The 442,489-nt window shown below is 69.7% G+C and carries 438 protein-coding genes, 8 tRNA genes, 3 pseudogenes and 2 riboswitches (2 of these 451 only partly in view); of the genes and pseudogenes, 241 read left to right on the top strand and 208 right to left on the bottom strand.

Going from position 1 to position 442,489, the window contains the following annotated elements:
- The 6 genes from DJ017_RS13940 to DJ017_RS13915 form a co-directional block, all read right to left on the bottom strand.
- Positions 1-322 carry the beginning of an ABC transporter permease gene (locus DJ017_RS13940; RefSeq protein ID WP_111529281.1) on the bottom strand. The gene continues 908 nt to the left of window position 1, outside the view, so only the first 322 of its 1,230 coding nucleotides appear in the window; the start codon lies at positions 320-322; the stop codon falls past the left edge of the window.
- Complete coding sequence (locus DJ017_RS13935; protein WP_377284570.1) at positions 319-1,026, bottom strand: ABC transporter ATP-binding protein; 708 nt, start codon at positions 1,024-1,026, stop codon at positions 319-321. The genes DJ017_RS13940 and DJ017_RS13935 overlap by 4 nt, the downstream gene beginning before the upstream one ends.
- Before the next feature lie 5 nt (positions 1,027-1,031).
- Complete coding sequence (locus DJ017_RS13930) at positions 1,032-2,666, bottom strand: efflux RND transporter periplasmic adaptor subunit (RefSeq protein WP_111529280.1); 1,635 nt, start codon at positions 2,664-2,666, stop codon at positions 1,032-1,034.
- Positions 2,667-2,786: 120 nt separating this feature from the next.
- The gene (locus DJ017_RS13925; RefSeq protein ID WP_111529279.1) at positions 2,787-4,127 is read right to left on the bottom strand and encodes an ATP-binding protein; all 1,341 of its coding nucleotides are present in this window, start codon (positions 4,125-4,127) and stop codon (positions 2,787-2,789) included.
- Positions 4,127-4,864 carry a response regulator gene (locus DJ017_RS13920; RefSeq protein WP_111529278.1) on the bottom strand — a complete coding sequence of 246 codons (738 nt, stop codon included), beginning with the start codon at positions 4,862-4,864 and terminating at the stop codon, positions 4,127-4,129. Before DJ017_RS13920 ends, DJ017_RS13925 begins: the two co-directional genes overlap by 1 nt.
- 62 nt (positions 4,865-4,926) lie before the next feature.
- Positions 4,927-5,595, bottom strand: a complete 669-nt coding sequence (locus DJ017_RS13915; RefSeq protein WP_111529277.1) for an MBL fold metallo-hydrolase — start codon at positions 5,593-5,595, stop codon at positions 4,927-4,929.
- 242 nt (positions 5,596-5,837) lie between these two features.
- On the opposite strand from DJ017_RS13915, the gene DJ017_RS13910 reads away from it, so the two are divergent.
- Together DJ017_RS13910 and hrpB are read left to right on the top strand one after the other, a co-directional pair.
- Positions 5,838-7,418: an APC family permease gene (locus DJ017_RS13910; RefSeq protein ID WP_227000146.1), complete on the top strand. Its 1,581-nt coding sequence runs from the start codon at positions 5,838-5,840 to the stop codon at positions 7,416-7,418.
- A 100-nt stretch (positions 7,419-7,518) separates the two neighbouring features.
- Positions 7,519-9,969 carry an ATP-dependent helicase HrpB gene (gene hrpB / locus DJ017_RS13905; protein ID WP_111530110.1) on the top strand — a complete coding sequence of 817 codons (2,451 nt, stop codon included), beginning with the start codon at positions 7,519-7,521 and terminating at the stop codon, positions 9,967-9,969.
- A 28-nt stretch (positions 9,970-9,997) separates the two neighbouring features.
- Here the strand turns inward: hrpB and DJ017_RS13900 are convergent, their stop codons facing one another.
- From DJ017_RS13900 to DJ017_RS13890, 3 genes are read right to left on the bottom strand one after another with little or no spacing between them, the layout of a single operon-like run.
- Positions 9,998-10,462: a carboxymuconolactone decarboxylase family protein gene (locus tag DJ017_RS13900; RefSeq protein WP_111529275.1), complete on the bottom strand. Its 465-nt coding sequence runs from the start codon at positions 10,460-10,462 to the stop codon at positions 9,998-10,000.
- Positions 10,463-10,520: 58 nt separating this feature from the next.
- A complete protein-coding gene (locus DJ017_RS13895) occupies positions 10,521-11,306 on the bottom strand; it encodes a TrmH family RNA methyltransferase (RefSeq protein ID WP_111529274.1) in 786 nt (261 codons plus the stop codon).
- A 10-nt stretch (positions 11,307-11,316) separates the two neighbouring features.
- Positions 11,317-12,228: a class I SAM-dependent methyltransferase gene (locus tag DJ017_RS13890; protein WP_111529273.1), complete on the bottom strand. Its 912-nt coding sequence runs from the start codon at positions 12,226-12,228 to the stop codon at positions 11,317-11,319.
- A 179-nt stretch (positions 12,229-12,407) separates the two neighbouring features.
- Here DJ017_RS13890 and DJ017_RS13885 point away from each other — a divergent pair, with 179 nt between their 5' ends.
- The gene (locus DJ017_RS13885; protein WP_111529272.1) at positions 12,408-13,040 is read left to right on the top strand and encodes a TetR/AcrR family transcriptional regulator; all 633 of its coding nucleotides are present in this window, start codon (positions 12,408-12,410) and stop codon (positions 13,038-13,040) included.
- A gap of 22 nt (positions 13,041-13,062) precedes the next feature.
- Here the strand turns inward: DJ017_RS13885 and DJ017_RS13880 are convergent, their stop codons facing one another.
- Entirely contained in the window at positions 13,063-15,168 is a 2,106-nt protein-coding gene (locus tag DJ017_RS13880; RefSeq protein ID WP_227000145.1) for a lytic transglycosylase domain-containing protein, read from the bottom strand.
- A 132-nt stretch (positions 15,169-15,300) separates the two neighbouring features.
- On the opposite strand from DJ017_RS13880, the gene dapA reads away from it, so the two are divergent.
- Genes dapA through DJ017_RS13865 form a run of 3 tightly spaced genes read left to right on the top strand, consistent with a single transcriptional unit; the run spans position 15,301 to position 17,380 of the window.
- Complete coding sequence (gene dapA / locus DJ017_RS13875) at positions 15,301-16,185, top strand: 4-hydroxy-tetrahydrodipicolinate synthase (protein WP_111529271.1); 885 nt, start codon at positions 15,301-15,303, stop codon at positions 16,183-16,185.
- Between the two features lies 1 nt (position 16,186).
- Positions 16,187-16,645 (top strand): SsrA-binding protein SmpB, encoded by a 459-nt coding sequence (gene smpB / locus DJ017_RS13870; RefSeq protein WP_111529270.1) that lies wholly within the window; start codon positions 16,187-16,189, stop codon positions 16,643-16,645.
- Complete coding sequence (locus tag DJ017_RS13865) at positions 16,646-17,380, top strand: GNAT family N-acetyltransferase (RefSeq protein WP_111529269.1); 735 nt, start codon at positions 16,646-16,648, stop codon at positions 17,378-17,380.
- 3 nt (positions 17,381-17,383) lie between these two features.
- Here DJ017_RS13865 and DJ017_RS13860 read toward each other — a convergent pair whose 3' ends face one another.
- From DJ017_RS13860 to DJ017_RS13850, 3 genes are read right to left on the bottom strand one after another with little or no spacing between them, the layout of a single operon-like run.
- Complete coding sequence (locus DJ017_RS13860; protein WP_193540002.1) at positions 17,384-18,775, bottom strand: M20/M25/M40 family metallo-hydrolase; 1,392 nt, start codon at positions 18,773-18,775, stop codon at positions 17,384-17,386.
- A gap of 11 nt (positions 18,776-18,786) precedes the next feature.
- A complete protein-coding gene (locus DJ017_RS13855; protein WP_111529268.1) occupies positions 18,787-19,467 on the bottom strand; it encodes a uracil-DNA glycosylase in 681 nt (226 codons plus the stop codon).
- Positions 19,454-20,062: a LabA-like NYN domain-containing protein gene (locus tag DJ017_RS13850; protein ID WP_111529267.1), complete on the bottom strand. Its 609-nt coding sequence runs from the start codon at positions 20,060-20,062 to the stop codon at positions 19,454-19,456. The genes DJ017_RS13855 and DJ017_RS13850 overlap by 14 nt, the downstream gene beginning before the upstream one ends.
- Positions 20,063-20,108: 46 nt before the next feature.
- On the opposite strand from DJ017_RS13850, the gene folK reads away from it, so the two are divergent.
- The 6 genes from folK to acpS all read left to right on the top strand — a co-directional run bounded on the left by folK (position 20,109) and on the right by acpS (position 25,366).
- Positions 20,109-20,591 (top strand): 2-amino-4-hydroxy-6-hydroxymethyldihydropteridine diphosphokinase, encoded by a 483-nt coding sequence (gene folK, locus DJ017_RS13845; protein ID WP_111529266.1) that lies wholly within the window; start codon positions 20,109-20,111, stop codon positions 20,589-20,591.
- Positions 20,592-20,816: 225 nt separating this feature from the next.
- The gene (gene rpoZ, locus DJ017_RS13840; protein ID WP_111529265.1) at positions 20,817-21,176 is read left to right on the top strand and encodes a DNA-directed RNA polymerase subunit omega; all 360 of its coding nucleotides are present in this window, start codon (positions 20,817-20,819) and stop codon (positions 21,174-21,176) included.
- The gene (locus DJ017_RS13835) at positions 21,173-23,455 is read left to right on the top strand and encodes a RelA/SpoT family protein (protein WP_111529264.1); all 2,283 of its coding nucleotides are present in this window, start codon (positions 21,173-21,175) and stop codon (positions 23,453-23,455) included. Before rpoZ ends, DJ017_RS13835 begins: the two co-directional genes overlap by 4 nt.
- A 53-nt stretch (positions 23,456-23,508) precedes the next feature.
- Positions 23,509-24,093 carry an orotate phosphoribosyltransferase gene (gene pyrE, locus DJ017_RS13830; protein WP_111530107.1) on the top strand — a complete coding sequence of 195 codons (585 nt, stop codon included), beginning with the start codon at positions 23,509-23,511 and terminating at the stop codon, positions 24,091-24,093.
- Positions 24,094-24,212: 119 nt separating this feature from the next.
- Positions 24,213-24,971 (top strand): pyridoxine 5'-phosphate synthase, encoded by a 759-nt coding sequence (locus tag DJ017_RS13825; protein WP_111529263.1) that lies wholly within the window; start codon positions 24,213-24,215, stop codon positions 24,969-24,971.
- Entirely contained in the window at positions 24,968-25,366 is a 399-nt protein-coding gene (acpS, locus tag DJ017_RS13820; RefSeq protein ID WP_111529262.1) for a holo-ACP synthase, read from the top strand. Before DJ017_RS13825 ends, acpS begins: the two co-directional genes overlap by 4 nt.
- A 50-nt stretch (positions 25,367-25,416) precedes the next feature.
- Here acpS and DJ017_RS13815 read toward each other — a convergent pair whose 3' ends face one another.
- Positions 25,417-26,031: a hypothetical protein gene (locus DJ017_RS13815; protein WP_111529261.1), complete on the bottom strand. Its 615-nt coding sequence runs from the start codon at positions 26,029-26,031 to the stop codon at positions 25,417-25,419.
- Positions 26,032-26,425: 394 nt separating this feature from the next.
- On the opposite strand from DJ017_RS13815, the gene chrA reads away from it, so the two are divergent.
- The 3 genes from chrA to DJ017_RS13800 all read left to right on the top strand — a co-directional run bounded on the left by chrA (position 26,426) and on the right by DJ017_RS13800 (position 29,080).
- Positions 26,426-27,799: a chromate efflux transporter gene (gene chrA / locus DJ017_RS13810; protein ID WP_111529260.1), complete on the top strand. Its 1,374-nt coding sequence runs from the start codon at positions 26,426-26,428 to the stop codon at positions 27,797-27,799.
- Positions 27,800-27,809: 10 nt separating this feature from the next.
- On the top strand, positions 27,810-28,517 hold the full coding sequence (locus DJ017_RS13805) for a superoxide dismutase (protein ID WP_227000144.1): 708 nt from the start codon (positions 27,810-27,812) through the stop codon (positions 28,515-28,517).
- Between the two features lie 167 nt (positions 28,518-28,684).
- Positions 28,685-29,080, top strand: coding sequence for a response regulator (locus tag DJ017_RS13800; protein ID WP_111529259.1), 396 nt, complete (start codon positions 28,685-28,687; stop codon positions 29,078-29,080).
- A gap of 9 nt (positions 29,081-29,089) precedes the next feature.
- Here the strand turns inward: DJ017_RS13800 and DJ017_RS13795 are convergent, their stop codons facing one another.
- Entirely contained in the window at positions 29,090-29,587 is a 498-nt protein-coding gene (locus DJ017_RS13795; RefSeq protein ID WP_111529258.1) for a hypothetical protein, read from the bottom strand.
- 171 nt (positions 29,588-29,758) lie between these two features.
- Between DJ017_RS13795 and DJ017_RS13790 the strand changes: the two genes are divergently transcribed.
- A complete protein-coding gene (locus DJ017_RS13790; protein WP_111529257.1) occupies positions 29,759-31,747 on the top strand; it encodes an HWE histidine kinase domain-containing protein in 1,989 nt (662 codons plus the stop codon).
- Between the two features lie 17 nt (positions 31,748-31,764).
- Here DJ017_RS13790 and DJ017_RS13785 read toward each other — a convergent pair whose 3' ends face one another.
- Both DJ017_RS13785 and DJ017_RS13780 read right to left on the bottom strand, forming a co-directional pair.
- Positions 31,765-32,136, bottom strand: coding sequence for a nuclear transport factor 2 family protein (locus tag DJ017_RS13785; protein WP_111529256.1), 372 nt, complete (start codon positions 32,134-32,136; stop codon positions 31,765-31,767).
- Between the two features lie 30 nt (positions 32,137-32,166).
- The gene (locus DJ017_RS13780; protein ID WP_111529255.1) at positions 32,167-33,069 is read right to left on the bottom strand and encodes an EamA family transporter; all 903 of its coding nucleotides are present in this window, start codon (positions 33,067-33,069) and stop codon (positions 32,167-32,169) included.
- A 160-nt stretch (positions 33,070-33,229) separates the two neighbouring features.
- Here DJ017_RS13780 and lepB point away from each other — a divergent pair, with 160 nt between their 5' ends.
- From lepB to DJ017_RS13745, 7 genes are all read left to right on the top strand, one after another.
- On the top strand, positions 33,230-34,003 hold the full coding sequence (gene lepB / locus DJ017_RS13775) for a signal peptidase I (protein ID WP_111529254.1): 774 nt from the start codon (positions 33,230-33,232) through the stop codon (positions 34,001-34,003).
- Between the two features lie 10 nt (positions 34,004-34,013).
- Complete coding sequence (rnc, locus tag DJ017_RS13770) at positions 34,014-34,709, top strand: ribonuclease III (RefSeq protein WP_111529253.1); 696 nt, start codon at positions 34,014-34,016, stop codon at positions 34,707-34,709.
- Positions 34,706-35,638, top strand: coding sequence for a GTPase Era (gene era / locus DJ017_RS13765; RefSeq protein ID WP_111529252.1), 933 nt, complete (start codon positions 34,706-34,708; stop codon positions 35,636-35,638). Before rnc ends, era begins: the two co-directional genes overlap by 4 nt.
- Complete coding sequence (locus DJ017_RS13760) at positions 35,631-36,134, top strand: nuclear transport factor 2 family protein (RefSeq protein ID WP_111529251.1); 504 nt, start codon at positions 35,631-35,633, stop codon at positions 36,132-36,134. The genes era and DJ017_RS13760 overlap by 8 nt, the downstream gene beginning before the upstream one ends.
- A 38-nt stretch (positions 36,135-36,172) precedes the next feature.
- Positions 36,173-36,904 carry a DNA repair protein RecO gene (gene recO, locus DJ017_RS13755; protein ID WP_111529250.1) on the top strand — a complete coding sequence of 244 codons (732 nt, stop codon included), beginning with the start codon at positions 36,173-36,175 and terminating at the stop codon, positions 36,902-36,904.
- A 302-nt stretch (positions 36,905-37,206) separates the two neighbouring features.
- The gene (parC, locus tag DJ017_RS13750) at positions 37,207-39,456 is read left to right on the top strand and encodes a DNA topoisomerase IV subunit A (protein ID WP_111529249.1); all 2,250 of its coding nucleotides are present in this window, start codon (positions 37,207-37,209) and stop codon (positions 39,454-39,456) included.
- 180 nt (positions 39,457-39,636) lie between these two features.
- Positions 39,637-40,089, top strand: a complete 453-nt coding sequence (locus DJ017_RS13745; RefSeq protein ID WP_111529248.1) for a hypothetical protein — start codon at positions 39,637-39,639, stop codon at positions 40,087-40,089.
- A gap of 182 nt (positions 40,090-40,271) precedes the next feature.
- Here the strand turns inward: DJ017_RS13745 and DJ017_RS13740 are convergent, their stop codons facing one another.
- The gene (locus tag DJ017_RS13740) at positions 40,272-41,765 is read right to left on the bottom strand and encodes a hypothetical protein (protein WP_111529247.1); all 1,494 of its coding nucleotides are present in this window, start codon (positions 41,763-41,765) and stop codon (positions 40,272-40,274) included.
- 531 nt (positions 41,766-42,296) lie between these two features.
- Positions 42,297-43,538 carry a pyridoxal phosphate-dependent aminotransferase gene (locus DJ017_RS13735; protein ID WP_227000143.1) on the bottom strand — a complete coding sequence of 414 codons (1,242 nt, stop codon included), beginning with the start codon at positions 43,536-43,538 and terminating at the stop codon, positions 42,297-42,299.
- Between the two features lie 206 nt (positions 43,539-43,744).
- Between DJ017_RS13735 and DJ017_RS13730 the strand changes: the two genes are divergently transcribed.
- Together DJ017_RS13730 and DJ017_RS13725 are read left to right on the top strand one after the other, a co-directional pair.
- Positions 43,745-44,887, top strand: coding sequence for a glycosyltransferase family 9 protein (locus tag DJ017_RS13730; protein ID WP_133255457.1), 1,143 nt, complete (start codon positions 43,745-43,747; stop codon positions 44,885-44,887).
- A complete protein-coding gene (locus DJ017_RS13725) occupies positions 44,884-45,417 on the top strand; it encodes a hypothetical protein (protein ID WP_111529245.1) in 534 nt (177 codons plus the stop codon). Before DJ017_RS13730 ends, DJ017_RS13725 begins: the two co-directional genes overlap by 4 nt.
- Positions 45,418-45,423: 6 nt before the next feature.
- Here DJ017_RS13725 and DJ017_RS13720 read toward each other — a convergent pair whose 3' ends face one another.
- Complete coding sequence (locus DJ017_RS13720) at positions 45,424-47,040, bottom strand: ATP-binding protein (RefSeq protein ID WP_111529244.1); 1,617 nt, start codon at positions 47,038-47,040, stop codon at positions 45,424-45,426.
- 152 nt (positions 47,041-47,192) lie between these two features.
- Positions 47,193-47,684, bottom strand: coding sequence for a flavodoxin family protein (locus tag DJ017_RS13715; RefSeq protein ID WP_111529243.1), 492 nt, complete (start codon positions 47,682-47,684; stop codon positions 47,193-47,195).
- A gap of 95 nt (positions 47,685-47,779) precedes the next feature.
- Here DJ017_RS13715 and DJ017_RS13710 point away from each other — a divergent pair, with 95 nt between their 5' ends.
- Together DJ017_RS13710 and aspS are read left to right on the top strand one after the other, a co-directional pair.
- Positions 47,780-49,114 (top strand): serine hydrolase domain-containing protein, encoded by a 1,335-nt coding sequence (locus tag DJ017_RS13710; protein WP_111529242.1) that lies wholly within the window; start codon positions 47,780-47,782, stop codon positions 49,112-49,114.
- A gap of 85 nt (positions 49,115-49,199) precedes the next feature.
- On the top strand, positions 49,200-50,978 hold the full coding sequence (aspS, locus tag DJ017_RS13705; protein ID WP_111529241.1) for an aspartate--tRNA ligase: 1,779 nt from the start codon (positions 49,200-49,202) through the stop codon (positions 50,976-50,978).
- A 12-nt stretch (positions 50,979-50,990) separates the two neighbouring features.
- On the opposite strand, the gene DJ017_RS13700 is transcribed toward aspS, so the two are convergent.
- Both DJ017_RS13700 and DJ017_RS13695 read right to left on the bottom strand, forming a co-directional pair.
- Positions 50,991-51,869: a pentapeptide repeat-containing protein gene (locus tag DJ017_RS13700; protein ID WP_165830630.1), complete on the bottom strand. Its 879-nt coding sequence runs from the start codon at positions 51,867-51,869 to the stop codon at positions 50,991-50,993.
- 84 nt (positions 51,870-51,953) lie between these two features.
- The gene (locus tag DJ017_RS13695) at positions 51,954-54,437 is read right to left on the bottom strand and encodes a TSCPD domain-containing protein (protein ID WP_111529239.1); all 2,484 of its coding nucleotides are present in this window, start codon (positions 54,435-54,437) and stop codon (positions 51,954-51,956) included.
- A 188-nt stretch (positions 54,438-54,625) separates the two neighbouring features.
- On the opposite strand from DJ017_RS13695, the gene DJ017_RS13690 reads away from it, so the two are divergent.
- Positions 54,626-55,030: an NADH:ubiquinone oxidoreductase subunit NDUFA12 gene (locus tag DJ017_RS13690; protein WP_227000142.1), complete on the top strand. Its 405-nt coding sequence runs from the start codon at positions 54,626-54,628 to the stop codon at positions 55,028-55,030.
- A 45-nt stretch (positions 55,031-55,075) separates the two neighbouring features.
- Positions 55,076-55,783: a DUF2155 domain-containing protein gene (locus tag DJ017_RS13685; protein ID WP_264371496.1), complete on the top strand. Its 708-nt coding sequence runs from the start codon at positions 55,076-55,078 to the stop codon at positions 55,781-55,783.
- Here DJ017_RS13685 and aat read toward each other — a convergent pair.
- From aat to aroQ, 4 genes are read right to left on the bottom strand one after another with little or no spacing between them, the layout of a single operon-like run.
- On the bottom strand, positions 55,711-56,370 hold the full coding sequence (aat, locus tag DJ017_RS13680) for a leucyl/phenylalanyl-tRNA--protein transferase (RefSeq protein ID WP_111529237.1): 660 nt from the start codon (positions 56,368-56,370) through the stop codon (positions 55,711-55,713). The genes DJ017_RS13685 and aat overlap by 73 nt on opposite strands.
- A gap of 10 nt (positions 56,371-56,380) precedes the next feature.
- Positions 56,381-57,736 (bottom strand): acetyl-CoA carboxylase biotin carboxylase subunit, encoded by a 1,356-nt coding sequence (accC, locus tag DJ017_RS13675; RefSeq protein WP_111529236.1) that lies wholly within the window; start codon positions 57,734-57,736, stop codon positions 56,381-56,383.
- An 8-nt stretch (positions 57,737-57,744) separates the two neighbouring features.
- Positions 57,745-58,242 carry an acetyl-CoA carboxylase biotin carboxyl carrier protein gene (gene accB / locus DJ017_RS13670; RefSeq protein WP_111529235.1) on the bottom strand — a complete coding sequence of 166 codons (498 nt, stop codon included), beginning with the start codon at positions 58,240-58,242 and terminating at the stop codon, positions 57,745-57,747.
- 28 nt (positions 58,243-58,270) lie between these two features.
- Positions 58,271-58,708: a type II 3-dehydroquinate dehydratase gene (aroQ, locus tag DJ017_RS13665; protein ID WP_111529234.1), complete on the bottom strand. Its 438-nt coding sequence runs from the start codon at positions 58,706-58,708 to the stop codon at positions 58,271-58,273.
- Between the two features lie 80 nt (positions 58,709-58,788).
- Between aroQ and thiS the strand changes: the two genes are divergently transcribed.
- The 4 genes from thiS to DJ017_RS13650 all read left to right on the top strand — a co-directional run bounded on the left by thiS (position 58,789) and on the right by DJ017_RS13650 (position 61,112).
- A complete protein-coding gene (thiS, locus tag DJ017_RS20835; protein WP_227000140.1) occupies positions 58,789-58,989 on the top strand; it encodes a sulfur carrier protein ThiS in 201 nt (66 codons plus the stop codon).
- A gap of 3 nt (positions 58,990-58,992) precedes the next feature.
- Positions 58,993-59,781 carry a thiazole synthase gene (locus tag DJ017_RS13660; protein ID WP_227000139.1) on the top strand — a complete coding sequence of 263 codons (789 nt, stop codon included), beginning with the start codon at positions 58,993-58,995 and terminating at the stop codon, positions 59,779-59,781.
- The gene (locus DJ017_RS13655) at positions 59,782-60,621 is read left to right on the top strand and encodes an SDR family oxidoreductase (protein WP_111529233.1); all 840 of its coding nucleotides are present in this window, start codon (positions 59,782-59,784) and stop codon (positions 60,619-60,621) included.
- A gap of 68 nt (positions 60,622-60,689) precedes the next feature.
- On the top strand, positions 60,690-61,112 hold the full coding sequence (locus tag DJ017_RS13650) for an MAPEG family protein (RefSeq protein ID WP_111529232.1): 423 nt from the start codon (positions 60,690-60,692) through the stop codon (positions 61,110-61,112).
- Between the two features lie 55 nt (positions 61,113-61,167).
- Here the strand turns inward: DJ017_RS13650 and DJ017_RS13645 are convergent, their stop codons facing one another.
- The 5 genes from DJ017_RS13645 to DJ017_RS13625 all read right to left on the bottom strand — a co-directional run bounded on the left by DJ017_RS13645 (position 61,168) and on the right by DJ017_RS13625 (position 69,156).
- Complete coding sequence (locus DJ017_RS13645; RefSeq protein ID WP_111529231.1) at positions 61,168-62,571, bottom strand: aldehyde dehydrogenase family protein; 1,404 nt, start codon at positions 62,569-62,571, stop codon at positions 61,168-61,170.
- A 95-nt stretch (positions 62,572-62,666) separates the two neighbouring features.
- Positions 62,667-64,163, bottom strand: coding sequence for an FAD-binding oxidoreductase (locus tag DJ017_RS13640; protein ID WP_111529230.1), 1,497 nt, complete (start codon positions 64,161-64,163; stop codon positions 62,667-62,669).
- Between the two features lie 79 nt (positions 64,164-64,242).
- Complete coding sequence (locus DJ017_RS13635; RefSeq protein ID WP_111529229.1) at positions 64,243-64,965, bottom strand: DsbA family protein; 723 nt, start codon at positions 64,963-64,965, stop codon at positions 64,243-64,245.
- A 31-nt stretch (positions 64,966-64,996) separates the two neighbouring features.
- Positions 64,997-66,463: a M48 family metalloprotease gene (locus DJ017_RS13630; RefSeq protein ID WP_227000138.1), complete on the bottom strand. Its 1,467-nt coding sequence runs from the start codon at positions 66,461-66,463 to the stop codon at positions 64,997-64,999.
- A gap of 14 nt (positions 66,464-66,477) precedes the next feature.
- Entirely contained in the window at positions 66,478-69,156 is a 2,679-nt protein-coding gene (locus tag DJ017_RS13625; protein WP_111529227.1) for an Rne/Rng family ribonuclease, read from the bottom strand.
- A gap of 481 nt (positions 69,157-69,637) precedes the next feature.
- On the opposite strand from DJ017_RS13625, the gene DJ017_RS13620 reads away from it, so the two are divergent.
- The 3 genes from DJ017_RS13620 (at position 69,638) to prfB (ending at position 74,466) form a co-directional block, all read left to right on the top strand.
- A complete protein-coding gene (locus DJ017_RS13620; protein ID WP_165830629.1) occupies positions 69,638-70,816 on the top strand; it encodes an N-acetylmuramoyl-L-alanine amidase family protein in 1,179 nt (392 codons plus the stop codon).
- A gap of 93 nt (positions 70,817-70,909) precedes the next feature.
- Positions 70,910-73,291, top strand: a complete 2,382-nt coding sequence (locus tag DJ017_RS13615; protein ID WP_111529226.1) for a penicillin-binding protein 1A — start codon at positions 70,910-70,912, stop codon at positions 73,289-73,291.
- Positions 73,292-73,340: 49 nt separating this feature from the next.
- Positions 73,341-74,466, top strand: a protein-coding gene (gene prfB / locus DJ017_RS13610; protein ID WP_111529225.1) for a peptide chain release factor 2 whose coding sequence is annotated in 2 segments (ribosomal slippage) — positions 73,341-73,409 and positions 73,411-74,466 — 1,125 coding nt in all. Because the reading frame shifts where the segments join, the coding sequence is not laid out codon by codon here.
- Between the two features lie 30 nt (positions 74,467-74,496).
- On the opposite strand, the gene DJ017_RS13605 is transcribed toward prfB, so the two are convergent.
- The 4 genes from DJ017_RS13605 to efp form a co-directional block, all read right to left on the bottom strand.
- The gene (locus DJ017_RS13605; RefSeq protein ID WP_227000137.1) at positions 74,497-75,666 is read right to left on the bottom strand and encodes a M23 family metallopeptidase; all 1,170 of its coding nucleotides are present in this window, start codon (positions 75,664-75,666) and stop codon (positions 74,497-74,499) included.
- A 154-nt stretch (positions 75,667-75,820) separates the two neighbouring features.
- Entirely contained in the window at positions 75,821-76,279 is a 459-nt protein-coding gene (locus tag DJ017_RS13600; protein ID WP_111529224.1) for a peroxiredoxin, read from the bottom strand.
- A gap of 11 nt (positions 76,280-76,290) precedes the next feature.
- Positions 76,291-77,547 carry a tyrosine--tRNA ligase gene (gene tyrS, locus DJ017_RS13595; protein ID WP_377284590.1) on the bottom strand — a complete coding sequence of 419 codons (1,257 nt, stop codon included), beginning with the start codon at positions 77,545-77,547 and terminating at the stop codon, positions 76,291-76,293.
- Between the two features lie 392 nt (positions 77,548-77,939).
- The gene (efp, locus tag DJ017_RS13590) at positions 77,940-78,506 is read right to left on the bottom strand and encodes an elongation factor P (RefSeq protein WP_111529222.1); all 567 of its coding nucleotides are present in this window, start codon (positions 78,504-78,506) and stop codon (positions 77,940-77,942) included.
- Positions 78,507-78,630: 124 nt separating this feature from the next.
- Between efp and epmA the strand changes: the two genes are divergently transcribed.
- Positions 78,631-79,662 carry an EF-P lysine aminoacylase EpmA gene (epmA, locus tag DJ017_RS13585; RefSeq protein ID WP_111529221.1) on the top strand — a complete coding sequence of 344 codons (1,032 nt, stop codon included), beginning with the start codon at positions 78,631-78,633 and terminating at the stop codon, positions 79,660-79,662.
- Here the strand turns inward: epmA and DJ017_RS13580 are convergent.
- Both DJ017_RS13580 and DJ017_RS13575 read right to left on the bottom strand, forming a co-directional pair.
- A complete protein-coding gene (locus tag DJ017_RS13580) occupies positions 79,659-80,084 on the bottom strand; it encodes a hypothetical protein (RefSeq protein WP_111529220.1) in 426 nt (141 codons plus the stop codon). The two genes, epmA and DJ017_RS13580, sit on opposite strands and share 4 nt — an antisense overlap.
- A gap of 95 nt (positions 80,085-80,179) precedes the next feature.
- Positions 80,180-80,785: a YidB family protein gene (locus DJ017_RS13575; protein WP_111529219.1), complete on the bottom strand. Its 606-nt coding sequence runs from the start codon at positions 80,783-80,785 to the stop codon at positions 80,180-80,182.
- 157 nt (positions 80,786-80,942) lie between these two features.
- On the opposite strand from DJ017_RS13575, the gene DJ017_RS13570 reads away from it, so the two are divergent.
- From DJ017_RS13570 to DJ017_RS13555, 4 genes are all read left to right on the top strand, one after another.
- Entirely contained in the window at positions 80,943-81,371 is a 429-nt protein-coding gene (locus DJ017_RS13570; protein ID WP_111529218.1) for a DUF3597 domain-containing protein, read from the top strand.
- A 58-nt stretch (positions 81,372-81,429) separates the two neighbouring features.
- The gene (locus DJ017_RS13565; RefSeq protein WP_111529217.1) at positions 81,430-82,458 is read left to right on the top strand and encodes a lysine-2,3-aminomutase-like protein; all 1,029 of its coding nucleotides are present in this window, start codon (positions 81,430-81,432) and stop codon (positions 82,456-82,458) included.
- A gap of 81 nt (positions 82,459-82,539) precedes the next feature.
- The gene (locus tag DJ017_RS13560; protein WP_111529216.1) at positions 82,540-84,381 is read left to right on the top strand and encodes a flavin-containing monooxygenase; all 1,842 of its coding nucleotides are present in this window, start codon (positions 82,540-82,542) and stop codon (positions 84,379-84,381) included.
- 12 nt (positions 84,382-84,393) lie between these two features.
- Positions 84,394-85,215 (top strand): enoyl-CoA hydratase-related protein, encoded by an 822-nt coding sequence (locus DJ017_RS13555; protein WP_111529215.1) that lies wholly within the window; start codon positions 84,394-84,396, stop codon positions 85,213-85,215.
- A gap of 6 nt (positions 85,216-85,221) precedes the next feature.
- Here the strand turns inward: DJ017_RS13555 and DJ017_RS13550 are convergent, their stop codons facing one another.
- Complete coding sequence (locus DJ017_RS13550) at positions 85,222-86,181, bottom strand: diacylglycerol/lipid kinase family protein (RefSeq protein ID WP_111529214.1); 960 nt, start codon at positions 86,179-86,181, stop codon at positions 85,222-85,224.
- 71 nt (positions 86,182-86,252) lie between these two features.
- Between DJ017_RS13550 and DJ017_RS13545 the strand changes: the two genes are divergently transcribed.
- Positions 86,253-86,789, top strand: coding sequence for a GtrA family protein (locus DJ017_RS13545; RefSeq protein ID WP_111529213.1), 537 nt, complete (start codon positions 86,253-86,255; stop codon positions 86,787-86,789).
- On the opposite strand, the gene DJ017_RS20410 is transcribed toward DJ017_RS13545, so the two are convergent.
- Complete coding sequence (locus tag DJ017_RS20410; RefSeq protein ID WP_165830627.1) at positions 86,704-87,060, bottom strand: hypothetical protein; 357 nt, start codon at positions 87,058-87,060, stop codon at positions 86,704-86,706. The two genes, DJ017_RS13545 and DJ017_RS20410, sit on opposite strands and share 86 nt — an antisense overlap.
- Before the next feature lie 159 nt (positions 87,061-87,219).
- Here DJ017_RS20410 and DJ017_RS13540 point away from each other — a divergent pair, with 159 nt between their 5' ends.
- Positions 87,220-87,969 (top strand): phosphatase PAP2 family protein, encoded by a 750-nt coding sequence (locus DJ017_RS13540; protein WP_165830626.1) that lies wholly within the window; start codon positions 87,220-87,222, stop codon positions 87,967-87,969.
- A gap of 6 nt (positions 87,970-87,975) precedes the next feature.
- Here DJ017_RS13540 and DJ017_RS13535 read toward each other — a convergent pair whose 3' ends face one another.
- Entirely contained in the window at positions 87,976-88,992 is a 1,017-nt protein-coding gene (locus tag DJ017_RS13535; RefSeq protein ID WP_165830625.1) for a GlxA family transcriptional regulator, read from the bottom strand.
- A gap of 196 nt (positions 88,993-89,188) precedes the next feature.
- Here DJ017_RS13535 and DJ017_RS13530 point away from each other — a divergent pair, with 196 nt between their 5' ends.
- Entirely contained in the window at positions 89,189-89,560 is a 372-nt protein-coding gene (locus DJ017_RS13530; RefSeq protein WP_111529210.1) for a cupin domain-containing protein, read from the top strand.
- 1 nt (position 89,561) lies between these two features.
- On the top strand, positions 89,562-90,647 hold the full coding sequence (locus DJ017_RS13525) for an alpha/beta fold hydrolase (RefSeq protein WP_165830624.1): 1,086 nt from the start codon (positions 89,562-89,564) through the stop codon (positions 90,645-90,647).
- Here DJ017_RS13525 and DJ017_RS13520 read toward each other — a convergent pair.
- Positions 90,644-91,657, bottom strand: a complete 1,014-nt coding sequence (locus tag DJ017_RS13520) for a zinc-dependent alcohol dehydrogenase (protein ID WP_111529208.1) — start codon at positions 91,655-91,657, stop codon at positions 90,644-90,646. The two genes, DJ017_RS13525 and DJ017_RS13520, sit on opposite strands and share 4 nt — an antisense overlap.
- A 97-nt stretch (positions 91,658-91,754) precedes the next feature.
- Between DJ017_RS13520 and DJ017_RS13515 the strand changes: the two genes are divergently transcribed.
- A complete protein-coding gene (locus tag DJ017_RS13515; protein WP_111529207.1) occupies positions 91,755-92,675 on the top strand; it encodes a LysR family transcriptional regulator in 921 nt (306 codons plus the stop codon).
- On the opposite strand, the gene DJ017_RS13510 is transcribed toward DJ017_RS13515, so the two are convergent.
- Both DJ017_RS13510 and DJ017_RS13505 read right to left on the bottom strand, forming a co-directional pair.
- Positions 92,659-93,039 (bottom strand): YybH family protein, encoded by a 381-nt coding sequence (locus DJ017_RS13510; protein ID WP_111529206.1) that lies wholly within the window; start codon positions 93,037-93,039, stop codon positions 92,659-92,661. The genes DJ017_RS13515 and DJ017_RS13510 overlap by 17 nt on opposite strands.
- A 5-nt stretch (positions 93,040-93,044) precedes the next feature.
- Positions 93,045-93,695, bottom strand: coding sequence for an alpha/beta hydrolase (locus DJ017_RS13505; protein ID WP_111529205.1), 651 nt, complete (start codon positions 93,693-93,695; stop codon positions 93,045-93,047).
- 170 nt (positions 93,696-93,865) lie between these two features.
- Here DJ017_RS13505 and DJ017_RS13500 point away from each other — a divergent pair, with 170 nt between their 5' ends.
- From DJ017_RS13500 to DJ017_RS13460, 9 genes are read left to right on the top strand one after another with little or no spacing between them, the layout of a single operon-like run.
- Entirely contained in the window at positions 93,866-94,303 is a 438-nt protein-coding gene (locus tag DJ017_RS13500) for an Rrf2 family transcriptional regulator (RefSeq protein WP_111529204.1), read from the top strand.
- Positions 94,300-95,478, top strand: a complete 1,179-nt coding sequence (locus DJ017_RS13495) for a cysteine desulfurase family protein (RefSeq protein ID WP_111529203.1) — start codon at positions 94,300-94,302, stop codon at positions 95,476-95,478. Before DJ017_RS13500 ends, DJ017_RS13495 begins: the two co-directional genes overlap by 4 nt.
- Positions 95,478-96,947, top strand: coding sequence for a Fe-S cluster assembly protein SufB (gene sufB, locus DJ017_RS13490; protein ID WP_111529202.1), 1,470 nt, complete (start codon positions 95,478-95,480; stop codon positions 96,945-96,947). The genes DJ017_RS13495 and sufB overlap by 1 nt, the downstream gene beginning before the upstream one ends.
- Positions 96,944-97,351: a hypothetical protein gene (locus tag DJ017_RS13485; RefSeq protein ID WP_111529201.1), complete on the top strand. Its 408-nt coding sequence runs from the start codon at positions 96,944-96,946 to the stop codon at positions 97,349-97,351. The genes sufB and DJ017_RS13485 overlap by 4 nt, the downstream gene beginning before the upstream one ends.
- Positions 97,352-98,098 (top strand): Fe-S cluster assembly ATPase SufC, encoded by a 747-nt coding sequence (sufC, locus tag DJ017_RS13480; RefSeq protein ID WP_111529200.1) that lies wholly within the window; start codon positions 97,352-97,354, stop codon positions 98,096-98,098.
- A complete protein-coding gene (sufD, locus tag DJ017_RS13475) occupies positions 98,095-99,126 on the top strand; it encodes a Fe-S cluster assembly protein SufD (protein ID WP_111529199.1) in 1,032 nt (343 codons plus the stop codon). The genes sufC and sufD overlap by 4 nt, the downstream gene beginning before the upstream one ends.
- A 2-nt stretch (positions 99,127-99,128) precedes the next feature.
- Positions 99,129-100,343 (top strand): aminotransferase class V-fold PLP-dependent enzyme, encoded by a 1,215-nt coding sequence (locus DJ017_RS13470; RefSeq protein WP_111529198.1) that lies wholly within the window; start codon positions 99,129-99,131, stop codon positions 100,341-100,343.
- A 6-nt stretch (positions 100,344-100,349) separates the two neighbouring features.
- A complete protein-coding gene (locus DJ017_RS13465; protein ID WP_111529197.1) occupies positions 100,350-100,709 on the top strand; it encodes an SUF system Fe-S cluster assembly protein in 360 nt (119 codons plus the stop codon).
- Between the two features lie 3 nt (positions 100,710-100,712).
- Entirely contained in the window at positions 100,713-101,105 is a 393-nt protein-coding gene (locus DJ017_RS13460; protein WP_111529196.1) for a HesB/IscA family protein, read from the top strand.
- 58 nt (positions 101,106-101,163) lie between these two features.
- Here DJ017_RS13460 and DJ017_RS13455 read toward each other — a convergent pair whose 3' ends face one another.
- The 6 genes from DJ017_RS13455 to parE form a co-directional block, all read right to left on the bottom strand.
- Positions 101,164-101,967 carry an enoyl-CoA hydratase/isomerase gene (locus DJ017_RS13455; RefSeq protein WP_111529195.1) on the bottom strand — a complete coding sequence of 268 codons (804 nt, stop codon included), beginning with the start codon at positions 101,965-101,967 and terminating at the stop codon, positions 101,164-101,166.
- An 88-nt stretch (positions 101,968-102,055) separates the two neighbouring features.
- Complete coding sequence (locus DJ017_RS13450; protein WP_111529194.1) at positions 102,056-103,111, bottom strand: GGDEF domain-containing protein; 1,056 nt, start codon at positions 103,109-103,111, stop codon at positions 102,056-102,058.
- A 49-nt stretch (positions 103,112-103,160) separates the two neighbouring features.
- On the bottom strand, positions 103,161-104,702 hold the full coding sequence (locus DJ017_RS13445) for a DEAD/DEAH box helicase (RefSeq protein ID WP_111529193.1): 1,542 nt from the start codon (positions 104,700-104,702) through the stop codon (positions 103,161-103,163).
- A gap of 395 nt (positions 104,703-105,097) precedes the next feature.
- Positions 105,098-105,565, bottom strand: coding sequence for a hypothetical protein (locus tag DJ017_RS13440; protein ID WP_111529192.1), 468 nt, complete (start codon positions 105,563-105,565; stop codon positions 105,098-105,100).
- Between the two features lie 72 nt (positions 105,566-105,637).
- Complete coding sequence (locus DJ017_RS13435; protein ID WP_165830623.1) at positions 105,638-107,608, bottom strand: outer membrane protein assembly factor BamB family protein; 1,971 nt, start codon at positions 107,606-107,608, stop codon at positions 105,638-105,640.
- 96 nt (positions 107,609-107,704) lie between these two features.
- Entirely contained in the window at positions 107,705-109,807 is a 2,103-nt protein-coding gene (gene parE / locus DJ017_RS13430; RefSeq protein ID WP_111529190.1) for a DNA topoisomerase IV subunit B, read from the bottom strand.
- Between the two features lie 222 nt (positions 109,808-110,029).
- Between parE and DJ017_RS13425 the strand changes: the two genes are divergently transcribed.
- A complete protein-coding gene (locus tag DJ017_RS13425; protein ID WP_111529189.1) occupies positions 110,030-110,239 on the top strand; it encodes a hypothetical protein in 210 nt (69 codons plus the stop codon).
- 119 nt (positions 110,240-110,358) lie between these two features.
- On the opposite strand, the gene DJ017_RS13420 is transcribed toward DJ017_RS13425, so the two are convergent.
- The 3 genes from DJ017_RS13420 to DJ017_RS13410 all read right to left on the bottom strand — a co-directional run bounded on the left by DJ017_RS13420 (position 110,359) and on the right by DJ017_RS13410 (position 114,219).
- On the bottom strand, positions 110,359-112,284 hold the full coding sequence (locus DJ017_RS13420; RefSeq protein WP_111529188.1) for a M61 family metallopeptidase: 1,926 nt from the start codon (positions 112,282-112,284) through the stop codon (positions 110,359-110,361).
- Positions 112,285-112,426: 142 nt separating this feature from the next.
- Positions 112,427-113,836 (bottom strand): type I glutamate--ammonia ligase, encoded by a 1,410-nt coding sequence (gene glnA, locus DJ017_RS13415; RefSeq protein ID WP_111529187.1) that lies wholly within the window; start codon positions 113,834-113,836, stop codon positions 112,427-112,429.
- Positions 113,837-113,880: 44 nt separating this feature from the next.
- Positions 113,881-114,219 (bottom strand): P-II family nitrogen regulator, encoded by a 339-nt coding sequence (locus tag DJ017_RS13410; protein ID WP_111529186.1) that lies wholly within the window; start codon positions 114,217-114,219, stop codon positions 113,881-113,883.
- 357 nt (positions 114,220-114,576) lie between these two features.
- Between DJ017_RS13410 and DJ017_RS13405 the strand changes: the two genes are divergently transcribed.
- From DJ017_RS13405 to DJ017_RS13395, 3 genes are all read left to right on the top strand, one after another.
- A complete protein-coding gene (locus DJ017_RS13405) occupies positions 114,577-115,146 on the top strand; it encodes a histidine phosphatase family protein (RefSeq protein WP_111529185.1) in 570 nt (189 codons plus the stop codon).
- 13 nt (positions 115,147-115,159) lie between these two features.
- Positions 115,160-116,605 carry an NAD(P)H-hydrate dehydratase gene (locus DJ017_RS13400; RefSeq protein WP_111529184.1) on the top strand — a complete coding sequence of 482 codons (1,446 nt, stop codon included), beginning with the start codon at positions 115,160-115,162 and terminating at the stop codon, positions 116,603-116,605.
- Between the two features lie 114 nt (positions 116,606-116,719).
- On the top strand, positions 116,720-116,989 hold the full coding sequence (locus DJ017_RS13395; RefSeq protein ID WP_111529183.1) for a hypothetical protein: 270 nt from the start codon (positions 116,720-116,722) through the stop codon (positions 116,987-116,989).
- Here DJ017_RS13395 and DJ017_RS13390 read toward each other — a convergent pair whose 3' ends face one another.
- The 9 genes from DJ017_RS13390 to lptF all read right to left on the bottom strand — a co-directional run bounded on the left by DJ017_RS13390 (position 116,990) and on the right by lptF (position 127,581).
- Positions 116,990-118,009 (bottom strand): DUF2891 domain-containing protein, encoded by a 1,020-nt coding sequence (locus DJ017_RS13390; protein ID WP_111529182.1) that lies wholly within the window; start codon positions 118,007-118,009, stop codon positions 116,990-116,992.
- On the bottom strand, positions 117,990-118,943 hold the full coding sequence (locus tag DJ017_RS13385; protein WP_111529181.1) for a DUF979 domain-containing protein: 954 nt from the start codon (positions 118,941-118,943) through the stop codon (positions 117,990-117,992). Before DJ017_RS13385 ends, DJ017_RS13390 begins: the two co-directional genes overlap by 20 nt.
- Positions 118,940-119,617, bottom strand: a complete 678-nt coding sequence (locus DJ017_RS13380) for a DUF969 domain-containing protein (RefSeq protein ID WP_111529180.1) — start codon at positions 119,615-119,617, stop codon at positions 118,940-118,942. Before DJ017_RS13380 ends, DJ017_RS13385 begins: the two co-directional genes overlap by 4 nt.
- A gap of 34 nt (positions 119,618-119,651) precedes the next feature.
- Positions 119,652-120,437 (bottom strand): 16S rRNA (adenine(1518)-N(6)/adenine(1519)-N(6))-dimethyltransferase RsmA, encoded by a 786-nt coding sequence (gene rsmA / locus DJ017_RS13375; protein ID WP_227000221.1) that lies wholly within the window; start codon positions 120,435-120,437, stop codon positions 119,652-119,654.
- 53 nt (positions 120,438-120,490) lie between these two features.
- Positions 120,491-121,489 (bottom strand): 4-hydroxythreonine-4-phosphate dehydrogenase PdxA, encoded by a 999-nt coding sequence (gene pdxA, locus DJ017_RS13370; RefSeq protein ID WP_111529178.1) that lies wholly within the window; start codon positions 121,487-121,489, stop codon positions 120,491-120,493.
- Positions 121,486-122,853: a peptidylprolyl isomerase gene (locus DJ017_RS13365; protein WP_111530101.1), complete on the bottom strand. Its 1,368-nt coding sequence runs from the start codon at positions 122,851-122,853 to the stop codon at positions 121,486-121,488. The genes pdxA and DJ017_RS13365 overlap by 4 nt, the downstream gene beginning before the upstream one ends.
- A gap of 42 nt (positions 122,854-122,895) precedes the next feature.
- Positions 122,896-125,265 carry an LPS-assembly protein LptD gene (locus tag DJ017_RS13360; protein ID WP_111529177.1) on the bottom strand — a complete coding sequence of 790 codons (2,370 nt, stop codon included), beginning with the start codon at positions 125,263-125,265 and terminating at the stop codon, positions 122,896-122,898.
- 79 nt (positions 125,266-125,344) lie between these two features.
- Positions 125,345-126,445, bottom strand: a complete 1,101-nt coding sequence (locus tag DJ017_RS13355; protein ID WP_377284573.1) for an LptF/LptG family permease — start codon at positions 126,443-126,445, stop codon at positions 125,345-125,347.
- Complete coding sequence (lptF, locus tag DJ017_RS13350; RefSeq protein ID WP_111529175.1) at positions 126,445-127,581, bottom strand: LPS export ABC transporter permease LptF; 1,137 nt, start codon at positions 127,579-127,581, stop codon at positions 126,445-126,447. Before lptF ends, DJ017_RS13355 begins: the two co-directional genes overlap by 1 nt.
- Positions 127,582-127,730: 149 nt before the next feature.
- On the opposite strand from lptF, the gene DJ017_RS13345 reads away from it, so the two are divergent.
- The 3 genes from DJ017_RS13345 (at position 127,731) to DJ017_RS13335 (ending at position 130,143) form a co-directional block, all read left to right on the top strand.
- On the top strand, positions 127,731-129,179 hold the full coding sequence (locus tag DJ017_RS13345) for a leucyl aminopeptidase (RefSeq protein ID WP_111529174.1): 1,449 nt from the start codon (positions 127,731-127,733) through the stop codon (positions 129,177-129,179).
- 340 nt (positions 129,180-129,519) lie between these two features.
- Positions 129,520-129,882, top strand: coding sequence for a hypothetical protein (locus tag DJ017_RS20830; protein WP_227000136.1), 363 nt, complete (start codon positions 129,520-129,522; stop codon positions 129,880-129,882).
- A 51-nt stretch (positions 129,883-129,933) separates the two neighbouring features.
- Positions 129,934-130,143, top strand: coding sequence for a hypothetical protein (locus tag DJ017_RS13335; protein ID WP_111529172.1), 210 nt, complete (start codon positions 129,934-129,936; stop codon positions 130,141-130,143).
- A 9-nt stretch (positions 130,144-130,152) separates the two neighbouring features.
- On the opposite strand, the gene DJ017_RS13330 is transcribed toward DJ017_RS13335, so the two are convergent.
- A complete protein-coding gene (locus DJ017_RS13330) occupies positions 130,153-131,136 on the bottom strand; it encodes a lysylphosphatidylglycerol synthase domain-containing protein (RefSeq protein ID WP_165830622.1) in 984 nt (327 codons plus the stop codon).
- 196 nt (positions 131,137-131,332) lie between these two features.
- On the opposite strand from DJ017_RS13330, the gene DJ017_RS20405 reads away from it, so the two are divergent.
- Positions 131,333-131,971 (top strand): BON domain-containing protein, encoded by a 639-nt coding sequence (locus tag DJ017_RS20405; protein ID WP_165830621.1) that lies wholly within the window; start codon positions 131,333-131,335, stop codon positions 131,969-131,971.
- Between the two features lie 10 nt (positions 131,972-131,981).
- Here the strand turns inward: DJ017_RS20405 and DJ017_RS13320 are convergent, their stop codons facing one another.
- Entirely contained in the window at positions 131,982-132,407 is a 426-nt protein-coding gene (locus tag DJ017_RS13320; RefSeq protein ID WP_111529170.1) for a hypothetical protein, read from the bottom strand.
- A 69-nt stretch (positions 132,408-132,476) separates the two neighbouring features.
- On the opposite strand from DJ017_RS13320, the gene DJ017_RS13315 reads away from it, so the two are divergent.
- Together DJ017_RS13315 and DJ017_RS13310 are read left to right on the top strand one after the other, a co-directional pair.
- Positions 132,477-132,785, top strand: coding sequence for a polyhydroxyalkanoic acid system family protein (locus DJ017_RS13315; RefSeq protein WP_111529169.1), 309 nt, complete (start codon positions 132,477-132,479; stop codon positions 132,783-132,785).
- 17 nt (positions 132,786-132,802) lie between these two features.
- Complete coding sequence (locus tag DJ017_RS13310; protein WP_227000135.1) at positions 132,803-133,084, top strand: hypothetical protein; 282 nt, start codon at positions 132,803-132,805, stop codon at positions 133,082-133,084.
- 25 nt (positions 133,085-133,109) lie between these two features.
- Here the strand turns inward: DJ017_RS13310 and DJ017_RS13305 are convergent, their stop codons facing one another.
- Both DJ017_RS13305 and DJ017_RS13300 read right to left on the bottom strand, forming a co-directional pair.
- Entirely contained in the window at positions 133,110-134,171 is a 1,062-nt protein-coding gene (locus tag DJ017_RS13305; protein WP_111529168.1) for a YihY/virulence factor BrkB family protein, read from the bottom strand.
- Between the two features lie 71 nt (positions 134,172-134,242).
- A complete protein-coding gene (locus tag DJ017_RS13300; RefSeq protein ID WP_111529167.1) occupies positions 134,243-136,117 on the bottom strand; it encodes an ABC-F family ATP-binding cassette domain-containing protein in 1,875 nt (624 codons plus the stop codon).
- A gap of 273 nt (positions 136,118-136,390) precedes the next feature.
- On the opposite strand from DJ017_RS13300, the gene ndk reads away from it, so the two are divergent.
- Together ndk and DJ017_RS13290 are read left to right on the top strand one after the other, a co-directional pair.
- On the top strand, positions 136,391-136,810 hold the full coding sequence (gene ndk, locus DJ017_RS13295) for a nucleoside-diphosphate kinase (protein ID WP_111529166.1): 420 nt from the start codon (positions 136,391-136,393) through the stop codon (positions 136,808-136,810).
- Between the two features lie 99 nt (positions 136,811-136,909).
- Positions 136,910-137,263 carry a DUF6481 family protein gene (locus DJ017_RS13290; RefSeq protein ID WP_111529165.1) on the top strand — a complete coding sequence of 118 codons (354 nt, stop codon included), beginning with the start codon at positions 136,910-136,912 and terminating at the stop codon, positions 137,261-137,263.
- A 2-nt stretch (positions 137,264-137,265) separates the two neighbouring features.
- Here DJ017_RS13290 and DJ017_RS13285 read toward each other — a convergent pair whose 3' ends face one another.
- Positions 137,266-137,478 (bottom strand): DUF2188 domain-containing protein, encoded by a 213-nt coding sequence (locus tag DJ017_RS13285; protein ID WP_111529164.1) that lies wholly within the window; start codon positions 137,476-137,478, stop codon positions 137,266-137,268.
- Positions 137,479-137,819: 341 nt separating this feature from the next.
- Between DJ017_RS13285 and DJ017_RS13280 the strand changes: the two genes are divergently transcribed.
- Both DJ017_RS13280 and DJ017_RS13275 read left to right on the top strand, forming a co-directional pair.
- Positions 137,820-138,509 carry an alternative oxidase gene (locus DJ017_RS13280; protein ID WP_111529163.1) on the top strand — a complete coding sequence of 230 codons (690 nt, stop codon included), beginning with the start codon at positions 137,820-137,822 and terminating at the stop codon, positions 138,507-138,509.
- 134 nt (positions 138,510-138,643) lie between these two features.
- Positions 138,644-139,282, top strand: a complete 639-nt coding sequence (locus DJ017_RS13275; RefSeq protein WP_111529162.1) for a DsbA family protein — start codon at positions 138,644-138,646, stop codon at positions 139,280-139,282.
- Between the two features lie 12 nt (positions 139,283-139,294).
- Here the strand turns inward: DJ017_RS13275 and DJ017_RS13270 are convergent, their stop codons facing one another.
- Positions 139,295-140,563, bottom strand: a complete 1,269-nt coding sequence (locus DJ017_RS13270) for a glutamate carboxypeptidase (protein WP_111529161.1) — start codon at positions 140,561-140,563, stop codon at positions 139,295-139,297.
- A gap of 176 nt (positions 140,564-140,739) precedes the next feature.
- On the opposite strand from DJ017_RS13270, the gene DJ017_RS13265 reads away from it, so the two are divergent.
- The gene (locus DJ017_RS13265) at positions 140,740-141,357 is read left to right on the top strand and encodes an ATP-dependent Clp protease proteolytic subunit (protein ID WP_111529160.1); all 618 of its coding nucleotides are present in this window, start codon (positions 140,740-140,742) and stop codon (positions 141,355-141,357) included.
- A gap of 78 nt (positions 141,358-141,435) precedes the next feature.
- On the opposite strand, the gene DJ017_RS13260 is transcribed toward DJ017_RS13265, so the two are convergent.
- Both DJ017_RS13260 and DJ017_RS13255 read right to left on the bottom strand, forming a co-directional pair.
- Positions 141,436-143,112 carry a glycosyltransferase family 8 protein gene (locus DJ017_RS13260; RefSeq protein ID WP_111529159.1) on the bottom strand — a complete coding sequence of 559 codons (1,677 nt, stop codon included), beginning with the start codon at positions 143,110-143,112 and terminating at the stop codon, positions 141,436-141,438.
- Positions 143,109-143,705: an HAD-IB family hydrolase gene (locus DJ017_RS13255; RefSeq protein ID WP_319417980.1), complete on the bottom strand. Its 597-nt coding sequence runs from the start codon at positions 143,703-143,705 to the stop codon at positions 143,109-143,111. The genes DJ017_RS13260 and DJ017_RS13255 overlap by 4 nt, the downstream gene beginning before the upstream one ends.
- Positions 143,706-143,981: 276 nt before the next feature.
- Here DJ017_RS13255 and clpX point away from each other — a divergent pair, with 276 nt between their 5' ends.
- The 5 genes from clpX (at position 143,982) to DJ017_RS13230 (ending at position 151,722) form a co-directional block, all read left to right on the top strand.
- Positions 143,982-145,244, top strand: a complete 1,263-nt coding sequence (gene clpX, locus DJ017_RS13250; protein ID WP_111529157.1) for an ATP-dependent Clp protease ATP-binding subunit ClpX — start codon at positions 143,982-143,984, stop codon at positions 145,242-145,244.
- Between the two features lie 158 nt (positions 145,245-145,402).
- Positions 145,403-147,640 (top strand): calcium-binding protein, encoded by a 2,238-nt coding sequence (locus tag DJ017_RS20955; protein WP_111529156.1) that lies wholly within the window; start codon positions 145,403-145,405, stop codon positions 147,638-147,640.
- 352 nt (positions 147,641-147,992) lie between these two features.
- A complete protein-coding gene (gene lon, locus DJ017_RS13240) occupies positions 147,993-150,389 on the top strand; it encodes an endopeptidase La (protein ID WP_111529155.1) in 2,397 nt (798 codons plus the stop codon).
- Positions 150,390-150,588: 199 nt separating this feature from the next.
- The gene (locus DJ017_RS13235) at positions 150,589-150,864 is read left to right on the top strand and encodes an HU family DNA-binding protein (RefSeq protein ID WP_111529154.1); all 276 of its coding nucleotides are present in this window, start codon (positions 150,589-150,591) and stop codon (positions 150,862-150,864) included.
- Between the two features lie 80 nt (positions 150,865-150,944).
- Positions 150,945-151,059: riboswitch (yybP-ykoY riboswitch) on the top strand.
- An 87-nt stretch (positions 151,060-151,146) separates the two neighbouring features.
- Complete coding sequence (locus DJ017_RS13230; RefSeq protein ID WP_165830620.1) at positions 151,147-151,722, top strand: TMEM165/GDT1 family protein; 576 nt, start codon at positions 151,147-151,149, stop codon at positions 151,720-151,722.
- Positions 151,723-151,726: 4 nt separating this feature from the next.
- Here DJ017_RS13230 and DJ017_RS13225 read toward each other — a convergent pair whose 3' ends face one another.
- Positions 151,727-152,197: a cupin domain-containing protein gene (locus DJ017_RS13225; RefSeq protein WP_111529153.1), complete on the bottom strand. Its 471-nt coding sequence runs from the start codon at positions 152,195-152,197 to the stop codon at positions 151,727-151,729.
- Between the two features lie 89 nt (positions 152,198-152,286).
- Here DJ017_RS13225 and DJ017_RS13220 point away from each other — a divergent pair, with 89 nt between their 5' ends.
- Positions 152,287-153,219: a LysR family transcriptional regulator gene (locus DJ017_RS13220; protein ID WP_165830619.1), complete on the top strand. Its 933-nt coding sequence runs from the start codon at positions 152,287-152,289 to the stop codon at positions 153,217-153,219.
- 12 nt (positions 153,220-153,231) lie between these two features.
- Here the strand turns inward: DJ017_RS13220 and DJ017_RS13215 are convergent.
- Positions 153,232-153,308: transfer RNA gene (locus tag DJ017_RS13215), tRNA-Val, on the bottom strand.
- Between the two features lie 141 nt (positions 153,309-153,449).
- On the opposite strand from DJ017_RS13215, the gene DJ017_RS13210 reads away from it, so the two are divergent.
- The 5 genes from DJ017_RS13210 (at position 153,450) to DJ017_RS13190 (ending at position 159,898) form a co-directional block, all read left to right on the top strand.
- Positions 153,450-154,874 carry a peptide MFS transporter gene (locus DJ017_RS13210; RefSeq protein ID WP_111529151.1) on the top strand — a complete coding sequence of 475 codons (1,425 nt, stop codon included), beginning with the start codon at positions 153,450-153,452 and terminating at the stop codon, positions 154,872-154,874.
- 7 nt (positions 154,875-154,881) lie between these two features.
- Positions 154,882-155,802 carry an aldo/keto reductase gene (locus DJ017_RS13205; RefSeq protein ID WP_111529150.1) on the top strand — a complete coding sequence of 307 codons (921 nt, stop codon included), beginning with the start codon at positions 154,882-154,884 and terminating at the stop codon, positions 155,800-155,802.
- Positions 155,803-155,881: 79 nt separating this feature from the next.
- Positions 155,882-157,807: a flavin-containing monooxygenase gene (locus DJ017_RS13200; RefSeq protein ID WP_111529149.1), complete on the top strand. Its 1,926-nt coding sequence runs from the start codon at positions 155,882-155,884 to the stop codon at positions 157,805-157,807.
- A gap of 86 nt (positions 157,808-157,893) precedes the next feature.
- Complete coding sequence (locus DJ017_RS13195) at positions 157,894-158,460, top strand: NADPH-dependent FMN reductase (protein ID WP_111530097.1); 567 nt, start codon at positions 157,894-157,896, stop codon at positions 158,458-158,460.
- 124 nt (positions 158,461-158,584) lie between these two features.
- Complete coding sequence (locus DJ017_RS13190) at positions 158,585-159,898, top strand: hypothetical protein (protein WP_111529148.1); 1,314 nt, start codon at positions 158,585-158,587, stop codon at positions 159,896-159,898.
- Here the strand turns inward: DJ017_RS13190 and DJ017_RS13185 are convergent.
- Positions 159,895-161,124: a class I SAM-dependent methyltransferase gene (locus tag DJ017_RS13185; protein ID WP_111529147.1), complete on the bottom strand. Its 1,230-nt coding sequence runs from the start codon at positions 161,122-161,124 to the stop codon at positions 159,895-159,897. The genes DJ017_RS13190 and DJ017_RS13185 overlap by 4 nt on opposite strands.
- A gap of 63 nt (positions 161,125-161,187) precedes the next feature.
- On the opposite strand from DJ017_RS13185, the gene DJ017_RS13180 reads away from it, so the two are divergent.
- Positions 161,188-161,979 (top strand): MliC family protein, encoded by a 792-nt coding sequence (locus tag DJ017_RS13180; RefSeq protein ID WP_111529146.1) that lies wholly within the window; start codon positions 161,188-161,190, stop codon positions 161,977-161,979.
- Here the strand turns inward: DJ017_RS13180 and DJ017_RS13175 are convergent.
- Entirely contained in the window at positions 161,969-163,921 is a 1,953-nt protein-coding gene (locus tag DJ017_RS13175; RefSeq protein WP_165830618.1) for a DUF885 domain-containing protein, read from the bottom strand. The two genes, DJ017_RS13180 and DJ017_RS13175, sit on opposite strands and share 11 nt — an antisense overlap.
- Before the next feature lie 151 nt (positions 163,922-164,072).
- On the opposite strand from DJ017_RS13175, the gene DJ017_RS13170 reads away from it, so the two are divergent.
- The 3 genes from DJ017_RS13170 to DJ017_RS13160 all read left to right on the top strand — a co-directional run bounded on the left by DJ017_RS13170 (position 164,073) and on the right by DJ017_RS13160 (position 166,599).
- Complete coding sequence (locus DJ017_RS13170) at positions 164,073-164,546, top strand: hypothetical protein (RefSeq protein ID WP_111529144.1); 474 nt, start codon at positions 164,073-164,075, stop codon at positions 164,544-164,546.
- A gap of 119 nt (positions 164,547-164,665) precedes the next feature.
- Positions 164,666-165,451 (top strand): tryptophan 2,3-dioxygenase, encoded by a 786-nt coding sequence (locus DJ017_RS13165; RefSeq protein ID WP_111529143.1) that lies wholly within the window; start codon positions 164,666-164,668, stop codon positions 165,449-165,451.
- Positions 165,448-166,599: a kynureninase/PvdN C-terminal domain-containing protein gene (locus DJ017_RS13160; RefSeq protein ID WP_227000133.1), complete on the top strand. Its 1,152-nt coding sequence runs from the start codon at positions 165,448-165,450 to the stop codon at positions 166,597-166,599. The genes DJ017_RS13165 and DJ017_RS13160 overlap by 4 nt, the downstream gene beginning before the upstream one ends.
- A gap of 24 nt (positions 166,600-166,623) precedes the next feature.
- Here the strand turns inward: DJ017_RS13160 and DJ017_RS13155 are convergent.
- Positions 166,624-166,700 (bottom strand) — tRNA-Asp (locus tag DJ017_RS13155).
- Positions 166,701-166,914: 214 nt separating this feature from the next.
- Here DJ017_RS13155 and DJ017_RS13150 point away from each other — a divergent pair.
- The 25 genes from DJ017_RS13150 (at position 166,915) to DJ017_RS13030 (ending at position 190,524) form a co-directional block, all read left to right on the top strand.
- The gene (locus tag DJ017_RS13150; RefSeq protein ID WP_111529141.1) at positions 166,915-167,292 is read left to right on the top strand and encodes an NADH-quinone oxidoreductase subunit A; all 378 of its coding nucleotides are present in this window, start codon (positions 166,915-166,917) and stop codon (positions 167,290-167,292) included.
- Positions 167,262-167,843 (top strand): NuoB/complex I 20 kDa subunit family protein, encoded by a 582-nt coding sequence (locus tag DJ017_RS13145; protein WP_111529140.1) that lies wholly within the window; start codon positions 167,262-167,264, stop codon positions 167,841-167,843. Before DJ017_RS13150 ends, DJ017_RS13145 begins: the two co-directional genes overlap by 31 nt.
- Positions 167,840-168,481 carry an NADH-quinone oxidoreductase subunit C gene (locus DJ017_RS13140; RefSeq protein ID WP_111529139.1) on the top strand — a complete coding sequence of 214 codons (642 nt, stop codon included), beginning with the start codon at positions 167,840-167,842 and terminating at the stop codon, positions 168,479-168,481. Before DJ017_RS13145 ends, DJ017_RS13140 begins: the two co-directional genes overlap by 4 nt.
- Positions 168,478-169,704 carry an NADH-quinone oxidoreductase subunit D gene (locus DJ017_RS13135; protein ID WP_111529138.1) on the top strand — a complete coding sequence of 409 codons (1,227 nt, stop codon included), beginning with the start codon at positions 168,478-168,480 and terminating at the stop codon, positions 169,702-169,704. Before DJ017_RS13140 ends, DJ017_RS13135 begins: the two co-directional genes overlap by 4 nt.
- A complete protein-coding gene (locus DJ017_RS13130) occupies positions 169,701-170,036 on the top strand; it encodes a nuclear transport factor 2 family protein (protein WP_227000132.1) in 336 nt (111 codons plus the stop codon). Before DJ017_RS13135 ends, DJ017_RS13130 begins: the two co-directional genes overlap by 4 nt.
- A 7-nt stretch (positions 170,037-170,043) precedes the next feature.
- Positions 170,044-170,718, top strand: a complete 675-nt coding sequence (nuoE, locus tag DJ017_RS13125; protein ID WP_111529137.1) for an NADH-quinone oxidoreductase subunit NuoE — start codon at positions 170,044-170,046, stop codon at positions 170,716-170,718.
- Between the two features lie 56 nt (positions 170,719-170,774).
- Positions 170,775-172,088 carry an NADH-quinone oxidoreductase subunit NuoF gene (nuoF, locus tag DJ017_RS13120; RefSeq protein ID WP_111529136.1) on the top strand — a complete coding sequence of 438 codons (1,314 nt, stop codon included), beginning with the start codon at positions 170,775-170,777 and terminating at the stop codon, positions 172,086-172,088.
- A 6-nt stretch (positions 172,089-172,094) separates the two neighbouring features.
- Entirely contained in the window at positions 172,095-174,140 is a 2,046-nt protein-coding gene (nuoG, locus tag DJ017_RS13115) for an NADH-quinone oxidoreductase subunit NuoG (RefSeq protein ID WP_111529135.1), read from the top strand.
- A 7-nt stretch (positions 174,141-174,147) separates the two neighbouring features.
- Positions 174,148-175,227 (top strand): NADH-quinone oxidoreductase subunit NuoH, encoded by a 1,080-nt coding sequence (gene nuoH, locus DJ017_RS13110; protein ID WP_111529134.1) that lies wholly within the window; start codon positions 174,148-174,150, stop codon positions 175,225-175,227.
- A complete protein-coding gene (locus DJ017_RS13105) occupies positions 175,224-175,421 on the top strand; it encodes a hypothetical protein (RefSeq protein WP_111529133.1) in 198 nt (65 codons plus the stop codon). The genes nuoH and DJ017_RS13105 overlap by 4 nt, the downstream gene beginning before the upstream one ends.
- A gap of 3 nt (positions 175,422-175,424) precedes the next feature.
- A complete protein-coding gene (nuoI, locus tag DJ017_RS13100) occupies positions 175,425-175,916 on the top strand; it encodes an NADH-quinone oxidoreductase subunit NuoI (RefSeq protein WP_111529132.1) in 492 nt (163 codons plus the stop codon).
- A gap of 76 nt (positions 175,917-175,992) precedes the next feature.
- Complete coding sequence (locus tag DJ017_RS13095) at positions 175,993-176,619, top strand: NADH-quinone oxidoreductase subunit J (protein WP_111529131.1); 627 nt, start codon at positions 175,993-175,995, stop codon at positions 176,617-176,619.
- The gene (gene nuoK / locus DJ017_RS13090) at positions 176,616-176,924 is read left to right on the top strand and encodes an NADH-quinone oxidoreductase subunit NuoK (RefSeq protein ID WP_111529130.1); all 309 of its coding nucleotides are present in this window, start codon (positions 176,616-176,618) and stop codon (positions 176,922-176,924) included. The genes DJ017_RS13095 and nuoK overlap by 4 nt, the downstream gene beginning before the upstream one ends.
- An 11-nt stretch (positions 176,925-176,935) precedes the next feature.
- Complete coding sequence (gene nuoL / locus DJ017_RS13085; protein WP_111529129.1) at positions 176,936-179,044, top strand: NADH-quinone oxidoreductase subunit L; 2,109 nt, start codon at positions 176,936-176,938, stop codon at positions 179,042-179,044.
- A 15-nt stretch (positions 179,045-179,059) separates the two neighbouring features.
- On the top strand, positions 179,060-180,547 hold the full coding sequence (locus tag DJ017_RS13080) for an NADH-quinone oxidoreductase subunit M (protein WP_111529128.1): 1,488 nt from the start codon (positions 179,060-179,062) through the stop codon (positions 180,545-180,547).
- A 7-nt stretch (positions 180,548-180,554) separates the two neighbouring features.
- Positions 180,555-181,985 carry an NADH-quinone oxidoreductase subunit NuoN gene (nuoN, locus tag DJ017_RS13075; protein ID WP_111529127.1) on the top strand — a complete coding sequence of 477 codons (1,431 nt, stop codon included), beginning with the start codon at positions 180,555-180,557 and terminating at the stop codon, positions 181,983-181,985.
- On the top strand, positions 181,986-182,720 hold the full coding sequence (locus DJ017_RS13070) for a biotin--[acetyl-CoA-carboxylase] ligase (RefSeq protein ID WP_111529126.1): 735 nt from the start codon (positions 181,986-181,988) through the stop codon (positions 182,718-182,720).
- 9 nt (positions 182,721-182,729) lie between these two features.
- Positions 182,730-183,509: a type III pantothenate kinase gene (locus DJ017_RS13065; RefSeq protein WP_111529125.1), complete on the top strand. Its 780-nt coding sequence runs from the start codon at positions 182,730-182,732 to the stop codon at positions 183,507-183,509.
- Entirely contained in the window at positions 183,509-185,191 is a 1,683-nt protein-coding gene (locus DJ017_RS13060; RefSeq protein ID WP_111529124.1) for a ribonuclease J, read from the top strand. Before DJ017_RS13065 ends, DJ017_RS13060 begins: the two co-directional genes overlap by 1 nt.
- Positions 185,192-185,253: 62 nt before the next feature.
- Positions 185,254-186,366: a tellurite resistance/C4-dicarboxylate transporter family protein gene (locus DJ017_RS13055; RefSeq protein ID WP_111529123.1), complete on the top strand. Its 1,113-nt coding sequence runs from the start codon at positions 185,254-185,256 to the stop codon at positions 186,364-186,366.
- 38 nt (positions 186,367-186,404) lie between these two features.
- Complete coding sequence (gene mce / locus DJ017_RS13050; protein ID WP_111529122.1) at positions 186,405-186,827, top strand: methylmalonyl-CoA epimerase; 423 nt, start codon at positions 186,405-186,407, stop codon at positions 186,825-186,827.
- Positions 186,828-186,888: 61 nt separating this feature from the next.
- Positions 186,889-187,149: a DUF1467 family protein gene (locus tag DJ017_RS13045; protein WP_111529121.1), complete on the top strand. Its 261-nt coding sequence runs from the start codon at positions 186,889-186,891 to the stop codon at positions 187,147-187,149.
- Between the two features lie 81 nt (positions 187,150-187,230).
- Positions 187,231-188,550: a proline--tRNA ligase gene (proS, locus tag DJ017_RS13040; RefSeq protein WP_111529120.1), complete on the top strand. Its 1,320-nt coding sequence runs from the start codon at positions 187,231-187,233 to the stop codon at positions 188,548-188,550.
- A gap of 56 nt (positions 188,551-188,606) precedes the next feature.
- The gene (locus DJ017_RS13035; protein WP_111530095.1) at positions 188,607-189,842 is read left to right on the top strand and encodes a lipoprotein-releasing ABC transporter permease subunit; all 1,236 of its coding nucleotides are present in this window, start codon (positions 188,607-188,609) and stop codon (positions 189,840-189,842) included.
- Positions 189,835-190,524, top strand: a complete 690-nt coding sequence (locus DJ017_RS13030; protein ID WP_111529119.1) for an ABC transporter ATP-binding protein — start codon at positions 189,835-189,837, stop codon at positions 190,522-190,524. Before DJ017_RS13035 ends, DJ017_RS13030 begins: the two co-directional genes overlap by 8 nt.
- Here DJ017_RS13030 and DJ017_RS13025 read toward each other — a convergent pair.
- On the bottom strand, positions 190,521-191,639 hold the full coding sequence (locus DJ017_RS13025) for a hypothetical protein (RefSeq protein ID WP_111529118.1): 1,119 nt from the start codon (positions 191,637-191,639) through the stop codon (positions 190,521-190,523). The genes DJ017_RS13030 and DJ017_RS13025 overlap by 4 nt on opposite strands.
- Between DJ017_RS13025 and sidA the strand changes: the two genes are divergently transcribed.
- From sidA to lpxB, 18 genes are all read left to right on the top strand, one after another.
- Positions 191,605-191,907, top strand: a complete 303-nt coding sequence (sidA, locus tag DJ017_RS21050; protein ID WP_405083372.1) for a cell division inhibitor SidA — start codon at positions 191,605-191,607, stop codon at positions 191,905-191,907. The two genes, DJ017_RS13025 and sidA, sit on opposite strands and share 35 nt — an antisense overlap.
- A gap of 11 nt (positions 191,908-191,918) precedes the next feature.
- Positions 191,919-195,374: a DNA polymerase III subunit alpha gene (dnaE, locus tag DJ017_RS13015; RefSeq protein ID WP_111529116.1), complete on the top strand. Its 3,456-nt coding sequence runs from the start codon at positions 191,919-191,921 to the stop codon at positions 195,372-195,374.
- 87 nt (positions 195,375-195,461) lie between these two features.
- Entirely contained in the window at positions 195,462-195,767 is a 306-nt protein-coding gene (locus DJ017_RS13010) for a hypothetical protein (protein WP_111529115.1), read from the top strand.
- A 197-nt stretch (positions 195,768-195,964) separates the two neighbouring features.
- On the top strand, positions 195,965-196,849 hold the full coding sequence (gene rpsB / locus DJ017_RS13005) for a 30S ribosomal protein S2 (protein ID WP_111529114.1): 885 nt from the start codon (positions 195,965-195,967) through the stop codon (positions 196,847-196,849).
- A gap of 91 nt (positions 196,850-196,940) precedes the next feature.
- Entirely contained in the window at positions 196,941-197,879 is a 939-nt protein-coding gene (tsf, locus tag DJ017_RS13000) for a translation elongation factor Ts (RefSeq protein WP_111530094.1), read from the top strand.
- 87 nt (positions 197,880-197,966) lie between these two features.
- Positions 197,967-198,686: a UMP kinase gene (pyrH, locus tag DJ017_RS12995; protein WP_111529113.1), complete on the top strand. Its 720-nt coding sequence runs from the start codon at positions 197,967-197,969 to the stop codon at positions 198,684-198,686.
- A 34-nt stretch (positions 198,687-198,720) separates the two neighbouring features.
- Positions 198,721-199,287: a ribosome recycling factor gene (gene frr, locus DJ017_RS12990; protein ID WP_111529112.1), complete on the top strand. Its 567-nt coding sequence runs from the start codon at positions 198,721-198,723 to the stop codon at positions 199,285-199,287.
- 39 nt (positions 199,288-199,326) lie between these two features.
- A complete protein-coding gene (uppS, locus tag DJ017_RS12985; protein WP_111529111.1) occupies positions 199,327-200,097 on the top strand; it encodes a polyprenyl diphosphate synthase in 771 nt (256 codons plus the stop codon).
- Positions 200,075-200,902, top strand: a complete 828-nt coding sequence (locus DJ017_RS12980) for a phosphatidate cytidylyltransferase (RefSeq protein WP_111529110.1) — start codon at positions 200,075-200,077, stop codon at positions 200,900-200,902. Before uppS ends, DJ017_RS12980 begins: the two co-directional genes overlap by 23 nt.
- Positions 200,890-202,089, top strand: a complete 1,200-nt coding sequence (locus tag DJ017_RS12975) for a 1-deoxy-D-xylulose-5-phosphate reductoisomerase (RefSeq protein WP_111529109.1) — start codon at positions 200,890-200,892, stop codon at positions 202,087-202,089. Before DJ017_RS12980 ends, DJ017_RS12975 begins: the two co-directional genes overlap by 13 nt.
- 22 nt (positions 202,090-202,111) lie before the next feature.
- Positions 202,112-203,329 (top strand): M50 family metallopeptidase, encoded by a 1,218-nt coding sequence (locus DJ017_RS12970; protein WP_111529108.1) that lies wholly within the window; start codon positions 202,112-202,114, stop codon positions 203,327-203,329.
- Between the two features lie 31 nt (positions 203,330-203,360).
- Positions 203,361-205,778 (top strand): outer membrane protein assembly factor BamA, encoded by a 2,418-nt coding sequence (bamA, locus tag DJ017_RS12965; protein ID WP_111529107.1) that lies wholly within the window; start codon positions 203,361-203,363, stop codon positions 205,776-205,778.
- A 5-nt stretch (positions 205,779-205,783) separates the two neighbouring features.
- On the top strand, positions 205,784-206,443 hold the full coding sequence (locus DJ017_RS12960) for an OmpH family outer membrane protein (RefSeq protein WP_111529106.1): 660 nt from the start codon (positions 205,784-205,786) through the stop codon (positions 206,441-206,443).
- Between the two features lie 48 nt (positions 206,444-206,491).
- A complete protein-coding gene (gene lpxD, locus DJ017_RS12955) occupies positions 206,492-207,511 on the top strand; it encodes a UDP-3-O-(3-hydroxymyristoyl)glucosamine N-acyltransferase (protein ID WP_111529105.1) in 1,020 nt (339 codons plus the stop codon).
- Positions 207,508-207,978, top strand: a complete 471-nt coding sequence (fabZ, locus tag DJ017_RS12950) for a 3-hydroxyacyl-ACP dehydratase FabZ (protein ID WP_111529104.1) — start codon at positions 207,508-207,510, stop codon at positions 207,976-207,978. The genes lpxD and fabZ overlap by 4 nt, the downstream gene beginning before the upstream one ends.
- A 7-nt stretch (positions 207,979-207,985) precedes the next feature.
- Entirely contained in the window at positions 207,986-208,777 is a 792-nt protein-coding gene (gene lpxA / locus DJ017_RS12945) for an acyl-ACP--UDP-N-acetylglucosamine O-acyltransferase (RefSeq protein ID WP_111530093.1), read from the top strand.
- Positions 208,777-209,613, top strand: a complete 837-nt coding sequence (lpxI, locus tag DJ017_RS12940; protein ID WP_111529103.1) for a UDP-2,3-diacylglucosamine diphosphatase — start codon at positions 208,777-208,779, stop codon at positions 209,611-209,613. The genes lpxA and lpxI overlap by 1 nt, the downstream gene beginning before the upstream one ends.
- Positions 209,610-210,782, top strand: a complete 1,173-nt coding sequence (gene lpxB / locus DJ017_RS12935; RefSeq protein ID WP_111529102.1) for a lipid-A-disaccharide synthase — start codon at positions 209,610-209,612, stop codon at positions 210,780-210,782. The genes lpxI and lpxB overlap by 4 nt, the downstream gene beginning before the upstream one ends.
- A 14-nt stretch (positions 210,783-210,796) precedes the next feature.
- Here the strand turns inward: lpxB and gltA are convergent, their stop codons facing one another.
- Entirely contained in the window at positions 210,797-212,077 is a 1,281-nt protein-coding gene (gltA, locus tag DJ017_RS12930; RefSeq protein WP_111529101.1) for a citrate synthase, read from the bottom strand.
- 60 nt (positions 212,078-212,137) lie between these two features.
- Positions 212,138-213,556 carry a glutamate--tRNA ligase gene (gltX, locus tag DJ017_RS12925; RefSeq protein WP_111530092.1) on the bottom strand — a complete coding sequence of 473 codons (1,419 nt, stop codon included), beginning with the start codon at positions 213,554-213,556 and terminating at the stop codon, positions 212,138-212,140.
- On the opposite strand from gltX, the gene DJ017_RS12920 reads away from it, so the two are divergent.
- Positions 213,495-215,753 (top strand): ComEC/Rec2 family competence protein, encoded by a 2,259-nt coding sequence (locus tag DJ017_RS12920; RefSeq protein WP_111530091.1) that lies wholly within the window; start codon positions 213,495-213,497, stop codon positions 215,751-215,753. The two genes, gltX and DJ017_RS12920, sit on opposite strands and share 62 nt — an antisense overlap.
- Positions 215,750-216,031, top strand: a complete 282-nt coding sequence (locus DJ017_RS12915; RefSeq protein ID WP_111529100.1) for an ASCH domain-containing protein — start codon at positions 215,750-215,752, stop codon at positions 216,029-216,031. The genes DJ017_RS12920 and DJ017_RS12915 overlap by 4 nt, the downstream gene beginning before the upstream one ends.
- A 6-nt stretch (positions 216,032-216,037) precedes the next feature.
- Here the strand turns inward: DJ017_RS12915 and lexA are convergent, their stop codons facing one another.
- From lexA to DJ017_RS12895, 4 genes are all read right to left on the bottom strand, one after another.
- A complete protein-coding gene (gene lexA / locus DJ017_RS12910; RefSeq protein WP_111529099.1) occupies positions 216,038-216,727 on the bottom strand; it encodes a transcriptional repressor LexA in 690 nt (229 codons plus the stop codon).
- Positions 216,728-216,884: 157 nt separating this feature from the next.
- Entirely contained in the window at positions 216,885-217,676 is a 792-nt protein-coding gene (trpC, locus tag DJ017_RS12905; RefSeq protein ID WP_111529098.1) for an indole-3-glycerol phosphate synthase TrpC, read from the bottom strand.
- A complete protein-coding gene (gene trpD / locus DJ017_RS12900) occupies positions 217,673-218,698 on the bottom strand; it encodes an anthranilate phosphoribosyltransferase (RefSeq protein ID WP_111529097.1) in 1,026 nt (341 codons plus the stop codon). The genes trpC and trpD overlap by 4 nt, the downstream gene beginning before the upstream one ends.
- 6 nt (positions 218,699-218,704) lie before the next feature.
- A complete protein-coding gene (locus DJ017_RS12895; protein ID WP_111529096.1) occupies positions 218,705-219,295 on the bottom strand; it encodes an anthranilate synthase component II in 591 nt (196 codons plus the stop codon).
- 83 nt (positions 219,296-219,378) lie between these two features.
- Between DJ017_RS12895 and DJ017_RS12890 the strand changes: the two genes are divergently transcribed.
- Positions 219,379-219,579 carry a hypothetical protein gene (locus DJ017_RS12890; RefSeq protein ID WP_111529095.1) on the top strand — a complete coding sequence of 67 codons (201 nt, stop codon included), beginning with the start codon at positions 219,379-219,381 and terminating at the stop codon, positions 219,577-219,579.
- An 11-nt stretch (positions 219,580-219,590) separates the two neighbouring features.
- On the opposite strand, the gene trpE is transcribed toward DJ017_RS12890, so the two are convergent.
- On the bottom strand, positions 219,591-221,123 hold the full coding sequence (trpE, locus tag DJ017_RS12885) for an anthranilate synthase component I (RefSeq protein ID WP_111529094.1): 1,533 nt from the start codon (positions 221,121-221,123) through the stop codon (positions 219,591-219,593).
- Positions 221,120-223,042 carry a peptidylprolyl isomerase gene (locus DJ017_RS12880; protein WP_111529093.1) on the bottom strand — a complete coding sequence of 641 codons (1,923 nt, stop codon included), beginning with the start codon at positions 223,040-223,042 and terminating at the stop codon, positions 221,120-221,122. Before DJ017_RS12880 ends, trpE begins: the two co-directional genes overlap by 4 nt.
- Positions 223,043-223,197: 155 nt before the next feature.
- On the opposite strand from DJ017_RS12880, the gene tpiA reads away from it, so the two are divergent.
- Positions 223,198-223,941, top strand: coding sequence for a triose-phosphate isomerase (tpiA, locus tag DJ017_RS12875; RefSeq protein ID WP_111529092.1), 744 nt, complete (start codon positions 223,198-223,200; stop codon positions 223,939-223,941).
- A 10-nt stretch (positions 223,942-223,951) separates the two neighbouring features.
- Positions 223,952-224,806, top strand: coding sequence for a formyltetrahydrofolate deformylase (gene purU, locus DJ017_RS12870; RefSeq protein WP_111529091.1), 855 nt, complete (start codon positions 223,952-223,954; stop codon positions 224,804-224,806).
- Here purU and DJ017_RS12865 read toward each other — a convergent pair.
- Together DJ017_RS12865 and DJ017_RS12860 are read right to left on the bottom strand one after the other, a co-directional pair.
- The gene (locus DJ017_RS12865; protein ID WP_111529090.1) at positions 224,803-225,216 is read right to left on the bottom strand and encodes a VOC family protein; all 414 of its coding nucleotides are present in this window, start codon (positions 225,214-225,216) and stop codon (positions 224,803-224,805) included. The genes purU and DJ017_RS12865 overlap by 4 nt on opposite strands.
- Before the next feature lie 37 nt (positions 225,217-225,253).
- Positions 225,254-225,793 carry a GNAT family N-acetyltransferase gene (locus tag DJ017_RS12860; protein WP_111529089.1) on the bottom strand — a complete coding sequence of 180 codons (540 nt, stop codon included), beginning with the start codon at positions 225,791-225,793 and terminating at the stop codon, positions 225,254-225,256.
- Between the two features lie 115 nt (positions 225,794-225,908).
- Between DJ017_RS12860 and secG the strand changes: the two genes are divergently transcribed.
- The 3 genes from secG (at position 225,909) to rpmF (ending at position 228,343) form a co-directional block, all read left to right on the top strand.
- Complete coding sequence (gene secG, locus DJ017_RS12855) at positions 225,909-226,346, top strand: preprotein translocase subunit SecG (RefSeq protein WP_111529088.1); 438 nt, start codon at positions 225,909-225,911, stop codon at positions 226,344-226,346.
- Positions 226,347-226,413: 67 nt separating this feature from the next.
- Positions 226,414-228,051, top strand: coding sequence for a CTP synthase (locus DJ017_RS12850; protein WP_111529087.1), 1,638 nt, complete (start codon positions 226,414-226,416; stop codon positions 228,049-228,051).
- Positions 228,052-228,160: 109 nt separating this feature from the next.
- The gene (rpmF, locus tag DJ017_RS12845; RefSeq protein ID WP_111529086.1) at positions 228,161-228,343 is read left to right on the top strand and encodes a 50S ribosomal protein L32; all 183 of its coding nucleotides are present in this window, start codon (positions 228,161-228,163) and stop codon (positions 228,341-228,343) included.
- 82 nt (positions 228,344-228,425) lie between these two features.
- Here rpmF and DJ017_RS12840 read toward each other — a convergent pair whose 3' ends face one another.
- Together DJ017_RS12840 and DJ017_RS12835 are read right to left on the bottom strand one after the other, a co-directional pair.
- The gene (locus tag DJ017_RS12840) at positions 228,426-229,448 is read right to left on the bottom strand and encodes a DUF2804 domain-containing protein (RefSeq protein ID WP_111529085.1); all 1,023 of its coding nucleotides are present in this window, start codon (positions 229,446-229,448) and stop codon (positions 228,426-228,428) included.
- Positions 229,449-229,501: 53 nt separating this feature from the next.
- Positions 229,502-230,275, bottom strand: coding sequence for an enoyl-CoA hydratase (locus tag DJ017_RS12835; protein ID WP_111529084.1), 774 nt, complete (start codon positions 230,273-230,275; stop codon positions 229,502-229,504).
- 116 nt (positions 230,276-230,391) lie between these two features.
- Here DJ017_RS12835 and eno point away from each other — a divergent pair, with 116 nt between their 5' ends.
- The 9 genes from eno (at position 230,392) to lpdA (ending at position 238,605) form a co-directional block, all read left to right on the top strand.
- A complete protein-coding gene (gene eno / locus DJ017_RS12830; protein ID WP_111529083.1) occupies positions 230,392-231,681 on the top strand; it encodes a phosphopyruvate hydratase in 1,290 nt (429 codons plus the stop codon).
- A 79-nt stretch (positions 231,682-231,760) separates the two neighbouring features.
- Positions 231,761-232,057: an FtsB family cell division protein gene (locus DJ017_RS12825; RefSeq protein WP_111529082.1), complete on the top strand. Its 297-nt coding sequence runs from the start codon at positions 231,761-231,763 to the stop codon at positions 232,055-232,057.
- A gap of 52 nt (positions 232,058-232,109) precedes the next feature.
- Complete coding sequence (gene pdhA / locus DJ017_RS12820; RefSeq protein WP_111529081.1) at positions 232,110-233,144, top strand: pyruvate dehydrogenase (acetyl-transferring) E1 component subunit alpha; 1,035 nt, start codon at positions 232,110-232,112, stop codon at positions 233,142-233,144.
- Positions 233,141-234,556, top strand: a complete 1,416-nt coding sequence (locus tag DJ017_RS12815; protein WP_111529080.1) for a pyruvate dehydrogenase complex E1 component subunit beta — start codon at positions 233,141-233,143, stop codon at positions 234,554-234,556. The genes pdhA and DJ017_RS12815 overlap by 4 nt, the downstream gene beginning before the upstream one ends.
- Positions 234,553-234,960, top strand: coding sequence for a GFA family protein (locus DJ017_RS12810; protein WP_111529079.1), 408 nt, complete (start codon positions 234,553-234,555; stop codon positions 234,958-234,960). Before DJ017_RS12815 ends, DJ017_RS12810 begins: the two co-directional genes overlap by 4 nt.
- Positions 234,957-235,400 carry a GFA family protein gene (locus DJ017_RS12805; protein ID WP_111529078.1) on the top strand — a complete coding sequence of 148 codons (444 nt, stop codon included), beginning with the start codon at positions 234,957-234,959 and terminating at the stop codon, positions 235,398-235,400. The genes DJ017_RS12810 and DJ017_RS12805 overlap by 4 nt, the downstream gene beginning before the upstream one ends.
- Before the next feature lie 3 nt (positions 235,401-235,403).
- Entirely contained in the window at positions 235,404-236,717 is a 1,314-nt protein-coding gene (locus DJ017_RS12800; protein WP_111529077.1) for a pyruvate dehydrogenase complex dihydrolipoamide acetyltransferase, read from the top strand.
- A gap of 11 nt (positions 236,718-236,728) precedes the next feature.
- A complete protein-coding gene (locus tag DJ017_RS12795) occupies positions 236,729-237,205 on the top strand; it encodes a glutathione peroxidase (RefSeq protein ID WP_111529076.1) in 477 nt (158 codons plus the stop codon).
- The gene (gene lpdA / locus DJ017_RS12790) at positions 237,205-238,605 is read left to right on the top strand and encodes a dihydrolipoyl dehydrogenase (RefSeq protein ID WP_111529075.1); all 1,401 of its coding nucleotides are present in this window, start codon (positions 237,205-237,207) and stop codon (positions 238,603-238,605) included. Before DJ017_RS12795 ends, lpdA begins: the two co-directional genes overlap by 1 nt.
- A 16-nt stretch (positions 238,606-238,621) precedes the next feature.
- Here the strand turns inward: lpdA and DJ017_RS12785 are convergent, their stop codons facing one another.
- Positions 238,622-240,178, bottom strand: coding sequence for an AMP-binding protein (locus DJ017_RS12785; protein ID WP_111529074.1), 1,557 nt, complete (start codon positions 240,176-240,178; stop codon positions 238,622-238,624).
- Between the two features lie 163 nt (positions 240,179-240,341).
- Between DJ017_RS12785 and lipA the strand changes: the two genes are divergently transcribed.
- Together lipA and DJ017_RS12775 are read left to right on the top strand one after the other, a co-directional pair.
- Entirely contained in the window at positions 240,342-241,304 is a 963-nt protein-coding gene (lipA, locus tag DJ017_RS12780; RefSeq protein WP_111529073.1) for a lipoyl synthase, read from the top strand.
- Between the two features lie 26 nt (positions 241,305-241,330).
- On the top strand, positions 241,331-241,777 hold the full coding sequence (locus DJ017_RS12775; protein WP_111529072.1) for a type II toxin-antitoxin system RatA family toxin: 447 nt from the start codon (positions 241,331-241,333) through the stop codon (positions 241,775-241,777).
- Here the strand turns inward: DJ017_RS12775 and DJ017_RS12770 are convergent.
- Both DJ017_RS12770 and DJ017_RS12765 read right to left on the bottom strand, forming a co-directional pair.
- Positions 241,774-242,265, bottom strand: a complete 492-nt coding sequence (locus DJ017_RS12770; RefSeq protein WP_111529071.1) for a CinA family protein — start codon at positions 242,263-242,265, stop codon at positions 241,774-241,776. The genes DJ017_RS12775 and DJ017_RS12770 overlap by 4 nt on opposite strands.
- Positions 242,266-242,348: 83 nt before the next feature.
- The gene (locus tag DJ017_RS12765) at positions 242,349-243,494 is read right to left on the bottom strand and encodes a bifunctional 2-C-methyl-D-erythritol 4-phosphate cytidylyltransferase/2-C-methyl-D-erythritol 2,4-cyclodiphosphate synthase (protein ID WP_111529070.1); all 1,146 of its coding nucleotides are present in this window, start codon (positions 243,492-243,494) and stop codon (positions 242,349-242,351) included.
- Between the two features lie 90 nt (positions 243,495-243,584).
- Here DJ017_RS12765 and dusB point away from each other — a divergent pair, with 90 nt between their 5' ends.
- From dusB to hflX, 8 genes are all read left to right on the top strand, one after another.
- Positions 243,585-244,592, top strand: a complete 1,008-nt coding sequence (dusB, locus tag DJ017_RS12760; protein WP_111529069.1) for a tRNA dihydrouridine synthase DusB — start codon at positions 243,585-243,587, stop codon at positions 244,590-244,592.
- Positions 244,589-245,707: a two-component system sensor histidine kinase NtrB gene (locus DJ017_RS12755; protein WP_111529068.1), complete on the top strand. Its 1,119-nt coding sequence runs from the start codon at positions 244,589-244,591 to the stop codon at positions 245,705-245,707. Before dusB ends, DJ017_RS12755 begins: the two co-directional genes overlap by 4 nt.
- A complete protein-coding gene (gene ntrC, locus DJ017_RS12750) occupies positions 245,704-247,125 on the top strand; it encodes a nitrogen regulation protein NR(I) (protein WP_111529067.1) in 1,422 nt (473 codons plus the stop codon). The genes DJ017_RS12755 and ntrC overlap by 4 nt, the downstream gene beginning before the upstream one ends.
- 98 nt (positions 247,126-247,223) lie before the next feature.
- The gene (locus tag DJ017_RS12745; RefSeq protein WP_111529066.1) at positions 247,224-249,410 is read left to right on the top strand and encodes a sensor histidine kinase NtrY-like; all 2,187 of its coding nucleotides are present in this window, start codon (positions 247,224-247,226) and stop codon (positions 249,408-249,410) included.
- A gap of 9 nt (positions 249,411-249,419) precedes the next feature.
- Entirely contained in the window at positions 249,420-250,814 is a 1,395-nt protein-coding gene (gene ntrX, locus DJ017_RS12740) for a nitrogen assimilation response regulator NtrX (RefSeq protein WP_111529065.1), read from the top strand.
- Entirely contained in the window at positions 250,814-251,677 is an 864-nt protein-coding gene (locus tag DJ017_RS12735; protein ID WP_111529064.1) for a D-amino-acid transaminase, read from the top strand. Before ntrX ends, DJ017_RS12735 begins: the two co-directional genes overlap by 1 nt.
- Before the next feature lie 99 nt (positions 251,678-251,776).
- Positions 251,777-252,022 carry an RNA chaperone Hfq gene (gene hfq, locus DJ017_RS12730; RefSeq protein ID WP_111529063.1) on the top strand — a complete coding sequence of 82 codons (246 nt, stop codon included), beginning with the start codon at positions 251,777-251,779 and terminating at the stop codon, positions 252,020-252,022.
- Positions 252,019-253,335: a GTPase HflX gene (gene hflX, locus DJ017_RS12725; RefSeq protein WP_165830616.1), complete on the top strand. Its 1,317-nt coding sequence runs from the start codon at positions 252,019-252,021 to the stop codon at positions 253,333-253,335. The genes hfq and hflX overlap by 4 nt, the downstream gene beginning before the upstream one ends.
- Here the strand turns inward: hflX and mazG are convergent.
- From mazG to DJ017_RS12680, 9 genes are all read right to left on the bottom strand, one after another.
- Positions 253,332-254,153, bottom strand: coding sequence for a nucleoside triphosphate pyrophosphohydrolase (mazG, locus tag DJ017_RS12720; RefSeq protein ID WP_111529062.1), 822 nt, complete (start codon positions 254,151-254,153; stop codon positions 253,332-253,334). The two genes, hflX and mazG, sit on opposite strands and share 4 nt — an antisense overlap.
- A gap of 83 nt (positions 254,154-254,236) precedes the next feature.
- A complete protein-coding gene (locus DJ017_RS12715; RefSeq protein ID WP_111529061.1) occupies positions 254,237-254,725 on the bottom strand; it encodes a hypothetical protein in 489 nt (162 codons plus the stop codon).
- A 78-nt stretch (positions 254,726-254,803) separates the two neighbouring features.
- Complete coding sequence (locus DJ017_RS12710) at positions 254,804-255,523, bottom strand: SIMPL domain-containing protein (protein WP_111529060.1); 720 nt, start codon at positions 255,521-255,523, stop codon at positions 254,804-254,806.
- 110 nt (positions 255,524-255,633) lie between these two features.
- On the bottom strand, positions 255,634-256,233 hold the full coding sequence (gene purN / locus DJ017_RS12705) for a phosphoribosylglycinamide formyltransferase (RefSeq protein ID WP_111529059.1): 600 nt from the start codon (positions 256,231-256,233) through the stop codon (positions 255,634-255,636).
- The gene (locus tag DJ017_RS12700; RefSeq protein ID WP_111529058.1) at positions 256,217-257,068 is read right to left on the bottom strand and encodes an MBL fold metallo-hydrolase; all 852 of its coding nucleotides are present in this window, start codon (positions 257,066-257,068) and stop codon (positions 256,217-256,219) included. The genes purN and DJ017_RS12700 overlap by 17 nt, the downstream gene beginning before the upstream one ends.
- Positions 257,065-257,841 carry a TatD family hydrolase gene (locus tag DJ017_RS12695; protein ID WP_111529057.1) on the bottom strand — a complete coding sequence of 259 codons (777 nt, stop codon included), beginning with the start codon at positions 257,839-257,841 and terminating at the stop codon, positions 257,065-257,067. Before DJ017_RS12695 ends, DJ017_RS12700 begins: the two co-directional genes overlap by 4 nt.
- Positions 257,842-257,864: 23 nt before the next feature.
- A complete protein-coding gene (locus tag DJ017_RS12690) occupies positions 257,865-258,866 on the bottom strand; it encodes a DNA polymerase III subunit delta' (RefSeq protein ID WP_111529056.1) in 1,002 nt (333 codons plus the stop codon).
- Entirely contained in the window at positions 258,859-259,494 is a 636-nt protein-coding gene (gene tmk, locus DJ017_RS12685) for a dTMP kinase (protein ID WP_111529055.1), read from the bottom strand. Before tmk ends, DJ017_RS12690 begins: the two co-directional genes overlap by 8 nt.
- A gap of 49 nt (positions 259,495-259,543) precedes the next feature.
- Positions 259,544-260,509, bottom strand: a complete 966-nt coding sequence (locus tag DJ017_RS12680) for a septal ring lytic transglycosylase RlpA family protein (RefSeq protein WP_111529054.1) — start codon at positions 260,507-260,509, stop codon at positions 259,544-259,546.
- A gap of 220 nt (positions 260,510-260,729) precedes the next feature.
- Here DJ017_RS12680 and DJ017_RS12675 point away from each other — a divergent pair, with 220 nt between their 5' ends.
- The 3 genes from DJ017_RS12675 (at position 260,730) to DJ017_RS12665 (ending at position 262,847) form a co-directional block, all read left to right on the top strand.
- Positions 260,730-261,593: a sulfotransferase domain-containing protein gene (locus tag DJ017_RS12675; RefSeq protein WP_111529053.1), complete on the top strand. Its 864-nt coding sequence runs from the start codon at positions 260,730-260,732 to the stop codon at positions 261,591-261,593.
- A 110-nt stretch (positions 261,594-261,703) separates the two neighbouring features.
- Positions 261,704-262,690, top strand: coding sequence for a glycosyltransferase family protein (locus DJ017_RS12670; RefSeq protein ID WP_227000219.1), 987 nt, complete (start codon positions 261,704-261,706; stop codon positions 262,688-262,690).
- Between the two features lie 67 nt (positions 262,691-262,757).
- Positions 262,758-262,847, top strand: a tRNA-Ser gene (locus tag DJ017_RS12665).
- 17 nt (positions 262,848-262,864) lie between these two features.
- On the opposite strand, the gene DJ017_RS12660 is transcribed toward DJ017_RS12665, so the two are convergent.
- On the bottom strand, positions 262,865-263,578 hold the full coding sequence (locus tag DJ017_RS12660) for an MgtC/SapB family protein (RefSeq protein WP_165830614.1): 714 nt from the start codon (positions 263,576-263,578) through the stop codon (positions 262,865-262,867).
- 223 nt (positions 263,579-263,801) lie between these two features.
- Here DJ017_RS12660 and DJ017_RS12655 point away from each other — a divergent pair, with 223 nt between their 5' ends.
- Positions 263,802-264,074: a hypothetical protein gene (locus DJ017_RS12655; RefSeq protein ID WP_111529050.1), complete on the top strand. Its 273-nt coding sequence runs from the start codon at positions 263,802-263,804 to the stop codon at positions 264,072-264,074.
- Positions 264,075-264,077: 3 nt separating this feature from the next.
- On the opposite strand, the gene DJ017_RS12650 is transcribed toward DJ017_RS12655, so the two are convergent.
- The 5 genes from DJ017_RS12650 to DJ017_RS12630 form a co-directional block, all read right to left on the bottom strand.
- On the bottom strand, positions 264,078-264,476 hold the full coding sequence (locus tag DJ017_RS12650; RefSeq protein ID WP_111529049.1) for a TadE/TadG family type IV pilus assembly protein: 399 nt from the start codon (positions 264,474-264,476) through the stop codon (positions 264,078-264,080).
- On the bottom strand, positions 264,466-264,885 hold the full coding sequence (locus DJ017_RS12645; protein ID WP_111529048.1) for a TadE/TadG family type IV pilus assembly protein: 420 nt from the start codon (positions 264,883-264,885) through the stop codon (positions 264,466-264,468). The genes DJ017_RS12650 and DJ017_RS12645 overlap by 11 nt, the downstream gene beginning before the upstream one ends.
- Positions 264,886-266,175, bottom strand: coding sequence for a pilus assembly protein TadG-related protein (locus tag DJ017_RS12640; RefSeq protein ID WP_111529047.1), 1,290 nt, complete (start codon positions 266,173-266,175; stop codon positions 264,886-264,888).
- Positions 266,176-266,250: 75 nt separating this feature from the next.
- Complete coding sequence (locus DJ017_RS12635) at positions 266,251-266,763, bottom strand: TadE/TadG family type IV pilus assembly protein (protein WP_111529046.1); 513 nt, start codon at positions 266,761-266,763, stop codon at positions 266,251-266,253.
- Complete coding sequence (locus DJ017_RS12630; protein WP_111529045.1) at positions 266,760-267,254, bottom strand: TadE/TadG family type IV pilus assembly protein; 495 nt, start codon at positions 267,252-267,254, stop codon at positions 266,760-266,762. The genes DJ017_RS12635 and DJ017_RS12630 overlap by 4 nt, the downstream gene beginning before the upstream one ends.
- Positions 267,255-267,475: 221 nt before the next feature.
- Here DJ017_RS12630 and DJ017_RS12625 point away from each other — a divergent pair, with 221 nt between their 5' ends.
- Both DJ017_RS12625 and DJ017_RS12620 read left to right on the top strand, forming a co-directional pair.
- Positions 267,476-268,984, top strand: a complete 1,509-nt coding sequence (locus DJ017_RS12625) for a vWA domain-containing protein (RefSeq protein ID WP_165830613.1) — start codon at positions 267,476-267,478, stop codon at positions 268,982-268,984.
- A 71-nt stretch (positions 268,985-269,055) separates the two neighbouring features.
- A complete protein-coding gene (locus DJ017_RS12620; protein ID WP_111529043.1) occupies positions 269,056-269,313 on the top strand; it encodes a hypothetical protein in 258 nt (85 codons plus the stop codon).
- On the opposite strand, the gene DJ017_RS12615 is transcribed toward DJ017_RS12620, so the two are convergent.
- On the bottom strand, positions 269,310-270,758 hold the full coding sequence (locus DJ017_RS12615; RefSeq protein WP_111529042.1) for an MFS transporter: 1,449 nt from the start codon (positions 270,756-270,758) through the stop codon (positions 269,310-269,312). The two genes, DJ017_RS12620 and DJ017_RS12615, sit on opposite strands and share 4 nt — an antisense overlap.
- Before the next feature lie 89 nt (positions 270,759-270,847).
- On the opposite strand from DJ017_RS12615, the gene DJ017_RS12610 reads away from it, so the two are divergent.
- Positions 270,848-271,084, top strand: coding sequence for a sulfurtransferase TusA family protein (locus DJ017_RS12610; protein WP_111529041.1), 237 nt, complete (start codon positions 270,848-270,850; stop codon positions 271,082-271,084).
- Here the strand turns inward: DJ017_RS12610 and DJ017_RS12605 are convergent.
- Both DJ017_RS12605 and DJ017_RS12600 read right to left on the bottom strand, forming a co-directional pair.
- Positions 271,053-271,967, bottom strand: a complete 915-nt coding sequence (locus DJ017_RS12605) for a YihY/virulence factor BrkB family protein (RefSeq protein ID WP_227000131.1) — start codon at positions 271,965-271,967, stop codon at positions 271,053-271,055. The two genes, DJ017_RS12610 and DJ017_RS12605, sit on opposite strands and share 32 nt — an antisense overlap.
- A 282-nt stretch (positions 271,968-272,249) precedes the next feature.
- Positions 272,250-273,398, bottom strand: a complete 1,149-nt coding sequence (locus DJ017_RS12600) for a CaiB/BaiF CoA transferase family protein (RefSeq protein WP_111530089.1) — start codon at positions 273,396-273,398, stop codon at positions 272,250-272,252.
- Positions 273,399-273,563: 165 nt separating this feature from the next.
- On the opposite strand from DJ017_RS12600, the gene DJ017_RS12595 reads away from it, so the two are divergent.
- Together DJ017_RS12595 and DJ017_RS12590 are read left to right on the top strand one after the other, a co-directional pair.
- Complete coding sequence (locus DJ017_RS12595) at positions 273,564-274,904, top strand: diguanylate cyclase domain-containing protein (protein ID WP_227000130.1); 1,341 nt, start codon at positions 273,564-273,566, stop codon at positions 274,902-274,904.
- The gene (locus DJ017_RS12590; protein WP_111529038.1) at positions 274,904-275,422 is read left to right on the top strand and encodes a CcdC protein domain-containing protein; all 519 of its coding nucleotides are present in this window, start codon (positions 274,904-274,906) and stop codon (positions 275,420-275,422) included. The genes DJ017_RS12595 and DJ017_RS12590 overlap by 1 nt, the downstream gene beginning before the upstream one ends.
- On the opposite strand, the gene mfd is transcribed toward DJ017_RS12590, so the two are convergent.
- The 3 genes from mfd to DJ017_RS12575 all read right to left on the bottom strand — a co-directional run bounded on the left by mfd (position 275,419) and on the right by DJ017_RS12575 (position 279,810).
- Positions 275,419-278,874, bottom strand: a complete 3,456-nt coding sequence (gene mfd, locus DJ017_RS12585) for a transcription-repair coupling factor (RefSeq protein WP_111530087.1) — start codon at positions 278,872-278,874, stop codon at positions 275,419-275,421. The two genes, DJ017_RS12590 and mfd, sit on opposite strands and share 4 nt — an antisense overlap.
- Before the next feature lie 28 nt (positions 278,875-278,902).
- Entirely contained in the window at positions 278,903-279,196 is a 294-nt protein-coding gene (locus DJ017_RS12580) for an FAD assembly factor SdhE (protein ID WP_111530088.1), read from the bottom strand.
- A gap of 89 nt (positions 279,197-279,285) precedes the next feature.
- Positions 279,286-279,810 carry a hypothetical protein gene (locus DJ017_RS12575; RefSeq protein ID WP_133255455.1) on the bottom strand — a complete coding sequence of 175 codons (525 nt, stop codon included), beginning with the start codon at positions 279,808-279,810 and terminating at the stop codon, positions 279,286-279,288.
- Between the two features lie 88 nt (positions 279,811-279,898).
- Here DJ017_RS12575 and recG point away from each other — a divergent pair, with 88 nt between their 5' ends.
- Positions 279,899-281,974 (top strand): ATP-dependent DNA helicase RecG, encoded by a 2,076-nt coding sequence (gene recG / locus DJ017_RS12570; RefSeq protein ID WP_111529036.1) that lies wholly within the window; start codon positions 279,899-279,901, stop codon positions 281,972-281,974.
- A gap of 37 nt (positions 281,975-282,011) precedes the next feature.
- Here the strand turns inward: recG and DJ017_RS12565 are convergent, their stop codons facing one another.
- From DJ017_RS12565 to kdsA, 5 genes are read right to left on the bottom strand one after another with little or no spacing between them, the layout of a single operon-like run.
- The gene (locus tag DJ017_RS12565) at positions 282,012-283,010 is read right to left on the bottom strand and encodes an NADP-dependent oxidoreductase (protein ID WP_111529035.1); all 999 of its coding nucleotides are present in this window, start codon (positions 283,008-283,010) and stop codon (positions 282,012-282,014) included.
- Positions 282,949-284,160, bottom strand: a complete 1,212-nt coding sequence (locus DJ017_RS12560) for a DUF3089 domain-containing protein (RefSeq protein ID WP_111530086.1) — start codon at positions 284,158-284,160, stop codon at positions 282,949-282,951. The genes DJ017_RS12565 and DJ017_RS12560 overlap by 62 nt, the downstream gene beginning before the upstream one ends.
- 6 nt (positions 284,161-284,166) lie before the next feature.
- Entirely contained in the window at positions 284,167-285,168 is a 1,002-nt protein-coding gene (gene rfaD, locus DJ017_RS12555) for an ADP-glyceromanno-heptose 6-epimerase (RefSeq protein WP_111529034.1), read from the bottom strand.
- Positions 285,165-286,637 carry a D-glycero-beta-D-manno-heptose 1-phosphate adenylyltransferase gene (gene rfaE2, locus DJ017_RS12550; RefSeq protein WP_111529033.1) on the bottom strand — a complete coding sequence of 491 codons (1,473 nt, stop codon included), beginning with the start codon at positions 286,635-286,637 and terminating at the stop codon, positions 285,165-285,167. The genes rfaD and rfaE2 overlap by 4 nt, the downstream gene beginning before the upstream one ends.
- Before the next feature lie 37 nt (positions 286,638-286,674).
- Positions 286,675-287,532 carry a 3-deoxy-8-phosphooctulonate synthase gene (kdsA, locus tag DJ017_RS12545; RefSeq protein ID WP_111529032.1) on the bottom strand — a complete coding sequence of 286 codons (858 nt, stop codon included), beginning with the start codon at positions 287,530-287,532 and terminating at the stop codon, positions 286,675-286,677.
- A 174-nt stretch (positions 287,533-287,706) separates the two neighbouring features.
- Here kdsA and DJ017_RS12540 point away from each other — a divergent pair, with 174 nt between their 5' ends.
- The 9 genes and pseudogenes from DJ017_RS12540 to DJ017_RS21075 all read left to right on the top strand — a co-directional run.
- Positions 287,707-288,963, top strand: coding sequence for an SAM-dependent methyltransferase (locus DJ017_RS12540; RefSeq protein ID WP_111529031.1), 1,257 nt, complete (start codon positions 287,707-287,709; stop codon positions 288,961-288,963).
- A 74-nt stretch (positions 288,964-289,037) separates the two neighbouring features.
- Positions 289,038-290,039: a cysteine synthase A gene (locus DJ017_RS12535; protein WP_111529030.1), complete on the top strand. Its 1,002-nt coding sequence runs from the start codon at positions 289,038-289,040 to the stop codon at positions 290,037-290,039.
- A 24-nt stretch (positions 290,040-290,063) separates the two neighbouring features.
- Positions 290,064-290,906 carry a 3-mercaptopyruvate sulfurtransferase gene (sseA, locus tag DJ017_RS12530; RefSeq protein WP_111529029.1) on the top strand — a complete coding sequence of 281 codons (843 nt, stop codon included), beginning with the start codon at positions 290,064-290,066 and terminating at the stop codon, positions 290,904-290,906.
- Positions 290,907-290,908: 2 nt separating this feature from the next.
- Positions 290,909-291,877 (top strand): glycosyltransferase family protein, encoded by a 969-nt coding sequence (locus tag DJ017_RS12525; RefSeq protein ID WP_133255454.1) that lies wholly within the window; start codon positions 290,909-290,911, stop codon positions 291,875-291,877.
- 31 nt (positions 291,878-291,908) lie between these two features.
- Positions 291,909-293,081 carry a cystathionine beta-lyase gene (gene metC / locus DJ017_RS12520; RefSeq protein WP_111529027.1) on the top strand — a complete coding sequence of 391 codons (1,173 nt, stop codon included), beginning with the start codon at positions 291,909-291,911 and terminating at the stop codon, positions 293,079-293,081.
- Between the two features lie 76 nt (positions 293,082-293,157).
- Positions 293,158-294,165 carry an SDR family oxidoreductase gene (locus tag DJ017_RS12515; RefSeq protein ID WP_111529026.1) on the top strand — a complete coding sequence of 336 codons (1,008 nt, stop codon included), beginning with the start codon at positions 293,158-293,160 and terminating at the stop codon, positions 294,163-294,165.
- 40 nt (positions 294,166-294,205) lie between these two features.
- The gene (locus tag DJ017_RS12510; protein WP_111529025.1) at positions 294,206-295,048 is read left to right on the top strand and encodes a kinase; all 843 of its coding nucleotides are present in this window, start codon (positions 294,206-294,208) and stop codon (positions 295,046-295,048) included.
- Between the two features lie 119 nt (positions 295,049-295,167).
- Positions 295,168-296,661, top strand: a pseudogene (locus tag DJ017_RS12505) (ATP-binding cassette domain-containing protein); the annotation flags it as partial.
- Positions 296,647-296,922 (top strand): annotated as a pseudogene (locus DJ017_RS21075) (hypothetical protein); the annotation flags it as partial. The pseudogenes DJ017_RS12505 and DJ017_RS21075, both read left to right, overlap by 15 nt.
- 19 nt (positions 296,923-296,941) lie before the next feature.
- On the opposite strand, the gene DJ017_RS12500 reads toward DJ017_RS21075, so the two are convergent.
- From DJ017_RS12500 to DJ017_RS12490, 3 genes are all read right to left on the bottom strand, one after another.
- A tRNA-Arg gene (locus DJ017_RS12500) sits at positions 296,942-297,018 on the bottom strand.
- A gap of 11 nt (positions 297,019-297,029) precedes the next feature.
- Complete coding sequence (locus tag DJ017_RS12495) at positions 297,030-297,338, bottom strand: ETC complex I subunit (RefSeq protein WP_111529023.1); 309 nt, start codon at positions 297,336-297,338, stop codon at positions 297,030-297,032.
- 91 nt (positions 297,339-297,429) lie between these two features.
- Positions 297,430-297,506 (bottom strand) — tRNA-Pro (locus DJ017_RS12490).
- A gap of 143 nt (positions 297,507-297,649) precedes the next feature.
- Between DJ017_RS12490 and DJ017_RS20395 the strand changes: the two genes are divergently transcribed.
- Positions 297,650-297,787, top strand: a complete 138-nt coding sequence (locus tag DJ017_RS20395; protein WP_165830612.1) for a hypothetical protein — start codon at positions 297,650-297,652, stop codon at positions 297,785-297,787.
- On the opposite strand, the gene DJ017_RS12485 is transcribed toward DJ017_RS20395, so the two are convergent.
- The 9 genes from DJ017_RS12485 to DJ017_RS12445 form a co-directional block, all read right to left on the bottom strand.
- Positions 297,784-298,218: a PaaI family thioesterase gene (locus DJ017_RS12485; protein ID WP_111529022.1), complete on the bottom strand. Its 435-nt coding sequence runs from the start codon at positions 298,216-298,218 to the stop codon at positions 297,784-297,786. The two genes, DJ017_RS20395 and DJ017_RS12485, sit on opposite strands and share 4 nt — an antisense overlap.
- Positions 298,215-298,739 (bottom strand): DUF192 domain-containing protein, encoded by a 525-nt coding sequence (locus tag DJ017_RS12480; protein ID WP_111529021.1) that lies wholly within the window; start codon positions 298,737-298,739, stop codon positions 298,215-298,217. The genes DJ017_RS12485 and DJ017_RS12480 overlap by 4 nt, the downstream gene beginning before the upstream one ends.
- 25 nt (positions 298,740-298,764) lie before the next feature.
- A complete protein-coding gene (locus DJ017_RS12475; protein WP_111529020.1) occupies positions 298,765-299,346 on the bottom strand; it encodes a cold-shock protein in 582 nt (193 codons plus the stop codon).
- 125 nt (positions 299,347-299,471) lie between these two features.
- Positions 299,472-299,546, bottom strand: a tRNA-Glu gene (locus DJ017_RS12470).
- A gap of 62 nt (positions 299,547-299,608) precedes the next feature.
- Positions 299,609-301,426: a single-stranded-DNA-specific exonuclease RecJ gene (gene recJ / locus DJ017_RS12465; protein ID WP_111529019.1), complete on the bottom strand. Its 1,818-nt coding sequence runs from the start codon at positions 301,424-301,426 to the stop codon at positions 299,609-299,611.
- 144 nt (positions 301,427-301,570) lie between these two features.
- Positions 301,571-302,524, bottom strand: a complete 954-nt coding sequence (glpX, locus tag DJ017_RS12460) for a class II fructose-bisphosphatase (protein WP_111529018.1) — start codon at positions 302,522-302,524, stop codon at positions 301,571-301,573.
- Positions 302,525-302,577: 53 nt separating this feature from the next.
- Entirely contained in the window at positions 302,578-303,867 is a 1,290-nt protein-coding gene (locus DJ017_RS12455) for a homoserine dehydrogenase (RefSeq protein WP_111529017.1), read from the bottom strand.
- The gene (locus DJ017_RS12450; RefSeq protein ID WP_111529016.1) at positions 303,864-305,084 is read right to left on the bottom strand and encodes an LL-diaminopimelate aminotransferase; all 1,221 of its coding nucleotides are present in this window, start codon (positions 305,082-305,084) and stop codon (positions 303,864-303,866) included. Before DJ017_RS12450 ends, DJ017_RS12455 begins: the two co-directional genes overlap by 4 nt.
- A gap of 127 nt (positions 305,085-305,211) precedes the next feature.
- Positions 305,212-305,613, bottom strand: a complete 402-nt coding sequence (locus DJ017_RS12445) for a hypothetical protein (RefSeq protein WP_133255453.1) — start codon at positions 305,611-305,613, stop codon at positions 305,212-305,214.
- 144 nt (positions 305,614-305,757) lie between these two features.
- Here DJ017_RS12445 and phaC point away from each other — a divergent pair, with 144 nt between their 5' ends.
- Complete coding sequence (gene phaC / locus DJ017_RS12440) at positions 305,758-307,791, top strand: class I poly(R)-hydroxyalkanoic acid synthase (RefSeq protein WP_227000129.1); 2,034 nt, start codon at positions 305,758-305,760, stop codon at positions 307,789-307,791.
- Here phaC and DJ017_RS12435 read toward each other — a convergent pair.
- Positions 307,788-308,831 carry a S41 family peptidase gene (locus DJ017_RS12435; RefSeq protein ID WP_111529014.1) on the bottom strand — a complete coding sequence of 348 codons (1,044 nt, stop codon included), beginning with the start codon at positions 308,829-308,831 and terminating at the stop codon, positions 307,788-307,790. The two genes, phaC and DJ017_RS12435, sit on opposite strands and share 4 nt — an antisense overlap.
- Positions 308,832-309,036: 205 nt before the next feature.
- Here DJ017_RS12435 and DJ017_RS12430 point away from each other — a divergent pair, with 205 nt between their 5' ends.
- Genes DJ017_RS12430 through DJ017_RS12420 form a run of 3 tightly spaced genes read left to right on the top strand, consistent with a single transcriptional unit; the run spans position 309,037 to position 310,765 of the window.
- Positions 309,037-309,363, top strand: coding sequence for a PadR family transcriptional regulator (locus DJ017_RS12430; protein ID WP_111529013.1), 327 nt, complete (start codon positions 309,037-309,039; stop codon positions 309,361-309,363).
- A complete protein-coding gene (locus tag DJ017_RS12425; RefSeq protein ID WP_111529012.1) occupies positions 309,360-309,941 on the top strand; it encodes a DUF1700 domain-containing protein in 582 nt (193 codons plus the stop codon). The genes DJ017_RS12430 and DJ017_RS12425 overlap by 4 nt, the downstream gene beginning before the upstream one ends.
- Positions 309,938-310,765, top strand: coding sequence for a GIN domain-containing protein (locus DJ017_RS12420; RefSeq protein WP_111529011.1), 828 nt, complete (start codon positions 309,938-309,940; stop codon positions 310,763-310,765). Before DJ017_RS12425 ends, DJ017_RS12420 begins: the two co-directional genes overlap by 4 nt.
- Here DJ017_RS12420 and msrB read toward each other — a convergent pair.
- From msrB to DJ017_RS12390, 6 genes are all read right to left on the bottom strand, one after another.
- Positions 310,746-311,219, bottom strand: a complete 474-nt coding sequence (msrB, locus tag DJ017_RS12415) for a peptide-methionine (R)-S-oxide reductase MsrB (protein WP_227000128.1) — start codon at positions 311,217-311,219, stop codon at positions 310,746-310,748. The genes DJ017_RS12420 and msrB overlap by 20 nt on opposite strands.
- 52 nt (positions 311,220-311,271) lie before the next feature.
- Positions 311,272-312,249 (bottom strand): N-acetyl-gamma-glutamyl-phosphate reductase, encoded by a 978-nt coding sequence (gene argC, locus DJ017_RS12410; protein ID WP_111529009.1) that lies wholly within the window; start codon positions 312,247-312,249, stop codon positions 311,272-311,274.
- A gap of 102 nt (positions 312,250-312,351) precedes the next feature.
- Positions 312,352-312,840, bottom strand: coding sequence for a 30S ribosomal protein S9 (gene rpsI / locus DJ017_RS12405; protein WP_111529008.1), 489 nt, complete (start codon positions 312,838-312,840; stop codon positions 312,352-312,354).
- A 5-nt stretch (positions 312,841-312,845) separates the two neighbouring features.
- Positions 312,846-313,319, bottom strand: a complete 474-nt coding sequence (rplM, locus tag DJ017_RS12400) for a 50S ribosomal protein L13 (RefSeq protein WP_111529007.1) — start codon at positions 313,317-313,319, stop codon at positions 312,846-312,848.
- A gap of 154 nt (positions 313,320-313,473) precedes the next feature.
- Entirely contained in the window at positions 313,474-314,097 is a 624-nt protein-coding gene (locus tag DJ017_RS12395) for a cytochrome P460 family protein (protein ID WP_227000127.1), read from the bottom strand.
- A 125-nt stretch (positions 314,098-314,222) separates the two neighbouring features.
- On the bottom strand, positions 314,223-315,254 hold the full coding sequence (locus DJ017_RS12390) for a COX15/CtaA family protein (protein ID WP_111529005.1): 1,032 nt from the start codon (positions 315,252-315,254) through the stop codon (positions 314,223-314,225).
- A 120-nt stretch (positions 315,255-315,374) separates the two neighbouring features.
- Between DJ017_RS12390 and DJ017_RS12385 the strand changes: the two genes are divergently transcribed.
- Complete coding sequence (locus DJ017_RS12385) at positions 315,375-315,572, top strand: DUF2842 domain-containing protein (RefSeq protein WP_227000126.1); 198 nt, start codon at positions 315,375-315,377, stop codon at positions 315,570-315,572.
- A gap of 71 nt (positions 315,573-315,643) precedes the next feature.
- A tRNA-Pro gene (locus tag DJ017_RS12380) sits at positions 315,644-315,720 on the top strand.
- Between the two features lie 22 nt (positions 315,721-315,742).
- Here DJ017_RS12380 and DJ017_RS12375 read toward each other — a convergent pair.
- The 6 genes from DJ017_RS12375 to DJ017_RS12350 form a co-directional block, all read right to left on the bottom strand.
- Entirely contained in the window at positions 315,743-316,171 is a 429-nt protein-coding gene (locus DJ017_RS12375; RefSeq protein ID WP_111529003.1) for a MerR family transcriptional regulator, read from the bottom strand.
- Between the two features lie 15 nt (positions 316,172-316,186).
- A complete protein-coding gene (locus DJ017_RS12370; protein WP_111529002.1) occupies positions 316,187-316,489 on the bottom strand; it encodes an integration host factor subunit alpha in 303 nt (100 codons plus the stop codon).
- A 114-nt stretch (positions 316,490-316,603) separates the two neighbouring features.
- Positions 316,604-317,584 (bottom strand): beta-ketoacyl-ACP synthase III, encoded by a 981-nt coding sequence (locus tag DJ017_RS12365; RefSeq protein WP_165830611.1) that lies wholly within the window; start codon positions 317,582-317,584, stop codon positions 316,604-316,606.
- Complete coding sequence (gene plsX, locus DJ017_RS12360) at positions 317,581-318,666, bottom strand: phosphate acyltransferase PlsX (protein ID WP_111529001.1); 1,086 nt, start codon at positions 318,664-318,666, stop codon at positions 317,581-317,583. Before plsX ends, DJ017_RS12365 begins: the two co-directional genes overlap by 4 nt.
- 169 nt (positions 318,667-318,835) lie before the next feature.
- A complete protein-coding gene (locus DJ017_RS12355) occupies positions 318,836-319,360 on the bottom strand; it encodes a YceD family protein (protein ID WP_111529000.1) in 525 nt (174 codons plus the stop codon).
- Positions 319,357-319,887, bottom strand: a complete 531-nt coding sequence (locus DJ017_RS12350) for a ubiquinol-cytochrome C chaperone family protein (protein ID WP_165830610.1) — start codon at positions 319,885-319,887, stop codon at positions 319,357-319,359. Before DJ017_RS12350 ends, DJ017_RS12355 begins: the two co-directional genes overlap by 4 nt.
- 110 nt (positions 319,888-319,997) lie before the next feature.
- Between DJ017_RS12350 and DJ017_RS12345 the strand changes: the two genes are divergently transcribed.
- The gene (locus DJ017_RS12345; RefSeq protein ID WP_111528999.1) at positions 319,998-320,486 is read left to right on the top strand and encodes an outer membrane protein assembly factor BamE; all 489 of its coding nucleotides are present in this window, start codon (positions 319,998-320,000) and stop codon (positions 320,484-320,486) included.
- Between the two features lie 214 nt (positions 320,487-320,700).
- Here the strand turns inward: DJ017_RS12345 and DJ017_RS12340 are convergent, their stop codons facing one another.
- Positions 320,701-322,827, bottom strand: a complete 2,127-nt coding sequence (locus tag DJ017_RS12340; protein ID WP_111528998.1) for a sodium-translocating pyrophosphatase — start codon at positions 322,825-322,827, stop codon at positions 320,701-320,703.
- 210 nt (positions 322,828-323,037) lie between these two features.
- On the bottom strand, positions 323,038-323,454 hold the full coding sequence (locus tag DJ017_RS12335) for a hypothetical protein (protein WP_111528997.1): 417 nt from the start codon (positions 323,452-323,454) through the stop codon (positions 323,038-323,040).
- 113 nt (positions 323,455-323,567) lie between these two features.
- On the opposite strand from DJ017_RS12335, the gene DJ017_RS12330 reads away from it, so the two are divergent.
- Positions 323,568-324,554, top strand: coding sequence for a retroviral-like aspartic protease family protein (locus DJ017_RS12330; protein ID WP_111528996.1), 987 nt, complete (start codon positions 323,568-323,570; stop codon positions 324,552-324,554).
- Here the strand turns inward: DJ017_RS12330 and DJ017_RS12325 are convergent.
- The 9 genes from DJ017_RS12325 to glyA form a co-directional block, all read right to left on the bottom strand.
- Positions 324,551-325,051: an isoprenylcysteine carboxyl methyltransferase family protein gene (locus DJ017_RS12325; RefSeq protein WP_111528995.1), complete on the bottom strand. Its 501-nt coding sequence runs from the start codon at positions 325,049-325,051 to the stop codon at positions 324,551-324,553. The two genes, DJ017_RS12330 and DJ017_RS12325, sit on opposite strands and share 4 nt — an antisense overlap.
- Positions 325,048-326,097 (bottom strand): type III polyketide synthase, encoded by a 1,050-nt coding sequence (locus DJ017_RS12320; protein ID WP_111528994.1) that lies wholly within the window; start codon positions 326,095-326,097, stop codon positions 325,048-325,050. The genes DJ017_RS12325 and DJ017_RS12320 overlap by 4 nt, the downstream gene beginning before the upstream one ends.
- A gap of 76 nt (positions 326,098-326,173) precedes the next feature.
- Positions 326,174-327,121: a thiamine-phosphate kinase gene (gene thiL, locus DJ017_RS12315; protein ID WP_264371495.1), complete on the bottom strand. Its 948-nt coding sequence runs from the start codon at positions 327,119-327,121 to the stop codon at positions 326,174-326,176.
- Positions 327,105-327,578 carry a transcription antitermination factor NusB gene (gene nusB / locus DJ017_RS12310; protein WP_111528992.1) on the bottom strand — a complete coding sequence of 158 codons (474 nt, stop codon included), beginning with the start codon at positions 327,576-327,578 and terminating at the stop codon, positions 327,105-327,107. Before nusB ends, thiL begins: the two co-directional genes overlap by 17 nt.
- Positions 327,575-328,042, bottom strand: a complete 468-nt coding sequence (gene ribH / locus DJ017_RS12305) for a 6,7-dimethyl-8-ribityllumazine synthase (RefSeq protein ID WP_111530082.1) — start codon at positions 328,040-328,042, stop codon at positions 327,575-327,577. Before ribH ends, nusB begins: the two co-directional genes overlap by 4 nt.
- 28 nt (positions 328,043-328,070) lie before the next feature.
- Complete coding sequence (locus DJ017_RS12300) at positions 328,071-328,661, bottom strand: riboflavin synthase (protein ID WP_111528991.1); 591 nt, start codon at positions 328,659-328,661, stop codon at positions 328,071-328,073.
- The gene (locus DJ017_RS12295) at positions 328,662-329,309 is read right to left on the bottom strand and encodes a RibD family protein (RefSeq protein ID WP_111528990.1); all 648 of its coding nucleotides are present in this window, start codon (positions 329,307-329,309) and stop codon (positions 328,662-328,664) included.
- Between the two features lie 3 nt (positions 329,310-329,312).
- Positions 329,313-329,786, bottom strand: coding sequence for a transcriptional regulator NrdR (gene nrdR, locus DJ017_RS12290; RefSeq protein ID WP_111528989.1), 474 nt, complete (start codon positions 329,784-329,786; stop codon positions 329,313-329,315).
- A 35-nt stretch (positions 329,787-329,821) separates the two neighbouring features.
- Positions 329,822-331,114 (bottom strand): serine hydroxymethyltransferase, encoded by a 1,293-nt coding sequence (glyA, locus tag DJ017_RS12285; protein ID WP_227000125.1) that lies wholly within the window; start codon positions 331,112-331,114, stop codon positions 329,822-329,824.
- Between the two features lie 170 nt (positions 331,115-331,284).
- Here glyA and DJ017_RS12280 point away from each other — a divergent pair, with 170 nt between their 5' ends.
- Both DJ017_RS12280 and DJ017_RS12275 read left to right on the top strand, forming a co-directional pair.
- Positions 331,285-331,716, top strand: a complete 432-nt coding sequence (locus DJ017_RS12280; RefSeq protein WP_111528987.1) for a MucR family transcriptional regulator — start codon at positions 331,285-331,287, stop codon at positions 331,714-331,716.
- A gap of 2 nt (positions 331,717-331,718) precedes the next feature.
- Positions 331,719-331,946, top strand: a complete 228-nt coding sequence (locus DJ017_RS12275; protein WP_111528986.1) for a hypothetical protein — start codon at positions 331,719-331,721, stop codon at positions 331,944-331,946.
- 12 nt (positions 331,947-331,958) lie between these two features.
- Here DJ017_RS12275 and hemA read toward each other — a convergent pair whose 3' ends face one another.
- The 5 genes from hemA to DJ017_RS12250 form a co-directional block, all read right to left on the bottom strand.
- Positions 331,959-333,185: a 5-aminolevulinate synthase gene (gene hemA, locus DJ017_RS12270; RefSeq protein ID WP_111530081.1), complete on the bottom strand. Its 1,227-nt coding sequence runs from the start codon at positions 333,183-333,185 to the stop codon at positions 331,959-331,961.
- A 178-nt stretch (positions 333,186-333,363) separates the two neighbouring features.
- Positions 333,364-334,266 carry a 3-hydroxyisobutyrate dehydrogenase gene (gene mmsB / locus DJ017_RS12265; RefSeq protein WP_227000217.1) on the bottom strand — a complete coding sequence of 301 codons (903 nt, stop codon included), beginning with the start codon at positions 334,264-334,266 and terminating at the stop codon, positions 333,364-333,366.
- A gap of 13 nt (positions 334,267-334,279) precedes the next feature.
- Positions 334,280-335,068 carry a class I SAM-dependent methyltransferase gene (locus DJ017_RS12260; RefSeq protein ID WP_111528984.1) on the bottom strand — a complete coding sequence of 263 codons (789 nt, stop codon included), beginning with the start codon at positions 335,066-335,068 and terminating at the stop codon, positions 334,280-334,282.
- Between the two features lie 46 nt (positions 335,069-335,114).
- Positions 335,115-336,167 (bottom strand): enoyl-CoA hydratase/isomerase family protein, encoded by a 1,053-nt coding sequence (locus DJ017_RS12255; protein ID WP_111528983.1) that lies wholly within the window; start codon positions 336,165-336,167, stop codon positions 335,115-335,117.
- Positions 336,164-337,300 (bottom strand): isobutyryl-CoA dehydrogenase, encoded by a 1,137-nt coding sequence (locus DJ017_RS12250; protein ID WP_111528982.1) that lies wholly within the window; start codon positions 337,298-337,300, stop codon positions 336,164-336,166. The genes DJ017_RS12255 and DJ017_RS12250 overlap by 4 nt, the downstream gene beginning before the upstream one ends.
- 80 nt (positions 337,301-337,380) lie before the next feature.
- Here DJ017_RS12250 and hemB point away from each other — a divergent pair, with 80 nt between their 5' ends.
- Both hemB and DJ017_RS12240 read left to right on the top strand, forming a co-directional pair.
- Complete coding sequence (gene hemB / locus DJ017_RS12245; protein WP_111528981.1) at positions 337,381-338,397, top strand: porphobilinogen synthase; 1,017 nt, start codon at positions 337,381-337,383, stop codon at positions 338,395-338,397.
- Positions 338,398-338,399: 2 nt separating this feature from the next.
- Entirely contained in the window at positions 338,400-338,780 is a 381-nt protein-coding gene (locus tag DJ017_RS12240; RefSeq protein ID WP_319417950.1) for an NUDIX hydrolase, read from the top strand.
- On the opposite strand, the gene DJ017_RS12235 is transcribed toward DJ017_RS12240, so the two are convergent.
- The 3 genes from DJ017_RS12235 to DJ017_RS12225 are packed head-to-tail and all read right to left on the bottom strand — an operon-like array spanning position 338,777 to position 341,011.
- The gene (locus DJ017_RS12235) at positions 338,777-339,652 is read right to left on the bottom strand and encodes an alpha/beta fold hydrolase (RefSeq protein WP_111528980.1); all 876 of its coding nucleotides are present in this window, start codon (positions 339,650-339,652) and stop codon (positions 338,777-338,779) included. The two genes, DJ017_RS12240 and DJ017_RS12235, sit on opposite strands and share 4 nt — an antisense overlap.
- 13 nt (positions 339,653-339,665) lie before the next feature.
- Positions 339,666-340,151 (bottom strand): GNAT family N-acetyltransferase, encoded by a 486-nt coding sequence (locus tag DJ017_RS12230; protein ID WP_111528979.1) that lies wholly within the window; start codon positions 340,149-340,151, stop codon positions 339,666-339,668.
- Positions 340,148-341,011 carry an NAD(P)-dependent oxidoreductase gene (locus DJ017_RS12225; protein WP_111528978.1) on the bottom strand — a complete coding sequence of 288 codons (864 nt, stop codon included), beginning with the start codon at positions 341,009-341,011 and terminating at the stop codon, positions 340,148-340,150. Before DJ017_RS12225 ends, DJ017_RS12230 begins: the two co-directional genes overlap by 4 nt.
- A gap of 99 nt (positions 341,012-341,110) precedes the next feature.
- Here DJ017_RS12225 and DJ017_RS12220 point away from each other — a divergent pair, with 99 nt between their 5' ends.
- The 5 genes from DJ017_RS12220 to DJ017_RS12200 all read left to right on the top strand — a co-directional run bounded on the left by DJ017_RS12220 (position 341,111) and on the right by DJ017_RS12200 (position 347,413).
- Positions 341,111-342,013, top strand: a complete 903-nt coding sequence (locus DJ017_RS12220) for a flagellar motor protein MotB (protein WP_111528977.1) — start codon at positions 341,111-341,113, stop codon at positions 342,011-342,013.
- Positions 342,014-342,113: 100 nt separating this feature from the next.
- Positions 342,114-342,875, top strand: a complete 762-nt coding sequence (locus DJ017_RS12215; protein WP_111528976.1) for an arginyltransferase — start codon at positions 342,114-342,116, stop codon at positions 342,873-342,875.
- Positions 342,876-342,975: 100 nt separating this feature from the next.
- Entirely contained in the window at positions 342,976-343,620 is a 645-nt protein-coding gene (locus DJ017_RS12210; protein WP_111528975.1) for a P-loop NTPase family protein, read from the top strand.
- A 105-nt stretch (positions 343,621-343,725) separates the two neighbouring features.
- Positions 343,726-345,936, top strand: coding sequence for an RNA degradosome polyphosphate kinase (locus DJ017_RS12205; protein WP_111528974.1), 2,211 nt, complete (start codon positions 343,726-343,728; stop codon positions 345,934-345,936).
- Positions 345,917-347,413 carry a Ppx/GppA phosphatase family protein gene (locus DJ017_RS12200; RefSeq protein WP_111528973.1) on the top strand — a complete coding sequence of 499 codons (1,497 nt, stop codon included), beginning with the start codon at positions 345,917-345,919 and terminating at the stop codon, positions 347,411-347,413. The genes DJ017_RS12205 and DJ017_RS12200 overlap by 20 nt, the downstream gene beginning before the upstream one ends.
- A 68-nt stretch (positions 347,414-347,481) precedes the next feature.
- Here DJ017_RS12200 and DJ017_RS12195 read toward each other — a convergent pair whose 3' ends face one another.
- The 3 genes from DJ017_RS12195 to rnd form a co-directional block, all read right to left on the bottom strand.
- Positions 347,482-349,788: a TonB-dependent receptor gene (locus DJ017_RS12195; protein WP_111528972.1), complete on the bottom strand. Its 2,307-nt coding sequence runs from the start codon at positions 349,786-349,788 to the stop codon at positions 347,482-347,484.
- Positions 349,789-349,925: 137 nt separating this feature from the next.
- Positions 349,926-351,056 (bottom strand): acyltransferase family protein, encoded by a 1,131-nt coding sequence (locus DJ017_RS12190; RefSeq protein WP_111528971.1) that lies wholly within the window; start codon positions 351,054-351,056, stop codon positions 349,926-349,928.
- Positions 351,057-351,583: 527 nt separating this feature from the next.
- Positions 351,584-352,762 (bottom strand): ribonuclease D, encoded by a 1,179-nt coding sequence (gene rnd / locus DJ017_RS12185; protein ID WP_111528970.1) that lies wholly within the window; start codon positions 352,760-352,762, stop codon positions 351,584-351,586.
- A gap of 90 nt (positions 352,763-352,852) precedes the next feature.
- Here rnd and purM point away from each other — a divergent pair, with 90 nt between their 5' ends.
- On the top strand, positions 352,853-353,878 hold the full coding sequence (gene purM, locus DJ017_RS12180) for a phosphoribosylformylglycinamidine cyclo-ligase (protein ID WP_111530079.1): 1,026 nt from the start codon (positions 352,853-352,855) through the stop codon (positions 353,876-353,878).
- A gap of 64 nt (positions 353,879-353,942) precedes the next feature.
- On the opposite strand, the gene DJ017_RS12175 is transcribed toward purM, so the two are convergent.
- From DJ017_RS12175 to DJ017_RS12165, 3 genes are read right to left on the bottom strand one after another with little or no spacing between them, the layout of a single operon-like run.
- Positions 353,943-354,998: a 2-oxoacid:ferredoxin oxidoreductase subunit beta gene (locus tag DJ017_RS12175; RefSeq protein ID WP_111528969.1), complete on the bottom strand. Its 1,056-nt coding sequence runs from the start codon at positions 354,996-354,998 to the stop codon at positions 353,943-353,945.
- Complete coding sequence (locus tag DJ017_RS12170) at positions 354,995-356,827, bottom strand: 2-oxoacid:acceptor oxidoreductase subunit alpha (RefSeq protein ID WP_111528968.1); 1,833 nt, start codon at positions 356,825-356,827, stop codon at positions 354,995-354,997. The genes DJ017_RS12175 and DJ017_RS12170 overlap by 4 nt, the downstream gene beginning before the upstream one ends.
- Entirely contained in the window at positions 356,812-358,560 is a 1,749-nt protein-coding gene (locus tag DJ017_RS12165) for an FAD-dependent oxidoreductase (protein ID WP_227000124.1), read from the bottom strand. The genes DJ017_RS12170 and DJ017_RS12165 overlap by 16 nt, the downstream gene beginning before the upstream one ends.
- Before the next feature lie 369 nt (positions 358,561-358,929).
- Here DJ017_RS12165 and DJ017_RS12160 point away from each other — a divergent pair, with 369 nt between their 5' ends.
- Positions 358,930-359,109, top strand: a complete 180-nt coding sequence (locus tag DJ017_RS12160) for a hypothetical protein (protein ID WP_111528966.1) — start codon at positions 358,930-358,932, stop codon at positions 359,107-359,109.
- 74 nt (positions 359,110-359,183) lie between these two features.
- Positions 359,184-360,650, top strand: a complete 1,467-nt coding sequence (locus DJ017_RS12155; protein WP_111528965.1) for a M20 family metallopeptidase — start codon at positions 359,184-359,186, stop codon at positions 360,648-360,650.
- On the opposite strand, the gene DJ017_RS12150 is transcribed toward DJ017_RS12155, so the two are convergent.
- Together DJ017_RS12150 and tig are read right to left on the bottom strand one after the other, a co-directional pair.
- A complete protein-coding gene (locus DJ017_RS12150) occupies positions 360,619-362,097 on the bottom strand; it encodes a family 16 glycosylhydrolase (protein WP_165830609.1) in 1,479 nt (492 codons plus the stop codon). The genes DJ017_RS12155 and DJ017_RS12150 overlap by 32 nt on opposite strands.
- A gap of 430 nt (positions 362,098-362,527) precedes the next feature.
- A complete protein-coding gene (gene tig / locus DJ017_RS12145; RefSeq protein ID WP_264371494.1) occupies positions 362,528-363,886 on the bottom strand; it encodes a trigger factor in 1,359 nt (452 codons plus the stop codon).
- A 230-nt stretch (positions 363,887-364,116) separates the two neighbouring features.
- On the opposite strand from tig, the gene DJ017_RS12140 reads away from it, so the two are divergent.
- Together DJ017_RS12140 and DJ017_RS12135 are read left to right on the top strand one after the other, a co-directional pair.
- Positions 364,117-364,201: transfer RNA gene (locus DJ017_RS12140), tRNA-Leu, on the top strand.
- 42 nt (positions 364,202-364,243) lie between these two features.
- Positions 364,244-365,485, top strand: a complete 1,242-nt coding sequence (locus DJ017_RS12135; protein ID WP_111528962.1) for a glycosyltransferase — start codon at positions 364,244-364,246, stop codon at positions 365,483-365,485.
- Here DJ017_RS12135 and DJ017_RS12130 read toward each other — a convergent pair.
- Together DJ017_RS12130 and DJ017_RS12125 are read right to left on the bottom strand one after the other, a co-directional pair.
- The gene (locus tag DJ017_RS12130; protein ID WP_165830608.1) at positions 365,482-365,829 is read right to left on the bottom strand and encodes a peptidase inhibitor I78; all 348 of its coding nucleotides are present in this window, start codon (positions 365,827-365,829) and stop codon (positions 365,482-365,484) included. The genes DJ017_RS12135 and DJ017_RS12130 overlap by 4 nt on opposite strands.
- A complete protein-coding gene (locus tag DJ017_RS12125; RefSeq protein WP_111528961.1) occupies positions 365,826-366,284 on the bottom strand; it encodes a DNA polymerase III subunit chi in 459 nt (152 codons plus the stop codon). Before DJ017_RS12125 ends, DJ017_RS12130 begins: the two co-directional genes overlap by 4 nt.
- Positions 366,285-366,450: 166 nt before the next feature.
- Between DJ017_RS12125 and DJ017_RS12120 the strand changes: the two genes are divergently transcribed.
- A complete protein-coding gene (locus DJ017_RS12120; RefSeq protein ID WP_111528960.1) occupies positions 366,451-366,654 on the top strand; it encodes a hypothetical protein in 204 nt (67 codons plus the stop codon).
- A 360-nt stretch (positions 366,655-367,014) separates the two neighbouring features.
- On the opposite strand, the gene DJ017_RS12115 is transcribed toward DJ017_RS12120, so the two are convergent.
- The 5 genes from DJ017_RS12115 to DJ017_RS12095 all read right to left on the bottom strand — a co-directional run bounded on the left by DJ017_RS12115 (position 367,015) and on the right by DJ017_RS12095 (position 368,945).
- Positions 367,015-367,251, bottom strand: coding sequence for a DUF6894 family protein (locus DJ017_RS12115; RefSeq protein ID WP_111528959.1), 237 nt, complete (start codon positions 367,249-367,251; stop codon positions 367,015-367,017).
- Between the two features lie 61 nt (positions 367,252-367,312).
- Entirely contained in the window at positions 367,313-367,672 is a 360-nt protein-coding gene (locus tag DJ017_RS12110) for a hypothetical protein (RefSeq protein ID WP_133255452.1), read from the bottom strand.
- Positions 367,669-368,058 carry a hypothetical protein gene (locus DJ017_RS12105; protein ID WP_165830607.1) on the bottom strand — a complete coding sequence of 130 codons (390 nt, stop codon included), beginning with the start codon at positions 368,056-368,058 and terminating at the stop codon, positions 367,669-367,671. The genes DJ017_RS12110 and DJ017_RS12105 overlap by 4 nt, the downstream gene beginning before the upstream one ends.
- 122 nt (positions 368,059-368,180) lie before the next feature.
- On the bottom strand, positions 368,181-368,405 hold the full coding sequence (locus tag DJ017_RS12100; protein ID WP_133255451.1) for a hypothetical protein: 225 nt from the start codon (positions 368,403-368,405) through the stop codon (positions 368,181-368,183).
- A 162-nt stretch (positions 368,406-368,567) separates the two neighbouring features.
- Positions 368,568-368,945 (bottom strand): response regulator transcription factor, encoded by a 378-nt coding sequence (locus DJ017_RS12095; protein WP_165830606.1) that lies wholly within the window; start codon positions 368,943-368,945, stop codon positions 368,568-368,570.
- Between the two features lie 298 nt (positions 368,946-369,243).
- On the opposite strand from DJ017_RS12095, the gene DJ017_RS20390 reads away from it, so the two are divergent.
- Both DJ017_RS20390 and DJ017_RS12090 read left to right on the top strand, forming a co-directional pair.
- Complete coding sequence (locus tag DJ017_RS20390) at positions 369,244-369,420, top strand: hypothetical protein (protein ID WP_165830605.1); 177 nt, start codon at positions 369,244-369,246, stop codon at positions 369,418-369,420.
- A complete protein-coding gene (locus DJ017_RS12090) occupies positions 369,420-369,626 on the top strand; it encodes a hypothetical protein (RefSeq protein ID WP_111528954.1) in 207 nt (68 codons plus the stop codon). Before DJ017_RS20390 ends, DJ017_RS12090 begins: the two co-directional genes overlap by 1 nt.
- 9 nt (positions 369,627-369,635) lie before the next feature.
- On the opposite strand, the gene DJ017_RS12085 is transcribed toward DJ017_RS12090, so the two are convergent.
- The 3 genes from DJ017_RS12085 to greA form a co-directional block, all read right to left on the bottom strand.
- Positions 369,636-370,493 (bottom strand): alpha/beta fold hydrolase, encoded by an 858-nt coding sequence (locus DJ017_RS12085; protein ID WP_227000123.1) that lies wholly within the window; start codon positions 370,491-370,493, stop codon positions 369,636-369,638.
- A 74-nt stretch (positions 370,494-370,567) separates the two neighbouring features.
- On the bottom strand, positions 370,568-371,251 hold the full coding sequence (locus tag DJ017_RS12080; RefSeq protein ID WP_111528953.1) for a GNAT family N-acetyltransferase: 684 nt from the start codon (positions 371,249-371,251) through the stop codon (positions 370,568-370,570).
- Positions 371,252-371,271: 20 nt separating this feature from the next.
- The gene (greA, locus tag DJ017_RS12075) at positions 371,272-371,751 is read right to left on the bottom strand and encodes a transcription elongation factor GreA (RefSeq protein WP_111528952.1); all 480 of its coding nucleotides are present in this window, start codon (positions 371,749-371,751) and stop codon (positions 371,272-371,274) included.
- A gap of 83 nt (positions 371,752-371,834) precedes the next feature.
- Between greA and DJ017_RS12070 the strand changes: the two genes are divergently transcribed.
- Together DJ017_RS12070 and DJ017_RS12065 are read left to right on the top strand one after the other, a co-directional pair.
- Complete coding sequence (locus DJ017_RS12070) at positions 371,835-373,502, top strand: M28 family metallopeptidase (protein WP_111528951.1); 1,668 nt, start codon at positions 371,835-371,837, stop codon at positions 373,500-373,502.
- A 2-nt stretch (positions 373,503-373,504) separates the two neighbouring features.
- A complete protein-coding gene (locus tag DJ017_RS12065) occupies positions 373,505-374,113 on the top strand; it encodes a YdeI/OmpD-associated family protein (RefSeq protein WP_111528950.1) in 609 nt (202 codons plus the stop codon).
- Here the strand turns inward: DJ017_RS12065 and DJ017_RS12060 are convergent.
- Positions 374,110-374,646 carry a hypothetical protein gene (locus tag DJ017_RS12060; RefSeq protein WP_111528949.1) on the bottom strand — a complete coding sequence of 179 codons (537 nt, stop codon included), beginning with the start codon at positions 374,644-374,646 and terminating at the stop codon, positions 374,110-374,112. The two genes, DJ017_RS12065 and DJ017_RS12060, sit on opposite strands and share 4 nt — an antisense overlap.
- Before the next feature lie 109 nt (positions 374,647-374,755).
- Between DJ017_RS12060 and DJ017_RS12055 the strand changes: the two genes are divergently transcribed.
- Positions 374,756-374,938 (top strand): hypothetical protein, encoded by a 183-nt coding sequence (locus tag DJ017_RS12055; RefSeq protein ID WP_133255450.1) that lies wholly within the window; start codon positions 374,756-374,758, stop codon positions 374,936-374,938.
- 3 nt (positions 374,939-374,941) lie between these two features.
- Here the strand turns inward: DJ017_RS12055 and gmk are convergent, their stop codons facing one another.
- From gmk to fabD, 7 genes are all read right to left on the bottom strand, one after another.
- Positions 374,942-375,547, bottom strand: coding sequence for a guanylate kinase (gmk, locus tag DJ017_RS12050; protein ID WP_111530076.1), 606 nt, complete (start codon positions 375,545-375,547; stop codon positions 374,942-374,944).
- A gap of 70 nt (positions 375,548-375,617) precedes the next feature.
- Positions 375,618-376,499, bottom strand: coding sequence for a YicC/YloC family endoribonuclease (locus tag DJ017_RS12045; protein WP_111528947.1), 882 nt, complete (start codon positions 376,497-376,499; stop codon positions 375,618-375,620).
- The gene (gene mltG / locus DJ017_RS12040) at positions 376,496-377,521 is read right to left on the bottom strand and encodes an endolytic transglycosylase MltG (RefSeq protein WP_227000122.1); all 1,026 of its coding nucleotides are present in this window, start codon (positions 377,519-377,521) and stop codon (positions 376,496-376,498) included. The genes DJ017_RS12045 and mltG overlap by 4 nt, the downstream gene beginning before the upstream one ends.
- Entirely contained in the window at positions 377,518-378,798 is a 1,281-nt protein-coding gene (fabF, locus tag DJ017_RS12035; RefSeq protein ID WP_111528946.1) for a beta-ketoacyl-ACP synthase II, read from the bottom strand. Before fabF ends, mltG begins: the two co-directional genes overlap by 4 nt.
- A gap of 81 nt (positions 378,799-378,879) precedes the next feature.
- A complete protein-coding gene (locus DJ017_RS12030; protein ID WP_111528945.1) occupies positions 378,880-379,119 on the bottom strand; it encodes an acyl carrier protein in 240 nt (79 codons plus the stop codon).
- Positions 379,120-379,255: 136 nt separating this feature from the next.
- Positions 379,256-379,996 carry a 3-oxoacyl-[acyl-carrier-protein] reductase gene (gene fabG, locus DJ017_RS12025; RefSeq protein ID WP_111528944.1) on the bottom strand — a complete coding sequence of 247 codons (741 nt, stop codon included), beginning with the start codon at positions 379,994-379,996 and terminating at the stop codon, positions 379,256-379,258.
- 37 nt (positions 379,997-380,033) lie between these two features.
- Positions 380,034-380,978 carry an ACP S-malonyltransferase gene (fabD, locus tag DJ017_RS12020; RefSeq protein WP_111528943.1) on the bottom strand — a complete coding sequence of 315 codons (945 nt, stop codon included), beginning with the start codon at positions 380,976-380,978 and terminating at the stop codon, positions 380,034-380,036.
- 168 nt (positions 380,979-381,146) lie between these two features.
- Here fabD and DJ017_RS12015 point away from each other — a divergent pair, with 168 nt between their 5' ends.
- From DJ017_RS12015 to alr, 15 genes are all read left to right on the top strand, one after another.
- Complete coding sequence (locus DJ017_RS12015) at positions 381,147-382,226, top strand: zinc-binding dehydrogenase (protein WP_111530074.1); 1,080 nt, start codon at positions 381,147-381,149, stop codon at positions 382,224-382,226.
- 562 nt (positions 382,227-382,788) lie between these two features.
- The gene (locus tag DJ017_RS12010; protein WP_111528942.1) at positions 382,789-383,310 is read left to right on the top strand and encodes a DUF4402 domain-containing protein; all 522 of its coding nucleotides are present in this window, start codon (positions 382,789-382,791) and stop codon (positions 383,308-383,310) included.
- 76 nt (positions 383,311-383,386) lie between these two features.
- The gene (locus DJ017_RS12005) at positions 383,387-383,944 is read left to right on the top strand and encodes a DUF4402 domain-containing protein (RefSeq protein WP_111528941.1); all 558 of its coding nucleotides are present in this window, start codon (positions 383,387-383,389) and stop codon (positions 383,942-383,944) included.
- Positions 383,941-384,843, top strand: a complete 903-nt coding sequence (locus DJ017_RS12000) for a fimbrial biogenesis chaperone (protein ID WP_111528940.1) — start codon at positions 383,941-383,943, stop codon at positions 384,841-384,843. The genes DJ017_RS12005 and DJ017_RS12000 overlap by 4 nt, the downstream gene beginning before the upstream one ends.
- 139 nt (positions 384,844-384,982) lie before the next feature.
- Positions 384,983-387,628 carry a hypothetical protein gene (locus tag DJ017_RS11995; protein ID WP_111528939.1) on the top strand — a complete coding sequence of 882 codons (2,646 nt, stop codon included), beginning with the start codon at positions 384,983-384,985 and terminating at the stop codon, positions 387,626-387,628.
- A 162-nt stretch (positions 387,629-387,790) separates the two neighbouring features.
- On the top strand, positions 387,791-388,702 hold the full coding sequence (locus DJ017_RS11990) for a DUF4402 domain-containing protein (RefSeq protein WP_133255449.1): 912 nt from the start codon (positions 387,791-387,793) through the stop codon (positions 388,700-388,702).
- A gap of 97 nt (positions 388,703-388,799) precedes the next feature.
- Entirely contained in the window at positions 388,800-389,816 is a 1,017-nt protein-coding gene (locus DJ017_RS11985; protein WP_193540000.1) for a calcium-binding protein, read from the top strand.
- A gap of 16 nt (positions 389,817-389,832) precedes the next feature.
- On the top strand, positions 389,833-390,732 hold the full coding sequence (locus DJ017_RS11980; protein WP_111528936.1) for a calcium-binding protein: 900 nt from the start codon (positions 389,833-389,835) through the stop codon (positions 390,730-390,732).
- Between the two features lie 75 nt (positions 390,733-390,807).
- Positions 390,808-391,359, top strand: coding sequence for a peroxiredoxin (locus DJ017_RS11975; protein WP_111528935.1), 552 nt, complete (start codon positions 390,808-390,810; stop codon positions 391,357-391,359).
- A gap of 220 nt (positions 391,360-391,579) precedes the next feature.
- Positions 391,580-391,942 carry a 30S ribosomal protein S6 gene (rpsF, locus tag DJ017_RS11970; RefSeq protein ID WP_111528934.1) on the top strand — a complete coding sequence of 121 codons (363 nt, stop codon included), beginning with the start codon at positions 391,580-391,582 and terminating at the stop codon, positions 391,940-391,942.
- 18 nt (positions 391,943-391,960) lie between these two features.
- A complete protein-coding gene (gene rpsR / locus DJ017_RS11965; RefSeq protein ID WP_111528933.1) occupies positions 391,961-392,236 on the top strand; it encodes a 30S ribosomal protein S18 in 276 nt (91 codons plus the stop codon).
- Positions 392,237-392,251: 15 nt separating this feature from the next.
- Positions 392,252-392,836: a 50S ribosomal protein L9 gene (gene rplI / locus DJ017_RS11960; protein ID WP_111528932.1), complete on the top strand. Its 585-nt coding sequence runs from the start codon at positions 392,252-392,254 to the stop codon at positions 392,834-392,836.
- Between the two features lie 176 nt (positions 392,837-393,012).
- A complete protein-coding gene (locus DJ017_RS11955; RefSeq protein ID WP_111528931.1) occupies positions 393,013-395,439 on the top strand; it encodes a TonB-dependent receptor plug domain-containing protein in 2,427 nt (808 codons plus the stop codon).
- Between the two features lie 178 nt (positions 395,440-395,617).
- Positions 395,618-397,108 (top strand): replicative DNA helicase, encoded by a 1,491-nt coding sequence (locus tag DJ017_RS11950; RefSeq protein WP_111528930.1) that lies wholly within the window; start codon positions 395,618-395,620, stop codon positions 397,106-397,108.
- A 24-nt stretch (positions 397,109-397,132) separates the two neighbouring features.
- Positions 397,133-398,224, top strand: a complete 1,092-nt coding sequence (gene alr, locus DJ017_RS11945) for an alanine racemase (protein WP_111528929.1) — start codon at positions 397,133-397,135, stop codon at positions 398,222-398,224.
- On the opposite strand, the gene DJ017_RS11940 is transcribed toward alr, so the two are convergent.
- Positions 398,221-398,817: a Yip1 family protein gene (locus tag DJ017_RS11940; RefSeq protein WP_111528928.1), complete on the bottom strand. Its 597-nt coding sequence runs from the start codon at positions 398,815-398,817 to the stop codon at positions 398,221-398,223. The genes alr and DJ017_RS11940 overlap by 4 nt on opposite strands.
- Before the next feature lie 108 nt (positions 398,818-398,925).
- On the opposite strand from DJ017_RS11940, the gene radA reads away from it, so the two are divergent.
- The 4 genes from radA to DJ017_RS11920 are packed head-to-tail and all read left to right on the top strand — an operon-like array spanning position 398,926 to position 403,205.
- Complete coding sequence (gene radA, locus DJ017_RS11935; RefSeq protein WP_111528927.1) at positions 398,926-400,293, top strand: DNA repair protein RadA; 1,368 nt, start codon at positions 398,926-398,928, stop codon at positions 400,291-400,293.
- A 4-nt stretch (positions 400,294-400,297) separates the two neighbouring features.
- Positions 400,298-400,906 (top strand): CvpA family protein, encoded by a 609-nt coding sequence (locus tag DJ017_RS11930; RefSeq protein WP_111528926.1) that lies wholly within the window; start codon positions 400,298-400,300, stop codon positions 400,904-400,906.
- Positions 400,903-402,408, top strand: a complete 1,506-nt coding sequence (gene purF / locus DJ017_RS11925; protein ID WP_111528925.1) for an amidophosphoribosyltransferase — start codon at positions 400,903-400,905, stop codon at positions 402,406-402,408. The genes DJ017_RS11930 and purF overlap by 4 nt, the downstream gene beginning before the upstream one ends.
- A gap of 41 nt (positions 402,409-402,449) precedes the next feature.
- Complete coding sequence (locus DJ017_RS11920; protein ID WP_111528924.1) at positions 402,450-403,205, top strand: SDR family NAD(P)-dependent oxidoreductase; 756 nt, start codon at positions 402,450-402,452, stop codon at positions 403,203-403,205.
- A 118-nt stretch (positions 403,206-403,323) separates the two neighbouring features.
- On the opposite strand, the pseudogene der reads toward DJ017_RS11920, so the two are convergent.
- The 14 genes and pseudogenes from der to DJ017_RS11850 form a co-directional block, all read right to left on the bottom strand.
- Positions 403,324-404,691, bottom strand: a pseudogene (gene der / locus DJ017_RS11915) (ribosome biogenesis GTPase Der); the annotation flags it as partial.
- A gap of 19 nt (positions 404,692-404,710) precedes the next feature.
- Positions 404,711-406,063 carry a PQQ-like beta-propeller repeat protein gene (locus DJ017_RS11910; RefSeq protein WP_377284580.1) on the bottom strand — a complete coding sequence of 451 codons (1,353 nt, stop codon included), beginning with the start codon at positions 406,061-406,063 and terminating at the stop codon, positions 404,711-404,713.
- A 35-nt stretch (positions 406,064-406,098) separates the two neighbouring features.
- Positions 406,099-406,887 (bottom strand): tetratricopeptide repeat protein, encoded by a 789-nt coding sequence (locus tag DJ017_RS11905; RefSeq protein WP_111528921.1) that lies wholly within the window; start codon positions 406,885-406,887, stop codon positions 406,099-406,101.
- Between the two features lie 90 nt (positions 406,888-406,977).
- Entirely contained in the window at positions 406,978-407,805 is an 828-nt protein-coding gene (panB, locus tag DJ017_RS11900; RefSeq protein WP_111528920.1) for a 3-methyl-2-oxobutanoate hydroxymethyltransferase, read from the bottom strand.
- A gap of 2 nt (positions 407,806-407,807) precedes the next feature.
- Positions 407,808-408,185, bottom strand: a complete 378-nt coding sequence (locus DJ017_RS11895) for a hypothetical protein (protein WP_111528919.1) — start codon at positions 408,183-408,185, stop codon at positions 407,808-407,810.
- On the bottom strand, positions 408,178-408,759 hold the full coding sequence (locus DJ017_RS11890; RefSeq protein WP_111528918.1) for an RNA polymerase sigma factor: 582 nt from the start codon (positions 408,757-408,759) through the stop codon (positions 408,178-408,180). Before DJ017_RS11890 ends, DJ017_RS11895 begins: the two co-directional genes overlap by 8 nt.
- Positions 408,760-408,784: 25 nt before the next feature.
- A complete protein-coding gene (locus tag DJ017_RS11885) occupies positions 408,785-409,147 on the bottom strand; it encodes a DUF6249 domain-containing protein (RefSeq protein ID WP_111530073.1) in 363 nt (120 codons plus the stop codon).
- Between the two features lie 82 nt (positions 409,148-409,229).
- Positions 409,230-409,559, bottom strand: coding sequence for a hypothetical protein (locus DJ017_RS11880; RefSeq protein WP_111528917.1), 330 nt, complete (start codon positions 409,557-409,559; stop codon positions 409,230-409,232).
- Entirely contained in the window at positions 409,546-410,085 is a 540-nt protein-coding gene (locus DJ017_RS11875; RefSeq protein ID WP_111528916.1) for an RNA polymerase sigma factor, read from the bottom strand. Before DJ017_RS11875 ends, DJ017_RS11880 begins: the two co-directional genes overlap by 14 nt.
- Positions 410,082-410,546 (bottom strand): hypothetical protein, encoded by a 465-nt coding sequence (locus DJ017_RS11870; RefSeq protein ID WP_111528915.1) that lies wholly within the window; start codon positions 410,544-410,546, stop codon positions 410,082-410,084. The genes DJ017_RS11875 and DJ017_RS11870 overlap by 4 nt, the downstream gene beginning before the upstream one ends.
- Positions 410,547-410,644: 98 nt before the next feature.
- Positions 410,645-411,547: an aminoglycoside adenylyltransferase domain-containing protein gene (locus DJ017_RS11865; protein WP_165830604.1), complete on the bottom strand. Its 903-nt coding sequence runs from the start codon at positions 411,545-411,547 to the stop codon at positions 410,645-410,647.
- A gap of 166 nt (positions 411,548-411,713) precedes the next feature.
- The gene (locus DJ017_RS11860; RefSeq protein WP_111528913.1) at positions 411,714-412,598 is read right to left on the bottom strand and encodes a PhzF family phenazine biosynthesis protein; all 885 of its coding nucleotides are present in this window, start codon (positions 412,596-412,598) and stop codon (positions 411,714-411,716) included.
- A gap of 84 nt (positions 412,599-412,682) precedes the next feature.
- Complete coding sequence (locus DJ017_RS11855) at positions 412,683-413,030, bottom strand: ArsC family reductase (protein WP_111528912.1); 348 nt, start codon at positions 413,028-413,030, stop codon at positions 412,683-412,685.
- 64 nt (positions 413,031-413,094) lie between these two features.
- Positions 413,095-413,943: a metal-dependent hydrolase gene (locus DJ017_RS11850; RefSeq protein ID WP_111528911.1), complete on the bottom strand. Its 849-nt coding sequence runs from the start codon at positions 413,941-413,943 to the stop codon at positions 413,095-413,097.
- Between the two features lie 85 nt (positions 413,944-414,028).
- Here DJ017_RS11850 and DJ017_RS11845 point away from each other — a divergent pair, with 85 nt between their 5' ends.
- From DJ017_RS11845 to moaB, 4 genes are all read left to right on the top strand, one after another.
- Entirely contained in the window at positions 414,029-414,631 is a 603-nt protein-coding gene (locus DJ017_RS11845; RefSeq protein ID WP_111528910.1) for a TetR/AcrR family transcriptional regulator, read from the top strand.
- 70 nt (positions 414,632-414,701) lie between these two features.
- Positions 414,702-416,549, top strand: coding sequence for a DUF885 domain-containing protein (locus DJ017_RS11840; RefSeq protein ID WP_111530072.1), 1,848 nt, complete (start codon positions 414,702-414,704; stop codon positions 416,547-416,549).
- A 73-nt stretch (positions 416,550-416,622) separates the two neighbouring features.
- The gene (locus DJ017_RS11835; RefSeq protein WP_111528909.1) at positions 416,623-416,934 is read left to right on the top strand and encodes a MoaD/ThiS family protein; all 312 of its coding nucleotides are present in this window, start codon (positions 416,623-416,625) and stop codon (positions 416,932-416,934) included.
- A gap of 1 nt (position 416,935) precedes the next feature.
- On the top strand, positions 416,936-417,505 hold the full coding sequence (moaB, locus tag DJ017_RS11830) for a molybdenum cofactor biosynthesis protein B (protein ID WP_111528908.1): 570 nt from the start codon (positions 416,936-416,938) through the stop codon (positions 417,503-417,505).
- 90 nt (positions 417,506-417,595) lie between these two features.
- On the opposite strand, the gene DJ017_RS11825 is transcribed toward moaB, so the two are convergent.
- Positions 417,596-418,105 (bottom strand): hemerythrin domain-containing protein, encoded by a 510-nt coding sequence (locus DJ017_RS11825; protein ID WP_111528907.1) that lies wholly within the window; start codon positions 418,103-418,105, stop codon positions 417,596-417,598.
- 168 nt (positions 418,106-418,273) lie between these two features.
- Between DJ017_RS11825 and DJ017_RS11820 the strand changes: the two genes are divergently transcribed.
- The 3 genes from DJ017_RS11820 to moaA all read left to right on the top strand — a co-directional run bounded on the left by DJ017_RS11820 (position 418,274) and on the right by moaA (position 422,847).
- On the top strand, positions 418,274-420,493 hold the full coding sequence (locus tag DJ017_RS11820) for an adenosylcobalamin-dependent ribonucleoside-diphosphate reductase (RefSeq protein WP_111528906.1): 2,220 nt from the start codon (positions 418,274-418,276) through the stop codon (positions 420,491-420,493).
- A gap of 26 nt (positions 420,494-420,519) precedes the next feature.
- The gene (locus DJ017_RS11815) at positions 420,520-421,680 is read left to right on the top strand and encodes an NnrS family protein (protein ID WP_111528905.1); all 1,161 of its coding nucleotides are present in this window, start codon (positions 420,520-420,522) and stop codon (positions 421,678-421,680) included.
- A 60-nt stretch (positions 421,681-421,740) separates the two neighbouring features.
- Positions 421,741-421,881: riboswitch (molybdenum cofactor riboswitch) on the top strand.
- A complete protein-coding gene (gene moaA, locus DJ017_RS11810) occupies positions 421,870-422,847 on the top strand; it encodes a GTP 3',8-cyclase MoaA (protein ID WP_111528904.1) in 978 nt (325 codons plus the stop codon). It overlaps the preceding riboswitch by 12 nt.
- A 6-nt stretch (positions 422,848-422,853) precedes the next feature.
- Here the strand turns inward: moaA and ftrB are convergent, their stop codons facing one another.
- Entirely contained in the window at positions 422,854-423,627 is a 774-nt protein-coding gene (gene ftrB, locus DJ017_RS11805) for a transcriptional activator FtrB (RefSeq protein WP_111528903.1), read from the bottom strand.
- A gap of 291 nt (positions 423,628-423,918) precedes the next feature.
- On the opposite strand from ftrB, the gene DJ017_RS11800 reads away from it, so the two are divergent.
- The 9 genes from DJ017_RS11800 to mobA are packed head-to-tail and all read left to right on the top strand — an operon-like array spanning position 423,919 to position 435,569.
- Positions 423,919-425,331, top strand: a complete 1,413-nt coding sequence (locus DJ017_RS11800) for an MFS transporter (RefSeq protein ID WP_111528902.1) — start codon at positions 423,919-423,921, stop codon at positions 425,329-425,331.
- 33 nt (positions 425,332-425,364) lie between these two features.
- Entirely contained in the window at positions 425,365-429,093 is a 3,729-nt protein-coding gene (locus DJ017_RS11795) for a nitrate reductase subunit alpha (RefSeq protein WP_111528901.1), read from the top strand.
- 1 nt (position 429,094) lies between these two features.
- A complete protein-coding gene (narH, locus tag DJ017_RS11790; RefSeq protein ID WP_111528900.1) occupies positions 429,095-430,624 on the top strand; it encodes a nitrate reductase subunit beta in 1,530 nt (509 codons plus the stop codon).
- Positions 430,621-431,328: a nitrate reductase molybdenum cofactor assembly chaperone gene (narJ, locus tag DJ017_RS11785; protein WP_111528899.1), complete on the top strand. Its 708-nt coding sequence runs from the start codon at positions 430,621-430,623 to the stop codon at positions 431,326-431,328. Before narH ends, narJ begins: the two co-directional genes overlap by 4 nt.
- Positions 431,329-431,337: 9 nt before the next feature.
- On the top strand, positions 431,338-432,123 hold the full coding sequence (gene narI / locus DJ017_RS11780; protein ID WP_111528898.1) for a respiratory nitrate reductase subunit gamma: 786 nt from the start codon (positions 431,338-431,340) through the stop codon (positions 432,121-432,123).
- A 2-nt stretch (positions 432,124-432,125) separates the two neighbouring features.
- A complete protein-coding gene (locus DJ017_RS11775) occupies positions 432,126-433,229 on the top strand; it encodes a peptidylprolyl isomerase (protein ID WP_111528897.1) in 1,104 nt (367 codons plus the stop codon).
- A 2-nt stretch (positions 433,230-433,231) separates the two neighbouring features.
- Complete coding sequence (locus DJ017_RS11770) at positions 433,232-434,422, top strand: hypothetical protein (RefSeq protein ID WP_111528896.1); 1,191 nt, start codon at positions 433,232-433,234, stop codon at positions 434,420-434,422.
- A gap of 17 nt (positions 434,423-434,439) precedes the next feature.
- Positions 434,440-434,979 (top strand): hemerythrin domain-containing protein, encoded by a 540-nt coding sequence (locus DJ017_RS11765; protein ID WP_111528895.1) that lies wholly within the window; start codon positions 434,440-434,442, stop codon positions 434,977-434,979.
- A complete protein-coding gene (mobA, locus tag DJ017_RS11760) occupies positions 434,976-435,569 on the top strand; it encodes a molybdenum cofactor guanylyltransferase (RefSeq protein ID WP_111528894.1) in 594 nt (197 codons plus the stop codon). Before DJ017_RS11765 ends, mobA begins: the two co-directional genes overlap by 4 nt.
- A 182-nt stretch (positions 435,570-435,751) precedes the next feature.
- On the opposite strand, the gene DJ017_RS11755 is transcribed toward mobA, so the two are convergent.
- A complete protein-coding gene (locus DJ017_RS11755; RefSeq protein WP_111528893.1) occupies positions 435,752-436,408 on the bottom strand; it encodes a TetR/AcrR family transcriptional regulator in 657 nt (218 codons plus the stop codon).
- Between the two features lie 232 nt (positions 436,409-436,640).
- Between DJ017_RS11755 and ahpC the strand changes: the two genes are divergently transcribed.
- A complete protein-coding gene (gene ahpC / locus DJ017_RS11750; protein ID WP_111528892.1) occupies positions 436,641-437,204 on the top strand; it encodes an alkyl hydroperoxide reductase subunit C in 564 nt (187 codons plus the stop codon).
- 87 nt (positions 437,205-437,291) lie between these two features.
- Entirely contained in the window at positions 437,292-438,881 is a 1,590-nt protein-coding gene (gene ahpF / locus DJ017_RS11745; RefSeq protein ID WP_111528891.1) for an alkyl hydroperoxide reductase subunit F, read from the top strand.
- A 12-nt stretch (positions 438,882-438,893) separates the two neighbouring features.
- Here ahpF and DJ017_RS11740 read toward each other — a convergent pair whose 3' ends face one another.
- The gene (locus DJ017_RS11740; RefSeq protein ID WP_165830603.1) at positions 438,894-439,541 is read right to left on the bottom strand and encodes a TetR/AcrR family transcriptional regulator; all 648 of its coding nucleotides are present in this window, start codon (positions 439,539-439,541) and stop codon (positions 438,894-438,896) included.
- A 72-nt stretch (positions 439,542-439,613) separates the two neighbouring features.
- On the opposite strand from DJ017_RS11740, the gene DJ017_RS11735 reads away from it, so the two are divergent.
- Positions 439,614-440,834, top strand: coding sequence for a serine hydrolase domain-containing protein (locus tag DJ017_RS11735; protein ID WP_227000121.1), 1,221 nt, complete (start codon positions 439,614-439,616; stop codon positions 440,832-440,834).
- A gap of 15 nt (positions 440,835-440,849) precedes the next feature.
- On the opposite strand, the gene guaA is transcribed toward DJ017_RS11735, so the two are convergent.
- Both guaA and DJ017_RS11725 read right to left on the bottom strand, forming a co-directional pair.
- On the bottom strand, positions 440,850-442,412 hold the full coding sequence (guaA, locus tag DJ017_RS11730) for a glutamine-hydrolyzing GMP synthase (protein ID WP_111528889.1): 1,563 nt from the start codon (positions 442,410-442,412) through the stop codon (positions 440,850-440,852).
- Between the two features lie 9 nt (positions 442,413-442,421).
- On the bottom strand, positions 442,422-442,489 hold the 3' end of the coding sequence (locus DJ017_RS11725; protein ID WP_111528888.1) for an RsmB/NOP family class I SAM-dependent RNA methyltransferase. 1,210 nt of this gene lie beyond the right edge of the window; the window shows 68 of its 1,278 coding nt (coding positions 1,211-1,278); its start codon lies off the right edge, out of view; the stop codon is at positions 442,422-442,424.

Genomic DNA, 442,489 nt, shown 5'->3' with positions numbered 1-442,489 from the left:
GGCCGCGGACCACGGGCGCCACGGCCGCCACGTCATCCACCTGCTTGGCGATGGCCGCCGCGTCGCTCTCCTTCAGGGTCAGTGCCGCGCCGGCGCCCTGGTTCACCTGGCCGGGGCGCTGGAAGTTCGGCTGGACGATCACGAGGTTGGAGCCGAGGCCGGAGATCGCGCTCGTCACCCGCTGCTGCGCGCCGGCGCCGATGGAGGTCATCATCACCACCGCCGCGACGCCGATGACGACGCCCAGCGAGGTCAGGCCGCTGCGCAGCGGGTTGGCGACGATGGCGCCGCCGGCGAAGCGGATGAGCTCGACGAAGTTCATGCCGGCGCATCCACGTCGGATGGCCGAGCCATGGTGTCCTGGACGATCAGCCCGTCCTTGAACATCACCTTGCGCCGCGCCTGGTCGGCGATGTCGTTGTCGTGGGTGACGATCATCAGCGTCAGCCCCTCGGCGTTCAGCTCATGGAACAGCTTGAGCACGTCCTGGCCGGTCTGGCTGTCCAGCGCCCCGGTCGGCTCGTCCGCCAGCAGCAGGTCGGGATTGTTGGCCAGGGCCCGGGCGATCGCCACCCGCTGCTGCTGGCCGCCGGACATCTGGGTCGGCCGGTGGCCCTTGCGCGCGCCGAGCCCGACGCGGTCGAGCAGGTGCGCCGCCCGCTCCCGGCGCTCGCGCGGGGTGAGGCCGGCGTAGATCATAGGCAGCTCGACGTTCTGCAGGGCCGAGAGCCGCGGCAGCAGCTGGAAGGACTGGAAGACGAAGCCGATGCGCCGCCGCCGGAACTCGGCCAGCTCGTTGTCGTCGAAGTGGGCGATGTCCTCGCCCTCGAAGCGGTAGTCGCCCGCCGTCGGCCGGTCGAGCCCGCCGAGGATGTTCATCAGGGTCGACTTGCCCGAGCCGGACGGTCCGATCACCGCCACGTGCTCGCCGCGCTCGACGGTGAGGTCCACCCCGCCCAGGGCGACGACCTCTTCCTCGCCCATGGTGTAGAGCTTCTTCAGGCCGTGGACTTCGATCATCGCCATGGGCGCTACATGCGGATCCGGGCGGATCCACCCTGGGAACCCTGGCCGCCACCGCCGAACGGCGCGTTGGCCTTGACCTTGGCCTTTGGCCCGCCGCCGACGATCACCTGGTCGCCCGCCTTGATGGGCCCGGAGACCTCGGTGTTCGTGCCGTCGGTCGCGCCGACCTGCACCGGGATCGCCACCGGCGCGCCCTCGCGCAGCACATAGACCGTGCCGCCGCGGGTCGCGCCGCCCCGGTTGCGGCCCTGGGCGAGCTGAGCGCGCAGGGCGGCCAGCTTCTGCTTCTGGTCGGGCCGCAGGATGGGGTCGAGCCTGGCGAAGGCGTCCTCGCGGACCTTCCTCATCTGTTCGCGGACCTGGCTGCGGTCGCCGCCGGCCGAGGCGAAGGCGGCCATCATCTTGGCGCGCAGGTCGGCCTCGATGGCCGTCCACTGCTTGCGCTGGGCGGCGTCCAGGCCGAGCTGGTCGGGCAGGGCGGCGAGGGCGTTGGCGCGGCCGCCCTGGCCGTTCTGGCCCTGCTGACCCTGACCCTGGCCCTGCCGCTGACCCTGACCGCCGGAGCGGAAGCCGCCGCCGGGCCCACCGAAGCTAGGGCCGCCGAACCCGCCGGGCCCCATCATGCTCGGCGTGCGGGTCGGGCTGACCGTGCCGTTCGGGGTCCAGCGCAGCGCCGCCACCGGGACCTTCAGCACGCCGCGGCGGGTCTCGAGGACGATGTCGGCGTTGGCTGTCATGCCGGGCAGCAGCTTGCCCTGCGGATTGTCGGCCTCGGCGATCACCGTATAGGCGACCACGTTCTGGTCCGTGGTCGGCTGCTTGCGCACCTGGGTGACCACGCCCTCGTAGGTGTCGTCCGGGAAGGCGTCGACGGTGAAGCGGACCGTCTGGCCCTCGCGCACCTGGCCGACATCGGCCTCGTCGACACTGATCTTCACCTGCAGCTTCGAGAGGTCCTCGGCGATGGTGAACAGCACAGGCGCCTGCAGGCTGGCGGCGACGGTGTTGCCGGGCTGGATCTTGCGGTCGACGATCACCCCGTCGATGGGCGCGACGATGTTGGTGCGGCTGAGGTCGACCTGCGAGCTGCGCAGGGTGGCTCTGCTCTGCACGACGCGGGCGCGCGCCGCCGCGAGGCCGGCCTCGGCGTTGCGCCAGGTGGCGGTCGCCCGGTCGAGGGTGGAGGGCGAGTACCAGCCCTTGTCGACCAGGGCCTTCTTGCGCTGGTAGTCGGCCTTGGCGTTGGCCAGGGTGGCCTGGGCCTGGGCCACGGCGGCCTCGCCGGCCTTGATGTCGGCCTGGCCCTGGGCGACGCGCGACTCGAAGGTCTGCGGGTCGATGGTCGCCAGCACCTCGCCGCGATGCACCTGGTCGTTGAAGTCCACCAGCACCTTGGAGATCTGGCCCGAGATCTGCGAGCCGACGTCGACGGTGATCAGCGCCTGCAGGGAGCCCGAGGCCGACACCGACTTGGTGATGTCGCCCTGTTCGACCGCGGCCGTGCGATAGGGATCCTTCGGCGCCTTGGGCCGCAGCTGCCAGGCCACGAGCCCCGCCACCACCAGGGCGAGGACGCCCAGGGCGATGAGGACGGGGCGGGAGAGGCGCACCCTGCGGCGCGTCGGGGAGCTGGAGGTCATGGGCGTTAAACGGACCTTCGCGCGAAATCAGTCGGCCGCTTTGATCAGTGACAAGTTGCCCGGCGATTTCAGGGCCGGTCCGTGTCTATCCCGCAAGCAACAAAGCCTGCCTGCAACATTTCAGAGGGGGAGTTGCACCCGGGCGGTCAGGCCGCCGTCCCGCCGGTTGAACAGGGCGACGTCGCCGCCGTGGCCCCGGGCGATCGAGCGCACGATGGCCAGGCCGAGGCCCGCGCCGCCAGTCTGGCGGTTGCGCGAGGGCTCGCGCCGGTAGAAGGGCTCGAACACCCGCTCGCGGTCTTGGTTGGGGATACCCGGCCCGTCATCCTCGATCTCGACCACCGCATGGGCGTTCTCGCGGAACACCCGCGCCCGGGCCCGGCCGCCGAACTTCACGGCGTTGTCGAGGAGGTTGGAGAACAGCCGGCGCAGCGCCATCGGGTCGCCCTCCAGCACCACCTTCTCGCCGGTCTCGACCTCGGTGGCCGCGCCGGTCTCGCTCATCTCGTCGCACAGGCTTTCGAGCAGGGAGGAGAGCTCCAGCGGGGTGCGCTCGCCGGGGATGCTGGCGTCGCGCACGAAAGTCAGGGCCGCCGAGATCATCGCCTCCATCTGGTCGATGTCGGCGGCGATCTTCAGCCGCTGGTCGTCGGGCAGGGCCTCGATGCGGAAGCGCAGGCGGGTCAGGGGCGTGCGCAGGTCGTGGGCGATGGCGCCGACCATGGCCGTGCGGTCCTCGACGTACCGCTTCAGCCGCTCCTGCATGTCGTTGAAGGCGCGCACCGCGGTGCTGATCTCGGCCGAGCCGCGCAGGTGCAGGGTGGGGGCCCGCGGATCGCGGCCCAGCCGCTCGGCGGCCTCGGCGAACAGGCGGATCGGCGCCGACAGCCGGCGGGCGAAGATGTAGCTCACCGGCGCCATGGCCAGAGCCGAGAGGACGAACCACAGGGCGATGCGCTGCTGCCAGGGATTGAGCCCGAAGGCCGGCTGCGGCCGGACCACGTTCCAACGTCCGTCGGGCCGCTTCACCGCAACCTCGAAGGGGGCGACCAGGAAGTGCTCCTCGCGCACGCCCTCGCGCACCAGCCGGTCGCGCAGGGTGCGCATCACCCGCCGGTCGGAGAAGGGATTGCGGTCGATGGCGATCACCACCTGGCTGGGCGGCACGCCGAGCTGCTTGGCGATTTCGGTGCGCAGGGCCGGGGCGTTGCGGCTCTCGGCGGGCACGCCCTCCAGGTGGTCGGTGACCAGCAGCTCGAGCGGTCGGCGCTCGGCGAACGTGACGTTGGCGTGCTTGAAGGCCTGGCTGATCTCGGTCAGCCGGTAGAAGTCGGGTGTCGGCGGCGGCAGGTTGAAGATCAGCAGCAGGCTGATGACCTCGGCCGCCACCAGGGTGAGCAGCGTCAGCGTCAGGAGCTGGACGAACAGCGAGGCGGTCGGGCGTCCGCGCGCGATCCGCATCAGGCCCGCCGGACCTTGGGCGTGAACATGTAGCCTTCGTTGCGGATGGTGCGGATCAGGTCCTGGCCGCCGCCGCCGTCGTCCAGCTTGCGGCGCAGGCGGCTGATCTGCACGTCGATGGCCCGGTCGAAGGCGTCGGAATCGGGGCCGCGCGCCAGCTCCAGCAGCTGGTCGCGGGTCAGCACCCGCTGCGGCCGCTCGACGAACACCCGCAGCAGCGAGAACTCGCCGGACGAGAGGTTGACCACCACGCCCTGCGGCGAGCGCAGCTCGCGGCGGACCAGGTCGAGAGCCCAGCCGGCGAACTCGCAGGAGGCGCCGACCGTCGAATTGCCGTTGCGCACCTCGGCCCGGCGCAGCACGGCGCGGATGCGGGCCAGGAGCTCGCGCGGATTGCAGGGCTTGGCGAGGTAGTCGTCGGCGCCGAGCTCGAGGCCGACGATGCGGTCGGTGTCCTCGCCCATGGCCGAGAGCATGATGATCGGCGGACCGGCCTCGGCCGAGGCGATGCGCCGGCAGACCGCCAGCCCGTCCTCGCCCGGCAGCATGATGTCGAGCACGATCAGGTCGACGGGCCCGCGCTCCAGCGCCTGCTCCATCTCCCGCGCGTCGGCGGCGGTGGAGACCTTGAAGCCATGGCGGCCCAGGAAGTCGGAGACCACGTCGCGGATGCCGGGGTCGTCGTCCACCATCAGGATGCGCGCGCCTGAGGTGGTCATGTCGGTCGATAGCTCCATGGGCCCGATGTTCGGACCTCAGCGTAACATTCGGATTTCGCGTTTGAAATCACGGCGGCCGTCTATCGCCCCACCAGCGGGTCGGCGAGGATCTCGTCGGCCACCCAGGGATTGGTCTTGCGCTCCTGGCCGAAGGTCGACATCGGCCCGTGGCCGGGCACGAAGCGGACGTCGTCGCCCAGCGGCCAGAGCTTGCCGGTGATCGAGTTGATCAGGTCCTGGTAGTTGCCGCGGGGAAAGTCGGTGCGCCCGATCGAGCCCTGGAACAGCACGTCGCCCACCTGGGCGAACCGCGCCTCCCGGTGGAAGAAGATCACGTGGCCGGGCGTGTGGCCGGGGCAGTGGTAGACCTCGAACTCCGTCTCGCCGAGGCTGACCCGGTCGCCGTCCGCCAGCCAGCGGTCGGGGGTGAAGCTGCGCGCGTCCGGCATGCCCCACTTGGCGCCCGAGGCGGCGATGTCGTCGATCCAGAAGGCGTCGTCGGGGTGCGGCCCCTCGATCGGCGCACCGGTCGCCTCCTTCAGCGCCGCCGTGCCGCCGGCATGGTCGAGGTGGCCGTGGGTGATCCAGATTTTCTCGACGGTCAGGCCGTACTGCTCGATGGCCGCCAGCAGGCGCGGGACCTCGCCGCCCGGATCGATGACCGCGGCCTTCATGGTCTTGGCGCACCAGACGATGGTGCAGTTCTGCTGCAGCGGCGTGACCGGCGCGATGACTGCGCGGATCGGCATGTCGGGATCGGGGACGGACAAACAGGACTTCCGGAAATCGGGGATGCGAGAGGTCCTTAGAATAGGGAAGGTCCTCGGATTCACAACAAAGCCGCCGCCGGGGGAAACCCGCCTTTCGAGCGGAGATTGCCGAGGGCGTGAGGCGCGGCTAGCGTGCCGCCCAAACTGCCCCTCGGTTGGGCAGAGTCGGGGAACAAGGACAAAGCCGTATGGCGAACGCTTCGGGCATTGGGCGCATCTTCTTGCGCAAATCTGTCGGCCAGATTCAGGCCGAGCACGAGCAGGGCGAGCTGAAGCGCTCGCTCGGCGCTCTCAACCTGGTGCTGCTGGGCATCGGGTGCATCATCGGCACGGGTATCTTCGTGCTCACCGGACACGCCGCGGCCGAGTTCGCGGGGCCGGGCATCATGATCTCCTTCATCATCACCGGCCTGCTCTGCGCCTTCGTGGGCCTCTGCTACGCCGAGCTGGCCTCGGCCCTGCCGGTCTCCGGCTCGGCCTACTCCTACACCTACGCCTCGATGGGCGAGGGCGCGGCCTGGGTCATGGGCCTGCTGCTGCTGCTGGAGTACGGCCTCGCCGCCTCGACGGTGGCCGTGGGCTGGTCCGGCTACTTCGTCAGCCTGATGCACGACATCGGCATCCACGTGCCCGCGGCGCTCACTGCCGCGCCGGGCGTGGAGGTGAAGGATGCGTCGGGTGCGGTCATCGCCACCGGCGTCGTCAACCTGCCGGCGCTCGTCGCCATCGGCCTCGTCACCCTCCTGCTGGTACGCGGCGTGACGGAGTCCGCCACGGTCAACAACATCATCGTCGCCATCAAGGTGACGGTGGTCATCCTGTTCATCGTCATCGGCGCCCGCTACGTCCATCCGGCGCAATGGTCGCCCCTGGTGCCGACCGAGATCCCGGCGCGTCCGCCGGGCACCAACATGGATGTCTGGCACCAGATCGGCCGGGCGCTGATCGACGTCGTCACCGGCAACACCGAGCACAAGTACGGCCTGGGCGGGGTGATCCACGCCGCCGCGGTGATCTTCTTCGCCTACCTCGGCTTCGAGGCGGTCTCCACCGCCGGCGCCGAGAGCCGCAACCCGGCCAAGGACATGCCGATCGGCATCCTCGGCGCCCTGGTGATCTGCACCATCCTCTACATCCTCACCTGCGCGGTGCTGGTCGGCGTGGTGCCCTACAGCCAGCTCGACGTAGCCGCGCCGATCGCGCTCGCCACCGACCAGATGGGCCTGCCCTGGTTCTCCTACGTGGTGAAGATCGGCGCCATCGCCGGCCTGTCGTCGGTGATGCTGGTGCTGCTCTACGGCCAGACCCGCGTCTTCTACACCATGAGCCGCGACGGCCTGCTGCCGTCGGCCCTGGCCACCGTGCACAAGACCTTCCGGACGCCCTGGATCAACACGATCATCGTCGGCATCGCCGCCATGTTCGCCGCCGGCTTCCTGTCGCTGGACGCGCTCTCCGACCTCACCAACGTGGGCTCGCTGGCCGCCTTCGCCCTGGTCTGCATCACGGTCATCTACCTGCGCGTCACCCACAAGGACATGACCCGGCCGTTCCGCACGCCCCTCTATCCGGTCGTGCCGATCCTCGGGGCGATCATGTGCGTCATCCTGCTGATGAGCCTGATGGCCACGCCCGCCACGCGGAACTTCTTCCTGATCTATCTGGCGGTGGGGATCGTCATCTACTTCCTCTACGGGATCCGGATGTCGGCGCTCGGTCGCGGCGTCGCGGTCGCCGGCTCCGAGGGCGAGCCCCACGAGCTGCCGCACCGCGTCGGCGAGGAGCCCGAAGGGCAGGGCTGACCCGCCCGCTTCGGAATCGCTGGACTTTCAGCACGGGGCGCGGCTTCACGGCCGCGCCTCTTTCCGTTTTGGATCACCCCGTCTCCTCGCCTTGGCCGATCTGCTCCCCATCCACGACGCCCTGCCGGCGCTGAAGGCCGCCCTCGACGGCCGCAACGCCGCGGTGCTGGTCGCTCCGCCGGGGGCCGGCAAGACCACGGTCGTGCCGCTGGAGCTGCTGGGCGAGTCCTGGCGCGGGACGGGGAAGATCATCGTCCTGGAGCCCCGCCGGCTGGCCGCCCGCGCGGCCGCCGAGCGGATGGCCAAGACCCTCGGCGAAAAGGTCGGCGAGACCGTCGGCTACCGGGTGCGCATGCAGTCCCGCGTCTCGGCCGCCACCCGCGTCGAGGTGGTCACCGAAGGCGTCTTCACCCGCATGATCCTTTCCGACCCCGAGCTTGCCGGGGTCGCCTGCGTGATCTTCGACGAATTCCACGAGCGCAGCCTCGACGCCGACCTCGGCCTGGCGCTGGCCCGCGACGCCCAGGGGGTGCTGCGCGCGGACCTGCGGCTGCTGGTCATGTCGGCGACCCTCGATGGCGCGGCCGTCGCGCGCCGGCTGGACGATGCGCCGGTCGTCGAGAGCCATGGCCGCACCTTCCCGGTGGAGACCCGCTACCTCGGCCGCGATCCCGCCCAGCGCCTGGAGGACCAGGTCGTGCGCGCCGTCGAGCGCGCCCTCGCCGAGGAGACCGGCTCGGTGCTCGTGTTCCTGCCGGGGCAGGGGGAGATCCTGCGGACCGCCGAGCGCCTGGCAGAGCGCCTGCGCCGGTCGGAGGTCGAGATCGCCCCGCTCTACGGCGCCCTCGATCCCCGGGACCAGGACCGCGCCATCAGCCCGGCGCCGGCCGGCAAGCGCAAGGTGGTGCTCGCCACCTCCATCGCCGAGACCAGCCTGACCATCGAGGGCGTCCGCGTCGTGATCGACGCCGGCCTCGCCCGCGTGCCGAAGTTCGATCCGGCCAGCGGCCTCACTCGCCTGGCCACCGTGCGCGTCTCGCGCGCCGCCGCCGACCAGCGCCGCGGCCGCGCCGGCCGTACCGAGCCCGGCGTCTGCTACCGGCTGTGGGACGAGCCGGAGACCCGGTCCCTGCCGGCCTTCGCCGATCCGGAGATCCTGGAGGCCGAGCTCTCGGGCCTGGCGCTCGACCTCGCCCGCTGGGGTGCGAAGGACCCGCGCGACCTCGCCTTCCTCGACCCGCCGCCCGCCGCCGCCTACGCCGAGGCGGTCGGCCTGCTCGTCCGGCTGGAGGCGCTGACCGGCGAGGGCGTCCTGACACCGCACGGCCGCGCCCTCTCCGAGTTCCCGCTCGCCCCACGCCTCGCCCACATGGTGCTGAAGGCCGCCGAGCACGGCCAGGGCCCGCGCGCCGCCCGCATCGCCGCCCTCCTGTCCGAGCGGGGGCTCGGCGGCCGCGACGCCAACCTGACCCATCGGCTGGAAGGCCTGGAGCGCGACCGCAGCCCGCGCGCCCGCGACGCCCGTGCGCTCGCCGACCGCTGGGCGGGTCTCGCCAAGCCGAAAGCGGGGGCGGGCGGGGGCGATCTGCTCTCTGACGGCCTGCTGCTCGCCTACGCCTATCCCGAGCGCGTCGCCCGCGCCCGCGGGCCACAGGGGGAGTTCCAGCTCGCCTCCGGCCGCGGCGCCTTCCTCGAGCCCACCGACGCCCTGGCCCGCGAGACCTGGCTGGCGGTCGGCGAGCTGGGCGGCGGCGAGCGCCGCGATCGCATCCTGCTGGCCGCGCCGCTGACCGAGGCCGAGATCCTCGACGCCTTCGCCGGCCAGCTCGCCGAGGAGGACCGGCTGGAGGAGAGCGGCGGCGGCAAGCTGCGCGCCAAGCGCATCCTGCGCCTCGGCCGCCTGACCATCCGCGAGACCCTCGTGGAAGACCCGGACCCGGCGCTCATCGCCCATGCGCTCGCCGACCGCGTCCGCGCCGACGGCCTCAAGGCCCTGCCGCTCGGCGAGGCGATCCAGTCCCTGCGCCAGCGCGCCGCCTTCCTGCGCGGCTTCGACGCGGCCTGGCCCGACCTCTCGGACGCGGCCCTGATCGCCCGGCTCGACGAGTGGCTGACCCCGCTGCTGCCGGGCCACCGCGCACTCTCGGGGCTCAAGGCGGACGTGCTCGACGGGGCGATCCGCAGCCTGATTCCCTGGGACCTGCAGCGCCGGCTCGAGGCCGAGGCGCCGGCCCGCTGGACCGCGCCCACCGGCAACAGCTTCGCCGTCGACTACGCCGCCGAGGGCGGGCCGCGCGTCGAGGTCCGGGTGCAGGAGGTCTATGGCCTGGCCGAGCATCCGAGCGTCGCCGGCGGCCGCGTGCCCCTGACGCTCGCGCTACTCTCGCCGGCCCACCGCCCGATCCAGACCACCAAGGACCTGCCGGGCTTCTGGAAGGGCTCGTGGAAGGACGTGCGCACCGATATGCGCGGCCGCTACCCCAAGCACGTCTGGCCGGAGGACCCGGCCGCGGCCGCCCCGACGACCCGGGCCAAGCCGCGCGGGACCTGAGCCCCAGATGCTCCCCGTGAGGGGGGATCTAAGCCGCCAGCTTCTTGTCGTTCGGGTGCACGACGCGCAGGCCCACGGCGAGGCGGTTCCAGGTGTTGATCACCCCGATCAGCAGGGTGAGGGCGACGATCTCCTCGTCGCTGAAGTGGGCCTTCAGCGCCTCGTAGTCGGCGTCCGGCGCGCCGGTCTCGGCGATCCGGGTCAGCGCCTCCGTCCAGCCCAGCGCCGCCTTCTCGCGCGGCGTGAACATGTGGGATTCCCGCCAGGCGCTGAGCAGGTAGATGCGCTCCGGGCGCTCGCCCTCCTTCAGGGTGTCGCTCGTGTGCATGTGCAGGCAGTTGGCGCAGCCGTTGATCTGCGAGGCGCGGATCTTCACCAGCTCCTGTAGCCGGTGCTCCAGGCCCATGGCCTCCAGCTCGGGCGGCGTGGCGATCTTGGCCAGCGGCTCCACCGCCTTGAAGCCGACGGCGTAGAGATTGATGCGTTGGGTCATGAGAGCCTCCATTGCGTGGTTGGCTCTAGGACGGGGCAGGGGCGCGTTCTGTGACGCCTCAGGTGGCGGCGTAGATCATGATCCCGGTCGCCACGGCGAGGTTCAGGCTGTCGGCCCGGCCGCGCATGGGGATCTTCACATTGACGTCGCACAGCCCCGCCATCTCCGGCGGCAGGCCCTGCTGCTCGTTGCCCATCAGGATCAGGGCCGGCTTCTGGTAGGCGGCCGAACGATGGTCGACGCTGGCCGAGAGCAGGGTGCCGACCACCGAACCCGGCCAGTTCGCGCGCCAGCCGGCGAACTCGGCCTCGCTGGCCCTGACCAGGGGTACGGCGAAGATCGAGCCCATGGTCGCCCGCACCGCCTCGACGGAGAACGGGTCGCAGCACTCGCCGACCAGGATCACCGCCCCACAGCCGGCCGCGTCGGCCGTGCGCACGATGGTGCCAAGGTTGCCCGGGTCGCGCACCCGGTGCAGCGCCACCCAGCAGGGCGCCGTGCGCGGATCGATCTGGTCGAGGCCCCGGTAGGTCTGGCGGAAGACGCCGACCACGGCCTGCGGATTGTCCCGCCGCGACACCTTGGCGAGGATCGCCTCGGTCACCTCGATGACCTCGCCCCTGGTGGCGCGCGTCGCCTCGACCGCCTTCTTCAGCAGCGGATGGCTGGCCGCCTCGGGGCCGTACATCAGGATGTGCGGCGCGTGGCCCTGCTCGACGCCCTCGGTGACGTTCTTCAGTCCCTCGGCCACGAACAGGCCGGTCTCGTCCCGCTCCTTGCGCAGGTGCAGGGCGCGGACGGCCTTGACCGTCGGATTGGCCAGCGAGGTGATGCGGCCGCTCACGAGGCCCCCCTCACGTCGCCCATCGCGCGAAGAAGCTCATGCCGATCTGCCGGTCGCCGGCGTCCTCGACGAGGGCCAGCTCGCCCCATTCGATGGTCCCGCCGCGCCCCTTCAGCACCTCGGCGAGCAGGCCGGAGAGCGCCGCGCCGCTGATCCGCTCGGCATAGGCGTTCAGCACCAGGAACGAGGCCTGGTCCGACAACAGCTCGCCGCAGAGCCGGGCCAGTTCCGGCAGGTCCTCGAACAGCCGCCAGACCTCGCCGCCAGGGCCGCGCCCGTACTTCGGCGGGTCGAGGATGACGCCCTCGTACTTCGATCCACGCCGCGCCTCGCGCTGGACGTACTTGCGCGCGTCCTCGGTGATCCAGCGGATCGGCCGGTCGGCCAGGCCCGACAGCTCGGCGTTCTCGCGCGCCCAGGCCACCGCCTTCTTGGAGGCGTCCACGTGGGTCACCGCCGCCCCGGCCGCCGCCATGGCGAGGCTGGCCACCCCGGTATAGCCGAATAGGTTGAGCACCCGCGGCTGGCCGCCCGTGGTCCTCGCGCCGCGGATCCGCTCGCTCAACCATTCCCAGTTGGCCGCCTGTTCGGGGAAGAAGGCGAGGTGGCGGAAGTTGGTGAACCGGCCGTGGAACTTCACCTTGTCCCAGGCGAGCGGCCAGCTCTCGCGCGTCTTGCCGGTGAAGCGCCAGCGGCCGGCCTCGTCCTCGTCGGCCGGCTCGAACACCGCGTCGGCCTCGTCCCACGCCGACTGCGGCAGCCTCGGCGACCACAGGCACTGCGGCTCGGGCCGCACGACGGAATAAGGGCCGTAGCGCTCCAGCTTGCGGCCGTCGCCGGAGTCCAGCAGGGCGTAGTCGCCCCAGCCCTTGGTCCGCATCACGGCGGGGGCGGCGGCGACGGTGGGCGCGCGGGCGGTCATGGGAGCGGCCTTACGGGTCCGCGCGCGCCTCGTCCAGCCCCGGCCGGGCGGCGGCGGGACGGGCCGGAGATCGGCCCCGTCGCCCTAAGGGACCAAGGGTGACGCCAAGTAACACCTTGTCACTTCGGCCGATTTGGGTTCGGGTAACGGCAATTCGGGGTGGAATTGGATAGATTCAGGTGACGGCTTCAGGAACCACGGCGAGGCGTTCGACGCGCAAGGCCAAGGGCGACGGCCATCTTCGGCGCGCGGAGATCCTCGAGGCGGCCGAGCGCATCTTCGTGGCCGAGGGCTACGAGGGCGCCACGATCCGCAAGATCGCCGACGAGGTGGGGGTCTCCTCCACCGCGCTCTACATGCACTTCCCCGACAAGAGCGCCATCCTGCTCGAGATCTGCGAGCGGGTGTTCACCACCCTGCTCGAGCGCAACCGGGAGATCGCCGCCAAGCCGATCGACGCGGTCCAGCGCACGCGGATGATGCTCGACGCCTACATGCGCTGGGGCATCGCCCATCCCAACGCCTACCAGCTCGTCTATTCGGTGCCGCGTCCGGCCGGGACCTGGCCGGTGGACGCCGAGTCCGAGGCCGCGGCCCAGTGCTACGTGGTCTTCTCCGGCGTGGTGCGCGAGATCGCCGCCGAGGGCCGGCTGCGCAACGGCACCGCCGATTCCGCCGCCCAGGTGCTCTGGATGGCCTGCCACGGCGTCGTCGCCCTGATCGCCGCCCGTCCGAACTTCGAATGGGCCGACCGCGACGAACTCATCGCCCTGACCCTCGACGGGCTGATGAACGGGATGGTCGTCGACTAGGGCGGCCTGGGCCGGCCGGTGGCTAGTTCGCCGCCACCGTGCCGTTGCCGAGGTTCGAGGCCGCGTAGTTGTAGCTGCCGCGCTTGAGGTCGCTCATCAGCGTCACCGGGGCCGAGCCGCCGTTCATCTTGGCGCGATAGACCTGGGTGTTCTCCATCACCCGCATCACATAGTTCCGCGTCTCGGAGAACGGGATGCACTCGATGAAGTCCACCGGATCGGTCGAGCCGCCGCGCGGGTCGCCGCACCAGCTCACCCACTGGGCCGGACGCCCGGGCCCGGCGTTGTACCCGGCCGCGGCCATGACGTAGCTGCCCGAGAAGCGGTCCACGAGCTGGCCGAGGAAACTCGAGCCCAGCCGCATGTTGTAGTCCGGGTCGTCCAGCATCGAGGACGAGTAGGAGACGCCAATCTTCTTGGCGACGATCGCCGCGGTGGCCGGCATCAGCTGCATCATCCCCCGCGCGCCGACGCCCGAGCGGGTGCGCGGATCGAAGTCGCTCTCCTGGCGGGTGATGGCCAGGACGAAGGCCGGCTCGGCCGCGCCCGGCGCTTCCGGCGGCGTCAGGTAGGGATAGGCCCGCTGCGGCAGGATGAAGCCGCGCTGGGCCGCGCCGCGCGCCGCCTTCATGCTCAGCTCCTGGTCGCCGTAGCCGCGGGCCAGGTCGACGAGCAGCGCCTCCTCCTGGGTGGAGGGCAGGATGTCGTCGAGATTCAGCACGAACGTCCGGTAGAGGTCGCGGTAGCCGAGGTCGTAGAGCAGGCGCGTGGCCTGCACCGCGCCGCGGCTCTCGAAGCGCGCCCGGTCGGCGGGGGTGATCTCGGGATCGGTGGACAGCGTCAGCCGCTGGCCGAGCTTCTCGGCGGCGAGCTGGCCGTAGAAGGCGGTCTTGTGGACCGCGGCGGCCTCGTAGAACTGGTCGGCGCTCTTGCGGTCGCGGCGCGCCTCGGCGGCGCGGCCCTGCCAGTAGAGGGCGCGGGCGCGGGTGATCGGCGTCACCCCGACCCGGTCGATGGTGGCGAAGTGCTTCGCCGCCGCTTCCGGCTCGTGCAGCTTGGTCAGGGCGATCCAGCCGGCGACGAACTCGGCCTCGGCGGCCTGGGTGCCGTCGCTCAGGCCGGAATCGGCGGCCTCGTAGGCGGCGCGAAAGTCGCCGGCCTTCATGGCCGTCAGCACCAGCTGGCGGCGCTCGTCCCAGATCGCCTTGGCGGCCTCGGGGGTCGAGACGTCGCGCGGGAAGTCCTTCACCAGGGCCTGGGCCAGGCTGTCGAGGTTGTGGCGGCGCAGATAGGCGGCGCGCTCGAAGGCGACGCCGGGCGAATTGGCGACCGAGGCGGGGAGGGCGGCGGCCAGCTCCTGGCCGTTCTCGGCGTTGGCGCGCAGGGCGATACGGGCCGCCGCCGCCGCCTGCCAGTCGGCCGGCAGCAGGGCGATCATGTCCCGCGCCGCCTGGCTCTGCGGGGCGTAGAGCAGGATGTCGGCCCGGCGGACATGGTCCTCCGGCGTCAGCACGTCGGAGAAGCGGCCCAGCATGTTGCGCTGGGTGTCCGCATCGAAGCTCTTGTTGCGCCACCAGTTGCGCACCAGCGCGGCAGCCTCGGCCTGGCGGCCGAGCATCTTGTAGGCCGAGGCGAGGGCGAGGGCGCCCTGGGCGGTCTGCGGGTCGGCGCCGCCGAACCATTCGACGATCTGGGCCGGCGACTTGCCGGAGCTTTCCAGCAGGCGCTCGGCGGCCACCTGGCGGCGGGCGGCGCGCGGCCATTCGGCGAGTTCGCGCCGCGCCTGGTCGACCTCGAAGAAACCGATCGATTCGCCGTCGTAGTCGGCCAGCGCCCAGCTCGCGACCTTCCGGGCCAGCGAATCGGAAAGGCCGTCGCGCGCGGCGCGGGCGCCGTTCACGTCCCCGCGGCGGGCGGAATCGATCGCCCTGCGCAGCAGGGTCACGTCGTTGACGCTGAGGGTGCCGGCGCCGGCGTGCACCACCGCGGCCGCCTGCACCGGCGCCTCCTGCGGCGCGCTCTGCAGGAGATCCCCAATTGGATCCACCGGTTGCGCCTGCGCCACCGTGCCGGCGACGAGCACGCTGCCGGCGACCAGGAGAGCCTTGCGAGCCTTGGCGTTGATCACGGAGTCCCCCAACGGACTGAAGCCCCTCAATGGGAAGATACGGACATTGCGGGCTTGGCCCACTCCCCCATATTGTCGCGCCAAATCTGAATTTCGCTTAACAAGCGGCCCCTTCACGGCAATTTGCGTAAAATGTCCGAACCTCTCTTCCGAGGCGTCTTTCCGGCGCTCGTCACGCCCTTCCGCGACGGCGACGTCGACGAAGAGGCCTTCATTAGGCTCGTCGAGCGTCAGATCGCCGGCGGCGTGCATGGCCTGGTGCCGGTCGGCACCACCGGCGAGACCGCCACCCTGAGCCACGACGAGCACCGCCGGGTGGTCGAGCTGTGCGTCAAGACCGCCGCCGGCCGCGTGCCCGTGGTCGCCGGCGCCGGCTCCAACTCCACCGAGGAGGCTATCGAGCTCGTCCGCCACGCCAAGGCGATCGGCGCCGACGCGGCCCTGGTGGTCACGCCCTACTACAACCGTCCGAGCCAGGAGGGGCTCTACGCCCACTACCGCGCCATCAACGACGCGGTGCAGCTGCCGGTGCTGATCTACAACGTGCCCGGTCGCACCAGCGTCGACATCTCCAACGACACCCTCGCGCGGCTGTCCAAGCTGCCCAACATGATCGGGGTCAAGGACGCCACCGGCGACCTGATGCGGGCCAGCTTCCAGCGGCTGATGTGCGGCGAGGACTGGGTGATGCTGTCGGGCGACGACGGCACGGGCCTCGGCTACATGGCCCACGGCGGCCACGGATGCATCTCGGTCACCGCCAACGTCGCCCCCGAGCAGTGCTCGGCCTTCTACAACGCCGCCCTGTCGGGCGACTGGGCCACGGCCCTCTACCACCAGGACCAGCTCGTGCGCCTGCACCGGGCCCTGTTCACCGACGCCTCGCCGTCGCCCACCAAGTTCGCGCTTTCCGCCCTCGGCCTCTGCGCCGAGGACGCCCGCCTGCCGATCGTGCCCTGCTCGGAAGCTTCCCGCGCCGAGGTCACCGCCGCCATGCGGGAGATCGGGCTGCTCTGAGATGGCCGGCAAGCTGATCGCCGAGAACCGCCGCGCGCGGTTCGACTACTTTCTCGAGGACACCTTCGAGGCCGGGCTGATGCTCACCGGCTCGGAGGTGAAGTCGCTGCGCAACGGCAAGGCCAACATCGCCGAGAGCTATGCGGCGGTGGAGGGCGACGAGATCATGCTCGTCAACGCCGACATCCCGCCCTACGCCCAGGCCGGGCCCTACTTCAACCACGAGCCGCGCCGCCACCGGAAGCTGCTGCTCAAGCGGCGCGAGATCGACAAGCTGATCGGGGCGGTGCGCCGCGAAGGCCGCACCATCATCCCGACCAAGCTCTATTGGAACGACCGCGGCATCGCCAAGCTCGAGGTCGCCCTGGCGAAGGGCAAGAAGCTCCACGACAAGCGCGAGACGTCCGCCGAGCGCGACTGGCAGCGGGACAAGGCGCGTCTGCTGCGGGACAAGGGCTAGGTGCTTTCCGCCGCTGAGATCGAGAGCCTGGAGCGCTCGGTGGTGGCGGCGGTCGCGCCCGAGCGGGTGGTCGAGATGGCGGGCTGGCTGGTCCCGCTCGACGCCGGCCCCATCGGCCGCGCCAAGAGCGCCGCCCCTCTGGTCCACGACGCCGATCCCGAGGCCGTCGCCGACGTCGAGCAGATCTATGGGGCGATCCGCCTGCCGCCCGCCTTCCGGCTGGCCGAGACGCCTGGCCTCGCGCCGGTGCGCGACGAGCTGATCCGCCGCGGCTACCGCGCCGAGACCCCGACGATCATGAAGACCGGATCCGCCGCCGGCCTGACGACGCTCAGCGACCGGCCGGCCGAGTTGCTCGCCGCCCCCGACGAAGCCTGGGCCGCCTGCTTCACCGGCGAGGGCTTCGATCCGGAGGAGGGCGCGGCGCGGGTGCGCAACCTCGCCCGCTCGCCCGACGCCCTGTTTGGGGCGGTGCGCGAGGGCGATCGCACCGTGGCCTGCGGCGTCGTCACCTTCAACCACGGCTGGATCGGCGTGCACGGCATGCGCACCGCGCCGGACGCGCGCCGTCAGGGACTGGCCGGCCGCATCCTGGCCGCCTTCGGGCGCGAGGCGCAGGGGCGGGGGATCGACCGGGTGGTCCTGCAGGTCACCGAGGAGAACCCCGCCCGCAGCCTCTACCGCTCAGCCGGCCTCAACCCCGTCTGGCGCTACCACTACTGGACGCGTTCCTAGCGCCTACTTCGCCAGGTCCTTCAGCAGGCTGTCCCAGTGGGCGAGGGAGCCGTCGATGCCGGCCACCGGCGCTTTCTCGTTGAGCCCGTGGATGAACGACTGGCCCTGCTCCATGAACAGGCCCGAGACGCCGTAGCTGGGGATGCCCTTGGCGCGGAAGTACATGCTGTCCGAGGCGCCGGCGTCCTGGCTCGGCACGATGGCGAGGCCCGGGTATCGGGCGTGCACCGCCTTGGCCACCGCCGCCATCACGTCGGGCCGCATGGGCGAGGCGGGGCTGTCGATCGAGCCGTCGTCGGCCCGCGTCAGCGTCGCGCTCGGATCGTCCACCACCTTCAGCAGGGTCTTGCGCACCTCTTCGGAGGGCGTGCCGGGGAAGATCCGGCAGTTGATGTTGGCCGTCGCCTTCTGCGGCAGGGCGTTGGGCGCGTGGCCGCCCTCGATCTCGGTGGCGACGCAGGTGGTCCGCAGGGTCGGGTTGTAGTCGAGGTCGTTCGACAGGGTCTCGACCGCCTGCTGGTCGTTCGGATTGACCGCGAACCGCTTCAGCGCCTCGCCGATCGGCCCGCCCACTTCCGCGCCTTCCGCGGCGAGGGCCGCCTTGGTGATCTCGTTCTGCTGGGTCGGGAAGCGATAGGCCGCCACCCGGTCCAGCGCCTTGGCAAGGCGATAGATGGCGTTGGTCGGCGTCGGCCGGCTCGAATGGCCGCCCGGATCGGTGAAGGTCAGCTTGAAGTCGGCGTAGGTCTTTTCCGCGCCCTGCACGCCGTAGGGCAGGGGCTTGCCCTCCATCAGCGCCCCGCCGCCGCCGTCGGTGTTGAGCACCAGCTCGGCGTCCTTCAGTCGGTCGGCGAGCACCGCGGTCGTCCGCATGGTGGTCTCCTCGTCGCCGGAGAGCGCCAGCACCACGTCGCGGCCCGGCTTCCAGCCCGAGCGGCGCAGCTTGGCGAGCTCGGCCACCACCATCGAGACGTCGAACTTATCGTCCACCGCGCCGCGCCCATATATCCAGCCGTTCTCCACCACCGGGGTGAAGGGGTCGCGCACCCAGTCCTCGCGCTTGGCGGCGACCACGTCCATGTGGCCCGAGATCACCAGCGGCTTCTTCTTCGGGTCCTTGCCGGGATAGCGGGCGACGAGGGCCGCGGTGCCGAACATCGGCTCGACCGTCACCTCCTCGGGCCTGTAGCCCGCGGCGACCAGGACGCCCTTCAGGTAGTTCGCGTAAGCGACTGTGTTTCCAGCACCTTCCACGGTCTTGAAGGCGATCCCCTTGGTCAGGATCTCCAGCGCCTGGTCGTGCAACGCCGGATCGACCTTCGGCGGCGCGGTTCCTGCGGAGGCGGCGGTCGCCAGGGCGGCCAGGGCGATGGCGGCAGGAACGATGCGGCGCATGGGATCTCCGTTTACGCGTCGATGAGCTGGCGGGCCCGTTCGAACACCGCCTCGAACATCGGCGCGGTCAGCCGCCCGGTGTTCGTGTTGAGCCTTGAGCAGTGGTAGCTGTTGAGGACCGTGTAGGGGCCGGCCTGGAACTCCGAACCGTGGCCGGCCACCCCGGCGCTGGCCTTCAGCCCCAGGGCCCGCAGCACGTTGCGCCGCGAGACGTCGCCAAGGGTGACGATGACCTTCAGGTTCGGCAGGGCGGCGATCCGGCTGGTCAGGAACGGCCGGCAGTTGGCCTCCTCGACGGTCTCGGGCTTGTTGCCGGGCGGGGCGCAGCGCACCGCATTGGTGATCATGCAGTCGACGAGCCTCAGCCCGTCGTCGGGCCGGGCCTCGTAGCGGCCTTGCGCGAAACCGAGCTTGATCAGCGTCTCGTAGAGCAGCACCCCGGCGAAATCGCCGGTGAACGGCCGGCCCGTGCGGTTCGCGCCCGTGCGGCCGGGGGCGAGGCCCACCACCAGCAGCCGGGCCGCCGCGTCGCCGAACGAGGGCGCGGCGCCGTTGAACCAGTCGGGATGGGCCTGCGCGTTCGCGGCGCGGTAGGCCACGAGCCGCGGGCAGATCGGACAGTCGGCGGGCGCCTCGGGCGGGCAGTCTCGGGCGGAGCTGTTGGCCTGCACGGGCGCGTTAGGCGTCGGCATCGGCCTCGTCGTCGTGGTGGCGGTCGCGCTCGCTCGTCCGGCTCTCCTGGATGAAGCGCGGCAGGCGGGAGGGCCGGCCGATGATCTCGGAGAGGTCGGCGAGGTCCACGAAGTTGTCGGCCTGGCGGCGCAGGTCGTCGGAGGCCATCGGCGGGGTGGACTTCACGGTCGAGACCACGGTCACCCGGCAGCCCTTGCGCTGAACCGCCTCGACCAGCACCCGGAAGTCGCCGTCGCCGGAGAACAGCACCAGGTGATCGGCCGTCTCCGCCATCTCCATCATGTCGACGGCGATCTCGACGTCCATGTCGCCGCGCCAGCGCTTGCGGCCCTGGCTGTCGACATATTCGCGCGCCGGCTTGGTGACGAGGCGGTAGCCGTTGTAGTCGAGCCAGTCGACGAGCGGGCGGATCGGCGAATACTCCTGATCCTCGACGAGGGCGGTGTAGTAGTAGGCGCGCACGAGGATGCCGCGCTTGCGGAATTCCTCGAGCAGCTTGCGGTAGTCGATGTCGAAGCCGAGGCTCTTGGCCGCCGAATAGAGGTTCGCCCCGTCGATGAAGAGCGCCAGCCGGTCCGTGGGATAAAACGTCATTAGATCGAAATTCCTAAATGCGGGGCCCGCGGAGCTGGACGACCTCGTGGTCGTGGCGCTCGGCAGTAATGTGGCCGGCGGTTTCGCTTCGTCCGAAGCGCTGCTGGAGGCGGCTCTGGCGCGGTTCCCGGAGGCTGGTCTGCCTGTTCTGGAGCGATCGAGCTGGTGGCGGTCCGCCGCCTGGCCCGACCCGAAGGGTCCTGAGTATCGCAACGGCGTCGCCCTTGTCGAGGCGAAGGCGGGCTCGGATTCGGTGCTGGAGGCGCTTTTTTCCATCGAACGCCACTTCGGCAGAATGCGCGACGTGCGGAACGCCCCGCGGACGCTCGATCTGGACCTCATCGCTTACGGGCGGGAGGTGAAGGATGCCCCTAGGTTAACCTTGCCCCATCCCCGGGCCCACGAGCGCCGCTTCGTCATGGGCCCCCTGGCCGAGATCGCGCCGGGCTGGACACACCCGGTGCTCGGCCGGACCGCCGCCCAGCTCGCCGCCTCCGCCGCCGTCGGCCGCGACGCCGAACCGGTTTGAACCACGAAAGCCACGAAAGCCACGAAGACGCCCTGCGAGCGCCAGCGAGCGAGATCGTCCTGCAACGCCTCGAATCTGATGGGGCCTTCGGCCCAGCGCGCACCGCCCTTTCGTGTCTTTCGTGTCTTTCGTGGTCCCCTGGGGCGCGGCCGCGGCCTTTGCGGCATTGCACAATTTGTCCCCAGCCTCTATTTTCGCCGGTTCTATCCCCGCCTTGAGGACTCCATGGCTCGCGTCACCGTCGAAGATTGCATCGAGAAGGTTCCCAACCGCTTCGGCCTCGTGCTGCTGGCGGCCCATCGCGCGCGCGGCATCTCCGCCGGCTCGCAGATCCTGGTCGATCGCGACAACGACAAGAACCCGGTCGTGGCCCTGCGCGAGATCGCCGACGACGTGGTCGATCCCGAGGAGCTGCGGGAAGGCGTGATCGGCACCCTGCAGCGCGTCGACGAGCGCTCGGAGGCCGAGGAAGAGGCCGAGACCCTGGCCCTGCTGGCCGACCCGACCCATACGCAGATGAGCGAGATGGAGCTGGTGCGGGCCCTGCAGAGCGACCGTGACGGCGGCCAGGAGGAGCGGTACTGAGCCCCGAAGGCGCAGACCCTCTCACTACGGAGGCGGCGCTTCCCGCCGCCCCCACCAAGGATGCTGCGAAGGATACGGCCAAGGCGTCTACCGCCCGGCCGAAGTTCCTCCGCCAGTTCGAGCTGATCGAAAAGGTCCGCTCCTACGACCCCACCGCCGACGAAGGGCTCCTCAACCGGGCCTACGTCTACGCCATGCGCATGCACGGCGCGCAGAAGCGCGCCTCGGGCGACCCTTACTTCGCCCATCCCATCGAGGTGGCGGGGATCCTCACCGACTACCGCCTCGACACCCAGACCATCGTCACCGCCCTGTTGCATGACGTGATCGAGGACACCCCGGTCACCCGGGCCGAGATCGACGAACTGTTCGGGGCCGAGATCGGCGAGCTCGTGGAGGGCGTCACCAAGCTCTCCAAGCTGGAGCTCTCCTCCGAGCACCTGCGGCAGGCCGAGAACCTCCGCAAGTTCATCCTCGCCATCTCCCGCGACGTCCGCGTCCTGATGGTCAAGCTGGCCGACCGCCTGCACAACATGCGGACGCTCCAGTTCATCAAGCATCCGGCCAAGCGCGAGCGCATCGCCCGCGAGACGCTCGACATCTACGCCCCGCTGGCCCGCTCGATCGGCATGCACGTCATGACCACCGAGCTCGAGGAGCTGGCCTTCGAGCACCTCAATCCGGTGGCCCACAACGCCATCCTTCGCCGGCTCGAGACCCTGCGACAGCAGCAGGGCGGGGCGGTCAGCCTGGTCAGCCAGGAGATCGCCGCCCGGCTCGACACGGCCGGCATCCCGGCCCGCGTCTTCGGGCGCGAGAAGCATCCCTATTCGATCTGGCGCAAGCTCCAGAGGAAGTCGATCGGCTTCTCCCAGCTCTCCGATATCTACGCCTTCCGGGTGATCGTCGACACCGAGGAGGACTGCTACCGCGCCCTCGGCGTCATCCACCGCGCCTGGCCGAGCGTGCCCGAGCGGTTCAAGGACTTCATCTCGACGCCCAAGCGCAACAACTACCGCTCGCTGCACACCACCGTCGTCGGTCCGCGCGGCATGCGCATCGAGATGCAGATCCGCACCGAGGCCATGGACCGGGTGGCCGAGGAGGGCGTCGCGGCCCACTGGCGCTACAAGAACCGCGAGGAAGAATACGGCTTCGACGTCGAGCACCAGAAGCAGGCCGGCGGCCGCGATCCGCTGGTCAACCTGCGCCACCTCGTCCAGGTGCTGGAGCACGGCGGCGACGCCGAGGAGCTGGTCGAGCACGCCAAGCTCGAGATGTACCTCGACCAGGTCTTCGTCTTCACGCCGAAGGGCCGCCTGGTCAGCCTGCCGCGCGGGGCCATGGCGCTCGATTTCGCCTACGCCGTCCACACCGATATCGGCGACACCACCGTGGGCGTGAAGATCAACGGCGAGCTGAAGCCGCTGCGCACCGTGCTCTCCAACGGCGACGTGGTGGAGGTGATCCGCGGCGGCAAGCCGGCGGTGCCGCCCGACTGGCGCTCGCTCACCGTCACGGGCCGCGCCCGCTCGGCCATCCGCCGGCACATCCGCCAGACCGAGAAGGAAGAGTTCACGAGGCTCGGCCGGGCCACCGTCCAGCAGACCTTCGAGAGCGTCGGCAAGCCGCTGAAGGACGTCTCCCTGCGGCCGGTGCTGGAGCGCTTCGCCGCCCAGACCGAGGACGCCCTCTTCGAGGCGGTCGGGCGCGGCCGCATCGCCCCGCCGCAGGTGCTGGAGGCGATCTTCCCCGGCCTCAAGGCCTCCGAGAAGGAGGCCGCCGCCGCCCGCCGGCGGATCGAGGGCGGCAACCAGGCGCGCCTGTACGTCCGCGGCGGCGGCCTGACGCCCGGCGTCAGCATCCACTTCGGCCAGTGCTGCTCGCCGGTGCCGGGCGACCGCATCGTCGGCATCCTGGAGAGCGACGGCCGGGGCCTCACCGTCCACACCATCGACTGCGAGCAGCTCGCCGAGTTCGAGGACCGCGAGGAGCTCTGGCGCGACCTGCAGTGGACGCCTGAGGCGGAGCGCAACGCCATCGCCCGTGCGCGGCTGACCGCCACCATCAAGAACGCGCCGGGCGTGCTCGGCCAGGTCTGCACCCTGATCGGCGAGGCCGGCGGCAACATCATCAACCTGCGCATGCACCACCGGCAGCAGGATTTCTTCGACGTCGACATCGACGTCGAGGTCAACGACGCCCGCCACCTGACGCACATCGCCGCCGCCCTGCGCGCCAATCCCAGCGTCGAGACGGTCGACCGCATCAAGGCCTGACCGCTTCACCTGCGCCCAGAACCGCTCTATTCGGAGCGGCCATGAGCCAGCCCATGACCACCGAAGACGTCCTCGACGAGTTCCGCGGCGCCGGCGCCCTGCGCACCGGCCACTTCATCCTCGCGTCGGGCCGGCACTCGCCGATGTTCCTGCAGAAGAACCTGGTCTTCCAGTTCCCCGACCGCACGGCGCGGCTCTGCAAGGCCCTGGCCGAGAAGATCGAGGCCGAGGTCGGCAAGCCGGACGTCATCGTCGCCCCGGCCGTGGGCGCCATCATCCCGGGCTACGAGACCGCCCGCTGGCTCGGCGTGCCCTCGCTCTACGTCGAGCGGGAGGAGGGGCGCTTCCGCCTGCGCCGCGCCTTCAAGATCGCGCCGGGCGCCAAGGTCGTGGTGGTCGAGGACGTCATCACCACGGGCGGCTCCTTCAAGGAGGCCGTCGAGCCCATCGTCGAGGCCGGCGGCGAGGTGATCGCCTGCGCCTGCATCGTCGACCGCTCGGGCGGCAAGGCGCAGGTGGGCTTCCCGCTGGTGGCCCTGGCCACCGTCGACGTGCCTTCCTTCGCCCCGGACGAGATCCCCGCCGACCTCGCCGCCATCCCCGCCGAGGAACCCGGCTCCAAGCGCCTCAAGGGCTGACGCGCCAAATCCGGGCAATCGGCGGAATCCGTGGTTTCTTCCCGACCTTGGTTCTCGTCTCGTACGGGGTTCCTATCTAAAGAGCCTCGCCGTAGGGGCTGAGCAGGGAAGGGCGTCAGGTGTCGAAGCTGAGACTGGGCGTGAACATCGACCACGTGGCGACCGTCAGGAACGCCCGCGGCGCCAGCTATCCCGACCCCGTGCGCGCCGCCGAGATCGCGCTGGCGGCCGGGGCCGACGGCATCACCGCCCACCTGCGCGAAGACCGCCGGCACATCTCCGACGCCGACATCGACGCCCTGGCCGAGATCACCCGCAAGCGCGGCCGACCGCTCAACCTCGAGATGGCGGTGACGGACGAGATGGAGGCCATCGCGCTCGCCCACAGGCCGCACGCCGCCTGCCTGGTCCCCGAGCGCCGCGAGGAGGTCACCACCGAGGGCGGCCTCGACGTGGCCGGTGGCTTCGAGCGCATCGCCCCGGTCGTTCGCCGGCTGGCCGCGGCGGGCATCCGGGTCTCCTGCTTCATCGACGCCGACCCGGCCCAGGTCGCCGCCGCCGCCAAGGCGGGCGCGGCCGTGGTCGAGTTCCACACCGGCGCCTACTGCGACGCGGTGCGCGAGCGCAGCGGCGAGGCGCCCGCCCTGCTGGGCAAGCTGCAGGCCGCCGCCCGCGAGGCCGCGCGCCTCGGCCTCGAGGTCCACGCCGGCCACGGCATCGACTACGAGACGGTCAAGCCGATCGCCGCCATCCCCGAGGTCGTCGAGCTCAACATCGGCCACTTCCTGATCGGCGAGGCGATCTTCATCGGCCTCGGCCCCGCCATCCAGCGGATGCGGGCCCTGATGGACGCCGCACGCGCCGAGAGAGCCGCGTGATCCTCGGCATCGGCTCGGACCTCTCCGACATCCGCCGCATCGAGCAGACGCTCGCCCGCTACGGCGAGCGCTTCGCGCGGCGCTGCTTCACCGAGATCGAGCGCACCCGCTCGGAGCGCAAGCCCGACCGCGCCGCCTCTTACGCCAAGCGCTTCGCCGCCAAGGAGGCCTGCGCCAAGGCGCTCGGCACCGGCATCCGGCGCGGCGTCTTCTGGCGCGACATGGGCGTGGTCAACATGCGCAGCGGCCAGCCGACCATGGCGCTCACCGGCGGCGCGGCCGAGCGCCTGGCGGCCATGGTCCCGGCCGGCCATCGCCCGGTGATCCACCTGTCGCTGACCGACGACCACCCCTACGCCCAGGCGTTCGTGATCATCGAGGCCGTGCCGGAATAGGGGGCCGGAGCAGGGGAGGCCGGCGTCGCCGCGGCCTCCCGCCCGACCTGTCAGTTCGGGCCCGAGCCGGCCGTCGAGCCGGAAGCGGAGACCCCGCCCGAGGCGCTGACCGACGCGCCCGTCTTGCCGGCGCTCGCCGAGCCCGAGGCCTGGCCGGAGCCAGCGGCATGAGCGCCCTGATGAGCGCCGTGCTGGGAGGCGGAAGAGCTCGCCGCCGCGTCGGCCGAACCGGAGCCATCCGCCGAGACGTCCGCGTTCTGCGCCGCGCCCGCCAGGCTCTGGCCGGCGCTGACCGCGCCGTTCGCGGCGCCCGTGGCGGCGCCCGCGGCGGTGTCCCTGGCCTCGCCGGCCACCGTCTGGCCAGCCGCTGCCGCGCGGCGCGCCGTGCGGGTCGCCCGGCCGCGCGTCGCGCCGACGGTGTCCCGCGCCGCGCCGGTGACGTCGCCCGCCGCCGAGCCGGTCAGTCCGCCCGTGAGGCTGCCCGCCCCGGCGCCGGTGAGTCCGCCGCTCAGGCCGCCGAGGCCGCCGCCCAGGTTCCCGCTCACGCCGCCGGTGAGCCCGCCCGTGAGGCCGCCGCCGCCGCCGAGAAGCTGCGCCTGGGCGCTGCCGGCAAGGGCGAGGCCGCCGGCCGCCGCCAGCGAAATCAGGATGAGTTTGGTCCGCATGTCTTAGCGCTCCTGGCTATCGGAAGAAGCGCCCCCCGAGGACCTACAACGGCCGGTCGAGCGCAGATCATCCGGCCACGCTCACATTCTCAGGGTCGCCGCACGGCGTTCCACGAAGCCCTTGCCCGCACCGCCGCGCAGGTTTAGCCATGGCAGCACCGGGATGAAGCGGTGTCCCGGTCAGGCTTCGGCCCAACCACCGCGCACCTCCGCTTGGAGTGAGCGCATTGGTCTGGCGAAACGCCATTTCCCCCATCACCCTTTCTCCCTGCGCCCTCAGTCGTCGGCGGGGCCTCTCAGGGTTGACCTTGACCGGGCTTGGCGTCGCCTCGGCCGCTCGCGCGGCGCTGGACGGCCACGTGTCGGCGCTTCTCGACGAGCTGCAGGGGCGCCCATGCAGGCCAGCGTGAAGCCCCCTCCGGCTCCGGTCGCCTTCAAGGACGCCGTCAAGGTCTGGGCGCGGGTCGCCCTGCTGTCGTTCGGAGGGCCGGCGGGCCAGATCGCGGTCATGCACCGCATCCTGGTGGAGGAGCGGCGCTGGATCGGCGAGCGGCGGTTCCTGCAGGCCCTCAACTTCTGCATGCTGCTGCCCGGCCCGGAGGCCCAGCAGCTCGCGATCTACATCGGCTGGCTGATGCACCGGACGCGCGGCGGGGTGGTTGCGGGCGTCCTCTTCGTCCTGCCCGGGCTCGTCACCCTGATGATGCTGAGCGTGCTCTATGCCCTCTACGGGCGGCTCGGCGTGGTCACGGGCCTGTTCTTCGGCCTCAAGGCGGCCGTGCTCGTGGTGGTGATCCAGGCCGTGCTCCGCGTCGGCCGGCGGGCCTTGAAGAGCCCCCTCATGATCGCCCTGGCGGCGAGCGCCTTCGTGGCGCTCTTCGTGTTCGGCGCGCCGTTCCCCGCGGTGATCGGCGCGGCGGGGGCGATCGGGTTCCTGGGCGGCCGCTGGGGGCTCGCCGCCTTCCGGGCAGGGCAGGGGCACGGTCCCGCGGCCACGCAGGAGGTCGACGACGCCGACACCGTGCTCGGGGAGGAGACGCCCGCCCACGCCCGCATCGACCTTCGCGCCAGCCTGCCGGTCTGCGCCCTTCTCCTCGTGCTCTGGTGGGGGCCGGTCCTCGCGCTCGGCTGGACGCTCGGCTGGGACCACGTGTTCAGCCGCATCGCCCTGTTCTTCTCGAAGATGGCGGTAGTGACCTTCGGGGGCGCCTACGCCGTCCTGGCCTATGTGGCCCAGGAGGCGGTGAGCGCCTATGGCTGGGTCAGTCCAGGCGAGATGCTCGACGGCCTCGGCATGGCCGAGACCACCCCCGGCCCACTGATCATCGTCACCCAGTTCGTCGGCTTCCTGGCGGCCTTCCGCGGCGCCACGGGCCTGCCGCCGGTGCTGGCCGGCGTGCTCGGCGGGCTTCTCACCACCTGGGTGACGTTCACGCCGTGCTTCCTCTGGATCTTCCTGGGGGCGCCGTTCGTCGAGGCGCTGCGCGGCGCCCGCGCGCTCGCCGCGGCGCTGGCGGCCATCGGCGCGGCGGTGGTCGGCGTGATCCTCAACCTGGCGGTCTGGTTCGCCCTGCATGTGTTGTTCGCGCGGATGGTCCCGATCCCCGGCCTGGCGCTGCAACTGCCGGACCTCGCCTCGCTCAACCTGGCGAGCGGCCTTCTCACCCTCGTCGCCGCTGTCGCCGCCTTTCGATTCAAGGTCGGCATGATCCCCTTGCTCGTCGCCAGTTCCGCGGCGGGCGTGCTTGTCCACGTCATCAGCTCCTAGGAGGAAGCCCATGGAAAACATGAGGAATAATCTTGATCGCCGCCAGCTCGTCGCCGGCGCGGTGCTCGCGGCGGGGGGCGTCTCGTCCGCGCCCGCCGCCCGATCGCAGCCGGCCACGCCGGGCTTCGCGCCGCGGCCGCTGCCGTTCGATCCCAAGCGCGTGCCCGGCCTCTCCGAGGCCCTGCTCGTCAGCCATCACGACAACAACTACGCCGGGGCTGTGAAGCGCCTGGGCGCGATCCGCGCCGAGGTCGCCGGCCAGGATCCCGCCGCCATGCCCGGCTATCGGCTGAATGGCCTCAAGCGGGAAGAACTGCTCGCCTGGAATTCGATGATCCTGCACGAGCTCTACTTCGCCGGCCTGGCCGGCGGCGGAGCGCCGGCGCCGGGCCTTGGCGCCGCGATCGAGCGGGATTTCGGCAGCCATGCCCGCTGGGTCGCCGAGTTCGCGGCCATGGGCAAGGCCCTGGGCGGCGGCTCCGGCTGGGTGCTGCTCACCTGGAGCCGGCGTGACGGGCGCCTCGTCAACGTCTGGGCCGCCGACCACACTATGAGCCTCGCCGATGGCGCGCCGCTGCTCGCCCTGGACATGTACGAGCACGCCTACGCCATGGACTACGGCGCCAAGGCGGGCGCCTATGTCGACGCCTTCATGAAGGCCTTCGGCTGGGGCGAGGCCAACCGTCGGTTCGAACGGGAGGGGCGGCAGGAGGGCTGAGGCGCCGGCCCCCGCCGCCAAAACCGACATATTTTCCGCAGGTTCGTCCGCAGGTTGAATCTGCGCAGGGAACTTCAGTTCCCGCTTGCAATCGCTTCCGCTGCAACTAAGTCGGGTACCCGACGCGGCCCGCTCCCACGGCCGCGCCGGTGCATCGGAGGGACGGCATGGCGGCTGCGGCGGCGCGTTTCGTACAGGTGAGCCGACGGCTGCTGGTGGTCGACGACGACAACGCCATCTGCGAGCTCCTCGCCGACATCCTCTCGGAAGAAGGTTTCGCGCTCGACTGCGTGGGCACCGACCGCGAGGCGTTCGCCCGCCTGACCGACGTCTCCTATGACGGCCTCGTCCTCGACGTGAACCTCGGGCCGGGGGTCACCGGCTTCGACGTCGCGCGCTTCGCCCGCTCGTTGCGCTCCGATTTCCCAGTCGTCTACATCAGCGGCGAGGCGAGCCGCGCCTCGTTCAAGACCTTCGGCGTCCCCGGCTCGACCTTCGTCGCCAAGCCGTTCAGCCGCGACGAGCTGCTCGACGCCGTCGAGATCGCCATCGCCGACGAATAGCGCCCGGCCTCAGGCCGGCGCCGAGGCCGCGCGCAGTTCCGCCATCAGCTTGTCGTGGCCGGCGGCGTTCGCCAGGCGGATGTAGTCCTGCGCCATGGCCGGGGTGGCGATCTCCGCCATCAGCCGGTTCTCGATCCAGAACTCGATCAGCTCGAACTGCGGCTTGCCGGGCGGGCCGCGCCAGCATTGCAGGCAGCGCCAGCCGGCGCGCTCGGCCACCGCCTTCACGTGGGCCGGATCGATGTCGAGGGTCATCAGGAAGTGGAAGGGGAAATAGGCCTGGCTCTCGGTGCGGGTCATGTGGCCCTGCACCTCGCCCTCGCCGGGCTGGATGATGGTCCCGTCCGGATAGATCTCGATCGCCGTGCCCTGGCCGTCCTCGGCGAGCAACATGATGGCGCCCGGGACGGGCCCCATGAACGGCCGCGCCGCCCAGCCGGTCAGCTCGGACAGCACCTTGGCGACGGTTTGCGGATCCTTGGCCGGGATCGAGACGTGGTGGATCATCTTGCAACCTTGGCTGGAGAAAGCTCCGGGGCGGCGGCTTCTGCGCCGATTGCCATAACATTGCAAGGCGAACCCTGCTCGGCGCCAGGAACAATAGTCGCCGCCGCACGTTGCTGTGCCTTCGGGGGCTCCGTGATTTCGTCCGCATCAGATCCTGCCAGTTCCGGAACAATGAGCTCCGGTGACCATCTGCCTGAGGATTTCCTCTCCGGCGGCGGGGTGGTCGGCGCGCTGATGCGCCGTCACGACTGGTCGGCTTCACCGCTCGGTCCCCCAGAGTCGTGGCCCCAGTCCCTGCGCTCGGTCGTGGGGCTGCTGCTGAACTCCAAGTTCCCGATGTTCGTCGCCTGGGGCGAGGCGCTCGGCTTCCTCTACAACGACGCCTACGCCGAGATCCTGGCGGCCAAGCATCCGGCGGCGCTCGGCGCGCGCTTCCACGACATCTGGTCGGAGATCTGGGCCGACATCTGGCCGCTGATCGAGGCCGCCATGGCGGGCCAGGCCACCTATCGCCAGGACCTGCCGCTGGTCATGAACCGGCACGGCTACGACGAGCAGACCTGGTTCACCTTCAGCTATTCGCCGGTTCGCGACGAGACGGGCAAGGTCGCCGGCATGTTCTGCGCCGTCACCGAGACCACCCAGCGCATGCTCGACGCGCGCCGCCAGGCCTTCCTCTTCGAGGCGGACAGCGTGCTGCGCGATCTCGACGACGCCGGGGAGATCCTGCGGCGAAGCGCCGAGATGCTCGGCCGCCACTTCGCCGCCGACCGCGTCCACTGGGCCTGGATCGACGAGCCTGGCGGACTCTTCCGCGTCGAGGAGGAGTGGACCCGTCCCGGCGCGCCTGGCCTCCGCGGAGAGCATCAGCTCGACTCCTTCGGCGCCCCCTTGATCGACGAGATGCGCCGCGGCCGGACCATGGCCGTCCGCGACCTCGCCGCCGACCGGCTGGCGGCGTCCGACCGCGCGGCGGAGGCGTTCGGTCCCGAGCTTCGCGCGGCGCTCAGCGTGCCCCTGTTCCGGGGCGAGCGCTGGCGGGCGGCGCTCTGCGTCCACGTCTTCGAACCGCGCGCCTGGCGGCCGGACGAGCAGCTGCTGATCCGGGAGTTCGCCGAACGCGCCTGGACGCGGGCCGAGCGGGCGCGGGCCGAGGCGAGGGTGCGGGCCAGCGAGCAGCGCCTGCGTGCGCTCGTCAACGCCACCTCTGACGTCGTCTACCGGATGAGCCCGGACTGGCGCGAGCTGCGCCGGCTGGACGGCCGCGGCTTCCTCGCCGACACCGAGAGCCCCAGCGTGGCCTGGATGGACGACTATGTTCCCGACGAGGATCGCGCCCACATCCAGGCTGCGGTCCAGGCGGCCGTCGAGAACCGCAGCGTCTTCCAGCTCGAGCACCGTGTCCGGCGGGCCGACGGAACGGTCGGCTGGACCTTCTCGCGGGCCGTGCCGGTGTTCGACGCGCGCGGCGAGATCGTCGAATGGTTCGGCGCGGCCACCGACATCACCCACCGCAAGACCACCGAGGAGCACCTGCGGCTGATGGTCAACGAGCTGAACCATCGGGTGAAGAACTCGCTGGCCACCGTCCAGGGCATCGCCGCCCAGACCCTGCGCCGCAACGAGGTCTCGCCGGAGGTGCGCGAGGCCCTGACCGCCCGCCTCCTGGCGCTCGCCGCCGCCCATGACGTGCTCACCGACGAGCGCTGGCGCGGCGCCGAGATCGGCGATCTGGTGAACGCCGTGACGGCGCCCTATGCGGCGGCCGACGGTGGGCGGCCCTTCCTCGTCTCCGGCCCCAGCCTTTACGTGCCGCCGCGCATCGCCATCGCCCTGGCGCTCGCCCTGCACGAGCTCGCCACCAACGCCGGCAAGTACGGCGCGCTCTCTGCGCCGGGCGGCAGGGTCTACATCGACTGGACGGTGGAGATCGAGGAGGAGTTGCTGCGCCTGCGCCTGGTGTGGCGCGAGGAGGGCGGTCCGCCGGTCGCCGCGCCCACCCGCACGGGCTTTGGCAGTCGCCTCATCCAGCGCGGCCTTTCCGCCGAGCTGGGCGGCAAGGCCGAGCTCCACTTCCGCCCGGAAGGTCTCGTCTGCGAGATGGAGGCCCTGCTGACCGGCCTGCCGGACAACTGGTCCGTCGACGGCGCCCTGATCTGAGCCTCAGCTCTGAGCGCTCAGCCCCGCCGGCTGCGCTGCGCCGGGTCGTAGAAGAAGGTTTCGCGCAGGATCTGGTCGCCGCGCCAGATCTGCCAGGCGACTTCCTCCATCACCATGGTGGAGCCGTCCTTGAGCGTGAACTCGAAGCGCCAGCGGATCGCCACCTCGTCGCCTTCCACCAGCGGCTGGCCGATCACCTCGGTGGTGACGCTCTCCACCCGCGCCAGCATCTGGCGCTCGCCGGCCATCAGCGTCTCCTTGCCGACGCGCGGCGGCTCCTGGTTCTCCTGCATGGAGGCGTCGTCGGCGTACCAGCGCTCGATGGCGCCGACGTGGTCCTCGCTCAGCACGTCGGCGACGAAGGCGGCGACGGTCTCGCGGCTGGGCATCGGGGCGGTCCTTCCCTCAGGCGGCCAGAACTAAGCGGCGGGGACGGGGCGGAACCGCCCCGCGATCCGCGGCCAGAACACGTTGAGCGCCAGGCCGCTCAGCACCAGGGCGGCGGCGGTCAGCTTCCAACTCGGCAGGGCCTCGCCCAGCAGGATGGCGCTGGCGCCCATGCCGAACACCGGCACCAGGAGCGACAGGGGCGAGATGGTCGCGGCCGGATGGCGCGCCAGCAGCCAGCCCCAGGCGGCGTAGCCGAAGAGGGTGTTGCCGACGCTCTGCCAGAGCACCGCGGCCCAGGTCATCGGCGTGGCCGCGGCGATGGCGTGGCTGACCGCCGGCCAGCCTTCCATGATGAAGGCCAGGGCGAACAGCGGCGGCGCCGAGAAGAGGCTCGCCCAGACCACATAGGCCAGCATGTTGACCCCGCCGTTGGCGCGCGCGGCGATGTTGCCGCCGGCCCAGGAGAGGGCCGCGCCGAGCACCAGGATCAGGCCGAGCGGTTTCACCTCGGCGCTGGTGTGCGCCACGAGCCAGGCGAGGCCGGCCCCGGCCAGCAGCAGGGCGGCGATCTGGTAGGGCTTCACCCGCTCGCCGGACAGCCACATGGCCAGGCCCACCGTGAAGAACACCTGCATCTGCACCACCAGCGAGGCGAGGCCCGGCGAGATCAGGCTCTTCATGGCGATGAACAGCAGGCCGAACTGGCCGACCCCGATCAGCAGGCCGTAGGCGGCGAGATTGGTCCACTTCACTTTCGGCCGCTTCAGGAAGAAGGCGGCCGGCAGGAAGGCGAAGGTGAAGCGCAGGGCCGCGAAAGTGAGGGGCGGAAGATGCTGCAGGCCTGCCTTGATGACGACGAAATTCACCCCCCATACGGCGGTCACCGCCAGCGCCAGGAGAAAGTGGAGCGGGGGGAGGGCAGGACGTTCCATGGGGGCTACATGGGGCGGGTCGGTGCGTTTGTCATCCTGCGACTGCGACGCTTGATCAGCGGGCATGACCCAAAGTTCACGGGTCACATGCCTTGCTCATGGCGTATGCAGCGCGTAGCAACGAGCCCGTCCGGTGCGCCGGACTCATTCGGGACCATCCATGAGCGAGAACGTGCAGGCCGCCTCCCAGAAGTCCGGCGCCGCCAATGAGGTCGTCGAGATCGTCAAGACGGTCGTCTATGCGCTGCTGATCGCGCTGTTCCTGCGCGTGATCTTCTTCCAGCCCTACACGATCCCGTCTGCGTCGATGGAGCCGAACCTCTACGAGGGCGACTACATCATCGTCTCGAAGTTCTCCTACGGCTGGTCGCGCTACTCGATCCCGTTCGGCCCGCCGCTGTTCCACGGCCGGGTGTTCGGGCGCGAGCCGCACCGCGGCGACATCATCGTCTTCAAGTACCCGCCGGACCCGCACAAGGATTACGTCAAGCGCCTGATCGGCCTGCCCGGCGACCGGATCCAGGTGAAGCAGGGCCTGCTCTACCTCAACGGCGCCCAGGTGCCGCGCCAGTATCTCGGGGCCTCCAAGGAGGATTCCGGCTACGGCTTCGTGCGCGACGTCTTCAAGTACCAGGAGAAGATCGACGGCAAGTCGTTCTCGACCAACGACTTCGGCCCGAACGAGGAGCTCGACAACACCGACACCTTCGTGGTGCCGGAGGGCTACTACTTCATGATGGGCGACAACCGCGACAACTCCTCCGACAGCCGCGTGCCGCCGGCGCAGGGCGGGGTGGGCTTCGTCCCGGCCGAGAACCTCGAGGGCAAGGCGCAGATCATCCTGCTCTCCTGGAAGCCCGGCGCCTCGATCTTCAAGCCCTGGACCTGGGTGCTCGACGCCCGGCCAAGCCGGTTCTTCCGCATCCTCCAATGACCGCCCGCTCATGAACGCGCGTGAAGCGGCGGTCGCGGAGCTCGAGCGGCGGATCGGCCATGAGTTCGCCGACCGGGACCTCCTGGAGCGGGCCCTGACCCACGCCAGCGTCGGCAAGGGCGCCCGCAAGGTGCGCGACAACGAGCGGCTGGAGTTCCTGGGCGACCGGGTGCTCAACCTGATCGTCGCCGAGCACATCGCCGAGGAGCTTCCCGAGGCCACCGAGGGCGAGCTCTCCAAGCTTATGGCCCGGCTGGTCAACTATCACGCCTGCGCCAAGGCGGCGCGCGAGGCCGGGCTCGCGGCGGCCCTGCGGGTCGACGCCAGCGCCACCCGCGTCGGCGCACGCGACAACGACCGGGTGCTGGGCGACGCCTGCGAGGCGCTGATCGCAGCCCTCTACCGCGACGCCGGCATCGAGGCCGCGCGCCGCTTCGTCATGAGCTTCTGGGGCGAGGCCTTCGCCGACCTCGAGGCGCCCGCCAAGGATCCCAAGACCATGCTCCAGGAATGGGCCATGGCGCGCGGCCTGCCGCTGCCGGACTACCGGCTGATGCGCCAGGAGGGGACCGCGCACGAGCCCAAGTTCACCATCGAGGTGCATCTGCCCGGCGTCGCGCCGCACCAGGGGACGGCCGGCTCCAAGCGCGAGGCCGAGAAGCTCGCCGCCCAGCGGATGCTCGACGCCCAGGAGTTGAAGACATGAGCCGCGCCGGTTTCGTCGCCATCATCGGCGCGCCCAACGCGGGCAAGTCGACCCTGACCAACCGCCTGGTCGGGGCCAAGGTCTCGATCGTCACCCAGAAGGTCCAGACCACGCGCTTCCCGGTGCGCGGCGTCGCCATCCAGGGCGAGGCCCAGATCGTGCTCGTCGACACCCCCGGCATCTTCCAGCCGCGCCGCCGGCTCGACCGGGCCATGGTCCGCGCCGCCTGGGGCGGGGCCGAGGAGGCCGACGTCATCGTCCACCTGGTGGACGCCGCCGCCGAGATCGCCGCCGGCGAACCGGGCGCCAAGGCCGCCGACCGCAAGTCGGCCGAGGACGTCGCCTCCATCGTCGAGGGGCTGAAGAAGGCCGGCAAGACCGCCGTCCTCGCCCTCAACAAGATCGACGAGGTCAAGCGCGAGAAGCTGCTCGAGCTGTCGAAGACCCTGTTCGACGCCGGCGTCTACTCCGACGTCTTCATGATCTCGGCCAAGACCGGCTCCGGCGTCGACGACCTCAAGGCCGCGCTCGCCCAGCGCATGCCGGAGAACCCCTGGTTCTATCCGGAGGAGCAGACCGCCGACCTGCCGGCCCGGCTGATGGCCGCCGAGATCACCCGCGAGAAGCTCTATCTGCGCCTGCACGAGGAGCTGCCCTACGCGGCCATGGTCGAGACCACCGGCTTCGAGGAGAAGAAGGACGGCTCGGTGCGCATCGAGCAGACCATCTACGTCCAGCGCGAGAGCCAGCGGCCGATCGTCCTCGGCCGCCAGGGCCAGACCCTGAAATGGATCGGCCAGAAGGCCCGCGAGGAGCTCACCGAGCTGTTCGGCCAGAAGGTGCACCTCTTCCTGCACGTGGCCGTCGACGAGACCTGGGCCGACAAGAAGGAGTTCTACGGCCACCTCGGGCTCGACTTCGATGTCTAGGGCCGCGCTCGGGATCGGGCTCGCGCTGCTGGCCACGCCCGCCCTGGCCGCGCCGCCAGCGAGGATCCCCGAGCCGATGGCGGTCTCGGGCGTGCTCGACGCCTTCCACGCCGCCGCCGCCCGCGCCGACGGCAAGGCCTACTTCGACCTCTTCACCCCCGACGCGGTGTTCATCGGCACCGACGCCGCCGAGCGCTGGGGGGTCGAGGCGTTCCGGGCCTACGCCGAGCCGATGTTCGCCAAGGGCCAGGGCTGGACCTATCGGCCGCGCTCGCGCCACGTGGTCATCGCCGACATCCCCTGCGGCTGCATCGCCTGGTTCGACGAGCTGCTCGATTCCGACAGCTACGGCACGACCCGCGGCACGGGCGTGCTCAGGAAGACCAGGGCCGGCTGGAAGATCGCCCAGTACGCCATGACCTTCCCGATCCCCAACGCCCTCGCCAAGGACATGACCGGCCAGATCAGGGCGTACGAGGCCAAGGCCAAGAACTAGGTCCGCCAAGCGCCCCGATCCGTGGTTCAATCGCCGTGATGGAATTCGAGGACGACGCCTTCGTGCTCGCCGCCCGCGCCCATGGCGAGACCGGCGCGGTGGTCGAGCTCCTGACCGAGCGCCACGGCAGGCACGCCGCCTTCGTGGCCGGCGGGGCGTCGAAGAAGATGCGCCCGTTCCTGCAGGCCGGCGCGCCGGTGCTGGTCCGCTACCGGGCCCGTACCTCCGACCAGCTCGGCGCGGCCCAGCTCGAGCCGGTGGGCGAGGGGCCCGCGGCCCTGTTCGACGAGCCCCTGGCGCTGGCCGGCCTCTCGGCCGCCGCCGCCGTCGCCGCCGGCGCCCTGCCGGAGCGCGAGCCGCATCCCGGCGCCTATCTCGCCTTCCAGGCGCTCAGCCAGGCGCTGACCGTGCCGGAGATCTGGCCGGCCGTCTTCGTGCGCTTCGAGGCGGGCCTCCTGCAGGAGCTGGGCTTCGGCCTCGACCTCTCCAAGTGCGCCGCCACCGGCTCCACCGACGACCTCGTCTACGTCAGCCCGCGCACCGGCCGGGCGGTCTCCAGGGCCGCCGGCGAGCCCTACAAGGACCGCCTGCTGACCCTGCCGCCGTTCCTGCTCTCGGCCCAGTCGCGCCTCGCCCCCGGCGACGTGGCGGCGGGCCTTGCGCTCACAGCCCACTTCCTCGAGGCCTTCATCTTCAACCCGCTCAACCGCCCCCTGCCGCCCGCCAGGCTCTGGCTCGTCGACCGCCTCGCCGACGCCGGGCGGCTGTAGAAAAGCACGAAAGGCGCTGCGCGCCAGGACCACGGAACACACGGAACACACGGAACAGCTTCCTGCGAGCGGCAGCGAGCGAGATCATCCCAGAGGGCCTGGGCAGAATCGCGCCTGCGGCGCAGCGCGCACGCCGTTCCGTCTGTTCCGTGTGTTCCGTGGTTCCCTACTTTCGTGCTTTTCGTGTCTTCCGTGGTCCGGCGCGCAGCGCCCGATCCGTGACATCCGTGGTTCCATCCACCACATCGCCCCCGCCGCGCCGGCCCTCTAGACTACCCCCTCAACGAGCCTGATTCCCGACCATGCCCCTCGACACGCCCCCGCCCGAAGGGTCCGAACCGGACCGCATCATCGACGAGCCGCTTTCCGAGGCGCTGTCGCGGCGCTACCTCGCCTATGCGCTCAGCGTCATCACCGACCGCGCCCTGCCGGACGTGCGCGATGGCCTCAAGCCCGTGCAGCGCCGCGTGCTCTACGCCATGCGCGAGATGCGCCTCAATCCCGAGGCCACCGCCCGCAAGTGCGCCAAGGTGGTCGGCGAGGTGATGGGCGGCTACCACCCGCACGGCGACCAGGCGATCTACGACACCCTCGTGCGCATGGCCCAGGACTTCGCCCAGCGCATCCCGCTGGTCGACGGCCAGGGCAACTTCGGCAACATCGACGGCGATAACGCCGCGGCCATGCGCTACACCGAGGCCAAGCTGACGGCCGCCGCCACGCTTCTCCTCGACGGCATCGACGAGGACGCGGTCGACTTCAAGCCGACCTACGACGGCTCCGACGACGAGCCCGTGGTCCTGCCGGCCGGCTTCCCCAACCTGCTGGCCAACGGCACCACCGGCATCGCGGTCGGCATGGCCACCTCGATCCCGCCGCACAACGCCGGCGAGCTGATCGACGCCTGCCTGCATCTGCTCGACCAGCGCGAAGCCACCACCGCCGAGCTGATGGCCCATGTGAAGGGCCCGGACTTCCCCACCGGCGGCGTCATCGTCGAGCCGGAGAAGTCGCTGCACGACATCTACGAGACCGGCCGCGGCGGGGTCCGCGTGCGCGCCAAGTGGGACAAGGAGGACCTCGGCAAGGGGACCTACCAGATCGTCATCACCGAGATCCCCTACCAGGTGAAGAAGGCCGACCTCGTCGAGGGCCTGGCCGAGCTGATCGAGCTCAAGAAGGCGCCGCTGCTGGGCGACGTGCGCGACGAGAGCGCCGAGGACGTGCGCCTCGTCCTCGAGCCCAAGAGCCGCAACGTCGAGCCCGAGGTGCTGATGGAGAGCCTCTTCAAGCTCTCCGACCTCGAGACCCGCTTCTCGGTCAACCTCAACGTCCTCGACGCCCGCGGCACGCCCGGGGTGATGAACCTCAAGCAGGTCCTCACCGCCTTCCTCGACCACCGCCGCGACGTCCTGGTCCGCCGGGCCCGCCACCGGCTGGAGAAGATCGAGGCCCGCCTCCACATCCTCGACGGCCTGATGATCGCCTACCTCAATCTCGACGAGGTGATCCGCATCGTCCGCTTCGAGGAGCACCCGAAGGACAAGCTGATCGAGACCTTCGCCCTCTCGGAGATCCAGGCCGACGCCATCCTCAACACCCGCCTGCGCCAGCTCGCCCGGCTCGAGGAGATGGAGATCCGCCGCGAGCACGCCGAGCTCAGCGAGGAGCGCGACGGCATCAACGCCATGCTCGCCTCCGACAAGGCCCAGTGGAAGCTGGTGGGGCAGGGGCTGAAGGACGTGAAGACCCAGCTCGGCGACCTCAACCGCCGCCGCTCGATCTTCGCCGAGGCGCCGCAGGTCGACGCCGAGGCCGCCATCGAGGCGATGATCGTGCGCGAGCCGATCACCGTCATCCTCTCCGAGCGCGGCTGGATCCGCGCCGCCAAGGGCCGGGTCGAGGACCCCTCCGAACTCAAGTTCAAGGAGGGCGACAAGCTCGGCTTCCTGGTCCCGGCCGAGACCACCGACAAGCTGCTGATCTTCGCCTCCGACGGCCGCTTCTTCACCATCGGCTGCGACAAGCTCCCCTCGGCGCGCGGCCACGGCGAGCCCCTGCGCCTGATGATCGACCTCGACGACAAGGTCGGCATCGTCGACGTCTTCGTCCACAGGCCCGGCGCCAAGCGCATCCTGGCCAGCAAGGAGGGCTACGGCTTCATCCTGCCGGAGGAGGAGGCGATCGCCTTCCGCCGCGCCGGCAAGCAGGTGCTGAACGGCAAGCAGGCGCTGATCTGCCTGCCGCTGGGCGGCCCCAATGGCGAGGCCGACCAGCTCGCCGTCGTCGGCGACAACGGCAAGATCCTCATCTTCCCCGTCGCCGAGCTCCCCGAGATGCCCCGCGGCAAGGGCGTGAAACTCCAGAGCTACCGCGAAGGCGGCTTGAAGGACGCCCTGGCCTTCAAGGCCGACGACGGCGCCGCCTGGACCACCGCCGACGGCCGCACCCGCCAGTGGCCCGAATGGCGCGAGTGGGCCGGCCGCCGCGCCGCCGCCGGCAAGCTCGCCCCCAAGGGCTTCCCGGCGACCAAACGCTTCCGCCCCAAATAACCCCACCGCCCCCGCGCCCTACCGCCCCCGCGCCAGCGGGGGAGGGGAACCACCCGCCGAGCGCAGCGAAGAGCGGGTGGTGGAGGGGGCGAGCCACCCCACCGCCCGCGCCGCCGCCCACACAGTGACGCTCCGCCCCGCTCGTGCGACAAGGTTCGCCGAACACCGAGGGGAGTCACCATGCGAAACACGTTCATCCAGGCCGCGCCGACGGCCGCCCTGGCCGCGGCCCTCACCGCCCTCGCCACGCCCGCCGCCGCCATGGGCGTGAAGATCCACAACGCCACGCCCGGCTGGGTCGAGGTCACCCTGACCGACAGCAAGTGCGTCCTGCCGAGCGCCTACGGCCCCATGGGGATGAACGCCGGCGCCACGATGCAGATCGAGTTCGACGTGCTGTCCGGCAGCTCCTGCATGGCCTACCACAGCCGCCTCACGCTCAAGATCGACGTCGGCGGCCCCCACGGCATCGTCGACACGGTGAAGGTCGGCGTCCAGAAGCCGTTCTCGCCCTTCACCTCCCTCGAAGTCCCCGCCCAGACGAAGGGCCCCAAGGGCCTGATCGTCCAGGGCTCCAGCGACTCGACCCTGGCCACCTTCGAGGTCGCATGTCCGGTGTGCAAGCTCGATTGAGCGCAGGCGCGTGGCGCACAGGCCCTACCTCCCCCGCGCCAGCGGGGGAGGGGGTGGTGGAGGGGGCAAGCAGGCCCTCGTTGGCGACGGCTGATAGTGCTCCGCCGAGCCGCGGAAACAGCGGCTCGTTAGGCTAGCCAAGTGCACACCTCTTTGATGTCGGCGAACGCCGGTCGCGCCTCTCACCACTCCCGTCTGAAGAGGTTTATGCGAATTGTATCCCCGAAGAAGCCCTTGCTCGATGAAGAGATAATCTCCCGGGCTTCCAGCCATTTCGCCAATTGATCATTCGCTTCGTTCATCTCTAGGACAGGGGTGTGGTAGCCTGTTGTGATTTCTGAAAACGGCGCGGGAAGCCGGCGAAGTATATCCCGAATAGCGCTGTCATCGAACAAACTGTTGAGCATATTAAGCAAGCTAATCTGCGCGCCGATGGGCGAAGAGTTCAAAACGATCGTGCGAGCAGCCGCTCCATCGAGCGTCAATTCGCCCACTCCCGTGCGCACTAGCACCTCGCCGACCGCCCGCGCGCGAGAAGGCTCGCTGGCGAGCGTCGCGAGATCCATAGATTGGATGATCGACAGCTTATGATTATCGTCTATGTTCGATCCCAGTAACTCTTCGCTGAATTCTTCATCCATGGAGAATTCGTCCTGTTCGGCAAGATAGAGGTCGATGTTCTTTGCCACGAACAGGACTTGCAGATCGCGATCAGAGGCAAGGATGTTCACGTTCTCAGCCGAGAACGTGATCTTCCGTTCCTCGACAAGGATCTGTAATTTACTCGCTTCGAGATTATCCGGAAATTTCTGGAATTGCTTCGGCAGAAGTTTGATGTAAGCCTGATATACATCGTCCTGAAGGCCGTCAGCCTCAATCAAGAATTTTCGTAAGCCGCGGGCGTCGTTGCCGTCCGGGATCGGATGCGTTGACAGCGCTGCAAGCGCAGGCCTCGTGTTCAGGTAGGCGGTCAAGCTCTCCGCGTCGAAGTGCTCGCTGCCGATGAAGGCCAGGCAGTTAGCCCAGGACGCTTCGATCTTGGCGAGTTGGAAGACGACTGGGTGGAGCCCCGTCGGCACTCCTTCAAGGGAAGGGAGGAGGGACGCTTGCTTTGCCAGGAAAGAGCTGAGAGTGCCCAGCTCGATCTTCTCGCGCGAAATCACAGCGAGGATTGCGGCCACGCTCTCCTGCGAGTTCGTGTCAAGCTTCAAGAGAACACCTTCGAGATATTCCTCGAAGTTTCGGTCAATCCTTGCAAGGAGCGCGGAGTTCGCCGTTTTCAGAACTGTCGTGTAATTTTGCGTGCGCAACAGTTCGGTCTCATCGAGACCCAATACGGTTTGAAAGATAAACTCTAAATTGCCAGGAGTAAGATTGTAGAGGCCCTGTTCAAAGAGAAAGCGGGCAGTCCCGGCGAAACCGCCGATCGAGGCCAAGTCTGCGATCTCTATCTTTAGGAGGGCCAACCTTGCGGGCTCTATGTCGACGCCAAGTCCGAGAATCGGGGCCAAGTTCGCAGAGACGAATTGCGAAAGGTCCGGATACTTAGCCGGCAGCGTTTCGAGTGTTCGCGGCGACAGGTGTGCGACGAGGTTCGTCACGTGCAGAAGTCTCTCGGGGCTGCGGAGCACGCTGGGAATGAAGCCGGTCCACGCTTCGAACAGTCGGGTCAGCAATGCGGGTATGTGAGAACCGCTAGTATAATATATTGCCACCAGCGGCGCCGACTTCGAGGACGCGGACCTCGGTCCGCTGATCGCGGCCCTGGCGGTGGAGATCGGCCTCGATCCGCCCCCGCCATCAGAGGCGCCGGCCAGGCCGGCCGCCGAGGTCCTCCCGTTCGGGGAGGGGAGCAATGTGGCGCCCGCCGAGGGCTGGCCCGTGAAAGCCTTTCCGTCCGACTCCTCGTGAGGGGAACCACGGATTTCACGGAATCCACGGATTTGGTGGCGCTTCGCGCCGGCCACGAACCACACGAACGACACGAACGGGGGCAAGGGCCCCGAGCGTCAGGGATGGCTGTCCCTGCGCGCCTTTGGCGCGCGAGTCGAAGAGAACCACGGAACGCACGGAACACACTGAAACGGCCGGGACGGCTGCGCCGCAGGCGCGATCGATTTCCGACGCGGCAGGACAAGATCGCTCGCTGCCGCTCGCAATGAGCCGTCCGTGCGTTCCGTGTGTTCCGTGGTCCGGCGCGCAGCGCCCTAGGACAGGAACGTCCGCCCGGCGCCCACGCCCTTCGGCGCCGGCGCGTCCGCCTTGGCCACAGTCGGCGGGGCGTCCATCACCTTCTTGAAGGCGGTCTTGAACCTGGCCATGTCCTCGGGCGTCCCCACCGAGACGCGCACCGCCTGCGGCCACACCGGCCAGACGCGGCCGATGTAGACCTTTTCCTTCTGCAGGCCGGCGATCACCGAATGGGCGTCGCGGCCGGTGTCGATCATGAAGCAGTTGGAGTGGCTCTCGCCGATCGGCTTGTAGCCATTGGCCTTCAGCCAGGCGAGGGTGTCGGTGCGGGTGTCGGCCAGCCACTTCTTGCGGCTCGGGATCAGCTCCGCATCGGCGATCGAGGCCCGCGCCGCCGCCAGGGCGGTGATCGGCATGGCGTTCTGGTAGTAGGGGACGAGCTTGGCCAGGAGGTCCGGCCGGCCGACGGCGACGCCGCAGCGGATGCCGGCCATGCCGTAGATCTTGGAGAAGGTGCGCAGGACGATCAGGTCCTTGCCCGCGGCCACCTGGTCGAACACCGTCTGCTCGTCGGAGAGGTGGATGTAGGCCTCGTCGACCAGCAGCACCGAGCCCTTCGGCTTGTTCTCCAGCGCCCAGAGGATCTCCTCGCGCGGGGTGATGGTGCCGGTCGGGTTGTTGGGGTTGCAGATGTAGATCAGCCCGGCGCTCGGGTCGGCCGCCACCATCGCCTTGACGTCGTGGGCGAAGGTCTTGGTCAGGGCCACCTTCCTGACCGGCGCGCCGGAGACCTCGGCCGCCGCCGCCGCGCTCTCGTAGGAGGGGTCGGCCGAGACGAGGCCCCGGGTCGGGCCGGTGAAGGCCAGCACCGTGTAGTGCAGCGGCTCGGAGGAGCCGGCGTAGACGGCGATGTTCTCGGGCTTCAGCCCGTGCATGGCGGCGTATTCCTTGACGAACAGGTCGCCTTCGCCGACCCGGTCGTAGCGGCCGCCCATCGGGGCGATCTGGGCGATGGCGTCGCAGGCCGCCTTGCAGGGGCCGAGCGGGTTCTCGTTGGCGTTGATGATCACCGCGTCGGGCGGCAGCACGCCCATCTGGCTGCGCAGCTTGGCGAAGGCCATGTCGGCCTCGCTCAGCACTGGCGCCGCGGCCGCCACCGCCGCGCCCATCAGGAACGCCCGGCGGCCGAAGCCGCCCCGCTTCTCGCCGGTCTGAGCTTCGGCCGTGGTCACGCTGTCTTGGAGGGTCTCTTCGCTCACGATCGCCTATCCCCTTATGTCCCCTGGGGCCGCGCCCCGGGCCTTGCTTCGTCGAGAGGCAAAGCTCGGCGCCGCCGCACGCCGCCCTCAAGCGCGCGCCGCCGGGGGAGGGGCGAAAGCCGCCGATCCGCCCGTCAGGCGGCGCCTTGGCCGGGCGGGCGCCTCGGCCTTGGGCGCCGGAGGGCCACGATGGTAAGGAGCGGGCCGTGACGCAGGCGCTCTTCCGTTCGGCCCTGGAGGCGCATCGGCGCGGCGACCTCGCCGCCGCCGTCGCCGGCTATCGCGAGGTGCTGGCCCGGGTCGACAGCGACAACGCCTGGGCCAACCTCGGCCTCGCGCTCTCGCACCTCGGCCGGGCCGAGGAGGCGGAGGCCGCCTTCGCCCGCGCCATCGCCCGCGCGCCGGCGACGCCCGAGCACCGCTACAACCTCGCCAACCACCTGCGCCGCACGGGCCGGCTCACGGAGGCGCTCGCCGAATACGCGGCGGCCCATTCGGCCAAGCCGGCCATCCCGGGCCTGGCCCGCAACTACGGCGACGCCCTGCTGGCGGCCGGCGACTTCGCCCGGGGCTGGGCGCTCTACGACGAACGGCCCGAGCGGCTGCAGAGCGAGGCGCGCAGGCTCGCCTTCCCCGAGTGGCGCGGTGAGCCCCTGGCCGGCAAGCGGCTCTTCGTCTGGACCGAGCAGGGCTATGGCGACCAGATCCTCGCCGCCCGCTTCCTTCCTCGCCTCGAGGCGGCGCAGACGACCCTCGTCACCGTGCCGGCGCTGGCCCGCCTGATCGCCGGGCTGTTCGCGGGACTCGGCGTCCGCGTCGTCCCCCGCGAGCCGCAGACCAGCGTCGCGCCGCACGACTACTGGACCCTGCCGCTCTCGATCCCGCGCTGGCGCGACGGCCCGCTCTGGACCGGCCCCTATCTGTCCGCTGAGCCGCGCACGCCAGGGCAGGGCGGTGTCGGCGTCGTCTGGCGCGGCAATGCGCTGCCCGATCCCGGCCGCTCGATCCCCGAGGAGCTTGGCCGCCGGCTGCTCGACCTGCCGGGCGCGGTCAGCCTGCATCCGGAGGACAGCGGCGCGGCCGACTTCGCCGACACCGCGGCGATCATCGCCGGCCTCGACGCCGTGGTCAGCATCGACACCTCGGTCGCCCACCTCGCCGGCGCCATGGGCAAGCCGGTCTTCGTGCTCCTCCAGGCCCAGGCGCAGGACTGGCGCTGGACCCAGCCCTGGTATCCGACCGCGACCCTCGTGCGCCAGCCGGCCCCCGGCGACTGGGCCGGCGCTCTGGCCGAGGTCGGCCGCCGTCTTGCGGGTGCGGCGGCGGCGCATGCTAGAGGGGCGCCATGAGCCGCCTCGACACCGACGTGATCATCAACGCCGCCATCCAGGTCCGCCGCGAAGGGCGGCCGGGCGAAGCGGAGATGCTGCTTCGCATGCGCATCGCCGAGGGCGCCATGGACCCGCGCCTGCAGTGGCAGCTGGCCCTGGCCCTGCTCGCCCTGCGCCGCTTCGGCGAGGCCTGGGAGCTGTTCGACACGCGCCTCGTCGTCTATCCGCCGCCGCCGCTGCCGTTCCCCGCCTGGGAGGGTCAGGATCCGGCCGGGCGGGCGATCCTCGTCGTCGGCGAGCCGGATCTCGCCGCCCAGACAGCCTTCCTGCCGCAGGTCAGCCGGCTCGCCGAGCGCGGCGCCGACGTCACCTTCCTCTGCGCGCCCGAGCTCGTGGAGACCGCCAAGGGGCGCGGCCTTCGGGCCCTGGCCATGGTCGGCACGGTTGAGTTCCCCGATCCGGACGGCTGGCTGATGCAGGGCTCGATCCCGGTCCGGCTTGGCGGCGACCCGGGGGAGGCGGTGTTCGCCTGGGCCCTCCAGGCCTGAGCCGGCTCAGGCGGGGTCGGCGGGGACGTGGGTCGGCAGGGTGAAGCAGAACGTCGCGCCGCCGCCGGGCGTCGCCTCGACCCACATCTTGCCGCCGTGGCCCTCGACGATCTTGCGGCAGATGGAAAGGCCCACGCCCATGCCGTCGGCCTTGGTGGTGACGAAGGGCTGGAACAGCTTCTCCTGCACCTGGCGGCTGAGGCCTGGTCCGGTGTCGGCGACCCGAACCTCGATCGCTGCGCCGGCGCGTCGCGCGGAGACGGAGACCTGCTTGCGCGGCGAATCCTCCATCGCCTCGAAGGCGTTGCGCATCAGGTTCAGCAGCACCTGCTGGATCTGCACCCGGTCGACGTCGACCTCGGGCAGGTCGCGGGTGGCGGCGATGCGCAGCTCCACGTCCCAGTGCCTGGGATTGACCCGGGCGATCTCGGCCGCCTCCGAGATCAGGTGCGTGATGTTCTCGGCCCCGTGCGTCGGCTCGCCCTTGCCGATGAAGCCGCGGATCCGCCGGATGATGTCGCCGGCCCGGGCGAACTGGGCCTCGGCCTTGGTGATGGCGTCGACCGCGCGCTCGATCGCCGGCGCGTCGCCGTTCAGCAGCCGCCGGGCGCCGGCCAGGTAGTTGGTCGCCGCCGACAGCGGCTGGTTCAGCTCGTGGGCGAAGGCCGAGCTCATCTGTCCGAGCTCGTTGAGCCTGGCGATGTGGGCCAGCTCCGACTGCATGGCCTCGATGCGGCCCTTGGCCTGCTTGCGATCGGTGATGTCGAGGCAGACCCCGACCATCTGCCGCGCGCCGGCGCTGAGCGCCCGGCCACCCAGCTCGACCCAGCGCATCTCGCCGTCGGGCCGGTGGACGCGGAACTCGATCATGATCTCGTCGCCGGTCTCGCTCGCCGCCTCGAAGGCGGCGCGCAGGCGCGGTCCGTCGGCGTGGTGGATCGCCTCGATCACCTGGGCGAGGGTCAGGGGCCCGTCCGGCGCATAGCCGAGGGTTTCCTTGATGAGCGGCGAGGCGACCAGCGTCTCGCGGTCGAAGTCGGCCTCCCAGGCGCCGAGCCGCCCGGCGGTCAGCGCCAGCTGCAGGCGCGCCTCGCTCTCGCGCAGGGTGTCGCGGGCCCGCACGGCGGTGACGGCGGCGGCCGTCGAGCGCGCCAGGGCTTCCAGCAGGGCCAGCTCGGACTCGCCAAACTCGCGGCAGACGCCCCAATAGGCGCCGATCGCCGCGAACGGCGCAGCGCCGCCCACGGGGGTCATCACCAGGCTCTTCACGAAGGTCGGCCGATAGGCCTCGTGCGGGATGCGCTCGTCCACGTAGATGTCGGGGATGACCGCGACCTTGCCGTTCAGCATGCACCAGCCGGAGATGCAGGCGGTGAGCGGGAACTTGCGGCCCTTCCACAGCGGACCGACGGCGTCCTCTTCCACGTAGTGGCACTGCTCGCCGTCCCGCAGCACGAAGGTGATCCCGTCGGCGCTGGAGATGGCGCGGGCCGTGCGGCGGACGACTTCGATGATGTCGGCCAGGGTGTCGGCGGCCGACAGGTGCTCCACCGCGGCGACCAGCTGCAGCCAGCGGTCCGTGGGACCTGCCAAGGTCACCGGGTCGGTCAGGGATTTCAGCACGCACCACCCCCGCGCGGCGTCGGAACCCACAACATAACCCCGTTCCGGCCCGATCCCAAGAATGGGTATGGCCAGATTGCGCCCTGCGCTTACCTATTCTGAGTTTTCAGCAGCGCTCGCACCCCAGCAGTGTCGGGGAATACTTCGCAGGTTCAAAACACGCCCAGGGCGAGGCCGGCGGCCAGGGCCTGGCCCAGCTCCTCGCACGTCGCGATGTCGGCATCGGACAGGTGCTTGGGGGCGGCGATCGCTTCGGGCGTCTGGGCGTGGGTGCAGACGATCAGCGGCTCGGCCGCGGCCCTCAGGCGCCAGCCGGTGGCGATCCGGGCCAGTTGGCGCACCGCGCCTTCGCCGTCGCTGCCGGCCGCGATGAGCATCGCATAGGGCCGCCCGTTCAGACGCTCCAGGCACGGGTAGTAGCAGCGGTCGAAGAACTCCTTCATCCCGCCCGAGAGCGCGGCCAGGTTCTCCGGCGCTGCGAACAGATAGCCCTCGGCGGCCAGGAGGTCGGCCGGCTGCGCCGCCTCGGCCGGGAGGATCCGCACCGCGACCTCCGCCTCCGTCCGTGCGCCGGCCGCCGCCGCCCCGGCCATCTGGCGGGCCGCGCCGGTCCTGGAGTGCCAGACGATCAGCAGGGTCTTCATCCCGCACCTCTAGCATTGCGCGCCTGAAACGCACCCGTGCTTGCCCGTCCCCGGCGGCGCCTTAAGGTCTGCGGCAACAAGCAAGGGGGGATCTCATGACTCGTCGCGTCGTTGCGGCCTTCGCGGCCGCTGCCTTCGCCATCGCGCCCGGCGCGCTCGCCAAGCCGGCTGTCCAGACCGCCCCGGCGGCCCTTTCCCAGACCACGGCGCCTGAGGCGGTCGGCTTCGATTCCGCCCGCCTGAAACGGCTGGACGACTACATGGCCGGGGTGGTCGCCCAGGGACGCGTGGCCGGCATGACCACCTATCTCGCGCGCCACGGAAAGGTCGTGGAGTTCAAGACCTACGGCAAGGCGAGCCTGGCCACCGGCCAGCCGATGCCCAAGGACGAGATCTTCCGGATCTATTCGATGTCCAAGCCGCTGACCGGCGTGGCCATGATGATCCTCTTCGAGGAGGGCAAGTGGCGCCTCGACGATCCGGTCACCCGCTATGTGCCGGAGTTCAAGAACCTCAAGGTCATGGTCAAGGCCGACGCCGACGGCAAGATCACCGCCGTCGAGGACATGAAGCGCCCGCCGACCATGCGCGAGATCATGAGCCACACCGCCGGCTTCGGCTACGGCCTCGGCGACAAGCATCCGGTCGACAAGCTCTATCGCGAGAAGAAGGTGCTGGGCGCCGCCTCGATGAAGGAGATGATCGACCGCACGGCCGAGATCCCGCTGATGTACCAGCCGGGGACCAACTGGTCCTATTCCTCGGCGGTCGACATCCAGGGCGCCATCGTCGAGCGCCTCACCGGCATGACGCTCGGCCAGTTCATGGAGAGCCGCGTCTTCAAGCCGCTGAAGATGAACGACACCGGCTTCTACACGCGGCCGGGGCAGGGCGGACGCCTGGCCGCGGTCTACATCGGCAACAAGGAAACCGGGAAGATCGAGGAAGCCAAGGAGCTCTTCGGCTTCGAGATGCCCGACTACACCAAGCCGCCGCCCTTCGAGTCCGGCGGCGGCGGTCTCGTCTCCACGACCAGCGACTATGCGCGCTTCTGCCAGATGATGCTGAACGGCGGCGTCCTCGACGGCGTGCGCATCCTCTCGCCGGCCTCGGTCGAGCTGATGGACACCAACGTCATCCCGCACGACGTGCTGGTGAACTCCAACGGCACGACGGGCGCTCGCTTCAATGAGGCGGTGGGCTTCGGCCTCGACTTCATGGTGGTGAAGGACCCGCGCGTCGCCGGCACGCTCGAGGGCAGGAACACCATGAGCTGGGGCGGCGCGGCCGGCACCTGGTTCTGGATCGACCCGACCAACGACCTGTTCTTCGTCGGCATGATCCAGCGCATGGGCGGCACCGGCGGCGACGATCTCGGGACCCAGGCGCGCACCCTGACGTACCAGGCGCTGACCCACCCGGAGAAGTAGCGGCGGGGCGGGGCGCGATGCTTGACATCGGGGCGCCTCCGTGCGCCCTTCCGCGCCTCGCAAATCACCCTGATTTCCTGACGAAATGCACGCCTACCGCACTCACACCTGCGGCGCGCTCCGCGCCGCCGACACCGGCAAGACCGTCCGGCTGTCGGGCTGGATTCACCGCAAGCGCGACCACGGCGGGCTGATCTTCGTCGACCTGCGCGACCACTACGGCCTGACGCAGCTCGTCCTGCACCCGGGCACGCCCGGATTCGCGACGATCGAGCACCTGCGCGCCGAGAGCGTCATCCGGGTGGACGGCGAGGTCATCGCCCGCACGCCCGAGACCGTGAATCCCAACCTGCCGACCGGCGAGATCGAGGTTCGCGTCGGCGAGGTCGTGGTGCTGTCGGAGGCCTCCGAACTGCCGCTGCCGGTCTTCGGCGAGCCCGACTATCCGGAAGAGATCCGCCTCAAGAACCGCCACCTCGACCTGCGTCGCGAGACCCTGCACCGCAACATCGTGCTGCGCAGCCAGGTCATCCAGTCGATCCGCCGGCGGATGATCGACCAGGGCTTCCTGGAGTTCCAGACGCCGATCCTGACGGCGTCGTCGCCGGAAGGGGCGCGCGACTTCCTGGTGCCCTCGCGCCTGCACCCGACCAAGTTCTACGCCCTGCCGCAGGCGCCCCAGCAGTTCAAACAGCTGCTGATGGTCTCCGGCTTCGATCGCTACTTCCAGATCGCGCCCTGCTTCCGCGACGAGGACCTGCGCGCCGACCGCTCGCTCGAGTTCTACCAGCTCGACGTCGAGATGAGCTTCGTGACCCAGGAAGACGTGTTCGCGGCCATCGAGCCGGTGATGCACGGCGTCTTCGAGGAGTTCGCGAACGGCAAGCCGGTGACCGCCTATCCGTTCCCGCGCATCCCGTACCGCGAGGCGATCGCCAAGTACGGCACGGACAAGCCGGACCTGCGCAACCCGATCCAGATGCAGGACGTCTCCGAGCGCTTCCGCGGCGGCGGCTTCGGCCTCTTCGCGCGCATCCTCGAGGATAAGAAGAACGCCGTCTGGGCGATCCCCGCCCCGAAAGGCGGCAGCCGCGCCTTCTGCGACCGCATGAACTCCTGGGCCCAGGGCGAGGGGCAGCCGGGCCTCGGCTACATCTTCTGGAGCGAGGACCAGGGCGGTTGGGGCGGCCCGATCGCCAAGAACCTCGGCGCGGAGGCCACCGACGCCCTGATGAGCCAGATCGGCATGGGGCAGGGCGACGCCGCCTTCTTCGTCGCCGGCGATCCCAAGGTCTTCCACAAGTTCGCCGGCGCGGCCCGGACCAAGGTGGGGACCGACCTGAAGCTCGTCGACGAGGACCGCTTCGAGTTCGTCTGGATCGTCGACTTCCCGATGTTCGAATTCAACGAGGAGACGAACCACGTCGACTTCTCGCACAACCCGTTCTCGATGCCGCAGGGCGAGCTGGAAGCGCTGAACACCAAGGATCCCTTGGACATCCTCGCCTACCAGTACGACATCGTCTGCAACGGCTACGAGCTGTGCTCGGGCGCGATCCGGAACCACCTGCCGGAGATCATGCTCAAGGCGTTCGAGATCGCCGGTTACGGGCCCAATGTGGTCGAGGAACAGTTCGGCGGCATGCTCAACGCCTTCCGCCACGGCGCGCCGCCGCACGGCGGCCTGGCGCCGGGCATCGACCGCATCGTCATGCTGCTGGCCGGTGAGAGCGCCATCCGCGAGGTCATCGCCTTCCCGCTGAACCAGCAGGGGCAGGACCTGATGATGAACGCGCCGTCCGAGGTGACCGACAAGCAGCTCAAGGAGCTGCACATCCGCACCGTCGCCCCGCTCAAGGCCTAGGGCGGCCGGGCCTCAGGGCTCGATGTTCACCAGGTAGCGTGGCGGCTTCGGCGGTTTGGGCGCCGCCGGCGCTGGAGGTGGCGGAGGCTGCGGCATCGCAACCGCGACCCGCGGGCCGTGGTGGCACATCTTGGCCACCAGGCCAGGCGGCGCCTTGGTGCGGCTGTCGGCGCAGGCCTCGTCCAGCTGATCCTGGGTGAGGTTCCTGGCGCGGCTCAGATCCGACCCGGTGATCCAGGCCTCCCGCAGGTTGGCGTCGGCGAAGTCAGCGCCGTCGAAATCCCCGTCCGCCAGGGTCGCGCCCATCAGCTCTGCGGAGCGGAACGAGGCGCGGGTGAAACGACCGCCCGAGAACTGCGCGTGGTTGAGCTGGGCGTCGGAGAAGTCCGCCCCGCGCGCGTCCACCTTGGTGAAGTTCGCCGCGATCAGCGATCCGGAGCGCAGGCTCGCGCCCTGCAGGATAGCCTTCGAGAAGTTGGAGGCGTTGGCCTCAACGTCGGTCAGGTCCGCCCGGGAGAGGTCGGAGCCGGTGAATTGCACCGCGTGGGCCTGGGCGGACACCAGCCGGGCCCGCGAGAGGTTCGCGCCGGCGAAGTTGGAGCCGACGATCTCGGCGTCGGTCAGGTCGGCGCGGGACAGGTTGGCCGACACGAAGGTCGAGCCGACGAACTGCGCGTCCCGCAGGTCCGAGCCCACCAGAGCCGCCTCGCGGAAGTCCGCGCCCATGAACCGGGCGCCGGTCAGTCGCCGGCCGGAGAGCTCGCACTTTGGGCAGGAGCCGCCGAACGAGGTCGAGCGGGCCACCTCGCGATCCGAACCGGCCAGCGCCATCGTCGGCGCGGCGAAGGCCAGCGCGGCGAGGGCGAAGGTGGTGCGGCCGATCCAGTCCATACGCGACGCAATCCTTGTGACTACGGCGTCCATCTGGCCCCTGGATGCCGCGAACGCCACTTAATTCGCGGTAATTGTTAGGGATTAGCCGCCCTGGTCTTCGCTGAGCCGTCCGGCGCGCGCGCCGCAGCTCTCGCAGATGAGCGATGCGCCCTTGCGGACCACGGCGACGTCGCCGCAGGCAGCGCAGACGTCGGCGGCCTCCAGCACCATGCCGCCTGCGGGCCGGTTGGCGACCGGCAGGAACACAAGGTTGTCGGGCGCCGCCCCGCGGGAGAAGCCGCGCGAAATGAAACGCGAGGCCGGCTGCGGTTCCTCGCTCGGCGCGGCGGGCCCGCCCTTGCCGTGACCCAGGCCATCGGCGTTCAGCGCGTTCTCGTCGTCCGAGCCGAGGTCGTGACGACCGAGGTAGGAGATGCCGAGCTCGCGGAAGATGTAGTCGAGGATCGAGGTCGCCGACTTCACCGTGTCGTTGCCCGTCACCGGTCCGGCCGGCTCGAAGCGCGTGAAGACGAAGGCGTCGACGAATTCGTCGAGCGGCACCCCGTACTGAAGGCCGATGGAGATGGCGATCGCGAAGTTGTTCATCAGCGACCGGAAGGCGGCGCCTTCCTTGTGCATGTCGATGAAGATCTCGCCGAGCTCGCCGTCGTCGTACTCGCCGGTGTGCAGATAGACCTTGTGGCCGCCCACCGAGGCTTTCTGGATGTAGCCCTTGCGCCGGTCGGGCAGCTTGCGGCGCACCCGCTCCCGCTCCACCACCCGCTCGACGATGCGCTCTTCGGGGGGCGGCGGCGGGGCCGCCTCGCGGGCTGCGCGCGGCTCGATGCCGGCGGGAAGGTCCAGGACGGCGTCGGCCGGGGCGGCCTCGCGTCGGATCCGCAGGGTGACCGCCGCGCCGGACAGGGCCGCGAGAACGTCCGCGGGCGTGGCGCGCCAGGGCAGGGCGATCTCCGCCGTCGGCGGAACGGCCAAGGCGGGCGCTATGGCCTGCAACATGGCCAGGTGGGCCTCGGTCCCGAGCTCGGCGGCGGTCCGGAACACCGCCTCCTGGTCGGGGCTCAGGAAATCGGCGCCGGTCAGGCTGGCGTGGCCCAGCGCATGGCCCTCGGCCTCGGCCACCTCGGTGCGGGTGAAGCCGGCGAGGCCGAGCACGTCGAGGCGCGGATCCTCCAGCTGCTCGCTCGAGGCGCCCAGGACATCGCGCACGAAACCGTCGCCAACCACGGCCGGGCAGAAGGCGTCGGTCAGCCGGTCCACGAAGGGCAGGGCGGCCTCGACCGCGGTCACCTCGTGATCGGTGAACCCGCGGGCGATCAGAGCGGCGCGGCCGACGCCCGGCGCGTCGGCGAGGTCCCCGTGACCCAGCACGCGGCGGTGGGCGGCCTGGCGGTCGGCGCCGACCATGGCGAGGCCCCGCTGGGCGGCCTCGGAAAGGGTGCGCACCGCCTCGCCGTCGGCCGCTTCGGCCAGAACGACGGGGCCGCTCCACGGCGCGGCCGAGAGCCCGCCCGCGCCCAGCCGAAGCTGCAGCTCCGGATCGTCGAACGCCGCGAGGCCGACGTCGAGCCCTCCGGCGGTCGCCGCCGCGGTCCGATAGAGCTCGAGCGCGGTCTCCCGCGCCCCCTCGGAGGCGTAGTCGAGACCATGGGACACGAGCCAGTCGCCCAGGCCGGCGAGGGCCAGCACCGCGGGCGCATCGGTCGCCGCCCTGAGCGCCCGGGCGGTCAGTTCGACCGCGGCCTCGAAGGCAGGCACGTCGAAGGCGCCCTCGGACCAGAAGGCCATCAGGTTCACCGCCCCGCGCACGGCGGTCTCGCCGGCGGCCACCGACTCGGCAATCGCGAGGTCCGGGGCCAGCGCCACCGCGCCGGTCGACCAGGCCGCTAGCGCCAGCGGGGCGCGCTCGGCGGGGCTGCCGCCGACCACCAGGGCCGGGGCGTCGGAGGGCGGCCGCGGCTCGGCCGAGATCCACACTCTCTCGCCCGCACGGGCGAGGGCCACGGCCTCGAAGATCACCGAATCGCGGGCGCCGGCCGCGCGAGCCGCCTCGGCGGCCCGGGCGAGGGTCACGTTCTGGCGCGGGTCGGCGCAGGCCTCGGACTCGCCCTCGCAGCGCAGGACCGCGTCCATCACCGCCTGCAGGCGAGTGGCGAGGGCGACCGCCGCCAGGTGCGCGGCCTCCCGGCCGCGATGCTCGGCGCGATGGGCGTCGAGGCGGGCCGAGAGGTTCGGATCGGACGCGGCGATCACGGCCGGCGGGCGCGCGCCCCGGGCGCGGCCGAGCGCGACGGCTCCCGAGAGCATGGCCTCGATCAGGTCGTCACGGAAACGGGTGCGGGCGCGGACGTCCTTCAGGAGCCCCTTGGCCTGCGCGGCCTCGGTCAGCGCCTCGACGTCGTCGGCGACGGCGGCGGCAAGGTCGCCGGACGCCGGGTCTGCCGCCCACGCCATCCAGGCCTCCACCTGGGCCTGGGTCCAATGCGCCGGCGCCTCGACCTCGACCAGCCGATCGCCGAGCTCCAGGATTCGTCCTTCAATCGCCGTCTTCGGCGCGTCCCCGCCCATGAACCGACTCCCTTCGGGAGAGGTTAGGCGGCGCAAAGCTCACGGAGCAATAGATGTTGCGGTCGCAAGGGCGTTCGTCCCCAACATCTTGCCCTCCCGCCTGGGCTGGTGGGGTGCTGGACGCTGGCAGGGCGCCCGCCTATAGTCCGGCCGCAAATCGGCCCCCCAGTCATCTCCTGCGAGCCTCTGTGACCAGCCTCCTGAAGACCCTCTTCACCTGGTGGAACGGCGCCACCACGGGCATCCATTTCACGATCGCCCGGCGCGGCCGGTTCGTGGGCCAGGACGACTACGGCAACCGCTACTATGAGGCCAAGGACGCCCGCGACAGCTATGGCAAGCATCGCCGTCGCTGGGTGATCTACAACGGCTACGCCGAGGCCTCGAAGGTGCCGCCGGACTGGCACGGCTGGCTGCACTACACCTTCGACGAGCCGCCGACCGTCGCTCCGCTCCTCACGAAGCCGTGGGAGAAGGAGCACCGGCCGAACCTTTCCGGCACGATCTACGCCTACCGTCCGAAGGGCTCGCTGGCCCGCGGCGGGGAGCGGCAACGCGCCACCGGCGACTATGAGGCCTGGACGCCCGAATAAGGGTACAGTCGCTGCATGCTGAGCCGGCCTGGAATCGTTCGCAGCTTGAAAAGCCACAGCGGGCTGGCCGGCGCGGCCGTCGCCGCCGTGGTCGTCGCAGGGGCCGGCATGGTCGCCGCCCAGCCGACCAGTTCCACGCCCCGTCCGCCGCAAGGCGCCGGGGCCCAGCGCGTCGCGCCGACGGGAACGGGCGTCCCGTCCGCGCCGCAGGCGCCTGTCGCCCAGACCGCGCCCACGGCTCCGGCGCCGGTCTCCGAGGAAGCCCCGCCCGCCAATGTGCCGACGCCCCAGCCCGCCGTCGTGCCGCCGATCACCGACAAGGATGTCGCCCCGGCCCCCGAGGTCGAGCAGAAGGCCGCCGCGCCCAAGGCGCCGGCAGGCCCGCAGCGCCGGCCCCGCTACGACGTCGCCGTCCTGCAGGTGCTCGACAAGGTGACGGCCGAGACGCTGCGCTTCGAGGCCGCGGTGGGGAAGCCCGTCCGCTACAAGACCCTGATCTTCACGGTGAAAGCCTGCGAGCACACCGCCGCCGATGAACCGGTAGAGGATTCAATCGCCTATCTGGAAATCCTCTCACAACCCCGGGCCGAGCCCGGCCGTCCGGTGCTGCCCGCCAAGCAGGCATTCAAGGGCTGGATGTACGCCTCCTCGCCGAGTCTCGATCCGCTGGAGCACCCGGTTTACGACGCCTGGCTGATCACCTGCAGGACCGCTGCGCCCGTGGCCAGCGCGCCGCCCGCGCCGGCCCGCTGAAAGTCGGCGTCAGCGGCGAGCGCCGTGGCCAACCGCTTCTGGTACTCGCGACGGCTGATCTCCTCGGCCCCGAACTGCGCGAGGTGCTCGGTCATGAACTGGGCGTCGAGCAGGCGATAGCCGCCGGCGATCAGCCGCCCGACCAGGTGCACGAGGGCCACTTTCGAGGCGTCGCGGGCGCGGGAGAACATGCTCTCGCCGAAGAAGGCGCCCTTCAGCGCCACGCCGTAGAGTCCGCCGACCAGCCGCTCCTCGCGCCAGCACTCGACGCTGTGGGCGAAGCCCATGTCGTGGAGCTTCAGGTAGAGCCGCTCGATGGGGCGGTTGATCCAGGTCTCCGTGCGCCCGGCGGCCGGGGCGGCGCAGGCCAGCACCACTTCGTGGAAGGCGGTGTCGATGCGCACCTCATAGGGCTCGCTGCGCACCGTGCGGGCCAGTCGGGCAGGAATATGGAAACGGTCGAGCGGCAGGACGCCCCGCCGCTCCGGATCGATCAGGAAGACCCGCGCATCCTCGCGCGCGTCGGCCATGGGGAAGACGCCGCGCGCGTAGCAGGCCAGGAGGTCGCGGGGGGAGAAGCTCTCCATCCCGCGCAGATTACACGGCTTGGGCGGCCTGGCTTTTGATCCAGTTCTCGAGCCAGTGGATGTTGTAGTCGCCCTTCACGATCTCAGGATTCAGCATGAGCTCCTGGAAGAGCGGGATGTTGGTATCGATGCCCGACACCACCACTTCCGAGAGGCAGCGGCACAGGCGCGCGATGCACTCGTGCCGGTCGCGCCCGTGGACGATCAGCTTGCCCACCAGGCTGTCGTAATAGGGCGGGATCGTGTAGCCGGCGTAGAGGGCGCTATCCATGCGCACCCCAAGCCCGCCCGGGGCATGGAAGTCGGTCACCGTGCCCGGCGAGGGCGCGAAGGTCCGCGGGTTCTCGGCGTTGATCCGGCACTCGATGGCGTGGCCTTCGAAGACAACGTCCTCCTGGCGGAACGACAGCGGTTCGCCGGCGGCGATGCGGATCTGCTCGCGCACCAGGTCGATACCGGTGATCGCCTCGGTCACCGGATGCTCCACCTGCAGGCGGGTGTTCATCTCGATGAAGAAGAACTCGCCGTTCTCGTACAGGAACTCGATGGTGCCGACGCCGAGGTAGCCGATCTTGCGGATCGCCTCGACCACGACCTGGCCGATCTTGGCGCGGGCGGCGGCGTCGATGGCCGGCGAGGGGGCCTCCTCCAGCACCTTCTGGTGACGGCGCTGCAGGGAGCAGTCGCGCTCGCCCAGGTGCACGACGTTGCCGAACGAGTCGGCGACGACCTGCAGTTCGATGTGCCGCGGGGTCTGGAGGTAGCGTTCCATATAGACCGCGTCGTCGCCGAAGGCCGCGCGCGCCTCGGAGCGGGCGGTGCCGACCGCCTCGGCGAGGTCCGCCTCGGTCTGGGCGACCTTCATGCCGCGTCCGCCGCCGCCGGCCGCGGCCTTGATGAGCACCGGGAAGCCGATCGCCTTGGCGGCCTCGAAGGCCTCTTCCTCAGTGGTCACCGCACCGTCGGAGCCGGGCACCACCGGGATGCCGGCGTCCTTCACCGCCTGCTTGGCGGTGATCTTGTCGCCCATCATCTTGATGTGCTCGGGCTTGGGCCCGATGAAGGTGAAGCCGTGGGCGTTCACGATCTCGGCGAAACGGGCGTTCTCCGAGAGGAAGCCGTAGCCGGGGTGGATGGCGTTGGCCCCGGTGATCTCCGCAGCGGCGATGATCGAGGGGATGTTGAGGTAGCTCTTGGCGGCGGGGGCCGGGCCGATGCAGACGCTCTCGTCGGCCAGCCGCACCCACATGGCGCCGGCGTCGGCCTCGGAGTGCACGGCGACCGTGGCGATGCCCATCTCCTTGCAGGCCCGGTGGACGCGGAGCGCGATCTCGCCTCGGTTGGCGATCAGAATCTTCTCGAACATGGCCGGGCCTACTCGATGACCACGAGCGGCTCGCCGAACTCCACGGGCTGGGCGTCGCCGACCAGGATCTCCACCACGCGGCCGCCCTTGGGCGCCGGGATCGGGTTCATGGTCTTCATGGCCTCGACGATCATCAGCGTCTGGCCGGCGGTGACCGTGTCGCCGACCTTCACGAAGGCGTCGGCGCCGGGCTGCGGCTGCAGATAGACCGTGCCCACCATCGGCGACTTCACCACCTCGCCGGCGCGGGTCGGACCGCCTGCCGGAGCCTCGGCCGCGGCAGGCGCGGCGGCGGGGGCGGGGGCTGCGGCCGGCGCGGCGATCGCCATGGGAGCGGGCGCCGCCACGTGGACGGGCGCGGCGGTCAGGGTCTTGGCGACTCGGATCTTCAGGCCGCCGTGCTCGACCTCGATCTCCGACAGGCCGGTGTCGGTGAGGATGTCGGCCAGTTTGCGCACCAGGCGCGCGTCGATCGGGTCGGCGGGAGCCTTGGGACTGCTAGCCATGCGAATGGATCCTCGTTTCTTGTGAGGCTTAAGCCGTGAGGCCCGCGGCGGCCTCGACGGCCAGCACGTAGCTGGCGGCGCCGAAGCCAGAGACGACGCCCGTGGCCGCCAGGGACACATAGGTCTGGTGGCGGAACGTCTCCCGCGCCGCGGGGTTCGAAAGGTGGCACTCCACCACCGGCACGTCGGCCGCCTTGAGGGCGTCGAGGATGGCGATGGAGGTGTGGCCGTAGCCGGCGGGATTGATGACGATGGCGGAGCCCTCGGTGCGGGCCTCCTGGATCCAATCGATCAGCACGCCTTCATGGTTGGACTGGCGGAACACGATCTCGCGCCCGAGCGACGTCGCGCGCGCTTCGCAGAGCTTGCGCACGTCCTCGAGGGTCTGATGTCCGTAAATCTCGGGCTCTCGCGTCCCCAGGAGGTTGAGATTGGGGCCGCTCAGCACATAGATCGGTTTCGGCATTCGGCTCCGCCGTCGATTCCGCGGGTCTTGTACCGGGCGGGGCCAGAGGCCACAAGGCGGGGCGTTCCTGGCGTGTGCAGATGAACCTGATCCTGAACGGCGAGCCCCGCACCTTCGATAGCGTTCCGGACGTCGCGGCCCTGGTCGCGGCGCTCGGCCTCGATGCGCGCAAGGTGGCGGTCGAGCGCAATCTGGAGATCGTGCCGCGCTCGGCCTATGGTCGCACCGCGCTCGCCGATGGGGACCGGATCGAGATCGTGCATTTCATCGGAGGCGGCTGAGCCATGGACGGATCGCAGATCAACGAAGACACCTGGACCGTCGCCGGTCGCACCTTCCGTTCGCGCCTGATCGTCGGCACCGGCAAGTACAAGGACTACGCCCAGAACGCCGCCGCCGCCGAGGCCGCGGGCGCCGAGATCGTCACCGTCGCCCTGCGCCGGGTGAACCTCTCCGACCCCAGCCAGCCGATGCTGGTCGATCACGTGAAGCCCGACCGCTTCACCTTCCTGCCCAACACCGCCGGCTGCTTCACGGGCGAGGACGCGGTCCGCACGCTCAGGCTGGCCCGCGAGGCGGGCGGCTGGGACCTCGTCAAGCTCGAGGTGCTCTCCAACACCAAGCACCTTCTGCCGGACATGGAAGAGACCCTGCGGGCGCTGAAGATGCTGGTCGCCGATGGCTTCCAGGTGATGGTCTACTGCTCGGATGACCCGGTCTACGCCAGGAAGCTGGAGGAGGCGGGGGCCGCGGCGATCATGCCGGCCGCCGCGCCGATCGGCTCGGGGCGCGGGGTCCAGAACCAGCTCAACCTCGGCCTCATCATCGAGCAGACCAAGGTGCCGGTGCTGGTGGACGCCGGGGTCGGCACGGCCTCCGACGCCGTGGTCGCCATGGAGCTCGGCTGCGAGGCCGTGCTGATGAACACCGCCATCGCCGAGGCCAAGGATCCCATCCTCATGGCCAGCGCCATGAAGCACGCCGTCATCGCAGGCCGTGAGGCCTATCTCGCCGGCCGCATGCCCAGGCGCATGTACGCCGAACCGTCCTCACCGCTCTCGGGGCTCATCTGAATGGCCAAGTCCGCCACGCCGACGTCCGGCGTCCGCAAGTCGATCTTCATCACCGGCGCCGCCTCCGGCATGGGCCGCGAGACCGCGCGCCTGTTCGCCTCCAACGGCTGGTTCGTCGGCGGCTACGACGTCAGCGAGCAGGGCCTCGCCGACCTGCGCGACGAGATCGGGGCCGACAACTGCGTGGTGCGCGTCCTCGACGTCACCGACCGCGCCGCCTATCGCGAGGCGCTGGACGACTTCGCGCCCGCGGCGGGCGGGCGGCTCGACATCCTCTACAACAACGCCGGCATCGGCCGCGGCGGCCCGTTCGCCGAGCAGCCGTTCGAGGACGTCCTGGCGGTCGTCAACGTCAACCTGGTGGGCGTGCTGATCGGCATCTACGAGGCGATCCCGCTGCTCAAGGCGACGCCCAACTCGCTGTGCTTCACCACGTCGTCCTCCTCGGCCACCTTCGGCATGGCGAACATCGCGGTCTATTCGGCGACCAAGCATGCGGTGAAGGGCCTGACCGAGGCGCTGTCGGTGGAGTTCCGCGCCATGGGCGTGCGCGTGGCCGACGTCCTGCCGGGACTGATCGACACGGCCATCCTGCCGCCCGGCGCCGCCGACAACGCCCCCAAGGAGGGCATGTGGCGGCTGATCCCGCCGATGGACGTCGCTAAGGTGGTCTGGGCCGCCTACCATGACGATCCGAACCGTCTGCACTGGTTCGTGCCCGAGGAGATCGGCGAGCTCGACAAGGCCTCGGCCCTCAGCCCGGAAGCCGTGCGCGACCAGATGGCCGGCGGGGTCTTCGCCTGGGATCAGGCGGCGGCCGCCGAGGGCAAGGCCGACTAGCTTCCCTAAGGTCAAAGAGAACGCGGTTATCTTCTCCCCCGGAATCGACAACCTAGGGGGAGGTTTCCATGTCGCTTAGTCCGATGTTCGCGCCGATCGTGGCGCTGGCGCTCTGGTCAATGGTCATGTGGGCCTGGCTCTACGCCACCCGCATCCCGGCGATGAGCAAGCTCAAGGTCCCGCTCGACAACACCAAGACGCCGGCGGACCTCGCGGCCCAGGTGCCGCCCAACGTCCGCTGGAAGGCGGACAACTACAATCACCTAATGGAGCAGCCGACGGTGTTCTACGCCGTGGCCCTGGTGCTCGCCCTGGTCGACGGCGGCGCCGCCATCGACGGCTGGCTGGCCTGGGCCTACGTCGGCCTGCGCATCGTCCACAGCCTGATCCAGGCCACGGTCAATGTGATCATGGCCCGCTTCCTGGTCTTCACGCTCTCGACCATCGTGCTGATCGTCCTGGCGGTCCGGGCGGCGATGATCGTCTTCTGAGCCGGCTTCCCTTCCTCCTCAGCGGGAGGAGGGGATCGCCATCACCTGATCGGCCTTAACGGGCCGCGTTGATCACCTGGACCTGGGTGAACTCCTCCAGGCCCTCTTCGCCCAGTTCCGTGCCGAGGCCGGAGAACTTGGCCCCGCCGAACGGGATGTTGGGGGCGAGCTCGGCGTGCTTGTTGATCCACACCGTGCCGGTGTCCATGCGGGTGGCGAGGTCGAAGGCCTTGTCCACGTCGCCGGTCCAGATCGAGCCGCCGAGGCCGTAGTTCGAGGCGTTGGCGCGGGCCAGGGCGTCCTCGCCGTCCTTGATCTTGATGACCGGCAGCACCGGGCCGAACTGCTCCTCGTCGACCAGCTTCGAGCCGTCCTCGATGTCGCGCACGATCGTCGGCTTGATGAAGTAACCCTTGTCCCGGGCCCGCTCGCCGCCGGCGATGATCTTGCCGTCCTTGCGCCCGGCCTCGATGAAGCCCAGCACCTTCTCGAACTGCGCCTTGTTCTGCAGCGGCCCGAGCTGCGTGCCTTGCTCGAGGCCGTCGCCGACCACGGTCGCGTCGGCGAGCTTGGCGAGCTCGGCGCACATGGCGTCATAGATGCTCTCGTGCACATAGACGCGCTTCATGGCGATGCAGACCTGGCCCGAGTTCTGGAACGCGGCGTTGAAGATCTGCGGCGCGGTGGCCACCGGATCGACGTCGCCTAGCACGATGCCGGCGTCGTTGCCGCCGAGCTCCAGGGTCACGCGCTTCAGCGCCTCGGCGGCGCCGGCCATCACCTTCTTGCCGGTCTCGGTGGAGCCGGTGAAGGAGATCTTCCGCACGTCCGGATGCTTGGTCAGCTCCCCGCCGAGGTCATTGGCGTCCGCGATCACGTTGAGCACGCCCGGCGGCAGCACGTCCTTGATCAGCTCGGCCATCTTGAGGGTGGCGAGCGGCGTCGTCGCGGCCGGCTTCAGCACCACTGTGTTGCCGGCCAGCAGGGCGGCCGGGACCTTGAAGGCCATGAGGATGAGCGGGAAGTTCCAGGGCACGATCGCGCCCACCACGCCCAGCGGGCGGCGGCGCAGCTGGACCTTGCGGGTCTCGCTGTCCTCGATCGTCTTCGGCGCCAGGTCGAGGCTCGCGAAGTAGCGGAAGAAGGCCGAGGCGCCGAAGGTCTCGCCCATGGCGTCCTGCAGCGGCTTGCCCTGCTCCTGGGTCAGGAGGCGGGCGAGGTCGGGCACATTGGCCTGGATGATGTCGGCGATGGCGACGAGGGCCTTGCGCCGCTCGTCGATGGGCGTCGCGGCCCAGGCCGGGAAGGCGCGCTTGGCGGCCGCGACCGCCCGGTCCAGCTGCGCCTTCGAGGCGCGCGGGCATTGGGCCACCGGCTCCTCGGTCGCCGGATTGATCACGTCCATCACCGCGTCGCCGGCTTCCAGCTTGCCGTCGATCAGAAGCTTGAATTCGCTCATCTCGTCGCGTCCTTTCCAGATCCCCCCAAAGTGGCGGGAACCGTCCGCCCTTGACGCTAGGGCGGTCAAGGGCCGGTCGAGGGGCGGCGAGGGCGCTAGGCGGCCTTCAGGCGCTCGATGTCGGCCTGCGGCGAGACCCCGACGAGGCTGAGCATGGCGCTGCGGTCCGGCTCCAGGTTCGGCCGGTAGGCGGCGGCGTTGGCCTTCTTGCCCCGGGCCCAGTAGCCGAGGATGCGCAGGAAGTTGCCCGGCCGCTTCAGCCAGGCCTCCGGGTCCTCAAGCATGTGGAAGCCGCGGAGCGAGGCGCGCATCAGGTCGATGTCCGAGCGCACCGCCACGGTGATCCCGTCCTCCACGAAGCTCTTCAGGATACGGCTGCGCACCGAGGGGCGGTGGGCCGGCATCAGCGCCTGGCGCGCCCGCTTGATCGCCGAGCGGTCAGCCTTCTTCATGGACTCGTAGTAGGGTCGGATTTCCTTCTCGACCCCGGCCCGGTAGAGCAGCAGCCGCTGCGCCGGATCGCGCGTGGCCTCCAGCGCGTCGCGCACCAGATAGGCGCTGACTGCGGCGAAGGAGCAGCCGCGGCCGTAGAGTGGATTGGTCCGGATGAGGCTGTCGCCGACCGGGAAGAAGCCGGTGACCGCCGGCCGTCCCTCGGGCGCGAGGTCGCGCCAGCGGCTCTCCAGCGCGCCCATGCCGAACACCCGGCTGACGCCCTCGGCGCGCTCGGGCGCGATCCAGGCGGCGACGCCGGGGAGGGCGTTGCACACCGCATCGAACACGGCGGGGTCGACCACCGCCTTGCGCATCTCTTCTTCCACCTCAGGCAGGCAGAGCGTGACCGAGAAGCAGCCGTTGTCGGCCGGGAAGACGCCGAACTTCAGATAGCCCAGATCGCCATTTGCGGCCGGCCCGCCGCGCGGCGGCTCGCTCATGCCGGGTTTCAGCCGATAGTGGCGGGTGAAGTAGATGACGCCCGCGGACTCGGACGACTCGGGAATGCTGACGCCGGCCGTGGCCAGCTGTTCGGAGGCCGTCGAGGTGCGGCCCGCGCCGTCGACCACCACGTCGGCGGCGATCTCCTCGCCGCTTTCCAGGCGCACGCCGGTGACCCGCGCCGGGGCGCCCGCTTCGGCGGGGGCGATCATCAGCTCGGATACGAAGGTCTGAGGGCGGAAGGTCACGTTGGCCAGCCGCTCGGCATAGCGGCGGATGACCAGCTCCAGGGTCGTGCGCCGGCTGGTCAGGATCACGAGGTCGCCGTCTATCGCCTTGGGCGTGAAGGCCTTCCTGTGCAGCTCGGTAAGCCCGTCCTCGAAGCGCAGCTCGCGGCACCCGGCGTCCAGCAGCTCCTGGAGCAGGGCCGGATGCTGGTCGCGGATCAGGAGGCGCAGGCGGGCGAGGAAGGCGTGGCTGTGGCGCAGGTGCCCGACGCCGCGCCGCGTCCAGGTCTCGAAAGCCTCGTCCGGACCGCCATCGGGCGGCGGCGGGTCCCGGTCGAGCACGATCACCTCGCGGCCCGTCGGCGCGAGCGCCAGCGCCGTCCAGAGCCCCGCCATTCCGGCGCCGATCACGAGAACGCGTTCCGTCATGGCCAGAATCGTAACCCAGGTACGATCCGAGCGGGACTCGGGTTTTGCGTCAGGCCTCGGCGCGTTCACTCCAGGGACTTCAGGAAGGGGTCTTCAGACCCCCGTCCCTGGCGATCTTCACCGCCCGGCGCAGGGCGTCGAGGTCGGCCCCCGGGATCAGGGTGTCGCCGACGATGAAGGCTGGGGTGCCCTCGATCTTCAGGGCCGTGGCCAGCGCCCGGGTGTCGAGGATCTGGCGTTCGATCGCCGGGTCGGCCGCCGCCTTGCGGGCCTGGGCCGGATCGATGCCGACGGCCGCCAGGTCGCGGTCGACGAGCGCCTCGTCCAGCGCCTTCTCGGCCATCCAGCTCTTGTACAGGGGCAGGGCCTTGGCCTTGGCGGCCGGTGTGAGGGCGATCTTGGCGGCGGTGTCGGACACCTCGCCGAAGATGGGGAACTGCTTGAACACCACGCGGACGTCGGGGTTCTGCTCGACCAGCTTGACCACCTCGGGCGCGGCCAGCTTGCAGTAGCCGCAGCGGTAGTCGAAGAACTCGACCACGGTGATCTTGCCGTTCGGGTTCAGCACGGCGTCGCGCGGGTCGCGCTCGAGTTGGGCGCGGTACTTGGAGATGGCGTCGGTGGAGGCCTTGGCGGCCTCCGCGGCCTGCTTCTCCTGCAGCTTCTGCGCGGCCTGCTGGATCACCTCCGGGTGGGCCATGAGGTAGTCGTGGACGCGCTTCCCGAACGCGGCGTCGTCGGCCTTCTGGCAGCCGGAGAGAGCGATGGCGGCGCCGGCCGCGGCGAGGAGGGCGAACTTCATGCGGTGCAGATAGTGGATGCCCGCGCCTTTGTCAGCGCGTTTGACTGCGCGCGATGGAGCCTTCCTTGGCGAGGTCCTGCAGGTCGTCCTTGCTCGGCTTGGAGACCAGCACGATGTCCGTGGCGCGCCGCCATTCCGGACTGTTGCGGTCAAGCTTTTCCCGGGCCCGCATGGCGAACACTCGCGCTTCGCGCAGGTCGCCGACGTTGTAGTTGTATTCGGCCGTCGCCAGGCGGGCGAGGCCGTCCTGCCCCTGCTTGTCGTAGGCTTCCGCGAGCAGCCGCCAGGCCACGGCGTTGTCGCCTTCCTGGGTCAGGGCCTTCTTCAGTTCGGAGATGCCCTCGTCGACCTTGGCCTTGTCGTCGAGCGCCACCAGCGTCTGGCCGAGGTTGACGCGCAGCAGCGGCGCCTCGGGTTTCAGCTCCACCGATTTGCGCTGCGGCGCCTCGGCTTCCTTGGTGCGGCCGTACTCGAAGAGGATCTGGCCCTTCAGCTCCCAGAGGTAGGGATTGTTCGGCTGGTCCTGGATCAGGGCGTCGATCAGCTTCAGCGCCTTGTCCGGCTCCTTCATCTGGTAATAGGCGATCGCCCTCGCGTAGCGGGCCGTGTAGCTCGGGTCCTTCTCGCCGTACTTCACGATGGCGACCTGGGGCTCAATGAAGCCCTCCAGCTTGGCCTTCATGATCTCGTGCTCGGCCAGCGCCGCCGGGCTGTCGACCTCGCTGTAGTGGGGCAGGGCCTTGACCCGCGATTCCAGGCTGTCGATCCGGTCCGAGGAGAGCGGGTGGTCGATGAAGTACTTGTAGCGACGGTATTCGCTGAACACTTCCTGGTAGCGGAAATTGTTGAAGAATTCGGCCAGCCCGCGGCCTGACAGACCCGCCTTCTCGAGGAGGGTCGCGCCCGCCTGGTCGGCACGGCCTTCCTGCTCGCGGCTGTAGCCGATGGCACCGAGCGCGCCGAAGTACTGGGCGCTGCCCACCAGGCCCGCGGCGGCGTCGCCCGCGCCCGCCAGCGCGGCCAGCACGCCGAGGCCCATGGTCAGCAGGAACGGCCGCATGCCCGCCCGCGTCATCTCGCCCGAGCGGGCCGAGTGGCCGGCGGCGAGGTGGCCGACTTCGTGGGCGATGACCCCCTGCAGCTCGTTGGGGTTCTTGGTCTGCATGATGAGGCCGGTGTTGACCCCCATCACGCGCGGCGCCGCGAAGGCGTTCAGCTCCTTCGAGCCGATCAGCAGGATCGAGACGTCCTTGGGGTTGATCCCTGCGGCGGTCAGGATCGGATCGGCGTCGTGGTGGATGATCTCCTCGATCTCGGTGTCCCGGATCAGGGTCTCGCCTTCCTGCGCCGCGGCCAGCCCGGGCTGAAGCAGCAGGCTCGCCGTGACCGAGACGGCGATGGCGATCCGACCGAAGCGGCCGGCTTTCGAGGAGCTTGCTTCAGAAGGGCGAGCGGGGGCGACCATGTCGTACTCTTCGTTGCCGCCCCCGCGTCTCATCGGAGTCTAGTCCCTCAGCCGCGCCGCCACCAGCCTTTGCGAGGCGCGGCAGGCTTGGCCGAGATCTCGTTCGGGTCCGGTTCGGCCGGCGCGGCGGGCGCCGCCTCGGCCGCGGGAGCCGGCGCGGCGGCAACCGCTTCGACCACCGGTTCGGCGACCGTCTCGGCGACCGTTTCGGGCGCCGGGGCGGCGGCCTTCTTGCGGCTGCGGGGCTTCTTGGCCGGCGGCGCCGGCTCCTCGCTGACCACCTCCGGCTGGGCCTCGACGACCGGCTCCGGCGCAGGTTCGGCCTGCGGCGCGGCGGGGACTTCGCTCACCGCCTCGGCGGGCGCTTCGCCCTCGCCGCCACGGCCCCGCCCGCGGCCACGGGTGCGGCGGCTGCGCTTGGGCTTGTCCTCGGCGGCCGGCAGCTCGACCCAGATGTCCTCGTTGCTCTCCGGCGCGCGGGCGCGGCTCACGGGAGCCGGTGCGGCCTCGGCGGCGGCGGCCACAGGGGCCTCGCGGGACGGGGCCTCGCGGGACAGGGCCTCGCGGAAAGGGGCCTCGCGCGATGCGGGGCGCTCATCGTTGGCCGGCGCGGCCTTCTTGGCGTCCTCGGACGGGTCGTACCAGACGAAGGGATCGTCGCCGTAGGGCACCCACGGACGGGTCCAGGCGAAGGGCTCGCTCGGACGGCCTTCGTCGCGCATCCGGCGACCGCCGCGGCGGCCACGACGGCGGCGGCGGCCGTGACCGCCTTCCTCGTCGTCGCGCGCCTCGTGCGCCGGCGCGCCTTCGCGCGGCTCGCGGGCCTCGCGCGACTCGCGGGGCTCATCGCCGCGGCGACCGCGGCGGCGACGGCGGCGGCCGCGGCGGCCTTCGCCGTCGTCGTAGCGGCCTTCGTCCTCGCGGCCCGGGCGACCGGCTTCGGAGGCCTCGGCCTCGGTCTCTTCCTCGTCTTCTTCCTCTTCCTCCTCGTCCTCATCCTCGTACTCGTCGTACTCGGGCTCGGGCAGGGGCTCGTAGGCTTGGACGGGCTGGGCCGGGATCGGTGCGTGATCGGCGCGGGTCTCGGAGGAGGTCCGCTCGATCTGATGGTCGGCGTGGGCCATGTCGTCATCGACGACCACGGTCACGAACAGGCCGAACGACTGGTGCAGGCGCGCCAGGTGCGCGCGCTTCTCGTTGAGGACGTAGAGGGCCACGGCGCGGGGCAGGGTGAGGGTGGCCTCGCCGCCGCCCTTCAGGGCCTCGATCTCCAGCGCCCGCAGGGCCGCCAGGGCGCTCGATTCCACCGAGCGCACGCGGCCCGTGCCGCCGCAATGCTCGCAGACGTGGGTCGTGCCCTCCAGCACGCCGGTGCGACGGCGCTGGCGGGAGATCTCCATCAGGCCGAAGGCGCTGATCTTGCCCATCTGCACACGGGCGCGGTCGTCCTTCAGGCAATCCTTCAGCTTCTTCTCGACGGCGCGATTGTTCTTCGCCTCATCCATGTCGATGAAGTCGATGACGATCAGGCCGGCCAGGTCGCGCAGGCGCAGCTGGCGGGCGGCTTCCTCAGCCGCCTCGAGGTTGGTCTTCAGCGCCGTGGCCTCGATGTTCCGCTCGCGGGTCGAGCGGCCGGAGTTCACGTCGATGGCGACCAGGGCCTCGGTCTGGTTGATCACCAGGTAGCCGCCCGAACGCAGCGGGACCACCGGGGTGTAGATCTGGCTGAGGTGGTCCTCGACCTTGTACTTCACATAGAGCGGCGTCGGCTCGCGGTAGGGCTGAACCTTCTTGGCCTGGCTCGGCATCAGCATGCGCATGAAGTCGCGCGCTTCCTTGAAGCCGGCGTCGCCCTCGACGTGCACCGCGTCGATGTCCTTGTCATAGAGGTCGCGGATCGCCCGCTTCACGAGGTCCTCTTCCTCGTAGATCAAGGCCGGCGCGATGGAGTGCAGCGTCGTCTCGCGGATGTTCTCCCACAGGCGCAGCAGGTAGTCGTAGTCGCGCTTGATCTCGGCCTTGGTGCGCTTGGCGCCCGCGGTGCGGACGATCAGGCCCATTCCCTGCGGCACGTCGAGGCTCTGGACGATGCCCTTCAGGCGCTTGCGGTCGGTAGCCGTGGTGATCTTGCGGGAAATGCCGCCGCCACGCGCCGTATTGGGCATCAGCACGCCATAGCGGCCGGCCAGGGAGAGGTAGGTGGTCAGGGCCGCGCCCTTGTTGCCGCGCTCTTCCTTGACGACCTGCACCAGCATGATCTGCCGGCGGCGGATCACTTCCTGGATCTTGTACTTGCGCATCAGCCGCCGGCGGCGCCGGGCGACCTCTTCCTCCATGACGTCGTCGTCGTCCTCGGAGACGGCGTTCGCCTCCTCGTCCTCGTCATCCTCGGCGGCGCGCTCGCGGCCGCGCGGCTCGTGCCGCTCGTCCTCGTCGTCGGCCTCGGCCACCTCGCGCAGCAGGGCTTCGCGGTCGGCGACGGGGATCTGGTAGTAGTCGGGGTGGATTTCGTTGAAGGCCAGGAAGCCGTGGCGATTGCCGCCGTACTCGACGAAGGCCGCCTGCAGCGACGGCTCAACGCGCGTCACCTTGGCGAGATAGATATTGCCCCGAAGCTGCTTCCTGTTCTGGCTCTCGAAATCGAACTCTTCAACGCGGTTCCCGTCGAGCACCACCACGCGCGTTTCTTCCGCGTGGGCGGCGTCGATCAACATAGTCTTGGACATCAAACAACTCTCCGCGGCGCGCGGCGGGCCTGGGGCCCGGGCGCTGCCAGCTTGTGGGAAGGGCGCGCGCGAATGCCCCGACGCCGAATGCGGCGCCAGATGCGGCCTTGGGCCGGAAAGGGGCGGGAGCAGCGCTGCCCATCAGGTGTTTCCTAGGCGCGCCCAAAGAACGGATCTTTTGGGGCGCGGATCGGACGGTGCGCCGTGGCCGAGGGATTCGGTCGAGGCCGGCGCGGGTTTGTGGTTTGCGGGTCGCCTTATCCCCTGCGGCGCAGGAGCGGCTTTGACGCGCGGGCGGACTTTGCAACACTGGGCTGAAAAAGGAAAGCCGCACGACCATGTGCGGCGGCGGAAAGACCTGGTTAACCCTTTGTCCACCCGCTGACCCTCTATATGGGGCTTTCTGCTAGATCGCGCGAGACGGGCGCCGGGACGGCTGATTGTGCTGGGTAGGTTGAGCAAGGTTGTGAAGGCGGGTCCGATGCGCGCGGCGCTGGTCGCCGCCGTGGCCGCCGGCGGCCTCGTCGCCGTCGCCGCCTCGCATGCGGCCACCGCCGCCGCCGGCCTGCAGAAGGTCCGCCTCGGCGGCGACGCCACCCAGACGCGGATCGTCATCGACCTCGACCACGCCACCTCCGGCAAGCTGGTTTCGGACGGTTCGGCCGACGGCCGGGTGGTCCTGCTGCTCGGCGACGTCACCGCCGGCGACGGCCAGCAAGGCGAGGGCCAGGCGCTGGTCAAGCGCTGGCTGGTCGACCAGCAGGGGGCGGCCGCCCGCCTGCAGATGGACATCGCCCCCAACACCAAGGTGAAGCGCCGCTTCCTGCTGCCGCCCGCCGACGGGATCGACCACTATCGCTATGTGATCGACGTCGCGCCCCTGGCGCCGGAGGACGTCAAGCTCACCAAGGCCGCCGCGCCCAAGGTGGTGGCCCTGCGCGCCAACTTCCTGCCGGTGAAGACGCCGACCCCGATGCTGTCCATGAAGCGGACCATCGTGATCGACGCCGGCCACGGCGGCCACGATCCCGGCGCGCGCGGCGTCCAGGGCTTCGAGAAGGACGTCAACCTCGCCGCTGCCCAGGCCCTCAAGGCCCGGCTGGAGCGCTCGGGCCGCTACAAGGTGGTCCTGACCCGCGACACCGACGTCTACATCGCGCTGGCCGACCGGGTGCGCATCGCCCAGCGGGCCGGCGCCGATCTCTTCATCTCGCTGCACTCCGATTCCGGCCCTAATCCGGAGGTCCGCGGCGCCAGCGTCTACACCCTATCCGACAAGGCCTCGATGCGCGCCACCAAGTTCGTCAGCCGCGACGACTGGTACATGAAGGCCAGCCTGACCGGCGACCGCGGCGTGCGCGACATCCTCTTCGACCTCACCCAGCGGGCGACCAAGAACCGGTCGGCGGCCTTCGCCGAGACGCTGGTGAGCCACATCCAGGACCGCACCGACCTGCTGCGCCGCACCCACCGCGACGCCGGCTTCATGGTCCTGCTGGCCCCGGAAGTTCCCGCCGTCCTCCTGGAGATGGGCTTCGTCTCCAATCCCGACGACGAGGCCATGCTGCGCGACCCGGCCCAGCGCCAGCGGATGATGAACGCCGTCGGCGACTCCATCGACGACTACTTCGGCGAGACCGCCCGCCTCGCGTCGCGGTGACGCGGGGAGGGCTCAGGGCCGTTGGCGCCCGGCCCGACGCACGCTAGACGAGACCTTCGAGGGGATCGGGCGTCCCCGGGAGGTCGGCTTACCTTGAATCCCCCCGCCAGATGGGTCGTGGTCACCGGCGTCGCCGTGCTCAGCCTCATTGCCGTGGCGGGCTTCGCGACGGCGATCTGGGCCGCCTGGCTGTTCCACGACATGCCGGACGCCTCGGACCTGGCGGACTACCATCCGCCGACGGCCACCCGCGCCTACGCGTGGGACGGCACCCTGATCGGCGAGTTCTCCCGCGAGCGCCGCATCTTCGTCCCCTATGACAACATCCCGCCGCGGCTCGCCCAGGCGTTCCTCGCGGCCGAGGACCACAACTTCTTCCAGCACGGGGGCGTGGATTACGGCGGCATCGTGCGCGCGGGCGCGAAGGACATCGTCAACATCGCCCAGGGCCGGCGGCTCGAGAGCGGGTCGACGATCACCCAGCAGGTCGCCAAGAACATCCTGCTGACCAACGACGCCACCATCGGCCGCAAGCTGAAGGAGGCGATGATCGCCCGCCAGCTCGAGCACAGCCTCTCGAAGGAGCGGATCCTCGAGCTCTATCTGAACGAGATCTGGCTGGGCTACCGCAGCTACGGGGTCGGCGCCGCGGCCTACAACTACTTCGGCAAGTCGGTCTCCGACCTCGACATCGCCGAATGCGCCTATCTGGCGTCCCTGCCCAAGGGGCCCGACAACTACCACCCGATCCGCCGCAAGGCCCAAGCGATGGCCCGCCGCAACTGGGTCATCGACCAGATGGCCGAGCTCGGCTGGATCACGCCCCAGCAGGCCGCCCAGGCCAAGGCCGAGGACCTCAAGGTCCAGCCGGAGCCGACCCGCGCCAAGTACCGCGACGCCGACTACTTCGTCGAAGAGGTGCGCCGCCGCGGCCTCGCCACCCTGGGCGAGCGGATCAACGAGGGCGGTTACTACATGCGCACCACCCTCGATGCGCGCCTGCAGAGCGCGGCCCGCACCGCGCTGATGGATGGCCTGGAGAAGTATGACCGCCGGCACGGCTGGCGCGGCGCCTGGGGGCACGTCACCACCCTGACCGGTTGGGAGCAGGTCGCCAAGAAGTCGGCCCGCCCGGCCGAACGCCGCACCTGGCGCGCCGCGGTCGTCACCGGCGTCGGCGGTGGCTCGGTCCAGGTCCGCACCATCGAGGGGCAGGCAGGCGCCCTGGCCGGCGAGGACGTCGCCTGGGCGCGGGCCGGTAAGGGGATCGGCTCAGGCGACCTCATCTGGGTCGCGCCCGCCGACAGTGGGCCGGGTTTCCGCCTGAAGCAGGTCCCGGTCGTCAACGGCGCCCTGGTGGCCATGGATCCGCAGAACGGCCGGGTGCTCGCGATGGTCGGCGGCTATTCCTTCTCGCTCTCCAGCTTCAACCGCGCCACCCAGGCGGTGCGCCAGCCGGGCTCGGCGTTCAAACCGATCGTCTACGCCGCGGCGCTTGAGAGCGGCTACACGCCCGCCAGCGTCGTCCTCGACGCCCCGATCACCCTGCCGGGCGCCAACGGACAGGTCTGGAGCCCTGAGAACTACGAGGGCAAGTACTACGGCCCGCTGCAGCTCCGCCGCGGCCTTGAGCTGTCGCGCAACACCATGACGGTGCGCCTCGCGCAGGGCGTCGGCATGAGCAAGATCGCGGGCCTTGCCGAGAAGCTCGGCGTCACCGACCACATGGACAAGGTGCTCGCCATGGCCCTCGGCTCGGGCGAGACCACGGTGTTCAAGCTCGCCGGCGCCTATTCGTCCTTCGTCAACGGCGGCCGCAAGGTCGAGCCGCACCTCATCGAGATGGTCCAGGACCGCGAGGGCAAGACCATCTTCCGCGCCGACGGCCGCGACTGCCCGCGCTGCGACGCCGGCTTCTCGGGCGACGAGAGCCCGCGCATCCCGCAGGCCGGCGCCCAGATGATGGACCCGATCACCGCCTACCAGATCACTTCGATGCTGCAGGGCGTCGTCCAGCGCGGCACCGCAACCCAGGCCCTGGTGCTCGGCCGTCCCGTCGGCGGCAAGACGGGCACGACCAACGACTACCGCTCGGCCTGGTTCATGGGCTTCTCGCCCAAGATGGTGGTCGGCGTCTTCGTCGGCTTCGACGACAACCGCAGCCTCGGCAACGGCGAGACCGGTTCCGTGGCCGCGGTGCCGATCTTCGTCGAGTTCATGCAGGAAGCGCTGAAGGGCTATCCGCCGGACGACTTCGTGGCCCCGGCCAACGCCAAGTTCGCCATGGTCCGCGGCATCCGCGAGGCCTTCCGCCCGGGCACCGAGCCCAAGGTCGCGATCGCGCCCGAAGGCGCCAATCCGATCGGCCCGATCCCCTACAACCAGCTGCCGCTGGTCCCGCCGAGCGCCATCGCGCCGAACCAGCCGGCGCAGAAGCCCAAGAAGCCGGCCGACGACGTCAGCGGATTGTATTGAGGGGGCCGGCGGGCTATCTCCCGCGCCCTGTTTGTTTGGGAGTCTCTCCATGAGAGCGGATGTCGAGGCCGCCAAGGCCGACATCGAGCAGTCGATCGAACTGCTCAGGAGGCGTCTTTGACTGGGATGTCGCCCTACGAAAGCTCGATGAGCTGAACGCCCGGGTCGAAGACCCGACCCTCTGGGACAAGGCGGAAGAAGCGCAGGCGGTGATGCGCGAGCGCACGCGTCTGGCCAACCAGGTCAGCGCCGTCCAGTCGCTGGAACGCGACCTGGCCGACGCCGTGGGCTACGCCGAACTGGCCGACGAAGAGGGAGACGAGGCCCTGCTCGAGGAGGCCCGGGGCCAGCTGAAGGCGATCAAGGACCGCGCCGCCCGGGCCGAGCTCGAGGCGCTGCTCTCCGGCGAGGCCGACGGCAACGACGCCTATGTGGAAATCAACGCCGGCGCCGGCGGCACCGAGTCCAACGACTGGGCCAACATGCTGCTGCGCATGTACTCGCGCTGGGCGAACGACCACGGCATGGAGGTCGACGTCCTCGAAGAGACGCCGGGCGAACAGGCCGGCATCAAGTCCGTCACCCTGCAGGTGAAGGGAACCAACGCCTACGGCTGGCTGAAGACCGAGGCCGGCGTCCATCGCCTGGTGCGGATCTCGCCGTTCGACTCGAACGCCCGGCGCCAGACCTCCTTCGCGTCGGTCTGGGTCTATCCGGTCGTCGACGACAACATCGAGATCGAGATCAACCCCGCCGACGTGCGCACCGACACCTACCGGGCGTCCGGGGCCGGCGGCCAGCACGTCAACAAGACGGATTCGGCCGTGCGCCTGACGCACATCCCGACCGGCATCGCGGTCGCCTGCCAGACGCAGCGCTCGCAGCACCAGAACCGCGACCAGGCCTGGAAGATGCTGAAGGCGCGCCTCTACGAGCTGGAGCTGGAAAAGCGCGAAGCCGCCCAGGCGGCCATCGAGGAGCAGAAGACGGACATCGGCTGGGGCCACCAGATCCGATCCTACGTGCTGCAGCCGTATCAGATGGTGAAGGACCTCCGCACCGAGGTGGAGACCTCCGACACCCAGGCGGTGCTCGACGGCGACCTCGACACCTTCATGGGCGCCTCGCTCGCCCAGCGCGTCGGGGCCACCCGCGGCTCGACCCTCGACGCCTAGGTCTCCTCTGCCGCTGCAGGGGAGAGGGGATCAGCCCGCCTGCCGGGTCATGGCCCCGGCGCGCAGGTAGCGGTCGGGGTTCATCGGCCGGCCGTTCAACCAGACCTCGTAATGCAGGTGCGTGCCGGTCGAGCGCCCGGTCGAGCCCATGCCGCCGAGGCGCTGGCCGACGGCCACCCGCTCGCCCACCCTCACCGAGATCGCCGCCAGATGGCCGTAGCGGGTCTTCAGCCCGCCGCCGTGGTCGATCTCGACCGTGTTGCCATAGCCCGCCCGCTGGCCCGTGAAGGCGACGACGCCCGGGCCGGTGGCCTCCACCGGGCTCATCCGCCCGCCCGGGAAGTCGAGGCCCGAGTGGAAGGCGAGGCGCCGGGTCAACGGATCGACCCGCACGCCATAGCTCGACGACAGTTCCGGATCGCTGGTCGGGCGTGCGAACGGCAGCCGCTGCGCCGCCGCCTCCAGCGCCTGGGCCTCCGACAGGTCGCCGGCCGCCCGCTGCACCCGCTCGGCGAAATCGGGGTCGACGTCCAGCACGGCGGCGAGCGCCCGGGGATCCTTGGCCTCGATCAGCGGCCCGCCGAGCCCGCCGGACTTGGGCAGGTAGGCCGAGGGCGTCAGTCCCGCCAGCCGGAAGGCCAGCCGCAGCCGGTCGGCGCGGCTCTTGGCGTAGGTGTCGGCCGCCTCCAGCAGCTGCTCCTGGCTGAGCTGCACCCGTTCGATGCGCCCTGTCGGCGTGGCATCGCCGCCGGTCAGGGCCTTGGTGATCGCTGGGCTGAGGGCCTGCACGGCGCCCGGCTGCGCCTTCATCTGGGTGAGCAGGATCGCCAGCGCCGCGTGCCGCTTCTCCGCCGCGGCCGCCAGCTGCTGAGTAGTGCCGCCGGTGGCGTTGAGTTGGCCCACGGCCGCGGTCAGCCGCGCCTGGCGGTCGGCGATCCAGCGCTCGTACTTGGCCTGGGTGCGGGCGACCTCGCGATCCTGCGCCGTCGCCGACAGCGCATTGGCCAGCATGGCCGCGGTGCAGACCCCCATCCACATCGCCGCCGCAGCGAGCCCGCCGGCCATCAGCATCTGCTTGCGCGGGGAGAGGGCGTAGCCCTTCATCACCCCGCCGGAACGGACGTAGACGTGCCGCTCGGGAAAGAGGCCGGCAACGGTCTCGTTCAGCGCTCGGCGCAGCTGCGCGACGCGGTGTTTCATGATCTGGCGCCCCCCGGCCCGTTCGGACGGAGCGATATGCGGCCAGATTTTTCAGGCTTGCAAGAAAGTTAACGGCGCGGGCAGAGCCCCGCGACGACTGTTCGCACCGGGTGCGAAGCCGTCCCGCTCAATCGCGCGATTCCCGTCGGCTTGCCTAGAGCGCCTTCACCGCGGCGAGCACGGCCTCGGCGTGGCCCGCGACCTTCACCTTGCGCCAGAGCTTCCGCACGACGCCGTCGCGGATCACGAAGGTGGAGCGATCGATGCCCATGTACCTGCGCCCGTAGAGGCTCTTTTCCACCCAGCTGCCGTAGCGCTCGATGGTCGCGCCTTCCGGGTCCGAGCCCAGCCGCACCTTGAGCCCGTACTTGTCGGTGAACTTGCGGTGGGCGGCGAGGCTGTCCTTGGAGACGCCCAGCACCACGGCGCCGGCCTTCGCGAACTCGCCGGAGAGCTCGGTGAACGCCTTGGCCTCATTGGTGCAGCCGGTCGTGTCGTCCTTCGGGTAGAAATAGAGAACCAGGGTCTTGCCGACGAAGTCCGCCAGCTTCACCGGGCCCTCCAGGGTCTCCATCTCGAATTCCGGCGCCGCGGCGCCTTCGGTGACGCTCATCCGCTCTCTCCTCAGACCGGCTTGACCAGGACGATCTTCTTCTTGCCCGCCGCCAGCTTGATGACGCCCTCGGCGAGATCGGCCGTGGTGATCAGGCGGTTGGCGTCGCTCTCGGCCCTGTCGTTGACGCGCAGCCCGCCGCCCTGGGCCAAGCGACGCGCCTCACCGCGCGAACCGGCCAGACCGGCGTCGTGGGCGAGGGCGGCCAGCACGATCCCGGCCTCCAGTTCGGCCTTGGCCACCTCGTGCGTCGGGAGGTCCGAGGACAAGGCGCCCTGTTCGAACGCGGCCTGCGCCGCCCCGGCCGCCGCCTCCGCCGCCTCGTCGCCGTGCAGCATGCGCGTCGCCTCGGTGGCCAGCACCTTCTTGGCCTCGTTGATCTCCGCGCCCTGCAGGCTCTCCAGCCGGCCGATCTCGTCGAGCGGCAGGTCGGTGAACAGCTTCAGGAAGCGGCCGACGTCGGCGTCCTCGGTGTTTCGCCAGAACTGCCAGTAGTCGTACGGGCTGCGCAGGTCCGCGTTGAGCCACACCGCCCCCTGGGCGGTCTTGCCCATCTTCGCGCCCGACGAGGTGGCCAGCAGCGGCGTGGTCAGGCCGAAGGCGGCCTTCTGGTCGACGCGGCGGATCAGCTCCACACCGTTGACGATGTTGCCCCACTGGTCCGAGCCGCCCATCTGCAGCATGCAGCCGTAGCGGCGCTCCAGCTCAAGGAAGTCGGTGGCCTGCATCAGCATGTAGTTGAACTCGATGAAGGTCAGCGGCTGCTCGCGCTCGAGCCGCAGCTTCACGGAGTCGAAGGTCAGCATGCGGTTGATCGTGAAATGGACGCCGAACTCGCGCAGGAACTCGATGTAGCCGAGCTTGGACAGCCATTCGTCGTTGTCCACGAGCATGGCGTCGCTCGGGCCGTCGCCGAAGGTCAGGAACCTGGCGAAGGCCTGCTTCTGGCTGGCGATGTTGGCCTTGATCTCGTCCTCGGTGCGCAGCTGGCGCGTCTCGTCCTTGCCGGACGGGTCCCCGACCTTGGTCGTCCCGCCGCCGACGATGACGATGGGCTTGTGGCCGCTCTGCTGCAGCCGGCGCAGCATCATGATGGTGATCAGGTTGCCGACGTGCAGGCTCGGCGCGGTGGCGTCGTAGCCGATGTAGCCGGTGATGATCCCCTTCGAGGCGGCCTCGTCCAGCTCCTCCGGATGGGTGATCTGGTGGATGTAGCCGCGCGCCTGCATGGTGCGCAGGAACTCGGACTTGAAATTGGTCTCGGACATCATCGGCTCGGCGAGGCTTCGGTGGCGGGCGTCTAGCACGCTGGACGCTGGGTTATCGAGGGACATGGCGGCTCCTTTTGGATGGAAGGGCCGGCGTCTCGTTCAGAAGCTCTGGAGAAGCGCGCCGGCCGGGGAGGGCAGGCGCGTGGGATCGATCGCCTGCGTCTAGGGCAGGCGGTAATAGCGGCCGGCGAGGGGGCGGCTTCCGATCATGCGTCAGGTATCGCCGGAGAGCCGCACCTGGTCAATCCTCCCAACAGGGGGAGGTGGCCCGGCGGGTCGGAGGGGGCGCAGCCCACGAGCGGGCGCGCCCACGAGCGTCAGACGCTCTGCCTTTCGACCCCCCTCAGTCGCTGTGCGACGGCTCCCCCTGAGGGGGAGCATCTCGAGCCTCAGTCCTTCGCGCGTTCCTGGTAGGAGCCGTCTTCGGTCAGGACCACGATCTTGGTGCCGACGGTGATGTAGGGCGGCACCTGCGTCTTGAGGCCGTTGGAGAGGATCGCCGGCTTGTAGGACGAGGACGCCGTCTGGCCCTTCACCGACGGCTCGGTGTCGACCACTTCGAAGGTCGCCAGGCGCGGCAGATCGATGGAGATCGGCACGCCCTCGTGGGTCGACAGGTGCACGGCCATGCCGTCCTGCAGGTAGTAGTGAGCGTCGCCGATTACGTCGGGCGAGGCGACCAGCTGGTCGTAGGTCTGCGGGTTCATGAAGTGAAACCCTTCGCCGTCCTGGTAGAGGAAGGTGTACTCGCGGTCGTCCACCTCGGCGCGCTCGACGGTCTCGGTCGTGCGGTAGCGCTCGGAGATTTTCACCCCGTCGGAGATCCGGCGCATGTCGAGCTGGGTCACCGGCGTGCCCTTGCCGGGGTGGATGTTCTGGGCCTGCAGGACGACGTAGAGCTTGCCTTCCAGGTCGACCACGTTCCCCTTGCGAAGGGAGCTAGCGATGACTTTCACGTCTTCTTCCTCGATGCGCCGGCGGACCGTGCGTGTCTTGCCGCGCGATTCCGCTCATCAATTGTCGGTCGCGCCCCTATAGCGATCCTGCCCGAAATCGCCAGCCCTTCGCCTGTCGCACCCCGTGAAAGACCTCGAAACATCTTCGCAGAGCTCCCCCTGGTGGGGCCGTGAGCGCCATGCCGACCGTCGGCCGTTCCTCCTGGCCCGCCAGCGGATCGCCGGGGCCGTCCGCCGCTGGTTCGAGGATCAGGGGTTCATCGAGACGGCGGTCTCCGCGCTCGCTGTCTCACCGGGCAACGAGGCGCATCTGCACGCCTTCCGCACCGAGGCGATCGGCCCGGACGGCGCGGGGCGGCCGCTCTATCTGCACACCTCGCCGGAATTCGCCCTGAAGAAGCTTCTCGCGGCCGGCGAGACGAAGCTGTTCGAACTGGCGCGCGTGTGGCGCAACCGCGAGCGCGGGGCGCTGCACCATCCCGAGTTCACCATGCTCGAATGGTATCGCGCCGAGGCCCCCTACGAAGCGATCATGGCCGACTGCGCGAGCCTCCTTCGCCTCGCGGCGGAGGCGACGGGGGCGAGACTGCTCACTTTCCGGGGCCGCGACGCCGATCCCTTCGCCGAGCCGGAGCGCGTGACCGTCGCCGACGCCTTCGACCGCTACGCCGGTCTCGATCTCTTCAGCCCCGACCTCGCCGGCGACGCGGCTGGGCAGGGGATCCGCATCGCTTCTGACGACACGTGGGCCGATGTCTTCAGCCGGGTCTTGGTGGAGAAGGTCGAGCCGAACCTCGGCTTCGGGCGGCCGGTGATCCTCTGCGAATACCCGGTCTCGGAGGCGGCGCTCGCCCGCCCCAAGCCCGCCGATCTTCGCGTCGCCGAACGCTTCGAGCTCTATGCCTGCGGCGTCGAACTCGCCAACTGCTTCGGCGAGCTCACCGATGCGGCCGAGCAGCGCCGCCGCTTCCAGGCCGAGATGGACGAGAAGGCCCGCGTCTATGGCGAGCGCTACCCCCTCGACGAGGACTTCCTGGCCGCGCTCGCCCACATGCCGCCGGCCAGCGGCGGGGCGCTCGGCTTCGACCGGCTGGTCATGCTGGCCGCCGGCGCCGCGCGCATCGATCAGGTGATCTGGGCGCCGGTCCCGGACTAGCCGGCCCGCAGCTCGAACCAGAGGCGGCTGATCGGATTGGTGCTGGCCACCGCGCGCACGCGCTTGGCCGCAGCCCGGCCGGTCATCTGCCCATGCCAATGGCAGTCGCACAGCAGGAAGTGCGCCTCGCGGTCGGAGAGACCGAAATAGGCCTCGATGTCGCCGAGCCGGTCGCCGCTGAGCCCGTCCTCGCGCAGCACCGGATCGGCGAAGGCGATGGCCAGCGGCGTCTGCTCGCCGCGCAGGCGGCCCCGCTCGCTCGGCGCATAGAACTCCACGAACCGCAGCGGCTGCAGCAGCTTCCAGTCCTCCCGCCTGAGCAGCTCGGCCCAGCGCAGCAGGCGCTCACGGCGCGACAGTCGCCGCGGCGCTTCCAGCACCGTGGCGTGGGCGAGGATCTGCTCGAGGGGCTGGTGACGCATGGCCGACTCCGGAATGTCTTCGGCCGGAAAACCCGCGAGCCCTGCCTCAGGTCCCGAGCTTGGCCTTCAGAACTCCGTGAGCCGACGCTTCGTTTTCAGCCGTTCGCCGCCGGCTGACGCGCCGCTTCGTGCAGCTCGTCATCGTCCTGCGGCAGGCGTCCCTGCGGCGTCGCCTCGTGGATCGCCTGAGGCAGCTCGCGCGACAGTTCGCTGAGCAGTTGCGGCTTCTCCAGCCCCGTCTGCTGCTGCAGGGCGTTCACCGCCTCCGGCCCCAGGGCGTCCTCCACCTCGTGCGGCGCGATGGTCGCGTTCTGGCCCGAACCGACCCAGGAGTTGGCCTGCTGGCCGTAACCCTTCTGCTGGAAGCGGCTGACGAGGGCGCCCAGGGCGCCGGCGCCGCCGAGAGAGCCGATCATGCCGCCGAGCCCGCCGCCCGCGCCGCCGAGGATCCCGCCGAGGCCGCTGAGCAGGCCGCCGCCGGCGCCGCCCGCCTGGCCGGCTGCGGCCGGCGCGCCCGGATCGAAGGTGCGCCCCTCGGTCGGCGCTCTACCAGGAACGCCGCCATGGCTAGCCTGGTACTGGCGCACACCCTTCACGAGCAGGGCGAGGACAACCCCCGCCGCGACCGTCGAGCCGAGTCCCGGCTTGCGCTCCGGATGCCCGCCCGAGGCGGCGCCCATCATCTGATCCAGCAAGCCCATGGTATTCTCCTCGTTGTCTGCCGCCTTCCGGCCGCGGCGAGAACCCCGACGGATCGAGGCCTGTTCCGCCCCTCATCGGTTTTCAAATGATGGAACCGAAGGCGGGGGAGGCCGGTTTGCCCGGCCACTTCGAACCTGCCGACGAGGAGCGTGCGCCATGGGCATCTTCAGCTCGATCATGGACAAGATCTTCCACCACCCCGCGGCCGCCAAGCCCGCGCCCGCTGCGCCCCGGCCTGCGCCTCAGGCCGCGCCCCAGGCTGCGCCGCAACCGGCGGCGCCCGCCGCCGCCCAGGCCGCTCCGCAGCAGCGCCCAGCGACCATGTCCGACATCGACGTCGAGAAGGTGCTCGCGGAGATGGCTCAGGAGAAGGGCGGCGGCGGCAACTGGCGTTCCTCCATCGTCGACCTCCTGAAGGTGCTCGATCTCGACTCCAGCCTTTCCGCGCGCAAGGAGCTCGCCGACGAACTCAATGTCCATGTCGGCGCCGACGGCAGCGCCGAGGAGAACATCGCCCTGCACCATGCGGTGATGCAGAAGCTGGCAGAGAACGGCGGCAAGGTGCCCGACAGCCTGCGTCACTGACCGCGGCGTCAGCGCCGGTCATTGCCCTAAGGTCGGGCGGGCGCCATATCCGCCCGCCATGACCCGCCATACGCTCCGCACGCCGGAGGCCCTGGCTGAAGCCGGCCTCGTGGACGCCGCCGACCTGCCGGCGCTCGCCCGCGTGGCCGACAAGTACGCCGTGGCCATCACCGCGCCCATGGCCGAGCTGGTCGAGGCGGTCGATGATCCGATCGCGCGCCAGTTCGTGCCGACCGAGGCCGAGCTCGACCTCCGCCCCGAGGAATCCGCCGATCCGGTGGGCGACCGGGTCCATTCGCCGGTCGAAGGCATCGTCCACCGCTACGCCGACCGGGTGCTGCTGAAGGCGAACCACGCCTGCGCGGTCTATTGCCGCTTCTGCTTCCGGCGCGAGATGGTCGGGCCGGACGGCGAGCGCCCGCTCTCGGCCGGCCAGCTCGACGCGGCCTTCGCCTACATCGCCGCCCATCCCGAGGTGTGGGAGGTGATCGTCACCGGCGGCGATCCGTTCATTCTCTCGCCGCGGCGGATCGCCGACCTGATGCATCGGCTGTCGGCTGTCGACCATGTGAAGGTCGTCCGCTTCCACACCCGCGTGCCGGCCGTCGACCCAGGTCGCGTGACGCCGGCGCTGGTCGAGGCGCTGATGCGCGGCGGCAAGGCCGTCTATGTCGCCCTCCACGCCGACCATCCGCGCGAACTGACCCCCGCCGCCCGCGCCGCCTGCGCCCGGCTCGTCGACGCCGGAATTCCCATGCTCGGCCAGAGCGTCCTGCTGAAGGGCGTCAACGACGATCCGGCCACCCTCGAGGCCCTGATGCGCGCCTTCGTGGAGACCCGCATCAAGCCCTATTACCTGCACCACGCCGACCTGGCGCCCGGCACGTCCCACTTCCGGACCTCGATCGGGGAGGGGCAGGCGCTCATGAAGGCCATCCGCGGCCGGGTCTCGGGGCTTTGCCAGCCCACCTACGTCCTCGATATCCCGGGCGGCCACGGCAAGGTCCCGGTCGGGCCCGACTATGTCCATGGCCAGGAGGTCGAGGATCCCAACGGCGCTCGCCACCGCTATCCGCCAAAGCCGTAGCGCCGGCGCGTTCACCCAACGTCAGGGTTGCGAACGCCTGTTTGAACCGGCACGCTTCCCCCCGGAACAAGGGGTACGGCCATGGCTGACGACGCTGCGATCACGACCGGGGGCGCTGACGATCTCGGGTTCGATCCCGACGCCCTGAAGGCCAAGTACATCGCCGAGCGCGACAAGCGCCTGCGCGGCGACGCCAACGCCCAGTACGTCGAGATCGCCGGCCGGTTCGCCCACTACCTCGAAGATCCCTACGTCCAGCCGGGCTTCACCCGCGCGCCGCTCACCGACGAGGTCGACGTGGCGGTGATCGGCGGCGGCTTCGGCGGCCTCCTGGTCGGCGCCCGCCTGCGTGAGGCCGGCATTTCCGACATTAGGATCATCGAGAAGGGCGGCGACTTCGGCGGCACCTGGTATTGGAACCGCTACCCCGGCGCGGCCTGCGACATCGAGAGCTATATCTACCTGCCGCTGCTCGAAGAGGTCGGCTACATGCCGGTCGAGAAGTACGCCCGCGCGCCGGAAATCCTCCGGCATTCAAGGGCTATCGCCGAGAAGTTCGACCTCTATCGCAACGCCTGCTTCCAGACCGAGGTGAAGGCCCTGCGCTGGGACGAGGCGGTCGGCCGCTGGATCATCGAGACCAACCGCGGCGACCGCATGCACGCCAAGTTCGTGGTCATGGCCAACGGACCGCTCCATCGCCCGAAGCTTCCCGGCATCCCGGGCATCGAGAGCTACAAGGGCCACTCCTTCCACACCAGCCGCTGGGACTATGACTACACCGGCGGCGACTCGAACGGCGGGCTGACCAAGCTGAAGGACAAGGTCGTCGGCATCATCGGCACCGGCGCGACCGCCGTGCAGTGCATTCCGCACCTGGGCGAAGGGGCCAAGCAGCTCTTCGTCTTCCAGCGGACGCCCTCGTCCATCGACGTTCGGAACAACCGGCCGACCGATCCGAACTGGGCCGCCAGCCTCGAGCCCGGCTGGCAGCAGGAGCGGATGGACAACTTCAACATCCTCGTCAGCGGCGGCTTCGCCGACAAGGACCTAGTCAACGACGGCTGGACCGACATCATCGGCAACATCCTGCTGCTCGCCCGCAAGAAGGCCGAGGCCGGCGAGAAGGTCGACGATCCGGCCTCGCTGATGCAGCTCGCCGACTTCAAGAAGATGGAGCAGGTCCGCGCCCGGGTGGATTCCATCGTCCAGGATCCCACCGTCGCCGAGGCGCTGAAGCCCTACTACAACCAGTTCTGCAAGCGGCCGTGCTTCCACGACGACTACCTGCCGACCTTCAACCGCGACAACGTCAGGCTGGTGGACACCGCAGGCCAGGGCGTCGAGCGGATCACCGAGAAGGGCGTGGTCGTCGGCGGCAAGGAGTACGAGCTGGACTGCCTGGTCTACGCCACCGGCTTCGAGGTCGGCACCGACTACACCCGCCGCTCGGGCTACGAGGTCTACGGCAAGGGCGGCCTGACCCTGACGGAGAAGTGGCGCGACGGCGCGGCGACGCTGCACGGGCTGCACAGCCACGGCTTCCCGAACTGCTTCATCATCTCCAACACCCAGTCCGGCTTCTCGGCCAATTTCCCGCACATGATCAACGAGCAGGCCAAGCACCTGGGCTACATCCTGGGCCGCTGCCAGTCGGAGGGCGTCGCCGCGGTGGAGGCCTCCAAGGACGCCGAGGACGCCTGGATCGAGACCATCGAGAAGCTCTCTGTGATGCGCGAGCAGTTCCTCGCCGACTGCACCCCCGGCTACTACAACAACGAGGGCAACGTGCAGGCCATGGTCCGCCGCAACTCCTCCTACGGCGCCGGCCCGGTCGCCTTCGTCAAGGTGCTGGAGGACTGGCGCGCCGAGGGCGAGATGAAGGGCCTGGAGCTCACCCGCGCCTGGCCGGCGAACGCCTGAGGCGGGCGGGCGATGTCCGCCGCGCCCGCCGTCCAGGTCAGCTACAGCCGGCGCGGGCCGCTGGGCGTCATCCGCCTGGAGCGCCCCGACGCGCTCAACGCCCTGACGCTGGGCATGATCGCCGAGGTCGAGCGGCTGGCCCGCGGGGCCGAGGCCGACCCCGAGGTCATCGCCCTCTGCATCACCGGCGCGGGCCGCGGCTTCTGCGCCGGCATCGACATGGAGGTGCTCGCCGACTACGCGAGCGGCGGCCGGCCCCAACAGGGCGGGCCCTTGGGCGAGCGGCCGCGCAATCCGGCCCTGTTCAGCTTCCTGCTCGACATCTCCAAGCCGGTGATCGCCGCCATCAACGGCCCCGCCGCGGGCGGCGGTTTCGTTCTCGCCATGATGTGCGACCTGCGGTTCATGGCCGAAGAGGCCGCTCTGACCACGGTCTTCACCAAGCGCGGCCTGATCGCCGAGCACGGAACCAGCTGGCTCCTGCCGCGCATGATCGGCCTCTCGCGGGCCCTCGACCTGTTATGGAGCGCCCGCCGGATCGACGGCGCGGAGGCCTATCGCCTGGGCTTCGCGGACCGGCTGGTCCCCGGCGCGGACCTGCTGGCGACGGTCGAGGCCTACGCCGCCGACCTGGCCGCCCACACCTCGCCCCGCGCCCTCGCGGTCATCAAGTCTGAGGTCCATCGTCATCTGGAGACCGGCTTCGAGGACGCGGCCCGTGACGCCGAAGCCCTGATGGCCGTCGCGCTGGCCCACCCCGACGCGACCGAGGGCGCGACGTCCTTCATCGAGCGCCGCCCGCCGCGTTTTGCGCCATGGACGGGAGAGGAATAGCGGACCCTAGGCGCAGAGGCCGTGGGCCATACTCGCCGCCTCCATCGGCCGCGACAGCGCCCGGAAACCCTGCGACCTGAAGCGGAACTCCACGCGCCGGCCGAACCGGAAGAACTCGCCGTCGAGCATGACCGGGATGGGGGTGCGCGCCCAGGCCCGCCCGGTCAGGCATGGAAGGGCGCCGTGCGGATCCTGTCGCCAGTCGCCGGAGAGATTGCTCACCACCAGCCGGAGGCCGGCGGCGGCGCCCGCGTCCGGATCGGGCGGGTCGAGCACGGCGGCCTTCAGGGCCTCGGCGGCCTCGTCCTGGGCGATGGTCGGGCAAATCAGGCTGACGGCCACGCCGCGGCCGATCTCGCCGTTCAGCTGGTAGGAGACGCGCGCGCGGAACGCCCTGCGCTGGGCGATCACCGTCTGCCGCCAGGCCCTGCGGATCGCGCGCGCCCGGATCGCCTCCCGCGCCTGCGCAAGAAGGGCCGGCGAGCCCAGGACCGCGCCGCAGTAGAAGGCGCGCGAGCCGCCCGCCGCCTTGGCCTCGCCCTCGATCTCACCGGCCGGCACCCACCGCGGCTGCCCCGCCTCCAGCAGATCCCTCAGGGTCTCGGGCCAGGGCGCGGCTCCATAGAGGGCGCGGCCGAGCTTGTTCATGGTGCCCCCGGCGAGCGGCGCGACGAGCGGTCCCTCGGCGCCGCACATCTCAGCCACCAGCCGCGCCGTGCCGTCGCCGCCCAGCACCACCACCAGGTCCGGTCCGGCGTCCACCGCGCCTCGCGCGATGCGTTCGCAGGCCTCGGGGTTCAGCTCGCTCACCCGGTGCTCCAGGCCAAGTTCGGCGAGCAGGGCCTCGAGCTCCGCCGCCGCCTCCGGCCCGACGCCGCCGGAACTCGGATTGACCACGGCGTGCACCCTGCGGATCGCCGCCGCGCCCTTGTCGCGAAGTTTCGTGTCGTGAAGCTCTGACTGCACGCCGGGCTCAACGTCGCTCCGACGGCGACGGTTGCCGGCAACCCGGCCGGCGCGGCCACGTTCCCCTCGCCATGGAAGAGCCCGCGGTCCCCCAGGCCCGCCGACGGCGGCTGCTGGCCAAGTTCACCGGCGCGTCCCTGATCGGCTTCGTGTTCAGCGCCGCCACCCTGCACCTGGGGCTCGATGCGGGACTGCGGCCGTGGGCGGCGCGCCTCATCGCCCTTGTGGTGGCGATGCACGTGACCTTCCTGATCAACGGCCGGTTCGTCTTCAAGGCGCTCACCCGCGAGCGCTTCTTCGGCCTCTGGGGCGCCTACATGACCAACAGCGCCTTCGGGAATCTCTGCAACTACTGCGTCTTCGTCGCCCTGCAGGGCTCCCACCGGCCGATCGTCGGCCGCGCGTGGGTCGCCTTTCTGGCGGGATCGGTCACCGCCTGGGCGATCAACTTCCTCGGGGCGCGTTTCGTGGTTTTCAGCGAGGAGGGCCGCCGCGCCGCCCTGCGGGTGTGCCGGGCGGCGCTCAGCCGGTCCGCGCCGCGCCCTGCTGCGGAGCCCGTTCGCTCCGGCGTCCCGGCTCCAGGCGAACGTGGATGGTCTCGCCGGTGACCGCCTTGGTGGTGAAGGCCGTGCCGTCCGGAATGGCGGTGCAGTAGGTGAACACCAGGCGGCGGAAACAGACCTTGTCGCCGCGCATGCTCCAGCGACCCTGGTGGCGGTCGTGGCGGCGCCCTTCGGAGGTGTAGGTGCCGTCCGGATGCAGCCACAGCTCGGCGGTGCGTCCGTCGGGATAGGTCGAGATGATCGTGCCCGTGAACGCCTTCTGCAGGGCCGGCGGCGGCTCGCCCGCCGACGCCACACCGGCGAACACGCCTGCCATCGCTACGCCGCCCCCGATCAGACCGGCAATCCGCATCATAAGCTTCAGCCTCGCGTTTCCGTCGCCGGCCAGAACGCGCGGGGGGACGGATCGTGCCCGGCCGGGCGCCGCGGCCCGCCTGGCGATGGAACCGGCTTTCGGCACGCGCCTTTCGGCGTCATGACATCCACCGCACAGCCGTGGTCCGCGCGGGCCTGGGCGATGCACCTCGTCCGCACCGAGCTGCGGCTGCTCATCGGCCTGACCGGGGTGTCCGCCTTCCTCTGGGCCTTCCTGCATGTGATGGGCGAGGTTCGCGAGGGCGACACCTACAGGTTCGACCGCTCGATCCTGCTAGCCCTGCGCCGGCCCGGCGACCTCGCGGTCCCGGTGGGGCCTAGGTGGCTGCAGGAGACGGCGCGCGACGTCACCGCGCTCGGCGGCTTCTCGGTCCTGACGCTCGTGGTGGTCGTGGGCGTGGTCATGCTGCTGCTGCACCGCCGGCGCATCCAGGCCGTGGTGTTCACGGCAGCCGTGCTGCTCGGGCAGGCCTTAGCGGAGCTCACCAAGCATCTGGTCGGCCGCGACCGGCCCGACCTCGTGCCGCACCTCGACCAGGTCTATTCGGCGAGCTTCCCGAGCGGCCACTCGGCAATGTCGCCGATCGTCTATTTCACGCTCGCGGGCATCCTCGCCGCGGGCGAGGCCAGCCGCCCCGCCAAGGTGCTGATCCTCGGCGTCGCCGCGGCCCTGGTGCTCGCGGTGGGCGTCAGCCGGGTCTATCTCGGTGTCCACTGGCCGACCGACGTGGTGGCCGGCTGGTCGATGGGCACGGCCGTCGCCCTGCTGGCGACCCTGGTCCTCCACCGCCTGGCGCCGCACCGCCGGCGCACCGGCGCGCCCGCCGCCGAGGCGCCGGTGACCGCCTGAGGATGCTCAAGGTGCAGGCGCGGCGGCGTTCACCTCCATCGGGTCCCGAGGCCGGCCCCGGGTCCGTCCTTGGGCGCGCGCCCGCAGGTCGCGGGGGCCAAGCCCGGCGCCGCGGCGGATCAGGGTCCTGAGGGTCGAGGGCTCGGCGTAGCCGACGCGGAAGGCCACCTCCTCGAAAGAGAGCTGCGTGGTCTCGATCAGCTCGATGGCCCGCTCGACGCGCAGTTGCTGCAGGAAGCGGATGGGCGACAGGCCGGTCGCGGCGCTCACCCGCCGGGCGAAGGTCCGGGCCGAGAGCCCTGCGGCCAGGGCCAGGTCCCCGACCCCGATCGGTTCGGCAAGCCGCGGACGGGCCCAGGCCGCGGCCCGGGCGACGCTGTCGCTTGCGGCGGCCAGGAGGCCGATCGCCATGTAGGGCAGCTGCGAGCGCCGCTCGTCGAGCACCATGCGCCGGGCGCATGCCTCGGCCGTCTCTGCCCCGGCGTAGCGGGCGACCAGGCCGACCATCAGGTCCATCTGGGCCATGGCGGCGCCGGCCGTGGTCAGCGGACCGTCGCTGAGGATCAGTTCGGCGGTGTCGAGCTCGACCGCCGGGAACAGCTCCCGGAACGCCGGGGCCAGCCACCAGGCCGTGGTCGCGCGCCGTCCGTCGAGGAGGCCGGTAGCCGCCAGGAGCAGGGTTCCCGTGCAGGAGCTCGCCGCGTGGGCGCCCCCGCGCACGGCCTCGGCCACCAGCTCACGCCCCTCGCGGGCGTCCGGCTCGGCCAGCCGGGTGCGATAGCAGTCCGCCTTGGAGAACCCCTGGGCCGGGACGATCATCAGTTCGGGCCGCTCGTGCTGCGCCTCGGGGACGGCCAGGAAGGGCCGGAACAGGGCCGCGCCGGAGCCGACCAGGCGCACGTCGAACGCCGGCGGGCGGCCCGCAGCCAGGCAGATGCGGTTGGCCATCGCCATGACGTCGATGGTGATCGTCACGCTGGAGGCGAGGGCGGTCTCGAGCGCCAGGATCGTGGTCGGCAACATGGACGGGGCTCCTCGGACCGGCCTTGCTCGCCGGAGGTCATGGCTAAGCCGGCCGGCTCGTCGCGAACAGTGGCGCATCAGACGTCTTTGCGCGCGATTTCGCCACTCCACATGGCCGAAACGGCGCGGACTTTGGCGAACCCGACACTGGCGAGCCTCCGAATCCACTGCTCAGCTAAGGACCAGAGGAGACGCCATGATCGATTCCAGCCGCCCCCAGAGGGTCAATATCGCCGAGCGCATGGCCCAGTTCGACGAGATCTGGGCGCCCAAGATCGTCGCCCGCTACAACGACAACGAGGTTCGCCTGGTGAAGACCGACGGCGAGTGGGTCTGGCATCGGCATGACGAGACGGACGAACTGTTCATCATCCTCGAAGGTGAGTTCGAGATGGATTTCCGGGACCACACGGTGGTCGTCGGCCCGGGCGAGATGCTCGTCGTGCCGCGCGGCGTGGAACATCGGCCCGCCGCCCGGCGGGGGCTTGTGAAGCTCATCCTGCTGGATCCGGCCGGCACGCCCAACACCGGCGATGTGCGCACAGCTACCCATGCGGTCGAGCTCTAGGATGTCGCGCCCTTTCCCTGCCGCGCTCGCCGGCGCGCTGCTCGCGCTGTTGGCCGCCGGCGCGGCCATCGCGGCCGAGCCGCCGCCGCCCCGGCCGGAGGCCGTACGGCCATACCTGGGACCCCAGCACAGGGTCGAGGTCGCCAAGGGCCGCCGCCTCAATCTCGTCTGCATGGGGCAGGGCGGCCCGACCGTGCTCTTCGAGGCCGGTGGCAGCGACTGGTCGGCCATTTGGGCCCTGGTCCAGCCGGCCGTCGGCCGCGGCACGACGGCCTGCGCCTACGACCGCGCCGGCCTGGGATACAGCGACCCGGCCGCCGCGCCGCGCTCGCCCATCGCCGTGGTCGAGGACCTCCACGCCCTGGTGAGCGCCGCAGGCCTCGCGCGTCCGCTGGTGCTGGTTGGCCACTCCCTCGGCGGCTTCGACGCCAAGCTCTACGCGACCCTCTATCCGGAAGACATCGCCGGCCTCGTCCTGCTCGACCCGGCCGAGGATCGAACCTGGGACCGCACCCGGGCGCTCGCCAACGCCCGCTTCGGCGCCCGCACCGCCGCCAAGGCCGAACTGCTCGACCAGCGGTTCCTCGCCCGCCTCGTTGACCATTTCCAGTCCTGCGGGACCGCCGCGCGCGAGGCCGGTCTCGATCCCGCATCGGACCTCTATCGGCGCTGCACGGACCCGGTGCGGCCGCGCCTTGGTCCGGAGATCGCCGCCGCCCGCGTCGAGGTCCAGAAGAGCGCCGCCTACCAGGCGGCTCAGGCTTCGGAGTTCGCCGCCAGCGTCTACGCCGATCACAGCGGCGACGCCGCCTACGCGCGCCTCTTCAAGCCGGGCGTGCTCGGGGAGCGGCCGGTCGTGGTCCTGACCCATGTGGAGGAGCCGAGCGATGATCCGCTCGACGCGCTCGACCAGGCCCAGGGCTTGGCCCTGCACCGGGCCACCGCGGCCCTGTCGCGCCGGGGCGTCCATCGCACGGTCCCGAACTCCAGCCACAACATCGAGATCGACGCGCCGGAGGTGGTGATCGCCGCGGTACAGGAGGTGGTCGGGAGGGTCAGGGCCAAGCCCCGCGGCCGCCGCCGCTAGTCGCGGACGAAGACGGTCTTCATCCTCGGCTCGGCCAGCCTGCGCGGCGCCTCGTCGAAGGCGGCGAAGTCGGTGATCGCGCCGCGCGGATCCACCCGACCGTCGGCCACGAAGGCGAGGGCGGCGGCGATGTTCGGGTGTCCGCGCCCGCGACCGGTGTAGAAGCTGAGGCCCTTGGCGTACATCTCACGCATCGGGAAGGCGACATCGCTCCAGTGGGTCCCCACCGAGGCCGACTGCCCCTCCGGCTCGGTCGAGCTGATCGCGCATCTCAGGCCTGCATCCGTGCCGCTGGCGTCGACCGTGATCGGGAAGCTCCGCGGCATGCGCCGCGGCGGCGGGCCCTGAACGACGCGCGCGCCATAGGCCTCCGCCCGCTCGAGACGGTCAGGCGCGGTATCCACATAGACGACTTCGTCGGCGCCGGCCGCCTTGGCGTAGGCCACCGCATAGAGCCCGACCGAGCCCACGCCGCCCATCACCAGCACCTCCGCGCCCGGGCGCTCGGCGAGGTAGGGCACGGTCAGCTCGTAGCCGAACGGCAGGTTGTCGCTCGCCGCGGCGCAGACGGCCGGGTCGAGCCCGTCGGGTAGGGGGACCAGCATCTCCGTCGCATGGGGGACGAGCACCAGGTCCGAGAAGAAGCTGCCGAAGTCGCCGCCCACGTCCATGCCGAACATCGCACCAGGCGGAAAGCTCGAGCAGGTGTTCGGCAGCCGCCGGCGGCACCGCGGGCAGGCGCCGCAGGAGACGTGCCAGGGCACGGCCACGATCTGCCCGACGGCGAGTCCCTTGGCCTCCGCACCGAGGGCGACGACACGCGCCACGCACTCATGGCCCAGCGCCATCGGCGCGGCGAAGGGCGTCGTCCCGCGCAGGATCATGACGTCCAGATCGCAGGTGGTCGCCGCGATCGGCTGGACGATCGCCTGGTGCGCCGCGGCGATCTCGGGCTCCGGCGCCTCGCGCCAGACCACCTCGCCCGGTCCCGTCCACCACAGCCGCCGCATCGCCGTCCCTCCATTCGAGATCCGGGTCGGGTCTAGGCCTGGTGTTGTTGCAAGGCGATCTGTATAACTGCAAATAGCCCTTGCAGGATTGCAAGTCGTGGACGACTGGAACGACCTTCGGCTGGTGCTGGCCATCGTGCGCACCGGATCCCTCACGTCGGCGGCCCGAAGCCTCGGCGTCGTCCATTCCACCGCCTTCCGCTGGCTGGCGGCCCTGGAGCAGCGGCTCGGTGTGCGCCTGTTCGAGCGGCTTCCGGCCGGCGCCTACGCGGCCACCTCGGCCGGGGCGCGTATCGCCGAGGCGGCCGAGCGGGTGGAGCACGAGACCCAGGCGCTCGATCGGGATCTCCTGGGGGCGGACCTGCGCCTCAGCGGCCGGCTTCGCGTCACCTGCTCGGAGAGCGTCGCCTATAGTCTTCTGACCCCGGCCGTCGGCGCGTTCCGCGCCGTCCATCCCGGCGTGGTCGTCGACCTCCTCATCGACAATCGCGCCCTCAGCCTCTCCCGGCGCGAGGCCGACGTGGCGATCCGCGCGGCCCGCCCGCGCGAACCGGCCCTGCACGGGCGCAAGGTGGCCGACGCCGCCTGGGCCCTCTACGCCGCCCCGGCGCTGCTCGCCGTCCACGGCCCGCTCGATCCGGCCGATCTCGGCGCTCACCCCTTCGTCGGCTGGGACGCGGACGGGCGCGGCGTCAATTCCGCCGACTGGCTCGAGCGCCATGTGCCGGAGGCGGCGGTCGTCTACCGGACGAGCAGCGTGGTCAACCAGATGGTCGCCGCCTGCGCCGGTCTGGGGGTCGCCCTGCTGCCGTGCGTTCTCGGCGACGCCGAGCCCCGCCTGCAGCGCGCCCTGCCGGAGCCGCTCTCCGAGCTCGACCGCGAGCTCTGGATCGTCACCCACGCCGACCTGCGTCGCACCGCCCGCGTCCGCGCTTTCATGGACCTCGTCGGGGCCTATCTGGCGCGTCGCCGCGACCTGATCGCCGGGTCTGAGCCGGCGGCTACCCCGCCAGGGTGACGAACAGTTCGCTCTCGATGACCCACTGGCCGGTGACCTTGCGCCAGGATGCCAGGTAGGTCCCGCTCATCTCGCCGGCGGCCCAGTAGGCCGTCCAGCGGCCGGCTTCGGCCGCGCGCTCGCCGGCCGCATCGAGCTCGACGCTCGCGGTTTCGCGGACATAGGTCCTGAAGTCGGGATCGGCGAACTGGCCGGCGAAGGCTTCGAGGATCGCAGCCGCCCCGGTCAGCAGCCCGCCGTCGCCGGCGATCAGCCGGGCGTCCGACGCGAAGAACGGCTTCAGCCGCGCCGCATCGTGGGCGGCGATCAGCTTGTTGGTGAGCTTGCGGCGCGCCCGGATGGCGTCTTCGGGCGCGACCGCCATGGCCGCTAGGCCGGCTGGGCCTGGAGGCGCTTGTCGAGATAGCTGCCGACCCGGTTTTCGAGGTCCGGCAGGTTCTCGGCCCAGAAGTGGCTGGCGCCGTCCACCACCTCGTAGTCGATGGTGATGCCCTTCTGGGTGCGCAGCTTGGAGACGACGCGCTCGACGTCGACCGCCGGCACCACGGTGTCCGAGCCGCCGTGCAGGATCAGGCCGGACGCCGGGCAGGGGGCCAGGAACGAGAAGTCGTAGGCGTTGGTCGGCGGCGACACGGCGATGAAGCCGTCGGTCTCCGGCCGGCGCATCAGGAGTTGCATGCCGACCCAGGCGCCGAACGAGTAGCCGGCGACCCAGCACTGGGAAGCGGCCGGGTTGGTCGACTGCAGCCAGTCGAGGGCGGTCGCCGCGTCGGCCAGTTCGCCGATGCCGCCGTCGAATTCGCCCTGGCTGCGGCCGACGCCCCGGAAGTTGAACCGCAGCACCGAGAAGCCGCGCTTCATGAACAGGTGGAAGAGCTGCACCGTCACCGGGTTGTTCATCTGCCCACCCGCCTTGGGATGGGGATGGAGGATCAGCGCCACGGGCGCGGTCTCGCTCTTGCCCTGGGAATAGCGCCCCTCGATCCGCCCGGCTGCGCCGGTCAGAACCACCTCTGGCATGCGACCCCTCTTGAAGAACCTTAGGTCTAATACTTGACTGCTGCGCTCGGTCTTCCTAAGTCCGGCCCACGTTCGGACCGGCCCGGAAGCTCCGCGAGGCGGCGGCTTGTAACATAGAGCGGCCCGGATGCGCGCAAAAACGACTGCGCCGGAAAGATTGAAGGTTTCGCATGCGCCTCTCCACGAAGGGCCGCTACGCCGTCATGGCCATGGTCGATCTCGCCCGGCGCGAGTCCGAGGCCGTGCGCGCCGTGGCGCTGGCCGACATCGCCACGCGCCAGGAGATTTCGCTGTCCTATCTCGAGCAGCTCTTCGCGCGCCTGCGCCGCCGCGGGCTGGTCAAGAGCGCCCGCGGTCCGGGCGGCGGCTACCGGCTTGCCAGGGGCGCGGCCGAGACCTCCATCGCCGACATCGTCCATGCCGTCGACGAGCCGCTGCGCGCCACGCGCTGCAGCGCCGGCAAGGGCTGCATGGTCAAGGGCGAGCGCTGCCTGACCCATGACCTCTGGGCCGACCTCGGCGAGCGTATCGAGGACTATCTGGCCTCGGTCACCCTGGCGGACGTCGCCATGGGCCGTCTCAAGTCCGGCCAGCAGGTGGCCGCATGAGTTCGGCGAACTCCGTCTATCTCGACTACAACGCCACCGCCCCGGCGCGCCCCGAGGCCAAGGCCGCCATCGCCCACGCCCTGGACGTCGGCGGCAATCCCTCGTCCGTTCATGCCGCAGGCCGTGCGGCCCGCGCGCTCGTCGAGCAGGCGAGGGCGGAGGTGGCCGCCCTGATCGCCGCCCCGGCCTCCACGGTCATCTTCACCTCGGGCGGCACCGAGGCCAATGCGCTGGCCCTGGAGAGCGCCGTCGCCGCCGGCGCCAAGCGCCTGCTGATCTCGGCCGTGGAGCACGACAGCGTTCACGAGACCGCCCATGCCCTGGCGCGCACAGCCGGGGTGGCGGTCGAGGAGATCCCCGTCGACCGCTCCGGGCGTCTCGACCTTGCCTGGCTCGCCGAGCGCCTCGGGCGCTGGGACGCGGCCGATGGCAAGCCGTTCGTCGCCGCCATGCTCGCCAACAACGAGACCGGCGTCATTCAGCCGGTGAGGGAGGCGGCCGAGCTGGTCCGCGCCGCCGACGGCTGGCTGCACGTCGACGCCGTCCAGGCGGCCGGCAAGATCGAGGTCGACAGCCGCGGCCTCGGCGCCGACACCCTCGCGGTCTCGGCCCACAAGATCGGCGGCCCGCAGGGCGTCGGCGCGCTCACCTTCGGCCCGCGCGCCACGCTGACCCGGCGCCAGCACGGCGGCGGCCAGGAGCGCGGCCGGCGGGGTGGAACCGAAAACGTCCCCGGAATCAGCGGCTTCGGTGCAGCTGCTAAGCTCGCTCGCGAGGAAGTGGAAGCCGGCAAGGTCGAAGAAAAGCAAGCTTGGCGCGACGCCGCCGCCGAGGCCCTCAAGGCCGCCGGCGCCGTGGTCATGGGCGAGGCCGCGCCGCGCCTGCCGCAGACCCTCTGCGTCGCCGCGCCGGGCTTCCCCTCCGACCTGCAAGTGATGGCCCTCGACTTGACCGGCGTCATGGTCAGCGCCGGCGCGGCGTGCTCTTCAGGCAAGGTCAAGCAGTCGCCCGTGCTCGCCGCTATGGACCAGGGCGACCTGGCCGCCTGCGGCCTGCGGGTCTCCGGCGGTTGGGCCACCACCGAGGCTGACTGGAACCGCTTCGTCGAGGCCTGGTTCGAAGCCCATCGCCGGCACGAGGCGCGCCGGGCGCCCGTCGCGGCAGGAGTAGCGTAATGGCCGCCGTCCGCCAGACCGTCGAGCAGGTCGAGAGCCTGGAGCGCTACAAGCACGGCTTCGTCACCGAGGTCGACCAGGAGTTCGCGCCCAAGGGCCTCTCGGCCGACATCGTCCGCTTCATCTCGGCCAAGAAGAACGAGCCGGAGTGGATGCTGCAGTGGCGCCTCGAGGCCTTCGAGCGCTGGCAGGCCATGGAGCAGCCCGACTGGGCCAAGGTCTCTTTCCCGCCGATCGACTACCAGGACGCCTATTACTACGCCGCCCCCAAGCAGAAGGCCGGCCCCAAGAGCCTCGACGAGGTCGATCCGGAGATCCTCGAGACCTACAAGAAGCTGGGCATCCCCCTGCGCGAGCAGGAGGTGCTGGCTGGCGTCGAGGGCGCGCCGCGCTACGCCGTCGACGCGGTCTTCGACAGCGTCTCGGTCGTCACCACCTTCCGCGAGGAGCTCTCCAAGGCGGGCGTCATCTTCTGCCCGATGAGCGAGGCGATCCGCGAGCACCCGGAGCTGGTCAGGAAGTACCTCGGCTCGGTCGTGCCGACCTCGGACAACTACTTCGCCTGTTTGAACTCCGCCGTCTTCTCCGACGGCAGCTTCGTCTATGTGCCGCCGGGCGTGCGCTGTCCGATGGAGCTGTCGACCTATTTCCGCATCAATGCGGAGAATTCCGGCCAGTTCGAACGCACCCTGATCATCGCCGACGCCGGCGCCTACGTGTCCTATCTCGAGGGCTGCACCGCCCCCATGCGGGACGAGAACCAACTCCACGCCGCCGTGGTCGAGTTGGTCGCCCTGGACGACGCCGAGATCAAATATTCCACGGTCCAGAACTGGTATCCGGGCGATCCGGAGACCGGAAAGGGCGGGATCTACAACTTCGTCACCAAGCGTGCTGACTGCCGCGGCGACCGCTCGAAGGTGTCCTGGACCCAGGTCGAGACCGGCTCGGCGATCACCTGGAAATATCCGTCCTGCGTCCTGCGCGGCAACGAGAGCACGGGCGAGTTCTATTCGATCGCCATCACCAACGGCCGCCAGCAGGCGGACACCGGCACCAAGATGATCCACCTGGGCGCGAACACGCGCTCGCGGATCATCTCGAAGGGCATCAGCGCCGGGAAATCGACCAACACCTACCGCGGCCTGGTCTCGGCCCACCCGAAGGCCAAGGGCGCGCGCAACTTTACCCAGTGCGACAGCCTGCTGATCGGCAAGAGCTGCGCGGCCCATACCGTGCCCTACGTCGAGGCGCGCAACGGCCAGGTGGTGTTCGAACACGAGGCCACCACGACGAGGCTCTCGGAAGACCAGCTGTTCTACGTCATGCAGCGCGGCCTCAGCCAGGAAGAGGCGGTGCAGTTGCTGGTCAACGGCTTCGTCAAGGACGTGCTGCAGGAGCTGCCGATGGAGTTCGCTGTGGAAGCGCAGAAGCTGGTGGCGATTTCGCTGGAGGGGAGCGTCGGATGACCGCCAAGACCAAGAAGCAGAAGCCCTTCACCCTCAAAGACGCCTTCGAGGTGGAATTCGCGCGTCGCGAGATGGAGCGCCGCAAGCGCGACGAGGCTGAGCGCAAGCAGCAGGAAGAAGATCTCGCGCGCGCCACCCAGTTGCAGGCGGCCCTGGACGCTGATCCGGAGTTCCTGCACGCCCGCGGCCTCAGCGTCGACCGCCGTCGCTATACGGTGAACATCGACCACCAGGACTATCGCATCGCCGCCTATTTCGAGGCGGGCAAGGCGAGCGTCACCCTGTCCGACAAGCGCACCCCGGCCACGCCCGGCACCGTCGCGCCCCGCAAGCAGCAGACCGTGGAGAGCGTCGAAGAGGCGCTCCAGATCATGGCTCAGTTCCTCGTCGACGAGACCCGTTAGATGCTGAAGATCGACAACCTCCACGCCAGCGTCGACGACAAGGAGATCATCAAGGGCCTCTCCCTGGAGGTTCCGGCGGGCCAGGTGCACGCCATCATGGGCCCGAACGGGGCCGGCAAGTCGACGCTGTCCTATGTGCTGACCGGCCGCGACGGCTACGAGGTCACGCAAGGCTCCGCCACGCTGGATGGCGAGGATCTCCTGGCGCTGGAGCCGAACGTGCGCGCCGCCAAGGGCATGTTCCTCTCCTTCCAGTATCCGCTCGAAATCCCCGGCGTCCCGGCGCTCACCTTCATCCGCACCGCCCTCAACGCCCAGCGCAAGGCGCGCGGCGAGGCGGAGATCGCCGCGCCGGCCTTCCTGAAGCTCGCCAAGGAGAAGGCGGCCGAGCTGAAGATGGACTTCGAGATGCTCAAGCGCCCGCTCAACGTCGGCTTCTCCGGCGGTGAGAAGAAGCGGATGGAAATCCTTCAGATGGCGATGCTTTCGCCGCGCTTCCTGATCCTCGACGAGACGGACTCCGGCCTCGACATCGACGCCCTGCGCATCGTCTCGGAAGGGGTCAACGCCCTGCGTTCGCCCGACCGCGCCATGCTGGTCATCACCCACTACCAGCGGCTGCTCGACTACATCAAACCTGACCGCGTCCACGTCCTGGCGGCCGGGCGGATCGTGGCCTCGGGCGGGCCGGAGCTGGCGCTCCAGCTCGAGCGCGAAGGCTACGACAAGTACGCGAGGGCCGCTTGAGCGTCGCCTCCGCCATCCGCGAGCGCGACGCCTCGCAGCTCCCCGGCAAGCGCGACGAGAACTGGCGCTGGACGGACCTGCGCGGCCTGATCCGCGAGACGCCGCCGGCCTCTGCGGCCGTCGATCCGCGGGATGTGGGGCAGGGGCCGTTCGAACACCTCGCCGATCAGTCCTTGGTGGTCGCCAATGGCGGTCCGGATGCGCGCATCTCGCTGGGCGCTGGCGAGGCCAAGACGATCGCCCTGCGCTTCCTGTCGCGCGGCTCCGGCTCGCACACCGCCCGCGCCGAGGTGGAGGTCGCGGCCGGCGGTCGCCTGACCCTGCTCGAGAGCTACGAAGGCGACGAGGGCGGCTATGTCGCCCACGCCGGGATCGACGTCTCCCTGGGCGAGGGGGCGACGCTCGAGCGCATCGTCCTCGCCGCCGACGGGGCGGAAGGCGTCTGCGTCTCCGAGACCGAGGTCCGCTTCGGCGAAGGCGCCGACTTCGGGCAGTCCGTCTTCCTGTCCGGCGCGCGGCGTCAGCGGATCGAGACCCGGCTCGCCCATCCCGGCCACGGCGCCAAGGTGCGCATGGACGGGGTCTATCTCCTGGCCGGCAAGCGACACGCCGACCTCACCACCGTCGTCACCCACGCTGGGACCGACGGCGTGACCATGCAGATGGCCAAGGGGGTCGTCCGCGACCAGGCCCGCGGCGTCTTCCAGGGCCGCATCGTGGTGACGGAGGGCGCCGACCGCACCGACGCGCGGATGGAGCATCATGCCCTGATCCTCTCCGACCGCGCCGAGGTGGACGCCAAGCCGGAGCTGGAGATCTACGCCGACGACGTCTCCTGCAGTCACGGCAATACGGTGGGGGCCCTCGACGAAGACGCGCTGTTCTACGCTCGCCAGCGCGGCATTCCCGAGGCCGAGGCCAAGGCTCTGCTCACCGAGGCCTTCATCGGCGAGGTCGTCGACCGGATCGCCCACGAGGGCGCCCGCGAGGTGGTCCGCCTCTGGGCCGCCGCCGGCCTGATGGTCTGACCATGGCCTTCGACCCGCAAGCCATCCGCGCCGAGTTCCCGATCCTGGATCGTCAGGTGAACGGCAAGCCGCTGGTCTATCTGGACAGCGCCGCTTCGGCCCAGAAGCCGCGGGCGGTGATCCAGGCGATCAGCCACGCCATGGAGCACTCCTACGCCAACGTGCACCGCGGCCTGCACACCCTCGCGAACGAGACCACCGAGGCCTACGAGGGCGCGCGCAACAAGGTGGCCGCCTTCATCGGGGCGGAGCCTTCGGAGATCGTCTTCACCAAGGGCGGCACCGAGGCGATCAACCTCGTCGCGGCCGGCCTCGGCGCTCGCCTGCAGACCGGCGACGAGATCGTGCTCACCCAGATGGAGCACCACGCCAACATCGTGCCCTGGCATTTCCTGCGCGAGCGTCTGGGCGTGGTCCTGAAGTTCGTGCCAGTCACCGACGACGGCCAGCTCGACCTCGAAGCCTATCAGCGGCTCCTCGGGCCAAAGACCCGCGTCGTGGCGCTCAGCCACATGTCCAACGTGCTCGGCACCATCAACCCGGTGACGGACATGACCCGCATGGCCCACGAGGCCGGCGCGCTGGTGCTCCTCGACGGCTGCCAGGCCATCGTCCACAAGCCGGTCGACGTGAAGGCCATCGACGCCGACTTCTACGTCTTCTCCGGCCACAAGCTCTATGGCCCCACCGGCATCGGCATCCTCTACGGCAAGGCCGAGCAACTGGCCGGGCTTCCGCCTTACCAGGGCGGCGGCGAGATGATCGGCACGGTGACTGAGGACGCCATCAGCTACGCGGACCCGCCGCACCGCTTCGAAGCCGGCACGCCGCCAATCCTCGAAGCCATCGGCCTCGGCGCGGCCATCGACTGGATGTCCGGCCTCGACCGCGAGGCGATCGCCGAGCACGAGCACCGGCTGTATGCGCGCGTCCGTGACCGGCTGGCCGGCGCCAATTGGCTGAAGGTGCTGGGCGAGGCGCCGGGGAAGGCGGCCATCCTCTCCTTCACCGTCGAAGGCGCCCACGCGCACGACGTGGCCCAGATCCTCGACCGTTACGGCGTGGCCGTCCGCGCCGGGACGCACTGCGCCGAGCCGCTGATGCGGCGTTTCGGCGTCACGTCGAGCGCCCGGGCTTCCTTCGCCCTATATAACACCGAGGACGAGGCGGACGCCTTCGTCGACGCCCTTACCCGTACCCAGGCCTTCTTCGCGTAGAGCACCATGGACGACGTCGCCAAGATCGAGACCCAGACGGCTCCGCTCTCCCAGGAAGAGCTGGACGTCATCACCGACCAGCTCATCGAGAAGCTGAAGACGGTCTACGACCCGGAAATCCCGGTCGACATCTACGAGCTCGGCCTGATCTACAAGGTCGACGTTTCCGACGACCGGGACGTGGTCATCGACATGACCCTCACCGCGCCGGGCTGCCCGGTGGCCGGCGACATGCCGGGCTGGGTCGAGCAGGCGGTGCTGGAGATCCCCGGCATCCGCTCCTGCAAGGTCGAGCTGGTCTTCGATCCGCCGTGGGACCCCTCGCGGATGTCCGACGAGGCCAAGCTCCAGCTGAACATGTTCTGAGCCATGGACCTTTCCCTCACCCCCACGCCCCGCGCCCGCCGTCCCCGGCCCAAGGTGGTCACCCTGACCGAGGCCGCCGCCGCGCGCGTGAAGGAGATCATGGCCAAGGCCGAGAAGCCGTACATCGGCTTGCGCGTCGGCGTGAAGAACGGCGGCTGCGCCGGGCAGGAATACGTCCTCGAATATGCCGAGCAGGCTGCGCCGTTGGACGAGGTCATCGAGGACAAGGGCGTCACCATTCTCGTCGAGCCCAAGGCCGTGCTGTTTCTGATCGGCTCGGAGATCGACTACGAGGTGACCAAGCTCTCCGCCCGGTTCGTGTTCCACAATCCCAACGAGACCGACGCCTGCGGCTGCGGCGAGAGCGTCACCATCGAGCCCGCCAAGCCCGAATAGCAAAACGGCCGGACGCTTCCGCCCGGCCGCTCGATTTCCTCCAGGATTTCAGGCGCTTCTAGCGGCCTTTGAACTCGGCCGGACGCTTCTGCAGGAACGCCATGACGCCCTCGCGGGAGTCCTCGGTCCGGCCGGCGTCGCCCTGGGCGTAGGCTTCCGCCTCGAGCTGCAGGTGCCAGCTCGTGTCCAGCGCTTCCCAGACGAGATTGCGGGTGAGGCCCAGCGAGGCGGGGCCGCTCGCCAGGGCGCCGGCGAGCTCAAGCGCGCTCTTCATCAGATCGGCGTCGGCCACGCAGCGGTTGATCAAGCCCCACTCCTGGGCCGTCTTGGCCGGCAGCTTCTCACCGAGCAGCATCAGCTCCATGGCGCGCGCCTTGCCGACGAGCTTCGGCAGCAGCCAGGTCGCGCCGCCGTCCGGAACCAGGCCGATGCGGCGGAAGGCCAGCAGGAAGTAGGCGCTCTCGGCCGCCACGACGATGTCGCAGGCCAGGGCGAGGGACACGCCGACGCCGGCCGCCACGCCGTTGACCGCCGCCACCAGCGGCTTGGGCGACTTGCGCAGGGTGGAGACGAAGGGGTTGTAGACCTTCAGCAGGGCTTCGTTCGGCCCGTTGGGGTTGGTGACCCCGCCGCCCGCACGACCGCCCGACAGGTTGGCGCCCGAGCAGAAGCCGCGGCCTTCGCCGGTGATCACGATGCAGCGCGCGTCGTCGTTGGCGACCAGGCTCTCCACCGCCGCGTTGAGGTCCTGCATGAGCTCCATGCCGGCCGCGTTGAGGGTGGAGGGGTCGGAAAGCGTGATGATCCCGATGCGGTCCTTGACCTCGGTCCTGACCTTCGGCGCAGCGGCGTTGCCGTCCATGGCGTCCTCCCTCGAACGAATGTTTCGCGCGATCTTAGAGGCCCATACCCCGGCGTCAGGCTAGCGAAAAGTCCGCCGAGGTGTCGCCTCAGGCCGCGGCGGCGGCGATCGGATCGGCGGAGGAGGTGCGGTTGCGGCCGCCGCGCTTCGAGGCATAGAGCGCGGCGTCGGCCCGCTCCACGAGGGACGCCGGCGGCTCGCCAGGGCGCCGCTCCGCGAGGCCGGCCGACAAGGTCACTGCGCCGAGGTCTTCGTTCGTCGAGCGCCGCTTGAGGACCCGCGAAGCCACCTCGGCGCGAATCTCTTCCAGCACCGCCAGGGCGGTGCGCGCCGTCTCGCCGGGGAAGATCAGGGCGAATTCCTCGCCGCCGTAGCGCGCAGCGGTGCGCGGCGCGGCGCCGGAGCGGCCGATCACGCTCGCCACGTAGCGCAGCACCTGGTCGCCGGTCTGGTGGCCCCACGTATCGTTGAAGGCCTTGAAGTGGTCGATGTCGAGCACCGCCAAGCAGAGCCCGCCGCCCGCCTGGTCGGCCTCGGCGCAGGCGCGCTCCAGCGCCTCGTCGAAGGCCTTGCGGTTGGCCAGGCTCGTCAGCCCGTCGGTCATCGCCTCGCGGCGGACCTGCTCGAGGTGCTCGCGCAGCTTGGAAACCTCCGCCGTCGTGTCGGCGAGCTGGCTTTCGAGGGTCTGGTTCTCCTGGCGCACCCGCTGGGTGGCCTGGGTCAGGCTCTCGACCATGGCCTTGATCTTGCCGGTGTCCTCGCCGGCCAGGCTTTCAGAAGCGTTGGCCAGTTCCTGGCCGTAGGCCTCGCTCGATTCCCGCGCGCTCTCGATGGCCCGATGGACGCTGTCCAGTTCCTTGGACAGGGCGTCGCCGGCGTCGAGCAGTTCGCCCGAGAGCTTCTGCTTGGGCAGGAACTTGGCGGCCAGGGTCTCGCCGACGCTGTCGGTGAAGGGCTCGCCGGCCTCCAGCATGTGATCGATCTCGACCGCCAGGGCGCTGCCCTTGGCGGCCACGTAATGGACCCACAGCTCGAAATTCAGCGCGGTCGGCCAGACCTTGTGGGCCTCCATGGCGGCGATCGCCTTGCGGGCCAGGTCATAGGCCGGCGGCGCGCGCAGGGAGGTTTCGACATCAGCCGACATGCCTCAACCGTTACCCCGCGAGTTTCAAACGCGGAGTTAAGGCCCAGGGTTAGTCGTCGGATCTCCGCACCGCCAGCGGCCGGCTGAGGAACGCCGGCGTGTCGCCACCGAAACCCACCACCTGGTCGCCATCGTCGCGGTCTCGCCGGCGGCGGTCGTCACGGCGATCATCGCGCCTGTCATCGCGCCTGTCATCGCGCCGCGGCGGGCGCTCGGCCTGGACTGGCGGCGGCGGTAGAGGACGCTCGGGCCTCGGCTTGCGCTGGCGCGGCGGCGGAGCCTCCGCCTCGACGGGGGCGGCAGCCGGCGCCTTGGCTTCGGCCTCGGCTTCTCGGCGTGGCGCCCGCTCCCGGCGGGGGCGCTCGCTCCGGTCCTGATCCCGATCACGGTCGCGACCACGGTCGCGGCCCCCGCGCTCGCGGCCGCGGCCCGGACGCGGCTCGTCCTTGATGTTCGCCCAGTCGAGGTCGAGCGTGAGTTCCTCGGGGACCTTGCCGGTCAGCTTCAGAATCTTGTCGAGATTCTTGCTGTCGGCCGGGGTGACGATCATGAACGTCTGGCCCGAGCGCCCCGCGCGGCCTGTCCGGCCGATGCGGTGCACATAGTCGTCGGCGTGGTGCGATACGTCGTAGTTGAAGACGTGGCTCACGTCGGGAATGTCGAGACCGCGCGCGGCGACGTCGGAGGCGACGAGCAGGCGCAGCTCGCCGCTGCGGAACGCCGCCAGCGTGCGCATCCGCATCTGCTGGTCGAGGTCGCCGTGGATCGGCGCGGCGTCGAGGCCGTGCTTCTTCAGCGACTTGGCGACGATGTCCACCTCGGCCTTGCGGTTGCAGAAGACGATGCCGTTCTTGACGTCGGCCCGGTCGATGAGCGCGCGCAGCGCCGTCCGCTTCGCCTTCGGGTCCGTGGTCGGGATCCTCACCAGGTACTGGGTGATCGTCTCGGCCGTCGTCGCCGGCTTGGCCACCTCGATCCGCACTGGATCCTTGAGGAACTGCTTGGTGAGCCGGGTGATCTCCGGCGGCATGGTCGCCGAGAAGAACAGCGTCTGACGTTTCGGCGGCGTGAGCTTGAAGATCCGCTCGATGTCCGGGATGAAGCCCATGTCGAGCATGCGGTCGGCTTCGTCGACCACCATCAGCTGCACGCCGGTGAGCAGCAGCTTGCCGCGCTCGAAGTGGTCGAGGAGGCGGCCGGGCGTGGCGATCAGCACGTCGACGCCGCGGTCCAGCTTCTGCTCCTGGTCGGAGAAGGAGACGCCGCCGATCAGCAGGGCCCAGCTCAACTTCTGGCCCTTGGCGTACTTCTCGAAGCTGTCGGCGACCTGGTCCGCGAGCTCGCGGGTCGGGGCGATGACCAGCGCGCGCGGCATCCGCGCACGGGCGCGGCCGGCGGCCAGCTTGTCGATCATCGGCAGGGTGAAGGCGGCGGTCTTGCCGGTGCCCGTCTGGGCGATGCCCAGCACGTCCTTGCCCGCGAGCGCCACCGGGATGGCGTCGGCCTGGATCGGAGTGGCGGTGTGGTAGCCCGCGTCGGCGACGGCCTGGAGGGTCGCAGGCGACAAGCCCAGTTCTGAGAATTCGGTCATTCGTTACGAGTTTGGCGGTGACGCAAGTATTGGGCTGGCGCACCGCGGCGGCGCGGGCGGACGTCGCCGCGCGCGGCGGAAGATACGGGCGAAGTCGGCCAAGTCAACGCGCGCAATGATCGCGAGTTCAGCGGCGTGGCCAAGTCCGCCTCAACGCGGGCGGATCAGGTTGATCTGGATGAAGCCCCTGAACAGTTGTGGGTGGGGTTGTTGGCGGCGGTCTACGCCCCGTCCCGGAAGGCTCTCACGCGCCTCACGCCGCGCCCGCCAGGCGGCGAACCCGGCCAGCCTTCGGGTCCCGAACGCGGCCAGCGAGCCCATCATCGTCGACCTGTGCGGCGAGACCTCAATCGGCCTTGCCCACAAGCCCGGCGTCGAGCGCGGGCCAACGATGCTCAGTGCGGGGCCGCCTCGTAGGACTGGGGCTTTTTTTTTGAACTCTCCGCGTCCCGCACCGTCTCGTGCGCGCTGCGCTCGGTCCAGCCCTCGGCGCTCGCCGGCGCCTCGGCGTCGGCGTCACGGTCGTGCCGCTGCAGCGCCTCGGCGAAGGAGCGCGCCGCCTCGCCGAGCGCATAGGCGATGGCGCCGCTCGCGACGCTGGCCGCCTTGCCGGTCTTGTGGCTCGCATCGCCCGCGCCGTCGCGCAGCCGATCGGCCACCTCGGCCAGGGCGCTGCGCGCCTTGGGGCTGTCCTTGACCTTCTTCGCGCCGGCCACCGCGCCGACGGCCATCACCGCTTCGGCGATCGCCGCCTGGCCGGCGGGCGAGGCGATCAATTCGCCCAGCCGCCCCTTGCGGACCGCCTTGGGCACCTTCACGCCCGCGATCGTCTTGGGCAGGAAGTTCTTCTTTTTCTTCGACATGCGCCGACCTCCGTAAGGCCCGGAGGATCAAACGTGCGTCGCCTTGGGCCCGTTCCGGCGGAAGACTGTGGATCAGCGCCCGTCCACGGAATAGGCCAGCAGCACGTTGACGCCGTTGCCGCCGGTGCGGGCCGCGCCGTTGAAGCCGCTCATGGTGAAGACCATGCCCTGTCCCACCGCCGCGCCCATGCCGTCGAGGCTGCCGCCAGGCTGGCCGGTGACGCCATTCACCGTCTCGTAGGTCTGGGCCGTGGTCGAATGAGCCCAGAGAATCTTGCCGCTCGCCGCGTCGTAGGCGCGCAGCCACCCGTCCATGGTTCCGGAGAACACCACGCCGGGGATGGCCGAGGGGGCCGCCGACTGGGCGCGGATGCAGGCGCCGGGCGCATAGGCGCGGCTCTGGTCGCCGGCGTAGTGGCAGGGCGCCTCGGGCGCCAGTGTCTTCCAGAGGATCTTACCGCTGGCGGGATCGAGGGCCAGGATCCCCGGCTCGCCCGGCGCGGTCTTCTCCTCCGTCAGCGCCGGCAGGCCGGACTTGGCGGCGGCCTCGTTGAACAGGCTGACCACGTCCGAATTGGCCACATAGAGGCGCGTCCCGTCCGCGGCCATGCCCCACTCCACGCCGCCGAGGGCGCCGCCCGCGCCGACGCGCCGGGTCCACAGGGTGCGGCCGCTCGCCGGATCCATTCCGTAGACGAGGCCCGACTTCTGGCCCGACAGGAGGATCTCCCCGCCGCCCTTCAGCTTGAAGAGGATCGGAGAGGCGCCGAAGTCGTGGTCAGGCCCGGGCGGGGAAGGGCAGTTGGCCGGCTTCTTGGCCTGCTCGCAGCCCATGATGAAGTTGTCGTTCTCGGTGACCTGGTTGCTCCAGCGGATTCGGCCCGTCGCCGTCTCGATGGCGACGATCGCGTCCGCTCCCCTCGTCGAGGCGCTGGTGTAGCTGTCGCCGGTGGCCACATAGACGAGGCCGCGGGCCTCATCGACCGTCGGCGCCGACCAGATCGCCGCACCGGCCGGCCCTTGCTGCTGCACGCCGGCGCTGTTCACATAGGTCGGCTTGAGGGGCTCGGTGACCACATAGGTCTTCCAGATCAGCGTGCCGGTCGCCAGGTCGAGCGCGCTCAGCGAGCCGCGGAACGAGCAGCACGGATACTTGGGCGAGATCGCCGCGCCTTCCTCGCCCGAGCTCATCGGCACGTAGAGGCGATCCTGCGAAACGACGGGCGCGCCGGTGATGCCGCCGACGGGATTGCTCTCCAGCTCGGCGCTGCGCCAGAGCTCCTTGCCGGTCTGGGCGTCGAAGGCGCGGACCGTGCGATTGCGCTCGCCGACGAAGGTCGCCCAGCCGGAGGGCGCGATCTTGCTGCGCACCACCATGGGCGTGGTCCGCGAGGCGACTCCACGGGCCACCCACCGCACGCAGCCGCGAGAGGCGTCCAGCGCGTAGAACTTGCCGGTGCGATTGGTGACGAACAGCCAGTCCCCGATCACGGTCGGCATGCCGCCGCCGGCCATGGCGAAGGCCCACTTCACCTTCAGGCGGGGGACCTCGGCCTTGGCCAGGCCGGGGCTCGGCTGGAAGCGGCGCGAGCGGGCGTCGGCGCCGACGCTCGCCCAGTCGGCGGCGCTCTGGCGGATCGGTGGCGGGCCGCCCTGGCACATGGGATCGGTCCCGACCTCGGCCGGCCCAGCGAACATGCCGCGGCCGAACGCCTGCGCCTGACCGGCGGGAGCCGGATGCGCGTCGGGCGCCTCAGCCGGCCGCGCCGTCAGGTAGGCGGCGATGGCGGCCTTGTCCTGGCTCGAGAGGCCGCTCGCCATGGGCGCCATGACGCCGCTCGTCAGCACCTCGACGATCTGGCCAGGCGGCAGCACGGCCAGCGCATTGCGGGCCGGCGCGCGACCCATCGCCGGTTCATGGCAGGCCTTGCAGCGGGCGTTGAACAGCGCTTCTCCAGAACCTCCCGCGGACTGCGCATGCACGACCATCGGCAGCACCAGCGCCCCCGCGACCACGGTGAAACCCGCCGCGGCGGCGGCCATCGCCCGAATGCCCCTCATATCCCCCCGAACCCTTTTTCCGAGTCGCTGCCCGGAGCTTGGTCTCCGGTTCTTTCACTCAGATTGCAGGTCGGGACCTCAGACGTCGAGGTCGGCCAGGGCGAATTCGGCGTTCTCCTGGATGAAGCGGAACCGCAGCTCCGGCTTACGGCCCATCAGGGCCTCCACCAGGTCGGCCACGGCTTCTTCGGACCGGGGCAGGGTGATCCGGGCGAGGGTGCGCGTCGCCGGATCCATGGTGGTTTCCTTGAGCTGGGCCGGCATCATCTCGCCCAAGCCCTTGAAGCGGCTGATCTCCGGCTTCTTGCCCTTGAATTCGGTGGCCAGCAGCTCGTCGCGATGAGCGTCGTCGCGGGCGTAGACGGCTTTGCCACCGTGGCTGATCCGGTAGAGCGGCGGCAGGGCCAGGTAGAGCCGTCCGGAGCGGATCGCGTCGGGCATGGTCCGGTAGAAGAAGGTGATCAGCAGGCTGGCGATGTGGGCGCCGTCCACGTCGGCGTCCGTCATGATGATGATCCGCTCGTAGCGCAGATCCTCTTCCTTGAACTTCGAGCCGCCCTGGGCGCCGAGCGCCAGCATCAGGTCGGAGAGCTCCTTGTTACCGCCGGTCTTGTCCGTGGAGGCCGAGGCGACGTTGAGGATCTTGCCGCGCAGGGGCAGGATCGCCTGGGTCTTGCGGTCCCGGGCCTGCTTGGCCGAGCCGCCGGCCGAGTCCCCCTCGACCAGGAACAGTTCGGCGCCGTCGATGGCCCCGCCGGAGCAGTCGGCCAGCTTGCCGGGCAGCCGCAGCTTGCGGGTCGCCGAGGCCCGGGCGACCTCCTTCTCCTTGCGCCGCTTGAGCCGCTCCTCGGCCCGCTCGATGACGAACTGCAGCAGGGCCGAGGCGGCCTTCGGCTGAGCCGTCAGCCAGTGGTCGAAGGGATCGCGCAGGGCGTTCTCCACCAGCCTCTGGGCCTCGCTGGAGGACAGCTTCTCCTTGGTCTGGCCCTGGAATTCCGGGTCGCGGATGAAGACGCTGACCAGCGAGCCAGCCTGGGCGACCACGTCGTCGGCGGTGATCAGCCCGCCGCGCTTCTCGCCAGTGAGATCGGCGTACTGCTTGAGCCCTCGCGTCAGCGCGGCGCGGAAGCCGGCCTCGTGCGTCCCGCCTTCCGGGGTCGGCACCGTGTTGCAGTAGGACTGCATGAAGCCGTCAGCTTCGCCGAACCCGGCCGGCGTCCAGGTCACCGCCCATTCGACCTTGCCGGCCTCGCCCGGGCGCTCGTAGCGGCCGGCGAAGGGCTCGGGGGTGACGGTCTCGATGCCCTTCACGCGCTCAGCCAGGAAGTCGGCCAGGCCGTTGGGGAAGCGGAACACCGCCTCGGCCGGGGTCTGGTCGTGGATGCGCGAGGGGTCGCATTTCCAGCGGATCTCGACGCCGCCGAACAGGTACGCCTTCGACCGCGCCATCCGGTAGAGCCGGGCCGGCTTGAAGGCGCAGCCCTCGCCGAAGATCACCGGGTCCGGCGAGAAGGTGATCGCCGTGCCCTTCTTCCGCGTCGGCGCGATCTGCTGGATGGGCCCCAGCGGCTTGCCGCGGGTGAAGGCCTGGCGCCACTCGTGGCCGTCCTTCCAGGCGGTCACCTCGACGCGTTCGGAGAGGGCGTTGACGACGCTGACGCCGACGCCGTGCAGGCCGCCCGAGGTCTCATAGGCCTTGCCCGAGAACTTACCGCCCGAGTGCAGGACGGTCATGATCACTTCCAGGGCCGACTTGCCGGGGTGCTTCGGGTGCGGATCGACCGGGATGCCGCGGCCGTCGTCCTTCACCGTCAGGGCCCCCTCGGCGTCGAGGATCACCTCGATCACCTTGGCGTGCCCGGCCACGGCCTCGTCCATGGCGTTGTCCAGCACCTCGGCGAACAGATGGTGCAGCGCCCGCTCGTCGGTGCCGCCGATGTACATGCCGGGCCGCTTGCGGACGGGCTCCAGCCCCTCCAGCACCTCGATGTCCTTGGCCGAATAGCCGCCCGAGGACGGCGCGCCGGCGGGAGGGGGAGTCACGGCGGCCTTGGGAGCGCCGGTCACCGCCGGGTCCGGGCGCGGCTCGTGGCTCTCCGCCAGCGGCGAGGCGGGCGCGGGATTCAGCGCGTCATCGGTTCCGAAGAGATCGAAGGACGGGGCGGCGGACTTGTTCGACATGGGTCCCCGAAAGTGAGGCGATTCTGGAATGGATATGAATCGGGCGCCGGCCGGAGGCAATGCGTCCCGATGACGGCCGTCGAGCCGACGCCGGGTGCGAAGCTTACCCGACGTGCAGGGGAATGAGATGCGATCTCAAGTCCCTTGTCAGACCTGAAATTTAAGGCAAGCATCAACTCGGCCAGACCGCGCAGGAGATGCGGCGCGCCGAGGGAGGTCCATATGCCGAGCGTTTCGGTCCGAAAGTCGCGGGTGCCCGCGGAGATCCTCAACATCGGCGGCACCGCCGCCGCGATCCTGGCGGTCGTGATGACCGGCGCGGGCCTGTCGTCCATGCTGCCGGACCCGTCCCCCTGGCTCACCGCCGCCGCCTACCTTGGCCCGGCCGGCCTGGCCTTCGCCGCCTACTGGTGGGTCGCCCAGAAGCTCTGAAGACTCCAGACGCTCTGAAGCCTCGTACGAGGCTTGCGTCTCGGCGGGCTGCGAGCTCGCCCCTATGAACCGCGGATCTCCGAGGTGCTCGTGAAATCCGCGGTTTGAACCCTGAGCGCCTATCGCGGCGCGTAGATGGCCGACAGCCGGTCTGGGGTTCCCTCGATCCGCTCCAGCCGCGGATATTTCAGCCCGCCGCGATAGTCGATCGTCACCACCCTGTAGTGGTCGCCATCCTTGACGATCAGGCTCACCGGCGCGCCGCTCTTGGCGTTGGTGATCGCCTCCTTCAGCAGATCCGCCTCATAGGCGATGCCGTTCACCGCGACGATCTTGCCGCCCACCGTCAGGCCCGCCTTGTACGCCGGTCCGTCCCACAGCACCGAGGTGATGCTGGCCTCCCGGTTCAGGGTGAGGCCCAGGGAGTAGGTCAGGTCGACCATCTTCCGGCTCGCCTCGTTCTGCTTCCAGAACTCGGTCGGGGTCTCGGTGAAGGCGAGCTTCCAGCCACCGCGGGTCAGGCCGTCGAGCGGGAAGGCGGGTTTCACCGCCTTGATCCGCGCCGTGAGGAAACTTGCCCAGTCATAGGGCATGACCGCGTTCAGCCCGGCGACCACGTCCTCAAAGGTGTAGCCGACTTCCGACCAGTTGCCGTCCTCGATGCCGAAGAAGCCGCGTGCGAAGTCGTCGAGCGACTTCTTGCCGCCGGTCTTCTCACGGATCAGCGTGTCGGCGTCGAGCCAGACGAGCTGACCTTCGGAATAGTAGTCCTCGCTGCGCTGCCAGCTGGTCCAGGCCTGCGGGCGGCGGTTGGAGATGATCGGATCGTTCGTCGTGTCCTCCACCGAGCGCCACTGGCGTCCCGGACGGCCCGTCGAGTAGGTGGCCGCGGTCATCGCCAGGGCGTCCATCGTCTCCTGCTTGGTGTTCAGGCCGGACCGGGCGCCCAGCACATAGCCCCAGTACTGCGTCTGGCCCTCGTAGACCCAGAGCAGGCTGTCGCGCATTGGCACGTTGAGGGTCGGCGTCCAGAGGTCGGCCGGCCGGCGGAACTTGCCGTTCCACGAGTGGGTGTACTCGTGCGGCAGCAGATTGCGGGACGGCGCGTTCTTGGCCCACTCGGTGAAGAAATCCGGCCGCGTGCCGTCCTCCGACGAGCGATGGTGCTCAAGCCCGATGCCGCCCAGGCGGTCGGAGAGGGAGAACAGGAAGTCGTAGTGGTCGTAGTGGCGTGAGGCGAACAGCTTGTCGGCCTGACGCACCAGCTCGCGGTGCTTCTCGATCTGCTCGGGCGTGGCCGCCAGCAGTTCGGGCCGGTCGGCGACCACGTCGAGGCTCACCCGCGACTTGCCCGAGGTGTCGAGCTCGAAGCGCTTGAAGTAGCGCCCGGCCAGCATCGGCGAGTCGTACAGCACATCGAGCGGCGCGGTCTTGAAGCGGACCACGCCCGCGTCCGTGCCGGCCGGCTCGAGCGCCGTGCCATAGCCCCAGCCTTCCGGCAGCCGGATCGACGCGGTCACCGGGATGCGTCGCATGAAATAGCCGGCCGGATAGAGGGCGAGGTCGATCCACTCGGCCGAGAGCATCTCCGGCGTCATCATCATCCGGCCCTGGTCGGGGGCGGTGGGCGACAGGAACTCGAAATCGACCTCCAGCGCGGTCGCCCCGGCCGGCGGGGTCACGTGGAAGGCGAAGACCTGGACCGGGTCGCGCGTCCACGGGACCGCCTGGCCGCCAGCGCGGATCGTCAGGCCGCTGACGCCGTAGAGCGGATTGCGTGGCGAGTGTCCGCCGGGGACCCACTCGGGATAGAGGAGGGTCATCGGTCCCGGCCCGGTGACCGGAATGGTCTCGTGGATCCGGAAGATCCGCCGCTCCAGGTCGGTAGCGTCCACCTGGACGGTCAGGGCGCCCGGATAGGCCACGTCCTGCGGGGCCGCGATCGGCGCGGGCATCGCCGCGGGCTGCGGCCCCGGCGAGGGCTGGGCGAAGGCGGAGGAGGCGAGGGCGAGCGCGGCGGCCGCGGCGAACAGGGCAGTCTTCATGAGCCTGTTCTATCGGGCTTCGTTGCAACTGCAACTGGTGGCCGACCCCGAAACGGCGGCCCGACCACCACCTTGGGTGCTGGAATCGAAAGGGCCGCGGATATGATCCGCGGCCCTCGAACTTCACGTCAGGTTCTGACGACTAGCACTTGAAGTACATGTCGAATTCCACCGGATGCGGGTGGAGTTGGAGGCGCATGACCTCCTCCATCTTCAGCTCGATGTAGGCGTCGATGAAGTCGTCGTCCATGACGCCGCCCTTCTTGAGGAAGGCGCGGTCCTTGTCGAGGTTCTCGAGCGCCTCGCGCAGCGAGCCGCAGACTTCCGGGATCTTCTTCTGCTCGCGCGGCGGGAGGTCGTAGAGGTTCTTGTCCGCCGGCGCGCCCGGATCGATCTTGTTCTCGATGCCGTCGAGGCCGGCCATCAGCAGGGCCACAAAGGTCAGGTAGGGGTTGCCCATGGGGTCGGGGAAGCGGGCTTCCAGACGCTTGGCCTTCGGGCTGTCGACGTGCGGGATGCGGATCGAGGCCGAGCGGTTGCGGGCCGAGTAGGCCAGCTTCACCGGGGCTTCGTAGCCGGGCACGAGGCGCTTGTAGGAGTTGGTCGTCGAGTTCGAGAAGGCGTTGATGGCCTTCGCGTGCTTGATGATGCCGCCGATGTACCACAGGCACAGGTCCGAGAGGCCGGCGTACTTGTCACCGGCGAACAGCGGCTTGCCGTCCTTCCAGATCGACTGGTGCACGTGCATGCCCGAGCCGTTGTCGGCGAACATCGGCTTGGCCATGAACGTCGCCGTCTTGCCGTAGGCGTGGGCCACGTTGTGGATCACGTACTTATAGAGCTGCATCCGGTCGGCCATGGTGATCAGCTCGGCGAACTTCAGGCCGAGTTCGTGCTGGGCCGGCGCCACCTCGTGGTGGTGCTTCTCGGGCTGCATGCCGAGCTCGCCCATGACCGCCAGCATCTCGCCGCGCAGGTCCTGGCCGGAATCGACCGGGTTCACCGGGAAGTAGCCGCCCTTCGGGCCCGGGCGGTGGCCCATGTTGCCTTCCGGATAGACCTTGCCCGTGTTCACCGGCAGTTCGGTGGAGTCATAGGCATAGCCCGTGTTGTGCGGGTCGGTGCTCCAGCGGACGTCGTCGAACACGAAGAACTCGGCTTCCGGACCGAAGAACACCGTGTCACCGATGCCGGCCGACTTGGTGTAGTTCAGCGCCGCCTTGGCGATCGAGCGCGGGTCGCGGTTGTAGGGGGTGCCGGTGTCGGGGTTCACCACGTCGCAGAACAGCGCCAGGGTGGTCTGCTGATAGAACGGGTCGATGATCGCGGTGTTGAGGTCCGGCCGCAGCTTCATGTCGGACTCGTTGATCGCCTTCCAGCCGGCGATCGAGGAGCCGTCGAACATGGTCCCGTCGGTGAGGAAGTCCTCGTCGACCAGGTCGATGTCGAAGGTCACGTGCTGCATCTTCCCGCGCATGTCGGTGAAGCGGACGTCGACGTACTTGACGTCCTTCTCCTTGATCATCGCCTGGATGTCCTTGGCGCTCGGCATTGGCAGTCCCCTTTTGGTGTTGTCTCGATGGGTTGGAAGGTCGGCTAGACGGCGGCGGGTCCGGTTTCGCCGGTTCGGATCCGCATGACGTCCAGGATGTCGGAGACGAAGATCTTGCCGTCGCCGATGCGCCCGGTGCGCGCGGCGGTGGCGATCGCCTCCAGCGCGCGCTCTAGCTGGTCATCGGGCACGACCACCTCGATCTTGATCTTCGGCAGGAAGTCCACGACGTACTCGGCGCCGCGGTAGAGCTCGGTCTGCCCTTTCTGGCGCCCGTAGCCCTTCGCCTCGATCACCGTCATGCCCTGGACACCCAGCTCCTGCAGGGCTTCCTTCACTTCGTCCAGCTTGAACGGCTTGATGACGGCTTCGATCTTTTTCATGGCCCGACTGGTCTCGCCCCCGGTTCGCGGCGGACCCAGCACCTTGCGGGCAGGGCGCGCAAGCGCGGGGCTCGCCGTTCATCGCGTTCGCGCCTGCGAAATCAGCGGGCGCCCAGAAAATAGGCGCCGTGAGCCCAAAAAGCGCGCAGGGCGGGTTTGCGCTTGAGAACCGTTCTCCTCGCCCGCGGATCGGCGCGCGGCCGCGCCGGAAGCGCTCCAAAATGGCCGGCGCGTCATCGCCACGTCATCGGCTTGCCTCAGTTCGCTTCAACAGGTCATTTGGCCGAAGTCGGGTGGGCGCGCGCGCCTGCTGAAGTTTGTGGCGGATCGGACGCGCCGCCGAATAGGGATCGACCCATGCCTCGCCTCTACCTCATCCGTCACGGCAAGCCCGCCTCCACCTGGGGCGACGCGGACGCCGACCCGGGCCTCGACGAGACCGGCCAGGCCCAGGCCGAGGCGGCGCGCGACTGGCTTTTGTCCCTGCCTGAGGCAGAGCGGCCGCAGCGTGTGGTCAGCTCGCCCCTGCGCCGCTGCCGCGAAACCGCCGAACCGACCGCCCGCGCGCTCGGCGTGGCAGTGGAGATCGATCCTATCGTCGGCGAGATCCCGACCCCCGAGGCGCTGCATCCCACCGAACGCGCCTCCTGGCTGCGCAAGGTGTTCGAGGGCACCTGGCGCGAGATCCAGGGAGATCTCGACTATGACCAGTGGCGGCGCGAGATCGTCGGCTCCCTGCGGGCCCGCGGCGACACCGCGGTCTTCTCGCATTACGTGGCCATCAACGCCGTGGTTTCCCATCTGCTCGACGACGACCGGGTGCTGCACTTCCGTCCCGACCACGCCTCGATCACCGTACTGGAGACCGATGGCCAGGGCTTGACCCTGGTGGCCAAAGGACGCGAAGCCGTCACCGGTGTCCTCTAGAGGGGAGATCGCCTTGGCGCCGCGCCAGATCCTCACCGTCGCCGAGACGGCCCAGGCCGACAAGGCGGCCATCGCCGCCGGGACGCCCGGAACCGTGCTCATGGAGCGGGCGGGGACCGCCGTCGCCGACGCGATCTGTGCGCGCTTCCGCCCGCAGCGCGCGATCGTCGCCTGCGGGCCGGGCAACAACGGCGGCGACGGCTATGTTGTCGCCCGGCTCCTGAAGAACCGGGGCTGGCCGGTCGAGGTGAGGGCGCTCGCTCCGCCGGCGACCGAGGACGCCAGGGCCGCGGCCACCCAATGGGACGGCCAGGTCGCGCCGCTCGAAGGCGATTTCGCCGGCGCACTGGTCGTCGACGCGCTGTTTGGCGCAGGCCTTGCGAGACCACTCGACGGCCTCTCCGCCGCGGCCGCGCAGAAGATGTCCGTCGCCTCCGAAAGGGTCGTCGCCGTCGACATCCCGAGCGGCCTGCCCGGCGACACGGGCAAGCCCGTGGGCCCCTGTGTCTCCGCTGGCCTGACGGTCACCTTCCACGCCCGCAAGCCGGCCCACGTACTGGAGCCGGGCCATGGCCGCTGCGGCGAAGTGATCGTCGCCGACATCGGCCTCGGCGCGACCTCCGCGCGGCTGTTCGAGAACGGCCCCGATCTCTGGCTGCCCCGCTTCCCCTGGCCCGACGCGTCCAGCCACAAGCACGCCCGCGGACGCCTTATCGTGGTTTCCGGCGAGGCGTGGAGCACCGGCGCCGCCAGGCTCTCCGCCCGTGGCGCGCTCCGGATCGGCGCGGGCCTCGTCACGGTCTTCTCCCCGCCGGACGCCGTTGCCGCCAACGCCGCCCACCTGGAGGCGGTCATGCTGCGTCCCTTCGAGACCGACCTCGAACTCGAGCAGGGCGCGGCCCACGTCGACGCCGCCGTCATCGGGCCGGCCGCCGGCGTCTCGGAGACCACGCTGCTCAACGTCTTGGCCCTGGCGCGCACCGGCGCCGCCCTGGTGCTCGACGCCGACGCCATCACGGTCTTCCGCGACGACCCGGAGGAGCTGTTCTCCGTGCTCGATCGCGACGATGTCCTCACGCCTCACCCCGGAGAGTTCGAGCGGCTGTTTCCCGGCCTGCTCAACGGCGCTCCCGAACGGATCACCGCCGCCAGGCGCGCGGCCGAGCGCGCCGGGGCGGTGGTTCTTCTGAAAGGCTCGGACACGGTCATCGCCGCTCCCGACGGCCGGGCCGCCGTGAACATCAACGGCTCGCCCTGGCTCGCCACCGCCGGATCCGGGGACGTGCTCGCGGGCTTCATCGGCGGGCTCGTGGCCCAGGGGATGGAGAGCTTCGAGGCGGCCTGCGCCGGCGCCTGGATCCACGCCGAATGCGCCGAGCTGCACGGCCCCGGGCTGATCTCTGAAGACCTGCCGGGCCTGGCGCCGACGGTGCTCCGCCGGCTCTACGAGGAGCGTTAACCCTTCGTCCCCAGGCGGCGGCCGCTCTGTCCACAGTCGAGGCGGCCAACCCCTTTGCCCTTTCGCGCGATTCGGTCGCACCGTGTCCTCACGCCACACCTCCAGGAGCCGTCGATGGACATCGAACGCCTCTCGCCCCTCAGCCGGGACCTGCTGCGCCAGGCGCTGCCGGACGGCCGGCTCGTCAATGTGCTCTATCGGGGCGGATCGCGGGTCGAGACCGGGTTCGAACGCGAACGTCGCTGCTTTGCGCTCGGCGAGCGGGGCTGGCTGAGCTTCGCCGGCTGGGAGGGCGCACCGGCCGACGGCGAGGAATGCCTGTCGAAGTGGGAGCTGACGCGCGCCGCCCAGGTGCTTCTGGCCGAGGGGCTCGCGCAGGCCTGATCAATCGCCCGCGGTGAGCGCCAGGAGCGCGAAGCTCGCGAGCCAGTGCTCGCCCATGTAGTCCCCGGCCACGTGCGGCAGGCTCGCCGCGAGATGACGCTGTGCAGCCCCTTCGGCTGCGATCGCCATGGGCTCCGCATCGGGCAGGGCGGCGGCGATACCGCGCCAGCACCAGGCGCGCGAGAGGTTCAGGCCGTCCAGGTGGGCGATCTTGCCGTCGGTACGGTCGCTGACCACGGCCGGCGAGAAGAGGGCGGCGGGCTGCTCCTCGGCCGCCCGCGGCAGGAAATCCGCAAGCCAGGCGCGGAACTCGTCGGCCGGCAGGTAGCGGCGGACGCATTCGGCCTCCACCAGCGTCGGCGAGAGGAAGTCGTCGAGCGACGGCTCCCAGGCCGGCGCATCCCTGTCCGCCAGGTACCAGTCCCGCACCTTGCCGCGGAACTGCTCCAGCAGGGTCGTGTCGCCGGCGCGGACGGCGTAGTCGTGGCTGATTGTCAGGGCGAAGGCGGTGCTGGAATGCACGCCGGTGCGGATCGGATAGACGGCGTTCGGAAGGAAGGCGCGAAACCGGTCGGCGAACGCCTCCGCCAGCGGCCTCAGGGCCGCCGCCCAGCGATGGTTGTCGTGCAGCAACAGCTCGGCCTGCAGCGCGAGCAACCAGCCCCAGCCGTAGGGCCGCTCGAACCCGCGGGCGGAGGGCCGCTGCAGGTAGTGCAGCTCGCCGGCGACCATCTGCGGCGTGAGGTGATGGTCGAAGAGCCTGCGGATCGCGGCCGCCTCCGGGAGCTCGGGGTGGCGGCGCAACAGGCTGGCCAGCAGCCAGTAACCGTGGACGCAGGAGTGCCAGTCGAAGCTGCCGTAGAAGATCGGGTGCAGCGCCTTCGGCCCGAGCGCGTCGGCGTCGCCGTCCAGCACATGGTCCAGCTTGTTCGGATATTCCCGCGTCACGTGGCCGAGCGCGATGCGGGCGAACTGGGAAGCGATCTTCGGCGTCAGCCGATCAGTGGAAGGCGGCGACATACATCAGCACCATATTGGCGAGCAGCAGGATCAGGGCGGTGGGGATCTGCGCCTTGATCACCGCGTAACGGTCGGAGAGCTCCAGAAGCGCCGGAGGCACCAGGTTGAAGTTGGCCGCCAGCGGGGTCATCAGCGTCCCGCAAAAGCCCGACAGCATGCCGATCGAGGCGACGGCCGCCGGGTCGCCGCCGAAGCGCTTGATCAGGATGGGCAGCCCGACCCCCGCGGTCAGCACGGGAAAGGCGGCGAAGGCGTTGCCCATGATCATGGTGAAGCCCGCCATGCCAAGGCAGTAGACGGCGACCGCCGCGGCGCGGGTATCGACCGGCAGCCAGGTAGTGACGAGGTCGCCGATCACCCTGCCGACGCCGGCGAGGGCGAACACCGCGCCGAGCGCCGCCAGGCACTGGGGCAGGAGGGCGGCCCAGCCGACGATGTCCATCAGCCGCCGGCCTTCCTGGAAGGGGCTGATGAGTGGCTGGCGGAGCAGCTTCACGCCGAGGCTCACGGCGACGATGGCCGCCAGCGCCAGTGAGACCAGCGTCGCCTGCTTCGGATCGAACAGCGGCTGGCCAGCGAGGTGCAGCGGCTTCAGCACGAAGACGCCGATCAGCAGGATCACGGGCAAGGTGAGGGCAGGGACGAACAGCCGGTCGCCCAAGCGCTCGGCGAGGGCGCGGCGCTCTTCCGGCGAGGTCGTGCTCGGCTGTCCGCGTCCGAGCAGGCCCAGGCCTGCGATCAAGGCCAGGCCGACCACCAGGAACCCGTTGCCGAGGTCACCCAGCCGGTCCCCCGCCAGGAAGCTCGTGGCGACCAGACCCCAGAAGGCGGCGTTGCCCAGGCGCTTGGGGTTGTTGCGGTCCGTCGCGCTCAGCACGGCGAAGACCGCGAACATCAGGCCGACGAGCACATAGACGGCGCCGAGCTTGATCACGCGCCGGCCTCGGACCGCTTGCGGCGAAGCCGCCGCTCGAAGAGGACGAGCCGAACTCCGTGGATCAGGAAGGCGGCGATAGCGGAGGGTATGGCCCAGACCGAGAGCTGCAGGGGGTCGAGGTTGATCCCGCTCTGCGCCAGCACGCCGACCATGAGCAGGATCGAGCCGATGGCCAGGAAGATGTCTTCGCCGAAGAAGAGGCCGATGTTGTCTGTGGCGGCTGCCTGGGCGCGGATCGTCTGCCGCGCTTCGTCGCTGAGCGCGCCTTCCCGGCCCTCGACGGCGCCTTCCGCCATGGGCGCGACCAGCGGTCGGATGGTCTGGGCCTGGCCTGCGATGGACACGAGGCCGAGCGCCGCAGTGATCTGGCGGAACGCCTGATAGCCGATCAGCAGAGGGGCGAGGGACACCCCTTTGAAGCGCGCGATGAGGATCCGCGCCCGCTCCTGCAGGCCCGCGCGCTCGGCGACGCCCACGACCGGGTAGACCAGCAGCGCCACGGTCACCAACCGATTGTCGTTGAACGCCTTGCCGAGAGCCGCGACCACCTGCAGCGGCGCGAGCCCGGCCGTCACCCCGGTCACGAGCGCCGCCGCCACGACGACGAGCAACGGGTTGAACCCGGCGGCGAAGCCGGCGACCACCACGGCCACGCCCAACAAGCTCAGCATTCCGGATCCCCAAGCCTCGAGGCCGTATGGAGCCTCAACCGCGCCCCTGACGCAACGTCGTCCAGGCGTCCGCCAGGCGCAGGAACCCCGCGACGTCGACGGTCTCGGCGCGCGCCTGGGGATCGAGGCCCGCCGCCACGGCCAGCGGCTCCCCGCCGAGCGCCTTGAGGCTGGCCCGCAACATCTTGCGGCGTTGGCCGAAGGCCGCCGCGGTGACGGCCTGCAGGGCGTCGAGCCGCTTCGGCGCAGGGCGATCCGCGCGCGGCAAGAGGCGCACGACGGCCGAGTCGATCTTGGGCGGCGGGGTGAAGGCGCGCGCCGGCACATCCATGACCACGCGAGCCTCGCACGTCGCCTGCGCGATCACCGCGAGGCGGCCGTAGGCGGACGTCCCGGGCGCCGCCGCGATGCGGTCCGCGACTTCCTTCTGAAACATCAGGGTCAGGGACGCGGGCGTCCACGGGCCCGTCAGCCACTTAATGAGCAGGGGGGTGCCGACGTTGTAGGGCAGGTTGGAGACGATGTGGGCCGGGCCCCCTCCCGCCAGTTCCGCCTCGTTGGCCTCGAGCGCGTCGCCCAACACCAAGCGCATGGTCCCGCCGCTGGCCTCGACGAGTTCCTCGAGCAGGGCCCTGAACCGCTCGTCCTTTTCGACCGCCACGACCTTGGCGCCGGTCTCGAGCAGCGCCCGCGTCAAGCCGCCGGGGCCGGGGCCGACCTCGATCACCACATCGCCTGGGCCCACCTCGGCCAGGCGCGCGATCTTGCGGGTGATGTTGAGGTCGAGGAGGAAATGCTGGCCGAACGACTTCTTGGCCATCAGCCCGTGCGCGGCCAGCGCCTCGCGCAGGGGCGGCAGATCCTGGACAGCGCTCACGCCGCGCGGGTCCGGGCGATCTGGTCGGCGAGGCGGATCGCGGCGATCAGGCTGTCAGGACGGGCCACGCCGCGCCCGGCGATGTCGAAACCCGTTCCATGATCGGGCGAGGTGCGGACGATCGGCAGGCCGAGGGTGACGTTCACCCCGCCCCAGAAGTCGAGCATCTTCACCGGGATCAGCGCCTGGTCGTGGTAGATGCAGAGGGCCGCGTCGTAGCGGGTGCGCATCTCGGCCGGGAACAGGGTGTCGGCGGGGTAGGGGCCCGCGGCGTCGACGCCAGCCTGGCGCAGGGCGGCCACCGCCGGAACCACGATCTCGACCTCCTCGCGGCCGATCGAGCCGCTCTCGCCGGCGTGCGGATTGAATCCGGCGACCGCCAGGCGGGGCGCAGCGATCCCGAAATCCCGTCTGAGCGCCTGGGCAGTGACGAGACCGGTCTCGACGATCCGGTCGACCGACAGGAGGGATGGAACCTTCGCAAGCGGCGCGTGGACGGTGACCAGCGTGACCCGCAGGTCCTGCGCCGTCAGCATCATGATCGGACCGCGGGCGCCTTCGAACGGGGCCGCGGCCGTCAGCTCGCCGAGGAACTCGGTGTGGCCGGGGAATTTGAAACCCGCCTCGTAGAGTGGCGCCTTGGCGATGGGAGCCGTCACCAGGCCCGCGGCCGCGCCGCTGAGACAGAGTTCGACCCCCGCCTCGATCCACCGGATGATCGCCGGAGCGGCGGCCGCCGACGGGCGCCCCGGCGTGACCTCGGCGCCGACGGGCGAGTGCAGCACCGGCAGGACGCGCGGGAAGGCGGCTTTCGCCTGACCGGGATCGGACAGGGTTTCGATGGTCGAGGCGCCGCGCGCCGCCAGGACTTCGGCGTCGCCGATGACGAAGAACGCAGGGCCGCTCTCGCGCAGGGCCGACCAGGCCTTGGCGACGATCTCCGGACCGATTCCGGCCGGGTCGCCGAGAGAAAGGGCGAGCGGCCCCGGCGTCACCGGGTCTCGATGGTCGCCGACGTGCGCAGGTCGCGCATGTACCGCCGGGAGATCATGCTGAGCTGCTGCCCGTAGAGGCGGTTCTCGATGGCGTCATGATCCACGGCCGGCCCACCCGAGGCGCGCTTGCCGCAGACCGCCACCAGGTGCAGGCCAACATTGGTGCGGATCGGCTCGGAGACCTGGCCGACGGAGAGCGTCTGGGCGACTTCCTTGAACTGCGGCGCGAGGTCGTTCATCTCCGCTTCGCCGAGGTCGCCGGCGACGACGCCGGGCACGCTGGCGGCCGCCTTCTCGATATCGCCGCAGCCCTTCACCTGGACCCGCAGGGCCGCCAGCTTGACGCGGGCCGCTTCGACGTCGCCTTGCGAGGCGTTGGCGGGCAGGGCGATGGCCGCCTGCTTCAGGCTGACCAGGGTCTGCCCGGCGCCCGAGCGCTTGTCGCGCAGATAGATGATGTAGACGCCGTCCTTCACCTGGATCGGCTGCGACAGCTGGCCCGGGCGGAGCTGTTCGATGGCGCTGTCCACCTCGGGGGGCATCTCACCCTGGCTGATCCAGCCGGCGTCGCCGCCGTTGGCGGCGGTGGCGGAGGCGGAGAACTGGCGCGCCACCGCGGCGAAGGGCGCGCCCTGTTGCATCTGGGCGACCAGCTGCTGGGCGCCCTGCATGGCGGTGCGCATGCCGCCGACGCGGTTGGCGTCGATGAAGACCTCGCTGATCTCGTACTGCGGCTTGCTGGCCGCGGCGGCCATCCGGTCGAGCGCCGCCTTGATCTGGTCCTCGCCGATGCGGAGGCGGCTGCCGTAGCGGCCGCGGATCCAGCGCTGCCAGCTCACCTGGGCGCGGAGCTGCTGCTTCAGCGTCTCCGGACCGATGCCTTGCGAACGCATGGCCGCGAGGAATTGCTCGCCGGTCATGTTGTTCTGCTTGGCCATGCCCTCGAGTTCTTCGTTCACCTCGTCGTCGGTCGCGATGATGCTGAACTTCTGCTCCTTCTCGACGCGCTTCAGCTCCTGCAGCTGAAGACGTTCGTCGATCAGCGAGATCAGGGCCTCCCGCTCGAACTGCGGCAGGGTCTGCTCATTCGGCTGAACGCCGGAGGTGGCGATCAGCAGGCGCACGCGCTGCGACAGGTCGTAGGTGGAGATGATGTCGTCGTTGACCACGGCGGCCACGGATTCGGACACGCCCTTGGGCAGGGGCGCGGTCGCCGGGGCGGCGGGCTGGGCCGGCGCTGCGGCGGCTCCGAGCGCGCCGCGCAGTTCCTGCGCATGCGCCGCCAGCGGCAGGGCCGCGAAGGCGAGGATCGACAAAGCTGCGCCTCGCGCCGCCGAGGGGGAGACGTTACGCGCGCGCTTCATGGTTGAGATCATTCCTTCGAGCGGCCTCATGGGCCCGCATTCCTATCGCACTGTAAATGGAGAGCCCAATGTGGCGAGGGTTAGGCGCAAGGCAATCGAATCCCTCGGCCCCAGACGTCCGATGATGGTGTCTTCCCGTCTATAGATGACGTCCACCCGCGCGCAATCGTCGCGGTAGTAGACGCCGAGGTCGCGGATCACCCACGCCTTCTGGACGAGGTCGCGGTTGCCGTAGGCGGTGACGCCCCAGTTCTTGGTGACCGGCACGTCGCCGCCCATTTCGAAGTTCTCGACCCGCTGCCCCGCCGGGATCACGGTCGAGCCGACGAGCGTCGGACCCAGGGTGCTGGAGTCGTCGCGCAGATAGCGGACGAATCCCGAGCCCCACTTGCTGGCGAGGTTCGCGCCGGCCTCCGCGCGGTGGACAGTCAGGTCGTCGGCGTCCAGGCGGGCGCGTCCGAAGATGGTCAACCCGCGGATCGGCTGGGCGTCGGCCGCGACGATCCAGTCCGAGGCGCGCGGCCGCAGGCCGCTGCTGGCCGAGAAGACGGTGTTCCGGTCCGCTCGATAGCTGCGCCCGATCAGCAGGTTGGCGCGTCGTCCGTCGTCCCAGAGGACCGCCACCCGACCGCCGACGTTGAGGCGCGAGCCGTCCTCGTAGAGGTCGTAGCCAGGGAACTTGTTGGCCCGGAAGAGGGTGGTCTCGTCGAAGTCGAAGGCGACGCTGTCCTCGTTGAGGTAGACCGGCGCGCCCGTGGTGTCGCGGCCGACCACGATCTGCTTGGCCTTGGGCGAGATGGCGAGCTGAGCCACCGGCTCCAGGATGATGGTCGCGTCGTGCCAGCGTTTGAAGAACGGGTAGGTCACGTCGACGCCGGCCACGCCGAGCGCGCGCCCGGTCGTCTTCGAGGTCGTCTGCTTGCCGACCCCGGTCAGCATGTCGCCGACGCTGTAGGCGTCCGCGCGGGCCTGGACGAAGGGCTCGACCCGCAGGCCCGCCGCCGAGGTGTAGGAGGCGCGCCAGTCGAGGTCGCCGGTCACGCGCCGGCTGTCGAGGCCCGGCAGGCGGCTCGCCTGGTCCAGGGGCGACTGGTCGCGCGTCAGGGCCACGGCCGAGACGTTCACCCGCAGGCGCCCGCCCGCGATCTTCTCCGGCGCGTCGTAGTGGCCCTCGATCAGGGGGGCGACGAGCGGGAAGGTGCGGTTGTTGTCGCCGGCGCGCAGGCCCTGGAAAGTCATCGCGGCCGCGGAGAAGTAGGACCGCTGATCCTGGCGGGCCGCATAGACCTGGCTGATCAGCCGGCGATCGTCGGGGATGTAGGGACCGCGCGTCTGGTAGACGTCGCCGATCTGGTACTTGTCGAACAGCAGCGGGTCGGAGGTGTGCTCCGCCGTGAACCCGGCGCGCCAGGCGTCGGTCAGCTGGAAACCGCCGCGCGCCAGGATGTAGCTGCGGTTGGTGTCGGTTCCGAACTTCTGACCCTTGCCGTCGAAATCCTTGTCGTGGGTGTAGCCGAACCGGACGTCGACATCGCCCGAGTAGAAGCGCTTGCGGAATTGCCCGTTCAGGAACGGGTTCACCTTGGTGTTGAGCTGCGGGCTGAGGATCAGGTCCGCGTAGGGCGAGAGCACGAAAAGGTAGGGCTGCTCGTAGGAGAAGCCGCGACGGTCGGAGGCCTGGATCTTCGGCGCCAGAAGGCCCGAGGCGCGCGGCGCCGACGGGTCGGCGTGCCAGAACACCGGCAGATAGAGGATCGGCACGCCGAGCACGTGCACGCGGGCGTGGCGGTAGTAGACGACCCGGTGGACCTTGTCCTGGACCACCCGCTCGGCGCTGATCGACCAGGTGGGGGTCTTGGGGTGGTCGTTGGCGCAGATCGGGCAGGGGGTGTAGATCGCCCGGTTCAGCTCCTGGATCGACTCGGAGCGGCGCACGGCGGTCGCGCCGGCGAGCTTGATGTTCTCCTGCAGGCGGGCGGAGAAGCCCTGGGCGACGCCCGCCCGCATCTTGTCGTCGAGCACGAACTCGTCCGCGTATTCGACCGTGCCGTCGGCGTTGACGATGGTCACGTGGCCGAGCGCGCGGATCACGCCCTGGCCGTCCGATTCGCCTTCTTCGTAGACCACCTTGTCGGCGCGAAGGGTGCGGCCCTGGTAGCGCACCTCGACGGAGCCCTCGGCCGTGGTGATCTTGTTCTTGTCGTCACGGATGACCTGATCGGCCTCCATGTACATTTCGCCAGGCTGCAGGCCATCGGGCACGGGCGCCGGCACCGGGCTCGTCGTGGGGCGCAGCGGCCGCGCGATCCGCGTCTGGGCCAGAGCCGGTTCGGCGCAGAGCACCGCCATCGCCGCACCGGCGAGCAGCGCGCACTTGGCGGCGGCAGATGTCGGGCGCCGGCGCGATCTCATCTGGTTCGGATTCCCTCTCCCGGCGCGACCCTGCGGCGAAGCACGGCCTGCCCGATGCATAGCGGGGTAGCCCAAGGATTCAACCGTCTTCGGTGAAGAAGAGCAGGCTCAGGCCCGACAGTAGCGCCACGACCGCAGGCGCCCAGGCGGCGGCGAACAGCGGAATGATGCCCGCCTTGGCCAGGGCGCCGGCGAACTGGTTGAAGAAGAACAGGACGAAGCCCAGGGCGACGCCGGCCCCCGCGAGCCCAGCCAGCCCCCCCAGACGCGCCAGGCGAAGCGAGAAAGCGGCCGCCAGGATCGACATGGCCGCGTAGAGCAGGGGCGTCGCCAGAAGCTGGAAAAGACGAAGACGATAACCGGCCGCCGAGAAGCCGGCCTGCTCGGTCAGGCGGATCGCGTCAGGCAGGCGCCAGAAGGAGATGGCTTCGGGCGAACTGAACCGCTCCATCGCCGACTCGGCGTCGAGGGTGGAGCGGATCGAAAGGGTGTCGGAGTGCACCGAGCTCTCGCCCGCGGTCGCCTCGCGCACGTCCTTCAGCTGCCAGAACCCCGGCATCAGCCGCGCCTCGGACGCCTCGATCCGCTGCCGGAAGATCGGCGCCCCGGTCGGGCTTTTGGTGTAAATGAACAGCGAAACCCCGCGCAGCCGCACATAGCCCTGCACCGTGTCGCGGGTCTTGGCGTGGATGACGATCTGGGTCCGCTCGTCGCCTTGCCTCAGCCAGATGTCCTGCGGGATGTCGCCAAGGTAGTTCTGCATCAGCTGGCCGCGCTCGGCCTCGAACCGCCCATTGAGCGCCGCCGCGAGCGGGTTCAGCGCGACGATGGCCAGAACGCCGATGGCGAAGGCCGCGCCGGCCGACGGCAGGATGAAGCGCCAGGCCGAAACGCCGGCCGCGCGCATGGCGACCAGCTCGCTCCGCCGGTTCAGGCCGACGAAGGCGCCGATGCCGCCGAACAGAAAGACGAACGGCAGCAGGATCTGGATCAGAGAGGGAGACCGCAGGAGGGTCAGCCAGAAGACCTGCCCGACGCCCACGTCCACCCGCACGCCGACGGTGCGCGACAGGTCCACGAACTCGACGAGCAGGATCACCGCCGAGATCACGGCGAGCGCCGCGCCGACGCTGCCGAGCACGCGGCCCATCACATAGCGTTCGATCCGCCCGACCCTCATCACGCCCCCGCAGCGACGGTGCGCACGGATCGGCGGCGCTGGGAGATGAAGCGGCCGGCGCGCTGGCGGAAGATGCTGCGCAGGGCGAAGGCCGTGGCGATCAGCGGCACGCCGTACTGCATCACGTTGAGCCAGGCGTTGTCCTCGCAGGCAGCCTGGACCACGAAGCCGAGGATGCGGGTGAGGGCGGCGAGCCCGGCCATGACCGCGATTCGGCGGCCGTAGCCCAGCCGCGAGAAGCCGCCGCCGATGATCGCCGACAGCGCCATGGCCATGAAGGCGATGTTGTAGAGCGGAGTGGCGATCCGAGAATGGCCCTCCGCGAGGAGGCTCAGTCGATTGCGCTGTTCCCAGGCCTGCTTGAGGTCGGGGAAGAACAGCTCGTGCGGATAGCGGTCGGACGGCTTGTAGTGGACCAGCTCGTCGGACCTGGAAAGCGGCATCAGATCAAAGGCGTATTCGTCGAACGTCAGGTAATTCAGCACGCCCTTGGACGAGAACTCCTGGGTCGAGCCGGCGCGCAGGATCAGCACCGGCCGGCCCAGCCGCTTCGCGATATGGCCGCGGTCGGCCATGTAGGTCGTCGATGAGCCGTCCGACTTGGTCTGATGGATGAACAGGTTCCGGAACTCGCCGTGCGAGTCGACCGACTGGGCGTAGACGGTGAGCCCCGGCGCCGGTTCGGTGAACTCGCCTTCGCGGACCAGGGTGGAGGCCAGGTCCGTCCGCACCTTGAACAGCTCCTCGCGCATGGCCCGCGAGGCGGCCGGCTGCAACCAGAGGTTCGACACCAGGACGATGAAGGCGATGGTCGAGGCGAGGCGGATCGCCGGCGAGATCACCCGCCAGCGACTCATCCCGCCGGCGAAGCAGACGACGATCTCCTGCTCGGTCTGCAGCCGGTTAAGCGCCACCAGCGCCGCCACGAAGATGGCGATCGGCAGGACCATGTTGATCAGCTGCGGCATGGCCAGCAGCGTGACTTCCAGGAAGACGAGCGCGCTCTGGCGCTGGTTGACCATCAGGTCGAGCGCCGAAAGGCTCTGGCTGAGCAGGGCCACGCCGGTGAGGGCCGCCGTCGCCAGGAGCGTCGGGCCTAACAATTGCCGCAGCAGATATCGGTCGATCAGGCGCATGCGCAGACAAATACGGCTCACCCGGAGGATTTGGCGCGCCCCGGCCGCGAAGCTGTTCTAAATCATGCGTCGCCGGCCTACACAACCGGCCCATGTCGGGCTTTTTGCTGGCCCGCCGCTCCTGCACCTGGACCTTGAAGAGAGTACCGATGGAGATCGAGTTCGTTGCGGCGACCGCCGCTGCGCCCCCGAAGACCGCTGTGGCGCGCATTGTGTTCGAGGGCGCGGGCCTCGAAGGTCAGCTCGCCAAGGCCGCCACGGGCAGCCGGTTCACCGGCGCCAAGGGTCAGACGCTCGACATCCTGGCGCCCGAAGGCGACGCCGCCCGCCTGGTGCTAGTGGGCGCCGGCAAGGCCGAGGCTTTCGATGCGCTCGGGGCCGAGCACGCCGCCGCCACGGCCTATAATGCCGTGAAGTCTTCGGGGCTCGAGACGCTGCGCGTCGAGCTGCCGACCGCCAGCGCCGAGCTGGCCGCCCGGGCCGCCCTGGGCGTGCGCCTCGCCAGCTACCGTTTCGACAAGTACCGGACCAAGGAGCCGGCGGAGAAGAAGCCGTCGATCGCGACGACCCAGGTGGTGGCCGGCGATCCGGACGCCGCGCTCGCCGCCTTCCCGCCGCTGGCCGCCCTGGCGGATGCGGTCAGCTTCAGCCGCGATCTCGTCTCCGAGCCGGCCAATATTCTCTATCCGGTCGAGTTCGCGCGACGGGTGAAGGAGCTCGAGAGCCTCGGCCTCGAGATCGAGATCCTGGGCGAAGACGCCATGAAGGCCCTGGGCATGGGCTCGCTGCTGGGAGTCGGCCAAGGGAGCGTGCGCGAGAGCCAGCTGGTGGTCATCCGCTGGAACGGCGCCGAGGACAAGAACGCCCAGCCGGTCGCCTTCATCGGCAAGGGTGTCTGCTTCGACACCGGCGGAATCTCCATCAAGCCGGCCGACGGCATGGAGGACATGAAGTGGGACATGGGCGGGGCGGGCGCCGTCGCCGGCCTCATGCACGTCCTTGCCGGCCGTCAGGCCAAGGTGAACGCGGTCGGGATCCTCGGGCTCGTCGAGAACATGCCCGACGGCAACGCCCAGCGTCCGGGCGACGTGGTCACCTCCATGTCCGGTCAGACGATCGAGGTGATCAACACCGACGCCGAGGGCCGCCTCGTGCTGGCCGACGCCATCTGGTACTGCCAGGACCGTTTCAAGCCGAAGTTCATGGTCGATCTGGCCACCCTGACGGGCGCGATCATCATCTCGCTGGGCAACGACTATGCCGGCCTGTTCTCGAACAACGACGAGCTGGCGGGCAATCTGCTCGCCGCTTCGACAGCCGAGGGCGAGCCGCTGTGGCGCATGCCGCTGCCCGACCAGTACAACAAGCAGATCGACTCCCAGATCGCGGACATGAAGAACACGGGCGGGCGCCCCGGCGGCTCGATCACCGCGGCCCTGTTCATCCAGAAATTCGTCAACGGCCTGCCCTGGGCGCACCTGGATATCGCCTCCACGGCCTGGAAGAAGGGCTCCACCGTGCCGACCCTCCCCGAGGGTGCGACCGGCTATGGCGTGCGGCTTCTGAACCGCATGGTAGCCGACAAGTACGAGGGCTGAGGTCCTGGCGCGCTTCGTCCTGCTGCACAGCCCGCTGCTCGGGCCGCTGAGCTGGCGAGGCGTCGCCGAGCTGCTCGGCGCCGCCGGACATGAGACCGCCACGCCCGAGCTGCCGCGTCTCGTCGATCTCGACGGCGACTACTACGCCACGCTGGCCGACGCCGCCGCCAAGGGCGCGGCTGGAGTCGCGGAAGATGCGATCCTGGTCGCGCACAGCGGGGCGGGGGCGCTGGTTCCCGCTGTTTCGGAACGCCTCGGCGACAACGTCGCCGGGGCGATCTTCGTCGATGCGATCCTGCCGCATCCGGGCCGAAGCTGGTTCGACACGGCGCCGGCCGAGATGCGCCAGAACCTGAGGGCCGGGGCGCAGGCCGGCCTGCTGCCCGCCTGGCACGACTGGTGGCCGCCGGGCGCGCTGGAGCGGCTGCTCCCGGACGACGCGCTGCGCGCGGCGCTCGTCGACGAACTCGGTCCGATCCCGACGGCCTACTTCGAAGAGCCCGCGCCCGACGACGCGCTGGCCATCCCCGCCGCCTACCTCAAGCTGAGCGATTCCTATGAGGACGAGGCGCGCCTGGCGAACCGCCAGGGCTGGCCGCTCGTCCGCCTGCCGCTGTCGCACCTCGCGCCGATCAGCCATCCGGACGCGGTGGCTCTCGCCCTGCAGGGTCTGGCCGAAAGACTCGCAACCCAGGGTTCGTAGCCGGCGTTTGTGTGTTCTGCTTTTGTTCGAGCGCACCCGTTGCGAGTTTCCATGGTTCGGCAGACCTATTCCGGGATCGGCGATCCCGTCCGCGTGTTCGAAGACCTGCAGCCTTACGCCCGACGACTGAGGGAGCTGCAGGCGCGCTGCAAGCCGTTCGGACGCGACTACTACGCCCTGGCGATCGCCATCGAGGGGCTGGAAAGCGCGGCCTACCACTTCACTCGGCGGCCCCACTTTTACGGCGAGGCCCGGACCTGACCCGCCGGCTCACCGCTTGCGGAGGCGCTCCAGGAGCGTGTCGCCGAACAGGGCGGCCGAGGCGATGATGAGGGGCAGCAGGTAATAGGCGAGGCGATAGCCGAGGAAGGCGGCGGCCAGCGGCGCCGCCTCGGCCTTGGGCAGGAGGGTCGAGATCGCGCTCTCGAACACCCCCGCCCCGCCCGGGACGCTGGAGATCAGACCCGCCACGCAGGCCACCGCATAGGCGCCGACGAAGCTCGCATAGCTTGTCGTCCCGTGCGGCAGGAGCACCCAGACGATGCCGGCGGCGATGCCATTGTCGGCGACGCCGATGATCAGTTGCAGCACCGCGTCCCGACCCGCGGGCAGGGTCAGGCTGCGGCCAAAGGCGCTGAGCGGCCGGCGACGGACCATGCACAGCAGAACCCAGCCGAGGGAGCCCGCGAGCAGGACCGCGCCGGCGCTGCGGGCGAGCGACACGGGAATGGCGGTCGCGGCGAGCTCCGCCTGGCTCGCCAGCAGCAGTCCGCCCCCGCCCAGGGCGCCCAGGCCCACGGCGAAGGACATGCCGTTGAACAGCGTCGTCACGGCAACCTGGGTCAGGGTCACCCCGTAGCGGTCATAGAGTCGCGCCCGGACCGCGCCGGCGACGAGCAGGTTGGCGCCGATGGCATGGCCGATGGCGCCGGCCAGGAACGATCCGGCCACCGCCACGCCCCAGGGCAACTTCGCGCCGGCCCAGCGCAGACCCAGCCACTCGACCACGCCCATCAGGAGGAAGCTGAGCACCGCCAGGACGAGGGCGGCGATGATCGCCAGGTGGCCCCAGCCGTCCATGGCCTTGCCGACGGCGTCCCAGCTCAGTCCCTTGAACTCACGTCGCAGGACGAAGACCGCCGCGACGAGAAGAACCAGGGGCACGATCCGCAGCGCGAGCTTGGTGACGCGGGCAAGCGGCTTCGCCTGCGGCGTCGGCAGGGCCTCGGCCAGTTCGACCTCGACGGGTTCCACGGGCTTGCCTTCGACGGGCTTGCCCTCGACTGGCTTGTCTGGCGGGGGATTGGTTATCGGCACCACGACCTCGAGTTTCCGGCGAGTCGCAGATGTCGGTCATCCGCGTCAAGCCGACGCTTCGGCGCGGCGTGGGAACCGAAGCGCACGGCGCCGGTTGTCCGCGCAAAACGGCAATGGCTCAGGGAGACGTCTCATGCCTCGGTTTGACTGGCGCGGCCGCGACGAGGATCGGCGGGAATGGCGCGAGGATCCGCGTGACCGCGAGGACTTCGGCCAGGTCGACTACTCCACCGACTATGGCTACGACCCGGACAGCCGCACCGGCTATCGCATGGAGGAGCGGCTGCGGACGCGTGACGACGACTACGGCCAGGCCGACTATTCCGGCGACTGGCGATACGACGCCGAGCGTGGCCGTCCCTATCGGCGCTCCGAGGAGGAGCGCTATGCCGACGAGCGTTATCGCGACGAGCGCTATCGGGACGAGCGCCATGACCGCGATCGCCATGACCGCGAGGGGGAGCCGCGGTCGTGGCTGGACCGGGCCGGGGCGGCGCTGACCGGGCGCGACGATGATCGCCAGGTGCGCCGCCGGCGCGGCCCCTCGGACCGCGTGCTCTGGGCCGTGATCGTCGAGCGGCTGGAGGACGCCCGCGGCATCGACCTTCGCGACGTCGAGGTGGTCGTCGAGGACGCGGAGGTGACGCTGAACGGCCACGTGCGCCGCAAGGAGGACAAGCGGCGTATCGAGGACATCGCCGACATCGACGGCGTCCGCCATGTGCAGAACAACCTGAGGGTCCGCGACCGCGGCCGCTGGACCTTCCTCTAGCCTTCGTCCTCTAGGCCTCGGAAGCCGGCCGGGGCGGGAAGCGCCGCCGGAAACGATCCACGACCACGGGTGCGAAGGCGGCCGCGAGCCCGCCCATGTCCGCCACCCAGTTGTCAACCAGCGGCCCGAGCGGCGCGCGGGCGAAGAGGTGCGTCGACTCGAGCAGCACGGCGAAGAGGACATAGCCCGTGCCGATGCGCCGAAGCTGGGTGCGCGGCATGGCGGCCAGGCCGAACAGCGCCGCCACGTAGAAGGCCGCGAAGTGCTCCAGGTAATGGGAGCGGACGAACTGCGGCACCATCCAGCGCGGCAGGAACACCGCCACGACGATCGCCACGATGGCGCCGAGGAAGGCCAGGCGGGCGAGGACCGCCAGTGGCCCGGTGTCGGGATAGCGGCCTTCTCCGAAGAGGGTGCGGTCTTCGCCGTTGTCCATCGACCGCGGACGGTAAGGGGCTTCGCCGTGTTGCGGAACCCCTCCCGCGGGGCCGGCCGTTAGGTAGGCATGAGCAAGGCCGTCACCGTCACCATTCCCCACGAGCTCGGACGGGCCGAGGCCCGCCGGCGGGTGGAAGCCGGCTTCGGCGATCTGTCCAAGCACCTGGGCGGCCTCGGGTCGGTGACCAAGAGCTGGGACGGCGATCGGCTGAACTTCGGCTTCGCCACCATGGGACAGGCGATCTCCGGGGTCATCGAGATCGCGGACCATTCCGTGCGGCTGGAGGTCATCCTGCCCAACCTCCTCGCCATGATGGCGGGCAAGCTGAAGGGCCGCCTGCAGAAGGAAGGCCAGCTGCTGCTCGATAAGAAATAGTTCAACAGGAGCAACCCATGCCCAACAAGCAGACTGAAGAAGAGGCCAAGCGCGCCTTCAGCCATGGCTCTAGCGGCTCGACCGCCGACATGGCGGTCGAGGGACAGGTGAAGCCGGAGGACCGTCACATCGAGGTCCCGCACGCCCGGCCCGCCCAACCGCTGGAGAACGACCAGAAGCACGACCAGCTGGCTGATAAGGAGGCCACCGCCGAGGACCGCCAGGAAGCGCTGCTCGACGAAGCGATCGAAGAGACCTTCCCCGGCTCCGACCCGATCAGCCCCAAGCACATCACCTGAGGCTTGGCCCTGTCAGGCGCCCTGGTCAGGCCTTTTGGGCCGCGCCCAGGGTGTCGGCCATCTTGGCGCGTCGCAGGCCCATGGGCTTGGGCGCGCCGACCGTGGTGTCCACCGTCGTCTGGTGCTCGACCTCGGAGTTGAGTTCGGCGCCCGCCAGGATGATCAGGTTGGACAGCCAGTTCCACATCATGAAGCCGACGACCGCGCCGAGGGACCCGTAGGTCTTGTCGTAGTGCGCGAAGTTGCCGACGTAGAGCGAGAACAGGGCCGACACTCCCAGCCAGGCGATCACGGCCACACCGCTGCCCCAGGAGATCCACTGGAAGCGCACCGGGTCCCGACTGGGGCCGAAACGATAGAGCAGGGCGATGCCCGCCGCCATCGCCACCAGCAGCACGGGCCAGCTGATCAGGTTGAGCACCAGGGCGGCGTGATGGCCGACGTAGCTCTCCACGGCCGGCCCGGCGCCGAGCACGGTGATGGCGGCCGTGCCGAACACCAGAAGACCCAGGGTGAAGGCCAGCGAGATCAGGGTCTTGCGGACAAAACTTCGGCCTTCTTCCTCTTCATAGGCGATGTTGAGCCCGGTCATCAGCGCCTTGACCGCGCCATTGGCGCTCCAGATCGAGGTCAGGAGGCCGACGACGAAGGTCAGGGAAAGCCCGCCCTTTTGGGCCGCGGCCATGCGGATCATCTGGTCGCCGATGAACTTGAGCGCCCCGCCGGGCAGGATGTGTGACAGGACCTGCAGGTGGTGCTGGGCCTCGGCGACGTCGGCGAACAGGCCGTAGAGGGCGACGAAGGCGGCGAGGCCCGGGAACAGCGCCAGCAGGGTGTAGAAGCTCACGCCGGCTGCGATCATCGGCACCTGATCGTCGGCGAACTCCTTGCGCGTGCGGATCAGGATGTCTTTCCAGCCCTTCAGCGGGATCTGCAGCGGCGAGGACGCCCGGCGGCCCCGGCCGGCCCCGCCCGACCTCGCCTTGCCGCGTCCTGGCTCCGGCCCCCGCAGCGCGAGCACGCCGGCTCCGGCGAGCATGGCGATCGGAGCGGCCTGCCACACCAGCTTGGACACGGAGCGGGGCATGTCGATTCCTTTGGCGGTGGAAACGGGCGGGCAATGCCCGAGCGCGGCGCCCGGTTCCTGAAGAAAGTCCGCTACTTCACCGCGTCGTAGGCCTCCTGGGCTTCCAGCCATTCGAGCTCTGCGGCCTCGAGCGCGGCATGAGCCGCCGCCCGCTTGCGCCCGAGCTCTGCGGCCTTGGCCGGATCGCCCGAGAAGGTCGCCGGCGAAAGGAGCTCGGCGTCGATCGCCTCCAGCGCCTGGGTGGCGCGGGCGAGCGCCGCCTCGGCGGCCTCGGCCCGACGGCGGAGGTTGCCGGTCGGCGCCTTGCGGGACGGCGTCGGCGGGGGAGGCGGGGCCGGCGCCTCCGGCTCTGCCGTGAGCTGGGTCGGAGCGCGGATCGCGGCGCGGGCCCGCTCGAGGACGTAGCGGGCGTAATCCTCCATGTCGCCGTCGAACGGCGCGATGGTCGCGTCGGCCGCCAACCACAGCCGGTCGGCCACCAGCTCCATCAGCGAGCGGTCGTGGGTGATGAGGATCACGGCCCCCTCGTAGTCGTTCAGCGCGTCGAGCAGGGCCCGGCGGCTGTCGATGTCGAGGTGGTTGGTCGGCTCGTCGAGGATCAGGAGGTGCGGCGCCTCCATGGCCACGAGATTGAGGAGCAGACGCGCGCGCTCGCCGCCCGAGAGGTTGGAGACGGTCGTCGACTGCTTCTCGAACCCGAGGCCGAACTGGGCGAGCTTCGAGCGGCGCTGAGGTTCGGTGGCCTCGGGCAGGGCGCGCCGGATGATCTCCATCGGCGTGTCCGTCGGGTCCATCGCCTCGATCTGGTGTTGGTGGAACCAGCCCACCCGCATTTTTCCGGAGCGGTGCATCTGGCCGCTTTCGAGCTGCAGGGCGCCGGCGACGAGCTTGGCGAAGGTCGACTTGCCCGCGCCGTTGACGCCGAGCAGGCCGATGCGGTCGTCGATGTCCAGGCGCAGGTCGAGCTTCTTCAGGATCGGCGGCCCCCCGTAGCCGACGGCTGCGTTCTCGAGCCGCAGCAGGGGCGGCGGCAGGGGCCGTTCCGGCGAGGGCAGGGTGAACGGAGCGACGCCTTCCTCGATGACCGCGGCGACCGCCGGCAGCTTGGCGATCGCCTTGAGCCGCGACTGGGCCTGGCGGGCCTTGGTGGCCTTGGCCCGGAAGCGGTCGACGAACGACTGCATGTGGGCGCGCTTGGCCTCGATCTTCACGCGCGCCGCTTCCTGCAGGCGCAGCTTCTCGCTGAGCTGATGCTCGAAGCTGTCGTAGCCGCCGGGATAGAGGTCGAGCCTGCCGTCGCGCAGGTGCAGGATGTGGTCGACGGAGTTGTTCAGCAGCTCGCGGTCGTGGCTGATGACGATGGCGGTGTGCGGATATTTCCGTAGGCGCGCCTCCAGCCAGAGCGCGCCCTCGAGGTCGAGGTAGTTGGTCGGCTCGTCGAGCAGGAGCAGGTCCGGCTCGGCGAACAGCGAGGCGGCGAGGGCCACACGCATCCGCCAGCCGCCGGAAAATTCGGCCATGGGACGCAGGAGATCGGCCTGCGAGAAGCCGAGGCCCGCGAGGATCTCGGCGGCGCGGGCGGGGGCCCGGTCGGCGTCGATGTCGATCAGGCGGGCGTAGATCTCGCCCATCCGCTCGGGCGCGGCGGTCTCCAGCTCGGTGAGCAGGCTGGCCCGCTCGACGTCGGCGGCGAGCACCGTCTCCAGCAGCGGCACGGGCGTCGCCGGATGCTCCTGGTCCACCGAGCCGATGCGGGCCAGGCGCGGCACGCCGATGTCGCCGTCGCCCTGGGTCAGCTGGCCGAGGATCAGCTTGAACAGGGTGGACTTGCCGACGCCGTTGCGCCCGACAAGCCCCACCTTGGCGTCCTTGGGCAGGGTGACGGTGGCGTGGTCGAAGAAGCGACGCCCCCAGGCGTCGAAGACGAGGTCGTGGATCTGAAGCATCTGAACGGGAGACAGGGATCGGGCGGGCGCGCGCACTCGCGCGCTCACGCAGGAAATGCGGGAAGGGCGGATGGGCCAGGAATGTGTGAAGCCGCGCCGCCGGCCTGACCCGAGGCGGTCCATAGCAGAAGTCGCGCAGCCGTCACAGGGATGTGGATAATGGCCGTGTCGTCGGGGCGCCTTGGCGAGCGGAGGCCTTGCGGTTATAGAGCCCGCCACCTCGCGGGCCGACGCCCGCGCTGCTCCTCCCATCCTTGGAAGTCCAATTAGACCATGACCGAACGCACCTTCTCGATCATCAAGCCCGACGCCACGAAGCGGAACCTGACGGGCAAGATCAATGCGGTGATCGAGGACGCCGGCCTGCGCATCGTCGCCCAGAAGCGCATCCGCATGTCCGACGCCCAGGCCAAGAAGTTCTACGAAGTCCACAGCGAGCGCCCGTTCTACGGCGAGCTCGTGGAGTTCATGACCTCGGGCCCCGTGGTCGTGCAGGTGCTGGAAGGCGACAACGCCGTGGCGCGCTACCGTGAAGTGATGGGCGCCACTAACCCCGAGCAGGCCGCCCCGGGCACCATCCGCAAGCTTTACGCAAACAACGTCGGCGAGAACTCGGTGCACGGCTCCGACAGCCTCGACAACGCCAAGCTCGAGATCGCCCAGTTCTTCACCGACGCCGAGATCGTCGGCTAACCGAACACGCGCGGCGGGCCGTTCTTTGCGGTCCGCCGGCAACCCGACCTGCGCCCGGGGGGTTTTGGCGCGGAACCTTGAGACCAACCCACATTGAGCATGCGTGAGCCCAAGATCGGGGGCTTCTCCGAACGCCTGAATAGCCAGGCCGAAGCGCGGAAAGCCCTGCTAGAGAAGTTCAAGCCGAAGCCCACCGTCCGGCCGGCCGAGTTCGAGACCAGCGCCCAGAAGAAGGCCCGGGAACTCGAGGAAATCCGCGCCAGGCGGGCCGCCGAGAAGGAAGAGGCGCGCATCCGCGCCGAGCAGGCCGAGGCCGAGCGCCAGGAGGCGATGGCCAATGACGAGCAGCTGCAACTGGAGCTGAAGCGTCAGGAACGCAAGGATCGCAAGGCGGCCGCCAAGGCCGAAGCGCGCGCCCGCCGCGAGGCCAAGTCCGCGTCCCGTCGCGGCTGAGCCTACTCCTCTGTCCCGCCGCTCAGCCGGCGGGACATGTCGCCATAATAGCCCTGGATCAGGAGCTCGACGGTCACGCCGCGCTCTTCGTCCTCGAACGCCAGGTCCTTGGCCATCTGGATGGCGGCCGAGCGTGTGAGCCCGCGCTCGATGGCCTCGCCGTCCTTGAAGACGGTCCAGTCGCCGTCCTTGAGCGTCACCGCGTATTGGACCATTCGCTCCATCCTTCGCGATAAGCTTCAGCGTACGACCCCGCCGAAGGTTCCCGCAGGTGAAACCGTGCCTGTGGACGACTCGACTGGCCGCGTTGCTGTGGCGCGACTTGGCGCGCGCGAATCACCACTCACCGCTGGGGCGGCGAGAGCCAGCCGGTCCCTCAAATGACATGCACCCCCAGAGCGCCGGTCGACCTCGACTTGGGATGCAAGCTGGACATGAGGGGTTTCACGTAAGGGTTGATCCCGAATACCGGCACGGACCTCGCCGGAATATCTCCTCGTCATCGGTCGCGCAGGGGCGCGGCCGGCCCCCACCGGCGAGTAAGAGAGAGTTTGAAATGACCGCTCCGGCTGTCGACCTGACCGTGCACCACCGGCCCAAGGGCCTGTCCGACCGCGTCGCCTATGGCTTCGTGAAGGCCCTGCGCTTCTGCGCCGACACCTTCTTCGCAAAGCGCTATGGCCACCGCGCCGTCGTGCTCGAGACCGTAGCGGCCGTGCCCGGCATGGTGGGCGCGACCCTGAACCACCTGAAGTGCCTGCGCCGGATGGAAGACGACCGGGGCTGGATCAAGACGCTCATGGACGAGGCCGAGAACGAGCGCATGCACCTGATGACCTTCATCGAGGTGTGCAAGCCGACCCTGTTCGAGCGCTTCGTCGTGGTGGCCGTGCAATGGGTCTTCTACCTGTTCTTCTTCGGCCTCTACCTGGTCTCGTCGAAGACCGCGCACCGGGTCGTCGGCTACTTCGAGGAAGAGGCGGTGATCAGCTACACCCACTACCTCGCCGAGATCGACGAGGGCCGTTCGGCCAACGTGCCGGCCCCTGAGATCGCCAAGCGCTACTGGGCCCTCTCGGCCGACGCCACGCTGCGCGACGTGGTGCTGGTGGTGCGCGCCGACGAGGCCCACCATCGGGACGTGAACCACGGCTTCGCCAACGAGATCGCCGGCCTGCCGGTGACCGAGACCGCGCCGTGCCCGCCGCATGAGGTGCTGCAGCCGAACTGGAAGGCCGCCGCCTGAGCGATCTCAGGACTTGAGACGAACGGAGCCACCGCGCCGGGGGGTCGAACCCGGGCGCGGCGGCCCTGTTTTTGTCGGGGTTTTGCGTGACGGATGGGCGGATCGGGGCGATGCTTCGCGCCAGGAGGCCCATCATGGAAGAGCCGCACCTCATCTACTTCGCCGACCCGATGTGCTCCTGGTGCTACGGGTTCTCGCCAGCCATCGAGGAGATCCGCAAGGCGTTCGGCCGCGGCTTGCCGGTGCGAGTGATCATGGGCGGCCTTCGTCCTGGCACCGAGCAGGAGATGACCGAGGCGGCCAAGCGCGAGGTCGCCGGCCATTGGACGCACGTCCACGAGGCGACGGGGCTGCCGTTCCACGAACATGCCCTCGATCACGAGGGCTTTCGTTATGACACCGATCCCGCCGCGCGGGCCGTGGTTGTGGTCCGCCGCCAGGGCGAAGAGCTTGCGGCGAGCTATCTCGGCCGCGTCCAGCGGGCGTTCTACGCCGAGGGCCGCGATGTCACGAACGGCGAGGTGCTGGCCGACCTGGCCGCCGAGTTCGGGCTCGACCGCGAGGCGTTCCTCGCCGACTGGTCGAGCGAGGAGGCCAAGCAGGAGACCTGGCGCGACTACGCCATCTCCCAGCGCGCCGGAGCGACGGGATTCCCAACCCTCGTGGCCGGGCCCAACGAGGAGGGCGTCTATGGCGTGGTCACGCGCGGCTATGCGCCGCCGGATCAGGTGGTGGCGGTGCTCAAGGACTGGATTGCGCGCATCGCCGCGTGAGGCGTCGCGATCCTACTTCATGCGCGGCGGCGGCGTGTGGCCGAGGTCCATGAGGAGCTTGGTCAGCAGATAGAGCCGCGGGGTGAGCGTCTTCAGCTCGAGGTATTCCTTGTCGGAATGGAAGCCGCCGCCGACCGGCCCGAGGCCGTCGAGCGCCGCGACGCCGGCGTCGGCGGCGAGGGCGGATTCGGAGGCGCCGCCGTTGCCGCCGCGCGCAAGCTGCAGGCCGAGACCCGCGTAGATCGCCTCGGCCCGGGCGGCCAGCGCCTCTGTGGCGGGATTGTTGGGCAGGGGCGGGAAGGCCGGTTCGCGGCTGACCGTGACCTTGGTGTCGGGGATCGCCGTGGTCTGAGCGTTCTTCTCCAGGACCGACTGGACCTCCTCGACCTGGCCCGGCGTGCGCGTGCGGACGTTGATCAGGGCCTGGGCGTCTTCCGGAATGATGTTGTTGCGCGTGCCGGCCGTGATGACGGTCAGGTTGGCCGTGAGCCCCTCGCCCGACTTCGGGAAGACGTCGTCGGCCCGGATCTGGTGGATCAGCTCGAGCGCGGCGTTGCGGCCGTCCTGCGGCGCGACGCCGGCGTGGGCGGCGCGGCCCTTCACGTCAATGTGGAAGGTCGTCGAGCCTTTGCGCCAGACCGTGACGGCGTCCGGCGGATCGCCGGGCTCCAGGTTGAGCTCGACGTCGGCGTCCTTCAGCAGGCGATCGATGAGCCTGCGCGTACCCGGCGAGCCGCGCTCCTCGGAGCTCTCGATCAGGAAGACGATCTCCTTGAAGTCCTTGAAGCCGAGGGATTTGAGGATCTCCAGGGCGGTAACGCCCTCGACCACGCCGCCCTTCTCGTCGTCGACTCCGGGGCCATAGGCGCGCTCGGCGTCCATGCGGAAGGCCCGCTTGGCCACCGTGCCCGGCCCGAAGACGGTGTCGAGGTGGCCGATCATCAGGATGCGGCCCTTGCCGGTCCCGGAGAGGCGGGCGACGACGTTGTCGGCCAGGCCGGCCTCTTCGGGCGGCAGGATCTCGACGCTCATGCCGAGCGCCTTGAGGCGCGGGATCAGCACCGCGGCCACCTTGTTTCCGCCGGCGGCGTCACCGGTGCCGGAATCGATGTTGACAACGCTTTCGAGGAGCTTCAGCTGGCCCTCGCGGGCGGCTTGGGCGGCGGCCCACACCTTCGCGTCCCTCGGCTTGGCGGCAGCGGCCTTGGCTGGGGCGGCCTCGGCCGCGCCGGTCACGAGCAGGGCCGCCACACCGGCGACGGCGAAGGTCAGATTGCGCATGGAACTCTCCGGTCCGAACAGGCCTTCACCATGGCTGTCCGCGCGCCAGGATCAAGGCGCCGTGTCGCGTTCCGCTTCGGCCGCCTTGCGCAGCCGTCAAAGGCACGCGATATCCATAGGGACAGTGCGGACGCGACATGCGGGCCGCCCGCGATATCTAGAAGGGTTTTCCCGACATGCGTGATCCGGTGACGACTGCTCTGGGCCTGGTGCCGATGGTGGTGGAGCAGACCAGCCGTGGCGAGCGCGCCTACGACATCTTCTCCCGTCTCCTGAAGGACCGGATCGTCTTCGTGGCGGGGCCGATCGAGGATGGCATGGCCAGCCTGATCTGCGCCCAGCTTCTCCATCTCGAGGCGGAGAACCCGAAGAAAGAGATCCAGATGTACATCAACTCGCCCGGCGGCATCGTGACCAGCGGCCTCGCGATCTACGACACCATGCAGTACATCAAGAGCCCGGTGATCACCCTGTGCATGGGCATGGCGGCCTCGATGGGCTCGTTCCTGCTGATGGCCGGCGAGAAGGGCCAGCGCATCGCGCTGCCGAGCGCGCGCATCATGGTGCACCAGCCGTCCGGCGGCTTCTCCGGCAAGGCGACGGACATCCAGCGCCACGCTGAGGACATCATCAAGACCAAGCGCCGGCTGAACGAGCTCTACGCCAAGCACACCGGCCAGCCGATCGAGGTGGTCGAGGAGACCCTCGACCGCGACTACTTCATGACCGCCGAGGAGGCCAAGGACTGGGGCCTCGTCGACCACGTCTGGGAGCATCGCGAAAGCGAAGGCTGAGGACGCGCCCTCCAGGGGTGGAGTTCCAGGGCGCTCGCCGGGCACGGCGGGCGCTCTTTTCGTTTGGGGCGCGGGCGTTCAGTCCTCGGCCTCGAGCGCGATCCGGCGGCGCAGGACCGTGTCCGGATCCTTCCCGGCGAGGATGTAGCGGCTGACGTCGTAGAGCTGGCCGTCCAGGATCTCCGGCGTGCGGTGGGCATGGGCCCAGAAGGGGACGAGGGCCGGGCTCATGACGCCGTCCAGCGGCTTGATCTTGCCGGAATAGTGCAGGATGGCGCCGCGGTAGGCGGTGAGCGGACGCAGCAGCTCCTTGTCGAAGCCCACGAGCTGCAGGTTGAAGCGCGTGTCGACCAGCGCGATGCGGCCCTTGAAGTGGCGGTTCAGGAAGTCCTGGTCCGGGTGCGCGGCCTGCGGATAGGCGCGGGTGAAGGCGAGAAAGGCCTCCACCAGATCCTCGCTGATGAGGGCGGGGCGGATCGCGAGCACCCCGGAGTTCACATAGGTCGTCGGATCGAGGGCCATCTGGGCGAGCAGCTCGAGGTGGCGCTCGGCGCGGCCCTGGTGACGGTCGTGCACGGCGGCGAGGGGCTGGTCGATCGGGGCCGCCTCGGCAAGCTGGCCGATGTCGAGGCCGTTCACGACGATGTCGGAGTCCAGATAGACGACCAGCGGATGGTCCGCGAACAACCTCGGGATGATCAGGCGGTAGATCGCCGCCGGTCCGAAGCTGCGCAGGGCCTTCGGGTCGAGTCCCGCGGGCAGCGCAACGGGCGTGAGCGTCAGGGGAACGCCCATCGAGTCGGCGATCTCGGCCAGACGCCGCCTGGCGGTCTCGTGCAGATCCGGGGCGTGCAGGAGGTGGACGTGGATCTGACGGCGCGCGTGCTGGGCCAGGGAGGTCAGGGCGACGGCGGTGTTAAGCCAGTAGGATCCGCTGCGGTCCTCGAGGGCGAAGACCACGGGCAGCGCCTCGCCCTGGCGGGCAGCCGCGGCAGGGGCATGGGCCGTCGGCGCAGCAGGCCGCTCGGCGTAGACCCGAACTTCGCCGCTGAGGAAGCGCTGGAGCGCGGGACGCAGGGGCGGGCAGAGGGCGCCGTCCAGCGCCCGCCGGTAGGCGGCGGACGCGCCGCGGGACGTGCAGACGAGCTGGGCCCCGCCCTCGGCCGCCGGGCCCGTTCGCGGGATTAGCGCCACAGCCTCGAGACCGGGCTGGGCGGAGAGCGCCTCGAGCAGCCCGACCGTGAGATCTGGGGCAAGCTCGCTGAGCACGTCGTCGATGACGATGACGCCGCCGGGAGCGAGGGCCGCGGCGGCGAGCGTCAGGTCGTGGCGAAGGGAGGGACGGTCGGCCTGGCCCGAGAGCCGCACAAACCTTGCGGAACCCTGCAGGTGGCCGGCCCAGGCGCTCGCGTCGAGCTCGCTGGAGCTCGCTCTCCGGAGGGCGATGCGGCCAAGCTCGGCCTCACTGAGACGGAGCTGGAGGTTGCGGACGAGCTCGGGCGTCAGATCGGGGCCGGCGACTTCGGTCTGCAGACCGAACACCCGCTCGCCCGGCGCCGCGGCCCGGGCCAGGCCGATGAGCCCCCGGCCGACGAAGACGCCGATCTCGGCAAGCGCGCCGGCGAGGCCTTGGCGGCGCTGTTCTTCGAGGAGGGCGAGAACGGCGCGGCCCTGGGTCTGCGCCAGCCGGCCGCGCGCCGAGGCCATCTGGCCGTCGACGAACCAGTCCCGCGCCCTGTCGAGCGGCTCGCTCATCCGAACTCCGGCCGGCCCTGGAAGATTTTGAAGCCCTGGATCTCCGCGATCTGCAGCATCTCGCGATCGCCCGCGGTGTCGCCATAGGCGGCGCGCAGGGTGACGTCCTCACCGAACGCCTCACGCAGGCGCGCCACCTTCTCCGGGCCGCGGCAGTTGGGCGTGGCGAAGCGGCCGGTGGCCCGGCCATCGGAGTCATAGGCGAGTTCGGTGGCGATCAGGCGGTCGGCGCCGAGGCGCTCGGCGAAGGGGGCGACGACGAAGCTCGGCGAGGCCGACACGATCACGAGCCGCGCGCCCTCCGCCCGCCAGCGGCGCCAAGTGGCCAGCGCGTCCGGGCGGAACAGCATCGGCGCGGTCTCGACGGCGAAGGATTCGGCGTCGGCCTCCAGCTCCGGGGCGGTGAGTCCCCTGAGGAACTCGGTGGCGGCGGCCGCCTTGATCCGGCCACGGTCTTTGTCAAACAGGTAGCGGACGCCCGCCGGCGCCAATCTTGCGAGGCCCAGGGCGTAGCGCGCCGGATCGGCGCGCCAGCGCAGGAAGGCCGTGAAACTGTCCCTGGTCGTGATCGTGCCGTCGAAATCGAACGCCACCAGCGGAGGCTGGGGCGCTTTTGTGCGAAGCGGACGACGATCTTGTGTCATTTCGAGCCGTTTCCCATCTAGGAATACGAAGCGTCCAAGGATGGGGCGCCGCGCCGCCAATTGTCGCTCCTTCGAGCGAAGGCTTGTGATCCTTAGGCGGATCGGGGAATGTCAAGACTTAGACAACCCGCGGCGTGTATTCTGCATTGATGGGGTGAAGGCGCCCCGAAAGGTGATGCAGGGCGCTTGCCGGCCCACGGGTCGCCTACAGAGTGAGAAACGACCATGACCAAGGCCGCGAGCGGAGATTCGAAGAGCACCCTGTACTGCTCTTTCTGCGGCAAGAGCCAGCATGAGGTCCGCAAGCTGATCGCGGGCCCGACCGTGTTCATCTGTGATGAATGCGTCGAGCTGTGCATGGATATCATCCGCGAAGAGCACAAGATTTCCTTCGTGAAGTCGAAGGACGGGGTTCCGACGCCGCGCGAGATCCGCGAGGTGCTGGACGATTACGTGATCGGGCAGGACCACGCCAAGAAGGTGCTCTCGGTCGCGGTGCACAACCACTACAAGCGCCTGAACCACGCCACGAAGAACAACGACGTGGAGCTGGGCAAGGCCAACATCCTGCTGATCGGCCCGACCGGCACCGGCAAGACGCTGCTCGCCCAGACGCTGGCGCGAATCATCGACGTGCCGTTCACCGTCGCCGACGCCACGACGCTCACCGAAGCCGGTTATGTCGGCGAGGACGTCGAGAACATCATCCTCAAGCTGCTGCAGGCGGCCGACTACAACGTCGAGCGGGCGCAGCGCGGCATCGTCTACATCGACGAGGTCGACAAGATCAGCCGCAAGTCGGACAACCCCTCGATCACCCGCGACGTGTCGGGAGAGGGCGTCCAGCAGGCGCTGCTGAAGATCATGGAAGGCACCGTCGCCTCCGTGCCGCCGCAGGGCGGGCGCAAGCATCCGCAGCAGGAGTTCCTGCAGGTCGACACCACCAACATCCTGTTCATCTGCGGCGGCGCCTTCGCCGGCCTTGAGAAGATCATCTCGGCGCGCGGCCAGGGCACCTCGATCGGTTTCGGCGCCAAGGTTTCGGATCCCGACGAGCGGCGCACGGGCGAGATCTTCCGCCAGGTGGAGCCGGACGACCTGCTGCGCTTCGGCCTGATCCCGGAGTTCATCGGCCGTCTGCCGGTGATCGCCACCCTGGACGACCTCGACGAGGCCGCCCTGGTGAAGATCCTCACCGAGCCGAAGAACGCCTTCGTCAAGCAGTACGTGCGCCTGTTCGACATGGAGAACGTCGGCCTGACCTTCACCGACGACGCGCTCATGTCGGTGGCCCGCAAGGCCATCCAGCGCAAGACCGGCGCGCGCGGCCTGCGCTCGATCCTCGAGGGCATCCTCCTGGATACCATGTACGAACTGCCGACCTACGACGGCGTCGAGGAAGTGGTCGTCAACGCCGAGGTGGTCGAGGGCCGCTCCCAGCCGCTGCTGATCTACGCCGAGCGCCGCGACAAGGGCGGGGCGGCCTAACTCAGGCGCCGATACCCGATCGGAAGCCGATACCCGATCGGAAATAGCAGGGCCCCGCAGGCGACTGCGGGGCCTTCTTCGTTTTGCGCTAGCGCAAGGCGGGCCCCTCGCGGCGAACCCAAAGTGTCGACCAGTCGACGCAGCCCGAGGACGACGCCTTGCCCACGCTCACCGTCACGAACACCAACGATTCCGGCGCGGGCTCGCTCCGCAACGCGATCACCACGTCAGGCTCAGGCGACACGATCGTCTTCAGCCTGCCGACCAACTCGACGATCACCCTGGCCAGCGACCTGCCGCAGATCGCCCACGCCCTGACCATCGACGGGGCGGCGGCTGCGGGCCTCACGGTGGACGGCGCGAGCCTCTACCGGGTGTTCTGGGCCGAGAGCGGCGCCATCACCATCGCCAACCTCAGCATCGCCCACGGGCTCGCGCAGGGCGGCAATGGGACCGTGGCGGCCGGCGGCGGCGAGAGCGGCGGCGGCGCGGGCATGGGCGGGGCGATCTTCGTCGACTCCAGCGCCAGCCTGACCCTGAGCGGCGTCGGCTTCGCGAACAACGCGGCCCATGGCGGCGCCGGTGGCCAGTCGCCGAGCGGCCAGGCGCAGGGCGCGGGCGGCGGCGGCATGGACGCGGACGGCCAGGCCTTCAGCGGCGCCGGCGGCGGCGACGGCGGCGGTCCCAACCCGGGCCTCGGCGGGACGGCCGGCGGCACCAACTCCGGCGGGGCGGGCGGGGACTTCAGCGGCGGCGGCGGCGGCGGGGCCTTTGGCCTCGGCCTGGCCGGCAGCGGCGGCGCCGGCGGCTTCGGTGGTGGCGGCGGCGGCGGCGGCTTCGGCGATCCGGGCGGAACCGGTGGCGCTGGCGGCTTCGGCGGCGGCGGCGGTGGTGGTGGTGGCGGCGGCGCCTACGGGACGGACCTTGGCGGCGCAGGCGGCTATGGCGGCGGCGCGGGCTCTCCGAACACGGCCGCGGGCGGCCTGGGCGGCGGCGGAGCGGGCTTCGGCGGCGCGGTCTTCGTGCGCCAGGGCGGAAGCATCACGATTATCGACACGAGCTTCTCCAGCAACAGCGTCACCGGCGGCACGGGTGGCAACGCTCAGAACGGCTCGGCCGAGGGCGCGGGCCTGTTCCTGATGGGCGGCGGGACGCTGAGCTACAGCGTCACCTCCGGCCATACAGCGACCCTGGGCTCCGGCTTCGAGGGCGACGCCAACATCCAGCTGACCAAGACGGGCGCAGGCACTCTGGTGCTGAGCGCGGCGAGCGACTTCAACACCCTGACGGTCAGTGGCGGTGTGCTGCAGGTGGACGCGACCCTCGCCAGCGCCGCCACGACCGTCCAGAGCGGCGGAACCCTGCACGGGGTCGGGACCATCGGCGCGTTGACCGTTCAGTCGGGCGGCATCGTCTCGGCCGGTGACAGCCCGGGAACGCTGAACACGGGCGCGGTGACGCTGGCCTCCGGGTCGACCCTGCAACAGGAATTCGGCTGGGGCGGCCAGTACGACCAGTTGCATGTGACCGGCACGGTGAACCTCGGGGGCGCGACCCTGACCTCGTCGATCCTCAGCGGCTTCTCGGCGGCCGTCGGAGCCCACCTGACGATCATCGACAACGACGGCGCGGACGCCATCACCGGCACGTTCAGCGGCCTGGCCGAGGGCGCGAGCCTGAGCGCGGCGGGCTTCAGCTTCACGATCAGCTACGTCGGCGGCGACGGCAACGACGCCGTGCTGACGGTGACCGCCGCCCCGGTGGTGACGCCGGTCACGCCGCCGACCACGGGCGGCGAGGGCGCCGATACGGTGTTCCTGGACAATGGCGCGAACACCTATTCCGCCCTCGGCGGCGCCGACCTCGTCTATGGCGGCGACGGAACCGACACCCTGCAGGGCAACGCCGGCGCGGACACGCTCGATGGCGGCGCGGGCGACGACATCCTGCGCGGCGGCAAGGACGAGGACCTGCTCCTTGGCGGCTATGGCGCCGACCGGCTGTTCGGTGACCTGGGAGCAGACACCCTGCAAGGCGGAGCCGGGGCCGACACCCTGGATGGCGGCGACAGCAACGACGCCCTGCGCGGCGGCCAGGACAACGACCTCCTGCTCGGCGGAGCGGGCGACGACCGCCTGTGGGGCGACAAGGGAAGCGACACCCTGACCGGCGGCGCGGGCGCAGACCAGTTCCACATCGGCGCCGGCGGCGGAGCCGACCTGGTGACCGACTTCCACCTTTCCGAGGGCGACCGGGTCGTCGTCGACGGCGGGCTGAGCTGGAGCGTGGCGCAGGCGGGCGCGGACACCGTCGTGACCCTCTCCGACGGGGCGACGCTGACGCTTGCCGGCGTGACGGCCTCGACGCTGGCCACGGGCTGGATCCTCGCCGGCTGAACCGGAGCGGATTGCGCCAGCGCAAGGCGGCGCCGCCGATTTCGCGGAGATTGAGGGCGACGCTTGTAGACGGAGGTTCTAATTCCTACCTGACTGGTCGTGGTATGGGGCACAACCTTGCGCCGAACGCGTCGGAACCTGTGGTGAAGCTGACCGCGTGTTCCCGATGAGGCGCAGTGTCGCGCACGGTCCTTGCTTCGCTTGAACGCGAGAACCGAACCGTCCACATAAATCACCAAGTACGCCGTCGTAGCCCGGCGGACGGATCGTCCGACTCAAGCGCATCGTTTGAGTGACCACGATCCGGCGGCCCTGTCCGAGACCAATCGGGCGGGCCAGGAGTTGAAGCATCATGTCCGAGACGAAGATCCTCCCCATTCTGCCGCTGCGGGACATCGTGGTCTTCCCGCACCAGCCCGTCCCGCTGTTCGTCGGCCGGGAGAAGTCCGTGCGCGCGCTCGAAGAGGCGATGCGCAACGAGGGCAAGCAGATCCTGCTCGCCACCCAGAAGGACAAGGACGACGACGATCCCGCGCCCGCCGCGATCTATGACGTCGGCGTGGTCGCCACCGTCCTGCAGCTGCTCAAGCTGCCCGACGGCACCGTCAAGGTGCTGGTCGAGGGCAAGGAGCGCGCCCGCATCGCCGAGTTCACCGCCCAGCCGGACTATTACGAGGCGAGCGTCGAGCCCGTCGCGGAGGAAGGCGCTGGAACCTCCGAGGCCGAGGCGCTGTCGCGCGCGGTAGTCGAGCAGTTCGAAAACTATGTGAAGCTGAACAAAAAGGTGCCGCCGGAGGCGCTCGCTGCGATCCCGCAGATCGAGAACCCGGGCGAACTGGCCGACCGCGTGGCCTCGCACCTGTCGGTGAAGATCGCCGAGAAGCAGCAACTGCTCGAGATCCCGCACGTCGTGAAGCGCCTCGAGAAGGTCTACGCCCTGATGGAGGGCGAGATCTCGGTCATGCAGACCGAGAAGAAGATCCGGAACCGCGTGAAGCGGCAGATGGAGAAGACCCAGCGCGAGTACTATCTGAACGAGCAGATGAAGGCGATCCAGCGCGAGCTGGGCGAGCAGGACGATCATCGCGACGAGCTCATCGAGCTCGAGAAGCGGATCAAGAAGACCAAGCTCTCCAAGGAAGCCCGCGCCAAGGCCGAATCCGAGCTGAAGAAGCTGCGGAACATGAGCCCGATGTCGGCGGAATCGACGGTCGTCCGGAACTACCTGGACTGGCTGCTCTCGATCCCGTGGGGCAAGGCCAAGACCAAGCCGATCGACCTGCAGAAGGCCGAGGACATCCTCAACGAGGACCACTACGGCCTGGAGAAGGTGAAGGAGCGGATCCTCGAGTACCTGGCGGTGCAGAGCCGCGTGGGCACGCTGAAGGGGCCGATCCTGTGCCTCGTCGGCCCGCCCGGCGTCGGCAAGACCTCGCTCGGCAAGTCGATCGCCAAGGCCACCGGCCGCGAGTTCGTGCGGGTGTCCCTGGGCGGGGTGCGCGACGAGGCTGAGATCCGCGGCCACCGCCGGACCTACATCGGCTCCATGCCGGGCAAGATCATCCAGTCGATGAAGAAGGCCAAGTCGACCAACGCCTTCTTCCTGCTCGACGAGATCGACAAGATGGGCAGCGACTGGCGGGGCGATCCGTCGTCGGCCCTGCTCGAGGTGCTGGACCCGGCGCAGAACTCGACCTTCGGCGACCACTACCTGGAAGTCGACTACGACCTGTCGCCGGTGATGTTCGTCACCACGGCCAACAGCCTGAACATGCCCCAGCCGCTGCTGGACCGCATGGAGATCATCCGCATCCCCGGCTACACCGAGGACGAGAAGGTGGAGATCGCCAAGCGCCACGTCCTGCCGAAGCTGACCAAGGACCACGGGCTCAAGCCGGAGGAGTTCATCGTTCCGGACAAGGCGATCCGCGACCTGATCCGCTACTATACGCGGGAAGCCGGCGTCCGCTCGCTTGAGCGGGAACTGGGCAACCTGGCGCGCAAGACCGTGCGTGACCTGGCCCGCGAGAAGGTGCTGTCGATCACCATCGATGACGAGCGGCTCGACAAGTATGCGGGCGTCAAGAAGTACCGCTACGGCGAGACGGACAAGGAAGACCAGGTCGGCATCATCACCGGTCTGGCCTACACCGAGTTCGGCGGCGACATCCTGACCATCGAGGCGGTCAAGATGCCGGGCAAGGGCCGGATGTCCATCACGGGCAACCTGAAGGACGTCATGAAGGAGTCCATCGCCGCGGCGAACTCCTACGTCCGCAGCCGCGCCACCAAGTTCGGCATCGAGCCGCCGATCTTCGAGCGCACCGACGTGCACATCCACGTGCCGGACGGCGCCACGCCCAAGGACGGTCCGTCCGCCGGCGCGGCCATGGCCACCGCCATCGTCTCGGTGCTGACGGGCATCCCGATCCGGGCCGACATCGCCATGACCGGCGAGGTCACGCTGCGGGGCCGGGTGACCGCCATCGGCGGCCTCAAGGAGAAGCTGCTCTCCGCGCTCCGTTCGGGCGTGAAGACGGTGCTGATCCCGGAAGAGAACGAGAAGGACCTGGCCGACGTCCCGGAGAACGTGAAGTCGGGCCTGGAGATCGTCCCGGTCTCGACAATGGACGAGGTGCTCAAGCACGCGCTCGTGCGTCAGCCGACGCCGATCGAGTGGAACGAGGCCGACCATCCCCCCGTCGCGCCGGTCGAAGAGGCCGACGTCGGCGGCCTGGTCACCCACTAAGGGCCTCTGAGCCCCGGAGCGCCGGTCCCGTACCGGCGCTTCGATCAAATGTTGTGTCAGCGGAGCGGCGCGGGAGAATTCCCGCGCCGCTCTCGTTTGACGGCTCCGCTTCCTCGGGCCTTAATCGCCGGCGGGCGAGGGGACCGCGGCTGGCGATCTCCTGGCACCCACACAATAAAAATGGGCTGGGAGAAAACGCATGACCAAGGCCGAACTGGTCTCGGCGATCGCCGACAAGGCGGGCTTGAACAAGGCGCAAGCCAAGCAGGCGCTGGACGCCTTCATCACCTCCGTCTCCAGTTCCCTCAAGCAGGGCCAGGAAGTGCGGCTGGTGGGCTTCGGCTCCTTCGTGCCGGTGAAGCGACCGGCAGGCACGGCGCGCAATCCACGCACCGGCGAGACCGTCAAGCGGCCGGCGATGGCCACCTGCCGGTTCCGCGCGGGCGATGCTCTGAAGAGCGCGCTCAACCGCTAGGGCGGGGGCAAGGAAACACGGGAAGGGCGGCCCCAGCGGCCGCCTTTTTCATTGGCGGGGCCGCCGCGTTCGGATAGAAGCCGCCGGTCTTCGGGGAGTAGCCGTTCGCACCTCCAGCGAAGTCCGCGTCAACAGACTTGCCGAGGCGACGAGCCGGGGCATGGCGCGGACGGCGGGCCAGACACCGGCCCGATTGGCGAGACCGACGATGCGGACCTCCGGCACGTGGCCGGCGGGGGTTGCCGCGTCGTCGTGTTCGATCGCCGGCCCCAAGGAAGTAACGTGAGCCTCGAACCCTTCTTCACATCGACCGCCGTGGTCGCCGTCGGCGAGATCGGCGACAAGACCCAGCTCCTCGCCGTGGTTCTGGCCGCGCGCTTCCGCAAGCCGGTGCCGATCATCCTCGGCATCCTGGCGGCGACCATCCTCAATCACACCCTGGCCGCGACCCTGGGTTACCTGATCGCCGACTTCCTGAGCGGCATGGGCTTCCGCCTGGCGGTGGGCGCGGCCTTCATCGCCATGGCCGGCTGGGCGCTGATCCCAGACAAGGCCGACGACGACGCGGCCGCGGCGACCCGGGGCGGGGTGTTCCTCACCACCCTCATCTCGTTCTTCCTGGTGGAGATCGGCGACAAGACGCAGATCGCCACGTCGCTGCTCGCGGCCCGCTACCATCAGATCGCCATGGTGGCCGCCGGCACGACGCTCGGCATGATGATCGCCGACGCGCCGGCCGTCTTCCTCGGCGAGGCGGCGACCAAGATCGTGCCGCTCCGCTATGTGCGGATCGCGGCGGCCGTGATCTTCGCCCTGATCGGGGTCTGGGTGATCCTGGCCGCCTTCAAGATCCTCTAGCCGGTCAGGCCGCCAGCGGCGGGCCCACGATGTCGATGTGGTTGCGGGCGCAGGCCTCGGTGAGGAGCAGCTTCAGCTCCTCGCTGGGCGCGGTCACCGGCGGCAGGTCCTCGCCGGCCGGCCGGGACATCTCGCGGACCATGCCCTCGAAGTCGCCGCCGACGGTGATGGTCAGGAAATGGGCGCGGGGGCTCTCGATCCGGAAGGTGTGCGGCACGCCCTTGGGGGCCAGCAGGGTCTCGCCCGCCTGGGCCACGACCTCGGTGTCGCCGACCTTGAAGCGCATGACGCCGTCCAGGATGTGGAACACCTCGTCCTCGCGTCGGTGGCGGTGCAGGGGCGGGGAGTCGCCCTGGGCCATCAGCTGTTCGGTGACGCAGACCTTGTCCGGGCCATCGGCGGCGCCGCGGCGGAAGGTGAGGCGGCCGTTCAGGAACCAGATCGTATCGTCGTTCTTCGCTTGATCTTTCAGCATGTTCGCACCTGTGGTTTGAAGGTGCGTCCCATCTGTCACACGGCCTTGCGGTGCGGAAATGGGATGATCGTATGGGGGCCATAAGCGGCATGAATTTAGCCGCCTTCGACCTGAACCTCTTGCGCGTGTTCGACGCCCTGATGCGCGAGCGCAGCGTGACGCGCGCCGGCGAGCAGATCGGTCTCTCGCAGCCGGCGGTGAGCCAGGCGCTGAACCGGCTGCGCGCTCTGCTGGACGATCAGCTCTTCGTCCGGCGCGGGCCGGAGATGGCCCCGACGCCGAAGGCCGAGACCCTGGCGCCCTCGATCCGCAACGCCCTGGCGCTCGTCGAGACGGCGCTGCTGGGGGACAAGGCGTTCGATCCGGGCCAGGCGCAGCGGACCTACACGATCCTGTCGTCCGACTTCTTCTCCATGCTGGTGCTGCCGGAGGTGTTCGCGCGAATGTCGGCGGAGGCGCCGGGCGTGCGGCTGCGGATGGTCGACTCCGCGCTCGGCGACGTGGAGCGCCTGCTGCAGGACGACGCCGTGGACATGGCGGTCGAGCGGCCGCTGACGGTCGCCGAGTGGGTCTCACGCGAGCTGGTCTTCACCTCCTCCTTCAGCATCGTCGCAGCGAGGGATCATGCCGGCATCGCCGCGGCCGGCGTGGCGCCGGGCGGCACCATCCCGCTGGACCTCTTCTGCGCACTGCCGCACGCGATCCGCTCGATCGATGGCTCGATGTCGGGCTGGACCGACGAGGCCCTGGCCTCGGTGGGTCGGCAACGGCGCGTGGTGCTGACGCTTCCCCAGTTCGCCGCCGTGGCCAAGGCGGTGGCCCAGAGCGAGCTGATCGCGGCCATCCCCCGGGAGTACGCCGACGCCGTGGCGGCGGAGGAAGGGCTCGCGGTCTACGAGGCGCCGCTGACGCTCGGCCGCCCGGAAATCAGCATGTACTGGCACAGCCGCCACGACCGGAACCCGGCGCACATCTGGCTGCGGGAGCACATGCGGGCGGCCACGGCCCGGTTCAGGATCTGATGCCGGAGGGAATGGTGGGCGGCGAGGGATTCGAACCCCCGACCCTCTCGGTGTAAACGAGATGCTCTAACCAGCTGAGCTAGCCGCCCTTGTCCCCGCGCTTCTAGAGCAAGTCGCCGGGCTGCGCCTAGCGCTTGCCGCCTGGACCGTCGCCAAAGGCAGATATTGGCCCGTACACTTCCCCAAGTCGCTGAATTCGTTCTAAGTGCGCCCGGGGAGTGGAGGATTCTATGACCGCGAAGACCGTGGCGGACCGGAACGACCGTGCGTTCCTGGGCCACCCGAAGGGCCTGGGCTTTCTGGCGTTCACCGAGGCCTGGGAGCGCTTTTCCTACTACGGCATGCAGACGCTGCTGGTGCTCTACATGGTGCATCAGCTCCTCCTGCCGGGGCACATCGAGCACGTCGCGGGCTTCCCGCAGTTCCAGAAATTCCTGGAGGCGCTGAACCATCGCGAGCTCGCCGGTCAGGCGCTCGCCTCCGCGGTGTTCGGCCTCTACACGGCGATGGTCTATTTCACCCCGTTCTTCGGCGGCCTGCTGGCCGACCGTGTGCTGGGGCGGACGCGGACCATCATCCTCGGCGGCAGCCTGATGGCGCTCGGCCACTTCCTGATGGCCTTCGACGTCTCGTTCCTGGCGGCCCTCGGTTGCCTGATGCTCGGCTCCGGCTGCTTCAAGGGCAACATCGCCGCCCAGGTGGGGCATCTCTATTCGGAGGAGGATCCGCGGCGGGCCGACGCCTTCCAGATCTACTATCTTGGCATCAACGCCGGGGTGATCGCGGCCCCGTTCGTGGCCGGCACCCTGGGCGAGAAGGTCGCCTGGCACTACGGTTTCGGCGTCGCCGGCGTCGGCATGCTGATCGCGCTGGTGATCTACCTGGCCGGCCGCCGCCACCTGCCTAAGGAGCCGGCGCGAAAGGCCGTCGCAGAGGCCCAGCCGAAGGTCCCGATGACCGGGCGTGACTGGCGGGTGCTGGCCGTGCTCATCGCCATGCTCCCCGTGCTGGCGGCCTCGCTGGTTCCGAACCAGCAGATCTTCAACGCCTATCTCATCTGGGCCGAGCGCAGCGCGGACCTGCACCTGTTCGGCATCCCGATCCTGACCTCCTGGATGATCTCGGTGGACTCCATCGTCTCCGTCAGCTGCCTGGCGGGGATGGTGGTGTTCTGGCGCGCCTGGAAGGCGCGGTTCCCCGAGCCGGACGAGCTCGGCAAGATCATCATCGGCTGCGCCTTCTGCGCGGCCGGCATGGCCAGTCTCGCCGTCGGGTCGGCCGTCACCCCGGCGGGCGGAAAGGTGGCGTTCGGCTGGCTGCTGCTGTTCCACCTGTTCAATGACATCGGGTTCGCCAACGTCCTTCCCGTGGGGCTGGCGCTCTATGCCCGATCGGCGCCCCGCGCCATCGCGGGCTCGGTCATCGGCCTCTACTACCTGCACTTCTTTGCGGCGAACTTCTTTGTCGGGTGGCTCGGCGGCTTCCTGGAGAAGATGCCGGCGGCCCAGTTCTGGCTGATCCATGCCGGGCTGGCCGGTGGCGCTGGCGTCGCCTTCATCGTCTTCAAGGCGCTGTTCGGGAAGCTGCTGACCGGCGAGGACGACGTGCCCGACGAGGAGGATGTCGCCGTGGCCGACGCGGTGAAGGCGCCCTGATCCCACCATGCTCTACCGCCCGCTCGGCCGGACGGGCCTGACGGTTTCCGAGATCGGCTTCGGCTGCGCCAGCTATTGGGGCAAGCCGGCTTTCGACGAGACGGCGGCCCTGCGCCTCGTGCACCGGGCCATCGAGCTGGGCGTCACCCTGTTCGACACCGGCGCAAGCTATTCGGCCGGGGAGGCCGAGCCTCGGCTCGGTCGGGCGCTGAAGGGACGTGACGTCTCGGGCCTGGTGGTGGCGACCAAAGCCGGCACCTTCCACACCGGTGGCGGGCGGATAGGGCGCGACTTCAGCCCGGCGGCGATCCGGGCGAGCGCCGAGCACAGCCTCAGGCGGCTGGGCCTCGAGGTCCTCCCGCTGCTGCAGCTCCATGGCCCGGCCATCTCGGAGCTGAGCGACGAACTCATCGCCGTGTTGGAGGGCCTGAAGGCGCAGGGACTGGTGCGGGCGCTCGGGATCAACAGCTTCGACCCGTCTGTGATCGCCCACGCGATCGACATGCCGGCCTTCGACGCGGTGATGGTCGACTACAACGTCCTGCGTCCGGAACGCGCCGCGCTCGTCGCCAGGGCCGCGGCCGCCGGCAAGGGCGTGCTCGCGGGCATGCCGCTGGCCATGGGCCACACGGGGTTCAAGGTGGCGCAAATCCGAGGCCCGCAGGACCTGTGGTACGCCGCCCGCGGCCTCGTCCGGCACCGCGACGAGGTGAGCAGGGGCCTTCGCTTTGCCTTCTTGCACCGGCTGCCCGGCATGAGCGGCAACCAGGCGGCGCTGGCCTATGTCCTCGGCGATCCCAACGTCTCCGCCGCCGTGATCGGCACAACCCGAGTTGCGCACCTGGAGGAGGACGTCGCAGCCTCCGGCATGACGCTCCCATCCGAAGTCACCGAGCGGATTGGTCGCGCCCAGGGGCGCCAACCCTGACGTGGGGAAACCCTTTCGCCGGGGCCCATCGCGAGTCATGCTCGCCTGAACAACGATAACGAAGACGAGGAAACGATCGATGCCCGTCGACACCGCCATGCTGGATGAAGCCCTGACCGTGGGCCACCTGCCGGCGCTGGTCGCCGCCATGGTCCATGTGACCGGCGACCGCTCGTGGCTGAAGGATGAATGGCGACCGCAATATGTGCAGCTGAGCCGGGGCGAGACCGGCCTCTCGCCGGAGGTGGACGCCGAGATCCGCGCCGCCCTGCGCGCCGCCATCATCAAGTACCTGGAAGGCGACCGGAAGCTGCCGCCCGGGCCCGACCAGGCCACCGTCCGCCGGATGATGGACTTCGTCGCCGGCGAGCCGATCCCCGAGGCCTATGCCGACTTCGCCATGGACGAGCTGTCCATCGCCGGGGCGAGCACCAAGGACCCGCAGTTCGAACAGCCCAGGCTCAAGGAGGCGGCGCGCAAGCTGAAGGTGCTGGTGATCGGCGCCGGCATGTCGGGCCTCCTGACGGGCATCCGCCTCAGCCAGGCCGGCGTGACCTTCGAGATCGTCGACAAGAACCCCGACGTGGGCGGCACCTGGTACGAGAACACCTATCCGGGCTGCCGAGTGGACAACTCGAACCACATGTACAGCTACTCGTTCGAGCCGAACCACAAGTGGCCGCAGCACTTCTCGCCGCAGCCGGAGCTCTTGAAGTACTTCCAGGGCATCGCCGACAAGTACGGGCTGCGCAAGCACATCCGCTTCGAGACCCTGGTCGAGGCCTGCGTCTGGGACGAGGCCAAGGACGTCTGGCGCGTGACGCTCAAGGGCAAGGATGGCAAGACGGAGACGGTGGAGACCAACGCCGTGGTCTCGGCCGTCGGCCAGCTCAACCGGCCGCGGTTCCCCGACATCGAGGGCCGCGACACCTTCGCCGGCCCGGCGTTCCATTCGGCCGAGTGGCGCCACGATGTCGACCTGACGGGCAAGAAGGTGGCGGTGATCGGCACCGGCGCCTCGGCCTTCCAGTTCATCCCGGAGATCGCTCCGAAAGTCGGCCACATGACCGTCTTCCAGCGCAATCCGCCGTGGGGCCTGCCGGTCGCGCACTATCACGAGAACGTCGAGGAGGGCTTCAAGTGGCTCCTCGACAACGTGCCCTTCTATGACAAGTGGTACCGCTTCTACCTGTTCTGGACGACGACCGAGGGCTTCCTGCCCATGGTCAAGTCGGACCCGACGTGGAACGGCTCGCCCGGCGCGGTGAGCCAGGCCAACGCCGAGCTGCGCGAAATGGTCGGCGCCTATCTGGCGGCCCAGGTGGCCGACCGGCCGGACCTGGTCGGCAAAGTGGTTCCGGACTATCCGATCGGCGGTAAGCGGGCGGTGCTCGACAACGGCGTCTGGCTGGCGGCGCTGAAGCGGCCGAACGTCGACCTGGTCACCGACAAGGTGGTGAAGATCACGCCCAAGGGCGTCGTCACCGCCGACGGCAAGGAGCACGAGGCCGACGTGCTGATCTACGGCACCGGCTTCCAGGCCTCCAACTTCCTGTCGTTCTACAAGGTGACGGGCAAGGGCGGGCGCGAACTGCACGACGTGTGGGGCGGCGACGCGCGCGCCTACCTCGGCATGACCGTGCCGGGCTTCCCGAACTTCTTCATGATCTACGGGCCCAACACTAACATCGTGGTCAATGGGTCGATCATCTTCTTCTCGGAGTGCGCGGTCCGTTACATCATCGGCTGCCTGAAGCTGATGGCCGAAAAGGGCGTGGCTGCGATGGACGTCAAGAAGGCCGTCCACGACGCCTTCAACGCCAAGGTGGACGAGGCCAACAAGGGCTGGGCCTGGGGCTCGCCGCACGTGTCGAGCTGGTACAAGAACCAGTTCGGCCGGGTGAGCCAGAACTGGCCGTTCGGGCTGATCGACTACTGGCGCGCGACGCTGGCGCCGAACCCGGACGACTTCGTCCTGGAACGCCAGCCGGAGCCGGTGGCTTAGAGCCGAAGCCGGATGCCAATATGGAAGGGCCGCCGGGCGACCGGCGGCCCTTCTGCGTTGAGGCCTGCGAGGATCGGGAGAGCGCCATGGCCCTGAAACTGAACGTCATCACCGTCTCGACCCGGCCGGGAAGGGTAGGCCCCTCGGTCGCCGCCTGGGCGACCGAGAAGGCCAAGGCCCACGGCGCCTTCGAGGTGACCGCGGTGGACATCGCCGGGTTCAACCTGCCGGTCTTCGACGAGCCCAAGCACCCGCGGCTGAAGGACTACGCCCACGATCACACCAAGGCCTGGAGCGCGAGCGTGGCGGCGGCGGACGCCTTCGTCTTCGTGACGCCGGAGTACAACTATTTCGCGCCGCCCAGCTTCGTGAACGCGGTCGACTACCTCTTCCACGAGTGGGCCTACAAGGTCGCCGGCATCGTCTCTTACGGCGGCGCCCTGGCCGGCGCCCGCGTGGCGCAGATGGAAAAGCTCATGCTCACCAGCATGAAGGTGATGACCATCCCCGAGGGCGTCAGCGTCCCCAGCGTGGCGACCCACATCGGCGAGGACGGTGTGTTCAAGGCGCCGGAGTTCCTCGAGCCGTCGATGAAGGCGATGCTGGACGAACTCGCCAAGTGGGCCGGGGCGCTGAAGCCGCTGCGCGGCTGAGCCGTAGACGAAGCGCCCGAACTGCCCGAAGAGAGCGGGGTCCATATTCGCGCCCGGAGGGGCGAGGAGCGGTCCCCTGAAGAAGTCCAAGGCGACATCGGCTCTCAATGCGCCGCGCTGGCCGTTGTCCGCGGGCCTCGCGGCGCTCGCCACGGCGCTCGCCTGCTGGCCCGCGTGGCCCGGCTACATGTCGTACGACAGCCTGCTCGCCTGGAGCCAGTCGATCGACGGGGTGAAGACCGCCGTCTGGCCGCCGTTGCACGCCTATCTGTTCGCCCTCAGCCGCAGCGCGCACGCCGGGACCTGGGGCCTCTTCCTGGCTCAGACCTTCCTCCTGTTCCTCGGGGCGAACCTCGCCTTGAGCCTCGTCAGCCGCAGGACCGGCGGGGCGGTGGCCCTGATGCTGCTGTTCATGCTGAGCTTCCTGTGGATCACCCCCCAGCTCGGGATCCTGCAGACCCAATGGCGCGACGTGACCACGGCGAGCTTCGCGGTGCTGGGTCTCGGGCTGTGGCTGACCGGCGCGCGGATGCGGAGCCTAGCCGTGGTCGTGCTGGCGGCGCTGGCCTTCGGGGCCGCGGCGGCGCTGCGCTACAACAGCCTGCCGCTGATCGCCTTCGTCCTCGCCTTGATGGCCTGGAAGCCGTTCCTGACCGACCGCGGGCAGGGCGGCGCGGCGCGGGGCTTCGCCGTCGCGGCGATCGGGGTGGGCCTGCTGCTGGCCTGGGGCTCGACGCAATGGCGATTGCCGGACCTCAGGCGCCTGCCGGCCGGCCACAACGCCATGGTCACCGAGCAGTTCGACCTCATCGGTATCTCGGCCTGCGCGGGGCAGAACCTGCTGCCGGCGCAGATGACAGGCGGACGCCCGGTCCCGGCGGCGCAGATCCGCGCCGGCTACGATCCGCGGCACCTCAATCTCAGCCTCCGCCAGGCGCATCTGGCCAAGCTGGCGCCAAGCGACGCCAACGCCGGCCTCGTCGGGGCCGCCTGGCGCGGCGCGGCGGCCAGCCATCCCGCCTGCTATCTCCGCCACCGCGAGGCGGTGTTCGAAGAGCAGATGGGTCTGAAGCCCGACCACCTCTACTATCCGACGCATGGGGCGATCGACCCCAACCCCTATGGCCTGGCGCTGGCGCACCCCAGGGCCGCGGCCTGGCTGAACGGCAAGATCATCAGCGGGGCGCTGCCGACCTGGCGGCGGGCCTACTGGCTCTATCTCCTGGCCCTGCCGCTGGCGCTCGTCGCCGGCTGGCGAAACCGCGCCCAGGCGCCCCTGCTCGCCGCGCTGGTCGCGGGCGCCTATGTCTATGCCGGACTGCTGTTCCTGGCCGGGCCCGCGGCGGACGCCCGCTACATCTTTCCGTCCAACCTGTTCTGCGTCCTGGCCATCCTGATGAGCCTCGCGGCCCTGCTGCCGAGGCGGGTCGGCGGCTAGGAGAGCCCGGTGGCCTGGTCCTTCAGCGCCCGGCGCGACCAGCCCGAATAGGTGAGGGCGGCCGCATCGGGCATCCGCGCGAAAATCTGGCCCTTCAGGCCGGAGGTGCTGTCGAGCTCCAGGCGCAGTTGGGCGCCGGCCGGGGCGAGCGCATGGGAGAGGCGGAAACGCCAGCCCGTCGCCGGGTTTGCCGATCTTGGGAAATGCTGCAGCACGTCAGGCCGCTCGCCTTCAGGGGTGGCGACGCCGACGGCGGCGCCGTCGACGTGGACGCGGACGCCGGTGATCTGTTCGCCCGGCGTGCGCTCGATGGCCCAGCCGGAGAACTCCACGTCGCCATTGGTGAGATGGGCGGCGCGCTCGATCCCGCCCATCGGCGTGGAGGCGACCCGCAGGGCCGAGATGTCGGCTTCCGGCCCGGCCACGACATAGAGATCCTGGTTCTCGTAGAGGCCCTTGAAGAAGCGCTTGTGGCGAGGCGTCCCCGGAAGGCGTGAAATCGCTTCGCCGACAAAGCCTTGCGTCACATAGCTCATGCCATAAATGTCGTGGTCTAGGCTGCCGCTCTCGCTGAAGCGGAAGTAGCTGAGGCCGCTGGGGTCGATGCTCTCGCGCTCCGGGAGCAGGGTCTCGTCGTGGACGCTGAAGGCGAGGACCCCGCGCGGACCGACGAAGCTCCAGAGCTTGCCGAGCCAGGCATGGAAGAGGTCGGCCGGCAGGTGGGAGAACATCGAACCGACCCAGACCACGTCATGGGTGCGAGCGTGTTGCACGAGGTCCGGCGCGGCCGCTGAGGGGAAGGCGTGGACGCCGAAGGTCCTGGCCTGCCAGGCGACCGCTTCGGCGTAGATGTCCGAGACCCAGATCCGCTCCTTGGGCACTTTCTGAAGGAGCGCGCGGGTGAGGCGGCCGTAGCCGGACGCGAAGTCGAGGACGCTCTCCAGCCGGCCGAAGCCGCCGAACACCTGGCGCACGACCTGATCGTAGGCGTCGAAGGTGCGGACGGTGGACTCCACGTACTTGAAGGCGGCGATGTTCGTGTCGTGCTCGTAGTTCGGCAGGATCGCCTTGAAGAACATCTCGTCGGCCGGCGCGATCGGCCGGCAGAAGGCCTTGCGGTCGAAGCCGTAGAGGGCAAGCTGGGCGTCGATGAAGCCGCGGAAGGCGGGGTCCAGGCGGTCGAAGTCGAGACCGCCGCCGGATTGCGTCCTGCCCCAGAACTTCATGTGGTCCCCGAATCCGGATCGCCGGCCCTGCGCCGGCGCCGCCCCTAGGTACAAGGTTTCGAGATGCGCGCCACGCCCCTGATCCTCACCTGTATCGCCCTGGCCGCCTGCGACCGCGCGCCGAAGCCTGCGGGGCCGTCGCAGGGCGTAGCCGCGGTCACGCCGGCCGCGGAGGCGGTGAACCCGGATCCGCACGTGGTCACCTATCGCTGCGCCGACGGACGTAAGGTGGAGGCGGGGTATCCCGACACCCAGACCGCGGTCGTGACCCTCGGCGGCCACGCCTACACCCTGAAGGTCGCGCGCTCGGGCAGTGGGGCGCGCTATGTCGGCATGGGCTGGCAGTGGTGGACCAAGGGGATGACCGACGCCCAGCTCGCGCCGCTCAAGGCCGGCGAGGACTACGCCAGCACGCCGTCGGTCGCCTGCACGGCCAGGGACGCCGAGCCGCCGGCGCCCGGGACGCCGGGCGGCCTTCCGGACGACCGGACGCCCGTTTCCGAAGCTCGGTTCAGCGCGACCAGCGCCCAGGGTGCGGCCAATGTCGTCCAGACCTATTTCGCCCTCCTGGAGGGCGGCAAGGCGGCGGAGGCGGCCAAGCTGACCACCCACGGACGGTCCGAGGACCTGTCGGCCCACGCCACCTACCATGCGCAGGTGGGCGCGCCGGGCAGGATCGAAGGCGCCGCCGGCTCGCTCTACGTCGAGGTCCCCGTGGTCATCTACGGACGGCTCAAGGACGGCGGCGAGGCGCACCGGTCCGGCAAGGCGATCCTGCGACGCGTCAACGACGTGCCGGGCTCCACGGCCGAGCAGCGCCGCTGGCGCATCGAGAGGCTCGAGCTCACCCCTTAGAGCGCGCCTCGGCCAGGAGCTGGTCGCGGATCAGGGGCGCGGGAACCGTGCCCATGCGCATGAAGTCCTCGTGGAAGTCCTTGGCCTGGAACTTCGGCCCGCGGACCTTGCGGTAGGCCTCGCGCAGCTCGACGATACCGGCCTTGCCGAGATTGTAGGTGATCGCCTGGGTGGGCCACTTCGAATAGCGATAGATGGCCTTCTCCGCCCGCTCGAACACGGCCTTGGCGGCAGGATCGCTCGCCGCCCGGGCCCGGGCTCCGGGCACGAAATCGACGTTGGCGTTGAAGTAGTCTACCGCCTGATCGTAACTCATCCGGCCGGTGTGGATGCCCACGTCGACGACGATGCGCACCGCGCGCAACAACTGGCCCTGCAGTTCGTAGAGGTGCTCTGCGGCGGTGTAGAAGCCGTGCGGGCGGCCCGGCGCCGGCTCGCTCATCAGCTCCTCGGCGTAGAGGCCCCAGCCCTCGGCGGCCATGGAATCCTCCCACATGGAGGCCGAGTCCTCGACCGCGCCCGGCGTGAACCAGCGGATGTTGCTGATCTCGGCCGCGTGCGCGCTCATGTACTTGTAGTTCCAATCGTGACCGGGGAAGCCCTCGTGCACGGCGGTGTCGGCGATGGAGGCGCGGTTGTTTTCGCGCAGGGCCGCCGGATCCTCTCCCGTCGGGGTCAGGTAGAAGCGGCCGACCCCGGATATCTTGAACGGCGGCGCCGCGTAGTAGGCGGCATCGATGGCGGCGCGCAGGACCGGCGGGGTCCAGGTGACATCGAGGCGGTAGTCCGCCGGCACGTCGAACAGCTTCTGGGCCCGGCCGTACTCGACCGCGCGTTTGCCGGCGTCGACGTACCAGGCGAGGAGCTCGGCGTCGGATTTTGGGGAGTCGTCGTTGAGGTGCTCCATCACCTTGCGCACCGAGGCGTTCTTCTCCTCCGGCGTGCCGAAGGGCAGGGCGAGGCCCGCGTCCTTCGCGACCTCCTCGGCCACGGCGTAGACCTTGGCCTGATAGAAGGCGGTTTGCTGCTGGCCATAGGCGAAGAGCTGCGCCGCCGAGCGGGGCTCATGCAGATTGTGGCGGACGCGCCATTCGTACTCGCGCTCGCCAATGACGAAGCGGTCCTGGCGGTCCGCGGCGGGATAGGTGTCGCGCAGGAACCGGCCGAAGGAGTCAAAGGCCTGGGCAGCCGCTTGGGCCGCGGGGCCGAGATCGGCCAACAGAGCCCCCTTGAACGGGCGCCGGGCGAGATGGGCGCCGGCCTGCTCGGCCAGGGTCTTGCGGAAGTAGTCGGCGTTGTTGCGGGCGCCGTCGAGGCCGTCGCGCTCGACCATGCGCCAGTCGGGGCGATTGCCCGAGGCGACGCCAGCCGCGAGGTGATGCTTCGCCTGCTCGAGATAGCGGGGAATGGCGCGGACACGCTGGAGGACGAGACGCCATTCGCGCTCGGTCCCGAGTCGGCCCGCGCCTTCGTCGGTCATCTGCTGGATCTGCCAGTCGACACCCCGGAACGGCTCGGCCATGTAGGTGTCGATGGAGCGTTGGTGATAGCGGAGCTCGACGAGCTGGTGGAGGATGAAGCCGACCTGAGCCTCCAGCACCGCATGGTCGATGCGCTCCTGCGGCGCCAGGGCCTTGGGCGCGATGGCGTGGTTTGCGGCCTGGATCCCGCGGTAGAAGGCGACCTCGCGCGCCAGCGCGGCCGGGTCGTAGTCACGCAGCTTGCCGTTGATGTCGGCGAGGGCGGGCGAGTAGCCGTCGCCCCCCAGGTAGGTGGCCGTCACCGGATTGAAGCGCATCGCGCCGAGGAAGTAGCGGTCGCGCAGGCGGGCGAAGGCGCTCTTTGGCCGGGGCGGCCGAGCGGTCGCGGCGTCCGCGAGCCGCGGAAGGATGGCGAAGGCGGCGGCGCTGGCGCCGGCCGTGAGCAGGGACCGTCGGTGCATGGGGATCCTGAGCTGACGGGCGGCCATCTGGCGCGCCGAATAACGCTGGAGCCTGATGTGAGGCGCGTCGCGGACGCCCGCAAGGCGGGGAGCCGGGATCGTCCACAAGCTTGAGCTGTGCGCCAGTCCCGACGCGGGTTTGATCGGTGTCATGGCGAAGCTGGAGGTCCAGGCGAGGGTCGACGGCGAAGGAGCCCAGTCCCATTCGCGATCCCTGCTGGCCGCCACGGCCGTACTCGCCCTCGTCGCCGCCGGCCCGGCGGCCGCGCAGATCTTCCGCCCCAAGGCCGGCCCCGTCGCACCGGTTCAGGCGACGCCCAGCCTGCACCAGCCCTCGATGATCGACCTGCAGATGCAGATCCAGGCGCTGAGCCAGCAGGTTCAGGACCTCTCGGCGCAGCTCACCGGCGTGAGCAGCCAGCTCGCCGCGGCGAAGGCGTCCGTCGACGACGGCAAGCAGAAGCTGGACCACGACTATCGCCAGCTGCTGACGACCGAATACGCCACCTGCACGCTGCTCTATCAGCACCACTGGGCGCCGAACGGAGCCCATCCGACGGCGAGCAATCCCTATGTCCCCGACCAGTATTGTTCCGTGACCAAGTCGGCCACCGCGCCCTACTGAGACGGGCGACGGGGCGCACTACCCGCAGGGGTGGCGCTCGCCCCGGCTCTGGTGCACTCCAGGGAGCAATGATCCCTTTGGAGTCGCGGCCCTCACGAAAGGCCGCGCGATGAGCCTCGATGACCCAGACCTATGCGCGGTACCTCGCGCTCGATGAGCTGCTGGACGCCCAGCGGCCGCTTTCCGACGTGCACGACGAGCTGCTGTTCGTCATCACCCACCAGACCAAGGAGCTGTGGCTCAAACAGACCATCGCCGAGCTGAAGGTGGCCAAGGGCCTCGTCCGCGCCGGCGAGCTGACCCCCGCCTACAAGGGTCTCGCGCGGGTCTCCCGCATCCAGGCGGTGATGACGCTGTCCTGGGACGTGCTGGCGACCATGACGCCCTCTGACTACACGCGCTTCCGGGAAGTCCTGGGGCCAAGCTCCGGCTTCCAGTCGGACCAGTTCCGGACCGTGGAGTTCATGCTGGGCCTGAAGGACGCGGCGCACCTGGCGGCGCACGAGGCCCGGCCGCAGGCGATGGCGGCGCTGACCGAGGCCCTGGATGCGCCCAGCCTGTGGGACGACGCCAACGCGGCCCTGGCCGCGGCAGGCTTCATCCTGCCGGCGAACGTGCTGGAGCGGGATTGGCGCGAGCCCTACCGCCCCGATCCCGCGGTCGAGGACGCCTGGCTGGAGGTCTATCGCGACACCGGGCGCTGGTGGGCGCTCTATCAGCTGGCCGAGAAGCTGGTCGATATCGACGACGCCCTGGCCACCTGGCGGCACAAGCACGTGCTGACGGTAGAGCGGGTGATCGGCGGCAAGCGCGGCACCGGCGGCACGGCCGGGGCGAGCTATCTGCAGTCGACGCTCGCCAAGCGCTGCTTCCCGGAGCTGTGGTCCCTGAGGACCCGGCTGTGACCAGCTACAAGCGCCTGTTCTCGCGGGCGCTGGAGGCCGCGCCCGGGCGGCTGCACTTCGCCGCCCACAGCCATCACCTCTGGCCCGATGCGAGCCTTGCAGGGCAGGTCGAGGCCTGGGAGGACGCTGCGCGCCTCGCCGACCGCAAGTGGGAGCGGGTGATGGGCGAGATCTGGCCCGCCGCGCAGGCGGAGGTGGCGGCCGAGCTCGGCCTGCCTGATCCCGGCAGCGTGGTATTTGCGCCGAACACCCACGAACTGATCGTTCGCCTCGTCTCGGCGGCCCGACCGGGGCGGCTGAGGGTGCTGACCAGCGACGGCGAGTTCCACAGCTTCCGCCGCCAGGCGGCGCGGTTCGCCGAATCGGGGCGGTTCGAAGTGGAGACGGTCTCCACCGAGGGCCCGGACTTCGCCGGACGCTTCCTGGAGCGCGCCAAGGCCGGAGACTTCGACCTGATCTTCGTCAGCCAGGTGATGTTCGGTTCGGGCCTGGTGTTCGAGCCCCTGGCGGAGCTGGCGGCCCTGGCGCAACCGGAGGGGCCCTGGGTGGCCATCGACGGCTATCACGCCTTCATGGCGGTGGAGACGAAGCTCTCGGCGCTCGCGGGCCGCATCTTCTATCTGGCGGGGGGCTACAAGTACGCCATGGCCGGGGAGGGGGCCGCCTTCCTGCACGCGCCGCCAGGTTTCGGTCCGCGGCCGGAGCTCAGCGGCTGGTACGCCGAGTTCGCCGAGCTGGAGCGGACGCCGGGGCAGATCGGCTTCCCCGCCGACGCCCGGCGCTTCCTCGGCGCCACCTTTGATCCATCGGGCCTCTACCGATTCCTCGCCGTGCGGCGGATGCTGGCGGCCGAGGGGCTCGGCACAGCGGCGGTGAACGCCCACGTGGCGGGACTGAAGACCCGCTTCCTCGAGCGGGTCGGCCAAACGCCGTTCGCCGAGGCGGAGCTGCTCAATCCGCCAGGGGCAGGGGCCGGGGAGGCGCGATTCCTGGCGCTGCGGCATCGCAAGGCGGCGGCCTGGGCCGAGGCGCTGCTGGACAGGGGCGTGGTGACCGACGTCCGCGGCGAGGTGCTGCGGATCGGCTTTGGGCTGTATCAGGACGTAGAGGATGTCGAGGCGCTGGCGGACCGCGCCGACACGCTCTGAGGAGGCCACTTTGTAGGAAGGAAGTGGCGCGAGTGACGGGACTTGAACCCGCGACCTCCGGCGTGACAGGCCGGCGCTCTAACCAACTGAGCTACACCCGCGTAAGGCCGTTGGCCCGTGCGAAGGCGGCTCCCATAGGGCCCGGCCGGAATCGTGTCAACGGAAAGCTTCGATCCATTCACATGCGCCGCAGCTTGCGCAGCGGTTCGTGAGAATTGGCGGCGAAATCCGTGAGCTTTCATCGGTACGCGAACCCCCGTTTGAATCCGAGAATGGGGTGGTCTAGAAGGGCGCCCGACTCCCCTCGAGGACCTCATGACCGCGTTCCTCCTTCAGTACCTCCCCATCGTGATCTTTCTAGGGATCGCGGCGGCGCTTGGTCTCGTCTTCATCCTCGGCGCCGCCGTGCTGGCGCCGAAGGCTCCCGATCCTGAAAAGCTGTCGTCGTACGAGTGCGGCTTCAACGCGTTCGACGACGCCCGCATGAAGTTCGACGTCCGGTTCTATCTGGTGTCGATCCTGTTCATCATCTTCGACCTGGAAGTGGCCTTCCTGTTCCCCTGGGCCGTGGCGCTGATGAAGCTGCCGCCGGACGTCAGCCACTTCGCCTTCTGGTCGATGATGGCCTTCCTGGGCGTGCTCACGGTCGGCTTCATCTACGAATGGAAGAAGGGAGCCCTGGAATGGGAGTGATCGTTCCCGCGGGCGCTGGCGCCCGGTCCTCCGTCGAGGGCTATGATCCCAAGAAGCACGACCCCTTCTTCGACGGCGTCTCGCAGCAGCTCGCCGACAAGGGCTTCGTGACCGCCGGCGTCGACGACCTGATCACCTGGGCGCGCACCGGCTCGCTGATGTGGATGACCTTCGGCCTGGCCTGCTGCGCGGTCGAGATGATGCAGGCGTCCATGCCGCGCTACGACCTCGAGCGCTACGGCTTCGCCCCGCGCGCCAGCCCGCGCCAGTCCGATGTGATGATCGTCGCCGGCACGCTCTGCAACAAGATGGCTCCAGCCCTGCGCAAGGTCTACGACCAGATGCCGGACCCGCGGTACGTCATCTCCATGGGCAGCTGCGCCAATGGCGGCGGCTACTACTACTTCAGCTATTCCGTGGTCCGCGGCTGCGATCGGATCGTGCCGGTGGATGTCTACGTGCCGGGCTGCCCGCCCACCGCCGAGGCGCTGGTCTACGGCGTGCTGCAGCTGCAGAAGAAGATCCGCCGCACGGGGACCATCGTTCGATGAGCTGGCCGCTAACCTCCGCCGAGCTGGAGGCGCTCGGCCAGACGCTCGTGGCCAACAGCGCCGGCGCCCTGACCAGCGCCAGCGTGGCCTTCGGCGAACTGAACCTGACCGCCCAGGAGCCGCGCATCGTCGAGGCCCTCACCTATCTGCGCGACAGCCACGCGTTCCAGCAGCTGATCGACCTGACGGCGGTGGACTATCCCGAGCGCACGCGCCGCTTCGACGTGGTCTACCACCTGCTGTCGCTGACCAAGAACCAGCGCGTGCGGGTGAAGATCGAGGCCGACGAGGAGACCGCGGTGCCGTCCGTGACGGGGGTCTACCCCTGCGCCGACTGGTATGAGCGCGAGGCCTTCGACATGTACGGGGTGTTCTTCTCGGGCCACCCGGACCTGCGCCGCATCCTCACCGACTACGGCTTCCACGGCCACCCGCTGCGCAAGGACTTCCCGATGACCGGCTACGTCGAGCTCCGCTACGACGACGAGCTTAAGCGGGTGGTCTACGAGCCGGTGCGCTCGGTGGAATGGCGCAACTGGGACTTCCTGTCGCCCTGGGAGGGCATGGAGAAGGGCTTCGCGCCCATTCCGGGCGACGAGAAGGGCGTCCTCGAAGACAAGAGCGGAGGCAAGTCATGACCGGCGAAGCCGCGCCCGCCGCCCCGATGGACCTCGCCGAGGGCGAGACCAAGGTCCGCCGCTTCAACATCAACTTCGGCCCGCAGCACCCAGCGGCCCACGGCGTGCTGCGCCTGGTGCTGGAGCTGGACGGCGAGGTCGTCGAGCGCGTGGATCCGCACGTCGGCCTGCTGCACCGTGGCACCGAGAAGCTGATGGAGGCCCGGCCCTATCAGCAGACGATCCCGTACATGGACCGCCTCGACTACGTGGCGCCCATGAACCAGGAGCACGCCTACGTCGCGGCGATCGAGAAGCTGATCGGCGTCGAGGTTCCGATCCGCGGCCAGCTCATCCGCGTGCTCTACGACGAGATCGGCCGCATCCTGAACCACCTGCTGAACGTCACCACTCAGGCGATGGACGTCGGCGCGCTCACCCCGCCGCTGTGGGGCTTCGAAGAGCGCGAGAAGCTGATGGTGTTCTACGAGCGCGCCTCGGGCGCGCGGATGCACGCCAACTATTATCGCGTCGGCGGCGTGCGCCAGGACCTGCCGACGGAGCTGGTCCAGGACATCTCCGACTGGTGCGACCATTTCCCGAAGGTGCTCGACGACATCGAGGGCCTGATCACCGACAACCGGATCTTCAAGCAGCGCAACGTCGACATCGGGAAGGTGACCAAGGACGAGGCGATCGCCTGGGGGTTCTCGGGCGTGATGGTGCGCGGCTCGGGCATCGCCTGGGACCTGCGCCGTTCACAGCCTTACGCCTGCTACGACGAGATGGAATTCGACATTCCGCTCGGCGTCCACGGCGACTGCTACGACCGCTACCTCTGCCGGATGGAAGAGATGCGGCAGTCGACGAAGATCATGAAGCAGGCCTGCGAGCGGCTGATGAAGACGCCAGGCCTGGTGCTGTCCGACGACCACAAGATCGCCGCCCCGCGCCGGGGCGAGATGAAGCGGTCGATGGAAGCCCTGATCCACCACTTCAAGCTGTTCACCGAGGGCTACCGCCCGCCGCCCGGCGAAGTCTACGCCGCGGTGGAGGCGCCCAAGGGCGAGTTCGGCATCTACCTGGTCTCCGACGGCACCAACAAGCCGTACAAGGCCAAGATCCGGGCGCCGGGCTATCCGCACCTGCAGGCGATGGACTGGATGAACCGCGGCCACATGCTGGCCGACGTGTCCGCCATCCTCGGCTCACTGGACATCGTGTTCGGGGAGATCGACCGTTGAGCGGCCCCGCCGACATCGTCGCGGCCCAGCTCGCCGCCTATAACGCCCAGGACCTCGACGCCTTCTGCGCCTGCTACGCCGACGACGCGGTGCTGGCCGGCTACAACGGCGAGATCACCAACCGCGGCATCGCCTCGATCCGCGAGCGTCACGCCAAGCTGTTCGCCGATTTCCCGCAGAACCGCGCCGAGCTGGTGAACCGCATCGTTGTCGGCTCCAACGTCATCGACCACGAGAAGGTCTCGCGCGCCCCCGGCGGCGAGAGCTTCGAGGTGGCGCCGATCTACACCATCGCGGACGGCAAGATCGCCCGCGTCGACTTCGTGAAGTGAGGGGCCTTTGAGCGTCCGTCGTCTCGCCGAGAACCAGCCCGAGAGCTTCGCCTTCAAGCCGGCGACGCTGAAGGAAGCCAAGCGCTGGATGGAGAACTATCCGGCCGGCCGCCAGCAGTCGGCGGTCATTCCGCTCCTGTGGCTGGTGCAGAAGCAGGAAGGCTGGGTGTCCGAGCCCGCCATCCGCGCCGTCGCCGAGCTTCTCAGCATGCCGGTGATCCGCGTGCTGGAGATCGCCACCTTCTACACCATGTTCATGCTGGAGCCGGTCGGCACCCATGCGCTGGTGCAGGTCTGCGGCACCACGCCCTGCCAGCTGCGCGGGGCCGAGGGGCTGATCGAGGTCTGCAAGAAGAAGCTCGGCCCGAAGGATCACCTGTCGGCGGACGGCAAGTTCTACTGGCAGGAAGTGGAGTGCATGGGCGCCTGCTCGAACGCGCCCATGGCCGCCATCAACGACTACTACTACGAGGATCTGACGCCGGAGACCTTCGAGAAGCTCCTCGACGACTTCGCCGCCGGCAAGAAGCCGAAGCCCGGCTCGGCCATCGGCCGCCAGGGCGCCGCGCCGGAGGGCGGGCCGATCACCCTGACCGACCCCAGCCTCTACGACGGCAGCCGCGCCAAGAAGATCAAGATCCCGAACCTGCCTTCGGCCAGCTCCTCGAAGGAGAAGGCGTGAGCATCCAGTCCAAACTCGCGGGCCGCGCGTCCGTGAAGCAGGGAGCGTAAGACCCCGTGGTCGGCATCCTCCAAGACAAGGACCGCATCTTCACCAACCTCTATGGCCTCCACGACTGGGGCCTCGAGGGTGCGATGCAACGCGGGGCCTGGAACGGCACCAAGGACATCCTCAAGCAGGCCCCCGAGTGGATCTGCGACCAGATCAAGGCGTCGGGCCTGCGCGGCCGCGGCGGGGCCGGCTTCGCCACCGGGCTGAAGTGGACCTTCATGCCCAAGCAGGAGAGCGAGCGGCCGCACTTCCTGGTCATCAACGCCGACGAGTCGGAGCCGGGCGCCTGCAAGGACCGCGAGATCCTGCGCAACGACCCGCACCTCCTGATCGAGGGCGCGCTGATCGCCTGCCGCGCCATGCGGGCGCACACGGCCTACATTTATCTGCGCGGCGAGTACGTCTTCGAGCGCGAGCGCCTGACGGCGGCGATCAAGCAGGCCTACGACGCCAAGCTGATCGGGCCGGGCAACATCCACGGCTGGGACTGCGACATCCGCGTTCACCATGGTGGCGGCGCCTACATCTGCGGCGACGAGACCGCGTTGATGGAGAGCCTGGAAGGCAAGAAGGGCCAACCGCGCCTGAAGCCGCCGTTCCCAGCGGGGGCAGGAGTCTGGGGCTGCCCGACGACGATCAACAACGTCGAGACCATCTCGGTCGTCGGCACCATCCTGCGCCGTGGCGCGGCCTGGTTCGCCGGCTTCGGCACCGAGAAGTCGACCGGCACCAAACTGTTCGCGGCCTCGGGCCACGTGAACAAGCCCTGCGTGGTCGAGGAGGCGGTCGGCATCAGCGTGAAGCAGCTGATCGAGGACCACTTCGGCGGCGTGCGCGGCGGCTGGTCGAACCTGAAGGCTGTGATCCCCGGCGGCATCTCGGTGCGGATGATCCCCGCGGCCGAATGCGAAGAGGCGATCATGACTTACGAGGACCTGCAGGCCCGCGGCTCCGGCCTCGGCACCGGCACCATGATCGTCATGGACAAGGACGCCGACCTCGTGAAGGCGATCGCCCGGGCGAGCTACTTCTACAAGCACGAGAGCTGCGGCCAGTGCACGCCGTGCCGCGAAGGCACCGGCTGGATGTGGCGCGTCATGGAGCGGATGGTCACCGGCGAGGCCGAGATGGAGGAGATCGACCTCCTGCTCGACGTCGCCAGCCAGGTCGAAGGTCACACCATCTGCGGCCTCGGCGACGCGGCCGCCTGGCCGATCCAGGGCCTCTTCCGTCACTTCCGCCACGAGGTCGAAGAGCGGATCACCAACTACCGCGCGCGCAAGGGAGTCTATCCCGGCGCCTCCATCGCGGCGGAGTAATCACGGATGCCTATCGCCAAGGTCGACGGGGTCGAGGTCGAGTTCGAGCCGGGGATGAACGTCCTCCAGGTGTGCGAGATCGCCGGCAAGGAGATCCCGCGCTTCTGCTACCACGAGCGCCTGTCCATCGCCGGCAACTGCCGCATGTGCCTCGTCGAGGTGAAGCCCGGCCCGCCGAAGCCGCAGGCCTCGTGCGCCCTGCCGGCCGCCGAGAACATGGAGATCTTCACCGACACGCCGATGGTGAAGAAGGCGCGTCACGGGGTGATGGAGTTCCTGCTCATCAACCACCCTCTGGACTGCCCGATCTGCGACCAGGGCGGCGAGTGCGACCTGCAGGACCAGGCGATGGGCTATGGCCGCGACGATTCCCGCTACGCCGAGAACAAGCGGGCCGTCGAAGAGAAGTTCATGGGTCCGCTGATCAAGACGGTGATGACCCGCTGCATCCAGTGCACGCGCTGCGTCCGCTTCGTCACCGAGGTCGCCGGCGTGCCGGAGATCGGTCTCATCTCTCGCGGCGAAGATGTTGAAATCACGACCTATCTCGACAAGGCCGTGAGCTCGAACCTGTCCGGCAACGTGGTCGACCTGTGCCCGGTCGGCGCCCTGACCCACAAGCCCTGGGCGTTCAACTACCGCCCTTGGGAGCTGAAGAAGACCGAGACCATCGACGTCCACGACGGCCTGGGCTCGGCGATCCGCGTCGATGCGCGGGGCCCGGCGGTGCTGCGGGTGCTGCCGCGCATCAACGAGGAGATCAACGAGGAGTGGCTCTCGGACAAGTCGCGCTATGCGGTTGACGGCCTGTCCCGCCAGCGGCTCGACCGGCCGTACGTCCGCGAGGACGGCAAGCTGCGCGCGGCGAGCTGGGGCGAGGCCCTGGACCTCGTGGCGGCCAAGCTGAAGGCGACGGCTCCGGACCGGGTCGGCGTCATCGCCGGCGACCTGCAGGACGCCGAGAGCCTCAAGGCGGCCAAGGACCTGTTCGACGCCCTGGGCGTGAAGAGCCTGGACTGCCGCCAGGACGGCATGGCCCTGGGCGACGGCCCGCGGGCGAGCTGGCTGTTCAACTCGACCCTGGCCGGGATCGAGGAAGCCGACGTCGTGCTGCTGGTCGGCACGAACCCGCGCCTCGAGGCGCCGGTGTTCAACGCCCGGCTGCGCAAGCGCTGGCTGGCCGGCGCGCTGCGCGTGGGCGTGATCGGCGAGCAGGCCGACCTGACCTTCGACTACGACTACCTCGGTGCGGGCCCGCAGACGCTGTCGGGCCTCGCCAAGCAGAAGAACGATTTCGTCTCCGCCCTCAAGGGCGCCAAGAACCCGGCGATCATCGTCGGCGCCGGCGCCCTGGCGCGGGCCGACGGGGCGGCGGTGCTGAAGGCCGCGGCCGAGCTCGCCAAGGCGTTCGGCGCCACCTGGAACGTGCTGCACACCGCGGCCGGCCGGGTCGGCGGCCTCGACCTCGGCTTCGTGCCGGGCGAGGGCGGCAAGACCGCCGGCGAACTGGTCAAGAAGGATGGCGCGGACCTGCTCTTCCTCCTGGGCGCCGACGAGATCGAGCTCGGCGCCTCGAAGGCCTTCAAGGTCTATCTGGGCACCCATGGCGACCGCGGCGCGCACCATGCCGACGTGATCCTGCCGGGCGCGGCCTACACCGAGAAGAACGGCGTCTACGTCAACACCGAGGGCCGGGTTCAGCTCGGCGTCCGCGCGGTGTTCCCGAAGGGCGAGGCGCGGGAGGACTGGGCGATCCTGCGGGCGCTGTCCGAGCGGGTCGGGACCAAGCTGCCCTACGACAGCCTGGACGACCTGCGCCGCAAGCTGTTCGCCGAGCATCCGACCTTCGGCCGCATCGACCACGTCGACGGCAAGGAGGCCGCGGCCTCCCTCGACCTCGGCGCGCTCGGCAAGGCCGGCGACCTGTCCGACGCCCCGTTCCAATCGGGCGTGAAGGACTTCTACATGACCAACCCCATCGCCCGCGCCAGCGTGACGATGGCCGAGTGCGCGGCCCTGGCTTCGGGCGCCGCCAAGATCGCGGCGGAGTAGGGGAACGATGGGCGCGCAAAGCTTCTGGTCCACCCCGGGCGGCTGGACCCTTCTGACGGTCCTGCAGATCCTGGCGGTGATGATCTGGATCCTGCTGTCGCTGGCCTTCCTGCTACTGGCCGACCGCAAGATCTGGGCCGGCGTTCAGATGCGCAAAGGCCCCAACGTGGTGGGCCCCTTCGGCCTGCTGCAGTCCTTCGCCGACTTCGGCAAGTTCCTGCTGAAGGAGATCGTCATCCCGGCGGGCGCCGACAAGGCGGTCTTCCTGCTGGCCCCCTTGATCAGCTTCATCCTGGCGTTCGGCGCCTGGGCCGTGGTGCCGCTGGCCCCGGGCTGGGTGGTGTCCAACGTCAACGTCGGCATCCTCTACCTGCTCGCGATCTCCTCGCTGGGCGTCTACGGCATCATCATGGGGGGCTGGGCTTCGAACTCGAAGTACCCGTTCCTGGGCGGCCTGCGCTCCGCGGCGCAGATGGTCTCCTACGAGGTATCGATCGGCTTCATCATCGTCACGGTGATCATCCTCGCCGGCACCATGAACCTGCAGGAGATCGTCGCCAGCCAGGCCGGCGGCTTCTGGAACTGGTACGCCTTCGGCGGCCCGGGCGGGCTCGCCAAGCTGCCGATGGTGATCGTCATGATCCCGATGGCGGTGATCTTCTTCATCTCGGCGCTCGCCGAGACCAACCGCCCGCCGTTCGACCTGCCCGAGGCGGAGTCCGAGCTCGTGGCCGGCTACCAGGTGGAGTACTCGTCCACCCCGTACCTGCTGTTCATGATCGGCGAATATTCGAACATCGTCCTGATGTGCGCGATGATCTCGGTGCTGTTCTTCGGGGGCTGGCAGGCGCCGTTCCCGACCGACTTCACCGCCCACTGGAATCCCACGGCGGCCAGCTTCTTCGGCTTCATGTGGTTCTTCCTGAAGGTGATCTTCTTCTTCTTCCTGTTCGCCATGGTGAAGGCGATCGTGCCGCGCTACCGCTACGACCAGCTGATGCGGCTCGGCTGGAAGGTGTTCCTGCCGACCTCGCTGGTCGCCGTGGTGGCGGTGTCGGCGTGGCGAGTGTTCGGGGGCGCTGCGTGAAGGCGCTTCCCGCCACCCTGGTCCTGGCGCTCGGGCTTGCCGCCTGCGCCTCGGCCTCGCCCGTGGGCGGGGTGGCGAACTATGACGCGCTGAAGAAGGCGCATGCGGACTGCGCGGCCAAGGGCGGGACCTTGGTGCTCCAGAGGAACGGCGATCCCGAGTACATCGGCGACTACGCCTGCGAGAGGAAGTAGGGGATGTTCCAGCGTATCGGACAGGCGGTGAAGGGCGCGGCGCTGCTCGACTTCGCCGGCGCCTTCGGGCTGGCCATGAAATACCTGGTCGCGCCGAAGAAGACCGTCCAGTACCCGCACGAGCGCAACCCGCAGAGCCCGCGCTTCCGTGGCGAGCACGCCCTTCGCCGCTATCCGAACGGCGAAGAGCGCTGCATCGCCTGCAAGCTCTGCGAGGCGGTCTGCCCGGCCCAGGCGATCACCATCGAGGCCGAGCCGCGCGCCGACGGCTCGCGCCGCACCACCCGCTACGACATCGACATGGTGAAGTGCATCTACTGCGGCCTGTGCCAGGAGGCCTGCCCAGTGGACGCGATCGTCGAAGGCCCGAACCTGGAGTTCGCCGTCGAGACCCGCGAGGAGCTCTACTACGACAAGGAGCGCCTGCTGGATAACGGCGACCGCTGGGAGCGGGAGATCGCGAAGAATCTGGAACTGGATGCGCCGTACCGATAAGACGTCCGCGCGATTCCGCGGGCGCCTCCGATAAGGCGCAGAACTCAGGGATTTTGAGGGGAGCTCGATCCGGCCGATGGCCCTGCAGGCGATCGCTTTTTACCTGATGGCGGCGGTGACGCTGGCCTCCGGTTTCGCCGTCGTTTCGGCGCGAAACCCCGTGCACTCTGTGCTCTTCCTGATCGCGGCCTTCTTCTCGGCCGCCGGCCTCTTCGTCCTGATGGGCGCGGAGTTCCTGGCGATGCTGCTGGTCGTCGTCTACGTGGGCGCGGTCGCCGTGCTCTTCCTCTTCGTGGTGATGATGCTGGACGTCGACTTCGCCGCGCTGCGGCAGGGCTTCGCCCGCTACATGCCGCTGGGCGGGCTGATCGCCGGCGCCCTGGCCATCGAGATGGTGGTGGTCTCCACGACCGTCGCCACCCAGGGCGCGGCGCGGCTGAACGAGAACCCCATGGCCTCGGGCGCAGCGGCGGCGAACGTCACCAACGCCGAGGCGATCGGCCGGGTGCTCTACACCCAGTACATCTACTTCTTCCAGGCGGCCGGCATGGTGCTGCTGGTGGCGATGATCGGGGCCATCGTGCTCACGCTGCGCCACAAGCCGGGCGTGCGCCGCCAAGTCATCGCCGACCAGGTGGCCCGGACGCCCCGCACGGGCATGCGCGTGGTGTCCCTGAAGCCGGGCGAGGGGATCAGCGAATGACCATCGGCCTTCCGCACTATCTGGCGGTCGCCGCCATCCTGTTCACGATCGGGGTCTTCGGGATCTTCGTGAACCGGAAGAACATCATCGTCATCCTGATGTCGATCGAGCTGATCCTGCTCGCCGTGAACATCAACCTCGTCGCCTTCTCGGTCTATCTCGGCAACGTGGTGGGCCAGGTCTTCGCCATGTTCGTGCTGACGGTCGCGGCCGCCGAGGCCGCCGTCGGCCTGGCGATCCTGGTGACCTTCTTCCGCAACCGCGGCGACATCTCCGTCGACGACGCCTCGATGATGAAGGGCTGAGACAAGAACCCATGTCCCCGCAGACGCTCGTCACCATCATCCTCTTCGGCCCGCTGCTCGGCGCGGCCATCGCCGGCCTGTTCGGCCGCCGGATCGGCGATGTCGCTTCTCAGGCGATCACGACCGGCCTGCTGTTCCTGTCCTGCGCGCTGTCCTGGGTGGTCTTCACCAAGTGGACCTGGGGCGGGCTCGAGCCGTTCACCGTCACCTACGCCCCGTTCATCGAGGTGGGTAAGTTCATCTCCCACTGGTCGTTCCGGCTCGACGGCCTGTCGGCGGTGATGCTGGTGGTGGTGACCAGCGTCTCCTCGCTCGTGCACCTCTATTCCTGGGGGTACATGGCCGAGGACGACTCCAAGCCGCGCTTCTTCGCCTACCTGTCGCTCTTCACCTTCGCCATGCTGGCGCTGATCAGCGCCGCCGACTTCATGCAGCTGTTCTTCGGCTGGGAAGGCGTGGGCCTGGCGAGCTACCTGCTGATCGGCTTCTGGTTCAAGAAGCCGACCGCCAACGCCGCCTCGATCAAGGCCTTCGTGGTCAACCGGGTCGGCGACTTCGGCTTCGCTCTCGGGATCATGACCGTGTTCTGGGCCTTCGGGACCATCCAGTTTGCGGACCTCTTCCCGCAGATCGCCGCCCACGCGAAGGACGGCTGGGAGTTCGCGGGCCGGAGCTGGAACCTGATCGACCTCGCCTGCGCCCTGCTGTTCGTCGGCGCCATGGGCAAGTCGGCCCAGTTCTTCCTGCACACCTGGCTGCCGGACGCCATGGAGGGCCCGACGCCGGTGTCGGCGCTGATCCACGCCGCCACCATGGTGACGGCCGGCGTCTACATGGTCTGTCTGCTGTCGCCGATGTTCGAGTACGCTCCCGTGGCCAAGAACATCGTCACCTTCATCGGCGCGATCACGGCCCTGTTCGCCGCGACGGTCGGGCTGACGCAGAACGACATCAAGCGGGTGATCGCCTATTCGACCTGCTCGCAGCTCGGCTACATGTTCATGGCCGCCGGCGTTGGGGCCTATCAGGCGGGCATGTTCCACCTGTTCACCCACGCCTTCTTCAAGGCGCTGCTGTTCCTCGGCGCCGGTTCGGTGATCCACGCCATGGCCCACGAGCAGGACATGCGTCGCTACGGCGGCCTGGCGAAATACCTGCCGGTCACCTTCTCGGTGATGGCCATCGGCACCATCGCGATCACCGGCCTCGGCATCCCGGGCCTGGAGCTGGGCTTCGCCGGCTTCTATTCCAAGGACTCGATCATCCACGCCTCCTACGCAGCCGGCGTCGCGGGCGACAAGATGGGCTACTTCGCCTTCGTGATCGGCGTGTTCGTGGCCGGCCTGACCGCCTTCTATTCCTGGCGCCTGGCCTTCTTCACCTTCAACGGCCACGCCCGCTGGACCTCGGAGGACCTGGAGCACCACTGGCACAACCGTGATCACGACCACGGCCACGACGACCACGCCAGCCACGCCCAGATCGAGACCCACGACGAGCCGCTCGAGGCCGAAGCCGAGGCTCATGGCCACGGCCATCACGGCCACGGTCCGGCGCTGCCGCACGAGAGCCCCTGGACCATGCGCCTGCCGCTGATCCTGCTCTCCATCGGGGCGATCGCCGCCGGCTTCCTGTTCGAGGAGAAGTTCGTCGGCGCCGAGCAGCACGAGTTCTGGCGCGGGGCGATCTTCACGGCCACGAACAACCATGTGCTGGGACCGTTCGAGGCGCCGGAGCTGATCGTGCTCTCGCCGCTGATCGCCTCGGTGCTCGGCTTGATCGTGGCGGCCTACGTCTACCTGATGAGGGAAGGCCTGGGCGCGAAGCTCGCTGCCCGCCAGGGCCCGCTCTACCTGTTCTTCTACAACAAGTGGTTCTTCGACGAGCTCTACAACGCGACCTTCGTGCGTGCGGCCAAGTTCCTCGGCGACCTGTTCTGGAAGGGCGGGGACCAGAAGGTCATCGACGGCCTGGGTCCGGATGGCGTCTCCGCCGTCAGCTACGCCGTCGGCCGCCGCACCGGCCTGCTGCAGACCGGCTATGTCTATCACTACGCCTTCGTGATGCTGCTCGGCGTCGCGGGCCTGCTGACCTACGCCCTCTGGGCGTGGCACCACTAAGGGGAAGCTGGCGCCATGAACGGCATTCTGTCGCTCACCACCTTCGCGCCTCTCGTGGGCGTGGCGGGCATCCTGATCTTGAGGCTCCTCGGTAAGCCCGAGGACGCCAGGACCGCCAATGCGGCCAAGTGGATCGCGCTCGTCACGACGCTGGCGACCTTCGCCCTGTCGGTGCTGCTGGTCCTGCGGTTCGATCCGAACCAGACGGGCTTCCAGTTCGTCGAGGACACCCCCTGGTTCGCCGGGCTGCACTACCGCATGGGCGTGGACGGGATCTCGGTGCTGTTCGTGCCGCTGACCGCCTTCCTGATGCCGCTCTGCCTGCTGGCCTCGTGGAAGACGATCGAGAAGCGCGTCCTCGAGTACATGATCGCCTTCCTGGTCCTCGAGACCCTGGTGATCGGCGTGTTCTGCGCCCTCGACCTGGTGCTGTTCTACGTCTTCTTCGAATTCGGCCTGGTGCCGATGTTCCTGATCATCGGCATCTGGGGCGGCCAGCGGCGGGTCTACGCGGCCTACAAGTTCTTCCTCTACACCCTGCTGGGCTCGGTGCTGATGCTGGCGGCGATCCTGGCCATGATCGGCATCGCCGGCACGAGCTCGATCCCCGAGCTGATGACCTATCACTTCGATCCGGCGCTCCAGACCTGGCTGTGGCTGGCCTTCTTCGCCTCCTTCGCGGTGAAGATGCCGATGTGGCCGGTGCACACCTGGCTGCCCGACGCCCACGTCGAGGCGCCGACCGCGGGCTCGGTGATCCTGGCCGGGATCCTGCTGAAGATGGGCGGCTACGGCTTCATGCGTTTCAGCCTGCCGATGTTCCCGCAGGCCTCGCAGCTGTTCACGCCGCTGGTCTTCGCCCTCAGCGTCATCGCGGTGATCTACACCTCGCTGGTCGCCTTCCGGCAGGTCGATATCAAGAAGCTGATCGCCTACTCGTCGGTGGCCCACATGGGCCTCGTCACCATGGGCATCTTCTCCGGCAACGTGCAGGGCGAGCAGGGCGCGATCTTCCAGATGATCTCACACGGGGTGATCTCGGGCGCGCTCTTCCTCTGCGTCGGCGTCGTCTACGACCGCATGCACACCCGCGAGATCGCCTTCTACGGCGGGCTGGTGAACCGGATGCCGTGGTACGCGGCGGTGTTCCTGCTGTTCACCATGGGCAATGTCGGCCTGCCGGGCACCTCCGGCTTCGTCGGCGAAATCCTGTCCATGGCCGGCGCCTACGGCGCCTCCACCTGGACGGCGATCCTGGCGACCACGGGCGTGATCCTGTCGGCGGTCTACATGCTGACGCTCTATCGCCGCGTGGTGTTCGGCGAGCTGACCAATCCGAAGCTCGCGGCGATCACGGATCTGGAGCCGCGCGAGGTGCTCATCTTCGCGCCGCTGATCCTCGCCACCCTCTATCTCGGCGTCCAGCCGGGCATCGTCTTCAACCTGACCCAGGCCTCGGTCGACCACCTGACGGCGGCCTACCGCGCGGCCATCGGGGGCTAAGTCGCACATGAACTTCTCCGCCGACCTCGCGGTCGCCTATCCGGAACTGATCCTTGGGGTAGGCGCCCTGGCGCTCCTGGTGTGGGGCGCCTTCGCGCCGAAGATGTCGACCGCCATCGGCTGGGCCTCGGTCCTGGTCCTGGCGGCGGCGGCCGCCATGGCCGCCACCCAGCCGCTCGGCGTCGCGTTCGCGGGGGGCCTGGTGTTCGACGCCGGCGCGGCCTTCGCCAAGGTGGCGATCTATGTGGCGAGCGCGGTCTGCGTGCCCCTCGGCCAGCGCTGGTTCGCCCGCCGCGGCGTGACCAACTTCGAGTTCCCGATCCTGATCCTGATCGCCGCCCTCGGCATGGGCATGATGGCGTCCTCCGGCGACCTCATCTCGCTCTACGTCGGGGTCGAGCTGCATTCCCTGGCGCTCTACGTCCTGGCGGCCATGCACCGCGACGACGCCAAGGCCTCCGAGGCCGGGCTGAAGTATTTCGTGCTGGGCGCGCTGTCCTCGGGCCTGCTGCTTTACGGCGCCAGCCTGATCTACGGCTTCGCCGGCTCGACCGTGTTCACCGACATCGCCGTGGCGGTGCAGGGCGGGGCAGGGACGGGCGTGTTGTTCGGCCTGATCTTCCTGATCTGCGGCCTGGCCTTCAAGGTCTCGGCCGCGCCGTTCCACATGTGGACGCCGGACGTCTACGAGGGCGCGCCGACGCCGGTCGTGGCCTTCTTCGCCGCCGCCCCGAAGCTCGCCGCCATGGTGCTGTTCGCCCGCGCGCTCGGCCAGGGTTTCGCCGGCGCGGCGCACCAGTGGCAGGAAGTCCTGGTCGCCATCGGCCTGATCTCGGTGGCGGTCGGCGCCTTCGCGGGCCTCGCGCAGAAGAACCTCAAGCGCCTGTGGGCCTATTCCTCGATCGCCAACGTCGGTTACGCGATCATTGGCCTCTCCTCGGGCGACGCCCAGGGCGTGCAGGCCATGCTCGTGTTCATGGTCCTCTATATGATCGACGTGACGGGATTCTTCGCCTGCCTCGCGGCGCTGTCGCGCCAGGGCCGGGCGATGGAGACGATCGAGGACATGGCGGGCCTCATCAAGGAACAGCCGGGCATCGCGCTCGCCATGACCGCCTTCTCGCTGTCGGCCCTCGGCCTGCCGCCGTTCTCCGGCTTCTGGGGAAAGTACTTCGTCTTCAAGGCCGCGATCCATGCGGGCCTCGGCCCGGCGGCCGTGGCCGGCCTGGTGGGCTCGGTCGTGGCGGCGTTCTATTACCTGCGCCTGATCAAGGTGATGTGGTTCGACGCGGCGCTCGGCGCGACCGACCGGCCCGCCCCGGAGGCGCGGATCATCGCCGTGGCGCTGGCCCTGTTCTCCTTCCCGGTCGTGATGGTGGCCCTGCACTGGATCGATCCGCTGGCGGCCGAAGCCGCCCGCGCCTTCGGCCTGGCCTAGGTGCACCCGCCGGTCGAGGCCTATGAGGCGCTCGATTCCACCAATGCCGAGGCGCGCCGCCGGGCTGAAACCGGCGAGGGCGGTCCCGTCTGGATCACCGCCGCCGTGCAGACGGCCGGTCGAGGCCGCCGGGGCCGCGCCTGGTCGACCAACAAGGGCAACCTGGCCGCCACCCTGCTGATGACCACGGACGCTCCGCCGGTCGAGGCGGCGCAGATCTCCTTCGTCGCGGCCCTGGCCGCCGCCGACCTCGCCGACGCCTGCCTCGGCCCGGACGTTGCCCGGCTGAAATGGCCCAACGACGTCCTGATCCACGGCCGCAAATGCGTCGGCATCCTGGTCGAGTCCGGCGCCCGGGCCGACGGGCGGCTGTGGCTGGCCGTCGGGATCGGCGTGAACCTCGCCCATGCGCCGCAGGACGTGGAACGGCCGGCCGCCGCCTTCGCCGAGCACATGGCCGTGCCGCCGCCGCAGCCTCTCGACGCCCTGGAGGTGCTGGCCACGCGGTTCGAGGCCTGGCGCGCGACCTGGGCCACCCACGGCTTTTCTCCGATCGCCCGGGCCTGGAGCCTGCGGGCCATGGGGATCGGCGAGCCCTGCGAGGCGCGGCTGCCCAACCGCACCCTCAAGGGCGTCGCCGAGGGGCTCGACACGGACGGCGCCCTGCGGCTCCGGCTGGACGACGGGGCCCTGGAGCGGATAACGGCGGGCGACGTGTTCTTCGGGGGAGCGTAGAGAGCGCCCATGCTGCTGGCGATCGAGCAAGGCAACACCAACACCCTCTTCGCCGTGCACGACGGGGAGAACTGGACGGCGCAATGGCGCGCGGCCACGGAGTCGACGCGCACGGCCGACGAATACGCCGTCTGGCTGTCGCAGCTGCTCAACATGGCCGGGCTACAGATGGGCGTGTTCGACGGCTGCATCATCTCGAGCGTGGTGCCGCAGTCGATCTTCAATCTGCGCAACCTGGCCCGCCGCTACCTGCACGTGGAGCCGCTGGTGATCGGCGAGAACGCCGACCTCGGCATTCCCATTCGCATCGACAAGCCGTCGGAAGCCGGCGCCGACCGCCTAGTCAACGCCATCGGGGCGCACGTGGTCTATTCGGGCGACCTGATCGTCATCGACAGCGGCACGGCCACGACCTTCGACGTCATCGCCGCTGACGGCGGTTTCCAGGGCGGGGTCATCGCGCCCGGGATCAACCTGTCGATGGAGGCGTTGCACACCGCGGCGGCCAAACTGCCCCGGGTCGCCATCCAGAAGCCGCAGAGGGTGGTGGGGACCGACACCGTGGGCGCCATGCAGTCGGGCGTGTTCTGGGGCTACATCGGGATGATCGAGGGGCTGGTGACGCGCATCAAAGGCGAGTGGGGCAAACCCCTGACGGTCGTCGCCACCGGCGGCATCGCCTCGCTGTTCCACGGGGCCACCACGGCGGTGGACCACTTCGATCCCGATCTCACCATTCGCGGCATGCTGGAAATCTGGCGGCGCAACAAGGACAAGGTCCACGGCTGATGGCGAAGACCGGATCCGAGGACGAGCTCGTCTTCCTGCCGCTCGGCGGCTCGAACGAAATCGGCATGAACTTCAACCTCTACGGTTTCGGCCCGGCCTACGACCGCCGCTGGATCGTGGTGGACCTGGGCGTGACCTTCGGCGACCAGACCACGCCCGGCGTGGAGGTCATCCTGCCGGATCCCGCCTTCATCGAGGAGTACGCCGACCGCATCCTCGGCATCGTCCTGACCCACGCCCATGAGGACCATATCGGCGCCGTCGCGTGGCTGTGGCCCCGGCTGAAAGCGCCGATCTACGCTACGCCGTTCACCGCCTTCATCCTGCGCGAGAAGCTGCGCGAGGCCGACATCCTGGACGAGGTGTCGATCACCGAGGTGCCGCTCGGCGGGCGCTTCGAGCTCGGCCCCTTCGCTCTGGAGCTGATCACGCTCACCCACTCGATCCCCGAGCCCAACGGCCTGGCGATCAAGACGCCGCTCGGCACGGTGCTGCACACCGGCGACTGGAAGATCGACCCGGACCCGCTGCTCGGCGGGCCGACGGACGTGGAGACCATCACCCGCCTCGGCGACGAGGGCGTGCTGGCCATGGTCTGCGACAGCACCAACGTCTTCGTCGATGGCCGCGCCGGCTCGGAGGCAGAGGTGCGCGAGACCCTGATGCCGCTCATCGCCGGGCTGAAGGGCAAGGTGGCGGTGGCCTGCTTCGCCTCCAACGTCGCGCGGATGGACAGCGTCGCCCGGTCGGCCGAGGCGGCGGGACGTCGCGTCTGCCTCGTCGGTCGCTCGATGCGCCGCATGGCGGCTGCCGCGAAGTCCGTCGGCCTGATGGAGGACCTGCAGCCCTTCCTCGAGGAGAGCGAGGCCAACAAGTTCCCGCCGGACAAGGTGCTGTACCTTTGCACCGGCAGCCAGGGGGAGCCGCGCGCCGCGCTCGCCCGCATCGCCGACGGCACCCATCCGCATGTGAGCCTGGGGGCAGGGGACAGCTGCCTGTTCTCCAGCCGGGTGATCCCCGGCAACGAGATCCCGATCCGCAACCTTCAGAACAAGCTCGCGGACCGGGGGGTGCGCCTCTACACCGAGCGCGACCATCCGGGCATCCACGTCTCCGGCCACCCGTGCCGCGACGAGCTGGCGGACATGTACCGCTGGGCGCGGCCGACCATCGCGGTGCCGACCCACGGCGAGCGACGCCACCTGCTCGAGCACTGCGCCTTCGCCGCCGACCTGCAGATCCCCCAGCAGCTCGCGCCGCGCAATGGCGACATGGTGCGCCTGGCGCCCGGCCGGGCCGACATCGTCGACGAGGTCCCGTCGGGCCGGCTCTATGTCGACGCGGGCGTGCTGACGCCGGAGAACGGCGAAGCACTGCGCGAGCGCCGGCACGCGGCGTTCAACGGGGTCGTCGCGGTCTCGGTGGCCCTGGACGGTCGTGGTCGCATCGTCTCGGGGCCCCAGGTGAGGGCGCTCGGCCTGCCGACGGACGAGGACTATCCGCTCGACGACGTGCTGGACGATCTGGCGGAGGAGGCCGAGCAGGCCCTGGGCCGTCTCAAGGGCGAGCAGCGCGAACTCGACAGCGAGATTGAGACGGCCATGTCGCGGGCGGTGAAGAAAGCGAGCCAGCGTATCTGGGGTCGCCGTCCGGTCGTCGAGACCACGGTGTTGCGGATCTGACGCCTGGGCGGCGATTGACAAACAACAATCCGGACGCGGCCTGATCGCCTAGACTTCGGCCGATGAGTCCGAACGCCGAGCACATCGCCGCGCCCCCGCTGGCCCGCCGCCTGGCCGAGTGGCTCAACGGCGAGGCTGCGGCGCTGTTCCCGGGGTGCTTCGCCCTGGTGATGGCGACCGGGATTATCTCCAACACCCTGTGGCTCGAGGATCATCGGCGGCTGTCCGGCGCGCTGTTCGCGGTCGCGGCCACGGCCTATCCGGCGCTTGCCGCGCTCAGCCTCTGGCGGGTGCTGCGCCATCGCCAGCGGCTGTGGGCCGACCTGACCAATCCGCGCCTGGTGTTCGCCTTCTTCACGCTTGTGGCGGGCTCCGACGTCCTCGGCGTCGGGCTCGACCTGCGCGGATACGGCGCTGCGGCCACCGCCCTGTGGGCCCTGGCGCTCGCGGCGTGGGTCGTCCTGATCTACCTGAGCTTTGCTGTGCTCACCTTCCTGAACACCGCCCACGACGCCAACGTCGTGCACGGCGGCTGGCTGATCGCAATCGTCGGGACCCAGTCCCTGGCCATCCTCGGCGCGCGGATCATCCCGGCCCAGGGGGACCTGGCGCCGGCCCTGTTCGTCCTCATCCACATGCTGTGGGGCGTCGGCCTGGCGCTCTACGGCATCTTCATCACCCTGTTCTGCTACCGGATCTTCTTCTTCGAAATCAGGCCGGAGGACGCGACTCCGCTGCTTTGGGTGGTGATGGGCGCGGCGGCGATCAGCACCAATGCCGGGTCCATGCTCCTCCTCACCCGGAGCGGCGTGCCGTTCCTGCAGTCGATGCGCCCATTCATCGACGGGGTGACCCTGATCATGTGGATATGGGCGACCTGGTGGATCCCCCTGCTGGTGCTGTTCGGGATTTGGAAGCACGGCGTGCGGCGGGTCCCGATCACCTACACGCCGATGATGTGGAGCCTGGTGTTCCCGCTCGGCATGTACGCCCTGGCGAGCCTGCGGCTGGGGCTGGCGGCGGAGTTCGCGCCACTGCGACTGGTGGCGGAAACGATGGTCTGGGTGGCGCTCGCCGTCTGGCTGGCGACTGCGGCCGGGCTCGTCCTGACGGTCGGGCGACGCTTCGCCGCGGCCCTGCGCCCCAGCGGCCAACGCAGCCCTGCCCTTGGGTGAATCTCGCCTCGGCGCGGCCGGGAGCGTATAGGGACGCCATGATCGGAAAGCTCAATCACGTCGGCGTCGCCACTCCTTCGATCGAGGAGTCGGTGAAGCTCTACCGCGACATCCTGGGCGCCACCTCCATCGGCGAGAAGTTCGTCATGGAAGAGCAGGGCGTGTGGGTGTGCTTCGTCAACCTGCCCAACAGCCAGATCGAGCTGATCGAGCCCTATGGCGAGACCTCGCCGGTGCGGGCCTTCCTTGAAAAAAACCCAAAGGGCGGGCAACACCATGTCTGCTTCGAGGTGGAGAACATCGAGGCCGCCCGCGACGACCTGGTCGCGAAGGGCGCTGCGGTCCTCAACGGCGGCAAGCCGCGGATCGGGGCGCACGGCGTGCCGGTGATCTTCGTCCACCCGAAGGACATGGGCGGAGTCCTCGTCGAGCTGATGGAGACTCCCACCTCGCACCCGTAGGATGCGAGGCCAACCTTAGGCCAACGGACGCCCGGCCGGGCGTCCTTGGGGGAGCTCACCGATGGGCCTCTTCACGGGGATCGCGATCTACCTGACCATCTGGTGGACCTTGCTGTTCGCCATCCTGCCGCTAGGCGTGGTCAGCCATGCCGAGGCCGGCATCGACAAGGGTGACGGCGGGGATCCCGGCGCGCCGGTCAATCCGAACCTGAAGCGGAAGTTCTTCACCACGACCTGGATCTCGGCGATCGTTTTCGCGGTGTTGTGGGTTGTGGTGCAGTACCATCTGGTGCCGCTGCCCAACGTCTTCGGACCCAAGTAGAGCGAGGGCCGCGCCGCCGGCGCGTTGCCAAGCTCGGTCGCGGAAGGCTATCAGAGCCGCTCGCTGACCAAAGGGAGTCCCATGCGTCTTTCGCGTTACTTCATGCCGACGTTGCGCGAGGCGCCGTCCGACGCCCAGATCGTCTCGCACCAGCTGATGCTGCGCGCCGGCCTGATCCGCCAGGAGGCGGCCGGCATCTACGCCTGGCTGCCGATCGGCCTGAAGGTGCTGAAGAAGATCGAGCAGGTCGTGCGCGAGGAGATGAACCGCGCCGGCGCGGTCGAGGTCCTGATGCCGACGCTGCAGCTTGCCGACCTGTGGCGCGAGAGCGGCCGCTACGACGACTACGGCCAGGAGATGCTGCGCATCAAGGACCGCCACGAGCGGGACCTGCTGTACGGCCCCACGGCGGAGGAGGTCATCACCGATATCTTCCGGGCTTACATCAAGTCATACAAAGACTTGCCGAAGAATCTTTACAACATTCAATGGAAGTTCCGCGACGAGCGCCGGCCCCGCTTCGGGGTGATGCGCGGGCGCGAGTTCCTGATGAAGGACGCCTATTCGTTCGACATCGACGAGGCCGCCGCCCGGCGCTCCTACAACCGGATGTTCCTCGCCTATCTCAACACCTATGCGCGGCTGGGACTGAAGGCGATCCCGGTGCGGGCCGACACCGGCCCGATCGGCGGCGACCTGTCCCACGAGTTCATCATCCTGGCCGAGACCGGCGAGAGCGAGGTCTTCGCGCACAAGGACCTGGTGGAGATGGGCGCGCCAGGTCCGGACATCGACTGGGACGGCGACCTGCAGCCGCTGGTCGACCAGCGCACACGCCTGTACGCCGCCTCCGACGAGATGCATGACCAGGCCCGCTTCGAGTCCGAGGCGCCCGCCGACAAGCGGATGACCGCTCGCGGCATCGAGGTCGGCCATATCTTCTATTTCGGCGAGAAGTACTCGAAGCCGATGAACGCCAAGGTGGCCGGGCCCGACGGCGCCGACCGCTATGTGCAGATGGGCTCCTACGGCGTCGGCGTCTCGCGCCTGGTGGGCGCGATCATCGAGGCCAGCCATGACGAGGCCGGGATCATCTGGCCGGACAGCGTGGCCCCGTTCGGCGCCGCCGTGGTCAACCTTCGGGTCGGCGAGGCCGCCGTGGACGAAGTGGCCGAGCAGGCCTACCGGGCGCTGACCGAAGCCGGCAAGGAACCGCTGCTCGACGACCGCGACGAGCGGCCGGGCGCCAAGTTCGCCTCTCTCGACCTCGTGGGCGTGCCCTGGCAGCTGATCGTCGGGCCCAAGGGCGTCGCCGAGGGCGTGGTGGAGATCAAGCGCCGCGCCACGGGCGAGCGCCAGACCCTGCCGCTGGACGCGGCGCTGAAGGTGATCTGCGCGTGACGAGCGCCGCCGCCGTCAATGGCGGCCGCGCGCCGCCCTTCGGCCTCTGGGAGCGCATGCTGGCCGGCCGCTACCTGCGGGCCAAGCGCAGTCAGGGCGGAGTGGCGCTGATCTCGCTGATCTCGTTCATCGGCATTCTGCTGGCCGTGGCGGTGCTGATCATCGTCATGTCGGTGATGAACGGCTTCCGCGCCGAGCTGCTCGGTAGGATCCTCGGCTTCCAGGGGCACGTCTTCGTGGCCGGCGGCGTCCTGGACGGACCGGCGCTCGATCCCGCTGTCCAGCGCATCCTGAAGGTGCCGGGCGTCACCCAGGCGACGCCGGTCGTCCAGGGTCAGGTGCTGGCCATGGGGCCGAACCAGGTGACCGGGGCCATCGTCCGCGGCGTCTCGGCCAAGGACGTGGCGGCCACGACCCTCGTCTCGAAAAACATCACCCACGGCTCGCTGAAGGCCTATGGCCAGGGCGAATACGGCGGCGACGTCATTCTGCTCGGCGACCGCCTGGCCGAGAGCCTGGGCGTCAAGGCGGGTGACCAGCTCACGCTGATCTCGCCCTCGGGCGGAGCCACCGCGTTCGGCGGCGCGCCGGTGCAGAAGAGCTTCACGGTGGGGGCGACCTTCACCGTCGGCATGAGCCAGTACGACCAGGCCTATATCTACATGCCGCTGCAGCAGGCCCAGCTGTTCTTCGGCCGCGAAGGCTCGGTGGACGAGATCGAGATCAAACTGGCCAACCCCGACCAGGCGGCCGCCTTGAAGCCGGCCATCGCCAAGGCGGCCGGGCCGCTGGCCCTGGTGACCGACTGGACCCAGCGCGACACCTCCTTCTGGGGCGCGCTGAAGGTCGAGCGCAACGTGATGCGGCTGATCCTGATGCTGCTGGTGGCCATCGCGGCCATGAACATCATCTCGGGCCTCGTCATGCTGGTGAAGAACAAGGGCCGCGACATCGCCATCCTGCGGACCATGGGCGCGGGGCAGGGGGCGATCCTGCGGATCTTCTTCATGGCCGGCGCCTCGGTGGGCGTGCTCGGCACCATCGCCGGCCTGCTGATCGGGGTCCTGTTCTGCCTCTACATTGGCCCCATCCAGGGCTTCGTGGAGTGGGCGACGGGCCAGCAGGTGTTCGCCTCGGACGTCTATTACCTGTCCCACATCCCGGCGAAGGTGGACTGGGCCGAGGTCGGGCTGATCACCTTCTGGGCCCTGGCGATGAGCTTCGTGGCCACCCTGCCGCCGGCCTGGCGGGCCTCGCGCCTCGATCCGGTGGAGGCGCTCCGCTATGAGTGAGCCGGTCCTCTCCATCCGCGGGCTGGTGCGCACCTATGTGACCCTCGCCGGCTCGCTGACGGTGCTGAAGGGCGCTGATCTCGACATCTATCCCGGCGAGATCGTCGGCCTGATCGGGCCCTCCGGCTCGGGCAAGTCGAGCCTGCTGCACGCGGCGGGCCTGCTGGAGCATCCGGACGCCGGCCGCATCTCGATCCTCGGCCGGGACTGCTCGGACCTTGCCGACCGCGAGCGCACGCGGGTTCGGCTGGGGGCGATCGGCTTCGTCTACCAGTTCCACCACCTGCTTCCGGAGTTCACGGCCCTCGATAACGTGGCCCTGCCGCAGATGATCGCCGGCAAGTCCAAGAAGGCCGCCCAGGGACGCGCGATGCAGCTCCTGACCGAGCTCGGCCTGAAGGCGCGCTGGGACCACCAGCCGGCCCAGCTCTCCGGCGGTGAGCAGCAGCGGGTCGCCATCGCCCGGGCGCTGTCCAACGAACCGCGGCTGCTGCTGGCCGACGAGCCGACGGGCAACCTCGATCCGACCACCTCGCAGGCGGTGTTCGAGAACCTCTACCAGCTCGCGCGCAAGACCGGCGTGGCGGCGCTGGTGGCCACCCACAACCTCGAACTCGCCCAGCACATGGACCGCGTGGTCGCCCTTCGGGACGGCCACCTCGAGGAGCAGGCGAGGGCCTAGGAGCCTTCGGCGAACAGCCCGCGATCGAGGGCGCGCACGGCGGCGCGCACCTCACGATCAGCCGCCTGGGGCCAGATGCCGTAGATCTCGATGACGTACGGGCCCCGACGGCCGAGCCAAACGCCCCCGACCGTGCCGTCCCTGCTGCTCCAGGCAGCGCCGTATCCGAAGTGGCTGCGCGCTCCGACGCCGATCGGCGAGGGCGCCTCCTTGGGCTCGACAAAGTCTTCCTTCGCGGAGGCGAGAACACCAGGGAAGGCCTCCCGCAGGTCGAACTCCGGCGCCGCCCTGACCACTACGGACAGGGCGCCGTCATCGCCGAAGTAGTCACAGGCGAGCATCAGGGACTTCGGCGCGACGTCCATCACCAGCAGACGTTCGCGGTTCAGATCGCCGGCCGTCGCCGGGCAGGTGATCGCCGACCCGGCCATGACGGCGGCGGCGTCCTCGCGGTGGCTGAAGTACTTGCCGTCGGGCAGCAGGATCGTGGCGGCCCGTTCGCCGTCCGGCAGCGGCTCGAACAGGCGCGCGGTGTGAAGCTCGTCCGAATCGACGAAGCTCGTCACGGCCTCGCCCTCCGGGTCGAAGGACGCCATGGGGTAGAACTTGGGATCTTCGAGGTCGTGCCGGATGTCGGCCGCCAGGGCGATGTCAGAAGGCGCGCCGTCATAGAGCCCGGCGATCAACTGCCCGTTGGCCGAGTCGAGCACCAGCAGGTACGGGACCGAGCGCATGCCCAGGGCGCGGCTGTCCGCGCCAGCCACGCCCGCGACGAGATAGAAGGTCGTACCGTCGGCGGCCTTCGCCCAGCGCATCGGGGCCGGCGCCGCGCCGCCGGACATGACCCAGACCTTGTCCATGGCGCGGAAGCTGTCGATGACGCAGGCCGGGGCGAGAGCCAGGGTCTTCTCGGGCCGCGCGTCCGGAGAGGATGCGTGCAGGCTGTCGTGGATGAGGGCGGTCAGGCTGAGCCACTGCGGATCCGAAAGGTGGTCGGCGAAGGTCACCAGCCGGCCGTCGCCGGACAGGCGCGGCGCGCAGTCCGCTGCCTGAGCCTGGCTGGCTGCGCAAAGCGCCAGGATGAGCGCCGCCCCCGCGGCCCACTTGCCGATCATGTCCGATGTCCCCCGTCCTCAGCTTGAATGGTCGCCGCTGGGTTGCGAAAGGGTTTCCGGACAACCCACGGCAACCAGCGAATACCAGCTTGACGATAAGAACAAAAGGGGAAATAAGAACAATCAACGAACGCTCACCAGATCGCCCACAGGGCCATCCACAGCAAGGACGACGCACATGGTTCGGATCGCGCGGGAATCGCTGGCATTTGCTTCGGTCGCCAGCTTTGTCTGGATGATGTGCGCCGTGGCGGCTCACGTGAGCTGACCGCCATGCGAATGGGGGAGCAGGCCATCTTGAGCGAGCCGAGCGAAGGCTTCGTCCATCTGAGATGCCGCTCCGCCTATTCGCTGCTGGAAGGCGCGATCAAGGCCGACAAGCTGGGCGACATGGCCAAGGCGGCGCACATGCCCGCCGTGGCGCTCACCGACCGCGCCAACCTGTTCGGCGCTCTGGAGTTCTCTGTCGCCACGAAGGGCGCAGGCGTCCAGCCGATCATCGGCTGCGCCCTGCCGGTCTCCGGAATCGGCGAGACGCCGCCCGAGCGCTGGGCCAAGGCGCCCTGCGTCGTGCTCCTGGCCCAGAGCGAGCAGGGCTACCTCAATCTCTGCGAGCTCTCCTCGGCGGCCTATCTCGAGATCGAGGCGGTCGACGAGCCGCACGTGACCTGGGAGCGAGTGGCCGAGAAGTCCGAGGGACTGATCCTGCTCTCCGGCGGTCCGGACGGGCCGGTGGACCACCTGTTCGCGGCCGGGAAGATCAAGGAGGGCCGCGCCGCGCTCGCCGAGATGCGCCGCGCCTTCGGCGACCGCTTCTATGTGGAGCTGCAGCGGCACGGCCTGCCCAACGAGGCGGCGGCGGAGGGCGAGCTGGTGCGCTTCGCCTACGACGAGGACGCGCCGCTGGTCGCCACCAACGACGTCTACTTCAAGTCGGCTTCGATGTACGAGGCGCACGACGCCCTGCTGTGCATCTCCGATGGCGCCTTCATTGGTCAGGACGAGCGGCGGCGGGTGACGGCCGAGCACTGGTTCAAGCCGGCGCAGGACATGCGCGCCCTGTTCGCCGACCTGCCGGAGGCCTGCGACAACACCCTCGACATCGCCCGACGCTGCGCCTTCATGGTGCACAAGCGCGACCCGCTGCTGCCAAGCTTCCCGACTGAAGGGGGCCGGTCGGAAGCCGACGAACTGGCGCACCAGGCGCGCGAAGGCCTGAAGATGCGCATCGCCAAGGGCCAGGCCAACGCCGCCCCGGTGGAGGACTACGAGGCCAGGCTCGAACGGGAGATCGGGGTGATCACCCAGATGGGGTTCCCCGGCTACTTCCTGATCGTGTCGGACTTCATCAAATGGGCGAAGGCCAAGGACATCCCGGTGGGGCCGGGCCGCGGCTCCGGCGCCGGCTCACTGGTCGCCTACGCCCTGACCATCACCAACCTCGACCCGCTGCGTTACAACCTGCTGTTCGAACGCTTCCTGAACCCTGAGCGGGTGTCGATGCCGGATTTCGACATCGACTTCTGCCAGGAGCGGCGCGAGGAGGTGATCTCCTACGTCCAGCACCGCTACGGCCTCGACCGGGTGGCGCAGATCATCACCTTCGGCACCCTGCAGGCGCGGGCCGTGCTGCGCGACGTCGGCCGCGTGCTGCAGCTGCCGCTCGGCCAGGTGGACCGCCTGGCCAAGATGGTGCCGGCCAACCCGGCCAACCCGGTGACGCTCGCCAAGGCGATCGAGATCGAGCCACGCCTGCAGCAGGCGCGCGACGAGGACGAGGCGGTGGCGCGCCTGCTGGACATCGCGCTCCAGCTTGAGGGCCTCTACCGGAACGCCTCGACCCACGCCGCCGGCGTGGTGATCGGTGATCGGCCGCTGACCCTGCTCACCCCGCTCTACCAGGATCCCCGCTCGGAGCTGCCGGCCACCCAGTTCAACATGAAGTGGGTCGAGAGCGCCGGCCTGGTGAAGTTCGACTTCCTGGGCCTGAAGACGCTCACCGTCATCGACCGGGCGCTGAAGTACATGGCCCAGCGCGGGGCGGCGGTGGACATCTCCTCCCTGCCGCTCGACGACGAGCCGTCCTACGAGCTGATGGGCAATGGCCAGACGATCGGGGTGTTCCAGTTCGAAGGCCAGGGCATGCGCGACGCCCTGCGCCAGCTGCGGCCGAGCTCCATCGAGGACGTGACCGCCATCGGCGCCCTCTACCGCCCGGGCCCGATGGACAACATCCCGACCTTCGTCGACTGCAAGTTCGGCCGGAAGCCGATCGACTACCTGCACCCGACGCTGGAGCCGGTGCTGAAGGAAACTTACGGCATCATCGTCTACCAGGAGCAGGTGATGCAGATCGCCCAGATCCTGGCCGGCTACAGCCTCGGCGAGGCGGACCTTCTGCGCCGCGCCATGGGCAAGAAGAAGAAAGAGGAGATGGAGCAGCAGCGCGCCCGCTTCATCTCGGGCGCCGCGGAGAAGGGGGTATCGGCCGCCCAGGCGGGCTCGATCTTCGATCTCGTGGACAAGTTCGCCGGCTACGGCTTCAACAAGTCCCACGCCGCCGCCTACGCCTTCGTCAGCTATCAGACCGCCTGGCTCAAGGCGAACGCGCCCGTCGAGTTCTTCGCCGCCTCGATGAGCCTCGACATCGCCAACACCGACAAGCTGTCGGTGTTCTATCAGGACGCCAAGCGGTTCGGGGTGACGATCCGGGCGCCCGACATCAACCGCTCGGAAGCCGATTTCGCCGTCGAGAACGGCGAGGTGCTCTATGCCCTGGGCGCGATCCGCAACGTCGGCCTCCAGGCCATGCAGCACGTGGTGGAGATGCGGCGCGAGGGCGGGCCTTTCCGCGACATCTTCGACTTCGTCGAGCGGGTGGATCCCAAGCACGTCAACAAACGCACCTTCGAGACCCTGGCCCGGGCGGGCACCTTCGACTCCATTCATCCCAACCGCGCCCAGCTGGTCGAAGCGGCGGACGCCCTGATCGGCTACGCCCAGAGCGTGGCGGCCGACCGCGCCTCGTCCCAGGCCAGCCTGTTCGGCGGCGATCAGGCCGAGGCGGCGCGGCCGCGGATCGGCAAGGTCGACGCCTGGACCCCGGTGCAGCGGCTCGACGAGGAGCTCGCCGCGGTGGGCTTCTACCTCTCCGGGCATCCGCTCGACGACATGGTCGAGGCCCTGCGGCGGCGGCGGACCGAGCTCTACGCCGACGCCGTGGTCAAGGCCGAGGCCGGCGCCGAGGCCCTGCGCATGGCCGGTGTCGTGCGCCGCAAGCAGGAGCGGGCGAGCCAGCGCACCGGCGAGAAGTTCGCCTTCGTGACCCTGTCCGACCCGACCGGCGAATATGAGGTGCTGTTCCCGCCCGAGGCCCTGCGCCGCTGCCGCGAGTTGCTCGAGCCCGGCAAGGCGGTGGCGATCACGGTGCGCGCCAGCGCCAAGGACGGGGAGGTGCGCTTCTTCGGCGACAGCGCCGAGCCCGTGGAGAAGGCGGTGGAGAACGTCGTCGCCGGTCTTCGGGTCCACGTGGCGCCGCGCTCGGCCGAGATCGAGGCGCTGAAGCGGCGCCTGGAGAATGTCGGCAACGCCCGCGGCGGCGAGATCGTCCTGGTCGCCGGCATCGGCGGCGGCCGCGAGGTGGAGCTCAAGCTGCCCGGCCGGTTCAGCCTGGACCCGGCGGTGCGCGGCGCCCTGAAGACTGCGCCCGGGGTGGTGTTCGTCGAGGACCTGTAGGCCCCCGGCCGCTCATCGAACGACGTTCCGCAGGCTTGACCGCCGGGAGATGAGCAGGTCATCTCGCCCTAAAGTAGAGAGACCTCCATGCGCGCATCGACCTTCGCCTTCGCCATGATGATCTCGGCCGCCTCGGTGGCCGGCGTCGCCAGCGCCGCAGGCTATTCCGGCTACCATGGCTATCATGGGTATCATGGCTATTCGGCCCCTCACTCGCAGGACGCCTATCCAAGGTTCCCCGAGCCGCCGAAACCGCCCAAGCCGCCGGAGTTCCACACCGAGCCGCGCTTCAAGCCGTTCAAGGGCCAGCACGTCGACTCGCCCCGCGGCGGGCTCGATCCCTATCCGGCCGCGAAGAAGCCGAAGGGCGGGTTCTCGACCTACGGGGACTGATCCCGCGACGGCCCAGCGAAGCGGCCGGCGCCGTTAAGCTCTTGCATTTTGGGCCCTTAGCCCCTATCTGCCCGCCTCATTCCACACGCAGGCGTTTGGCTGCGGTCGGGGAGACATCCCGCCGTCGCCATTCCGGTCCTTCCGAACGGAGGGAGTTGTCTGCGGAGGTCAACCGGAAGAAGGACTTGTAGAAGCCGATGGCTCTTCCCGATTTTTCCATGCGCCAGCTCCTGGAAGCCGGCGCGCACTTCGGTCACCAGACGCACCGCTGGAACCCGAAGATGGAGCGCTACATCTTCGGTAGCCGCTCCAACATCCACATCATCGACCTGTCGCAGTCGATCCCGCTGCTCCACCAGGCGCTGGTGAAGGTGCGCGAGATCGCCGCCGGCGGCGGCCGCATCCTGTTCGTCGGCACCAAGCGTCAGGCCTCCGAGCCGATCGCCACGGCCGCCAAGCGCTGCGCCCAGTACTACGTCAATCACCGCTGGCTGGGCGGCACGCTCACCAACTGGCGCACCGTGTCGGGCTCGATCGCCCGCCTGCGCGAGCTGGAAGGCGTGCTGGAAGGCGACAGCGGCCGCTCCAAGAAGGAGCTGCTGCAGCTGACCCGCGAGCGCGACAAGCTCGAGCTCTCCCTCGGCGGCATCAAGGACATGGGCGGCATTCCGGACCTGATGTTCGTGATCGACACCAACAAGGAAGCGATCGCGATCCAGGAAGCCCGCAAGCTGAACATCCCGGTGATCGCCATCCTCGACACCAACTGCAACCCGGACGGCATCACCTATCCGATCCCGGGCAATGACGACGCCGCGCGCGCCATCCAGCTTTACTGCGATCTGATGGCCGATGCGATCCTGGACGGCCTGGCGGCCGGTCAGGCGGCGGCGGGCGTGGACCTGGGCGCTTCGGAAGCTCCGATGGAGCCGGCGCTGGCCAAGACCGCGGCGGCTCCCGCCGCCGAGCCCGAGGTCACCGCGCCCGAAGCTGCGGCTCTCGAAGCCGAAATGACCGGCTCCGAAGCCCCGGCCGCGGACGCGCCGGCTGCCGAGGCCACGAACGAAGAACAGGCGGGCTAAGGGGGCTTCCAAGCCTCCGAACCTCGCGAAGCTGTCACGACGGACCGGCATGTTCCGGTCCGTCGATTTGCAAAACTTGAAGGAGCTGACCATGGCGGAAATCACCGCTGGGCTGGTCAAAGACCTGCGCGAAAAGTCCGGCGCGGGCATGATGGACTGCAAGAAGGCCCTGCAGGAGAACAACGGCGACCTGGAAGCGGCCATGGACTGGCTGCGCACCAAGGGCCTCTCCAAGGCGGCCAAGAAGTCGGACCGCGCCGCGGCTGAAGGCCTGGTGGCCGGCCTCGTCGCCGACGACGGCAAGAGCGGCGTGCTCATCGAGCTGAACGCCGAGACGGACTTCGTGGCCAAGAACGACCGGTTCCAGGCCGCCGCCCGCGACATCGCGAGGGTGGCGCTGGGCGTGGACGGTGACGTGGACGCCATCTCGGCGGCCAAGCTGCCGTCGGGCGAGAGCGTCAACGACCACGTCACCAACCTGATCGCGACGATCGGCGAGAACATGCGCCTGCGCCGTGCGACCAAGCTCGCCGTGAGCCAGGGAGCGGTCGCGCTCTACCTGCACAATGTGCAGGGCGACGGCGTCGCGCGCCTGGGCGTGCTCGTGGCTCTGGAAGGCCCGGGCGACCAGGCTGTGCTGAAGGACGTGGGCCGCAAGATCGCCATGCACGTGGCCGGCACGCCGACCCCGCCGCTGGCGCTCGCCTCCGACGAGCTCGACCCCGAGGTCGTGGCCAAGGAGCGCGAGATCCAGACCCAGACCGCGATGGAGTCGGGCAAGCCCCGCGAGATCGCCGAGAAGATGGTCGAGGGCCGGATCCGCAAGTGGCAGGAAGAAGTGGTGCTCCTGAAGCAGCCCTTCGTCATGAACCCTGACCAGACCATCGAGCAGCTGGTCGCCGAGACCGGCAAGCAGGTCGGCGGCACGGTCACCGTGAAAGGCTTCGTCCGCTACGCCCTCGGCGAGGGCGTGGAGAAGAAGACCGACGACTTCGCTGCGGAAGTGGCTCAGCTCTCTGGCCAGAGCTAAGCTTTCAAGACGAGTCGCAAGGGCGCGGCGCGTTGATCGCGCGCCGCGCCCTTGGCTTATGTTCAGTTTGCGATAGGGATTGAGCCCATGCCCGACGCCAAGCCCCGCTACAAGCGTATCCTCCTGAAGCTTTCGGGAGAGGCTGGCGTCGGCGGCGACACCTTCGGCATCGATCCCGAGACCCTCGACATCACGACCGAGGAAATCGCCCAGGTGGTGCGGGCCGGCGTGCAGGTGTGCCTGGTCGTCGGCGGCGGCAACATCTTCCGCGGCGCGACCCTCGCCGCCACGGGCATGGAGCGCTCCAGCGCCGACTACATGGGCATGCTGGCCACGGTGATGAACGCCCTGGCGGTGCAGGCCTCGCTCGAGAAGAAGGGCATCTACACCCGCGTCCAGTCGGCCATCCCGATGGAGGCGGTTTGCGAGCCCTACATCCGCCGCCGGGCGCTTCGGCACCTGGAGAAGGGCAGGGTGGTGATCTTCGCCGCCGGCCTCGGCGCGCCCTATTTCACGACCGACTCCGCCGCGGCGCTGCGGGCCGCCGAGATGGGCTGCGACGCCCTCTTCAAGGGCACCAGCGTCGACGGAGTCTACACCGCCGACCCGAAGAAGGACCCCAAGGCCGAGCGCTACGAGACGCTCAGCTACAAGGACGTCCTGGCCAAGGACCTGAGGGTCATGGACGCATCGGCCGTCAGCCTGATGCGCGACAACCATATTCCGATCGTGGTGTTCTCCATTCGCGAGAGGGGCAACCTGCTGAAGGTGCTGGAAGGCGAAGGGGTCTTCACGACCATCGCCTGACCCGCCGGACGCCGGAGGAAAGGGAGCAAGACAAATGGCCACCGCCGAAAAGCCGGTGATCTCCAAGTACCGCGACCGCATGGACAAGGCGGTCTCCGCACTGAAGGAGGAGTTCGGGTCGCTGCGCACCGGCCGCGCCTCGGCGACCCTGCTCGACCAGGTGCACGTGGAGGCCTACGGCTCCTCCATGCCGCTGAACCAGTGCGGCGCGGTGAGCGTGCCTGAGGCGCGCATGCTGATGGTCAGCGTCTGGGACCGCGGCCTGGTCGTCTCGGTCGAGAAGGCGATCCGCAATGCGGGCCTTGGCCTCAACCCCGTGGTCGACGGCCAGAACCTGCGCATTCCCATCCCGCCGCTCACCGAGGAGCGCCGCAAGGAGCTGGTGAAGGTGGCCGGCAAGTACGCCGAGCAGCAGCGCATCGCCGTGCGCAACGTGCGTCGCGACGCCAACGACGACCTGAAGAAGGCGGAGAAGGACGGCGTCATCAATCAGGACGAGCACAAGCGCCTGGAAGGCGAGGTGCAGAAGATCACCGACGAGGCCATCAAGCGCATCGACGAAGCCTTGAAAACCAAGGAACAAGAGATCATGCACGTCTGAGGCGTGCGCGGTCGCCCATCCCAGGACCCCCAAAGCTCCATGGCCGTCCCAGACAATACGCCGCCCAAGGGTGAGCCGGCCCGTGAGGCGCCGCCGCTGCACGTGGCGATCGTCATGGACGGCAACGGCCGCTGGGCGAAGCGCCGTGGCCTGCCGCGCACGCTCGGTCACCGGGCCGGCGTCGAGGCCCTGAAGCGTATCGTCGAGGCCGCGCCGGGGATGAACATCCGCTGGCTGACGGTGTTCGGTTTCTCGACCGAGAACTGGAGCCGGCCGGCGGCCGAGGTGGCCGAGCTGATGGCCCTGCCCAAGCGCTACTTCGAGAGCGACCTCGCCCGGCTGGAGCGCGAGGGCGTGCGCGTGCGGGTGATTGGCTCGCGCGAAGGCCTGTCCCGCGACCTGGTGAAGATCTGCGGCGAGGCCGAAACGCGCACCGCCGCCAACGAGCGGTTCTACCTCAACATCGCCTTCAACTATGGCGGTAAGGCCGACATCGTGGCCGCCGCGCGCCGCTTCGCCGAGGAGGTGGCCGCCGGCCGCGCCACCCCGGCGGACCTGGACGAGACCCGTTTCGCAGGTTTGCTGGCGACCGGAGAGTCGCCGCCGCCAGACTTCATCGTGCGCCCTTCTGGCGAGCAGCGGCTGTCGAACTTCATGCTGTGGGAAGCGGCCTACGCCGAGCTGATTTTCCAGGACGTGCTGTGGCCGGACTATTCGGCGGCGGACCTCAAGGCCGCCATCGCCGAGTTCCAGACCCGCAACCGCCGCTACGGAACCGTCGTGCCCGATGACGCCCTTGCCGCAGGCTAGGCGCTTCGACTGGTCGAACCTGGCGCTGCGCGTCGCTTCGGCGGTCGTGCTGGTGCCCGCGGCCCTGTGGACCGCCTGGCATGGCGGCTGGGTCTTCCTGGTGCTGATCTCGGTCGGGATGGCGCTGCTGGCCATTGAATGGGGCGGGATGAGCGCCCCCAAGGCGCCCGTCCGGGTGGCCGCGGCGCTGACCGCGGCGATCCTGGTGGCGGTGTTCCTGGCCCACCTCGGCTACTTCAAGACCGCCTGGCTGGCGATCCCGATCTGCGCGCTCGCCGCCGCCCTGATCGCCCGCGGCGTCGCCGAGCGGGCGGTCGATGCGGGCTATGGCGTGCTCTACATCGCTCCGGCGGCGGTCAGCCTCGTCTGGCTGCGCTCCACCAACCAGGGCCATTGGTGGACTCTGATGCTGTTCGCCTGCACCTGGGCCGCCGACATCGGCGCCTTCGCGGTCGGCAGCACGCTCAAGGGGCCGAAGCTCTGGCCGCGGTTCTCGCCCAACAAGACCTGGTCGGGGTTCGTCGGCGGACTGCTGGCGGCGATGGCCACCGGAGCGCTGATGGCGGGGCTTTCGGTGTTCCGCCTGGACCTCCGCGCCGCAGCCCTCGTGGGCCTCGCGGTCGGGCTCGCCACCATGGCCGGTGACCTCTGGGAGTCCGCCCTGAAGCGCCGCTTCGGGGTCAAGGATTCGGGCGACATCATCCCGGGCCACGGCGGTCTCCTCGACCGCGTCGACGGCCTGATGTTCGCCGTCGTCGTCATGGCCGCCGCGCGGCTCGCCAACCACCTGGGATGGGGCCATTGAACCTGCCGCGGAAAGTCACGGTCCTCGGCTCGACCGGCTCGGTGGGCGTCTCGACCCTGGAGCTGTTCGAGAAGGCAAGGGTCGAGGTCGAGATCGCCGCCCTCGTGGCCGGTCGCAACGTGAACAAGCTCGCCGAACAGGCGCTGCGCTGGCGGCCCGAGCTGGCGGTCATTGAGGACGAGAGCAAGCTGCCCGAATTGCGCGAGGCGTTGAAAGGCTCTGGCGTCAAGGCGGCGGCGGGGCAGGGCGCGGTGCTGGAGGCCGCGGCGGCGGACGCCCAGTGGGTGATGTCGGCCATCGTCGGCTTCGCCGGCCTCGCGCCCACCCTGGCGGCGGCCAAGGCCGGGGCGGTCGTGGCGCTTGCCAACAAGGAGAGCCTGATCTGCGCCGGACCCTCGCTGCTGCGCACGGCCAAGCTCGCGGGCGGGGCCGTCATCCCGGTGGATTCGGAGCATTCCGCGATCTTCCAGGTGTTCTCGCCGGAAAACCACGATCAGATCAGTCGCCTGATCCTCACCGCCTCGGGGGGACCGTTCAGGGCCTGGAGCCGCGACCAGATGGCCCGTGCAACGCCCGAACAGGCGCTGGCGCACCCCAACTGGAACATGGGGGCCAAGATTTCGATCGATTCCGCGACCATGATGAACAAGGGCCTGGAGGTGATCGAGGCTGCCTATCTGTTCGCCATGGACCCGGAGCGCGTCGACGTCGTGATCCACCCGCAATCGATCGTCCATAGCCTGGTGGAGTATGCCGACGGCTCGACCCTGGCCCAGCTCGGCCCGCCGGACATGAAGACGCCGATCGCCTGCGCCTTCGCCTGGCCCGACCGCCTGCCGTGGCCGGCCGAGAAACTCAACCTCGCCAAGTGCGGACCGCTGACCTTCGAGGATCCGGACCTCGAGCGCTTCCCCGCCCTGAGGCTCGCCAAGGCGGCCCTGGTTGCCGGCGGCGCGGCGCCAACCGCCCTGAACGCTGCGGACGAGGTGGCGGTCGCCGCCTTCCTTGACCGCAGAATCGGCTTTCTCGATATTGCCAGCGTGGTGTCGGAGACGCTCGAGTGCATGGATCGGGGATCGTCGACCCGCCCCGAGCCCGGAGACGTGCTGGAATGGGCGCGAATGACCGATGCGACGGCGCGCCGCGTGGCGGGCGAGGTCGTGAGCGCCCTTATGGCCCAGGCCTGAGGCTCAAAGGAGCAGACTCTCGATGATCGGCTTCCTGCACAACGCCCTCCTTTATGTGATCCCTTTCCTCATCATCCTGGGCGTCGTCGTGACCGTGCACGAGGGCGGCCACTTCCTCGCGGCCAAGTGGCTGGGCACCGCCATCGACCGGTTCGCCATCGGCTTCGGCCGGCCGCTGCTGCAGTGGCAGGACAAGTCCGGCGTCCACTGGCGGATCGGCTGGCTTCCGCTGGGCGGCTATGTGCGGTTTGCCGGCGACGAGAACGCCGCCAGCGTCCCCGACAACGAGGACCTGACCGATCTGCGCCGCGAGATCGTCGGCCGGGAAGGCGAGGGGGCGCTGAAGCGCTACTTCCACTTCAAGCCGCTCTGGCAGCGGGCGATCATCGTGGCCGCAGGCCCGGGCGCCAACTTCCTGCTGGCTATCGCGGCCTTCGCCATCCTGCTGATGACGGTGGGCGAGACCATCGCCCCGCCGCGCGTCGACGCGGTTCAGCCTGGCAGCGCCGCCCAGGCGGCCGGCTTCCAGAAGGGCGACGTGGTCCTGCAGGCCAACGGCCGCCGGATCGAGAGTTTCTCCAGCCTGCAGCGGCTCGTCTTCCTGCAGTCCGACACGCCGATCCAGTTCCTGGTCCAGCGTGGCGGCCGCCAGGTGGCGATCACCGCGACGCCGCGGCGCGGCGTCATCGTCGACCGGTTCGGCCACGAGCAGCACCTGGGCCAACTCGGCCTGCAGTACAAGCCGCAGCCGGGCGATATCCAGTTCAAGCGCTATGGGCCGGTCGAGGCGGTCGGACGCGGCGTGACCAAGACGGTCGAGGTGGTGGACACCACCCTGCGCTACCTCGGCCGCATGATCACCGGGCGCGAGACCGCCGAGCAGCTCTCGGGCCCGCTCGGCATGGCGCAGCTCTCGGGCGAAATCGCCAAGCAGACCGCCGAGGAGTCGCCGAACCTGCCGACGCTGCTCGCCAATGCGGCGATCACCATGCTGGAGCTGGTCGGCAACATCTCCGTGGGCATCGGCTTCCTGAACCTGATGCCGATTCCGGTCCTCGACGGCGGCCACCTGCTCTTCTATGGCTACGAAGCGGTGGCGCGACGCCCTGTTGCTGCCAAGGTTCAGGCGGCAGGTTACCGCGTTGGGCTTGCTCTGGTGCTCGGATTGATGTTGTTCGCGACCTGGAACGATCTGCAGCGCCTACGTGTGCTCACTTTCCTCGGCGGCCTATTCTCGTAAGGTTCGCCTTCCCTTCGTAACGGCTGATTCTATGCACAGACACCGCGCTCGCAGCGCTGCGCTCGCCTCCGGTCTTGCCCTTCTTTTGGGCTCCACGGCGCTCGTCGCGCCGACCTTGGCCGTGGCCCAGGTCCAACAGGGCGGCGTCGTCCAGCGGATCATCGTCAAGGGCAACGAGCGGATCGAACCCCAGACGGTCATCTCCTACCTGCCGATCCAGGCCGGCGACACGGTGGACTCGGCCAAGGCGGACCTGGCGCTGAAGGCGCTGTTCCGCACCGACCTGTTCGCCGACGTGAAGATCGACTTCCAGAACGGCGACCTGATCGTCACCGTGGTCGAGAACCCGATCATCAACCGCGTGCTGTTCGAGGGCAATTCGAGCCTGAAGGACGACAAGCTGAAGGACGAGGTGAGCGTCCGGCCGCGCGGCATCTTCACCCGCGCCAAGGCTCAGGCCGACGTGGCGCGGATCCTCGAACTCTACCGCCGATCGGGCCGCATTTCGGCGACGGTCACGCCGCAGATCGTCGAGCTGCCGCAGAAGCGCGTGGACCTGATCTTCAAGATCGACGAGGGCCCCAAGAGCGGCGTGTTGCGGGTCAACTTCCTCGGCAACAAGGCCTTCTCGGACAACGACCTGCGCGGCGTGGTCGTGACCGAGGAGTCCAAGTGGTACAAATTCTTCTCCTCGAACGCGAACTACGATCCGGACCGGATCGAGTACGACAAGGAGCAGCTGCGGAAGTTCTACCGTAACCGCGGCTATTACGACTTCCGCGTGATCTCGTCGGTGGCCGAACTGGCGCCTGACAAGAACGGCTTCGCCATCTCCTACACGCTGGACGAAGGGCCGGAGTACAAGTTCGGCAAGATCAGCGTCGAGACCGAGCTGCAGAAGCTCGACAAGAACGTGCTCGCCTCACTCGTGCCGATCCGCTCGGGCGAGCTCTACGAGGACCAGCGCCTCGAGCAGTCCACGGACGCCCTGACCTTCGCCGCCGGCGCGGCGGGCTTCGCCTTCGTGGACGTGCGGCCGCGCTTCACGCGGCATCCCGAGAACGGCACCGTCGACGTCGTGTTCGACGTGAAGGAAGGCCCGCGGGTCTACATCGACCGCATCGACATCGTCGGCAACACCCAGACCCTCGACTACGTGATCCGTCGCGAGATGAACGTCTCGGAGGGCGACGCCTACAACCGCGCCCTGGTCGACCGGTCGAAGAACCAGATCAAGGCGCTGGGCTTCTTCAAGAACGTCGACATCACCGAGACGCCCGGCACGGCCCCGGACCGCACCAGCCTGCAGGTGAAGGTCGAGGAGCAGCCGACGGGCGAGCTGTCGTTCAGCGCCGGCTATTCGTCGGTGGACCAGCTGGTCATCGACCTGGGCTTCGCCGAGCACAACTTCCGCGGCCGCGGCCAGGACGTGCGGGCGCGGGTCTCCATGGGCTCACTGCGCCAGCAGGTGGACTTCTCGTTCACCGAGCCGCGCTTCAGCGGCCGCGACCTCGCGCTGGGCACCGACCTCTTCTATTACAAGTACGACCTGACCCAGTACTCGGCGTACAAGACGACCTCGGGCGGCGGCAACCTGCGCCTGAGCTTCCCGCTGAGCCTCAACGCCCGCGGCTCGCTGCTCTACACCCTGCGCAGCGACGACGTGCAGATCGACGACTCGCTCTGCGATCCCTCGCTGCAGCTGCTGTCCTACTCGGTCTGCTCGCAGCGCGGCGCGTTCCTGACCTCGCTGGTCGGCTACGGCGCGCGGATCGACCGGCGCAACGATCCGATCAACCCGACCCGCGGCTTCACCATGGGCATCACCCAGGATTTCGCGGGCCTCGGCGGCGACGTGAAGTACGTGAAGACCGAGGCGGACGCCGGCTGGTACCACGGCTTCTCGAAGAACTTCATCCTGACGGTGACCGGCTCGGCCGGCTTCATCGGCGGCTGGGGCGGCGACCACATCCGGATCAACGACCGCTTCTACAAGGGCGGCAACAGCTTCCGCGGCTTCGAGACTGCCGGCATCGGTCCGCGCGACCTGAGCTTCGGCCGGACGGACTCCCTGGGCGGCAAGGCCTATGCGATCGGCTCGGTGGAGCTGACCATCCCGACCTATCTGCCCGAGCAGTACGGCATCAAGGCGGCCCTGTTCAGCGACTTCGGCACGGTCGGCCTGCTCGACCCGGTGGACAAGCGGGCCCCGGTGCCGGTCGATCCGAGCGACCTGACCAAGGGCTTCCAGAAAGACGCCTCGGGCAATCTGATCCTGGTGCGCAGCGCCGACATCAAGGACGATCTGTCGCTGCGGGCGTCGGCCGGGTTGAGTATCTTCTGGAAATCGCCCATGGGTCCGCTGCGCTTCGACTTCAGCCAAGTTTTGGCCAAAGAGGCCTACGACAAGACCGAAACCTTCCGGTTCTCCACCTCAACCAGGTTCTAAGACACATGACCTTCAAGCCCTTCGTCGCGGCCGCTCTCGCTGCGGCCAGCACCCTCGCTGCCGGCTCCAGCGCCTACGCGCAAGCCGCGGCCGCGCCGCAGGTGACCCACGGCGCCGCCGTTCCCGGCCTGTGCATCATCTCGGTCGAGGGCGTGATCGCCAATTCGACGGTCGGCAAGTACGTCGACACCCGCCTGCAGCAGATCGTCGGCCAGGTTCAGGCCGAGCTCGGCGCCGAGCGCAATGGGATCGACGCCGAGGCGAAGACCCTCGAAGGCCAGCGCGCCTCGCTCGACCAGAACTCCTTCGAGCAGCGCGGCGCCGCCCTGCAGGTTCGCGCCAACGCCCTGCAGCGCAAGGCCCAGCTCCGCGACCGCGAGGTCCAAGCCACCGAGCAGAAGGCCCTGGCCCGGATCGGCGACGAGATGGAGCCGTTGATCCGCCAGGCCTACCAGCAGAAGAACTGCTCGGTGCTCCTGCAGCGCACCTCTGTTGTCCTGGCCAACCCGGCCATGGACATCACCCCGACCGTGGTGACTGCGCTCAACGCCAAGATCACCCAGTTCGCCTTCGACCGCGAGCGTCTGGACCAGGCTGCAGCCGCTCCGGCTGCGCCGCGTCCGACCACGCCTGCGCCGGCGCCGAAGCCCGCGCCGAAGAAATAGTTCGACCGAGCGGACGTCAGCGCGGCGAATTAGGGTAGGGAGGATTCCATGCCCGATCCGCGCTTCTTCGAAGACTTGGGTCCGATCACCCTGGGCGAGCTCGCTGGGCTCGCCGGGGCCGAGCTCGCACAGGCCGACGCCGGGCGTCGGTCGGTGCGCGCCGTGGCCATTCTGAGCCAGGCGCAGGACCACACCGTCACCTTCCTTTCCGACCGCAAGCACGCCGAGGGGCTGGACGGCCTCAAGGCGGCCGGGTGTTTCGTCCAGGCCAAGGATGCGGACCTGCTGCCGGAGGGCTGCCCGGCCCTGGTCACCGGCAATCCGCAGGGCGCCTATGCCCTGGCGGCCAAGCGCCTGCACCGCGCCCGCGCCATCGCGGCCGGTCCGCTCATCTCGCCGGAGGCGGAGCTGGAGGATGGCGTCGAGCTGGCGCCTGGCGTCGTGATTGGCGCCGGGGCGCGGATCGGCCGGGGCACGCGCATCGGGGCCAACACCACCATCGGCCCCGGCGTCGCCATCGGCCGCGACTGCCTGATCTCGGCCAACGTATCGATCCAGTGCGCCCTGATCGGCGACCGGGTGAAGATCCTCGCCGGCGCGGCGATCGGCGAGGCGGGTTTCGGCGCCACCGTCGGCCCCAAGGGCCTGATCGACATTCCCCAGCTCGGGCGGGCCATCCTGCAGGATGGGGTGACCATCGGGGCCAACAGCTGCGTCGACCGGGGCGCTTTCGACGACACCGTGGTCGGCGAGAACACCAAGATCGACAACATGGTGCAGATCGCCCACAACGTCCGGGTCGGACGCAATTGCGTGATGGCGGCCCACACCGGTATCTCAGGCAGCGTGACGATCGGCGACGGGGCCCAGCTGGGCGGCCGGGTCGGCATCGCGGATCACATCAACGTCGGGGCCGGCGCGCGGCTGGGCGCCGCGTCCGGGGTGATGAAGGACGTTCCCGCCGGCGAGACGTGGGGCGGCTTTCCGGCGCGTCCCATGCGCGTCTGGCTGCGGGAAACGGCCTGGCTCAACCAAAAAGCGAGCCGCAGGAATGGAGCGGGGGAATGAGCCGTAAGGCGCCGGTGATCGAGGGCGAGACCTCGATCGACATCACCGAGATCCTCGCCCGGATCCCGCATCGGTATCCGTTCCTGCTGGTCGACCGCTGCGAGGAGTACAAGCCCTCGCAGTCGATCGTCGGCATCAAGTGCGTGACCGTCAACGAGCCGTTCTTCCAGGGCCATTTCCCCGGCTATCCGGTGATGCCCGGCGTGCTGATCGTGGAGGCCCTGGCCCAGACCGGCGCGGTGTTGATGTCCAAGTCCCTGGAAGTGGACGTCGGCGGCAAGGCGATCTTCTTCATGTCGGTCGACAACTGCCGTTTTCGGGCGCCGGTCCGCCCCGGCGACGTGATCCGGCTGAACGTCGAGGTGCTCCGCGCTCGGGGCGACGTCTTCAAGTTCCGCGGCAAGGCCGTGGTGGACGACAAGGTGGCCGCCGAGTGCGAGTTCGCGGCCATGGTGGTGGAGACCTGAGTTGAGCGTGCAGATCCATCCCACGGCGATCGTCGAGAAGGGCGCCGAGCTCGCCGCCGGCGTCAGCGTCGGGCCCTATTCGGTGATCGGGCCTAAGGTGCGCGTGGGCGAGGGGACGATCATCCACTCGCACGTGGTGATCCAGGGCTCGACCGAGCTCGGCCGCAACAACCAGGTGTTTCCCTTCGCCATGCTTGGCGGCCCGCCACAGCATCTGGCCTACAAGGGCGAGGACACGCGCCTGGTGATCGGGGACAACAACCTGATCCGTGAGCATGCGACGATGAACATCGGCACGGTGCACGGCGGCGGGGTCACCCGCATCGGCTCCAACGGCCTCTACATGATCGAGAGCCACGTCGGCCACGACTGCATCGTCGGCGACCACGTGGTCATGACCAAGCAGGCGACGCTCGGCGGCCACTGCCTGATCGGCGACTATGTGATCGTCGGCGGCTTGGCCGCCATCCACCAGTTCTGCCGGGTCGGGCGCTACGCCTTCGTGGGTGGCCTCGCAGCCGTGGTGAAGGACGTGATCCCCTACGGCTCGGTCTGGGGCAACCACGCCCACCTCGAGGGGCTGAACCTCGTGGGGCTGAAGCGGCGGGGCTTCGATCGCGAGACGATCAACACCCTGCGCGCCGCCTACCGCCTGCTGTTCGCGGACGAGGGCACCTTCCAGGAGCGGCTCGACGACACGGCCGAGACCTTCGGGGACAGTCCCGAGGTCATGGAGATCCTCGAGTTCATCCGCGCCGACGCCAGCCGGCCGCTCTGCCTGCCCGAACGCGAAGTCTGATGAAGAAGCTTGGCCTGATCGCCGGCGGCGGCGGTCTGCCGGTCGAGATCGCCGAGCACTGCGAACGCTCGGGGCGGCCGCTGTTCGTGATCCGCCTGAAGGGCTTCGCAGGGACCGAGCTCGGGCCCTTCGCCGGCGCCGAGGTCGGGCTGGCCGAACTCGGCAAATGCTTCAAGCTCCTCAAGCGCGCCGGCTGCGAAGCAGTCTGCCTGGCCGGCAACGTGGCCCGTCCAGACTTCGCCACCCTGATGCCGGACCTGCGGGGCCTGAAGGCCCTGCCAGGCGCCATCCTGGCGGCGGGCAAGGGGGACGACGCCCTGCTGCGTTTCCTGGTCGGCGAGTTCGAGAAGGAGGGCTTCGCGGTGGAGGGCGCGCATGAGGTGATGGAAGACCTCAGCCTGCCCGCCGGCCCGCTCGGCCGGCACCGCCCCGGAGAGGCCGCGCGCTCGGACGCCGAGCGGGCGCTGGAGGTGGCGCGCGCGATCGGGCGGCTCGACATCGGCCAGGCGGCCGTGGTCTGCCGCGGCCTGGTGCTGGCGCTCGAGGCGCAGGAGGGCACGGCGGCCATGCTGGAGCGCGTGGCGGGCCTGCCGGAGGCGATCCGCGGCGCCCCAGGTGCGCCGCAGGGCGTGCTCGCGAAAGCTCCCAAGCCGATCCAGGAGACGCGTGTCGACATGCCCACCATCGGCCTGGCCACCGTGCAGTCGGCGGCCGCGGCGGGCCTGGCCGGCATCGTCGGCGAGGCGGGACGGCTTCTGGTCCTCGACCGTGAGGCGGTCATCGAGGCCGCCGACGAGCTCGGGCTCTTCATCCTCGGCGTGGAGCCGGCGCCGTGACCCGGCCGCTCACCGTCATGCTCGTGGCCGCCGAGGCCTCGGGCGATGACCGGGGCGCGGGCCTCGCGCGGGCGCTGAAGGCGAAGCTGGGCGAGGGCGTGCGCTTCGTCGGCGTCGGCGGCGAGCGGATGGCCGCCGAGGGGGTGAAGAGCCCCTTCGACATCTCCGAGCTGTCGATCCTCGGCCTTCTCGAGGGCCTTCTGGCCTATCCGCGGGTGGTGAAGCGGGCCGACGAGACGGCGGCGATCGCGGCGGCCGAGAAGCCCGACGTGGCGGTACTGATCGATTCCTGGGGCTTCACGCTGCGGGCCGCCCAGCGCCTGAGGAAGCTCGATCCCAGGCTGCCGCTCATCAAGTATGTGGGGCCACAGGTCTGGGCCACGCGGCCCGGCCGGGCCAAGACCCTGGCCCAGGCGGTCGACCACCTCCTGTCGATCCACGCCTTCGACGCGCCCTATTTCGAGGCCGAGGGCCTGCCGGTGACCTTCGTCGGCAACGCCGCCCTGAGCATCGACTTCTCCAAGGCCGATCCGGCGCGGCTGCGCGCCCAGATCGGCGCCGGGGCTGAGGACCCGATCCTGCTCGTGCTGCCGGGCAGCCGGCCGAGCGAGATCGCCCGTGTCATGCCGGCCTTCGAAGAGGCGGTGAACATCCTCAAGGCCGGCCGCCCGGAGCTGCAGGTGGTGGTGCCGGCCGCCCCAACCGTCGCCGAGGCGGTGAAGGGCAGGGTGGCGGGCTGGGCGCACAGGGCGCACGTGCTGGAGGGCGAGGAGACCAAGCTCGACGCCATGAAGGCGGCGACCGTGGCGCTGGCGTGCTCAGGAACGGTGACGACCGAGCTCGCCCTGGCGGGTGCGCCGATGGTCATCGGCTACCGCCTGGGGCCGGTCACCTATGCCATCGTCAAGCGGCTGATCCGCACCCGGTACGTCACCCTGTTCAACATCGCCGCTCAGGACTTCGTGGCGCCGGAGCTGATCCAGGACGAGTGCAATGGGCCCGCGCTCGCCCGCGAGATCGCGCGTCGCCTGGACGATCCGGAACTGCGCGCCCGCCAGACCGCCGCACAATATGCGGCGCTGGACAAAATGGGACGCGGCGGCCCCGATCCCTCGGAGGCCGCCGCCACTGCAGTCTTGAAAGTCCTGGAGGAGAAGCGGGGCGCCTGAGCGCCCCGTCGGTCTCAGCGCTTGTCGACCGCCACGTAATCCCGTTGCGGCGCGCCGGTGTAGAGCTGGCGCGGACGGCTGATCTTCTGCGCCGGATCCTCGATCATCTCCTTCCACTGGGCGATCCAGCCCACGGTGCGGGCGACCGCGAACAGCACCGTGAACATCTCGGGCGGGAAGCCCAGCGCGCGCAGGGTGATGCCGGAGTAGAAGTCGACGTTCGGGTAGAGCTTGCGCTGCACGAAGTAGTCGTCGTTCAGGGCGATCTTCTCGAGCTCGAGGGCCACCTTCAGCAGCGGATCGTCCTTGTGGCCGACCTCGTTGAGGACCTCGTAGCAGGTCTTCTGCATGACCTTCGCGCGCGGGTCGTAGTTCTTGTAGACCCGGTGGCCGAAGCCCATCAGGCGATAGCGGCGGTCCTTCACGCCCTGGACGTATTCGGGGATGCGGTCGACGGTGCCAATCTCGGTCAGCATGTTGAGCGCTTCCTCGTTGGCGCCGCCGTGCGCGGGGCCCCAGAGGCAGGCGATGCCGGCGGCGACGCAGGCGAACGGGTTGGCGCCCGAGGAGCCGGCATTGCGGACGGTCGAGGTCGAGGCGTTCTGCTCGTGGTCGGCGTGCAGGATCATGATCCGATCCATGGCCCGCGTCAGCACGGGGTTGCCCTTCCAATCCTCGGCCGGGACCGAGAAGCACATGCGCAGGAAGTTCTCGGCGTAGGAGAGCTCGTTGCGCGGATGCACGAAGGGTTGGCCGCGGAAGTACTTGAAGGCGCGGGCCGCGATGGTCGGCATCTTGGCGATCATCCGATGGGCGGAGATCATCCGCTGCTCGGGATCATCGACGTTGGTGCTGTCGTGGTAGAAGGCCGAAAGAGCGCCGACAGCGCCGACCATGATCGCCATCGGGTGGGCGTCGCGGCGGAAGCCCTGGAAGAACCGGTCGAACTGGTCGTGCAACATCGTGTGGTAGGTGATGTTGTGCTCGAACTCGGTGAACTGGGCCGCGTTCGGCAGTTCGCCGTGCAGCAGCAGATAGCAGACCTCGAGGAAGCTCGACTGTTCGGCCAGTTGGTCGATGGGATAGCCGCGGTGCAGCAGCACGCCCTTGTCACCGTCGATGAAGGTGATCTTGCTCTCGCAGCTGGCGGTCGAGGTGAAGCCGGGATCGTAGGTGAAGACGTCGGCTTCGGCGTACACCTTGCGGATGTCCAGCACGTCGGGGCCCATGGTGCCCTTCAGCACCGGCACGTCGACCGCCTTGCCGCCGATGTCGATCTTCGCCGTGTCGCCCATGCCGATCCCCTTCTTGTTCTTGAGTGAGTGAAACGCCTGTTCGTCGGGCCCTATAGCACTTTACCGCACCAGCGAAAGGGCATCGTCGAGCCGACCTAAACTTTCGTCCTTCCCGAGCGAAACCAAGGTGCTCGCCAGATCGGGGGCAGGCGAGCCGCCGGCCATCACCATGCGCAACGCCGGGCCGAATTTCCCGATCCCCACCCCTTCGCGTTCCGCGAACCCGCGGATGCGGGACTCGAGGGCGGAAACCTCCCATTCGGTGGCCCCGGCGAGGTCCTCCCGAAGGCGCGCCAGGCGCGCGCGCACCTCGTCCGTCAGCATCGCGAGGCCCTTCTCGGGGATCTCCAGCGGCCGCTGCTTCAGGACGAAGACGAGGGCGTCGGCGAGTTCGAGCAGCGTCTTGGCCCCATCGCGCACGAGAGGGATGGTGCGCTGCAGCAGATCCGGGTCGGTGCTGCGCAGTTTCCACTCGCGGCTTTGCAGGATGTGCGACACGAGCCCGGTCAGCCGCCCGGGCTCGGCCTCGCGGATATAGTGGTTGTTGAGGTGGTTCAGCTTGTCCCAGTCGAGGCGAGCGGGGGCGCTGACCACGTCCTTGATGTCGAACCAGGAGATCGCCTGGGCGTCGGCGAAGATCTCGTCGTCGCCGTGACCCCAGCCGAGCTTGGCCAGGTAGTTGCGCATCGCCTCGGGCAGATAGCCCATGTCGGCGAACTCGGAGACCGCCTGGGCCCCGTGGCGCTTGGAGAGCTTGGTCCCGTCGGGGCCATGGATCAGCGGCAGGTGGGCCCAGACCGGCACGTCCCAGCCGAGGCCCTGGTAGATCAGGGTCTGGCGGGCGGCGTTGTTCAGGTGGTCGTCGCCGCGGATCACGTGGGTGACCCCCATCTCGTGGTCGTCGACCACCACGGCGAGGTTGTAGGTCGGCGTCCCGTCGGTGCGCAGCAGGATCAGATCGTCAAGGTTCCGGTTCTCGAAGCGGACCTGACCCTTCACCTGGTCGTCGACGATCGTCTCACCCTCCTGCGGCGCCTTGAGCCGCACGACGAACGGGCGGTCGGGTGCGTCGTTGGGCGAGCGGTCTCGCCAGGGCGAGCGGACGACGCGCCCCTCGGCGCGCGCCGCCTCGCGCTCGGCCTCGAGCTCCTCAGGCGTCATGAAATCCTTGTAGGCCGCGTCGCGGGCGAGCAGCGCGTCGACCGCAGCGCGGTGACGGTCGGCGCGGGCGAACTGGAACACCGGCTCCTCGTCCGCCTCGAGCCCCAGCCACTTCAGGCCGTCGAAGATCACCTGCACGGCTTCGGCCGTGGAGCGCTCGCGATCGGTGTCCTCGATGCGCAGCAGGAACTTGCCGCCGGTGTGGCGCGCGTAAAGCCAGTTGAAAAGGGCGGTCCTGGCCGTGCCAATGTGCATCATGCCGGTGGGCGAGGGGGCGATCCGGGTGACGACGGGCCGAGAGTCGGAATTAGCGGACATCGATTGTGCGGGGTCTGGGGAGGCCGCGGCGCACGATCGCGCCTGGGCCGCGCCTCTTAGCACGCGGATTCGGACCCTTCCTAGCGCTCGGGAGATCGCCACCTGGCTCGCGCGGCAGCTCACGCGCCAGGCGGAGCGCTGGAGCCTGTGGACGCCGGTCTCCCTGGGCCTGGGCTCGGGGCTCTATTTCACCCTGCCGCGCGAGCCGCAGGTCTGGCTCGCCTGGCTCGGCGCGGCGATGGTCGGCGCGCTGCTTCTGCTCGCCAGCCGTTGGCGGCCCAACCGGGGCGTCACCGCCGCGCTGGTCCTGGCGGCCTGCGCGATCGGCGGATTCTCGGCGGCCAAGCTGCGCACCGAACACGTGAAGGCTCCGCTCGCGCCGACCAAGGGGCCGCCGGTTCGGATCGAGGGCTGGGTGCTCGACATCTCGAGCCCGGGGCAGGGCGGTCGCCGGCTGCTGATCGCGCCGGCCCGGATCGGCGAGTGGCCACAGAACGCCACCCCGATCCGGGTGCGAGTGACGCTGAAGGGCGGCTACACACCCGCGCCGGGCGAGCCGATCAGCCTTCTGGCGGTCGTCAACGCCCCGCCGCAACCCGCGAGCCCCGGGGCCTACGACTTCGCCCGCGACGCCTATTTCCAGAGCATCGGCGGGGTGGGCTTCGCGCTCGGGACCCCGCAGAGTTGGGAGCCGGACGCGCCGCCGCCCTGGCGACTGCGCCTGACCATGCGCGTCAACGCCATCCGCTGGACCCTGACCCGGCGGATCGTAGAGGCCATGGGCGTGGAGGAGGGCGGCCTCGCCGCGGCCATGACGACGGGCCACGACGCCTTCATCCCGCCGGCCCAGGTGAACGATCTGCGGGCCGCGGGGCTGGCCCACATCATCTCGATCTCGGGCCTGCACATGGCCATCGTCGGCGGCTTCGTCTTCGCCGGCGTTCGCCTGATCATCGCCGCCTGGCCGTGGCTGGCCCTGCGGATCGACGGGAAGAAAACCGCCGCCTTCCTCGGCCTCGCCGCCGTGCTGGGCTATCTCGTGCTCTCGGGCTCTCCACCGCCGGCGGAGCGTTCGGCGATCACCGCGGCGGTGGCGTTCGGCGCCATCCTGGTCGGGCGGCAGGCGATCAGCCTGCACGCCCTGGCGCTGGCGGCCATGGCGGTGCTGCTGCTGCAGCCCGAAGCGGTGACCCAGCCGGGGTTCCAGATGTCCTTCGCGGCGACCGCGGCGCTGGTCGCCCTGGCTGAAGCCTGGCCGCAGCCTGTGCGGGAGATCTCCGCCCCCTGGTGGATCCGTGGCCTCCAGGCGGTCCGGACCTGGACCGTGGCGGCGGTCGCCGTAAGCCTCGTGGCCGGTCTCGCCACCGCGCCCTTCGCCATGCAGCACTTCAACCGCATCTCCACCTGGGGCCTGGTGGCGAACCTCGCCAGCGAGCCGATCTCCAGCCTCGTCATGATGCCCGGCCTGGCGTTGGGCGCGGCCCTGTCGCCCTTCGGTCTTGGCCAGGCGCCGCTCGACATGGCGGGTTTCGCCATCGCCCTCATGAACCGGATCGCCACGGCCATCGCCGGCTGGCCCTACGCCCAGTTGACGGTGGCCAGCGGGCCGGAATGGACCCTGGCGGCCGCGTTCCTCGGACTCCTCTGGCTCTGCCTGTGGAAGGGGCCGCTGCGCTGGCTCGGGCTGCCGTTCGCCATGGCGGTGTCGCTCGTGCCGAAGCCCGCCACGCCCGACGCCTGGATCGCCGCGGACGGCTCGGCGGTGGCGGTGCGCAGTGCAGGGCAGGCGGTGCTGTTCCGGCCGGACGTGAAGCTGTTCGGGGCCGAGCTCTGGGCCCGCCGGCGGGGCCTCGATCCTTCCGGCGGCGAGGCCCTGCGCGACATCGGCTACGACTGCGATCACTGGAGCTGCGCGCCCAGGGCCGGAGCGCCCGTGCGCCTCGCGGCCGCCTGGAACCTCAGACGCCCGTTGAAGGATGGCCGGATCGAGGCGCTCTGCGGCAGCGCCGAGGTGATCGTGCTGCGCGACGACTTTCCGGCAGGGATCTGTCCAGGCAAGCTGGTGCTGACCGGCGCGGCCTTCGCGGCGGGCGGCTCTGCCGAACTCTATCGCCGGGCGGACGGCTCATGGCGCGCCGTCTGGGCCCAGAGCCTCCGCGGACGGCGGCCATGGACCTGGGGCCCAGACCTCCGATGAGCCTCGCCTTCACCAAGCGCCTGCGCGAGCCGATCATGCGCGGCGACATCACCTGCACCGTGCGCATCTGGCGAAGCGTGAGGGTGAAGGTCGGCGGCCGCTACCCGCTGGGCTCCGGCCAGGTGGAGGTCACGCGCATCCAGCACATCGACTTCGCCGACGTCACAGACGAAATCGCCAGGCGCTCGGGCTTCGAGCACCTGGCGGATCTCCTGAGCGTCGCTCGCCATGGAACGGGCGAGAACGTCTATCTGATCGACTTCATCTACCGCGCGTGAGGGCTGCTAGTGGTAGCGGCGGATCAGGCCGACGAGCTTGCCCTGAACGGCCACGCGGTCGGGGCCGAAGATGCGGGTCTCGTAGGCGGGGTTCGCCGCTTCCAGGGCGATCGAGGCGCCCTTCTTGCGCAGGCGCTTGAGGGTGGCCTCTTCGCCATCGACGAGGGCCACGACGATCTCGCCCGATTGGGCCGAATTGGTCCGGCGGATGACCACGAAGTCGCCGTCGAGGATTCCGGCGCCGACCATGGAGTCGCCCTGGATCTCGAGGACGAAGTGCTCGCCGGCGCCCAGAAGGGTCTCCGGCACCGGAATCCGGTCGCGCTCTTGCTGGATCGCCTCGATCGGCGTGCCAGCGGCGATGCGTCCGAGGATCGGCAGGTCGCGGGTGTCGTTCGCGGCGCCCGGAGCGTCGGGCCCGGCCTCCACAAGCTGCGGCTTGAAGGGGGCTCGCCCCTTGGGTGGCGCGGCCGTCGTCGCCTGGGTGGGCAGCTTGGTCACCTCCAGCGCCCGGGCCCGGTGGGGCAGGCGGCGCAGGAAGCCGCGCTCCTCGAGCGCCGTGATCAGCCGGTGGATGCCGGACTTCGACGCCAGGCCCAGCGCCTCCTTCATCTCGTCGAAAGAGGGCGAGACGCCGGTCTCCTTGATGCGCTCATGGATGAACATGAGCAGCTCGTGTTGCTTGCGCGTCAGCATGGCGGCGACACCTTTGGAACTTCAGGGGGCGCTTCGAGAACAAAGCGCAAACGTCGAGAATGTTCTCTAGGTGTTCCGCGTTAATGTCAAGTTACCGCTACAGCCTTTGAAAACACTCGGTTTTCACAAGGCCGCGAGCGGCGCCGCAGCGACTCAGTCAGGCGGCCAAAAGCTCGCGCGTAGCGGCGGTGACGTCGGCCTGGCGCATCAGGCTCTCGCCGACCAGCATGGCCTTGGCCCCGGCGTGTTCCAGGCGCGCGGCGTCGGCGGCGGTGAAGATCCCGCTCTCCGTGACGAGGAGGGCGGCCTTGGGCGCCCGCGCGGCGAGCCGCTCGGTGATCGCGAGGTCGGTGACGAAGGTGCGCAGGTCGCGGTTGTTGACCCCCACAAGGTCGGCGCCCAGGGCTCCGGCCCGGTCCATCTCGGCCTCGTCGTGCACCTCGACCAGGGCATCCATCCCCAGGCGGCGGGCCTCGGACATCAGGGCGGCGGCGACGCCGTCGTCGACCATGGCCAGGATCACCAGGATGGCGTCGGCGCCGAGCGCGCGGCTCTCGGCCACCTGCCACGGATCGACCAGGAACTCCTTGCGCAGGCAGGGCAGGGCGACCGCGGCGCGGGCGGCGCCCAGATAGGCGTCGGCGCCCTGGAAGCTCGGGCCGTCGGTGAGCACCGAGAGGCAGGCCGCGCCGCCCGCCTCGTAGGCGCGGGCCAGCGCGGGCGGATCGAAGTCCTCGCGGATCAGACCCTTCGAGGGCGAAGCCTTCTTGATCTCGGCGATGAGGGCCAGACGGCCGGGCGCGTGGGCGCGCTCCAGCGCGGCGCGGAAACCGCGGGGCGCGGAGGCGTGGGATGCGGCGGCCTCGACCGCGGCCTGATCGCGGATGGCCCTCCGCTCGGCCACTTCCTGGCGCTTGTAGGCGGCGATCTTGGCGAGGATGTCGCTCATGCGGGCTGGACCTCGCCGGTGATCTCGACGAGGCGCTGGAGGGCGGCGGCGGCGCGGCCGTCGTCGATCGCTTGGCCCGCCAGCTCGACGCCCTCGCGCAGGGTCTCCACCTTGTCGCCCACCAGGAAGGCGGCGGCGGCGTTGAGCAGCACGATGTCGCGGTAGGGGCCCTTGGCGCCGGCCAGCAGCTCGCGCAGCGCCTGGGCGTTCTCGGCCGGCGGGCCGCCGGTCAGGTCGGCGAGGGAGGCGCGGGGCAGGCCGACGGCCTCCGGCGTGATACGGAACAGCCGCACCTGACCGTTCCGCCACTCGGCGACCTGGGTCTCGCCGGTGGTCGTCACCTCGTCCATGCCCTGGCCGTGCACCGTCCAGGCCTTCTCCGCGCCCAGGGCGCCGAGCACGCGGGCGAGGGGCTCCACCCAGCGGGTGTCGAAGACGCCGAGGAGCTGGCGGCGCGCCTTGGCCGGATTGGCCAGGGGGCCGAGCAGGTTGAAGATCGTCCGGAACCCCAGTTCGGCGCGGATCGGCGTCACGTGGCGCATGGCCCCGTGGTGCGAAGGGGCGAACATGAAGCAGATGCCGGCCTCGGCCAGGGCCTGGAGCTGCTGGGCCTGGCTCGCGGCGATGTTGACGCCGAGCTCGGTGAGCACGTCGGCCCCGCCGGACTTCGACGAGAGGGCGCGGTTGCCGTGCTTGGCGACCTTCAGGCCCCCGCCGGCCGCCACGAAGGCGACCGCGGTGGAGATGTTGTAGGTGTGCAGCCCGTCGCCGCCGGTGCCGCAGACGTCGATGACGTCATAGGGGTGCTCGAGGCTGACGGCGGCCTTGCGCATGGCGCGGGCCGAGGCCGTGAGCTCGCCGACCGTCTCTCCCCGCATCCGCATGGCGGTGAGCGCCGCGGCCACCTGGGCCGGCGTCGGCTCGCCACGCAGGCAGGCGTCGAAGAACTCGCCCGCGTCCTCTTCGGAGAGCGTCGCGCCATCCGCCAGGCGCGAGAGCAGCGGCTTGAAGGCGTCCGACATGGAGGCTCAGGCCTGGACCAGGGGCTTGACGCCCGCGATCTCCAGAAAGTTGGCCAAGAGCTCGTGGCCGCACTCGGTGGCGATGGATTCCGGGTGGAACTGCACGCCGTGCACGGGCCGGCTCTTGTGCATGAAGCCCATGATCTCGCCGTCGTCGGTCCAGGCGGTGACTTCCAGGACGTCCGGCAGGTCTTCGCGGCGCACCGAGAGGCTGTGGTAGCGGGTGGCGGTGAAGGGGTTCTTCAGCCCCTTGAAGACGCCCTTGCCGGTATGGTGGATCGGGCTCGTCTTGCCGTGCATCAGAGCGCCGGCGCGAACCACGGTCCCGCCGAACGCCTGGCCGATGGCCTGGTGGCCGAGGCAGACGCCAAGGATCGGCAGGTCGGCCGGGGCCCGCTCGATGAGGCCCAGGCAGATGCCGGCCTCGTTCGGCGTGCACGGCCCCGGCGAGAGCAGGAGGCCCTGCGGCTTCAGGCCAAGCGCCTCCTCGACGCTCAGCGCGTCGTTGCGGTGGACGACCGTCTCCGCCCCCAGCTCGTTCAGATAATGAACCAGGTTGTAGGTGAAGCTGTCGTAGTTATCGATCACCAGGATCATGGCGCACCATCTAGGCTCTGACGCTTGATCCGCCAAGCGCGCTGATTGGCGCTGGACCCGACTCCCGCGATCCTGGCGCCAAGATGTCGTTTACCGAATCGGCCCTCGATCCCGAAGCCATGAACCAGGCTCGAACCCTTCTCGAGAAGCCGCAGCCGCGCGAGCGGATCTGGCCGGTGCTCGGGGCCGCAGGCCTGCTGGCCATCTCGGCCCTGGCCTTCGCCACCGCCATGATCATGGCTCCGCCGGTGATCAGCGAGCACGTGCTGAAGAGCGCGCCCTAGGGCGCAGCGGCTCAGACGAACCGCCAGCTTTCCTCGGCTGCGCGGCGCAGGGCGCGGGCCTTGTGCTGGGTCTCGTCGTATTCGGCGTCCGGATCGGAGTCCGCCACCACGCCGCCGCCCGCCTGAACGTACATCATCCCGTCTTTGAACAGCGCCGTGCGCAGGACGATGCAGGTGTCCACCGAGCCATCGCAGCCGAAATAGCCGACGCCGCCGGCGTAGCCGATGCCGCGCTTCTCGACTTCCAGCTCGTCGATGATCTCCATGGCCCGCACCTTCGGCGCGCCCGAAAGCGTGCCGGCGGGGAGGGCGGCCATCACCACGTCGACGGGGTCCAGCCCCTCGGGCGCGTCGCCCTCGACGTTGGAGACGAGGTGCATCACGTGGCTGTAACGCTCGACGAAGAAGCTGTCGGTGACGCGCACGCGGGGCCCGCGCGCGGTCTGCGGCGGCTCGTTGGCGCCGGCCTGCTTGAGCATGGCCACGCGGCCCACGTCGTTGCGGCCGAGATCGAGCAGCATGAGGTGCTCGGCCCGCTCCTTGGGATCGGCGATCAGCTCCTGCTCCAGCCGCGCGTCCTCCTCCGGCGTCGCGCCGCGCGGACGGGTGCCGGCGATCGGGCGGATGGTGATCTTGCCGTCGCGCAGGCGGACCAGGATCTCCGGCGACGAGCCGGCGAGCTGGAAATCCCCGAAGTTCAGGAAGAACAGGAACGGCGAGGGGTTCGTCCGCCGCAGCGATCGATAGAGCGCGAAGGGATCCGGCTCGAAGGGCGCGCGGAAGCGGTGACTCGGCACCACCTGGAAGATGTCGCCGGCGCGGATGTACTCCTTCGCCTTTTCGACCACCTTGCGATAGTCCTCCCGGCTCACCGGGGTGGTGAAGCGATCGGGCTGCGGCTGGCCGTTGCCGAGCAGGCGCGGGGTCGGATGGCGCAAGTCCGCGACGACGCCCGCCAGGCGGCCCTGGGCGGCGGCGTAGGCGTCGCGGGCGCTCTCCTTGCCGGGGCGCACCGGGGTGGCCAGCAGGATCTCCTGTCCGATCGAATCGAAGACCGCGACGATCGACGGCCGCGTCATGACGCCGTCCGGCAGGCCCAGCGTATCCTTCGGCGGGTTCGGCAGATGCTCGACCAGCCGGATCATGTCGTAGCCGATGGCGCCGAAGACGCCGCCGGCCATCGGCGGCACGCCTTCGGGCAGGTCGATCCGCGACGCGGCGACGAGGTCGCGGAGGGAATCCAGGGCGCCGCCCGGCTGCGGCTTGAATCGCCCGGCGGCGATGTCCTCGCCCTCGGCAACCTCGGCCTGGTCGCCGCGGCAACGCCAGACGAGGTCGGGATCGAGGGTGATGATCGAATAGCGGCCGCGCCAGGCGCCGCCCTCGACGGATTCGAACAGGAAGGCGTAGGGCCGGCCGTGTCCGATCTTCAGATAGGCCGAGACCGGGGTCTCGAGGTCGTCGATCAGGCGCGTCCAGACGAGCTGGGGAGCGCCCCGCGCATAGGTCTTCTCGAAGTCTGTAAACGAGGGCTCGGGCGTCACTTCGCGGGTCCCGGCTTGGCCCCGCCCTTGGTCGCCTCGGCGGGCTCGAGGCCCAGGGCGGCGCGGGCCCGGTCGGTGTCGATCCGCGGCTTGATCTTGGCGCGGGCGCCGTCGCGGGCCGCTTCCTCGAGTTCGCGCAGGAAGGCCATCGACATCTGCGGCCGGACCTGTTCGGCGGCCTGGGCGAGGGCGGTGGCGTCAGCGATCTTCACGCTCTCGATCTTGCCGACCACATAGCCGAACTCCTTGTCGCGTGCGCTGAAGGCGTCGCCCTGCTTGCCGGAGAAGGTGTTTGCCAGGACCTCCTGCGAGGCCGCCGGATTCTGGGCGGCGGTCTGACGGCTGAGGCCGGTGAGGTGGGTGACCTTCAGGCCGGCGGAGGCCGCGACGGCGTCCAGGCTCTCGCCTTTCTTCACCCGCGCCAGGAGTTCGCCGGCCTTGGCTTCCATGCGCTTGGCGAGCTCGCGCATCGTCCAGGCCTTGGTGAGCTGCGGCTTGATCTCGGCCAGCGGCGGCACGGCCGGCGGGATCACCTTCTCGACGCGCACCGCGAAATATTCGCCGTTGCCGGCGTCCACGAGTTCGCTCTCGCCGCCGGCGGGCAGGGAGAAGGCCGTCTCCAGCAGCTTCTGCGACAGGCCCGGCACCGGCTTGGCCTGCTGGTCGAGACCCTGCTTGGCGACGGGCGGGATGGAGATGACCGGAACGCCGGCCTTCTGGGCCGCTTCGGCCAGGGTCGCGCCCTTGGCGTGAGCATCGTCATAGGTCTGGGAGAGGGCGTCCACCTTGGCGGTGGCGGCGTCCTTGCGGACTTCGGCCTCGAGGGCCGGACGGATCTCGGCCAGCGTCACCTCGTGGCCGGGCACGACCTGATCGACGCGGACCACGGCCTGACCGAGGTCGCCCTGGACGGTCTGCACCTGGCCCTGCTTCATCTGGAAGGCCGCAGCGGCCACCTTGCGGTCCGGGATCGCGCTCTGCGGCTTCTGCGGATAGGTGATCGCGTCGACGCCGAGGGACCTGGCGATGGCGGCGGGCGCCTCGCCCTTGGCCAGGCGAGCGGTGATCTGCGCGGCGGCGGCGGCGTCCTTGGCCGGGATCTGCACGACCGTGCGGGTCTCCGGCTTGGAGAGGGTGTCCTTGCGGAAGTTGTAGCGTTTCATCACCTCGGCCTCGTCCACGGGGCCGGGCTGGACCTGGTCGGGGCTGAAGCGGACGACCGAGAGGGCGCGGAACTCGGGCCGCAGGAGCTGGGCCGCGTTCTCCTTCATGAAGGCGGTGAGCTGCTCGTCCGTCGGCGCGGCCGGCTGGGCGACGCTCGACGGACCCACCTGGATCAGAGCCACGTCGCGGTTCTCGAGGCCGTAGACCGCGGCCATGGCGGTGTAGGCGCGCGGCATGGCCAGGCCGCTGGCGACGCCCATCATCAGATGCTGCTGGGCGATGTCGTCGCGGATCATCTGCTCGAACGCCGGCACGGTGAGGCCGTTGTCGGCCAGCCGCTGGGCATAGGACTTCTTGTCGAAACGGCCGGAGACCTGGTCGAAGAAGGCCGGGATCTTCTCGATCTCGGCGACCACCAGCTTGTCCGACGGCTGCAGGCCGATCTTGCGCAGCAGCTCGGCGAAGGATTCGCGCGTCGCGAGCCCTTGCAGCACCTGGGTGTCCAGCCCGTTGGCGGAGGCAACCTCGGTGGGAATCGGCTGGCCGTACTGCTGCTCGAGGCGCGACTTCTGCTGGTCGAACTCGCGCTTGTACTGAGCCGAGTTCATCGTGCGGGAGCCGGCGACGATGACCGCGTCGCTGATGCGGCCGCGAAACACGTCGCGGATGCCCCATAGCGCGAAGCTGATGATCAGGATGCCGAACAGGACGGCGGCGACCCAGGTCTTCGCGAAGGCGCGAATGGCGGCGAGCATCGGATCCCTTTCCGGGGGGGCGCGAACAGACTGGCCGGTATAGTGGAGGCCCCCAAGCCACCGCAAGCGCGTGACAGAGCGCTCGCCATGCCTTAACCGCGCCGCCTGACGAACTTGAACGCCACGAACTTCAACGAGAGAGCCAGGGAGGCCCGATGACCGCGCCCGTGCCGCTGATCGCCGGAAACTGGAAGATGAACGGCCTGCGGGCCTCGCTGAGCGAGGCGGTCGCCATCGCCGAGGGCGCCAAGGAGGCCAAGGGCCGCGTGGCCATCTGCCCGCCGAGCCTCCTGATCCACCAGATGTGCGAAATGCTGGCCGGCTCGCGGGTGCTGGTCGGCGGCCAGGACGCCCACTGGGACGACTTCGGCGCCTTCACCGGCGACGTCTCGGCCCAGATGCTGAAGGACGCGGGGGCCCAGATGGTGATCCTCGGCCACTCCGAGCGGCGCACCGGCTATCGCGAGACCGACGAGATCGTCTCCCGAAAGGTCCAGGCGGCCCTGCGTGCGGGGCTCGAGCCCATCGTCTGCGTGGGCGAGACCCTGGAAGAGCGCAACGGCGGCCGCGCGCTGCCCGTCGTCACCGACCAGGTCCGCGGCTCGCTGCCCGCCGAACTGACCGGCAAGCCCTTCTCGGTGGCCTACGAGCCGGTGTGGGCGATCGGGACGGGCCTCACCCCGACCACGGCCGAGATCGAGGAGATGCACCGCGCCATCCGGGCGACGCTGAAGGAGAAGTTCGGCGCGGCGGGCGAGGGCGTGGCGATCCTCTATGGCGGCTCGGTGAAGCCTTCCAACGCCGAGGAGATCCTGCACGCCGCCGAGGTTGGCGGGGCGCTGGTCGGCGGGGCCTCCCTGAAGGCGACCGACTTCCTGGCCATCGTCAACGCCCTCTAGGGCAGAGGCTATGAGCCGCTCCGTCATACTCACCCTGTCGTGCCCCGACCGGACCGGCATCGTGGCGCGGGTCTCGGGCTTCCTGTTCGAGCGCGGGGCCAACATCCTCGACGCCCAGCAGTACGACGACCCGGAGACGGGGCGGTTCTTCATGCGCACCGTGTTCGATCCGGGCGCGCGGGACGCGGACGCTCTGAAGGCCGAGTTCGAGCGCCTGGCGGGCGAGCTCGGGATGGAGTGGCGGCTCAGGGGCGCCGACGAACGGCGGCGGGTGATGATCCTCGCCTCCCAGACCGACCATTGCCTGTCGGACCTCATCTGGCGCTGGCGGCAGGGCGAGCTACCGATGGACATCACCGCGGTGGTCTCCAACCATCCGGAGAGCACCTTCCCGCACACAGACCTCAAGGGCATCGCCTTCCATCACCTGCCGGTGACGGCGCAGACCAAGGCGGGGCAGGAGCGGGCGCTGTGGGGGCTCATCGAGGAGACCCGCACCGAACTGGTGGTCCTCGCCCGCTACATGCAGGTGCTGTCGGACGAGCTGGCGACCAAGCTCGCCGGGCGCTGCATCAACATCCACCACTCGTTTCTGCCGGGCTTCAAGGGCGCGCGGCCGTACCATCAGGCGCACGCCCGCGGCGTGAAGGTCATCGGCGCCACGGCCCATTTCGTCACGCCGGACCTCGACGAGGGGCCGATCATCGAGCAGGACGTCGAGCGCATCACCCATCGCGACACGCCGGCCGCCCTGATCCGCAAGGGCCGCGACATCGAACGCCGTGTGCTGGCGCGCGCCGTGCGCTGGACGCTGGACGACCGGGTGCTTCTGAACGGCCGCAAGACCGTCGTCTTCACCGACTAGGCCGAAGGCCCCTTCAGCTCGACCGTGTTGCCTTCCGGATCTCGGATGTAGAGCGACATGCCGTCGCCGTCAGCGCCGTAGCGCTGGCCTTCGTCCTCGATGGCCACCGCATGGGCGGCCAGGTGGCCGCGGATCGCATCGGCGTCGAACGGGCGCACCTGCAAGGCGAAGTGGTCGAGATTGCGCGCCTCCACGCCCGGCCCGGCGCCCCCCGCCTTGCCAAGCGGCCCGTCGAGGGTGACGAGGTCGATCATCTGCGGCCCGGCGCGCAGGTGGGTGAGCCCGATCTCGGGCCGGTCGCGATCGACGCTGAGCCCGAGGACGCCGCAATAGAAGTCCAGCATGGCCTGCTTGTCGCGCACCCGCAGGACGATGTGGTCGAAGCCGGTCACCTTGATCGGATTGTTCATCGGAACCCCTCCAGCTCCGCAGATAGGCACGGCCGCGCTACAGGAGAAGACCGAAGACCTGGCAGTCGCGACGCTCGCCCTCGCGCAGGACATGGCCCCGCAAGAGGCCTTCCTCCTTGAAACCGAGCTTCTCGAGGATCGTCTCGGAACGCCGGTTGCCGAGGTGGATGGTGGCGATGAGCCGGCGAAGGCCGCCGGCCGCGGCATAGGCCACGACCGCCTGCATCGCCTCGTGGCCGTAGCCGGAGCCCCAGCTCCCGCGGCCGAGCATGAAGCCGATCTCGGCGCGCTTGTGCCAGCGGTCGATGTCGGCGAGTTCGCAGCAGCCGACGAAGTCCGCGCCATCGAGGGTGCGGATGGTCCAGTAGACCGCCTTGCCCTGGCCCATGGCGGCGACCTGGGCGCGCACGAGCTCGGCCACGAGGTCCGGCTCGTCGGTCTGCGGCATGTCGAGGAAGGCCATGACTTCCGGATCGCCCATCAGCGGGAAGATGTCGGCCGCATCCGCCTCGATGAGCGGCTGGAGCCTCAGGCGTTCGGTCTCCAGGACGGTGAGGCGCTTGGCGAACGGAATCATGGCTTGTCAAAGGTGTGTGACGTCCTAGGTATGGCCATGGCGGCGGCTTCCTGATAGAGCGCCCGCTTCATTTCGCGGCGGTGTGACCGCCCGAGCGCACCGGACCAAGGGCTCCATGCTTCTGAATCTCCTGCTCATCCTCCAGGTCATCGTCAGCGTGATGCTGATCGTCGTGGTGCTGCTGCAGCGGTCCGAAGGCGGAGCCCTGGGCATGGGCGGCGGTCCGTCGGGTTTCATGACGGCGCGCGGGGCAGGGGACCTTCTGACCCGCACCACCTGGATCCTGGGCGGTGTCTTCTTCGCCCTGGCCCTGACGCTCACCCTGCTGGCGGGCCGCGAGCGCGGCGCGGCCTCGGTCGTCGACCGGCTGAAGGTTGACGCGATCAACCCGGCGACCCTGAACCAGCCGCCGCAACAGCAGCCCGCCCCGGCCGGCCAGCCCGGCGCCCCGCAGCCGGCGCCGTTCCAGGCGCCGCAGCCCACCGTGCACAATCCGTTCCTGGGCGAGGGCCAGCAGACGCAGCCCGCCCCGGCCGCTCCCGCCAAGCCCTGATCTTCCCGTGGATAAGCGTTCTCTTTTGAGCCTCGTCCGGGGCGAATCGCTGCTAACCTGAACGCCCATGGCCCGGTACATTTTCATCACCGGCGGCGTGGTCTCTTCCCTTGGTAAAGGTCTCGCGTCCGCCGCTCTTGGCGCGCTTCTGCAGGCTCGCGGCTACAAGGTCCGCCTGCGCAAGCTCGATCCCTATCTGAATGTCGATCCGGGGACGATGAGCCCCTACCAGCACGGCGAGGTCTTCGTGACCGACGACGGGGCTGAGACGGATCTCGACCTCGGGCACTACGAGCGCTTCACGGGGGTGAACGCCACCAAGGGCGACAACATCACCACCGGCCAGATCTACAAGAAGATCATCGAGAAGGAGCGGCGCGGGGACTACCTCGGCGCCACCGTCCAGGTGATCCCGCACGTCACCGGCGAGATCAAGGATTTCGTCCTGGCCGATCCGGGCGAGGGCGTCGATTTCGTCCTGGTCGAGGTGGGCGGCACGGTCGGCGACATCGAGGGCCTGCCGTTCTTCGAGGCGATCCGCCAGCTCGGCCAGGAGCTGCCGCGCCATCACGCCTGCTTCATCCACCTGACGTTGCTGCCGTTCATCAAGACGGCCGGCGAGATGAAGACCAAGCCGACCCAGCACTCGGTGAAGGAGCTGCGCTCGATCGGCATCCAGCCCGACATCCTGCTCTGCCGCTGCGAGATGTCGATCCCGGAGAGCGAGCGTAAGAAGCTGGCGCTGTTCTGCAACGTGCGGCCGAGCGCCGTCATCGAGGCGATGGATTCGGCCAACATCTACACGGTGCCGCTCGATTATCACGCCCAGGGCCTCGACACCGAAGTCCTGGACGTTTTCGGCATGAACGACGCGCCGACCCCCAACCTCGCCGGCTGGCAGGAGATCAGCCACACCCTCAGCCATCCCGACGGCGAAGTGACCATCGCCATCGTCGGCAAGTACACGGGCCTGACCGACGCCTACAAATCGCTCGTCGAGGCGCTGATCCACGGCGGGCTCGCCAATAAGGTGCGGGTCAAGTTCGACTGGATCGAGGGCGAGGCCTTCGAGAAGGACGAGGCGCTGATCCGCGAGCGGCTGGCGGGCGTCCACGGGGTGCTGGTGCCCGGCGCCTTCGGCGAGCGCGGCTCGGAGGGCATGATCCGAGCGGTGCAGTTCGCCCGCGAGCACGAGATTCCGTACTTCGGCATCTGCTTCGGTATGCAGATGGCGATGATTGAGGCGGCCCGGAACCTGGCCGGCATCAAGAAGGCCTCGTCGACCGAGTTCGGCCCCACCTCCGAGCCCATCGTCGGCCTGATGACCGAGTGGACCAAGGGCAACGAGCGGGAAGTCCGCGCCGAGGGCGGCGAGCTGGGCGGCACCATGCGCTGCGGCGCCTACGAGGCGGTGCTGAAGCCGGGCAGCCGGGTTGCGGAGATCTACGGCGCGACCACCATCTCCGAGCGCCACCGTCACCGCTACGAGGTGAACATCGCCTACAAGGACGCCATCGAGAAGACCGGCCTGAACTTCTCGGGCCTGTCGCCGGACGGGGTGCTGCCGGAGCTCTGCGAGCGGGCGGACCACCCCTGGTTCGTCGGCGTCCAGTACCACCCGGAGCTGAAGAGCCGCCCCTTCGAGCCCCATCCGCTGTTCGCCAGTTTCATCGGCGCCGCCAAGGAGCGGAGCCGCCTCGTCTAGCGCCCTTGATTGCGCGGGCGGTTTCATGCATACACCCGCGCTCACGTCGGCGGCCTGCCAGTCCCTGGCCAGGCCGCCGCAATCTTTTTCACGCCCGCGAGATACTCCGATGGCCGTTCCTAAGCGAAAAACCTCGCCGTCCCGGCGCAACATGCGGCGTTCGCACCACGCGCTCGGCGCCAACTCCTACGTCGAGGACAAGGAGACCGGCGAGCTGAAGCGGCCGCACCACGTCGATCTGAAGACCGGCATGTACAAGGGCCGCCAGGTCCTGACGCCCAAGGAAGACTAAGCCTCCTCCACTCGAGGAGCCGAATTTCGACGCCGGTCGCGCCACGCGGCCGGCGTTTTGATTCGCGCCCCGCCGGTCCGGGCTACCACGCGTTCTCGATCTCCTCGGCGAAGCCGAGCAGGTCGTGAAAGGTCACCTTGCGGCCGTCGTCGAGCACCGCGGTCCCGGAGAAGCGGCCGAACACCTGGTGGCCGATGTTGCGGATGATCTTGAGATCGGTCTTGTCGGCGCGATCGAGGATCGGCTCGAAGGTCATCTCCAGGCGCCCGTCGTTGCTGGAGAAGCGCCACGGCGCGCCGTCGTATGTCCCTGTCGGGATGTGGAAGGTCACCTGGTCGAGCTTGTGAGCGACGCCGTCCACGAAGACCATGTTCTCGGAGGCGGCCGAGGTGTCGCCGAAGCCGTAACCGATGTTGAAGCCGAACGGCTTGCCGTCCACGAGCCCCGAGGCCGAGCCCCAGTACCAGACGTTGTGATAGGTCCAGACGCCGCGTCCCCAGTCCAGCACGCCGAAAGCGCTGTCGGGCCGGAAGGCGTAGGTCTCATCGCCCAGCCGCGCCTCGCCGGTGGCGGCCATGCAGTTGATCTTCTGGTTGTAGTAGAAGGCCTTCGGCGCCTTCGGCCACGGCGTGGCGATCATCATCCGGTCCATCGGCGGCTGGGCGAGATCGATCTCGGCCTTCAGGCCCTTGCCGTTCATGAAGCCGGGACAGTCGATGGAGAGGTGGCGGCCGCCCGGCGTGTGACGATAGGCGAGCCTGGTCCGCGGATGCTCCTGGACGATGTCGCCGACGTCGGCGCTTGCCGGCATCTTCATCCGGCCGAGCGGGAAGGGCGTGATGACGCTGTCGGTGATCCCCTGGCGGCCCTTGAGGTCGAGCCAGGTGGTGGAGAGAAAGCCCATATAGCCGTTGTCGGCCACGACCGTGGCGATGCCGTAGTCGCCGGCGAGGACGCAGTAGTAGTCCCACTCCTTGATCCGCAGCGGCGAGGCGGCGATTGCAGCGCGGCTGTAGCGGCGCGCCTCGCGGCGGGCCCAGCCCGGCTCGCTCAGACGCCCGCGGGCGTCCAGAAGGTCGCCTGGTCCCAGTTCGATCTGCGCCATGATGTCCCCCGAATCCGCAGCGAGAGACAGCTTAGCCTTAGCCGCCGGCGGCGCTACTGGGTGCGGCCGCGGGCCTGGACGCCGGCGCGGCGGGCCTCGACCATCTCTGGCGTCACCTTGGCGTTGTGGACCACGGAACGATCGTGCTCGAGCTTGAGGCCCTCGCCGAGGCTGACCTTGTAGCCGTCGTCGATCATCGCCTTGTAGGTGAGCAGCATGTCGGTCTCGATGCTGGCCATCTCCTCGGCCATCTTCAGGGCGGCGGGCATCAGCTCGGCCGGCTCGACCACCCGGTTCACCAGGCCCCAGTCATAGGCCTGCTGGGCCGACAGGAAGTTGCCGGTGAGCGACAGCTCCTTGGCGCGGTAGGGGCCGATGGCCCGCGACAGCTTCTGGGAAAGGCCCCAGCCCGGGGTGATGCCGACGCGGGCGTGGGTGTCGGCGAAGCGGGCATTGGTCGAGCAGAGCAGCACGTCGCAGGCCAGCGCCACCTCGAAGCCGCCGGTGATGGCGACGCCGTTGATCGCGCCGATGATCGGCTTCTTGCAGTCGAGGACGGCGAGGGCGGGGTTCTCGTCCGGAGAGGTGGCGTTGGCCGCCCCCATGCCGAGCGGATCGGTCCCGAGCTCCTTCAGGTCGAGCCCCGCGGTGAAGGCGCGCTCGCCGGCGCCCGTCAGGATGATCACCTTCACGGCCGGATCGGCGTCGAGTTCGCGGAAGGCCTTGTTCAGCGCCGCGCGCAGCGCCTTGGAGAGCGCGTTCATCGCCTCGGGGCGGTTGAAGGTGACGACGGCGACGCCCTCGCGGGGCTTCTCGACGAGCAGCATGGATGGTCCTCCGTAAGGTCAACCGCATGAACCGGGCGCCGTGAGGGAGGTCAAGCGGCGTTGCGGGAGGGCTGGAAGCCCGTTAAGGGCTGCTTCCCCACCTTCCGAGGACCGAAATGACCGAAATCGTCGATATCGTCGCCCGTGAAATCCTGGACAGCCGCGGCAATCCGACGGTCGAAGTCGACGTGATCCTGGAAGACGGCTCCATGGGCCGCGCCGCGGTTCCCTCCGGCGCCTCGACCGGCGCGCACGAGGCGGTGGAGAAGCGCGACGGCGACAAGTCGCGCTACGGCGGCAAGGGCGTTCGCCAGGCGGTCGACGCGGTGAACGGCGAGATCTACGACGCCCTGTCCGGCTCGGACGCCGAGGACCAGCGCCGGATCGACAAGCTGCTGATCGAGCTCGACGGCACGAACAACAAGAGCCGCCTCGGCGCCAACGCCATCCTCGGCGTCAGCCTGGCGACGGCCAAGGCCGCGGCCAGCTCCTCGGCCCTCCCGCTCTACAAGTACGTGGGCGGCGTCTCCGCCCGCGTCCTGCCGACCCCCATGATGAACATCATCAACGGCGGCGCCCACGCCGACAATCCGATCGACATCCAGGAGTTCATGCTCCTGCCGGCCGGGGCGGAGACCTTCGCCGAGGGCCTGCGCATGGGCGCCGAAATCTTCCACGCCCTCAAGGCGCAGCTGAAGGCCGCGGGCCACAACACCAACGTCGGCGACGAGGGCGGATTCGCGCCGAACCTGGCCAGCGCCGAGGCGGCGCTGGAGTTCATCATGAAGGCCGGCGAAAGCGCCGGCTACAAGGCGGGCAAGGACTTCCTGCTCGGCCTCGACGTCGCCTCGACCGAGTTCTTCAAGGACGGCAAGTACGTCATGGAAGGCGAGGGCAAGACGGTGGATCCGTCCGGCATGGTCGACTACCTGGCCGGCCTCGTGGCGGGCTTCCCGATCGTGACGATCGAGGACGGCTGCGCGGAGGACGACTTCGAGGGCTGGAAGCTGCTCACCGACAAGCTCGGCGGCAAGATCCAGCTCGTCGGCGACGACCTGTTCGTGACGAATCCGGCGCGGCTGGCCATGGGGCTCGAGAAGGGTCTCGCCAACTCGATCCTGGTGAAGGTCAACCAGATCGGCACCCTGTCCGAGACGCTGGACGCCGTGGATCTCGCCCACCGTAACGCCTACACGGCGGTGATGAGCCACCGCTCGGGCGAGACCGAGGACTCCACCATCGCCGACCTGTCGGTCGCCACCAACTGCGGGCAGATCAAGACCGGCTCCCTGGCGCGCTCGGATCGCACGGCCAAGTACAACCAGCTCCTGCGCATCGAGGAAGAGCTCGGCGACCAGGCGATCTACGCCGGGCGTGGCGCGCTGCGGGCCCAGCGCGGGGCCTGACGCCGCCGCGGGTCGGAGGCGGTTTAACCGCCGTTAAGCATGTTCGGCGATTGAGAAGGGTCATTCCCAGGGAATCGCCGTGCTCGCCCGCCTCCGCTCCTATCTGCCGACCGCAGCGCTGGGCTTGCTCATCGTCTATTTCGCGATTCACGCCTTCACCGGCGAGCAGGGGCTGTTGTCGTCCAACCAGCGCGACGCGGCCCTGGTGGCCAAGACCAAGGAGCTCGCCGCCCTGCGCGCCCAGCGCGAGGATCTGGAGAAGCGCGCCCGCCTTTTGCGCGACACGAGCCTCTCGGCCGATCTCCTCGAGGAAAGGGCCCGCTCCCTGCTAGGCTTCGCTGACCCAAGGGACTATGTGATCCGCACGGCCCCTTGACCCTAAGGTCAACGGTTGTATCGAGACCCTCTGACGACCCATGGAGTAACGTATGGCGCGCGGGCAGACCGGTGCGGCCGGTCGGCGAAAAGCCAACGGCGCCGACCCCAAATCCGGGGCCGGCAAGGATGAGCTGCTAAGGTACTATCGGGACATGCTGCTGATCCGCCGCTTCGAGGAGCGGGCGGGCCAGCTTTACGGCATGGGCCTGATCGGCGGCTTCTGCCACCTCTACATCGGCCAGGAAGCGGTCGCGGTGGGCGTCCAGTCGGTCAAGCAACCCGGCGACGAGATCATCACCGGCTACCGTGACCACGGCCATATGCTCGCCGCGGGCATGGATCCCAAGGAAGTCATGGCCGAGCTCACTGGGCGGGCCGGCGGCTCGTCCAAGGGCAAGGGCGGGTCGATGCACATGTTCTCGACCGAGTCCGACTTCTACGGCGGTCACGGCATCGTCGGTGGCCAGGTGTCCCTCGGCACGGGCCTGGCGCTCGCCAACAAGTACCGGAACAACGGCAAGGTCGCCTTCACCTACTTCGGCGACGGCGCGGCCAACCAGGGGCAGGTCTACGAGAGCTTCAACATGGCCGAGCTCTGGAGCCTGCCGGTCGTCTACATCATCGAGAACAACCAGTACGCCATGGGCACCTCCATCGAGCGCGCCTCCTCGGAGACCCACCTCTACAAGCGCGGCGCCTCGTTCCGCATCCCGGGCGAGGAAGTCGACGGCATGGATGTGCTGGCCGTCAGGGCCGCCGCCGAAAAGGCCGCCGAGCACGCCCGCTCGGGCAACGGCCCCTACATCCTCGAGATGAAGACCTACCGCTATCGCGGCCACTCCATGAGCGATCCGGCCAAGTACCGGACCCGCGAAGAGGTGGACGCGGTGCGCAAGACCCGCGACCCCATCGATCACATCGAGGAGCTGCTCGAGAAGCAGGGCTACGCCGACGAGGCGAGCCTCAAGGCCATCGACGGCGAGGTGAAGAAGATCGTCGCCGACGCCGCGGAATTCGCCCGCACCAGCCCCGAGCCCGATCCCGCCGAGCTCTACACGGACGTCTATACGGAGGTGCGCGCGTGACCGACGTACTGATGCCGGCGCTCTCTCCGACCATGGAGGAGGGCACGCTCGCCAAGTGGCACGTGAAGAAGGGGGACAACGTGCGCTCGGGCGATGTCATCGCCGAAATCGAGACTGACAAGGCGACCATGGAGGTCGAGGCGGTCGACGAGGGCGTGATCGAGGAGATCCTCGTCCCCGAGGGCGCGGAAAACGTGAAGGTCAACACGCCCATCGCCCGGCTGTCCGGCGAGGACGCGCCGGCCGCGGCTCCGGCTCCGCAGGCCGCTCCGGCCGAAGCTGGCGGCGGCAAGGGCGAGGGCGAAGCCTCCGCCGGCGATCCCGAGAAGAAACCGCCCGAGACGGCCCGGCCGAAGCCGGAAGGCGAGGGCGCCGCAGCGGTGACGCCGCGCCAGCCCCTGACCGACCCCGAGCTGCCGGCCGGGACCAACCTCATCCGCCAGACCGTGCGCGACGCCCTGCGCGACGCCATGGCCGAGGAGATGCGGCGCGACGCCGACGTCTTCCTGATGGGCGAGGAGGTGGCGCAGTACCAGGGCGCCTACAAGGTCAGCCGCGACCTCCTGCAGGAGTTCGGCGAGCGCCGCGTGATCGACACCCCGATCACCGAGTACGGCTTCACCGGCGTCGGCGTCGGCGCGGCCATGGCCGGCCTGAAGCCCATCGTCGAGTTCATGACCTTCAACTTCGCGATGCAGGCGATTGATCACATTATCAATTCCGCTGCAAAGACGCTCTATATGTCCGGCGGCCAGCTGAAGACCTCGATCGTTTTCCGCGGTCCGAACGGCGCGGCCGCGCGCGTCGCCGCCCAGCATAGCCAGGACTATGCGGCCTGGTACGGCCACGTCCCCGGCCTGAAGGTGATCGCGCCCTACGACGCCGCCGACGCCAAGGGCCTGCTCAAGGCCGCCATCCGCGATCCGAACCCCGTCGTCTTCCTCGAAAACGAGATGATGTACGGCCAGGAGTTTGACGTCCCGGAAGGGATCGACTGGGTCCTGCCGATCGGCAAGGCCAAGGTCCGCCGCGAAGGGACCGGCGTCACCCTGGTCAGCTACTCGCGGATGGTCGGCTTCTGCCTGGAAGCGGCCGAGAAGCTGGCGGCCGAGGGCATCGAGGCCGAGGTCATCGACCTGCGCTCGATCCGCCCGCTGGACCACGAGACGGTGGTCGAGAGCGTCAAGAAGACCAACCGCCTGGTGACGGTGGAGGAGGGCTGGGGCCCGATGGGCGTCGGCGCCGAAGTCGCCGCCCGCGTGGTGGAGCACGCCTTCGACTACCTGGACGCCCCGCCGGCGCGGGTCTGCCAGGAAGACGTGCCGTTGCCCTACGCCGCCAATCTCGAAGCCCTGTCGCTGCCCTCGGTCGACAAGATCGTCCAGGCTGCCAAGGCGGTGAGCTACCGATGAGCCGCGCCCCCTTCCAGTGGCGGGCCGGCGGCTGCCATTGCGGCGGGATCCGCTTCGAGGTGGCGCTGGGCGAGGTGGTCGAGGCGCAGGCCTGCAACTGTTCCATGTGCGCCAAGACCGGCTTCGTGCACATCATCGTGCCGGAAAGCCGGTTCCGCATCGTCAGGGGCGCGGAGCGGCTGAGCGAGTACACCTTCAACACCCGCGTCGCGAAGCACCTGTTCTGCTCCGAGTGCGGCATCAAGAGCTTCTACCGGCCGCGCTCCAACCCGGACGGCTGGAGCGTCAACGCCCGCTGCCTGGACACCACCGAAGGGCTCGACCTGCGGATCGAGGCTTTCGACGGGCAGAACTGGGAAGCCAACGCCGGCGGCCTGGCGCACCTGTCGAAGGAGCCGGCATGACCACGCCGCAGCTCGTCGGGCACTGCCACTGTGGTGCGATCCGCGTGATCCTGGAGCCGGGGAAGCCGGTGGCCGAGCTCGCCTACCGCGCCTGCCAGTGCGGCTTCTGCCGGCGCCACGGCGCGGCGACCACCAGCGACCCGAAGAGCTTTCTGCACATCGAAGCCGCGCCGGGGGCAGTGAACCACTACCGCTTCGGCCGCCGGACCGTCGACGTGCTGCTGTGCGAGGAGTGCGGTGTCTATGTGGCCTCGTCCATCGAGCTGGACGACGGCTCGCGGCTGGCGACGCTGAACGTCGCTGGCGTGCAGCTGCCCGGCTTCGAGGGGCGCACGCCCGAACCTGCCGACTATGAAGACGAAACCGACGGGGAACGACTGGCGCGCCGCAGGGCCCGCTGGACGCCCGCCACCCTGGTCGAAGCCCAACCGAGCATCTGACTCATGTCCATCGACGTCCTCATGCCCGCGCTCTCTCCGACCATGGAGGAGGGCACGCTCGCCAAGTGGCACGTGAAGAAGGGCGACAATGTGCGCTCGGGCGATGTCATCGCCGAGATCGAGACCGACAAGGCGACCATGGAGGTCGAGGCGGTCGACGAGGGCGTGGTCGAGGAGATCCTGGTGCCCGAAGGGACCGAGGGCGTGAAGGTCAACACGCCGATCGCAAAGCTGAGCGGCGAGGGCGCGGCGGCCAGTCCGCCGCCAGCGCCGAAGGCCGAAGCCCCGAAGGCAGAGGCTCCCAAGCCCGAACCCGTGAAGGCTGAACCGAAGGCCCAACCCGCTCCGCCTCCCGCGCCCACGCCGGCAGCGCCGGCCAAGGCGAGCTCTGGCGGCCGGATCTTCGCATCGCCTCTGGCGCGGCGGATCGCCGAGCAGAAGGGCGTGGACCTCTCCGCGGTGAAGGGCACGGGCCCGCACGGCCGCATCGTCAGGGCCGACGTCGAGGCCGCCCGACCCGGCCAGGCGCGGCCTGCCGCGCCGCAAGCCACCCCACAAGCGGCCCCGGCCCACGCCGCCGAAGCGCCGCGGCAGGTGCTGAGCCTGGAGCAACAGGGCATCAGGCCCGGCAGCTACGACCTCATCCCGCTCGACGGCATGCGCAAGACGGTGGCCCGGCGGATGACCGACAGCTTCCGCGACGTGCCGCACTTCCCGCTGAACATGGACCTGGAGATCGACGGGCTCCTGGCGGCGCGGGCGAAGATCAACGCCATCCTCGAAAAGGAGGGGGTGAAGGTCAGCGTCAACGACATGGTCATCAAGGCCGCGGCCATCGCCTTGAAGCGGGTGCCGGAGGCCAACGCCTCCTACACGCCCGAGGGCATCGCCATGCACCACCATGCCGACGTGGCCATGGCGGTCTCGGTGCCTCACGGCCTGATCACGCCGATCATCTTCGAGGCCGAGACCAAGGGCCTGGCGCAGATCGCCACCGAGGCCAAAGACCTCGCCGAGCGGGCGCGGGCGAAGAAGTTGAAGCCCGAGGAATACCTCGGCGGCACCTTCTCCGTCTCCAACCTCGGCATGTTCGGCATCAAGAGCTTCGGCTCGATCATCAACGAGCCGCAAGGCGCCATCCTGAGCGTCGGCGTCGGCGAGAAGCGGCCCGTGGTGCGCGGCGATCAACTGGCCATCGCCACGGTGATGACGGTCACCTTGTCCTGCGACCACCGCGTCGTGGATGGCGCCACCGGCGCGCGCTGGCTGGCGGCCTTCAAGGCGCTGATCGAAGACCCGATCACCATGATCGTCTGAGGACGGACCCGATGGGCATCTACGACTTCGAGGCCGAGACGCTCGACGGCAAGCCGGCGCCCCTCTCGGCCTACCGCGACAAGGTCGTGCTGATCGTCAACACGGCCAGCAAATGCGGCTTCACCCCGCAATATGAGGGGCTCGAGGCGCTCTATCGGAAGTACCGGGACAAGGGCCTCGTCGTCCTTGGCTTTCCCTGCAACCAGTTCGGCGCGCAGGAGCCGGGCGACGCCGCCGAGATCGCCAACTTCTGCTCCCTGACCTACGACGTGGACTTTCCGATGATGCGGAAGATCGACGTCAACGGGCCCAAGACCCACCCGCTCTACGCTTATCTGAAGTCGGCGAAGAAGGGCCTGCTGGGAACGGCCAACATCAAGTGGAACTTCACCAAGTTCCTCGTGGACCGGCAGGGCGAGGTGGTCGGCCGCTTCGCCCCGACCGTCGAACCCAAGGCGCTGGAAAGCGCGATCGAGGCGCTGCTCTGATGGATTTCGACGTCATCATCATCGGCTCGGGCCCCGGCGGCTATGTGACCGCGATCCGCTCCGCGCAGCTCGGCTTCAAGACCGCCATCGTCGAGCGCGCCGAGCTCGGCGGCATCTGCCTCAACTGGGGCTGCATCCCGACCAAGGCGCTGCTGCGCTCAGGCGACGTCTACGAACAGCTCGGCCACCTCGGCGATTACGGCCTGGCCATCGAGGGCCGCTCCTACGACTTCGGCAAGGTGGTGGAGCGTTCGCGCAAGGTCGCCGCGCAGCTGAACTCCGGCGTCGGCTTCCTGATGAAGAAGCACAAGATCGAGGTCGTGGCCGGCACGGCCAGGCTCGAGAAGGGCAGCCCCGCGCCCAAGGTGGTGGTCGCGCTGAACGCCGGCGGCAGCCGCACCCTACAGGCCAAGCACGTGGTCCTGGCGACGGGCGCCCGCGCCCGCACCTTCCCGGAGACGGGCCTCGTGCCGGACGGCGAGCGGGTCTGGACCTATCGCGAGGCGCTGGTCCCGAAGGCCGCGCCGAAGAAGCTGATCGTCATCGGCTCGGGCGCCATCGGGATCGAATTCGCGAGCTTCTATCGCGCGCTAGGCTCGGAAGTTACAGTGGTCGAGATGCTGCCGCGGATCCTGCCGGTGGAGGACGAAGAGGTCTCCAAGGCCGCCCACAAGGCGTTCGAGAAGCGGGGCATCCAGTTCCGCGTGCCGGCCAATGTGAAGAAGCTCTCGAAGTCCAAGAACGGCGTGTCGGTGGAGATCGAGGCGGGCGGCAAGGCCGAGACACTGGAGGGCGACGTCGCCATCGTCGCCGTCGGCATCGTCGGCAATGTCGAGGACCTGGGCCTGGAGGCGCTGGGCGTGAAGATCGAACGCACCCACGTGGTCACCGACCGCCATGGCGGTACCGGCGTTGCCGGTCTCTACGCCATCGGCGACGTGGCCGGACCGCCCTGGCTGGCCCACAAGGCGAGCCACGAAGGCGTGCACTGCATCGAGCACATCGCCGGACTGCCGCCCTCAAACCTCACCGCCCCGATCCCCGGCTGCACCTATTCGAACCCGCAGGTCGCAAGCGTCGGCCTCACGGAAGCCCAGGCCAAGGAGAAGGGGCTGGAGCCGAAGGTCGGGCGCTTCCCGTTCCGCGTGAACGGCAAGGCCATCGCCATGGGCGAGACCGAGGGCTTCGTGAAGACGGTGTTCGACGGCAAGACCGGAGCGCTCGTCGGCGCGCACATGATCGGCGCCGAGGTCACCGAGATGATCCAGGGCTTCGCCCTCGCCATGACCCTCGAGGCCACCGAGGCCGAGCTGCAGGCCACCGTCTTCCCGCATCCGACGATGAGCGAGGCCATGCACGAGGCCTCGCTCGACGCCTACGGGCGCGTGCTGCACATCTGAGGCGAGGCGGGCGGCGTCACGCCGCCCGGCGCAGCTCGGCGTCGACGATCCGCTGCAGGGCCACGTAGTCGGTCTTTCCGGTACCGAGGACGGGGATCTCCGGCACGCGGATGATCTTGCGCGGCACGGCGATCTCCGGCGCGCCGATCCGCTGCGCATGGCTGACGAGCGGGGCGGCGTCGGCGTCCCGGCGATCGGTGACCAGCACCAGGCGCTCGCCCTTCTTCGGATCCGGCACGGCGACAACCGCATGGCGGCAGTCCGGCCAGACGGAGGAGGCGAGGTCCTCGGCCGCAGTCAGGGAGACCATCTCGCCGCCGACCTTGGCGAAGCGCTTCACGCGGCCGAGGATCTTGATCCAGTCGTCGTCGCTCAGCGACACCACATCGCCGGTGTCGTGCCAGCCGTCCGCGGGCGCGTCGACGCCGCCGTCGGCGGTAAGGTAGCCGGCCATGACGTTGGGCCCGCGCACATAGAGGCGGCCGCCGCCCGGAATGCCCTCGACGGGCTCCAGCCGCACCTCCATCCCGGGCAGCAGGCCTCCGACGGTGCCGCGGCGATTGTCGTCCGGCTTGTTGACGGCGATCACGGGCGAGGCCTCGGTCGCGCCGTAGCCTTCAAGCAGGGGCACCGGGCCGAACCGGTCGCGGATCAGGTTGTGGGTCTCCTCTCGCACCTTCTCGGCGCCGCAGACCACGAACTCCAGGCCGGCCAGCTCGTCGCTCTCGGCCGAGCGGGCGTACTGGTTCACGAAGGTGTCGGTGGCCAAAAGGATTGAGGCCTTCGCGTCCTTCACCAGTGGCGGGATCTGCTTGATGTGCAGGGGCGAGGGATACTCGAAGGCCTTCATGCCGGTGAGGATCGGCAGCAGCACCCCGCCGGTCAGGCCGAAGCAGTGGAAGATCGGCAACGGGTTGAACATCACCCAGTTCGGGTCGAGCGCGATGTGCGCCTCGATCTGGCGCACGTTGGCGACCAGGTTCGCCTGGGTCAGCAGCACGCCCCGCGGCGCGCCGAAGCTGCCGGAGGTGAAAAGGATCACGCCCGGATCGCTGGGGCGGGTCTTGGCCATGAACTGGCGGGGCAGGGCGCCCGCCGCGGCGGCGAACAGCTTGTCCGGCAGGCCGACGGTCTCGCGCACGTCCTCGAGGTAGGTGACCGTGGTGATGGTCTCGAGCGCGTCGATCAGGTCGTGCAGCTTGCCCTGCTCGACGAAGCGATGGGAGGTCAGCACCCGCTTCACCCCGGCGAGCTCGCAGGCGGCCCGCAGGTTGCGGATTCCCGAGGTGAAGTTGAGCATCGTCGGCACGCGGCCGAACGCGTGCAGGGCGAAGAAGGTGACCACTCCGCCCGAGCTCGACGGCAGCATGACGCCCACCCGCTCGCCGGCCTCGGTGAAGGCGGCGATCTTGCGGCCGAGCGCGAACGCCGCCCGGATCAGGTCGGTGTAGCTGAGAGGATTGCGCTCCTGGTCTTCCAGGATCGGCTTCTTGGCGCCGTACTTCTGGCGCGCATCCACCAGGGCCTCGAAGATCGTGGTCTGCGCCTGGCGAGGATCGAACGAAGGCGACAAGAGCCGCTGCCTCCCGAACTGTTATCGTTTGGCCGGCGAGCCTAGCGATGGGCCAGGGGGTTGAAAAGATAAGTTACAGTCCGTGAGCGCCAGCGCGCCTTCGCAGGGCCTGTGCGCGCATTCGCGGCTTGATCCGGACGCCCCGACCGACGATCTAGGGCCCATGGCCGTGGTCATCGACAATCTGGGCGAACGCCGCCCGCGCCACCCGGAGAAGCAGAACCGTCCGGACACCCCGCTGCTGCGCAAGCCCGAGTGGCTGCGCGTGCGGGCGCCGGGCTCACCCGGGTATTCCGCCACCCGCGCCCTGGTGAAGGAGCACAAGCTCGTCACCGTGTGCGAGGAGGCGGCGTGCCCCAACATCGGCGAGTGCTGGGACAAGAGCCACGCCACCTTCATGATCCTGGGCGAGGTCTGCACCCGGGCCTGCGCATTCTGCAACGTCACCACCGGCAAGCCCGAGGCCCTGGACGCCGACGAGCCGGCAAGGGTCGCGGACGCGGTGGCCAAGATGGCGCTGAAGCACGTCGTCATCACATCGGTGGACCGGGACGACCTGGCCGACGGCGGCGCCGTCCAGTTCGTCAAGGTGATCGAGGCGATCCGTGGGGCCTCGCCGCAAACCACGATCGAGATCCTCACGCCGGACTTCCTGCGCAAGCCGCTGAGCGCGGTGGGGAGCGTCATCGACGCGAGGCCGGACGTCTTCAACCACAACCTCGAGACCGTGCCGCGACTCTATCTCTCGATCCGCCCCGGCGCGCGCTACTACCACTCCCTGCGCCTGCTGGAGCGCGTCAAGGAGCGCGATCCGAGCCAGTTCACCAAGTCGGGCGTTATGGTGGGTCTCGGCGAGACGAAGGAGGAGGTCATGCAGGTCATGGACGACATGCGCTCGGCCGGCGTCGACTTCATCACCATCGGCCAGTACCTGCAGCCGACCCGCAAGCACGCAGCGATCGACCGGTTCGTGCACCCCGACGAATTCCGCGCCTATGAGGAGATCGCCCGGGCCAAGGGCTTCCTGATGGTGGCGGCGAGCCCGCTGACACGCTCCTCGCACCACGCCGGCGAGGACTTCGCGCGCCTGCAGGAAGCACGGCGGGCCAAGGAAGCGGCGGCCTGAGGGCGGTGCGCCATCACGTCTCCAGGATGTTGCCCTATACGCCGGACCAGCTCTTCCGGCTGGTCGGCGACGTGGCGGCCTATCCGGAGTTCGTGCCCTGGCTGACCTCGATGCGGACCTGGAACCAGCGCCATCTGAGCGAAGGCGTCGAGGCGGTGGACGCGGAGGCCGGCGTCGGCTTCGCCTTCCTGAAGGAGCGCTTCGCCACCCGCGTGCGCCGCGACGCGCAGAATCGCCAGATCGACGTCAGCCTGCTGTCGGGGCCGTTCAGGAAGCTGGAGAACCGCTGGCGGTTCCTGGACGCGGGCCACGGCTGTACCCGCGTGGAGTTCGACATCGACTTTCAGTTCAAGTCGCGGCTGCTGGAGGCCCTGCTGACCGCCAACTTCAGCCATGCCGTCGACCGGCTGATGAGCTGCTTCGAGGACCGGGCGAAGAGCCTCTATGGCGAGGCCGAGAAGGGCGCGGCCTAGACCATCCGGTCCCTGAGCATCTGCAGGGCCGACTGGACCGCCCCGAGCTGGATCTCCTCGCGGGTCTCGAACTCGAAGAACTCCTGCTTGTGCATCAGCGCCTGGTTGGCGCGGGCGGTGGCGATGTGGACCGTCCCAACCGGCTTCATCGGCGTGCCGCCGCCGGGGCCGGCGATGCCGGTGATGGCCACCGCCACATGGGCGTTGGAGTTTTCCAGCGCGCCCTCGGCCATCATCCGCGCCACCGGCTCGGACACGGCGCCCAGATCGGCGATCAGGTCGCCCGGCACGCCCAGGAGCTCCTGCTTGGCGCGGTTGGAGTAGGAAACGAAGCCGCGCTCGAAGACGTCGGACGCTCCGGCCACCTGGCAGATGGCGCCGGCCACGAGCCCGCCCGTGCAGCTCTCGGCGGTCACGATGCGCAGGGACCGCTCGCGGGCCTCGTCCACCAGGAGCCGGGCGAGGGTGACGATCTCGAGCGGAAACATGCGGCTGGCACTCCCTGGATTTGGCTCTGCGCCGACCAGAGCACCGCTCGCGGCCGCGCTTCAAGACACTTCGATCGCCGCCCCTAGAGGGGCGTCTCCACCGTGACCACCGCCTGGGCCATCAAGCCTTCCTCCCGGCCGGTGAAACCCATGCCCTCGGTTGTCGTGGCCTTCACGCTCACCCGGCCCACCGGCAGGCCGAGCAACTCGGCGATGCGGGCGCGCATGGCGTCGCGGTGCGGTCGGATCTTGGGACGTTCGCAGATCAGGGTCACGTCCGCATTGAGGATGCGCCCGCCCTGGGCCCCGACCAGCGAAACCGCATGGGCCAGGAACTGGTCGGAGGAGGCGCCCTTCCAGCGCGGATCCGACGGGGGGAAGTGCTCGCCGATGTCGGCGGCGGCGATGGCGCCGAGCACGGCGTCGGTCAGGGCGTGCAGCCCGCAATCGGCGTCCGAATGGCCGACGAGGCCGAGGTCGTGTTCGATGCGGATGCCGCACAGCCACACCACGTCGCCTGGACCGAAGCGGTGGGCGTCGACGCCGAACCCCGTCCGCACGACGCGCCGGGCGCCCGCCAGCTGCTCGGCCATGAAGAAGTCTTCCGGGTAGGTGAGCTTCATCAGCATCGGATCGCCGGGGACCATGGCCACGTGGCCGCCGGCCCGCTCCACCACCGCGGCGTCGTCCGTCGGCTCCTCGCCCGCCGGCCAGCGGCGGTAGGCGGCCTTCAGCCGGCCCGAACGGAAGGCCTGGGGCGTCTGGGCGCGCCAGAGCCCCGCGCGGGGCACCGTCTCGTCGATCAGGCCTTCGCCGCGTTTCAGGGTGTCGGCGACGGGGAGGGCGGGCACCGCCCCGTCGGCCACGTCCAGCGCCGCCAGCAGGCGGCCGACGTGCTCGCGGGTGACGAACGGCCGGGCGGCGTCGTGGATCAGCACCGGCTGCTGCCGGCTCGCAGAGATTGCGGCGAGACCCGCCTGCACGGACTCCGCGCGCGTACGACCGCCGGTGACCGCTTTCCAGCCTTCCAGTCCGACCAAGGCCTCGTCCACTTGACCGAGTCGATCGCGCGCCACGACCACGACGACGTCGCGCGCGCCGGCGGAGAGCAGGCCCTCCACGGACCAGCGCACGATCGGCTTGCCCCCTAAGGTGCGCCAAACTTTGGGTTCCCCGGGGCCGGCGCGAAGACCGGATCCGGCGGCGACCACCACAGCCGAAAAGCTCATGGCCTGTTTTTAGGGAACGAACGGCCATTCTTCCAGCTTTACGGCGCCGCACAAATTGCCTAAAAAGTCGGCGGGGCCATTGACTGAAAAATGAGCAAAACACTTCAGATCGGTGGAATTGACGTTGGCGGGCGATGCTGGATCGCCCCGATGACCGGCGTGTCCGATCTGCCCTTCCGCCGCGCCGCCAGCCGTCTGGGCGCAGCCTACGTGGCCACCGAAATGGTCGCCTGCGCCGAGTTCTCGAAGGGCCGCCCCGACGTGGTGCGCCGCGCCGCCGTGGGAGAGGGCCTGCCGTTGATGGTGGTGCAACTGGTCGGACGCGACCCGGCGCACGTCGCCGAAGGCGCGCGGCTGGCGGCCCGGGCAGGGGCCCAGATCATCGATCTCAACTTCGGCTGCCCGGCCAAGGAAGTGACCGGCGTCCTCTCCGGCTCGGCCCTGATGCGCGAGCCGGACCTGGCGGTGCGCCTGATGGCCGCCGCGGTCGATGCGGTCGACGTGCCGGTGACGGTGAAGATGCGGCTGGGGTGGGACGACGCCTCGAAGAACGCGCCGGAGATCGCCCAGCGGGCGCAGGCCTGCGGCGTCAAGGCGGTCACCGTCCATGGCCGCACCCGTTGCCAGTTCTACAAGGGCGCGGCCGACTGGAGCGCCGTGCGGCCGGTGAAGGAAGCCGTCTCGATCCCGGTGATCGTCAACGGCGACATCGTCGACGGGCCGAGCGCCAAGGCGGCGCTGGCGGCCTCGGGCGCCGACGCGGTGATGGTCGGGCGCGCCGTCTACGGCCGCCCCTGGATCGCGGCCCAGATCGAGGCCGAGCTGGCGGGCGGGACCTTCGCGGCGCCGGAGGCCGAAGACCGCCTCGCCATCGCGCTCTCGCACTTCCGCGACAGCCTGGACTTCTACGGCGAACGCCTGGGCCTCAAGATCTTCCGCAAGCACCTGGCCGCCTACATCGAGCAGGCCCCGTGGCCGGCCGACGCCCAGGCTAGGCGCGCCGCGCGCAGCGAGCTCTGCCGCCTGGAGGAGCCCCGCGCCGTCGAGCGCGAGCTGACGGCGCTCTGGACTGACCCCGAACGACGACTGGCCGCATGACCACACGCACGCTCATCCAGGCCCATGGGCCTGCCGCCGAGGCGTTGAAGGCCGCCGCCTTCGACCTCAGTCCCGATCCGTCCATGGTGGTCAACGCCGACGGCGCCCTAGTGGCGGTCAACGAGGCGGCCGAGGCTCTGTTTGGACATGGCCTCAGCCTGCTGGCGCGCGGCCGCTTCCTTTCGGCCCTGCCGCCGGGGTCCGCGCTCGCCTCCCTGTTGGAGCGGGCGCGCGCCGAAGGGGTGAAGGTGCGCGAACGCGGGGTGGAGATTAGCCTCTTCGGCCTGCCGCCGTTCGAAGCCGACGGTGCGGCCGCGCCGCTGGGCGACGGCTCGGTGCTTCTGACGCTGACGCTCAAGTCCGGCCTCGGCGTCGAACGGGGCGGGGCGGACGCCGTTGGCCTCAGCTCGGTGATGGGGCTGGGCCGCATGCTGGCCCACGAGATCAAGAACCCGCTCGCCGGCATCCGCGGGGCGGCTCAGCTCCTGAAGTCCGGCGCCAAGGCCGAGGACGCGCCGCTCGCCCAGCTCATCGTCGACGAGACCGATCGCGTCGCGCGCCTCGTCGATCGCATGGAGGAATTCTCCGAGGACGTCCTGCCGGACATCGCGGCGGTCAACATCCACCAGGTGCTCGATCGTGTGCGGGCGCTCGCCGCCAACGGCGTCGCCGACGGCCTGATCCTGCGCGAAAGCTACGACCCGTCCCTGCCGCCAGCGCTCGGCGACGAGGACCAGCTCATTCAGATCTTCCTGAACCTCGTGAAGAACGCCGCCGAAGCGGCGCACGGGCGAGGGGACGGGCGCGGCGAGATCTCGATCTTCACCGCCTATCGCCACGGCGTCAGGGTGCGCTCCACCCGAGGCCAGGATCTGCGCGGCGCGCCGCTAGAGGTTCGCATCCAGGACAACGGCCCTGGCGTGCCGGCGCATCTTCGCGAGCACCTTTTCCAGCCATTTGTCACTTCCAAGGTCAACGGGGCCGGATTGGGCCTGGCGCTGGTCGCCAAGCTTGTGGCCGCCCACGGGGGTCTGATCGATTTCGAGTCAGAACCGGGGCGCACCGTCTTCCGCGTGCTGCTCCCGATCGCATCCGAAGGGGACGTCCAAGCATGAACGCGGTCGCCAAGAAGATCCTGATCGCCGACGACGATTCCTCGATCCGGCTGGTCCTGTCCCAGGCGTTCACCCGCCTCGGCTACCAGGTCCGCGCCACGGGCAACGCCACCACCCTGCTGAAGTGGGTTTCGGACGGGGAGGGCGACCTCGTCGTCACCGACGTGGTGATGCCGGACGAGAACGTCTTCAATGTGCTGCCGCGCATCCGCAAGCAGCGGCCGAAGCTGCCGATCATCGTGATGAGCGCGCAGAACAACCTGGTCACGGCCGTCAACGCGGCGGAGGTGGGCGCCTTCGAATATGTGCCCAAGCCCTTCGACCTCGACGACATGACCTCGGCCGCGCGGCGGGCGCTCGCCAGGCCCGCGGACGCCGAGGCGGCCAAGGCCCAGGCCCGCGCCGTGCGCGACGACCGCCTGCCGCTTATCGGCCGTTCGGCGCCGATGCAGGAGGTCTACCGGACCATCGCGCGCCTGGTGGGCGCCGACCTGACCGTGCTGATCACCGGCGAGAGCGGCACCGGCAAGGAGCTGGTCGCCCGCGCCCTGCACGACATGGGGCGCCGACGCGACGGCAAGTTCGTGGTCATCAACCTGGCCGCGGTGCCGCGGGAGCGCGTCGAGGCCGAGTTGTTTGGCAAGGAGGACGGAGCGGTCGGCAAGCTGGTCGAGGCGGACGGCGGCACCCTGTTCCTGGACGAGATCGGCGACATGCCGCTCGACGCCCAGACCCGCCTGCTGCGGGTGATCGACGGCTCGGAGCCCGCGCTCAACCCGAAGACCGGCCGCCGGCCCAACGTCCGCATCATCGCCGCCACCAACCGCGACCTGCGGGGCCTCATCCAGCAGGGCCTGTTCCGCGAAGACCTGTTCTTCCGTCTGAACGTCGCGCCCCTGCGCCTGCCGCCGCTGCGCGACCGGGTGGAGGACATCCCGGACCTGGCGCGCGCCTTCCTGCTGCGGGCCAACCGCGAGGGGCTTCCGGCGAAGACCATCGACGCCGGCGCGCTCGAGCGGCTCAAGGTGCACCCGTGGCCGGGCAATGTCCGCGAGCTCGAGAACCTCGTTCGCCGGATCTGCGCCCTTTACGCCGAGGACCTCATCACTCCGAGGATCGTCGAGCGCGAGCTCGCCGACCAGCAGCCGGTGATCGACGGGGAGGACAAGCCGGCCACCCTCTCGCAGCTCGTCGAGCGCAAGCTCTCCTCCTATTTCGCCGACCAGCCGGACGGCGTGCCGCCTGCGGGCCTCTACGATCGCGTGCTCGAGGAGGTGGAGCGTCCGCTGATCCAGCTCACCCTGACGGCCACGCGCGGCAACCAGGTGCGGGCGGCGGAGATCCTCGGCCTCAACCGCAACACCCTGCGCAAGAAGATCCAGGACCTGGGCGTGGAAATCAGTCGCGGGCGCCGCTGACGCTTTAGCGCAACAACACTGTTGAGTTTGGAGCACAGTCCCGTAGGCTGCGGCGTCTCATGGCGTCGCTCACTCAGTACATTCCTGGCGGCGGAACGATGGCGGGCAAGTTCCGCCAGGCGCTCCGCTCGCGGGTCGTTCTGGGCTGCGGCTACGGCGTGGCGGCCGGACTCACCGGGCTTGCCATCCTGCTGGCGGCCTCGCCGCCCGAGACGGGGCCGATCGGCCCGGCCAGCGAGCTGATCCTCACCGTCCTCGGCTTCAATCTCATCCTGATCCTGGCGCTGACCACCATCGTGGCCCTGCGCTTCGCCGCCCTGCTGGCGGCGCGGGAGAGCGACGCGGGCGCGCGCCTGCACCTGCGATTCGTCACCTTGTTCGCCCTCGCCGCCGTGGCGCCGGCCGTGGTCGTGGCCCTGTTCTATGGCGTGCTGGTGAGCCGTGGGGTGGAGAACTGGTTCAGCCAGCGGGTGCAGACCGTCGTGGAGAACTCCGCGACCGTCGCCCGGTCCTATGTCGAGGACCAGAAGCGCTACATCGGCGACCACGTGACCCTGATGGGCGCGGACCTCAACCGCGAGGCCTCCCAGCTCCAGGCGAGCCCGATCACCTTCGGCCACTACCTCGGTCTGCTGGCCTCCTATCATGCCTTCCCGGCGGCCTATCTCATCGACCGCGACGGCCGCGTCCTGGCGCGCGCCGAGACCGCCGACGCGCCGGCCTACCTCGTGCCGCCGGAGGCGAGCTTCAAGGCGGCCGACGAGGGCGACATCTCGGTGCCGGCCTTCGATTCCACCGACCTGATGCGTGCGGTCTACCGGCTGCGGGGCTATCCGGACGCCTACCTCTATGTGGTCCGGCCGCTGGAAAGAGGGATCATCACCCACCTGCGCGACGCCGAGGGCAGCCTCGTCTCCTATCGCGAGGCGGCGCAGAACCGGCAGCGCATCCAGACCATTTTCGCGCTCTCCTACGCCGAGACGGCGCTGCTGGTGCTGGTGGGGGCCGTGTGGCTCGGCATGTGGTCGGCCAACGCCATCTCCGGCCCGGTCGCGCGCCTGGTGCAGGCGGCGGGCAAGGTGGCCGGCGGCGACCTGTCCGCCCGGGTCGACGCCGATAAGGATCCCGAGGAAATCGCGGTTTTGTCGCGTGCGTTCAACAGCATGACGCACGATCTTCAGGTCCAGCAGGAGGCTCTGCGGCGCGCCAGCGTCGAGGCCGAGGAGCGGCGCCAGTTCATCGAGACGGTGCTGGCGGGCGTCAGCGCCGGCGTCGTCGGCCTCGACGGGCGAGGGCGAATCTCGGCGGCCAACCTGCAGGCGGTGCGCCTGCTCGACCTGCCAGGCGACCATGGCCGTGGCCGGCGGATCGTCGATGCGGCGCCTGAATTTGAGGAGGTGGTGGAGACCGCCTCCCGGACGGGCCGCGGCGAGGCCGAGATGGACGTCGTGCGCGGCAAGGAAAGCCGCCGCCTGCGGGTCCACGCCAGCCGCTCGGAAGGCGGCCTGGTCCTGACCTTCGATGACATCACCCGTCTGGTGGCCGCCCAGCGCAACGCCGCCTGGCGCGACGTCGCCCGCCGCATCGCCCACGAGATCAAGAACCCGCTGACGCCGATCCAGCTGTCGGCCGAGCGTCTGCGCAAGAAGTACCGCAAGGCGGTGCCGGAGGACGATGTCGAGATCTTCGACCGCTGCACCGACACCATCGTGCGCCAGGTGGGCGACATCGGCCGGATGGTCGACGAGTTCTCCGCCTTCGCCCGCATGCCGACGCCTAAGTTCGCCGAGCACGACGCGGCCGAACTGCTGCGGGCGGCGGTGTTCGCCCAACGCGTCGCCAGTCCCGAGATCGCGGTGGAGCTGGAGGAGCCGGTTCCGCACGTGCAGGTGCTGGCCGACGAGCGGATGCTGAGCCAGGCGCTCGGCAACGTGCTGAAGAACGCCGCCGAGGCGGTCGGCGCCCGGATGGCGGCCGAGCCGAAACTGAAGGGCTTCGTCCACGCGCGGCTGATGGCCGACGAGGCGGGCGTGACCTTCGAGGTCGAGGACAATGGCGTCGGCCTGCCGTCCAAGGACCGCGACCGCCTGACCGAACCCTACGTGACGACCCGCGAGAAGGGCACCGGCCTCGGCCTGGCGATCGTCAAGCGCATCCTCGAGGACCATGGCGGCGAGCTGGAACTCGCCGATGCGCGCCACGGGCAGGGCGCCCTGGCCGTCCTCAGAATTCCCCCCGCCGCGCGCGTGCGCCCGCACAGCGCAACCGAAACCGCTACGGCTTGAAGGTGATCGATGGCGTCTGACGTTCTTGTGGTCGATGACGAGGCGGACATCCGCGAGCTGGTGGCCGGCATCCTCACGGATGAAGGCTATGCGGTGCGGACCGCCAACGACTCGGAAAGCGCGCTCGCCGCGATCCGCGCGCGCAAGCCGGCCCTGCTCATCCTGGACATCTGGATGGCCGGCGGCGGCATGGACGGGCTCGAGCTGCTGGATCTGGTGAAGACGCTCGATGCGGACCTGCCGGTGATCATGATCTCCGGCCACGGCAACATCGAGACGGCGGTCAGCGCCATCAAGCGCGGCGCCTATGAGTTCCTCGAGAAGCCCTTCAAGTCGGACCGGCTGCTGCTGGTCGTCGAGCGGGCGCTCGAGACCTCCAGCCTGCGTCGCGAGAACCGCCGTCTGCGGGCGCAGGCGCTGACGCCGGAGGGACTGGTGGGCAAGTCCATGGCCGCCCAGCAGCTGCGCAACATGATCGCCAAGCTGGCGGGCGCGAACAGTCGCGTGCTGATCTCCGGCCCGCCGGGCTCGGGCAAGGAGACGGTGGCGCGGCTCATCCATGCCGCCGGCCATCGCGCGCGCAACGAGTTCGTCGTGCTCTCGGCGGCCGGGATGACGCCGGAGCGGATCGACGTCGAGCTGTTCGGTGAGGAAGGCGAGGGTGGGCGCCCCGCCAAGATCGGGGTCTTCGAGCGCGCCCACGGCGGCACGCTCTACCTCGACAAGGTCGCCGACATGCCGCGCGAGACCCAGAGCCGCATCCTGCGGGTCCTGGTCGAGCAGCGCTTCCGCCGCGTGGGCGGCACCTCCGACGTCCAGGTCGACGTGCGCGTGATCTCGTCCACCTCGCGTGACCTGCGCGAGGAGATCGCCGCCGGCCGCTTCCGCGAGGACCTGTTCCACCGCCTCAACGTCGTGCCGATCAATGTGCCGGGCCTGGCGGAGCGACGCGAAGACATCCCCGAGCTCGTCGACTACTTCATCGAGCGGATCTGCGAAGCCTCCGGCCTTCCCAAGCGGACGCTCGCGGACGACGCCATCGCCGCCCTGCAGGTGCGCCCCTGGCCGGGCAACCTTCGCCAGCTCCGCAATAACGTGGAACGCATCCTGATCCTGGCCCCCGGCCAGGCCGGCGATGCCATCGGCGCCGACATGCTGCCGGCCGAGGCGACCGTCAGCGAGCAGGCCACGAGCCTGGGCGCCGAGCGGATCATCTCCCTGCCGCTCCGCGAGGCGCGCGAGGTCTTCGAGCGCGAGTACCTGAACGCCCAGATGCTGCGCTTCTCCGGCAATATCTCGCGGACCGCCGCCTTCATCGGCATGGAGCGCTCGGCCCTGCACCGGAAGCTGAAGTCGCTGGGCCTCTCGGGGGCCCGGGCCGTGGAAGAAGAGGGGGTCGCCTGATGGGGCGCATCGCCTACGTCAACGGCCGGTTCGTTCCCCATGGCGAGGCCGTGGTCCACATCGAGGACCGCGGCTATCAGCTGGCCGACGCGGTCTATGAGGTCTGGGCGGTGTTCGGCGGCAAGCTGGCCGACGCCGAGGGGCACTTCGCACGCTTGGAGCGCAGCCTCTCAGAGCTCTCGATCGACATGCCGATGAGCCGCAAGGCCCTGACGATCGTGCTCAAGGAGGCACTGCGGCGGAACCGGGTCCGCGAGGGCATGGTCTACCTGCAGGTCAGCCGCGGCGTCGCGCCCCGCGAACACGCCTTCCCACTGAACCCGATCGCACCCAGCGTGGTGATCACCGTCAGCATGGTCGACCGGACCGTCAGCGAGGCCAAGGCGGCCAAGGGCGTGGGCGTCGTCACCACGCCGGAGAACCGCTGGGGCCGCTGCGACATCAAGACCGTGGGCCTGCTACCCAATGCGCTCGCCAAGCAGAAGGCGCGCGAGGCCGGCGCCGCCGAAGCCTGGTTCGTCGACGAGCTCGGGTTCGTGACGGAAGGCGCTTCTTCCAACGCCTGGATCGTCGACCGCGAAGGCCGCCTGCGGACGCGCGACACCAACGCCAACATCCTGCGCGGCATCACCCGCCGCACCCTGATGGACGTGATCGCGGAGGAGGGGCTTTCGGTCGACGAAAGGCCTTTCACGCCTGACGACGCCCATCATGCGCAGGAAGCCTTCATCACGGGCGCCGGGTCGCTGGTGCTGCCCGTGGTCAGCCTCGACGGCAAGCCGATCGGCGGCGGCAAGCCCGGCCAGGTGGCGATGAAGCTCCGGCGGCTCTATATCGAGCGGGCGAAGGCCACGGCCATCTGACGCGCATTGCGCGCGTCACAAAACCCGGTCTAGCGTGACTTTGCGTGTGTGGGCGGCGCCTTGGCCGTCCGTTGATAATCAAAAGAGGCGATCAAGCCGATGAGCGATAAGAAACAGAACCTTCAGGACACCTTCCTCAACAGCGTGCGCAAGTCGAAGACGCCGCTCACCATCTTCCTGGTCAACGGCGTGAAGCTGCAGGGTGTCGTGAGCTGGTTCGACAATTTCTGCGTTCTGCTCCGCAGGGACGGGCAATCGCAGCTCGTCTACAAGCACGCCATCTCCACCATCATGCCGGCTCAGCCTGTGCAGCTGTATGAGCCGGCCGAAGACGAGAACGATTGAGTTCCAAATCCATCGATCGTGAGGCGCCGGTCCAAGGCGCCGTTGTGATCCACCCGGACCGGGAGGGGCGGGGCCCTTCCCGGGACGCAGAGGCGCGCCTGGAGGAGGCCGTGGGCCTGGCCCAGGCGCTTGACCTGGATGTGCGCGAGACCCTCATCGCGCCCCTGCGCAAGCTCACGCCCGCCACACTGTTCGGCAGGGGCAAGGTGGACGAGATCGCCGACCTCGTGCGCATGGCCGAGGCCGACGTGGCGGTCGTCGACGACGCCCTGACGCCGGTGCAGCAGCGCAACCTCGAGAAGGCCTGGGACTGCAAGGTCATCGACCGCACCGGGCTCATTCTCGAGATCTTCGCCCGCCGCGCCCGCACGCGCGAGGGCCGCCTGCAGGTGGAGCTCGCGCGCCTGACGTACGAGCGCTCGCGCCTGGTCAGGACCTGGACCCACCTGGAGCGCCAGCGCGGCGGCTTCGGCGTCATGGGCGGTCCGGGCGAGACCCAGATCGAGACCGACCGGCGACTGATCTCGGAGAAGATCACCAAGCTCAAGAAGGAACTGCAGGAGGTGCGCCGCACGCGCACCCTGCAGCGCTCGGCCCGCAAGCGCGTGCCGTATCCGACGGTGGCGCTGGTCGGCTACACCAACGCCGGCAAGTCGACCCTGTTCAACCGCGTCACCCAGGCCGAGGTGCTGGCGGAGAACCTGCTGTTCGCCACCCTCGATCCGACCATCCGGACCCTCCGGCTACCCGACGGGCGGCCGGCGATCCTCTCCGATACGGTGGGCTTCATTTCCGACCTCCCGCACGAGCTGGTGGAGGCTTTCCGGGCGACCCTCGAGGAGGTCCGCGAGGCGGACGTCATCCTGCACGTCCGCGATATCGCCAGCGAGGAGAGCGACGCCCAGGCGGCGGACGTGCGCGAGGTGCTGGACCGGCTGGGCGTCGACATGGACGAGCGCCGAATCCTCGAGGTCTGGAACAAGGCCGACCTGCTCGACGCCGACGCGCGCGCGGCGGCCGAAGGCGACGCCCGGCGCGCCCATCCGCCGGCCATCCTCGTCTCCGCCGTGACTGGGGAGGGCTGCGACGAGCTGCTCCGGACGGTGGCCGGCCTGGTCGACGAGGCGCCGCCCATCGACGTCTATGCGCCGGCGGGCGAGGGGGCCGCGATCGCCTGGCTCTATCGCCATGGCCGGGTGCTGGAGCGCAACGACGGCAAGGACGGCTCGGTGCGCCTGGCCGTCAGCCTGACGCCCCAGGCCCTCGGTCAGTTCGAGCAGCTCTTTCCGCACGCCGAGGTGCGCGGAAACTAGGCCTTCTTGTCGGCCGCGCGGATCTCGTCCCACAGGGCGTCCATCTCGGCGAGGTCGGACTCGGCCGGAGTCTTGCCCCGTTCCGCGAGACGCTGCTCGATATAATGGAAGCGGCGGGTGAACTTGGCGTTGGTGGCGCGCAGCGCATCTTCCGGGTCGACCTCCAGCGTGCGGGCGAGGTTGGCCACGACGAAGAGCACGTCGCCCATCTCCTGGCGGGCCTTGTCGAGGTCGCCGGCGGCGATCTCGGCCTTCAGCTCCTCGACCTCCTCGTCGAGCTTCTCCAGCACTTCCTTGGCCGAGGGCCAGACGAAGCCGACGCCCGCGGCGCGTCTGGAGAGCTTCACGGCCCGGGTGAGGGCGGGCAGGCCGACCGGAACGTCATCCAGCAGGCTGTCGGCCTTGCCGGCGTTCTTCCCCGCGCGCTCGGCCGCCTTGAGTTGTTCCCAGCCCTGCTTCTGGTCGGCCAGGGAAGCGTAGGTCTCCGAGCCGAACACGTGCGGATGGCGACGGACCATCTTGTCGTTGATGGCGCGGGCCACGTCCTCGAAGTCGAACAGCCCCTGTTCCTCGGCCATGCGGGAATGGAAGACCACCTGCAGGAGGAGGTCGCCCAGCTCTTCCTTCAGCTCCGAGAGGTCGCCTCGCTCGATGGCGTCGGCTACCTCGTAGGCTTCCTCAATGGTGTAGGGCGCGATGGTGGCGAACGTCTGCTCGAGATCCCACGGGCAACCGTCCTGGCGATCCCGAAGACGCGCCATGATGGCCAGCAGACGGTCGATGGGCCGAAGGTCGGCGGGCGGGGCAGGCTTGGTCATGGGACTCCCGGGCGCCGAACAGCCGGATCGGCGCGGGGCGATCAGACCGCGCGCCGCGCAGCGACGCAACGCCCTTCAAGGGATCAGCGCCGGGCGAACGTCTCGGCGCCGGCCAGCCCGTAGGAGAAGCGCTGGATCGTCCAATCGGCGTCGGCCCAGGTGGACTGGTGGCGAGCCCAGCGGATGTCGGTCTCATAGTACTGGTAGGCGAGCGGCGTGACCTTACCGTCGGCAGCGACGATCCGGCCTTCGATCCTGGCGCCGCCGACCCCGAAGCTCTCGAAGGACAGGCCGGGCTTGTCCGTCATCTGCTTGAACGTCGGACGGTTGGGAACGGCGTCGACCAGGGTCAGCTCGACGCGCGCGTCGGGATAGGCGCCGCTCCGCGCGAGGCGGCGCTCCACGCCCTGCTTCAGCTCCTCGGCAAGCTCGCGGACGTCGCGCACGCCGTAGGTCTTTTCCGCCTTGGCCTGCAGCGCGGGGCCGATGGTCACGTCAACCTGGGGCGGCGCGGCCAGGGCCTGGGCGCCCGCGGCAAGGGCGAGGGCGGCGGCGAGGGCGATGATACGCATGGAAGGGGCTCCCTCCTCGTGTTCAGTAATAACTTAGGTAGGGAGCGGGGAACCGTCACGCAAACTGTTCGTGATGGTTCAGCGCAGCTGGTACCTGACCGTGGTCACCACACGCACTTTTTTGAATACCTGGGCGTTGGCGTCGTAGCCGATCTCGTCGCGTCCGAGGATCTCGAAGGAGCCCTGGGTGGCCTCGCGGATCAGGCCGAGGGCGGAACCGGAATCGTGCGCAAACTGCTGGGCGCCGGAGCGGGCGCTCGCGGTGGCCTCGGCGATCATCGCGGGACGCACGTCGTTGAGCCGCGTGAAGAGGTACGACGGGCCCTGGTAGTTCTGCAGGACCACACCGCCGCGCACCAGGGCGTCGAGACGCCGGGTCGCGGCCTGGACAAGGTCCACATTGGTGCTGCGGACGATGACCGTCTGGGCCACGCGATAGCGCGCCTGGGGCTGGTTCGGCTGGTATTCCTGGGCGAAGCGGTCGCTGACCTCGAGCTTTCCAAGGTCGATCTCGTCGGGCTTGAAACCCTGGGCCGTCAGGAAGCGGCGCACGGTGGCGACGTCCGCATCGATCTTGGACTGCACGGCGTCGAGGGAATCGCCGGCGGCCGCGAACGGAATCGGCAACACGGCCATGTCCGCCTTGACGATCCGCTCCGAAAGACCGCGCACGGTCACGGTGCGGTCGGCCGTCCGGAAATGCTCGAGGCTGCGGCCGACGAGGGCGCCGCCCGCGACAAGACCAACGGCCACCAGCGCCGCCGCGCTGATCCCGAGAAGAAGCTGTCGATCGGCCATGCGCCACCTCCAGGCCGAGGAGAGGGTCGCGAGGGGCGAGATGTCAACGAGCGGAGCCGCAGCTCCGTTTATCGCCTAAGATAGATTATCGGAAATATCAGACGAGGGAATCAGGGCAGCTGGAGCTCGCCCCGCGCCACCTTCTGCAGGGTCTCGACGAAGAACGACGGCTCCGCCGCCCGCACGCGGGCTTCCAGCGTCTCGACGGTGTCGCCGCTCTCCACCGGCACGCTGCGCGCCGCCAGTGTCGGTCCGTGGTCGTATTCCTCGTCGACCAGGTGGATAGCCACGCCGCTCTCCGACACACCGGCCGCCAGCACCGCCTCGTGGACGCGTCGGCCGTACATGCCGTGACCGCCGAACCGCGGCAGCGGACCCGGATGGATGTTGATCACCCGGCCGGCGTAACGCGCCAGGGTCTTGGGTCCGAGCTGGCGCAAATAGCCTGACAAGACAACGAGTTCGACCCCATGGCTGGCCAGCGCCTCGGCCAGCGCCGCATCGGCCGCGGCAGGATCGGCCTGCGTCGGGATACAGAGCGCCGGAATCTTCTGGCTGCGGGCGAATTCGAGCGCGGCGGCGCTCTTGTTGTTGCTGACCATCAGCCGCGGCTCGGCCGCCAGCTCTCCGGACCGGATCGCAGCGACAATCGCCTGCGCGCTCGAGCCTGCGCCAGACGCGAGGAAACCGAGCTTAAGCGACGGTTTCATTGAAGAATTCAGACCCCAGCTCATGTTCGAAGCGAAGCCCGTCGAACGCCGGCTCCACGCCGCTCGGCAGTTGCTTCGCCAGATCCTCGAAGTCGAGGTCGATATGCAGATTCGTCAGGATGGCGCGCCTGGGCCGAACCTGCGCGATCCACTCCAGCGCCCGTTCGACGTGGGCGTGGGTCGGGTGCGGTCGCCAGCGCAGAGCGTCGACGATCCAGACGTCCACCCCCGCCAGCGCCTCGAACGCGGCCTCGTCCAGGTTCACCACGTCGCTCGAATAGGCGACGTCCCCGAACCGGTAGCCCACCGAGCGGACGCCGCCATGGTCCTGGTCGAAGGTGACGACCGGAATGGCGCCGGAAGGCCCCTCCACCGTCCAGCGCTCGCCATGGGCCGGGAGCCGGCGCCTGTCGAGGATCGCCGGATAGCCGCCCTCGCCTTCGAACACATAGCCGAAGCGCCGCATCAGGGAGGCTTCGGTGGCTTCGTCCATGTAGGCCGGAAGCCTCGCGCGCTGGCGAAGGAAGAAGGCGCGCACGTCGTCGATGCCGTGCACCTGGTCGGCGTGGTCATGGGTGAACAGCACCGCGTCGATGCGCTTCACTCCGGCGCGGGCGGTCTGCAGCCGCAGGTCCGGCGAGGTGTCGACCAGCGCCGTGGTCTCCAGGAACGGCTCCTGGCCCCTACGCCGCACCAGCATCGAGCAACGGCTGCGCAGGTTCCGCGGATCGCCGGGATCGCAGGCGCCCCATTCGCCGTCGGCGCGCGGCACGCCGCCCGAGGAGCCGGAGCCCAGGATGGTGATCTCCAGAATTCCGCCCGCCGAGGCGCTCATGGCCGCGGGATCCGGTCGAAGAGGGCGAAGAAGGCGTCGGCCGTGCGCGCCTCGGTCTCCGCGGGCGTCCAGCCGCGGACCTCGGCCAGCTTGGCTGCGACCTGCGGCAGGAAGGCCGGCTCGTTGCGGCGCCCGCGGTAGGGCGTCGGCGCGAGATAGGGGCAGTCCGTTTCGAGGATGATGCGATCGCCCGGCATGTGGCGGATCACCTCGCGCACGTCCTCGGCCGCCTTGAAGGTGGCGATGCCGGAAACGGAGAACCAGGCGCCGAGCGCCGCCGCCCGCCGGGCGAGCTCCGCGCCCGAGGTGTAGCAGTGCATCAGGATCCGGAAGGCGCCCTTGGCATGCTCTTCCTCGAGGATCTCGCCCATCACCGCATCGGCCTCGCGGGTGTGGACCACGAGCGGCAGGCCGGTCTCGCGCGCGGCGGCCACATGGGCGCGGAACACCTTGGCCTGAATGTCTCGCGGGCTGAGGTCGTAATGGAAATCGAGGCCGCACTCGCCGATGCCGACGACCCGGGGATCGGTGGCGATGTCGACCAGGGTCCTCGGCGAGAGGTCCGGATCCTCCTTCGCCTCGTGCGGGTGCGTGCCGACGGTGCACCAGATGTCCGGATGCTGGGCGACCAGTCGGACCTTCTCGTAGTTCGAGACCTTGTCGCAGATGTTGACCATCAACCGGACGCCGGACGCGAGCGCGCGCGCGATGACCGCTTCGCGGTCCTCGTCGAAGGCGGGAGCGTGCAGGTTGACGTGGCTGTCGATGAGCATTCGAGCGAGGGTCTCGGATGCGCCTAGGCGCGGGCCGCCTGACGCAGTTCGGTGAGCGCCGAAAAGAGCGCATCCGTGCGGTCGAGGTTCAGGGCCTCGACCTCCCGCGGCAGGCGCTGGAGCGTCTCCCACGCCTGGGCCCAGCGATCAAGCGGTCCCACCCCCTCCTCGGCCAGGCGCGAGGCCTGGGCGTGCACCCGCTCGGCGAGGCGCTCGAACAGCAGGTTGAACTGGGTCGGCCCCTCCCCGCCCCGGAAGCGATCGGCGAGCGAGAGCGCCAGGCTCTCGTCCAGCCGCGGCAGCTCGGCGAGGATCGCGCGGGCCGCGTCGTCGACCACGATGGCCCCGGCGGCCGCCAGTTGCAGCGCCCGGCCCGGAGCCCCCTGCCCCATGCTCGCTAGCCTCAGCGCCTCCTCAGTGTTGACGTCCGCGCGCCGGCGCACGAACTCGGCGGCCACCTCCAGGTCCAGCGGCTGGAACGCCAGCCTGCGGCAGCGTGACCGGATCGTCGCCAACAGCCGCCCGGGCGAATGGCTGACCATCAGCAGCACGCCCCGCGGCGGCGGCTCCTCCAGGGTCTTCAGCAGGGCGTTGGCCGCATTCATATTGAGGTCGTCGGCGGCGTCGATGATGGCCACGCGGTGCGGCGCGCTGGCGGGCGACTTGGAGAAGAATTCCGAGAGCCTGCGCGCGTCGTCCACCGGGATAACCTTGCGCGGCTTGCCGTCCTCGCCGACACGCTCCAGCACCAGGAGGTCGGGATGCGAACGGGCGGCGACCTGTCGGCTCACCGGGTGCTCGGGATCGGCGCCCAGCACGCCGTGTGACGGGTCCGGCGCCGCGCCGAGCAGCCGGCGGGCGGCGCGGTAGGCGAAGGTGGCCTTGCCCACCCCCTCGGGCCCGGTGAGCAGCCAAGCATGGTGCAGCCGCCCCCTGGCGCGGGAGGCCTCGAAGGCCTCCTCCTCGGCCACGTGGCCTTCCAGTTCGAAGACCTCCCGCGGATGCGGAACCTCGACCTCAGCCATGGACGGCGAGCCGGGCTTGGACAGTGGACCAGACCTGGGCCTCCACGGCCTCGATGGTGTCGTCGGCGTCGATGACGGCGCAGCGCTCCGGCTCTGCCTGGGCGATCGCCAGGAAGCCTTCTCTCAGTCGCTCGTGGAAGGCCATGACCTTGGATTCGAAGCGCATCTCCGCGCCGGGGCGAGCCGTGGCGCGGGCCAACCCCGTCTCCGGCGGGAAGTCGAAGATCAGGGTGAGGTCGGGCCGCACGTCCTCGAGGATGAAGCGCTCCAGGGCGGCGATCAGCGCCGGATCGGTCCCACCGGCGGCGCCCTGATAGGCGCGGGTGGAATCGGCGAAGCGATCGCAGACCACCCAGGCGCCACGGTCGATGGCGGGACGGATCACGCGCTCGATGTGATCGCGCCGGGCCGCATACATCAGCAGGGTCTCGGTGACCGGCGACCAGCGGTCGGCCGCGCCGTTCAGCACCAGTTCGCGGATGCTCTCGGCTCCCGGCGAGCCGCCCGGCTCCCGGGTGGCGACGACCTGACGGCCCTCGGCCTCCAGGCGCGCGACAAGGCGCTTGAGCTGGGTCGATTTACCCGCGCCCTCGCCGCCTTCGAATGTGATGAACCGCCCGCGCGACACGGGTCCAACATGGCCGCTTCGCCGGAGAAGTCCAGCGGAAGCGGCGCGATCAGAACGGACGGATCACCCGGGCGTCGGCGAAGCCGATGTCGGCCACCTTCTGGCGCAGCTCCTCGGCCTGGTCCTGGTCAGGCAGCCCGTTGAGCACCACGCGATAGAGCGTCGTGCCGTTGCGCGAGACCGGCTCGACGACGGCGGCTCCGGCGGCCGCCAGGCGCGCGACCGCCTTCTGGGCGTTCTCGGGCGTGGAGAAGGCGCCGGCCTGGACCCGGAACGCCGCCGCGCTGGTCGTGGCTTCGAGCTTTGGCGCGGTCGCAGCCTCCGGCTCCAAGGGAGCGGCCGCCGCCGGCTTGGGCAGCGGCGCGAGGGTCTGGCTGGCGATCTCGATGGCGGGAGCCTTGGCCGGGGGCGCGGCCGTGAGGATCAGGTCGCTGGCGGGCGGCGCAGACGGCTTCGGCGGCGGTGGCGGCGCGGGGGCCGCCACTGGCGGGCTGGGCGGCGGCGTGTAGCGGGCGAAGCGGCGAGTGTCCTCGCCGTAGAGCGGGGCCGGCCCGATGTAGCGCACCCGCACCTTGGCCAGGCCCTGCCGATCGTAGCCGAGCTGGCGGGCCGCCTCGTGGCTGAGGTCGATGATGCGACCGTCCACGAACGGGCCACGGTCGTTCACCCGCACGATCAGCTTGCGCCCGTTGTCGAGATTGGTGACCTCCACCAGCGAGGGCATGGGCAAGGTGGTGTGGGCCGCGCTGGGGATGTCCTTGTCGAAGATCTCGCCGTTGGCGGTGGCCTTCATGTGGAACTGGTCGCCATACCAGGAGGCGACGCCGACCTCGTTGTAGTTCGGCTGCTCGCGCGGCACGTACCAGACCCCGCCGACCTGATAGGGCAAGCCGACCTTGTAGCCCGGGGCGCCCGCCGGCCGCGGCGCATGGGTCGCCAGACGCGGCCCGGTGGAGGCGCAAGCCGCGAGGCTCGCGCCGGCCACGGCCACAACCACCCATCGCATCGTCGCCATCGCGCCACCCTGCCCTTGCGGAGAGCATCACGCTCGCACGGCGAAGTTTTCAGCAGGGTTAACAGTCGGTTGCCGGATCGCTTTCGAATGCTCGGTATTGTATAGCGCGCGCCGGCCACAATCATTGCGCGCATAAAAGCGGAGCTGTAAGCAGGTTCGGTCTCGACTCGGATGGACGGCCGACGTGGAGCGATCACGAGGGCGCGACCTGAGTGAGGACATGAAGGATATCGTCTGGATCGTCAGCTATCCGCGCTCGGGGAACACCTTCCTGCGCGCCCTGCTGTCCAACTACTTCAGCGACGCCGGCCGGCCGCTGACGCTTGCCGAGATCGGCGCGACCACGATCGGCGAACACGACGAGCAACTGTGGACCGCCCTCACCGGCCAGGCGCCGGCCGATCGTACGATCGAGGCCCAGTGGCGGAACCGCCTGGCCTACATCGAGAAACGACGGGAGCGGGCCGGTCCCGAGCAGCGGTTCTTCAAGGCCCACACGCTGAACAGCACGGCCTATGGCGTTCCGGGTTTCGCCTTCACGCCGGGCGACCGGATCCTGCACGTGGTCCGCCATCCCTGCGACGTGGCCCTGAGCTGCGCCGCCTATTGGGGGATCGACCAGGACAAGGCCGTTCAGCGGCTCCTGAATCCCGGACTGGTGGTCAACGGCAAGCCGAACCACGGTTACGAGGTGCTGGGCTCGTGGGAGCAGCATACGCGCTCCTGGCTCGGCGCCTCGACGCCGCCGGTCCATCGCATCCGATACTTCGACCTGGCGGAGAACACCCTCGAGACCCTGCGCGGAATCATCGCCTTCCTCGGCCACGAGCCCAACCCCTACCGCCTCAAGGCCGCGGTCGCCTTCGCGAGTTTCGACACGCTGAGCGCCCAGGAGGGCATGTTCGGTTTCGTGGAAGGCCAGCAGCCGCAAGGCGGCCAGTTCTTCAGGGTCGGCAAGGCGCTCCAGTGGCCGGGAAAGCTCGAGCCCGAGCAGGTGCGGGCGCTGACGGAGCCGGTGCAGGACGTTCTCGACGACCTCGGCTTCTCCGCCTTCGTGGCTCAGCGTCTAGCCGGCGCCGCCTGACAAGGCGCGGCGGTGGAGCGCCCTCTTGCCCGCTGCTATAGCCGCCGACGCAGATGGCTCACCTCCACCTCCATTTCGTCCACCATCGACCCAGGTTTCTGGACGTGCGCATGGCCCTCCCGGCCAAGGCGCTCGCCGGCATCGAGGGGCTGGACGTGGCCGAGGGCGGCGGGCTGGACCTGAGCGCCTTTCCCGGCGAGCCCAAGCTGATCGTTCATCAGCGGCACATGCCGTGGGAGGATCCCGACCGCCTCGCCCCCCTCCGCCGGACCATCCAGCGCGGGTGGGTGCATGTCTTGGAGTTCGACGACCATCCTGACCTGGTCGCAGCGGTCAACCGGACCCGGATGCGGCCGGAGCACTGGGAATACCTCGCCGCCTTCCACGCCATCCAGACGTCGACCGAACCGCTGGCGGACCTGTTCCGACGGCACAACCCGGAGGTGGCCGTCTTTCCGAACGCCGCCTTCGCCCTGCCCGCCCCCGAGCGTAAGGCGGCGCGCCGGGTGTTCTTCGGAGCCCTGAACCGCACCGCCGCGGGGGTTGAGGCCGCGCGGGCCCTGGGTCCCCTCGCGAAGGCCCGCGCCGACGTCGAGTTCGTGGTCGTCGCCGATCGCGAGGTGTTCGAGGCGCTGGGCGCGGCCAACGCCACCTTCAGCCCGGCCCTGGATTACCAAGCCTACCTCGACCTTCTGCGGACCTGCGAGATCGCCCTCTCACCGCTCGGCGACAGCGCCTATGAGGCCTGCAAGAGCGATCTGAAGTTCATCGAGGCCGCCGCCAACGGCGCCGTCACCATCGCCTCGCCGACTGTCTATGCGGCAACCATCCGCGACGGCGTGACCGGCCTCATTGCGCGCGCGCCGGAAGACTGGCCGCGGCTCCTCCAGCGCCTCCTGGACGACGCGGCCCTGCGCCAGCGCCTGGCCGGCGCGGCGCACGACTATGTACGCGGCGAGCGGCTGTTCGCCCGTCAGGTCCCCGAGCGCGTCGCTTGGTACCGCTCGCTCTGGGACCGGCGCCTCGAGCTGACCGAGGCGATCGGTCAGCGCGTTCCCACCATGCGCGCCCGCTTCGACGAACTTCGCGCAGCCTGAAGGGAGGCCCCACCCCCGTCACGACGCCCTTGGCTTCATCGCCCCCCCGTGGCATCGGGGGCCGCCTGGACAGGTGGCCGAGTGGTTTAAGGCAGCGGTCTTGAAAACCGCCGTGGGTTCGCGCCCACCGTGGGTTCGAATCCCACCCTGTCCGCCACGGGCCAGCCCCTCGCGCTATCCCGACGTCGGCGCGGGCTCCCAATCGGCCTTCAGTACGGCCTCGTTCGCCGCCAGGGCCGCGAGCCAGTCGGGCTCGCGCCCGCGATCCGTCTCATGGCCGCGCCATTCCAGTTCGGTCCGCGCCTCGTAGCGCTCGGCCCCGTCCTCGTACCGCACCGCCCAGAAGACGATGCGATGCCCCGTCGTCTCGATCGCCCTGCGCAGTTCGACCTCAGGAAGACCGCCCCGCAAGGCGCAGACGGTGAGGCCTGCACGGAACTTGCGCGACATCTTCATGTCCGCCCAGCGAAGGCCCCACAGCAGGACGAACCCCACGGCCGTGGCCGCCGCGCCCAGAGCCAGCGCGCCGGCGCCGAAGCAGATGCCCACAACGGTCATGAACCAGATGGTGGCCGCGGTGGTCACGCCGCTGACCACGTTGCCGCGGCGCACGATGGCGCCGGCGCCGATGAAGCCGATCCCGGAGAGCACGCCGAGCGGCAGGCGCATGACGTCGATCTGGGCGAACTTGGAGGGGTCCTTGCCGCTGGTGCCCAGGAGGGCGTTGGCCAGCACCATGGCCAGGCACGCCGCCAGGCAGACGAGCACGGTGGTGCGCAGGCCCGCGGCCTGGCTCCGCTCCTCGCGGTTGAAACCGATCAGGGCGCCGGCGAGCACCGCCAGCGCGATGCGCACCGCCATGTCCTGCCAGGTCAACTCGAGCGGCATCGTCACCTCCCGACCGATGAAAAAGCCTGGCCGCAGGTTGGTTCCGGGCCGGATCCGAGTGGCGGAAGGCCAGATTTTCGAAAACCTGGAATGACGGCGGAACCGTAGCCAAGCTCCGCCGTTGTGGCCGGCAGGTGGGAGCGCGACCATGGACCAAGACCTCGATGCCCCCTCACAAAACCTCGCGAACGCTTCGAGAGCGCCGGATGCGGGCGGGATCGCCATGCGCGTGATGGATCGGCTGCGCCCACGGGCGGAGCAGGCGGTGCTCTGGATCCATCGCCAGGCCGACCGGTTGGACCTGATCCCGAGCGAATTCGGCGACGAGACGCCGGTGGACCGTGAGGATGCGGGCTCCGTCGCCCGCGAATGGCTGCGGCAGGCGAAGCTCTGGGCGGCCTACAATCCCGAGCAGATGCTGGCCCTCAAGGCCGGCGCGGCGGCCCTGGGCGGCGCCCTCCTGGTGCTGGTGCTGATCGTCGCGGCGATCCGCTGAGGCTCAGGCGGCGGGCACCGTGACGCTGGCGTTGAAGGTCAGGTTGTAGGTCGGCAGCAGGGGAACCGAGAGCGGATAGGCGTAGCTGGAGGTGGCCTTGAACACCTTGGCGCTCGGATTGGAGATGTCGGACGCCAGGGTCACCTTGACGCTGTTCGCGCCCGGGACATCCGAAAGGTAGCCCAGCATCTGGCTGCGGAGCTGGGCCTGGGTGGTCGTCGGCGAGATGAGCAGCGAGCGGGCGCTGGTCTCCAGCGCCCAGCGGACGCTCGCGCCATAGTGCAGCGCCAGGCCGAGCTGGAAGACGCCGAACAGCATCACGAAGAAGATGGCCGCGAGCAGGGAGAACTCCACCGCCGAGCCGCCCGATCGGTCGCGCAGGAAACGGACCCTAGCGGACACGGATCACCTCCGTCTCCTTGAGGCTCCGATGCTGGATCGCGCCGTCGAAGGCGCTGCTGGCGGTGAGCGTCACCGTGGTCGTGGGTGTCTGGCCCGCCGTGCAGGCGCTCGAGCAGCTGGTGGCCGCGCCGCCGCAGGCGCAGGCGCGCGCCAGGCTGAAGCTCGCGTTGGCGGGCCTGTGCGGCCAGGCGGCCAGGGCGGCCGTCTGGGCAGCCGTGTCGTCGGTCCCGCCCACCTGGTAGTAGCGCGCGCCGGTCTGCACCGCCGTGCGCATGTCCAGCGACTGGCTGATCATCATCCAGCCATCCCAGCCCAGGATCAGGACCGAGGCGAGGACCGGAGCGATGAGCGCGAACTCGATGGCCGTGACGCCGCGCCGATCGCGCCAGAGGGTGGCGAGGCGCGTCATCTATTCCACCAGCTTCACGGCGTTGCGCGAAGGGATCTTGGCCATGCCCTCGGCCGTGCAGTCCACATCGAACGTGGCGCTACCGGACCAGCTGACCGTGTCCCCGATCACATAGGTGCAGCCGTTCGCACCGGAGAAGTTGCCATTGTAGGCGACCGCCTGCGTCGGAAAATAGAGGTTGCCCGTCAACTTGGAGGTGCTGTCGCCGTTGAACAGGTTCGTCGCGCCGCCGCTGCTGGACCGATCACCGAAGAACAGGATGCCCGAATAGGTCCCGCTGGTCGGCGCGGTCAGCCGCACGGTCGAATTGCCCTGCATGCTCACCCGCGCGCCACCGGTGAGATAGATGGTCACGCCCGTCCCCGCGACGAAGGCGTTGGCGCCGATGCTGAAGCCGCTGCCGCCGACGTAATAGACGCCGGGCGCCAGGGTGTCGTTGCCCTTCAGGCTGAGGCCGTTGCAGTAGTATCCGGCCGTGAGCGCAGCGCCGTTGTAGCTAGATTGCGTGTTGCACGGTCCCTGCGGCGAGGGCGTCTCCAGATCCTTGTAGGGATCGGCGACGGACGGGGCGTTGGCCATGCCGCCAGGGCACTGGGAAAGGGTCATGCCCCCGTTGTTGGCGATGCCGCCAGCCGTCTCGGCGCAATCGGCGGTCATGTTGCCCGAACCCCAGACGTGCAGGGCGTCGGCGGCCGTCGAATTCGAGGCGACGTCGCAGCCGCTCAGGTTCATCGCAGCGTTGCCGGTCACGTCCACGGCGCGGCTGGCCGTCTTGCTGAGGGCGACGATGCAGGCGTTGGACGACACCTGATAAAGCGCCACGGCCCGCCGATGGAGCACCACAGGCGTGCTGGTCAGCACGGCGGTGAAGAAGCGCGGCTCGGTCTGGGTGAGGATCACCTCGACGGCCTTGTTGGTGGTGTTCGGCCCCGAGGTCGGGGGCGTGTTCACCTGGATCGTTCCGCTGGCCGACAGCCAGCCATTGGAGGTGGCGGCCGTCGACGCCGCGGACTGGACCGCCGTCGTGCCGGAGCCTCCGAGAAGTTCGAGCGCGCCCGCGAAGGCCGCGGCGTCCGCGGCCGCCTGCAGCCGCTGATGCTTGTAGAACTGGTAGCTCGTCTCGGCGGCGAAGGCCGCGCCGGCCGCCACCACCGGCATCCCGAAGGCGAAGATGATCGCGACATTGCCGGACTTGGCGGCTCGGAAACGATCGGCCCACGCTCGCCATGCGCTGAGAGAGAGGCCGAGACGACGCCGGCCGCAGCCGGCCTGATGAGATCGCAGCACCATGGGCGCAGGATCGCTCCCGCGCGCTTAATAATCGGCTGAACGGCTTGGTTTACCAGCGTTGACGATTGGCGGGGGCTACACCTTCGGGATCTGGTTCACGAGCCGGGGCCGGATGTAGGCGTGGCGTACGAAGTGGATGGTGTTCGGCAGCAGGTAGCGGATTGGCGAGGTGTAGTCGTAGGAGACGTCGGCGACGATGGCGCTCTCTCCCGCCCCCAGATAGCCCACCGGGACCGAGGGCGCGCCGGCGAGCGTCCAGTTGTTGTTGTCGGTCCAGTCGAGGCCGACCACGCCCTTGCTGTCGGCAGTCATGCTCGAGATCCGCAGTCCCAGGTGCGAAACGGGCAGCGGGTTCACCAGCATCTGTCCAGCGTAATAGGTGTCGTCGAGCTGCGCCTTGCTGACGGTCCGTCCCTGGCTCACCACGTCTGCCATTGCGGCGGCGACGTGGGCGATCCGTCGCTGCGCCTCGAAGGCGCGCACGAGTTCCACCGAACCCAGTTGCAGGGTCACCAGGATCGGGAAAGTCAGCGCGAACTCGACCGCGGCGGCGCCGCGCCGGTCAGCTCGGAAGCGGCGCAGGCTCATCCGAAGGGCTCGTTCTTGAAGGTGGTGCGCGCGTCGAGCAGCACGGCCGCGGCGCCCGATTGCTGATAGTCGAGCGTGAAGAAGGGCATGAAGAAAGGCCAGCGGTAGGTCGCCTTCACGAGGATGATGTCACCCTCTCCTCCCCTGTCGAACTGATTGGCCGGCGCATCGCCCGCCGCCGCGCTGGCGGAGGCGAAGTTCGAAAACTTGCGGACACTGACGTTGAGCTTGGCGAGGCACGAGTTCCGCGGCTCGAACATGCCGGAGCACACCGCATCACGGAACTCGCTGGCGCTCGTCGGGGCGCCCGTGTCCCCCACCCTGATCTTGCGCGACGCCGCCTGCACGGAATTGTCGAGGGTGTTGGAGACCAGGCCCACGATGCCGATCTCCACCGTCCCGACGATGATTCCGATCAGCAACGGCAGCACGAGCGCGAACTCGATCGCCGTCGCCCCCTGCCGATCCGATGCGAATGCCCTGGTCCACATGCCTAAGCCACCTCAACCGTACCGGACTTTGCAAGATCGGGGTTAAGGAAGCAGTGCATACCTATGGTTGCCCTCCGTTCACCTAAGTCCGAAGCGCACGATTAACCCCACAACAATAGGTTGCCGGCTCGATACCGCGTCTTCGAAGGCGCTCGGACGGATGAACCACGATGCTTCGGTGGCTTCGGTCAGCACTGCGGGACAATCGCGCCAACGTCGCCGTGACGGTAGCGCTTTCGCTTGCGCCCCTGTCGCTCGCCGCCCTCGGCGCACTGGACATCGCGCGCGCCACCGCGGCCAAGCTCGTCCTCCAGGACGCGCTCGACGCGGCGACCCTGGCCACGGCCAAGAGCACGGCCTCCGACGCCACCCAGCTTCAGACGACCGGCGACCGGATCCTGCACCAGAACCTGGTGCTCGATTCCAGCGTCACCCTCGCCTCGGACACCTTCGTCTTCGGGACCGGTGGGACGGTCATCGCCAACGCCTCGGCCGCCGTGCGCCCTCTGGTCATCGGCTTCATCACCGGCGGCAACATCATCGTGGGCGCCCACACCGAGGTGAAACGCGCCGGCTATGAGCTGGAGATCGCCCTGGTGCTCGACAACACCGGCTCGATGCAGGGCACGAAGCTCAAGAACCTGAAGACCGCGGCCGGAAACTTCATCGACACCATGGCCAAGGCGGCCGCGCAAACGACCGACCCGAACGCGGTGAAGATCTCGCTCGTGCCGTTCTCGCAGAGCGTCCGCGTGGATTCGAGCTACGCCTCGGCGACATGGCTCGACGTCAATGGCGCCTCGACCGCCAACAACGCCCTGTTCCCGGACGACAACGGCGCGCCGCAACAGACCAGGCGCTTCGATCTGTTCAATCAGCTGGGGATCACCTGGGCCGGCTGCGTCGAGATGCGCAAGCCGCCCTACGACATCGACGACACCGCCCCGGACTCCACGGCCGAGGCCCTGGTGGTGCCCTACTTCGCACCCGACGAACCGGACAACTCGGACAGCAACGGCCAGGGCTACTCGAACAACTACATCAAGGACAAATCGGGCCACACCAACCAGCGCGGGGCGCAGAGCGACACGGCGAAGTACAAGAACGCCAGCGTCAACGCCTGGAGCAGCCGGGGCCCGAACAACGGCTGCGACATGCAGGCCCTGCAGCGGCTGACGACCAACTGGACGGCGCTGAAGTCCGCGATCAGCTCGATGAAGGCCACGGGCCAGACCAACATCCCGCTTGGCATGGCGTGGGGGTGGCACACCCTGTCGCCGAACACCCCCTTCGCCGACGGCGTCGCTTACGGCACGCCCAAGCACAAGAAGATCGTGATCCTGATGACCGACGGCGAGAACACCATGTTCAACGCGCCGAACATGGGCAGCACGCCCACGAACGCCAACGTCACCGACTACAACGGCGCGGGCTATCTGTGGGAAGGACGGCTCCTCAACCCGACCACAGGGCAACCGCTGGTTTCAGGCACGGAGGCGGACCGCACCGCCGCCCTCGACGATCGGCTGCAGAAGCTCTGCGCCAACATGAAGGCCAAGGACATCGAGATCTATACGCTGAGGGTCGAGGTCACGAACGGGACGAGCACCGTGCTGCAGAGCTGCGCCTCGGGTGCGGACCACTATTTCGACGTGAAGAACTCGGCGAGCCTCGACGCCATCTTCCAGCAGATCGCCAACGGCATCGCTTCGCTGCATCTTTCGAAATAGCTCGCCCGGTGATTTGAGGGGCGCGAGGCTTGGCCGCGGCAACAGACATCGCTCACCGGCGTTAGACCGCCATGAGTGACTACCACGACCTTTCGGCCGACGAGCGCGCCATTCTTCGCAGCGCCATGGACGGCCCGGTGGAGGACCGCGACCCCGCCGTCCTCGGCCTCTGTCTGCGGCTCTGCGGCCGCAGGCTGTTGCAGCGGGCGGGCAGCGCCGCGGCGGCCAATGGCTGGCGCGGATCGCCACACGCCTTCATGCTGACCCGGGACGGCTGGGCTCTGGTGAAGGCGCAGCGCCTCTATCGGCCTCTCCGCCGCGCGGGTTAGGGCTCCTCGCCGCCCAGCAGGGACAGCGGAGGGGCGACGGCCTCCAGCGACCGACGCTCCGCAGAGACGCCGAGCACGAGCTGCACGGCCGCGGCCACCAGCATGAGCCCACCGCCCAGCAGGTATCCCAGGAAGATGCGCCAGCGCTCGCCGGTGTCGATCAGCGCCCCGAACAGGGCCGGGCCACCGACGCCGCCCAGGAGAGTGCCGAAGGCGTAGAACAGCGAAATCGTGATCGCCCGCGTCTCCAGCGGGAACAGCTCGCCCACCGTCAGATAGGCCGCGCTGGCCGCCGCCGACGCGAAGAAGAAGATGACGCTCCAGGCGAGCGTCTGGCTTTCGGCGGTCAGGAGCCCGGCGGCGAACAGCCAACCGGTGGCGCAGAGCAAGGCCCCGGCTATGCCATAGGTCGACGCGATCATGGTCTTGCGGCCGAGACTGTCGAATAGCCGCCCCAGCACCAGCGGGCCCGCCACGTTGCCGAGCGCAAACGGCAGCATGAACAGGCCGACGTTACGGTCTGGAATTCCGTAGAATTTCGTCAGGATGATCGCGTAGGTGAAGAAGATCGCGTTGTAGCAGAAGGCCTGGGTGGCCATCAGCACGATCCCCAGGATCGTCCGTCGGGGATGGGCGCGGAACAGGGTGGCGGCGATCTCCGCCCAACCGGTCTCCTCACGGCGAGCGAAGCGCAGCTTCCGAATGGGCTCGATCTGCGGCGGCAGGGCCGTGTGGCGCTCGATGCGGCGCTCGATCTGGCGGACGATCTCCTCCGCCTCCTCTGGGCGGCCATGGGTCATCAGCCAGCGCGGGCTTTCCGGGATGAAGCGGCGCACGAATATGATCACCAGCGCCAGGAGGCCGCCGATCACGAAGGCCAGCCGCCAGCCCCACGCCTGCGGAACGACCGCGGGATCCAGCACCACCAGGGACCCGAGCGCGCCGAGGGCCGCCCCGACCCAGAAGGTGCCGTTGACCGCCAGGTCGGTGTAGCCCCGCCGGCGGGCCGGGATCAGCTCCTGGATGGCCGAGTTCACCGCCCCGTACTCCCCGCCGATGCCGGCGCCGGTGAGAAAGCGGAAGGCCATGAACGACCAGACGTCCCAGGACAGGCCCGTCGCGATCGTGGCCAGGAGATAGAGGCCGACCGTGGCGGTGAACAGCTTGCGTCGTCCGAGCTTGTCCGTGAGCCGTCCGAATACCAGCGCCCCGATCACCGCGCCGAGGATGTAGGCGCTGCCGCTCAGCCCCACCTCGCTCGAGGACAGGTCGAGGGCCGCCGGGCTGGCGATGGCGGGCGACAAGGAGCCGACGAGCGTCACCTCGAGCCCGTCGAGAATCCAGGTGACCCCCAGCGCAATGACCACCAGCCAGTGGAAGCGGCTCCACGGGAGCCGGTCCAGCCGCGCCGGAACGTCGGTGTCGAACGCCTCCCCCTGTCGCATCTTCGGTATGGTCCCCAAACCGGCCGTGCGGCCACAACGCGCGAAGGCAGCGCTTGGGTTCCTCGGACCAAGGCCTTAAGGCTCCAGCGATGAGTTTCGAGGAGATCCTGGTCGACGCGCGTGGGCACCGATGCCCGGTGCCGACCCTGCGGCTGCGGCGGGCCCTGGAGGCCGCGCCTGCGGGAGCGCGGCTGCGCCTGCTCGCGGACGACCCCCTGGCGCGGATCGACGTGCCGCACTTCGCGGCCGGCTTGGGCGTGGAGATCCTGGACCGCGGCGAGGACGCCGGAGTCCTCAGTTTCGTGATCGCGAAACCACCGGCCTGACGCCGCGCAGGTCCGGGATGGCGGGCTTCGGCGAACTGGCGTCGATCGCGAGCTCGACCTCGGTCGCGAGCGCGCCGCCGAAGAAGATCGCGTTCACGTTCCACGACAGCCAGATCAGGAAGACGATGACCGTCGCCAGCGAGCCGTAAGTCGCGCCTAGATGGGCGATCTGCTCGACGTAGAAGGCGATGGCCCAGGAGGCGAACAGGCAGAGCGCCGCCGCCGCGAGGCCGCCCAGCATTGAGGCGCGCCAGACGACCGGGCGGCGGGACATGGCGAAGCGATAGATCAGGGAAAGGCCCAGCGTCAGGCCCACGCTGGCCCAGGTCCACTCGCTGAGCAGCCAGGACACCCCGCGCAGCGGCCGCAGCTCGAACGCCGAGCCCATGATGCGCAGGCCGAAGAAGATGGCCGAAATCACGCCCAGCGCGGCGAAGGTGGCGATCAGCACGGCGCCTGCGAGCAGGTTGAAGCCCACGAAGCCGTGCGGCTCGTCCTCGTCATGGATGAAGGAGAGCCCCGCGAGCAGCGCCTTGAAGCCGCGGTGCGAGGCGTAGATCGCGACCACCAGGGCGAGGCCGCTCTGGGTGGACATGGCCACATGCGGCGTCTGCACCAGCCGCATCAGTTCGCTCTGGAAGATATCGCGCACGCCGGCGGGCATGACGGTGGAGAGCGCCCTGCCCTCGGCCGCGGCCTGGGCCGGGTCGGCGAGCAGGCTGTAGAGGCCGATCAGGATGGCCAGCGCCGGGAAGATCGCCAGCATGACGAAGAACGACACACCGCCCGTGTAGAGCATGACGTCGCGGCCCCAGAGGCGCGTCAGCGCCCGCCCGAGGACCAGCAGGCCCATGCGCAGCCAGTGGGTCGGGTCCCAATCCATGCTGCGGAGACGGGAGAGGATGCGGGGAGGGAGCATCGGGGCGGAGGGTGCTGAGGAACGTGGCCGGGCGCAAGCCTCGAAGCTGAACTGTCCCCAGCCCTACCCCATCAGGCCCCACCCATCAGACGCCAAAACGGCGCGCCACCGGGTTGGGGGTGGCGCGCCGCCGATGGGCGTGTCGTTCCATCCGGGCCGACCGCCGCTTCGAGGGACGGGAGAGCGCGACGACCGACCGTCACGCGTTATCGTCCCCGGCGGCTGAACCCAGGCTGAACGGGGTCTTCAGGAAACCGTCTCAAGTCCTAACGCGCCGGCCTTGGCCAGGGCGTCGATGTCGGAGGCCGAGAAGCCCCAGTCGCTGAGCGCCTCGCGGTCGTGGGCGCCGATCTTCGGCGGCGGCCCCTGGATCGCGCCCGGCGTGGCCGAGAAGCGCGGCGCGGGCGCCGGTTGAACGACGCCGGCCACTTCCACGAAGGTCTTGCGGGCGACGTTGTGCTCATGCTTCGGCGCCTCGTCGAGGTCGAGCACCGGGGCGAAGCAGACGTCGGTGGCGCCCATGATCCTCGTCCACTCGTCGCGGCTCTTGGTGGCGATCACCTTGGCGAGCTTCTCACGCAGCTCGGGCCACATGCCGCGATCCATCTGCTTGGCAAAGTCCGGATCCTGGATCCCGGTCTTCTCCATGAGCAGGGCGTAGAACTGCGGCTCGATGGAGCCGATCGAGACCCACTTGCCGTCGGCGCACTGGTAGGTGTCGTAGAAGTGGGCGCCGCCGTCGAGCATGTTCGCCCGCCGCTCGCTCGACCACATGCCCGAGGCCTTGAAGCCGTAGAACATCGCCATCAGGGAGGCGGCGCCGTCGCTCATGGCGCAGTCGACCACCTGACCCTGGCCGCTCTGGCGGGCGTTGATCACCGCGGCCAGGAGGCCGAACGCGAGGTAGAGGGCGCCGCCCCCGAAGTCGCCGACCAGGTTCAGCGGCGGGACGGGCTTGTCCTTGGTGCCGATGGCGTGCAGGGCGCCGGTGATGGCGATGTAGTTCATGTCGTGGCCGGCGGCCTGCGAATAGGGACCGGTCTGGCCCCAGCCCGTCATGCGGCCGTAGACGATCTTTGGATTGCGCTTCAGCACCACGTCGGGGCCGAGCCCCAGGCGCTCCATGACGCCGGGACGGAAGCCCTCGAACACCACGTCGGCGCTCTCCATGAGCTTCAGGCAGGTCTCCACCGCCGCGGGGTTCTTGAGGTCGAGGGCGACCGAGCGACGGCCGCGCGAGGTGATGTCGCTGGGCGCGCCGCCACGGCCCGCGCCCTTGCGGTCGATGCGGATGACGTCCGCGCCGAGGTCCGACAGCAGCATGCCGGCGAAGGGCCCCGGCCCGATCCCGGCGAACTCGATGATCTTGAGGCTGGAGAGCGGTCCCTGGCCCATGTTCTTCCTCCTGGTCTTGCCGGCCATCTAGAGCGCCTGCCGCGCGGTCAGCCAAGCGCCTTGCATCGCCCTTGGCGCCGGGCGCGCCCGCAACCTAAGGACGCAGCCCAATCTTGGCCCTGCCCGATTCACCGATTGGCAGGTAAGAGAGCTTAAGCGGAGCCCATGAAGCGGGGGATGGCGGCAGGCGTGCAGGCGCGGGTAGTGATCGTGGCGCGCGACGACGCCCTGGCCGGGCCGTTGTCGGAAGGCCTGGACCGCCTCGGCTGGCGGACCGTCACCGCGCGCGGCGCCTATGCCGCCATGGCAGCGGTCGCCGACCTGCAGATCGAAGCGGCCATTGTCGACCTCTCGGAAGGCGCCGAGGCGCTCGACATGGCCCAGCGGCTGAAGGAGGCCTGCGCGCCGCGCCGGCTGCCCGTGGTGGCGATCGGCGAGCCGGACCCGTCGCTGGAGGCGCGCGGCTTCGACCTGACCCTCGCCGCTCCGCTGCACCCGGCCCAGGCGGCCATGCGGCTTGAGACGCTGGTGCGCACGGCGGTGGCCGAGGAGGAGTTCGAGCTTCGCGTCGAGACCTTCGCCGAGAAGAACCGCGCCCTCGGCGTGCCGGATTCCGACAACGGCCCCTATCAGGTGCTGGCGATCGGCGAGCCGGCGCCGCAGTTCCTAGCCCTATCCAACGCCCTGGCCGCGCACGGCGCGGAGGTGGTCGGCGCGTTCACCGCCTACACCGCCTTCGACTATCTGCACGAACGGCGGTTCGACGCCGTGGTGCTGTGGGCCGGCGAGAACCCGCAGGAGGCGCTGTCGATCGCCGCCGGCCTGCGCCGCAACACCCGCCTCTATCATACGCCCGCGGTGCTCTACATGCGCCAGGACAGCTACGTCACCGCCTCGGAAGCGTACCATCGCGGCATCACCGACGTGGCCTCGCCCGAGACGCCCGAGGCCGAGACGGCGCGCCGCGTGGTCGAGCTGGCCCGGGCCTACCGCCGCCAGACTTCGGTGCGCCAGGCGCTGGAGAGCGCGCGCACCTCGGGCCTGATGGACGCCGCGACCGGCCTCTTCACCCGCGACCTCTTCGCCGCCCACCTGGCGCGCCTCGCCCAGGCCGCCAAGCAGCGCAACCGCGCCCTCTCGGTCTGCGTCCTCAAGGTCGCCGACAAGCCGGAGCTCGCGGCGATCCGCAAGGGCGGCTGGCTGGGCCGGGCCATCCCGCAGATCGGCTCCATGGTCGGCCGGCTCGTGCGGGTGGAGGACACCGCCGCGCGGCTCGGCCCGGAGGTCTTCGCCCTCGCCCTGCCCGCGACGCCGGCGGCGGCCGCAAGGGCGGCGGGCGAGCGCATCGCGGCGGTGATCGGCTGCACAGCCTTCGAGGCAGGTGACGGCAAGCCTCCATTCGTGGTTGAGTTCGACCTGGGGGTGGCCGAGGTCGGCCCTGGCGAGCCGGCCGGTCGGGCGCTCGAACAGGCAGCGGCGGAGGCCTACGCACGAAAGGCGAGCTGATGCAGCACCAACCGGCGAACCTGGGCGTCTGGGCCTACCTCTTCCCGCTCATCGCCATCGGCATGGTGATCCTGCGCAACTCGCGCGCCCGGCGCCTGCGGATCGAGGCGCTGTGGGTGTCTCCGCTCGTCATCCTCCTCCTCGTCGGCCTGGCGCTCGCCCAGGAGGGCGTCCCCTCGCCCGCCGGCCTCGCGCTCGACATCGCCGCCCTGGCGCTGGGCGCACTGCTCGGCTGGTGGCGCGGGCGCTTCACCCACATCACCGTCGATCCCGAGACCCACGCCCTGACCAGCCGCGCCTCGCCCGTGGGCATGCTGCTGATCCTCGGCATCTTCGCCCTGCGCTACGGCCTGCGGACCTTCGCGGCCGAGAACGCCGGGGCCCTGCACATGTCGGTGAGCACGGTGGCCGACGCGGCCCTGGTGATCACCGTCGGCCTGGTCTGCGCCCAGCGGCTGGAGATCGCGCTCCGCGCCAGCCGGCTGCTGGCCGAGGCGCGGGCCGCCAAGGCGGCCTAGGCCACCGCCAGCTTGGCGAGCTCGGTGAGGATCTTCTCGGCGGCGTTCAGGCGCTGCTCGGGGGTCTCCCACTCGCCCTTCACGACCACCTTGTTGTCCGGCCGGATGCGCCAGGCGATCTGGTTTTTCTGAACGAAACCAACAAGACCGCCCGGATTCTTGAACTGATCGTCGCGGAAGCTGACGACCGCGCCCTTCGGACCCACGTCGATCTTGGCGACATTGGCCTCGCGGCAGAGCCCCTTGATGGCGACGACCTTGAGGAGCTGCCCCGCCTCGGGCGGCAGCGGGCCGAACCGGTCGATGAGCTCGGCGGCCAGGGCCTCGCGGTCGGCCGCCTTCTCGGCGTCGGACAGCCGCCGATAGAGCGACAGGCGCACGTTGAGGTCGGGGACGTAGTCCTCGGGGATGAGCACGGCCGCGCCGGTGTTGATCTGCGGCGACCAGCCCCTGTCCGGGACGAGCCCGCCTGCCCCGCCCAGCTCCTTGAGCTCGGCCACGGCGTCCTCGAGCATCTGCTGATAGAGCTCGACGCCGATCTCGCGGATGTGGCCGGACTGCTCTTCGCCCAGGAGGTTGCCGCCGCCGCGGATGTCGAGGTCGTGGCTGGCGAGCTGGAAGCCCGCGCCCAGGCTGTCCAGCGACTGAAGGACCTTCAGCCGCTTCTCGGCCGACAGGGTGATCGGCTTCTCGTGCGGAGTGGTCAGATAGGCGTAGGCCCGCGCCTTGGCCCGTCCGACCCGGCCCCGCAGCTGGTAGAGCTGGGCCAGGCCGAACATGTCGGCGCGGTGGATGATGAGGGTGTTGGCGGTCGGGATGTCGAGACCGCTCTCGACGATAGTGGTCGACAGCAGCACGTCGTACTGGCCGTCGTAGAAGGCGCTCATCACGTCTTCGAGCTGGGTCGGCGCCATCTGGCCGTGGCCGACGACGAACTTCACCTCGGGCACCTGCTCGCGCAGGAAGCGCTCCAGCTCCGGCAGGTCGTTGATCCGCGGGGCGACGTAGTAGGCCTGGCCGCCGCGGTACTTCTCCCGCAGCAGAGCCTCGCGGACGACCACCGGATCGAAGGGCGTGATGTAGGTGCGCACCGCCAGGCGATCGACCGGCGGCGTGGCGATGATCGACATCTCGCGGATGCCGCTGAGCGACATCTGCAGGGTGCGCGGGATCGGCGTGGCGGTCAGCGTCAGGACGTGCACGTCGGCGCGAAGCTCCTTGAGCTTCTCCTTGTGCTTGACCCCGAAGTGCTGCTCCTCGTCGACGATCACGAGGCCAAGGTCCTTGAAGGCCACCTGCTTGCCGAGGATGGCGTGGGTGCCGACGACGATTTCGACCTCGCCGTTGGCGAGCGCCTCGCGGGTCTCGGCGGCCTCCTTGGCGGTGACCAGGCGCGACAGGCGCCGGATGCGCACCGGCCACCCCTCGAAGCGCTCGGTGAAGGTCTTGTAGTGCTGGCGCGCCAGGAGGGTCGTCGGGGCGACCACGGCCACCTGCTTGCCGCTCATGGCGACCACGAAGGCGGCGCGCAGGGCGACCTCGGTCTTGCCGAAGCCGACGTCGCCGCAGATCAGGCGGTCCATCGGCTTGCCCGAGGAGAGGTCCTCCAGGACATCGCCGATAGCGGCGAGCTGGTCGTCCGTCTCCTCGTAGGGGAAGCGGGCGCAGAACTCGTCGAACACCCCGTGCGGCGGCTCGACCTCGTCGGTGTGCTTGGTGGCGCGCTCCGCGGCGATGCGGATGAGCCCCTCGGCCATCTCGCGCAGCCGCTCCTTGGCGCGCGCCTTGCGCGCCTGCCAGGCGGCCCCGCCCAGGCGGTCGAGGACGACGCCCTCGGAGTCGGCGCCATAGCGGGTGAGCAGGTCGATGTTCTCGACCGGCAGGTAGAGCTTGGCCTCGCCGCCGTACTGCAGCTCGAGGCAGTCGTGCGGCGCTTCCTGCACCTCGAGGGTCTTCAGCCCCTCGTAGCGGCCGATGCCGTGGTCGATGTGGACGACGAGGTCGCCGGGCGTCAGGGCCGAGGCCTCGGCCAGGAAGTTCGTCGCCCGCCGCCGCCGCGTCGGGCGGGCCAGGCGATCGCCGAGGATGTCGGTCTCGGAGACGACGGCCAGGCTGTCGGTCTCGAAGCCGTTGTCGAGCGGCAGGACCACGCGCTGCGGCGTCTTCGGGTCGGCGGCCTTGGCCGCGTCCCAGTAGGGCGCGAGCGGGACGTTCTTCAGGCCGTGGTCGGCGAGCATGACGCCCAGGCGCTCGGACGAGCCCTCCGACCAGGAGGCGAACAGCACGCGCTTACCCGCGGCGGAGAGCTTGGCGGCGTGGTCGGCGGTGGCCTCGAACAGATTGACGCTGTCGCGCTGGCGCTCGGGCGCGAATTTGCGGCCGGCGCGGGCGCCCATGTCGATCACCGCCTCGCCCTCGGCCTCCTGGAAGGCGGAGAAGCGGCGGCTCGGGCGCACCTTGAGCTGCTCGCTCCACTCGTCCTCGTCGAGGTAGAGGCGCTCCGGCTCCAGCGGATGGTAGTGGGTGCGCCGGTCGGTCTGGCTGCGCGCCTCGAAGGCGTCGCGGACCATGGCCAGGCGCTCGTCACGGGCGTCTCGCGCCAGATGGTCGAGGGCCACCAGGGTGTCGGCCGGCAGGTAGTCGAAGAGGCTCTCCATCTTCGGATAGAAGAGCGGCAGCCAGTGCTCCATGCCGGCCCGGCGCCCGCCCTCGGAGACGGTGGCGTAGAGCGGGTCCTGGCCCGGCGCGCCGAAGGCCTCGAGGTAGCCGGTGCGAAAGCGCGAGATGGCTTCCTTGTCGAGCAGGGCCTCGGACACCGGCAGCAGGGAGACCTCGGTCAGCTGCTTGGTGGAGCGCTGGGTCTCCGGATCGAAGCCGCGGATGCTTTCCAGGGTGTCGCCGAAGAGGTCGAGGCGGACCGGCTCCTCGGCGGTGGGCGGGAAGACGTCGATGACGCCGCCGCGGATGGCGAACTCGCCGCGCTCGGAGACCGTCGAGGCGCGGGCATAGCCGTTGACCGCGAAATAGTGCTCGAGATCGGCGATCTCGACGGTGTTGCCGACGTGGGCCGACCAGGCGGCCCGCTTGACGACGCTGCGCGGGGGCACGCGCTGCACCAGGCCCGGCACGGCGGTGACGAGGAGCCGCGGGGTCTTGTCGTCGAGGCCGGCGGCCAGGCGGTAGAGGGTCGCCATGCGCTCGGCGGCGACGCCGTGCGAGGGCCCCACCCGGTCGTAGGGCAGGCAGTCCCAGGAGGGCAGGCGCAGGATCTCGACCCGTGGGGCGAAGAAGGCGAAGGCGTCGCAGAAGGCCGAAAGCCGGGCGCCGTCGCGCGCCACGAAGACGCTCAGGCCTTTGCGGGCCCTGACGATGTCGGCCATGACCAGGGCGTCGAAGCCCTCGGGGGCGCCGACCAGGTCGAGGCGGCCGGGATCCTCGGCGACGCGGCGCAGGCCGGCGGCGGAAATCGGTCGTGAGCTGTCATCCGCCACGGTCGTCTCCCCGCGCTTCGTTCAGCTCAAAGCGGAAGGCCTTGATCCGATCCATGATCGGACCGGTGAATTCGGCGGGCGGGTCCTCGCGGCCGATGATCCAGGCGTAGAGGTCCTGGTCGGGGACCTCGAGCAGCAGCTCGAACCAGTCGAGCTCGGCCTCGCTGAACGTGTGGACGTGCTTGTCCGCGAACGGCCCCAGAATGAGGTCCGCTTCCCTGAAGCCCCGGCGCCAGGCGCGGAACCTCAGCTTCTTCAGCCGGGCGTCGTCATCGGTCGTCATCGAAGAGCGGCGGATATAGAGCGGCCGCGGCAAAAGCGCCAGATGGGGCTGGAATCCTCTCCTTCCGGGAGAGCTGGCGGCCATGGGCGTCAGGGCGGCGGATGGGTCTGGTTGGGAAGCTCGTGGGCTTCAACCCCCTCCGGCCCTTCGGGCCACCTCCCCCTGAGGGGAGGAACTGGAATCCCGAACTCTTCGGCCAGGCGGCGGACGATCAGGTCGGTCGGCTGGGTGAGGAGGGCTTGCTGGTAGTCGTCGTGTTCGAGGCGTTCGCCGATTTCGGTGAAGAGGCTCTCGGGCTCGGCGCCCTCGTATTCGGTCCAGACCAGGCGCTCGATGGCGCTGACGGCTTCGGCCTGGCGATGGACGAGGGTCGTGACACGGGCGGCGCTCGCCGCCCTCTCCGCCTCGATCGCCTTGCGCTGGGCCTCGCGCTCGAACCGCGATTCCAGGGCCATGGACTGGCGGACCGAGCGCGAGATGCGATGAAAGGCGGCCGCGGCGCGGTCCTTGTCCTCGAGGGTGGCAGCGGAAAGCGCGGCTTCGTGCAGGTCGCGCGCGAGCTCAAGACCCATGCGGGTCAGCTCCTGCAGCGCCTCACGATGCCGGTCGGCCATGTCCATGAACAAAAGAAGAACATCGAGCGCGCCAGAAGTCAAATTTTAAGTGCGAAATTCTGCGGCGGCGGCGGCTATCCTCGCCGCCATGCGGCCGGAGATTCTGTTTCCGCTCTTTGCGCCCGTGACCTCGCTGAAAGGCGTGGGGCCCCGTGTCGCGCCGATGCTGGAGCGGCTGGCGGGACCGATCGTGCGCGACGTGCTGTTCCTGAAGCCGCACTCGATCGTGCGGCGCACGCCCGCCACCCTCGCCTCGGCCCGCGACGGCGAGGTGATGACCTTCGAGGTGGTGATCGAGCAGCATCAGAAGCCGCGGGTGAGCAGCCAGCCCTGGCGGATCCGGGTGTCGGACCCGACCGGCTTCATGACCCTGGTGTTCTTCGGCCGGTTCGCCGACCAGCTGGAGACGCGCCACCCGGCGGGGGCGCGGCGGCTGATCTCGGGCAAGGTGGGCGACGACAAGTTCGGCCGCCAGATGGTCCACCCCGACTACATGGTCGATCCGGACAAGGCCGAGGAGATTCCCGAGCTGGAGCCGATCTATCCGGCCACCGAGGGCCTGCCGGCGCGCCGGGTGCGGACCTTCGTGCTCGAGGCGCTGGAGCGCGCGCCCATGCTGCCGGAGTGGCAGGACGCGGCCTGGAAGGCCCGCGAGCACTTCCCGGCCTGGCGCGAGGCGCTGGAGCGGCTGCACGCGCCGGAGAGCGAAGCCGATCTCTCCCCCCTCTCCGCCCATGCGCGGCGCCTGGCCTACGACGAGCTCCTGGCGCACCAGCTGGCGATGGCGATGCGCAAGGCTGAGCGGCGGCGCGAGCCGGCGGCGAAGATCGCCGCCAGCGAGGTCGCCGAGAAGGTGCGCGGCGACCTGCCCTTCCGCTTCACCGGCGCCCAGGACCGCGCCCTGGCCGACATCCGCGCCGATTTCGCCGACGGCGAGCGGATGAGCCGGCTGATCCAAGGCGACGTGGGCTCGGGCAAGACGGTGGTGGCCATGTGCGCCATGGCCGACGTGGCGGCCGGCGGCGGCCAGAGCGCCCTGATGGCGCCCACCGAGATCCTGGCCCGCCAGCATTTCGACACCATCGCCGGGCCGCTGCTGGCGCACGGCATCGGGGTGGTGCTGCTGACCGGGCGCGACAAGGGCAAGCCAAGGGCCGAGAAGCTGGCCGGCCTGGCCTCGGGCGAGACGCAGGTGGCGGTGGGCACCCACGCGCTGTTCCAGGACGACGTGGCCTTCCACAGGCTGCAGCTCGCGGTGATCGACGAGCAGCACCGGTTCGGGGTCGCCGAGCGCCAGCGGCTGCAGGCCAAGGGCGAGGCGGTGCACCTGGTCGCCATGTCGGCGACGCCGATCCCGCGCACCCTGGAACTGACCGTCTATGGCGACCTCGACGTCAGCCGCATCGACGAGAAGCCGCCGGGGCGCACGCCGGTCGCGACGCGCGCCGTGCCGATGGGCCGGATCGCCGAGGTGGAGGCGAGGCTCAGGAGCGTGGTGGCCGAAGGGGCGCAGGCGTTCTGGATCTGCCCGCTGGTGTCGGAGAGCGAGGTCAGCGACCTGGCGGCGGCCGAGCGGCGGGCGGCGGACCTGACCGAACGGATCGGCCCCGGCGTCGGGCTGGTGCACGGCAAGATGCCGGCGGCGGCCAAGGACGCCGTGATGGCCGAGTTCGCCGAAGGGCGGCTGTCGGTGCTGGTGGCGACGACGGTGGTCGAGGTGGGCGTCAACGTGCCCAACGCCACCATCATGGTCATCGAGCAGGCCGAGCGCTTCGGCCTGGCGCAACTGCACCAGTTGCGCGGGCGGGTGGGCCGCGGCCGCCAGGAGAGCGCCTGCGTGCTGCTCTACGACCCGCCGCTGTCGGAGACGGCGCAAAAGAGGCTCGACATCCTGCGGCGCACCGACGACGGCTTCGTCATCGCCGAGAAGGACCTGGAGCTGCGCGGCGGCGGCGACGCCCTGGGCCTGCGCCAGTCGGGGTTTCCGGACTACGTCTTCGCCGACCCCTTCCTGCATCGCGAGCTGATCGCCGCGGCCGGCGACGACGCCCGCCTGATCCTGGCCCGCGACCCGGAGCTCAAGTCCGAGCGCGGCCAGGCGCTGAACGTGCTCTCGGAGCTGTTCGACTGGAAGGCGGGGATGGCGCTGAAGGACGCGGGGTAGCGCCCATCGGTCCTCCCCCTCAGGGGGAGCATCGGACTTACACCTTCACCATGCGCTTGCCGCGGTTCTCGCCGGCGAGGAGGCCGATGAGGGCGCGGGGGGTGCTCTCCAGGCCTTCGATGATGTCTTCCTGCACCTTGAGGCGGCCGTCGGCGACCCAGCCCTGGAGGTCCTTGAGCGCCTGTTCGCGCTGGTCGTCGAAGTCGGAGACGATGAAGCCGCGCAGGGTCAGGCGCTTGGTGACGATGAGGCCGGGCACGCCGCGGGGGCCGTGCTGCGGCGGAACGCCGTCGTACTGGGAGACCGCGCCGCAGCAGGCGATGCGGCCATGGGTGTTCATGGCGAAGAGGCAGGCCTCGAAGATGTCGCCGCCGACGTTGTCGAAATAGACGTCGATGCCGTTCGGCAGGGCCTCCTTCATGAGGCGCTTGAGCTCGCCGGACTTGTAGTCGAGGGCCTCGTCGAAGCCGAGTTCGGACTTGAGCCACTCGCACTTGGCCGCCCCGCCGGCGATGCCGACCACGCGGCAGCCCTTGATCTTGGCGATCTGGCCGACGATCGAGCCCACCGAGCCGGCGGCGGCGCTGACCACGACGGTCTCGCCGGGCTTGGGCTGGCCGCATTCGAGGAGGCCGAAATAGGCGGTGAGGCCGGCCACGCCGTAGACGCTGAGGAGGTGGGTGATCGGCTCCAGCTTCGGCAGCTTGCCGAGCTTGCCGGCCGGGGCGACGGCGTAGTCCTGCCAGCCGGTGTCGCCCCAGACGAGGTCGCCGGGCGACAGCGAGGGATCCTTGCTGTCGACCACCTCGGAGATCGCCCCGCCGGCCATCACCTGGCCCGCGGTCAGGGCCGAGCGGTAGGTGGCGCCCTGCATCCAGGCGCGGTTGGCGGCGTCCAGGGAGATGTAGCGGGTGCGGACCAGGGCCTCGCCCTCCCCGGCCACGGGCTTGGGCTGTTCGATCAGCTTGAAGTTCTCAGGGACGAGCTTGCCCTGCGGGAGCTGGGCGAGAACGATCTGGCGGTTCATGTCCGGCATGGCGGGCTCCCTCTTCCTGTGGGGTCCGAGCGAGCGCAGATGAGCCGGCGGCGGTCAAGGCTGCGACGCGGGCCAGGGCGTCGGCCTCGAGGTCGGCGTAGAACAGGTTGTAGCCGGGGACCTTGCGGCGGTCGGCCCAGGAGCCGGCGCGCTGGAAGGCGCCGGACTTGGGCCTGGTGACCTGCAGCACGCCCTTCAGGCACTGGGCGCCGACCTGGCGGGTCAGGAAGGCGGGGCGCGCGTCCCACTCCAGGCCCGTGGCGTTGGCGGCGCCGAGGTTGAGGCGGGCCGGCGCGGGCTCGTCGGTGACGGCGCCGAGGATCGGGTTGAAGCAGAGCGCCGGGCGGCCGTTGAGGTTCTGCAGCTCGCCTTCCGAATTCCAGACGAGCGCCCGGTCGAGCAGGTTCTGGCCCTTGTCGAGCTCGCCCTCGAAGACGCTGGCGAAGGCGGCCTCGCAGCCGGTCTGGCCCTTGGCCGTACAGGGCGGGATCGGCGGCGCGTCCGCCGGAGCGACGCTCTCGATCAGATAGGCCGCGACGAGCCGCGCGCGCAGGGCCGGGTCGGGGGCGATCTCCTCGGCCAGCAGGCGCTGGGCCAGCAGCCCGCCCTGCTCCACTGCGACGAGGACGAAGGGGCGGCCGCGGTTGTCGTGGGCGAGGTACCAGCGGAAGGCCTGCAGGACGTCGCCATAGGCGAACTGGCGGGCTTCGCGGGCGTCTTCGCGCAGGGTGAGCTGGGTGTAGAGACTGGCCTGGCGGTAGCGGGGGGCGAAGATCCGCCCGACCCGCACGAAGGGCCCGGCGTAGTTGGGGGCGATGGCGGTGCGGAAGAGCCGTCCGCCGCGGCGGTCGTCGATCGGCGCGTTCCACTGCTCGCCGCCGTCGTAGGTGGTGGGCGAGAGGAAGAAGATGTCGGCCTTGGGCGCGGCGCCGTCGATCTTCCCTGGGTCGGTGGGCAGCAGGTACCAGGCGGTCCGCTGGGCGTAGTCGGGCGCCTTGGGCGGGGTGTAGGTCTGGAACGGCAGCTTGGGGTCGAGCTCGTAGCGCTGCAGATCGCCCCAGAAGGCGTAGACCGCGCCCCAGACGAAGAGGACGGCGGCGATGACGGTGAGCGCCAGCCAGCGCCTGCGGCGCAGCAAGGGCGCGATCATCGGGCCTTACCGGTAGGGATCGGGCTGGGAGAGGTAGTGGGTGACGTAGTCGCCGATCCCCTCCTCCAGCGGCGTCATGGGCTTGGGATAGCCGGCCTCGAAGAGGCGGTCCATGCCGGCCTCGGTGAAGTACTGGTACTTGTCGCGGATGGCCGGCGGCATGGGGGTGTACTCGATCTGGGCCGGCTTGCCGGCGGCCTTGAACACCGCCTTGGCCATGTCCTCGAAGCTGCGCGCGGTCCCCGAGCCGAGGTTGTAGACGCCGTTGACCTGCGGGTTGTGGACCAGCCACTCGGCGACGTCGGCGCAGTCGCGGACATAGACGAAGTCGCGCTTCTGGCCCCCGTCCGGCACGTCGGTGCGGTAGCTCTTGAAGAGCTGGACCGTCTGGCCGGCCTGGACGTGCGGCCAGATCTGGGCGGCCACCGACTTCATGGAGCTCTTGTGCTCCTCGTTGGGGCCGTAGACGTTGAAGAACTTCAGCCCCGTCCACTGCGGCGGCGCATAGCCCCGGTAGGCCTGGCGGGCGGCGAAGATGTCGAACAGCGCCTTGGACCAGCCGTAGGTGTTGAGCGGGCGCAGCTTGATCAGGGCGTCGTAGCTGTCGTCGTCGGCGAAGCCGTGCTCGCCGGCGCCGTAGGTGGCCGCCGAGGAGGCGTAGATGAGCCGCCGCTGGCGGTCGGCGCACCAGCGGAAGAGGTCGCGGCTGAGCGTGAAGTTGTTGTGGATGATCTTGTCGGCGTCGGGCTCGGTGGTCGAGGAGATGGCGCCCATGTGGATGACCATCTCGACGTCGCGCCAGCGCTTCTCCAGCCACTCGAACATGGCCTCAGGGGCGACGAAGTCGCCGATCGGGTGCTTGGCGATGTTGCGCCACTTGCCGGTCTCGGCCTCGCGCAGGCGGTCGCAGACCACCACGTCCCAGGTGCGATCCTCGGCGAGCTTGGCGGCGATGTTGGAGCCGATGAAACCGGCGCCGCCGGTGATGAAGACAATGCGGCGGTTCATCGGTCAGCCTTTCGGGTCATCTTGGCGATGGCGGCCGTGGTGGAATAGCCCTCGACGATCTGCGCCAGGCGCACCTCGCCGCCCCAGCCGCGCACCTCCTTGCCGCCGACCACCTCGTCCTCGGCGTAGTCGGCGCCCTTGATCAGCACGTCGGGGCGGGCCGCCTCGATGAGCTTCAGCGGGGTCTGCTCCTCGAAGGGCACCACGAGGTCGACCGAGCCGAGGCCGGCGAGCACCAGGGCGCGGCTCTCCAGGTCATTGACTGGCCGGCCCTCGCCCTTGAGCGCGCGGACGCTGTCGTCGGAGTTGAGGCCGACGATCAGCCGGTCGCACCAGGACTTGGCCTGGGCGAGGTAGGCCACGTGCCCCTTGTGCAGGATGTCGAAGCAGCCGTTGGTGAAGCCGACCCGCAGGCCGCGGGCGCGCCAGCGGGCGACCTCGTCGGCCATCCGCTGGGCGGTGGCGACCTTGGCCTCGGCCGGGGCCATGTGGGCGCTGAGCGCGGCCTCGACGAGCTCGTCGGGCGAGACGGTGGAGGTGCCGGCCTTGCCGACCGCCACCCCGGCGGCGAGCTGGGCGAAGGCGATGGCGTCCTCCATCGGGGCCTTGGCGGCGATGGCGAGGCCGAGGGCCGCGAGCGTGGTGTCGCCGGCGCCGGAGACGTCGAACACCTCGCGCGGGGCGGTGCGGAAGTGGCGCACGGCCTCGCCGCGGACGGCCAGGCTCATGCCCTTGGCGCCGCGGGTGACGAGGATCGCCCTGGCGTCCCAGAGCTTCAGGGCGTGGGCCAGCGCGGCCTCCACCTGGGCGTCGGTGTCGGTCGGCAGGTCGGTGGCGTGGGCCAGCTCCAGGTCGTTGGGCTTGATCAGGTCCACCGCGCCGTAGCGGGCGAAGGAGCGGGCTTTGGAGTCGACGACGACCTTGCCGCCGCCGGCCGCCGCGGCCTCCAGGCAGGCGGCGATCACCGCGTCGGTGACCACGCCCTTGCCGTAGTCGCTGATCAGGATGACGCCGGCCCCGTCGACCGCGTCCTTGATGGTGCGGATCAGCCGCTGCTCGACCTCGGCGTCCACCGGCCGGCTGGCCTCGAGATCCACGCGCAGCAGCTGCTGGCCGCCGGAGACGAAGCGGGTCTTGAGGGTCGTCGGGCGCGAGGCGTCGTTGATCAGATAGCCCTCGAGCCCCCGCTCCTCGCCCACCAGCCGGCTGGCCTCATGGCTCTCGGCGTCGCCGCCGATCACCCCGACCAGCGCCACGGCTCCGCCCAGGGCGGCGACGTTGCGGGCGACGTTGCCGCCGCCGCCCAGCATGACCAGCTCGCGGGTGCGGGCCAGCACCGGGATCGGCGCCTCGGGCGATACGCGGGTGACGTCGCCGTAGACGAAGCGGTCGACCATCAGGTCGCCGACGCAGACGACGCGCTGGCCGGCCGAGAGGCTGAGCAGATGCTGGAGGTCGGAAAGGTCCATCTCGAGGGTCAGGGTGTGCGGCGCGCCGAAGGCCGGGTCAAGCGCCGGCCACCACGCCGTGGATCGCCTTGAGGTTCGCCAGGAGGTCCCTGGCGCCGTCGAGCGGCAGGCAGGAGGGGCCGTCGCAGAGCGCCTTGTCCGGGTCGGGGTGGAACTCCAGGAAGACGCCGTCCGCGCCCGAGGCGACGGCGGCCCTGGCGATCACCGCCACGCCCTCGCGTCGCCCGCCCGTGGAGGCGCCGCCGGTGCGCGGATCCGCCCCCGGAAGCTGCACCGCGTGGGTGGCGTCGATGGTCACCGGCACGCCGAGCTTCTGCATCTCGCCGATGCCCAGCATGTCGACCACGAGGTTGTTGTAGCCGAACGAGGCGCCGCGCTCGCAGAGCACCGTGAACTCGGCGCCGTCGGTGGCCTCCTTGATCTTGGAGACGATGTTCCGGGCGTCCCAGGGGGCGAGGAACTGGCCCTTCTTGACGTGCAGCCAGCCGCCGGCGGCCTTGGTGGCGCGGGCGGCGGCGACCACGAGGTCGGTCTGGCGGCAGAGGAAGGCGGGGATCTGGACGAGCTCGGCGACGCCCGCCACCGCCTCGGCCTGCTCGGGGGTGTGGATGTCGGTGCAGATCGGCACGTCCAGCTCGGCCTTCACCTTGGCTAGGATGCGCAGCCCCTCCTCGAGGCCCGGGCCGCGGTAGCTCTTGATCGAGGAGCGGTTGGCCTTGTCATAGCTCGCCTTGAAGACGTAGGGCAGGCCGAGCTCGGCGCAGACCGCCTTCAGATGCCGGCCGGTGGAGAGCGCCAGGGCCTCGTCCTCGAGGACGTTGAGGCCGGCGATCACGAGCAGCGGATGGCCGGCGCCGATGCCGATGTTCCAGCGGTCCAGGGTCAGGGCGGCCATGGCGGCTCCGAAAGGCGTGAATCGAGCCCGCTAAGTGGCCCGCGCGGCCCGGCTTCACAAGCGCCCATCACACATCCGGACCGGGCCGCCGCACGTATGTGTTGCGAAAACCCCGTTCCCGGCGCTCACTGTCGGGGCCTGTAAGGTGCGTTTCGGGGACTTTAGGGGGGCGTGATGAGCCTGGCTCATGAGACCTCGCTTTCGGCTCTGGCGATCGATCCGAAGGCCTTCCGGCGACTGCCGGAACTGATAGACGCGCCGCACGCCTTCAGGGCGGCGCTCCGGCTGATGGCCCGCAACTGGCTGGCGGGCAGCCTGGAGTTCGTCACGCCCGCCGGCGGCGTGCTCCGGCTGGTGGGCGAGAAGCCCGGCCCTTCGGCCCGGCTGATCATCATCGACTACCGCTTCATGCGCCGGGTGCTGGGCTCCGCCGACATCGGCTTCGCCGAGGGCTACATGGCGGGCGAATGGGAGACGCCGGACCTGTCGGCCCTGCTCCACGTGCTGACGCTGAACATCGACCGCCTGCAGCGGATGCTGGGGCGAAACCCGGCGGCCCGGCTGATCAACAAGGTCCGCCACGCCCTGCGCGCCAACACCCGCGCCGGCTCGCGGCGCAACATCCACGCCCACTACGACCTCGGCAACGCCTTCTATTCGCGCTGGCTCGACCCCACCATGACCTACTCCTCGGCCCGCTACGCGCGGCCCGGACAGGCGCTGGCCGAGGCCCAGACCAACAAGTACCGGACCCTCGCCGAGGGCATGGAGCTGACGGCCGGACAGCACGTGCTGGAGATCGGCTGCGGCTGGGGCGGGTTCGCCGAGTTCGCGGCCAAGGAGGTCGGCGCCCGGGTGACCGGCGTGACGATCTCGCAGGAGCAGTTCGACTTCGCCCGCCGGCGGATGTTCGAGCAGGGCCTGGCCGACAAGGCCGAGATCCGGCTGATCGACTACCGCGACGTGGAGGGCCGCTACGACCGGGTGGCCTCCATCGAGATGTTCGAGGCGGTGGGCGAGAAATACTGGCCCGCCTATTTCGACAAGATCCGCGAGGTGCTGACGCCCAGCGGACGGGCGGGGCTGCAGATCATCACCATCCGCGACGAGATCTTCGAAGACTACCGCCGCCGCCCCGACTTCATCCAGAAGCACGTGTTTCCCGGCGGGATGCTGCCGTCCGAGGCGCGCCTTAAGACCGAGACCGACCGCGCGGGCCTCGCCTGGGCAGGCATCAGCCGCTTCCCGCAGCACTACGCCGACACCCTGGCGGAATGGGCGCAGCGCTTCGAGGGCGCCTGGGACGAGATCCGGAGCCTCGGCTTCGACGAGCGCTTCCGCCGGCTCTGGCGCTTCTACCTGAGCTACTGCGAAGCCGGCTTCCGCAGCGAGCGCACCGGCGTGGTACAACTGACCCTGGCGAAGGCTTGAACCACAGCCCTTGCAGGATTTCTCACAGCATCGGCCTCTGTTCGGCCGCGCTTGCAGGACCTAAGTAGGCCCTCATGCAAGTCGCCAAAAGCGTCCTCGACGCCATCGGAAACACGCCCCTTATACGGCTCCGGCGCGCCAGCGAGCTGACGGGCTGCGAAATCCTCGGCAAGGCCGAGTTCATGAACCCGGGGCAGTCGGTCAAGGACCGCGCGGCCCTGTGGATCATCAAGGACGCGGTGCAGAAAGGGCTGCTGAAGCCCGGCGGGCGCATCGTCGAGGGCACGGCCGGCAACACCGGCATCGGCCTCGCCATGGTCGGCAAGGCGCTGGGCTATCCCTCGACCATCGTCATCCCGCGCACCCAGAGCCAGGAAAAGAAGGACGCCATCCGGCTCTATGGGGCCGAGCTCGTGGAGGTGGACGCGGTTCCCTACTCCAACGAGATGAATTACGTGAAGTATTCCGGGCGCCTGGCGGCGGAACTTAACGAGACGGAGCCGAACGGCGCGGTCTGGGCCAACCAGTTCGACAACGTCGCCAACCGCGAGGCCCACGTCCACGGCACCGGCCCGGAGATCTGGACCCAGACCGAGGGCAAGGTCGACGGCTTCATCTGCGCGGTGGGCTCCGGCGGGACGCTGGCCGGCGTCGCCGAGGCGCTGCGCGAGCGCAAGCCGGGCGTTCAGATCGGCCTCGCCGACCCGCACGGCGCGGCGCTCTACAGCTACTACACGGACGGTGAGTTGAAGTCGGAGGGCTCCTCGATCTCGGAGGGCATCGGCCAGGGCCGGATCACCGCCAACCTGGAGGGCCTGACCATCGACAAGCCCTATCGGGTCTCCGACGAGGAGATGCTGATCGCCCTCTTCGACCTCGTCGAGCACGAGGGCCTCGTCATGGGCGGCTCGACCGGGATCAACGTCGCCGGCGCGATCAAGATGGCCAAGGACCTGGGCCCGGGCCACACCATCGTCACCATCCTCTGCGACCACGGTTCGCGCTATCAGTCGAAGATCTACAATCCGCTGTTCCTGAAGGAGAAGGGGCTGCCCCAGCCCTCTTGGATGCAATGAGCGGGATGCAATGAGCGGGATAGCATGAGCGAACCTCTCGTCTCGACCGCCTGGCTGGCCGAGCGCCTCGGCCGCGGCGACGTGCAGGTGGTGGACGCCACCTGGTACATGCCCAACGAGGCCGGGAACGGCCGCGCGGACTACGAGGCGGGCCACATCCCCGGCGCGGTGTTCTTCGACATCGACGCGATCGCCGACCAGGCGACGGACCTGCCCCACATGCTGCCGACGCCGGAGGCCTTCGCCGAGGCGGTCGGGCGCCTCGGCCTGCGGCGCGAGGCCGAGGTGGTGGTCTATGATGCGCGCGGGATCTTCTCCGCGCCCCGGGTCTGGTGGTCCCTGCGGACCATGGGCTTCGCCAAGGTGCATGTGCTGGACGGCGGCCTGCCGAAGTGGCGCGCCGAGGGCCGGCCGCTCGAGACCAAGGCCCCCTCGCCCGCCCCGGCGTCGCTGAAGCCGGCCTTCGAGCCGGCGCTGGTGCGCGACATCGCCGCCGTGCGCGGGGTGGTCGAGACCGGCGGCGCGCAACTGGTGGACGCCCGCGCGGCCGGCCGGTTCACCGGCGAGACCCCGGAGCCGCGCGCGGGCCTGCGCTCGGGCCACATGCCGGGAGCCTGCAACGTGCCGTGGAACGGGCTCGTCGACGCCGACGGCACGCTGAAGGCGCCAGACGCGCTGAAGGCCGCCTTCGAGGCCGGCGGCGTGGACCTCTCAGCGCCCATCGTCACCACCTGCGGCTCCGGCGTGAGCGCCGCCCTGCTGGCGCTCGGCCTGGCGGTGCTGGGCCGCGAGGACGTGGCGGTCTACGACGGCTCCTGGACCGAGTGGGGCGGCCGGACGGACACGCCGGTGGCGACGGGCGCCTGAAGGTGGATCCCGTCGAGGCGCGGTTCCGCGAGGCGGTCGCCCTCCAGCGCCGCGGGAACTACGCCGCGGCAGTCCGTATCTACGAAGAGATTCTCCGGTCCCGGCCGGACCTCGCGATCGCGCAGGAAAACCTGGCGCTCGCCCTGCTGGGCTGCGGCGACTACGGGCGCGGCTTCCCGCTCTACGACCTCCGCTTCACGCGCACCGCCGGCCGGGTGCCGAGGCCGACCCTCTCCTTCCCGGAGTGGCAGGGCGAACCGCTGGCGGGAAAGTCGATCCTGATCTGGACCGAGCAGGGCTATGGCGACCAGATCATGTTCGCCCGCTTCGCGCCCGAACTGGCGGCGCGCGGGGCGCAGGTGTCGATCCTCGTTCCGCCCGCCCTGGCGCGGCTGTTCGCCGAGCTGCCGGCGCGGATCCTCGTCGCCGAGGGCCAGGTGAGCATTCCGCGGCACGACTTCTGGATCATGCCCGGGTCGATCCCCGGACGGCTGGGTACGACGCAGGAGAGCCTGCCCGCCGCGCCCTATCTGCGCGCCACGGCCGACAGCCCGGGACGAGGCGAGATATCGGGCCAGGGCTTCGGCCTCGCCTGGCGTGGCGATCCCAAGCACCACAACGACCAGGCGCGCTCTCTGCCCGACGCGATGGCCGCGCGTCTGCTGGCGGCCGGCGCGCGCAGCCTTCATCCAGAGGATACGGGCGCGCGGGATTTCGCCGACACCGCCGAGATCATCGCCAGCCTGTCGACGGTCATCGCGGTGGACACCTCGGTGGCGCATCTGGCCGGGGCGATGGGCAAGCCGGTGTGGGTGCTGCTGCCGGCGGAGAACGGCGACTGGCGCTGGATGTCGGAGCGCACGGACTCGCCTTGGTATCCGAGCGCGCGGCTGTTCCGGCAACCCAAGGCCGGCGACTGGGAGCCGGTCATCGCCGCGGTGCTGGCGCGGATAGCGCCGGCCGCGCCTTGAAAGCCGCCGCCCGGCGGGCTCTAAGTGCGCCATGGCCGAGGAAACCCGACTGATCCGCGCGGGCGCCGCGCACGGCGCGCAGAAGGAGCTGGTCAAGACGGTCGCTCCGCCGATCCAGAAGGGCTCGACCGTGCTGCTGCCCAATGCGGCGGCCCTCTACGACGACGACAACTACATCACCTACGGCCGGCAGGGCCTGGCGGCGCACGAGGCGCTGAAGGAAGGCCTGGCGGTGCTGGAGGGCGCCGTGGGCGTGGCGCTCTATCCGTCGGGCGTTGCGGCCCTGACCGGCGCCCTGCTCGCCGTGCTGAAGGCCGGGGACGAGATCCTCGTCACCGACACGGTCTACAAGCCCACCCGGCGGTTCTGCGACAAGGTGCTGAAGCCCTTCGGCGTGACGACCACCTACTACGACCCGGCGACGCCGCCCGAGACCCTGGTCGGCGGGGCCTCGGCGGCGACGCGGCTGATCCTGATGGAGAGCCCGGGCTCGTTGAGCTTCGAGATGCAGGACATGGCGGCGGTGGCGAAGCTGGCCGCCGGGCGCAAGATCCTGACGGCCGCCGACAACACCTGGGGCGCAGGCCTGACCTACAAGCCGCTGGAGCACGGCGTCGACATCTCGATCCAGGCGCTGACCAAGTACGTCGGCGGCCATTCGGACGTGTTCATGGGCTCGGCCGCGGCGCGGGACCCGGCGATCGTCCGCGCCCTCAACGACGGGGTGCTGAACATGGGCTGGGCGGTCTCGCCGGAGGACGCCTACCAGATGCTGCGCGGCCTGCGGACCCTCCCCGTCCGCATGGCGCGGCATGCCGAGAGCGGGCTGGACGTCGCCCGCTGGCTGATGCTGCAGCCCGAGGTCGCGCGGGTGATCCATCCCGGCCTGCCGGAGAGCCCGGACCACGCCCTGTGGGCGCGCGACTACACCGGCGCCTGCGGCCTGTTCTCGTTCGTGCTGAAGCCGGGATCCCAGGCGGCGGTCGACGCCTTCCTGGACGCCCTGGAGCTGTTCGGCCTCGGCTTCTCCTGGGGCGGGTTCGAGAGCCTGGCGATCCACTGCGACCCGCAGTTCAAGACGCGCAGTTTCAAGCGCGACTACGGCGGGCCGATGATCCGCCTGCACGTCGGGCTGGAAAATCCGCAGGACCTGATGGCCGACCTGCGCCAGGCGCTCAGCGTCTACGCCGAGGCGGTGGGCTAGCCCCGGCCGCCCGAGCATACGGAACCTTCGAGGCGGCCGGGCGATTGCGCGGCAGACGAAGCCAGAGGGTGACACCATGAGCAGCACCGATCCGCACGGCGCGTTCGGCGACGGCGCCGAGAGGGCCGCCCGCGAAGAGCGCGAGATCCAGCACCGGATCGACGAGAAGGAGCAGCGCTCCTTCGCGCCGCACGAGGAGCAGGAGAAGCCGCCGCAGACCGGCGCGCGCGAATATCCGGTCCCGCCCTTTCCCAAGCAGCACCTGGAGAAGCCCGGCCGCGAGGCGGACCTTGAGCTGAAGCCCCTGTGGGATGCGCCCTACTGGAAGGGCTCCGGCAAGCTGGAGGGCAAGGTGGCGCTGATCACCGGCGCGGACTCGGGCATCGGCCGGGCGGTGGCGGCCCTGTTCGCCCGCGAAGGCGCGGACGTGGCCATCGCCTATCTCGACAGCCACGAGGACGCCGAGCTGACCAAGGAGGCCGTCGAGAAGGAGGGCCGGCGCGCTATCCTGCTGAGCGGCGACGTGGCCGACCCGAACTTCGCCAAGGCGGCGGTGGAGGACACCGTCAAGGCGCTCGGCAAGCTCGACATCCTGGTCAACAACGCCGCCTTCCAGGAGCACACCGGCGGGCTCGAGGAGATCACCGAAGAGCACTTCGACCGGACGGTGAAGACCAACCTCTACGGCTATTTCCACATGGCCAAGGCGGCCGTGCCGCACCTGAAGCCGGGCTCGGCGATCATCAACACCGGCTCGGTGACCGGCATCATGGGCAATGAGGACCTGCTGGACTACTCAATGACCAAGGGCGGCATCCACGCCTTCACCCGATCGCTCGGCACCTCGCTGCTGAAGAAGGGGATCCGGGTGAACTGCGTGGCTCCAGGGCCGGTGTGGACGCCGCTGAACCCGGCCGACAAGCAGGCCGACAAGGTGGCCCAGTTCGGGTCGCAGACGCCGATGAAGCGGCCGGCCCAGCCGGAGGAGATCGCCCCGGCCTATGTGTTCCTGGCCTCCCCCCAGATGTCGAGCTACATCACCGGCGAGATCCTGCCGATCATCGGCGGCTACAGCGGGGGCTGATGCGCACGCCCCCCGAGGCCCGGCGGGCGTTTGGGGGCGGATGGCCTGGCTCGACGACTTCCTGGCCGCGGAGGGCCTTCCCGACCGCTACCGCGAAACAGTGGAGCGCGTGGCGCGGCCGCTGGCCGCGACGGCGGCCGAGGCGCGGCGGGCGAACGGCCGCAGCGTCGTGGTCGGGATCTGCGGCGCGCAGGGCTCGGGCAAGTCGACCCTGGCCATGGCGGTCAAGGCGCTGCTGGCGGAGGATGGGCTGAGCGCCGCGGTGCTGTCGCTGGATGACCTCTACCTGCCGCGGGCCGAGCGCGCCCGCCTGGCGCATGAGGTCCATCCGCTGCTGATCACCCGCGGCCCGCCGGGAACGCACGATCCGGCGCTGGGCGTGGCGACGCTGGCGGCGCTGGCGCGGGCGGGCCCTGTTCCCCTGCCCCGCTTCGACAAGGCCGCCGACGAGCGCAGGCCGGCGGCCGACTGGGACGTGGCGCAGGGTCCGGTGGACGTGGTGCTGTTCGAGGGCTGGTGCGTCGGGGCGCGGCCACAGCCCCAAGAGGCGTTGGCGGCGCCGGTGAACGCCCTGGAGCGCGACGAGGACCCGGACGGCCGCTGGCGCGGCTTCGTCAACACGGCGCTCGCCGGCGCCTACGCCCCGCTGTTCGCCCGCCTCGACCGGCTGGCGCTGCTCGCCGCGCCGGGGTTCGAGACCGTGGCCGCCTGGCGCGAGGAGCAGGAGGCCAAGCTGCGCGAGCGCACCGGCGGCGGCATGGCGCCGGGCCAGATCGGCCGCTTCGTCGCCCACTACGAGCGGCTGACACGCTGGATTCTCGAGGAGATGCCGCCGCGCGCCGACGCGGTGTTCCGGCTCGCGGCGGACCGCACGCCGACCTAGCCGGCGAGCGGCCATGCTTCAACAGGCCGCAGCCTTCCGGACGGCTGAGGTCATTGGGCCCGGATGTCGGCTGGCCCACATTCGGCGCGCCGCGCGCCGCGGTTCGCCGACCTGGATCCATGCTGCTCGCCACCGCCTACGCCCGCGGCCTCAGCCAGCTGAGGACCGAAGCCCGCGCGGCCATCCTGGTGATGGCGGCGAACCTGGCGCTGGGCGCGCTGGCGCTGCTCGACCCGATCCTGTTCGGCAAGGTGATCGGGGCGCTGGCCCAGCCGGGCGGGCACGTGTGGCGCTACATCGCCGCCTGGGCGAGCCTTTCGGTGATCTCGGTCGCGGCCGGTGTGACCGCCTCGGTGTTCGCCGACCGTATCGCGCACCGGCGGCGCCTTGCGGCCATGACGCGGGCCTTCGACAACGCCATCACCCTGCCGATCGCGCGGGTCTCGGCGCGGGGCACAGGCAAGCTGATGCAGGTGGTGTTCGCCGGCGGCGAGGCCCTGTTCCAGCTGCTGCTGGGCTTCATGCGCGAGCAGCTGCCGGCGATCTTCGCCCTGGCGCTGCTGTTCCCGGTGGCCTTCTCGATGAACGTGGCGATGGCCAGCGTCCTCGCCGCGCTGGCGGTGGTCTATGTGGCCGCCAACCTGCTCGTCATGCGCAAGACCGAGACCGGCCAGCAGCGTGTGAACGAGGAGGCCCAGGCCTATTACGGGCGGCTGGGCGACGTGATCTCCAACGTGCCGGTGGTGCAGGCCTACGCCAACCTGAAGAGCGAGACCGCGGCCCTGCAGGCCCTGACCGGCGACCTCCTGAAGGCGCTCTTCCCGGTGATCCGCTGGTATGGGGTGCTGACGGTGCTGACGCGGGCGGCCTCGACCCTGGCGCTGGTGGCGATCTTCGGGGTCGGCGCCTGGCTGGCCCAGCACGGGCGGGCGAGCCTGGGCGAGATCGTCTCGTTCGGCGGCTTCGCGGGCCTGCTGATCGGCCGGCTCGACACCCTGTCGGGCTCGATCTCCGGCGTGGTGCGCAACGCTCCGGCCATGCGCAACTTCTTCGACCTCGTGGACGAGCGGCCGGGCTCGCCGGACCGGCCGGACGCCGAGGCGCTGGAGGACGTGAGGGGGCAGATCGCGTTCGAGCGGGTCAGCCACTGGATCGTCGAGGAGGCCGAGCTTGGCCTGTTCGACGTCAGCCTCGAGGTGCCGGCGGGCGCGACCGTGGCCCTGGTCGGCCATTCGGGGGCCGGCAAGACGACGATGATGGCGCTGATGCAGCGGCTGCGCGACCCGGACCTCGGCGAGATCCGCATCGACGGGCGCGACATCCGCCGCCTCACCCTGGCCTCCCTGCGCCAGGCGATCGGGGTGGTGTTCCAGGACGCCGGCCTCTTCAACCGCTCGATCGCCGACAATCTGCGGCTCGCCCGGCCGGGGGCCAGCGAGGCGGAGCTGACCGCCGCGCTGGAGGCGGCCCAGGCCTGGGAGTTCGTCAAGGAGAAGCCGGGCGGGCTCGACTATGTGATCGGCGAGCGGGGGCAGCTCCTCTCCGGCGGCGAGCGCCAGCGGTTGGCCATCGCCCGGGCGATCCTCAAGGACGCGCCGATCCTGATCCTCGACGAGGCGACGAGCGCCCTCGACACGGTCACCGAGGCCAAGGTGAAGCAGGCGCTGGACGCGGCGGCGCAGGGCCGCACGACCTTCATCATCGCCCACCGTCTCTCCACGGTGATGGACGCCGACCTGATCCTCGTCCTGGAGAAGGGCCGCATCGTCGAGCGCGGGACGTTCGAGAGCCTGGTGGCGAGCGGCGGCCGGTTCGCCGAGATGGCGCAGGCGGCGCGGCTCACCGACGGCGGCGCGTTCTCGGATGCGGCCTGAACGCCGAGGCCCTCGGAATTGGCGCGCCCGGCAGGACTCGAACCTGCAACCGTCCGCTTAGAAGGCGGATGCTCTATCCGGTTGAGCTACGGGCGCACGACCCGGACTCAGTGCGTCCAGGGCTGCTTGCGGCCGAACGCGAAGTTGTCGGCGTAGGCCTTGATGATCCGCTTCGCGGGCTTGGGGTCGATCAGCTGGAAGGCGATGCCGTGGTGGTCGGCGTAGCGGATCGCCTCGTCCCTGGTCTCGAACGAGAGCCGCACCTGGCTGGAGGCGGTGTCGCCGGTCTGGGTCCAGCCCATCAGCGGATCGGGACGTCTGGCCTCGCGCGGCTCGAACTCCAGCACCCAGTCCTGGCTCTTGGCCTTGCCGGACTGCATGGCGGTCTTGGCGGGGCGGAAGATGCGCGCGAGCATGTCTGATCCCAAATCTCGCCGGAGATTCCCCCAGGCGACGCCCACTTAGCAGAGACCGCGGCGCGGTTTCCAGAGGCGGCCTCTTCAGCGATGGTCGGGGCGGCAGGATTTGAACCTGCGACCCTCTGCTCCCAAAGCAGATGCGCTACCAGACTGCGCTACGCCCCGATCTCGCCGGACGGCCTGCGATATAGGCCTTTTCGGCCAAGCGCAAACCGGCGCGGCGGCAGTGGACAGGCGCGCCGGCGGCGCCGCATTGTGTCGGCCAGACGACATAGCCTGGGGGCGGGCGAAGCATGGGCGAACGGCGCTTGAGAACCGCGCAGCGGAAGAAGCGCGCGCGGGCGAAGTTCTGGGACGAGCACGGCGAGCGGGTGCGGCTGGCGCTGATCGCCGCCGGCATGGTCGCCGGCGCGAGCCTGATCGCCAGGCTCGCCGTCGGCGGCTAGGGCCGGGAATCGCCCATCAGTTTGAACACGCCGGAGGCGCGGACCACGTCGTGGGTCCCGACATAGGCGCGGCCCTCGGCGAAGGCGACGTCACGCGTGGCGCGGGTCAGCCGGGCCTCGCCGTGGATCCAGTCGCCGGCCCGGGCCATGTGCAGGAAGTCGATGGAGAGGTGGATGGTCACCGCCCGCTTCCGGGCGCCCTTCCAGACCGCCCCGGCCAGCACCCCGTCCATGAACGCCGAGAGCATGCCGCCGTGGACGATGCCGACGCCGTTGCAGTGGCGCGGCAGCGACCAGAAGGCCTGCTCGACCAGGGGGCCGTAGGAGAGGCGGTGGAAATAGGGGCCGTTGTGGGTGGAGAAGAGCCCCCGCCCCTCGGCCTTCACGAAACCTTCGGGCGGCGGCGGGATCTGTTCGGCGTCGGCGCTCACCGGGGGAAGATCCGGTGCTCGATGCGGTCGCCGGGGCGCAGGCCGAGCTCGGCGGCGCGGCCGGCGCGCAGCTCCAGCACGGCGCGGATCGTGCCGCCGGCGGCGATCGGCGTCTCGTCCAGCGGCCGGGCGTCGCGGGCGATCGAGAGGATCGTGCCGTCGGGACGGATGTAGACGATGTCGAGGCCGATGAGGGTGTTGCGCATCCAGAAGGCGACGTCGTCCGAGGGGACCTGGAAGTCGAACAGCATGCCGCGGTCGGCGGCGAGGTGCTTGCGGCACATCAGGCCGAACTCGCGCTTTCGGGGCGTGTCGGCCATCTCGACGAGGAACCGGGCCGGCCCGCGCGCGGTGCGGATGACCAGCGGCTGCAGGGGCTTCAGCACCGGCTGGCCGACGCAGCGGCCGGGGCCCTGGCGGCCGATCTCGGCATGGGCGGCGGTGGCGGCGGGCGCCGTGAGGGCCAGGACGAGGCCAAGCGCCAGCCACGGACGCCGGCCGGTCACGGATCGATGGGGCAAGGAAGGCTCCGAGCGGGCGCGAATCTCAGTCGAGATCAGACGCCGCGATCTCGGCGACAACAAGACCCTTGGGCCCCTCGGCGAAGCGCACCACCACGTCCTCGCCCGGCTGGAGGTCCTCCATGCCGGCGCGGCGCAGAGTCTCGATGTGCACGAAGATGTCGCCGGGCTCGTTGTCGCGCACCACGAAGCCGTAGCCCTTGGTGCGGTTGAACCACTTCACCTTGGCCCGCTCGCTGGGACCGGTGGCCTGCAGGGGACGGCGCGCCGGGCGGGCGCCGAGGGCGACGCCGTCGCGCGGCTCGCGCGGCCGACGCTCGGCCGGCGGAGTGGCGACGCTCTCGTCGAGGTCGACGACCTCAGAAACCTGCCAGCCCTTGGGCCGGCGGACCACGTCGCAGGTAATGAGGGAGCCCTCGAGGGCGTGCTCGCGCCCGCAATTGCGCAGCGAGGTGACGTGCAGCAGCACGTCCTTCAGATCGGTCTGGCTGGGATCGTCAGGAACGACGAACCCATAGCCCTTCCCTGCGTCGAACCACTTGACGCGCCCGGTGATGCGCAGCGCGATCGCAACCGCTTCCACCTGGTCGAATTCGTAACCCGCCATCTGCCCCTCGGCCGACTACTTGGCCAAGTATAACACTGTTCTCGTAAGGAGAGGCGCGTCAATCGGAATTTCAGGTGCGCAAAAAGGCAGCCTGCCGGAGAGACAGCTGCCTTTTGAGGATCGCGTGGCAGTCCCTAGGGGAGTCGAACCCCTCTTTTCAGGTTGAAAACCTGACGTCCTAACCGATAGACGAAGGGACCGCGTGACGCGAGGGCGGCTCTATATCGGCCTTCCCGGAGGGGCGCAAGACCCCCTGCGAGGCTTAATTCGAGAGCTCGATCCGGCGCGGGTCGGCGACGTCCTCGATCTCCAGTTCAACGCCCTGACGACCCTGCCAGTCGTCCGGCTTCAGACGCCCCACGACATGCACCGCCCCACCCTCCTGGAGGAGGCGGCGGCCGGCCTCGGTGTCGCCCATCCGCCAGGCCACGGCCTTGAGCTTGCCGCCCGAACCGTCGGTCAGGGTGCAGCGCACGTGGCCGCCCTTCAGCGCCATGGGCCGCTCGACCCGGACGTTGGCGGCGGCGAACAGCGGCTCGGGGTTGCCCGGGCCGAAGGGGGCGAGGCGCTGGAAGTCGCTCCAGAGGGCGCGGTCGCAGGCGCGGGTGGTGACCAGGGCGTCGATCTCCAGCCCGTCCTCGGCGGCGGCGGCGTCCTGCTCGTCCTTGAGGCGGGCGCAGAGGAACTCGCGCAGCTCCGGGATGGCGTCAGGGCGCACCGAGAGGCCGGCGGCCATGGCGTGGCCGCCGCCGGCCAGCAGCAGGCCCTCGTCGTAGGCCGCCTGGACCGCGCGGCCGAGGTTCACCCCCGGCTGGGAGCGCCCCGATCCCTTGCCGACGTTGGCGGCGCGGTCGACGCCGACGACGATCACCGGCTTGCGGTAGCGCTCGCGCAGCCGGCCGGCGACGATGCCGATGACGCCCGGGTGCCAGTCGTCCTGGGCGACCAGCAGGCAGGGCGCGTCGGCGAAGTTGGAGGCTTGTTCGATCATCCGCACGGCGGCCTCCTGGACCTCCTTCTCGACCTCCTTGCGGGAGGCGTTGAGGGCGTCGAGCTCGGTGGCGAGCGCGGCGGCCTCCTCCGGATCGTCGGTGGAGAGCAGCCGGGCGCCGAGGTCGGCGCGGCCGATGCGGCCGCCGGCGTTGATTCGCGGGCCGAGGATGAAGCCGACGTGGAAGGTGGAGGCGGCCCCCTGCCCCTTGGCGACGTCCATCAGCGCCTTCAGGCCCGGATTGCGCCAGGCGGACATCACCTTCAGCCCCTGGGCGGCCAGGGCGCGGTTGAAGCCGGTGAGCTGGGTGACGTCGCAGATCGCGCCCATGGCGGCGAGGTCGAGCCAGGTGCGCAAGTCGGGCTCGGCCCGGTCCTCGCCGAACAGGCCGCGGCGGCGTGCCTCGCGGTTCAGAGCCGCCAGGAGGACGAAGGTGACGCCGGCCGCGGCCAGGTGACCCTGACCGGAGACGCAGTCCGGGCGGTTGGGGTTCACCAGGGCGGCGACGGCGGGGATCTCCTCGCCGCGCATCAGGTGGTGGTCGATCACCACCACCTCGAGGCCGATCTCGGCGGCGCAGGCCAGCGCGTCGTGGGCGGCGGCCCCGCAGTCGACGGTGACGACGAGCTCGGCCCCCTCGGACTTCAGGCGGCGGAAGGCGGCGGGCGACGGGCCGTAGCCCTCGGTGATGCGGTCGGGGACATAGATCGGCAGCTCGTGGCCGAGGCTGCGGAACCAGCGGACGAGCTGAGCGGCCGAGGAGGCGCCGTCCACGTCGTAGTCGGCGAAGACGACCATCGGCCGCTTGCGCTCGAGCGCGTCCACCAGGATGGCCGCGGCGCGGTCCATGTCGGCGAAGCTCGACGGATCGGGGAACAGCGCCTTGAGCGTGGGATTGAGGTAGGTGTCGCCCGCCCCGTCGGCGATGCCGCGGGCGGCCAGGGCGCGGGCCAGGGGCTCGGAGAGGCCGAGGGCGAGCTGATGGCGGCGCACGGTGTCGGCGTCGGCGGCGCGCTCGCGCCAGGCCCGGCCGCTGAGCGACCGGCCGACGCCGAGATAACCGTCGAGATGTCCTGCGCCGTCCGCCACCCTGCCCCCTCGCACCGAAGGGCCACTATCGGCCTGCCGGCGACGAGTCGCCAGCCACGCGGAGGATTAGCCGCAGCCTGCGTCAGGTTCGGACGTACGCCCCCGTTCTTCGACCCTTGCGGGAGAAAGATCGGAAGGAGGAATTCAGACCGGGCGCTTCATGCGAACTTCGCGCACCGTGCGGGTGGCGGAGTTCATGACCAGGGTGTGGGTCCAGACGAAGCCGTCCTTGAAGGTGACGCCGTCGAGCAGCGCGCCCTTGGTCACGCCCGTGGCGGCGAAGATCGCGTCGGCGCGAACCATCTCGTGCAGGTCGTACTTCTTGTCGAGGTCGGTGATGCCGACGCGGGCGGCGCGGGCGCGCTCGTCGGCGTTGCGGAACACCAGGCGCCCCTGGAACTGGCCGCCGACGCACTTCAGCGCCGCGCAGGCCAGCACGCCCTCGGGCGCGCCGCCCTGGCCGACGTACATGTCGATGCCCGTGGTCGGGTCGGCGGTGTTGATGACGCCGGCGACGTCGCCGTCGGTGATCAGGTGCACGCGGGCGCCGACCTCACGCAGGCTGGCGATGATCTCGGCGTGGCGCGGACGGTCGAGCACGCAGACGGTGATGTCCGTGGGCTGCACGCCCTTGGCCTTGGCGATCGCCTGGACGTTCTCGGCGGGGGTCTTGTCGAGGTCGATGACGCCCGCCGGGAAGCCCGGACCGCAGGCGATCTTGTCCATGTAGGTGTCGGGGGCGTTGAGCAGGGTGCCCTTGGGCGCCCAGGCCATCACCGCCAGGGCGTTGGCCATGGCCTTGGCCGTGAGCGTCGTGCCTTCCAGCGGATCGAGGGCGATGTCGATCTTGGTCTTGCCGCCGCGGCCCACCTTCTCGCCGATGTAGAGCATGGGCGCTTCATCGCGCTCGCCCTCGCCGATGACGATCTCGCCGTCGATGTCGAGGTCGTTCAGGGCGGTGCGCATGGCGTCCACCGCCGCCTGGTCGGCCGCCTTCTCGTCGCCCCGCCCCGCCAGGTCGTAGGCCGCGATGGCCGCGATCTCGACGACGCGCACGGCGTCCAGCACGAGGCTGCGATCCAGAACTTCAGAACCCATCTCTTACGCGTCTCCCAGCGATCGGGCGCCTGCGCGCCCGGTGTCTCAGTTTGTCAAATGCGCGCGATGCGCAACAGCCGGGGCCGGTCGATGACCGCGGGCAGACCCGCGATGCGATCGATGGCGGCCTTCAGCACGGATTCGGCCACTGCATGGGTGGTGAGGACGATCGGAACCCCGTCTGCGTTCTCGACCGGCTTCTGCAGGAAGCTCTCGATACTAACTCCCGCCTCGGCCAAGGTTTCCGACACCGCGGCGATGACGCCGGGTTCGTCCTTCACCAGGAAGCGCAGATAGGCCCGGCCCATGCTCTTGGCGGGGTCCACCGGGGTGAAGGGCGCCAGGGCCTTGGCCGGCCCCTGGAACACCGGACGGCGCGCGTTGGCCATGACGTCGGCGATGTCGGCGGCGACCGCGGCGGCGGTCGGGCCGGAGCCCGCGCCCGGCCCCTGCAGGAAGATGCGGCCGATCCGCGTCCCCTCGATAAAGAGGGCGTTCAGCGCCCCGCCGGCCTGGGCCAGCGGATGGTTGAGCGGGGCGAGCGAGGGATGGACGCGCACCAGCACCCCGTCCTCGGAGCGGTCGGCCGAGGCCACCAGCTTGATGCGGTAGCCGAGGTCCTTGGCCATGCGGATGTCGAGCAGGTCGACCTGCTCGATGCCCTCGATCTCGGCGGCGGCGAAGTTCGGCGCGCAGCCGAAGGCGAGCGCGGCCAGGATGGAGATCTTGTGGGCGGCGTCGAAGCCGCCGACGTCCATGGTCGGGTCGGCCTCGGCGTAGCCAAGGCGTTGGGCCTCGGCCAGCACATCGGCGAAGGAGCGGCCGGTCGCCTCCATCTCGGTCAGGATGTAGTTGCAGGTGCCGTTGAGGATGCCGGCGACCGACTTGATCTCGTCGCCGACCATGGCCTCGCGCAGCATCTTCACCGCCGGGGTGCCGCCCATGACGGCGGCCTCGAACAGCAGGTGCGCGCCGGTCTCCTCGGCGGTGGCGGCGAGCTCGGCGCCGTGCTCGGCGATCAGGGCCTTGTTGGCGGTGACCACCGGCTTGCCGGCGCGCAGGGCCGCCTCGACCGCGGCCTTGGCCGGGCCGTCGGAGCCGCCGATCAGCTCGACGAAGAGGTCGACGTCCGGCGAGTTGGCGAGGGCCACCGGGTCGTCGAACCAGGCGAGGTTCGAGATGTCGACCGGGCGCGGACGCGAGCGCGAGCGCGCGGAAACGCCGCTGACCGCCACCCGCCCACCGGCCGGGGCGAAGTCCGGGCGCTCGGCGATGAACTTGAGCAGACCCGTGCCGACCGTGCCCAGGCCCGCGACGCCGATGCGCCAAACCTTGTCCGTCATTGCGCCGCCAGGGTGTTGTGGGCCCGGCCGAGGATGTCGTCGGCGTTGGCCAGGAACTTCTTCACGTTGCGCGCGGCCTGACGGATGCGCTGCTCGTTCTCGACAAGGCCGATGCGCACATAGCCTTCGCCGTACTCGCCGAAGGCGATGCCCGGCGCGACGGCGACGCCAGCCTCCTCGATCAGCAGCTTGGAGAACAGCATCGAGCCGGCCTCCCTGTACTGTTCCGGCAGAGGCGCCCAGGCGAACATCGAGGCCGGCGGGGCGGGAATGTCCCACCCTGCCCGCTTCATGGCGTCCACCAGAGTGTCGCGGCGCTTCTTGTAGATGCCGCGGATCTCGTCGACGCAGTCCTGCGGGCCGTTCAGCGCCGCGGCGGCCGCCACCTGGATCGGCGTGAAGGCGCCGTAGTCGAGGTAGGACTTCACCCGCGCCAGGGCCGCGCACATGCGCTCGTTGCCGACCACCATGCCGACGCGCCAGCCGGCCATGGCGTAGGTCTTGGAGAGCGAATTGACCTCGACCGCGATGTCCTTGGCGCCTTCGACCTGGAGGATCGAGGGCGGCGGGTTGTCGTCGAAGTAGATCTCCGAATAGGCGATGTCGGAGAGCACGAGCATCTCGTGCTTCTTCGCCAGCGCCACGACCTCGCGATAGAAGTCGAGGTCGACCCACTGGGCCGTCGGGTTGGACGGATAGGAGACGATCAGCACGCTCGGCGGCGGCGCGGAGTGCTTCACCGCCCGGCTGATGCCGGAGAGGTATTCCTCGGGGCTCGGCGCCGGCACGTGTCGGATCACCCCGCCGGCCATGATGAAGCCGTAGGCGTGGATCGGATAGGCCGGGTTCGGGCAGACGATGACGTCGCCCGGCGCGGTCAGGGCCTGGGCGAGGTTGGCGAACCCTTCCTTGGAGCCCAGGGTGGCGATGACCTCGCGGTCGGGATCGAGCTTCACGCCGAAGCGGCGGCCGTAGTAGCCGGCCATGGCCTTGCGCAGGCCGGCGATGCCCTTGGAGGCCGAGTAGCGGCCGGCCTTGGGGTCGCGGGCGGTCTCGATCAGCTTGTCGACGATATGCTTCGGCGTCGGCATGTCGGGGTTGCCCATGCCGAAGTCGATGATGTCCACACCCTGGCCGCGCAGGCGGGCCTTGATGCGGTTGACCTCCTCGAACACGTAAGGCGGGAGGCGGCGGATACGGTGGAATTCCGGAGTCATCTGAAAGCTCTGGCGCCGCAAAATGCCCAGTGCGGCTGATGGGAGCCTAGGAAAAGTCGGCGCATGGATAGACTCCGGGCCGGAGTCAGCCAAGCCGTGGTTCGAGGAAAATCAGCCTCCGCGGGCCCTATCTTTGGGGCGGCGGAGGCGGTGTAGCTCGCTTCCGCTGCGAATTTGCGAAGGCGGCGGCCTCGCCGCTCTCCTGGGGCGCGGCCTCGCTGCCGGCCTCGCGACGAGCCTGGGCGGCGAAGCCCTCGGTGCCGCCGAGCGACCAGGTCTGCGGCGCGGTGTCCTGCTCGAGCTGGGCGCGCTCCTGCTCCACGGCCTTGGCCTGGCGGCCGTACTGGCCGGCCGGACGCACGTCCTTGGGCGCGGGCGGGATCGAGGCGAAGGTCGGATAGGCGCGGTTGGCATGCGCCACCTTGGCCACCTCGGCGGCCACGGGCGAGGCCGGATCGACCTTGGCGTCCTGGAAGGGGTTGCCCGCGCAGCCGCCGAGCACCGCGCAGGCGCCGGCGCCCGCGATCATGCTCACGATCTGGGCTGCGGTCGGGCGGGCCGGCCGCCGAATCGAAAAAAGTCGCGCTGGCGCATACATTTCCGCCTTGCTCTTATGCCATGATCGCGTTCGGTGAAAGGGCGTGCGCGGTCGCGTCCCTCGAAAGGCGTCTCGATGACCGATCAGACCTCAGCCCCGCCCCGCAAGAAGGATGGGGCCAAGGCCGGCCGGAAGGCGGCCGCCAAGGGCAAGCCGGCGAGCGCCGAGACCGTCCAGCCGGAAACCGCAGCGCAGAAGGACGGCCCGCCGGGGGCCAATCCGGAGGGCAATCCGGGGGCCAATCCGGAGGGCAATCCGGGGGCCAATTCGGGGGCCAATTCGGGGGCCAATTCGGGGGCCAATTCGGGGGCCGCCGCCGAGGGCGCGGCCTTCACCGCCGAGCAGCGGGCGCAGATCGAAGTGCTCTCCACCAACCTGGCGCGCGCGGCCATGGCGGCCCAGGGCGCGATCGCCGAGATGGCCCTGAAGAGCGCCGAGCGACCGGCCGCCCTGACCCCCGACCCGTTCCACGTCGGGCCGGCGCTCGGTGAGGTGATGAGCCGGATCGCCGCCCAGCCCGACAAGCTGATGCGGGCCCAGGCGGACCTCTTCTCGCGCTACATGGACCTCTGGCAGTCGGCCGCCCGGCGGATGGCCGGCGAGACCCCGGCCCCGGTGGCCGAGCCGGCGCGCGGCGACAAGCGCTTCGCCGATCCGGACTGGAGCGCCAACCCGGTCTTCGACGTGATCAAGCAGAGCTACCTGCTCACCTCCAACTGGCTGAACGGCCTGGTGGCGGGCGTCGAGGGTGTCGACCCGATGGACAAGCGCCGGGTCGAGTTCTTCATGAAGATGCTCACCGACGCCTTCGCGCCGACCAACTTCCTGGCCTCCAACCCGGCGGCTCTGAAGGAGCTGGCGGCCACCGGCGGCGAGAGCCTGGTGCGCGGCATGGAGAACTTCATGGCCGACCTGGAGCGCGGCGGCGGCCAGCTCTCCATCGCCCAGACCGACTACGATCTCTTCAAGATCGGCGAGAACGTCGCCACCGCGCCGGGCAAGGTGGTGTTCCGCAACGACATCATCGAGCTGCTGCAGTTCTCGCCGACGACCGAGACGGTGTTCGAGATCCCGCTGGTGATCTTCCCGCCCTGGATCAACAAGTACTACATCCTCGACCTGCGCCCCGAGAACTCGATGATCCGGTGGCTGACGAGCCAGGGGATCACTGTGTTCGTCGCCTCCTGGGTGAACCCCGACGCGCGCCTCGCCGAGAAGTCCTTCGAGGACTACATGCGCGAGGGCATCTACGCCGGCGTGGCCGCGGCCATGGAGCAGTGCGGGACCAGCTCGGTGAACACCGTGGGGTACTGCATCGGCGGCACCCTGCTCTCCTCCGCCCTGGCGCACATGGCCGCCAAGAAGGTGAACCCGATCGCCTCGGCGACCTTCTTCGCCGCCCAGCAGGACTTCTCCGAGGCCGGCGACCTGCTCCTCTTCACCAGCGAGGACTGGCTGAAGGATCTCGAGCAGAAGATGGACGAAGGCGGCGGGGTGCTGTCGGGCCAGACCATGGCCGACACCTTCAACGCGCTCCGGGCCAACGACCTGATCTGGTCGTTCTTCGTGAACAACTACCTGCTCGGCAAGGAGCCGAAGCCGTTCGACCTGCTGTTCTGGAACTCCGACCAGACGCGGATGCCCAAGCGGCTGCACCTGTTCTACCTGCGCAAGTTCTACGGCGAGAACGCCCTGGCGAAGGGCGAGCTGGAGCTGGACGGGATCCGGCTGAACCTCAGGGACGTGAAGGTCCCGATCTACGTCCAGTCCTCCAAGGAGGACCACATCGCCCCTGCCCGCTCGGTCTACAAGGGCGCGCGGCTGTTCGGCGGGCCGGTGACCTTCACCATGGCCGGCTCGGGCCACATCGCCGGGGTGGTCAACCACCCGGACGCGAAGAAGTACCAGCACTGGACCTGCCAGGGCCTGCCCGAGACGATCGAGCAGTGGCAGGGCCAGGCGGTGGAGCATCCCGGCTCGTGGTGGCCGCACTGGATCGAGTGGCTGAAGGCGAGGTCCGGCCGCCAGGTCCCCGCCCGCGATCCGGCCAGGGGCACGCTCGAGCCCCTCGGCGATGCGCCCGGCGAATATGTGAAGGTGAAGAGCTAGAGCGACTGGTCGGCGATCAGCGCGGCCCTGGGGTCGGCGATCGCCGCCGCCCGCTCCTTCTCGCTCGCCGGCGTGGCGACCAGCGGCCTGGCGGCCTTGAGGGCGCGGCCGTAGGCCTCGACCAGCGCCTGGTCGACCGAGACCGGCACGTCCGGCGCGATGCCCGCGCCCTCCCAGTTGGCGTGGGTCAGCGGGTGCTCCACGTGGCCGTTGGGGATGAAGACGCGCAGGCCGTAGCCGAGCGGCACGGGACGGTTGGCCGGATTGGCCCCGCCGCCGGTGGTTTCGCCGACGATGACGGCGCGGCCGGAGGCCTTGAGGTCGTAGACCAGCTCCTCGGCGGCCGAGAAGGTTTTGTGCGAGACGAGCACGAACACCGGCCTGTCGGGATAGAGCGGTCCGCCCGCGGGCCGCGCCGCCTCGCGCTGGTCGACGGTGGTGGTCCCGTCGGGATTGCGCCAGGTGATCCTGGCCATCGGAATCGGCTTGCCCGCCAGGTGGCCGATGATCTCCTCGTCGGCGCGGCCGCCGCCGCCGCGGTTCTCCCGCAGGTCGATGATCAGGGCGTCGGTGTGGCGCAGCAGGCCCAGAGCCGTGTCCACCAGCCGGGCGCCCGCCTCGCCGTTCTCGAGATAGCTGAGCTTCAGGTAGCCGATATTGCCCGGCAGGCGGCGCACGGTGGACAGGCCGTAGGCGGCGCGCTGGTCGGCGAGCTCCTCCTGCTCCGGGGTCAGGGCGGCGGCGCGCGTCGCCTCGAGGGTCTTGAGGGAGACCTTCAGGTGGCCGTCGTGGGAGGCGGCGTAGAGGTCCTTGGAGACGGCCGCCGCGAAGGCCTCGCGGCTGCCGAGCCCGGCGTAGTCCTCGCGATGGGCCCGCAGGCTCGCCTGGACCCGGGCGGCGACGGCCGGGTCGATGTAGGTGTCCATGCCCGCGATGATCTGGTCGGTGACCTCGCGGGCCGCCTCGGGCGTCAGGTCGCCGGCGAAGGCTGCGGCCGGCGCGGCGGCGATGGCCGCAGCGAGAATGAGGTGTCGAAGCAAGTGGCTCTCCCTTGGCGCCCCCCAGCGCACGGCGCGGAGTTGCCACGGCCGCGCTCGCCGGCGCGAGTTAAAGCTCCGTCATGACAGAGGTTTAATCGCCGCGGCCGGGCGGCGTCGGGGCGAACCTTACTAAGGTTTAATGCCAGCTACCTTGCATCGCCCACTACCTTGCCGTACCTCTTGGCTCGGCAAGGAGACAAGACCCGTGCCCGAAGGCATCGAAATCCAGCTGAAGAAGGGCGTCCTCGACCTCTGCGTCCTGGCGCTGCTCTCCCAGCACGACAGCTACGCCTATGAGATCGCCGCGCGCCTCGCCGACGACATCGGCATGGGCGAAGGCACCATCTACCCGCTGATGCGGCGGCTGCAGGCCGAAGGCCTCGTCGAGACCTATCTCGAGGAGAGCCCGTCCGGACCGTCGCGCAAGTACTACCGGCTCACCGAAGCCGGCCGCGCGAGCTTCACCTCGCAGAAGGCGGCCTGGGGCTCGTTCTCCAAGGCCGTCGAAACCATCCTTGGAGGGGCGAAATGACCCGTCAGGCCTTCATGGCCCGGCTGCGGGAGGGCCTGCGCGGCCTGCCCGCTCAGACCCAGGCCGACATCCTGGCCGACTACGAGACCCACTTCGCCGAGGGACAGGCCGCCGGCCGGTCCGAGGCCGAGGTGGCGGCCGCGCTGGGCGATCCCTCGCGGCTGGCCCGCGAGCTGCGCGCCGAGCACGGCCTCAAGCGCTGGGAAGAGGAGCGCAACGCCTCCTCGGCCGGAGCGGCGGTGTTCGCCGTGCTCGGCCTCGGCGCCATCGACATCATGGTCCTGCTGCCGATCCTGATGGGCGTGGCGGGGACGATCATCGGCGTCGGCGTGGCGGCGGTGGCGGTGTTCTTCGCCGGCGGCGCCCTGTTCGCGGCCGGACCGTTCGCGGACCTGCCCGGCGGGGCCGGCGCGGCCCTGCTGGGCGGCCTTGGGCTGATGGCCGCGGCGACCTCGGTCGGGGCGGTGCTGACCATCGTCACCATCGGCCTGGTCAACGCGCTCGTCTGGTACGGCCGCCTGCACTACCGGCTGCTGCAGCCGGCGCTGGAACCGCAAGTCAAAGGGGACGTCGCATGATCCGCACCCTCGTCATGATCGCCGTCTCCGGCTTCCTGCTGGCGGCGGTGTGCCTGTCGGTCGCCGTCGGCATGGCCGGTCCCGAAGCCATCGAGCGGGGGGTCTGGAGCTGGAGCGACGACGGCTGGTTCGCCCATCACGTGGAGATGCACGACGGCTGGAGCGCCAGCCGTTCCGGGCCCGACGGGGCGAGCCGCACCTTCGCCCTGGCCAACGGCGAGAAGCTGGCCATCGACGTGCCGGGCCATGTGGTCTTCACCCAGGCCGAAGGGCCGGCGAAGGTGGTGGCGCGCGGCCCGAAGGAGGCGCTCGACCACCTGGTCATCAACAACGGCGAGATCCGCTTCGACCGCTCGAGCTACGACGGCGACGACCTCACCCTGGAGATCACCGCACCGAAGATCACCGACTTCGCGATCAACGGCGAGGCCCACCTGGAGGTGCGCGGCTACAAGCAGGACCTCCTGGCCCTGCACATCAACGGCGACGGCAGCGCGGTCGTGGCCGGCAAGGCGAACGTCGCCCGGCTCTCCATCTCGGGCTCGGGCGAGGCGGACCTCTCGGGTCTCGGCGCCGAGGGCGCGGAGGTGAACATCTCCGGGTCGGGCGAGGCCAAGGTGGCGCCGAAGTCCTGGGCCAAGCTCGACATCTCCGGCTCCGGCGACATCGACCTCCTCAGCCATCCGAAGCGGCTGGAGAGCCATGTCTCCGGCTCCGGGGAGATCCGCCAGGACGACAGCGCCCCGGACGACGGCGTCTCGGCCTCGCCGAGCCCCTCGCCTTCTCCCTCTCCCCCGCCCGGCCCTAAGCCGGCACGAACCTGAGGGCGACGCCGTCGTTGCAGTAGCGCAGGCCTGTGGGCCGGGGCCCGTCGTTGAAGACGTGGCCCTGGTGCCCCAGGCACTGGGCGCAGTGGTATTCGGTGCGCACCTCGAACGGCAGGCCCTTGTCCACCTTCTTGCCGAGCGCGCCGGGGATCTCGGTGTAGAAGCTCGGCCAGCCGGTGCCGCTCTCGAACTTCCACTCGGACTTGAAGAGCGCCAGGCCGCAGCCGGCGCAGACGAAGGTCCCCTTGCGGTGCTCGCGAAGCAGCGGGCTGGTGAAGGGACGCTCGGTCCCCTCCTGGCGCAGCACCTCGTAGGCCTCCGGCGAGAGGCGCTTCTTCCAGTCGGCGTCGGACAGCTTGCGCCACGGCGAGGCGGCGTAGCGGTCGGCGGCCAGGGCCGCAGGCGCGGCGGCCGCGAGGGCGGTGGCGAGGAGGAAGGATCGACGGTCCATCGGGCTCATGCCTTGGAATACGCAAGGACGAGCCCGAAGGTTACACCAGACTTCAGAGCCCCGCGCCCTCCGGCAGGCCGAGCATCAGGTTGAGGTTCTGCACGCAGGCGCCGGAGGCGCCCTTGCCGAGATTGTCGAGCAGGGCCACCAGCCGGGCCTGGCCGCGGGCGGCGTTGCCGAACACGAAGAGCTTGAGCTGGTTCGTGCCGTTCAGGGCCTCGGGATCGAGACCGGCGACATAGCCGGCCGCGCCGGCGCGGGCGCTGGCCAGCTCGGCGCACTCGGCCTCGGAGGCGACCTCGACGAACCGCTCGCCCTGATAGTGAGCGGCGAGCGCACGGCGCAGGTCCTCGGGCTCAGGCGCGCCGGGCAGAGCCCAGAGCTGGAGCGGAACCTCGACGATCATGCCCTGGGCGTAGCGGCCCACCGACGGGGCGAACAGCGGCGGATGGTCGAGGCCGGTGCGCAGCTGCATCTCCGGCACATGCTTGTGGGCGAGGGTCAGGCCGTAGGTGCGGTAGGCGTCGGAGGTCCCTTCGGGCGCCGCGCCCTCCATCTCGGCGATCAGGCCCTTGCCGCCGCCTGAGTAGCCGGAGATGGCGTTGCAGACGACCGGATGCGCCGGCGGCAGAATCCCGGCGTCGACTAGCGGCCGGACGAGCGCGATGAAACCCGTGGAGTAGCAGCCCGGATTGCTGACCCGCTTGGAGGCGGTGACCGCCTCGCGCTGGCCGGCGCAGAGCTCGGGAAAGCCGAAGGTCCAGCCGGGCGCGATCCGGTGGGCGGTGGAGGGATCGACCACCCGCACGTGGCTCTCGGTGATCAGGTCCACCGCCTCGCGGGCGGCGTCGTCCGGCAGGCACAGGATCACCGCGTCGGCGCTGTTGAGCAGCTCGGCGCGGGCAGCCGCATCCTTGCGCTTGTCCGGATCGATCGAGACCAGGCGGATGTCGCGCCGCGCCTCGAGCCGTTGCCGGATCTGCAGGCCGGTCGTGCCGGCCTCGCCGTCGATGAAGACTGAGTGAGCCATGAAACCTGGTCCGGAAGGAGAAGGCGGGAAGGAGCCCGGAAAGAGAAAGGGCGCCTCGGTTGCCCGAAGCGCCCTTTCCGAAACGCGAGTTGTCGCGCGCGGTTAGCGCTTCGAGAACTGGAAGCTGCGTCGGGCCTTGGCCTTGCCGTACTTCTTCCGCTCGACGACGCGCGGGTCGCGGGTCAGGAAGCCGTGCGGCTTGAGGACCGAGCGCAGGCCCGGCTCGTAGTAGGTCAGCGCCTTGGCGATGCCGTGACGAACGGCGCCGGCCTGGCCCGAGAGGCCCGAGCCTTCCACCGAGACGACGACGTCGAACTGGCCGAGGCGATCGGCGATCTGCAGCGGCTGGGCGATCATCATGCGCAGCACCGGACGGGCGAAGTAGATCTCCTGGTCCCGGCCGTTGATGGTGATGGAGCCCTTGCCCGGCTTGATCCACACGCGGGCGACGGCGTTCTTGCGCTTGCCGGTCGCGTAGGCGCGGCCCTGGGCGTCGATCTTCGGCTCGCGGACGACCGTCTCGGACGCCTGCGTGCCCATGCCCTTCAGGGCGTCGAAGCCGGTGGCTTCGGTGTTCGGGGTTTCCGACATCGCTCTTACGCGCTCCGCACGTTCTTGGCGTTCAGATCGGCGAACGCGATGGTCTCAGGGTTCTGCGCCTCATGGGGATGCGTGTCGCCGGTGTAGATGCGCAGGTGCGTCATCTGCTTGCGGGCGAGCGGGCTTTCCTTGGGCAGCATGCGCTCCACGGCCTTCTGCAGCACGCGCTCGGGGTACTTGCCGCCGAGGATCTGCGCCGGGGTGCGCTGCTTGACGCCGCCCGGGTGGCCCGTGTGCCAGTAGTAGACTTCGTTGGTGGCCTTCTTGCCGGTGAACTTCACCTTGTCGGCGTTGAGCACGACGACGAAGTCGCCGCAGTCCACGTGCGGGGTGTAGTCGGGCCGGTGCTTGCCGCGAAGGCGCATCGCGATGAACGAGGCAAGGCGGCCGACCACGGCGTCCTTGGCGTCGATCACGATCCACTTCTTCTCGACCTCGGCGGGCTTCAGCGAAGCCGTGGTCTTCATCATGGGATTGGCGTCCGTATAGCTGTTCGGGACGAGGCCGCCCCGACGTGAGCGCGGGCATATGCCGGGGTCGCGAACGCCTGTCAACACGCCAATCCGCAATTCGGATCAGGTGATTGAAAAAACTGATCTTTTTAATAGCGGTAATATGATACCTCTACCGCCCGGCTTCGTCCTTCAGATAGCCGGCGCTGAGGGTCTTCTTCGCCTGCGCCAGCGGCAGGAGCGTCGGGTAGAACTGGACGAAGGTGGTGTCCACCGCCCCGTGCGCCTCGTGGCAGGCGTAGCAGGCGACCTGGGCCGGCATCTTGGGCGCGGCGGTCTCGCTGCCGCCGAAGCCGAAGAAACCCCAGCCGCCGGTGTCCTTGAAGCGCGTCGTGTCCTTGACGTGGACCTCGGTGGCCATCCGCTCCGCCTGGAAATGGCCGCGCTTGTTGATAGAGCCCTTCTGCACGGCGCGGCGCGCCTCCAGCACGAACATGGTCCTGTCCGGCCAGGTCCCGGTCTTCTGGAAGGCCGCGTAGGCGCCGCGGCCGACGAAGACGTTGTCGAGCATGTGCATGTCCGGGTTGGACGAACCCTCGACGTAGGCCATGTCCATGCCGGTGCTGAGATAGACCCAATCGCGGTAGTCGGCCGGGAATTCCAGCCGGCCGTCGGCGGTGTAGCGCGGCCCCTCGCCCGCCGGCTGCTCCGGCCCGGCCGCGAACGCCGCCAGGCCCACGCTGCCGATCATCGCCGCCGCAAGCCCCGCGGCGAGCGCCCTGCCCTGAATTCGCATGTCGAAGTCCCCCTGACCCGTGGTCGGCTGGACTGTGGTCGCGGCGCCCGCGCGGCGGCAATGACAGCGATCCCGCGTTTTCGGACTCGGCGGGGCCCGCCCGTTCCCTGGGCGTTCGTCGGGCCCTAGATGCGCCGTACGCGCCAGGCGAAGGCGATCGCGAGGCAGAAGGTGATGGCGGCCATCAGCTGGTGGATCATGCCCAGCGCCAGGGGCACGGCGGCCATCAGGGTGGCGATGCCGAGCAGCGCCTGGAGGATCACCGCGCCCATCAGGACGAGGCCGAGGATCTTGGCGTCACGCGCCAGGTAGCTGGAGCGCCAGGCCGAGACCCCCATGGCGACCGCCAGGACCAGCACGAGATAGGCGAGCAGACGGTGGTGGAGCTGCACCGCGCCCTGGCTGTGGGCGAGGGTCGCCCAGAGGCCCTGCCCCGCATAGGCGTCGGGCAGCAGCCGGCCGTTGAACAGCGGCCAGTCGTTGTAGATCAGGCCCGCGTGGTTGCCGGCCACCAGGGCGCCGAGGAGCACCTGCAGGTAGATGAGGCCCGCCAGCCACAGGGCCCGGCCGCCCCAGGGGCTGGGCAGGGTCTGGCGCGCCCAGCCGGCCTCGGCGTCGAGCGCCGTCCAGACCAGCGCCCCCAGCAGGGCGAAGGCGAGGCCCAGGTGCAGCATCAGCCGCTCCGGCGCGACATAGACCCGGTCGGCCAGGCCGCTCGCCACCATCCACCAGCCGACGAAGCCCTGCAGCCCGCCCAGCAGGAAGAGGACGCCGAGCCGCCAGGCGAGCCGGCGCGAGACCTCGCGGCGGATCAGGAACCAGACGAATGGCACGAAGAAGACCATGCCCATCGCGCGCCCGAGCAGGCGGTGCGACCACTCCCACCAGTAGATCGACTGGAACTGGGAGAGGCTCATGCCCCGGTTGAGGAGCTTGTACTGGGGGATCTGCTGGTAGCGGACGAACTCGGCCTGCCACTCGGCCGGGTTCAGGGGCGGGATGACGCCCTTGATCGGCTTCCACTCGGTGATCGACAGGCCCGAGCCGGTGAGCCGGGTCGCGCCGCCCACCACCACCATGGCGGTGACCAGGGCCGCGACGGCGAACAGCCAGACGGCCACCGCGCGCGAGCGGTCGGAACGCAGGAACGAGGTCATGAACTGGGCTATAGGGCCAATTGTGGCGATTAGGCGCCCCGCTACACCCGCGTCGTGGCCGCGTCCATGCTTCCGCCGCCGGCCGTCACCCGTTATGAGCCTGCGGACGAGGGGTTTCTCATGAGCGCGCGCGTCCGCAAGCTGATCGGCATGGTCGGCATCCTGGCCTTCCTCACCGCCTACGTGGCGGTGGTGGCGACGCTGGGCGACCGGATCCCCAAGCACTGGGCCTTCCAGGTGATCTACTTCGGCCTCGCCGGCGTGCTCTGGGGCGTGCCGCTGCTGCCGCTGATCAGTTGGATGAACCGGGGACGCTGAAGCCCCTGCATTTTAGCGTTTGCCGCCGCACCGGAACTCGCTAGAAGACCCGCCTCGCCGCCTGGGCCTCGCGGAGCGTGGCGCAGCCTGGTAGCGCACTTGACTGGGGGTCAAGGGGTCGCAGGTTCGAATCCTGTCGCTCCGACCAGCGGCCCGGCGGCGAGATTTCCCTACTGCTTCAGGATGCCGTCCAGCCGGGCCTTGGTGGCCTCGAGCTCGGCGAGGATCTCGGCCAGGCGGTCGCGGGCGCCGTCGGTGAGCGGGGACGACCCGAGGCCGAGGCCGCCCGGCTGCGGCTCCGGCCCGGCGACGGGGGCGGCCAGCGACTGACCCTCCCCGGCGGCGACGAGGCGGCGGAGCCCCTCCTCGCGGTGCAGGCGCTGGACGCCTTTGATCGTGTAGCCCTCGTCGTGCAGCAGGCGGCGCACGCCCTTGAGCACGGCGATGTCGGCCGGGCGGTAGAAACGCCGGCCGCCGGCCCGCTTCATGGGCCGGATGAAGGTGAACTTGGTTTCCCAGAAGCGCAGCACATGCTGCGGCACGTTCAGCTCGTCGGCCGCCTCGGAGATCGTCCGGAAGGCTTCCGGCCCCTTGGCCACGGCGCTAGCGGGTCCTCACCGCGACAGCGCCTGGTCGACCCGCGCCTTCATCACCTGGGAAGCGCGGAAGCCGATCACCCGGCGCGGCTCGATGGCGGCGGGCTCGCCCGTCTTGGGATTGCGGCCCATCCGGGCGCGCTTGGCGCGCACCTGGAAGACGCCGAAGCCGGAGAGCTTGACCTGCTCGCCCTGCTCGAGCGCCTGGGCCATGAGCTCGAGCACGCGCTCGACCAGCTCGCCGCAATCCTGGCGCGTGAGGCCCACTTCTTCGTGGACCGCCTCGCAAAGGTCGGCCCGCGTCACAGTCTCGCCTTTCATACTCGCCCGTACCCCCGAAGCGACGACAAGAGCCTGCCCTGATTGTCCCATCAGGTCAAAGACTTCAAGCGGGTAATTTGAGGCCCCGACTGAAAAGCCAGGAACAGATGAAATCTAGAGCCGGATAACGCAGGCGCCCCAGGTGAGGCCGCCGCCCATTGCTTCGAGGAGCAGTAGGTCGCCCGGTTTCACACGGCCATCCTTGACACCCTCATAGAGCGCCAGAGGGATCGAGGCCGCCGAGGTGTTGGCGTGGCGGGCCACCGTCGAGATCACCTTGCGCTCATCGATGCCGACGCGCTTGGCGACGCCCTCGAGGATGCGCTGATTGGCCTGGTGCGGGATGAACCAGTCGACGCTCTCCACCGGGATGCCGGCGTCGGCCGCCGCGGCGTGGATGGCCTCGGAGATGTTGACCACGGCGTGGCGGAACACCTGGTTGCCCTGCATGCGCAGATGGCCGACCTGGCCGTTCGTGGAGACGCCGCCATCGACGAACAGCAGGTCCTGCTTGGTCCCGTCGGCGCGCAGGGCGAAGCCCAGCAGGCCGCGGTCGGCAGTGGCCCCGGTCCCCTCGCCCGGCTCCAGCACCACCGCGCCGGCGCCGTCGCCGAACAGCACGCAGGTGCCGCGGTCGGTCCAGTCCATCAGCCGGGTCATGGCCTCGGCCCCGATGACGAGGCAGCACTTGGAGCGGCCGCGGGCGACGAAGCCGTCGGCCACCGAGAGGGCGTAGACGAACCCTGAGCAGACCGCCTGGACGTCGAAGGCGACGCCCACCGGGCAGCCGAGCTTGCGCTGGACGATGGTGGCGGTGGCCGGGAAGGTCAGGTCGCCGGTGGTCGTGGCGACGACGATGCAGTCGACGTCGGCCGGCGTACGGCCGGCCGCCTCCAGGGCGATGCGGGCGGCGGCCACGGCGAGGTCGGAGACCGGCTGGTCGTCGGCGGCCTTGCGGCGCTCGTGGATGCCGGTGCGCTCGCGGATCCACTCGTCGGAGGTCTCGACGATCTTGGCCAGGTCGTCGTTGGTGACCACCCGCTCCGGCAGGTAGCCGCCCACGCCGGTCACGACACTACGCAGCACGCTCGTCACTTAGTCCGCTCCACATCCGCCGCTTCGCCGGACATCCCGGCGCCCGCTTCCGGCGCGGCTTCGGCCAGCGCCGCGGGGAGCTTCCTCATATTGCGTTCGATCTCGGCGGCGAAGTCGCTTTGGGCGAGATCGGCTGCGACCTTGAGCGCCTGGGCGAAGTCGCGGGCGTTGGCGCCGCCGTGGACTTTCAGCACCAGGCCGTTGAGCCCCAGGAAGGGCGCGGCCGGTGGCGGGTTCATGCGGTCGCGGAACTTGGTCAGGGCGCCCCGCGCCAGGAGCGCGCCGGCGGTGGCGAGGCCGCCGCTGGTCAGGGCCGAACGCAGCTCGCCGGTGATGAACCGCGCCACGCCCTCCATCGCCTTCAGGGCCACATTGCCCGTGAAACCGTCGGTGACGATCACGTCCACCGAGCCGCGGGTGACGTCGTCGCCCTCGACGAAACCCTTGTAGTTGAGGTCGAATCCGCCGGCCCGCAGGATCCGGTCGGCCTCGCGGACCTCGTCGTGGCCCTTCATCTCCTCGGCGCCGACGTTGAGCAGGCCGATGGCGGGCTTGGCCTTGCCGTGCGCGGCGCGGTGATAGGCCTCGCCCATGATGGCGAACTCGATCAGCCGCTCGGCGTCGCAGTCGATGTTGGCGCCGACGTCCAGGAAGGTGGTGACGCCGCGGGGCGTCGGGACCGGGGCGACCAGGGCCGGCCGGTCGAGGTCGGCGATCATCCGCAGGATCAGCCGGGAGATGGCCATCAGGGCGCCGGTGTTGCCGGCCGAGACGGCGCAGGACGCCTCCCCTTCGCGGACCGCCTCGACGGCGTTCCACATGGAGCTGCCCTTGCCACGCCGCAGGGCCTGGGCCGGCTTCTCGTCCATACCGATGACGCGCTCGGCGTGGCGGATGGTGACGCGGCCGGCGGCGGCCGGATGCTGCGCGATCTCGGGCGCCAGCACCGCCTCGTCGCCGTGCAGCAGGAAGCACACGTTGTCGGGCAGTTCGGCGAGGGCGCGGGCCACGGCCGGAACCACCACGGACGGTCCGTGATCCCCGCCCATGGCGTCGATCGAGATGACGGGTGATTGGGTCAAGTCGGCCTTTGGTCCCCGCGGCCATGCGAGATGGCCGATGTCCTAGAATGAAGCGGGCGCCGACCGGTGAGGACCGGACCCCGCTCCCGCAGCGCACGCTTGGGCTGCGGCCCGGAATCGCCGCGACGATACGCCGTGCGAGCGGACCGATGCAAACCCAAGGCGGCGCTCAGCTCTTGTCGTCCTTCAGCTTCTTCAGCACCGCGAACGGCGATTCCTCCGGCGCGGGCGGGGTGAACTCGAATTCCGCCCCCGGCTTGCGGGGGAACGGATCGAGCTCCAGGGCCAGGTGCTCGACCACATAGGCGGCCAGATCGATGGCCTCGCCCTCGAGGACGTCGGGCGGATCGGGGGCGTCGGGGTCCAGCTCGGCCTCGCCAGCGGCGTCCTCCGGCTGGGCCAGCGCGCTGCCGGCCGGGACCACCTGGACGGCGATCTCGCCGCTGACGGGGGCTTCGAAGGGCTCCAGGCTGACCGAGCAGACGTATTCCACGACCGCGTCGAAGCGGCCGGTGATCTCGGCGCCGTCGAGCCAGGGACGCACGGTGACGTCGGCGACGAGTTTCGGCAGCCGCTTGAGGCCCAGCGTCTTGGCGACGGCGGCGCGCTCGGCCTCGTCCGGCTCCAGGCGCGCACGCACCGGCCCGCGGGCGAGCTCGTAGAGGCGCACCGGCGTGGTCCAGGCCTCGCTCATGCGGCGCTCCAGTCGATCTCGCCGGCCAGCAGGCGTTCGATGGGCTCGGCCGCCAGGGCGGCGCGCTGGGCGAGCAGGTAGTCGGCGAGCGCCGGGGCCTGGGCGGGGTCGGCGCCTTCGTAGACGGTGCGGGCCAGGAGGGCCACCAGCGGCGCCTTGTCCGGCAGGGCCTCGAGGGCCGCGTCATAGGACTTGCCGCGGCCGTAGAAGGCCTCGCCCAGCTTGCGCATCTTCTTGCCGACCGAGAGGTCGCCGACGCCGAGCTCGCGCAGGGCGTCGTCGAGGTGCTTGAGATAGGCGTCGAACAGGGCCTGGGAGACCTCGCCCGCTTGGCGGCCGCCCGCGCGCAGCCGCTCGATCACGACCATGGTGTGCAGGGTGTAGATCTCGAAGCGGCCTTCGACGGTGTCAGGGGCGCCGAGGTCGCGGTAGATCGCCGGCCGGCGGGACTGGTCCACCACCTTCGAATAGAGCGCGCGCCCGGTCAGTTTGGCGGGCCTTGGGCGGAACAGACGGTCGAGCAGCATGGTGTCGCCTCGATTTCGCCCGACGGCGGGACTAAAGGCGGCATTGAACTAAGGGGCGGCGAAGGATAGGTCAAAGCCTCTTGCCGCTAGAACAGGCTCCCGCTTTGCAGATGTTTCGTCGCGCCGCCTTCGCCGCCGTCGCCGCTGGCCTCCTGGCCACCGCCGCCTGCGCGCCGATCAGCTCCTACTCCGGCTTCCAGGCCATCGAATCCGACCCCAAGGACGTGAAGGTCGGCGTCGACACCAAGTCCACGGTGCGCGGCAAGCTGGGCTCGCCCTCGGCGACCTCCACCTTCGACCCCAACGTCTGGTTCTACATGAACCAGGTGAAGGAGCGCGTGGCGTTCCGCCGGCCCAAGGTCGTGGCCCGCAACGTCACCGCCATCGCCTTCGACAAGGACAGCGAGCAGGTCACCGACGTGCGCAGCTACACCCTGAAGGACGGCAAGGTGATCGCCTACAACACCCGCGAGACCCCGACCCGCGGCCGCGAGATGACCATCATCGAGCAGATGCTCGGCGCCGTCGGCCACGGCACCATGCTGCCGCGCGACGAGGAAGAAGGGGTTCCCGGCAACCGCCCGGGCGACCGGCGCTAGTCCGCAGCCAGAATTCGAATGGATGGGGCGGCTCTCGGGCCGCCCTTTTCTTTTGGCCGCGAACCCTGTGAACAGGGCCGCTCGGGAAAGCCCTGCGCACCCGAGGCGGGCCGCGATCCGCCCGGCTCGCACCCGGCCGTGGGGTTCGTGGACAAAAGAAAACGCCCCGGAGATCGCTCTCCGGGGCGTTCGGCTTTTCAGCTCAGGATCGAGATCAGCCGATCATCCCGCGGGCCAGGACCGCCAGGAGCAGCAGGGCCACGATGTTGGTGATCTTGATCATCGGGTTCACGGCGGGGCCCGCCGTGTCCTTGTAGGGATCGCCGACGGTGTCGCCGGTGACGGCGGCCTTGTGGGCGTCGGAGCCCTTGCCGCCGTAGTGACCCTCTTCGATCAGCTTCTTGGCGTTATCCCACGCGCCGCCGCCCGAGGTCATCGAGATGGCGACGAACAGGCCGGTGACGATCACGCCCATCAGCATGGCGCCGAGGGCGGCGAAGGCGTCGACCTTGCCGGCGATGGCCTTGATCACGAAGAACAGGACGATCGGCGAAGCCACCGGCAGGAGGCTCGGGACGATCATCTCGCGGATCGCGGCGCGGGTCAGGATGTCCACGGCGCGGCCGTATTCCGGCTTCACCTCCCCGGTCATGATGCCGGGGTTCTCCTTGAACTGGCGACGCACCTCCGCGACCACCGACTCGGCGGCGCGGCCCACGGCGGTCATCGACATGCCGCCGAACAGGAACGGCAGCAGGCCGCCGAACAGCAGGCCGACCACCACATAGGGGTTCGACAGGTCGAACGGCACCGGGCCGAGGCCTTCGAAGAACGAGCCGGGGGCCGCGTTCTGGGCGAAGTACTTCAGGTCCGAGGTGTAGGCGGCGAACAGCACCAGCGCGCCGAGGCCCGCCGAACCGATCGCATAGCCCTTGGTCACCGCCTTGGTGGTGTTGCCGACCGCGTCCAGGGCGTCGGTGGAGACGCGGACTTCCGAGGGAAGGCCCGCCATCTCGGCGATGCCGCCGGCGTTGTCGGTCACCGGACCGAAGGCGTCGAGCGCCACGATCACGCCCGCCAGCGACAGCATGGCGGTGGTGGCGATGGCGATGCCGAACAGGCCGGCGAGGTTATAGGTGACGATGATGCCGACGATGATCGTCAGGGCCGGCAGGGCGGTGGATTCCAGGGACATGGCGAGCCCCTGGATCACGTTGGTGCCATGGCCGGAGACCGAGGCCTTGGCCACCGACTTCACCGGGCGGAAGCCGGTGCCGGTGTAGAACTCGGTGATCACCACGATGGCGGCGGTGACGGCCAGGCCGACCACGCCGCACCAGAACAGGCTCATGCCGGTGTAGGTGACGTCGTTCACGGTGACCGCGCCGGGCACCAGCTTGTTGGTGACCCACCAGATCGCGCCGAGCGACAGGACGCCGGTGACGATCAGGCCCTGGTAGAGCGCGCCCATGATGTTGCGGCTCTTGCCCAGGCGCACGAAGAAGGTGCCGATGATCGAGGTGACGATGCAGACGCCGCAGATCGCCAGCGGCAGCAGCATCATGTTGCCGACCGCCGCGTCGCCGCGGAAGAAGATCGCCGCCAGGACCATGGTGGCGACCGTGGTCACCGCATAGGTCTCGAACAGGTCGGCGGCCATGCCGGCGCAGTCGCCGACGTTGTCGCCCACGTTGTCGGCGATGGTCGCGGCGTTGCGGGGGTCGTCTTCCGGGATGCCGGCCTCGACCTTGCCCACCATGTCGCCGCCGACGTCGGCGCCCTTGGTGAAGATGCCGCCGCCCAGACGGGCGAAGATGGAGATCAGCGAGGCGCCGAAGCCGAGGGCCACGAGGCTGTCGACCACCTCACGGCTGGTCGCCTCCAGGCCGAGCGGGCCGGTCAGGACGTAGTAGTAGACCGACACGCCCAGCAGCGCGAAGCCCGCCACCAGCATGCCGGTGACCGCGCCCGAGCGGAACGCCATGGACAGGCCCTTCTCGAGGCCTTCCGACGCCGCCTGGGCGGTGCGCACGTTGGCGCGGACCGAGATCAGCATGCCGGCGTAGCCCGCCGCGCCCGAGAGGACGGCGCCGATCAGGAAGCCGACGGCGGCCAGCGGGCCGATGAGCACGCCGGCGATGATCAGGACCACGACGCCGACGATGGCGATGGTGGTGTATTGGCGGCGCAGGTAGGCGCTGGCGCCCTCCTGAATCGCGGCGGCGATCTCCTGCATCCGCGCGTTGCCGGGCGAAGCCCGCAGCAGCGCGCTGGCCTGCACGGCGCCGTAAAGCACCGCAAGCAGGCCGGCTGCGATCACCAGCGTAAGCGTCAAACTCATATCGTGCGCACCCCTCTCCGATTGCGCGCAAGGTTAACCGGCCCGCCGCGGTCGATCTGCGGCCCCCCGATTCGAACCCAGCCCTTGGTTTCCTCGAATGAAAAGGAGACGCGTTACATCGCGCCCCCCAGATTAGGCGGCGCGAAAGTGCCAAAGATGGCCCGCCCACGCAACCTGCCGCTCAGGAAGCTTGCGTGGCAGCTGGGGTTTTCAGCTTTTGGGGTTCGGAATCCGGTGCTGCGGCGCCTGGGAGGTGACCGCCGCCGAGGCGACGATTCCCGGGCCGGTGATGGCCGCGGCGGCCTGGGTCATGGCGGCGGCGACGCGGCGCTCGTCGATGCGGTTGTAATCGTCCGGCCGGGTGAAGGGCGTGCGGTGGGCCAGGCGGACCAGGGCGTCGCGGAAGAACGGCTCCTTGGTACGCACCTGGGAGACATCGGCCGAGGCCGTCAGGTTCACCCGCACATAGACGAAGACGTAGTTGACGAGCTGGCCCTTCACCACGACGGGCAGGCCGACCGGCTGCAGGTCGACGTACTGGCCGACCGGCTTGGGCCCCTCGGCGTGCGCCGGCGAGGCGGTGGCGAGCCCGAGGGCGGCGACGGCGATGAGGGCGCGGCGGAACATGGGCGAAGGATGAGGGTCGCGGGTTTCCGCAAGGTTGAGGCGCGGCTGGGCCGTGCGGGCGTGACCGAACGGTGGTATCCTCACTTCAAAGTAGATCCAGGGAGGATCGCGGGATGTCGCTCACTCGTCGCAATGCGGCGTTCAGCCTGCTGGCGGGCGCCGCCGCCGTTTCGACCGCCGGGCGCGCCCTGGCCCAGCAGATCGCCGAACCGGCGGGGGTCTCGACGCCCGCCCCCGCCCCCGCCGCCGCCGCCGAGGCGCCGGCTCCCGACGAGCCCCCGACCAAGCTCGCCTCCCAGCGGGACAAGTTCGAGCACCTGATGGCTCCGGTGGACATCAACGGCAAGGGCCCCTTCAACTTCATCCTCGACACCGGCGCCAACGTCAGCTGCGTCTCGCACGCCCTGGCCGAGAGGCTGGAGCTGCAGCCGACCACGCCGGCGCCGGTCCACACGGTCGTGGGGGTGAAGACCCGACCGGCGGTGATGATCGACACCCTGAAGGTCGGCGACCGCCACCAGCGCCGGGTGCGCGCGCCTTCGTTGCCGACCTTTGGCGGCGAGGTCGACGGGGTGCTCGGCATCGACTGGCTGAAGGGCCAGCGGCTGGTCCTCGACTTCCGCAAGAAGAGCATCGAGATCACCGCCTCGCGGCCGGAGAACTCTTACGGCAACCGCATCGTCGTGCCGGCCAAGCGACGGCTCGGCCAGTTGACCATCGTCGACGCCGACCTCAGCGGCCACAAGATCAGCGCCATGATCGACTCCGGCTCGCAGGCCACCATGTGCAACACCGCGCTGCACACCCTGGTGACGCGGCTCGAGGCGCACCAGCCGTTCCACGGCAAGCACGAGGAAGTCGGCATGGAGACCATCGCCGGCGAGAAATTCACCGGCGAGATGTTCTACCTTCCGTTCCTACGGCTCGGCGGGCTGGAGCTCGGCAACGTGCCGGTGGTCTATGCCGACGCCCATGTGTTCGACATCTGGGGCCTGAAGGACCAGCCGGCCATCGTGCTCGGCATGGACCTCTTGACCCAGTTCGACGCCGTGGCGCTCGATTTCGGCCGCTCGCAGGTGCGCTTCGACCTGATGGGCTAGGCCGCCGCCGACGCGCGCTTCAGCGCCCGTCCCTCGGCCCGGATCCGCACCCACAGGATCGAGGCGTTGAGGGCGGAGAACACCGCCGCATAGACGGGCAGGTCGAAGACCAGCGGCAGGACGGCGATCTCGCCGACCACCACGGCGTAATTCGGGTGCGGCAGGATCCTGTAAGGGCCGCGCCGGACCAGCGGCGCGCCCGGCAGGACGATGATCCGCGTCGTCCAGCGCTCGCCGAGGCTCACGAGGGTCCAGACCCGCAAGGCCTGCAGGACCAGATAGACGGCGAGCCAGCGCAGATCCGCCGGCCGGTCCCATCCCCACCACCAGAGCCCCGCCAGCCAGGCGAAATGCAGGCCGACGAGCACGGGATAGTGCTCGGGCGCGACCTCGACGGCGCCCCTCGCCAGGAGCCGGCGAGTGTTGCGCCGGGCGAGCACGAGTTCGCCCAGGCGCTGCAGCGTCACAAGGGCGAGGATGACGATCGAGAGCGTCATGCGGCCAGGAGCGTCACCGTGCTGGCGGTGAAGCCCGGTCCGAGGGCCGTGAGCACCGAGCGGCGCGGCAGGCCGCGGCGGCGCGCCCGGTCGAGGACGAAGAGCACGGTGGGCGCGGACATGTTGCCGTGGTCGGCCAGCACCTCGCGCTCCGCGTCGAGCGCCCCCTGCCCGAGGTCCAGCGAGGCCTCCAGCGCCTCGATCACCTTCACCCCGCCAGGATGGCAGACGAAGCGGTCGACGTCGGCGACGGCGAGGTCCTGAGCGGCCAGCATGGCGTCCATCGCCGGCCGAAGCTCGCGCCGCGCGAACGGCGGAATGGCCTGGGCGAAGATGACGCCGAGCCCTTGCGGATCGACGCGCCAGCCCATGATGTCGAGGGTGTCGGGCCAGGTGTGCTCGGCCTGGCCGGCGACCTCGGCGAACCCGTCCTCCCCGGCCCGCAGGACGCAGGCCGCCGCGCCGTCGCCGAACAGGGCGGTGGCGACGATGTCGGCCTTGTCGAGCCCGTCGAGGCGAAAGGCGAGCGTGCAGAGCTCGAGCGTCACGAAAAGCACGACGGCGCCGGGCTGGGCGGCGGCCAGCCTGGCGGCCAGCGACAGACCGGTGGCTCCGCCCGCACAGCCGAGGCCGAAGACCGGCACGCGCATGGCGTCGCTGCGAAAGCCCATGCGGTCCATGGCGCGCGCCTCGAGGCTCGGCGTGGCGATGCCGGTGGAGGAGACGGTGACGATGGCGTCCACGTCCGCCCCCCTGAGCCCCGCTTCCGCCAGCGCCGCCTCGGCCGCCTCGGCGAACAGGGCGACGCCGCCTGCCAGATAGGCTTCGGTGCGTTCGGGCCAGCCGCGCGGCTGGAGGTACCAGTCCATGGGCATGACCGACTGGCGGGTGCGGATTCCGGCGTTGGCGAACACAGGAGCCAGGCGCTCGAAGATCGGCATGCGCGGCCCGAATACCGCGCGGGCGGCCTCGGTCACGGTATCCTGCGGCAGCTCATGCGGCGGCGAGGCGGTGGCGAGCGAGAGCAGCCGGACCGGCGGCGACATGGCAGGGCTCCGAGGGCGAGTTGGCGGAACCCCTCGGGTCGGGCCCGGTTCCGCCCGACGGTCTCAGAATGGCGCTTCAGAGATGGCGGAAGCCGCCGGGACCGGCGTCGACCGCCTGGCCGCCGATCCGCACCGCAATCCCCTCGCCTTCCACCAGCCGCCCGACGACGGTGAAGCCGGCCGGCCGCTGCGTCCCCGGCGGAACGGCGCAGACGATCTCGTAGTCGTCGCCGCCGGTGGCGAGCCGCAGGAGCCCGGCCTTGGGATCGGCCTGACGCTCCAGCCAGCTGGCGGCCGGACCGGAGAGCGGCAGGGCGTCGAGATCGAGCTCCAGGCGCAAGCCGCTCGCCTCGGCGATGTGACCGGCGTCGGCCACCAGGCCGTCGGAGACGTCGGCCGCGGCGGTGGCGATGCGGCGAAGCTCGTCGCGCAGGTCCACCCGCGGGTCGGGCAGCCGGTAACGGAAGATCAGCCGGCCCCGCGGATCCTTGATCTCGCCCTTCACGGCGGCGAGCCCGAGGGTCGCATCGCCGATGGAGCCGCTGACCAGGACGAGGTCGCCGGCCCGCGCGCCGCCGCGGCGGATCATCCGGCCCTCGGGGACCCAGCCCATGGCGGTGATCGAGACCCACAGCGGCCCGGGCGCGACCACGGTGTCGCCGCCCATCAGGCTGAGGCCGTAGGTCTCCAGGTCCGCGGCGAGGCCGAGGGCGAAGCGCTCGCGGTCGCGGGCCTCGTAGCGCCGCGGCCAGGCGAGCGCCATGAAACAGGCGAAGGGCTCGGCGCCCTTGGCCGCGAGGTCCGAGAGATTCACCCGCAGCGCCTTGCGGGCGACCATGTCGGGCGCCTCGCCCTCGGGAAAGTGGACGCCCTCGACGACCGCGTCCTTGGTCACGACCAGGTCGTAGCCCGGCCGCGAGGGGAGCACCGCGGCGTCGTCCAGGAGATCGAACGCGCCCGGCGCGCCGCGGGTCAGCGGGCGGAAGAGGCGCGCAATCTCGTCGAACTCATCCCTTTCGGACATCCTGGGCCACCGCATCCAGGGCGCCGTTCACGAACCCCGGCTCCGGGCCTTCGAAGAAGGATTTGGCGAGCTCCACATACTCGTCGATCGCCACCTCGGTGGGGACGTCGGGCCGGTGGGTGAGCTCATAGGCGCCGGCGCGCAGCATGGCGCGGACCGTCGCGTCGATCCGCTCCAGCTTCCAGCCGGTGGCGAGGCGCCGGGCGATGGCGGAGTCGATCTCGCGCTGGTGGCCGACCACGCCGCGCACCAGATCGGCGAAGAAGGCCTCGTCGGCGGCCGCCAGGGTGCGCGCGTCCTCGTCGCTCTCGGCCGGCACGTCGCGGTCGAAGCGGTGCTCGCTGAACTCGCGGATCACCGCCTCGGCGCCGGCGCCGGAGACTTCCATCTGGTAGAGCGCCTGGACGGCGGCGAGGCGGGCGACCGAGCGCGCCTGTTTGGGAGCGAGGGGGCTCATCGCGCCTGGCCGAGCAGCTGGCGCTTCAGGGCGATCATGGTCAGGGCCGCGCGGGCGGCGCCGCCGCCCTTGTCGCCCTCTTCCGGCCGGGCGCGGGCGAGCGCCTGGGCCTCGTCCTCGACGGTCAGGACGCCGTTGCCGATGCAGGCGCGCTTGTGGACCGTCAGGTCCATGATGCCGCGGGCGCTCTCGTTGGAGACGATCTCGAAGTGGTAGGTCTCGCCGCGGATCACCGTGCCGAGGGCCACATAGCCGTCATAGGCCGCAGCGCCCGCCGGGCGATGGCCGCCCTCCTCGGCGAAGGCGATAGCGCCCGGGATCTCCAGGGCGCCGGGCACGGTCACCACGTCGTATTCCGCCCCGAAGGCGTCCAGCACCCCTTTGGCGCCTTCCAGAAGGGCGTCGGCCAGGTGGTCGTAGAAGCGCGCTTCCACGATCAGGATGCGGATCTTGTCGTCGCTCATGTCGGCTCCGGTCATGTCGGCCGACGCTTTAGGCCGTTTCGCGCCAGCGCGCGAGATAGCGCGCCAGCATGTCGATCTCCAGGTTCACCCGCGCGCCCGGCTTCAGCGTTCCGAGCGTGGTGACCTCCCAGGTGTGCGGGATGAGGTTGACGCCGAAGACGTCGTCCTCGACCTCGTTGACGGTCAGCGACACGCCCTCGACGGTGATCGAGCCCTTGGGCGCGATGAAGCGGTGCAGCGGGCGCGGCACGCGGATGCGCACCCGGTGGGAGCCGCCCTCCTCCTCGACGGAGATCACCTCGCCGACCCCGTCCACGTGGCCGGAGACGATGTGGCCGCCGAGCTCGTCGCCGACCTTGGCCGCCCGCTCCAGGTTTACCGGGCGCCCAACGGACCAGTCGTCCAGCGTGGTCTTCTCGAGCGTCTCGCCGGAGACCTCGACGGCGAACCAGCCCTCGCCCTTCTCGACCACGGTCAGGCAGCAGCCGGCGTGGGCGATGGAGGCGCCGATGTCGACGGTGGAGAGGTCGAAGGCGGTCTCGATCTCGAACCGGCGGTCGCGGTTGGTGTCGCGCACGGCGCGCACGCGCCCCACGTCGGTGACGATGCCGGTGAACATCTAGGTCCTCTCGTAACGTTCCCAGAGGTCGGCGCCGAGCTCGCGCGCCTCCACCCGCCGGAAATGGGGCGCCTCGGCGAGCGCTGCAACAGCCAGGGCGCCGACGCCCGGCCGGCCCTCGCCGCCGATGACGATGGGGGCGCGGAACCACTCCAGCGCATCCACCAAGCCGCAGCGCAGGAAGCTCGCCGCCACCTGGCCGCCGCCCTCGACGAAGAGGCGCGAAAGGCCTTCCGCTTCAAGCGCCTGGACCACCGTCTTCAGCTCCGGCCGGTCCTCGCCCACGGCGCGGACCTGGATCACGCGCACGCCCGCCTCGGTCAGGTGCGGCGCGGGCGGGGTCGTCGAGACGACGAAGGTCGGGACCTCGCGCGCGGTGGCGACCAGCCTGCAGTCGGAGCGAAGGCGCTGGCGGCTGTCCAGCACCACGCGGGCCGGCTGGCGGCCGTTGTAGCCCGGCAGTCGGACGGTGAGCTCCGGATCATCGGCCAGGGCCGTCTCGACGCCCACCAGCACCGCGTCGTGGGCCGCGCGCAGCCGATGCGCCTCCTCGCGCGCCGCCTCGCCGGTAATCCAGCGGCTCTCGCCCGCGCCGGTGGCGATGCGGCCGTCGAGGGACGTGGCGAGCTTGAGGGTGACCTGCGCCATGGCTCAGCGCTCGTCTTCCACCGCCTCCGCCAGGCCCTCCTCGCCGAGGAACTTCGCGAAGTCCTGGGTCTCGCGGAAGTCGCGGTAGACCGAGGCGTAGCGCACGTAGGCCACGTCATCGAGCTGCTTGAGGTGCTTCATGACGAGCTCGCCGATCGCCGAGGACGGCAGCTCGGTCTCGCCCATGCTCTCGAGTTGGCGGGTGATGGCCGAGATCATCCGCTCGACGCGCTCGGGGTCCACCGGCCGCTTGCGGGTGGCGATGGCCACGGAGCGGGCGAGCTTGTCGCGGTCGAAGGGCGTGCGCCGGCCCGAGCGCTTGACGATGGTCAGCTCGCGCAGTTGCACGCGCTCGAAGGTGGTGAAGCGGCCGCCGCACTCCGGGCAGAGGCGGCGACGGCGGATCGCCGCGCCGTCTTCTGACGGTCGGCTGTCCTTCACCTGGCTTTCGGCATGGCCGCAGAACGGGCAACGCATGATCTAGCCCCCTTCGCGGCCACTAAACGCGATTACTAGTAGATGGGAAAGCGCTTCGTCAGCTGCAGCACCTCGGCCCGCACCTTCTGCTCGACGGCGGTGTTGTCGCCGCCGGTCTTCAGACCGTCGAGGACCTCGCCGATCCACTGGCCGATCTGGCGGAACTCGCCCGGGCCGAAGCCGCGGGTGGTGCCGGCCGGCGAGCCGACGCGCAGGCCCGAGGTCTGCATCGGGGGCAGCGGGTCGAAGGGGATGCCGTTCTTGTTGGTGGTGATGCCGGCCCGCTCCAGCGCCTCCTCGGCGTCGGCGCCCGTCACGCCCTTGGGCGTCAGGTCGACGAGCATCAGGTGGCTGTCGGTGCCATTGGAGACGATCTTGAAGCCGGCGCTCTGCAGGCTGTCGGCCAGGGCGCGGGCGTTGTCGATCACCTGACGGGCGTAGAGCTTGAACTCCGGCTTCAGCGCCTCGCCGAAGGCCACCGCCTTGGCGGCGATGACGTGCATCAGCGGACCGCCCTGCAGGCCCGGGAAGACCGCGCTGTCGATCTTCTTGGCGAGCTTCTTGTCGTTGGTCATGACCATGCCGCCGCGCGGACCGCGCAGGGTCTTGTGGGTGGTGGTGGTCACGATGTGGGCGTGCGGGAACGGGTTGGGATAGACCCCGGCCGCCACCAGGCCTGCGTAGTGGGCGATGTCGCACATCAGGATCGCATCGACCTTGTCGGCGATCTGGCGGAAGCGGGCAAAGTCGATCTGCCGCGAATAGGCCGAGCCGCCGGCGATGATCACCTTGGGCTTTTCGGCGAGGGCCACTTCCTCCGCCTGGTCGTAGTCGATCAGATGGTCCTGGGCGCGGACGCCGTAGTGCACCGGGCGGAACCACTTGCCCGACTGGTTGACGTTCTTGCCGTGGGTCAGGTGGCCGCCGGCCGCCAGGTCCATGCCCATGAAGGTGTCGCCCGGCGTCATGGTCGACATGAACACCGCCTGGTTCGCCTGGCTGCCGGAATGCGGCTGGACGTTGACGAACTCGCAGCCGAACAGCCGCTTGGCGCGCTCGCGGGCCAGTTCCTCGGCCTCGTCGACCACCTCGCAGCCGCCGTAGTAGCGCTTGCCCGGATAGCCCTCGGCGTACTTGTTGGTGAGGACGCTGCCCTGGGCCTCCAGCACCGCCTTGGAGACGATGTTCTCCGAGGCGATCAGCTCGATCTGGTCCTGCTGGCGCTTCAGCTCGCGGCCGAGGACCTTGGCGAGGTCCGGGTCGGTGGCGTCGACGCCCTGGGCGAAGAAGGCGTCGGTCTGGGAATCGGTCTGGGCGTGCGCGGTCAAGGCGGACCTCGTGAGTCTCGGGGGGCGGCGGAGAGCGCTCTTTACCCCCATCCGCCGCGGGTTCCAACTTCGAGGGAACGAACCATGTTTTCCTGCGTTACCCGCTAGCCGGGAGTGCACGCGACGTCGCACGCCCCCGGCGTGGTGTGCAGAGAAAGCAGGGGGACAAGATGAGCGTAGGACCCGAACCCGAAGGCCATTCGGGCGAGGAGTTGTTGCGTCTGGGGGCTGAAATCGTCGCGGCCTATGTGAGCCGCAACGTCGTCGCCGCCGACGCCGTGCCGGACATCATCCGCACCGTGCACCAGACCCTGGAAAGCATCACCCGCGGGGCGCCCGCGCCGATGGACGAGCGGCCGAAGCCCGCTGTGCCGGTCGGCAAGTCGGTGCAGCACGACTACATCGTCTGTCTCGAGGACGGCAAAAAGCTGAAGATGCTCAAGCGCTACCTTCGCTCGCGCTACAACATGAGCCCCGACGAGTACCGCCGCCGCTGGGGCCTGCAGCCCGACTATCCGATGGTCGCGCCGGCCTACGCCGCGCGGCGCTCTGCCTTCGCCAAGCAGATCGGCCTCGGCCGCGGCGTGCGGCGGCGGAAATAGCCATGGCCACAGCCCACCTGAAGGCGTTCAGCGCCAGCGGCTACGAGATCCTCGACGACGAGATCGACAAGGGCCGGGTGACGATCTGGTCGCGCGCCGCCGTGACCCCGCGGCTCGGCGACCTGCTGCTCATCGAGAGCCACGGCTATGCCTATGACGTCGAGATCGTGGAGCTGACGCAGCTCCGCGGCGGCTGGGCCGCGGAAGCCGAGGTGGTCGACCTCTATTGAGGCGCGGCGCTCCTAGGCGGCGACGCCGCCCACGCGCTTGATGTTGCAGCGGACCCAGAGCTTCTCGAGCGCCGCTGTCAGCTCGTCCATCATCGCATCGGTGTGCGCCGGCGACGGCGTGAAGCGCAGACGCTCGGTGCCGCGCGGCACGGTCGGATAGTTGATCGGCTGCACATAGATCCCGTGATCCTTGAGCAGGATGTCGGAGACCATCTTGCAGTGGACGGGGTCGCCCACCAGCACCGGCACGATGTGGCTGACCGAGGGCATCACCGGCAGGCCAGCCTTGGCGAGCTTGGCCTTCAGGGTCGCTGCGCGCTCCTGATGGGCCTCGCGGACCTCGTTGTGCTCCTTGAGCCAGCGGATCGAGGCCGCCGCCCCGGCGGCCAGCGCCGGCGGGATCGAGGTCGTGAAGATGAAGCCGTCGGCGTAGGAGCGGATGGCGTCGCAGATCACCGCGTCGGCGGCGATGTAGCCGCCCATGACCCCGAAGGCCTTGCCCAGGGTGCCTTCGACGATGTCGATCTCGCCCATGACGCCGTCACGCTCGGCGACGCCGGCGCCGCGCGGGCCGTACATGCCGACCGCGTGCACCTCGTCGAGGTAGGTCATGGCGCCGTACTTCTTGGCGAGCGCGACGGTGCCCCTCATGTCGGCGATGTCGCCGTCCATGGAGTAGACGCTCTCGAAGGCGACAACCTTGGGCGCGTCGGCCGGGGCCGCGGCCAGCAGCTCCTCGAGGTGCTCGAGGTCGTTGTGGCGGAACACGTGGCGCTCGCAGCGGGCGCCGCGGATGCCCGAGATCATCGAATTGTGGTTGAGGGCGTCGGAAAAGATGATCACGCCCGGCAGGATCTTGGACAGCGTCGAGAGCGTCGCCTCGTTGGAGACGTAGCCCGAGGTGAACAGCAGCGCCGCTTCCTTCTGGTGAAGGTCGGCGAGCTCACGCTCCAGCTCGACGTGGTAGTGGGTGGTGCCGGAGATGTTGCGCGTGCCGCCGGAGCCGGCGCCCGCTTCCTCGATCGCCTGGTGCATGGCGTCCAGCACGACGGGGTTCTGGCCCTGGCCGAGGTAGTCGTTGGAGCACCAGACGACGACGTCCTTCTGGGTTCCGTCGGGCAGGGTCCAGGTGGCGCGCGGGAACTCGCCTCGGTGTCGCTTCAGGTCCGCGAAAACCCGGTAACGGCCCTCCGCCCGGATCTTCTCCAGTGCGTCACGGAACGCGGAACGATAATCCATCGCCATATACCGTCACCCCAGGCGTTCGACGTCTCGCGCCTTGGAGCAACCCCCTTGGATGTGCCCGGCTTTTCGCACCAGGCGTTTACAATGTCTACCGGACGGTCCGTCGCGAAAGGTTGATATATCTCAAATCCGGCTTTCCACTCGGGAACTCCGCCGAAACGCCGCAACCTGGCTACGAAAGATCACCCCTGAACAACTTGAGGATGGCCGAGAAATCCCGGCTGCCGAATCCGAGTCGGTCGAACACCGCATATAGGCCCTCGGCCTGGGCCCCCAACGGCGCGGCGGCGCCAGCTTTCGCCGCAGCCTCCTGGGCCAGCTTGAGGTCCTTCAGCATCATCGCCGTGGCGAAGCCGCCCTCGTAGTCGCGGTTGGACGGCGCGGTGGGCACCGGGCCCGGCCAGGGGCAGTAGCTCGTCAGGCTCCAGCACTGGCCCGAGGACTGCGAGGAGATCTCGTGGAACTTGACCGGGTCGAGGCCCAGCTTCTCGGCCAGGGCCAGGGCCTCGCAGACGCCGATCATCGAGATGCCGAGGACCATGTTGTTGCAGATCTTCGCCGCCTGCCCCGCCCCGTGGTCGCCGGCGCGGAAGGTGACCCGGCTCATCGGGCTGATGATGTCCTCGATGGCCGGGAAATCCGGCTCGTCGCAGCCGACCATGAAGGCGAGCGTGCCGGCCTCGGCCGCGGCGGTGCCGCCGGAGACCGGCGCGTCGGCGAAGCGGAAGCCCGCCGCCTTGGCTTGGGCGGCCACCGCGCGGGCGCTCTCCACGTCGATGGTCGAGCAGTCGATCAGCAGCGCCGACTTGGGCGCGTGGGGCAGCACCTGCTCGGCATAGACCTGGCGCACGTGCGGCCCGGCCGGGAGCATGGTGATGACGGCGTCGGCGCCTTTCACAGCCTCGGCGACCGAGGCCGCCGGCGCGCAGCCGGCAGCCTTGGCCTTGTCGAGGGCCGCCGCCGAGAGGTCGAACGCCATGACCTCGCGCCCCGCCTTCGCCTGGTTGGCGGCCATCCCGCCGCCCATGTTGCCCAGGCCGATGAACGCGATGCGGGTCATGACGTACTCCCTCAGGTTTTTCCGCAGCTTACTTCGGCTTGCGGAACTTGTAGATGAACTGGTCGGTGTGATGGCGGATGGCGGGATCGAACACCGCCTTGGTGTGGTCGTCGGCCGGATTGGCCAGTACCTTGCTCTCGCCCTCGAACTTGAAGCCCGCGGCCTCGACCTCGGCCTTCACCACCGCCGGATCGATGCGGTGCACGCTCTTGGTCACGCCCGGATCGCCCGGGTTGGCCACGTGGTCGAGGACGATGAACTCGCCGCCCGGCTTGAGCGCGGCGAACACCGCCTTGTTGAAGGCGGCGATGTCGAAGTTCGGGACGTTCTTGAGGTCGTGATAGTTCTGGGAGGTCCAGATCAGGTCGGCCTGCGTCGGGATCGCGAACTCGGCGAACGGCACGTGGATCGACTTCACGTTGGCGTAGGCGGGATCGGCGGCGATGACGTCCTGCGCCGGGGTCGGCGCGGGCTTGGCCGGATCGTCCGACTTCCGCGGCGGGCCGCCGACGGCGTAGACGGTCCCCTTCGGGCCCACCGCCTTGGCGAAGATGCGGGTGAAATACCCACCGCCAGGGATGAGATCGACGACGGTCTGGCCCGGCTTCACGCCGGCGAAGGCCAGCATCTCGGCCGGCTTGCGCTCCGGATCGAGGGCGGTGTCGGCCGCGGGGCGGTTCTTGTCGGCGATCGCCTGGGCGTAGGCGCCCGCCTTGGCCGGCGCGGCGTGGTGCGCCGCATGCTCGTCCGCCGCCAGGGCGGAGCCGGCGCTCAGGATCGCGACCGCCGCGGCGGCCAGCATCAACTTCGATTTCATGGATGGATCTCCCATAGGCGCATCACCCCCGTGGGGCGCCTTGACCTCAAGGTAGGGGCGTCCACTCCTGTTCGGAAGTTAAGCTTTGGAAAGCCTCGTCGACGGCCGCGGCGCTGACGGCCGCCAGGCTCGGCGGCGACCATTTCGGCGCATTGTCCTTGTCGACGATCACCGCCCGCACGCCTTCCAGGAAGTCGTGGCTGACCGCCAGGCGGTGGGCGATGCGGTACTCCATGGCCATGACCTCGTCGAAGCTCTTGGCCCGCGCGCCCTCGACGAGCTGGCGGTGGGCGATCTTGGAGGAGAGCGGCGACTTAGTCAGGATGATCTTCGCCTGCTCGCGGGCCCACTCGCTGTCCGACGCCTGCAGGGCCGCGACGATCGCCTCGACGCTGTCGCCGGCGAAGCAGCGGGCGATCTCGTCCTGGTGGGCGGCGATCGGCGGACGGCCCGGCTCGGCCTCGTATTCGGTCAGCAGGGTCTCGACCGCCGCCGGATCGGCGACGATGGCGGCCTTCAGCTCCGGCAGCCGGGCGCTCTCCACATAGTCGGTGATCACGCCGACGAGCTCGCAGTCGGCCGCTTTGAGCCGGGCGCCGGTCAAGGCAAGCCACATCCCCAGGTGATCGGGCATGCGGGCCAGGTACCAGCTGCCGCCGACGTCGGGGAACAGGCCGATGCCGGTCTCCGGCATGGCGAAGGTGGTCCGCTCGGTGCCGACCCGGAAGCGGGCCGGGCGCGAGACGCCGACGCCGCCGCCCATGACGACCCCGTCCATGAACGAGACCACCGTCTTGGGATAGTGGAACAGCAGGTGGTTCAGCCGGTACTCGATGAAGAAGAACCCGCGCCCGGCCACGCCGTCGCCCTTGCCGCTCTCGGCCAGGGTGCGGATGTCGCCGCCGGCGCAGAAGCCGCGCTCCCCGGAATGGTCGATCATCACCAGCTTCACGGCCGGGTCGTCGCGCCAAGCGGTGAGCGCGGCGATCATCTCTCGGCAAATGGTGGTCGTCAGGGCGTGCAGCGCCTGGGGCCGGTTGAGCGTCAGGCGGCCGACCTGGCCCTCGACGCGGACGATGACTTCCGGTTCTTCGCTCACCGGAACAGCTCGCGGGCGATGATGACGCGCATGATCTCGTTGGTGCCTTCGAGGATCTGGTGGACACGCAGGTCGCGGACGATCCGCTCCAGCGGGAAGTCCCGGAGGTAGCCGTAGCCGCCGTGCAGCTGCAGCGCCTGGTTGGCGACGTCGAAGCCGGCGTCGGTGGCGAAGCGCTTGGCCATGGCGCAGTACTGGGTGGCCTTGGGGTTCTTCTGGTCGAGGGCGAAGGCGGCGCGGCGCACCATCAGGCGGGCCGCCTCCAGCTCGGTCGCCATGTCGGCGAAGCGCCACTGCAGCCCCTGGAATTCCTTCAACGCCTGGCCGAACTGCTTGCGGCTCTCGAGGTAGGCCTTGGCGGTGTCGAGCGCGAAGCCGGCGCCGCCGAGCGAGCAGGAGGCGATGTTGAGCCGCCCGCCGTCGAGGCCGGCCATGGCGAACTTGAAGCCCTCGCCTTCGCCGCCGATCAGGTTCCCGGCCGGAACGCGGCAATCGTCGAAGTTCACCTGGGCTGTGGGCTGGGCGTTCCAGCCCATCTTCTTCTCCTGGGCCCCGAAGGAGAGACCAGGCGTCCCCTTCTCGACCACCAGGGCCGAGACGCCCTTGGCGCCCTCCCCGCCGGTGCGGACCATGACCACATAGACGTCGGAGACGCCGCCGCCGGAGATGAAGGCCTTGGAGCCGTTCAGGACATAGGCATCGCCGTCCTTGCGGGCGGTGGTCTTCAGGGCCGCCGCGTCCGAACCGGAGCCGGGCTCGGTCAGGCAGTAGGAGGCGATCAGCTCCATGCTGGTCAGGCGCGGCAGGTACTTCTTGCGCAGCGCCTCGCCGCCGAAGCGGTCGATCATCCAGGCGGCCATGTTGTGGATGGAAAGGAAGGCGGCGGTGGCCACGTCCCCGTAGGAGAGCTGTTCGAAGACGATCGAGGCGTCGAGCCGGCTGAGGGCCGAACCGCCCACGTCCTCGGCCACGTAGAGGCCCGCGAAGCCGAGTTCGGCGGCCTTCTTCAGGACGTCGGCGGGGAAGTGCTTCTCCTCGTCCCATCGCGCGGAATGAGGGGCAAGCTCGGCTTCGGCGAAGGCCCGCGCGGCGTCTTCGATCGCCCGCTGGTCGTCGGTGAGGCTGAAATCCATGGGAAGCGCAACTCGCTCCGACCGCGCGGCAAGTCAATGTCCCCTTGCGGAACGAGGTCCGATGCGCGACTTCCCCGCACATGACCAAAGCCCCCCTCGCCGCCTATCCCGCCCTGCGTCTGCGTCGCCTGCGTCAGGCCGACTGGGTCCGACGCCTCGTGCGCGAGACGGTGCTGACGCCGGCCGACCTGATCTGGTCGATGGTGGTGCACGAAGGCGAAGGGACGATTCCCGTGGCCTCGATGCCCGGCATCAGCCGCCTGTCGGTGAAGGACTGCGCGGCGGCGGCCAAGGAGGCCAAGGCCCTCGGCATCCCGGCCATCGCCGTCTTCCCGCACATCGACGGCGCCAAGAAGGACGCGGCCGGAACCCTGGCGCTCGACCCCGACGGCGTGGTCGCCCGCGCCGTGAAGGCCATGAAGGACGCCGCGCCCGAGGTCGGCATCATGTGCGACGTGGCGCTCGACCCCTTCACCACCCACGGCCACGACGGGATCATCGAGGGCGGCAAGGTGGTCAACGACGCCACCATCGAGCAGCTGGTCGCCCAGGGCCTGATGCAGGCCAGGGCCGGCTGCGACATCCTCGCCCCGTCGGACATGATGGACGGCCGCTGCGGCGCGCTGCGCCGGGCGCTGGAGGCCGAGGGCCTGCAGGACGTGATGATCATGTCCTACGCGGCCAAGTACGCCTCGGCCTTCTACGGCCCCTATCGCGAGGCGATCGGCTCCGGGAAGCTGGGGACCGGCGGCGTCGAGAACCCGGCCGACAAGAAGACCTACCAGATGGACCCGGCCAACCACGCCGAGGCGCTGCGCGAGGTCGCCCTCGACATCGCCGAGGGCGCCGACATGGTGATGGTCAAGCCCGGCCTGCCCTACCTCGACATCGTCCGCCAGGTGGTCGACGCCTTCTCGCTGCCGACCTTCGCCTTCCAGGTGTCGGGCGAGTACGCCATGCTGATGGCCGCCGCCCAGAACGGCTGGCTCGACGAGGACCGCGCCATCCTGGAAAGCCTCGGCGCCTTCAAGCGCGCCGGCGCCGCTGGGATCATCAGCTACTTCGCGCCGCGCGCCGCGCGGATGCTGGGCGCCTGATCTTGCTGATCGAGGTCGTCGGCGCCCTGATCTTCGACGCCGAAGGCCGGCTGCTCACCGTCAGGAAGCGCGGCACGCAGCATTTCATGCTGCCCGGCGGCAAGCGCGAACCCGGCGAAGACGATCTCGCCGCCCTGGCCCGCGAGCTGTCGGAAGAACTGGGCGTGCGCCTGATTTCGGCCGAGCCGGTCGGCGCCTTCGAAGCGCCCGCCGCCAACGAGGCGGGCGCGAGGGTCCGCTCGCATCCCTACCGCGCGACCATCGACGGCGAGATCGCCGTTGCCGCCGAGATCGAGGAGATCCGCTGGATCGACACGGCCGCGCCGGACGTCCCGCTCGCGCCCCTGCTGGCGACGAAGATCCTGCCCGCGCTTGGGGTTTAGCGATCAGGCCCCGGCAGCCAGCCGCTGAGGATCTCGTTCACCGCCTCGGGCGCCTCCTGCTGCACCCAGTGGGAGACGTTGGGCAGGCGGCGGATCGTCAGGTCGCGGACGTGAGCCTCCGTCCCGTCGAGCAGTTCGACGCCGAGCGCCGCGTCGGCCTCGCCCCAGACGATGAGGGTCGGCGCCTCGATCATCGGCCAGGGGCCGGCCATCTTGCCGGGCGACCGGGCGGCGGCGCGATACCAGTTGACCATGCCGGTCATGGCGCCGGGCCGCTGGGCGTCGGCGGCGTAGCGGTCGAGGACGTCCTTCGGGAAGCGGCTCTTGTCCACGGCCATGCCGTGGAAGGCGCGGCGGATCACGGCCGCGTCGTTGCGGGTGTTCAGCCACTCCGGGATGCGCGGCAGCTGGAAGAACATCATGTACCAGGAGCGGGCCATCTGGCGGGGCGATCGGCGCAGATGCTGGGCGAACACCGCCGGGTGCGGCACGTTCATGATCACCAGCCGCTCCAGCGGCCGCACCTGGTTGGCGGCGAAGGTCCAGGCAAGGCCTGCGCCCCAGTCGTGGCCGATCAGCGTGACCTTCCTGGCGCCGCTGGCGTCGATGAGGGCGGCGACGTCCTCCATCAGCCGCTCGATGCGATAACTCTCGATTTCCTGGGGCTTGGGCTCGGTCTCGCCATAGCCGCGCAGGTCCGGCGCCCAGGCGCGGTAGCCGAGGTCCGCCAGCAGCGGCAGCTGGAAGCGCCAGGAGAACCGGCTCTCCGGAAAGCCGTGCAGGCAGAGCGCCAGGTGATCGCCCTTCCCCGCCTCGTCGACGGCGAAGCGGAAGCCGTTTGCCTCCACCGTCCGTGTCGCGATCACCCCCATGACGCGGCGTCTCCTAGATCGTGAAATAGGCGCTCGGCTCGTCGTAGCCCGGCAGATCGATCATCTGCTGGAACTTGAAGCCAATCTTCTCCAGCACCCGCTGGGAGGCGGTGTTGTTGGGCGCGGTGATGGCGGCGAGCTTGCCGACGCCCAGCACCTGCCGGGCGTGGTTCAGCACCACGCGCGCCGCCTCGGTGGCGTAGCCCTTGCCCGAATGGCGCTCCAGGAAGGCGTAGCCGAGGTCGGGGCTGTCGAGCCCCTCGCGTCCCTCGACAATGCCGCACATGCCGAGACGCTCGCCGGCGCCGTCGCGCACGACCAGCCACAGCGACTTGCTGAACCGGTCGCGGATGTAGGCCCGGGCCTCGTCCAGCGTGCGCACGCCGCGGTCGCCGATGTTCTGTATCCAGCCCGGATCGTTCAGCAGCTCGAGGACGAAATCGGCGTCGGCCTCGGTCGGCGGCGAAAGCCTCAGGCGCTCTGTACGCAGTATCGTCACTCGGCAGGCTTCTCCAGGCGCGCCACCAGGCTCGAGGTGTCCCAGCGGCTGCCCCCCATGGCCTGAACCTCACCGTAGAAGCTGTCGACCATGGCCGTCATGTCGAGCTTAGCCCCATTGCGCCGGGATTCGTCCAGCACCAGGCCGAGGTCCTTGCGCATCCAGTCGACGGCGAAGCCGAAGTCGAACTTGCCCTCCGCCATGGTCTTCCAGCGGTTGTCCATCTGCCAGGACTGGGCCGCGCCCTTGGAGATCGCCTCGTAGACGTCCATCGGATCGAGGCCAGCCCGCCTGGCGAAATGCAGAGCCTCGGCCAGGCCCTGGACCACGCCGGCGATGCAGATCTGGTTGCACATCTTGGTCAGCTGGCCCGCGCCCGCCGGCCCCATCAGACGGATGGCCTTGGTGTAGGGCTTCACCACCGGCTCGATCCGGGCATAGGCCTGCGGATCGCCGCCGCACATGATGGTCAGCTGGCCGTTCTCGGCGCCGGCCTGGCCGCCGGAAACAGGGGCGTCGACGAAGCCGAGGCCGCGCGCCTGGGCCTGCCCGGCCATGTCGCGCGCCACCTCCGCCGAGGCGGTGGTGTGGTCGACGATGATGGATCCCTTCGGCAGGGCCGGCAGCGCCTCTCCGACCACTTGGCGCACGTCGTCGTCGGCCCCGACGCAGAGCAGGAAGACCTCGGCGCCGGCGGCGGCCTCAGCGACGGTCGGGGCAGAGCGGCCGCCGTAGGTCTCGACCCACCGGGCCGCCTTGTCGGGGCTGCGGTTGAACACCGTCACCTCGTGACCGGCCCTGGCGAGATGCCCCGCCATGGGGAAGCCCATCACGCCCAAGCCTGCGAACGCGACCTTCATTGGCGAAGCCCTCCTCGAATTAACCCTGCGCGCAACGCCATCTTAACGTGCGGCGCGCACCTTCTCCCGGACTCAAGTCGAGCTTTCCGGGGCGAACCGATGTCGGTGGGCGATCAGCCGATCCTGATCAAGAAGGTCAAGAAGGTTTCGGGCGGCGGCCACCACGGCGGCGCCTGGAAGGTGGCCTATGCCGACTTCGTGACGGCCATGATGGCCTTCTTCCTGCTGATGTGGCTGATCAACACCACCTCGCCGGAGCAGAAGCGCGGCATCGCCGACTATTTCGCCCCCGCATCCGTCTCCCAGACCACCTCCGGCTCGGGCGGCATCCTCGGCGGCACGGCCCTGGGCGCCGACGGCGACAAGGCGGCGGGCTCCTCCTCGGTGATCCAGGAGCTGGCGCCGGACTCGAAGAACCCGAACGACGGCAAGAACAAGGACGCCTCCAAGGCCAACGCCGAGCAGGCCTCGACCGAGGCGCTGCGCAAGGAGCTGGAGAAGCGCGAGGAGGCCGCCTTCGCCTCGGCCGCCCAGTCGCTGCGCCAGGCGCTGCAGGACATGCCCGAGCTGGCCGAGCTGTCGAAGAACATCCTGATCGACCAGACCCCCGAGGGCCTGCGCATCCAGCTGGTCGACCAGGAAGGCCGCTCGATGTTCGACCAGGGCTCCACCCGGCCCAACGCCCGCGCGACCCTGCTGCTGCGGGCGGTCTCCAAGGTGATCAACCAGCTGCCGAACCGGGTCAGCATCTACGGGCACACCTCGGCCAACGTCGGCGGCGGTAAGTCGGAGAACGACTGGACCCTGTCGGCTGGCCGCGCCGACGCCTCGCGCCGGGTGCTGCAGAGCGCCGGGGTCGATCCGGACCGGATCTACCAGGTTTCCGGCAAGGCTTCTTCCGAGCCCCTCTACCCCGACGACCCGGCCCTGCCCGGCAACCGTCGTATCGCTATCGTGTTGTTGCGTGAGGCGCCGGTTCTGCCTCCGGATTCAGGGCTCTGAATTGGGCCTCTGAGCCGCAGGCGGGGCCACTTGCGCAAGCGCCCGGCATGACGCCTAATCAGGTTTCAGCCGTGCAATAGGCGAAGGCGATCGCAAGTCCGTGACGCAGCACTTTCCGACACGACAGCTCCGGTTCTTCCTGACCGCGCCCTCGCCCTGCCCCTACCTGCCCGATCGGTTCGAGCGGAAGGTGTTCGCCCACCTGCCGCTGGCGGACGGCGCCATCGTCAACGACAGCCTCACCCAGGTGGGTTTCCGCCGCTCGCAGAACATCGCCTATCGGCCGGCCTGCGAGAGCTGCCAGGCCTGCGTCTCGGCGCGGATCCCGGCCGACGACTACGTCTTCTCCCGCTCCGAGCGGAAGACCCTGGCCCGCAACGAGGACCTGGAACGCCGGCTGGTGGAGCCCGAGGCGACCATGGAGCAGTTCGACCTGCTCCGCCGCTACCTCACCGCCCGCCACGCCGACGGCGGCATGGCCGAGATGACCTGGCCGGACTACGTGGCCATGGTCGAGGACACGGCCGTCCGCACGCACCTCGTCGAATACCGGCTCAAGTCCACGGACGGGCGGCCCGGCCAACTGATGGCCTGCGCCCTTGTGGATGTGATGAACGACGGCCTGTCGCTGGTCTACAGCTTCTACGAGCCGGGGATCGGCCGCCGCAGCCTCGGCTCCTTCGTCATCCTCGACCACATCATCCAGGCAGGCCTCGCGGGCGTGCCCTACGTCTATCTGGGCTACTGGGTCCGCGGGTCGGAGAAGATGGACTACAAGGTCCGCTTCACGCCCATCGAGCTCCTTCGGCCCGAGGGCTGGACGCTGATGTCGCCACGCGACCTGCGCGATCCCCAGCCCTGACCGCGATGTGAATGCCGGGGATGGCGGGCCGGGGGCGCTGGCCCCCGCGCCGCCCGCCCTGCTAGAACGCCCGCGTGATCCGTAACCGACCGAAGGCCGCATGGCGCGACAGCTGCGACTGACGCTGGGCCGGCCGCCCTCCTACGCCCGGGCCGAGTTCGTCCAGGGCGCGTCCAACGCCCTGGCCGTCGCGGCGCTGGACGCCTGGCCGCGCTGGCCGGGCGGCGCCCTGGCGCTGGTGGGGCCGGAGGGCTCGGGCAAGACGCACCTGGCGCGGGCCTGGGCCGAGGCCGTGGGGGCGGCGATCCTCGACCGCGCCAATCCCGACGTGGCCGCCGCCGAAGGACGCCCCGCCCTGATGGAGGACGTGGACCGCGGCGCGCCCGCCGAGGCGCTGTTCCACCTGATCAACCTCGCCGCGCGCGAAGGCGGCGGCCTGTTGCTGACCGCCCGCACGCCGCCGAGCGCCTGGCCCGCCGCCCTGCCCGACCTGCGCTCTCGGCTCAACGCCCTCTACACCGCCGAGATCGAGGAGCCGGACGATCCGGTGCTGGAGGGCCTGCTGCGCAAGTTCTTTCGCGAGCGGAACATACGTCCGGCTCCGGAGGTCTATGCCTATCTGCTGCGCCGCATCGAGCGGTCGGCGGTGAGCGCCCGCGAGGTCGTCCAGCGCCTCGACGAGGCCCCCGACGAGCTCAAGCCGGTGTCGCGGGTGCTCGCCCGCCAGCTCCTGGAGGGCGATTAACCAAAAACTGGCCTTTTCCTGGGAGCATTCACATCCCAGTTAAGGTGGGCCCGTTAAGGTGAGCCGGTAAGCTCAAGGGCTTGCCGCCAAGGCCGGAGATCGTTGATGCCCCTCGTCGCGACCGTCGCCTCGCATACTGCGATCGAGGCCGATCCCGCGGCGCACGGCTGGGACGAGGAGCTGGCCGCCTCCCCGGGGCGGTTCTTCAACCGCGAAGTCTCCTGGCTGGCGTTCAACCGCCGCGTCCTGGCCGAGAGCCAGAACCCGCGACACCCGCTGCTCGAGCAGCTGAACTTCCTGGCGATCAGCGCGGCCAACCTCGACGAGTTCTACATGGTCCGCGTGGCCGGCCTGAAGGCCCAGGTTCGCGAAGGCGTCCAGGTGCTGAGCCAGGAGGGTCTGACGCCCGCCGAGCAGCTCGACCGGATCAACGCCGAGGCCGCCGACCTGATGGCCGACCAGCAGCTGCGCTGGGGCGAGCTGTCGCGCGAACTGGCCGCCGCCGGCCTGTGCTTCGTGCCGCCGAGCGAGGTCACCGAGGGCGAGAAGGAAGCCCTGGAGGAGACCTTCCTCACCCAGCTCTTCCCGGTGCTGACGCCGCTGGCCATCGACCCGGCGCACCCTTTCCCGTTCATCCCCAACCTTGCCTTCTCGCTGGTGCTGAAGCTGCGCCGGACGAGCGACAGCCGGCTGCTCTACGCCCTCGTGCCGATCCCGGCCCAGGTGGCCCGCTTCTGGGAGCTGACCGGGCGCGGCAACGGCCGGCGCCGGCCCGAGCGGCGGTTCGTGTCGCTCGAGGGCTTCGTCACCCTCTTCGTCGACCACCTGTTCCCGGGCTGCGAGGTGCAGGGCCAGGGCGTGTTCCGGCTGATCCGCGACTCCGACGTGGAGATCGAGGAAGAGGCCGAGGACCTGGTGCGCGAGTTCGAGGCCCTGCTGAAGCAGCGGCGCATGGGCTCGGTGGTGCGCGTCGAGATCGAGGCGGCCATGCCGGAGGAGCTGCGCTCCTTCATCTGCGAGAGCCTGCACGCCGAGCCGCAGGACGTGCTGCAGATCGACGGCCTGCTGGGGCTGGACGAGCTGCGCCAGCTCATCCCGCCGGACCGGCCGGAGCTGAAGTTCAAGCCGTTCGAGCCGCGCTTCCCCGAGCGCATCCGCGACCACGGCGGCGACTGCTTCGCCGCCATCCGGGAAAAGGACATCCTGGTCCATCACCCGTTCGAGAGCTTCGACGTGGTGGTGCAGTTCATCCGCCAGGCGGCGCGCGATCCGAACGTCATCGCCATCAAGCAGACGCTCTACCGGACCTCGAAGGACAGCCCGATCGTCGCCGCCCTCATCGAGGCGGCGGAGAACGGCAAGAACGTCACCGCGGTCATCGAGATCAAGGCGCGCTTCGACGAGGAGGCGAACCTGAAGTGGGCGCGCGACCTGGAGCGGGCCGGGGTGCACGTCGTCTACGGCTTCATCGAGTACAAGACCCACGCCAAGCTTTCGACGGTGGTGCGCCGCGAGGCCGACGCCCTGCGCACCTACTGCCACTTCGGCACCGGCAACTACCACCCGGTGACGGCGCGGGTTTACACGGACCTGTCGCTGTTCACGACCGACGCCGCGCTCGGCCGCGACGCCATCCGCCTGTTCAACTACGTCACCGGCTACGCCCAGCCCGAGGGCCTGGAGAAGCTCTCCTTCTCGCCGGTGACCATGAAGCGCGACCTCCTGAAGATGATCGGCCAGGAGGCGGAGAACGCCCGCGCCGGCAAGCCGGCTGCCATCTGGGCCAAGATGAACGCCCTCGTGGACCCGGAGATCATCGACGCCCTCTACGCCGCCAGCCGCGACGGGGTGGCCATCGACCTGGTGGTCCGGGGCATCTGCTGCCTGCGCCCGGGCGTGCCCGGCCTGTCGGAGAACATCCGGGTCAAGTCGATCGTCGGCCGCTTCCTGGAGCACGGCCGGATCGTCGCCTTCGCCAATGGCGAGCCCATGCCCTCGCCCAAGGCGCGGGTCTTCATCTCCTCGGCCGACTGGATGCCGCGCAACCTCGACCGCCGGATCGAGTGCCTGACGCCCATCGAGAACCCGACGGTGCACCAGCAGGTTCTGCAACAGATCCTGGTGGCGAACATGAAGGACGAGGCCCAGAGCTGGACCTTGGATGGCGAAGGCCGCTATACGCGAGACCCGTCCTGGGACCACCCAAGCGCGTTCTCCGCGCACGAGTATTTCATGACCAATCCGAGCCTCTCCGGTCGAGGGCAAAAGGTGAAGGACATGCCGCGCGCGATCGATCATGTGGCTGCGCGCGGATAACCGAGCCGAGCCCCGCCAGGCCGCGGTCATCGACGTCGGCTCCAACTCCGTCCGACTGGTGATCTACCGGCTGGACGGGCGGGCGATCTGGACCGTCTACAACGAAAAGGCCCTGGCGGGCCTCGGCCGCGACCTGCCCGCGACGGGACGCCTGTCGCCTGAAGGCGTCGACACCGCCCTCGTCATCCTGCGCCGCTTCCGCGCCCTCCTGGACGGCTGGCGGGCCGAGGACGTGATGATCGTCGCCACCGCCGCGGTGCGCGACGCCGCCGACGGGCCGATGTTCCTGCGCCGCGTGCGCGAGGAGACCGGCCTCACCGTGCGCCTGCTCTCCGGCGAGGAAGAGGCCCGCTATGCGGCGCTCGGTGTGGTCGCGGGCCAGCCGGACGCCGCCGGCGTGGTCGGCGACCTCGGCGGCTCGAGCTTGGAGCTCATCCGCCTGAACGGCGCCGCCCCCGGGGACGGCGTCACCCTGCCGCTCGGCCCGTTCGCCCTGGGCGCGCCACGGCCCCTGGTCATCGACCGCACGCGCCGGGTCATCGAGAGCGCCCTCGCCCCCCACGTCCAGCGCTTCGCGGCGCGCGAGTTCCACGCCGTCGGCGGCGCCTGGCGCAACCTCGCCCTGCTGCACATGGAGCTGGCCGGCTATCCCCTGCGCGTCGCCCACCAGTACGAGATGGGCCGGGCCGACGCGGTCGACCTCGCACGGTTCGTGGAGCGCCAGTCCAAGGCCTCGCTGCAGCGCATCGAGGGCCTCTCCAAGCGGCGCTTCGAGACCCTGCCCTACGCCGCCCTGGTGCTCGAGGAAGTGATCGGGGCGCTGAAGTGCGAGCGCATCGTCATCTCCGCCTTCGGCCTGCGCGAGGGCCTGCTGCTGGAATCCATGGACAGCGAGACCCGCCGGCGCGACCCGCTGATCGAGGGTTGCGAGGTGCTGACCGCGGTGCGCGGCCTCTCTACCGACCTCGGCGGGGCCCTGGAGGCCTGGATCGCGCCGACCTTCGAGGGCCTCCCCCCGGTGTTCGGCGATCGCGAACCGGTGCTGGTGGCGGCCGCCTGCCGGCTGGCCGACCTGGGCGCCCGGCTGCACCCGGACCACCGCGCCGACATCGCCTTCGAGCAGGTGCTGCGCGCGCCGATCGCCGGCATGGGCCACCCCGAACGGGCCTTCCTGGCGAGCTGCGTCTTCTCGCGCCACTCCGCCGCCAGCGCGACGCCGGAGGAAGCCACCATCGCCCGCATCCTGACGCCGGAACGGCGTCAACGGGCCCGGGCGCTGGGCGCCGCGATCCGCCTCGGCTGCGACCTCTCCGGCCGCAATCCGCGCCTGCTGGAGCGCTCCAGCCTGTCAATCAGGGGCGACCGCCTGCTGCTCACCGCCGCCCGCGGCTGGGAAGACATGCTGCTGGGCGAACAGACCGCCAAGCGGGCCAACACCGTGGCCCAGGCCCTGCGCCTCAAGCTCGAGATGGCCTGAAGCCGCCAAGCGAAGGCGGCCCGGGATCGCTCCCGGGCCACCCGCCTTTCCTCAGAAGCCCTCGGTCGTCAGAACGACTTGCGGACCGTCACGAAGGCCTGGCGCGGCGCGCCGGCCAGCAGCGTCTGGCTGTCACCCGAATAGCCGAAGCCGTTCGAGCCGATGGTCGAGACGTAGGCCTTGTCGAACAGGTTGGTGACGTTGACCTGGACCTCGAGGCCCTTGGCCCAGCCCGGCTCGTCGAAGGTGTAGCCGGCCGAGAGGTCAGCGATCGTCGTCGAGGGGACCTTCTGGTCGTTGGTGTAGGTGTAGAAGCGCTCGCTGGTGTAGTGGGCCGCGAGCTTGGCGAACCAGCCGCCGTGCGAATAGCTGAGCTCCGCCTGAACGAGGTGCTTGGGCGTATCGACCGTCTGCTTGCCGCTGATGTGCTGGGTCACCGCCCCGGTGGTCGGGTCCTTGATGTCGTCGTCATAGGTCGACTGGTTGTAGGCGTAGGAGCCGAACAGCGACCAGTCGTCGGCCAGGTTCCAGGTGGCGGCCGTCTCGAACCCCTTGGCCGTGACGCTGCCGGCGTTCGCCAGGATGGTGGGATTGCCGACGATGCCGGCCCCGGCCGAGGTGCCGATCAGGCGATTGTCGAACTTCACATAGTAGGCCGCGGCGACGCCCTGGAACCCGTCGCCCTTGAAGCGCCAGCCGGCTTCGAAGGTCTTGGAGGTCTCCGGCTTCAGCTTGCCCTTGATGGCGTCGAAGCCCGCCTGGGTGGTGGCGAAGGGAGAGAGGCCCGTGTGCGCCGCCCCGAAGGCCCGCATGTTCTCGGCGTAGCCGGCGAACACCTCGTTGCTGTCGTTGAAGCGGTAGGTGGCGCCCGCCTGCGGCAGGAAGCCGTCGCGCGAGGTGATCTCGCCATTGATCACCGGCGCCCCGACCTGGGTCTCGGAGCTGATCGCCACCTTCACCGCCTTGAAGCCGGCGTTGATCTTGAAGGCGTCGTTCACGGTCCAGGTGTCCTGGACGTAGCCCTGTGTGGTCTTGGTGTTGAAGGCGTAGGCCCACTGGGTCGCGAAGGCGTTGCGCATGAACTCCAGGCTGCTGCGCTGCGGCGCGGCGAGGTTGAGGGCGTAGAAGCGCCGCGCCTGGTTGAAGTCGTTGCGCTCGACCCAGCCGCCGAAGCCGATGGCGTGGTCGCCGAGGGTGTAGGTGGCGTCGACCACCGCGCCGGTGCGGTGGATGGTGTACTCGGTGGTGCGCACCGAGATCGGCGCGTTGTCGGTCGTGGCCCCGGCGACGCCGTAGTTCGGCGACGGCACATAGGGGGTGAACCAGGTGCCCTCGCCCTTGTTGCGGTGGCCGTAGACGGTGACCTTGGTCTGCAGGTGCTCGCCCACCGGCGCGTTCAGCGTCAGGCCCCAGAGCGCGTCGTTCCGCAGGCCCGAGGCGTCATAGTAGGCGTCGTCGACGCACTTGATCGGCGAGGGATAGGCGTTGGTCGTGCAGTCGCCGTTCGGATTGGCGAGGTAGGTGTTGGCCACCGCCACGGCCTTGGACCACTGGCCGGTGAGGTTGTCCCAGTCGTAGCCGAGCCGCTGGATCATCCCGAGGGAAAGGTCCTGGTAGTCGTTCTCGCGACGGTGCGACCAGTCGTAGAAGCCGGTGAGCGTGGCCGCGCCGAGCGGCTGGACGAACTTGAAGTCGACCTGGCGCTGCTTCTGCTCGCCCTGCCCCTTCCACTTGTCGGTCTTCTGGTCGGCGAGGCTCAGGTAGGCCCGCGTGCCGGTCGGCAGCTCGCCGGTGTCGAAGCGCGCGAACAGGCGGTGCATGGCGTCCGAGCCGGCGGTGGCGCTCAGCAGGCCGCCCATCTCGTGCGAGGGATCGCGGGAGACGAACTTCAGGGCGCCGCCGAGGTTCGAGGTGGAGGCGATGTCGAGGGCGCCCGTGCCCTGGGCCAGTTCGACCGTGCCGATGTCCTCGGAGGCGATCGCGCGGCTGATGTGCAGGCCGTTGAAGGCGCCGTAGGACATGTCGCCCAGCGGCACGCCGTCGAGGGTGAAGCCGAGCTGGTTCTGGTTGAAGCCGCGGATCGAGATGCGGGTCGACCACTCGTAGGCGCCGAAGGCGTCGGCGGCCTGGTAGTTCACCCCGGGCAGCTTCTCGACGATCTTGATCGGGCTGACGCCCGGCACGGCGTGCTGGATCTCCTCGGTCTTGATCGTCTGGGTCTGGCGGGTCTCGCCCTGGCCATAGACGACCAGCTCTTCCACCGACGAGGCGGCGGCGGCGTCCGCCGTGGCGGCGGCTTCGGCGGCGAAGGCGGATTGGGCGGTCAGGCAGACGAGCGCGGCGAGTGCGGCGCTTCCGAGCAGTGCGGCTTTCATGGATCTATCCCCGGTCGGTCGCGGCGGTCTCCAGCGCCGCCGACGCTCCGTACCGGGTGGGTAGCGTCTGGCCGTGACGCTACGGCCAAGCTTGATTGTCGGCTCGGCGACGCCTCGGTGTCGGATCGATGACGAGCCTAGGCGGCGAGCCTCGGGGCCTCGGCCGGCGCGGCTCGCCCAGCCGGTGCGAGGATCCGGTCGCGCAGTTTCAGGAACGGACGCTCGACGAGCAGATAGAGCGCCGATCCAACGCCGAGGGCGGCGCCTGCGTAGGCCGCCACGGCGAGCGGCGGATGGGCTGCGAGCCAGGGTCCGGCGAGCATCTGCGCCAGGTGATAGGTCTGCTTGTGGGTGAGGTAGAGGCTGTAGGCCATGCCGGCGATCAGCCCCGCGCCCGGGACGGCGCGGGCGCCGATCAGCGAGCCGCTGCTCGCGCCTGCGGCGACCAGCAGCCCCATCGAGATTGAGAGGATCGGAAAGCCGAAGACGCTGGCGACGAAGGACCGCTGGTCGCCGCAAATCCATATCGAAACGGCGACGCCGGCGAGGCCGAGCGCCAGCAGCAGGTTGGCGCGGCGCGCGATCGCCTGCCAGAGCCCGGGCCGGAAGGCGCGGACCTCGGCGAAGGCCAGGCCCGCCAGGAGGCCGTCCAGCCGGGTCCAGGTGGGATAGTAGATCTTCTCCATCCAGCCGAAGGTGAAGGCCTGGCCGTGCTGGGGCGCGAGGTCGTGCAGCCAGATGTGGGCCCGCAGCGCCATGCCGCCGAGCAGCAGGGCGACGATCGCGGCCGGCCGCAGCACCCCGCCCCTGCGCCCCGCCAGGAGCCAGGCCGCCAGCGGAACCACGAGGTAGAACTGCTCCTCCACGCACAGCGACCAGACGTGGCTGAAGGTCTTGGCGCGGGCGAAGTCGACGAACAGGTTCTCGGTGAAGGTCAGGAACTGCCAGAGCGGGGCGATGCCGTCGCGCTCGCGCACCACCGGGAACGCGAAGTAGACGGCGACGACCACCAGGTAGGCCGGCGCGGTGCGGAACAGGCGGCGAAGATAGAACAGGCCCGGGCGGACCGCCTCGCCCGCGGCGATCAGGCGGAAGAGCTGCCCGCCGATCAGGAAGCCGCTGAGGGCGAAGAACAGGTCCACGCCCATCCAGCCAAAGCTGGCCACCGGGTCATCGATCGGACGCAGCCCGAACAGTTGGGTGTGGGAATACATGACTGCGAGGATCGCGACGGCGCGCAGCAGGTCGAGGCCAGGTGCGCGGCTCATGCGAGGCGTCCGAATCCGGGTGACGAGAGCTGGAAGCTTGCCGATTCTCGCGCGGCTGTCTCGCCGGACGCGAACTGACTGGCCGCCGCCATCGAGAGTGGAGCGCGCATAGCAAGAGGGCGACGATCCGGTCGCCCGAACCGCCGCCCTCTGAACCAGATCCGTTGGGGGATCTGAGCCTTCAAGGTCCGGAGGCGCTCGCCGCGCCGGGGTCGCCCCCTTCCGCGTCTTGCCACCCCCGGCGCCTCAGGTCCGCCGGCCGCCGGGTCGCCCCAGAAGCCGCCATCCCTGAGAGCCTCCTGCCCGCTTCGCGCTCCGGTTTCCCGGTCCGCCGCGCCGCAGTTCCTCTCGGCAAGGGGAGCTTCACCCTAACCCCGTTCGGCGACAAGCGGCCCGCAACCCCGGCTTGTGGAGAACGCGCGGGGCGAGCGGTGGAGCGTCTGTGGAGAACCACGGGACTGCGTCAGGAAACCGAAACGATTCCGTCGCTTCGGCTTATCCTCAGGATCGCGGTTAATGGGCCGATTTCAGCCCGCCGAGGCCGCTTTCGGGGCCCGGCGCACCTCGACCACCCGCACGCGGGCGCCGTCCAGCACCAGGGCGAGTTCGCCGCGCTTGAGCTTGAGGGCGTCCTCGCCGAAGGCCTCGCGCCGCCAGCCCTTGAGGGCGGCGGTGTCGGCCGCGTCGTCGTTGGCGATCTGCTCGAGGTCGGCGACGGTGGCGATCAGCTTGGAGGCGACGCCCGCCTCCTCGGCCCGCGCCTTGAGAAGCACCTTGAGCAGCTCCACCACCGCGCCGGCGGCCGGCGAGGACTGGGTGCGGGTCTTCTCGATGACGGGCGCGTAGCCCTCGGGATCCTTCAGGGCCTCGCGGACCGCGGCGATCAGGTCCGGTCCGAAGCGCGAGCCGGAGAAGCCCTTGGGCACGGAGCGCAGCCGGTCGAGCGCGTCGGCGTCGGTCGGCGCCTGGGTGGCGACCTCGTCGATCGCCTCGTCCTTGAGAATGCGGCCGCGCGGCTGATCGCGCATCTGGGCGGTGCGCTCGCGCCAGGCGGCGACGGCGCGGTACACGGCCAGGTACTTGGCAGTGTGCCGGCGCGGCTTGAGCCGGCGCCAGGCGTTCTCCGGGTCGACGTCGTAGTTGGCCGGGTCGGAAAGGTTGGCCATCTCGTCGCCCACCCAGCCCAGCCGGCCCTCGGCCTCCAGCCGGCGGCGCAGCATCGGATAGAGCTTGGCCAGGTGGGTCACGTCGGCCAGGGCGTAGGAGAGCTGGGCGTCGGAGAGCGGCCGGCGCGCCCAGTCGGTGAAGCGGCTGGACTTGTCGATCTCGATCTTCAGCGTCTGGCGCACCAGGGCGTCGTAGGCGATCTGCTCGCCGAAGCCCGCCGCCATGGCCGCCACCTGGGTGTCGAACAGGGGCCGCGGCATGGCCTTCAGGTTGTTGAAGATCTCGACGTCCTGCCGGGCGGCGTGGAACACCTTCAGGATCGAGGTATCGCGCAGGATCTCGAGGAAGGGCTCGAGATCGAGGCCCTCCGCCAGCGGGTCGATCGTCGCCTCGGCCGAGGCGGCCGCGGCCTGGATCAGGCACAGCTTCGGCCAGTACGTCGTCTCGCGCATGAACTCGGTGTCCACGGCGACGAAAGGCTGGCCTTTGAGTTTGTCGCAGAACGCCGCCAGTTCGGCGGTGGTTGTGATCGGCGTCATCGATTAGCTATAGCCCCGCGCGCGCCCGAGTCTGCAAGCCCGCGATGCGCGCTATACGACCATTTCCTCGACTTGGAAGACCTGACCTTCATGAGCGACCGGCCCAATGGACTGACCTATGCGCAAGCTGGCGTTGATATCGACGCCGGAAACGCCCTGGTCGAACGCATCAAGCCGCTCGCGCGCTCCACGGCGCGGGCCGGATCGACGCCTTCGCTGGGCGGTTTCGGGGCGCTCTTCGACCTGAAGGCGGCCGGCTACGACGATCCGCTGCTGGTCACCACGACCGACGGCGTCGGCACCAAGCTGAAGCTCGCGATCGAGACCGGGCGCCACGACACGGTCGGGATCGACCTCGTCGGCATGTGCGTCAACGACCTGCTGGCGCAGGGCGCCGAGCCCCTGCTGTTCCTCGACTATTACGCCACTGGCAAGCTGGAGGTGGAGGCCGCCGCCGCGGTGATCGCTGGCATCGCCGAGGGCTGCCGCCAGGCCGGCTGCGCCCTGGTGGGCGGCGAAACCGCCGAGATGCCGGGCATGTACTCGGGCGGCGACTACGACATGGCCGGCTTCTGCGTGGGCGCGGTCGACCGCGACAAGGTGCTGCCGCGCTTCGACGACCAGAAGCCGGGCGACGTGCTGATCGGCCTCGCCTCTTCCGGTCCTCACTCCAACGGCTATTCACTGATCCGCCGCATCGTCGAGCGCTCGGGCCTGGCCTGGGAGGCCGCCGCGCCCTTCGCCGCCGGCCAGAGCCTCGCCGAGGCCCTGCTCACCCCGACCCGCATCTACATCAAGACCGTGCTGCCGCAGCTCAAGGCCGGCCGGGTGAAGGGCCTCGCCCACATCACCGGCGGCGGCCTGATCGAGAACCCGCCGCGGGCCATCGCTGAGGACCTTGTCCCGCGGTTCGACTGGAACGCCTGGTCCCTGCCGCCGGTGTTCGACTGGCTGCAGCAGGCCGGCGGCGTCGCCACCGAGGAGATGCGCCGCACCTTCAACTGCGGCCTCGGCCTGACCCTGATCGTCGCCCCCGACGACGTGCCGGCGGTGCTCGACGGCCTGATGGCGGCGGGCGAAGACGCCTTCGTGGTCGGCGAGCTGGCGACGGCCTAGGTTCTTTATTTGTTCTAGGCGCTCTTCTACCCCTACTTCCTCTCCCGCTTCGCGGGAAAGCAAATCAGCGCAGGGCGGCGTTGATCTTGGCGAGGGCGGCGGAGCCGGGGACGAGGTCGGCGGTGGTGAGCTCGTTGAGCGGCCGGTCCACCGTGTCGAGCGCGGCGTGCAGGTCCTCGGCGTCCGGGTCGATGTAGAGCAGGCCCGTGACCACCTCGCCCTGCGCCTGCTTGGCCTGGAGGAAGCCCAGGGCCGCGGCGCGGTTCGAGGCGTCGTAGAGCTCGTCGAGCTTGTGCAGCGACAGCACCGAGCCGTCGTGCTGGGCGACCTGGACGGTCTGGCCCGGCTGGTAGTCTACGTTGATCGGCGCGCGGGGCGTCATCACGTCGAGCCGGTTCACCGCCTCGTTGTGCTCGCGGACATAGTCGTAGCTCTTGGTCGAGCCCTGGTGGTTGTTGAACTGCACGCAGGGGCTGATGCAGTCGATGAAGGCTGCGCCCCGGTGCATCAGGCCGGCCTTGATCAGCGGCACGAGCTGGGCCTTGTCGCCCGAGAACGAGCGCCCGACGTAGGTCGCGCCCAGCTGGAGGGCCATGGATACGAGGTCGATGCCGGCGTCGTGGTTGACCACGCCCTTCTTGGACTTCGAGCCCTTGTCCGAGGTGGCCGAGAACTGGCCCTTGGTCAGGCCGTAAACGCCGTTGTTCTCGACGATGTAGAGCATGTTCACGCCGCGCCGCATGGCGTGGGCGAACTGGCCGAGGCCGATCGAGGCGCTGTCCCCGTCGCCCGAGACGCCAAGGTAGATCAGGTCCTTGTTGGCCATGTTGGCGCCGGTCAGCACCGAGGGCATGCGGCCGTGGACGGTGTTGAAGCCGTGGCTGTTGCCGAGGAAGTAGTCCGGCGTCTTGGACGAGCAGCCGATGCCCGACAGCTTGGCGATCCGGTGCGGCGGCAGCTCCAGCTCGTAGACCGCCTGGATGATGGCCGCCGAGATGGAGTCGTGGCCGCAGCCGGCGCACAGGGTCGAGACCGAGCCCTCGTAGTCCCGGCGGGTGTAGCCGAGGCTGTTCTTGGCCAGGGCCGGGTGATGCAGCTGGGGCTTGGTGATGTAGGTCATTCCGCCGCCTCGATGACCGGGCCGACCGCCAGGAGGGTCGCGATCTCGCCCGCGATGAAGCGGGCCGTGATGGGCGTGCCGTCGTAGTGCAGCACGGAAACGAGCTTGGCCGGATCGACCCCACCCTCGGTGACGATCATGGTCTTGAGCTGGGCGTCGCGGTTCTGCTCGACGACGAACACCCGCTCATGGGCGGCGATGAAGTCATAGACCTCGTCGCAGAAAGGGAAGCCGCGGACGCGCATGGCGTCGAGGTAGCGTCCCTGCCCTTCCAACACTTCCAGGGCCTCGTGCATCGCCTCGGTGGAGGAACCGAAATAGATCACCCCGTCCGGCGTCTTGCGCTTGGCCTTGCGCACCAGCGGCGCGGGGATCAGCGACTTGGCCGTGTCGAACTTGCGGAGCAGGCGCTCCATGTTGTCGACGTAGACGCTGCCCTCCTCGGAGTAGCGGGCGTAGGGGTTGCGGGAGGTGCCGCGGGTGAAATAGGCGCCGCGGGTCGGATGAGAGCCGGGATAGGTGCGGTACGGGATGCCGTCGCCGTCGACTTCCTTGTAGCGGCCGAAGTCCTTGCCGGCCTCGAGGTCGGCGTAGGTCATCACCTTGCCGCGGTCGAGCTGGCGCGAGTCGTCCCACTGGAAGGGCTTGGTCAGCCACTCGTTCATGCCGATGTCGAGGTCGAGCATCACGAAGACGGTGGTCTGCAGCCGGTCGGCGAGGTCGAAGGCCAGCGCCCCCATCTCGAAGCACTCGCCCGGATCGGCAGGCAGCAGCAGCGGGTGCTTGGTGTCACCGTGGCTGGCGTAGGCGGCCGCCAAGAGGTCGGCCTGCTGGGTGCGCGTCGGCATGCCCGTCGACGGGCCGCCCCGCTGGACGTCGAAGATCACCGCCGGGATCTCGGCGAAGTACGAGAGGCCGATGAACTCGGTCATCAGGGAGATGCCCGGCCCGGAGGTGGCGGTGAAGGCCCGCGCGCCGTTCCAGCCCGCCCCCACGACCATGCCGATCGAGGCGATCTCGTCCTCGGCCTGGACGATGGCGTAGCGCGCCTGGCCGGTGTCGGGATCGGTCCTGAGATCCTTGCAGTAGCTCATGAACGCCTCGGCCACCGAGGTGGACGGCGTGATCGGATACCAGGCGCAGACCGTCGCCCCGCCGTAGACCGCGCCGAGGGCGGCGGCGGCGTTGCCCTCCACATAGATGCGGTCGCCGACCTTGTCGGCGCGCCGCACCTGCAGCTTCAGGGGCTTGAGGTTCTGGGTGACGTAGTCGTGGCCCATCTGCAGGGCCTCGAAGTTGGCGTCGATCAGCTTCTGCCGGCCGGCGAAGTCCTCCGCCAGCAGTTCCTGGATGGCCTCGACCTCGATGCCGAGCAGCGCGGCGAGCGCGCCCACATAGACGATGTTCTTGAAGAGCTGGCGCTCGCGCGCGAGCTGGTAGCGGGCGTTGCACATGGCCGTCAGCGGCACGCCGACCACGGTGATGTCGTCGCGGAACGCCTGCGGCGGCATGGGCTTGGTGGAATCGTAGAAGAGGTAGCCGCCCGCCTCGACCTCGGCCACGTCGCGGGCCCAGGTCTGCGGGTTCATGGCGACCATGAGGTCGACGCCGCCCCGCCGGCCGAGGTGCCCGGCTTCGGTGATGCGCACCTCGTACCAGGTCGGCAGGCCCTGGATGTTCGACGGGAAGATGTTCCGCGCCGCCACCGGCACGCCCATGCGGATGATCGAGCGGGCGAACAGGCCGTTGGCGCTGGCCGACCCCGAGCCGTTCACATTGGCGAACTTGACGACGAAGTCGTTCACCCGGGGCTTCACTTGGTCCGGCATCCGGCCTCCCCCGCATGCGTCATCTTCAGGAAGAACTTCTGCATGTCCCAGGCGCCTGTCGGGCAGCGCTCGGCGCAGAGCCCGCAGTGCAGGCAGACGTCCTCGTCCTTCACCATCACCCGTCCCGTGGGCAGCGCCCCGGAGACGTAGAGATCTTGTTCCAGGTTCAGGGCGGGCGCCTTCAGCCGGGGCCTGAGGTCAGCCTCCTCGCCGTCGGCGGTGAAGGTGATGCAGTCCATCGGACAGATGTCTACGCAGGCGTCGCATTCGATGCACAGGCTGTCGGCGAACACCGTCTCGACGTCGCAGTTGAGGCAGCGCTGGGCCTCCTTGAGGCCGAGGGCCTGGTCGAAGCCCAGCTCCACTTCCAGCCGCACGTCCTTGAGCGCCTCGGCCTTCTCGCGAAGCGGCACCCGGAAGCGGTGGTCGTTGGAGACGTCGTTGTCGTAGCTCCACTCGTGGATGCCCATCTTCTGGCTGATCAGCGAGAAGTCGGGCGCCGGGCGCTGGCTGACGTCCTCGCCCTGGCAGAACTTGTCGATCGAGACCGCCGCCTCATGGCCGTGGGCCACGGCCCAGATGATGTTCTTGGGGCCGAAGGCGGCGTCGCCACCGAAGAAGACCCTGGGGTTGGTCGACTGGAAGGTCACCTCGTCGACCTTGGGCATGTCCCATTCGTTGAACTCGAGGCCGATGTCGCGCTCGATCCAGGGGAAGGCGTTCTCCTGGCCGACGGCCACCAGCACGTCGTCGCACTCGTAGTGCTCGTCCGGCTCGCCGGACGGGACCAGCCGGCGGCGGCCCTTTTCGTCGTACTCGGCCTTGACCACCTCGAAGAGGACGCCGGTCAGCTTGCCGTCCATGTGGGTGAAGGCCTTGGGCACCCGGTAGTTGATGATCGGGATGTCCTCGTGAATCGCGTCCTCCTTCTCCCAGGGGGACGCCTTCATCTCCTCGAAGCCGGAGCGGACGATCACCTTGACGTCCTCGCCGCCGAGACGGCGGGAGGTGCGGCAGCAGTCCATGGCGGTGTTGCCGCCGCCGAGCACGATCACCCGCTTGCCGATCTTGTCGATGTGGCCGAACGAGACGTTGGCCAGCCAGTCGATGCCGATATGGATGTTGGCCGCGCCTTCCACGCGGCCGGGGATCTCGAGGTCGCGGCCGCGCGGCGCGCCCGAGCCGACGAACACCGCGTCGTAGCCCTGGTCGAGCAGGCCCTTGAGGCTGTCGACGCGCTCGCCGAAGCGCAGCTCCATGCCGCCGAGCGCGGTGATGTAGCCGACCTCCTCGTCGATCACCTCCTCCGGCAGGCGGAAGCGCGGGATCTGGCTGCGGATCATGCCGCCGGCCTTCATCTCCGCATCGATCAGGGTGAGCTCGTAGCCGAGCGGGGCGAGGTCGCGGGCGACGGTCAGCGAGGCCGGGCCGCAGCCGACCAAGGCCACGCGCTTGCCGTTCGACTGGGCGGCCGGGGCCGGCAGGCGGGCGTGGATGTCGGACTTGTTGTCCGCCGCGACGCGCTTCAGCCGGCAGATCGCCACCGGCTCCTCCTCCACCCGGCCACGCCGGCAGGCCGGCTCGCACGGACGGTCGCAGGTCCGCCCCAGGATCCCCGGGAAGACATTGGACTTCCAGTTGATCATGTAGGCGTCGGTGTAGCGGCCGTCGGCGATCAGCCGGATGTATTCCGGCACCGGCGTATGCGCCGGACAGGCCCACTGGCAGTCCACGACCTTATGGAAGTAATCCGGCCCCCAGCTACTCGTCCGCTGCACTACGCAAATTCCTTCCCGAAACGCTCTACTCTCGCGGAAGGCGGGGGCGCAGAAGGGCCTTTGCCGGGCGCGACGCGGCGTCGATATGGGAAGAAGGCTACGCCCCTCCCGATAGGGAAGCCAAGCCTTTCCTGAACCTTGTTCGGTCATTTTCAGGTTGTTTTGGCGACCGCTGCAATTGCGGCGTGCGAAGGAAGCCCTGCCTCAAGCGAACGTGAGCGCTGGAATGGTCTTGCCGCAAAGCTGCACCCTGGCGGGGTCCAGAGGTAAATGATACCTTAATGACCAGGGAGCTCCCGGGGCTGGGAGCTTGGGAGAACCGCCATGACGCCGGACAGCGACATCGTTCCGACGCCGCAATCGCAAATCCTCTCGCGGGCCTCCGAAGGCCTGAGCGCACCGCTCGACGAGGACATCGGCGCCGCGACGCTCTTCCAGGAGATCAACGAGCGCCGCGCCCGGATCGAGAACGCCGAGCTGCTCCGCCACCTGCGCGGGCTTTGAGGCCCGAACTCCCCTTTCCCTGACTCCTCCACCGCGCTAAGGCGCCGCGGCGTAAAGCCAGCGGAGCGTGTCGCGTGGACGTGAATGCCTTGAACGCCTTTGTCGGGCGCCTGTGGGACGAGGAGATCGTGCCGCAGCTCGTGGAATATGTGGCGATCCCGGCGAAGTCGCCGCACTTCGACCCCGACTGGGAGCAGACCGGCCACATCGACCGGGCGGTCGAGCACATGGCCGGCTGGGCGAAGTCCAAGCTCGCCGCCCTGCCCGGCGCGACGCTCGAGGTGGTGCGCCTGCCGGGCCGCACCCCGGTGATCCTCGTCGAGGTCCCGGGCGACATCGACGACACGGTCCTGCTCTACGGCCACCTCGACAAGCAGCCGGAGATGACCGGCTGGGCCGAAGGGCTCGGTCCCTGGACGCCGGTGATCAGGGACGACAAACTCTACGGGCGGGGCGGCGCGGACGACGGCTATGCCATCTATGCCTCGCTGACCGCCCTGCTGGCCCTGAAGGAACAGGGGATCGCCCGCGCCCGCTGCGTGATCCTCATCGAGGCCTGCGAGGAGAGCGGCAGCTACGACCTGCCCCATTACGTGGACCACCTCGCCGATCGCATCGGCTCGCCGTCGCTGGTGATCTGCCTCGACAGCGGCTGCGGCAACTACGACCAGCTCTGGCTGACCACCTCGCTTCGCGGTCTGGCCGGCGGCCAGCTCACCGTCGAGGTGCTGAGCGAGGGCGTCCATTCCGGCGACGCCTCGGGGATCGTCCCGGACAGCTTCCGCCTCGCCCGGGCGCTGGTCTCGCGGATCGAGGACGAGAAGACCGGCGAGGTGCTGCTGCCTGAGCTCACCGCCCAGATTCCGCCCGAGCGGATCGAGCAGGCCAAGGTCGCCGCCGCCGCCCTGGGGGAAGAGGTCTGGCGCAAGTTCCCGTTCAAGGGCGACACCCACCCGATCCTCGACGACGCCGTCCAGCTGGTGCTGAACCGCACCTGGCGCGCCCAGCTCGCGGTGGTCGGAGCCGACGGCCTGCCGACGCCGGCCGCCGCCGGCAACGTCCTGCGGCCGCGGACCGTCCTGAAGCTCTCCATGCGCCTGCCGCCCACCGTGGATGGCCAGAAGGCCGGCGAGGCCATGACGCGCGCCCTCACCGAGGATCCGCCGCAGGGCGCGGTGGTCAGCTTCCAGGCCGAGCAGGCCGGCGCCGGCTGGAACGCCCCGCCCCTCGCCCCGTGGCTGGAGGCGGCGCTTCAGAAGGCGTCAAAGGCGACCTTCGGGCGCGAGGCGGCGATGATGGGGGAAGGCGGTTCGATCCCGTTCATCGGCATGCTGGGCGCGAAGTTCCCCAAGGCCCAGTTCCTGATCACCGGCGTGCTCGGCCCGCACTCCAACGCGCACGGGCCGAACGAATTCCTGCACATCCCGACGGGCTGCAAGGTCACCGCCTGCGCGGCCATGATCCTCGCCGACCACGCCGCGCAGAAGGGCTGCCCCGGGATCGGGGTGGCTAGAAGATCCAGCCGTCGTGCAGGGAGGTGAGCTGGGTGTTCTGCAGGATCATCTGCGTGCCGCCGCCGAGGTCCACGAGCACGTCGGCCCCGGACTGGCTGACGGTGTAGGCCGCGCCGTCCACCGCGATGCGATCGCCCTCCGCCTGGTGGAAGTCGCTGACGTAGCTCACGCCGGCGCCGGCGAAAGTGTGGAAGGTGTCCGCGCCCGCGCCGCCGGTCAGGTTGTTGACGCCCCGGTCGCCCCACAGGTGGTCGTTGCCGTCCCCGCCGAACAGGCGGTCGTCGCCCGCGCCGCCGCGGACCGTGTCGTCGCCGGGGCCGCCGTCGACGGTGTCGTTGCCGAGATTGCCGTTGGCGATGTCGTTACCGGCGTCGCCGAAGACGAAGTCGTCGTCGCGGCCGCCCGAGACCCAGTCGTCGCCACCGCCGCCGTGAACGGTGTCGGCTCCGGCGTTGCCGTTGAGGGCATCGAAGTAGCCGCCGCCGGTGATCTGGTCGGAGCCGCCGCCGCCCATGAGGCGGTTGGAGCCGTTGGCGCCGCCGGTCAGGGTGTCAGCCCCGTCGCCGCCCTGCAGGCTGCCGCCCTCGAGCGGGGCGCTGGCCACGCCGTTGACCACCGACGCCGTCGCGGTGGAGCCGCTCGCCGGCGAGGTCGCCGCCGTCGGAGCCGTCGCCGCCGCCTGGCCGTCGGCGTAGGGGTTCGAGGTCCAGGCCTTGATGTAGTCGATATTCATCTGCGACACGGCCGGCGTCGAGGCGTCCGCCGACCCCGCCCAGCCGCCGCCGATCGCCAGGTTGGCGATCATGTACATGGGGCTGTGCATGTCGGCCGGGGTGTCGACCTGATAGACCTGCTTGTTGTCGTAGAAAAAGGTGATCTTGTCGGCTTCCCAGTCCACCGCATAGGTGTGGTAGCCGCTGGAGAAGTCGCCGAGATTGACCGCCATACCCTGCGAGGTGTGGGTCCCCGTCTGGGCCGTGTGCACCGAGGCGTAGGCGGTCGTGGTGTCCTTGCCGAGCGCTTCCATGACGTCGAGCTCCGGCGGCCAGGAGCCGTCGGTGCGCATCAGCCAGAAGGCCGGCCACAGCCCCTGCCCCGCGGGCAGCTGGGCCTTCATCTCGAAGTAGCCGTAGGTCTGGCTGAAGGAGTGGTCGGTCTCGATCAGCCCGGAGGTGTACTGGTAGGAGCCCATGGCCGGCAGGCCGGACTGGTTATAGCCCAGGTAGCCGGCGATCGACGGATCGACCTTCTGGGCCGTCAGCGTCAGCACGCCGTTGTTCACCGTCCACGGCTTCACCGACGCGGTCGGGCCGTAGTTGGCGTTGATGTACCACTCCTGCTCGCCGTTGCTCGGCAGCGAGGAGCCATTGCCCATCGGATCGACATAGTGGGTGGTGGTCGACCAGGTGCCGCCGGACCCGTTCCAAAGGCTCAGGTTGTTGAAATCGTCACTGAAGGTGAGCGTCGCCGTCATTCTTGTCCCTCGTGTGCCCTGCCCCGTTCCGCGACCCGTCCGTCGCGGCGAGGGCAAGCTAGTCATTCGAGGGGGTGCGACAGGACTGGCGAGATGTCGCAGTTCCTTCTACGGCAAAGCTTAAGTCTATCCTGGTGCTGCGAACGATCTACTTGCGTCGATATTCTGCCTTATTCAACGCCGGCGTCGAATTGGTCTAAGCCCCTCAAAGAATGCGATTCCTTCGGGGCGAGAGCGTTTGGAATATGACTGCAACCGCCAAGTGATGCGACAGGCCGCCACGCGGCGAGGCGCCGCAGCTGTGAAGCTATCCGGCGGCTTCAGGCCCGCATTTCGCCGGTGAAACGCACACAAACGAAAAGGCCCCGGGAGGTCCCGGGGCCTTCCGCGGCCGCGTGGCCGCCTTCGATGCTCTCGCCCTGAAGCGGGATCAGCCGCCGTAGCCGGCCGGCAGGTCCTCTTCCTTCATGAGCTCGTCCTTGGAGACCTTCTTGTCCTTCACCTTGGCCTTTTCGACGATCAGGTCGACGACCTTGTCCTCGAACAGCGGGGCGCGGATCTGGGCTTGGGCGTTGGGGTTGTTGCGCAGCAGGTCGAAGATCTGCTGGGCGGAGGCGCCGTAGCGCATGGCCTCCTGGCGCATGGCGTTCATCAGCTCCTGGTCGGTGACCTGGACGCTGTTGATGCGGCCGATCTCGGCGAGCACCAGACCCAGGCGCACGCGGCGCTCCGCGATCTTGCGGTACTCGGTCTCAAGCTGCTCGTCGGTCTTCTTGGCGTCGTCCTCGGGCAGCTGGCCGGCTTCCTTGTCCTGCTGGACCTGGCTCCAGATGGAGGCGAACTCGGCCTCGACCATCTTCGGGGGCAGGGGGAAGTCGTGCTTCTCGTCGAGCTGGTCCAGAAGGGCGCGCTTCAGCTTGAAGCGGCTGGCGCCGGCGTACTGCTGCTCGAGGTTGGTCTTGATCAGCTCGCGGAGCTTCTCGAGGTTCTCGACGCCCAGGCGCTCGGCGAAGGCGTCGTCGGGCTTGGACTCCACCGGAACCTTGACCTCCTTCACCTTGGTCTCGAACTCGGCCGCCTTACCCTTCAGGTTCTCGGCCTGATAGTCCTCGGGGAAGCTCACCTTCACGGTGACGTCGCTCTCCGGCTTGGCGCCGACCAGCTGGTCCTCGAAGCCCGGAATGAACTGGCCCGAGCCGAGCACCAGCTCGACGTCATTGGCCGTGCCGCCCTCGAAGGCCTCGCCGTCGATCCGGCCGATGAAGTCGATGACGACCATGTCGCCTTCCTTCGCCTTCACGGTCTTGCCGGTCTTGGTCTCGTAAGTGCGGTTCTGCTTGGCGAGCTCGTCGACGGCCTCGTCGACCTCCTTGTCGGTCGGCTCGTAGACAGGGCGCGTCAGGCTGAGCTTCTCGAGGTCGACCGGCTCGAACTCCGGCATGACGTCGACGGCGATCTCGTAGGCGAGATCAGCCTTGCCCTCGATGACCTCGGCGAGGTCGCCCTCGGGCTTCAAGTCCGGCTCGCTGGCGGGCCGCACGTTGTTGTCGTTGAGGACCTTCTGGGTGGTCTCGGAGAGGGTCTGCTCGAGCACCTCGCTCATCAGGCCCTTGCCGTACAGGCGCCGGACGTGCGCGGTCGGCACCTTGCCCGGACGGAAGCCCTTGATGCGCAGGGTCGGCGTGATCTCGGCGATCCGCGCCTCCAGCTTCTCGGCGAGATCCTTGGCGGGCACCGTCACGCCATAAACGCGGCTGAGCCCTTCGACCGACTTTTCAACGACTTGCATGGACATTCTTCAGATTGCGGGACGTCCGCGGGCAGTTGCCGCGCCGGCCCCATTGGCTGGAAATGGACAAGCGCCGCCTCACTGGAGCGGGCGGCGCGCGGGCGCCCTTATGTCACGGCGGCAGGCGCCATCCAAGTCCCTAGCATTGCCCGGCCGTGTTGCGGCCAAGTCCAGACGACGAGGCCTTAGAACTTGACGTCGCGGCCGGGCGCCGCGACAGCAACGACAGCGCGGATGTGGCGGAACTGGTAGACGCACTGGATTTAGGTTCCAGCGCCGCAAGGCGTGGAGGTTCGAGTCCTCTCATCCGCACCAGGGCGCCGTAAGCGCCGACGCCTCGGGAGTTAAGGGCGCCGCATGGCGACGGTCCTCTTTGTCCACAACAACTTCCCAGCCCAGTTCCGGGCGCTCGCCGAGACCCTGGTGGCGCGGGGCGTGCGCTGCGGCGCCATCGCCCAGCAGCACGCGTCGGGCGACGTGCCGGGCGTGCCCTCGCTGAAGTATGCGATCCAGCGCGGCACCACCTTCGGCATCCTTCCCCTGGCGGTCCGCGCCGAGGCGGACTTCCTGCGCGCCTCCTACACCCACGCCGCGGCCCAGCGCGCCCAGTCCCAGGGGTTCACGCCCGACCTGATCATCGGCCACACCGGCTGGGGCGAGACGGCCCTGCTCAAGGAAGTCTGGCCCCAGGCGCGGCAGATCCTCTACCCCGAGTTCTTCTACGCCTCCCGCGGCCTCGACGTGGGCTTCGACCTCGAGTTCAAGCCCTACACCGAGGAAGCCCGGCTGCTGGCGAGGTCCAAGAACGCGGTCTCGTCCATGGCGATGACCGACGCCGACGCCCTCGTCTGCCCGACGCCGTTCCAGGCCGCGACCCTGCCCAAGGTGTTCCAGCCTCTGGTCCGGCTGATCCACGAGGGCGTCGAGCTGGACGTCATCCGCCCCGGTCCGGCGGAGCCGTTCGTCCTCGACGACGGACGGGTGATCCAGCCGGGCACGCCGGTCATCACCCATGTGAACAATAACATGGAGCCCCTCCGGGGGCTGCACATCCTGGCGCGCGCCCTCCCCCGGCTGCTCGCCGAGGTTCCCCAGGCCCAGGCGATCCTGATCGGCAACATGGGCGACCATGGCTACTCGGGCTCGGCGCCGAACGGGAAGACCTGGAAGGAGGTCTGTTTCGAGGGCGTCGAGATCGATCCCGCGCGGGTTCATTTCCTGGGCCGGGTGCCGCACGCGCGCATGCTGGCGGCGCTCAGGCTCTCCACCGCCCACGTCTACTATTCCTATCCCTTCGTGCTTTCCTGGTCGCTGGCCGAGGCGATGGCGTCGGGCTGCTACGTGATCGGCTCGGACACCGCGCCGCTGCGCGATGCGATCGAGAACGGGATCAACGGGCGGCTGCTGCCGTTCTTCGACGTGGCCGCCCTCTCCGAAGCGATGATCGCGGCCTGCCGCGATCCGGCGGCCCAGGCCGGCCTACGCGCCGCAGCCCGCGCCACGGCCGAGAGGCTGTTCGACCGGCGGGCGGGCCTGGCGGCATGGATCGACCTGATCCGCGAACTCGGCGTCGCGGTCCCCGATCTGCCAGCGCCCTAGCCGCAGCGGACCTGTCTGATGATCCCCGTCGCGGCGTCGAAGAAGAAGTTCAGGCGGTCGGGCCGCTCGTCCTGGGTGATCGGACAGGTGGTGCAGGCGACCCGCTGACGCGACGGGTCGAGCGGCACGGGGATTTCGGTGCGCGGCCGGCCGACCAGTCCCTGCGCCTCGGCGGCGCCGCAGGCGTCCTTGGGCGCGGTCTCGGGCTCCGCTTCGGGCGGCGGCGCCTCTGCGCCTGCCCGGTCCGCAGGCGGCGCGCCGAACGGCGGCTCGGGGGTCGGCGGCGGACTGGCGCAGCCGTTGGCGATCAGGACGAGGGCGGCGACGGCCAGCAGACGCCTCACGCCTGCTTCTCCCAGCCGCGGGCCTGCTGCTTCCAGTAGGACACCGGGTGGCCCAGCCCCTTGATGCGGCTCCAGAGCGCCCGGGCGCCGGAGAGCTGGACTTCGTCGGCCCCGTCGAAGAGCACCACGCAACGGGCGAACCCGGCCAGATCCCCCGGCTCGGCGCCATCGACCAGGAACAGGGCGTCGGCGGCGTTGGGGTTCTCGAAATCGGTGGTCAGCAGGATCGGCTGGCGCGCGGCGTTGGGCTCGGCGGCCGGCGCGTGCGGCAGGAAGCTCTCGTCGCGATAGCTCCACAACCAGCCATCGAGGTGCTCCACCCGCGCCGGCTCGGCGGTGCGCACCAGCGCCTTCCAGCCCCGCGACAGAGTCTTCTCCAGGAGCTCGGGCAAGGCCTGGTCGAGCCCGGTGCGCTCCAGGTGGTAGAACCAGACCTCGCAGGCGGTGTCCGTCATCGCCCTCTTCTACCCCGGTTGCCCCCAGCTTGGGGAGTTATCACAAGCGCTGCCGGAGAATTGTCGCGACGGTCCCGCCCCCCGGGTGTAACCTTCCGTCATCGCCGGCTTCACCTTGGCTGCCGGTGCTGAGAACGCGGAAGCGCTCCCGCCTGACGGAGCGCCCATGTCGGCCATCATAGAACCCTTCCCACGCCCGGAGCGCCTCACGACCAGCGGCGCCGACGCTGCGGCGCGCTATACGCGCCGCGCCCAGGAGGCCTTCGAGCTTCTGGCCCAGGCGACCACGGAGCTGGAGCGCACCACGCTGTGCGACATCGCCGAGATCTGGCTGGACATGGCCGAGTCGGCGCTCCTGGGGCGCATCTAGCTCCGCTACCGAAGCTATCAGGTCGCCACCCTGCAACTTTGGTTCGGTGGCGCGGGGCGCACGGCGCTGGGAAGTCGAGCGTCATGCAATGGCGTCCGATTCCCCCGGCCGACTATCTGCTGGGTCTGATCGCAGGCCTGGCGCTCGGCGCAGCCGTGGCCGGCGCGGCCATTTGGGCGGCGATCGTCACAGCCTGAGGCTCGGGACCTAGGTCGCCCGCGAGCGCGGACGCGCCGTCCGGCCGCGACGCAGTTCGGCGCCTATCACGGCCCGCCGAAGCGCTTCGACCAGACGGGCCAGCTTGTCGGCTTCGTTCTCCATGGAACGTGAACGCCCGGCTTCGGCGTTCGATCCCGCGCTTCAGGCGGCGATCTGGCAGGTCAGGGAGACGTCGAGCACCAGCACGACCTTGCCTCCCTCGTCGGTCACCTCGAGCCTGAGGCGCCCAGTATCCCAGAAATCGGCCGACCGCTCCTTGAGCAGTTCGCCGATGACGCGCGTGGCTCGCGACCGGACCCCGTCGAGGTCGCCGAGCTCCATGCCGTCTTCGTCGGGATAACGCCGTCCGTCCACGGTGTTGAAGAAGTACTTCGGCATGCCGGACTAACTTATGCGAAGGGCCGCGCGTTCCGCGCCAAACCTTCAAAAAAGCAAGTCTCTAGCGGGCGACAGCGCGACAGCGCTTGACGACGTCTTCGAGCTTCTGAAGCCGTTGCTCACGCAGCAGCCGGCCGGCCGCCAGCAACTGGTAACGGTCGGCGGCGCCGCCCGCGTCGCGCAGGGCGGCGTCGGTGTCTGGATAGGCGGGCGCAGGGCCGAGGTCCTCGGGAACGCACTTCACCGGCTTGGCGGCCAGCGGCCGCACCACCTTCGGCGGCGGCGCGGGAGCGGCCGCGCGGGGCGGCGGCGCGGCGCGCGCCGGAGGCGGCCCCGGCGGCACGCGCAAAGCGGCGCAACCTGAGAGCGCCAGGGCCGCGAGGACCGCGACCGTCGCCGGCCCTCTCGCCGGCCCTCTCATCGGCGATCCAGGGCCTTCAGCACCGCCTGGTCGGCGCTCTCCATGCGCGCACAGACGTCGAAGCCCGCCGGCGGGGTGTTGGCCAGCTCAGCGGCGAGCGCGCGCGGATCCTGCCGGGCCGCCTTGACCGGGGTGGTCTCGGCCTGGACCTGGCGCGCCGCGACGGCCGACGCGGCGGAGGCATACGAACGCACCGTGGCGCGGCAGCTCACCAGCTCGGCTTGCAATTGCGAGGCGTCGTGGGTCGCCAGGGCGGCGATGCGCCCCTTCAGGAAGTCCTCCTGACGCCTCGATTGCGCCGTGGTCACGCCAAGCACCACCGCGAGCGAAAGGGCCATCAGGCACCACGCCACGCCGGCGGCCCTATGGGTGAAGATGCGGGTCATCCCGCGAAGCATAGCCCACCTCCCTCGACTACCCGCGATTGAGCAGACCCCAGCCTCAAGGCGTCAATGCGGCGGAATGGCCGAACGCCTGTGGATGAAGCGAGCGGAGGATTAGATGGGGACTAGATACAGCTGGCCAGGACGGCCACCGCACCCAGAGCCGCCAGTCCCCAACTGAGCTGGCGGGCCCGCCGCCCCGTGACGGCGAGCGCCACCGAGGCGCCGATCACCATCGCCGCGCCGCCAAGCCGCACCGGCCAGGTGTCCGCGAGCGCCGCAGCCACCAGCCCGCCGAGCATCAAGGGCGCGCTGACCGCGATGGCGGCCTGCTCCCGCTTCATTCGCATGAGTTGCGAAATATCCCCCGATCAACTTCTGGGGGTGCACCTTAAGCGCAGCATACGGATATTTCTAGTCGCGCGAATGCGCGGAATATCCGCGCCTTGCCAAGGCCCGACGCGAGATTTCGCTTTTGAGGGATGAGCGCCTCGCCTGCGCGGCGAGCCGCTCTACCGCGCGGGCAGCAAGGCCTCGGCGTGGGCGACCAGGTTGTCAAGCTCGAAGGGCTTCGGCAGGGTCGAATCGGCGCCGAGCTGCAGCGCCAGATTGAGGACATCCAACAGGCCGATCATCTGGCGTCCGGAGATCGCCAGGATCTTCACCTCGTCCTTCAGCGCCTTCATCTGCGGGATCAGCTCGATGCCGTCGCGATCGGGCATGACGATGTCGCAGACCACCAGGTCCGGCGGATCGGCCTGGAACTGCCGGAGCCCCGCCTCCCCCGAAGGCGCCAGCTGGACCCGATGCCCCGCGGCCTCCAGCGCGCGGCCGATCAGCTGGAGCAGCTCAGCGTCGTCTTCAACGACCAGTATGTTCGCTCCGGCCACTACGCGCCTCGCCGCTAGGTTACTCAAATCGGGGAATCACCACGAATGGTCCGCTCAGGGTGACGGCGGCTCGCGGGGCCGTACAGTTTTTTCGCAACGGCGGCGAACCGGGATCGCCCCTGCGGCGACCGCGTCTTGAAGACATTATCGAAATTTCGGTATGGCCGCAGATGGTCCCTTGAGATGGATCAAGGGCGGAGCCGAGGGGACGGTCAAGCTGGACGGGCCTGGCGTGGCCGGCCGGACGGACGGGTCCTTGGTCGCGAACTCCGCCAGGCGGGAACCTGTAGATCGAACGATGCACCGCTACGAGCTTCACCTGGACTTCGCCGACGGGGCGAAGCGGGTCGAGTTCCTGAGTTCCGACTCGGTCGAGGCCGCCCTCGACCGGGCCCGCGAGCTGCTGGAGAACGAGCACCTGCAGGCGGTCCACCTGCGCCGCGACGCCCAGGCCCTGTTCACGGTGGTCCGCTGATGCGCCCGCCGGTGCTGATGGAATGGGGCGCCGGCCTGGTGGTGGTGCAGGCGGTGCTGACCTTCCTGCCCAACGCCGGTCCGCTGCCGGTGCTGCTGCGCAACCTGATCTGGGTCGCCTTCGGCCTGGGCTTCCTCTACTGGGCCGGGCAGAGCGGCCTGCAGGTGGGCCGGGTGCTCGGCGAGGCGCTGCGCCCCCGCGCCTGACGGCGGGTCCTAGCCTCTCAGGAACGCCAGCAGCCGCTGACTCACCCCGTCGGGCTCGTCGTGCGGCAGCCAATGGCTGGCGTGCGGGAAATGGACCACCTCGGCGCTGGCGCAGAGCGCCGCGCTCTCCTCGGCAAGCTTCGCTTCGGCGAACGGATCCTGGTCGCCCCACAGCACCAGGGTCGGCACGCCGATCGAACCCTTGGCCGGGACGGCCAGCTCGGCGCGGAACAGCGCCCGGTACCAGTTGAAGCCGCCGGTCAGGGCGCCGGGCCGACGCCAGGCTTCCTGGTATCTGGCCATGATCTGCGGCGTGAAGGCCTCGGGGCGCGGCGAGCTGGCGAAGGCGTCGGACAATCCCTTGTAGCCGCCCGCCCTGACCATCAGCTCCGGCAGGGCCGGAATACGCAGCATCTGGACGTAGCGGCTCTTGTTGCGCTGCTCGGGGTCGGTGGTCATGGCCTGCTTCCAGACCGCCGGGTGCGGCGCGTTCATGATCGCCAACCGCTCGATCGGCTGCGGCCGGATCGTCGCCATCCACCAGGCGACCGAGGCGCCCCAGTCGTGACCGACGACGCTGAAGCGGTCGCGCCCGAGGGCGGCGGCGAGGGCGAAGATGTCGCCGGCCAGAAGGTCGAGCCGGTAGGCGTCGACGCCCTTCGGCTTGTCCGAGAGGTTGTAGCCGCGCTGGTCGGGGGCCACGACGCGGAAGCCGGCCTCGGCGAGCGGCCCGATCAACTCGCGCCACTCGAACCAGAACTCCGGAAAGCCGTGCAGCAGGATGACCAGAGGCCCGTCGACCGGCCCGGCCTCGGCCACGTTCAGATCGAGCGCGCCGGCGCGCACCTTCCGCGTCTGGAATTCCACGGCCCGTCCCCCCAACGGCGTTCGCACACCTGCGCTATGTACGAGCCTCTGGCTCATGTTCAAGCGGCCAGGATTCAGGCGGGACCGAACACCCTGAACTGCAGGGAGCGCCGATATCGGAAGCCCAGGCTCTCGTAGAGTGCGATGGCCCCGGTGTTGGCGGCGTAGGAGTGCAGGAAGGGAGTCTCGCCGCGGGCCGCGACGCGCCCCATCACCACCCGCATCAGACGTCCGGCGAGGCCCCGGCCGCGATGCTCGGGCAGAGTGCAGACCCCGCTCACCTCGGTGAAACCCGTCGGCTGCATCCGCTCGCCGGCCATGGCGATCAAGCGCCCGCCCTCGCGCACGCCGACGAACTGGCCGAGGCGATGGGTGGCGGTGGAGAAGGGGCCCGGCTTCGTCAGGATCGCCAGGGCCAGCATCTCGGCGGCGTCCGCGTCGCCGAGTTCGAGAATCTGCAGGCCGTCGTCGGCCGCCGCGGGCGCGATGTCCTGCGCCACCATCTGCCAACACTCTGCGTCCGTGACGTTCAGACCGGCCGGCGGCGGGGGCAGCTCGACCTCCACCAGGCCGAGGCCGCCCTGCGGCGGGTTCAACCTGACGAGGGCCGCCCAGCTTTCCGGCGAGTCATCCGCCGAGGCCGCGAACGGTCCATAGGCAGGATCGAAGCGGCGCGCAGGGCCGTCGACGATCGCCAGATGCGCCTGGCGCGTGGTGAGCGCGCTCCAGACGGGCCGGTCCAGCGGATGATCGGTCATGCCTCGCCCCCTGCCCGTCCCTAGCGGACCGCCGCGATCTCCAGCTCCGCGCCATTGACGGTGACCACGTCGCCGACCTCCTTGCCGAGCAGGGCGGCGGCGAGCGGCGACACATAGGAGATCCGTCCCTGGGCGGGATCGGCCTCGTCCTCGCCGACGATGCGGAACGCCTGGCGGCGGCCGTCCTCGCGCTCGATCTCCACCGTGCGGCCGAACTGGACCTTGTCGGCCGGTCCCTCGGGCTCGGTGAGGATGGCGCTGGCGCGCCGCGCGGACCAGTAGCGCAGGTCGCGGGTGGCGCGCGCCATGGCGGTGCGGTCGGCGCTGATGCCGCCCTCGGCCTGGGCGGCCGCATAGGCCTGCTTGGCGGCGGCGAGCTCGGCCTCCAGGGACTCCAGGCCCGAGGCGGTCACCAGGTTGCGGTGGGGCGAGATCGGCCGGTCCGGCAGGTCCGCCGCCCGGGCCTCGTAGTCCTCTTCCCTGGTGAATGCGACGGCCATGGACTCGATCTAGGGGCTCGGGCGTTGCGTTGGAAGGCCGCGCGGTCCTATGCCGGCGCAAGTTCTGCAACGGAGACGGCGAGATGGCGCGGATTTGGGCGGCCGGCGTGGCGATGGCGATGGCGGCGGGCGCCGCTTGGGCTCAGCCGGCGGGATCCGGACCGATCAGCGCCGCCCGCATGAGCGCGGTGGTTAAGGAGATCGCCTCCGACGCCTATGAAGGCCGCTCCCCCGGCACGCCCGGCGAGGCCAAGACGATCGACTACCTGATCGGCCGCTTCAAGGCGCTCGGCCTCGAGCCCGGCGGCGAGAAGGGCTCCTGGACCCAGGCGGTGCCGCTGGTCCGCTTCGAGGTGAGCGACGGCGCCAAGATGGCCTTCTCCCTCGGCGACTGGTCCGAGCCGCTCGTCCAGTCGAAGGAGGTCATGGTCCAGACCCTGCGGCCGGTCGACCGGGTGAAGGTCGAAAACGCCCCGCTGGTCTTCGTCGGCTATGGCGTCACCGCCCCCGAGCGCCAGTGGGACGACTTCAAGGGCTATGACCTGAAAGGCAAGGTCGCCGTCTTCCTGGTCAACGATCCGGATTTCGAGGCCAGGCCGGGCGAGGACGCCTATGGCCGCTTCGCCGGCCAGGCCATGACCTATTACGGCCGCTGGACTTACAAGTTCGAGGAGGCCGCCCGCCGCGGCGCGCTCGGCGCCATCATCGTCCACGAGACCCCGGGCGCCGGCTACGGCTGGAACACCGTCCAGTCCTCGAACTCCGAGAGCTACGACATCGTCCGGGCCGATCCGGCCAGGGACAAGACCCTGTTCCAGGGCTGGGTGCAGCGCGACGTCGCCGCCGACCTCTTCAAGCGGGCGGGCCTGGACCTCGACCAGCTCAAGGCCGCCGCCCGCCGGGCCGACTTCCACCCCGTGCCGATCGGGACCGCGACCTTCAGCGCCGACTATGGGGTGAAGGCGCAGAAGGTGATGAGCCGCAACGTCATCGCCAAGCGCACCGGCAAATCGCGGCCCAAGGAGACGGTGATGTTCGCCGCCCATTGGGACGCGTTCGGCCTCGGCGCGCCGGACGACAAGGGCCAGCGCATCCGCCACGGCGCGGCCGATGACGGCACGGGGGTCGCCGGGGTGCTCGAGCTCGCCCGCGCCTTCGTCAAACAGCCACGCACCGCCCGCACTACCGTCTTCGCCCTCTGGACAGCCGAGGAGCGCGGCCTGCTGGGCTCGGAGTGGTACGCGGTGCATCCGATCTACGACCCGGCGCTCACCGTGGCCAACTTCACCATGGACACCCTGCAGCCGGTGGGGCTCTCGAAGGACGTGGTGCTCGTCGGCGCCGGCCAGAACGAGCTCGGCGACATGCTGCTCAAGGCGGCCGCCGCCCAGCACCGCACCGTCACGCCCGACGCCCACCCCGAGCGCGGCCTCTTCTACCGCGCCGACCACTTCTCCATGGCCAAGCGCGGCGTGCCGACCCTGCTGCTGATGAGCCTCGGCGGTGGGCCCGACTTCGTCGACGGCGGCCGGGCGGCCGGCGACCGCTGGGTGAGCGAGTTTACCGCCCACTGCTACCACCAGCCCTGCGACGCCTGGAGCCCGGACTGGAACCTCGCCGGCGCGGCGCAGGACGTCGATCTGCTCTACCGCATGGGATCGACCCTCGCCGCCGACGGGGCCTGGCCGAAGTGGAAGCCGGCGTCGGAATTCCGCGGCGTGCGCGACGCGACCGCCGCGAAGCGGAAGTAGCCATGGCCGGGCCGGATCTGCCGGTTCTCGCCTTCGCGGACGCCGCCGCGTTCCGGACGTGGCTGGAGGCCAACGCCGACGCCTCGCCTGGGTTCTGGATGAAGTTCGCCAAGGCGGGCGCGCCGGAGCCCACGCTCACCAAGGCCGAGGCGATCGCGACCGCCCTCTGCTTCGGCTGGATTGACGGACAGATCGCCACCCTCGACGCGCACCATTTCCGCACCCGCTTCACGCCCCGCCGGGCGAAGAGCAAGTGGTCGGCCATCAACCGCCGGGCCGCCGAGGACCTGATCTCCCAGGGCCTGATGGCGGCGCGCGGCATGCAAGAAGTGGAGGCCGCCAGGGCCGATGGCCGCTGGGAGGCCGCCTACCCGCCGCAGAGCGAGGCCATCGCGCCGTCCGACCTGAAGGCCGCCCTCGCCGCCAATCCGGCGGCTGAGCGCTTCTTCGGCCAGATCGACGCCGCCAACCGCTACGCGGTGATCTATCGGGTGAACGAGGCCAGGAAGCCGCAGACCCGCGCCGACCGGATCGCCAGGTTCGTGGACATGCTGGCGCGCGGCGAGACGATTCATCCGCCACGGCGCACGCTAAAGCCGGTCGGATCCTAGGGACCGACCCGGCAGACCGGCGTCCCGTCCGGCGACAGCCAGCTCCGCCGCAGCCGCGGCTCCATCTCCAGGCCGAGATCCAGCGACCGGGCGCAGTGCGGATCGCCGGCTGCGGCCGCCGCTGGCCCCAGCGCGAGGCTCGCGCCTAACGACTGGGCCCGCGCGCCGAACACGCCCCGGCCGCGCAGGTCGCTCGCGGCCAGCGTCACCGATCCCGTGTCGCCGAGGGGCATCTGCACCAGCCCCGCCACGCTGCGATAGCCGCCCGTGCCGACGCCCACCTCCACGAAGCCGTGAGGCGAGCGCTCGTGGGCGCTGCTGCTGGTGACGCCGGCCGCCCGGTCCTGGGGCAGGTCGGGCGCGGGATGCGACTTGATGAAGGCGTCGATCTGGTCGGCCGTGGAGATCGGCGCTTCGGTCGCGCCGCCCGGAACCGGTTCGGACGCGAGCGCCGCCCTGCCGCAGGCAAGGCTCGCCAGCAGGATCGAGGCGAGGATCGGAACGCGGGGCGCGCGGAGGAAGGCCGTGGTCATGGCGCGAGCCTCGCGCCGCAGTTGGGCGGGGACAAGGCGGACGTGTTTCAGCCTCGCCGTCGGAACCGGCGCAACCGTGGCGCATTGCCCGCTGCCGGGAGGAACAATGATGGACGATAGCCCCCGCCCCGACGCCGGCGCCTATATCCTGAGGGCCCTGCACGCCTCGGAGATCGCCGAATCTTGCCCTGATCCTGAGCTGCGCCAGGCGTTCCAGGACCTCACCGGGACCTGGCTCGCCATGGCCGCCGGCGAGGACCGGGACGAGCAGACCGTCCAGCCGTCGGCCTGACCGTCAGATCGTCTCGTCTTCCAGGCTCTGGACGAAGTCGGGCAGCCAGGGATTGCGGCCGGGCTTCATGCGCTCGGCGCGGTAGATGTGGACGAGGTCCGCGTAGGCGCGGTCGAAGTCCTTGTTGACGATCACGTAGTCGTACTCGGCCCAGTGGGCGATCTCGGCCTTGCCCAGGGCCAGGCGCTGCTCGATCACCTCTTCGGAGTCCTGGGCGCGGGCATGGAGGCGCCGCGAGAGGTCCTGCCAGGACGGCGGCAGGATGTAGACCCGCACGCTGTCGTCCGGCGCCCGCTGGGCGACGGAGCGCGCGCCCTGCCAGTCGATGTCGAACAGCACGTCGTGGCCGGCGTCCAGGGCGGCCATCACCGGCGCCTTGGGCGTGCCGTAGAGATTGCCGTTGACCTCGGCCCATTCCAGCAGCTCGCCGGCGTCGATCATCGCCTGGAACTGCTCGCGGGTCTTGAAGAAGTACTCGCGCCCCTCCGACTCGCCCGGGCGTGGCGCGCGCGTGGTGGCGGAGATCGACAGCGTCATGCCCTTGAAGTCGGCCACCAGACGGCGCGACAGCGAGGTCTTGCCTGCCCCGCCGGGACTCGACACCAGCATCAGCAGGCCCCGCCGCACGGTTTCCCAGGGCTTGAGGTGCCGGTCGTCGGCGAAGGGGTTGGGCGCCTCGCTACTCAAGGTTCTGCACCTGCTCGCGGAACTGGTCGATCACGGCTTTGAGGTCGAGGCCGGTCGCGGTCAAGTCGCGCGACGCCGACTTCGAGCACAGGGTGTTGGCCTCGCGCATGAACTCCTGGGTCAGAAAGTCGAGCCGGCGGCCGACGCCGCCGTCGCTGGCCAGGAGCTGGCGCGCCGCCGTCACGTGGCCGGCCAGCCGGTCGAGCTCCTCGCGCACGTCGGCCTTCACCGCCATCACCGCCGCCTCCTGGGTGATGCGAGCCTCGTCGGCGCCCTCGCCGATCAGGTCGACCATGCGCTTAGCGAAGCGCTCCTTGATGGCCGCGGGCTGCTCTCCGGCGATCGCCTCGGCCCGCTCGACCAAGTCGGCGATGCGCACGAGGAAGCCGGTGAGCAGGCCTTCGAGCGCGACGCCCTCCTCCCGGCGGGCCTGCAGCAGGCCGTCCATGGCCTGGCCGATGGAGGCGGCCATCGCGACCTCCAGCTCGGCCCGGGCGTCGGGATCCTCGACGGCGTCCTCGGTCTCGATGACGCCCTTCAGGGCCAGGAGGCCGTCGAAGCTCGGCGGCCCGGCCTTGCCGGCGGTGAGGTAGGGCTCGCCCGCGGCGAGGTAGCGCTCGAGCTGCTCGAGGTTGAGGCGCACGGCCGCGCCGCCCTCGAGGCGCTTGGCCTGGACGCCGACGCTCACCTGCCCCCGGCTGAACCGCTGCTGGGCCTGCTCGCGCGCCGCGCGCTCCAGGGCGTCGAAGCCGGGCGGGCCGCGGAAGCGGACCTCGAGGTTGCGGCCGTTCACCGAACGCGCCTCGACGGCCCAGCTCCAGCCGTTCGCCGCGCCCTCTGCCCGGCCGAAGCCGGTCATGCCCGAAATCGTCATTTACCGGTCCCTTGCGCCGCCCGCTGCTTCTCGACCTGGCGCCAATGGGCCACGTTCTTCTGGTGTTCGGCGAAGGAGCTGGCGAACACGTGCCCGCCCGTGCCGTCGGCCACGAAGAACAGCTCCGTCGTCACCGGCGGATTGAGCACGGCGGCGATCGCCGCCTTGCCGGGATTGGCGATCGGCGTCGGGGGCAGCCCGGCGATCTGATAGGTATTGTAGGGCGTCGGGGTGGCGAGGTCAGTGATGGTGATCGCCCGGCCAAGGCTCGGCGCCTTGGCCACGCCGTAGATCACGGTCGGATCGCTCTCCAGGCGCATGCCCGACTTCAGCCGGTTGACGAACACCGCGGCGATGCGCGGCCGCTCGGCCGCCACGCCGGTCTCCTTCTCGACGATGGAGGCCAAGGTCACGGCTTCTTCCGGCGTCTTGAAGGGCAGGTCGGGGCGGCGCTTGGGCCAGAGGTCGGCAAGCAGGGCGGCCTGGGCGTCGTGCATGCGCTCGATCACCTTGGCCCGGTCGTCGCCGCGGCGCACCTCGTAGGTCTCCGGCAGCAGGGTTCCCTCGGGCGGCGCCGGCGCCTGGCCGGTCAGCACCGGCGAGCTGTTCACCGCCTCGGCGGCCATGGCGCTGGTCCAGCCCTCGGGAATGGTCACGAAGTGGCGCACCACGCGGCCGGCCTTGAGGTCGCCGACCACGCCGGCCAGGTTCTCGCGGCTCTTGAAGGCGTATTCGCCGGCCTTGAGCGAGCCGCCGCCCAGCTTGGCCATCAGCATGAAGGCGAGCTTGGAGCGGATCACCCCCGCCGCCTTCAGCCGGTCGGCCATCTGCGGCAGGCGGACGCCGCGGTCGAGCATCACCGTGGTGGCCTCGGCGCCGCCACGCGCCTTGGGGCCCGGCGCCAGCCAGAGCGCGCCCAGGATCATCACGCCGACGCCGGCGAGGATCAGGATCAGCCCGCCGACGCCGCGGGGCGAGAGGGCGGCTCCGCGCGAGCCGGGGCGTCGGCGGCCCGTGTTCACGGCGCCTTCTTGAAGATGACGGACGCATTGGTGCCGCCGAAGCCGAACGAGTTCGACATCGCGACGTCGATCTTCATCGGCTTGGCCTTGTGCGGCACGAGATCGAGGACCGTCTCGACGTCGGGATTGTCGAGGTTGATGGTCGGCGGCGCGATCTGATCGCGGATGGCGAGGATCGCGAAGGCGCTCTCGATGGCGCCGGCCGCGCCGAGCAGGTGGCCGGTCATCGACTTGGTCGAGCTCATCGCCTTACCCGGCGCCGAATTGCCGAGCAGGCGCTCGACGGCGCCGAGCTCGATGCCGTCGGCCATGGTCGAGGTGCCGTGGGCGTTGATGTAGTCGATCTGGTCGGGAGTCACGCCGGCGTCCTTGAGGGCCGCGGTCATGGCGCGATAGCCGCCGTCGCCGTCCTCGGACGGCGCGGTGATGTGGTAGGCGTCGCCCGACAGGCCGTAGCCCGCCACCTCGGCGTAGATCTTGGCCCCGCGCGCCTTGGCGTGCTCGTACTCCTCGAGCACCAGGACGCCCGCGCCCTCGCCCATGACGAAGCCGTCGCGGTCCTTGTCGTAGGGACGGCTGGCCTTGGTGGGATGCTCGTTGAACGCCGTGTTCATGGCGCGGCAGGCCACGAAGCCGGCGATGCCCACCGGGCAGATGGCCGCTTCGGCCCCGCCGCAGATCATCACGTCGGCGTCGCCGTACTTGATGAGCCGCGCGGCGTCGCCGATGGCGTGTGCGCCGGTGGCGCAGGCCGTCACCACCGAGTGGTTCGGGCCCTTGAAGCCGTAGCGGATCGAGACCTGGCCGGAGGCGAGGTTGATCAGGGCGGAAGGGATGAAGAACGGGCTGACCCGGCGGGGGCCCTTCTCGTGCATCTCGATCGAGGTCTGCTCGATGGTGGCCAGGCCGCCGATGCCCGAGCCGATCATCACGCCCGTGCGCTCGCGGCTCTCCTCGTCCTCCGGCGTCCAGCCGGCGTCACGCACCGCCTCGTCGGCGGCGGCGATGGCGTAGAGGATGAAGTCGTCGACGCGCCGGCGGTCCTTGGCCGACATGGTCTGGTCGGGATCGAACGAGCCGGGGACCTCGGGGCCGCCGCCGCCGCGGCCGTCAGCGCGCGGGACCTCGCAGGCGATCTCGCAGCCGAAGCCGGTGGGGTCGAAGGTGGTGATGCGGCCCGCGCCGGACACGCCGGCGAGGATCTGCTTCCAGGTGAGCTCGGTCCCCTGGCCCAGGGGCGTCAGGAGACCGATTCCCGTGACGACGACTCGACGCATGGACGCTCCTCAAACGAAGACCGCCGCGGCCGGGTTTTCCGGACAGCGCGGCGGCCAAAATTCTACAGCCGAATCAGTTCCTTAGGAACCGAGGCGCTCCTGGATGAACTTCACGGCGTCGCCGACCGTCTGGATGTGCTCGGCCGCGTCGTCCGGGATCTCGATGTCGAATTCTTCTTCGAACGCCATCACCAGCTCGACGTTGTCGAGGCTGTCGGCGCCCAGGTCGTCGATGAAGGAGGCCTTCTCGGTGACCTTCTCCGGATCGGCGTCCAGGTGTTCGATAACAATCTTGCGGACGCGTTCAAGGACGTCGGACATCAGGTCGATCCCTCTAAAAGTTCAGGCTCTGCATCGACGACGCGGCGGGTGAAGTCAACCGTGCGGATCGGTGCAATTTTGAAGTCGGTGGCGCGTTAGCATGTTCCTCGGAGGCAGGCGAGCCCCGAGGCGCGGACTAGATCATCGCCATGCCGCCGTTGACGTGCAGGGTCTGCCCGGTGACGTAGCCCGCCTCCTCGCTGGCGAGGTAGACGCAGGCGCTGGCCACGTCGCGGCCCTGGCCCAGCTTGCCGGACGGAATCGTCGACACGATCTGGGCCTTCTGCTGGTCGTTCAGCGCGTCGGTCATGGGGCTCTCGATGAACCCCGGCGCGACGCAGTTCACGGTGATGCCGCGCGAGGCGACTTCCTGCGCCAGGCTCTTGGAGAAGCCGATCATGCCGGCCTTCGAGGCGGCGTAGTTGGCCTGGCCCGGATTGCCCATCACGCCGACCACCGAGGTGATGCCGATGATGCGGCCGTAGCGGCGGCGCATCATGCCCTTGGTGGCCGCCCGGGAGAGCCGGAAATAGCTCTCCAGGTTGACCTTGATGACGGTCTCCCAGTCCTCGTCCTTCATCCGCAGGAGCAGGCCGTCCTTGGTGATGCCGGCGTTGGCCACGAGGATGTCCAGCGGCTGGCCCGCCGCGGCCTCGGCCGCGTCAACCAGCCCGTCCACCGCCGCGGGGTCGGAGAGATTCGCCGCGACCGCCGAGGTGCGTTCGCCGAGCTCGGCGGCGAGCTCCTGAAGCACCGCCTCGCGGGTGCCGGAGAGGACGACATGGGCGCCCTGCTCGTGGAGGGCGCGGGCGATCGCCGCGCCGATGCCGCCGGTGGCGCCGGTGACCAGGGCCGTCTTGCCGGAGAGGTCGAACATGGGCGCTCCTTATAGAGTCTGACCTGAAGGGGCTCGCTTAGAGCGATTGGGCGAAGGCTTCGAGATCGGCCGGGGTGTTCAGCGGCACGGCCTCGGCCTCCGGGGCGATGCGCTTGGCCATGCCGGACAGCACCTTGCCGGCGCCGGCCTCGGCGAAGCGGGTGACCCCGCCCTCCCCGGCCAGCCACAGCATGCTCTCGCGCCAGCGGACCCGGCCGGTCACCTGCTCCACGAGCAGGCCGCGGATGATCTCCGGATCATTGGTCGGACGCGCGGTGACGTTGGCCACCACCGGCGCGCGCGGGGCGAGGATCGTGGCCGCCGCCAGCGCCGCGGCCATCTCGTCCGCGGCCGGCTGCATGAGCGGGCAGTGGAAGGGCGCCGAGACGTTCAGCGGGATGGCCCGCGCGCCCAGTTCCTTGGCCTTCTCGATGGCCGCGTCGACCGCGGCCTTGGCGCCGGAGATCACCACGTTGCCCTGGTTGTTGTCGTTGGCGACGACGCAGACGCCGTGCAGCGAGCCCGCTGCGGCGGCCTCCTCGGCCAGGGTCACGTCGGTCTTCGGACCGATCAGGGAGGCCATGGCCCCCTCGCCCACCGGCACGGCGCGTTGCATGGCCTGGCCGCGAAGCTTCAGCAGGCGCGCGGTGTCGGCGAGGCTGATCGCGCCGGCGGCCGCCAGGGCCGAATATTCGCCGAGGCTGTGGCCGGCGACGAAGGCGGCCTTGTCGATGCCGACGCCGAACTCCTTCTCCAGGGTGCGGGTGACCGCCAGGCTGACCGCCATCAGCGCCGGCTGGGCGTTCTCGGTCAGGGTCAGCTGGTCGTCCGGCCCCTCGCGCATCAGCTTGAAGAGGCCCTGGCCAAGCGCGTCGTCCACTTCCTGGAACACCTCGCGGGCCGCGGCGAACGCCTCGGCGAGATCGACGCCCATGCCGACGGCCTGGCTACCCTGGCCGGGGAAGATGAAGGCGAGGCTCATTGGGGCCGCTCCGTCTTTCAGAATCCGAGCGGCGAGGGTTAGGGGATATGACTATGCTCGGCAAGCAGAGCGCGGACCGCGACGGCGGACACTGGTTCGGCCATCCGTCCGCGCTCCAACAGGGATAATGACGACCGCGCAAGGCGCGGCGCTTCGGGGAGGATGCTCATGCGCGCGGTGATCCGGCGGAACAAGCAGCTCGTTTGCGACGAGATCGCCGAACTGGAGCCGGCCGAGGGCCAGGTGCTGGTCAGGACCCTCGCCTGCGGCATCTGCGGCTCGGACCTCCACGCCCTCCATCACATGGAGCACATGATCGACCTGTCGCGCCGCGCGGGCGGCATGACCGACGGCTTCGACCCCGCCGCCGACACCGTCTTCGGTCACGAGTTCTGCGCCGAGGTCCTCGATTTCGGCCCCGGCACGTCGCGGATCCTGAAGCCTGGCGCGCGCGTCGTCAGCGTGCCCGTCACCATGACCGCGGGCGGCGTCGAGGCCCTGGGCTTCTCCAACCGCCTGCCTGGCGGCTTCGCCGAGCGCATGCTGCTCACGGAGGCCATGCTGCTCGAGGTGCCGAACGGACTGCCCACCGACCAGGCAGCCATGACCGAGCCGTTCGCCGTCGGCGCGCACGCCGTGGCCAAGGCCAAGCTGGAAGCCGATTCGGTGGCCCTGGTGGTCGGCTGCGGCCCGGTGGGCCTGGCGGTCATCGCGGGGCTGAAGGCCAAGGGCCACGGCCCGGTGATCGCCGCCGACTACTCTCCCCGCCGCCGCGCCGCCGCCGAGCGGCTGGGGGCCGACATCGTCATCGACCCCGCCCAGGAGAGCCCGCACGAGCGCTGGGAGGGGCTTGGCGTTCCCAAGGCGCGGGCGGCCCAGAGCATGATGCGGATGATGGGCGGCCGCTTCGGCCAGCCGGTGATCTTCGAATGCGTCGGCGCGCCGGGCGTGCTCCAGGGGCTGATCGAGGCCGCGCCGGCCGGGGCGCAGATCGTCGTCGCCGGGGTCTGCATGGAGACCGACAAGATCGAGCCCTCCATCGCCATCACCAAGGAAGTCGAGCTGACCTTCGTCTTCGGATACACGCCCGAAGAGTTCGCCCAGACCCTGCATCATCTTGCGGAAGGGGTGATCGACGTCTCGGGCCTGGTCACGGGCGAAGTGGGACTGAACGGCGTGGCCGGAGCCTTCCAGGCCCTGGGCGACCCCGAAGCCCACGTCAAGATCCTGGTCCGCCCGGACCTCTGATCCCTTCCGGAACCCGATTTTCTAAAAAATCCCCATTTCGGGTAACAGGCCCGGGCTGTTCGCCTGGGCTATGTGGCGCCGCAGCAATACCGCCCCTTCGGTAGTTGTGCCGTTTTGACACGCGCGCCCAACTATTCCGCCCCACTCTGGGTCGCCCGGCACAGCTTCAGCATGGAAATAGCAGCGCTTTCCCTGGGGAAGCGTGGCCGTCGCCCTCTCGAATATAGAGGCGTGACCTGTTGGCACGACCCCTGCAGCAAGGACGGCGAACGTAACGTCTTGAGGACAACCTGATCAGACGAGCCCGGCTGCACTAGCGCACGACCAAGTGTTTCGCAGGTCCTGGACTATAGTTACCCTCTGCTAACCTTCTTGACAGTGGGATACCGTGGTTTTACAGGCCCGCCACAACCAAAGGTCAAAAGTGGACTAGTGCAACCAGAAGTTTCCCGCGTGGTGCTCACACCCATCCCGGGATTTCTGCTCTCTTTCAGCACGTCCGCAGAGACCGAAACTTACTAGTGATCAGTAACTCCAACTTCCACCGGCCCTGGGGGCAAACATGAACACTTCTCGCAAGCTTCTCCTCGCGGGCGCTGCCGCGATCTCGACGACTGCGGTGGCCCACTCGGCCTTTGCGCAGGCTTCGGCCACGGCCTCGGCCTCGGCCTCGGTGACGGTCATCCAGCCGATCACCGTGACCAAGACCGCGGACCTCGCCTTCGGCCGCGTGATCCGCCCGTCCACCGGCACGACCACCTACACCGTGGCCGCCGCCGACGGCGCGCCCACCACCAGCGGCGGCGACGGCATCTTCACCAGCGGCAACGGCAGCCCGACCCGCGCGGTCTTCACCGTGCACGGCGAAGGCGGCCAGGCGTTCAACATCACGACCCCCGCCAGCGCCACCGCCGGCGACGTGACCGTCACGCTCACCGCCACCGACTCCACCGGCGCCCTCGACGGCTCGCTCGGCAACACCGGCACGGCGACCTTCGGCGTGGGTGGCTCGATCACCCTGACCAACGCGTCGACGACCGGCACCAAGTCGGGCAACTTCACCGTCACGGTCGCCTATCAGTAAGTGAACCGCGCGGAGCCGGGCGCCTCTCCACAGGCGTTCAGCTCCGCGCAATCTTTCCTGGGTCAACTGGCAAGCGATGAAGAGATCCCTTCTTCTTGCTGTCGCGGCGGTCGGCGCTTTCGCCGGTTGTGCGCAGGCGCTCGCCGCAGTGACCGCCCAGGGCGCGATCAGCCTTTCGGTCGATCAGCGCGCCGGCATTGACATCATCAGCCCCCTGGTGCTGCCGACGGTCTCGACCACCGCAGTGGTCCCGGTCAGCCGGCTGACGACGGTCAATTCCCCGAGTGTTTCCGGCAACGGTGTCGCCGCCACGGCGGTGAGCTCAACCGGCGCGAGCGGTCCCTCGCTCGGCAATGCCACGTTAACCATTTACGGCCAGTCTGGCGACGCAGTGTCGATGGCCGTGCCTGAGACGTTCAAGGTCATCCGCACTGGGGGGACAGAGACCTTGACCGTGAAGACCAACACCAATTCTGAATATGATCTTGCCGGGAACGGGGTTGTTCTTGGCGGCGGGCTCAATGCCGACACCATGAGCGTCAACGTCGGCGGCAAGCTGGCGATGGCCTCCGCCGACCAGGCAGTCCCCGGTCCCTACGAGGGCCTGCTCGTTGTCGTGGTTCAATACAATTGAACCGGCCAGCCCTCACTGCAGCCGCCGCGCTGGCGATCGCGGCCGCGGCGCTTAACGCCCAGGCGCAGCCTGCGGCCCCGCAGCCTGCCGTCACCTCGGTCGGCGCCAACCTGAATATCTCGCCCAAGCGCGTCACGTTCGACAAGAACCGGCGCGCCGCCAGCGTCTACATCTACAACCAGGGCAACGCCCCGGCGACGTTCGACATCGCGCTGGTCGACCGCGTGATGCTGCCGGACGGGCAGATCATGGCCGCGTCGGACGCCGAGGCGAAGCCGGAGGCCAAGGCCATCGCGGCGCAGCTGAAGTCCGCCAAGGACGTCCTGCTGCTGTCGCCGCGGCGCGCGACGCTCGCGCCCGGCCAGGGGCAGACCATCCGCCTGCGCGTCGCCAGCGTGCCGGAAGGCGCGACCGGCGAGTATCGCAGCCATCTCACCGTCACCACCATTCCGCCGCCCACCGCCGGTCTCTCGGCGGAGGCCGCCGCGGCTGGCGGGCCGAACGAGATCTCGTTCCAGATCAACTCGGTGTTCGGGATCAGCATCCCCGCCATCGTGCGCTTCAGCGAACCCGACGTGCGGGCCGCGATCCAGAACGCGCACGTGGAATACGGCCAGCTCTCCAGCGACGGCGGCAAGACCTCCAAGCGGACCGCGTTCGCGGTGTTCGACCTGGCTCGGCTGGGGACCAACTCGCTGTTCGGCAACGTGGAGGTGCGGGTCCGCGGCCAGAAGGACCCGATCGGGTTCGTCCGCGGCATCGGCGTCTATCCCGAGATCGCCAAGCGGAGCGTTCGGATTCCCCTCTCCCGGGATCCGGGCAACGGCGAGAAGCTGGAGATAACCTTCACAGACGACGATACGTCTCCGGGCAAGCTGCTTGCGAAATTGGACCAGTAGCCGTTTCGCACTCAGCACCGGCCTAACGCTTTCTCTGGTCCTACCCGCCTCCGCCGCTGCCGCGACGGTCGCCTCGCCTAGCCCGCCGCGCGCCTGCGCAGACGCCGCCAAGCCCTGCGCTGCGCCCGCAGCCAACCCTTTGGAGGCCGCCGGGAAGATCGATCCCGACGGCCTCCTGCTGTTTTCGGTGGAGCTCGACAAGCTCACCCTCACCGAGGGCCTCGCCGCCTATGGCGACGCCGCCGACCCGCTGATCCCGTTCGGCGAACTCACCCGCCTGCTCGAATATGACGTCGAGGTGATGCCCACCGAGCGCCGCATCGTCGGCCGGCTGGGCGAGGCGCGCACCTCCCTGGTGGTCGATCTGGCCACGGGCACCGCCAGGGTCGGCGCGCGGGTCGTCGACCTGACGCCCGCCGACGTGGCAGTCACGCCGACCGACATCTATCTGCGCGCCTCGGCGGTGCAGCGCCTGTTGCCGATCAAGCTGCAGGTGAACAGCTCCGAACTGGCGATGGTGATCCAGCCGGAAGCGCTGTTGCCGGTGCAGTCGCGCCTCCAGCGCCTGTCGCGCGACCGCCAGAACACCGGCGGCCCCCGCTTCCAGGAGGAGATCCTCAAGGTCCCCTCCCCTTACCGCGCCTTCAGCATGCCCAGCTTCGACGTCTCGGCGAGCGCCGGCGTCAGCTCAGGCTCCGCCAGCCAGGGCCCCAAGCTGCCGCTGCGCTACGACATCCGGGCGGGCGCGGACCTCTTCTATTCCGGCCTGGAGGCCTACGTCGGTTCCGACGAGCAGGGCGTTCCCTCCGTCGCCCGCCTGCTCCTCGAGCGCCGGTCCCTCGAGGGCCATCTGCTGGGCCCGCTGCACGCCCGCGTGGTCAGCGTCGGCGACGTCTTCACGCCCAGCCTGGCCATCGGGCCGCGCAGCCTGGGCGGCCGCGGCGTGTCCTTCTCGACCGCGCCGCTCGACCAGACCAACATCTTCAACCGCATCGACCTGCGCGGCGAACTGCCGATCGGCTACGACGTCGAACTCTACATCAACGACGTGCTGCAAGGCGGCCAGAACACCCCCAACAAGGGCCGCTACGAGTTCCTGAACGTGCCGCTCTCGCGCGGGGTGAACGTCGTCCGCATCGTCACCTACGGCCCGCACGGCGAACGCAGTGAGACCACCCGCATCATCAATGTCGGCGGCGGCCAGCTGAAGCGCGGCGAGGCGACCTTCGAGTTCGGGGCCGTCCAGCAGGAGAAGGCGCTCATCGACCTCGCCAACGACGGGTCGACGGACTTCATCAGCCGCGGCTCGGGCGGCCTGCGCGTCGTGGGCGCTCTCAACTACGGCCTGACGGAACTGATCACCGTCTCGGCCGGCGCCGCCCTGACGCCGGTCACCCGCAGCTCCTCGCGCGGCGAACTCACCCTCGGCGCGCGCACCTCGCTCTTCGGCTTCCTCACCCAGCTCGACCTCGGCGCCGACAGCACCGGCGGCACGGCGGAATCCCTCGGCATGGCGGGCCAGCTGTTCGGCGTGTCCACCGTGCTGCGCTACGTGCAGCTGCAGAACGGCTTCCTCGACGAGAACGGCCCCGGCGCGGACTTCACCCGGCCCCTGACCAGCCGCGGGGAGATCAGCTTCGACGGCAACGCCCAGCTGTTCCACGCCGTCGTCCCGCTCTCGTTCCGGGCGGCGCGCACCACCTATGCCGACGGCGGCGTCGAGCTCAGCGGCTCGGCCCGCGGCTCGGCGACCGTCGCCGCCGCCCTGCTGTCCGGGGGTTTCGAGTACACCCACGCCTACGGCGGCAGGAGCTCCACCGAGGAGCGGCTGACCGGCTTCTTCGCCGCCTCCACCTTTCGCAGCTTCACCTGGCAACTGCGCGGCACGGTCGACTACGACATCCTGCCGGACCTGCGCCCGCGGGCGCTGGCGATCACCGTAGACCGCGACATCTCCGACCGGGCCAGCCTGCGGTTCGGGGTCGGCGAGAGCCTCGAGAGCCTCGACCAGTTCAACCTCACGGCCGCCGCCACCGTTCGCACGCGAGTCGGCGACCTCGCCCTCGCCGCCGATTACAACAATGGCGACCAGAGCTGGCGGCTGGGCGCCCAGGTCAATTTCGGCCTGGCTTACGATCAGGACGCGAAGCGCTACGCCCTCACCCGCAGCGGTCCCGGCACCGGCGGCACGGTCGCCTTCCACGCGTTCTACGACAACAATGGCAATGGCCGCTGGGACCCGGGCGAGCCGGGCGTTCCCAACGTGACGGTCGAGGGCGGCATCCAGCGCGTTGTCACCGGTCCCGATGGGCGGGCCCTGGTCACCGGCCTCGGCTCCAGCCCGACCGCCCGCCTCAACGTCGATCTCGATCGCATGGACAATCCGTCGGTCAAGTCGCCGCCGCGCATCATCCAGATCTCGCCCCGCGCCGGCCAGGTCTTGCAGATCGACTATCCGATGCAGAACACCTCGGAGGTGCTCGTGCGCATCCTCCTGAGCCGGCCGGACGGCACGAAGGTCGGGCTGTCCGGCGTGCGTGTGAAGCTGGTGAACGCCGAAGGCCATGTGGCCGAGGCCAAGACCGAGTTCGACGGATCGGCCAATTTCGAGGAGCTCGTGGCCGGGGTCTACCAGCTCCAGCTCGATCCGGAGCAGGCGCAGCGCCTGCGCATGCATCTCGTCTCGCCCATCACGGTAACGATCAAGGGCGATGGCGGCTTTACCCCGGACGCTTCAGCAGAAGTGAAGTTCGATCCCCGGCCTCAGGATCCAACACAGGGTTAACCTGTAGTGGATTAGATACTCGTTTTTGGATAGACGGGGATTCCGGGACTGGATTGGCTTCGAATGCGCGCACTATCAACGGCATCACAACTATCACTTGTTGGTTGGATATTGCTCGTATTCGTATTTGTTTCGTCGCCGGTGCGCGCCGAGACCCTTACGGTGAGCCTGTCATCCACCGCGCCCAACATCGGCAAGGTCGCCTCAGGCACGAGCACGACAAACTTCACCGTCGCGTCCGGATCGGGTGCGGTCAGCATCGGCTCGGGCGGCGCCCAGTTCGTGCCCTACGGCGCCACACGCACCGCTCTGACGACGATCACGATCAACTGCTCGGGCGGCAACAAGTGTAAGAACAACAACATCAACATCAGCATCAACGCCGGTTCGGCGACCGGCCGCGCGTCGGGTATCACCGCGCTCAGCGCCGACTTCAGCGGCTCGTCGACCGCGCGCCTGACCAGCGGCGCGACCAGCGCCTCCAGCAGCTCCGGCGCGCTCAGCTTCACGATCAAGCCGGTGGCGACCGGCACCAGCGGCTCGGCCAGCTTCACGGTCGGCATGACCATCCCCATCCTGCCGAGCGGCACGGTGGGCCTGGCGACCGCCGCCTACACGATCACCGCCAGCGGCACGGGCTACACCACCGGCAGCGGCAGCGCCGCGGGACGGGCGACCGTCGAGGACCCGCTGTCGATGAGCAAGAACAGCGACCTGTCCTTCGGCCGCCTGGTGCTGCTCACCGGCCAGAGCGGGGCTGCCACCTGGGCGGCGGCGGACCAGAGCTGGACCGTGACGGGCGCCACGGCCATGGGCTCGCGCGCCATCGGCAAGTTCACGGTCACCGGCACGGCGAGCCAGGCGATCAACTTCAGCGTGCCGTCCAGCATCACCATGACCAACGGCCACGGCGACACCCTGCCGATCACCGTCTCGACCACAGCTCAGGGCACCCAGCTCATAGGAACGAACGGCCAGTTCATCTTCTATGTGGGAGGGCAGATCAGCTACAGCAGCTCAACCCCCACGGGAGCCTACACGGCGACTTTCACCGTCAGCGCGAACTACCAGTGACGAGGCCAGCGTTGCTTGGCCGCCCGGTTGCATAAACTCGTGCAGTAGTAGAGCAAGCTGTGCTATTGCGGCACACTTTTCGGGACGACGGCGAGCCATGCCCCTGACTTCTGATCATCCGCCGATCGGCGTCGCGGACAGCCTGACGCTGTCGGCGAACGACGCTGCGACGCTGAGCACCGGCCTCGGCCCGGACGGCGTGATGATCGACATCCTGGCCAACGACACCGACCCGGACGCCGGGGACGCGGCGCACTTCTGGCTGTTCGACTGGTCGCAGCCCGTGGACGCATCGGGCAATCCGATCGGAACCCTGGCGATCACCGCGACCGCGGACGGCCGCCAGGCCCTCAGTTTCTTCTCCGACGACGCCGCGCTGCAGGTCGGGACCCACACGGTCACCTTCAGCTATCGCGTCGCCGACCAATGGGCGAGCCAGGGCGACGCCTCGACCTGGCCCTATTCGGTCAGCCAGCAGACCACGGTCACCCTGACCATAAGCGGCAACTCCATTCCCGGCGAGACGCTCTGCGGCACGAACCACAACCAGACGCTCACCGGCGGCGGCGGCAACGACGCCCTGATCGGCGGCAACGGACGCGACACCCTGATCGGCGGCGCCGGCGCGGACACCCTGGTCGGCGGCAACGGCAAGGACCTGCTGCAGGGTGGCGACGGCAACGACCGCATCTATGGCGGCGTGCACGACCTCGGCGTCTGCCATTGCCACGATGATAACGACGACGATCATCACGGCGAGCACGGCCTGGGCGCCATCGCCAACGCCATCAAGAGCTTCATCGAGGACATCAGCGACGGCGCGCCGGACACCATCAATGGCGGCGCCGGCGACGACACGCTTTCCGGCGGCGTCGGCCCGGACAAATTCGTCTTCGACTACGGCTTCGGCCACGACGAGATCACCGACTTCCGGCCGTGGATCGACACCATCGCGGTGGACCACAACATGTGGGGCAGCTTCGCCGATCTGAAGGCGCACGCCGTGCAGGTGGACCATAGCGTGGTGATCACCAGCGACTTCGGCGGCTACACGCTCACCCTCGACGGGATCTCGCTGAGAGATCTCCGCTCGCACGATTTCCTGTTCACCTGAGGCCCGGGACGGACTCATGCCCCTGACTTCCGATCATCCGCCCGTCGGCGTGGCCGACAGCTTCACCTTCACGGCGGACGCCGCGGCGCAGCTCAGCACCGGCCTCGGCCCCGACGGCCAGCTGATCGACATCCTGGCCAACGACACCGATCCCGATCTGGGTGACGCGGCCCACTTCTGGCTGCTCGACTGGACCCAGCCGGTGGACGAGACGGGCGCCGCGATCGGCAACCTGTCCATCACCGCCACCGACGACGGCCGCCAGGCGCTGTCGTTCTTCTCGGACAACCCCGACCTGCAGGTCGGGACCCACACCATCACCTTCGCCTATCGCGTGGCCGACCAGTGGGCGAGCCAGGGCGACAGCAGCACCTGGCCCTACTCGGTCAGTCAGTGGACCACGGTGACGATCACCGTGACCGGCAACGCCACGCCCGGCGAAACGATCTGCGGCGGCAACCACCCGCAGGTGATCACCGGCGGCGCAGGCAACGACAACCTGTGCGGCGGCAACTCCGGCGACACCCTGATCGGCGCTGCGGGCGCCGACACGGTCTCGGGCGAGAACGGCAAGGATTCGCTCTCCGGCGGCGCCGGCAACGACAATCTCTTCGGCGGAAACGGCGCGGACACCCTTAACGGCGGACTCGGCGACGACACCCTGTCCGGCGGCAACGGTCCGGACGTGTTCGTGTTCGACGCCGGATTCGGCCACGACAAGATCACCGATTTCGACACCCGCACCGACACCATCTCGGTGGACCACAACATGTGGGGCGTCTGGGAAAGCGTGCAGTCGCACGCCGTTCAGGCCGGATCTGACGTGGTTCTGACCTCGCTGGACGGGCTCAATACCCTCACCCTGGTGGGGGTCAGCCTCAAGAGCCTCAGCGCCAGCGACTTCCTCTTCACCTGACACCGCCGAACGGCGGTTGACGGAGCGGCGCCGCGAACGTCTAGTCCTCCCCGGATCGGGACCTGGGAGGTCATCATGAAAGCTGTCGCCACGCCTGTCGCAGCCTTGGCCGCACTCATCGCCGCGGTCGCCACGCCGGCGCTCGCCGAACTCAAGCCGGGGGCCAAGGCGCCCGACTTCACCGCCCAGGCCTACCTCGCCGGCCAGCCCTTCACCTTCAAGCTGGCGGACGCGGTCAAGAAGGGCCCGGTGGTGGTCTATTTCTTCCCCGCCGCCCACACCTCGGGCTGCAACATGGAAGCCCACCTGTTCTCGGAGGCCATCGACCAGTTCAAGGCCCAGAAGGCCACGGTGATCGGCGTCACCGCCGGCAAGATCAGCGAGCTCGCCGAGTTCTCGAAGGAGACCGAGCACTGCGGGGGCAAGTTCCCCGTCGCCGCCGACCCCGGCGCGGTCATCGCCAAGCAGTACGACGCCGTGCTGTCGATGAAGCCCGACTGGTCCAGCCGGACCTCCTATGTGATCGGCCGCGACGGCAAGGTCGCCTTCGCCTACGACAACCTCAACCCCAACGACCACGTCGCCCAGACGCTGGGGGCGGTGAAGAGTCTCAACGCCAAGAAGTAGGGCCACGGGCCTGGGGGACAGCCGCGGGCGGTCGAGGGGGTGAAAACCCTTGCCCTGACAGCGCTTTTCCCCTATTTGCCCGCCTCTTCACGGAAGGCGGTCTCACGCGGAGCCTCCAAAGGGCCGGGACGACGTTCCGGTCGCCGCGCCTGAGAGCCATCGTTTCCGGCGGTCCTTCCGCCGCCGGACGCGCCGCCCTCCCAACCGGAAGAAGGAAACTATGGCGCTCTACGAACACGTCGTGATCTCGCGGCAGGATATCTCGCCGCAGCAAGCCGAAGCCCTCAACGACACCCTGAAAGCTCTGATCGAACAAGGCGGCGGCACCGTCGCCAAGATCGAGTACTGGGGTCTTCGCAACCTGACCTACCGGATCAAGAAGAACCGCAAGGGTCACTACTCCCTGCTCGCCATCGACGCCCCGGCCGACGCCGTGAAGGAGATGGAACGCCAGCTGTCGATCAACGAAGACGTCCTGCGGTACCTGACCGTTCGCGTCGAAGAGCTGGACCTCGAGCTGTCCCCCATCCTCGCCCGCCGCGATCGCGACCGCGAACGCCGCGACGACGCTCCGCAATTCTAAGAAAGGGAGGATCTCGCGATGACCGACGAAACCTCCGCCGCGCCGGCTCCCGGCGCTTCCGCCGGCGGCGCCCGCCGTCCGTTCTTCCGCCGCCGCAAGGTGTGCCCGTTCTCCGGCGCCAACGCGCCGAAGATCGACTACAAGGACGTCAAGCTCCTGCAGCGCTACGTTTCCGAGCGCGGCAAGATCGTGCCGTCGCGCATCACCGCGGTGTCCGCCAAGAAGCAGCGTGAGCTGGCCCGCGCCATCAAGCGCGCCCGCTTCCTGGCGCTCCTTCCCTACGTCGTGAAGTAAGGGAGGATCGGACCCATGAAAGTCATTCTGCTCGAACGCGTGGAAGGCTGGGGCGGCCTCGGTGACGTGGTCACCGTCAAGGACGGCTATGCCCGCAACTTCCTCCTGCCGCGCCACAAGGCGCTGCGCGCCAACGCGGCCAACCTCAAGGTCTTCGAAGCCCAGCGCTCCGAGATCGAGGCCCGCAACGCCAAGGCCAAGGACGCCGCCGGCAAGGCTGGCGAGAAGCTCGACGGCAGCTCGTACATCCTGATCCGTCAGGCGGGCGAGAGCGGTCAGCTCTACGGCTCGGTCGCGGGTCGTGACGTCGCCGACGCGGTGAACGCCGAAGGCGGCAAGGTCGAACGCGCCATGGTCGTGCTGGACAAGCCGATCAAGACGCTCGGCCTGCACGAGGTGAAGATCCGTCTGCACCCGGAAGTCACCGTGACGGTCACCCTCAACATCGCCCGCAGCGCGGACGAGGCCGAGCGCCAGGCGCGCGGCGAGAACGTGATCAACGCCCAGTTCGAAGAAGAGCGCCTGGCTGCCGAAGAGGCCGCCGCGGACCTTCTCGAGGGCGGTGCGGGTCAGGCGGCGGCGGAGTTCACCGAAGCCTAACACCGGCGACCGAAAGGTCACACTGACGACACAGATGCGGCGCGGGAGGCCACTCCCGCGCCGTTTTTGTACTGCTGTGGCAGAATTGTCATTTGTAGCGCCGCCGCAGCGGCTTAGCTCAGATTCCCAACGATAGCTCCGTCCCGACGAACGGGACCTGAAGGGGATCTAAGTTCATGAAATCGCGTCTCTTGCTGTTCGCCGCGGCCTCCGCGGCTGCGCTGGTCTCGACCGCGGCCTCCGCCCAGACCAAGCCGGCGAACGACACCGCCGTCGAAGAACTGGTCGTGACCGGCACGCGTGGGGAGGGCCGCACCCGGCTCGAGTCGCTGGCGCCGGTCGACGTCATCAGCCCGACGGCGCTGACGCGCCAGGGCACCACCGAACTCGCCGCCTCGCTGGCGACCCTCGCCCCCTCGCTCGACTTCCCGCGCCCGGCGATCACCGACGGCACGGACTCGATCCGCCCGGCCACCCTGCGCGGCCTCGCTCCCGACCAGACCCTGGTGCTGGTGAACGGCATGCGCCGCCACGCCTCGGCCCTGGTCAACGTCAACGGCTCGATCGGCCGCGGCTCGGCCGCCGTCGACCTCAACGCCATCCCGACCATCTCCCTGGAAAAGGTCGAAGTGCTGCGCGACGGCGCCTCGGCCCAGTACGGCTCGGACGCCATCGCCGGCGTCATCAACCTGCGCCTGCGCGAGGCGCGTTCCGGCGGTTCGGCGACCGCCACCTACGGCGTCTACGACACCAAGGTGGAGACGGCCCGCGATCCGAACGGCCGCACCAAGCACGACGGTCCGACCGAGACCATCGCCGCCTGGCAGGGCCTGCCGCTCGGCAAGGATGGCTTCCTGACGCTGTCCGGCGAATACCGCTTCCGCAACCCGACCAGCCGCGGCGACCTGGATCCGCGCCTCACCCCGCCGCAGATCAGCTCGCGCTACGGCGACCCGCAGGAGAAGGACGTCACCTTCTACGCCAACGCCGGCCTGCCGCTGAACGATGTGTGGAGCGCCTACGGCTTCGCGGGCTACCAGAACCGCAAGACCGACAGCGCGGCCTTCCCGCGGCTCTATAACGACTCCCGCAACACGCCCTCGATCTATCCTCAGGGCTTCCTGCCGCTGATCACCACCGACATCGACGACTACACGGTCGCCGGCGGCGTGAAGGGCGACGTGGGCGGCTACAACGTCAACGCGGGCGTCGTCTACGGCTACGACAAGATCAACTACGGCGTGATCCACTCGCTGAACGCCTCCATGGGCGCCGCCTCCCCGACCAGCTTCGACGCCGGCTCCATGAAGTACGACCAGTGGGTCGCCTCGATCGACGTGACCAAGCCGCTGGACCTCGGGATCGCCAAGCCGGCCACCCTCGCCTTCGGCGCCGAGTACCGCCACGAGGGCTACGCCATCGGGGCCGGCGACGTGCCGTCCTACACCTTCGGCGGCATCACCGGCAAAGCCGCCGGCGCCCAGGGCTTCCCGGGCTTCAAGCCGAGCAACGAGGTCGACAAGAACCGGCACTCCTACGCCGCCTACGTCGACCTGGACGCCCCGGTGACCGAGAAGTTCGACGTCGACGTGGCCGCCCGCTACGAGAACTACTCGGACTTCGGTTCGACCACGAACGGCAAGCTGTCGGCCCGCTACGCCCTCACCGACTCCTTCGCCCTGCGCGGCACCGTGGCCAGCGGCTTCCGCGCGCCCGCCCTGCAGCAGCAGTACTTCACCGCCACCTCGACCAACTTCATCCTGATCAACGGCGTGAACACGCCGGTGGAAGTGGGCACCTTCCCGTCGGTGAGCCCGGTGGCCGCGGCCCTCGGCGGCAAGCCGCTGGAGCCTGAGAAGTCGACGAACTATTCGCTCGGCGCGGTCTTCCATCAGGGTCCGTTCGAGCTGACGGTCGACGCCTACCAGATCAACATCAAGAACCGCATCGTGCTCTCGGAGAACATCCAGGGCTCGCCCACCGGTTCGCCCACGGCCCAGGCGATCTACGCCCTGATCAACCCGCCGGGCTCCGCCGGCCTCGGCGCGGCGCGATTCTTCATCAACGGCGTCGACACCGAGACCAAGGGCCTGGACGTCGTCGGCCGCTACCGCCTGCTGACCGACGACCTCGGCGAATTCGACTTCACCGCCGCGGCGAACTTCAACTCGACCAAGGTCAAGAAGACCCCGAAGACGGCTCAGCTGTCGGCCCTGCCGGTGCCGCCGATCCTCTTCGACCGTGGCAACGTGCTGACCTTCGAACGCGGCACCCCGCGCCAGAAGCACGTGGTCTCCGTCGACTGGTCGCGCGCCGCCTTCGCCGCCACGGCCAAGGCCACCTACTACGGCGACGTCCTGGTGCCGAACAACTCGCCGAGCCTCGACTACCACACCGGCTCGCACACCATCGTCGACCTGGAAGGCCGATACACCCTGCCGATGGGTCCGGTCCTGGCGCTCGGCGTGAACAACGTCTTCGACGAATATCCCAACAAGACGCCGACCATCGTGAATACGACGGGCGCCGTGGGCTTCCCGAGCTTCTCGCCCTTCGGCTTCAACGGCCGCTTCCTCTATGGCCGCGTGACGATCAACTGGTAATCATCCGATCCCGATCGGAATGCGGCGGCGCGGGAGTTCCCTCCCGCGCCGCTTTTTTTCGCCCCTCGGGCGAGGCAAGGCCAAGCTTGTCCACAGGTGATTCGTATCTGTGGACATGTGGCCGCAGGGCCGTATGTCAGCGTGCTTGTCGCGGTGCGCTTGGGCTAACGATACAGCCATGGCGATCATTCCGGCGCTCGACCTGCGTCCCCCTTCCAACGACGTGGACATCCCCCGCGTCCCGGCGAACATCGAGGCCGAGCAGGCCCTGCTGGGCGCCCTGCTGTACGACAATGCGGCGTTCGAGCGCCTGGGCGACAACCTGCAGGGACGGCACTTCTTCGAGCCGTTCCACCAGCGCCTGTTCGAGTCCATCGAGACCCATATCCGCAAGGGCCAGCTGGCCGAGCCGATCCTGCTCGCCGAGCAGTTCGCCCGCGATCCGGCCTTCGAGGAGCTGGGCGGCGTCCGCTACCTCGCCGACCTCGTCGACCGCGCCCCGCCGGCCGCCAACGCCGCCGACTACGCCCGCGCGGTCTATGACCTGGCCCTGCGCCGCGACCTGATCCGCATCGGCGGCGAGATCGCCAACCAGGCGACGCTCGGCGACGCCGAGCTCTCCGCCCGCGACCAGATCGAACAGGCCGAGCAGCAGCTCTACGAACTCGCCGAGACCGGCGGCGTCTCGCAGGGCTTCAAGACCTTCTCGGAGGCGCTGCACGGCGCCGTCACCATGGCCGCCGAGGCGCACAGCCGCGACGGCGGCCTGGCCGGCCTGTCCACCGGGCTGATCGACCTCGATCAGAAGATCGGCGGCCTGCACCCCTCAGACCTGATCATCCTGGCCGCCCGCCCCTCGATGGGTAAGTCGTCGCTGGCTGTGAACATCGGCTTCGACGTGGCCCGGAACTACGCCTGGGAGCCGCAGCCGGACGGCACCAAGAAGACCGTGCGCGGCGGCGTCGTGGCCTTCTTCTCGCTGGAAATGAGCGCCGACCAGCTGGCCATGCGTATGCTGGCCGAGGTGTCGGGCGTGTCGGGCGACCGGCTGCGCAAGGGCGAAATCGACGCCTCGGAGTTCGGCCGCATCCGCGACGCCGCGCTCGAGATCCAGGACGCGCCCTTCTACATCGACGACACCGGCGGCATTACCCTGGCCAAGCTGACCGCCCGGGCGCGCCGCCTGAAGCGGATGGTGGGCCTCGATCTGCTGATCATCGACTACCTGCAGCTCATCACCATGGGTCAGGGCTCGCGCAACGACAACCGCGTGCAGGAGGTCAGCGCCATCACCCAGGGCCTGAAGGCGCTCGCCAAGGAGCTGCAGGTGCCGGTGATCGCGCTGTCGCAGCTCTCGCGCCAGGTGGAGAACCGCGAAGACAAGAAGCCCATGCTCTCCGACCTTCGGGAATCCGGCTCGATCGAGCAGGACGCGGACATGGTCATGTTCATTTACCGCGAGAGCTACTATCTCAGCCGCGCCGAACCCCGCGAAGGCACGGAAGAGCATTTCAAGTGGCAGGAACAGATGGACCAGGTCCGCGGCATGGCCGAGGTGATCATCGGCAAGCAGCGTCACGGTCCGATCGGCACGGTGAAACTCTCGTTCAACGAGGACATCACCAAGTTCGGCAACCTGGCGCACTCCGGCCGCTACGACTCGCACTGAGCCGCCCCGCCCGGCTGATCCCGCATGGCTGAGCCCGCCGCCGCGCGCCTGACGATCGACCTCGACGCCCTGGCCCACAACTTCCACGCCCTCGCCGCCCAGGCGCAAGGCGCGGAGGTGGCGCCGGTGGTGAAGTCCGACGCCTATGGGCTGGGCGCGGCCCAGGTGGCGCGCCGGCTCTGGGCGGAGGGCGCACGCAGCTTCTTCGTGGCCCGGCTGGGCGAGGGCGAGAGCTTGCGGGCCGCGCTCGGGCCCGAGCGGGCGGCTGCGATCTTCGTCCTGGACGGCTTCACGGCCAACGCCGGCCCGCGGCTGGACGCCGCGCGCCTGACGCCCGCGCTCTGCAGCCTGCCGCAGGTCAGCGCGGCCGCCGCCTGGGCCGCACGCTCGGGCCAGCCCCTCTCCGTCGCGCTGCACGTGGACACCGGGATGAATCGCCAGGGCGTGACGCCGGATGAGGCCCGCGCCCTGCTCGCCGGCCAGGCGCTCCGCGGCCTCGACGTGAGCCTGGTGATGAGCCACCTCGGCTCCGCGAGCGCGCCGCAGGATCCGAGGAATTCCGAGCAGTTGCAGCGCTTCCTTGAGGTTCGTTCGGCGTTTGCGGAAGCCAGCGCCAGCCTCTCCGCCTCGGCCGGCATGTTCCTCGATCCGGCCTATCGCTTCGATCTCGTCCGCCCGGGCGTCAGCCTCTATGGCGGCGGTCCGCTGGAGACGCCGGACGCACGGCTGAAGGCCGTCGCCACCCTCTCCGCCCCGGTTCTCGACATCCGCACCATTCCGGCGGGCGAGACCGTCGGCTACGGCGGCAGCGTCCGCCTGACCCGCACCACCCGCGTCGCCGTCGTCGCGGCGGGCTATTCGGACGGCGTCATCCGCGCGGCCAAGGCCGGCGGCTACGCCTGGTTCGGGCGCGCCAGACGGCCGCTGCTGGTGGTCAACATGGACATCCTGGTCATCGACCTCGGCGACGCCGAAGCCCGGGTCGGTGATGCGGTGGAGCTACTCGGGCCCAACGCCCTGCTGGACGATCTCGCCACCGCCGGCGGCACCGTCGCCCACGAAATCCTGGTGCGGCTCGGCCGCCGGGCCGAGCGCATCTATCTCGGCGAGGCCTAGGGCATGAAGCCGGTCACCAGCCGCAGGAAGAGGGCCAGGGCCCCGGTGCAGAGGATCACCACGGCGAAGTAGGTCAGGGCCCGGTCGCCCGGCGCCCGCATCAGCCGCGGCAGGCCGAGAAAGAGGGCGTAGAGGCTGTAGAGCGCGCCCAGGATCGCCATCGGAAACCCGAGCGTCGGATAGAGGGCGAAAACGCCCGCCAGCCACACCGCCGTGCCGGAATAGGCAACCAGCTTCAGCGCCTGGATGCGATCGGTTCGCCCGCCGAACAGGGGACCGAGCGCGCTGATCACCAACGCCAGCAGATAGGCGGTGGCCAGGCTCAGCAGATAATCGATGAGCGCGCCGCCGATCGTCTCCAGTGGCTGGGCCTTCAGGTGAATGCCGGCGATGCTCGGGCCGAAGAGGATGAGGCCAAGGGCGCTGCAGACCGGCCCGATGGCGGCCAGCGGCGCCACATAGCCCAACATGAGGCCGCGCGCGGTGGCCGGCTCGCCTTCCACCTCCGGCCACGTCAGAGCCGGACGCAGCAGCATGCCGCGGACGCGCGTCACGACGCCGCCGCGCTTGGAGAATGGCTCCGCCGCGCTCATCTGAACTCCCAAACAGCCCACACGAAGCCTAGACGACGCCGCGCGCCCGACAAGCCGCGGCCGCTTCCGTCGGTTAGACTTCCCCACGTCACGAATCAGGAGCGTCCCTTGGCCCGCGACGGCGCCGCCTACGTCTGCCAGTCCTGCGGCTCCGTCCAGACCAAGTGGGCGGGCCAGTGCCCGGCCTGCGGCGCCTGGAACACCCTGGTCGAGGAGATCACCGCCCGCCCGCCGGGCGCGCTGGCGCCGGCGCGCACCGGCCGCGGCCGCGGCCTCAACTTCGAGGGCCTGCAGGACGCCACCCCGGCTCCGCCCCGGATCATCACCGGCGTCGACGAGTTCGACCGCGTCTGCGGCGGCGGCGTGGTGCCGGGCTCGGCGATCCTCCTTGGCGGCGATCCTGGGGTCGGCAAGTCCACCCTGCTGATGCAGGTCGCCGGCTCGGCCGCCCTGCGCGGAGCGGCCTGCGCCTACATCTCCGGCGAGGAAGCGGTGGAGCAGGTCCGCTCGCGCGCGCAGCGGATGGGCCTCGCAGCGGCCCCGGTGAAGCTCGCCGCCGAGACCTCGCTGCGCGAGATCCTCGAGGGCCTGAAGAAGGACGCCTTCGAGCTCGTCATCGTCGATTCCATTCAGACCATGTGGAGCGACGCCCACGAGGCGGCGCCCGGTTCGGTCACCCAGGTCCGCGCCGCGGCCGGGGAGCTCGTGCGCCTCGCCAAGAAGAAGGGCGTCGCCATCATCCTCGTCGGCCACGTGACCAAGGAAGGCACGATCGCCGGTCCCCGCGTCATCGAGCACATGGTCGACGCCGTCCTCGCCTTCGAGGGGGAGCGCGGCTACCCGTTCCGCATCCTGCGCGGCGCCAAGAACCGCTTCGGCGCGACCGACGAGATCGGCGTCTTCGAGATGGGCGACGCGGGCCTGGCGGAGGTGAAGAACCCCTCGGCCCTGTTCCTCAACACCGCCGGCGAGCGCGCGGCGGGCGCGGCGGTGTTTGCCGGGGTGGAAGGCTCGCGGCCGGTGCTGGTCGAGTTCCAGGCGCTGGTCGCCCCCTCGGCGTACGGCACCCCCCGGCGCGCGGTGGTCGGCTGGGATTCCGGACGGCTCGCCATGATCCTGGCGGTGCTCGAGACGCGCTGCGGCATCGGGTTCGGCGACCGCGACGTCTACCTCAATGTGGCGGGCGGGCTGCGCATCTCCGAGCCGGCGGCGGACCTCGCGGCGGCGGCGGCGCTCGTTTCGTCGGCCCTCGACCAGGCCCTGCCGCAGGACTGCGTGGTGTTCGGCGAGATCAGCCTGTCGGGCGAGGTGCGCCCGGTGAGCCGCATGGACGCGCGCCTGAAGGAGGCCGCCAAACTCGGCTTCCGCCGCGCCCTGGCGCCCGCCGATCTCGAGGGCGTGGCGGGCATGAGCGTCTCCGGCGCCAGTCGGCTGGCCGACGCCGTCAGGCGCATCGGAGACGGCGAATGGGGCTGACGCCGTGACCCAGTTCGACCTGATCGTCGCGGTCCTGCTGCTGATCTCGGCCGGCGTCGGCTGGCTGCGCGGGGCCGTGCGGGAAGTGGCCGCCATGATCGCCCTGGTGGCGGCGGCCTTCCTGGCGATCTTCGGCCTGCCGAGCACCGCCCCCCTCGCCCGTCACCTGATCCACACCCAGTGGCTGGCGGCCACCGCGGCCCTGATCGGCGTCTTCCTGGTCACCTACGGCCTCCTGCGTCTGATCGGCGCAGGGATTGCGCAGCGCGTCCAGAAGACCCACGTGCTGGGCCTCCTGGACCGGACGCTCGGCCTGGGCATCGGGCTCGTTCGCGGCCTGGTGGTCCTGGGCGGCCTCTACCTGATGTTCAACGCCGCCACGCCGAAGGACCTGCGTCCGCATTGGATCACCGGTTCGGCGACCTGGCCGGTGGCCGAGCACATGGGTGGGCTGATGACCGAGCTGGCCCCCAGGGGTCTGGACCTGGCGGGACGCCTGAAGCCGGCTTTCGAGCGGGCGGTGAAGGACGGCTCGCGTGACAGAAATGCTTCGACCGGTTACGACGCCCGCCAACGCGGCGAGATCGACGATCTTGTGGAGAAGTCCCGATGAACGTGATGCACGAACGATGGTCCAACCCCGTTCGTGATCCCTCCGACAGGGACGCCTGGGACGACACCCCGCGCCTGGAGTGCGGGGTCTTCGGCGTGTTCGACGTGGACGAGGCGGCGGCGCTTACCGCCCTCGGCCTCCACTCCCTGCAGCACCGTGGCCAGGAAGCCTGCGGCATCGCCTCCTTCGACGGCCAGCGCTTCCACACCGAGCGGCACATGGGCCACGTGGGCGACGCCTTCGCCGGCGCGGATCTCGTGGAACGCCTGCCCGGCCGCGCCGCCATCGGCCACACCCGCTACTCCACCGCCGGCGGCTCCTTCATCCGCAACGTCCAGCCGATGTTCGCCGATCTCGACTCCGGCGGCATCGCCCTCGCCCACAACGGCAACCTGACCAATTTCCTGACGCTGCGCGAACAGCTGGTCGCCGACGGCGCCATCTTTCAGTCGACCTCGGACTCCGAGGTGATCCTGCACCTGATCGCGCGCTCGCGGCGGGAGAAGATCGTCGACCGCTTCATCGACGCCCTGTCGAAGATCGAGGGCGGCTACGCCCTGGTCGCGATCTCCAACAAGAAGCTGATCGGCATCCGCGATCCGCTGGGCATCCGCCCGCTCGTCCTCGGCGACCTCGACGGCAAGGCGGTCCTGGCGTCGGAGACCTGCGCCCTCGACATGATCGGCGCGAGCTTCGTGCGCGACGTCGAGAACGGCGAGATGATCGTCATCGATCAGGACGGCGTGCAGTCGCTGAAGCCGTTCCCGGCCAAGCGCGCCCGGCCCTGCATCTTCGAATACGTCTACTTCGCCCGCCCGGACTCGGTGGTGAACGGCAAGTCGGTCTACGAGGTGCGCAAACGCATGGGCCGGCGCCTGGCCCAGGAAACGCCCGCCGAGGTCGACGTCGTCGTGCCGGTGCCCGACAGCGGCGTTCCCGCCGCCCTCGGCTTCGCCCAGGAAGCGGGCCTGCCCTACGAACTCGGCATCATCCGCAACCACTACGTCGGCCGCACCTTCATCCAGCCCACCCAGGGCCAGCGCGAGATGGGCGTGCGCATGAAGCTGTCGCCCAACCGCTCGGTTCTGGCCGGCAAGCGCGTGCTGCTCGTCGACGACTCCATCGTCCGCGGCACCAACTCGATCCGCGTCGTGCGCATGGTGCGCGAGGCGGGCGCCAAGGAAGTGCACCTGCGCTCGGCTTCGCCGCCAATCCAGTGGCCGGACTACTACGGCATCGACATGCCCGATCGCGAGAAGCTGCTCGCCGCCAACCATTCGGTCGAGGAGATCGCCAAGATCCTCAACGTCGATTCCATGGGCTACCTGTCGGTCGAGGGACTCTACTGGGCCATGGAAGCCGGTCCGCGGAACGCCGAGGACCCGCAGTTCACCGACCACTACTTCACCGGCGACTATCCCACCCGCCTGCTCGATCGCGAGATCGCCGAGGGCCGGAACGAGGCGGTGGAGCGCCAGCTCTCCTTCCTGGTCGACGCCTAAGGGGCGGGACAGTCGCGACAAAGCCCGCTAGGAAGCGCGCCATGTCCGCCCCGCTCTCCGACGCGCCGCTCGCCGGCAAGTTCGCCCTCGTCACCGGCGCCAGCCGCGGCATCGGCCGCGAGTGCGCCCTCGCCCTCGCCAAGGCCGGCGCCCACGTGGTCGCCGTCGCCCGCACCCAGGGCGCGCTCGAGGAGCTCGACGACGAGATCCGGCAGGCCAGCGGCCAGTCGGCCACCCTGGTTCCCATGGACATCGCCGAGGGCGACGGCCTCGACCAGCTGGGCCTGGCCATCCACCAGCGCTTCGGACACCTGGACATCCTGGTCCACGCCGCCGCCATCCTCGGGCCCATGACCCCCGTGGCCCACATCGAGCCCAAGCACTGGGATCGCGTGGTGGCCGTGAACCTCACCGCCACCTACCGGCTGATCCGTTCGACCGAGCCGCTGCTGCGCGCCGCGCCTAAGGGCCGGGCGATCGTCTTTTCGACCGGCCGGGTCGCCAGGCCGAAGGCGTTCTGGGGGCCATACGGGGCCACCAAGGCGGGGCTCGAGAACCTGGTCCGCACCTGGGCCGACGAACTCGAACAGACGAACGTCCGCATCGCCCTGGTCGACCCGGGCGCCATGCGCACCAAGATGCGCGCCGAGGCGATGCCCGGCGAGGACCCTGAGACCCTGCCCGACCCGGCCGAGATCGGTCCGATGGTGGTGGAACTCGCCCAGGCCGACCTCGGCCTGCCGAACGTCAACGTCCTCTTTTCGGAGTGGAAGTCCGGGACGCTCGTTTCGGCTTGACCCCCGGCCGCGCCAGCTTGGCCGATCGGCCGCGCGGCGCGCCAGCCTTGGGCTTCGGCTTCGGTTTGCCCGACGCCCTCGGCTTAGCGGAGGCGGCGCGCCCCTCGGCCGGCTTGGCCCGCGACGGACGCTCGGCAGGCGCCCCGTCCTCGCCCTCGGCGTAGGGGTTGCGGTTCGACTTGATCGTCACCCGCAGCGGCACGCCCGGCAGATCGAAACTCTCGCGCAGCGAGTTGATCAGATAGCGCCGATAGCTCTCCGGCAGCTGGTCGGCGCGGCTGGCGAACAGCACGAAGGTCGGCGGCCGCGCCTTGGTCTGGGCCATGTACTTCGGCTTGATCCGTCGGCCGTTCACAGCGGGCGGCGGGTGGCGCTGGATGGCCATCTGCAGCCAGTCGTTCAGGTCGCGCGTCTTCACCTTCGTCGACCAGTCCGAATAGGTCTTGAAGACGGCGGGCATCAGCCGGTCGAGGCCGCGGCCGGTCTCGGCCGACAACGGAATGATCGGCGCGCCCTTGACCTGCGGCAGCTGGCGCTGGGCCTCGTCGATGATCTCGGCGAGGCGCGCCTGCGGGTCGGGCACGAGGTCCCATTTGGCGAGCACGAAGACCAGCGCCCGCCCTTCCCGCTCCACGAGATCGCCGATCTGCAGATCCTGGATCTCGAAGGGATGGGTGGCGTCCATGACGAGGATCACCACCTCGGCGAAGGTGATGGCGCGGATGGTGTCCTGGGTGGAGAGCTTCTCCAGCTTCTCCTGCACCTTGGCCTTGCGGCGCAGGCCGGCGGTGTCCACCAGGCGGACCTTGCGCTCCCCCCACTCCCAATCCACCGGAATGGCGTCGCGGGTGATGCCGGCCTCGGGGCCGGTGAGCAGCCGATCCTCGCCGATCAGGCGGTTGACGAGGGTGGACTTGCCCGCGTTCGGACGCCCGACGATGGCGATGCGCACCGGCTTGTCTGCCTCGTCCTCTTCTTCCGCCTCGTCGGCCTCCGACGAAACCGCAGCGATGGCCGCATAGAGGTCGGCCATGCCCTCCCCGTGCTCGGCGGAGATCGGCACCGGCTCGCCGAGGCCGAGGCTGAAGGCCTCCATGGTCCCGGCGTCGCCCTGTTTGCCCTCGGCCTTGTTGGCCGCCAGCACCACCGGCTTGTCGCGCTTCCTGAGGATCTCGGCGAACACCTCGTCCAGCGGCGTCACGCCCTCGCGGGCGTCGATGACGAACAGGGCGACGTCGCACTCGTCGATGGCCCGCTCGGTCTGGGTGCGCATCCGGGCCTCGAGACTCTCGTCCGAGACGTCCTCGAAGCCGGCGGTGTCGATGAGCTCCAGGTCCAGGTCGCCCAGCCGACCCGTGGCGAAGCGCCGGTCGCGGGTCACGCCCGGCCGGTCGTCCACGATGGCGAGCTTCTTGCCCGCCAGCCGGTTGAACAGCGTGGACTTGCCGACGTTCGGACGCCCGACGATCGCGAGTTTCAGCGCCATGGCGTCCCCGATGCGCGTCCTAGCGGATCGCGATCAGCTGGGCGGTGTCCGTGATCACGTAGACGGTGTCGCCGGCCGCGACCGGACCGATCAGGGTCGGCGCGCCGATGTCGAGGCGCTTTTCCACCGCGCCCGTCTTGGCGTTCAGGGCCACCAGCTCGCCCGTCGTGCCGGCCACCAGGATCCGGTTGTTGGACATCAGCGGGCTCGACCAGACGGGCCGCGTGATCTTCGTGCCGCCGATGCCGAAGAAGCCGCCGCGGCGCTTGGCCACGAAGCCCTCGTTCAGGTCGCGGATCCAGAAGATCTGGCCGGTTTCGCGCGAGGCGCAGATCACCTGGCCCGCCTTGGAGACCACATAGACCACGTCGCCCACGGGCAGCGGCGTGGTGACGCCGACCACCGGCAGGCTCCAGCGCGCCTGGCCGGTGCGCAGGTCGGTGGCCGAGAACACGCCCGAGTGGCTGACGGCATAGACGTCGCCCCGGTAGATCACCGGCCGGCCGGGGATGTCGCGGATCTCGGACAGGGAGCTGGTGCGGCTGGCGCGCGACAGGGCCTCGTCCCACAGGTCGTTGCCGTTGGCGATGCGCAGGGCCACGAGCTCGCCCGAGCCGAAGGAGGCGACCACGGTGTCGCCGGACACCGCCGGGCTCGAGGCGGCGAGGATCCGCGCCGGCTCGGAGAGGGCCTGATAGGTCCAGCCGGACGCGCCGGTGGCCGCATCGAAGGTCAGCAGCGAGTTGTCGAGCGCCACCGCCATCACCCGGCCCTCGGCCACGGTGGGGGCGGCGTGGATCGGCTCGTCGGTCTTGGTCCGCCACAGGAGCTTGCCCGTGGCCGCGTCGACCGCCGCCACGAAGCGGTAGCCTGAGGTCACGTAGAGCTTGCCGTCGGCGAAGGCCACACCGCCGCCGAAGGCCTCGCGGTCGCGGCGGTTGTCGCTCGGGCGCAGGTTGGCCCGCCAGATCTCCGCGCCCGTCCTGGCGTCATGCGCCGAGACGCCCGCCTCGCCGTCCATGGTGTAGACGCGGCCCTGGGCGACCACCGGCGTGGCGGTCACATGGACGGCGCGCGAGGAGCCGATGCCGACGCCGCGGCGCCAGGCGATCGACAGGTTGGCGCCGGCGTCGACGTTCTCGACCGACTGCTCCGGCGTGCCGCCCGGCAGCGGCCACTCGGCCTGGGTGGCGACGGGCGGCAGGGCGAAATCGACGCCCTTCAGGGAATCGGCAGGCGCCAGGACCTCGTCCTGCGGGACGATCGAGATCCGCTGGCCCTCGGAGGCGGTCTCCTTGGGGCCTTCCTTGCCGTGGAACGGGTTCAGGCGGCTCACGGTGGAGCAGCCCGTCGCCCCGACGGCGGCGGACATCAGGAGAGCGAGGAAGAGCGTCTTGCGGCGCGGCGTCATTGCGGGCCCGTGGCTTGCGGTTGCGTCGGAACGGCGGCTTGGCCCGGGCCGACCGGGCCCGGCATGGTCTGGCCAGGAGCCAGCATCACCGGGGGTGGAAGGGCGGCGGCGGCCTTGGCCACCTGCGGAATGGCCTTGGCGGAGCCGGAATCGATCAGGTCCATGGCGGCCTTGGCGCGCTCGCGCGAGGCGTCGGAGGCCTCCAGCGACTGGCTGATCACCACGAACTCGCCGCGGGCGCCGGCGGTGTCCCCGGCCATCAGCTTGGCGAAGCCGAGCGCCTCGCGCGCCTGGACGCGGTAGGGGCGGCCGTCCTTGGTCAGCGGCGTCAAGCGCCCCTCCAGATCCTTCTCCGGAGCGGTGTCCAGCAAGGCGAAGGCGGATTTGAGGCGCGCCACGTCGCCGATGATGTCGTCCGGCGCGGCGGCCGCGGCCTGGTCGAAGTACTTGACCGCCTCGGGGGTGTTCTTGTCAGCCAGGCGCACGCCGCCGATCTGCATCAAGGCCAGCGACTTATAGGCCTTGGACGGCGACTTGGAGACCTCGGTCCACAGCTGCACGGCCTTGTCCTTCTGGCCCTGCTGCAGGGCTTCGAAGGCCTGGGCGTACTGCTCGGACGCCTTGGCGTCCTGCTGGGTCGTGTAGCGGTCCCAGCCCCAGTAGCCGAAGTAGGCGATGAGCAGCACGGCGGCGAGGCCCAGCACCCACGGCAGCGCCTTGATCACAAGCGCCCGGTAGCGGTCGGAGCGAAGCTGCTCCTCGACCTCTTCGAACAGATCGGTCAATCGGGACTCCGGATGGTCTCAAAGGGGCGCGCGGGCCGCAGAGGCCGGGAACCTATAGCGCGCCGCGAACCGTCGCAACGCCCGCGAAGCTCAGCCCGCCTTGGCGAAATAGATCTCGGCCGGACCGGGGAAACGGCGCTCGCGTACATCCTCGGCATAGCGCGCCACCGCCTGGGAGATCTCGTTCCTGAGATCGGCGTAGCGGCGGACGAACTTCGGGGTCCAGTCGAAGAGCCCCAGCATGTCGTCAGTGACCAGGATCTGGCCGTCGCAGCCGGCCGAGGCGCCGATGCCGATGGTCGGGACGGGAACCGCCGCCGTGATGTCGCGCGCCAGCCCTTCGGCGACGCCCTCCACCACGATGGCGAAGGCGCCGGCCTCGGCGGTGGCGTGGGCCTCGTCAAGGATGCGCTGGCGCTCCTCGTTGTGCCGGCCCTTGGCCTTGAAGCCGCCGTCGACCAGCACGGACTGGGGCCGAAGACCCACATGACCCATCACCGGAATGCCGCGCTTGACTAGATAGTCGATGTTCTCGACCACCGCGGGACCGGCCTCGACCTTCACGGCCTGGGCGCCGGTCTCCTTCATGATCCGCGCGGCGTTGTCGTAGGCGGTCTCGGGCGAGCCCTCGTAGGAGCCGAACGGCATGTCGACCACCACCATCGCCCGCCGGGAGCCGCGCATCACCGCCTGGCCGTGCAGGATCATCATCTCGAGGGTGACGCCGACCGTGTTCGGCAGGCCGTGGACCACCATGCCGACGCTGTCGCCAACCAGCAGAAGGTCACAGTGGTCGTCGAGGATGTCCGCGGTGGGCGCGGTGTAGGCGGTCAGGCAGACGATCGGCGTCTTGCCCTTGCGCGCGGCGATGTCCGGCGCGGCGAGGCGCTTGACGGCTTCCTGACGATGCGACGACACGGTTAGAGCTCCTCGATCACCCGGGTCAGGGCGAAGCCCATGGCGACGATCGCCAGGCCCGAGGCGATCCATACCACCATGCCGCCGCCGGCGAACCCCGAGACGAGCTCGGCGCGCGGCGCGAGCTGGGCGACGCCCGCCTGCAGCACGCGCGCGGATTCACCGGCGCTCTCCACCCGCTGGAACAGGTTCGACATGATGAGCTGGCTGGCGCCGATGATCCCGCCGGCCACCCCGGCGGCGCCGATCAGCCAGCGGCGGGCGGTCCAGCCGGTATTGAGCCGCCGCTCGACCGCATGCGCGAAGACGCCCGCGTCGGGCAGCTCCGGGGCGTCGGCGAAAAGGCGCTCGAGACGGCGTTCGAAATCGAGCTCAGCCATTGCCGCGCCTCCCTTCCGAAGCGACGCCATCGCCCGGCGCCAGTCGCGCTCTGAGCTTATCCAGACCACGTTTGACATGGGATTTGACCGTTCCGAGCGGCAGGTTCAAGGCCTCTGCCGCCTCCGCGTGGGAAAGCCCCGCCCCGAAGCACAAGGAGACACAGATCCGTTCCGCCGCCCCGAGGGTCTTGAGGGCCTCGTCGAGGTCGATGGCCGCGTCGGCGTCGCCCCGCGGCGGCGGATCGTCGTCGAGGACTTCGGCGGAAAAGGCGCCCAGCCGGCGCTCCTTCTGCAGCCGGCGCAGGTAGGCGCGCGCGGCGATCCGCTTCACCCACGCGACGAAGGTCCCCTCGCCCCGGAACTCAGAGATCCGCTCGAACGCCGTCAGGAACGCGTCCTGCGCCGTGTCGTCCGCCTCGCTGGCCTGGGCGCCCATCCGGCGCAGCAGGCCTCGCACCGCCGAGCCGTGCCGTCGCACCAGCTCGCCGAAGGCTTTCCGTTCGCCGGTGGCTGCGAGCGCGGAAAGCTCCACGTCGTGCAGGCTGGCGAACCTTAGGTTTGTTGCGCCCGACATGGGCTGCTCCCCCGGCCGACGGCCCCTAGCGGCGCCCGCGGTTGAGGAAGAACATGGCGATGAACGCCAGGCCGATGAAGGCGGGGAAGCAGGCGATCCCGATCAGCGGGAAGGTCGCGTCCGGCTCCTCGAAGCCGAGCGCCAGGCCCATGCCCGCCAGGCCGATGCCGACGCCCAGCCAGACGATGCCGGTGCGCAGGTCGCGCTGGGGCGACGGCGGCGCCTTCACGCCCGAGGAGATGGCGTCCATCACCTCGGTCGGCAGCGGCTGGCCCTTCTCGATGGCGGCCTTGAGGGTATCGGCCATCTTCTGGCGCTCGAGGCTCTTGAAGTACCGCGGCACGATCACGATCGCGGCGATCATGGCGAAGAAAAAGATGGGGACCATGGTCCCGATGACGCCTTCCACTTGCAGGCTCCTTCTCGATGATGGCGGGCGCTATCCGCCCGTTCCTGTGAAGAAAGAGGCGTCAGCTCCGTTCGACGGATGCAAATTCTTCCATGAAATCTTGCTCATGATTCCGGCCGCCGAGAATGGCCAGGGCGGAGAGCGCCAGGGCGGCGGCCACCGCCGCGGGCGCGAGCTGCCCCGAAAGCGCCGTCAGGGCCGGCTGCAGCACCGGCCAGGCGGCCCAGAGGGAAATCGCGCCGACAAGGCTCATGCTTCCCAGGAAGGCGAGGTCCTGCAGGCAGCGGCGACGGGCGAGCTGGGCCATCACCTCGGCCGAGAAGGCCGGGTCGCGGGCCGGCGGCTCGTCGGTGGCGAACAGCGCCTTCAGGCGCTCGTCAGCAGGGTTCATCTTGTACTCCCAACGCTTGCAACAGGCGCGCCCGGCCGCGCGCGACGTGGCTCTTCACCGTGCCTAACGGCAGGCCCAGGGCATCGGCCGCCTCCGCATGGCTGAAATCGGCGGCCAGGCACAGGGCGACGCAGGCGCGCTGGTCGGCCGGCAGGTCGGCCATGGCCCGCTCAAGCGCGATCTTGTCGGCGGGCGCCGCGTCCTGCGCGGATTCCCGGCCCTCTTCCCAGGCGGTGTCCCGCAGGCGATCGCGCGCCGCCGAGCGGCGGACCGTCAGATGCTTGCGATAGGCGATGCCGCAGAACCAGGCGCGGACGCTCGCGCCGGCCTTGAGGCGGTCGATGCGCGGCCAGGCGGCGAGGAAGGTCTCCTGCGCCAGGTCGTCCGCCAGCGCCCAGTCGCCGCAGGCGCGGCGGAGGAAGGCGCGCACCGCCTGCTGGTGTCGGTCGACGAGGCGCGAGAAGGCCTCGCTCGAGCCGGCCTGGGCGGCCGCCACCAGGGCCTCGTCGAGCCCCTCCAACTTCATCGATCGCGGAAGGTGCTCGAGAAGATCGCCCCGAGCAGGTTACCGATGGCGACGAAGGTCAGGATGATCGCCACCAGCCGGAAGGCGTGCTCGGTGCCGGGGATGTCGGCCCAGTCAGAGGCGACCCAGAAGCCCACCGCCACCGCGCCCGTCACGAAGGCCGACCGCCACTGCCAGTAGGGTCCCCAGCGGTAGTAGCGCCGCCAGGCGCGCCGGCCGTACCAGTAGGGCGGCGGCGGATAGGGCGGCGCGCCCCAGCCCGGATCGCCGTTCGGCCCCGGCTGGGCGCCGCGCATCAGCTCTGGCGGCGGCTCCTTGCCCTGGGCGGCGTACTGCTTGATCAGGTCCAGGTGGTCGCGGCTGCGCTTGTAGGCCAGCCAGCGGTCCCAGGCGCCGAAGACGAAGAAGCCGATCGGGAACAGCAGCCACCAGTAGTCGTGGAAGAAGTCGTCGAAATACATGAGCTTTCAAGCTCCGCAGGGTGACGGCGCGGAGCCCCTCCCCGCCCGTCGTCACCCTTAGTCGCCGCCCGGACCCCGACCGGATGCGGCGAACGCCACTATGTGTCGAAATCCGCGCCTTCGCCACGCAGGCGCGCATCGGCCCATTCCACCGCATAGCGGGCGAAGGCCCGCGTCGTCGCCGCTTCGGCCGGATCGGTGGGCGCCCAGGCCTCGGCCATGCCCTTGCGCAGCGCCTGGGCCCGGCCGATCAGCTCGCGCCACCGCCCGTCCAGGTGCGCCATCGCCCAGTCCGTCGCCTCGTGCTTGGAGGTCACGCGGCCGGTCTCCAGCGTGTGCAGGATGCGGCAGAAGAGGCCGACCCAGAACACCTGCCAGGCGGCCATGTGCATGGGCTCAAGGCCGACCGAAAGGCACAGGTCCATGGTCTGGCGCACCTCCGCCCGCAGCATCGCCGGCGTGACCGGGTCGATGATCTCGCGCGGCTCGGGACCGGCGAGGGTCACGCCCCGTTCCCTCAGGCACCAGCGCACGACCTGGGTGTTGTCGTGTTCGGAGCGGACCAGGCGATCCGAACCGTGATCGAGGTACCAGAAGGGATAGGCCCGGGGCGGAGTCCCCGACGTGCCCGGGTCGGCCCAGTCGGCGGCGCGCGGCTCGCCCGGTGGATCGCGCGGCTCGGGAGACCAGCGGCGCAGGATCGCCGCCGGGGCGTAGGAGCCCTCGAGTTGGTTGCGCCAGGCGACCTGCGGCAGCCGGTGGATGCCGGCGTGGAACGCCTGGAAAGCCGGCAGTTCGGAAGGCGTGATGTCCCTGTGCGTCACGATCACGAAATCGCAGTCGCTGTAGCGGTCGGCCCCGCCAACGCCGAAGGAGCCCTGCAGGTAGACGCCCAGGAAGTTGTCGCCGAGCAGGGCACGCGCGCCCTCCACCAGGTGTTCGAGCACGGCGTTGAGGTCGGCGAATAGCGTGCGCCGTAGGGCGCGGGTGCGTTGGGTCATGTTGAGATCCAATCGTCGAAGCATGGGCCCTCGCCCCGCCAGGCGGGTCGGGCTGGGTCAGCGTCGCGGGCGCGGGGCCCGGCGAGCGGTCACTTCAGGCGATTGAAAGCGATCAAGGGTCGCGCCTCCGGATGGGCGCAGGCTAGGCCCGGCGCCCGAACGCCGTCTAGAGGCTGACCTCGCCGCGGAACATGGGCACGCAGGCGCCACCGACGGTGGCGCGGATGCCGTCCGGCGCGCGGCGGGCGCTGAGCCTAAGCCGGCTCGGCCGGCCCATCTCCACCCCCTGGGTCACCTCGAAGCGGGCGCTCTCCTCGCCGGAGAGGCTGAGCAGCAGGCCGGCCAGGGGCGCATTGGCGCTGCCCGTGGCCGGATCCTCCCAGGTGCCGGCCAAGGGCGCGAACATCCGCGCGCGGACCTGATCGCCGGCGCGGCTGTAAATCAGCAGGCTGAGGCGGCCGTTGAACGCCGGATGCGGCGCGATCGCCCGGCGGAAGGCCGGAAGATCCGGAGCGGCGCGCGAGATCGCCTCGGCCGCCACTTCGGCGATGACGAAGGGATTGCCCATCGAGGCCGCCACCGGCGCGTGGGCGGCGGTCGGCACCTCGTTGGGCGCAAGGCCGGCGCAGGCGGCGATCGCCGCCGGATCGAGCTCCGGCCCGAGCGACAGCGGTTGCGGCGCGGCGACGTCGCCGCCCACCACCTGCCCATTGGCGTCGACCGCCATCTCCACGCGCGTCTCGCCGGCGTTGAGGCCCAGCACCACCGGCTCGGCCCCGCCCCGCGTCCGGGCCAGCACGACGGCCGTGCCCAGCGAGGGATGGCCGGCGAAGGGCATCTCGGCGGTGCGGTTGAAGATGCGCACCCGCGCGGTATGCCCCGGCTCCTCCGGCGGCAGGATGAAGGTCGTCTCACTGAGGTTCATCTCGGCGGCCAGCGCCTGCATCTGGGCCGTGTCGAGGCCGCGGGCGTCGGTGAACACCGCCAGCGGATTGCCGCCGAACCGGACGTCGGTGAACACGTCCAGGGTCTCGAACCGATAGGTCGCCATCGCCCGCCTCGCCGCGCTTGGAACGGCGCAGCTTTAACGAGGACTTAGCCAGTTGGCAAAGTGCCGGATCGAAAACCGCTCAGGTCAACCGAAGGCCGCCGCGTATTGCTCGGGCTTGAAGCCCACCAGGAGCTTGCCGTCGGCCTCGAGCACCGGCCGCTTGATCATCGACGGCTGGGCCATCATCAGCGCCACGGCCTTGGCCTCGTCGATGCCCTGCTTGTCCGCATCCGGCAGCTTCTTGAAGGTCGTCCCGGCGCGATTGAGCAGGACTTCCCAGCCGACCCGGCCGGCCCAGCCCTCCAGCGTCGCGCGGTCGATCCCTTGCTTCTTGTAGTCGTGGAAGGCGTAGGCCACCCCGCGGTGGTCGAGCCAGGTCCAGGCCTTCTTCATCGTGTCGCAGTTGCGGATGCCGTAGAGGGTGGCCGTCATCGTCGCCTTCGCCTTTGAGGGGGTGCGACTCCCCCTCTAGCACGTCCCTCGTCTGACGGCGGCCTCAGGCCGCCTTCAGGGCCGCGGCGTCGAACTCCGCCTTCCAGTCCGAGAGCTCGGCGCGATTGTCCTGGTCCCACGGGTGGAAGCCCGGACGATACCAGGCGAAGTAGGTGCGCCAGCCCCGGCGGAAGAGGCCCGGCTTGCCCCACACGTAAGCCTTCACCGCCTTCAGGGCCGCCTCGGGCGAATAGCCGTCGGCCTCAAGCAGGCGCGCGGCGTAGCGGCTGATGTTGCGGGTGAACATCAGGGTGACGATGGCCATGGTCATGCAGCGCCGGCGATAGCGGAAGAACGGCGACCAGCTCTTGGTCACCTCCATGAACACGTCGTAGGCGACCGCCTTGTGCTCGGTCTCCTCCATGGCGTGCCAGCGCCACAGGCGCTCGATGTCCGGCGCGGCGCCCTTGTAGAGGTCCGGATGGGCCATGTGCATCTCGGCCATCATGGCCGTGAAATGCTCGAGGGCGATGGTGGAGAGGAGCATGGCCATCGGGCCGCGCTCACGGGCCGCGGCGGTCCGCTGGCGCACCTGCGCCTCGATCTCCGCCACCGGGTAACGGTCGCGGTCGATGAGCTGGTTGAGCACGTGGTGCTCGCGCGAGTGGATCGCCTCCTGGGCGATGAAGCCCTTCACGTCGTCCAGCAGCTTGCCGTTCAGCTGCGGCCGGTAGTGGCGCACCGCGTCCATGAACAGCCGCTCGCCGTCCGGGAAGGTCAGCGACAGCGCGTTGAACACCGCCGTGCCGACCGGGTCACCGCCCAGCCAGTGACCCTGGCGAGCGCTCTCGAGGTCGAAGCGGATGTCGCGCGGGAGGACGTCGACGTCAGCCGGCGTGGTCTTGGCGGTCATGGTGCGGTCCGGAGATGCGGGATGGAGCGATGCGGGATACGAAGGGCCGTTCCCGATGGGCAGCAAAGTGCCACTACCGACAAAAATGTCAATAGCGCCACCCGACAGGCGGCCCCGCGCCCGCCGTTCGCCCGAAGCCGCCCGCGAGAACATCCTCGCGGCGGCCGAATCCCTGCTGCTCGAAAAGGGCCCCCAGGCGCTGAAGCTGACCGACGTGGCGGCCCGGGCGGGCATCGCCCACGCCACGGTGCTGCACCACTTCGGCTCGATCGGCGACGTCCAGACCGCCCTCATGGAGCGGATGATCCGCCAGCTCGTCGTCCAGATCCTCGAAGGCGAACCGGCCGCCGAGCCCGGCGGCCCGGAAACCAGCGCCCAGGCCCTGTTCGACGCCTTCGAGAGCCGCGGCGCCGCCCGCCTGGCCGCCTGGCTGGAACTGACCGGCGAAGCGCGCCGCCTGACCATGGTCCGCGAGGCAGTGCAGGAGGTGATCGCCAACCGCATGGCCCACAACGGCCTGCCGGCGGAAGCGACCGAGGACCTCGTCCTCGTCAGCGTGGTGCTCGCCATGGGCGTCGGCCTCTTCGGCCAGTCGCTCGCCCAGCTGATGGGCCGCCCGCCCGAGACCTCGCGCCGCCTGGCGCTGGACCTGCTGCGCGCCAGCATGACGACGTTGCGCCAACCCTGATCTGCAATCCCCGCTTCGCAACCCGGAAGCGCCGGTCTAGCGTGCTCCGATAGAGTTCGGGGTGTTGTTCATGCGTAGATCGTATCTTCTCGCGGCCGGCTCGGCCGTGCTGGCCCTTGGCGTCGCGGCCGTCCTGCCCGCCCAGGCGCAGCAGGGAACCCAGCCGAGGCTCCAGGGGGCCGCGCCCGCGGCCTCGGAGCACGCCCGCCTCACCGCCTTCCTCGACGCCGAGTTCGCCCAGGAACTGAAGCTTCGGCCGCAGCTCGCCACACGGCTGGGCTCCAAGGAGGGCGAAGACCGGCTCGACGACATCAGCGAGGCCGGCCAGCTGCAGCGCCTCGAATGGCGGCGCGCCAGCGTGGCCCGCATGAAGGCGCAGTTCGACCGCGCCAAGCTCTCGCCCGAGGCCCAGGCCAGCTACGACATCTGGGCCTTCGAGCTGACCCGCGCCGAGGCGTCCTATCGGTACCGGCGCTACCAGCCGCCGTTCTATTCCTTCCTCTATTCGGTGCATTCGGAACTGCCGAACTTCCTGATCAACACCCACGTGGTGCAGGACGCCGCCGACATGCGCGCCTATGCGGCCCGCCTGCGCGCCCTGCCCGCCGTGCTCGACACCGCCATCGGCGAGAGCCGCAAGTCGACGGCCATGGGCGTCCGCGCGCCGCGCTTCGAGGTGGAGCGGGTGATCTCGGGCAGCCGCACCCTGATCACCGGCGCGCCGTTCTCCGAGGGGCCGGACTCGCCCCTGTGGGCCGACGCCAAGGCCAAGGTCGGCCGGCTCCAGGCCGCGGGCAAGGTCACCCCCGGCGAGGCCGACGCCCTGCTCGCCGACACCCGGACCGCCCTGCTCGGCATGCGTCCGGCCTATGAGCGCGTGATCGCCTGGGCCGAGGGCGAGCTTCCCAAGGCCCCCTCGGGGCGGGTGGGCGCGATCTCCCTGCCCGGCGGGGCCGAGTGGTACGCCACGGCCCTGAAGCTCAACACCACCACCGACCTCACGCCCGAGCAGGTGCACCAGCTCGGGCTCTCCGAGGTGGCGCGGATCGAGCACGAGCAGGACCTCCTGGCCCGCCAGGCCGGCTTCGCCGACCGCGAGGCCTACTACGCCGACCGGGAGAAGCTCTATCCGCCGCAGCCCTGGACCGACGCCCTGCGCGCCGACTACCTGGCCCGCGCCAACGCGACCATCGCCCACACCCGCGAGCTGCTGCCCAAGTGGTTCGGCCTGCTGCCGGCCTATCGGGTCGAGGTCGTGCGCGAGCCCTCCTTCAGCGAGGTGGCGGGCGGCGCGGCCCACGCCGCCGGCCCGAGCCCGGACGGCGCCCGGCCTGGGCGCGTCTACGTCCACCTGCTCGGCGTCACGGACGATCCGGCCGACGTCTACAACCTGATGTGCCACGAGGGCATTCCCGGCCACGTGCTGCAGGGCGACATCGCCGTGCGCCAGACCGGCGCCCCCAAGTTCCGCCGCGCCTACGGCTACGTCGCCTACCAGGAAGGCTGGGCCCTCTACACCGAGGCCCTGTGCAAGGAGATGGGCGTCTATCCGGACGTGGCGGCCGACTTCATGCGCCTCGACGCGGAGCTGTTCCGCGCCGCGCGCCTGGTGGTCGACACCGGCATCCACGCCAAGGGTTGGACCGAGGACCAAGCCGTCGACTACATGATCAAGACCGGCCGCCGACCGCCCAATCAGGCCCGCTCGGAGGTGCGCCGGTACATCACCCTCCCCGGCCAGGCCACGGGCTACAAGATCGGCATGCTCAAGATCCTCGATCTGCGCCACAAGGCCGAGCGGGAGCTGGGGCCGAAGTTCGACATCAAGGCCTTCCACGACCTCGTCGTCGGCTCCGGCTCGCAGCCGCTGACGGTGCTCGAGACGCGGGTCAATCAGTGGATCGCCGACCGCCGCTGACCGTCCGCGAATTCGTACGGTCCAGTTGATCTCCGACAAATGAGGACCGGCGCGGGCGCGCTATCTGCCGTCCATGTCCGGTCTTCTGCTCCAGGCGCCGAGCGCCGACGCGCCCCTCATCGACGAACAGGTCGCGCGCGTCAGCGTGCTCTTCTTCGGCAAAGTCGCCGACGTGTTCGGCCGCGCCGCCGAGGTCGAGATCCCCGCCGCGGGCTGCTCCGTTCCCGCGCTGAAGGTGCTTCTCGGCGAGCTGACCGAGGGCGGCATCGAGGCGCTCTGCGCACGCGGTGTCCGCTGCGCTGTGGACCGCGACATCGTCGGCGACGAGGCGTGGATTCGGCCCGGCCAGGAGGTCGCCTTCTTCTCAATGTTTTCCGGGGGTTGAATTGGATCAGGTCGTCAAGGCGAAGAGCGGACGCAAGGCGGGCATCGACGAGTCCCTGCCCTTCTATCCGCTGAAGGTGGCGGTGCTCACCGTCTCTGACACTCGGACGGAAGTCACGGACACCTCGGGCGCGCTCCTGGCCGACCGCCTGACGGGCGCGGGGCACCATCTGGCCGGCCGCACCATCGTCACCGACGACGTGGACGCCATCCAGCGGCAGATCCTCGCCTGGGTCGCCGACCCGGACGTGGATGTGATCCTGACCACCGGCGGCACCGGCTTCTCGCCGCGCGACATGACCCCCGAGGCGGTTCGGCCGCTCCTGCGCCGCGAGATGGACGGGTTCGCCGTGGTCTTCCACCAGGCCAGCCAGACCACCGTCGGCGTCTCCACCCTGCAGTCGCGCGCCCTGGCGGGCCAGATCGAGGAGACCTTCGTCTTCTGTGTGCCGGGCTCGACCGGCGCCTGCCGCGACGCCTGGGACCTGGTGCTGGCCCAGGAGTTCGACAGCCGCTTCCGGCCCTGTTCGCTCGTCGGCCAGATTCCGCGCTACCGCGGCGTCTGCAACTGAGCCCCAATAAGTCGGCGGCGGCGGACCGCTCCGATCCGCCGCCGCCTGGCGCCCGCGTCTGAGCTCCGCTGGGTGGGCGCCGATCGCCTCTCAGCCGAGGAAGAGCGGGAACAGCTCCTCGTTCTCGATCCGCATATGCTCGACGAGGTCCTCGTCCAGCTTGCGGCAGGCCGCGTAGAGCGCCCGCCAGGTCCGGCAGGCGTCATCGGGCGCGACGTAGCCGTTGCTGAGCTGGCGAAGGGTGGCGAGTTGCGCCTCCACGTCCTCGTGCTCGGCCATCATCCGCTGGATCGGATGGCGCACCACCATGCAGCCGCCGTTGAGCATGGCCGGGAACAGCACCCGCTCCTCCCGCTGCTGGTGAGCCTCCAGGTCGTCGAACATGAGCGCGAGGTGGTCGGCGAGGCCGCGGGGCGCCTCGGCGACGCCGGCATGCACCGCCTCCACCTTGCGCGCCAGCCGGATCGCCTCGGGAAACTCGGCGCGGTGGACGTCGTGGTAGCGCTCAAGGACGTGGCCGATCAGGGCCTCGGCGCTGGCCGGCTCGCCGCTCCGCGGCGGCGGCGTGAAGCCGCTCAGAAAGGCCCAGGACTGGAGCATTGGACGCCTCCTCACATTGCAGGAGGCAACCTAGCGCCCTCGGGCGGCGCGCGCCTTGAAGCCGGGGTCCGGCGGGCTTGACGAACGACAAGCGGCCGGTTGTCGCCCATCGCGGCGCGCCGGGCCGGAATCGAGGAGCGTGTGGGCCTCTCATCGAGGAGGCGCCGCATGGCTTTCGACAATCCGCTGGCCGGAGAGATCTGGGCGTCCAAGTACCGGTTCCAGTCCCCCGACGGCGGCGGCGACGCCAGCGTCGAGGAAACCTGGGCCCGCGTGGCCACCGCGCTGGCCGAGGCCGAGCCCAGGCCGCGCCGCGCCGCCATGCGCGAACGTTTCCTCAGCGCCCTGCAGGACTTCCGTTTCATTCCCGCCGGCCGGGTGCTGGCGGGGGCCGGCGCGGGGCGCAACGTGACGCTCTTCAACTGCTTCGTCATGGGCGAGATCCCCGATGACCTCCCCGGCATCTTCGCCCAGGTGCGGGAGGCGGCGGTCACCATGCAGCAGGGCGGCGGCGTCGGGATGGACTTCTCGTCCATCCGGCCCAAGGGCTGGCCCGTGCGCGGCGTGGCGGCGGACGCCTCCGGTCCACTGAGCTTCATGGACGTCTGGGACTCCATGTGCCGCACCATCATGTCGGCCGGCCAGCGACGCGGCGCCATGATGGGCTGCCTGCGCGTCGAGCACCCCGATATCGAGGCCTTCATCGACGCCAAGCGCGAGCCCGGGCGGTTCCGGAACTTCAACCTCTCGGTCCTGGTCAGCGACGCCTTCATGGCGGCCTTGGCGCGGGAAGAGGACTGGCCCCTGACGTTCGAAGGCCAGGTGGTCCGCACCGTCCCCGCGACCGAGCTCTGGCGGCGGCTGATGCAGGGGACCTACGACGCGGCCGAGCCTGGCGTCATCTTCATCGACCGCGTCAACGCCCAGAACAACCTCGCCCACTGCGAGACCATCCTGGCGAGCAATCCCTGCGGCGAGCAGATGCTGCCGGCCTACGGCGCCTGCCTGCTCGGGTCGATCAACCTGGCGCGGCTGGTGGAGGCGCCGTTCGAGCCGGGCGCGCACATCCCTGACGCGTCCCTGGCCGAACTCACCGCCACCGCAGTGCGGATGCTCGACAACGTCATCGACATCTCGCGCTTCCCGCTGGAGGCCCAGGCGACGGAAGCGCGCGCCAAGCGCCGCATCGGCCTCGGCGTCACCGGCCTCGCCGACGCCCTGATCTTCTGCGGGGCGACGTACGGAACCGACGCCGCGGTGACCCTGACCCGCCAGTGGCTCGGCGCGATCAAGCGCGAGGCCTACCGCGCCTCGGCCGACCTCGCCCGCGAGCGCGGCCCCTTCCCGCTCTACGACCCCGTCATGCTCGACCGGCCGAACCTTGCGACCCTCGATCCTGAGACCCGCGAGCAGATCCGTGCGCACGGGCTTCGCAACGGCTGCCTGACCTCGATCGCGCCCACCGGCACCACCTCGCTGCTGGCCGGCAACGTCTCCTCTGGGATCGAGCCGGTCTTCGCCTTCGCCTATAGCCGCAAGGTCCGCCAGGCCGACGGCACGACGCGGGAGGAGCCGGTCGAGGACTATGCGCTGGCCGCCTGGAAGCGGCTGAGGGGCGAGACGCCGCCGCCGGCCGACCTCTTCGTCACCGCCCAGACGCTGACGCCCGCCGACCATGTGCGCATGCAGGCGGCCGCCCAGGCCGAGATCGACAGCTCGATCTCCAAGACCGTCAACTGCCCCGAGCACATCGCATTCGAGGACTTCGCCGCGGTCTACGTCGAGGCCTACCACGCCGGCTGCAAGGGCCTGACCACCTACCGCCCGAACAGCGTGACCGGCTCGGTGCTCTCCGTCGCGCCCGCCGAGGAGGAGCCCGCGCCGGCCCCCGACCCCCAGCTCTCGCCGCGCCCCGAAGCGCTCGCGGGGGCCACCTACAAGATCGCCTGGCCCGAGAGCGCCCACGCCGTCTACGTCACCATCAACGACCTCGAAGAGCCCACCGGGCGCCGACCGTTCGAGATCTTCGTCAACTCCAAGAACATGGAGCATTACGCCTGGACCCTGGGCCTGACGCGGATGATCTCGGCCGTCTTCCGGCGCGGCGGCGACGTCGCGTTCGTCGCCGACGAGCTGAAGGCGGTGTTCGATCCGCGCGGCGGCGCCTGGGTCGGCGGCCGCTACGTCCCTTCCCTACTGGCGGCCATCGGCGGGGTGATCGAGCGACACCTGGAGCGCGACGCCGCCCTCTCGGACCCGCCCCCGGCGCCAGCCGTGGCGGTCCGCCCGTTCGCGGCGGCGAGCTGTCCCCGCTGCGGCGGCTTCAACCTGGCGCGCAAGGAAGGCTGCGACACCTGCGGCGACTGCGGATACTCTAAATGCGGCTGATCGGATTGACTGCTGGAGGCCCGGCGATGAGCACGGCGGCGAGGCGGCGCGCCTATTCGGGGCCGGCCCTGTTCAGCTTCGGCTTCCGCCCGTTCTTCCTGTTCGGCGCCGCCTGGGCGGCCCTCGTCGTGCCGCTCTGGCTCGCCGTCTTCATGCACGGCGGACCGCCGGAGATCTCCCGCGACTGGCACATCCACGAGATGCTGTTCGGCTATCTCGCCGCGGTCATCGCCGGCTTCCTGACCACCGCGGTCCCGAACTGGACCGGGCGCATGCCGGTGATCGGCGCGCCACTCGGCGTGCTCGTGGCCCTGTGGGTCGCCGGGCGGCTCGCCATGCTGTTCCCCAGTCCGGTCAGCTACGCGATCGACAGCCTGTTCCTGATCGCCTTCGCAGCCGTCGTCTGGCGGGAGGTCCTGGCCGGCCGCAACTGGCGCAACCTGCCGGTCTGCATCCTCGTCAGCCTGTTCGCCCTGGCCAACGTAGCCTTCCACTTCGGCCCGGCCGGGTCGCTGGCCATCGGGGTGCGGGTGGGCCTGGCGGCCGTGGCGGTGCTGATCGCCCTGATCGGCGGCCGCATCACGCCGAGCTTCACCCGCAACTGGCTGAACGCCCGCGGCGAGACCCGATTGCCGGCCACGGCCGGGCGCTTCGACCAGGTCGCCCTGGGCGTTACGGGCGTGGCCGCCGCGGCGTGGGCGATCTTCCCCGACCTGTCGATCTCCGGCGCCGCCCTGGCGCTCGCCGGCCTCGCCAACCTGGCCCGGCTGGCGCGCTGGCGTGGCTGGCTGGCGTGGAAGGAGCCGCTCGTGACCGTCCTGCACCTGGGCTACGGCTGGCTTGGCGCAGGGCTCCTGCTGCTCGGGCTCTCGGCGCTCACCGGCGAAGTCCCCCGCACCGCCGGCGTCCATGCCCTGACCGCCGGGGCGGTGGGCGTCATGACCCTGGCGGTGATGACCCGCGCCAGCCGCGGCCATACCGGCCGCCCGCTCACCGCGGACCGCGCGACCCAGGCCATCTTCCTGCTCGTCAACCTGGCTGCGGTCAGCCGCGTCGCCGCGCCGTTCCTGCCGACGATGCAAGTCGGATTGCTCAGCCTGTCGGCCGCGCTGTGGACCCTCGCCTTCGCGAGCTTTGCGGGCGCCTACGGGAAAATGCTGCTCACTCCGCGTCCGGCCCGCGCTTGATATGCGTCAAGGGACATGCGCCCCGGCGCGCCTAGATTGAATCCGGCGCGGTCATCGCCGCCCGTCAGTTCGCTCCGAGCCTCGCCGCCTAAAGCGCCCTCCGCGCCAGGGCGATGCGGCCGAGGCCCGCCAGGGCCAAGGGTGCGGGTGGAAACGCCCTCGCCTCCCGCGCTTGGAAAGGGGCCAAGTTTGTCGCGTCTCGAGGACGGCTTCGGCCGTCGCTTTCACTATCTGCGGGTCTCGGTCACCGAGGTCTGCAATTTCCGCTGCACCTACTGCCTACCGGACGGCTACCGGAAGTCGGGGCCGCAGAGCTTCCTGACGCCCGACGAGGTCGATCGCGTCACGCGCGCCTTCGCCGACCTCGGCGTCTCCAAGTTGCGCCTGACCGGCGGTGAACCCAGCGTGCGGCGCGACCTCCCGGAGATCATCGCCCGGGTCTCGGCCACCCCCGGCATCGACAAGGTGGCCCTGACCACCAACGGCTGGAACCTCGACCGCAACATCGCCGCCTGGCGCGACGCCGGCCTCACCAACCTCAACGTCAGCATCGACTCCCTCGACCGTGCCGCCTTCCAGCGGATCACCGGCCACGACCGGCTGGAGTCCGTGGTGCGCGGCCTCGACCAGGCGCTGGCCATCGGCGTGCCGACGGTGAAGGTCAACGGCGTGCTGCTGAAGGACGGCGTCCAGGACGGCTTCGACGCCTTCGCCGATTTCGTCCGCGAGCGGCCGGTCGCCGTGCGGTTCATCGAGCTCATGCGGACCGGCGACAACGCCGCATTCTTCGCCGACCAGCACATCCCTGGCGGGCGCCTCACCGACTGGCTGCAAGCGCGCGGCTGGCGTCCCCGTCCCCGCGCCTTCGACGATGGCCCGGCGGTGGAATACGCCCACCCGGACTACGCCGGCCGCATCGGGCTGATCGCGCCCTATGCGCCGGGCTTCTGCGACGGCTGCAACCGGCTGCGGATCACCGCCCGCGGCAAGCTCAGGCTCTGCCTCTTCGGCGAGCTCGGCGTCGACCTGCGCGACCTGCTGCAGGGCGACGACGCGGACGCGCTCAAGGCGCGCATCCAGGCGGCGCTCGTGGGCAAGCCGCGCGGCCATCGGCTGGCGGAAGGGATCAGCGGGGATACGCGCCAGCTCGCCCAGTACGGCGGCTGACCGGCCTCAGGAGACGGCGCGGGCCGGCTCCGGGGTCCAGCGCTCCAGCTCCGCCGCGCTGGCCGGCGTGTCGCCGGTCGGCCCCGCCTGGTCGATGAGCGCGTCGGGCTTGGCGAGCCGCTGCAGCACCACAGGCCGATGGATGGTCACGTTCGGTCCACTGACGCTCACCCCATAGTCGCCGAGGCTGGCGAACGCCCGCGACAGGTTTTCCGGAGTCATGCCGAGCAGAGACGCGAGGACGCGCTTCTCGTGCGGCAGGGCGAAGGTTTCGCCGCCGCCGCACCGGGCCTGCTGGCTGATCAGGTAGTTGGCCAGCCGCTCCATGCCGCCGCGCAGCTTCTGGTTCTTCAGGGCCCGCACCACGCCGCGGTAGCAGCCAGCGAGCTCCTGGGCGACGGTGAAGCAGAACCGGGCGTCGCGCATCATCGCGCGGCGCAGCGCCTCGCCGGAGACCATCAGGATCTGCGAAGATTCCAGGGTGTGGGCGCTCATCAGCCCGTTGGAGTCGAGGACCACCGCCGCCAGGATGAACGCCGAGACGGGCTTCAGCACCGCCAGGGTGGTCGCCTTGTCGTTCCAGGTGCCCTCCAGCTCCACCGCGCCTTCCAGCAGGATGTAGAGGAAGTCGACGGGATCGCCCTCGGTCAGCAGGGTCGTGCCGGCCGGGAACTTCTGCAGAAAGCCGCCGCCCAGCATGTCGCGGAACAACTCGTCCGAGGCTTGGGCGAACAGAGGCAGCGCCTTCACTCGATCGAGATCGGACGGACGAATCGGCATGGTGGCCTCCTTGAGGCCTCATCAGCAGCCCAAGACGCAGCCGGCCTTGACCTGGATCAAGTCGCCCTGCTCGACGCCTTTCGAACAGCGGCTTGACGAATATCAAGCGTCCGATTGACGCACAGTATAGATTTTCGAGAATGACGTATTTCGGAGCGCATCGAACTGCGCATTTCTGAATGTCGCAGCGCTCTACTTTGCTCCGATTGATCCGGATCAATTGTAGATCGTCAGTCAGCGGGCAAAACACCGACGACGAGGCCAGAGCGGCCTTCGGATTCGGAGCTCCCCATGACCCACGCGCCGTCCCCCGCCGCCCCATCGGGCGCAGACCAGGGAGCCCGCCCGGGCGCCCGCGGGGCCCTGAGCCTGGCGACCATCTCGTTCATGGGCGCCTTCGCGGTCTGGACCATCTTCTCGATCATCGGGATCAAGATCAAAAAGGACCTGGGCCTCACCGACGCCGAGTTCGGCCTGCTGGCCGGCACCCCCATCCTCACCGGCTCGCTGACGCGGGTGGTCCTCGGCGTCATGGCCGACCGTTTCGGCGGCCGCATCGTCAACCTGATCGTGATGCTGCTGGCGGCGGCCTCGACCGTCGCCCTCTCCTTCGCCCACACCTACCCGATGATGCTCCTGGCGGCGCTGGGCCTGGGCCTGGCGGGCGGCTCCTTCGCCGCCGGCGTCGCCTATGTCTCGAAGTTCTTCCCGAAGGAGAAGCAGGGCGCGGCGCTCGGCGTCTACGGCGCCGGCAACGTTGGCGCGGCGATCACCAACTTCGGCGCCCCCTTCGTCATGGCCGCCGTGGGCTGGGAGAACGTCGCCCGCATCTGGGCCGCCGCCCTGGTGGTCCTCGCCCTGGTGTTCTTCTTCGGCGCCAAGGATGAGCCGGAGCTCGCCAGCCGCCGCGCCGCCAAGACCAAGGCTCCGCCGTTCCTCGCCCAGTTCGCGCCGCTGACGAAGCTGCAGGTCTGGCGCTTCTCGCTCTACTACTTCTTCAACTTCGGCGCCTTCGTCGCCCTGTCGCTGTGGCTGCCGCGCTACCTGGTGGGCGTCTACCACGTCGACCTGAAGACGGCCGGCGTGCTCGCCGCCTGCTTCTCCCTGCCGGCCGCCGCCTTCCGCATCTTCGGCGGCTGGCTCGCCGACCGGATCGGCGCGCGGCGGGTGATGTACACGACCTTCTCGGTCGCGATCATCGCCACCTTCCTGCTCTCCTACCCGGCCACCAGCTATGTGGTCGACGGCATCAAGGGCCCGATCGCCTTCCGCATCGCCACCAGCCTGCCCGTCTTCATGGGCATCCTGATCACCCTCGGCTTCTTCATGAGCCTCGGCATGGCGGCGGTGTTCAAGCACATCCCCGTCTACTACCCGAAGGACATCGGCGCGGTCGGCGGCCTGGTCGGCATGATCGGCGGCCTCGGCGGCTTCGTCCTGCCGATCGCCTTCGGCGCCATGAACGACATCGTCCACGTCTGGACCAGTTGCTTCATGCTGCTCTTCGTCCTCGTGGCCACGGCGCTCACCTGGATGACCTTCGCCATCCGCCACATGGAGCGGACCCGCACGCCGGAGCTGGAGCGGCTGCCCGAGCTGCCGGAGATGGTCGACCTGCACCCCGCCGAGCCCACCGCGGCCCCGGCCAGCCCCCAGCCCTCCGCCCGCCGTCGCGGCGCCACCCCCAAGATCGCCGCCGAGTAAGGCGCGCACCCCGTACGCACAGGTTCAGATTCGATGAGCAACACCCTCGACCGCCTGGCCTTCTTCACCCGGAAGACCGAGCTGTTCTCCGACGGCCACGGCGTCATGAACAACGACGACCGCGGCTGGGAGGAGGCCTATCGCTCCCGCTGGCGCCACGACAAGATCGTGCGCTCCACCCACGGCGTGAACTGCACCGGCTCCTGCTCGTGGAAGATCTACGTCAAGGGCGGGATCGTCACCTGGGAGACTCAGCAGACCGACTATCCGCGCACCCGCCCGGAGCTGCCCAATCACGAGCCGCGCGGCTGCGCACGCGGCGCCAGCTACAGCTGGTACCTCTACTCGGCCAACCGCGTGAAATATCCGCTGGTCCGCTCGCGCCTGCTGAAGCTGTGGCGCGCCAAGCGGGCGACCATGACGCCGGTGGCCGCCTGGGCCGCGATCCAGAGCGATCCGGAGGCGCGCAAGTCCTACACCTCGGTGCGCGGCTCCGGCGGCTTCGTCCGCGCCCGCTGGGACGAGGTCACCGAGATCGTCGCCGCGGCCAACGCCTACACCGTCAAGCGCTGGGGCCCGGACCGGGTGTTCGGCTTCTCGCCGATCCCGGCCATGTCGATGGTCTCCTACGCCGCCGGCGCCCGCTACTTGCAGCTCCTCGGCGGGGTCTGCGGCTCGTTCTACGACTGGTACTGCGACCTGCCGCCGGCCTCTCCCCAGACCTGGGGCGAGCAGACCGACGTCGCCGAGAGCGCCGACTGGTACAACTCCGGCTTCCTGCTGCTTTGGGGCTCCAACGTCCCGCAGACCCGCACGCCGGACGCCCACTTCTACACCGAGGCCCGCTACCGCGGCGCCAAGTCGGTGGTGATCTGCCCCGACTATTCCGAGGCCTCGAAGTTCTCCGACCTCTGGCTGGCGGTGAAGCAGGGCACCGACGCGGCCCTGGCCATGGCCTTCGGCCACGTGATCCTCAAGGAATTCCACGTCGACCGGCAGGTCCCCTACTTCCGCGACTACGTCCGCAAGTACTCCGACATGCCGATGCTGGTGCGCCTGGTCAGCCAGGACGGCCGGTTGATCCCCGAGCGCCTGCTGCGCGCCGCCGACTTCGTGGGCGACCTCGATCAGGCCAACAATCCGGAATGGAAGACCGTCGCCGTCGACGAGGCCACCGGCGATATCGTCGCCCCGACCGGCTCCATCGGCTTCCGCTGGGGCGAGGACGGCAGGTGGAACCTTGAGGAGAAGGCCGCCGACGGCCGCGAGGTGACGCTGCGCCTGGGCCTCAAGGGCGCGCATGACGAGGTCGCCGGCGTCGCCTTCCCCTACTTCGCCAACTCGGCCTCCAACGGCTTCGCCTCCACCGACCACCCCGACGTCCTGGTCCGCAACGTGCCGGTCAAGCGCCTGAAGCTGAAGGACGGCGAGACCCTGGTGGCCAGCGTCTACGACCTGTTCCTGGCCAACTACGGCGTCGACCAGGGATTCGGCGGCGAACACATGCCGGCGAGCTATGAGGACGTGGAGCCCTACAGCCCCGCCTGGGCCGAGGCGATCACCACCGTTCCCGCCGAGCAGATCATCGCCGTGGCCCGCGGCTTCGCCACCAACGCCGAGAAGACCAACGGCAAGTCGATGGTGATCATCGGCGCGGCGATGAACCACTGGTTCCACATGGACATGAACTACCGCGGCGTCATCAACATGCTGGTGATGTGCGGGTGCGTGGGCCAGTCGGGCGGCGGCTGGAGCCACTATGTCGGCCAGGAGAAGCTGCGGCCGCAGACCGGCTGGGCGCCGCTCGCCTTCGGCCTCGACTGGATCCGGCCGCCACGCCAGCAGAACTCCACCTCGTTCTTCTACGCCCACACCGACCAGTGGCGTTACGAGACGGTCGCGGCCGGCGAGATCCTGTCGCCCACGGCGCCGAAGGGCCCGTGGGACGCGGCCCTGATCGACTTCAACGCCCGCGCCGAGCGCATGGGTTGGCTGCCCTCCGCCCCGGCCATGAAGACCAACCCGCTGGAGGTCGCCAAGGCGGCCGCCGCGGAAGGCGTCGACGCCAAGGTCTATGCCGTCCGCGAGCTGAAGGCCCGCACGCTCGAGATGAGCTGCATGGACCCGGACGACCCGGCCAACTGGCCGCGCAACATGTTCGTCTGGCGCTCCAACCTGCTGGGCTCCTCGGGCAAGGGCCACGAGTACTTCCTGAAGCACCTGCTGGGCGCCGCGAACGGCATCCAGGGCAAGGACCTGGGCGAGTCCGGCCGCCAGAAGCCGGCCGAGGTCGCCTGGCATGACGAGGCGCCGGAAGGAAAGCTCGACCTCCTGGTCACCCTCGACTTCCGGATGTCCACCACCGCCGTCTACTCCGACATCGTCCTGCCGACGGCCACCTGGTACGAGAAGAACGACCTCAACACCTCCGACATGCACCCCTTCATCCACCCGCTCTCGGCGGCCGTGGATCCTGCCTGGGAGTCGAAGTCGGACTGGGAGATCTTCAAGTCGATCGCCAAGGCCTTCTCGGAGGTTGCGCCGGAGGTCCTGGGCGTCGAGCAGGACGTCGTCCTGACGCCGATCCAGCACGATAGCGCCGGCGAGCTCGCCCAGCCCTTCGACGTCAAGGACTGGTACGCCGGCGAGTGCGAGCCGATCCCCGGCAAGACCATGCCGCAGATCACCGTGGTCGAGCGGGACTACCCTAACCTCTACAAGCGCTTCACCTCGCTCGGCCCGCTGATGAGCAAGGTCGGCAACGGCGGCAAGGGCCTGGCCTGGAACACCGAGCACGAGGTCAAGCTGCTCGGCGATCTCAACGGCCGCGTCGCCGAGCCGGGCGCCACCGAGGGCCTGCCGAAGATCGATACCGACATCGACGCCTGCGAGACCCTGCTCATGCTGGCGCCGGAGACCAACGGCGAGGTGGCGGTCAAGGCCTGGGCGGCGCTGGAGAAGCAGACCGGCCGGGAGCACACGCACCTGGCCGAGCCCAAGGAAGACGAGAAGATCCGCTTCCGCGATCTCGTCGCCCAGCCGCGCAAGATCATCTCCTCGCCGATCTGGTCAGGGCTGGAGAGCGAGCACGTCTGCTACACGGCCGGCTACACCAACGTCCACGAGCTGATCCCCTGGCGCACCCTCACTGGCCGCCAGCAGCTCTACCAGGACCACCTGTGGATGCGGGCGTTCGGCGAGGCGCTGTGCGTCTACAAGCCGCCGGTCGACCTCAAGACCACCTACGTCCAGGGCCAGAAGCCCAACGGCCAGACCGAGATCGTCCTCAACTTCATCACCCCGCACCAGAAGTGGGGCATCCACTCCACCTATTCCGACAACCTCCTGATGCTGACGCTGAACCGCGGCGGCCCGGTGGTCTGGATCTCGGAGACGGACGCGAAGAAGGCGGGGATCGCCGACAACGACTGGATCGAGGTCTTCAACGCCAACGGCGCCCTCACCGCCCGCGCGGTGGTCTCCCAGCGCATCCGCGAGGGAACGACCTTCATGTACCACGCGCAGGAGAAGATCGTGAACACGCCGGGGTCGGAGCTCACCGGCCAGCGCGGCGGGATCCACAACTCGGTGACCCGGGCGGTGCTCAAGCCGACCCACATGATCGGCGGCTACGCCCAGCTCGCCTACGGCTTCAACTACTACGGCACCGTGGGCTCCAACCGGGACGAGTTCGTCGTCATCCGCAAGATGAACAAGGTCGATTGGCTCGACGAGCCGGCGACCGCCAAGGAGTCCGCGTAAAATGAAAGTCCGCGCCCAGATCGGGATGGTGCTGAACCTCGACAAGTGCATCGGGTGTCACACCTGCTCGGTCACCTGCAAGAACGTGTGGACCAATCGCAAGGGCGTCGAATACGCCTGGTTCAACAACGTCGAAACCAAGCCCGGCGTCGGCTATCCCAAGGACTGGGAGAACCAGAAGCGCTGGAACGGCGGCTGGGTCCGCAAGAAGAACGGCAAGATCGAACCCCGCATGGGCGCCAAGTGGCGGATCCTGTCGAAGATCTTCGCCAACCCCGACCTGCCCGAGATCGACGACTACTACGAGCCCTTCGACTTCGATTACGCGCACCTGCAGACCGCGCCGGAGATGAAGGCCTTCCCCACCGCCCGGCCGCGCTCGCAGATCACCGGCGAGCGGATGGAGAAGATCGAGTGGGGCCCGAACTGGGAGGAGATCCTCGGCGGCGAGTTCGCCAAGCGAAAGGCCGACTACAACTTCGCAGGCGTGGAGGCCGAGATCTACGGCCAGTTCGAAAACACCTTCATGATGTACCTGCCACGGCTGTGCGAGCACTGCCTCAACCCGGCCTGCGTCGCCGCCTGCCCGTCGGGGGCGATCTACAAGCGCGAGGAGGACGGCATCGTCCTCATCGACCAGGACAAGTGCCGCGGCTGGCGGATGTGCGTCTCCGCCTGCCCGTACAAGAAGATCTACTACAACTGGGAGAGCGGTAAGTCCGAGAAGTGCACCTTCTGCTTCCCGCGCATCGAGGTCGGCCAGCCCACGGTCTGTTCCGAGACCTGCGTCGGCCGCATCCGCTACCTGGGCGTCCTCCTCTATGACGCCGACCGGATCGAGGCCGCCGCCGCCGAGCCGGACGAGAAGGACCTCTACCAGGCCCAGCTCGACGTCTTCCTGGATCCCTTCGATCCGGCGGTGATCGACCAGGCCCGCCGGGACGGCGTGCCGGACGCCTGGCTGGAAGCGGCGCGCCGCAGCCCGGTCTACAAGATGGCCATCGACTGGAAGGTCGCCTTCCCGCTGCACCCCGAATACCGGACCCTGCCGATGGTCTGGTACGTGCCGCCGCTGTCGCCGATCCAGTCGGCCGCCTCGGCCGGCGCGCTGGAGATGGACGGCGAGATGCCCGACGTGAAGTCGCTGCGCATCCCGGTCCAGTACCTGGCCAACCTGCTCACGGCCGGAAACGAGCCGCCCGTCGTCCAGGCCCTGGAGCGCATGCTCGCCATGCGCGGCTTCATGCGGGCCAAGACCGTCGACGGCCGCATCGATCACAAGATCGCACAGCGCGTGGGCCTCACCGCCGGCCAGGTGGAGGAGATGTACCGCTACATGGCCATCGCCAACTACGAGGACCGCTTCGTCATCCCAACGACGCACCGCGAGACGGTCGAGGACGCATACGACCTGCGCGGCGGCTGCGGCTTCACCTTCGGCAACGGCTGCTCGGGCGGCAACACCGAACTCGGCCTCTTCGGCCCCAAGAAGCGCTCGCGCGCCAAGCCCGTCGCGGAGGTGGAACAATGACCCTGGCTTATCGCGCCCTGGCGGCGCTGCTCACCTATCCCACCGCCGAGACCCAGGCGGCCATGCCGGCCGTGGCCGAAGCCCTCGACGCCGAGATGCGCATCCCCGCGCCCGTGCGCCGCGCGCTGCATCGGCTGGCCGGCGAGCTGGCGGAGATGGACCTCTACGAGGCCCAGGAGCAGTTCGTCTGGCTGTTCGACCGCACCCGCTCCCTGTCGCTCAACCTCTATGAGCACGTGCACGGCGAGAGCCGCGACCGCGGCCAGGCGATGGTGGCGCTGCTGGAGCTCTACCGCGCCAAGGGCCTTGAGCTCTCGGCCAACGAGTTGCCTGACCACCTGCCGGTGTTCCTGGAGTTCATTTCCACCCTGCCGGATGACGAGGCCGCGTCCCTCCTCGGCGAGGCCGCCCATGTCCTCGCCGCGATCGGCGAGCGGCTGCACAAGCGCGAAAGCGCCTATCGCGCGGTGTTCGGCGCCCTGGTGGCCCTCGCCGCCGACCCGGCCGACGCCGAGGCCCTGGCCGCCCTGAACGCCGAGCCCGACGACGATCCCGCCGACCTCGAAGCCATGGACAAGCTCTGGGCCGAGACCGCGGTCACCTTCGGGCCCTCGGACGTGGGCTGCCCCAAGGCCGAGCTGCTCGTGAAATCGATGAACGCCAACCCGCCGCCCCCGCGCCGCCGCGCGGGCCAGGCCGCCTGAGGAACCGCCATGGACCTCAACCAGATCCTCTTCGGGGTCTACCCCTACATCGCGCTCTCGGTGCTGGTGATCGGCTCGGTCGTCCGCTTCGACCGCGAGCCCTACACCTGGCGCACCGGCTCCTCGCAGCTCCTGCGCCGGCGCCAGCTGGTCACCGGTTCGGTGCTCTTCCATCTCGGCGTGCTGGCCATCTTCGGCGGCCACTTCGTGGGCCTGCTGACGCCGGTCTGGGTGTGGGACACCCTGGGCGTCGCCCACTCGGCCAAGCAGATGCTGGCGATCGTCGCCGGCGGCGTCGCAGGCCTCATGGCGCTCGCTGGCGGGGCGTTGCTGCTGCACCGGCGCCTGTTCGATGTGCGGATTCGCAAGAACTCGAGCTTCGGCGACACCGCCATCCTGCTCCTCTTGATGGCTCAGCTACTCCTCGGCCTGTCCACGATCCCGGTGTCCCTCCAGCACCGTGACGGGAGCGAGATGCTGAAGTTCATGAACTGGGCGCAGGGCGTGTTCACCTTCCGGCCGCACGTGGCCGACTTCGTCGCCGACACCCAGTGGGTGTTCAAGGCGCACCTGACGCTGGGCATGACCATCCTGCTGGTCTTCCCGTTCACGCGCCTCGTCCACATGCTCTCGGCGCCGGTCTGGTACCTGAACCGCCGCGGCTGGCAGCTGGTGCGCACCCGCCGCGCCCTGCCCCGCGCCGCCGAGCGCTTGGCGCCCACCTACGCCAGCCTGCCCGTCCGGCGGGCGGACGCCGAGCCCGCCAAGGCCCAACTCAAGCCCGCGGCCGAATAGTCATGCGCAGCGTCGTCTTCGACGGGGTCGAGATCCCCGAAGCCCTGGTCGCCCAGGAGGCCCAGAACCATCCGGAGGCCACAGCGGGCGACGCCTGGAAAGCCGCCGGCCACGCCCTGGCCCTGCGCGCCCTCCTGCTCTCCCGCGCCCGCCAGCTCGGCCTCGCGGCCGAGACCGAGCGCGACGAGGAGGGGCGCGAGGAGACCGACGAGGAGGCGCTGATCCGCGCGCTCCTCGACCAGGAGCTCGAGGTCGCCTCCCCGACCACGGCCGAGTGCCGCCGGGTCTACGACGCCGAGCGCGCCCGCTTCCGCGCTCCGGCGCTGTACGAGGCCTCGCACGTCCTGATCGGCGCGGCCAACGACGAGGACGAAGCGGGCCAGGCCCTGGCCGCGGGCCTGATCGCCCGCCTGTCCCTCGAGCCTGCCCGCTTCGCGGAACTCGCCGCGGGCCACTCCGCCTGCCCCTCGGGCCAGGTCGGCGGTTCGCTCGGCCAGCTCCGGCCGGGCGACCTGGTCCCCGAGGTCGAGGCCGTCCTCGACGCCCTGGCGCCCGGCGAGATCGCGGGCGCGCCGGTGCGTTCCCGCTTCGGCTGGCACGTGCTGCGCCTCGACCGCCGCATCGAGGCGCGAGAGCTGCCGTTTGAACTGGTCGAGGAGCGCATCCGCCTGCACCTCGAAAGCCGGGCCTGGACCGCGGCCGCGGCCCGCTACGCCGCCGAGTTGACGGCCGAGGCGCGCGCCCAGGGCGTCGCCCTGACCCTGACGCCCGAGGGCCAGCTTGCACCGGGCTCCGTCACCCTCGGCGACTTTCTGCGCGACGGTCACGCCGCGGCCCGGCTGCAGCCTTGGCTGGCGGCTACCGACCCGAGCCTCGCCGAGCGCCTGGCGCGGGCGGCCGAAGCGGCCGGCGAGACGGTGGGCGACTTCGTCGACACCGCCGTCGCCGACTTCCTGGAGACCGCCGACGACGAGCGCTGGACCAACCTGATCTCGGCGGCGCGCGACGCCGAGGATCCCGCCCTCGCCTGCCTCGCCGCGGTGCTGCGCTCGAAGATCGAGCCCGCCAAGCGGACCTTCACCATCATCCGCCGGGCGGGAGCCTGAACGTGCGTCGAGCGCTCGTCCTTGCGTCTATTGCGGCCCTCGCCGCTCCCGCCTCGGCCCTGGCGGCGCCGTCGGACGGCCACTGGATCCTCGACGCGCGCCTGCGGGCCGAGAGCGTGGATCAGGACGGCCTGCCGAAGGACGCCTTGGCGCTGACGCTCCGGACGCGCCTGGGCTACGAGACCGCCGCCTGGCGCGGCTTCCGCGCCCTGCTGGAAGGCGAGAACGTCGCGGCCCTCGACGACGACTACAACAGCACGGTCAACGGCAAGACGGCCTATCCGATCGTCGCCGACCCGGCGACCACGCAGCTCAACCGGGCCCAGGTCGCCTGGGCCGGCGCTCAGGGGGACGTCGTCGTCGGCCGCCAGCGGCTGATCCTCGGCAACGCCCGCTTCATCGGCAATTCCGGCTTCCGCCAGACCGAGCAGACGTTCGACGCCGCCGTCGTCCGCTACCGTCCGGCCGCCAAGGTCACCCTCACCTACGCCTACCTGGACCGGGTGCACCGGGTGTTCACCGAGCGCAGCGTGCAAGGCGACTGGCGCAGCGACTCCCACCTCTTTCAGGCCGACGCCCAGACCCCCGCGGGCGCCCTCAGCGCCTACGGTTACCTGCTGGACTTCGACAATGCGCCGACCCAGTCCAGCCAGACCTGGGGCGCGCGGCTGGCCGGCGCGCGGCCGCTCCGCGCCGGCCTCTCCGCCACCTACGAGGTCGAATACGCGCGCCAGAGCGACTACCGGAACAGCCCGACCGGCTTCGATCTCGACTATCTCGATCTCGGCGCCGGCCTGAAGGCCAAGCCCGCCTGGGCGAGCATCGGCTACGAGAAGCTGTCCGGCGATGGTCGCCGTGGCTTCCAGACGCCGCTCGCCACCCTCCATGCCTTCCAGGGCTGGGCGGACGTCTTCCTGACCACGCCCGCGAATGGCGTGCAGGACTTCAACCTGAGGGCCGGCGCGACGGCGCCGTTCTCCATCGCCGGCCGCCCGGTGAAGCTGCAGGTCGCGGCCCACGACTTCCGCGCCGCGCGTGGCTCGGCCCGCTACGGCCGTGAACTCGACGCCCTCGCCTCCGCCCCGATCAACCCGCACCTCACGTTCGAGCTCAAGACCGCGCTGTTCGACGGCGCCCAGCCGGCGTTCGCCGACCGCACCAAGGTCTGGTGCTCCCTGGAGCTGAAGTACTGACCCGAAGGAGAGGTCCGATGTCAGCGATCCTCGCCGCCACCTCCGCGCCCGCGAAGGCGCTCGCCGCCCAGCCGCTCGAGTGGTTCCTGGCCGAGCACCTGCGCCACCGCCAGTTCTGCGGCCTGATGGCTGAGCTGGCCTTGGCCAAGAGCTTCGAGCCTGAGCCGATCCGCGCAGTCATCGAGTTCCTGCGGCACGAGCTGGGCCACCATCTCGCGGACGAGGAGGTCGACCTCTTCCCCCTGCTGCGGGCCCGCGCCCTGCCGGAGGACGAGATCGGCGAGGTGCTCGACCGCCTGATCGGCGAGCACAAGGCCGACATGGCCCACGCCCATGCGCTGCGCGGCCATCTGGAGCGCTGCCTCGACGAGCGGCTGGCGCCCGGTCGCGATCCCTCCGTCGCCCTCGCCCTCGACGCCTTCGCCAGCCAGGAGCTGCGCCACCTGGCCCTCGAGAACGCCGTGGTCCTGCCGCTCGCCCGCCTGCGCTTCGCCGAGACCGACCTCAAGGCGCTCGGCCGGCGTCTGATCGCGAGCCACGGAAAGCCCGGCCGATGAAGACGCTCTGCGTGATCCTGGCGGGCGGCGAGGGCCGCCGCATGGGCGGCGACAAGCCGCTGCGCGCCTGGGGCGGCTCGACCCTGATCGGCAACGCCGTACGCCTGGCGCGCCGCGCCGCCGACGAGGTGGCCGTGGCGGTGCGCGATCCGCGCCAGGTCGGTCCCGTCGGCGCCCACGTGATCCTCGACGACCCGGCGATCGAGGGGCCGTTGGCCGGGATCGCCGCCGCCCTGAGGGCCGCGCACGATCTTGGCCACGAGGCCCTGCTCACCCTGCCCTGCGACATGCCGCGCCTGCCCGAGGATCTCCTGCCCCGGCTGGCCGCCGCCCTGGACGCCGCGCCCGGCGCCCTGGCCGCGGTGGCCTGCACCGATGGCGAGCTGCATCCGGTCTGCGCCCTTTGGCGCGCCGCGGCCGTCGAGCGGCTGCCGGCCTATGTGGAGAGCGGCGCCCGCTCGCTGAAGGGCTTCGCGGCGACCTGCGCCTATGTGACCGCGGACTGGCCCGCCGAGGCGGCCGAGCGCTTCGCCAACGCCAACACGCCCGACGAGCTCGAGCGCCTGCGCCGCCTCGCCGCCGGCGGCTGATCCGAGGCCGCCGCCTCTCCCGGCAAAAAGAGGGGGCGGGCCTGGGCCCGCCCCGGAGATAGAGGAAGATCCTATCCGGCGGGCCCCAAGGGGTCAGGGCGCGCAACGGTCGGGACAACTGCATCCTGCTCGGCCGCGGCTGCGCCCTGAATGACACCGCGCCTCCGGGCGCTTGATGAACATCAGGCCGCCGGCGTCAGGGGCGAAACGGTCAGGCGGCGCAGGGCCTCGACGGCGAGCTCCGCCATCGCTTCGACATCCTGCTCGGTCGGATCCGAGAGGGTCATCTCGCGCAGCAGACCGGCGATCAGCCCATCGCACATCAGGCTCTCCGCGGGGCGGCCCTTGCACAGCGCCCGCGCCCAGCTGAGCCGCGCCTGGCCGACGCCCTCGGCGAGGCTCGGGGCGTTGGCCAGCACGCGGTCGAGCGCGCGCACCAGGTTCAGGTTGGCGTGGGCCCGCGTCAGCAGGGCGCGGATCGCCGCCCCGCCTTCGGGCCGCTCATCGTCGAACGGCTCGAACAGCCAGGCGCCGAAGCGGCTGAGCACGGTGCAGACGCCTTCGTCGAGATCGTGGAAGTAGACGTAGTAGGCGGCGGTCGAGACGCCCGCGCCCTGGGTGATGTCCACCACCCGCGGCGAGCTGAACCCGTGGTCCTCGAGGGCCAGGGCCGTGGCGAGCAGCAGGCGCGCCTGCGTCCGGGCGCTCTTGCGGCGCCAGACGCGGCTCTCGTAGTCGAGGCGCAGCACGTCAGCGAAGCGTAAGGGCGCCTGACGGCCGAGGAAGAACGGCCGCACCGTGGCGGCCGGACCGGTGTGGGTCTGCACGAGCTTCAGCATGGGCGTCTCCGCCGTGGACGAACCGACCCACCGTGGACCCGACGCCCGCACGCGCGAATGACCGGCGCCCGACCGGCGCGCGACGGAGATCAAGCGCCGGCTTGAGGCATGTTCCCAAAGCCGCGCGCCGCCCGGCTGTCATCGATTTTCTCTATCTCAAATCCCAACAAAATCGATTGGGATTATACTCCAGCCCTCCCTACATCACGCCCATCGCCAATCGGAGACCGTGATGTCCAAGATCAATTCCACCGTGCTGCCGTTCACCGCCCAGGCCTACAAGGAGGGCAAGTTCGTCACGGTCAGCGACGCCGACCTCAAGGGCAAGTGGTCGATCGTCTTCTTCTATCCGGCGGACTTCACCTTCGTCTGCCCGACCGAGCTCGAGGACCTGGCCGACAACTACGCCGAGTTCCAGAAGCTGGGCGTCGAGATCTACTCGGTCTCCACCGACACCCACTTCTCGCACAAGGCCTGGGCCGACACCTCGCCGGCCATCGGCAAGATCCGCTACACCATGATCGGCGACCCGGCCGGCGTGGTGACCAACAACTTCGGCGTCATGCGGGAAGGCCAGGGCCTTGCCGATCGCGGCACCTTCCTGGTCGATCCGGACGGCGTGATCCAGTTCACCGAAGTCACCGCCGAGGGCATCGGCCGCAACGCCGCCGAGCTGCTGCGCAAGGTCAAGGCCGCGCAGTACGTCCGCAACCACCCGGGCGAGGTCTGCCCGGCCAAGTGGGAAGAAGGCGAGAAGACCCTCGCGCCGTCCCTCGAGCTGGTCGGCAAGATCTAAGCCGTCACTGACGAACCGCCGGCGGCGTCCCGTGAATGGAGCGCGCCGCCGGCTCCTCCCCTCCCGAATTCGACCGGAGCCGCCGCGATGTTGGACGCCAATCTGAAGGGTCAGCTGAAGACCTACCTGCAGAACCTCCGCCAGCCGATCGAGCTGGTGGCGTCGCTCGACGACGGCCCCAAGTCCGCCGAGCTGCTGGCGCTGCTGAACGACATCGCCGAGCAGTCGGATAAGGTGAGCGTGGTCCGCACGGGCGACGACGCCCGCAAGCCGTCCTTCGCCATCGTCCGCGCCGGGACCGACGTTTCGGTGCGCTTCGCCGGCCTGCCCCTCGGCCACGAGTTCACCTCGCTGGTGCTGGCCCTGCTGCACGTCGGCGGCCACCCGCCGAAGATCGAGCCGGACGTCGCCGAACAGATCAGGGCGCTGGACGGCGACTTCGCCTTCGAGACCTACTTCTCGCTCTCGTGCCAGAACTGCCCCGACGTGGTGCAGGCGCTGAACATCATGAGCGCCCTGAACCCCAAGATCCGCCACGTCGCCGTCGACGGCGCCTTGTTCCAGGCCGAGGTCGAGCAGCGCCAGATCATGGCCGTGCCCACCGTGCTGCTGAACGGCGAGCCCTTCGCCCAGGGCCGCATGAGCCTGGAGCGGATCCTGGCCATGATCGACACCGGTGCGGCCGCCCGGGCCGCCGAGAAGATCCAGGAGAAGGACCCCTTCGAGGTGCTGGTGGTGGGCGGCGGTCCGGCCGGCGCCGCGGCCGCCATCTACGCGGCGCGCAAGGGTATCCGCACCGGCGTCGTCGCCGAGCGCTTCGGCGGCCAGGTGCTCGACACCCTGGCGATCGAGAACTTCATCTCCGTGCCGCACACCGAGGGCCCGAAACTGTCCGCCGGCCTGGAGCAGCACGTCAAGGCCTACGATGTCGAGGTGATGGACCTGCAGAAGGCCGCCAGGCTCATCCCGGCGGCCGAGCCGGGCGGCCTGATCGAGGTGCAGCTGGAGAGCGGCGCGAGCCTGAAATCGCGCTCGGTGATCCTCGCCACCGGCGCGCGCTGGCGGAACATGAACGTGCCCGGCGAGGCCGAGTACAAGAACCGCGGCGTCGCCTATTGCCCGCACTGCGACGGCCCGCTGTTCAAGGGCAAGCGCGTGGCGGTGATCGGCGGCGGCAACTCCGGCGTCGAGGCGGCGATCGACCTCGCCGGCATCGTCGCCCACGTGACCCTGATCGAGTTCGACAGCCAGCTCCGCGCCGACGCGGTGCTGCAGCGCATGCTCGCCAGCCTGCCCAATGTGCGGATCGTCACCTCGGCCCTGACCACCGAGGTCCGCGGCGACGGCCAGAAGGTCACCGGTCTCGTCTACAAGGACCGCAACACCGACGCGGTTCACGAGGTGGAGCTGGAAGGCGTCTTCGTGCAGATCGGCCTTGTGCCCAACACCGAATGGCTGAAGGAGGCCGTGGCGCTCACCCCGCGCGGTGAGATCGAGGTCGACTTCCGCGGCGCGACCAGCGTGCCGGGCGTGTTCGCCGGCGGCGACGCGACGACGACGCCCTACAAGCAGATCGTCATCGCCATGGGCGAAGGCTCCAAGGCCGCGCTCTCGGCCTTCGACTACCTGATCCGCCAGCCTGGTCCCGACACGGCCCAGGCGCAGGAAGCGGCCTGAGGCAATTCCCGCTCAGGCGCCCGCCGGCTTTGGCGCAGCGCCTGACGCGGGCCTGTTGGCCAGGGCCGCGAAGGCGGCGTGGAACACCTCGTCGGGCATCAGCTCGGGCGTCAGGAACCGCTGGAACAGCAGCCCCTCGATGAGGGCGTTGATCACCCGCACCATCAGCTCCGGCGGCATCGGCAGGTCCTCGACCGCGAACACCGCCTCCATCCAGGTCGCCCCCGCCGCGAGCCCCTTGGCCATCTCCTCGCGGAAGGACTCGCGCACGTTCTCGTGGCGCAGCGCATAGGCGCGGAAGGTCAGGGCGCCCACCGCCGCGGGGCCCCTCTCCGGGATCGAGGCCAGCACCGCCTCGGCGGTCGCCCGCATCAGGTCGGCGAAGCTGTCTCCCGGCGCGAACCGCGGACGGATCGGCGCCCACTGGCGCACCGCCAGCGCCATGAACAGCTCATCGCGGTTCCTGAAGTTGCCGTAGATGGCGCCCGTGGTCATGCCCGCGCGCTCGGCGACGTCCTGCAGCGTCGTCGCCTCGAACCCTCTTTCCCGCGTCAGCGCCAGGGCCGCATCGAGCAGGGCCGCACGCGTGCGCTCGCGCTTGTCACCCTTCGGCTGGCGTCGCCGGGAAGCAGGAGGGGTCTCGGAAGCTTCGCTAGCCATGGCGCGACTGTGTTGCATGATATTTTATAATCTGTTTATTTTATAACATCGATATCGCATCTGGACAGCTCCATGACCGCACCCGACGCCATCCAGGCCATGCTCGAGCGCCACGTTGCGGGCGCAGAGATCGCCGGCGCCGCGACCCGCGTCTGGCGCGACGGCCGCCTCGTCCAGTCGGCCGCCTCTGGCTGGCGCGATATCGATGCGGGGCTGCCCATCGAGAACGACACCCTCTTCCGCATCGCCTCGCTGTCCAAGCCGGTCACCTCGGTCGTCGCCCTCACCCTCTTCGACGAAGGCCGCTTCGCGCTCGACCAGCCGATCAGCCGCGTCGCGCCCGAGTTCGGCGAGATGCGGGTGCTGCGCGATCCTGACGGCCCGCTGGACGAGACCGATCCGGCCGAACGGCCGATCACCTTCGAGGACCTGCTGACCCACCGCTCCGGTCTCACCTACGGGGACTTCCAGACCGGCCCCCTCGCCCGGGCCTATCGCGAGGCGCTCGGCGCCGACATCGACAGCGAGGTCTCACCCGACCAGTGGATCGCCCGCCTGGCGGCCCTGCCGCTGATCGATCAGCCGGGCGCCGGCTTCCACTATGGGACGTCCACCGACCTCCTCGGCCTGCTGATCGCTCGGATGGAGGGCGCACCCCTCGGCGAGGTGATGAGGCGCCGGCTGTTCGAGCCCCTCGGCATGCGGGACACCGGCTTCGTCATCCCGGCGGACCAGCGGGGGCGGCGCGCCCGGATGTACGGCTTCGACGACAGCGGCCGCCTCGCCGAGCGGCCGACCGGCGCCGGCGGGGCGTTCCTGGTCGAGCGGCCGGACGACATGGCCTTCGAGTCGGGCGGCCAGGGCCTGTGGTCCACCGCCGGCGACTATCTCGCCTTCGCCCGGCTGTTCGTCGGCGGCGGCGCCGTTGACGGCGTGCGGATCCTGCGGCCCGAGACCCTGGCGCTGATGACCGCCAACCGGCTCAGCGAGGCGCAGCGCGCCTCGGCGCGCCTGCTGGGCATGCCCGTCTTCACCGGCCTCGGCTTCGGTCTCGGGGTGGCGGTGGTGATGGATCCCGACCAGGCGCCCGTCGTCCGCTGCAAGGGCGGTGTCGGGACGGTGGGCTGGCCGGGCGCCTTCGGCGGCTGGTGGCAGGCCGATCCGACCGACGGCTCGGTGATGGTCTTCCTGGCCCACAACGCCCTCGATCCGGCGCAGCTGGCCATGGGCTACGGCCTCGGCGTCTACAGCGCGATCACCGAATTCCACACCCTGGCGTCGACGGCGAACTGAGACGCCGGCCGGGGCCTACTCCCACTCGATCGTGCCGGGCGGTTTCGAGGTCACGTCGTAAACGACGCGGTTGATGCCCTTCACCTCGTTGATGATGCGGGTCGCGGCGCGGCCCAGCACCTCCCAGGGGAACTCGAAGAAGTCGGCGGTCATGCCGTCGGTCGAGGTCACGGCGCGCAGGGCGCAGACGTTCTCGTAGGTTCGCGCATCGCCCATCACCCCGACGCTCTGCACCGGCAGCAGCACGGCGAAGGCCTGCCAGATGGCGTCGTAGAGGCCAGCCTTGCGGATCTCGTCGAGGTAGATGGCGTCGGCCTTCTGCAGGGTCGCGACCTTCTCGGGCGTGATGTCGCCGGGGATGCGGATGGCCAGGCCGGGGCCCGGGAACGGATGGCGGCCGACGAAGGCCGGCGGCAGGCCGAGTTCGACGCCCAGCGCCCGCACCTCGTCCTTGAAGAGTTCGCGCAGCGGCTCGACGAGCTTCAGCTTCATGTAGTCCGGCAGGCCGCCGACGTTGTGGTGGCTCTTGATCACCTGGCTCGGCCCGCCCTTGGCCGAGACGCTCTCGATCACGTCCGGATAGAGCGTGCCCTGGGCCAGGAAGGTCGCGCCCTCGATCTTGTGGGACTCGCGGTCGAAGACGTCGATGAACAGCTTGCCGATGGTCTTGCGCTTGGTCTCGGGGTCGGTGACCCCCGCCAGCGCGCCGAGGAAATCCTCAGAGGCGTCAACGTGTACCAGCGGGATGTTGTAGTGGTCCCTGAACATGGTGACCACCTGCTCGGCCTCGTTCATGCGCAGGAGGCCGGTGTCGACGAAGACGCAGGTCAGCTGGTCGCCGATGGCTTCGTGGATCAGCACCGCGGCCACCGAGGAATCGACACCGCCGGAGAGGCCGCAGATCACCTTTTCCGAGCCCACCTGGTCGCGGATGCGCTGGACCATCTCCTGGCGGAACGAGGCCATGGTCCAGTCGCCGCGGCAGCCGGCGATCTTGTGGGTGAAGTTGCGCAGCATCAGGGCGCCGCGCGGCGTGTGGGCCACCTCCGGGTGGAACTGGATGCCGTAGAAGCGGCGCCCCTCGTCGGCGATCACCGCGAAGGGCGAGCCTTCCGAGGTCGCCACCACCTCGAAGCCCTCAGGGATGGCGGTGATCTTGTCACCGTGGCTCATCCAGACGGTCTCGTTGTCGCCGAGGTCGCCCAGGCCCTCGAGCAGCGGCGACTCCCGCGCGATGCGGATCTCGGCGCGGCCGAACTCGCGCTCGTGGCCGCCCTCGACGGCGCCGCCGAGCTGCGCGGCCATGGTCATCTCGCCGTAGCAGATCCCCAGCACCGGCACGCCCAGCTCGAACACCCGCTGCGGCGCCGACGGGCTCTCCGCCTCGTGCACGCTGGCCGGGCCGCCGGAGAGGATCACCGCCTTGGGCGCGAAGTCGTCCAGCATCCCCTCGACCTTGTCGTAGGGGTGGATCTCGCAATAGACGCCGCTTTCGCGCAGGCGCCGGGCGATCAGCTGGGTCACCTGGCTGCCGAAGTCGACGATCAGGACGCGCTCATGGTTCGGTTCGGTGGTCATGGGGGTGCGTTAGCGGACCTTCTCTAGAACGGCGACGAAAAACCCGTCCGTCCCGGCGGATCGGGGCGACAGGCGCA

This window comes from Phenylobacterium soli, assembly GCF_003254475.1.
Lineage (GTDB): Bacteria > Pseudomonadota > Alphaproteobacteria > Caulobacterales > Caulobacteraceae > Phenylobacterium > Phenylobacterium soli.
Note: the sequence above shows the minus strand (reverse complement) of the source record. Positions and strands in the feature narration are given on the sequence as shown.

Coding starts and splice junctions, on each gene's coding strand:
- DJ017_RS13285 (WP_111529164.1), bottom strand. CDS start 137,478: ATGGTCCAATACGCGGTGACGCTCAAGGACGGCGACTGGACCGTCTTC.
- DJ017_RS12535 (WP_111529030.1), top strand. CDS start 289,038: ATGCAAGTCGCCAAAAGCGTCCTCGACGCCATCGGAAACACGCCCCTT.
- dnaE (WP_111529116.1), top strand. CDS start 191,919: ATGGGGGAGCAGGCCATCTTGAGCGAGCCGAGCGAAGGCTTCGTCCAT.
- DJ017_RS12970 (WP_111529108.1), top strand. CDS start 202,112: ATGATCGGCTTCCTGCACAACGCCCTCCTTTATGTGATCCCTTTCCTC.
- DJ017_RS12615 (WP_111529042.1), bottom strand. CDS start 270,758: ATGCGACAGGGGGAGGCGTTCGACACCGACGTTCCGGCGCGGCTGGAC.
- lpdA (WP_111529075.1), top strand. CDS start 237,205: ATGGATTTCGACGTCATCATCATCGGCTCGGGCCCCGGCGGCTATGTG.
- rsmA (WP_227000221.1), bottom strand. CDS start 120,437: ATGGCCAAGAAGTCGTTCGGCCAGCATTTCCTCCTCGACCTCAACATC.
- DJ017_RS13405 (WP_111529185.1), top strand. CDS start 114,577: ATGCCTCGCCTCTACCTCATCCGTCACGGCAAGCCCGCCTCCACCTGG.
- nuoN (WP_111529127.1), top strand. CDS start 180,555: ATGAACTTCTCCGCCGACCTCGCGGTCGCCTATCCGGAACTGATCCTT.
- DJ017_RS11910 (WP_377284580.1), bottom strand. CDS start 406,063: ATGTCCGCCGCCGTCGGGGCGACGGGCTGCTCCACCGTGAGCCGCCTG.
- lipA (WP_111529073.1), top strand. CDS start 240,342: ATGGCCGTGGTCATCGACAATCTGGGCGAACGCCGCCCGCGCCACCCG.
- DJ017_RS12425 (WP_111529012.1), top strand. CDS start 309,360: ATGACCCGTCAGGCCTTCATGGCCCGGCTGCGGGAGGGCCTGCGCGGC.
- DJ017_RS12690 (WP_111529056.1), bottom strand. CDS start 258,866: ATGGCTGAGGTCGAGGTTCCGCATCCGCGGGAGGTCTTCGAACTGGAA.
- DJ017_RS12640 (WP_111529047.1), bottom strand. CDS start 266,175: ATGGTGCTGCGATCTCATCAGGCCGGCTGCGGCCGGCGTCGTCTCGGC.
- accB (WP_111529235.1), bottom strand. CDS start 58,242: ATGGCTAGCAGTCCCAAGGCTCCCGCCGACCCGATCGACGCGCGCCTG.
- DJ017_RS12345 (WP_111528999.1), top strand. CDS start 319,998: ATGTTTCGTCGCGCCGCCTTCGCCGCCGTCGCCGCTGGCCTCCTGGCC.
- DJ017_RS12370 (WP_111529002.1), bottom strand. CDS start 316,489: ATGAAAGGCGAGACTGTGACGCGGGCCGACCTTTGCGAGGCGGTCCAC.
- DJ017_RS13380 (WP_111529180.1), bottom strand. CDS start 119,617: ATGCTGAGCTTGTTGGGCGTGGCCGTGGTGGTCGCCGGCTTCGCCGCC.
- DJ017_RS13460 (WP_111529196.1), top strand. CDS start 100,713: ATGGACCTTTCCCTCACCCCCACGCCCCGCGCCCGCCGTCCCCGGCCC.
- DJ017_RS13455 (WP_111529195.1), bottom strand. CDS start 101,967: ATGGACGGCAACGCCGCTGCGCCGAAGGTCAGGACCGAGGTCAAGGAC.
- DJ017_RS13390 (WP_111529182.1), bottom strand. CDS start 118,009: ATGTCGCCGCCTTCCACTGATCGGCTGACGCCGAAGATCGCTTCCCAG.
- DJ017_RS12115 (WP_111528959.1), bottom strand. CDS start 367,251: ATGCCGAAGTACTTCTTCAACACCGTGGACGGACGGCGTTATCCCGAC.
- DJ017_RS12850 (WP_111529087.1), top strand. CDS start 226,414: ATGGCCCGGTACATTTTCATCACCGGCGGCGTGGTCTCTTCCCTTGGT.
- sufC (WP_111529200.1), top strand. CDS start 97,352: ATGCTGAAGATCGACAACCTCCACGCCAGCGTCGACGACAAGGAGATC.
- DJ017_RS13055 (WP_111529123.1), top strand. CDS start 185,254: ATGAGTCCGAACGCCGAGCACATCGCCGCGCCCCCGCTGGCCCGCCGC.
- guaA (WP_111528889.1), bottom strand. CDS start 442,412: ATGACCACCGAACCGAACCATGAGCGCGTCCTGATCGTCGACTTCGGC.
- DJ017_RS13290 (WP_111529165.1), top strand. CDS start 136,910: ATGCGTGAGCCCAAGATCGGGGGCTTCTCCGAACGCCTGAATAGCCAG.
- DJ017_RS13315 (WP_111529169.1), top strand. CDS start 132,477: ATGAGCAAGGCCGTCACCGTCACCATTCCCCACGAGCTCGGACGGGCC.
- DJ017_RS12260 (WP_111528984.1), bottom strand. CDS start 335,068: ATGAAATCGAAGTTGATGCTGGCCGCCGCGGCGGTCGCGATCCTGAGC.
- DJ017_RS13580 (WP_111529220.1), bottom strand. CDS start 80,084: ATGCGTCACCAGCCCCTCGAGCAGATCCTCGCCCACGCCACGGTGCTG.
- rfaE2 (WP_111529033.1), bottom strand. CDS start 286,637: ATGGACCTTTCCGACCTCCAGCATCTGCTCAGCCTCTCGGCCGGCCAG.
- DJ017_RS13930 (WP_111529280.1), bottom strand. CDS start 2,666: ATGACCTCCAGCTCCCCGACGCGCCGCAGGGTGCGCCTCTCCCGCCCC.
- DJ017_RS13320 (WP_111529170.1), bottom strand. CDS start 132,407: ATGGACAACGGCGAAGACCGCACCCTCTTCGGAGAAGGCCGCTATCCC.
- DJ017_RS11815 (WP_111528905.1), top strand. CDS start 420,520: ATGAGCACGGCGGCGAGGCGGCGCGCCTATTCGGGGCCGGCCCTGTTC.
- DJ017_RS12045 (WP_111528947.1), bottom strand. CDS start 376,499: ATGACGATTTCGGGCATGACCGGCTTCGGCCGGGCAGAGGGCGCGGCG.
- DJ017_RS12600 (WP_111530089.1), bottom strand. CDS start 273,398: ATGGGCCAGGGACCGCTCTCCAGCCTCAAGATCATCGAGTTCGCCGGG.
- DJ017_RS13305 (WP_111529168.1), bottom strand. CDS start 134,171: ATGCCCCGCTCCGTGTCCAAGCTGGTGTGGCAGGCCGCTCCGATCGCC.
- phaC (WP_227000129.1), top strand. CDS start 305,758: ATGACCGATCAGACCTCAGCCCCGCCCCGCAAGAAGGATGGGGCCAAG.
- DJ017_RS11875 (WP_111528916.1), bottom strand. CDS start 410,085: ATGAAGTTGGAGGGGCTCGACGAGGCCCTGGTGGCGGCCGCCCAGGCC.
- DJ017_RS12920 (WP_111530091.1), top strand. CDS start 213,495: ATGCCGGTGGGCGAGGGGGCGATCCGGGTGACGACGGGCCGAGAGTCG.
- thiS (WP_227000140.1), top strand. CDS start 58,789: ATGAACCTGATCCTGAACGGCGAGCCCCGCACCTTCGATAGCGTTCCG.
- DJ017_RS11985 (WP_193540000.1), top strand. CDS start 388,800: ATGCCCCTGACTTCTGATCATCCGCCGATCGGCGTCGCGGACAGCCTG.
- DJ017_RS13525 (WP_165830624.1), top strand. CDS start 89,562: ATGTCGCGCCCTTTCCCTGCCGCGCTCGCCGGCGCGCTGCTCGCGCTG.
- nuoH (WP_111529134.1), top strand. CDS start 174,148: ATGGGCGCGCAAAGCTTCTGGTCCACCCCGGGCGGCTGGACCCTTCTG.
- DJ017_RS13470 (WP_111529198.1), top strand. CDS start 99,129: ATGGCCTTCGACCCGCAAGCCATCCGCGCCGAGTTCCCGATCCTGGAT.
- lptF (WP_111529175.1), bottom strand. CDS start 127,581: ATGCGCCTGATCGACCGATATCTGCTGCGGCAATTGTTAGGCCCGACG.
- DJ017_RS13625 (WP_111529227.1), bottom strand. CDS start 69,156: ATGTCCAAGACTATGTTGATCGACGCCGCCCACGCGGAAGAAACGCGC.
- DJ017_RS12960 (WP_111529106.1), top strand. CDS start 205,784: ATGACCTTCAAGCCCTTCGTCGCGGCCGCTCTCGCTGCGGCCAGCACC.
- DJ017_RS12560 (WP_111530086.1), bottom strand. CDS start 284,160: ATGATCGCGCCCTTGCTGCGCCGCAGGCGCTGGCTGGCGCTCACCGTC.
- chrA (WP_111529260.1), top strand. CDS start 26,426: ATGCAGGCCAGCGTGAAGCCCCCTCCGGCTCCGGTCGCCTTCAAGGAC.
- DJ017_RS13025 (WP_111529118.1), bottom strand. CDS start 191,639: ATGATCGGCAAGTGGGCCGCGGGGGCGGCGCTCATCCTGGCGCTTTGC.
- DJ017_RS12320 (WP_111528994.1), bottom strand. CDS start 326,097: ATGTCGCCGCCGGTCCGGCTGCTCTCGCTCGCCACCGCCTCGCCGCCG.
- tyrS (WP_377284590.1), bottom strand. CDS start 77,547: ATGTCCGAGACCAATTTCAAGTCCGAGTTCCTGCGCACCATGCAGGCG.
- DJ017_RS12710 (WP_111529060.1), bottom strand. CDS start 255,523: ATGGCCGATCGACAGCTTCTTCTCGGGATCAGCGCGGCGGCGCTGGTG.
- DJ017_RS13220 (WP_165830619.1), top strand. CDS start 152,287: ATGAATTTAGCCGCCTTCGACCTGAACCTCTTGCGCGTGTTCGACGCC.
- DJ017_RS13645 (WP_111529231.1), bottom strand. CDS start 62,571: ATGAGCGAATTCAAGCTTCTGATCGACGGCAAGCTGGAAGCCGGCGAC.
- DJ017_RS20390 (WP_165830605.1), top strand. CDS start 369,244: ATGCACCGCTACGAGCTTCACCTGGACTTCGCCGACGGGGCGAAGCGG.
- rplM (WP_111529007.1), bottom strand. CDS start 313,319: ATGATGAAGACCACGGCTTCGCTGAAGCCCGCCGAGGTCGAGAAGAAG.
- nusB (WP_111528992.1), bottom strand. CDS start 327,578: ATGAGCCCCCTCGCTCCCAAACAGGCGCGCTCGGTCGCCCGCCTCGCC.
- dusB (WP_111529069.1), top strand. CDS start 243,585: ATGAGCAAAACACTTCAGATCGGTGGAATTGACGTTGGCGGGCGATGC.
- DJ017_RS12475 (WP_111529020.1), bottom strand. CDS start 299,346: ATGGCGGGTTACGAATTCGACCAGGTGGAAGCGGTTGCGATCGCGCTG.
- DJ017_RS12805 (WP_111529078.1), top strand. CDS start 234,957: ATGACCACGCCGCAGCTCGTCGGGCACTGCCACTGTGGTGCGATCCGC.
- DJ017_RS13170 (WP_111529144.1), top strand. CDS start 164,073: ATGGCGAAGCTGGAGGTCCAGGCGAGGGTCGACGGCGAAGGAGCCCAG.
- DJ017_RS13790 (WP_111529257.1), top strand. CDS start 29,759: ATGAGCTCCGGTGACCATCTGCCTGAGGATTTCCTCTCCGGCGGCGGG.
- DJ017_RS13850 (WP_111529267.1), bottom strand. CDS start 20,062: ATGACGTTTTATCCCACGGACCGGCTGGCGCTCTTCATCGACGGGGCG.
- DJ017_RS11835 (WP_111528909.1), top strand. CDS start 416,623: ATGTCCGGTCTTCTGCTCCAGGCGCCGAGCGCCGACGCGCCCCTCATC.
- DJ017_RS12575 (WP_133255455.1), bottom strand. CDS start 279,810: ATGGCCGACCGGCATCGTGAGGCGCTGCAGGAGCTGACCCGCATGGGT.
- fabF (WP_111528946.1), bottom strand. CDS start 378,798: ATGCGTCGAGTCGTCGTCACGGGAATCGGTCTCCTGACGCCCCTGGGC.
- DJ017_RS13145 (WP_111529140.1), top strand. CDS start 167,262: ATGGAAGAAGGGAGCCCTGGAATGGGAGTGATCGTTCCCGCGGGCGCT.
- DJ017_RS12275 (WP_111528986.1), top strand. CDS start 331,719: ATGGCCACAGCCCACCTGAAGGCGTTCAGCGCCAGCGGCTACGAGATC.
- DJ017_RS13725 (WP_111529245.1), top strand. CDS start 44,884: ATGAGCCGCCTCGACACCGACGTGATCATCAACGCCGCCATCCAGGTC.
- hemB (WP_111528981.1), top strand. CDS start 337,381: ATGACCAAAGCCCCCCTCGCCGCCTATCCCGCCCTGCGTCTGCGTCGC.
- DJ017_RS12795 (WP_111529076.1), top strand. CDS start 236,729: ATGGGCATCTACGACTTCGAGGCCGAGACGCTCGACGGCAAGCCGGCG.
- DJ017_RS13925 (WP_111529279.1), bottom strand. CDS start 4,127: ATGCGGATCGCGCGCGGACGCCCGACCGCCTCGCTGTTCGTCCAGCTC.
- DJ017_RS12060 (WP_111528949.1), bottom strand. CDS start 374,646: ATGACCACGGCCTTCCTCCGCGCGCCCCGCGTTCCGATCCTCGCCTCG.
- DJ017_RS12015 (WP_111530074.1), top strand. CDS start 381,147: ATGCGCGCGGTGATCCGGCGGAACAAGCAGCTCGTTTGCGACGAGATC.
- pdhA (WP_111529081.1), top strand. CDS start 232,110: ATGGCGCGCGGGCAGACCGGTGCGGCCGGTCGGCGAAAAGCCAACGGC.
- DJ017_RS13695 (WP_111529239.1), bottom strand. CDS start 54,437: ATGGGCGGGGACGCGCCGAAGACGGCGATTGAAGGACGAATCCTGGAG.
- DJ017_RS13535 (WP_165830625.1), bottom strand. CDS start 88,992: ATGTTGCCGACCACGATCCTGGCGCTCGAGACCGCCCTCGCCTCCAGC.
- DJ017_RS13270 (WP_111529161.1), bottom strand. CDS start 140,563: ATGCGCAATCTGACCTTCGCCGTCGCCGGTGTGGCGGCCCTGCTCGTG.
- DJ017_RS12645 (WP_111529048.1), bottom strand. CDS start 264,885: ATGACGCGCCTCGCCACCCTCTGGCGCGATCGGCGCGGCGTCACGGCC.
- DJ017_RS12090 (WP_111528954.1), top strand. CDS start 369,420: ATGCGCCCGCCGGTGCTGATGGAATGGGGCGCCGGCCTGGTGGTGGTG.
- DJ017_RS20410 (WP_165830627.1), bottom strand. CDS start 87,060: ATGGCAGGCGTGTTCGCCGGTGTGGCGTCGGCGGGCGAGCCGCCGCCG.
- smpB (WP_111529270.1), top strand. CDS start 16,187: ATGGCCGGCAAGCTGATCGCCGAGAACCGCCGCGCGCGGTTCGACTAC.
- DJ017_RS13265 (WP_111529160.1), top strand. CDS start 140,740: ATGCGTGATCCGGTGACGACTGCTCTGGGCCTGGTGCCGATGGTGGTG.
- argC (WP_111529009.1), bottom strand. CDS start 312,249: ATGGCTCACTCAGTCTTCATCGACGGCGAGGCCGGCACGACCGGCCTG.
- nuoI (WP_111529132.1), top strand. CDS start 175,425: ATGTTCCAGCGTATCGGACAGGCGGTGAAGGGCGCGGCGCTGCTCGAC.
- DJ017_RS13575 (WP_111529219.1), bottom strand. CDS start 80,785: ATGGGCTTGCTGGATCAGATGATGGGCGCCGCCTCGGGCGGGCATCCG.
- DJ017_RS13660 (WP_227000139.1), top strand. CDS start 58,993: ATGGACGGATCGCAGATCAACGAAGACACCTGGACCGTCGCCGGTCGC.
- secG (WP_111529088.1), top strand. CDS start 225,909: ATGCTTCTGAATCTCCTGCTCATCCTCCAGGTCATCGTCAGCGTGATG.
- DJ017_RS13410 (WP_111529186.1), bottom strand. CDS start 114,219: ATGAAAAAGATCGAAGCCGTCATCAAGCCGTTCAAGCTGGACGAAGTG.
- aspS (WP_111529241.1), top strand. CDS start 49,200: ATGCACGCCTACCGCACTCACACCTGCGGCGCGCTCCGCGCCGCCGAC.
- DJ017_RS12195 (WP_111528972.1), bottom strand. CDS start 349,788: ATGAAAGCCGCACTGCTCGGAAGCGCCGCACTCGCCGCGCTCGTCTGC.
- DJ017_RS13855 (WP_111529268.1), bottom strand. CDS start 19,467: ATGCCGACGCCTAACGCGCCCGTGCAGGCCAACAGCTCCGCCCGAGAC.
- DJ017_RS13140 (WP_111529139.1), top strand. CDS start 167,840: ATGAGCTGGCCGCTAACCTCCGCCGAGCTGGAGGCGCTCGGCCAGACG.
- DJ017_RS12565 (WP_111529035.1), bottom strand. CDS start 283,010: ATGCCGGACATGAACCGCCAGATCGTTCTCGCCCAGCTCCCGCAGGGC.
- fabG (WP_111528944.1), bottom strand. CDS start 379,996: ATGTTCGACCTCTCCGGCAAGACGGCCCTGGTCACCGGCGCCACCGGC.
- DJ017_RS13180 (WP_111529146.1), top strand. CDS start 161,188: ATGCGCGCCACGCCCCTGATCCTCACCTGTATCGCCCTGGCCGCCTGC.
- DJ017_RS13280 (WP_111529163.1), top strand. CDS start 137,820: ATGACCGCTCCGGCTGTCGACCTGACCGTGCACCACCGGCCCAAGGGC.
- nuoG (WP_111529135.1), top strand. CDS start 172,095: ATGCCTATCGCCAAGGTCGACGGGGTCGAGGTCGAGTTCGAGCCGGGG.
- DJ017_RS12395 (WP_227000127.1), bottom strand. CDS start 314,097: ATGCGAATTCAGGGCAGGGCGCTCGCCGCGGGGCTTGCGGCGGCGATG.
- DJ017_RS13605 (WP_227000137.1), bottom strand. CDS start 75,666: ATGAAACACCGCGTCGCGCAGCTGCGCCGAGCGCTGAACGAGACCGTT.
- DJ017_RS12660 (WP_165830614.1), bottom strand. CDS start 263,578: ATGCCGCTCGAGTTGACCTGGCAGGACATGGCGGTGCGCATCGCGCTG.
- DJ017_RS13035 (WP_111530095.1), top strand. CDS start 188,607: ATGCTGGCCGGCCGCTACCTGCGGGCCAAGCGCAGTCAGGGCGGAGTG.
- DJ017_RS11765 (WP_111528895.1), top strand. CDS start 434,440: ATGTCAGCGATCCTCGCCGCCACCTCCGCGCCCGCGAAGGCGCTCGCC.
- glnA (WP_111529187.1), bottom strand. CDS start 113,836: ATGCCGAGCGCCAAGGACATCCAGGCGATGATCAAGGAGAAGGACGTC.
- DJ017_RS13650 (WP_111529232.1), top strand. CDS start 60,690: ATGTCGCTTAGTCCGATGTTCGCGCCGATCGTGGCGCTGGCGCTCTGG.
- DJ017_RS11820 (WP_111528906.1), top strand. CDS start 418,274: ATGGCTTTCGACAATCCGCTGGCCGGAGAGATCTGGGCGTCCAAGTAC.
- purU (WP_111529091.1), top strand. CDS start 223,952: ATGAGCCGCTCCGTCATACTCACCCTGTCGTGCCCCGACCGGACCGGC.
- narI (WP_111528898.1), top strand. CDS start 431,338: ATGGACCTCAACCAGATCCTCTTCGGGGTCTACCCCTACATCGCGCTC.
- era (WP_111529252.1), top strand. CDS start 34,706: ATGAGCCGCGCCGGTTTCGTCGCCATCATCGGCGCGCCCAACGCGGGC.
- eno (WP_111529083.1), top strand. CDS start 230,392: ATGACCGAAATCGTCGATATCGTCGCCCGTGAAATCCTGGACAGCCGC.
- DJ017_RS12735 (WP_111529064.1), top strand. CDS start 250,814: ATGGGGCGCATCGCCTACGTCAACGGCCGGTTCGTTCCCCATGGCGAG.
- DJ017_RS12770 (WP_111529071.1), bottom strand. CDS start 242,265: ATGTTTCCGCTCGAGATCGTCACCCTCGCCCGGCTCCTGGTGGACGAG.
- DJ017_RS13655 (WP_111529233.1), top strand. CDS start 59,782: ATGGCCAAGTCCGCCACGCCGACGTCCGGCGTCCGCAAGTCGATCTTC.
- DJ017_RS12065 (WP_111528950.1), top strand. CDS start 373,505: ATGGCCGGGCCGGATCTGCCGGTTCTCGCCTTCGCGGACGCCGCCGCG.
- DJ017_RS13135 (WP_111529138.1), top strand. CDS start 168,478: ATGACCGGCGAAGCCGCGCCCGCCGCCCCGATGGACCTCGCCGAGGGC.
- DJ017_RS11865 (WP_165830604.1), bottom strand. CDS start 411,547: ATGACCCAACGCACCCGCGCCCTACGGCGCACGCTATTCGCCGACCTC.
- gltA (WP_111529101.1), bottom strand. CDS start 212,077: ATGGGCGACACGGCGAAGATCGACATCGGCGGCAAGGCGGTCGACGTG.
- DJ017_RS13560 (WP_111529216.1), top strand. CDS start 82,540: ATGGCTGACGACGCTGCGATCACGACCGGGGGCGCTGACGATCTCGGG.
- DJ017_RS11895 (WP_111528919.1), bottom strand. CDS start 408,185: ATGGCTGAGCTCGATTTCGAACGCCGTCTCGAGCGCCTTTTCGCCGAC.
- DJ017_RS11880 (WP_111528917.1), bottom strand. CDS start 409,559: ATGAACCCTGCTGACGAGCGCCTGAAGGCGCTGTTCGCCACCGACGAG.
- tig (WP_264371494.1), bottom strand. CDS start 363,886: ATGCAAGTCGTTGAAAAGTCGGTCGAAGGGCTCAGCCGCGTTTATGGC.
- DJ017_RS12175 (WP_111528969.1), bottom strand. CDS start 354,998: ATGACCTACATCACCAAGCCCCAGCTGCATCACCCGGCCCTGGCCAAG.
- DJ017_RS13235 (WP_111529154.1), top strand. CDS start 150,589: ATGACCAAGGCCGAACTGGTCTCGGCGATCGCCGACAAGGCGGGCTTG.
- DJ017_RS12340 (WP_111528998.1), bottom strand. CDS start 322,827: ATGAGTTTGACGCTTACGCTGGTGATCGCAGCCGGCCTGCTTGCGGTG.
- DJ017_RS13520 (WP_111529208.1), bottom strand. CDS start 91,657: ATGCGGCGGCTGTGGTGGACGGGACCGGGCGAGGTGGTCTGGCGCGAG.
- frr (WP_111529112.1), top strand. CDS start 198,721: ATGGCCACCGCCGAAAAGCCGGTGATCTCCAAGTACCGCGACCGCATG.
- ahpF (WP_111528891.1), top strand. CDS start 437,292: ATGTTGGACGCCAATCTGAAGGGTCAGCTGAAGACCTACCTGCAGAAC.
- DJ017_RS13555 (WP_111529215.1), top strand. CDS start 84,394: ATGTCCGCCGCGCCCGCCGTCCAGGTCAGCTACAGCCGGCGCGGGCCG.
- DJ017_RS13060 (WP_111529124.1), top strand. CDS start 183,509: ATGGCGAAGACCGGATCCGAGGACGAGCTCGTCTTCCTGCCGCTCGGC.
- DJ017_RS11825 (WP_111528907.1), bottom strand. CDS start 418,105: ATGCTCCAGTCCTGGGCCTTTCTGAGCGGCTTCACGCCGCCGCCGCGG.
- DJ017_RS12975 (WP_111529109.1), top strand. CDS start 200,890: ATGGGGCCATTGAACCTGCCGCGGAAAGTCACGGTCCTCGGCTCGACC.
- DJ017_RS13640 (WP_111529230.1), bottom strand. CDS start 64,163: ATGACGGAACGCGTTCTCGTGATCGGCGCCGGAATGGCGGGGCTCTGG.
- DJ017_RS13780 (WP_111529255.1), bottom strand. CDS start 33,069: ATGGAACGTCCTGCCCTCCCCCCGCTCCACTTTCTCCTGGCGCTGGCG.
- mazG (WP_111529062.1), bottom strand. CDS start 254,153: ATGACCAAGCCTGCCCCGCCCGCCGACCTTCGGCCCATCGACCGTCTG.
- DJ017_RS12605 (WP_227000131.1), bottom strand. CDS start 271,967: ATGGATTGGGACCCGACCCACTGGCTGCGCATGGGCCTGCTGGTCCTC.
- DJ017_RS12860 (WP_111529089.1), bottom strand. CDS start 225,793: ATGATTCCGTTCGCCAAGCGCCTCACCGTCCTGGAGACCGAACGCCTG.
- DJ017_RS13760 (WP_111529251.1), top strand. CDS start 35,631: ATGTCTAGGGCCGCGCTCGGGATCGGGCTCGCGCTGCTGGCCACGCCC.
- greA (WP_111528952.1), bottom strand. CDS start 371,751: ATGGCCGTCGCATTCACCAGGGAAGAGGACTACGAGGCCCGGGCGGCG.
- DJ017_RS12390 (WP_111529005.1), bottom strand. CDS start 315,254: ATGACCTCGTTCCTGCGTTCCGACCGCTCGCGCGCGGTGGCCGTCTGG.
- DJ017_RS12150 (WP_165830609.1), bottom strand. CDS start 362,097: ATGACGGCGACGCTCACCTTCAGTGACGATTTCAACAACCTGAGCCTT.
- DJ017_RS13045 (WP_111529121.1), top strand. CDS start 186,889: ATGGGCCTCTTCACGGGGATCGCGATCTACCTGACCATCTGGTGGACC.
- DJ017_RS12680 (WP_111529054.1), bottom strand. CDS start 260,509: ATGGCGACGATGCGATGGGTGGTTGTGGCCGTGGCCGGCGCGAGCCTC.
- DJ017_RS13710 (WP_111529242.1), top strand. CDS start 47,780: ATGACTCGTCGCGTCGTTGCGGCCTTCGCGGCCGCTGCCTTCGCCATC.
- DJ017_RS12675 (WP_111529053.1), top strand. CDS start 260,730: ATGAAGGATATCGTCTGGATCGTCAGCTATCCGCGCTCGGGGAACACC.
- DJ017_RS12515 (WP_111529026.1), top strand. CDS start 293,158: ATGAGCAGCACCGATCCGCACGGCGCGTTCGGCGACGGCGCCGAGAGG.
- DJ017_RS13165 (WP_111529143.1), top strand. CDS start 164,666: ATGACCCAGACCTATGCGCGGTACCTCGCGCTCGATGAGCTGCTGGAC.
- DJ017_RS20830 (WP_227000136.1), top strand. CDS start 129,520: ATGCGCCAGAACCTGAGGGCCGGGGCGCAGGCCGGCCTGCTGCCCGCC.
- DJ017_RS12220 (WP_111528977.1), top strand. CDS start 341,111: ATGTCGGTGGGCGATCAGCCGATCCTGATCAAGAAGGTCAAGAAGGTT.
- DJ017_RS13485 (WP_111529201.1), top strand. CDS start 96,944: ATGACCGCCAAGACCAAGAAGCAGAAGCCCTTCACCCTCAAAGACGCC.
- DJ017_RS12295 (WP_111528990.1), bottom strand. CDS start 329,309: ATGGCGCAGGTCACCCTCAAGCTCGCCACGTCCCTCGACGGCCGCATC.
- DJ017_RS12580 (WP_111530088.1), bottom strand. CDS start 279,196: ATGACGACCGATGACGACGCCCGGCTGAAGAAGCTGAGGTTCCGCGCC.
- DJ017_RS12745 (WP_111529066.1), top strand. CDS start 247,224: ATGGCGGGCAAGTTCCGCCAGGCGCTCCGCTCGCGGGTCGTTCTGGGC.
- DJ017_RS13345 (WP_111529174.1), top strand. CDS start 127,731: ATGGAGATCGAGTTCGTTGCGGCGACCGCCGCTGCGCCCCCGAAGACC.
- DJ017_RS13860 (WP_193540002.1), bottom strand. CDS start 18,775: ATGCGCCGCATCGTTCCTGCCGCCATCGCCCTGGCCGCCCTGGCGACC.
- DJ017_RS13935 (WP_377284570.1), bottom strand. CDS start 1,026: ATGGCGATGATCGAAGTCCACGGCCTGAAGAAGCTCTACACCATGGGC.
- DJ017_RS12100 (WP_133255451.1), bottom strand. CDS start 368,405: ATGCGAATGAAGCGGGAGCAGGCCGCCATCGCGGTCAGCGCGCCCTTG.
- DJ017_RS13360 (WP_111529177.1), bottom strand. CDS start 125,265: ATGAGATCGCGCCGGCGCCCGACATCTGCCGCCGCCAAGTGCGCGCTG.
- DJ017_RS13565 (WP_111529217.1), top strand. CDS start 81,430: ATGACCCGCCATACGCTCCGCACGCCGGAGGCCCTGGCTGAAGCCGGC.
- DJ017_RS12235 (WP_111528980.1), bottom strand. CDS start 339,652: ATGGGGGTGATCGCGACACGGACGGTGGAGGCAAACGGCTTCCGCTTC.
- ndk (WP_111529166.1), top strand. CDS start 136,391: ATGACCGAACGCACCTTCTCGATCATCAAGCCCGACGCCACGAAGCGG.
- kdsA (WP_111529032.1), bottom strand. CDS start 287,532: ATGGCCGCCCTGACCCTGGACCGCTGGAACATCGGCATCGGCGCCGGC.
- DJ017_RS11890 (WP_111528918.1), bottom strand. CDS start 408,759: ATGTCGGGCGCAACAAACCTAAGGTTCGCCAGCCTGCACGACGTGGAG.
- DJ017_RS12445 (WP_133255453.1), bottom strand. CDS start 305,613: ATGATCGCGGGCGCCGGCGCCTGCGCGGTGCTCGGCGGCTGCGCGGGC.
- DJ017_RS12635 (WP_111529046.1), bottom strand. CDS start 266,763: ATGAGCCTGCGCCGCTTCCGAGCTGACCGGCGCGGCGCCGCCGCGGTC.
- DJ017_RS12630 (WP_111529045.1), bottom strand. CDS start 267,254: ATGTGGACCAGGGCATTCGCATCGGATCGGCAGGGGGCGACGGCGATC.
- DJ017_RS12200 (WP_111528973.1), top strand. CDS start 345,917: ATGTGGCTGCGCGCGGATAACCGAGCCGAGCCCCGCCAGGCCGCGGTC.
- DJ017_RS11920 (WP_111528924.1), top strand. CDS start 402,450: ATGTCCGCCCCGCTCTCCGACGCGCCGCTCGCCGGCAAGTTCGCCCTC.
- DJ017_RS13745 (WP_111529248.1), top strand. CDS start 39,637: ATGCGAAACACGTTCATCCAGGCCGCGCCGACGGCCGCCCTGGCCGCG.
- DJ017_RS13900 (WP_111529275.1), bottom strand. CDS start 10,462: ATGACCCAACGCATCAATCTCTACGCCGTCGGCTTCAAGGCGGTGGAG.
- parC (WP_111529249.1), top strand. CDS start 37,207: ATGCCCCTCGACACGCCCCCGCCCGAAGGGTCCGAACCGGACCGCATC.
- accC (WP_111529236.1), bottom strand. CDS start 57,736: ATGTTCGAGAAGATTCTGATCGCCAACCGAGGCGAGATCGCGCTCCGC.
- DJ017_RS13435 (WP_165830623.1), bottom strand. CDS start 107,608: ATGGCCGCCGCCGCGGCGGGTTTCACCGTGGTCGCGGGGGCGCTGGTG.
- DJ017_RS12510 (WP_111529025.1), top strand. CDS start 294,206: ATGGCCTGGCTCGACGACTTCCTGGCCGCGGAGGGCCTTCCCGACCGC.
- DJ017_RS13275 (WP_111529162.1), top strand. CDS start 138,644: ATGGAAGAGCCGCACCTCATCTACTTCGCCGACCCGATGTGCTCCTGG.
- DJ017_RS13225 (WP_111529153.1), bottom strand. CDS start 152,197: ATGCTGAAAGATCAAGCGAAGAACGACGATACGATCTGGTTCCTGAAC.
- DJ017_RS12835 (WP_111529084.1), bottom strand. CDS start 230,275: ATGCTGCTCGTCGAGAAGCCCCGCGAGGGCGTCGCCGTCGTCACCTTC.
- DJ017_RS12125 (WP_111528961.1), bottom strand. CDS start 366,284: ATGACGGACACCGCCTGCGAGGTCTGGTTCTACCACCTGGAGCGCACC.
- DJ017_RS11800 (WP_111528902.1), top strand. CDS start 423,919: ATGACCCACGCGCCGTCCCCCGCCGCCCCATCGGGCGCAGACCAGGGA.
- rpoZ (WP_111529265.1), top strand. CDS start 20,817: ATGGCTCGCGTCACCGTCGAAGATTGCATCGAGAAGGTTCCCAACCGC.
- DJ017_RS13175 (WP_165830618.1), bottom strand. CDS start 163,921: ATGCACCGACGGTCCCTGCTCACGGCCGGCGCCAGCGCCGCCGCCTTC.
- DJ017_RS12350 (WP_165830610.1), bottom strand. CDS start 319,887: ATGCTGCTCGACCGTCTGTTCCGCCCAAGGCCCGCCAAACTGACCGGG.
- DJ017_RS13505 (WP_111529205.1), bottom strand. CDS start 93,695: ATGCCAGAGGTGGTTCTGACCGGCGCAGCCGGGCGGATCGAGGGGCGC.
- DJ017_RS13495 (WP_111529203.1), top strand. CDS start 94,300: ATGAGTTCGGCGAACTCCGTCTATCTCGACTACAACGCCACCGCCCCG.
- DJ017_RS13185 (WP_111529147.1), bottom strand. CDS start 161,124: ATGAAGTTCTGGGGCAGGACGCAATCCGGCGGCGGTCTCGACTTCGAC.
- DJ017_RS11870 (WP_111528915.1), bottom strand. CDS start 410,546: ATGTATTTCGACGACTTCTTCCACGACTACTGGTGGCTGCTGTTCCCG.
- DJ017_RS11855 (WP_111528912.1), bottom strand. CDS start 413,030: ATGACGGCCACCCTCTACGGCATCCGCAACTGCGACACGATGAAGAAG.
- DJ017_RS11735 (WP_227000121.1), top strand. CDS start 439,614: ATGACCGCACCCGACGCCATCCAGGCCATGCTCGAGCGCCACGTTGCG.
- pyrE (WP_111530107.1), top strand. CDS start 23,509: ATGACCACCGAAGACGTCCTCGACGAGTTCCGCGGCGCCGGCGCCCTG.
- DJ017_RS12810 (WP_111529079.1), top strand. CDS start 234,553: ATGAGCCGCGCCCCCTTCCAGTGGCGGGCCGGCGGCTGCCATTGCGGC.
- DJ017_RS12700 (WP_111529058.1), bottom strand. CDS start 257,068: ATGAGCGCCTCGGCGGGCGGAATTCTGGAGATCACCATCCTGGGCTCC.
- DJ017_RS11975 (WP_111528935.1), top strand. CDS start 390,808: ATGAAAGCTGTCGCCACGCCTGTCGCAGCCTTGGCCGCACTCATCGCC.
- rpsB (WP_111529114.1), top strand. CDS start 195,965: ATGGCTCTTCCCGATTTTTCCATGCGCCAGCTCCTGGAAGCCGGCGCG.
- DJ017_RS13465 (WP_111529197.1), top strand. CDS start 100,350: ATGGACGACGTCGCCAAGATCGAGACCCAGACGGCTCCGCTCTCCCAG.
- DJ017_RS12765 (WP_111529070.1), bottom strand. CDS start 243,494: ATGAGCTTTTCGGCTGTGGTGGTCGCCGCCGGATCCGGTCTTCGCGCC.
- ahpC (WP_111528892.1), top strand. CDS start 436,641: ATGTCCAAGATCAATTCCACCGTGCTGCCGTTCACCGCCCAGGCCTAC.
- DJ017_RS12135 (WP_111528962.1), top strand. CDS start 364,244: ATGGCGACGGTCCTCTTTGTCCACAACAACTTCCCAGCCCAGTTCCGG.
- ribH (WP_111530082.1), bottom strand. CDS start 328,042: ATGAGCGACGACAAGATCCGCATCCTGATCGTGGAAGCGCGCTTCTAC.
- lpxI (WP_111529103.1), top strand. CDS start 208,777: ATGAAGAAGCTTGGCCTGATCGCCGGCGGCGGCGGTCTGCCGGTCGAG.
- rnd (WP_111528970.1), bottom strand. CDS start 352,762: ATGACGCCGATCACAACCACCGCCGAACTGGCGGCGTTCTGCGACAAA.
- DJ017_RS13630 (WP_227000138.1), bottom strand. CDS start 66,463: ATGAGACGCGGGGGCGGCAACGAAGAGTACGACATGGTCGCCCCCGCT.
- DJ017_RS12880 (WP_111529093.1), bottom strand. CDS start 223,042: ATGCTCGCCGCCATTCGCGCCTTCGCGAAGACCTGGGTCGCCGCCGTC.
- DJ017_RS13500 (WP_111529204.1), top strand. CDS start 93,866: ATGCGCCTCTCCACGAAGGGCCGCTACGCCGTCATGGCCATGGTCGAT.
- hemA (WP_111530081.1), bottom strand. CDS start 333,185: ATGGATTATCGTTCCGCGTTCCGTGACGCACTGGAGAAGATCCGGGCG.
- DJ017_RS13425 (WP_111529189.1), top strand. CDS start 110,030: ATGCCGAGCGTTTCGGTCCGAAAGTCGCGGGTGCCCGCGGAGATCCTC.
- DJ017_RS13205 (WP_111529150.1), top strand. CDS start 154,882: ATGCTCTACCGCCCGCTCGGCCGGACGGGCCTGACGGTTTCCGAGATC.
- DJ017_RS13450 (WP_111529194.1), bottom strand. CDS start 103,111: ATGTCGGCTGATGTCGAAACCTCCCTGCGCGCGCCGCCGGCCTATGAC.
- DJ017_RS12105 (WP_165830607.1), bottom strand. CDS start 368,058: ATGACCCGCATCTTCACCCATAGGGCCGCCGGCGTGGCGTGGTGCCTG.
- lepB (WP_111529254.1), top strand. CDS start 33,230: ATGAGCGAGAACGTGCAGGCCGCCTCCCAGAAGTCCGGCGCCGCCAAT.
- dapA (WP_111529271.1), top strand. CDS start 15,301: ATGTCCGAACCTCTCTTCCGAGGCGTCTTTCCGGCGCTCGTCACGCCC.
- DJ017_RS13890 (WP_111529273.1), bottom strand. CDS start 12,228: ATGACCGCCCGCGCGCCCACCGTCGCCGCCGCCCCCGCCGTGATGCGG.
- DJ017_RS12335 (WP_111528997.1), bottom strand. CDS start 323,454: ATGTTCCGCCGCGCCCTCATCGCCGTCGCCGCCCTCGGGCTCGCCACC.
- DJ017_RS13260 (WP_111529159.1), bottom strand. CDS start 143,112: ATGAGCGAGCCGCTCGACAGGGCGCGGGACTGGTTCGTCGACGGCCAG.
- DJ017_RS12120 (WP_111528960.1), top strand. CDS start 366,451: ATGTCGGCCATCATAGAACCCTTCCCACGCCCGGAGCGCCTCACGACC.
- DJ017_RS12980 (WP_111529110.1), top strand. CDS start 200,075: ATGACGCCCTTGCCGCAGGCTAGGCGCTTCGACTGGTCGAACCTGGCG.
- tpiA (WP_111529092.1), top strand. CDS start 223,198: ATGACCGCGCCCGTGCCGCTGATCGCCGGAAACTGGAAGATGAACGGC.
- rnc (WP_111529253.1), top strand. CDS start 34,014: ATGAACGCGCGTGAAGCGGCGGTCGCGGAGCTCGAGCGGCGGATCGGC.
- rpsF (WP_111528934.1), top strand. CDS start 391,580: ATGGCGCTCTACGAACACGTCGTGATCTCGCGGCAGGATATCTCGCCG.
- DJ017_RS13395 (WP_111529183.1), top strand. CDS start 116,720: ATGGACATCGAACGCCTCTCGCCCCTCAGCCGGGACCTGCTGCGCCAG.
- DJ017_RS13310 (WP_227000135.1), top strand. CDS start 132,803: ATGCCCAACAAGCAGACTGAAGAAGAGGCCAAGCGCGCCTTCAGCCAT.
- recO (WP_111529250.1), top strand. CDS start 36,173: ATGGAATTCGAGGACGACGCCTTCGTGCTCGCCGCCCGCGCCCATGGC.
- sufB (WP_111529202.1), top strand. CDS start 95,478: ATGGCCGCCGTCCGCCAGACCGTCGAGCAGGTCGAGAGCCTGGAGCGC.
- lexA (WP_111529099.1), bottom strand. CDS start 216,727: ATGCTGACGCGCAAGCAACACGAGCTGCTCATGTTCATCCATGAGCGC.
- DJ017_RS13920 (WP_111529278.1), bottom strand. CDS start 4,864: ATGGAGCTATCGACCGACATGACCACCTCAGGCGCGCGCATCCTGATG.
- DJ017_RS13800 (WP_111529259.1), top strand. CDS start 28,685: ATGGCGGCTGCGGCGGCGCGTTTCGTACAGGTGAGCCGACGGCTGCTG.
- rpmF (WP_111529086.1), top strand. CDS start 228,161: ATGGCCGTTCCTAAGCGAAAAACCTCGCCGTCCCGGCGCAACATGCGG.
- DJ017_RS13700 (WP_165830630.1), bottom strand. CDS start 51,869: ATGGACTGGATCGGCCGCACCACCTTCGCCCTCGCCGCGCTGGCCTTC.
- DJ017_RS11860 (WP_111528913.1), bottom strand. CDS start 412,598: ATGGCGACCTATCGGTTCGAGACCCTGGACGTGTTCACCGACGTCCGG.
- DJ017_RS12070 (WP_111528951.1), top strand. CDS start 371,835: ATGGCGCGGATTTGGGCGGCCGGCGTGGCGATGGCGATGGCGGCGGGC.
- sidA (WP_405083372.1), top strand. CDS start 191,605: ATGAGCGCCGCCCCCGCGGCCCACTTGCCGATCATGTCCGATGTCCCC.
- DJ017_RS12865 (WP_111529090.1), bottom strand. CDS start 225,216: ATGAACAATCCGATCAAGGTGACCGGCTTCGACCACATCGTCCTGCGG.
- DJ017_RS13785 (WP_111529256.1), bottom strand. CDS start 32,136: ATGCCCAGCCGCGAGACCGTCGCCGCCTTCGTCGCCGACGTGCTGAGC.
- DJ017_RS11845 (WP_111528910.1), top strand. CDS start 414,029: ATGTCAATAGCGCCACCCGACAGGCGGCCCCGCGCCCGCCGTTCGCCC.
- DJ017_RS12655 (WP_111529050.1), top strand. CDS start 263,802: ATGCGCGTGATGGATCGGCTGCGCCCACGGGCGGAGCAGGCGGTGCTC.
- DJ017_RS13815 (WP_111529261.1), bottom strand. CDS start 26,031: ATGCGGACCAAACTCATCCTGATTTCGCTGGCGGCGGCCGGCGGCCTC.
- DJ017_RS11840 (WP_111530072.1), top strand. CDS start 414,702: ATGCGTAGATCGTATCTTCTCGCGGCCGGCTCGGCCGTGCTGGCCCTT.
- sseA (WP_111529029.1), top strand. CDS start 290,064: ATGAGCGAACCTCTCGTCTCGACCGCCTGGCTGGCCGAGCGCCTCGGC.
- DJ017_RS12225 (WP_111528978.1), bottom strand. CDS start 341,011: ATGAAGGTCGCGTTCGCAGGCTTGGGCGTGATGGGCTTCCCCATGGCG.
- DJ017_RS12590 (WP_111529038.1), top strand. CDS start 274,904: ATGCAGCACCAACCGGCGAACCTGGGCGTCTGGGCCTACCTCTTCCCG.
- DJ017_RS13365 (WP_111530101.1), bottom strand. CDS start 122,853: ATGAAGCGCGCGCGTAACGTCTCCCCCTCGGCGGCGCGAGGCGCAGCT.
- DJ017_RS13635 (WP_111529229.1), bottom strand. CDS start 64,965: ATGAAGTTCGCCCTCCTCGCCGCGGCCGGCGCCGCCATCGCTCTCTCC.
- DJ017_RS12355 (WP_111529000.1), bottom strand. CDS start 319,360: ATGAGCGAGGCCTGGACCACGCCGGTGCGCCTCTACGAGCTCGCCCGC.
- DJ017_RS13355 (WP_377284573.1), bottom strand. CDS start 126,445: ATGAGGGTCGGGCGGATCGAACGCTATGTGATGGGCCGCGTGCTCGGC.
- DJ017_RS12450 (WP_111529016.1), bottom strand. CDS start 305,084: ATGACTCCGGAATTCCACCGTATCCGCCGCCTCCCGCCTTACGTGTTC.
- DJ017_RS12030 (WP_111528945.1), bottom strand. CDS start 379,119: ATGTCCGACGTCCTTGAACGCGTCCGCAAGATTGTTATCGAACACCTG.
- hfq (WP_111529063.1), top strand. CDS start 251,777: ATGAGCGATAAGAAACAGAACCTTCAGGACACCTTCCTCAACAGCGTG.
- lon (WP_111529155.1), top strand. CDS start 147,993: ATGTCCGAGACGAAGATCCTCCCCATTCTGCCGCTGCGGGACATCGTG.
- DJ017_RS13620 (WP_165830629.1), top strand. CDS start 69,638: ATGCGCGCGGCGCTGGTCGCCGCCGTGGCCGCCGGCGGCCTCGTCGCC.
- DJ017_RS12775 (WP_111529072.1), top strand. CDS start 241,331: ATGTTGCCCTATACGCCGGACCAGCTCTTCCGGCTGGTCGGCGACGTG.
- DJ017_RS11755 (WP_111528893.1), bottom strand. CDS start 436,408: ATGCTGAAGCTCGTGCAGACCCACACCGGTCCGGCCGCCACGGTGCGG.
- DJ017_RS13210 (WP_111529151.1), top strand. CDS start 153,450: ATGACCGCGAAGACCGTGGCGGACCGGAACGACCGTGCGTTCCTGGGC.
- DJ017_RS12170 (WP_111528968.1), bottom strand. CDS start 356,827: ATGCCGGACCAAGTGAAGCCCCGGGTGAACGACTTCGTCGTCAAGTTC.
- DJ017_RS12670 (WP_227000219.1), top strand. CDS start 261,704: ATGGCCCTCCCGGCCAAGGCGCTCGCCGGCATCGAGGGGCTGGACGTG.
- rpsI (WP_111529008.1), bottom strand. CDS start 312,840: ATGTCGGAAACCCCGAACACCGAAGCCACCGGCTTCGACGCCCTGAAG.
- DJ017_RS13805 (WP_227000144.1), top strand. CDS start 27,810: ATGGAAAACATGAGGAATAATCTTGATCGCCGCCAGCTCGTCGCCGGC.
- DJ017_RS13445 (WP_111529193.1), bottom strand. CDS start 104,702: ATGACCGAATTCTCAGAACTGGGCTTGTCGCCTGCGACCCTCCAGGCC.
- DJ017_RS12695 (WP_111529057.1), bottom strand. CDS start 257,841: ATGCTCATCGACAGCCACGTCAACCTGCACGCTCCCGCCTTCGACGAG.
- lpxD (WP_111529105.1), top strand. CDS start 206,492: ATGCCCGATCCGCGCTTCTTCGAAGACTTGGGTCCGATCACCCTGGGC.
- trpD (WP_111529097.1), bottom strand. CDS start 218,698: ATGTCGGACGCCTTCAAGCCGCTGCTCTCGCGCCTGGCGGATGGCGCG.
- rplI (WP_111528932.1), top strand. CDS start 392,252: ATGAAAGTCATTCTGCTCGAACGCGTGGAAGGCTGGGGCGGCCTCGGT.
- mce (WP_111529122.1), top strand. CDS start 186,405: ATGATCGGAAAGCTCAATCACGTCGGCGTCGCCACTCCTTCGATCGAG.
- DJ017_RS12110 (WP_133255452.1), bottom strand. CDS start 367,672: ATGAGAGGGCCGGCGAGAGGGCCGGCGACGGTCGCGGTCCTCGCGGCC.
- DJ017_RS12420 (WP_111529011.1), top strand. CDS start 309,938: ATGATCCGCACCCTCGTCATGATCGCCGTCTCCGGCTTCCTGCTGGCG.
- DJ017_RS11775 (WP_111528897.1), top strand. CDS start 432,126: ATGCGCAGCGTCGTCTTCGACGGGGTCGAGATCCCCGAAGCCCTGGTC.
- DJ017_RS12005 (WP_111528941.1), top strand. CDS start 383,387: ATGAAGAGATCCCTTCTTCTTGCTGTCGCGGCGGTCGGCGCTTTCGCC.
- DJ017_RS11740 (WP_165830603.1), bottom strand. CDS start 439,541: ATGGCTAGCGAAGCTTCCGAGACCCCTCCTGCTTCCCGGCGACGCCAG.
- pyrH (WP_111529113.1), top strand. CDS start 197,967: ATGCCCGACGCCAAGCCCCGCTACAAGCGTATCCTCCTGAAGCTTTCG.
- DJ017_RS13600 (WP_111529224.1), bottom strand. CDS start 76,279: ATGAGCGTCACCGAAGGCGCCGCGGCGCCGGAATTCGAGATGGAGACC.
- aat (WP_111529237.1), bottom strand. CDS start 56,370: ATGGAGAGCTTCTCCCCCCGCGACCTCCTGGCCTGCTACGCGCGCGGC.
- DJ017_RS13420 (WP_111529188.1), bottom strand. CDS start 112,284: ATGAAGACTGCCCTGTTCGCCGCGGCCGCCGCGCTCGCCCTCGCCTCC.
- DJ017_RS12190 (WP_111528971.1), bottom strand. CDS start 351,056: ATGAGCCGCGCACCTGGCCTCGACCTGCTGCGCGCCGTCGCGATCCTC.
- DJ017_RS13150 (WP_111529141.1), top strand. CDS start 166,915: ATGACCGCGTTCCTCCTTCAGTACCTCCCCATCGTGATCTTTCTAGGG.
- metC (WP_111529027.1), top strand. CDS start 291,909: ATGGCCGAGGAAACCCGACTGATCCGCGCGGGCGCCGCGCACGGCGCG.
- DJ017_RS12610 (WP_111529041.1), top strand. CDS start 270,848: ATGAGTTTCGAGGAGATCCTGGTCGACGCGCGTGGGCACCGATGCCCG.
- DJ017_RS11885 (WP_111530073.1), bottom strand. CDS start 409,147: ATGGTCCCCATCTTTTTCTTCGCCATGATCGCCGCGATCGTGATCGTG.
- DJ017_RS12210 (WP_111528975.1), top strand. CDS start 342,976: ATGGCGCGACAGCTGCGACTGACGCTGGGCCGGCCGCCCTCCTACGCC.
- recG (WP_111529036.1), top strand. CDS start 279,899: ATGCGGCCGGAGATTCTGTTTCCGCTCTTTGCGCCCGTGACCTCGCTG.
- DJ017_RS13440 (WP_111529192.1), bottom strand. CDS start 105,565: ATGTCGAAGAAAAAGAAGAACTTCCTGCCCAAGACGATCGCGGGCGTG.
- glpX (WP_111529018.1), bottom strand. CDS start 302,524: ATGGGTTCTGAAGTTCTGGATCGCAGCCTCGTGCTGGACGCCGTGCGC.
- DJ017_RS11950 (WP_111528930.1), top strand. CDS start 395,618: ATGGCGATCATTCCGGCGCTCGACCTGCGTCCCCCTTCCAACGACGTG.
- DJ017_RS13540 (WP_165830626.1), top strand. CDS start 87,220: ATGACATCCACCGCACAGCCGTGGTCCGCGCGGGCCTGGGCGATGCAC.
- DJ017_RS13010 (WP_111529115.1), top strand. CDS start 195,462: ATGCGCGCATCGACCTTCGCCTTCGCCATGATGATCTCGGCCGCCTCG.
- DJ017_RS12915 (WP_111529100.1), top strand. CDS start 215,750: ATGAGCCTCGCCTTCACCAAGCGCCTGCGCGAGCCGATCATGCGCGGC.
- purF (WP_111528925.1), top strand. CDS start 400,903: ATGAACGTGATGCACGAACGATGGTCCAACCCCGTTCGTGATCCCTCC.
- gltX (WP_111530092.1), bottom strand. CDS start 213,556: ATGTCCGCTAATTCCGACTCTCGGCCCGTCGTCACCCGGATCGCCCCC.
- DJ017_RS13080 (WP_111529128.1), top strand. CDS start 179,060: ATGAACGGCATTCTGTCGCTCACCACCTTCGCGCCTCTCGTGGGCGTG.
- uppS (WP_111529111.1), top strand. CDS start 199,327: ATGGCCGTCCCAGACAATACGCCGCCCAAGGGTGAGCCGGCCCGTGAG.
- DJ017_RS12010 (WP_111528942.1), top strand. CDS start 382,789: ATGAACACTTCTCGCAAGCTTCTCCTCGCGGGCGCTGCCGCGATCTCG.
- DJ017_RS12330 (WP_111528996.1), top strand. CDS start 323,568: ATGTCGCTCACTCGTCGCAATGCGGCGTTCAGCCTGCTGGCGGGCGCC.
- aroQ (WP_111529234.1), bottom strand. CDS start 58,708: ATGCCGAAACCGATCTATGTGCTGAGCGGCCCCAATCTCAACCTCCTG.
- parE (WP_111529190.1), bottom strand. CDS start 109,807: ATGTCGAACAAGTCCGCCGCCCCGTCCTTCGATCTCTTCGGAACCGAT.
- DJ017_RS13530 (WP_111529210.1), top strand. CDS start 89,189: ATGATCGATTCCAGCCGCCCCCAGAGGGTCAATATCGCCGAGCGCATG.
- ftrB (WP_111528903.1), bottom strand. CDS start 423,627: ATGCCGATTCGTCCGTCCGATCTCGATCGAGTGAAGGCGCTGCCTCTG.
- DJ017_RS12495 (WP_111529023.1), bottom strand. CDS start 297,338: ATGCTCGCGCGCATCTTCCGCCCCGCCAAGACCGCCATGCAGTCCGGC.
- DJ017_RS11795 (WP_111528901.1), top strand. CDS start 425,365: ATGAGCAACACCCTCGACCGCCTGGCCTTCTTCACCCGGAAGACCGAG.
- nuoK (WP_111529130.1), top strand. CDS start 176,616: ATGACCATCGGCCTTCCGCACTATCTGGCGGTCGCCGCCATCCTGTTC.
- DJ017_RS12385 (WP_227000126.1), top strand. CDS start 315,375: ATGAGCGCGCGCGTCCGCAAGCTGATCGGCATGGTCGGCATCCTGGCC.
- tsf (WP_111530094.1), top strand. CDS start 196,941: ATGGCGGAAATCACCGCTGGGCTGGTCAAAGACCTGCGCGAAAAGTCC.
- DJ017_RS11850 (WP_111528911.1), bottom strand. CDS start 413,943: ATGACCGCCAAGACCACGCCGGCTGACGTCGACGTCCTCCCGCGCGAC.
- alr (WP_111528929.1), top strand. CDS start 397,133: ATGGCTGAGCCCGCCGCCGCGCGCCTGACGATCGACCTCGACGCCCTG.
- thiL (WP_264371495.1), bottom strand. CDS start 327,121: ATGTCCGAAAGGGATGAGTTCGACGAGATTGCGCGCCTCTTCCGCCCG.
- DJ017_RS13715 (WP_111529243.1), bottom strand. CDS start 47,684: ATGAAGACCCTGCTGATCGTCTGGCACTCCAGGACCGGCGCGGCCCGC.
- DJ017_RS12250 (WP_111528982.1), bottom strand. CDS start 337,300: ATGGATTTCAGCCTCACCGACGACCAGCGGGCGATCGAAGACGCCGCG.
- DJ017_RS13195 (WP_111530097.1), top strand. CDS start 157,894: ATGGCCCTGAAACTGAACGTCATCACCGTCTCGACCCGGCCGGGAAGG.
- DJ017_RS13300 (WP_111529167.1), bottom strand. CDS start 136,117: ATGCTTCAGATCCACGACCTCGTCTTCGACGCCTGGGGGCGTCGCTTC.
- DJ017_RS12055 (WP_133255450.1), top strand. CDS start 374,756: ATGGACGATAGCCCCCGCCCCGACGCCGGCGCCTATATCCTGAGGGCC.
- proS (WP_111529120.1), top strand. CDS start 187,231: ATGCGTCTTTCGCGTTACTTCATGCCGACGTTGCGCGAGGCGCCGTCC.
- DJ017_RS13335 (WP_111529172.1), top strand. CDS start 129,934: ATGGTTCGGCAGACCTATTCCGGGATCGGCGATCCCGTCCGCGTGTTC.
- purN (WP_111529059.1), bottom strand. CDS start 256,233: ATGAAACCGTCGCTTAAGCTCGGTTTCCTCGCGTCTGGCGCAGGCTCG.
- DJ017_RS11940 (WP_111528928.1), bottom strand. CDS start 398,817: ATGAGCGCGGCGGAGCCATTCTCCAAGCGCGGCGGCGTCGTGACGCGC.
- DJ017_RS13570 (WP_111529218.1), top strand. CDS start 80,943: ATGGGCATCTTCAGCTCGATCATGGACAAGATCTTCCACCACCCCGCG.
- DJ017_RS12080 (WP_111528953.1), bottom strand. CDS start 371,251: ATGACCGATCATCCGCTGGACCGGCCCGTCTGGAGCGCGCTCACCACG.
- fabD (WP_111528943.1), bottom strand. CDS start 380,978: ATGAGCCTCGCCTTCATCTTCCCCGGCCAGGGTAGCCAGGCCGTCGGC.
- DJ017_RS11955 (WP_111528931.1), top strand. CDS start 393,013: ATGAAATCGCGTCTCTTGCTGTTCGCCGCGGCCTCCGCGGCTGCGCTG.
- nrdR (WP_111528989.1), bottom strand. CDS start 329,786: ATGCGTTGCCCGTTCTGCGGCCATGCCGAAAGCCAGGTGAAGGACAGC.
- mobA (WP_111528894.1), top strand. CDS start 434,976: ATGAAGACGCTCTGCGTGATCCTGGCGGGCGGCGAGGGCCGCCGCATG.
- DJ017_RS12300 (WP_111528991.1), bottom strand. CDS start 328,661: ATGTTCACCGGCATCGTCACCGACGTGGGGCGCGTGCGCGCCGTGCGC.
- bamA (WP_111529107.1), top strand. CDS start 203,361: ATGCACAGACACCGCGCTCGCAGCGCTGCGCTCGCCTCCGGTCTTGCC.
- DJ017_RS12715 (WP_111529061.1), bottom strand. CDS start 254,725: ATGCGTATCATCGCCCTCGCCGCCGCCCTCGCCCTTGCCGCGGGCGCC.
- DJ017_RS12755 (WP_111529068.1), top strand. CDS start 244,589: ATGACCACACGCACGCTCATCCAGGCCCATGGGCCTGCCGCCGAGGCG.
- DJ017_RS13510 (WP_111529206.1), bottom strand. CDS start 93,039: ATGGCGGTCGCGCCCGAAGACGCCATCCGGGCGCGCCGCAAGCTCACC.
- msrB (WP_227000128.1), bottom strand. CDS start 311,219: ATGGACCGTCGATCCTTCCTCCTCGCCACCGCCCTCGCGGCCGCCGCG.
- DJ017_RS13095 (WP_111529131.1), top strand. CDS start 175,993: ATGGCCCTGCAGGCGATCGCTTTTTACCTGATGGCGGCGGTGACGCTG.
- DJ017_RS12160 (WP_111528966.1), top strand. CDS start 358,930: ATGACGCCGGACAGCGACATCGTTCCGACGCCGCAATCGCAAATCCTC.
- DJ017_RS12595 (WP_227000130.1), top strand. CDS start 273,564: ATGAAGCGGGGGATGGCGGCAGGCGTGCAGGCGCGGGTAGTGATCGTG.
- clpX (WP_111529157.1), top strand. CDS start 143,982: ATGACCAAGGCCGCGAGCGGAGATTCGAAGAGCACCCTGTACTGCTCT.
- DJ017_RS12540 (WP_111529031.1), top strand. CDS start 287,707: ATGAGCCTGGCTCATGAGACCTCGCTTTCGGCTCTGGCGATCGATCCG.
- DJ017_RS12895 (WP_111529096.1), bottom strand. CDS start 219,295: ATGATCCTGGTGATCGATAACTACGACAGCTTCACCTACAACCTGGTT.
- DJ017_RS11980 (WP_111528936.1), top strand. CDS start 389,833: ATGCCCCTGACTTCCGATCATCCGCCCGTCGGCGTGGCCGACAGCTTC.
- DJ017_RS12890 (WP_111529095.1), top strand. CDS start 219,379: ATGTCGTTTACCGAATCGGCCCTCGATCCCGAAGCCATGAACCAGGCT.
- ntrX (WP_111529065.1), top strand. CDS start 249,420: ATGGCGTCTGACGTTCTTGTGGTCGATGACGAGGCGGACATCCGCGAG.
- gmk (WP_111530076.1), bottom strand. CDS start 375,547: ATGCTGGTGTCGAGTCCCGGCGGGGCAGGCAAGACCTCGCTGTCGCGC.
- DJ017_RS13200 (WP_111529149.1), top strand. CDS start 155,882: ATGCCCGTCGACACCGCCATGCTGGATGAAGCCCTGACCGTGGGCCAC.
- purM (WP_111530079.1), top strand. CDS start 352,853: ATGAGCGACCGGCCCAATGGACTGACCTATGCGCAAGCTGGCGTTGAT.
- trpC (WP_111529098.1), bottom strand. CDS start 217,676: ATGAGCGACATCCTCGCCAAGATCGCCGCCTACAAGCGCCAGGAAGTG.
- DJ017_RS12800 (WP_111529077.1), top strand. CDS start 235,404: ATGTCCATCGACGTCCTCATGCCCGCGCTCTCTCCGACCATGGAGGAG.
- rpsR (WP_111528933.1), top strand. CDS start 391,961: ATGACCGACGAAACCTCCGCCGCGCCGGCTCCCGGCGCTTCCGCCGGC.
- DJ017_RS12455 (WP_111529017.1), bottom strand. CDS start 303,867: ATGACGGACAAGGTTTGGCGCATCGGCGTCGCGGGCCTGGGCACGGTC.
- DJ017_RS12325 (WP_111528995.1), bottom strand. CDS start 325,051: ATGACGCTCTCGATCGTCATCCTCGCCCTTGTGACGCTGCAGCGCCTG.
- ntrC (WP_111529067.1), top strand. CDS start 245,704: ATGAACGCGGTCGCCAAGAAGATCCTGATCGCCGACGACGATTCCTCG.
- nuoL (WP_111529129.1), top strand. CDS start 176,936: ATGTCCCCGCAGACGCTCGTCACCATCATCCTCTTCGGCCCGCTGCTC.
- rfaD (WP_111529034.1), bottom strand. CDS start 285,168: ATGAACCGCCGCATTGTCTTCATCACCGGCGGCGCCGGTTTCATCGGC.
- DJ017_RS12620 (WP_111529043.1), top strand. CDS start 269,056: ATGAGTGACTACCACGACCTTTCGGCCGACGAGCGCGCCATTCTTCGC.
- narJ (WP_111528899.1), top strand. CDS start 430,621: ATGACCCTGGCTTATCGCGCCCTGGCGGCGCTGCTCACCTATCCCACC.
- DJ017_RS20405 (WP_165830621.1), top strand. CDS start 131,333: ATGCCTCGGTTTGACTGGCGCGGCCGCGACGAGGATCGGCGGGAATGG.
- DJ017_RS13795 (WP_111529258.1), bottom strand. CDS start 29,587: ATGATCCACCACGTCTCGATCCCGGCCAAGGATCCGCAAACCGTCGCC.
- DJ017_RS12840 (WP_111529085.1), bottom strand. CDS start 229,448: ATGGCGCAGATCGAACTGGGACCAGGCGACCTTCTGGACGCCCGCGGG.
- DJ017_RS13545 (WP_111529213.1), top strand. CDS start 86,253: ATGGAAGAGCCCGCGGTCCCCCAGGCCCGCCGACGGCGGCTGCTGGCC.
- DJ017_RS12280 (WP_111528987.1), top strand. CDS start 331,285: ATGAGCGTAGGACCCGAACCCGAAGGCCATTCGGGCGAGGAGTTGTTG.
- DJ017_RS13915 (WP_111529277.1), bottom strand. CDS start 5,595: ATGCCGATCCGCGCAGTCATCGCGCCGGTCACGCCGCTGCAGCAGAAC.
- narH (WP_111528900.1), top strand. CDS start 429,095: ATGAAAGTCCGCGCCCAGATCGGGATGGTGCTGAACCTCGACAAGTGC.
- DJ017_RS13030 (WP_111529119.1), top strand. CDS start 189,835: ATGAGTGAGCCGGTCCTCTCCATCCGCGGGCTGGTGCGCACCTATGTG.
- DJ017_RS12205 (WP_111528974.1), top strand. CDS start 343,726: ATGCCCCTCGTCGCGACCGTCGCCTCGCATACTGCGATCGAGGCCGAT.
- DJ017_RS13065 (WP_111529125.1), top strand. CDS start 182,730: ATGCTGCTGGCGATCGAGCAAGGCAACACCAACACCCTCTTCGCCGTG.
- fabZ (WP_111529104.1), top strand. CDS start 207,508: ATGAGCCGTAAGGCGCCGGTGATCGAGGGCGAGACCTCGATCGACATC.